437 protein-coding genes, 21 tRNA genes, 8 rRNA genes, 2 other RNA genes, 3 pseudogenes and 1 CRISPR repeat array (1 of these 472 cut by a window edge) are annotated in these 461373 nt (G+C 30.7%); of the genes and pseudogenes, 230 read left to right on the forward strand and 241 right to left on the reverse strand.

From position 1 onward, the window contains the following. On the forward strand, nucleotides 1-879 hold the 3' portion of the coding sequence (sepS, locus tag MAEO_RS05345) for an O-phosphoserine--tRNA ligase (protein ID WP_011973770.1). The gene continues 744 nt to the left of window position 1, outside the view; 879 of the gene's 1623 nt are visible here — the last part of the coding sequence; its start codon lies off the left edge, out of view; it ends in the stop codon at nucleotides 877-879. 56 nt (nucleotides 880-935) lie between these two features. Here sepS and MAEO_RS05350 read toward each other — a convergent pair whose 3' ends face one another. From MAEO_RS05350 to MAEO_RS05405, 12 genes are all read right to left on the reverse strand, one after another. Then, complete coding sequence (locus MAEO_RS05350) at nucleotides 936-2093, reverse strand: winged helix-turn-helix transcriptional regulator (RefSeq protein WP_011973771.1); 1158 nt, start codon at nucleotides 2091-2093, stop codon at nucleotides 936-938. A 30-nt stretch (nucleotides 2094-2123) separates the two neighbouring features. After that, the gene (locus MAEO_RS05355; RefSeq protein WP_198002415.1) at nucleotides 2124-2345 is read right to left on the reverse strand and encodes a hypothetical protein; all 222 of its coding nucleotides are present in this window, start codon (nucleotides 2343-2345) and stop codon (nucleotides 2124-2126) included. A 4-nt stretch (nucleotides 2346-2349) separates the two neighbouring features. Continuing rightward, the gene (locus MAEO_RS05360) at nucleotides 2350-3876 is read right to left on the reverse strand and encodes a hypothetical protein (RefSeq protein ID WP_232202516.1); all 1527 of its coding nucleotides are present in this window, start codon (nucleotides 3874-3876) and stop codon (nucleotides 2350-2352) included. A 30-nt stretch (nucleotides 3877-3906) separates the two neighbouring features. After that, nucleotides 3907-10101, reverse strand: a complete 6195-nt coding sequence (locus tag MAEO_RS05365; protein ID WP_011973774.1) for a right-handed parallel beta-helix repeat-containing protein — start codon at nucleotides 10099-10101, stop codon at nucleotides 3907-3909. Between the two features lie 161 nt (nucleotides 10102-10262). After that, on the reverse strand, nucleotides 10263-10994 hold the full coding sequence (locus MAEO_RS05370) for a hypothetical protein (RefSeq protein ID WP_011973775.1): 732 nt from the start codon (nucleotides 10992-10994) through the stop codon (nucleotides 10263-10265). Between the two features lie 111 nt (nucleotides 10995-11105). Further along, complete coding sequence (locus tag MAEO_RS05375) at nucleotides 11106-14048, reverse strand: hypothetical protein (protein ID WP_011973776.1); 2943 nt, start codon at nucleotides 14046-14048, stop codon at nucleotides 11106-11108. A gap of 96 nt (nucleotides 14049-14144) precedes the next feature. Then, nucleotides 14145-15983: a hypothetical protein gene (locus MAEO_RS05380; protein WP_011973777.1), complete on the reverse strand. Its 1839-nt coding sequence runs from the start codon at nucleotides 15981-15983 to the stop codon at nucleotides 14145-14147. Between the two features lie 789 nt (nucleotides 15984-16772). Beyond that, nucleotides 16773-17435, reverse strand: coding sequence for a CRISPR-associated endonuclease Cas6 (locus tag MAEO_RS05385; protein WP_011973778.1), 663 nt, complete (start codon nucleotides 17433-17435; stop codon nucleotides 16773-16775). An 8-nt stretch (nucleotides 17436-17443) separates the two neighbouring features. Next, nucleotides 17444-19762 carry a CRISPR-associated helicase/endonuclease Cas3 gene (locus MAEO_RS05390; protein ID WP_011973779.1) on the reverse strand — a complete coding sequence of 773 codons (2319 nt, stop codon included), beginning with the start codon at nucleotides 19760-19762 and terminating at the stop codon, nucleotides 17444-17446. Nucleotides 19763-19779: 17 nt separating this feature from the next. Further along, entirely contained in the window at nucleotides 19780-20550 is a 771-nt protein-coding gene (gene cas5b / locus MAEO_RS05395; RefSeq protein ID WP_011973780.1) for a type I-B CRISPR-associated protein Cas5b, read from the reverse strand. Between the two features lie 60 nt (nucleotides 20551-20610). Then, nucleotides 20611-21603, reverse strand: a complete 993-nt coding sequence (gene cas7b / locus MAEO_RS05400; protein WP_011973781.1) for a type I-B CRISPR-associated protein Cas7/Csh2 — start codon at nucleotides 21601-21603, stop codon at nucleotides 20611-20613. Beyond that, nucleotides 21596-23449, reverse strand: coding sequence for a TIGR02556 family CRISPR-associated protein (locus MAEO_RS05405; protein WP_011973782.1), 1854 nt, complete (start codon nucleotides 23447-23449; stop codon nucleotides 21596-21598). The genes cas7b and MAEO_RS05405 overlap by 8 nt, the downstream gene beginning before the upstream one ends. Before the next feature lie 128 nt (nucleotides 23450-23577). Here MAEO_RS05405 and cas1 point away from each other — a divergent pair, with 128 nt between their 5' ends. The 3 genes from cas1 to cas4 are packed head-to-tail and all read left to right on the forward strand — an operon-like array spanning nucleotide 23578 to nucleotide 25466. Next, nucleotides 23578-24582: a CRISPR-associated endonuclease Cas1 gene (gene cas1, locus MAEO_RS05410; protein ID WP_011973783.1), complete on the forward strand. Its 1005-nt coding sequence runs from the start codon at nucleotides 23578-23580 to the stop codon at nucleotides 24580-24582. Beyond that, entirely contained in the window at nucleotides 24579-24872 is a 294-nt protein-coding gene (gene cas2 / locus MAEO_RS05415; RefSeq protein ID WP_011973784.1) for a CRISPR-associated endonuclease Cas2, read from the forward strand. Before cas1 ends, cas2 begins: the two co-directional genes overlap by 4 nt. Beyond that, nucleotides 24873-25466, forward strand: coding sequence for a CRISPR-associated protein Cas4 (cas4, locus tag MAEO_RS05420; protein WP_011973785.1), 594 nt, complete (start codon nucleotides 24873-24875; stop codon nucleotides 25464-25466). A gap of 481 nt (nucleotides 25467-25947) precedes the next feature. Next, nucleotides 25948-27274: a CRISPR direct-repeat array (repeat unit 37 nt; unit sequence GTCTAAAAGACACATCCATTAAAACAAGGATGGAAAC). Nucleotides 27275-27505: 231 nt separating this feature from the next. Here the strand turns inward: cas4 and MAEO_RS05425 are convergent. From MAEO_RS05425 to MAEO_RS05460, 8 genes are all read right to left on the reverse strand, one after another. Continuing rightward, entirely contained in the window at nucleotides 27506-29038 is a 1533-nt protein-coding gene (locus tag MAEO_RS05425) for a hypothetical protein (protein WP_011973786.1), read from the reverse strand. 48 nt (nucleotides 29039-29086) lie between these two features. Then, nucleotides 29087-30568 (reverse strand): hypothetical protein, encoded by a 1482-nt coding sequence (locus MAEO_RS05430; RefSeq protein ID WP_157196826.1) that lies wholly within the window; start codon nucleotides 30566-30568, stop codon nucleotides 29087-29089. A gap of 2 nt (nucleotides 30569-30570) precedes the next feature. Further along, entirely contained in the window at nucleotides 30571-31728 is a 1158-nt protein-coding gene (gene csm5, locus MAEO_RS05435; RefSeq protein ID WP_011973788.1) for a type III-A CRISPR-associated RAMP protein Csm5, read from the reverse strand. Beyond that, nucleotides 31725-32876 carry a type III-A CRISPR-associated RAMP protein Csm4 gene (gene csm4, locus MAEO_RS05440; RefSeq protein WP_011973789.1) on the reverse strand — a complete coding sequence of 384 codons (1152 nt, stop codon included), beginning with the start codon at nucleotides 32874-32876 and terminating at the stop codon, nucleotides 31725-31727. The genes csm5 and csm4 overlap by 4 nt, the downstream gene beginning before the upstream one ends. A 48-nt stretch (nucleotides 32877-32924) precedes the next feature. Continuing rightward, a complete protein-coding gene (gene csm3, locus MAEO_RS05445) occupies nucleotides 32925-33653 on the reverse strand; it encodes a type III-A CRISPR-associated RAMP protein Csm3 (protein WP_011973790.1) in 729 nt (242 codons plus the stop codon). 59 nt (nucleotides 33654-33712) lie between these two features. Continuing rightward, entirely contained in the window at nucleotides 33713-34213 is a 501-nt protein-coding gene (gene csm2, locus MAEO_RS05450) for a type III-A CRISPR-associated protein Csm2 (protein ID WP_011973791.1), read from the reverse strand. A gap of 16 nt (nucleotides 34214-34229) precedes the next feature. Beyond that, nucleotides 34230-36746 carry a type III-A CRISPR-associated protein Cas10/Csm1 gene (cas10, locus tag MAEO_RS05455; protein ID WP_011973792.1) on the reverse strand — a complete coding sequence of 839 codons (2517 nt, stop codon included), beginning with the start codon at nucleotides 36744-36746 and terminating at the stop codon, nucleotides 34230-34232. Nucleotides 36747-37253: 507 nt separating this feature from the next. After that, nucleotides 37254-38363, reverse strand: coding sequence for a hypothetical protein (locus MAEO_RS05460; RefSeq protein WP_011973793.1), 1110 nt, complete (start codon nucleotides 38361-38363; stop codon nucleotides 37254-37256). A 273-nt stretch (nucleotides 38364-38636) separates the two neighbouring features. Here MAEO_RS05460 and MAEO_RS05465 point away from each other — a divergent pair, with 273 nt between their 5' ends. Continuing rightward, nucleotides 38637-39446 (forward strand): hypothetical protein, encoded by an 810-nt coding sequence (locus MAEO_RS05465; protein ID WP_011973794.1) that lies wholly within the window; start codon nucleotides 38637-38639, stop codon nucleotides 39444-39446. A 219-nt stretch (nucleotides 39447-39665) separates the two neighbouring features. Here MAEO_RS05465 and MAEO_RS05470 read toward each other — a convergent pair whose 3' ends face one another. Together MAEO_RS05470 and coaBC are read right to left on the reverse strand one after the other, a co-directional pair. After that, complete coding sequence (locus tag MAEO_RS05470; RefSeq protein WP_011973795.1) at nucleotides 39666-40601, reverse strand: EF-Tu/IF-2/RF-3 family GTPase; 936 nt, start codon at nucleotides 40599-40601, stop codon at nucleotides 39666-39668. 244 nt (nucleotides 40602-40845) lie between these two features. Next, nucleotides 40846-42072 carry a bifunctional phosphopantothenoylcysteine decarboxylase/phosphopantothenate--cysteine ligase CoaBC gene (coaBC, locus tag MAEO_RS05475; RefSeq protein WP_011973796.1) on the reverse strand — a complete coding sequence of 409 codons (1227 nt, stop codon included), beginning with the start codon at nucleotides 42070-42072 and terminating at the stop codon, nucleotides 40846-40848. A gap of 121 nt (nucleotides 42073-42193) precedes the next feature. Between coaBC and MAEO_RS05480 the strand changes: the two genes are divergently transcribed. The 3 genes from MAEO_RS05480 to MAEO_RS05490 all read left to right on the forward strand — a co-directional run bounded on the left by MAEO_RS05480 (nucleotide 42194) and on the right by MAEO_RS05490 (nucleotide 44407). Next, entirely contained in the window at nucleotides 42194-43477 is a 1284-nt protein-coding gene (locus MAEO_RS05480; RefSeq protein ID WP_011973797.1) for an FAD-dependent oxidoreductase, read from the forward strand. Nucleotides 43478-43480: 3 nt separating this feature from the next. Beyond that, nucleotides 43481-43966 (forward strand): YqaA family protein, encoded by a 486-nt coding sequence (locus tag MAEO_RS05485; RefSeq protein ID WP_048062385.1) that lies wholly within the window; start codon nucleotides 43481-43483, stop codon nucleotides 43964-43966. 171 nt (nucleotides 43967-44137) lie between these two features. Then, nucleotides 44138-44407, forward strand: coding sequence for a HypC/HybG/HupF family hydrogenase formation chaperone (locus tag MAEO_RS05490; protein ID WP_011973799.1), 270 nt, complete (start codon nucleotides 44138-44140; stop codon nucleotides 44405-44407). Nucleotides 44408-44453: 46 nt separating this feature from the next. On the opposite strand, the gene MAEO_RS05495 is transcribed toward MAEO_RS05490, so the two are convergent. The 13 genes from MAEO_RS05495 to MAEO_RS05555 form a co-directional block, all read right to left on the reverse strand. After that, nucleotides 44454-44639 carry a 4Fe-4S binding protein gene (locus tag MAEO_RS05495; protein ID WP_011973800.1) on the reverse strand — a complete coding sequence of 62 codons (186 nt, stop codon included), beginning with the start codon at nucleotides 44637-44639 and terminating at the stop codon, nucleotides 44454-44456. A gap of 192 nt (nucleotides 44640-44831) precedes the next feature. Next, entirely contained in the window at nucleotides 44832-45773 is a 942-nt protein-coding gene (locus MAEO_RS05500) for a phosphopyruvate hydratase family protein (RefSeq protein ID WP_011973801.1), read from the reverse strand. Between the two features lie 129 nt (nucleotides 45774-45902). Beyond that, nucleotides 45903-46088 carry a DNA-directed RNA polymerase subunit K gene (locus MAEO_RS05505; protein ID WP_011973802.1) on the reverse strand — a complete coding sequence of 62 codons (186 nt, stop codon included), beginning with the start codon at nucleotides 46086-46088 and terminating at the stop codon, nucleotides 45903-45905. A gap of 73 nt (nucleotides 46089-46161) precedes the next feature. Further along, nucleotides 46162-46239: transfer RNA gene (locus MAEO_RS05510), tRNA-Pro, on the reverse strand. Nucleotides 46240-46317: 78 nt separating this feature from the next. Further along, a complete protein-coding gene (locus MAEO_RS05515) occupies nucleotides 46318-46527 on the reverse strand; it encodes a DNA-directed RNA polymerase subunit N (RefSeq protein ID WP_011973803.1) in 210 nt (69 codons plus the stop codon). Between the two features lie 107 nt (nucleotides 46528-46634). Next, nucleotides 46635-47039, reverse strand: coding sequence for a 30S ribosomal protein S9 (locus MAEO_RS05520; protein WP_011973804.1), 405 nt, complete (start codon nucleotides 47037-47039; stop codon nucleotides 46635-46637). Nucleotides 47040-47056: 17 nt separating this feature from the next. Next, on the reverse strand, nucleotides 47057-47473 hold the full coding sequence (locus MAEO_RS05525) for a 50S ribosomal protein L13 (protein WP_011973805.1): 417 nt from the start codon (nucleotides 47471-47473) through the stop codon (nucleotides 47057-47059). Nucleotides 47474-47485: 12 nt separating this feature from the next. After that, a complete protein-coding gene (locus MAEO_RS05530; RefSeq protein ID WP_011973806.1) occupies nucleotides 47486-47848 on the reverse strand; it encodes a 50S ribosomal protein L18e in 363 nt (120 codons plus the stop codon). A 64-nt stretch (nucleotides 47849-47912) separates the two neighbouring features. Further along, nucleotides 47913-48506, reverse strand: a complete 594-nt coding sequence (locus tag MAEO_RS05535; protein WP_011973807.1) for a DNA-directed RNA polymerase subunit D — start codon at nucleotides 48504-48506, stop codon at nucleotides 47913-47915. Between the two features lie 86 nt (nucleotides 48507-48592). Beyond that, a complete protein-coding gene (locus MAEO_RS05540; RefSeq protein WP_011973808.1) occupies nucleotides 48593-48967 on the reverse strand; it encodes a 30S ribosomal protein S11 in 375 nt (124 codons plus the stop codon). Between the two features lie 53 nt (nucleotides 48968-49020). Continuing rightward, the gene (locus MAEO_RS05545; protein ID WP_011973809.1) at nucleotides 49021-49554 is read right to left on the reverse strand and encodes a 30S ribosomal protein S4; all 534 of its coding nucleotides are present in this window, start codon (nucleotides 49552-49554) and stop codon (nucleotides 49021-49023) included. An 88-nt stretch (nucleotides 49555-49642) separates the two neighbouring features. Continuing rightward, nucleotides 49643-50092, reverse strand: coding sequence for a 30S ribosomal protein S13 (locus tag MAEO_RS05550; protein ID WP_011973810.1), 450 nt, complete (start codon nucleotides 50090-50092; stop codon nucleotides 49643-49645). Between the two features lie 106 nt (nucleotides 50093-50198). Next, a tRNA-Ser gene (locus tag MAEO_RS05555) sits at nucleotides 50199-50283 on the reverse strand. A gap of 420 nt (nucleotides 50284-50703) precedes the next feature. Between MAEO_RS05555 and argS the strand changes: the two genes are divergently transcribed. Next, on the forward strand, nucleotides 50704-52428 hold the full coding sequence (gene argS, locus MAEO_RS05560) for an arginine--tRNA ligase (protein WP_011973811.1): 1725 nt from the start codon (nucleotides 50704-50706) through the stop codon (nucleotides 52426-52428). A gap of 34 nt (nucleotides 52429-52462) precedes the next feature. Here the strand turns inward: argS and MAEO_RS05565 are convergent, their stop codons facing one another. The 6 genes from MAEO_RS05565 to MAEO_RS05590 all read right to left on the reverse strand — a co-directional run bounded on the left by MAEO_RS05565 (nucleotide 52463) and on the right by MAEO_RS05590 (nucleotide 57691). Further along, nucleotides 52463-52972, reverse strand: coding sequence for a DUF2115 domain-containing protein (locus MAEO_RS05565; RefSeq protein WP_011973812.1), 510 nt, complete (start codon nucleotides 52970-52972; stop codon nucleotides 52463-52465). Nucleotides 52973-52986: 14 nt separating this feature from the next. Then, nucleotides 52987-53547: a TIGR00267 family protein gene (locus MAEO_RS05570; protein ID WP_011973813.1), complete on the reverse strand. Its 561-nt coding sequence runs from the start codon at nucleotides 53545-53547 to the stop codon at nucleotides 52987-52989. Between the two features lie 66 nt (nucleotides 53548-53613). Next, the gene (locus MAEO_RS05575) at nucleotides 53614-55239 is read right to left on the reverse strand and encodes a SulP family inorganic anion transporter (protein ID WP_011973814.1); all 1626 of its coding nucleotides are present in this window, start codon (nucleotides 55237-55239) and stop codon (nucleotides 53614-53616) included. A 36-nt stretch (nucleotides 55240-55275) separates the two neighbouring features. Then, on the reverse strand, nucleotides 55276-55536 hold the full coding sequence (locus MAEO_RS05580; RefSeq protein ID WP_011973815.1) for a KEOPS complex subunit Pcc1: 261 nt from the start codon (nucleotides 55534-55536) through the stop codon (nucleotides 55276-55278). Next, nucleotides 55537-56445, reverse strand: coding sequence for an adenine nucleotide alpha hydrolase family protein (locus tag MAEO_RS05585; protein ID WP_011973816.1), 909 nt, complete (start codon nucleotides 56443-56445; stop codon nucleotides 55537-55539). A 457-nt stretch (nucleotides 56446-56902) separates the two neighbouring features. Continuing rightward, nucleotides 56903-57691 carry a TIGR00266 family protein gene (locus tag MAEO_RS05590; RefSeq protein ID WP_011973817.1) on the reverse strand — a complete coding sequence of 263 codons (789 nt, stop codon included), beginning with the start codon at nucleotides 57689-57691 and terminating at the stop codon, nucleotides 56903-56905. A gap of 321 nt (nucleotides 57692-58012) precedes the next feature. On the opposite strand from MAEO_RS05590, the gene MAEO_RS05595 reads away from it, so the two are divergent. The 15 genes from MAEO_RS05595 to MAEO_RS05665 all read left to right on the forward strand — a co-directional run bounded on the left by MAEO_RS05595 (nucleotide 58013) and on the right by MAEO_RS05665 (nucleotide 72873). Continuing rightward, nucleotides 58013-59245, forward strand: a complete 1233-nt coding sequence (locus MAEO_RS05595) for a methanogenesis marker 15 protein (protein ID WP_011973818.1) — start codon at nucleotides 58013-58015, stop codon at nucleotides 59243-59245. 126 nt (nucleotides 59246-59371) lie between these two features. Next, complete coding sequence (locus MAEO_RS05600; RefSeq protein WP_048062514.1) at nucleotides 59372-61048, forward strand: glutamate--tRNA ligase; 1677 nt, start codon at nucleotides 59372-59374, stop codon at nucleotides 61046-61048. Between the two features lie 102 nt (nucleotides 61049-61150). Next, entirely contained in the window at nucleotides 61151-62431 is a 1281-nt protein-coding gene (gene pyrC / locus MAEO_RS05605) for a dihydroorotase (RefSeq protein WP_011973820.1), read from the forward strand. Between the two features lie 68 nt (nucleotides 62432-62499). Next, nucleotides 62500-62922 (forward strand): hypothetical protein, encoded by a 423-nt coding sequence (locus MAEO_RS05610; RefSeq protein ID WP_011973821.1) that lies wholly within the window; start codon nucleotides 62500-62502, stop codon nucleotides 62920-62922. Continuing rightward, nucleotides 62919-63401, forward strand: coding sequence for a DUF2085 domain-containing protein (locus MAEO_RS08100; RefSeq protein ID WP_011973822.1), 483 nt, complete (start codon nucleotides 62919-62921; stop codon nucleotides 63399-63401). Before MAEO_RS05610 ends, MAEO_RS08100 begins: the two co-directional genes overlap by 4 nt. After that, a complete protein-coding gene (locus tag MAEO_RS05620; RefSeq protein ID WP_011973823.1) occupies nucleotides 63391-64089 on the forward strand; it encodes a DUF4013 domain-containing protein in 699 nt (232 codons plus the stop codon). The genes MAEO_RS08100 and MAEO_RS05620 overlap by 11 nt, the downstream gene beginning before the upstream one ends. A gap of 430 nt (nucleotides 64090-64519) precedes the next feature. Then, nucleotides 64520-65206: an indole-3-glycerol phosphate synthase TrpC gene (gene trpC / locus MAEO_RS05625; RefSeq protein ID WP_011973824.1), complete on the forward strand. Its 687-nt coding sequence runs from the start codon at nucleotides 64520-64522 to the stop codon at nucleotides 65204-65206. Between the two features lie 234 nt (nucleotides 65207-65440). Then, nucleotides 65441-66418 (forward strand): anthranilate phosphoribosyltransferase, encoded by a 978-nt coding sequence (trpD, locus tag MAEO_RS05630; RefSeq protein ID WP_048062515.1) that lies wholly within the window; start codon nucleotides 65441-65443, stop codon nucleotides 66416-66418. Nucleotides 66419-66420: 2 nt separating this feature from the next. Then, nucleotides 66421-67827 carry an anthranilate synthase component I gene (locus MAEO_RS05635; RefSeq protein ID WP_011973826.1) on the forward strand — a complete coding sequence of 469 codons (1407 nt, stop codon included), beginning with the start codon at nucleotides 66421-66423 and terminating at the stop codon, nucleotides 67825-67827. Between the two features lie 228 nt (nucleotides 67828-68055). After that, on the forward strand, nucleotides 68056-68646 hold the full coding sequence (locus tag MAEO_RS05640) for an aminodeoxychorismate/anthranilate synthase component II (protein ID WP_011973827.1): 591 nt from the start codon (nucleotides 68056-68058) through the stop codon (nucleotides 68644-68646). 4 nt (nucleotides 68647-68650) lie between these two features. Next, entirely contained in the window at nucleotides 68651-69283 is a 633-nt protein-coding gene (locus MAEO_RS05645; protein WP_011973828.1) for a phosphoribosylanthranilate isomerase, read from the forward strand. A 90-nt stretch (nucleotides 69284-69373) separates the two neighbouring features. Further along, nucleotides 69374-70543 (forward strand): tryptophan synthase subunit beta, encoded by a 1170-nt coding sequence (gene trpB, locus MAEO_RS05650; protein ID WP_011973829.1) that lies wholly within the window; start codon nucleotides 69374-69376, stop codon nucleotides 70541-70543. Between the two features lie 124 nt (nucleotides 70544-70667). After that, the gene (locus MAEO_RS07760) at nucleotides 70668-71411 is read left to right on the forward strand and encodes a P-II family nitrogen regulator (RefSeq protein ID WP_011973830.1); all 744 of its coding nucleotides are present in this window, start codon (nucleotides 70668-70670) and stop codon (nucleotides 71409-71411) included. 60 nt (nucleotides 71412-71471) lie between these two features. Then, nucleotides 71472-72224 (forward strand): tryptophan synthase subunit alpha, encoded by a 753-nt coding sequence (gene trpA, locus MAEO_RS05660; RefSeq protein ID WP_011973831.1) that lies wholly within the window; start codon nucleotides 71472-71474, stop codon nucleotides 72222-72224. Nucleotides 72225-72294: 70 nt separating this feature from the next. Continuing rightward, entirely contained in the window at nucleotides 72295-72873 is a 579-nt protein-coding gene (locus MAEO_RS05665) for an RraA family protein (protein WP_011973832.1), read from the forward strand. Nucleotides 72874-72909: 36 nt separating this feature from the next. Here MAEO_RS05665 and MAEO_RS05670 read toward each other — a convergent pair whose 3' ends face one another. Next, entirely contained in the window at nucleotides 72910-74916 is a 2007-nt protein-coding gene (locus MAEO_RS05670) for a molybdopterin biosynthesis protein (RefSeq protein ID WP_011973833.1), read from the reverse strand. Between the two features lie 286 nt (nucleotides 74917-75202). Between MAEO_RS05670 and MAEO_RS05675 the strand changes: the two genes are divergently transcribed. Further along, entirely contained in the window at nucleotides 75203-75604 is a 402-nt protein-coding gene (locus MAEO_RS05675) for a pyridoxamine 5'-phosphate oxidase family protein (protein ID WP_048062388.1), read from the forward strand. A 120-nt stretch (nucleotides 75605-75724) separates the two neighbouring features. On the opposite strand, the gene MAEO_RS05680 is transcribed toward MAEO_RS05675, so the two are convergent. From MAEO_RS05680 to MAEO_RS05710, 7 genes are all read right to left on the reverse strand, one after another. Continuing rightward, nucleotides 75725-75958 (reverse strand): 50S ribosomal protein L14e, encoded by a 234-nt coding sequence (locus MAEO_RS05680; protein WP_048062389.1) that lies wholly within the window; start codon nucleotides 75956-75958, stop codon nucleotides 75725-75727. Nucleotides 75959-76031: 73 nt separating this feature from the next. Next, nucleotides 76032-76568 (reverse strand): (d)CMP kinase, encoded by a 537-nt coding sequence (cmk, locus tag MAEO_RS05685; RefSeq protein ID WP_011973836.1) that lies wholly within the window; start codon nucleotides 76566-76568, stop codon nucleotides 76032-76034. 9 nt (nucleotides 76569-76577) lie between these two features. After that, the gene (locus MAEO_RS05690; protein ID WP_011973837.1) at nucleotides 76578-76847 is read right to left on the reverse strand and encodes a 50S ribosomal protein L34e; all 270 of its coding nucleotides are present in this window, start codon (nucleotides 76845-76847) and stop codon (nucleotides 76578-76580) included. Nucleotides 76848-77283: 436 nt separating this feature from the next. Continuing rightward, nucleotides 77284-77370 (reverse strand) — tRNA-Ser (locus MAEO_RS05695). A gap of 146 nt (nucleotides 77371-77516) precedes the next feature. After that, nucleotides 77517-78113 (reverse strand): DUF106 domain-containing protein, encoded by a 597-nt coding sequence (locus tag MAEO_RS05700; RefSeq protein ID WP_011973838.1) that lies wholly within the window; start codon nucleotides 78111-78113, stop codon nucleotides 77517-77519. Between the two features lie 127 nt (nucleotides 78114-78240). Next, complete coding sequence (locus MAEO_RS05705) at nucleotides 78241-78822, reverse strand: adenylate kinase (RefSeq protein ID WP_011973839.1); 582 nt, start codon at nucleotides 78820-78822, stop codon at nucleotides 78241-78243. A gap of 463 nt (nucleotides 78823-79285) precedes the next feature. Beyond that, on the reverse strand, nucleotides 79286-79612 hold the full coding sequence (locus tag MAEO_RS05710; protein WP_011973840.1) for an Sjogren's syndrome/scleroderma autoantigen 1 family protein: 327 nt from the start codon (nucleotides 79610-79612) through the stop codon (nucleotides 79286-79288). Nucleotides 79613-79785: 173 nt separating this feature from the next. Between MAEO_RS05710 and gatE the strand changes: the two genes are divergently transcribed. Then, on the forward strand, nucleotides 79786-81699 hold the full coding sequence (gene gatE, locus MAEO_RS05715) for a Glu-tRNA(Gln) amidotransferase subunit GatE (RefSeq protein WP_048062518.1): 1914 nt from the start codon (nucleotides 79786-79788) through the stop codon (nucleotides 81697-81699). A 31-nt stretch (nucleotides 81700-81730) separates the two neighbouring features. After that, on the forward strand, nucleotides 81731-83221 hold the full coding sequence (locus MAEO_RS05720) for a helicase HerA-like domain-containing protein (RefSeq protein WP_011973842.1): 1491 nt from the start codon (nucleotides 81731-81733) through the stop codon (nucleotides 83219-83221). A 328-nt stretch (nucleotides 83222-83549) separates the two neighbouring features. Here MAEO_RS05720 and MAEO_RS05725 read toward each other — a convergent pair whose 3' ends face one another. The 6 genes from MAEO_RS05725 to MAEO_RS05750 form a co-directional block, all read right to left on the reverse strand. Next, the gene (locus MAEO_RS05725; protein WP_011973843.1) at nucleotides 83550-84362 is read right to left on the reverse strand and encodes an MBL fold metallo-hydrolase; all 813 of its coding nucleotides are present in this window, start codon (nucleotides 84360-84362) and stop codon (nucleotides 83550-83552) included. Between the two features lie 70 nt (nucleotides 84363-84432). Further along, entirely contained in the window at nucleotides 84433-84921 is a 489-nt protein-coding gene (locus MAEO_RS05730; protein WP_048062390.1) for a protease complex subunit PrcB family protein, read from the reverse strand. 278 nt (nucleotides 84922-85199) lie between these two features. Continuing rightward, a complete protein-coding gene (gene uppS / locus MAEO_RS05735) occupies nucleotides 85200-86003 on the reverse strand; it encodes a polyprenyl diphosphate synthase (RefSeq protein WP_048062391.1) in 804 nt (267 codons plus the stop codon). Then, on the reverse strand, nucleotides 85993-86745 hold the full coding sequence (mtxX, locus tag MAEO_RS05740) for a methanogenesis marker protein Mmp4/MtxX (protein WP_011973846.1): 753 nt from the start codon (nucleotides 86743-86745) through the stop codon (nucleotides 85993-85995). The genes uppS and mtxX overlap by 11 nt, the downstream gene beginning before the upstream one ends. After that, entirely contained in the window at nucleotides 86736-87062 is a 327-nt protein-coding gene (locus tag MAEO_RS05745; RefSeq protein ID WP_011973847.1) for a DUF192 domain-containing protein, read from the reverse strand. Before MAEO_RS05745 ends, mtxX begins: the two co-directional genes overlap by 10 nt. A 161-nt stretch (nucleotides 87063-87223) precedes the next feature. Then, nucleotides 87224-88045: an SDH family Clp fold serine proteinase gene (locus MAEO_RS05750; protein WP_048062392.1), complete on the reverse strand. Its 822-nt coding sequence runs from the start codon at nucleotides 88043-88045 to the stop codon at nucleotides 87224-87226. 377 nt (nucleotides 88046-88422) lie between these two features. Here MAEO_RS05750 and MAEO_RS05755 point away from each other — a divergent pair, with 377 nt between their 5' ends. Continuing rightward, nucleotides 88423-89541 (forward strand): AAA family ATPase, encoded by a 1119-nt coding sequence (locus MAEO_RS05755; protein WP_011973849.1) that lies wholly within the window; start codon nucleotides 88423-88425, stop codon nucleotides 89539-89541. A 162-nt stretch (nucleotides 89542-89703) separates the two neighbouring features. Here the strand turns inward: MAEO_RS05755 and MAEO_RS05760 are convergent, their stop codons facing one another. From MAEO_RS05760 to MAEO_RS05785, 7 genes are all read right to left on the reverse strand, one after another. After that, on the reverse strand, nucleotides 89704-94701 hold the full coding sequence (locus MAEO_RS05760) for a DNA-directed DNA polymerase II large subunit (protein WP_011973850.1): 4998 nt from the start codon (nucleotides 94699-94701) through the stop codon (nucleotides 89704-89706). Nucleotides 94702-95100: 399 nt separating this feature from the next. Then, nucleotides 95101-95340, reverse strand: an RNA gene (gene rnpB / locus MAEO_RS07765) — RNase P RNA component. 169 nt (nucleotides 95341-95509) lie between these two features. After that, nucleotides 95510-95624, reverse strand: a 5S ribosomal RNA gene (rrf, locus tag MAEO_RS05765). Nucleotides 95625-95670: 46 nt separating this feature from the next. Continuing rightward, a 23S ribosomal RNA gene (locus tag MAEO_RS05770) occupies nucleotides 95671-98643 on the reverse strand. Between the two features lie 109 nt (nucleotides 98644-98752). Further along, nucleotides 98753-98825 (reverse strand) — tRNA-Ala (locus MAEO_RS05775). A 51-nt stretch (nucleotides 98826-98876) separates the two neighbouring features. After that, nucleotides 98877-100345, reverse strand: a 16S ribosomal RNA gene (locus MAEO_RS05780). Nucleotides 100346-100634: 289 nt separating this feature from the next. Further along, on the reverse strand, nucleotides 100635-101660 hold the full coding sequence (locus MAEO_RS05785) for a potassium channel family protein (protein ID WP_011973851.1): 1026 nt from the start codon (nucleotides 101658-101660) through the stop codon (nucleotides 100635-100637). Between the two features lie 169 nt (nucleotides 101661-101829). Here MAEO_RS05785 and MAEO_RS05790 point away from each other — a divergent pair, with 169 nt between their 5' ends. The 3 genes from MAEO_RS05790 (at nucleotide 101830) to MAEO_RS05800 (ending at nucleotide 106639) form a co-directional block, all read left to right on the forward strand. Next, nucleotides 101830-103308, forward strand: a complete 1479-nt coding sequence (locus MAEO_RS05790) for an AAA family ATPase (protein ID WP_048062393.1) — start codon at nucleotides 101830-101832, stop codon at nucleotides 103306-103308. 91 nt (nucleotides 103309-103399) lie between these two features. After that, nucleotides 103400-105430, forward strand: coding sequence for an ATP-binding protein (locus MAEO_RS05795; protein ID WP_011973853.1), 2031 nt, complete (start codon nucleotides 103400-103402; stop codon nucleotides 105428-105430). A gap of 84 nt (nucleotides 105431-105514) precedes the next feature. Beyond that, nucleotides 105515-106639: a hypothetical protein gene (locus MAEO_RS05800; protein ID WP_011973854.1), complete on the forward strand. Its 1125-nt coding sequence runs from the start codon at nucleotides 105515-105517 to the stop codon at nucleotides 106637-106639. A 515-nt stretch (nucleotides 106640-107154) separates the two neighbouring features. Here MAEO_RS05800 and MAEO_RS05805 read toward each other — a convergent pair. Beyond that, nucleotides 107155-107676, reverse strand: coding sequence for a helix-turn-helix domain-containing protein (locus MAEO_RS05805; RefSeq protein ID WP_011973855.1), 522 nt, complete (start codon nucleotides 107674-107676; stop codon nucleotides 107155-107157). Nucleotides 107677-108530: 854 nt separating this feature from the next. Here MAEO_RS05805 and MAEO_RS05810 point away from each other — a divergent pair. From MAEO_RS05810 to MAEO_RS05830, 5 genes are all read left to right on the forward strand, one after another. Then, on the forward strand, nucleotides 108531-109757 hold the full coding sequence (locus MAEO_RS05810; protein WP_011973856.1) for an ArsR family transcriptional regulator: 1227 nt from the start codon (nucleotides 108531-108533) through the stop codon (nucleotides 109755-109757). Nucleotides 109758-109888: 131 nt separating this feature from the next. After that, nucleotides 109889-110818 (forward strand): GTP cyclohydrolase MptA, encoded by a 930-nt coding sequence (mptA, locus tag MAEO_RS05815; RefSeq protein WP_011973857.1) that lies wholly within the window; start codon nucleotides 109889-109891, stop codon nucleotides 110816-110818. 177 nt (nucleotides 110819-110995) lie between these two features. Beyond that, complete coding sequence (locus MAEO_RS05820; protein ID WP_011973858.1) at nucleotides 110996-112240, forward strand: ATP-grasp domain-containing protein; 1245 nt, start codon at nucleotides 110996-110998, stop codon at nucleotides 112238-112240. After that, complete coding sequence (gene tfe / locus MAEO_RS05825) at nucleotides 112200-112751, forward strand: transcription factor E (protein ID WP_011973859.1); 552 nt, start codon at nucleotides 112200-112202, stop codon at nucleotides 112749-112751. Before MAEO_RS05820 ends, tfe begins: the two co-directional genes overlap by 41 nt. Before the next feature lie 174 nt (nucleotides 112752-112925). Continuing rightward, on the forward strand, nucleotides 112926-113459 hold the full coding sequence (locus tag MAEO_RS05830) for a TIGR00295 family protein (protein ID WP_269593223.1): 534 nt from the start codon (nucleotides 112926-112928) through the stop codon (nucleotides 113457-113459). 47 nt (nucleotides 113460-113506) lie between these two features. Here MAEO_RS05830 and MAEO_RS05835 read toward each other — a convergent pair whose 3' ends face one another. The 5 genes from MAEO_RS05835 to MAEO_RS05860 form a co-directional block, all read right to left on the reverse strand. Then, complete coding sequence (locus tag MAEO_RS05835) at nucleotides 113507-114394, reverse strand: type II secretion system F family protein (RefSeq protein ID WP_011973861.1); 888 nt, start codon at nucleotides 114392-114394, stop codon at nucleotides 113507-113509. Nucleotides 114395-114445: 51 nt separating this feature from the next. Further along, complete coding sequence (locus MAEO_RS05840) at nucleotides 114446-115474, reverse strand: type II secretion system F family protein (RefSeq protein ID WP_011973862.1); 1029 nt, start codon at nucleotides 115472-115474, stop codon at nucleotides 114446-114448. Nucleotides 115475-115486: 12 nt separating this feature from the next. Next, complete coding sequence (locus MAEO_RS05845; protein WP_011973863.1) at nucleotides 115487-117121, reverse strand: CpaF family protein; 1635 nt, start codon at nucleotides 117119-117121, stop codon at nucleotides 115487-115489. 36 nt (nucleotides 117122-117157) lie between these two features. Next, on the reverse strand, nucleotides 117158-118162 hold the full coding sequence (locus MAEO_RS05850) for a transcription initiation factor IIB (protein WP_011973864.1): 1005 nt from the start codon (nucleotides 118160-118162) through the stop codon (nucleotides 117158-117160). A gap of 158 nt (nucleotides 118163-118320) precedes the next feature. Beyond that, nucleotides 118321-118620 (reverse strand): Gar1/Naf1 family protein, encoded by a 300-nt coding sequence (locus MAEO_RS05860; RefSeq protein WP_011973865.1) that lies wholly within the window; start codon nucleotides 118618-118620, stop codon nucleotides 118321-118323. Nucleotides 118621-119184: 564 nt separating this feature from the next. Between MAEO_RS05860 and MAEO_RS05865 the strand changes: the two genes are divergently transcribed. The 4 genes from MAEO_RS05865 (at nucleotide 119185) to truD (ending at nucleotide 123191) form a co-directional block, all read left to right on the forward strand. Further along, nucleotides 119185-120240, forward strand: coding sequence for a radical SAM protein (locus tag MAEO_RS05865; RefSeq protein ID WP_011973866.1), 1056 nt, complete (start codon nucleotides 119185-119187; stop codon nucleotides 120238-120240). A gap of 135 nt (nucleotides 120241-120375) precedes the next feature. Then, complete coding sequence (locus MAEO_RS05870; protein WP_011973867.1) at nucleotides 120376-120867, forward strand: PUA domain-containing protein; 492 nt, start codon at nucleotides 120376-120378, stop codon at nucleotides 120865-120867. Nucleotides 120868-121062: 195 nt separating this feature from the next. Next, a complete protein-coding gene (locus tag MAEO_RS05875) occupies nucleotides 121063-121908 on the forward strand; it encodes a hypothetical protein (RefSeq protein WP_011973868.1) in 846 nt (281 codons plus the stop codon). 83 nt (nucleotides 121909-121991) lie between these two features. Then, nucleotides 121992-123191, forward strand: coding sequence for a tRNA pseudouridine(13) synthase TruD (gene truD, locus MAEO_RS05880; RefSeq protein ID WP_011973869.1), 1200 nt, complete (start codon nucleotides 121992-121994; stop codon nucleotides 123189-123191). Here truD and MAEO_RS05885 read toward each other — a convergent pair. Together MAEO_RS05885 and MAEO_RS05890 are read right to left on the reverse strand one after the other, a co-directional pair. Then, the gene (locus MAEO_RS05885) at nucleotides 123185-123856 is read right to left on the reverse strand and encodes a hypothetical protein (RefSeq protein ID WP_157196829.1); all 672 of its coding nucleotides are present in this window, start codon (nucleotides 123854-123856) and stop codon (nucleotides 123185-123187) included. The two genes, truD and MAEO_RS05885, sit on opposite strands and share 7 nt — an antisense overlap. Nucleotides 123857-123864: 8 nt before the next feature. Then, complete coding sequence (locus tag MAEO_RS05890; protein WP_011973871.1) at nucleotides 123865-124749, reverse strand: RIO1 family regulatory kinase/ATPase domain-containing protein; 885 nt, start codon at nucleotides 124747-124749, stop codon at nucleotides 123865-123867. A 181-nt stretch (nucleotides 124750-124930) separates the two neighbouring features. Between MAEO_RS05890 and MAEO_RS05895 the strand changes: the two genes are divergently transcribed. From MAEO_RS05895 to MAEO_RS05905, 3 genes are all read left to right on the forward strand, one after another. After that, complete coding sequence (locus MAEO_RS05895) at nucleotides 124931-125524, forward strand: SIS domain-containing protein (protein WP_390893651.1); 594 nt, start codon at nucleotides 124931-124933, stop codon at nucleotides 125522-125524. A 121-nt stretch (nucleotides 125525-125645) separates the two neighbouring features. Further along, nucleotides 125646-126734, forward strand: a complete 1089-nt coding sequence (locus tag MAEO_RS05900; RefSeq protein WP_011973873.1) for a 3-dehydroquinate synthase II — start codon at nucleotides 125646-125648, stop codon at nucleotides 126732-126734. Between the two features lie 24 nt (nucleotides 126735-126758). Continuing rightward, nucleotides 126759-127505, forward strand: a complete 747-nt coding sequence (locus tag MAEO_RS05905) for a geranylgeranylglyceryl/heptaprenylglyceryl phosphate synthase (protein ID WP_011973874.1) — start codon at nucleotides 126759-126761, stop codon at nucleotides 127503-127505. A gap of 172 nt (nucleotides 127506-127677) precedes the next feature. On the opposite strand, the gene MAEO_RS05910 is transcribed toward MAEO_RS05905, so the two are convergent. Then, nucleotides 127678-129600, reverse strand: a complete 1923-nt coding sequence (locus MAEO_RS05910; RefSeq protein ID WP_011973875.1) for a DNA-directed DNA polymerase II small subunit — start codon at nucleotides 129598-129600, stop codon at nucleotides 127678-127680. Between the two features lie 17 nt (nucleotides 129601-129617). Continuing rightward, entirely contained in the window at nucleotides 129618-130739 is a 1122-nt protein-coding gene (locus MAEO_RS05915; RefSeq protein WP_011973876.1) for a hypothetical protein, read from the reverse strand. Nucleotides 130740-130864: 125 nt separating this feature from the next. On the opposite strand from MAEO_RS05915, the gene argH reads away from it, so the two are divergent. Then, entirely contained in the window at nucleotides 130865-132328 is a 1464-nt protein-coding gene (gene argH, locus MAEO_RS05920) for an argininosuccinate lyase (protein WP_011973877.1), read from the forward strand. Between the two features lie 74 nt (nucleotides 132329-132402). Here argH and MAEO_RS05925 read toward each other — a convergent pair whose 3' ends face one another. Together MAEO_RS05925 and MAEO_RS05930 are read right to left on the reverse strand one after the other, a co-directional pair. Continuing rightward, nucleotides 132403-133476: a TIGR03576 family pyridoxal phosphate-dependent enzyme gene (locus MAEO_RS05925; RefSeq protein ID WP_048062523.1), complete on the reverse strand. Its 1074-nt coding sequence runs from the start codon at nucleotides 133474-133476 to the stop codon at nucleotides 132403-132405. 397 nt (nucleotides 133477-133873) lie between these two features. Then, on the reverse strand, nucleotides 133874-134152 hold the full coding sequence (locus MAEO_RS05930; RefSeq protein ID WP_011973879.1) for a DUF2098 domain-containing protein: 279 nt from the start codon (nucleotides 134150-134152) through the stop codon (nucleotides 133874-133876). A 260-nt stretch (nucleotides 134153-134412) separates the two neighbouring features. Here MAEO_RS05930 and MAEO_RS05935 point away from each other — a divergent pair. Together MAEO_RS05935 and MAEO_RS05940 are read left to right on the forward strand one after the other, a co-directional pair. Next, a 16S ribosomal RNA gene (locus MAEO_RS05935) occupies nucleotides 134413-135881 on the forward strand. 154 nt (nucleotides 135882-136035) lie between these two features. Then, nucleotides 136036-139008, forward strand: a 23S ribosomal RNA gene (locus MAEO_RS05940). A 167-nt stretch (nucleotides 139009-139175) separates the two neighbouring features. Here MAEO_RS05940 and acsB read toward each other — a convergent pair. The 4 genes from acsB to cdhA all read right to left on the reverse strand — a co-directional run bounded on the left by acsB (nucleotide 139176) and on the right by cdhA (nucleotide 145023). After that, complete coding sequence (gene acsB / locus MAEO_RS07815; RefSeq protein ID WP_011973880.1) at nucleotides 139176-141467, reverse strand: acetyl-CoA decarbonylase/synthase complex subunit alpha/beta; 2292 nt, start codon at nucleotides 141465-141467, stop codon at nucleotides 139176-139178. 150 nt (nucleotides 141468-141617) lie between these two features. Beyond that, nucleotides 141618-142073, reverse strand: a complete 456-nt coding sequence (locus MAEO_RS05950; RefSeq protein ID WP_011973881.1) for a 4Fe-4S dicluster domain-containing protein — start codon at nucleotides 142071-142073, stop codon at nucleotides 141618-141620. A gap of 90 nt (nucleotides 142074-142163) precedes the next feature. Then, nucleotides 142164-142595: a carbon monoxide dehydrogenase beta subunit family protein gene (locus MAEO_RS05955; protein ID WP_011973882.1), complete on the reverse strand. Its 432-nt coding sequence runs from the start codon at nucleotides 142593-142595 to the stop codon at nucleotides 142164-142166. A 67-nt stretch (nucleotides 142596-142662) separates the two neighbouring features. After that, complete coding sequence (gene cdhA / locus MAEO_RS05960) at nucleotides 142663-145023, reverse strand: CO dehydrogenase/acetyl-CoA synthase complex subunit alpha (RefSeq protein ID WP_011973883.1); 2361 nt, start codon at nucleotides 145021-145023, stop codon at nucleotides 142663-142665. Between the two features lie 807 nt (nucleotides 145024-145830). Between cdhA and ilvC the strand changes: the two genes are divergently transcribed. The 6 genes from ilvC to cobS all read left to right on the forward strand — a co-directional run bounded on the left by ilvC (nucleotide 145831) and on the right by cobS (nucleotide 151585). Further along, nucleotides 145831-146820, forward strand: a complete 990-nt coding sequence (ilvC, locus tag MAEO_RS05965) for a ketol-acid reductoisomerase (RefSeq protein ID WP_011973884.1) — start codon at nucleotides 145831-145833, stop codon at nucleotides 146818-146820. A gap of 276 nt (nucleotides 146821-147096) precedes the next feature. Continuing rightward, the gene (locus tag MAEO_RS05970; RefSeq protein ID WP_011973885.1) at nucleotides 147097-147954 is read left to right on the forward strand and encodes a sulfite exporter TauE/SafE family protein; all 858 of its coding nucleotides are present in this window, start codon (nucleotides 147097-147099) and stop codon (nucleotides 147952-147954) included. A 76-nt stretch (nucleotides 147955-148030) separates the two neighbouring features. Beyond that, entirely contained in the window at nucleotides 148031-149560 is a 1530-nt protein-coding gene (locus MAEO_RS05975; RefSeq protein WP_011973886.1) for a phosphoadenosine phosphosulfate reductase domain-containing protein, read from the forward strand. A 213-nt stretch (nucleotides 149561-149773) separates the two neighbouring features. Then, nucleotides 149774-150058: an energy-converting hydrogenase B subunit P gene (locus MAEO_RS05980; protein ID WP_011973887.1), complete on the forward strand. Its 285-nt coding sequence runs from the start codon at nucleotides 149774-149776 to the stop codon at nucleotides 150056-150058. 35 nt (nucleotides 150059-150093) lie between these two features. Beyond that, entirely contained in the window at nucleotides 150094-150789 is a 696-nt protein-coding gene (locus MAEO_RS05985) for a TIGR02253 family HAD-type hydrolase (protein ID WP_011973888.1), read from the forward strand. A 4-nt stretch (nucleotides 150790-150793) separates the two neighbouring features. Further along, on the forward strand, nucleotides 150794-151585 hold the full coding sequence (gene cobS / locus MAEO_RS05990) for an adenosylcobinamide-GDP ribazoletransferase (protein WP_011973889.1): 792 nt from the start codon (nucleotides 150794-150796) through the stop codon (nucleotides 151583-151585). A gap of 20 nt (nucleotides 151586-151605) precedes the next feature. On the opposite strand, the gene MAEO_RS05995 is transcribed toward cobS, so the two are convergent. Next, nucleotides 151606-152481, reverse strand: coding sequence for a DUF2121 domain-containing protein (locus MAEO_RS05995; RefSeq protein WP_011973890.1), 876 nt, complete (start codon nucleotides 152479-152481; stop codon nucleotides 151606-151608). 317 nt (nucleotides 152482-152798) lie between these two features. On the opposite strand from MAEO_RS05995, the gene nikR reads away from it, so the two are divergent. Continuing rightward, nucleotides 152799-153224 (forward strand): nickel-responsive transcriptional regulator NikR, encoded by a 426-nt coding sequence (nikR, locus tag MAEO_RS06000; protein WP_011973891.1) that lies wholly within the window; start codon nucleotides 152799-152801, stop codon nucleotides 153222-153224. Between the two features lie 9 nt (nucleotides 153225-153233). Here nikR and MAEO_RS06005 read toward each other — a convergent pair whose 3' ends face one another. Then, nucleotides 153234-154115 (reverse strand): helix-turn-helix domain-containing protein, encoded by an 882-nt coding sequence (locus tag MAEO_RS06005; protein WP_011973892.1) that lies wholly within the window; start codon nucleotides 154113-154115, stop codon nucleotides 153234-153236. A 134-nt stretch (nucleotides 154116-154249) separates the two neighbouring features. Here MAEO_RS06005 and fni point away from each other — a divergent pair, with 134 nt between their 5' ends. From fni to MAEO_RS06020, 3 genes are all read left to right on the forward strand, one after another. Beyond that, nucleotides 154250-155320, forward strand: a complete 1071-nt coding sequence (gene fni / locus MAEO_RS06010; protein WP_011973893.1) for a type 2 isopentenyl-diphosphate Delta-isomerase — start codon at nucleotides 154250-154252, stop codon at nucleotides 155318-155320. A 321-nt stretch (nucleotides 155321-155641) separates the two neighbouring features. Further along, entirely contained in the window at nucleotides 155642-156988 is a 1347-nt protein-coding gene (locus tag MAEO_RS06015) for an RNase J family beta-CASP ribonuclease (RefSeq protein ID WP_011973894.1), read from the forward strand. A 165-nt stretch (nucleotides 156989-157153) separates the two neighbouring features. Then, nucleotides 157154-158116 (forward strand): polyprenyl synthetase family protein, encoded by a 963-nt coding sequence (locus MAEO_RS06020; protein WP_011973895.1) that lies wholly within the window; start codon nucleotides 157154-157156, stop codon nucleotides 158114-158116. A 40-nt stretch (nucleotides 158117-158156) separates the two neighbouring features. On the opposite strand, the gene comD is transcribed toward MAEO_RS06020, so the two are convergent. Next, nucleotides 158157-158684 (reverse strand): sulfopyruvate decarboxylase subunit alpha, encoded by a 528-nt coding sequence (gene comD, locus MAEO_RS06025; protein ID WP_011973896.1) that lies wholly within the window; start codon nucleotides 158682-158684, stop codon nucleotides 158157-158159. Between the two features lie 85 nt (nucleotides 158685-158769). Here comD and MAEO_RS06030 point away from each other — a divergent pair, with 85 nt between their 5' ends. Further along, nucleotides 158770-160119 (forward strand): tRNA (N(6)-L-threonylcarbamoyladenosine(37)-C(2))-methylthiotransferase, encoded by a 1350-nt coding sequence (locus MAEO_RS06030; protein WP_011973897.1) that lies wholly within the window; start codon nucleotides 158770-158772, stop codon nucleotides 160117-160119. Between the two features lie 73 nt (nucleotides 160120-160192). Here MAEO_RS06030 and MAEO_RS06035 read toward each other — a convergent pair whose 3' ends face one another. From MAEO_RS06035 to MAEO_RS06045, 3 genes are all read right to left on the reverse strand, one after another. Then, complete coding sequence (locus MAEO_RS06035; RefSeq protein ID WP_011973898.1) at nucleotides 160193-162085, reverse strand: threonine--tRNA ligase; 1893 nt, start codon at nucleotides 162083-162085, stop codon at nucleotides 160193-160195. 263 nt (nucleotides 162086-162348) lie between these two features. Then, nucleotides 162349-162603: a DUF4040 domain-containing protein gene (locus MAEO_RS06040; RefSeq protein ID WP_011973899.1), complete on the reverse strand. Its 255-nt coding sequence runs from the start codon at nucleotides 162601-162603 to the stop codon at nucleotides 162349-162351. Between the two features lie 74 nt (nucleotides 162604-162677). After that, nucleotides 162678-162968: a cation:proton antiporter gene (locus MAEO_RS06045; RefSeq protein ID WP_390893629.1), complete on the reverse strand. Its 291-nt coding sequence runs from the start codon at nucleotides 162966-162968 to the stop codon at nucleotides 162678-162680. Nucleotides 162969-163254: 286 nt separating this feature from the next. Between MAEO_RS06045 and MAEO_RS06050 the strand changes: the two genes are divergently transcribed. The 5 genes from MAEO_RS06050 to MAEO_RS06070 all read left to right on the forward strand — a co-directional run bounded on the left by MAEO_RS06050 (nucleotide 163255) and on the right by MAEO_RS06070 (nucleotide 168139). Then, nucleotides 163255-164382: a pyridoxal phosphate-dependent aminotransferase gene (locus MAEO_RS06050; protein WP_011973901.1), complete on the forward strand. Its 1128-nt coding sequence runs from the start codon at nucleotides 163255-163257 to the stop codon at nucleotides 164380-164382. Nucleotides 164383-164431: 49 nt separating this feature from the next. Further along, a complete protein-coding gene (locus MAEO_RS06055) occupies nucleotides 164432-164905 on the forward strand; it encodes an RNA-binding domain-containing protein (protein WP_011973902.1) in 474 nt (157 codons plus the stop codon). 269 nt (nucleotides 164906-165174) lie between these two features. Then, nucleotides 165175-166314, forward strand: a complete 1140-nt coding sequence (locus MAEO_RS06060; RefSeq protein ID WP_011973903.1) for a GTPase — start codon at nucleotides 165175-165177, stop codon at nucleotides 166312-166314. Nucleotides 166315-166463: 149 nt separating this feature from the next. Continuing rightward, nucleotides 166464-167324: a branched-chain-amino-acid transaminase gene (gene ilvE, locus MAEO_RS06065; RefSeq protein WP_011973904.1), complete on the forward strand. Its 861-nt coding sequence runs from the start codon at nucleotides 166464-166466 to the stop codon at nucleotides 167322-167324. Between the two features lie 119 nt (nucleotides 167325-167443). Beyond that, nucleotides 167444-168139 carry an SWIM zinc finger family protein gene (locus tag MAEO_RS06070; RefSeq protein ID WP_011973905.1) on the forward strand — a complete coding sequence of 232 codons (696 nt, stop codon included), beginning with the start codon at nucleotides 167444-167446 and terminating at the stop codon, nucleotides 168137-168139. A gap of 291 nt (nucleotides 168140-168430) precedes the next feature. Here the strand turns inward: MAEO_RS06070 and guaB are convergent, their stop codons facing one another. Then, nucleotides 168431-169906, reverse strand: coding sequence for an IMP dehydrogenase (gene guaB / locus MAEO_RS06075; RefSeq protein ID WP_011973906.1), 1476 nt, complete (start codon nucleotides 169904-169906; stop codon nucleotides 168431-168433). 231 nt (nucleotides 169907-170137) lie between these two features. Between guaB and MAEO_RS06080 the strand changes: the two genes are divergently transcribed. The 12 genes from MAEO_RS06080 to hemL all read left to right on the forward strand — a co-directional run bounded on the left by MAEO_RS06080 (nucleotide 170138) and on the right by hemL (nucleotide 181619). Then, the gene (locus tag MAEO_RS06080) at nucleotides 170138-171772 is read left to right on the forward strand and encodes a bifunctional N(6)-L-threonylcarbamoyladenine synthase/serine/threonine protein kinase (RefSeq protein WP_011973907.1); all 1635 of its coding nucleotides are present in this window, start codon (nucleotides 170138-170140) and stop codon (nucleotides 171770-171772) included. 231 nt (nucleotides 171773-172003) lie between these two features. Beyond that, on the forward strand, nucleotides 172004-172657 hold the full coding sequence (locus MAEO_RS06085) for a MarC family protein (protein WP_011973908.1): 654 nt from the start codon (nucleotides 172004-172006) through the stop codon (nucleotides 172655-172657). 479 nt (nucleotides 172658-173136) lie between these two features. Then, on the forward strand, nucleotides 173137-173862 hold the full coding sequence (gene hisA, locus MAEO_RS06090; RefSeq protein WP_011973909.1) for a 1-(5-phosphoribosyl)-5-[(5-phosphoribosylamino)methylideneamino]imidazole-4-carboxamide isomerase: 726 nt from the start codon (nucleotides 173137-173139) through the stop codon (nucleotides 173860-173862). Continuing rightward, complete coding sequence (locus MAEO_RS06095; RefSeq protein WP_011973910.1) at nucleotides 173863-174759, forward strand: carbohydrate kinase family protein; 897 nt, start codon at nucleotides 173863-173865, stop codon at nucleotides 174757-174759. It abuts the gene before it with no gap. Nucleotides 174760-174867: 108 nt separating this feature from the next. Continuing rightward, nucleotides 174868-176352: a sodium-dependent transporter gene (locus MAEO_RS06100; protein ID WP_011973911.1), complete on the forward strand. Its 1485-nt coding sequence runs from the start codon at nucleotides 174868-174870 to the stop codon at nucleotides 176350-176352. A 4-nt stretch (nucleotides 176353-176356) separates the two neighbouring features. Further along, on the forward strand, nucleotides 176357-176515 hold the full coding sequence (locus tag MAEO_RS07890; RefSeq protein ID WP_157196832.1) for a MetS family NSS transporter small subunit: 159 nt from the start codon (nucleotides 176357-176359) through the stop codon (nucleotides 176513-176515). 270 nt (nucleotides 176516-176785) lie between these two features. Continuing rightward, nucleotides 176786-177733 (forward strand): CBS domain-containing protein, encoded by a 948-nt coding sequence (locus MAEO_RS06105; RefSeq protein WP_011973912.1) that lies wholly within the window; start codon nucleotides 176786-176788, stop codon nucleotides 177731-177733. A 135-nt stretch (nucleotides 177734-177868) separates the two neighbouring features. After that, nucleotides 177869-178768, forward strand: coding sequence for a methanogenesis marker 7 protein (locus tag MAEO_RS06110; protein ID WP_011973913.1), 900 nt, complete (start codon nucleotides 177869-177871; stop codon nucleotides 178766-178768). 163 nt (nucleotides 178769-178931) lie between these two features. Continuing rightward, nucleotides 178932-179360: a hypothetical protein gene (locus MAEO_RS06115; protein WP_011973914.1), complete on the forward strand. Its 429-nt coding sequence runs from the start codon at nucleotides 178932-178934 to the stop codon at nucleotides 179358-179360. Between the two features lie 306 nt (nucleotides 179361-179666). Beyond that, nucleotides 179667-179909, forward strand: a complete 243-nt coding sequence (locus tag MAEO_RS06120; protein WP_011973915.1) for a hypothetical protein — start codon at nucleotides 179667-179669, stop codon at nucleotides 179907-179909. Nucleotides 179910-180026: 117 nt separating this feature from the next. Then, nucleotides 180027-180311 carry an EMC6-like membrane protein gene (locus MAEO_RS06125; RefSeq protein WP_011973916.1) on the forward strand — a complete coding sequence of 95 codons (285 nt, stop codon included), beginning with the start codon at nucleotides 180027-180029 and terminating at the stop codon, nucleotides 180309-180311. Nucleotides 180312-180320: 9 nt separating this feature from the next. Continuing rightward, on the forward strand, nucleotides 180321-181619 hold the full coding sequence (gene hemL / locus MAEO_RS06130; RefSeq protein ID WP_011973917.1) for a glutamate-1-semialdehyde 2,1-aminomutase: 1299 nt from the start codon (nucleotides 180321-180323) through the stop codon (nucleotides 181617-181619). Nucleotides 181620-181861: 242 nt separating this feature from the next. On the opposite strand, the gene MAEO_RS06135 is transcribed toward hemL, so the two are convergent. The 3 genes from MAEO_RS06135 to MAEO_RS06145 all read right to left on the reverse strand — a co-directional run bounded on the left by MAEO_RS06135 (nucleotide 181862) and on the right by MAEO_RS06145 (nucleotide 184117). Further along, a complete protein-coding gene (locus MAEO_RS06135) occupies nucleotides 181862-182884 on the reverse strand; it encodes a homoserine dehydrogenase (RefSeq protein WP_011973918.1) in 1023 nt (340 codons plus the stop codon). A gap of 53 nt (nucleotides 182885-182937) precedes the next feature. Continuing rightward, on the reverse strand, nucleotides 182938-183417 hold the full coding sequence (locus MAEO_RS06140) for a hypothetical protein (RefSeq protein WP_011973919.1): 480 nt from the start codon (nucleotides 183415-183417) through the stop codon (nucleotides 182938-182940). Nucleotides 183418-183580: 163 nt separating this feature from the next. Beyond that, entirely contained in the window at nucleotides 183581-184117 is a 537-nt protein-coding gene (locus MAEO_RS06145) for a CDP-2,3-bis-(O-geranylgeranyl)-sn-glycerol synthase (protein ID WP_011973920.1), read from the reverse strand. 960 nt (nucleotides 184118-185077) lie between these two features. Between MAEO_RS06145 and MAEO_RS06150 the strand changes: the two genes are divergently transcribed. The 8 genes from MAEO_RS06150 (at nucleotide 185078) to comE (ending at nucleotide 194029) form a co-directional block, all read left to right on the forward strand. Further along, the gene (locus tag MAEO_RS06150; RefSeq protein ID WP_011973921.1) at nucleotides 185078-187045 is read left to right on the forward strand and encodes a CoB--CoM heterodisulfide reductase iron-sulfur subunit A family protein; all 1968 of its coding nucleotides are present in this window, start codon (nucleotides 185078-185080) and stop codon (nucleotides 187043-187045) included. A gap of 303 nt (nucleotides 187046-187348) precedes the next feature. Further along, nucleotides 187349-187753, forward strand: coding sequence for a F420-non-reducing hydrogenase iron-sulfur subunit VhuD (gene vhuD, locus MAEO_RS06155; protein ID WP_232202519.1), 405 nt, complete (start codon nucleotides 187349-187351; stop codon nucleotides 187751-187753). A gap of 318 nt (nucleotides 187754-188071) precedes the next feature. Next, nucleotides 188072-188938 carry a F420-non-reducing hydrogenase subunit VhuG gene (vhuG, locus tag MAEO_RS06160; protein ID WP_011973923.1) on the forward strand — a complete coding sequence of 289 codons (867 nt, stop codon included), beginning with the start codon at nucleotides 188072-188074 and terminating at the stop codon, nucleotides 188936-188938. Nucleotides 188939-189338: 400 nt separating this feature from the next. Next, on the forward strand, nucleotides 189339-190595 hold the full coding sequence (vhuA, locus tag MAEO_RS06165; protein ID WP_011973924.1) for a F420-non-reducing hydrogenase Vhu subunit A: 1257 nt from the start codon (nucleotides 189339-189341) through the stop codon (nucleotides 190593-190595). 155 nt (nucleotides 190596-190750) lie between these two features. Then, on the forward strand, nucleotides 190751-190888 hold the full coding sequence (gene vhuU, locus MAEO_RS08055; protein WP_232202520.1) for a F420-non-reducing hydrogenase selenoprotein subunit VhuU: 138 nt from the start codon (nucleotides 190751-190753) through the stop codon (nucleotides 190886-190888). Between the two features lie 495 nt (nucleotides 190889-191383). After that, on the forward strand, nucleotides 191384-192580 hold the full coding sequence (locus tag MAEO_RS06170) for a 4Fe-4S binding protein (RefSeq protein ID WP_011973925.1): 1197 nt from the start codon (nucleotides 191384-191386) through the stop codon (nucleotides 192578-192580). A gap of 195 nt (nucleotides 192581-192775) precedes the next feature. Beyond that, nucleotides 192776-193453: a HisA/HisF family protein gene (locus MAEO_RS06175; RefSeq protein ID WP_011973926.1), complete on the forward strand. Its 678-nt coding sequence runs from the start codon at nucleotides 192776-192778 to the stop codon at nucleotides 193451-193453. Nucleotides 193454-193465: 12 nt separating this feature from the next. Next, nucleotides 193466-194029: a sulfopyruvate decarboxylase subunit beta gene (gene comE / locus MAEO_RS06180; protein ID WP_011973927.1), complete on the forward strand. Its 564-nt coding sequence runs from the start codon at nucleotides 193466-193468 to the stop codon at nucleotides 194027-194029. A 108-nt stretch (nucleotides 194030-194137) separates the two neighbouring features. On the opposite strand, the gene MAEO_RS06185 is transcribed toward comE, so the two are convergent. From MAEO_RS06185 to MAEO_RS06210, 5 genes are all read right to left on the reverse strand, one after another. Next, nucleotides 194138-194830: a hypothetical protein gene (locus MAEO_RS06185; protein WP_011973928.1), complete on the reverse strand. Its 693-nt coding sequence runs from the start codon at nucleotides 194828-194830 to the stop codon at nucleotides 194138-194140. A 29-nt stretch (nucleotides 194831-194859) separates the two neighbouring features. After that, nucleotides 194860-195279, reverse strand: coding sequence for a hypothetical protein (locus MAEO_RS06190; protein ID WP_011973929.1), 420 nt, complete (start codon nucleotides 195277-195279; stop codon nucleotides 194860-194862). 24 nt (nucleotides 195280-195303) lie between these two features. Next, complete coding sequence (locus tag MAEO_RS06195) at nucleotides 195304-196299, reverse strand: RNA-guided pseudouridylation complex pseudouridine synthase subunit Cbf5 (RefSeq protein ID WP_011973930.1); 996 nt, start codon at nucleotides 196297-196299, stop codon at nucleotides 195304-195306. Between the two features lie 246 nt (nucleotides 196300-196545). Continuing rightward, complete coding sequence (gene nifH, locus MAEO_RS06205; RefSeq protein ID WP_011973932.1) at nucleotides 196546-197382, reverse strand: nitrogenase iron protein; 837 nt, start codon at nucleotides 197380-197382, stop codon at nucleotides 196546-196548. A gap of 262 nt (nucleotides 197383-197644) precedes the next feature. Further along, nucleotides 197645-197718: transfer RNA gene (locus tag MAEO_RS06210), tRNA-Phe, on the reverse strand. Between the two features lie 114 nt (nucleotides 197719-197832). On the opposite strand from MAEO_RS06210, the gene MAEO_RS06215 reads away from it, so the two are divergent. The 5 genes from MAEO_RS06215 to MAEO_RS06235 all read left to right on the forward strand — a co-directional run bounded on the left by MAEO_RS06215 (nucleotide 197833) and on the right by MAEO_RS06235 (nucleotide 198366). Beyond that, nucleotides 197833-197905: transfer RNA gene (locus MAEO_RS06215), tRNA-Asn, on the forward strand. Between the two features lie 69 nt (nucleotides 197906-197974). Further along, nucleotides 197975-198049, forward strand: a tRNA-Ile gene (locus tag MAEO_RS06220). An 8-nt stretch (nucleotides 198050-198057) separates the two neighbouring features. Then, a tRNA-Glu gene (locus MAEO_RS06225) sits at nucleotides 198058-198132 on the forward strand. 47 nt (nucleotides 198133-198179) lie between these two features. Then, nucleotides 198180-198264 (forward strand) — tRNA-Leu (locus MAEO_RS06230). A 27-nt stretch (nucleotides 198265-198291) separates the two neighbouring features. Then, a tRNA-His gene (locus MAEO_RS06235) sits at nucleotides 198292-198366 on the forward strand. 76 nt (nucleotides 198367-198442) lie between these two features. Here the strand turns inward: MAEO_RS06235 and MAEO_RS06240 are convergent. The 4 genes from MAEO_RS06240 to MAEO_RS07825 all read right to left on the reverse strand — a co-directional run bounded on the left by MAEO_RS06240 (nucleotide 198443) and on the right by MAEO_RS07825 (nucleotide 202150). Beyond that, a complete protein-coding gene (locus MAEO_RS06240; RefSeq protein ID WP_011973933.1) occupies nucleotides 198443-199417 on the reverse strand; it encodes a tyrosine-type recombinase/integrase in 975 nt (324 codons plus the stop codon). Between the two features lie 201 nt (nucleotides 199418-199618). Then, nucleotides 199619-201793, reverse strand: a complete 2175-nt coding sequence (locus MAEO_RS06245) for an ATP-binding protein (RefSeq protein WP_011973934.1) — start codon at nucleotides 201791-201793, stop codon at nucleotides 199619-199621. Nucleotides 201794-201813: 20 nt separating this feature from the next. Further along, the gene (locus MAEO_RS06250; protein ID WP_011973935.1) at nucleotides 201814-202020 is read right to left on the reverse strand and encodes a hypothetical protein; all 207 of its coding nucleotides are present in this window, start codon (nucleotides 202018-202020) and stop codon (nucleotides 201814-201816) included. Further along, complete coding sequence (locus tag MAEO_RS07825) at nucleotides 201998-202150, reverse strand: DUF2080 family transposase-associated protein (protein ID WP_083756722.1); 153 nt, start codon at nucleotides 202148-202150, stop codon at nucleotides 201998-202000. The genes MAEO_RS06250 and MAEO_RS07825 overlap by 23 nt, the downstream gene beginning before the upstream one ends. A gap of 156 nt (nucleotides 202151-202306) precedes the next feature. Here MAEO_RS07825 and MAEO_RS06255 point away from each other — a divergent pair, with 156 nt between their 5' ends. From MAEO_RS06255 to MAEO_RS06265, 3 genes are all read left to right on the forward strand, one after another. After that, entirely contained in the window at nucleotides 202307-202693 is a 387-nt protein-coding gene (locus MAEO_RS06255) for a winged helix-turn-helix transcriptional regulator (RefSeq protein WP_011973936.1), read from the forward strand. Between the two features lie 414 nt (nucleotides 202694-203107). After that, entirely contained in the window at nucleotides 203108-203407 is a 300-nt protein-coding gene (locus tag MAEO_RS06260) for a hypothetical protein (protein ID WP_157196835.1), read from the forward strand. Nucleotides 203408-203418: 11 nt separating this feature from the next. After that, complete coding sequence (locus MAEO_RS06265) at nucleotides 203419-203628, forward strand: hypothetical protein (RefSeq protein WP_011973938.1); 210 nt, start codon at nucleotides 203419-203421, stop codon at nucleotides 203626-203628. A 53-nt stretch (nucleotides 203629-203681) separates the two neighbouring features. On the opposite strand, the gene MAEO_RS06270 is transcribed toward MAEO_RS06265, so the two are convergent. Genes MAEO_RS06270 through MAEO_RS06290 form a run of 5 tightly spaced genes read right to left on the reverse strand, consistent with a single transcriptional unit; the run spans nucleotide 203682 to nucleotide 205943 of the window. After that, complete coding sequence (locus tag MAEO_RS06270) at nucleotides 203682-204026, reverse strand: hypothetical protein (RefSeq protein ID WP_011973939.1); 345 nt, start codon at nucleotides 204024-204026, stop codon at nucleotides 203682-203684. Nucleotides 204027-204035: 9 nt separating this feature from the next. Continuing rightward, on the reverse strand, nucleotides 204036-204512 hold the full coding sequence (locus tag MAEO_RS06275; RefSeq protein ID WP_011973940.1) for a hypothetical protein: 477 nt from the start codon (nucleotides 204510-204512) through the stop codon (nucleotides 204036-204038). Next, on the reverse strand, nucleotides 204512-205111 hold the full coding sequence (locus MAEO_RS06280) for a type IV secretory system conjugative DNA transfer family protein (RefSeq protein WP_011973941.1): 600 nt from the start codon (nucleotides 205109-205111) through the stop codon (nucleotides 204512-204514). The genes MAEO_RS06275 and MAEO_RS06280 overlap by 1 nt, the downstream gene beginning before the upstream one ends. A 5-nt stretch (nucleotides 205112-205116) precedes the next feature. Next, entirely contained in the window at nucleotides 205117-205362 is a 246-nt protein-coding gene (locus tag MAEO_RS06285) for a hypothetical protein (protein ID WP_011973942.1), read from the reverse strand. Next, nucleotides 205362-205943, reverse strand: a complete 582-nt coding sequence (locus tag MAEO_RS06290; RefSeq protein ID WP_157196836.1) for a hypothetical protein — start codon at nucleotides 205941-205943, stop codon at nucleotides 205362-205364. The genes MAEO_RS06285 and MAEO_RS06290 overlap by 1 nt, the downstream gene beginning before the upstream one ends. 231 nt (nucleotides 205944-206174) lie before the next feature. Here MAEO_RS06290 and MAEO_RS06295 point away from each other — a divergent pair, with 231 nt between their 5' ends. The 11 genes from MAEO_RS06295 (at nucleotide 206175) to MAEO_RS06340 (ending at nucleotide 213077) form a co-directional block, all read left to right on the forward strand. Continuing rightward, nucleotides 206175-206354, forward strand: coding sequence for a hypothetical protein (locus MAEO_RS06295; protein ID WP_157196837.1), 180 nt, complete (start codon nucleotides 206175-206177; stop codon nucleotides 206352-206354). 108 nt (nucleotides 206355-206462) lie between these two features. Then, complete coding sequence (locus MAEO_RS08105; RefSeq protein ID WP_269593222.1) at nucleotides 206463-206585, forward strand: hypothetical protein; 123 nt, start codon at nucleotides 206463-206465, stop codon at nucleotides 206583-206585. Nucleotides 206586-206595: 10 nt separating this feature from the next. Beyond that, on the forward strand, nucleotides 206596-207450 hold the full coding sequence (locus tag MAEO_RS06300; RefSeq protein WP_011973944.1) for a hypothetical protein: 855 nt from the start codon (nucleotides 206596-206598) through the stop codon (nucleotides 207448-207450). 10 nt (nucleotides 207451-207460) lie between these two features. Next, on the forward strand, nucleotides 207461-207688 hold the full coding sequence (locus MAEO_RS06305) for a hypothetical protein (protein ID WP_011973945.1): 228 nt from the start codon (nucleotides 207461-207463) through the stop codon (nucleotides 207686-207688). Between the two features lie 4 nt (nucleotides 207689-207692). Next, a complete protein-coding gene (locus tag MAEO_RS06310) occupies nucleotides 207693-208553 on the forward strand; it encodes a hypothetical protein (RefSeq protein ID WP_011973946.1) in 861 nt (286 codons plus the stop codon). Nucleotides 208554-208675: 122 nt separating this feature from the next. Further along, complete coding sequence (locus MAEO_RS06315; protein ID WP_011973947.1) at nucleotides 208676-208999, forward strand: hypothetical protein; 324 nt, start codon at nucleotides 208676-208678, stop codon at nucleotides 208997-208999. Nucleotides 209000-209003: 4 nt separating this feature from the next. Further along, nucleotides 209004-209321, forward strand: coding sequence for a hypothetical protein (locus tag MAEO_RS06320; RefSeq protein WP_011973948.1), 318 nt, complete (start codon nucleotides 209004-209006; stop codon nucleotides 209319-209321). A gap of 7 nt (nucleotides 209322-209328) precedes the next feature. Further along, nucleotides 209329-211545: a hypothetical protein gene (locus MAEO_RS06325; protein WP_011973949.1), complete on the forward strand. Its 2217-nt coding sequence runs from the start codon at nucleotides 209329-209331 to the stop codon at nucleotides 211543-211545. Between the two features lie 4 nt (nucleotides 211546-211549). Then, nucleotides 211550-212014, forward strand: coding sequence for a hypothetical protein (locus tag MAEO_RS06330; RefSeq protein WP_011973950.1), 465 nt, complete (start codon nucleotides 211550-211552; stop codon nucleotides 212012-212014). A 99-nt stretch (nucleotides 212015-212113) separates the two neighbouring features. Next, nucleotides 212114-212545, forward strand: a complete 432-nt coding sequence (locus tag MAEO_RS06335) for a hypothetical protein (RefSeq protein ID WP_011973951.1) — start codon at nucleotides 212114-212116, stop codon at nucleotides 212543-212545. 1 nt (nucleotide 212546) lies between these two features. After that, nucleotides 212547-213077, forward strand: a complete 531-nt coding sequence (locus tag MAEO_RS06340; RefSeq protein ID WP_011973952.1) for a hypothetical protein — start codon at nucleotides 212547-212549, stop codon at nucleotides 213075-213077. On the opposite strand, the gene MAEO_RS06345 is transcribed toward MAEO_RS06340, so the two are convergent. From MAEO_RS06345 to MAEO_RS06355, 3 genes are all read right to left on the reverse strand, one after another. Continuing rightward, nucleotides 213054-213284 (reverse strand): hypothetical protein, encoded by a 231-nt coding sequence (locus MAEO_RS06345; protein WP_011973953.1) that lies wholly within the window; start codon nucleotides 213282-213284, stop codon nucleotides 213054-213056. The genes MAEO_RS06340 and MAEO_RS06345 overlap by 24 nt on opposite strands. A gap of 39 nt (nucleotides 213285-213323) precedes the next feature. Beyond that, on the reverse strand, nucleotides 213324-213491 hold the full coding sequence (locus tag MAEO_RS07920; RefSeq protein ID WP_198002416.1) for a hypothetical protein: 168 nt from the start codon (nucleotides 213489-213491) through the stop codon (nucleotides 213324-213326). 231 nt (nucleotides 213492-213722) lie between these two features. Next, complete coding sequence (locus tag MAEO_RS06355) at nucleotides 213723-215678, reverse strand: PINc/VapC family ATPase (protein WP_011973955.1); 1956 nt, start codon at nucleotides 215676-215678, stop codon at nucleotides 213723-213725. 217 nt (nucleotides 215679-215895) lie between these two features. Here MAEO_RS06355 and fdhD point away from each other — a divergent pair, with 217 nt between their 5' ends. Next, nucleotides 215896-216645 carry a formate dehydrogenase accessory sulfurtransferase FdhD gene (gene fdhD, locus MAEO_RS06360; protein ID WP_011973956.1) on the forward strand — a complete coding sequence of 250 codons (750 nt, stop codon included), beginning with the start codon at nucleotides 215896-215898 and terminating at the stop codon, nucleotides 216643-216645. Between the two features lie 88 nt (nucleotides 216646-216733). Beyond that, nucleotides 216734-217642 carry a tRNA lysidine(34) synthetase gene (locus MAEO_RS06365; RefSeq protein WP_011973957.1) on the forward strand — a complete coding sequence of 303 codons (909 nt, stop codon included), beginning with the start codon at nucleotides 216734-216736 and terminating at the stop codon, nucleotides 217640-217642. Between the two features lie 158 nt (nucleotides 217643-217800). On the opposite strand, the gene MAEO_RS06370 is transcribed toward MAEO_RS06365, so the two are convergent. Beyond that, on the reverse strand, nucleotides 217801-218235 hold the full coding sequence (locus MAEO_RS06370) for an ankyrin repeat domain-containing protein (RefSeq protein ID WP_011973958.1): 435 nt from the start codon (nucleotides 218233-218235) through the stop codon (nucleotides 217801-217803). Nucleotides 218236-218973: 738 nt separating this feature from the next. Between MAEO_RS06370 and pth2 the strand changes: the two genes are divergently transcribed. Continuing rightward, on the forward strand, nucleotides 218974-219324 hold the full coding sequence (gene pth2, locus MAEO_RS06375) for an aminoacyl-tRNA hydrolase (RefSeq protein WP_011973959.1): 351 nt from the start codon (nucleotides 218974-218976) through the stop codon (nucleotides 219322-219324). 2 nt (nucleotides 219325-219326) lie between these two features. On the opposite strand, the gene cobQ is transcribed toward pth2, so the two are convergent. Continuing rightward, nucleotides 219327-220808 carry a cobyric acid synthase CobQ gene (cobQ, locus tag MAEO_RS06380; protein ID WP_011973960.1) on the reverse strand — a complete coding sequence of 494 codons (1482 nt, stop codon included), beginning with the start codon at nucleotides 220806-220808 and terminating at the stop codon, nucleotides 219327-219329. A gap of 245 nt (nucleotides 220809-221053) precedes the next feature. Between cobQ and MAEO_RS06385 the strand changes: the two genes are divergently transcribed. Beyond that, the gene (locus tag MAEO_RS06385) at nucleotides 221054-221728 is read left to right on the forward strand and encodes a diphthine--ammonia ligase (RefSeq protein ID WP_011973961.1); all 675 of its coding nucleotides are present in this window, start codon (nucleotides 221054-221056) and stop codon (nucleotides 221726-221728) included. An 18-nt stretch (nucleotides 221729-221746) separates the two neighbouring features. Here MAEO_RS06385 and MAEO_RS06390 read toward each other — a convergent pair whose 3' ends face one another. Further along, complete coding sequence (locus MAEO_RS06390; RefSeq protein WP_048062531.1) at nucleotides 221747-223183, reverse strand: tRNA pseudouridine(54/55) synthase Pus10; 1437 nt, start codon at nucleotides 223181-223183, stop codon at nucleotides 221747-221749. 232 nt (nucleotides 223184-223415) lie between these two features. On the opposite strand from MAEO_RS06390, the gene MAEO_RS06395 reads away from it, so the two are divergent. The 4 genes from MAEO_RS06395 (at nucleotide 223416) to npdG (ending at nucleotide 226874) form a co-directional block, all read left to right on the forward strand. After that, nucleotides 223416-223757: a UPF0058 family protein gene (locus MAEO_RS06395; protein WP_011973963.1), complete on the forward strand. Its 342-nt coding sequence runs from the start codon at nucleotides 223416-223418 to the stop codon at nucleotides 223755-223757. 144 nt (nucleotides 223758-223901) lie between these two features. Continuing rightward, nucleotides 223902-225296 carry a CCA tRNA nucleotidyltransferase gene (cca, locus tag MAEO_RS06400; RefSeq protein WP_011973964.1) on the forward strand — a complete coding sequence of 465 codons (1395 nt, stop codon included), beginning with the start codon at nucleotides 223902-223904 and terminating at the stop codon, nucleotides 225294-225296. Nucleotides 225297-225356: 60 nt separating this feature from the next. Beyond that, nucleotides 225357-226151: a sugar phosphate isomerase/epimerase family protein gene (locus tag MAEO_RS06405; protein WP_011973965.1), complete on the forward strand. Its 795-nt coding sequence runs from the start codon at nucleotides 225357-225359 to the stop codon at nucleotides 226149-226151. A gap of 54 nt (nucleotides 226152-226205) precedes the next feature. Next, nucleotides 226206-226874, forward strand: a complete 669-nt coding sequence (gene npdG, locus MAEO_RS06410) for an NADPH-dependent F420 reductase (protein WP_011973966.1) — start codon at nucleotides 226206-226208, stop codon at nucleotides 226872-226874. 227 nt (nucleotides 226875-227101) lie between these two features. Here the strand turns inward: npdG and MAEO_RS06415 are convergent, their stop codons facing one another. From MAEO_RS06415 to MAEO_RS06430, 4 genes are all read right to left on the reverse strand, one after another. Beyond that, the gene (locus MAEO_RS06415; protein WP_011973967.1) at nucleotides 227102-227560 is read right to left on the reverse strand and encodes a flavodoxin family protein; all 459 of its coding nucleotides are present in this window, start codon (nucleotides 227558-227560) and stop codon (nucleotides 227102-227104) included. A gap of 82 nt (nucleotides 227561-227642) precedes the next feature. Further along, the gene (locus MAEO_RS06420) at nucleotides 227643-228995 is read right to left on the reverse strand and encodes a signal recognition particle protein Srp54 (protein WP_011973968.1); all 1353 of its coding nucleotides are present in this window, start codon (nucleotides 228993-228995) and stop codon (nucleotides 227643-227645) included. A 116-nt stretch (nucleotides 228996-229111) separates the two neighbouring features. Continuing rightward, the gene (locus tag MAEO_RS06425; protein WP_048062397.1) at nucleotides 229112-229672 is read right to left on the reverse strand and encodes a UbiX family flavin prenyltransferase; all 561 of its coding nucleotides are present in this window, start codon (nucleotides 229670-229672) and stop codon (nucleotides 229112-229114) included. Nucleotides 229673-229875: 203 nt separating this feature from the next. Continuing rightward, nucleotides 229876-229960, reverse strand: a tRNA-Leu gene (locus MAEO_RS06430). A 158-nt stretch (nucleotides 229961-230118) separates the two neighbouring features. On the opposite strand from MAEO_RS06430, the gene MAEO_RS06435 reads away from it, so the two are divergent. Then, nucleotides 230119-230234: transfer RNA gene (locus MAEO_RS06435), tRNA-Met, on the forward strand. Nucleotides 230235-230287: 53 nt separating this feature from the next. Here the strand turns inward: MAEO_RS06435 and mmp10 are convergent. Then, complete coding sequence (gene mmp10, locus MAEO_RS06440) at nucleotides 230288-231619, reverse strand: methyl coenzyme M reductase-arginine methyltransferase Mmp10 (RefSeq protein ID WP_083756731.1); 1332 nt, start codon at nucleotides 231617-231619, stop codon at nucleotides 230288-230290. A gap of 407 nt (nucleotides 231620-232026) precedes the next feature. Here mmp10 and mcrB point away from each other — a divergent pair, with 407 nt between their 5' ends. The 13 genes from mcrB (at nucleotide 232027) to mtrH (ending at nucleotide 243026) form a co-directional block, all read left to right on the forward strand. Then, entirely contained in the window at nucleotides 232027-233358 is a 1332-nt protein-coding gene (gene mcrB, locus MAEO_RS06445) for a coenzyme-B sulfoethylthiotransferase subunit beta (protein WP_011973972.1), read from the forward strand. A 59-nt stretch (nucleotides 233359-233417) separates the two neighbouring features. After that, nucleotides 233418-233909 (forward strand): methyl-coenzyme M reductase operon protein D, encoded by a 492-nt coding sequence (gene mcrD / locus MAEO_RS06450; protein ID WP_011973973.1) that lies wholly within the window; start codon nucleotides 233418-233420, stop codon nucleotides 233907-233909. 15 nt (nucleotides 233910-233924) lie between these two features. Beyond that, nucleotides 233925-234521, forward strand: a complete 597-nt coding sequence (mcrC, locus tag MAEO_RS06455; RefSeq protein WP_011973974.1) for a methyl-coenzyme M reductase I operon protein C — start codon at nucleotides 233925-233927, stop codon at nucleotides 234519-234521. A 16-nt stretch (nucleotides 234522-234537) separates the two neighbouring features. Beyond that, the gene (gene mcrG / locus MAEO_RS06460) at nucleotides 234538-235320 is read left to right on the forward strand and encodes a coenzyme-B sulfoethylthiotransferase subunit gamma (protein WP_011973975.1); all 783 of its coding nucleotides are present in this window, start codon (nucleotides 234538-234540) and stop codon (nucleotides 235318-235320) included. Nucleotides 235321-235391: 71 nt separating this feature from the next. Next, nucleotides 235392-237050: a coenzyme-B sulfoethylthiotransferase subunit alpha gene (gene mcrA, locus MAEO_RS06465; protein ID WP_011973976.1), complete on the forward strand. Its 1659-nt coding sequence runs from the start codon at nucleotides 235392-235394 to the stop codon at nucleotides 237048-237050. Nucleotides 237051-237281: 231 nt separating this feature from the next. Then, nucleotides 237282-238184, forward strand: a complete 903-nt coding sequence (gene mtrE, locus MAEO_RS06470) for a tetrahydromethanopterin S-methyltransferase subunit E (protein WP_011973977.1) — start codon at nucleotides 237282-237284, stop codon at nucleotides 238182-238184. A gap of 20 nt (nucleotides 238185-238204) precedes the next feature. Continuing rightward, nucleotides 238205-238921 (forward strand): tetrahydromethanopterin S-methyltransferase subunit D, encoded by a 717-nt coding sequence (gene mtrD, locus MAEO_RS06475; RefSeq protein ID WP_011973978.1) that lies wholly within the window; start codon nucleotides 238205-238207, stop codon nucleotides 238919-238921. A 169-nt stretch (nucleotides 238922-239090) separates the two neighbouring features. Then, nucleotides 239091-239918 carry a tetrahydromethanopterin S-methyltransferase subunit MtrC gene (mtrC, locus tag MAEO_RS06480; protein WP_011973979.1) on the forward strand — a complete coding sequence of 276 codons (828 nt, stop codon included), beginning with the start codon at nucleotides 239091-239093 and terminating at the stop codon, nucleotides 239916-239918. Between the two features lie 9 nt (nucleotides 239919-239927). Then, nucleotides 239928-240254, forward strand: coding sequence for a tetrahydromethanopterin S-methyltransferase subunit B (locus MAEO_RS06485; protein WP_011973980.1), 327 nt, complete (start codon nucleotides 239928-239930; stop codon nucleotides 240252-240254). A 17-nt stretch (nucleotides 240255-240271) separates the two neighbouring features. Next, nucleotides 240272-240994 (forward strand): tetrahydromethanopterin S-methyltransferase subunit A, encoded by a 723-nt coding sequence (gene mtrA / locus MAEO_RS06490; RefSeq protein WP_011973981.1) that lies wholly within the window; start codon nucleotides 240272-240274, stop codon nucleotides 240992-240994. Between the two features lie 40 nt (nucleotides 240995-241034). Then, nucleotides 241035-241799: a tetrahydromethanopterin S-methyltransferase subunit A gene (gene mtrA, locus MAEO_RS06495; protein WP_011973982.1), complete on the forward strand. Its 765-nt coding sequence runs from the start codon at nucleotides 241035-241037 to the stop codon at nucleotides 241797-241799. A gap of 8 nt (nucleotides 241800-241807) precedes the next feature. Next, on the forward strand, nucleotides 241808-242032 hold the full coding sequence (gene mtrG / locus MAEO_RS06500) for a tetrahydromethanopterin S-methyltransferase subunit MtrG (protein WP_011973983.1): 225 nt from the start codon (nucleotides 241808-241810) through the stop codon (nucleotides 242030-242032). A 34-nt stretch (nucleotides 242033-242066) separates the two neighbouring features. Continuing rightward, the gene (gene mtrH / locus MAEO_RS06505; RefSeq protein WP_011973984.1) at nucleotides 242067-243026 is read left to right on the forward strand and encodes a tetrahydromethanopterin S-methyltransferase subunit H; all 960 of its coding nucleotides are present in this window, start codon (nucleotides 242067-242069) and stop codon (nucleotides 243024-243026) included. Nucleotides 243027-243209: 183 nt separating this feature from the next. On the opposite strand, the gene MAEO_RS06510 is transcribed toward mtrH, so the two are convergent. The 4 genes from MAEO_RS06510 to MAEO_RS06525 form a co-directional block, all read right to left on the reverse strand. Next, nucleotides 243210-243737: a DUF2096 domain-containing protein gene (locus MAEO_RS06510; RefSeq protein ID WP_011973985.1), complete on the reverse strand. Its 528-nt coding sequence runs from the start codon at nucleotides 243735-243737 to the stop codon at nucleotides 243210-243212. 68 nt (nucleotides 243738-243805) lie between these two features. Beyond that, nucleotides 243806-244096 carry a DUF749 domain-containing protein gene (locus MAEO_RS06515; protein WP_011973986.1) on the reverse strand — a complete coding sequence of 97 codons (291 nt, stop codon included), beginning with the start codon at nucleotides 244094-244096 and terminating at the stop codon, nucleotides 243806-243808. A 53-nt stretch (nucleotides 244097-244149) separates the two neighbouring features. Then, nucleotides 244150-244962, reverse strand: coding sequence for a TatD family hydrolase (locus MAEO_RS06520; protein WP_011973987.1), 813 nt, complete (start codon nucleotides 244960-244962; stop codon nucleotides 244150-244152). 19 nt (nucleotides 244963-244981) lie between these two features. Beyond that, nucleotides 244982-245467, reverse strand: coding sequence for an RNA-binding domain-containing protein (locus MAEO_RS06525; RefSeq protein WP_011973988.1), 486 nt, complete (start codon nucleotides 245465-245467; stop codon nucleotides 244982-244984). Between the two features lie 310 nt (nucleotides 245468-245777). Between MAEO_RS06525 and MAEO_RS06530 the strand changes: the two genes are divergently transcribed. From MAEO_RS06530 to MAEO_RS06555, 6 genes are all read left to right on the forward strand, one after another. Continuing rightward, nucleotides 245778-246305: a pyruvate ferredoxin oxidoreductase subunit gamma gene (locus MAEO_RS06530; protein WP_011973989.1), complete on the forward strand. Its 528-nt coding sequence runs from the start codon at nucleotides 245778-245780 to the stop codon at nucleotides 246303-246305. Nucleotides 246306-246372: 67 nt separating this feature from the next. Next, a complete protein-coding gene (porD, locus tag MAEO_RS06535; RefSeq protein WP_011973990.1) occupies nucleotides 246373-246633 on the forward strand; it encodes a pyruvate synthase subunit PorD in 261 nt (86 codons plus the stop codon). Nucleotides 246634-246759: 126 nt separating this feature from the next. After that, entirely contained in the window at nucleotides 246760-247920 is a 1161-nt protein-coding gene (gene porA / locus MAEO_RS06540) for a pyruvate synthase subunit PorA (protein WP_011973991.1), read from the forward strand. 36 nt (nucleotides 247921-247956) lie between these two features. Further along, nucleotides 247957-248850 carry a pyruvate synthase subunit PorB gene (gene porB, locus MAEO_RS06545; protein ID WP_011973992.1) on the forward strand — a complete coding sequence of 298 codons (894 nt, stop codon included), beginning with the start codon at nucleotides 247957-247959 and terminating at the stop codon, nucleotides 248848-248850. Between the two features lie 105 nt (nucleotides 248851-248955). After that, nucleotides 248956-249477, forward strand: coding sequence for a 4Fe-4S dicluster domain-containing protein (locus tag MAEO_RS06550; RefSeq protein WP_011973993.1), 522 nt, complete (start codon nucleotides 248956-248958; stop codon nucleotides 249475-249477). Nucleotides 249478-249583: 106 nt separating this feature from the next. Beyond that, the gene (locus tag MAEO_RS06555; RefSeq protein WP_011973994.1) at nucleotides 249584-250000 is read left to right on the forward strand and encodes a 4Fe-4S dicluster domain-containing protein; all 417 of its coding nucleotides are present in this window, start codon (nucleotides 249584-249586) and stop codon (nucleotides 249998-250000) included. A gap of 35 nt (nucleotides 250001-250035) precedes the next feature. On the opposite strand, the gene MAEO_RS06560 is transcribed toward MAEO_RS06555, so the two are convergent. After that, a complete protein-coding gene (locus MAEO_RS06560; RefSeq protein WP_011973995.1) occupies nucleotides 250036-250542 on the reverse strand; it encodes a YfcE family phosphodiesterase in 507 nt (168 codons plus the stop codon). Between the two features lie 42 nt (nucleotides 250543-250584). Beyond that, nucleotides 250585-250900: signal recognition particle sRNA (gene ffs / locus MAEO_RS07830), an RNA gene on the reverse strand. Nucleotides 250901-251072: 172 nt separating this feature from the next. Between ffs and ftsZ the strand changes: the two genes are divergently transcribed. Both ftsZ and MAEO_RS06570 read left to right on the forward strand, forming a co-directional pair. After that, nucleotides 251073-252173, forward strand: a complete 1101-nt coding sequence (ftsZ, locus tag MAEO_RS06565; RefSeq protein ID WP_011973996.1) for a cell division protein FtsZ — start codon at nucleotides 251073-251075, stop codon at nucleotides 252171-252173. A gap of 80 nt (nucleotides 252174-252253) precedes the next feature. Then, nucleotides 252254-252766, forward strand: a complete 513-nt coding sequence (locus MAEO_RS06570; protein ID WP_011973997.1) for a transcriptional regulator — start codon at nucleotides 252254-252256, stop codon at nucleotides 252764-252766. 144 nt (nucleotides 252767-252910) lie between these two features. Here MAEO_RS06570 and MAEO_RS06575 read toward each other — a convergent pair whose 3' ends face one another. From MAEO_RS06575 to pheS, 3 genes are read right to left on the reverse strand one after another with little or no spacing between them, the layout of a single operon-like run. Further along, nucleotides 252911-253696: a DUF1188 domain-containing protein gene (locus MAEO_RS06575; RefSeq protein ID WP_011973998.1), complete on the reverse strand. Its 786-nt coding sequence runs from the start codon at nucleotides 253694-253696 to the stop codon at nucleotides 252911-252913. Nucleotides 253697-253732: 36 nt separating this feature from the next. After that, a complete protein-coding gene (locus MAEO_RS06580; protein ID WP_011973999.1) occupies nucleotides 253733-254236 on the reverse strand; it encodes a DUF3236 domain-containing protein in 504 nt (167 codons plus the stop codon). A 45-nt stretch (nucleotides 254237-254281) separates the two neighbouring features. Next, nucleotides 254282-255823, reverse strand: coding sequence for a phenylalanine--tRNA ligase subunit alpha (gene pheS / locus MAEO_RS06585; RefSeq protein WP_011974000.1), 1542 nt, complete (start codon nucleotides 255821-255823; stop codon nucleotides 254282-254284). 140 nt (nucleotides 255824-255963) lie between these two features. Here pheS and MAEO_RS06590 point away from each other — a divergent pair, with 140 nt between their 5' ends. After that, the gene (locus MAEO_RS06590) at nucleotides 255964-256989 is read left to right on the forward strand and encodes a TIGR01212 family radical SAM protein (RefSeq protein WP_011974001.1); all 1026 of its coding nucleotides are present in this window, start codon (nucleotides 255964-255966) and stop codon (nucleotides 256987-256989) included. Nucleotides 256990-257030: 41 nt separating this feature from the next. Here MAEO_RS06590 and glyS read toward each other — a convergent pair whose 3' ends face one another. From glyS to MAEO_RS06615, 5 genes are all read right to left on the reverse strand, one after another. Further along, nucleotides 257031-258770 carry a glycine--tRNA ligase gene (gene glyS, locus MAEO_RS06595; RefSeq protein WP_011974002.1) on the reverse strand — a complete coding sequence of 580 codons (1740 nt, stop codon included), beginning with the start codon at nucleotides 258768-258770 and terminating at the stop codon, nucleotides 257031-257033. Between the two features lie 111 nt (nucleotides 258771-258881). After that, nucleotides 258882-259763, reverse strand: a complete 882-nt coding sequence (locus tag MAEO_RS06600; protein WP_011974003.1) for a triphosphoribosyl-dephospho-CoA synthase — start codon at nucleotides 259761-259763, stop codon at nucleotides 258882-258884. 181 nt (nucleotides 259764-259944) lie between these two features. After that, the gene (locus MAEO_RS06605; RefSeq protein ID WP_011974004.1) at nucleotides 259945-261588 is read right to left on the reverse strand and encodes a COG1361 S-layer family protein; all 1644 of its coding nucleotides are present in this window, start codon (nucleotides 261586-261588) and stop codon (nucleotides 259945-259947) included. A gap of 10 nt (nucleotides 261589-261598) precedes the next feature. Beyond that, nucleotides 261599-262741 (reverse strand): efflux RND transporter permease subunit, encoded by a 1143-nt coding sequence (locus MAEO_RS06610; RefSeq protein ID WP_011974005.1) that lies wholly within the window; start codon nucleotides 262739-262741, stop codon nucleotides 261599-261601. A gap of 17 nt (nucleotides 262742-262758) precedes the next feature. Continuing rightward, nucleotides 262759-263337, reverse strand: coding sequence for a GbsR/MarR family transcriptional regulator (locus MAEO_RS06615; RefSeq protein WP_011974006.1), 579 nt, complete (start codon nucleotides 263335-263337; stop codon nucleotides 262759-262761). A gap of 670 nt (nucleotides 263338-264007) precedes the next feature. Between MAEO_RS06615 and MAEO_RS06620 the strand changes: the two genes are divergently transcribed. The 5 genes from MAEO_RS06620 to MAEO_RS06640 all read left to right on the forward strand — a co-directional run bounded on the left by MAEO_RS06620 (nucleotide 264008) and on the right by MAEO_RS06640 (nucleotide 269841). Next, the gene (locus MAEO_RS06620; RefSeq protein ID WP_011974007.1) at nucleotides 264008-264628 is read left to right on the forward strand and encodes an orotate phosphoribosyltransferase-like protein; all 621 of its coding nucleotides are present in this window, start codon (nucleotides 264008-264010) and stop codon (nucleotides 264626-264628) included. A gap of 186 nt (nucleotides 264629-264814) precedes the next feature. Continuing rightward, nucleotides 264815-265900 (forward strand): class II glutamine amidotransferase, encoded by a 1086-nt coding sequence (locus tag MAEO_RS06625; RefSeq protein ID WP_011974008.1) that lies wholly within the window; start codon nucleotides 264815-264817, stop codon nucleotides 265898-265900. Between the two features lie 73 nt (nucleotides 265901-265973). Next, nucleotides 265974-267506 carry a glutamate synthase-related protein gene (locus MAEO_RS06630; protein ID WP_011974009.1) on the forward strand — a complete coding sequence of 511 codons (1533 nt, stop codon included), beginning with the start codon at nucleotides 265974-265976 and terminating at the stop codon, nucleotides 267504-267506. Nucleotides 267507-267862: 356 nt separating this feature from the next. Beyond that, a complete protein-coding gene (locus MAEO_RS06635) occupies nucleotides 267863-268648 on the forward strand; it encodes a GltB/FmdC/FwdC-like GXGXG domain-containing protein (RefSeq protein ID WP_011974010.1) in 786 nt (261 codons plus the stop codon). Nucleotides 268649-268767: 119 nt separating this feature from the next. Then, complete coding sequence (locus MAEO_RS06640) at nucleotides 268768-269841, forward strand: Coenzyme F420 hydrogenase/dehydrogenase, beta subunit C-terminal domain (RefSeq protein WP_011974011.1); 1074 nt, start codon at nucleotides 268768-268770, stop codon at nucleotides 269839-269841. A gap of 18 nt (nucleotides 269842-269859) precedes the next feature. Here the strand turns inward: MAEO_RS06640 and MAEO_RS06645 are convergent, their stop codons facing one another. Next, nucleotides 269860-270330 carry an adenylyltransferase/cytidyltransferase family protein gene (locus tag MAEO_RS06645; RefSeq protein WP_011974012.1) on the reverse strand — a complete coding sequence of 157 codons (471 nt, stop codon included), beginning with the start codon at nucleotides 270328-270330 and terminating at the stop codon, nucleotides 269860-269862. A gap of 123 nt (nucleotides 270331-270453) precedes the next feature. Next, nucleotides 270454-270657, reverse strand: coding sequence for a histone family protein (locus tag MAEO_RS06650; protein ID WP_011974013.1), 204 nt, complete (start codon nucleotides 270655-270657; stop codon nucleotides 270454-270456). A gap of 561 nt (nucleotides 270658-271218) precedes the next feature. On the opposite strand from MAEO_RS06650, the gene MAEO_RS06655 reads away from it, so the two are divergent. Beyond that, on the forward strand, nucleotides 271219-271758 hold the full coding sequence (locus MAEO_RS06655; RefSeq protein ID WP_083756723.1) for a S24/S26 family peptidase: 540 nt from the start codon (nucleotides 271219-271221) through the stop codon (nucleotides 271756-271758). Between the two features lie 206 nt (nucleotides 271759-271964). On the opposite strand, the gene MAEO_RS06660 is transcribed toward MAEO_RS06655, so the two are convergent. From MAEO_RS06660 to MAEO_RS06785, 28 genes and pseudogenes are all read right to left on the reverse strand, one after another. After that, the gene (locus MAEO_RS06660) at nucleotides 271965-273140 is read right to left on the reverse strand and encodes an NAD(P)/FAD-dependent oxidoreductase (protein WP_011974015.1); all 1176 of its coding nucleotides are present in this window, start codon (nucleotides 273138-273140) and stop codon (nucleotides 271965-271967) included. Nucleotides 273141-273142: 2 nt separating this feature from the next. Beyond that, nucleotides 273143-273316, reverse strand: coding sequence for a 4Fe-4S binding protein (locus tag MAEO_RS06665; RefSeq protein ID WP_011974016.1), 174 nt, complete (start codon nucleotides 273314-273316; stop codon nucleotides 273143-273145). Nucleotides 273317-273496: 180 nt separating this feature from the next. Continuing rightward, nucleotides 273497-274147: an inosine/xanthosine triphosphatase gene (yjjX, locus tag MAEO_RS06670; protein ID WP_011974017.1), complete on the reverse strand. Its 651-nt coding sequence runs from the start codon at nucleotides 274145-274147 to the stop codon at nucleotides 273497-273499. A gap of 1 nt (nucleotide 274148) precedes the next feature. Beyond that, a complete protein-coding gene (gene rnp3, locus MAEO_RS06675) occupies nucleotides 274149-274871 on the reverse strand; it encodes a ribonuclease P protein component 3 (RefSeq protein WP_011974018.1) in 723 nt (240 codons plus the stop codon). Nucleotides 274872-275192: 321 nt separating this feature from the next. Continuing rightward, complete coding sequence (locus MAEO_RS06680; protein ID WP_048062399.1) at nucleotides 275193-275483, reverse strand: DUF211 domain-containing protein; 291 nt, start codon at nucleotides 275481-275483, stop codon at nucleotides 275193-275195. 68 nt (nucleotides 275484-275551) lie between these two features. Then, nucleotides 275552-276118 (reverse strand): annotated as a pseudogene (locus MAEO_RS08155) (replication protein C); the annotation flags it as partial. Beyond that, nucleotides 276119-277972, reverse strand: a pseudogene (locus MAEO_RS06685) (LAGLIDADG family homing endonuclease); the annotation flags it as partial. Beyond that, nucleotides 277964-278374: pseudogene (locus tag MAEO_RS08070) on the reverse strand (AAA family ATPase); the annotation flags it as partial. The pseudogenes MAEO_RS06685 and MAEO_RS08070, both read right to left, overlap by 9 nt. Nucleotides 278375-278431: 57 nt before the next feature. Then, nucleotides 278432-279550, reverse strand: coding sequence for a Ni-sirohydrochlorin a,c-diamide reductive cyclase catalytic subunit (cfbD, locus tag MAEO_RS06690; protein ID WP_011974021.1), 1119 nt, complete (start codon nucleotides 279548-279550; stop codon nucleotides 278432-278434). 69 nt (nucleotides 279551-279619) lie between these two features. After that, nucleotides 279620-280654, reverse strand: a complete 1035-nt coding sequence (gene argC, locus MAEO_RS06695) for an N-acetyl-gamma-glutamyl-phosphate reductase (protein WP_011974022.1) — start codon at nucleotides 280652-280654, stop codon at nucleotides 279620-279622. 303 nt (nucleotides 280655-280957) lie between these two features. Beyond that, entirely contained in the window at nucleotides 280958-281524 is a 567-nt protein-coding gene (locus MAEO_RS06700; RefSeq protein WP_011974023.1) for a 4Fe-4S binding protein, read from the reverse strand. 70 nt (nucleotides 281525-281594) lie between these two features. Then, nucleotides 281595-281709, reverse strand: a 5S ribosomal RNA gene (rrf, locus tag MAEO_RS06705). Between the two features lie 36 nt (nucleotides 281710-281745). Continuing rightward, nucleotides 281746-281820, reverse strand: a tRNA-Asp gene (locus MAEO_RS06710). 14 nt (nucleotides 281821-281834) lie between these two features. Beyond that, nucleotides 281835-281949, reverse strand: a 5S ribosomal RNA gene (rrf, locus tag MAEO_RS06715). A gap of 36 nt (nucleotides 281950-281985) precedes the next feature. Next, nucleotides 281986-282059: transfer RNA gene (locus MAEO_RS06720), tRNA-Lys, on the reverse strand. A 63-nt stretch (nucleotides 282060-282122) separates the two neighbouring features. Then, nucleotides 282123-282197: transfer RNA gene (locus tag MAEO_RS06725), tRNA-Asp, on the reverse strand. Between the two features lie 14 nt (nucleotides 282198-282211). Next, a 5S ribosomal RNA gene (gene rrf, locus MAEO_RS06730) occupies nucleotides 282212-282326 on the reverse strand. Nucleotides 282327-282362: 36 nt separating this feature from the next. Further along, a tRNA-Lys gene (locus tag MAEO_RS06735) sits at nucleotides 282363-282436 on the reverse strand. Nucleotides 282437-282438: 2 nt separating this feature from the next. Beyond that, nucleotides 282439-282514 (reverse strand) — tRNA-Tyr (locus MAEO_RS06740). Between the two features lie 24 nt (nucleotides 282515-282538). Beyond that, nucleotides 282539-282616, reverse strand: a tRNA-Pro gene (locus tag MAEO_RS06745). A 32-nt stretch (nucleotides 282617-282648) separates the two neighbouring features. Continuing rightward, nucleotides 282649-282722 (reverse strand) — tRNA-Thr (locus MAEO_RS06750). Nucleotides 282723-282940: 218 nt separating this feature from the next. Beyond that, entirely contained in the window at nucleotides 282941-283123 is a 183-nt protein-coding gene (locus MAEO_RS06755; protein WP_048062400.1) for a hypothetical protein, read from the reverse strand. Between the two features lie 50 nt (nucleotides 283124-283173). Further along, nucleotides 283174-284073, reverse strand: a complete 900-nt coding sequence (pdxS, locus tag MAEO_RS06760) for a pyridoxal 5'-phosphate synthase lyase subunit PdxS (protein ID WP_011974024.1) — start codon at nucleotides 284071-284073, stop codon at nucleotides 283174-283176. A gap of 238 nt (nucleotides 284074-284311) precedes the next feature. Then, the gene (locus tag MAEO_RS06765; protein WP_011974025.1) at nucleotides 284312-284962 is read right to left on the reverse strand and encodes a protein-L-isoaspartate O-methyltransferase; all 651 of its coding nucleotides are present in this window, start codon (nucleotides 284960-284962) and stop codon (nucleotides 284312-284314) included. 44 nt (nucleotides 284963-285006) lie between these two features. Beyond that, nucleotides 285007-286290, reverse strand: coding sequence for an MFS transporter (locus tag MAEO_RS06770; protein WP_083756724.1), 1284 nt, complete (start codon nucleotides 286288-286290; stop codon nucleotides 285007-285009). A 50-nt stretch (nucleotides 286291-286340) separates the two neighbouring features. Continuing rightward, nucleotides 286341-287615 (reverse strand): TIGR00375 family protein, encoded by a 1275-nt coding sequence (locus tag MAEO_RS06775; RefSeq protein WP_011974027.1) that lies wholly within the window; start codon nucleotides 287613-287615, stop codon nucleotides 286341-286343. A gap of 93 nt (nucleotides 287616-287708) precedes the next feature. Continuing rightward, nucleotides 287709-288155 (reverse strand): methanogenesis marker 5 protein, encoded by a 447-nt coding sequence (locus MAEO_RS06780; RefSeq protein ID WP_011974028.1) that lies wholly within the window; start codon nucleotides 288153-288155, stop codon nucleotides 287709-287711. Nucleotides 288156-288379: 224 nt separating this feature from the next. Beyond that, complete coding sequence (locus tag MAEO_RS06785; protein ID WP_011974029.1) at nucleotides 288380-288769, reverse strand: DUF2111 domain-containing protein; 390 nt, start codon at nucleotides 288767-288769, stop codon at nucleotides 288380-288382. Between the two features lie 402 nt (nucleotides 288770-289171). Between MAEO_RS06785 and purD the strand changes: the two genes are divergently transcribed. The 5 genes from purD to MAEO_RS07925 all read left to right on the forward strand — a co-directional run bounded on the left by purD (nucleotide 289172) and on the right by MAEO_RS07925 (nucleotide 293959). Continuing rightward, nucleotides 289172-290509 carry a phosphoribosylamine--glycine ligase gene (gene purD, locus MAEO_RS06790; protein WP_011974030.1) on the forward strand — a complete coding sequence of 446 codons (1338 nt, stop codon included), beginning with the start codon at nucleotides 289172-289174 and terminating at the stop codon, nucleotides 290507-290509. A gap of 297 nt (nucleotides 290510-290806) precedes the next feature. After that, a complete protein-coding gene (locus tag MAEO_RS06795) occupies nucleotides 290807-291970 on the forward strand; it encodes a pyridoxal-phosphate-dependent aminotransferase family protein (protein WP_011974031.1) in 1164 nt (387 codons plus the stop codon). A 316-nt stretch (nucleotides 291971-292286) separates the two neighbouring features. Beyond that, on the forward strand, nucleotides 292287-293192 hold the full coding sequence (gene hemC / locus MAEO_RS06800; protein WP_048062401.1) for a hydroxymethylbilane synthase: 906 nt from the start codon (nucleotides 292287-292289) through the stop codon (nucleotides 293190-293192). A 232-nt stretch (nucleotides 293193-293424) separates the two neighbouring features. Continuing rightward, complete coding sequence (gene albA, locus MAEO_RS06805) at nucleotides 293425-293700, forward strand: DNA-binding protein Alba (RefSeq protein ID WP_011974033.1); 276 nt, start codon at nucleotides 293425-293427, stop codon at nucleotides 293698-293700. Nucleotides 293701-293782: 82 nt separating this feature from the next. Continuing rightward, entirely contained in the window at nucleotides 293783-293959 is a 177-nt protein-coding gene (locus tag MAEO_RS07925) for a hypothetical protein (protein ID WP_011974034.1), read from the forward strand. A gap of 19 nt (nucleotides 293960-293978) precedes the next feature. On the opposite strand, the gene MAEO_RS06810 is transcribed toward MAEO_RS07925, so the two are convergent. The 3 genes from MAEO_RS06810 to MAEO_RS06820 form a co-directional block, all read right to left on the reverse strand. Beyond that, the gene (locus MAEO_RS06810) at nucleotides 293979-295064 is read right to left on the reverse strand and encodes a formate--phosphoribosylaminoimidazolecarboxamide ligase (protein ID WP_011974035.1); all 1086 of its coding nucleotides are present in this window, start codon (nucleotides 295062-295064) and stop codon (nucleotides 293979-293981) included. A 180-nt stretch (nucleotides 295065-295244) separates the two neighbouring features. Beyond that, nucleotides 295245-295835, reverse strand: a complete 591-nt coding sequence (locus MAEO_RS06815; RefSeq protein ID WP_011974036.1) for an FKBP-type peptidyl-prolyl cis-trans isomerase — start codon at nucleotides 295833-295835, stop codon at nucleotides 295245-295247. An 86-nt stretch (nucleotides 295836-295921) separates the two neighbouring features. Beyond that, nucleotides 295922-296437 (reverse strand): FKBP-type peptidyl-prolyl cis-trans isomerase, encoded by a 516-nt coding sequence (locus MAEO_RS06820; RefSeq protein WP_011974037.1) that lies wholly within the window; start codon nucleotides 296435-296437, stop codon nucleotides 295922-295924. A 193-nt stretch (nucleotides 296438-296630) separates the two neighbouring features. On the opposite strand from MAEO_RS06820, the gene MAEO_RS06825 reads away from it, so the two are divergent. Beyond that, nucleotides 296631-297092 (forward strand): phosphopantetheine adenylyltransferase, encoded by a 462-nt coding sequence (locus MAEO_RS06825; RefSeq protein WP_011974038.1) that lies wholly within the window; start codon nucleotides 296631-296633, stop codon nucleotides 297090-297092. A gap of 31 nt (nucleotides 297093-297123) precedes the next feature. Then, a complete protein-coding gene (locus tag MAEO_RS06830; RefSeq protein WP_011974039.1) occupies nucleotides 297124-298053 on the forward strand; it encodes an AEC family transporter in 930 nt (309 codons plus the stop codon). A gap of 60 nt (nucleotides 298054-298113) precedes the next feature. On the opposite strand, the gene MAEO_RS06835 is transcribed toward MAEO_RS06830, so the two are convergent. The 5 genes from MAEO_RS06835 to MAEO_RS06855 all read right to left on the reverse strand — a co-directional run bounded on the left by MAEO_RS06835 (nucleotide 298114) and on the right by MAEO_RS06855 (nucleotide 302773). Then, nucleotides 298114-298512, reverse strand: coding sequence for a class III signal peptide-containing protein (locus tag MAEO_RS06835; protein ID WP_011974040.1), 399 nt, complete (start codon nucleotides 298510-298512; stop codon nucleotides 298114-298116). 184 nt (nucleotides 298513-298696) lie between these two features. Continuing rightward, a complete protein-coding gene (locus MAEO_RS06840; RefSeq protein ID WP_011974041.1) occupies nucleotides 298697-299518 on the reverse strand; it encodes a hypothetical protein in 822 nt (273 codons plus the stop codon). Between the two features lie 5 nt (nucleotides 299519-299523). Then, the gene (locus MAEO_RS06845) at nucleotides 299524-300681 is read right to left on the reverse strand and encodes a DUF515 domain-containing protein (RefSeq protein ID WP_011974042.1); all 1158 of its coding nucleotides are present in this window, start codon (nucleotides 300679-300681) and stop codon (nucleotides 299524-299526) included. A gap of 186 nt (nucleotides 300682-300867) precedes the next feature. Continuing rightward, nucleotides 300868-301584: an ABC transporter ATP-binding protein gene (locus MAEO_RS06850; protein WP_011974043.1), complete on the reverse strand. Its 717-nt coding sequence runs from the start codon at nucleotides 301582-301584 to the stop codon at nucleotides 300868-300870. Between the two features lies 1 nt (nucleotide 301585). Then, entirely contained in the window at nucleotides 301586-302773 is a 1188-nt protein-coding gene (locus MAEO_RS06855; RefSeq protein WP_011974044.1) for an ABC transporter permease, read from the reverse strand. A 156-nt stretch (nucleotides 302774-302929) separates the two neighbouring features. Here MAEO_RS06855 and MAEO_RS06860 point away from each other — a divergent pair, with 156 nt between their 5' ends. Beyond that, nucleotides 302930-304216 carry a COG1361 S-layer family protein gene (locus tag MAEO_RS06860; protein WP_011974045.1) on the forward strand — a complete coding sequence of 429 codons (1287 nt, stop codon included), beginning with the start codon at nucleotides 302930-302932 and terminating at the stop codon, nucleotides 304214-304216. Nucleotides 304217-304258: 42 nt separating this feature from the next. Here the strand turns inward: MAEO_RS06860 and MAEO_RS06865 are convergent, their stop codons facing one another. Continuing rightward, entirely contained in the window at nucleotides 304259-304645 is a 387-nt protein-coding gene (locus MAEO_RS06865; RefSeq protein ID WP_011974046.1) for a 30S ribosomal protein S8e, read from the reverse strand. Between the two features lie 152 nt (nucleotides 304646-304797). After that, nucleotides 304798-305742, reverse strand: coding sequence for an aspartate carbamoyltransferase (pyrB, locus tag MAEO_RS06870; protein ID WP_011974047.1), 945 nt, complete (start codon nucleotides 305740-305742; stop codon nucleotides 304798-304800). A gap of 300 nt (nucleotides 305743-306042) precedes the next feature. Between pyrB and MAEO_RS06875 the strand changes: the two genes are divergently transcribed. Continuing rightward, entirely contained in the window at nucleotides 306043-306399 is a 357-nt protein-coding gene (locus MAEO_RS06875) for a DUF2304 domain-containing protein (protein ID WP_011974048.1), read from the forward strand. A 14-nt stretch (nucleotides 306400-306413) separates the two neighbouring features. Further along, on the forward strand, nucleotides 306414-306605 hold the full coding sequence (locus MAEO_RS06880; protein ID WP_011974049.1) for a hypothetical protein: 192 nt from the start codon (nucleotides 306414-306416) through the stop codon (nucleotides 306603-306605). Nucleotides 306606-306620: 15 nt separating this feature from the next. On the opposite strand, the gene cobM is transcribed toward MAEO_RS06880, so the two are convergent. From cobM to hycI, 10 genes are all read right to left on the reverse strand, one after another. Further along, nucleotides 306621-307385 carry a precorrin-4 C(11)-methyltransferase gene (cobM, locus tag MAEO_RS06885; protein ID WP_011974050.1) on the reverse strand — a complete coding sequence of 255 codons (765 nt, stop codon included), beginning with the start codon at nucleotides 307383-307385 and terminating at the stop codon, nucleotides 306621-306623. After that, nucleotides 307378-308703: a phosphoadenosine phosphosulfate reductase domain-containing protein gene (locus MAEO_RS06890; RefSeq protein WP_011974051.1), complete on the reverse strand. Its 1326-nt coding sequence runs from the start codon at nucleotides 308701-308703 to the stop codon at nucleotides 307378-307380. The genes cobM and MAEO_RS06890 overlap by 8 nt, the downstream gene beginning before the upstream one ends. 666 nt (nucleotides 308704-309369) lie before the next feature. After that, nucleotides 309370-310776, reverse strand: coding sequence for a single-stranded-DNA-specific exonuclease RecJ (gene recJ, locus MAEO_RS06900; RefSeq protein WP_011974052.1), 1407 nt, complete (start codon nucleotides 310774-310776; stop codon nucleotides 309370-309372). Between the two features lie 165 nt (nucleotides 310777-310941). Further along, nucleotides 310942-311760, reverse strand: coding sequence for a phosphate ABC transporter substrate-binding protein (locus MAEO_RS06905; RefSeq protein WP_011974053.1), 819 nt, complete (start codon nucleotides 311758-311760; stop codon nucleotides 310942-310944). A gap of 108 nt (nucleotides 311761-311868) precedes the next feature. After that, nucleotides 311869-312987: a double-cubane-cluster-containing anaerobic reductase gene (locus tag MAEO_RS06910; RefSeq protein ID WP_011974054.1), complete on the reverse strand. Its 1119-nt coding sequence runs from the start codon at nucleotides 312985-312987 to the stop codon at nucleotides 311869-311871. Nucleotides 312988-313376: 389 nt separating this feature from the next. Further along, nucleotides 313377-314117 (reverse strand): acyl-CoA dehydratase activase, encoded by a 741-nt coding sequence (locus MAEO_RS06915; protein WP_011974055.1) that lies wholly within the window; start codon nucleotides 314115-314117, stop codon nucleotides 313377-313379. A 150-nt stretch (nucleotides 314118-314267) separates the two neighbouring features. Continuing rightward, nucleotides 314268-315440 (reverse strand): hypothetical protein, encoded by a 1173-nt coding sequence (locus MAEO_RS06920; RefSeq protein ID WP_011974056.1) that lies wholly within the window; start codon nucleotides 315438-315440, stop codon nucleotides 314268-314270. A 63-nt stretch (nucleotides 315441-315503) separates the two neighbouring features. Beyond that, on the reverse strand, nucleotides 315504-316682 hold the full coding sequence (locus MAEO_RS06925) for a geranylgeranyl reductase family protein (protein WP_011974057.1): 1179 nt from the start codon (nucleotides 316680-316682) through the stop codon (nucleotides 315504-315506). Between the two features lie 109 nt (nucleotides 316683-316791). After that, nucleotides 316792-318903: an ATP-dependent protease LonB gene (gene lonB, locus MAEO_RS06930; protein WP_011974058.1), complete on the reverse strand. Its 2112-nt coding sequence runs from the start codon at nucleotides 318901-318903 to the stop codon at nucleotides 316792-316794. A 66-nt stretch (nucleotides 318904-318969) separates the two neighbouring features. Continuing rightward, nucleotides 318970-319524: a hydrogenase maturation peptidase HycI gene (gene hycI, locus MAEO_RS06935; RefSeq protein ID WP_198002417.1), complete on the reverse strand. Its 555-nt coding sequence runs from the start codon at nucleotides 319522-319524 to the stop codon at nucleotides 318970-318972. 198 nt (nucleotides 319525-319722) lie between these two features. Here hycI and MAEO_RS06940 point away from each other — a divergent pair, with 198 nt between their 5' ends. The 9 genes from MAEO_RS06940 to MAEO_RS06980 all read left to right on the forward strand — a co-directional run bounded on the left by MAEO_RS06940 (nucleotide 319723) and on the right by MAEO_RS06980 (nucleotide 326925). Next, a complete protein-coding gene (locus MAEO_RS06940) occupies nucleotides 319723-320082 on the forward strand; it encodes a cation:proton antiporter subunit C (RefSeq protein WP_048062543.1) in 360 nt (119 codons plus the stop codon). A gap of 154 nt (nucleotides 320083-320236) precedes the next feature. Beyond that, nucleotides 320237-321682 (forward strand): energy conserving hydrogenase EhbF, encoded by a 1446-nt coding sequence (ehbF, locus tag MAEO_RS06945; RefSeq protein ID WP_011974061.1) that lies wholly within the window; start codon nucleotides 320237-320239, stop codon nucleotides 321680-321682. A gap of 77 nt (nucleotides 321683-321759) precedes the next feature. Next, nucleotides 321760-322068, forward strand: coding sequence for a hypothetical protein (locus MAEO_RS06950; protein ID WP_011974062.1), 309 nt, complete (start codon nucleotides 321760-321762; stop codon nucleotides 322066-322068). Between the two features lie 49 nt (nucleotides 322069-322117). Beyond that, nucleotides 322118-322936, forward strand: coding sequence for a Na(+)/H(+) antiporter subunit B (locus MAEO_RS06955; protein WP_011974063.1), 819 nt, complete (start codon nucleotides 322118-322120; stop codon nucleotides 322934-322936). A gap of 96 nt (nucleotides 322937-323032) precedes the next feature. Continuing rightward, nucleotides 323033-323281, forward strand: coding sequence for a hypothetical protein (locus MAEO_RS06960; protein ID WP_011974064.1), 249 nt, complete (start codon nucleotides 323033-323035; stop codon nucleotides 323279-323281). A 4-nt stretch (nucleotides 323282-323285) separates the two neighbouring features. Continuing rightward, nucleotides 323286-324794 (forward strand): 4Fe-4S binding protein, encoded by a 1509-nt coding sequence (locus MAEO_RS06965; RefSeq protein WP_011974065.1) that lies wholly within the window; start codon nucleotides 323286-323288, stop codon nucleotides 324792-324794. Between the two features lie 26 nt (nucleotides 324795-324820). Further along, nucleotides 324821-325351 carry a 4Fe-4S binding protein gene (locus tag MAEO_RS06970; RefSeq protein WP_011974066.1) on the forward strand — a complete coding sequence of 177 codons (531 nt, stop codon included), beginning with the start codon at nucleotides 324821-324823 and terminating at the stop codon, nucleotides 325349-325351. Nucleotides 325352-325449: 98 nt separating this feature from the next. Beyond that, complete coding sequence (locus MAEO_RS06975) at nucleotides 325450-325890, forward strand: NADH-quinone oxidoreductase subunit B family protein (RefSeq protein WP_011974067.1); 441 nt, start codon at nucleotides 325450-325452, stop codon at nucleotides 325888-325890. A 36-nt stretch (nucleotides 325891-325926) separates the two neighbouring features. Continuing rightward, nucleotides 325927-326925, forward strand: a complete 999-nt coding sequence (locus tag MAEO_RS06980; protein WP_011974068.1) for a respiratory chain complex I subunit 1 family protein — start codon at nucleotides 325927-325929, stop codon at nucleotides 326923-326925. A 49-nt stretch (nucleotides 326926-326974) separates the two neighbouring features. Here the strand turns inward: MAEO_RS06980 and MAEO_RS06985 are convergent, their stop codons facing one another. Continuing rightward, the gene (locus MAEO_RS06985; RefSeq protein ID WP_269593225.1) at nucleotides 326975-328414 is read right to left on the reverse strand and encodes a replication factor C large subunit; all 1440 of its coding nucleotides are present in this window, start codon (nucleotides 328412-328414) and stop codon (nucleotides 326975-326977) included. A gap of 273 nt (nucleotides 328415-328687) precedes the next feature. Between MAEO_RS06985 and MAEO_RS06990 the strand changes: the two genes are divergently transcribed. Continuing rightward, nucleotides 328688-329002 (forward strand): HTH domain-containing protein, encoded by a 315-nt coding sequence (locus tag MAEO_RS06990; RefSeq protein WP_011974070.1) that lies wholly within the window; start codon nucleotides 328688-328690, stop codon nucleotides 329000-329002. Nucleotides 329003-329062: 60 nt separating this feature from the next. Here MAEO_RS06990 and MAEO_RS06995 read toward each other — a convergent pair whose 3' ends face one another. Next, nucleotides 329063-329368, reverse strand: a complete 306-nt coding sequence (locus tag MAEO_RS06995) for a monovalent cation/H+ antiporter subunit E (protein ID WP_011974071.1) — start codon at nucleotides 329366-329368, stop codon at nucleotides 329063-329065. A gap of 143 nt (nucleotides 329369-329511) precedes the next feature. Here MAEO_RS06995 and pfdA point away from each other — a divergent pair, with 143 nt between their 5' ends. From pfdA to MAEO_RS07010, 3 genes are all read left to right on the forward strand, one after another. After that, complete coding sequence (gene pfdA, locus MAEO_RS07000; RefSeq protein ID WP_011974072.1) at nucleotides 329512-329946, forward strand: prefoldin subunit alpha; 435 nt, start codon at nucleotides 329512-329514, stop codon at nucleotides 329944-329946. Between the two features lie 666 nt (nucleotides 329947-330612). Further along, nucleotides 330613-332202, forward strand: a complete 1590-nt coding sequence (locus MAEO_RS07005; RefSeq protein WP_011974073.1) for a DEAD/DEAH box helicase — start codon at nucleotides 330613-330615, stop codon at nucleotides 332200-332202. A gap of 197 nt (nucleotides 332203-332399) precedes the next feature. After that, a complete protein-coding gene (locus tag MAEO_RS07010; protein WP_011974074.1) occupies nucleotides 332400-333668 on the forward strand; it encodes a cation diffusion facilitator family transporter in 1269 nt (422 codons plus the stop codon). Between the two features lie 43 nt (nucleotides 333669-333711). Here MAEO_RS07010 and MAEO_RS07015 read toward each other — a convergent pair whose 3' ends face one another. Further along, on the reverse strand, nucleotides 333712-334545 hold the full coding sequence (locus tag MAEO_RS07015) for a F420-dependent methylenetetrahydromethanopterin dehydrogenase (protein ID WP_011974075.1): 834 nt from the start codon (nucleotides 334543-334545) through the stop codon (nucleotides 333712-333714). Between the two features lie 258 nt (nucleotides 334546-334803). Next, a complete protein-coding gene (locus MAEO_RS07020) occupies nucleotides 334804-336036 on the reverse strand; it encodes a methanogenesis marker 16 metalloprotein (protein WP_011974076.1) in 1233 nt (410 codons plus the stop codon). A 277-nt stretch (nucleotides 336037-336313) separates the two neighbouring features. Here MAEO_RS07020 and asd point away from each other — a divergent pair, with 277 nt between their 5' ends. Both asd and gatD read left to right on the forward strand, forming a co-directional pair. Beyond that, entirely contained in the window at nucleotides 336314-337363 is a 1050-nt protein-coding gene (gene asd, locus MAEO_RS07025) for an aspartate-semialdehyde dehydrogenase (protein WP_011974077.1), read from the forward strand. Between the two features lie 132 nt (nucleotides 337364-337495). Next, a complete protein-coding gene (gene gatD, locus MAEO_RS07030) occupies nucleotides 337496-338755 on the forward strand; it encodes a Glu-tRNA(Gln) amidotransferase subunit GatD (protein ID WP_011974078.1) in 1260 nt (419 codons plus the stop codon). 29 nt (nucleotides 338756-338784) lie between these two features. On the opposite strand, the gene MAEO_RS07035 is transcribed toward gatD, so the two are convergent. From MAEO_RS07035 to cysS, 6 genes are all read right to left on the reverse strand, one after another. Beyond that, a complete protein-coding gene (locus tag MAEO_RS07035; protein ID WP_011974079.1) occupies nucleotides 338785-339552 on the reverse strand; it encodes an undecaprenyl-diphosphate phosphatase in 768 nt (255 codons plus the stop codon). A 41-nt stretch (nucleotides 339553-339593) separates the two neighbouring features. Further along, nucleotides 339594-340076, reverse strand: coding sequence for a deoxyuridine 5'-triphosphate nucleotidohydrolase (locus tag MAEO_RS07040; RefSeq protein WP_011974080.1), 483 nt, complete (start codon nucleotides 340074-340076; stop codon nucleotides 339594-339596). A gap of 40 nt (nucleotides 340077-340116) precedes the next feature. Continuing rightward, on the reverse strand, nucleotides 340117-340893 hold the full coding sequence (locus tag MAEO_RS07045) for a dihydroorotate dehydrogenase electron transfer subunit (protein ID WP_011974081.1): 777 nt from the start codon (nucleotides 340891-340893) through the stop codon (nucleotides 340117-340119). A gap of 117 nt (nucleotides 340894-341010) precedes the next feature. Next, nucleotides 341011-342909 (reverse strand): S16 family serine protease, encoded by a 1899-nt coding sequence (locus tag MAEO_RS07050; RefSeq protein WP_011974082.1) that lies wholly within the window; start codon nucleotides 342907-342909, stop codon nucleotides 341011-341013. A gap of 115 nt (nucleotides 342910-343024) precedes the next feature. Continuing rightward, entirely contained in the window at nucleotides 343025-343618 is a 594-nt protein-coding gene (locus MAEO_RS07055; RefSeq protein ID WP_011974083.1) for a YigZ family protein, read from the reverse strand. A 1-nt stretch (nucleotide 343619) separates the two neighbouring features. Continuing rightward, nucleotides 343620-345059 carry a cysteine--tRNA ligase gene (cysS, locus tag MAEO_RS07060; protein WP_011974084.1) on the reverse strand — a complete coding sequence of 480 codons (1440 nt, stop codon included), beginning with the start codon at nucleotides 345057-345059 and terminating at the stop codon, nucleotides 343620-343622. A gap of 237 nt (nucleotides 345060-345296) precedes the next feature. Here cysS and pheT point away from each other — a divergent pair, with 237 nt between their 5' ends. Further along, nucleotides 345297-346961 carry a phenylalanine--tRNA ligase subunit beta gene (pheT, locus tag MAEO_RS07065; protein WP_011974085.1) on the forward strand — a complete coding sequence of 555 codons (1665 nt, stop codon included), beginning with the start codon at nucleotides 345297-345299 and terminating at the stop codon, nucleotides 346959-346961. Between the two features lie 32 nt (nucleotides 346962-346993). Here pheT and MAEO_RS07070 read toward each other — a convergent pair whose 3' ends face one another. The 3 genes from MAEO_RS07070 to MAEO_RS07080 all read right to left on the reverse strand — a co-directional run bounded on the left by MAEO_RS07070 (nucleotide 346994) and on the right by MAEO_RS07080 (nucleotide 349869). Then, nucleotides 346994-347722, reverse strand: a complete 729-nt coding sequence (locus tag MAEO_RS07070; RefSeq protein WP_011974086.1) for an ABC transporter permease — start codon at nucleotides 347720-347722, stop codon at nucleotides 346994-346996. A gap of 60 nt (nucleotides 347723-347782) precedes the next feature. Continuing rightward, a complete protein-coding gene (gene cofF / locus MAEO_RS07075; RefSeq protein WP_048062404.1) occupies nucleotides 347783-348640 on the reverse strand; it encodes a coenzyme gamma-F420-2:alpha-L-glutamate ligase in 858 nt (285 codons plus the stop codon). Nucleotides 348641-348702: 62 nt separating this feature from the next. Further along, nucleotides 348703-349869 carry a M50 family metallopeptidase gene (locus MAEO_RS07080; protein ID WP_011974088.1) on the reverse strand — a complete coding sequence of 389 codons (1167 nt, stop codon included), beginning with the start codon at nucleotides 349867-349869 and terminating at the stop codon, nucleotides 348703-348705. A gap of 713 nt (nucleotides 349870-350582) precedes the next feature. Between MAEO_RS07080 and cfbA the strand changes: the two genes are divergently transcribed. From cfbA to amrB, 3 genes are all read left to right on the forward strand, one after another. Then, nucleotides 350583-351014: a sirohydrochlorin nickelochelatase gene (gene cfbA / locus MAEO_RS07085; RefSeq protein ID WP_011974089.1), complete on the forward strand. Its 432-nt coding sequence runs from the start codon at nucleotides 350583-350585 to the stop codon at nucleotides 351012-351014. 419 nt (nucleotides 351015-351433) lie between these two features. After that, nucleotides 351434-352438, forward strand: coding sequence for a TIGR00341 family protein (locus tag MAEO_RS07090; protein ID WP_011974090.1), 1005 nt, complete (start codon nucleotides 351434-351436; stop codon nucleotides 352436-352438). A 72-nt stretch (nucleotides 352439-352510) separates the two neighbouring features. Then, nucleotides 352511-353365 (forward strand): AmmeMemoRadiSam system protein B, encoded by an 855-nt coding sequence (gene amrB, locus MAEO_RS07095; RefSeq protein ID WP_011974091.1) that lies wholly within the window; start codon nucleotides 352511-352513, stop codon nucleotides 353363-353365. Between the two features lie 103 nt (nucleotides 353366-353468). Here the strand turns inward: amrB and MAEO_RS07100 are convergent. Further along, a tRNA-Trp gene (locus MAEO_RS07100) sits at nucleotides 353469-353583 on the reverse strand. Nucleotides 353584-353682: 99 nt separating this feature from the next. On the opposite strand from MAEO_RS07100, the gene mfnE reads away from it, so the two are divergent. The 24 genes from mfnE to secY all read left to right on the forward strand — a co-directional run bounded on the left by mfnE (nucleotide 353683) and on the right by secY (nucleotide 367020). After that, nucleotides 353683-354345: a [5-(aminomethyl)furan-3-yl]methyl phosphate kinase gene (gene mfnE / locus MAEO_RS07105; protein ID WP_011974092.1), complete on the forward strand. Its 663-nt coding sequence runs from the start codon at nucleotides 353683-353685 to the stop codon at nucleotides 354343-354345. Between the two features lie 191 nt (nucleotides 354346-354536). Next, on the forward strand, nucleotides 354537-354701 hold the full coding sequence (locus tag MAEO_RS07110; protein ID WP_011974093.1) for a zinc finger domain-containing protein: 165 nt from the start codon (nucleotides 354537-354539) through the stop codon (nucleotides 354699-354701). Nucleotides 354702-354785: 84 nt separating this feature from the next. Next, nucleotides 354786-355055, forward strand: a complete 270-nt coding sequence (locus tag MAEO_RS07115) for an elongation factor 1-beta (protein WP_011974094.1) — start codon at nucleotides 354786-354788, stop codon at nucleotides 355053-355055. A gap of 187 nt (nucleotides 355056-355242) precedes the next feature. Beyond that, the gene (locus MAEO_RS07120) at nucleotides 355243-355464 is read left to right on the forward strand and encodes a hypothetical protein (protein WP_011974095.1); all 222 of its coding nucleotides are present in this window, start codon (nucleotides 355243-355245) and stop codon (nucleotides 355462-355464) included. 5 nt (nucleotides 355465-355469) lie between these two features. Then, nucleotides 355470-355931, forward strand: a complete 462-nt coding sequence (locus MAEO_RS07125; RefSeq protein WP_011974096.1) for a 50S ribosomal protein L22 — start codon at nucleotides 355470-355472, stop codon at nucleotides 355929-355931. A gap of 54 nt (nucleotides 355932-355985) precedes the next feature. Next, on the forward strand, nucleotides 355986-356612 hold the full coding sequence (locus tag MAEO_RS07130; protein WP_011974097.1) for a 30S ribosomal protein S3: 627 nt from the start codon (nucleotides 355986-355988) through the stop codon (nucleotides 356610-356612). Nucleotides 356613-356644: 32 nt separating this feature from the next. Further along, on the forward strand, nucleotides 356645-356842 hold the full coding sequence (rpmC, locus tag MAEO_RS07135) for a 50S ribosomal protein L29 (protein ID WP_011974098.1): 198 nt from the start codon (nucleotides 356645-356647) through the stop codon (nucleotides 356840-356842). Between the two features lie 36 nt (nucleotides 356843-356878). Beyond that, complete coding sequence (gene yciH, locus MAEO_RS07140) at nucleotides 356879-357187, forward strand: stress response translation initiation inhibitor YciH (RefSeq protein ID WP_048062405.1); 309 nt, start codon at nucleotides 356879-356881, stop codon at nucleotides 357185-357187. A 264-nt stretch (nucleotides 357188-357451) separates the two neighbouring features. Then, nucleotides 357452-357742 carry a ribonuclease P protein component 1 gene (gene rnp1 / locus MAEO_RS07145; protein ID WP_011974100.1) on the forward strand — a complete coding sequence of 97 codons (291 nt, stop codon included), beginning with the start codon at nucleotides 357452-357454 and terminating at the stop codon, nucleotides 357740-357742. A gap of 207 nt (nucleotides 357743-357949) precedes the next feature. Next, nucleotides 357950-358279, forward strand: coding sequence for a 30S ribosomal protein S17 (locus tag MAEO_RS07150; RefSeq protein ID WP_011974101.1), 330 nt, complete (start codon nucleotides 357950-357952; stop codon nucleotides 358277-358279). Between the two features lie 9 nt (nucleotides 358280-358288). After that, nucleotides 358289-358687: a 50S ribosomal protein L14 gene (locus tag MAEO_RS07155; protein WP_011974102.1), complete on the forward strand. Its 399-nt coding sequence runs from the start codon at nucleotides 358289-358291 to the stop codon at nucleotides 358685-358687. A gap of 20 nt (nucleotides 358688-358707) precedes the next feature. Continuing rightward, on the forward strand, nucleotides 358708-359067 hold the full coding sequence (gene rplX / locus MAEO_RS07160) for a 50S ribosomal protein L24 (protein WP_011974103.1): 360 nt from the start codon (nucleotides 358708-358710) through the stop codon (nucleotides 359065-359067). A 34-nt stretch (nucleotides 359068-359101) separates the two neighbouring features. After that, nucleotides 359102-359836: a 30S ribosomal protein S4e gene (locus MAEO_RS07165; RefSeq protein WP_011974104.1), complete on the forward strand. Its 735-nt coding sequence runs from the start codon at nucleotides 359102-359104 to the stop codon at nucleotides 359834-359836. 43 nt (nucleotides 359837-359879) lie between these two features. Then, complete coding sequence (locus MAEO_RS07170) at nucleotides 359880-360425, forward strand: 50S ribosomal protein L5 (RefSeq protein ID WP_011974105.1); 546 nt, start codon at nucleotides 359880-359882, stop codon at nucleotides 360423-360425. A gap of 66 nt (nucleotides 360426-360491) precedes the next feature. Further along, complete coding sequence (locus MAEO_RS07175; protein WP_011974106.1) at nucleotides 360492-360653, forward strand: 30S ribosomal protein S14; 162 nt, start codon at nucleotides 360492-360494, stop codon at nucleotides 360651-360653. A gap of 21 nt (nucleotides 360654-360674) precedes the next feature. Next, nucleotides 360675-361067, forward strand: coding sequence for a 30S ribosomal protein S8 (locus MAEO_RS07180; RefSeq protein WP_011974107.1), 393 nt, complete (start codon nucleotides 360675-360677; stop codon nucleotides 361065-361067). A 35-nt stretch (nucleotides 361068-361102) separates the two neighbouring features. Next, nucleotides 361103-361654: a 50S ribosomal protein L6 gene (locus MAEO_RS07185; protein WP_011974108.1), complete on the forward strand. Its 552-nt coding sequence runs from the start codon at nucleotides 361103-361105 to the stop codon at nucleotides 361652-361654. Between the two features lie 207 nt (nucleotides 361655-361861). Continuing rightward, on the forward strand, nucleotides 361862-362329 hold the full coding sequence (locus tag MAEO_RS07190; RefSeq protein WP_011974109.1) for a 50S ribosomal protein L32e: 468 nt from the start codon (nucleotides 361862-361864) through the stop codon (nucleotides 362327-362329). A 33-nt stretch (nucleotides 362330-362362) separates the two neighbouring features. Next, complete coding sequence (locus MAEO_RS07195; protein ID WP_011974110.1) at nucleotides 362363-362809, forward strand: 50S ribosomal protein L19e; 447 nt, start codon at nucleotides 362363-362365, stop codon at nucleotides 362807-362809. 17 nt (nucleotides 362810-362826) lie between these two features. Further along, on the forward strand, nucleotides 362827-363411 hold the full coding sequence (locus tag MAEO_RS07200) for a 50S ribosomal protein L18 (protein WP_011974111.1): 585 nt from the start codon (nucleotides 362827-362829) through the stop codon (nucleotides 363409-363411). Further along, a complete protein-coding gene (locus tag MAEO_RS07205) occupies nucleotides 363411-364088 on the forward strand; it encodes a 30S ribosomal protein S5 (RefSeq protein WP_048062406.1) in 678 nt (225 codons plus the stop codon). Before MAEO_RS07200 ends, MAEO_RS07205 begins: the two co-directional genes overlap by 1 nt. 279 nt (nucleotides 364089-364367) lie before the next feature. Beyond that, a complete protein-coding gene (locus tag MAEO_RS07210; RefSeq protein WP_011974113.1) occupies nucleotides 364368-364832 on the forward strand; it encodes a 50S ribosomal protein L30 in 465 nt (154 codons plus the stop codon). A 76-nt stretch (nucleotides 364833-364908) separates the two neighbouring features. Then, nucleotides 364909-365340 (forward strand): uL15 family ribosomal protein, encoded by a 432-nt coding sequence (locus MAEO_RS07215; RefSeq protein WP_011974114.1) that lies wholly within the window; start codon nucleotides 364909-364911, stop codon nucleotides 365338-365340. A 348-nt stretch (nucleotides 365341-365688) separates the two neighbouring features. Next, nucleotides 365689-367020: a preprotein translocase subunit SecY gene (gene secY, locus MAEO_RS07220; RefSeq protein WP_011974115.1), complete on the forward strand. Its 1332-nt coding sequence runs from the start codon at nucleotides 365689-365691 to the stop codon at nucleotides 367018-367020. 109 nt (nucleotides 367021-367129) lie between these two features. Here the strand turns inward: secY and MAEO_RS07225 are convergent, their stop codons facing one another. Then, nucleotides 367130-368029 (reverse strand): MraY family glycosyltransferase, encoded by a 900-nt coding sequence (locus tag MAEO_RS07225; protein WP_011974116.1) that lies wholly within the window; start codon nucleotides 368027-368029, stop codon nucleotides 367130-367132. A 321-nt stretch (nucleotides 368030-368350) separates the two neighbouring features. Between MAEO_RS07225 and MAEO_RS07230 the strand changes: the two genes are divergently transcribed. The 5 genes from MAEO_RS07230 to MAEO_RS07250 all read left to right on the forward strand — a co-directional run bounded on the left by MAEO_RS07230 (nucleotide 368351) and on the right by MAEO_RS07250 (nucleotide 374248). After that, a complete protein-coding gene (locus MAEO_RS07230) occupies nucleotides 368351-370966 on the forward strand; it encodes an STT3 domain-containing protein (protein ID WP_011974117.1) in 2616 nt (871 codons plus the stop codon). Nucleotides 370967-371248: 282 nt separating this feature from the next. Then, a complete protein-coding gene (locus MAEO_RS07235; RefSeq protein ID WP_011974118.1) occupies nucleotides 371249-371791 on the forward strand; it encodes a tRNA (cytidine(56)-2'-O)-methyltransferase in 543 nt (180 codons plus the stop codon). 50 nt (nucleotides 371792-371841) lie between these two features. Next, on the forward strand, nucleotides 371842-372447 hold the full coding sequence (gene dcd / locus MAEO_RS07240; protein WP_011974119.1) for a dCTP deaminase: 606 nt from the start codon (nucleotides 371842-371844) through the stop codon (nucleotides 372445-372447). 103 nt (nucleotides 372448-372550) lie between these two features. Further along, nucleotides 372551-373927, forward strand: a complete 1377-nt coding sequence (locus tag MAEO_RS07245) for a PFL family protein (RefSeq protein ID WP_011974120.1) — start codon at nucleotides 372551-372553, stop codon at nucleotides 373925-373927. A gap of 156 nt (nucleotides 373928-374083) precedes the next feature. After that, a complete protein-coding gene (locus tag MAEO_RS07250; protein WP_011974121.1) occupies nucleotides 374084-374248 on the forward strand; it encodes a preprotein translocase subunit Sec61beta in 165 nt (54 codons plus the stop codon). Nucleotides 374249-374277: 29 nt separating this feature from the next. Here the strand turns inward: MAEO_RS07250 and cfbE are convergent, their stop codons facing one another. Together cfbE and MAEO_RS07260 are read right to left on the reverse strand one after the other, a co-directional pair. Beyond that, entirely contained in the window at nucleotides 374278-375516 is a 1239-nt protein-coding gene (gene cfbE, locus MAEO_RS07255) for a coenzyme F430 synthase (RefSeq protein ID WP_048062407.1), read from the reverse strand. A gap of 16 nt (nucleotides 375517-375532) precedes the next feature. Continuing rightward, nucleotides 375533-376186, reverse strand: a complete 654-nt coding sequence (locus MAEO_RS07260; RefSeq protein WP_011974123.1) for a histidinol phosphate phosphatase domain-containing protein — start codon at nucleotides 376184-376186, stop codon at nucleotides 375533-375535. A gap of 239 nt (nucleotides 376187-376425) precedes the next feature. On the opposite strand from MAEO_RS07260, the gene MAEO_RS07265 reads away from it, so the two are divergent. Further along, the gene (locus MAEO_RS07265; protein ID WP_011974124.1) at nucleotides 376426-377418 is read left to right on the forward strand and encodes a 3-isopropylmalate dehydrogenase; all 993 of its coding nucleotides are present in this window, start codon (nucleotides 376426-376428) and stop codon (nucleotides 377416-377418) included. A 37-nt stretch (nucleotides 377419-377455) separates the two neighbouring features. Then, complete coding sequence (purS, locus tag MAEO_RS07270) at nucleotides 377456-377707, forward strand: phosphoribosylformylglycinamidine synthase subunit PurS (RefSeq protein ID WP_011974125.1); 252 nt, start codon at nucleotides 377456-377458, stop codon at nucleotides 377705-377707. A gap of 126 nt (nucleotides 377708-377833) precedes the next feature. Here the strand turns inward: purS and MAEO_RS07275 are convergent, their stop codons facing one another. The 3 genes from MAEO_RS07275 to MAEO_RS07285 all read right to left on the reverse strand — a co-directional run bounded on the left by MAEO_RS07275 (nucleotide 377834) and on the right by MAEO_RS07285 (nucleotide 380113). Further along, nucleotides 377834-378091, reverse strand: a complete 258-nt coding sequence (locus MAEO_RS07275) for a hypothetical protein (RefSeq protein ID WP_011974126.1) — start codon at nucleotides 378089-378091, stop codon at nucleotides 377834-377836. A gap of 140 nt (nucleotides 378092-378231) precedes the next feature. Further along, nucleotides 378232-379377 (reverse strand): 8-amino-7-oxononanoate synthase, encoded by a 1146-nt coding sequence (gene bioF / locus MAEO_RS07280; RefSeq protein WP_011974127.1) that lies wholly within the window; start codon nucleotides 379375-379377, stop codon nucleotides 378232-378234. Nucleotides 379378-379402: 25 nt separating this feature from the next. After that, nucleotides 379403-380113 carry a 6-carboxyhexanoate--CoA ligase gene (locus tag MAEO_RS07285; protein ID WP_011974128.1) on the reverse strand — a complete coding sequence of 237 codons (711 nt, stop codon included), beginning with the start codon at nucleotides 380111-380113 and terminating at the stop codon, nucleotides 379403-379405. Between the two features lie 226 nt (nucleotides 380114-380339). Between MAEO_RS07285 and MAEO_RS07930 the strand changes: the two genes are divergently transcribed. Next, a complete protein-coding gene (locus MAEO_RS07930; protein WP_011974129.1) occupies nucleotides 380340-380510 on the forward strand; it encodes a hypothetical protein in 171 nt (56 codons plus the stop codon). Nucleotides 380511-380565: 55 nt separating this feature from the next. Here MAEO_RS07930 and MAEO_RS07290 read toward each other — a convergent pair whose 3' ends face one another. The 14 genes from MAEO_RS07290 to MAEO_RS07355 form a co-directional block, all read right to left on the reverse strand. Continuing rightward, nucleotides 380566-381687: an ATP-binding cassette domain-containing protein gene (locus tag MAEO_RS07290; RefSeq protein WP_011974130.1), complete on the reverse strand. Its 1122-nt coding sequence runs from the start codon at nucleotides 381685-381687 to the stop codon at nucleotides 380566-380568. A 329-nt stretch (nucleotides 381688-382016) separates the two neighbouring features. Further along, entirely contained in the window at nucleotides 382017-382742 is a 726-nt protein-coding gene (locus MAEO_RS07295; protein ID WP_048062547.1) for a Rossmann-like domain-containing protein, read from the reverse strand. Beyond that, nucleotides 382706-383527, reverse strand: coding sequence for an ABC transporter permease (locus MAEO_RS07300; protein WP_048062408.1), 822 nt, complete (start codon nucleotides 383525-383527; stop codon nucleotides 382706-382708). Before MAEO_RS07300 ends, MAEO_RS07295 begins: the two co-directional genes overlap by 37 nt. Before the next feature lie 90 nt (nucleotides 383528-383617). Then, nucleotides 383618-384427 carry a molybdate ABC transporter substrate-binding protein gene (gene modA, locus MAEO_RS07305; protein WP_011974133.1) on the reverse strand — a complete coding sequence of 270 codons (810 nt, stop codon included), beginning with the start codon at nucleotides 384425-384427 and terminating at the stop codon, nucleotides 383618-383620. 271 nt (nucleotides 384428-384698) lie between these two features. After that, nucleotides 384699-385955 (reverse strand): nitrogenase component 1, encoded by a 1257-nt coding sequence (locus MAEO_RS07310; protein WP_011974134.1) that lies wholly within the window; start codon nucleotides 385953-385955, stop codon nucleotides 384699-384701. Nucleotides 385956-386055: 100 nt separating this feature from the next. Continuing rightward, the gene (locus MAEO_RS07315) at nucleotides 386056-387465 is read right to left on the reverse strand and encodes a nitrogenase component 1 (RefSeq protein ID WP_011974135.1); all 1410 of its coding nucleotides are present in this window, start codon (nucleotides 387463-387465) and stop codon (nucleotides 386056-386058) included. A 175-nt stretch (nucleotides 387466-387640) separates the two neighbouring features. Beyond that, the gene (locus MAEO_RS07320) at nucleotides 387641-387826 is read right to left on the reverse strand and encodes a 4Fe-4S binding protein (protein ID WP_011974136.1); all 186 of its coding nucleotides are present in this window, start codon (nucleotides 387824-387826) and stop codon (nucleotides 387641-387643) included. Nucleotides 387827-387917: 91 nt separating this feature from the next. Then, the gene (locus MAEO_RS07325) at nucleotides 387918-388238 is read right to left on the reverse strand and encodes a hypothetical protein (RefSeq protein WP_011974137.1); all 321 of its coding nucleotides are present in this window, start codon (nucleotides 388236-388238) and stop codon (nucleotides 387918-387920) included. Between the two features lie 196 nt (nucleotides 388239-388434). Then, nucleotides 388435-389853: a nitrogenase component 1 gene (locus MAEO_RS07330; protein WP_011974138.1), complete on the reverse strand. Its 1419-nt coding sequence runs from the start codon at nucleotides 389851-389853 to the stop codon at nucleotides 388435-388437. Next, on the reverse strand, nucleotides 389853-391280 hold the full coding sequence (locus tag MAEO_RS07335; RefSeq protein WP_011974139.1) for a nitrogenase component I subunit alpha: 1428 nt from the start codon (nucleotides 391278-391280) through the stop codon (nucleotides 389853-389855). Before MAEO_RS07335 ends, MAEO_RS07330 begins: the two co-directional genes overlap by 1 nt. A 101-nt stretch (nucleotides 391281-391381) precedes the next feature. Next, on the reverse strand, nucleotides 391382-391768 hold the full coding sequence (locus tag MAEO_RS07340) for a P-II family nitrogen regulator (RefSeq protein WP_011974140.1): 387 nt from the start codon (nucleotides 391766-391768) through the stop codon (nucleotides 391382-391384). Between the two features lie 14 nt (nucleotides 391769-391782). After that, a complete protein-coding gene (locus MAEO_RS07345) occupies nucleotides 391783-392103 on the reverse strand; it encodes a P-II family nitrogen regulator (RefSeq protein ID WP_011974141.1) in 321 nt (106 codons plus the stop codon). Nucleotides 392104-392296: 193 nt separating this feature from the next. After that, nucleotides 392297-393148: a nitrogenase iron protein gene (gene nifH, locus MAEO_RS07350; RefSeq protein WP_011974142.1), complete on the reverse strand. Its 852-nt coding sequence runs from the start codon at nucleotides 393146-393148 to the stop codon at nucleotides 392297-392299. A gap of 270 nt (nucleotides 393149-393418) precedes the next feature. After that, the gene (locus MAEO_RS07355) at nucleotides 393419-394924 is read right to left on the reverse strand and encodes an FIST N-terminal domain-containing protein (RefSeq protein WP_011974143.1); all 1506 of its coding nucleotides are present in this window, start codon (nucleotides 394922-394924) and stop codon (nucleotides 393419-393421) included. A gap of 1161 nt (nucleotides 394925-396085) precedes the next feature. Between MAEO_RS07355 and MAEO_RS07360 the strand changes: the two genes are divergently transcribed. Continuing rightward, nucleotides 396086-396475 carry a response regulator transcription factor gene (locus tag MAEO_RS07360; protein ID WP_011974144.1) on the forward strand — a complete coding sequence of 130 codons (390 nt, stop codon included), beginning with the start codon at nucleotides 396086-396088 and terminating at the stop codon, nucleotides 396473-396475. Between the two features lie 57 nt (nucleotides 396476-396532). Beyond that, nucleotides 396533-398455, forward strand: a complete 1923-nt coding sequence (locus MAEO_RS07365) for a cache domain-containing protein (protein ID WP_011974145.1) — start codon at nucleotides 396533-396535, stop codon at nucleotides 398453-398455. A gap of 260 nt (nucleotides 398456-398715) precedes the next feature. On the opposite strand, the gene MAEO_RS07370 is transcribed toward MAEO_RS07365, so the two are convergent. Further along, nucleotides 398716-400269 (reverse strand): radical SAM protein, encoded by a 1554-nt coding sequence (locus tag MAEO_RS07370; protein ID WP_011974146.1) that lies wholly within the window; start codon nucleotides 400267-400269, stop codon nucleotides 398716-398718. Nucleotides 400270-400743: 474 nt separating this feature from the next. Here MAEO_RS07370 and pdxT point away from each other — a divergent pair, with 474 nt between their 5' ends. From pdxT to larB, 3 genes are all read left to right on the forward strand, one after another. Beyond that, nucleotides 400744-401304, forward strand: a complete 561-nt coding sequence (pdxT, locus tag MAEO_RS07375) for a pyridoxal 5'-phosphate synthase glutaminase subunit PdxT (protein ID WP_011974147.1) — start codon at nucleotides 400744-400746, stop codon at nucleotides 401302-401304. Beyond that, entirely contained in the window at nucleotides 401297-402049 is a 753-nt protein-coding gene (locus tag MAEO_RS07380; protein WP_011974148.1) for an ATP-binding protein, read from the forward strand. Before pdxT ends, MAEO_RS07380 begins: the two co-directional genes overlap by 8 nt. A gap of 73 nt (nucleotides 402050-402122) precedes the next feature. Further along, a complete protein-coding gene (larB, locus tag MAEO_RS07385) occupies nucleotides 402123-402920 on the forward strand; it encodes a nickel pincer cofactor biosynthesis protein LarB (protein ID WP_011974149.1) in 798 nt (265 codons plus the stop codon). A 79-nt stretch (nucleotides 402921-402999) separates the two neighbouring features. On the opposite strand, the gene MAEO_RS07390 is transcribed toward larB, so the two are convergent. The 4 genes from MAEO_RS07390 to purC form a co-directional block, all read right to left on the reverse strand. Then, nucleotides 403000-403884, reverse strand: a complete 885-nt coding sequence (locus tag MAEO_RS07390; protein WP_011974150.1) for a formylmethanofuran dehydrogenase subunit C — start codon at nucleotides 403882-403884, stop codon at nucleotides 403000-403002. Then, nucleotides 403885-405633 carry a formylmethanofuran dehydrogenase subunit A gene (locus MAEO_RS07395; protein ID WP_011974151.1) on the reverse strand — a complete coding sequence of 583 codons (1749 nt, stop codon included), beginning with the start codon at nucleotides 405631-405633 and terminating at the stop codon, nucleotides 403885-403887. An 8-nt stretch (nucleotides 405634-405641) separates the two neighbouring features. After that, on the reverse strand, nucleotides 405642-405926 hold the full coding sequence (locus MAEO_RS07400) for a hypothetical protein (RefSeq protein ID WP_232202521.1): 285 nt from the start codon (nucleotides 405924-405926) through the stop codon (nucleotides 405642-405644). Nucleotides 405927-406268: 342 nt separating this feature from the next. Further along, nucleotides 406269-406997 (reverse strand): phosphoribosylaminoimidazolesuccinocarboxamide synthase, encoded by a 729-nt coding sequence (purC, locus tag MAEO_RS07405; protein WP_011974153.1) that lies wholly within the window; start codon nucleotides 406995-406997, stop codon nucleotides 406269-406271. A gap of 136 nt (nucleotides 406998-407133) precedes the next feature. Between purC and speB the strand changes: the two genes are divergently transcribed. From speB to MAEO_RS07425, 4 genes are all read left to right on the forward strand, one after another. Beyond that, nucleotides 407134-407973, forward strand: coding sequence for an agmatinase (speB, locus tag MAEO_RS07410; RefSeq protein WP_011974154.1), 840 nt, complete (start codon nucleotides 407134-407136; stop codon nucleotides 407971-407973). A gap of 9 nt (nucleotides 407974-407982) precedes the next feature. Then, a complete protein-coding gene (locus MAEO_RS07415; RefSeq protein ID WP_011974155.1) occupies nucleotides 407983-409161 on the forward strand; it encodes a DUF2117 domain-containing protein in 1179 nt (392 codons plus the stop codon). A gap of 480 nt (nucleotides 409162-409641) precedes the next feature. After that, complete coding sequence (locus MAEO_RS07420) at nucleotides 409642-411165, forward strand: thiamine pyrophosphate-binding protein (protein ID WP_011974156.1); 1524 nt, start codon at nucleotides 409642-409644, stop codon at nucleotides 411163-411165. A 60-nt stretch (nucleotides 411166-411225) separates the two neighbouring features. After that, nucleotides 411226-412092, forward strand: coding sequence for a topoisomerase DNA-binding C4 zinc finger domain-containing protein (locus tag MAEO_RS07425; protein WP_011974157.1), 867 nt, complete (start codon nucleotides 411226-411228; stop codon nucleotides 412090-412092). A gap of 55 nt (nucleotides 412093-412147) precedes the next feature. Here MAEO_RS07425 and MAEO_RS07430 read toward each other — a convergent pair whose 3' ends face one another. Beyond that, on the reverse strand, nucleotides 412148-413329 hold the full coding sequence (locus tag MAEO_RS07430; RefSeq protein WP_011974158.1) for a redox-regulated ATPase YchF: 1182 nt from the start codon (nucleotides 413327-413329) through the stop codon (nucleotides 412148-412150). 435 nt (nucleotides 413330-413764) lie between these two features. Between MAEO_RS07430 and MAEO_RS07435 the strand changes: the two genes are divergently transcribed. Next, the gene (locus tag MAEO_RS07435) at nucleotides 413765-414568 is read left to right on the forward strand and encodes an ABC transporter ATP-binding protein (protein ID WP_048062409.1); all 804 of its coding nucleotides are present in this window, start codon (nucleotides 413765-413767) and stop codon (nucleotides 414566-414568) included. Then, the gene (locus MAEO_RS07440) at nucleotides 414561-415796 is read left to right on the forward strand and encodes an ABC transporter permease (protein WP_011974160.1); all 1236 of its coding nucleotides are present in this window, start codon (nucleotides 414561-414563) and stop codon (nucleotides 415794-415796) included. The genes MAEO_RS07435 and MAEO_RS07440 overlap by 8 nt, the downstream gene beginning before the upstream one ends. A 67-nt stretch (nucleotides 415797-415863) precedes the next feature. On the opposite strand, the gene MAEO_RS07445 is transcribed toward MAEO_RS07440, so the two are convergent. Both MAEO_RS07445 and MAEO_RS07450 read right to left on the reverse strand, forming a co-directional pair. Then, nucleotides 415864-416664, reverse strand: coding sequence for a hypothetical protein (locus MAEO_RS07445; RefSeq protein WP_011974161.1), 801 nt, complete (start codon nucleotides 416662-416664; stop codon nucleotides 415864-415866). Between the two features lie 127 nt (nucleotides 416665-416791). Further along, nucleotides 416792-418096 (reverse strand): radical SAM protein, encoded by a 1305-nt coding sequence (locus MAEO_RS07450; RefSeq protein WP_011974162.1) that lies wholly within the window; start codon nucleotides 418094-418096, stop codon nucleotides 416792-416794. Nucleotides 418097-418384: 288 nt separating this feature from the next. On the opposite strand from MAEO_RS07450, the gene thiL reads away from it, so the two are divergent. The 7 genes from thiL to MAEO_RS07485 all read left to right on the forward strand — a co-directional run bounded on the left by thiL (nucleotide 418385) and on the right by MAEO_RS07485 (nucleotide 426616). Continuing rightward, nucleotides 418385-419368: a thiamine-phosphate kinase gene (gene thiL / locus MAEO_RS07455; protein WP_011974163.1), complete on the forward strand. Its 984-nt coding sequence runs from the start codon at nucleotides 418385-418387 to the stop codon at nucleotides 419366-419368. Continuing rightward, entirely contained in the window at nucleotides 419361-419861 is a 501-nt protein-coding gene (gene artE / locus MAEO_RS07460) for an archaeosortase family protein ArtE (protein WP_011974164.1), read from the forward strand. The genes thiL and artE overlap by 8 nt, the downstream gene beginning before the upstream one ends. Further along, nucleotides 419845-420852, forward strand: a complete 1008-nt coding sequence (locus MAEO_RS07465; protein ID WP_011974165.1) for an NOL1/NOP2/sun family putative RNA methylase — start codon at nucleotides 419845-419847, stop codon at nucleotides 420850-420852. Before artE ends, MAEO_RS07465 begins: the two co-directional genes overlap by 17 nt. A gap of 64 nt (nucleotides 420853-420916) precedes the next feature. Continuing rightward, nucleotides 420917-421936 (forward strand): RNA 3'-terminal phosphate cyclase, encoded by a 1020-nt coding sequence (rtcA, locus tag MAEO_RS07470; RefSeq protein ID WP_011974166.1) that lies wholly within the window; start codon nucleotides 420917-420919, stop codon nucleotides 421934-421936. A gap of 211 nt (nucleotides 421937-422147) precedes the next feature. Beyond that, the gene (purL, locus tag MAEO_RS07475) at nucleotides 422148-424346 is read left to right on the forward strand and encodes a phosphoribosylformylglycinamidine synthase subunit PurL (protein ID WP_011974167.1); all 2199 of its coding nucleotides are present in this window, start codon (nucleotides 422148-422150) and stop codon (nucleotides 424344-424346) included. A gap of 100 nt (nucleotides 424347-424446) precedes the next feature. Continuing rightward, nucleotides 424447-425667 carry a molybdopterin molybdotransferase MoeA gene (locus tag MAEO_RS07480; RefSeq protein WP_011974168.1) on the forward strand — a complete coding sequence of 407 codons (1221 nt, stop codon included), beginning with the start codon at nucleotides 424447-424449 and terminating at the stop codon, nucleotides 425665-425667. A gap of 94 nt (nucleotides 425668-425761) precedes the next feature. Then, nucleotides 425762-426616, forward strand: a complete 855-nt coding sequence (locus MAEO_RS07485) for a hypothetical protein (protein WP_011974169.1) — start codon at nucleotides 425762-425764, stop codon at nucleotides 426614-426616. 557 nt (nucleotides 426617-427173) lie between these two features. On the opposite strand, the gene MAEO_RS07490 is transcribed toward MAEO_RS07485, so the two are convergent. Next, nucleotides 427174-428478: a formylmethanofuran dehydrogenase subunit B gene (locus MAEO_RS07490; RefSeq protein WP_011974170.1), complete on the reverse strand. Its 1305-nt coding sequence runs from the start codon at nucleotides 428476-428478 to the stop codon at nucleotides 427174-427176. Nucleotides 428479-428606: 128 nt separating this feature from the next. After that, a complete protein-coding gene (locus tag MAEO_RS07495; protein ID WP_011974171.1) occupies nucleotides 428607-428999 on the reverse strand; it encodes a molybdopterin dinucleotide binding domain-containing protein in 393 nt (130 codons plus the stop codon). Between the two features lie 326 nt (nucleotides 429000-429325). Here MAEO_RS07495 and MAEO_RS07500 point away from each other — a divergent pair, with 326 nt between their 5' ends. Continuing rightward, on the forward strand, nucleotides 429326-430351 hold the full coding sequence (locus tag MAEO_RS07500) for an L-threonylcarbamoyladenylate synthase (protein ID WP_011974172.1): 1026 nt from the start codon (nucleotides 429326-429328) through the stop codon (nucleotides 430349-430351). Between the two features lie 52 nt (nucleotides 430352-430403). Here MAEO_RS07500 and MAEO_RS07505 read toward each other — a convergent pair whose 3' ends face one another. The 5 genes from MAEO_RS07505 to MAEO_RS07525 form a co-directional block, all read right to left on the reverse strand. After that, complete coding sequence (locus MAEO_RS07505) at nucleotides 430404-431018, reverse strand: gamma carbonic anhydrase family protein (RefSeq protein ID WP_011974173.1); 615 nt, start codon at nucleotides 431016-431018, stop codon at nucleotides 430404-430406. 368 nt (nucleotides 431019-431386) lie between these two features. Then, nucleotides 431387-431929 carry a 2-oxoacid:acceptor oxidoreductase family protein gene (locus tag MAEO_RS07510; RefSeq protein ID WP_011974174.1) on the reverse strand — a complete coding sequence of 181 codons (543 nt, stop codon included), beginning with the start codon at nucleotides 431927-431929 and terminating at the stop codon, nucleotides 431387-431389. Beyond that, nucleotides 431926-432801 (reverse strand): 2-oxoacid:ferredoxin oxidoreductase subunit beta, encoded by an 876-nt coding sequence (locus MAEO_RS07515; RefSeq protein WP_011974175.1) that lies wholly within the window; start codon nucleotides 432799-432801, stop codon nucleotides 431926-431928. Before MAEO_RS07515 ends, MAEO_RS07510 begins: the two co-directional genes overlap by 4 nt. A gap of 127 nt (nucleotides 432802-432928) precedes the next feature. After that, nucleotides 432929-434062, reverse strand: a complete 1134-nt coding sequence (locus tag MAEO_RS07520) for a 2-oxoacid:acceptor oxidoreductase subunit alpha (RefSeq protein WP_011974176.1) — start codon at nucleotides 434060-434062, stop codon at nucleotides 432929-432931. Further along, entirely contained in the window at nucleotides 434059-434256 is a 198-nt protein-coding gene (locus MAEO_RS07525) for a 4Fe-4S dicluster domain-containing protein (RefSeq protein WP_011974177.1), read from the reverse strand. The genes MAEO_RS07520 and MAEO_RS07525 overlap by 4 nt, the downstream gene beginning before the upstream one ends. A gap of 216 nt (nucleotides 434257-434472) precedes the next feature. On the opposite strand from MAEO_RS07525, the gene wtpA reads away from it, so the two are divergent. Both wtpA and MAEO_RS07535 read left to right on the forward strand, forming a co-directional pair. Further along, nucleotides 434473-435522 carry a tungstate ABC transporter substrate-binding protein WtpA gene (gene wtpA / locus MAEO_RS07530; protein WP_011974178.1) on the forward strand — a complete coding sequence of 350 codons (1050 nt, stop codon included), beginning with the start codon at nucleotides 434473-434475 and terminating at the stop codon, nucleotides 435520-435522. A 255-nt stretch (nucleotides 435523-435777) separates the two neighbouring features. Then, a complete protein-coding gene (locus MAEO_RS07535) occupies nucleotides 435778-436020 on the forward strand; it encodes a hypothetical protein (RefSeq protein WP_011974179.1) in 243 nt (80 codons plus the stop codon). 8 nt (nucleotides 436021-436028) lie between these two features. Here the strand turns inward: MAEO_RS07535 and MAEO_RS07540 are convergent, their stop codons facing one another. Next, nucleotides 436029-436412 carry a metal-dependent transcriptional regulator gene (locus tag MAEO_RS07540; protein ID WP_011974180.1) on the reverse strand — a complete coding sequence of 128 codons (384 nt, stop codon included), beginning with the start codon at nucleotides 436410-436412 and terminating at the stop codon, nucleotides 436029-436031. Between the two features lie 423 nt (nucleotides 436413-436835). Here MAEO_RS07540 and MAEO_RS07545 point away from each other — a divergent pair, with 423 nt between their 5' ends. Then, entirely contained in the window at nucleotides 436836-437864 is a 1029-nt protein-coding gene (locus MAEO_RS07545; RefSeq protein ID WP_011974181.1) for a deoxyhypusine synthase, read from the forward strand. Between the two features lie 33 nt (nucleotides 437865-437897). Here MAEO_RS07545 and MAEO_RS07550 read toward each other — a convergent pair whose 3' ends face one another. Then, on the reverse strand, nucleotides 437898-438554 hold the full coding sequence (locus MAEO_RS07550) for a molybdenum cofactor guanylyltransferase (RefSeq protein ID WP_011974182.1): 657 nt from the start codon (nucleotides 438552-438554) through the stop codon (nucleotides 437898-437900). A gap of 113 nt (nucleotides 438555-438667) precedes the next feature. On the opposite strand from MAEO_RS07550, the gene MAEO_RS07555 reads away from it, so the two are divergent. Beyond that, nucleotides 438668-439378 (forward strand): peptidylprolyl isomerase, encoded by a 711-nt coding sequence (locus MAEO_RS07555; RefSeq protein WP_011974183.1) that lies wholly within the window; start codon nucleotides 438668-438670, stop codon nucleotides 439376-439378. A gap of 231 nt (nucleotides 439379-439609) precedes the next feature. Then, a complete protein-coding gene (moaA, locus tag MAEO_RS07560; protein WP_011974184.1) occupies nucleotides 439610-440509 on the forward strand; it encodes a GTP 3',8-cyclase MoaA in 900 nt (299 codons plus the stop codon). Between the two features lie 12 nt (nucleotides 440510-440521). Here moaA and hypF read toward each other — a convergent pair whose 3' ends face one another. Both hypF and MAEO_RS07935 read right to left on the reverse strand, forming a co-directional pair. Next, on the reverse strand, nucleotides 440522-442909 hold the full coding sequence (hypF, locus tag MAEO_RS07565; RefSeq protein WP_011974185.1) for a carbamoyltransferase HypF: 2388 nt from the start codon (nucleotides 442907-442909) through the stop codon (nucleotides 440522-440524). Between the two features lie 303 nt (nucleotides 442910-443212). Further along, nucleotides 443213-443386 carry a hypothetical protein gene (locus MAEO_RS07935; protein WP_011974186.1) on the reverse strand — a complete coding sequence of 58 codons (174 nt, stop codon included), beginning with the start codon at nucleotides 443384-443386 and terminating at the stop codon, nucleotides 443213-443215. Nucleotides 443387-443623: 237 nt separating this feature from the next. Between MAEO_RS07935 and MAEO_RS07570 the strand changes: the two genes are divergently transcribed. The 5 genes from MAEO_RS07570 (at nucleotide 443624) to MAEO_RS07895 (ending at nucleotide 447523) form a co-directional block, all read left to right on the forward strand. Further along, on the forward strand, nucleotides 443624-444778 hold the full coding sequence (locus MAEO_RS07570; RefSeq protein ID WP_011974187.1) for an ammonium transporter family protein: 1155 nt from the start codon (nucleotides 443624-443626) through the stop codon (nucleotides 444776-444778). A gap of 124 nt (nucleotides 444779-444902) precedes the next feature. After that, nucleotides 444903-445241 carry a P-II family nitrogen regulator gene (locus MAEO_RS07575; RefSeq protein ID WP_011974188.1) on the forward strand — a complete coding sequence of 113 codons (339 nt, stop codon included), beginning with the start codon at nucleotides 444903-444905 and terminating at the stop codon, nucleotides 445239-445241. 217 nt (nucleotides 445242-445458) lie between these two features. Continuing rightward, nucleotides 445459-445797: a P-II family nitrogen regulator gene (locus MAEO_RS07580; RefSeq protein WP_011974189.1), complete on the forward strand. Its 339-nt coding sequence runs from the start codon at nucleotides 445459-445461 to the stop codon at nucleotides 445795-445797. A gap of 66 nt (nucleotides 445798-445863) precedes the next feature. After that, a complete protein-coding gene (locus tag MAEO_RS07585; RefSeq protein ID WP_011974190.1) occupies nucleotides 445864-447075 on the forward strand; it encodes an ammonium transporter in 1212 nt (403 codons plus the stop codon). Nucleotides 447076-447361: 286 nt separating this feature from the next. Further along, nucleotides 447362-447523, forward strand: a complete 162-nt coding sequence (locus MAEO_RS07895; protein ID WP_157196839.1) for a hypothetical protein — start codon at nucleotides 447362-447364, stop codon at nucleotides 447521-447523. Nucleotides 447524-447574: 51 nt separating this feature from the next. On the opposite strand, the gene MAEO_RS07590 is transcribed toward MAEO_RS07895, so the two are convergent. From MAEO_RS07590 to MAEO_RS07620, 7 genes are all read right to left on the reverse strand, one after another. After that, nucleotides 447575-447648: transfer RNA gene (locus tag MAEO_RS07590), tRNA-Thr, on the reverse strand. A gap of 124 nt (nucleotides 447649-447772) precedes the next feature. After that, nucleotides 447773-449341 (reverse strand): serine--tRNA ligase, encoded by a 1569-nt coding sequence (serS, locus tag MAEO_RS07595; protein WP_011974191.1) that lies wholly within the window; start codon nucleotides 449339-449341, stop codon nucleotides 447773-447775. A gap of 236 nt (nucleotides 449342-449577) precedes the next feature. Next, nucleotides 449578-450612 (reverse strand): homoisocitrate dehydrogenase, encoded by a 1035-nt coding sequence (gene aksF / locus MAEO_RS07600; RefSeq protein ID WP_157196862.1) that lies wholly within the window; start codon nucleotides 450610-450612, stop codon nucleotides 449578-449580. 165 nt (nucleotides 450613-450777) lie between these two features. After that, nucleotides 450778-451863 carry a tryptophan--tRNA ligase gene (locus tag MAEO_RS07605; protein WP_011974193.1) on the reverse strand — a complete coding sequence of 362 codons (1086 nt, stop codon included), beginning with the start codon at nucleotides 451861-451863 and terminating at the stop codon, nucleotides 450778-450780. 278 nt (nucleotides 451864-452141) lie between these two features. Next, the gene (gene mmp11, locus MAEO_RS07610) at nucleotides 452142-453062 is read right to left on the reverse strand and encodes a methanogenesis marker protein 11 (protein ID WP_011974194.1); all 921 of its coding nucleotides are present in this window, start codon (nucleotides 453060-453062) and stop codon (nucleotides 452142-452144) included. 196 nt (nucleotides 453063-453258) lie between these two features. Further along, a complete protein-coding gene (locus MAEO_RS07615) occupies nucleotides 453259-453762 on the reverse strand; it encodes a hypothetical protein (RefSeq protein WP_011974195.1) in 504 nt (167 codons plus the stop codon). A gap of 261 nt (nucleotides 453763-454023) precedes the next feature. Then, nucleotides 454024-455832 (reverse strand): DUF5591 domain-containing protein, encoded by a 1809-nt coding sequence (locus MAEO_RS07620; protein ID WP_011974196.1) that lies wholly within the window; start codon nucleotides 455830-455832, stop codon nucleotides 454024-454026. A 212-nt stretch (nucleotides 455833-456044) separates the two neighbouring features. Here MAEO_RS07620 and MAEO_RS07625 point away from each other — a divergent pair, with 212 nt between their 5' ends. Together MAEO_RS07625 and MAEO_RS07630 are read left to right on the forward strand one after the other, a co-directional pair. Beyond that, the gene (locus MAEO_RS07625; protein ID WP_011974197.1) at nucleotides 456045-456488 is read left to right on the forward strand and encodes a phosphatidylglycerophosphatase A; all 444 of its coding nucleotides are present in this window, start codon (nucleotides 456045-456047) and stop codon (nucleotides 456486-456488) included. A 6-nt stretch (nucleotides 456489-456494) separates the two neighbouring features. Beyond that, complete coding sequence (locus tag MAEO_RS07630; protein ID WP_011974198.1) at nucleotides 456495-456851, forward strand: CxxCxxCC domain-containing protein; 357 nt, start codon at nucleotides 456495-456497, stop codon at nucleotides 456849-456851. Here MAEO_RS07630 and MAEO_RS07635 read toward each other — a convergent pair. The 4 genes from MAEO_RS07635 to MAEO_RS07650 all read right to left on the reverse strand — a co-directional run bounded on the left by MAEO_RS07635 (nucleotide 456848) and on the right by MAEO_RS07650 (nucleotide 461262). Then, entirely contained in the window at nucleotides 456848-457528 is a 681-nt protein-coding gene (locus MAEO_RS07635) for a hypothetical protein (protein ID WP_011974199.1), read from the reverse strand. The two genes, MAEO_RS07630 and MAEO_RS07635, sit on opposite strands and share 4 nt — an antisense overlap. A 68-nt stretch (nucleotides 457529-457596) precedes the next feature. Then, nucleotides 457597-458577, reverse strand: a complete 981-nt coding sequence (gene fen, locus MAEO_RS07640; RefSeq protein ID WP_011974200.1) for a flap endonuclease-1 — start codon at nucleotides 458575-458577, stop codon at nucleotides 457597-457599. Between the two features lie 50 nt (nucleotides 458578-458627). Next, nucleotides 458628-459890, reverse strand: a complete 1263-nt coding sequence (locus MAEO_RS07645; protein ID WP_011974201.1) for a TldD/PmbA family protein — start codon at nucleotides 459888-459890, stop codon at nucleotides 458628-458630. A gap of 121 nt (nucleotides 459891-460011) precedes the next feature. Then, nucleotides 460012-461262 (reverse strand): LL-diaminopimelate aminotransferase, encoded by a 1251-nt coding sequence (locus MAEO_RS07650; protein ID WP_011974202.1) that lies wholly within the window; start codon nucleotides 461260-461262, stop codon nucleotides 460012-460014. Between the last annotated feature and the right edge of the window lie 111 nt (nucleotides 461263-461373).

Genomic DNA, 461373 nt, shown 5'->3' on the forward strand with positions numbered 1-461373 from the left:
AAAGCCATAGCCGAAGGGTTGTTATCACAATTTGGATTTACGGACTTCCAATTTAGGCCAGATGAGAAAAAAAGTAAATACTACACCCCGGAAACTCAAACGGAGGTATATGCATACCACCCCAAATTAAAGGAATGGCTTGAAGTTGCCACATTTGGAATATATTCACCAATTGCTTTAAGTAAATACAATATTAGCGTTCCCGTTATGAATTTGGGGCTTGGAGTGGAAAGACTTGCAATGATTAACCATAATTACGAGGATGTAAGAAAAATGGTTTATCCTCAATTTTATGAACAGACCCTTAGCGATAGAGATATAGCATATAGTATAAAAGTAGATAAAGTGCCCGTCCTTGATGAATTAAAGGATTTAACAGGGGAATTAATAGAATTATGTGTTAAAAATAAAGATAAACAGTCTCCTTGTGAGGTATTTATTGAAAAGAAAATAAAATTCTACAACACCACTAAAACCATAAAAATAACGCTATTTGAAAAAGAGGAAGGTAAAAATTTATTGGGTCCCTCAATATTAAATAAAATATTTGTGCACAATGGAAATATATTTGGAGTTCCTGAATCGTTTGACAATGTTAAAGAGGAATTTGTGAAAGTTTTAAGTGAGGCCAAAAATAAGGGAGCTCCCACAAATTTAACTTATATAGATACAATATGTTATAAAATAACATCAAAAATAGAGGAGGCCCTTATCTCAAATACTAAAAAGTTAAAAATCAGAGCTCCGATTGTAAGAAGTTTAAGCGATGTAAATTTAAAAATAGATGAGTTGGCTTTAAAGCAGATAATGGGAAACAACAAGGTTATAGACATAAGAGGTCCCGTATTTTTAAATGTGAAATGTGAAATAAATGATTAAATCTTTTATTTATTTTTATTATTTTTTTATTTTATTATAAATACTATTAAATACTATTATTCTAGGGGATTAACATAATATACAATTTTATTTCCATCTTCTTTGGCATTTACAATATCCAATTCTTCCATTTTTCTTAGATTGTATCTAACAGTTTCAACATTCATATCTAAATCTTTGGCTATTTTTCTTAAATGGGCATCATTATTTAACAGATATTGATATATTTCATTTTGGGTATTACTTAAATATAACAACAGTAAATCATTTTTATCCATTCCCACCGGGTAGTATATTATCTTATTACCTATCTTTTTACTTTTTATTAATTCTGCCTTTTCCAATATTCTTAAATGCCACGACAATGTTGATAATGATATATTTAACTCTTCGGATAATTTTCTTAAATGACGTCCAGGGTTATCTATTATGTAATCATAAATTTCTTTTCTTTTTTTATTTAAAAGAACCTTATCTTTGTTATTTGTGGTTATCCTCAATACTACAAATACTGATGTGGATGCGATATTTAAAAGAAAGTTTGCCAATTTCTTTTTTAAAACTTCAAAAATGCTTATAATGGATAATAATGAAGTCAATATAAGCAAAATCATAGGTAATGATGATGAAGCAACCTTTTTGATTATGAAGATATATATCAAATTAGCCAAACTTAATTTATCGGGCTTAAATCCAGCATATATTTTGTTTCCAACCTTTATTGCAGCAGGTTCTCCATTTGCATATGTTGCAATAATTTCTCCCTTTTTAGGGTAGGTATAATAATCAATAACTTGGGTTTTGTTGAGTCTTAATGGGTCTTTTACCCAATATATTGTAGTTGATGTATTGATTTTTTTAGAACTTGGCAATGGGGCAAATATTATGGCATTGGTTGTGGTATTGATATCTTTATGCGAGATAATTAAATTTACGAGTTTGGAATCATTTGTAATTTTAAAGTTAAGTTTTTTAATCAGAGAAATTTCTGTATCTGCATTTATATATGGGGGTATGACAATGTATTCCTTTTTTTCACCTACATAGAATACAGGGCTGTTATTTACATAATCTAAATAAACTGTATTGTTGTAAATATTAATATTTACGCCGTCAATGGTATGATGTATGCAATTATTAAATGCAAAGGTACTACTAAGTAAATACATTGCAATTAATATAGTTGCCATTATGCCATAGCCAAATTTTTTCATAATAACCCCAATGAATATAAAATAAAATAATCAGTAATTATTTAGGTAAATACCAATAGACATCAAAATTGAAACTATTATCAAACTTATAATTCCAAAGATTATATCTATATCAATAAAACCCATAAATATCAATAAAGAAATCTCTAAAAATATTATTGAAATACCCATCAATATAGAGCCAAATAAACTATTTTTTCTTTTTTTCTTATATTTTTTTTCTAATTTTACTATAATATCATTTTCTTTCATTTTTTTACCAATTACTATGTTTTCCATTATTATAATACACATCCAAGCCCAGGTTAATTGCAATTTCATAAGATTTTTTATTTGACAAATATATAGCATTTCGAGTAGTATTTAACGCTAATACAATTGCCTTTGCATCATTTAGTGATATATCCTTTAATTCATGCAAATCCCTAATATCCATCCATTTTTCATCACTAAATTCATATATTGTAGGATTATATAGGTTTTTATAATTACAACCCTCAGGCATCATTACTCCTTTAAAATCTGAATAAATTGTAGTTAATAATTCATCGGGTAATTCGCCACCAATAATTAAAGTTTTCCTTCGATTTATACCCAACAACGGGAATAATACCAATATACTTGGTAATATAACACCATTAAGCACAACTGCGGATTTTAGTTTTTTTGATGAAGTGGGTTGTTTTATTACCACAGAGAAGACTTTTAATTCCTTTGGTTTATATTCCTCATATTCTGTATTTTCGGAAGTTTTTTTATTTTTATTATTATTTTTATTATTATTTTTATTATTATTTTCTTCGGTTTTGGTATTGGATGATGATGATGATGGTGTGTTTTTATTGTTTTCATTATTTTTTGGAAGGAGTGTTGTAATTTTATGATGGTTATTGGATGGACTTAGAGGGTATGTATTATAGGGCATATAAAAATCCAAACCTTCAACTTTGGCTATTCCAATGACATATGACTTTCCCACTTTAAGTGCTGGTTTTATAGCTATATTCTCATAAGTGTCATTCCAAGCGTAAAATCTTAAATAAAATGTAGGAACATTATCTGATATTATATTAAAAGATTTCGTTATATCTTCATTTGGATTTAATACTGTTGAATCGTTCCCAAGATGTATTTTGGTATTATTAATCTCTACCCAATAACTGACATTCATATTCAAAGAGATATTTTTATCGTTTTTTATTATATAATTAGCTGTCCATTCAGTAGATCCATTACTTAAAATTTTATTTGACTTTGTTATTGAAAATGGGATAGATAGCGAATATCTCACTTTTACCTTTGCTGGAATTTTAAAACTTATGTTATGTTCTTTAAAGTATAAAGTTGAAGAGCTATCAATTTTTGATAATGTTATTGTTTTATAGGAATTAGCTGGAACTAAAACTGAAGTGTTTTTAATAACAAATCCATCTGGAAACGAGACATTAACTAGTATATCATATGGATAGTTGTTTGTTATATTGTAATAAACCTTCCATTCATTTTTATTGATTTTATTTGCTGATATACCTATAAACATGTTAAATTTTTCAGGAGATAGGGAAATAGTTATATTTTTTGGTTGTGAGAGATAAGTAGAGACATTTATATAGTATATATTAATACCAAAAGACTCTGGGTTTTCATAATCTATATATAATTTAGAAATATTTACCCCTTGAGAATCATTTGGGTAGAAGATAACATCCCTATATTCATACATTTCCCCATAACTTACAGAAAGCAATACAAAAAATATTGCTATTAAATATCTCTTTTTCATAATTATCATCATTATATATTGTACATATAATTAGTTAGGAGGATCTATACCTAGGTTATATGCATCGGATACCCTACAATTTTCAGAGATGTTTAAGATTATGTTTATTTTTTTAATTTCTCCCCCAGAGATATCGTTGAATTTAAACCGATAGACATTGTTAGTGTTATTAAATTTATTGAAGTATCCAGAGACATTTGTTACATTTGAGTTATTTGGTTTTACCCAATAGACATAGACATTACTTACATCGTTGTATGATTTGACCGTTATTGATATATTTATATGATTATCTTCCAAAATTGCAGAAAGTCCAGCTGAAATATTTATCCTTTTTATTAACAAATAATCCGGACCAAATTCTGATGTTCCTTTACCTTTTAAAGTGGTAGTTGCAGTTATTAAACATCCTTTTTCAACACCCCTTCCAGAAATATTAATTGTTCCATTGAAATTCCCATTGTTATCAGCTGTTAAACTACCCTGATAAATCCAGCCTTCTCCATAATGGTTATCCAATACCGAACCGTTTGAGGAGATATTATTTCCTATTAAATTATCTCCACCACTTGAATTTTTAACTAAATATATCTCAATTGAAGTATTTGCAAATGCTGAGGAACCGCTATCATTTCCAACATGGCCTTCAATGTAAAGTTTAGTACTGTTAAGTTTAGCGTAGGTTATAATAGGATAATCTACACCATAATTGGCCTGTGATGAATAAATAAAACCGTCATTTGCAGTAATGCCATCTCCTGCTGTTTTATTTATGTTATCTAAATCTATGCCCAATCCACTATTGTTATACATTGAATTTTTAGATATTGTAATATTTATTGGACTACCGGAGTATCTGCTTACCACAACCCCTGCGGTGGTGTAATTTTTACCACAATCGTGAATTATATTATATTTAACTACTCCATTGTTACTATCATCATCAAAAAGGATTCCTGCTGAGGCTGTGTTAAAAATTGTATTTTCTATTATATCCGCATTTTCAGAGCCATACCTTATTTCAACACCCTTTCCCGCACTTCTTGGGTTAGTTCCGCTCCCCATGTATGTATCATGTATCAGGTTTTCTTCCACTGTAATGTTATCGGCATAAACAGCAATGGCATCTGGATATTTATAGTTAGAATCGCGACCTGCATCAAAGACTTCATTCCACCTTACCAATGTTTTAAGTGGTTCATTTCCTGTTGTGGTTGATTTACCAAGGCCTATATCGTAACGACCGCAATAACCGATGTAATTTCTTTGAATTATTCCTCCAATATTGGGAAGTGTATTGTCATAGATTACTATACCTTCTTTTGTTATATTGTTATTAATTGGGGGATAACTACCATTTGCCCTAACACCAATTATATTTTTTTCTATAAGGAAATTATTACATCCTCCCTGGACTTCAATACCGTCTCCTGAATTTATCATTGCTATTTTTCTGATAGTAACATTGGATGGATTGATTGTTCCATTTCCTATCTTAAAAGTATAGGAGCTCCCACTTCCATTTACCTCTAACTCCAATTTGTCAAATCTCGGTAAAGTTGGTTCATCTCCAGTATTTGGAACACCATCAGGCCCTACTCCGACTGTTCCACCAGTCCCTATTTGTCCAGGATTGCTATCTCTCACCGTCATATTTGGAAAATATGCAGTTCCATCAATAGTTGTAATATTATCCATTATAATGGGTAATTTTTTATTTAATGCAACAGACCACCACTTGCCACTTCCATCATTTTCGTTTGGATTCACCATTGGAATAAAATACATGTGGTTTGCTCCATTAATGGCATTGGCATTCTCTATAAACTGCCTTAATGTTCCCTGTGCATATCTGTTTGAACTTGAATCGTCATCGGTATCTTTTGTATTAACAACAACATCAAAACTGAATCCAAATAAAATATTATTTTTGCTGCTATTGTATTTGCTCGTGTTTATTTTTACATAATGCTCATAAACTCTATTACCCCAATCATCAGATTTTGTTGCATTTCTACCTCCAAAGAATGGGATAACTTGGGAATAATTACTATCATTCGTTTGATATGTTTCCTCAGCCCATATATTATTTATAGTGTATCCAGAATTTAATCCTCTTGTTGTATTAACAGTTTTTGAATTTACAACAATGAAGTAAATCCCATCTCCATTTACCGTAAAATTAAAACCCCCACTTGAATTCGTTGTAGTATTTTCAATAAATGAATCGTTAATATCTAAGATTCCGTTTGCATTTGTATCTTTAACTAAACTTACATTTACATTTGAGATTGGACTATCATTTTTATCATATTCCCCTAAAACTCCCAAATCCTCATATATTGTTCCTTTTATAATTTTTGGTATGACTTTGACTGAATAATTACTATTATATATAACTCCATTTGATTCTATTCCCGTTATGGATATATTATATGTTCCACTAACCGGTAGATTAAACGAATAATTGTATAATTTCCAGAATGATGGATATATTCCATCAACTTCTTGTAAATCCATTGAATCTTTTAAATACATTGTTCCATTGGGGTAGAATACTGTTATATTTGCTCCACTTATATCATAAGAGCCTATTGGGTCTGTAATATTGGCAAAAATACTTGCATTATCCCCAGAATAATAAACTGTTTTGTCAGTGAATATATTGTTAACTTTAACATAGGTTGTTGTATTTAGCGTTATATTCGATATATGTGCTGAATCATGATAAACATTTATAGGACTCTGGGAATTCTGATTTTCCACCCTTAAAACTAAATAGTAATCTTTTGGTATTGTAGTTATTGATGATAGGCTAATATTAAATATGTAAGGATTTATGTTGTTATTTAATAATATAGTTTCTTTATCACTTCCTAAGGTGAATGAGCTGCTTCCATCAGTAGCTATTATACTAACTACAACATCATGGCTGTTTGTTCCTGATGGATCATCTACATATAATAAAATGGGAATTTTTGAGGTTATAACAAAGTCATCTGCAAATACTGGGTATTGATACCAGGAACTTAACGAGTTTCCATCAATTATTGTATAATTATTTGATTTTAGGGGAACTGAGGTGTTTAATGTTTTTAATGAATTTCCATGTAAATAAAAAGTTTTTTTAACTGATGGTGGATAAGGTGTTGAAGTTTGGAAAGATACATCATCATATATTAATGGATTTGATATTTGAATAAACTTTAATTTAGTTAAATCAACTTCCCCCAAGGGAGTTGTAAGGGGTATCTCTTTTAAAACTGTTAAATTGAGCTTACCATTTGGTATATATACATCAGGCAAATTATTTGAATTAGAATCATAACCACTAGCGATATAATTCCAGTTTCCATCTCCACTGCTATCTTCGGCTATTAAAAAAGAGTTATTATATATTTTTGTTACCCAACCTTTTGTTGAATTAGTTATATTTATATCAAATTTATCACCGCCTCCATTATTGTTGACTGTTATATTATAGTATATTTCGTCCCCATCATTTCCTATTTTTTCCTGATAACTTGGCGTTATTGAAAATGAGGATATATATACAACAATGCTTTTTTCATCATTTGAACTATTTTGGTCATTTGGAAGGTTTGTTTTTATGGATATATTATATTTCCCATACGGAATATTTGAAATATTTATTGGAAAGCTTATCTTTTTTTCTTCATTATGGGGTACTGATAGATTTATTAAAGTGAAATTTGAATATGAATAAGTTCCATTAATTTGGCTCATATTTATTGAAACATTTAAATTATATGCATCCACTAACCCATACAAAGCAATTGTTGAATTTACATAGATTATCTTTTGAATATTTGGATTAAAACTATCCCCATTATTTGGGTAATCGATACTTTTAACCCCCGCATCATATAGTTCATTTAATCCAATGTTTATATCATTTATCATATCAGAATAATTATAACCCAATCCCCAAATTATTGGAATTACCCAAATATCTCCAGAGGCTAAAGAATTTTTACTCCATGATAATGCAGTTCCTGCATCACCAATGTACGATGAAGCGTTATTTAAATTATTATTAGATATATCGTTCCACATATATCCATAGTAATTAACATCGTGGGCATAACTTGGGATATTCGACTTAAACCCGCCATATTGTATATTATCAACAGGTGCATTAGAATCATACCCATATACTATATCGTCAGAGCCATTATAATATGCATTGTCATTCTGATAACTTCCATCAAAATTCCAATCCATACCTTGGAAAAATCTTAAATCATTGTAATTTTTCGTTGTAGGATTTTTTACATAATAAATCGTAGCAAACCATTTGTTATTTCCTCTAATTATGACTTTTTGAGTGATATTTAAGTTTTTATTATTCCACGGAGCATACATATCTGTTAGAATTAAACTCTCTAAAATACCATTTGGAACTGTATTCAGTGCAATGTCTGTCCTATTAATTTCAGATAAATATCTAGATGCAGTTTCAAAATTGTCTCCTCCATTTCCATACTGTCTTGTTCTTGTATTTACAGTATATCTTATTGCTATTTTTGAACCTGCATCAGCATCAATATTATTTGCATAATTATTGTCACCCGTTCTTCCCGCATGGTCATAAGAAGCTATTGTTGATGAATTATCCCCTTCATTATAAGGAAAGATAATTGCAGAAATTTGACCGCACCCTCCATCAGACTGTCCATCATAAGACAATTCAACAGCAATTGAATTATTTGGTTTAGGGGGCGTTAATGATATATCATACCCATATACTGGGTCATCGTAGAAATACAATGTATTATTTTCAATATACCACCTTATATTTCCAATAACTTCCCCTGTTGTTCTATTTATTGAGATATTATTAAATATGGCTATACCATCATCTCTAACTATTTTTTTAACACCATATCCTTTTGGAATCTTACAACTAAACTTATACCAGACATCGTCCAACTTATTATTCACTTCAACCCTAATTTTAGTATTATCTATTTTTTTTTCATTTGCTGTGGTATTTAAAATACCCATCGGAAAATTATATTCATTTAATATTTTCTTATCGGCTTTGATTCTAATTTCAATAACTTCATAGTTATTGTTAATTTGTTCTATTTTTAATATACTATATTTTTTTTCTTTTCTGTATTTTTCAATGGTTTTTTCAATTTCCTTATTACTGCCTTCAAGATTAATAACTATTTCTTTGCTAATAGGGTCATATGAAACTAATTTTTTAATTTTTTTCTTATTTTTAACATTTATAGGTATATGCATCTTCTGTTTTGCATTACCATACAATATTTCAATTTTTTCAATTTTTGATATATTTAACATATTACTTAAATGAATTAAAGAAATATTGAAATTTCCATTTGTTAATGAAATATTTATTTTCTTTTTAGATGGGTAAACTATAAATTTAACATATTTGGGTTTTTTAACATAATATGATACATTACCAAAAATACAGCTATTGTTAAAATCAGCGTTAATTTTGTAGTAATCTACAACAAAAGATTTTTTAAATTTATCAATTACAACTGTGTAATTTCCCAATATAATATCTTTATTTAATTTTGTCGATAAACTGTAATTTTTTCCTTCTTTATGGATTTTTAAATTAATAATTTTATTATTTGGAGTTATAATATAAGCATTATTTGGTTTAAAGTTGGTTTTTATAATTATTTTTTCTGATGGAAAATAGATATCTTTTATTATTACTGTTTTATTTTTTATTTCATATTTTTTTGTATAGTTTAAAAATATGGTTTTATTTGATGTTTCATTGTCAAATTTTGCGTAAATTTCAATAGGGATGTTTAAAATAACTGGAGAGACAATATAAGTCCCATTGCTTGTGTTAATAAAGTTTAAGGTAGTTCCATTTGCAAATCCATATGGAATCCCGTTAGTTTTTACAATAACCTTATATCCTTCTACTAAAACATTTAAATAATGTGTATCTTCATTACTTTCATTTTCAAGATTTTCAGTTGTATTTGATAAATTATCAGCCATATTACTCAAATTAGCTGAATCAGTTATATCTGGAGTTATATTATATGTTTTATTAAATTGGGAGATATTTGATAAATTTTCATAGATTGATATATTTGAGTTATTTAAAGCTGATTCATTTAATGTTGGTAAATTGGCCATTGCAAAATTTGATAACAACAAAACAATTACTAAAAACATTGTAATAATCTTTATAAATTTCATAATTATCCCATTATAAACTTTTTTTGTTGTTAATAATAATAATATATTTAAGGGAGTATTTAAAATTTATAGAACATTTTTTAGACAGTTTTTTATTTTAAAAATGAAAAAATAAAATAAGATAAAATAAAATAAGATAAATAATTAATAAAGATTGAGTGTTATTCATTTTCTTTTTTTCTATTGGATCTTAACTCTGTATATACCAATATTATTACCAAGATTGCCAATACAGTTAACCAAAACAACACATATCCATAAGTTGGCAATTTTGGCAATGGCAATATTGAAAATTCTGCTTTTATAATATGTAAGGTATTTTTTGGAACTCTAAAATTGTTTCCATCAGGTTCTTGATATGTTAAGTGATAAGGTGAGTTAAATTTTATATTTAAATTATCTATATCCATGTCACAACCTACTGGCAAAGATACTGTTTTAAATAAAATTCCGTCATCTACAATATCGGCATTATATTCTAATATCACCGTTACATTGGAATATTTATCAATGGGCTCCCAAATCTCATAGCATATAGTTGTAAAATCACTACTACTATTTTTTATATAAACATTCATAGGTGTTAATTTACCGTCTCCAATTTTATAATAACCTTCTAAATGGCTTATATCAATAGATTTAACCTCCTTTGTAAATGGAATCGGTATAATAAAAAGTTTTTTAGGTCCTCGCTCCTGCAATCTCAACTCTCCAATACCTGGAACTAATGGATATGATGCAAGGTTTTTTATTGCAAATATATTTTTAACCGTAGTTTGCCCATTATCTATTTTTATGTCCATAGAATAATTAGTTATTTTTTCAACATCTGCATAACTACAAGATAGGGTAGATAGCAATAATAGTGAAAATATTAGGCCTATTTTTTTCATACTTTCCCTCAAATTCCCCTGATTTATTTTTAATTTTATTTATAAATTTTTATATTAAGGCATATTTAAACTTTTTTCTAAAAAAAAAGAAATAAAGAATTTATTATTTATTTAGTTATTTTTTCTTCTTCTTATTATACAACCTACACCAACTAAACCACTCAATAGCATCAATAATGGTTCGTAGTTATCTGCTATTGCACCACTAACAAGTGTTATCTTTGGTGAGGTTGTAGGAAGTAATGAATGCGTAGGGTCGATACCTACAATGAATGCATCTGATGGATTGAATACACCAGTTCCATTTATTGTATAGTGTATAACTACTGTTTTACTGTTAGTTATTTCTGATGTATCGTTATAACTACCATCCCCATCTGCTCCTCCATTGAGAGGATTCAATGCCCAATATACACTCATATTATATCTTGGGTCAGATACCGAATGATTTCCAGTGTTATTTAACATGTCCGTTCTATTTACAGATATACTACCAACAATTGAGAAGTTCTGAGGTATTAAATCGTAGGCATAAACGAAAGGTGATGTTTCGCTTCCAATATTTTCCACTACGATATACATGTCATAGGTTCCATCTGCATTTGGTATGATATGTTTTGTTACCTTTATCATGTAGGAACCTACAACCAAAATTTTTTCTATTACTATATATTTATTTCCCATTCCTCCGGTTTCTCTTGTTATGGAATAATCGTCATTGGTTATTTTAAATGAGCAATTTGCCCAAACTATTGGCACGCCATCAAATGTAAAGTTATATGCCAGAGTATTCCAAGATTCAGAGGGTTCTAATTCAATGTTTGGTGTTAGGGAATGATTGCTATCATTATCATATCCATTATCTCTTGTAATCCAAATACTCTTATCGAATGGGTCCCAACATTGATGATATGCCGATTTATTAACTGCCCAGATATTCAAACTTGTTAAATTAAAATTGTAGGATTTTGCCTTATTTTTGAAAGTTGCAGTTTCATTCCAATGATATTCATCATCAGAACCATGAATTGTAGAAATTGACCCTATACCTGAGGCATAAACTCCTTTTATTGATGAATTTGTGGATATACCATTGTAATTAAATTCTACCACTGCAAATCCATATCTTTTTAATGCACCATCCCTTTTAGATATATTTCCGTTGTAAATACCATGAATTGTAAAGTTTATCTCGGCTTTTTGAGAATTATTTAATGATATATTATACCATTTTAGGGCATTTGAAAAACTATTAAAGTATTCTCCATCAAAGGTATATGCATTTCCTCTATTGTATGACATATTTGTTATATTTAGCATACTCCAATTTTCATCACCATAAAATCCATCATTTGAAGGAATTACCCTTAAATCATCTACATAGTAAGGATGACCTCCCCTTATTACAATTCTATCAAATGACTTATAAGTATTATCATTTGCGGAAACTTCTTTTTGATAATCCATGCTTTCATTGTATATTTTTAAGGTTATTGTTCCATTGGAGTATATATATAACTTAAATTTATACCATTCATTTTCGGGCGGATTCCAAGATATTTTATTAGATATACTATTAGCACCACCATTTGTTCTTTTATCTATCCATATTTCATTACTACTATGAGATACTGCAATAGTATACCCATTAAAGTTTTCATCCTCTAAACCAACCCTATCTATTGGACCTGCCCAACTACTTGCATAAGGTCTATAAATCCAACCTTGAAGGGATATAGTCCTATTGTACTGTTTTGGTAATATGTAATATCCTCCACTCGGGTCATTATAGTTAGAATCACTCGTATTGTCGTTTCCCTTCCAAAGTGAATGATTTTTAGAGTGGGAGAAATTTGAAGACCAGTTTATAATTCCCGTCCCATATTGGTGCCAATTACTCCAATTGTTAAAATCCTCATAAAATGAATTATTACTCAGATATTTTGTGAAATTAACATATACAGTATTATTACCAATTACATCTTTATTTGGGATAATATCGACTTTAACATTCCAATAGGTTTGATTGTAATGTGCAGGTATCTTTGTTGTGGAATAGGTTTCATTTATTGTTATAGGCAGAGTTTTTGAGGGGTTTATATCAAAGGCACAATCCACATAACTATTATTTGGGAGCTCCGATATGTGTATATAATCAGTTCCTTTTCCATTAATTCCTGTATATGATGGGGCATTATTGGTAATATAAACGCCTTTTGGAGTGCCGTTATAAACTACTCTTAGTGGTGTAATATTGTCTGAAATATTTACTACAACCCAAACATCATGCAATGTGTCATCAATATATGGGGCTGTATTTTCAATAATAAAATGACCCACTAAACCTCCTGAGGAGTAATTTAATTCTCCATTTCCATCTGCAACCGCTACTGAGTTAAATTTTTCCACATACTTAATTTTTAAGGGACTACTTAAATTTACAACCTCTAAATCATCAACATAATATTGATAACCCCCATGAATAACTACCCTATCAAATGAATTATAAGTATTATCATTTGTGGAAACTGTTGCCCCTAAGGTTCCATTATTATAGTATGTTGAAAGTGTTATTGTTCCATTGGAGTATATATACAACTTAAATTTATACCATTCATCTTCTGGTGGATTCCAAGATATTTTATTAGATATGGTAGCAGCACCCCCATTTGTTCTTTTATCTGTCCATATTTTATTACTGCCATGGGACACTGCAATGGTGTATCCATTAAAATTTTCATCCTCTAAACCAAGCCTATCTATTGAACCACTACTATAATTACTCGGTCTATAAATCCACCCACTAATAACAACATCCCTTCCAACCACTTCTGATAAATTTTTATAACCGCCATTTGGGTCGTTATTATTATCTTTTTTCAACGAGTAATTTCCAGAATAATGTTGTTCATTTGATTGATATACTGTTCCAGAGCCATAATTGGCCCACCCACTCCAATTTTCAAAATTATCATAAAATATCATATTTGATGCTGAAATAGTATTAACACATGCTATTAATAACATTAACAGTATAACATATTTAAATTCCATAATATTGCCCCAATAATATTAATTATCATAGCCCAAATATCGTTAAATTATTATTAAAAATAATTAAAAAAAAGAAATAAAGAATTTATTATTTATTTAGTTATTTTTTCTTCTTCTTATTATACAACCTACACCAACTAAACCACTCAATAGCATCAATAATGGTTCGTAGTTATCTGCTATTGCACCACTAACAAGTGTTATCTTTGGTGAGGTTGTAGGAAGTAATGAATGCGTAGGGTCGATACCTACAATGAATGCATCTGATGGATTGAATACACCAGTTCCATTTATTGTATAGTGTATAACTACTGTTTTACTGTTAGTTATTTCTGATGTATCGTTATAACTACCATCCCCATCTGCTCCTCCATTGAGAGGATTCAATGCCCAATATATACTCATATTATATCTTGGGTCAGATACCGAATGATTTCCAGTGTTATTTAACATGTCCGTTCTATTTACAGATATACTACCAACAATTGAGAAGTTCTGAGGTATTAAATCGTAGGCATAAACGAAAGGTGATGTTTCGCTTCCAATATTTTCCACTACGATATACATGTCATAGGTTCCATCTGCATTTGGTATTATATGTTTTGTTACCTTGATTAAATAACTTCCAACGATTTGTATTTTTTCTGTAATGATATATGCACTACCATATTTTGTGCTATATTCATTTACTGACCTATTTAGTAAGGTTATATTATTATCCACTACCTTAAATGTGCAGTTTGCCCAAACTACTGGGACACTACTAAATGTAAAGTTAAATTTAGAGGTATTCCAATGAGCTCCTGGTGCAAGTGTTGTAGGTAATGGACTACCATAGGTATAATTTGAACCACTTATTAATAAACTTGAATCGAATGGGTCTAATGTTGTTGGATTACTTCCATCTACGGCCCAAATATTAACATTTGTTAGATTGAATGAATATGATTTTGCTTTATTTTTGAAGGTTGCATTTTCATACCATAAAACATAATTTCCACTTGCATCTTGTTCAGGACCTTGCTTATTTGCACTAATTTGTCCATAACCTGATGCAAATATTCCAGGAATTACAGAGGTTGCATTGTAATGTGTATTATTATAATTGAAGTAAATTACTGCAAATCCATAAGGTATTTCTAATGCATTTCTACCTGTATATGAACTATCTGCATTTACTGTGAAGTTTAACTGTTGTATAGAATTATCAGATAATAATACATCGGTCCAATTTAAAGCATCATTGTTATTTGATACATAAGGCCCATTCCAAACTACTGTTGAACCTGTGCTACTTGCATTATTTGATATATCTAATTGTGTCCAAGTGCTATTTCCATAGTTATTAGGGTCATTACTCAAATATTTAACTACTTCTACACTTACATTTGAATTTGTTACTGAATCATTTCTTTTTACTGTCATATATACTGTCCAATTTACTACTGTATTGGCGGGAACTTTTGTTGTTGAATAGGTTTCATCTACAATAATAGGAGCTCCTGCATTGGGTACATTGGATACATTGTAGCTAAATGTATATATAATCCAGCTGTTAGGTCCAAGAGTACTTATATGTATATATTTATCACCTCCTGAAAGACCAGTTTTTGCATCAGGAGAATCTGCTATATTATTTCCAAGAACCGTTCCAGATTTGTTATAATATTCTAAACCTGTTATGTTGTTTGTCATATTTACTGTAATCCATACATCATTTAATGTATCATTTACATCAGTTGCAGTGTTGTTTATAATTACATATGCAGTGATATTATTAACAGTTGGATTTACTCCAGTTGATGTGGCAGTTCCAGTTATATTATATTTCTCTTCATAAGTTACCTTTAATGGTCCGTTCGTGCCGTAGGCAGATACCATAGATATTGCCCCGACAATGCACAACAGACTTATTAATGCAATATATTTTTTCATTATAGTTCACCCAAATATATAGTTGTGATAGGCATATAAAATAAGATATAAAATTAATTAGTAGATAGTATATTATTATTTAATTTAACATATTATCTCATATATATACTTTATAGGACATTTTTAGACAGTTTTATTTCAAAAATGAAAAAAATAAAATAAGATAAAATAAAAAAACTAATAATATCTTGTAATATATTTATATTTATATTTATATTAAAATTGAACCTATTATACAACACAAAAGCATAAAATTCATGATATACATTATATTTTTTGATGATTTTTTAGCACCACTTTTTGAAGGAGCTCCAACAATTTAACGATTGAACATATATATAATATATCATACAGAATTATCCCCACTAAATAAATCTCTCTAAATATGTCCATAATATAGGACAATAAAATTAGAATAACTGCAACTATTAAAAAAATCCCTGCAATATATAAGGATTTATCGCCATATTTTATTGGAAGAGAAATAACCTCTTCTTTTAAACCCCCTCCTCAAAATTCTTTATTGTCCCCCTCTAATCCCGTGTTGTAAACATTGCACATAAAACTAAAATCAAAGTAATGCCAACATTATTAACGGATGCACCACCAAATAGAAATACTGGGCCCGTAAGATAAGCCACTATTAAATTTCCAATTATTTTATTTTTTTGTATTTTTTAGCGTGTATAGATATAGATATAGATATAGATATAGATATAGATATAGATATAGATATAGTGCATTAATAATTGCCATTAGTTTCCATCCATTAAACAAGGATGGAAACTTTTATAATGACGACACAGAGCCAAATCCTTTTGATACTTTCCCACCAATCCCCAACAGATTTGGAATATTAAAATTAACTTCAAATTTGCCAAAAAATCCAATAAATTTAGTTCCCTTGTATTTAACTGGGATTTCATCATATTCTAAAATATTTGCTTCTATTCTCTTATCTACTGTGTAGTTTAAGTATTTACTCATTGATAGCAGGTTTCCTATCAATATTTTTTCAAGTTTTTCTTTTCGTCCATTCTCATTTAATTTTTTGTAATCTAAATAATTTTTCTCATTTAGAGCAACCCATGGAGATACAAACCTATATTTTTTTAAATCATCACATGCTCCAAAATCCTCAGATTTTACAGAGATATATCCATCAACAACATCATATAATTCATGATTCAATTCTAATTTGTCAATATCGAGTACCATACTTCCTAAAATATTTGTTCCTTCATCTATGCCTATTAGATAAGCATTACCACCCATTATTTTGTACTGAATTTTGGGGTAAGAGTATATAAATCCATTTCCGCTGTGGTGGTGTAGTTCTTTATGACCGCATTTATTAAATTTATTTAAAATATACCCCCTTAAATAAGAGGTTTGAAATTTTTTTAATGGTCTATCTGTTTTTAATTTACAGTGCATTGTTTTTAATTTCATATTTTCCCTCATAATATTAACATATTATCCTCGACAGCATTAAATCCTGTCTCTATATTATAATATTTATTATCAATTATGGTTATATCTTTATTTTCATCTATTAAAATATCTTTTCCTTTGATTGCATGTTTTTGGATTGATATTATGTACTGATAAAATTCCTTTTTTATTTTTAAAAATTCCCTCTTTCTTTTAAATGGGTCTTTTATACTTTTTATCCGTTCATATTCAGCATATACTTTTTTTGCATCATCTTCAACATTCACAAACAGATTTATTTGTGGTATTTCGTCAATTAATTTAAAATTTTTAGGTACATTATTATATTTGAATGATTTAATAATTTCTAGGAGCTCCCTCGATGAATCATCATATCCTTTTAATTTTTTAAAATAACAATTGTTAATATTTAGGAGCTCCCTTTCTTCAATTTCATCATAATTTTTTAATAATTCCTCAGTCTTTGAAATGAGAGCTCCGTTATAAATATACCTGCTGAATGGATGACCATTATCATTGATTAGTTTGACTATGTTTATAATTCCCTGTTCTGTTCCTTCTCCATGTCTGTTACATCTCCCCGCAGTTTGATTTATTGAGTCCAATGGTGCAATGTCCCTATACACAATATCAACGCTTATATCCACTCCTGCTTCGATTAACTGGGTGGATACTATGATTTTTCGGTTATTGTTTTTATTATTTTTATTAATCTTCTCAATACGGTTTAATCGTTCCTTTGGATATATATTGGTGGATAAGTAATAATATTCAGTATTTTCATAGTTATATTCCTTTAATAAGTCATAAACTTCTTTTGATGATTTTATGGTATTCAATACTATTAAAAAATCTTTATCTGGATTGTTGTTTATGTCTTCGTCTAATACGCCTACAAATTCAGTTAAATCCATAGGTTCATTGTGTATTTTCATTTTTATTCTATTTAAGTTTGAAAAATAATGTTCTTTATCGTCAAGAAGTTCTACGCATTCATTTTTATCAAAAATCATAGGTAGCGTGGCTGTTGTAAGTATAAAATATATATTATACTCCTCTGCCAAAAATCTGAATATTTTATTTACTAAATGCCAGTATTTGTGGGGAATGGACTGTATTTCATCCAATATAATTATGCTGTTAGATAAGCTGCTGAACTTTTTTAAGTCGCTGTTTTTATTTGAAAATATGCTGTAAAACAACTGCATAAATGTTGTTGTAATTATTTTGGAGCTCCATGTTTCCATTAAATGAAGTGATTTATTTTCATCCAGTATATTCTCTTCCCCATTTTTCTCATGCCAATATACCACATCTGACAGATGGTGATGTTTTAAAAGAATATTTGAAGGAGGATTTTTTAAAACTTCATTTAAAACTTTGTAGTTTTGGTCAATGATACTTAAAAATGGAAGGCAGTATATTATTTTCATATCGATATTTTTTTCAGTTTTTATCCGATTTGACAATTTTAGGGCAAAATTAAAAATAGTAAGAGTCTTTCCAATTCCTGTTGGAGCGTTTAATGTGTATATTTTCTGATTTAAATCTAAATTATGTACTTTATTTGAAATTTTATAAAATATTTCTGTTCTTAGATGGTCTATTGGTTTGATTTTAGGTTTATTTTCGATATAATCAATAATGTCGGAAGGTATTTCATTAGAAACTCCGAGTTCTGTATTTTGTCTAAATATGGCATCCTCTTTATCCGATGATATTAATAGAGAAAATAAATATTGATATAAATAATATGTCTCAATTTTCATTTCATCGTTGATTTCGTATTTTAAGTCATCACAGAGATATTCCAATTCTTCAACTTCTGAAATAAGTTCCTCAATATCACAATTCAATTTTGGGAAATTATTTTCATTTAATATATTGTTTATAAAATTGAAATTTAATTCATCAAACTGTTTTTTTAAAATGTCTTCATCCTGTATGGAGGCATCATTTAGGAGCTCCGATAAATTGCCATGATGCTTTTTTATACACAATGAAAATATTTGATAATATTTGTTATCTATATTTTTTGATTCTAAATAGCTCTTTATAACATAATTTGCTAAAACAAACGATATTTCCGAATGTCTTTTTAATATTCTTTTTTCTATTTTCTCATTTCTTATGTATTTTTGAAAATAGGTTGTAGTTTTTCCAAAATCATGAGATAAGCATATTATTTTTAAAATATCCTTTATAATAGCATTATTAAAGTATTTTAATTTTAGAGAATTGTATTTAGATAATGCCCTATTTTTTGTCATTATGAGGTGTTTTTTTAGTGGATAGTCAGGATTAGGATGAGATATAAGCTCCATATATTGTCCCTCAATAATTAAATAAGCGTAATATTCTCTTTTAGTTCTGGGATATGATAATACTCTTTAACCTTGCAATTTATTGATTCTCCATTTCGTTCGTAAAATATATCAATATACTCTGTGGTTAATCTATTTTCATCCATTTCATTTGGTATCTTTGAAAATAAATATTCCTTATTTAGTTCTAAATTAATATCGTCATTTATGATATTATCTCGTCTAATTAATGAGTTAATGGTTGTGTATTCGTCATCGGAAACTTTTTTCTCAAATTCAAATTCTCCCATATATTCAAAATTTGCTAGGAGCTCCGATAGTCCCAACGATATAGTATATACTGTTTTATGCTGTTCCAACAATTTCTTTAATTTTGAATATAGTTTTTCATCGGTTAAATGAACATACAACCTATATTTTGGATTTTTAAGCATTTCAAATCGTATTTGGGTTCTATTTGGAATTAAATTTACATTATATATCTTAATACTTTTAATACTTTTATTATCTAAGGAGATATTGGATTTTTTTATCTTGTCTCTCTTTGTATCAATTAGATTCAGGGCAATATTGGTTTTTTGTATAGGATTTTTTATTTTTAGGGCTATCTTTACAGTATCTTTATTTATATGCTTTAAATAGTCTTCCTTATCCAATCCTAAAAATGCTCCCAACATGCCATATATTGAAGTTTTTGGGGGAAAATCATAAGATAAAGGACTTGTAGTTGTATAGATTTTTTTAAAATGCCCATAATCCCCCCAAATATCAAAAACTATCATCTTCATATTTTCACCAAAAAGTGTGAAATAAATTAAAATAAAATAATATGGTGTGTGTTGAATATATTAAATATTAATTTCTTTAAACTCAATTTCATTGCCATCTACATTGAATTTAAACTCTTCGTCGTTGTAAGTTAGTTTTAATCTATCATCCCACACATATTCAACATTTTCAATTTTATCTTTATTTTTCAACAATATATCTATTAATTTTGTCATATCAATTTTATAGTCATCGGAGCTCCTAATTTCCTCATCATTAACATCGGATTTAAGTATTAAACATTTGTCCAAATCTCCAATATGGTAGTTGTTTTCTTTGTAATTCACTTTAATTAATAATTTTGGAGTTTGTCCTATTTTACTTCTACTGATTAGGTTTTTTGTTCCATTCCATATGGCATCGATGAGTTTATTTATGTCTTCGTTTGATAGATTGGTATGTTTTGCAGCATTTTCGTTTATTATTCCATAAAATGATATTAATGAGTATGGAACGACATATTCTTCCCTAAAAGTCTTCTGTCCTTTATCCTTTCCAGATGCAAATGCCCCCGTACCTTTTACAAACATTAGCTCTACTTTGTGGAGAGATTTTCCAAATCTAAACTGAACAGGTCCTGTGAGTGTAATGGAACCTCCTTTATTTTTATTTAATTCGATAGGGATTGTTCCTCCAAAAAGTCTAACATCGATACAGTTGTTTAAAATATTGTTTTGCATTATTTCTTTCATATCGTTTAAAGTTAGTTTTGATTTGTCAATTTTATTGTTGTCTTCCCCATGAAGAAAATCCTCAGCCCTCAACTTTGCATCTTGAATATTACCTTTATCATCTTCAATTTCCCTTACAAATATTTCTTCTCCATTAAAGTTATTTAAATAATCTCTAATGGTTCTTTTTAACCTAACATCACTTACTAAATTTATTCCAGTAGATGGGTCAATCCTTGGTTTGTTATCGTCCAACGGGTCTCCATTTGGATTTATGTATTGGGCATCGTATAAAAATATTAATTCACTTCTATTTATGGCGTTTGATTCAGTATTACTCATTTTTTTCACCCTCATTGTTTTTATTATTTTTTAAGTTATCAAAAACGGAGCTTAGGGACATACCTAATGAAAATATGTAGGATATTTCATTGTTTGACAAATTCCAATTACTTCCTGAATTTATATATTTAAGTGCAATTTCTTTTTTTAGGGGAGAATAATAATTAATACCATCTTCCTGCCCATATTCCATTAATTTTTGACTTGCCTCCTTGAATATGTTTTCAACTTTGGATTTATCCAATTTTAAACCTTGAAGTTTTGCTAAAAACGGCTTTGACTGTCGTTTATGGGCTTGAAGATTTAAAAGTTTATTAACCAACACACCAGTTAAAAACACTGCCTTTTTATCCTCACTGTTGAAAAACTCCTCATAATCTTCAAAAAACTTATCTATTTCACTGTAATCGTATGATGATTTTTCTAAAATAATATCACCCCTCGGTTTTAAGTCAATATTTAATAGATTTGTATTAATTAGGAAGTAGATAATCATAAATGATTTATAGGTGGATAAACTGATGGATTCACTGTTTTTAAATTCTCGCCGTATTTTTGAGATAAATTGGTTAATTATGTAATGATAATCGATTTTTTCATTTGAAAATATGCTGTTTATCAGTTTTAAAAATATTTCATTATCGTTATCAACAAATTCTTTGATATATCCCAATAAAAACCTTAACTCTTCCAAATCCTCGCTATTTTTGAATATTGAAACGAAATAATCTCGCTGATTTTTATTTAATTTTTTTAAATTAACATTTACTTTATAGTTTTTAAATAATGGAATGTTTTCAGTTTTTTCCATGGCCTTATATAATATACTAAATCTTGAAGGAAGAACATCCTCAATCATTTGAAGAACTTTGAAATCATTACCTTCATTAAAAAACATAAATGTTGTATAACAGTAAATGTCGTTGTTTTTTAAAACGCTAAATAATCTTTTTTCCTCTTTTGAATACTTCCCATTAATTTTATTCTCTTTTGATGATAATTCTTTGTATCGTTCCAATACTCTTTCTAAATCCCCCTCAAATAAAACCTTTGGAATCATATAAAATTCTGTTCCGTAGAATCTATCCCTTAAATTTTCATCCAAATATTTTTTCCCCTCTTCAACAGCCAATGCACATTTTAAACATATTGGAAAGGTTTTCCATGCCTCATTTGGATTAAATCCACTTACATTTCCAATTTTATCCACGGAGTAAAACCCAAATTTTCTAAACAACCCATATACTTCATTTTCTTTATTACATATTGAACATACACCGGAGCTCCTTGAAGTTATTTTACCAGTTTTTATATAATAATAATCCATGGTTGCCTTGTATATAAAGTAATTTCTAAATTCTTCAATATCTCCAACAAAATATTCATTTTCGCCATCTTTAAATGTTATGGTCAATATAGTGCCGTCTTTTCCTTTTTTGTCGATGATATCGCTTAAAATTTTATCTTCATTATCTTTTAAGGATTTTTCTAATTTTTTAAGTAAATTAGATTCTTTACAATTTTTATGATTTATTGTTTCGGACACCGCTTTGATTATCTTTTTTTTCAGGGTTTTTTCAGATTCTGTAATTTTAGAAGTTGGTGAAAAATCGGCACCGTTGGGAGCTCCTGCTTTATACATTAATTTTAGTATTTTACTTTTATCGAATTCATCAATATTAACCCCCAAATAATTCATCGTATTATAATCAAAAGTTATTTTCAATATATCTTTATAATTTCCCTTTACATTTGGATTTTCGACCAATATGGATAATGGATTATTCAAATCTTTTCCTTCATTTTTTATTATATAATTTCCAATTTGTGCTACACTGGATAACATACTCCCCCCATTAATACAGTAAATAAATATTAACATATAAATATAGTAATAATTATATTAATATAGTATATAAATTTTTTGTTATATAAATTTTTTATTTCAAAATTAAAAAAATAAAATGGGGAAATATGGATTTACTTTTGAAAACTAATGGATTTTTCATATCTAAAAAAGAAGATAGATTCCGCGTAGAATTAGAAAAAGATGGTAAAATCATAAAAACAGACATACCTGCAACAAAAATAGAAAGAATAATCCTTTCAAACAATGGAACAATCACTACGGGGGCGATATCTCTTGCCATTGAAAATAATATTCCAATAATATTTTTAAAATGGGAAGAACCAACAGGCATGATTTGGCATTGTAGAATTGGAAAAACTGCTAAAACTCGAAGAAGTCAGCTAAAATTTAGTGAATCCATTAATGGCATAAGGTTTGCGTCCAATTGGATTAAACAAAAGATGGGAAACCAGTTGAATTATCTAAAAGACTTAAAGAAGAACCATAATCATAAAGGTGATTTTGATACAGTAATAAAAAATATTAATAACTACATTATGGAGCTCACCCAATACACAAATAACATCGATGATAAATTACCACACAGAGAAATAAAAGATACTATAATTGGGATAGAAGGAATTGCTTCAAAATACTACTTTGAAGGTATAAATCATGCCCTGCCTAAGAATTATAAATTCAAAGAAAGAAGTAGAAGACCTGCAAGGGATAAGTTTAATGCCCTTCTAAATTATGGATATGGAATGCTTTATCCAATGGTTGAAAAATGCCTTATTGTTGCAGGATTAGACCCATATGTTGGTTTTATACATGCCGATAATTATAATAAAACTACACTGGTTTATGATGTAATTGAAATGTATAGGGCCCATATAGATAGAGGAGTTGTGAATTTTATAAACTCTAAAAAAGTTAAGGGTAGTCATTTTAATATTTTGGAAAACGGGATTTCATTATCTGATGATGGAAAGGGGGAGTTTGCACCGTATATAAAAGATATCGTATTTGGAAAGGAATTTTATTTTAAGAATAAAAAATATTTATTGCCTGATTTTATACAGAAGGAATGTTATGAGATTGCCAAATCAATAAGGGGGAAGATTTTATGATTTATGTGATTTATGACATTAGCGACAATAAAATAAGGAAAAAAATATCGGATAAATGCTTAAATTATGGACTTTACAGGATTCAGAAGTCAGTTTTTGCAGGAAGCTTAAATAACAATAGGGTGGATGAGCTCAGGGTTTTTTGCGAAAATATTTTTAAAGAAGGTGACGAGAACGATAAAATATACATCATTCCAGTATGCAAAAAGTGTTTTGGAAGTTTGATATGTGTGGGGGAAGAATTTGATAAAGATTTAATCACAGATAATAAAAATACGCTGGTGCTTTAAATGAGCGATGAAGAGATGATAACAGTTTCCGATGTCGTGGAGTATATGTACTGCCCAAGATTTGTTTATTTTGAGAGAGTTTTAGGCATTCCACAGCATGAAGAAAAAAGGGAAAAAGTTGTTATTGGTAGGAACATCCATGAATTAAGGGAGAAAATAAACAAAGGATACATTAGAAAAAGTATAAATGCAAAATCAAAATACATTGATGTTTATTTATCATCTAAAAAGTATAGAATTGTTGGGGTAGTGGATGAGATTGTAGAGCTTAGGGATGGTAGCTATTCACCACTTGATTATAAGTTCGCCGAGTTTAAGAATAAGTTGTTTAAGACTCATAAGTATCAATCGGTGCTTTATGGGTTGTTAATTAAGGATAATTTTGATGTAGATGTTAAAAAAGGCTATGTGGTTTATGTTAGAAGCGGGAATTTAGTTAAGGAAATAGAATTTAAGAAAAAAGATTTTGATGATGCAGTTGCCTTTGTCGATTTGATATTTGATATAATTGAAAATGAAGAATTTCCTGATGGTATTAAGGTAAATAAAAGAAAATGTATTGATTGCTGTTATAGGAATGTGTGTTGTAAGTGATTAATATTTTTGATATTATATATTAGTTTTTCTAATTTTGCTTTCTTGCTCTTACGAGCTCAGCGAGTAAGTCAGAAAAAATCCTATGGATTTTTTTACTGCCTACGGCATCGTATGAATTCCGAAGGAATTCTGAGATTTATATACTACCTTGGTAAAAATAGTACTAGAAAAATGCGAAAAAGTATTACTATTAATATTTGAATATTATACTTATTTTTTGTTTATTCTTTTTATTTATTATTATTATGCAAATATACGCTTGAACTGTGTAGTATATATAAAATAAAAACTAAATAGAAATTTTTAAAAATTTGGAGTATATAAATGTAATTAATATTTTTAATGTATGTGATTAGAAATATTAATATTGCTTTCTTGATTTTATATACTATTTGATAATCAACCAGTAAGAAAAAATTGATAAAAATCGAAAGGCATATAAGGGAGAAAAACCATAAAAGAAGGTAAGAAGTATAGGGTCTAAAAAACACATCCATTAAAACAAGGATGGAAACTCGTGTTCACTTATGGCTATAATCTGTTTTGGGTCTAAAAGACACATCCATTAAAACAAGGATGGAAACTTTCCATTGTGGTAGCTTCATAATTACAGTTCGTCTAAAAGACACATCCATTAAAACAAGGATGGAAACTAATTATTTCGCATGATGTTGCAGAGCATTGAATATGTCTAAAAGACACATCCATTAAAACAAGGATGGAAACGACATAATATCTCACCAATTTGGTAGTTGTGGCAGTCTAAAAGACACATCCATTAAAACAAGGATGGAAACTTGGAGTTAGCCCTTGCAGGAGTTGGAAAGGTGTCTAAAAGACACATCCATTAAAACAAGGATGGAAACTTTCCCTTATATCTCATTAATAATTTTACGGCGTAGCGTCTAAAAGACACATCCATTAAAACAAGGATGGAAACTGCATATATAAATTCAAATATGTCGATATTACAAAAGTCTAAAAGACACATCCATTAAAACAAGGATGGAAACGGACAGTAAAAACATTATCAGACTATACGGAGGTAAAGTCTAAAAGACACATCCATTAAAACAAGGATGGAAACTTGTTGTTATGTCGGTGTCTGTTAAATCAAATTTCAAGTCTAAAAGACACATCCATTAAAACAAGGATGGAAACTTTTGGAGCCATTCATAATTTTGATTAATTCCATGTCTAAAAGACACATCCATTAAAACAAGGATGGAAACTGCATATATAAATTCAAATATGTCGATATTACAAAAGTCTAAAAGACACATCCATTAAAACAAGGATGGAAACGGACAGTAAAAACATTATCAGACTATACGGAGGTAAAGTCTAAAAGACACATCCATTAAAACAAGGATGGAAACTTGTTGTTATGTCGGTGTCTGTTAAATCAAATTTCAAGTCTAAAAGACACATCCATTAAAACAAGGATGGAAACTTTTGGAGCCATTCATAATTTTGATTAATTCCATGTCTAAAAGACACATCCATTAAAACAAGGATGGAAACGATCTGATGGAATCATTGAAATTATTGCAAATCCGTCTAAAAGACACATCCATTAAAACAAGGATGGAAACATATTTTTGATATTGTTTTCATATTTTGCCTCTGTCTAAAAGACACATCCATTAAAACAAGGATGGAAACATATTTTTGATATTGTTTTCATATTTTGCCTCTGTCTAAAAGACACATCCATTAAAACAAGGATGGAAACTTGTGGCGTTATTATCTCTATTGTGCAGGTCATGTCTAAAAGACACATCCATTAAAACAAGGATGGAAACTGTATATGTATCCTTGGAGCTCCGAGAAATCAGTTTAATCATAATTAGCATTCAAAATAATTATACTTCGTAATTGAACAATCTCAATCGTTTGGTAATTTTATCAACTCTAATTCCTATCAAACAGAGATGCTAATTATTATAATATACATAATAGAGCTCAGGTGGCGTGTAGTTTTTAGTTTTTTATATTGTTATGGGTAATAATTAGTTTAAATACAATATATAAGGTTATAAATGATTTATTATTTCCTTATTTAATTTGTCAAATATGTTTTCTTTTTCTTTACTATTTGCGATTTTGAAGAATTCTGATTTAATACTTTTGAAATAATTATTAATATCTTCATTGACTCCATTCTGTTCCAGCATTTTATTTATTTTTTCTTTATTTATCCCTTCAAAACCATGAGCCACTATTGTTGTGTGTCTTAAGTTGTTATGGTTCTTTTTATACTTTTTCTGTATTTTTTCATATACTCTAATTTCATCTGAATAATTACCATATAGATATGATATCAATTCATAATATAATGGGGTATTTATGGTAGTTCTATAATATGTCTTGCCATTGTTGGTTTTTTTACACTTTTCTTCAATGAAATTTGCTAATTTTCTTATGCCCGGAGGATTGTATGAATTACCCCTTTGAATACCTCCCACTAAATATTTTAAATAACTTCCAAGTTTATTATTTAAATCATCTACTCCCATATCTTTAGTATCAATCAACCCTGATGGAAGATTATTGCCTAATTTATAACTAATTTTAGTTTTCGTTTTTTCAAACCACTTTAAAACAAAATACTGTCCCATAGCCTCTTCCAATCTATAAACCCTTGCTAAAAAGTTTGCATAGTTTCTATTTCTTAATTCAATTTCCATATTATCTAAAAGTTCAAGAATAAGATATTTTAATTTTTTAATGGTATTATTTTCTCTCATGAGTTTCTTCAATCTTTCCTCTTCATGAGATTTTAAAGCATTGTAGAAATCAAAATTTAATCTATAATTTAAATGTTCTATTAGATTTAGTATTTTTTTATCATCTGTATAGTATTCTTTAAATGATAATGCACCTGCATAATTGTAATTTTTAATTATATCTTTTACTTTCTCTTTTATTATTTGTTTTTCAAATGAGCTCATGTTTTCTAAATTAATATTCCCTCCACTAACCTCTACTACTTCTATTTTTTCCTTAAATAATGTTGCCAATCTTATAGATTCCTTACTTGTTGGAACACCCCCACTTATTTCAAATATTATTTTATCAAATATCTCGTAGTTGTTATGGATTATATTCAGTATATGGTTAAACCATATATCCAACTTTGATGCATTGAATTTGGCTTCCCTTATCACAACTTTATCTTTAAAACCATTTTCTTCTAAGAATCTTTTAATAATTTCTGCTTCAATAAATGTATCTCCTTTTTTATACCTATCTTCAAGGTCATTTTCGTTTTGCTGATTTGTTGGAATTAATATAATTTTTTCTACGGTTCCATTTAATTGATTTTCGATATAATCTAAACAAGGCTGTATGATTGGTAATGTAATATAATTTTTTATACTATCATAATTTTTTAATATTTTGCAAGTATGGTCTAAAAAATTATTTTTTTTAAGATACAATTCATTGGAGTCCAAATCTTTGCCATTATCAAATATATCTCCTAAAATATTTTTTAATTCTTGTTCATGCTCTTTTTTAAATTGAATATCCCTATTTCCCAGTGTGCAAATTAAACAAATGCTCATGGTCTCACTTTAAATTTTTTTTAATAAATATTAAATAAATATATAAATTTATATAAGTTTATTGATTAATCTTTTTATTAAATCTATATCATCTATGATTTTATTTTCGTTGGATTTATCTTTATCATATAACTCAATTATATTCTTTTTAGAAACCCCCATGAATCCATGTGCCAATACTGATTTATTTCTCAAATCTGATAAACATTCTACTTTTTTTAATTTTTCAGTGGTTTTTTTAGTTTTGTTATTATTATTTAATTTAATGATTATATCATGAATAGGTTTATATTTTTTAAATCCTTTTTTATCAATTAAATATCCCACTAAATAAAAGAGAGAATTCCTATTAACGCCTTTATCTACTTGTATATGTCCCTCAATTAGATATTTTTTTACATCCGGATTTTCTTCCAATAACTCTTCATATCCTTGAAATTTACCTTTCTCTTTATCCATTGATTTATTAAATTCTTTTTCTACAATCGTTATTAACACAGCCTCTTCTAATCTAAATAATCTACCCACAAAATCTACATAGTCTCCATTTTTCCACTTACGAATCATGGTATCTATTAGTAAATTAATTAGTAGTTTATATCTATTGATATTCTCTTTTATATCCTTAGTAGGTTCGTTACTATCTAACTTTTCTAACGATTTTATTTCCTTTCTAATATGTTTTTTATTGTCAATATTGGCTTTCTTAAAAGCCTTATTAAGTTCATCAATTGCTTGTTCAAAATCAAATAAATTTTTAAAATGCAGGGCTCTTAATTTATGGTATTCCCAATCTTCAATGAGCCCATACTTTTTCCCAACCTCAGACGCCAATAGATACATTTCTGAATCCATATATGCATCATATTCTTCATTTTTAAATTTTTTAAATAACATCTCCCCAATGTTATTTTCCTGTGGTTTTTTGCCGTGTGGTTTGTAAAATATCTTTGTTTTTGTTTCCCACCTTAGCACTCCATTTATTATAAGACTTGATATTTGAGCAGGAGCTCCCCCAGTTATTCCAAGATATACATCATCATAATCATTACTGAACTTATTAAAAATTGTAGAATATTCTTCAAGCATTAATGCATAATCAGAAGGATTTTTATTTATTTTGACAATTTCGACATTGCCTTTTAATTTTGGATATTTCCTTATTAGCCATTCTTTTATTATTTCAGCGGAATAATATGTATCTTGATTATGTGAATTTTCCTGCATTGTTGCCAACAATTTAATATTCATTTCATCATAAAGTTCATATATGCTTTTTATACTATCTTTAATTAAAATTGGTTCTAAGTTTAATTCTTCATAAGCCTTGCTTAAATATAATTCTTTTGTAAATTCAAAAAAACTTTTAAGATTCAAATTTTTTTCTGTTATCTCCTGATATTTTTTATCACATTTTTCACGAAGCCTTTTAGGGCCTTCTTCTGCATCCTTAGTCTTATCGAATAGTGCAATTTCTCCAAATCCTAAATCCCTATTTCCAACATTTGATAAAAACAGTGCTTTACTCATTTTTATTCCTCCGTTATTTTTACCCATCCCATTGGAATGTTTTTATTACTATCTAATACCCTTGTTCTTGGAAATTCAATATAATGTCTTGCACCTTTTAAGGAAGCCTTTAATTTTCTATTTTTCTCCTTTTCAAATATGTTTTTCATAATATTTAAGTATCCTTTTGTATTACCTTTGTCGTGTTTCCACAATAATAGATATATAGTTTTAGATAGATAGGAGCTCCCAGAACCTATTGTTAAATAAAATGAATTATCATTATTTTTTATGTTGTTAAGCAAATTATTGTAAAATTTTATTGTTTCATCCGGTAAATATTTGTTATTTAATTCAAACTCTATTATTGTTTTTGAAAACTTGTTGCACATGTTTTTTATATCTTCAAAATTTTTTGGAAAACCATCTTTTATGGTGAGCTCTACACTGAGCTCTGAATTTTTTTTAAGGACTTCTTTTGGTTCTGGAATGTTATTACTGGATTTTTTATCTTTTCTTACATCCATTGTATTGTATCTTATGGTGTTGATAAATTCGAAATTTTCCTGTGGTATAATATTGCTATCTGTAATTAACAAATATTTAAAGAAATCATCTTTAATATTCCTCCCAATGGCAGTATTTACAACCTCATTTCCTTTTTTATTGTCGTATATTTTTTTATTTTCTAAAATATTAACTAATTTGCCAATATTTTTATCATAATAATCAAAAATATACGCCGTCCTTATAGCACCTTTTAAGGAGCTCCCTGGAACATAGTATTTTCCATTTTGATTTATAAATTTTCTAACCTGCACTCTTGCATCCTTGTTGATTTTACAATCGACTTCTTTTAAAATATGTTCATCAGGATAAAGACCTATGCTCTCATAAGTTTCTTTTACGCCCCCTTTCATTCTATTATTATCCATATTGTGTTTTATTAAATTTACCAATTTGTTTATTTTATTTATATCATCTATACTTTCAAATAATTCTTCTATGTTGATTATTTTTGCTTTTGCTTTATTATTTTCAATATAATAGTCCATGTTGGCATAAACATCTCCATTTCCTATATTTAAAGGAGATATCGTGGTTATTTTTAGAATTTTTTTAGTGGGATTTATTCCATTATTTGGTTTAGTTTTTGATTCATTTGGTCTAAATATATTCATAATCTCCCCTCCTCCTCATTTAATTCTTCATAGAATATTACTGGAATGGAAATTGCATGTCCATTAAGTATTACTTCATGAATTGTCTCATCAGGTCTTAAATTTTCAGTCTTACCTTTGATTTCTTTATCACATATGGAACCTTCTGCAATTGCATATATATTCTTTTTAAGTTTTGTAATGTGCTCCATATGATTTGGTGAAGGGTAAATATAACCTCCGATTTTAATTAGTTGATAATTGCAAAAACTTTCAAATTCTTTTTCGTCATTTGGAACTGCAATGGATAAAGTTAGTCTTTTCTCTTTGGAGATATATTCTTTATTTAAATCTTCGTTGAATTCATCGATTATAATATCTTCAAAAGTTCCAGCTCCAATGCTCCTTTTTCCACCCAATCCTTCATCTTTAATTAAATTTATGGATGCATTGATTTTTTTTGCTAAATCTCCATTAATGCCCATAAAATCAATTAAAAAATAAAATCCAACGATATTTATTATATTTTTATTATTCTTGTCCGTTTTATCTTTTTTATTATCTTTTTTATTCTTTTTTCTTAAAGGTTTTATAAATTCGATTGAATATAACTGCCCCTTGTCATCATCTTCAAGAGTAGTTCCTTTTATTCTATCTATTGAAACCTTTTGTTCTATTATTTTTTTAAATAAATCCATATTTTCAGGATTCTTATATTCAAATTCTTTTTTTTCTTCATCAGATATTAGATACTCTTTACCAATGGTTATTTTTTTCAATTCCTTTTTATTATGGTCTTTTAAAGCATTTAATGATATAAATTTAATTTTTTTAACATCTTTTGGTTTTTCTTCTAATTCTTTTGTAGTATTGTCATCAAATCCTAATTTTAACATAGGTTTTGGTATAAACAGTATTTCTTGCTTGATTTTATTCAAATTATCTAAATTAAATTGATATATTGCAGGATATAGCGACGATATTCTCAATTCTTTTATTTTCTCCGCATATTTTTTAAATTCCTCATCGCCGTATAACCTAACAAAATTATTTACAAGCGCAGAAAACAAACTATGAGAATGTAATATAGTCGAACTTTCAGTTAAATCCCCTTCTCCAAAATGGTATTTGCTATTTTCCTTTGGGATAAGTTTTATAATATTATACATTGTTCCCCTCTAATAATTTTAAAAAATAATTGAAAATAAAATATGAAATTAAAAGTTAATTTTATCTATTAATTTAATTAACTCATCTAAATTATTGTCATCTTTTTCAGTTGCTAATTCAATTTCATTTTTTATACCTTCATAGTACCCTTTTGGTCTATATATTGCTGTTAATTTTTCAAATTTTATTTTACCGTATCCTCTTGAACCGCTTCCTCCCAAATAATCGTCTTCCAATAATTTTATACCTTCAATAAATTTTTTAATTAATTCTTTATCCCTATTTTCATCATATATGTTAAAAACAACTTCATAATCAAATTCACTTCCTGCAACCACTCTTTCAATAAATCTTGGATGTTGCGCGGTTCCTTTAACTCTATCTATTACATTTTCTGGTTTTATTTCTAAATATTCATGAACCGGCTTTTCTTTATTTAAATAAGCATCCCTTACAATAGCTCTTGCAGGTTCTTTTATATTTTCTGATTTATGGGGCCCAAATAACATACAAATTGGACAATCTCCACAATTACATGGCTGTGCTTCACCCTTATTTAATTTATATTTACCATCCTTTACCTCTAACAAACTTCTAATTTTCCCCTTTAACGAACTTCCTGGAATAAATACTCTTCCATTTTTATCTCTTATTACTGGATTGTCAGAGCCTCCTATCTTTAAGGTTTCTGCTATTCCACCAATATGCAATCCGGTTTCTGTTATGATTTTACCTTTTAATATTAGTTTTCCGTTTAAGGTTATTTTATTTTCCATAATCTCGCTCCCCTCTTATTTATCATATATATTATTACAATGTAATTATAATATTATAATTATTGGTTATTATGTCCTTTATGATATGCTACAACAGCTTCAAAAAATGTTTTAAAGTTTTTAAATTTATTTTTGTCATTTTTAATAGTATCTAATATCTTGGTAAATTCTTTTTCCAACATTTTCAACGCTATTTGTTTCCCCTTGTTAGTCTCTTTGCTTGCTTGGTATGCCATTTTTGGCTTTAACAACATTAATTTAAGATACCAATTGTTGTTATTATCTTCATCCTCACTCATTGATTCATCAATTTGAACTACATAATCATAGAAATCCCTTAATTTTGAAGATGGCATGGCTTTAATTTCTTCTGCAAATTTTTCTGCTTTGTTAATCAATATTCCAATATTTTCAGGCCTTAAATTCAATATTTTGTTAATATCATCATTTGACTGCACTGACTCTTCTTCCTTCTTACCTGAATTATGATTTTTTTTCTGATTTCCCATAAAATTACCTCCTCCTTTAAATTTAACATTTGGATTATTTGCCCAGTTCATTTTAAACACCTACCTACTATCTTGATTTTAATTCTGCAATTCTTGAAGCAATTATCATGTCGTTAAAGGCAATCTCTTTTAATTCATCAATATTGCCTTTTTTTATTTTATTTTCGATATTTGTCAGATAATTATATATAAACTCTACATTTTCATCCAACTCCCCATTTTTGTTAGAGTAATTTCTATACAGATAATATTTCATCCTCCACAGGTAAGGAATATTAATTTGAATTCCATTTTCAGAAACATTTTTACTCACAGCCTTTTTTAAATTTGAAGATGTCTTTTGAACTAAATGAACTATTCTCTTTTTGTCTGGTTTTTGCATTGCCTCAATAAAATTATTTTCATAGCCATCTACCTTCTCAATTTTACCCCAATTCAGAGATAATCCAAATATACTCACTGAATCTTTTTCCAACTTTTTTCCATTTACTTCCATAATATTTTCTTTTGCATTTTCCAATTCTTCTTCTGCTAAATAAACTCCTTTTCTATATTCAAATTTTGGACTTACTAATACAACACCTGCACTTAATGTAATGTCTGGATTATTGCAGACGAATTCTTTAAACTTATCATTTATCTCTTTTGCCAAATCCCAAACAACATCCCATGCTCCAACGATTAATGTATCATCACCTCCTGAGTAAGTTAAATAAACATTGTTTTTATATTCAACTTTTTTTACAACATTACCTTCTTCTTCAAAAACAGTTTCTGCCTTTCCAGTTTTAATTAAATATGGAATATAACCAGTAAAAAACAATGTTAGCATAGAGCTCAGTGTGCTTAATCTTGATATTGTTGGTTTATTTAACCCTTTTGTAATTATTTTACCTAAATTATCTACATCCATCTTTAAAATGGCTAGTTTATTTGTCCCGGTTCTTTTTTCTGCATCTTCTCCTAATTCAGAGAATTCTTTTATTTTATTGTTATCCATTGGAAATGCTATTGAACCTAATTTATAAGGAATTTTTAGATTGCCCTCATTATCAGGTAGTTCGTAGATATTATTTTCGAATTCAACCATTTTATTTTTAAAGAAATCAGTCAATACTTTCAAATCTTTAATTTGTTCCACACTAAATTTTTTTTCAATTCCAAAATCTCTTAATATTGTTGTTAATTCTTCAAAAGATTCGCAATATTCGCATTTTTCATTGGTAATTTTAGCATTTTCACTTTTACATATTTTACATCTTTTGTTTTCGTCTCCGCTTCCTTTTGCTTCAAATAACTTCATTCCCTTGTATTCAAATTTTTTCATTTTCTTCTTTGAAGTTTCATCTGCTGCTTCTTTCCATTTATATGGTATTCCAATTTTGGCATCCTCATCCATACAATCTATTAAAAAATCAATAGGTCTTAAATTCACCTTTCCAATTGCCACATATAAATTTGCACCGAATTTATCAAACAATATATCGTTTATTTTTTCTTCAAAATCATTCACTTTTTTATCTTCAATGTTGTGAGATAATATATAAAAATGCCCTCCCCCGTAAAATAATATATTTGCAATAGGTAAATTCAACTCATTAACAACATATCTTGCACAGAGCTCCGTTAAAAAATCTAAATAAAAACTTCTACCTTTAAGCGATTTATTAGCTCCTTTTGAAGTAATGTTAAATATAAAATCCTGAACTCCCGAAATATCCCCATGAATAAGGGAAAATTTGTGTTCATTGATATATTTTATTTCATCTAATTTCTCTTTTAATAATATTTCATTATCTTCTTTTTTATTTTTCTCTTTAACTTCATAATTATTTATAATTTCTTTTATTTTATTGGCTTCATCGTCTAAATTATCTAAAAGATTTTTAACATCTAATTTATCTTTATTGTTATACAAACAACATGCAATAGCACAGGTGGTTTTTAGATGGTCATATAATGATACATCAGAAAAATAATTGGAATCTTTTTTCTCCATATTGTATGTCGAAGGAACACACCAAGTATATTTCTGTATAAATAACAGTAAATCTTCAAAATTATTAATTTTTTTAAAATCTTCGTCATCTACTTTTTTAGTATTGTTATCTATATTTATCTTTGGAAACGATTTTTCAGATACATTCAAAGGCATTAATGGATATATATAGTTTTTATTAGAAGTTTTTTTGTTATTTTCATTTTCCGATATAGATATATTTTCAAAAATTGATGCTAAATTTAGATCATCATTAGAGCTCGCATTTTTATTATATGTTATTAATTCTCCATTGCTTAATTTATCCGATATTTTTAATATATTTAATAATTTATTTTCGTTATTTTCTCCATGGTGGTTTTCTATCAAAAATTTTATAGTTTTAATTTTTTCAATTTCGGAATTGTTTGAACCCCAGTATTCTTTAAAATTTATCTTGCCCCCAATAAATTTAACCCCATAATCTACATGACCGTTATTAGACCCATTATTTTCACTTGAATCATTATCTAAAAGTTTATACCATTTTCCAATATCATGTAATAATGCACCAATTTTTAACGCTTCATATTCATTTTCATCCATTCTATCCCCTATTTATGCTTATAATATTGCTTTCATAATATATATAGATATAGAGTTATAAACCGATATTATCATGCAATCGGGTTAACTATTAATTTAAAAGAATAATCCATACATAATTAAACTCTACACAGTCCAATGCCCATACCATTTTTTCACCGAATCCACATTAATATATAATTTAATTATCTAATATAAAATGGATAAGTTATAATATATAAACTATACTTCCACTATTAAAAAACTCTTTTAGTTTCGTAGCATTATACCGTCTCGGAGCTCCGGGAGAAAACGAGGATATAAACCACAAACACCATAACCAATGTATATTATAATCCATAGACTGATACGACATCAACAAAGATAATCACAACTATTAAATGAAGTGATTTATTTTCATATTGATGTTTTTTTAAAGGATAGTCAGGATTAGGATTAGATATGAGCTCCCATATTTACGCCCCCAATATAACGCCGTGGGAGCTCCTAAAAACATGTCTGAAAGACTCATCCATTAAAACAGGTATGGACATAAACCTCATCAAAGTATCCTAAAATTGATAGATTTTTATTGTGGGCATATTCATCATTACAATATTTGTAATGGGAATAGCTGGAAATATCATAATAATATATTCTAACCTTGAATTTTTCCCCATTATTTATATTTTCAATGTTTTTTACGCCATATCCTATCAATGTGTTGTTTTTATTGTAAAATTTGGTTTTTATATGGATTTGCATATTATTATCCGCAGTATTTTTGCCAATTAATTCCACATAGGGCTGTCCATTTTTTGACCTTAATAGCTTTTGGCTAATTATTTTAATATCCCGTTGATGGTTAGTCATAGGATAATCATTCATAAAAACAGGGAATATCGTGCATTTTGAAATTGTGTAGTTGTTATATGTCCAATCGTTGTTGTTGGTTTTAAACTTGAATGTCTCATTTGGTCCTATATTGTATAAATAAACCATATTTTGACCTATTAGTGTGTTATTTTTATCGTAGTATTTTATAAAAACATATCCCTCAATATCTTTATTATTAGTATTTTTACCGATAATTTCGATAATTTGGCTGTTGTTGTGTTTTAAAATATTGTATCCAATTTTAACGGGCACCTCGTGGCTTCCTCGTTCATTGTAAAATAGCGTATCTTTATAACATTTTACCGATAAATTAACTGTTGATAGGGAATCAACATAATTTGAAGGACATTTTATTTTTGCTTTAATCGTTTCGCCTGAATTTATATTGTTAAATTCTTCTTTGATACTACCTATTACATAGCCATCTGAATCATACAATTTGGCATAAATTACACAATTACAGGAAATATTTCCAATATTTTTACCAATTACCTCTATATATGCGTTGTTGTGGTTATTATTGTTATTATTCCCCTCATCACTATTATTTTCAAATATTATCTTATAACCAACTATCTGAATTATGTTTTGCTCCCCCATCATGTCTTCAAATGAGATTGCATTTCTAGGGTCATTGATGGAGCTCCACACAAAATAAACAGATGATGCTATTATGATTATCAATATAATATTTATCAAAATCGATGCACTTAGAAGTATATTTTTATTTTTATCATTCATACCAACACCCCATAAATAGAATTATATTAAATAATTCCGCCCCTATTGACAACACATATATAAAATATAATAGCATATATTATATATGATGGCCTAACATATAATGGTAAATTTTGAGTATAATCAATCTTCGGACTATTTCCCACATCGACTCACCAGAAAGACAAATATCACCGTATTATCCTATAAAGAGATAATATCATAATATTTTGGGACGCAGTAGGGGCAGTTTTTGAAGATTAACCACAATATTGGGTGGAATTTTGATTAGAAATGATATATATATATATATTAAATATTATGATATTACTATCTCCGGCGTATGCAGAAGATGCTCCAAAAGTAGTTAAATCATACATTGGGGTGTATGAATACAACGGAACATATTACGACCCATTGGGCAATACATTTGACGGTGTGTCTTCGTATAGTGGTTCAGATTATAACTATGCAGTTGTAGTATATGAATTAGATAATGGTCAAACAATTAGGCAGACAGTACCTTTAACTGATAATGGAGGAACTACCGACCCTGCACCAACAGCAGCAATATCTTGGACTGACCCCGATGGAAATACTCATGACATATTTGAACAAATTAGTACTCAAACTAATAATGTTACTTCACTACCTTATGTCGCCGAAATCCCTGTGGGTTCTCAAATCGATTTAAAAATGAATGATAATTATAATGATGATAACTATGCCGATGGAGAGTGGAAATTAAATATTACGGAAAATGGAATAACATTTAAAAATGCCACCCAATATGGGGGATATCACCATAATTTATCATTTAAACTTACAGACATTGACACAAACGAAACCTGGAATATCACTATGCCATATAAAAATAGTGGTAGAGATTACTATAGTGGGATAATTCCATTAAATGGTTCTAATGCAACCATATATGACATAAGTGGCAGTACACCAAATGCAGGTGGAGACCCCCTAACCTACGAACCCACAAATAATTTTATTAAACCAAAAGCAACCCCGACTAAAACACCAATTCCAGTTGGTGCTTTAATGGCCTCAATGATACTAATAACATATTTTATATCATCGAGAGATAACTAAACAGTAATTCTTTAAATTCTTCATTTTTCTACTAATTTTTATTATCTTATATTTCTACCATAATATACATCACATATTCCCATAACCTCTTTTTAATACTTTCCAAAATTGTCCTTTGAGCTTGTTATATGTTTTTTATATTTAACTTCACAACTTCATCGGAGCTCCCATATTACGCCCCCAATTATAACGCCGTGGGAGCTCCCATAAACCTTATAATTACAATTCGGAAACTCCGATTATTCTTATTTTTGCACTTCCGTCAATTAATATTGCTTTATCTCCTTTTTCATAAACTACTGGTTTTAATAATTTTAATTTAATTATATCTCCTTCTTTTTCGATTACTTCACTACTTACTGTTTGTAATCCGATATTTATTTGGTATCCTTCTCCTACGGCTATTTCTTTTTGCATATATGGATTCCATTTCATATTTAGCGTTAATTCGCTGGATACTTCCAAATCACCATTAGATAATATCATACCCCTATCCAAATCTTCGGCTTTAACTCCTTTTAATGCCAAACCAACTCTTGAAAATTGAGGTGCCTCATCATAATTTTTATCATTTACCTGTATGGATTTTACCATTGCCTTATTTTCAGTAGGATAAACCCTTAAATTATCATGTATTTTTGTAGCTCCTTTTAAAACTCTCCCCAATATTACAGTCCCCACACTTCTAACCATAAAAAAGTGGTCAATTGGTATTTTTACAAAATCATTGTTGGGAGCTCCTGCTATATCTATTGGGAGCTCCATTAATTTTTCTCTTATATTTATATAGTCCTTTTCCATAATCTCAAAGTCTTTCATTGAGGTATTTGAAATAATTGCCTTTAATTGATTTACATCAACATATTCTCCAACCACCAGAGCTCCTTTACTTACTCCGCACATATCCAATATTAATAATGTTTCTGCCAATTCTGCCTTTACCTCATCTACGAAAATTAACGCATAGTCCATTAAATTTATGGTATATAATAATGGCATTATTTTTTCTGGATATTTTGTAGGTTCAATTATAAAAATAGCATCATCTCCATTTTTATAATTATATAGCGTTATATCTGTGGAAGTTCCTGCCTTTCCTAAATTCTTTCCTGCATCTCTAATGTCTCCAAATAATCCTATTCCTATATTTTTCATAATTTCACCGTTTTTATAATATATATTAATTTAAATCTTTAATATAGTCAATCTTCAAAAACTGTCCCATATATGTTCTAAATAATTAAATATAATATGGAATATTATACAGAATATAGTTTATTTTGATATGTGTGAAACAGTCCGAAGATTGGCTATCTGTCAATCTTCAAAAACTGTCCTATGTATTTTCTAAATATTAAGTGTAATATGGGATACTATACATAATACAGTCTTATCTCCATTAGTGCGAAAAAGTTCGAAGATTGGCTATAATTTCATTTTTAATATTTTCCATTATATCGGATTTTTTGCCCTTGTATTTTTTAATATTATTATTTTTATCTATTAAAATTACCTCGTTGTAATCATCGCCAAAATAATGTTTGGATAAATCATTGGCTACAATATAATCTAAATTGGCATCTTTAAGTTTTTTTATACTTTTTTCAATTAATTCCTGTTCTGGTATTCCATATTCTGCCTTAAATCCAACAATTATTTTATTTGGAAATGCCTTTTTAAGTTCTTTTATTACTTTTGGATTTTTCTTTAATTTTATTGTTAATTCCTCTTTATCCGAACTTATTTTTCCCTTTTGCTCTTCCAATGGAGTATAATCCGATATTGCTGCACAGGAGATTATTATATCTGCATCTTTTCCAATATCCAATGCTTTATTTAACATTTCCGTAGCACTGAGCGTATTGTATGAATTTACATAATATGGTGGTTTTTTGCCCATTGCATATATAACAGATACATCAAAACCATCTTTAATAAAGCACTGAGAAAGCAAATAACCAGTTTTTCCAGAAGATAAATTGCTTATTATTCTAACTTTATCAATAAATTCCGCCGTTCCACCCGATAATATTAATACTTTTTTATTGTTGTTATTGTTATCTTTATTTTCTTTTTTATTTAATTTATCGATAACTTCACCTACAACAGTTTCAATTGATGGAACTTTTGCCTTTTCTTCCTCCATTTTCGGAGATATTATATGTACATCTTTTTTACCACTTAAATTAATTAAATGGTTGTCTATTGTATCTATCATATTTTGGTGCATTGCTGGAACTATAAATATTGGCTTTTTCTCAAAAAACATTGTAGCCGTAGTATTTATTATATTATCTGCAATACCTAATGATATTTTACTTACTATATTTGCCGTAGCTGGGAATATTAGCATTGCATCACATTCTTCATATAATTCCACATGCTCAATTTTTCCGGTGATGTCGTAATCTATCGGAGCTCCGCAACCAAACTCCAATGATGCCTCTCCAATTATTTTTCTTGATTCCTCTGTGGCAATACATCTCACATCAGCCCCATGTCTTAGGAGCTCCCTCATTAACTTTGGAGTCTCAATTGCTGCAATTGATGATGACACTGCAACAACAATAGTTTTACCATCCAATAGTTTTGATTTAGCATATTTTAATTTTTTTGTAGGGTGCATTTTATCACTTTTATATTTGTGGGTATATATTAAATAACATAATAAACTATATAATATTATTAAACTATAAAACATATCCATATATTGTATATATATTGTATATGTCATTCTTGGTGTAATTATGGAACTTCAAAATTTTTCGGAAAAAAATTTTTACAGTCGTAAAAATAGCAAAGCTATTTTGAGACCCCCTGAAAATACAAAAAATATTGAAAATACAAAAATTGCCGTTATTGGTGGCGGACCTGCTGGAAAATATTGCAGCACCGAATTAGCCAAAAAAGGATTTTCCGTATCAATTTACGAAAAAAACAAAATAGGAGGCACCTGTTTAAATTACGGTTGCACATATGTAACCGGATTACGGGAAATGGCAGATATAATAAATAATTTAAATATAGTTAACTCAAATAAAGAAATAAAAGATAATACAAAATTAGAAGATGTTATTTCATTTAAAGAACTTCAAAAAAATATATCGAATATTCTAACTAAAATAAGAGGAAAATTAGAGGGGGACCTATTAAAATACAATAATATAAAATTATATAATGAAGAATTTAAAGAAGAATATAAAAAAAATTATGACTATATTGTATATGCAACGGGTAAAGAATATACAAATAATTATAATGGTGTGGAATGCCTAATACATTCGGATATTGTAAATTTAGAGGAGCTCCCTGAAAAGATATTAATTGTGGGCGGGGGAACTGTGGCAATGGAATATGCTTCGCTGTTTTCAAATTATGGCTGTGAAGTGGTTGTTTATGTTCGTTCAAAATTTTTAAAGATGATAGAGGATAAAGATATTAGAGATTACATATTAAAATTTATAACATTTAAAATTATAAATGACGAAAATCAATTAAATGAATTACTAAATGATAGTAGCTATACAAAAATATTGGCTATCGGAGGAAAAGCCACTATAAAAACAGATGACAATTTAAAAGTAATAGGCAAAGACAACGAATATGCCTGTGGAGATTGTGTAATTGGAAAGGGTGGAACTACTCCAATATCCCGTATGGAAGGTAAAGTAGTTGCCGAAAATATTTATAATGAATTAAACAATAAACCACCCATAAAACCAAATTACAATAATATCCCAAATACTATTAGATTGGATTTAAATATATCTTATGTTGGAAAACAGACAGATGATTTTAAAATTATTCCTAATAGTGTTGGAAAAGGGGATTTTTTTAGGGTTTTCAACCACATAGGCATAAATAAAATATATTACGAAAATAATAGGGTAGTGGGTGCAATTTCAATGTCTCCATCAATGGAAACAATTCCATATTTTGCCCAGTATTTAAATGGTGTCAATATTTATGATGGTTTTATAGAGGTTCATCCTTCAACAGACCCATTTTATAAAATATTTGGTAGTAGGTAATATATTATGGATTTCACGATTCTCCAATCATTTCTTATGAATCTCGTAGAAAAATATGGGTTATTGGGTATATTTATAATCGGGTTTTCAGAACCAATATTTCAACCATTTCCAACAGAAATATTTATGATAGCAGGAATTGCCTTGGGTCTTGATTGGAAACTTGTTATGATTATGGGGGCAGTAGGTACCACTGTTGGTTCGGTAATTACTTATTATCTAGCTTCAGAATATGGCGAAAAATTAGCATATAAATTATTTGATGAAAAGAAATATGCCAAAGGCGAAAAATTTTTTAAAAAATATGGGGTATGGGGATTTTTAATTATAAGTTTTACTCCCCTTCCATTTGAAATTATGTGTTGGGTATGTGGGTCTTTTGAGATGCCTTTTAAAAACTATTTATTCGCGGTATTTATTAGTAGGGTAATAAAACATGGTGTTTTTATAATGCCTTTTGTGCTTGGATATGATTTAAACATAATTTAAAATAATGCATAAAATATTGATAAAATATTAAATAATATAATTACATATTATTTTTAGTGTGGTGTTTTAAGGAGCTCCATGCAATCATATATCCAATATTCCAACAACAATTATAACTTAAATTAATATAATTTATAATATATTATTATAATCTAAATTTGGTGATATTATATGTGTTTAGCAATACCTTGTAAAGTAATTGAAATATTTGAAGAAAATGGAGAAAAATATGCCACTGCGGAATATAAAGGAGTAAAGCAGAAGGCAAAACTTGCACTTCTTGAAAATGTAAATATTGGAGATTATGTCCTTATTCATACAGGCTATGCCTTGGAAGTAATGAATGAAGAAGATGCAAAAATAACATTAGAAACTTGGGAAGAATTATTTGATGCCCTTGACGAAATGGACGGCATAAAAGAAAAACAGGAAGATAAATAAAAAAAATAAAATAACTAAAAAATAATAAGTTAAATAGATTATATATTTAATCTTTAACTTTTACTGCACCATTTGGACATACATCCTCGCAAATCATGCAAAATGTGCATTCATCTTCTTTTGATACTACTACTTTATTATCTTCAATTGTAAAAACTTCCATAGGACATGCATTCATACATTCTGCACAATCTACTCCATCACATTTGTTGTAGTTAATTATTACACTCATTTTTTCACCACTTCGTTATTTGGTTAATTTTCCATAATGCACATATTATATATAATTTTATATATAAATTATATCATGCTAAATATATCGTGTTTTATTCTTTTTTAATATTAAAATCCTTCGGATTTTTTATGATTTCATGATTCCCTTCGTTCCACTTAAAATGATATTAATTTATCATAAATGGAGCTCCTAAAATCTACCCATATTGGGAGCTCCTAAAATTCTCTCAATATTCCAAAGTTCATTTAATACATTTGAATTAATATCACTTCGTATAAATGGAACTCTTAATCCAACTGAAACTTGGGCCAATGAATTATTATTACTAACCATGGTTGGTGTTAATCCTTTGTCAGATATATAATTAATATAATGATACATTTCGGTCAGCGTTCCCATTGAATAAGGCTCTATTATTGAAAAATCAGCAGCCTCATTTATTCCCTCAGTTGCAACCGTTCCATCAAATTCAACCATTTTTGAACTTTCAAGATAATCCAATTTATTTAAGTCTGTGTGTTTATCATATGATTCAACAGATGCGCCAACCAATATTTGAACATCTTCCTCTTCGGAGATATCCGACAATATTGTTTTAAAACTATCTAATTCATCAAAAATATTGTTGCATAAAAATTCTCCATTTTGATTAATGATTGGATATTTATTGGATAGATTTGACAATATTTTAGTGTATATATGGACTAACTCCCCTATTGATTCTATCATTGGTATGGCGATTAATTTATTTAAATTATCACTCATTAAAGGAGCTCCCATAATAGGGAGCTCCGAAGCTAAATTTCCACCCAAATATTTAAATAATGGCATTCCTATTGTGTTAGCCGATGCCCTTGCTATACTCATCGATACTCCCATTGTGGTTGTAGGGTCATCAATTGATGTATCGCACAACATAGAATCCATAAAATCTTGGTCCGATGTGGGATATCCCACCAATGCTGGAGCTATTATATTTTCCACATCTGAAATGACAGCAATAGGGTCTTCAACATTAATTATGTCATATCCAATCCCTGTTCTTGTGAATGTAGTAATTTTTACTCCAATTTTTGAATTTTTAAAAATTTTTTTTGCAGAAATTCTTTCAAGTATGGTGTCTCCTTCCAACTTAATCCCCATTAAATATAATTATAAGTATAAAATATATACGACCGTGTTAGTATTAATATTAACATATATCAAAAAAAGTTTTATGGGATATTATTTATTTTATAGGATAGTATTTAATTATAACAATTATATATTGTCTTGCTCTTTTAATGGTTTTTTAACCTTTAAAGGCAATTTTCCCTGTTTAAATTCATTCATTGCAATTACTCCTGATGATTTTTCTTCTGATTCTACTGTTGCGAATGCTCCATCAGATATTTGTAGGGCTCTTGAACCAAGTAATCTTGCTTTTTCAAATTTTGTATATTTCATTTAATCCCTCTTTTAGGATATTAGAGAATATTTTATAATATATATTTATGATATATTTATATTACATAATAAATGGTGGGACTGCTGAGATTCGAACTCAGGTTGCACGCCCCCCAGACGCACAGGATGGACCAAGCTACCCCACAGTCCCATATATAAAATGTAGTTAAAATGTATTGAAATATCTAATATTAATAATATCAAATTTTAAATTAATATTTTATAATTTTTAATATTTCATAACTTCGTCAAATAATTCATTTCCATTTTCGTCGATACTATGAGAGATAAACATTCTTCTACAGCAGTATTTTTTTATACCTAACTCATCTAAGGCGTTGGATAAATCCGCCCCCTCTTTTAATTTAGATACATACTCCCCATAAACTTCGGAGATTACTCCTCCGCATGAAAAACATCTTATTGGAAACATTACCATTTAATATCACCAAATTAAAAAGAAAATAATAGTTAATAATATTTAATGAAAATCCATTAAATATTGTATTCTTCCAAAATAACTGCATATATAGCAATGCCAGACAATTATCTGTATGATTTTTGTCTTTTTGCTCTTGGACCTTTTGTAGATTTACTTGGTTTGTGGGGTTCAGTTCTTCTTGCGTCACTAATTAAGATAGTTCTATCATAATGTACGAATCTGTCCTTTAATTCCATGTCTCCTGTAAATTCTACAATTGCCTTACCTAATGCGGTTCTTGCTGCATCCATTTGACCAACAATTCCCCCACCATTTACTGTAATGTCTATGTCAATTCCATCAACAACATCTCCGGCCAATATAATTGGTTCCATTAATTTTGCATTGATGTATTTTGGCTCAACTATTTCAATTGGCTTTTTGTTGATCCTAATTCTTCCTTTTCCTTCTTTTGCTGTTGCTCTTGCAATAGCTGTTTTTCTTTTACCTACTGTATGAACTACTTTCACATAATCACCCTACTTTTTTAGAACTTAGCTCCCAAGTGTTTGCTGAGTTCCCCTACTGTTATGTATTTATTTGTGTTAGGCATGTCGCTTAATACAATATCTGGGTTCGTGTTTTCAGGAGCTCCTACCATAACTTTAATTTTTCTAAATGCCTCTGCTCCTCTTGGCTTTTTGTATGGAACCATTCCTCTGATTATCCTTCTAACTATGTCATCAGGTCTTCTTGGGTATTTTGGACCCATATCTCTTGGATTTGAGATACTTTTTCTATTTCTTAGTTGAGTATATTTTGCAAATATAAACTCTTTATTTCCTGTCATTATTGCTTTCTCAGCATTCACAACTAAAACATCCTCGCCCATTAGTGCAAGTTTTGCCACTCGTGATGCCAATCTTCCAACAACAGCATTTTCTGCATCGATAACAACTGTCATATTATTCACCACTTATGCCATTATTTTTACCAAAGAACCCTTTGGATTTTCATTGATTAATTCTTTAATTGTAATACATCTTCCGCCAGCTTCTTCTACTGCCTTCTTAGCACCTTCTGAAAATGAAAATGCTGCAACTGTTATTTTATGTGCCAATTTTCCAGACCCTAAAACTTTCCCCGGAACCACAACAACATGATTTTCTTCCGTGTATCTGTTTAATCTACTAACATTTACTTCGGATATAATTCTTGAAGGTTTTGACAATCTTTTAGCAAGGTCCTTCCAGATTTTCACATCGTTTTTATATGACTCCACTTTAAGGTCTTGAACCAATTCAACAAGTTGCGGATTGGTTGACTTTAATTTCCTCATATTTTCACCGTTTTTTATGCATATATTATAAAATTTAATATTTATAAATATATATTGATATCGCTTATTCAGCTTTATTTATTTCATAGCTTTCTAATTCATATAAGAATTTTTCAGCTTTATTTTTTAATACCTCTATTGCAGATATTAAAATATCCTCAGAATCCATTTGCCCATGAGATTCCACTGAAAATTCTACTTCATTATCCTTTATCAATTTATAACTTGCATTGCATGGTTGCCATTTTGCATGATTTTTTCCCACTCCTACAAGTGCCTCACATTCCAATTCTAATTTTTGTCCTTCTTTTAATTTTACTATTGGAATATTATCAAAAGCAACCATACTATCGGATTCCGATTCTAAATCCGCAGAATAAACTGTGCAAGGTCCTTCCTTCATAATTGAAAATCGCACAACTTCATCACTAATAACAGGCTTCCCAGTTATGGGTATTAATGCCAATCTATGTGCTAATATTTCATCATACATTGAGGAAGAATTCTCATAAAAATATACATTTTCAATGGCATAAGTAGGAACACTTGAAACCATAATTCTTCTTAATGCACTAGAAAAGGAAATGGGAGCTCCCCCGATAGTAAATTTAAGGGTTTCTCCAATTTTAGTTTTTTCTTTTTGAATGTTTTTAATCAAACATACCACCAATGTAATAGAAATATATATCTGTATAATATCATTATATCATAATTATATTATACATACGCAATATTTCTATATAATTATCTATTCCCTTTTTTAGGTGTTGTTCCATCATGAGGTATTGGTGTAGCGTCTTCGATTCTTCCAATTTTAATTCCTGCTCTTGCTAATGCCCTAATAGCCGCCTGAGCTCCTGGACCTGGATTTTTAGATTTACTACCGCCTGTTGCCCTTACCTTGATATGAACTTTATCAATGCCTTTTTCTCTTATCATGTCTGCTATTTTAAATGCTCCCTGCATAGCTGCATAAGGGGAAGATTCATCCTTCTGGTTTTTCACAATCATACCACCAGATATCTTAGCAATTGTTTCTGCCCCAGTTATGTCAGTGACATGGATGATTGTGTTGTTGTATGACGCATAAATATGAATTACGCCCCATTTTTCACTCATTAAATCACCTTAATAATATATAAATATATTTTAAATTATTTAATTATTAGTAATTATTCCGCGTCCTTTACTGAATCTGTTCTTTCTGGATGACTTTCAGATGCCATTGGGGAATTTGGCATATAAGATATAGCATCTTCCTCAACCAAAGGAACAAGATAACTTGGAGCATTTATTTTCTTTCCATTTACTGCGATGTGGCCATGAACAATAAATTGTCTTGCCTGTTTTGGTGTATTGGCCAATCCCTTCCTAAATACCAATGTTTGCAATCTTCTTTCCAAGATACTTTCTAAATTCAAAGACAAAACATCATCCAGCGTAGCATCTTCTTTTAATAAGATACCGTATCTATTTAAGATACCGAATAATTGAACAGCTTCTTTTTCCCCTTGAGCAGAGGTATCGCTGATTAACTTTCTTGCCTGTCTTCTGAATGTTCTCAATCTTGTTTCCATTTTCCAGATTTCTTTTTTGTTTGACAAACCATATTTATTGGAGAGTTCCCTTTCTTGTTTGATTCTCTCTCCAATCCATGGGTGGTTAGGTGTGTCGTATGTTTTGCTTAACCTTCTTGGGTCTCCCATTTTTTCACCGATATAGTATTATGTATGTATCCTATAATATATTTAGTATATTATCATTAATATTGATATATTATCAATATTTATTTAATTATTTTCTTCTCTTAACACCTACAAGAGAACCTTTCCTAAATGAACCTCTTGTTCTTTGTCCTCTACATGGCAATCCTAATTCATGCCTAATTCCTCTATAACATCTTATCTTTTTCATTGTAGCAATGTCTTCTTGAACAGCCATTGTTAAATCTGATTCGATTAAGTGTTTATTTAATCCCGAATATACATCGTTCTTTCTGTTGAACATCCATGATGGGATTCCGTGTTTTGCAGGTTCATTTAAAATATCTTCTATTTTTTTAACATCTTCATCTGACATAAGTCCGGCTTGTTGTTTTCCGTCCAATTTTGTTATTCTCAATATTGCTTTAGCCATAGCTTTACCGATACCTTTAATATCTTGTAAAGCATATTCTAATGGAAACTCACCAGTTATGTCTGTTCTTGATACTCTAATTCTGTGTCTGAATTCTGGTTGGGTCAATTTCTGCACCTCCGTGAGATAATCGTGTTTTAAGCACATATATTATAAAACATATATTTGGTTATATGTGCCAATAATCGTTAATATATAATAAAAAAATAAAAAACGCAGAGAGGGGGATTTGAACCCCCGCGGAGCAAAGCCCCATGGGATTTCCAGTCCCACGCCTTACCGAGCTAGACTATCTCTGCCCATCTATCCAATAGATACCATTACAACAAAATATGCATTTATCATATTAATAGTATTTGGTATTCATTGTGTATATCTATATTCTATAATTATTAATATTCGGCCCTATATCATATATTTATTTTTCATCATATTTCGCGTTATATCTCATCAGATATTACATAAAATAATTATAAAATATAACACCCGTGTTTCATATACATTATAATTTCTTACTAATATACTTTCCATTTACTATATATATGTTTCGATTATACTGGTGAATTACACAATATATTATATAGTACAGTAGGATAGGGAGCTCCATGTATTAAAATACAACACGGCATATATAATAATTATGACACAATATTATAATATAGGATAAATAATAATAGTAATAATATAAAATAGGAATGATAAAATAGAATGGCGATATAATGGAACAAAATATAACAAATATATTAATCAAAAAAATAGAAGAATTAACAGAAACCATATATGACGAAACCATAAGATTAGAAGAACCTCCATCAATAAGTTTGGGAGATTATTCTACAAATATATCATTTAAATTAGCAAAATTATTAAAAAAATCTCCTATGGTTATAGCCGAAGAATTAACAAATTTATTAATTTCCGAAAATATAGAAGGAATAAAGGAAATAAAGGCAGTTAATGGATATATTAATTTCTTTATAGATTATAATTTATATTCTAAATCAGGCATAGCTAAAATATCCTCTGAAAAAGATAAATTTGGGCAGGGAGCTCCGAAAAATAAAAAAGTTATAATTGAACATACTTCGGCTAACCCAAACGGACCACTCCATATAGGACACAGCAGAAATGCCATTGTTGGAGACAGCTTAAAAAGAATTGTGGAATTTGCAGGATATGTCGTTGAGGCCCAATATTATGTAAATGATATGGGAAGACAGGAGGCAATAGTAGTATATGGATTGGATAAATTTGAATTAAATGAACAGCAAAAACCAGACCATGCCATAGGGGAAGTTTATTTTAAGGCAAATCAGTTATTAAATGAGAATCCAGAGCAGGAAGAAGAAATATTAAAATTAATGAAAAAATATGAAGAAGCTTCTGAAAAAGGAGAAGAAAACGAATTAACAAATAAATTCAATTATGCCGTAAATTATGCCCTAAGTGGATTTAAAGAAACCCTTAATAACTTAAATATACACCATGATAAATTTGTATGGGAGAGCTCCTATGTTAAAAATGGAATGGTGCAAAAAGTAATACAAACGCTAAAAGATACCGGAAAAGTTGAAAAAGACGAAGTATATAGGTTAGACCTTTCGGAATTCGGAATAGATAAAAAATTAGTATTAGCTAGATTAAACGGCACCAGCCTATACTCCACAAGAGATATTGCATATCATATTGACAAAATGAAAAATTGCGATATCGGAATTAATATTCTTGGAGCTGACCACAAATTAACAGCAGAAATGGTAAATGCCAGTTTAAAATTGTTGGGTTATAATACCCCAGAAGTAGTATTTTATGAATTTATATCACTTCCAGAAGGTTCCATGAGCACCAGAAGAGGAACATTTATCAGCATTGACGAACTATATGAGGAAGCTAAAAACAGGGCAGTGAAAGAAATTAAAAAGAGAAACGAAACCACAGAGGAAGAGGAAATAAACAACATTGCCCATAAAATAGCCGTTGGTGCTGTGAGATATAATATAGTTAGAATATCGCCAGATAAAGCTATGGTATTTAGATGGGATGATGCCCTTGACTTTGAAAAAGTCGGAGCTCCGGTAATTCAATATGCTCATGCTAGATGTTGTAGAATACTTGAAAAAGAAAACACAAATGAAAATAAACCTATTGACGCCACTGAATTATTTGAATATGATTTAAATGAGCATGAAAAATTATTAATAAAAATATTGTTAAAATTCCCAAAAATAGTTGAAAAATCAGCAGATGCCAAAAAACCTCAAATAATGGCCACCTATGCATTAGATGTTGCTCAAACATTTAATAGATATTATGCAAACTGTCCAATATTCAAAGAAGAAAATAAAAATATAGTATATTCAAGGTTGGAATTGGTAAAATGCACCAAAACAATTATTGAAAATGCCCTTAATTTATTAGGTATTGAATGTCCAGGGAAGATGTAAAATAATAATGATAATAAATATACCAATTATTAAATTATTTTTTATCCAACTCATTATAATCTTTGCAAATACAAAATTCACATAAAGAATATTTATTGTCTTGCTTATTTTTCACAGGACAGTAATAATTATTATTTTTTTTAATTACGCGATTTCCGCCGGGAAATTTCATTCCAACTGGATGTAATGGTATTCCTTCAATAAAAACCAAATAAGGAACTACTATTTTTGATAATTTTATAAAGGAGCTCCCTTTACTATCTTCTGGTTTTAACTGCTCTATCCTATCCATTAATTTATTATATTTTTCTTCATCAATAGGACAATCTTTATCGCCAATATTATTGTTTTTTGGGATTATGGTTTTCATATTATTCAATAATTTAGAATAATATCCAATATATGAATTAATATAATGTGTTCGGTATTCCTTGGGAACATGAGCCATGTCTTTTTCTAAAAATATCCTGACATTCATTAATTCATAAACCCCAAAATTATTGCTTAGTTTTTTTAATATGTCCAATAACTCCATTTTATTCATTAAAACCACACTAATTAGATAAATCTCTCAATGGCAAAAGATATTATGGCAACCATTACACCACCAAGTACCATCTTTAATCCAGATATTTTTAAATTTTCCTTGGAGATTTTTCCAATGAATACACCAAGGGCAAATAATATGGCCAAAGTAATTGCAATTGATACCATTATAGCCATGTTTTTTTCAAGAAATAAAAATGGCATAACAGGTATAATTGAACCTAATGCCGTTGCTAATCCATCTTGCATACCACTTACTGCTGTTTTATCTATTGCCATTTGATAAAATGAAGATTTTTTTAATGAACCTTCATTTTGTAATAATACTTTTTCCTGAGATGCTCTTTCTCCTTCTAATATTGCTCGTTCAGCTGTTAAAGCTCCCAAAATATTAGACATTCCATTTGCCACACCACCACCAACTCCCGCAGCTATGATTATAGATATATCTCCACCACTTGCCCCAATTACTACACCCAAGGAGGATAAAGAGCCATCTATAATACCTCTTATTATATATCTAACATCTAAGTTTTCCACTTTAATATGGGATAATATTCCTTTTAAACTCATTATTTTCACTTATCTTATTTTATAAATATCTTTTATATAATTAATTAAAATTATTAAGTCATTGTATTAGTTATCTAATTTATCATCAGCAACATGCCATATTAAATTATCAAGAATACTAACTTCCACAATATTATCTGCCTTTTTAATTAATTTTTGACAGTCTTCACTTAAATTAAGAAGATGCAATTTTTTACCATATTGGGCATATTTTTCAGCAATATTATTTATTGCCTCAATTCCAGAATGGTCATAAACCCTAGATTTTTCAAAATCGATAACCACATCAACAGGATCATTTTTAAAATCAAATAAATCCTTAAATTTAGTGACCGATGCAAAGAAAAGCGGACCGTGAAGCCTATATACTTTTTTATTTTTCATAGATTCTGTGTGTGCCCATATATCTTTCCCCCGTTCCCATGCAAACATAATAGCTGCCAATATTATTCCCGCAAATACTGCAATAGCTAAATCAAATACCACAGTCATAATAGAAACCAGTGCAATAATAATTGCATCAGATAGAGGTATTTTCTTTAATATACGGAGACTAGACCATTCAAATGTTCCAATTACTACCATAAACATTACACCCACAAGGGCAGCAAGTGGTATCATTTCTATAAGGGGAGCTCCCCATACAATAAATGCCAGTAGAAATAAAGCCGCCGCAATTCCAGAGACTCGCCCCCTACCCCCTGCACGAATATTTATCATACTTTGACCAATCATGGCACAGCCCCCCATTCCACCGAAAAATCCATTTACCAAATTTGCCAAACCTTGACCGATACATTCCCTATTACTTCTCCCCCTTGTTTCTGTGAGTTCGTCAATTAACCTCAATGTCATAAGGGACTCTATTAAACCAACAGCAGCCGCCAAAATTGAGTATGGAAGTATGGTTTTAAATGTATCCATTGTAAATGGAATATGTGGAATAGAGAATGAAGGAATAGAAGCTGCAAGTGTTGATTTAGTTGGCTCTATCATTTTTACAAAATCAAGCACAGTGAGAACTGTATATCCAGCTTGATTTAAGAAATAAGATATAATTGTAACTACGATAATTGCCACCAGCGTAGCAGGGACTGCCTTTGTAATTTTGGGCAAAAATTTACTTATGATCATTGTTATTGCAATAAGAACAAGCATAATTAATAAAATAGGCATAGGTAGTAAATTACCATCTGCGCCATAAAATTGCCCAAGCTGGGACATGAATATAATTATGGCAAGACCATTAACAAAACCCAGCATAACAGGATGGGGTATCATTCTAACAAACTTACCAACTCGCAAAATCCCCATAATTATTTGAATAATTCCCATAAGTGCTACTGCAACAAATAAATAGCCCAATGCACTTTCCATTCCTGCAACTTGAACTTGGTGAATTACAAGGGGTGCAAATATTACGGCTACTGCACCAGTTGCACCACTAATCATTCCCGGACGACCGCCCACTATTGAAGCTATTAATCCCATCATAAATGCGGCATAAAGCCCTATTGTTGGGTCGATGCCCAATATAAATGAAAATGCTATTGCCTCGGGAACCAATGCCAATGCCACGGTTAATCCGGACAATATATCATTTTTAAGACTTCCATCTTTTGGAATTACTAACTCCACCAATTTATTATTTAATTCTTTTGTTTGACTTGTATGTATTTTTTCTTCTGTCATTGTTTAATACCATATTTAATTTATTTATTTATTTATTTATTTATTTAGTTTTTTAACTTTTACATTATTTTTAGTCAAATCCATAATATTTAACATCATTTCATAATTTACAAAATAATCGTCCAATATATTATTTAATGAGCCTGTTGAGTTTGTTTTTATCTCCAATATTAAATTCTTAGTTGAATGGTTATAATTAGTTTGTATTACTAAGCCATCGTCCATATCATCTACTTTTAAACTATTTACTTCATTTTCATTAGAGGGGAGCTCCATTTTAAAATAAATTTCCGCCATCTAATCGCCCCTTAAATTTAGTCCTCTTTTTTTGAGTTCTTCATACACTTCATCAGGCACTTCGGGACATTTTAGTGAATTAGTTGCTTCCTCCTCTGTCATTAGTCCATACCTAACCATTGCGCAAATCCTATTGAATTCAAAATTAAAATTATGAGTTTTATAAAATTCCTTTAAAGCTGGTGCAAGAACTAAACAATTTGTTGTATATCCTCCCAAATTAGGATTTTTCCAGGGTAATTCTTCCAATATTTTCATTCTGTCTTTTTCCGTTAAATTATAACCTGCCAACAACCGTATAAGAGTTATATTGTTTTTAAGTGGTTTAAATGCAGAAGTTCCAAAAGGTAGCTCATGCCCAGACACTATTTTATCTATATTTAAAGATTTTGCAACACCTCGGAGCTCCCCCATAATTTTATTTGAGCACTCTCGACATGGTGATTCCCCCTTTAAAATAGTTTCCTCAAATAATTTTGTAAAATCCCTATTTATTACCATCCAATCCACATTTAAATATCGTGTTATATTATAACAATTTATTAATGCTTCATTAGACATATATTTATTATCCACGGTAATACATAGCGGCCTTATTCTTAAATCCTTTACAAGTAAATATAAAGCCACTACACTATCTTTGCCCCCCGAAAATGCCAAAATACAAGGATATCTTTTGTTTTTGTTTTTAATATTATTTTTATCTTTCTCTTCTTCTGTGGGTTCTTTTTTTAATAATTTAATTATTTCCTCCTTCATTTTATTAAAATCTCTTGGATATTTTAAAGAATAATAACATTCAATACATATATTTTTATTATCATGATTTATTATCTTTGAGGTGCTACTGTCATTAAGACAGGTTTCACATTTTATAATATTATTTTTATCATTTATTTTCTCATTCATTGTCTCACATTTCATTATAATTATTAATTATTAATATGATGCACGATGTGCCTATCTCTATCTCCATTTTAGTCAATCTTCAATAAATGTCCTTTATCTGCCCTAAATTATTAAAATTTTTTCATATATTGATAATATTATAGATAGATTGGCTTTTAATAGGTATGTTAGTAAAAAGTCCGAAGATTAACTATATAGTAATTATAGTATGTTAAAAGAACTTATAGAATATATTTTTTTCTAAATGCACTAACCCAATAAAAAGAAAAATCTAAAAAATAAGTTAAAAAACAGCATATAACAATATATAAAATAAAAAATATTTTAAAAATATCTTTTATAGAATTTATAGACTATTGAATTTATGGATGCCCCCCCCATTTTCCAGAGGAAAATATTGGAGCTCCCACAATATATAGTCCGTTCGAAAGAACTTTACACGATGCTAATTTGTTATTTAATCACCATCAATAAAATCTCCAATTCTGCCCAATGCAGAGCCCTCTCCTGCCCTTCTTCCGCCTGCAACTGGTGCATTTTTAAGAATTCTATCGGCAAGTCTTGAAAATGGAAGACTTTGCAAATACACTGTGCCGTGTCCTTGTAGGGTGGCTAAAAATAATCCTTCGCTACCAAATATCATTGATTTTAACCCTCCTGCCCGTTCTATGGAAAAATCTATACCTTTTGTAAATCCTACAATACATCCGGTATCTACTTTAATTTTATCCCCATTTAATTCTTTTTTTACGATTGTTCCCCCTGCATGAACAAATATCATTCCATCTCCTTCCAAATGCTCCATAATAAAGCCTTCTCCACCAAATAATCCAGTTCCTATTTTTTTATTAAATGAAATGCCTACTTTTGTCCCAAGTGCCGCACATAAAAAAGAATCCTTTTGACAGAAAAATTCTCCGTCTAATTTAGATAAATCTATTGGTATTATTGAACCGGGATAAGGAGCTGCAAAAGCTACTCTTTTTTTACCTCTCCCAACATTTGTAAAATGGGTTAAAAAAAGAGATTCGCCTGTAATTACTCTTTTAGCTGCACCAAACAATTTACCAACCAAACCTTCATTAGCGTCCGAACCATCTCCCATTTTAGTCTCAAAATTAATTCCATCTTCCATCCAGTTCATTGCCCCGGCTTCTGCTATTACGGATTCATTTGGGTCCAATTCAACTTCCACAACTTGCATATCGTCCCCAAATATTTCATAATCTACTTTATGGCATTTCATTTTATCACCTTTTTGGTCAATGAATTTTAGACATAATGTAAATTCTCGAACGAACTATAATATATAATTAAATATAATAAAATTAATACTGTAATTATATTTAATATGTGCGGTAGATTCAGAAAGTATACTATATTTTCCGATATCTATGCATCTTACTTACTGCATTAACAATAAGGCATAAAATATTAAGAACTAGGGAACATAATGTAAAAAGTTCTCAAACAACCAAATATTTATGTCTGCCTAATTTATATTTTATAATTTATAAATTATTTAATTATTTATTTTTCTTCATTTAAATTTTATTGGTGAAATAATATGACTGTAAAAATAGCAGAATTAACCTGCGGTCCAGAATACAGTGGAGTTCAGGCCGAAATTGAAAAAGCCGCAAATGATGTGGGCGGAGAAATAATATTTCCCGAAGTAGATTTAGATTACATCGATAAAGTAGATGATATGCTTGGATTTAATGTGGCATCGGCAAATTTAAAGCTAATGTTTGCTAGAGCAATGTCTATTATTGAAGGTAATACAGAGGCAGAAGCCGTATTTATAGCAACTTGTTTTAGGTGTGCCGAAGGAGCTCTGGTTAGAAACGAAGTAAGAAGATTGGTTCAACAACATACAGATTTACCTGTTGTTATGTATTCATTTACCGAAAGAACAAAGGCACCAGAGTTATCAACCAGAATGGAGGCATTAGCTACAATTGTAGAAAGAAAATCATTACTATCCAGAAAAAAACAAACTGGAATTAGTTTAGGTTTGGACAGTGGTTCAACCACTACAAAAGCCGTAATTATGCAGGACAATGAAATAGTGGGAACAGGTTGGGGACCAACAAGGGAGATTATAGAATCAGCTCAAAAGGTAATGGACAATGCTTTAAAAGAGGCAGGATTAAAGGCAGAAGATATTGAAACAATTGGGACAACAGGATATGGAAGACATACAATGGGAGAATACTTTAAAGCAGACCTTATTCAGGAAGAATTAACAGTAAATTCAAAAGGTGCAGCCTTTTTAGCAAATAAACAAGAAGGGGAAGCTACTGTAATCGACATAGGTGGAATGGATAATAAGGCAATATCTTTAAACCACGCTATACCAGATAATTTTACAATGGGGGGCATTTGTGCCGGTGCTAGTGGTAGGTTCTTTGAATTAACAGCCCGAAGGTTGGATATATCCATACAGGAGTTGGGAGACCTTGCCGCAGAAGGAGATTGGAGAAATGTTATGATGAACAGTTACTGTATTGTATTTGGTATTCAAGATTTAGTTACGGCCCTTGCAGGAGGGGCTTCGTCAGCTGATGTAGCGGCAGCTGCAGCTCATTCCGTAGCTGAACAAATCTACGAGCAGCAATTGCAGGAAGTAGATGTGAGGGACCCAGTTATATTGGTTGGAGGAAGTAGTTTATTTAAAGGTATGGTAATGGCTTTGGAGGAAATACTTGGTAAAAAAATAATAGTTCCACCACATTCCCAATATATTGGAGCTGTTGGTGCGGCATTGTTATCTTCCGGATATAAAGATTTAAAATAATATTATCTATTGTTAATTTTTTACGATTTTACGATTATTTTAATTATTAATTATATATATTATTTAATCATACTTTTTTAACATAAAAAAACTTTTTAAAAATTATCAGGTGAAAAATTGAGCGACATACGAGACACAATTTTAAAATATGTTCTTCAAAATTCAATAAAATTTAAAGGAGCTCCCAACCCAAAGGCAATCATGGGAAAAATATTGGGAGAAAATCCAGATTTAAGAAAAAAGGCAGGGGAAGTTTCAAAAATAATTGCAGAAATAATAAAAGAAATAGAAAATATGCCACTAAATGAACAACAGGCAAAATTAGAATCCCTTGCCCCAGAATTATTAAACAGCAAACCAGCAGAAAGAAAAAAGAAAGAGCTACAATTAAAAAATGTAAAAGAGGGAGCTCCTGTTGTAATGAGATTTGCACCAAATCCATCTGGACCACTTCATTTGGGACATGCCAGAGCTGCTGTATTAAATGATTATTTTGCAAAAAAATATAATGGAAAATTAATTTTAAGGTTGGAGGACACAGACCCAAAAAGAGTAATGCCTGAAGCTTATGAAATGATTAAAGAGGATTTAGAATGGCTTGGAGTAAAAATAGATGATGTAATTGTTCAATCCGATAGATTACCCATTTATTACGAATATGGAACAAAATTAATAGAAATGGGGCATGCCTATGTTTGTGATTGTGAGGCAGAAGAATTCAGGGAGCTCCGAGCTAATGGAAAACCATGTGTATGTAGGGATTTAGGAGTGGAGAAAAATTTAGAACTATGGAATAAAATGCTAAATAATGAAATAGATGGAGTTGCAGTCAGGTTAAAAACAGACATAGAGCATAAAAACCCATCAATAAGAGATTTTCCTATATTTAGAATTGAAAACACACCCCACCCAAAAACAGGCACAAAATACAGAGTTTATCCACTAATGAACCTGTCCGTATCTGTTGATGACCATCTTTTAGGTATGACCCATGTATTGAGGGGAAAAGACCATATAGTAAATACGGAAAAACAAAAATACATATTTGATTACTTTGGCTGGGAAATGCCCGAATATATACATTATGGTATTTTAAAAATAGATGGACCGATTTTAAGCACATCAAAAATGAGCGAAGGAATTAAAAACAATGAATTCACAGGTTGGGACGACCCTAGATTTGGAACGCTAAGGGCATTGAAAAGAAGAGGAATAAAACCAGAGGCAATTTATAAATCAATGGTAGATATTGGAGTAAAACAGGCAGATGTAAAATACTCATGGGAAAACTTACATGCTGTAAATAAAGATATAATTGATAAAGATGCTCGACGGTTCTTCTTTGTAGAAAATCCAAAAACTTTAATAATCGAGGGAGCAAAAATCACTACGATAAATTTAAGAGCTCACCCAAGTAGGGAAGAATTTGGAACAAGAGAATTAATATTTGATGGAAATATTTATATTTCCGATGATTTGGAAGTAAATAAAATGTATAGATTGATGGAGCTCCATAATATTGTAGTTGAAAAAATAGAAAATAACACAATATATGCCAAATACCACTCCGATGACTTCAAAATAGCAAAAGAAAATAAAGCAAAAATAATACATTGGATTCCTGTAAAAGATGCCATTCCTACTACCGTAATAAATACAGAGGGAGAAAAAATTAAAGGATTTGCTGAAAAAGACTTTAAAATAGTAAATATTGATGATTTTGTGCAATTTGAAAGATTTGGATTTGTAAGAATAGATGAAAAGAAAGATGATGAAATAATTTGTTATTATACCCATAATTAATTTTTATTATGGGAGCTCCTTTTATGACTTTTTTTATATATTGTTATACAATATTTTATTAATAATATTTTATTACGATATTATCTATTTTAGGGGGATATTATGCTTTTAAAAAATTGTAAAATTATAAAAAATAATTCTATTATTGAAGCCGATATATTAATCGAAAATGATAAAATTAAAAAAATAAGTAAAAATATATCAAATAATGAAAATAGCGATAAAAATAATACCATTGATTTAAAAAATAAAATTGTAATGAGCGGAATTATTGATTCCCATGTTCATTTTAGATATGGGCAACCACAAAAAGAAGATTTTATAAGTGGAAGCAAAGCAGGTATTAACGGTGGAGTGGCTTATGCAATAGACATGCCAAATAGCAACCCCCCAACCACCACAAAAGAAGAATTTGAAAAGAAATACAAAGAGGGAAAAGAAAAAAGCAAAATAAATATAGAATTTAATTATGGAATTACTGAAAATAACTATTTAGATAGTATAAAAAATGCAAAATCATATAAAATTTTTATGGTAAAATCTGTTGGAGACTTATTTATAAGCGATTATTCAAAATTAAAGGACATATTAAACCAAAATAAATTATTTACCATTCATGCGGAGCATAAAAACATAATAGCCGAAAACTCAAAAAAATACCCATTAAATAGCTGGACTAACCACACAAAAATAAGAGATAGTAGAAGTGAAGTTGAGGCAATAAAAGAAATAATAAAAAACTTAGAAATTGTTGAAAAATTAAACCAAAATAAACCACGAATACATATATGCCATTTATCCACAAAAGAAGGACTAAATTTAATAAATAATGCCAAAAAAACATTTAAAAATGTGAAAATAACAACCGAAGTTGCACCACATCATTTATTTTTAAATAAAGAAGATGCCGAAAAATTAAAGGGAATGGGAAAGTTCAATCCACCACTTAGAACAAAAGAAGACTGCAAAGCACTAATAAATGGAATTGTAAATAAAACGGTGGATATAATTGCAACAGACCACGCACCACATAATATTGACGAAAAAAATAATCCTGTTGAAAGTTGCCCTTCTGGAATTCCGGGAATAGAAACCCTTGTTCCTTTGACTCTGGATTTAGTTAATAAAAATATTATAAATATATTTGATGTTGAAAGGTTATTAAGTGGAGCTCCTTCAAAAATATTTAATATTGATAATGAAATAAGGGGGGGAAATAATGCAAATTTATCAATTATTGATTTAGACAAAGATGTGACAATTAAGGGGGAAACATTTAAATCTAAGGCTAAATTTACACCATTTGAAAGTTGGAAAGTTAAGGGAGCTCCGATATATACTATTATTAATGGAGAAGTGTATGATGCATGTGGAAACATTTAAATATTACAAATATTAAATAGTAAATATTAGATATATAAATGTAAAAGTAGTATTAAGGGGAGGTACTTATGAAATTTGACAGTGAATTAATGTTAAAACCAGTGTTGATTGGAGGGGTTATTGGAGGGGTTCTTTCAGCAATTCCAATTATAAGCTGTTTAAATTGTTGTTGTCTTTTGTATGCAGGTTCGGGAGCAATTACGGCATATTTAATAGCTCAAAAAACCATGAGTTTAGAAATGGAAGATTACGCATTGGCAGGAGCAGGTAGTGGAGCAATTGCAGGACTTATAAACGGAATACTTGGTTTAGTTATAGGAACAGCACTCAATGCATCGTTAATGCCACTGATAGGAATGCCATCGGATATGGCAACACAGAACATGGTAGGAAGTATGGTAGGTGGGGTTATATCAATACCTGTTTACATAGTGCTTGGTGCAATATTTGGAGCAATTGGTGCAATAATATATATTAAGTTGAAAGAATGAGGCAATATATTATTTATCTCTTATTCCTATTTTTATTTTGTATTTTTTACATCGGAATTTTTTTAGCTCCTTATTTATATGACATAAATTCTGGAATATCCTTATTTATATACTACATATATTCTCAAATATGTCATCAGCTTTCACAAAGAAGTTTTTTCATTTTTGAGCACAAAATGGCAGTTTGTGCCCGATGTTTTGGGATATACACAGGATTTTTATTAGGAATGCTAATTTATCCAATTGTAAAGAAATTGAATAATTTCAAAACTCCCAACAAGTGGTATTTAATTATGGCATTGATACCGATGGGGATTGATGGAACTACCCAGCTAATAGGATTAAGGGAGAGTTTTAATGAACTGCGGTTAATTACGGGATTTATGGCTGGATTTATTGGGGTGTTTTATATACTTCCTGTGTTTTTAAGTATTGCCGATGGACTCTTAAAAAAGTTAGAGGGGTATAATGATATCTGAATCATTTAAATATATGTTTAACGACGAAAATTGGAAAAAGAAACTTGCCATCGGAGGAATAATTGGAGCAATACCAATTCTCAATTTGGCATTATATGGATATATGATAGACACGATAAAACTTGTTTTAGGCGGGGTCGAAGATAAATCACCCGAATTTAATATTGTTAATCAGTTTATTGAGGGGATTATCGGAATAGTAATTATATCAATATACATAATAATTCCGATTTCCCTGCTGATAATTGGCTATGTATTTTTAGGAGGGAGTTTTTTATTAATCCTTGATGATAAAACAGCCGGACTTGGCGTTATGATGATGTTAATTTTTATATTATTTTTGATTTTATATATGCTATGTAGTATATTATTTGCATTAATCATTCCAATTGCACTATCTCATTATGTCAATACAGGTAAATTATCGTCAATATTTGAATTTAAAACCCTATTTAGCATATTGAAAAAAACATGGCTTGATATTTTAATATTCTATATCATACTGACTATTGCAATAGTAATATTGGAAGTAATAATATACATGGTGGCATTAATATTTGCAATGACTGTTATATTAATACCAGTGGCTATTTGGATATTTGGGATGTTAATGTATTATATCACCACAGTATCAGGGTATTTCTACGGAAAAATATATTTAAAAGGCGTTAATGAATTAAATAAATAAATTAAATAAAAAATAGATAAATAAATTAAATAATAATATGGCATAACATCAAAAAATTATATATATCATAAAATATAATTATTATTCTAATTATAATTTATTATAATTTATTATAATTTTTCAATAAAGTGTAAATATGGAAACTGTATCAGACATAAATAGAGCGAAAATATCAAACATATATAAAATGGATTCTTTTTTTAACAACCATTCCAATGTATCTTGGAGATGGTGTGGATTTTTATAAATAGTCGTTAGTGTATTTATTATAATATACAGTAATGATAAAAATATTAATTTTAAAACTTAATAATCAGCGTATAATAAATAATATTATAATTTAATATTATGCTAATTATATTTATTAACTCATATATTTATGTATTATAATACATTCTATTATTAATTAAAATATTGTATCGGTGATATTATGAAAATGGTTAAATCAATATTAAACACAAAAAATAACAACAAGAACCCAATAATTGCAGAAATAAAAGTTCATTCTCCAAAATATGGGGATATGATTAATAGAAGAGATGAAATGGATATTTTAAAAATATATGAAAATGCAGGAGCATCGGGAATATCATACATCACAGATAAAGAACATTTTAACGGAGATTTTGAAATGTACAAAAAAATATGTAAAAACACGGAGCTCCCTGTTTTAAGAAAAGACTTTATAACTACAAAGGATGAAATTGAAAAAACCGCAGAAGTTGAAGGGGGGGCAATATTATTAATAGCACGACTATTAAAGGAAGAAACAGCTGAATTTGTAGATTATGCCCTTGAACACGGATTAGATACGCTTGTTGAAGTCCATAATAAAGAGGAGATAGATATAGCTAAGGAAACAAACAGCACAATGATAGGAGTAAATAACAGGGACATTACAAAATTAGAGTTGGACGATGGAACTGTATCCCTTACGGAACAGCTTGCCCCATTGATTCCAAAAAATATGGTTTTTGTTAGTGAAAGTGGAATAGGAACAATCGAGGATTTAAGAATGGCATTGAAATATGCCGATGCCGCACTAATTGGAACAAGTTTTATGAAAGCTAAAAATATTGAAGAATTTGTTAAATCATTTGTAGATGCGAAATTATAGTTAATCTTCAATAGCTGTCCCTTATCCGTCCTATTGTTATTAAACAAAATCCTTTTAGGATTTTATACAAAATCGAAGATTTTGTAAATAAATCTTGTAATACAATGATATTAGCTTTAGAATATGTTATCTGAAAAAGACCGAAGATTGACTATATAAATTGTATTATTGGTTAAAGATGGGAGCTCCATTTATATTCCATATTCCCCATTCAAATTTAAGAGGTAAAAAATGATGCTAAATAAGATAATAAACAGAGAAGATTTATCCTATGAAGAATCATACGATTTGTTTAATGATTTATTGAATGAAAGCGAAATAAAAATTGGTGCCTATTTGTCCGCACTTCAAACAAAAGGATTTACTGCCAACGAAATAGCAGGTTTTGCAAAAGCTATGAGAGATAATGCAATTGCAATTGATTTGGGGAAAGGTATATCCGACACTTGCGGAACTGGGGGAGATGGTTATTCTACCATAAATATATCCACTGCTGTATCCATTATATTATCTTGCTTTACAAAGGTCGCAAAACATGGTAATGTCTCCATCACTTCAAAAAGTGGCTCTGCCAATGTGCTTGATGCCCTAAATATAAAAAAGGACTGCAACCCCGAAGAAGCCAAAAAAATGATAGATAAAACAAATTTTGTGTTTTTATTTGCCCCAAATTACCATCCTGCACTTAAAAAAATCATGCCAGTTAGAAAAGAATTGGGAATAAAAACGATATTTAATATATTAGGGCCACTTGCAAACCCTGCAAATCCAGATTATCAAATTATGGGCGTAAATTCACTTGATTTAGTTGAAAAAGTTGGAGATGCTTTAAAATTACTTGGAGTTAAAAAAGCTCTTGTGGTTTATGGAAATGGATTAGATGAGTTAAACCCAAATGATTACTCTACAATTTGCGAAATAAATGAAAATGAGGAAAATAAAATCTATAAAATACATCCAAAAGATATTGGATTAACTCCTTCAAACCCCATTCCGTGCAATAGTCCAGATGAAAGTGCAAAAAGAATAATTAAAATATTTTCAGGAACAATAAATGAGGATAGAGATTTTATATTATTAAATGCTGCCGCTGCACTTTATGCTTCAAATATAGCAAAGGACTATAAAGAAGGGCTAAAACTTGCAAAAGAAGTAATTGATAATGGAACTGTATTAAAAAAATTAAAAGAAATACAAAAATACGGGGAATAGTTATGACAGATAAAACGACTACAAACAACATAACAGATGAAAACTCAAAAAAACAGATAATTAGAAAAAATTTTGATTTTGTAGAACCTTTAAAATTATATGGATTATTGAGGGAGGAAGGAATTAACCCGTTTATATTGGAATCAAGAGATAAACACCACTCAAAGGCGAGATTTACATATATTTCTGCAAACCCTGAATTTATTGTAAATATTAAAAATAAAACAAAAATAGATAATTCTACTTATTCAAATAATTCCAACCCATTTCAATCATTAAAAGAAATAAGCGACGAAATGAATGTCAATATTAAAAATTTGGATTCAAAAGAAAGATTTATAGGCGGATTTTTAGGATATTTTGCCTATGACTGTATTCACAACTATATTGGAGGAGATATTGAAGAGCCTTCTGTATTTGGATATTATAATAGCGTTTTTGTTTATGACCACACCTATAAAAGATATTATTATTTAACACATAACAACTCTCCCGAAGAATTAAAAAATGCCGAATCCATAATAAAAAGAGCAAAAAACTACGAAATAGAAGAGGAAAAAGACGGAGGTTCAAATATTGCAGGTTGCGATGCTTCAAAGGAAGAACATTATAATATGGTAGAAAAGGCAAAGGAATATATATATGAGGGCGATGCCTTTCAGGTTGTTATTTCAAAGGAATTTAGAGTAAATAGCGATTATTCACCATTTAAAGTATATAAAAATCTAAGGGAAATAAATCCATCTCCCTATATGTTTTTGTTGGAATTTGAAAATAAAAGTCTTGTAGGAGCTTCCCCTGAAACTATGGCATCTGTTGAAAACAACATATTGCAAATAAATCCCATTGCTGGAAGTACGAAAGTGGGAAAAACTGACGAAGAATCGAAAAAACTTGCGGAGCTCCTACTTAAAGATGAAAAGGAAAGAGCCGAACATATGATGCTGGTGGATTTAGCTAGAAATGATGTTAGAAAAGTGTGTAAATCTGGAAGCGTGGAGCTCCAAAGTTTCTTTAAAGTATTGAAATATAGTCATATTCAACATATTGAAAGTGAGGTAATTGGGGAGCTCCGAAATAATTATAGTCCTTATGATGCAATCGAAGCGGCATTTCCTGCTGGGACATTAACGGGAGCTCCGAAATATAGGGCAATGGAAATAATTGACGAAATTGAAAAATCACGAAGAAAAGCATATGGTGGAGCTGTTGGATATTTCTCACCAAATGGCTGTGCTGATACGGCAATTACCATAAGAACCGCAGAAATGGAAAAAGATGGCACAATTAGATTAAGAGTAGGGGGCGGAATTGTGGCTGATTCTGAACCAGAAAATGAATATTTGGAAACAGAACGAAAAATAGCTGCGGTTATGAGGGCTTTTGATATTGTAAAGGAATATAGATAGTAAAGAGCAAACCTTTAAAAATCTCAAAATTCACTTTGTGAATTCGAAGCTAATCCTTTGGATTAGCTGACTTACAAAACATTGAAAAGGTTTTGTCAAGTTATACGATGCCGTAGGCAGTAAAAACCAAAAGATTTTTCTGATTACTCCTATTGCTCGAAAAGGTTTGAACCAATCCAAAACTCACTTCGTTCGTTTTGGAGCCTAAAAATTAACAGGTGAAATATTATGATTTTAATTATTGACAACAAGGATTCATTTGTTTGGAATTTAGCGGAATATGTGTCTTTTTATGATAAAATGAAGGTTGTTCCAAACACCATAACACTTGAAGAAGTTAAAAAAATAAATCCCGATGGTATTATTATATCCCCAGGTCCCGGAGCTCCCAATAAAAAAAGAGATGTAGAAAACTGTCCAGAAATTATAAAAAATATGGATATTCCTATATTGGGAGTTTGTTTAGGGCATCAAATGATAGCACATATATTTGGCGGAAAAGTAGGAAAAATACCGCCAGTTCATGGAAAATCTAATAAAATTAAACATGATGGAAAAACAATATTCAAAGATATTAAAAATCCGTTGGAAGTTGGTAGGTATCATTCTCTTGCAGTTCTTGGAGCTCCGGAGGATTTTGAAATTACAGCAACTACAATTGATACAGATAAAGAAATAATTATGGGCATTAGGCATAAAACTAAACCTATTGAGGGAGTTCAATTCCACCCTGAAAGTGTATTGACTGAATGGGAGGATAAAGAAGGTTTAAAGATTATTAAAAATTTTGTAGATATGGCACTGACATATAAAAAGTGATAAAATGTTTATTAAAATATGCGGTATTAAAACAGTTGAAGAATTGAAAATAGTTGAAAAATATGCCGATGCCACAGGCGTTATATTAAAAAGTACTTCAAAAAGAGAAATATCTTTTGAAAAAGCTAAGGAATTAATAGAAATCGCTAAAATTCCCATTTATGCCGTATCCACGGTAAATACATATGACGATTGGGCGAAAATAATAGAAAAAACAGGCACAAAATATATACAAATCCACAGCAATATGGATTTAAATGAGATTATAAAATTAAAAAATAATTATAATGTCAATATAATAAAAGCCTTTAAAGTGCCCAGTATTAGCCCAAATCCCGAAAAAGATGCTGAAAATTTAATAAATGATATTATGCAATATGACAATATAGTAGATAAAATATTGTTGGATACAGGGAAAGGAACGGGAAAAACCCATGATTTAAGGATTAGTAAAATATTATCGGAAAAAATTGATATAGTCCTTGCAGGCGGATTAAATCCATATAATGTTAAAGAAATTGTAGAAATTATTAAACCCTGTGGTGTGGATTTAAGTAGTGGAGTAGAAAAAGATAATAAAAAAGACGAGGAATTAATTAAATTATTTATTAAAAATTTAAAATATAATGATAAATAAAATATTATTAATTATAATATAATAAGAATATATAATGAATAATTATAATAAATGATTATAAAATTTATTTAATAAATAATCGGTGATGTTATGGAATATAAATTCGGAGAATATGGAGGTCAATATGTGCCTGAGGTGCTTATGCCGTCATTAAAAGAATTGGAAAAAGCATATAAAAAATACAAAGATGACCCAGAATTTAAAGAAGAGCTTGAATACTACTTAAAACAATATGCTGGAAGGGAGACCCCATTATATTTTGCTGAAAACCTAACAAAAAAGATGGGAGGAGCTAAAATATACCTAAAAAGAGAGGATTTATTATTGGGGGGAGCTCACAAAATAAACAATAGTTTAGGACAGGCACTACTTGCTAAAAGAATAGGCAAAACAAGAATTATTGCCGAAACAGGAGCAGGAGAACATGGGCTATCTACGGCAATGGTTGGAGCTCTATTTGGACTTAAAGCTAAAATATATATGGGAGCAGTAGATGTTGAAAGACAAAAATTAAATGTTTATAAAATGAGGTTGCACGGTGCAGAGGTTCATGCCGTTCAATCTGGTTCAAAAACATTAAAAGATGCCATAAATGAAGCACTTAGAGATTGGGTTGAGACCTTTGAAGATACCCATTATATTATTGGTTCAGCTGTTGGTCCTTATCCATTCCCTTCAATGGTTAGAGATTTCCAGTCAGTAATTGGTAAAGAAGCTAAAAAGCAAATATTAGAGGCAGAAGGACGACTTCCAGATAGTATTGTAGCTTGTGTGGGGGGAGGAAGTAATTCTATTGGAATATTTAATGAATTTAAACAGGATAAAGAAGTTAAATTAATTGGTGTTGAGGCAGCGGGTGAAGGACTTGACACAGATAGGCACGGAGCAGCAATATTAAAAGGTAAAAAGGGAGTTTTACATGGTATGCTATCCAAGTTTTTACAAGATGATGATGGACAAATAGCCGAAACATACAGTATTTCCGCAGGTTTAGATTATCCAGGAGTAGGTCCAGAACATGCTTATTTAGATGAAATTAAAAGAGTAGAATATGCAGGAATTACCGATGTTGAGGCACTTGATGCTTTTTCAACATTGTCAAAAACCGAAGGAATTATCCCAGCTCTTGAATCTTCCCATGCTGTTGCCCATGGTATGAAAATTGCCAAAGAAATGGATAAAGATGAAATAATTATTATTAATTTATCGGGCAGAGGAGATAAAGACATACATACCGTTATGAATTTCATTGAGTTTTAATATATGATATATAATATTATCTATTTATAATCCATTATTATTTATTCATATCATCATCATTGTAAAATATGTGTTATTATAAATACAATTATTAAAAGTGTGTATATTGATTACAGGTGATAAAATGTATATTGTAGAAGCCATTGTAAGGCCTGAAAAAACCAATGCCGTAATCGCCGCACTTGTAGATTTTGGATATAAAGGAGAATTTATCCTTTCAGAAGTTACAGGGCAAAGGCAAAACTTGGAAAATACAACTATTAGAAATTATAGGGGGCATAAGTTTATAAAAAATACAATGAAAATAAAAAATAAAATAGAATTGACCATAAATAATGAAGATTTAGACAATATAATCAATATTATAAGGAATAATGCAAAAACTGGCGAATTTGGAGATGGAAAAATATTTGTATATGATACTGTTGATAGATTCTCCGAAAATAATAAGGATAAAAATAATGATAGTTTTGCAGAACCTGTAAATAGCGAAAGAGAAAAATTGTTGAGGGAGCTCCGAATTAATTTGCCTGATGATGATTATGTTGATTCCTTATTAGAAGAAGCCTTTAAGCCCGATGGCAGGGAGCTCCGAGACTTAGAAAAAATAGCAATTGATAAATTAAATAATGATTTATTTGGATTACTTAAAGAACAGGATATTTTATTGGACTATAAAGTAGATATTGAAGTGGATTATAATTATGGCAAATATTATTATAATTGCAATATAATATTAATACCTAAAAAGACATTTGGATTTATTAAAAAAGGCATAAATATAAATTCCATACGAAATAAATCCAAAAATATTTTAAATTCAATTAACGGCAATGCAGAACATACCATATCAATTATAGTTTATTAAATTATATTATTAATCATATTATTAAATTTTATATAAAATAAATATATAACGAGGGATATAATGGATAAAAAACTTGTTAGCTTCATTGTTGCAGGTGACCCAAATACAGAGGCTACAATAAAATATATGAAGGCTCTGGCAAAGTATTCCGATATTATAGAGTTAGGAATACCATTTAGCGACCCGATGGCTGATGGAAGTGCAATACAACAGGCCGACATTAGGGCATTAAATAATGGAATGAAAGTTTCGAAGGTATTTGATATAATAAAAGAATTTAGAAAAACCAACTCCACCCCAATTGTGGTAATGACATACTACAACCCGGTTTATTTTAGAGGAGTTGAAAACTTTATAAAATCACTTAAAGAAGCGGGAGGAGATGGGCTTATTGTGGTAGATTTACCAGTTGAAGATGCAACAGATTATTTAAATATATGTAAAAAATACAATATTAAAACAGTTTTCCTTGGAGCTCCGAATACAACAGAGGAGAGACTAAAAAAGATTGATGATGCAAGTTCATTATTTGTATATCTTGTATCTGTTTATGGAACAACAGGAACTAGGGAGGGAGTTTCAGAAGAAGCTTTAAACTTTTTGAAAAATACAAAAAAAGTATGTAAAAACCCGATTTATGTTGGATTTGGAATTTCTAAAAAGGAACATGTTGAATCGTTTGTAAATAATGGTGCCGATGGAGTTATTGTAGGTAGTGCCTATGTAAAAATAATAGAAGAGTTCGGAGATTCAGAAGAAACTATAAAAAGGCTTGAAGCGAAAGCTAAGGAATTAAAAGAAGGCACTAAATAATTGGTTTCATTATTAAAATAGTGATGACAATAATAACAAAAATAACATATGCAAAATAGAGAGATATTTTATGAAAACTCTAAAAAATAGCTCTGTTCCCAATATATGCGATGCTGGGGCAGAGGTTTTAAAAGATATTAAACCCATAAACCCCACTCAAAAGCTAATTATTGGTGAAGCTATAACTGTAAATACCACAGACGATGATTGGGGAGCTCCCATAAAAGCTATAGCCCAAAGCAAAAATAAAATAATAGTGGTAACCGTTGTAGGGAACGATAGGGCAATATGGGGAGGATTAGCAACATTAAATGCAAAAATAAAAGGAGTCAAGGGAGTAATAATAAATGGCTCTGTTAGGGATATTGAGGAGCTCCAAAAATTAAATTTTCCTATTTTTTCCAAATCATTTAAACCTAATGCCGGAGCTCCACTTAACCATGGAAAAATAAATATCCCCATAACAATTGAAAATGTCCAAATAAATCCAAATGATATTATTGTTGGAGATTGTAACGGCGTAGCAGTGATAAAAAGGGAAGAGCTAAATAATATTATTGAAAATGTTAAAAACATAAAAAAGAAAGAAGAATCAATAAAAAATAAAATAATGAGAGGAATGGATTTAAAGGATATTTTAGGATTATGATTAAATCTTTCGGATTTGAATTTTCATTGTAATTTTTTAACATTCATATATTATTTTTCCAGTGTTTTCTGATTTCCTAAATGGTAATTCTATGGTTTTTAAGGTTTCAATGAATTTTTGAACCTCTTTATCTTTTAATTTATCTTTTTTAATGAGAAAATCGTAATATTCGTCCCCAATAGGCATAAATTTTAATCCATATTTTTCTGCTATTGTTTCAATTCCCACTCCAATATCCACTTTACCCATAACAACGGAAGCCCCAACTGCTGAATGAGTTTTTGCTTCAATATTATAGCCATTTATCTTTGATTTATTAATATTATTCTCTTTTAAAAATTTATCAAATAATAATCTAGTTCCTGCCCCCTTATTTCTATTAATAAATTTATAATTTTCAATATTATTTTTTAATTCTTCAATATTATTTATTGGGAGCTCCTTTCTAAACATAAAACCTTGTTTTCTAACATATCCTCTAACCAATGCCACATCTTTAAGTTTGTATTTTTTAATAAATGATATATTGTATGGTTCCTCCCCCTCTTTTGCCCTTTCGTCCAATAGGTGAATACCTGAAATATCTGCTTCCCCTCGTTTAATTGCCATTAATCCACCCAAAGAACCAACATTTATTGTTTTGGCAAAAATATGCCCTTTTCTTAATATTTCGTCAATTCCTATGCAATGGCTACCGATTATATTGAGCCCAAATTTAATATTTCCAAATAAATGGACTTCCACAGTTTCGTTTTCCAGAATTTCCTTATTTTCATCAATTACTATATATCCATCTGCATAGGTTAAAGAGGTTATGGCTCCGCTTCCCTTTGTAATGGGGTAAATTATATAGTTATTATCTTTTTCCCGCATCACAGATACAGGCAAATATTCTGTCCTTCCCTTTGAAGACATATATCTAATTGGAAATAGTCCTGTTAGTTTATTTCCCATTTCATTAAATAATACATCAAAAATGGTTAAACAGGATGTGGGATACCCAGGAAGTCCCACTATTAATTTATTATCTATCTTCCCGATTATGGTTGGTTTTCCCGGTTTTATCTTTATGCCGTGTATTAGTATTTCCCCGCCCAATTCTTCAATTATTTTAGAAGTTAAATCTCCAACACCTGCGGAAGTTCCACCACTTAATATAATAATATCATTATTGCCCTGTAAAGCTTTTTTAATACTATTTTTTAAATCCTCCTCATTATCTTTAACTATGCCGTAAAATTTAAAATCCCAGCCTTTTTCAATTATTGAAGAAGCTATTGTATAGGTGTTTACATCATATATTTTATAGGGAGATAATGGTTCATTTGGACTTATTAGCTCGTTTCCGGTGGATATTAATCCAATATTTATTTTTGATTTTAATTCTTGTTTTATATGATGGTGGGGGGGTTTTTTATAAACTTTTATATTGCTTTTACCAATTGAAGGTAATGCCCCTATATCCCTTGGGGATAGTGGTGTATCTTTTCTTAAAAGGAGCTCCCCTGCCATTATGTCACTACCACAATATTGAATATTCTCATGTGGCGAAACTGGCCTATAAATTTTTACATTATTATTATCTGTTTCCGTATATTCTACCATTACAACGGCATTCGCCCCTTTTGGTATGGGAGCTCCTGTTGCTATTTCCATGCATTCATTATTTTTTAATTCTTTTGTGGAATAAGACCCCGCCTTAATTCTATCAATTATTTTTAATGTTATGGGGGCATCTTCCTCAGCTTCGTAGGTGTCCTCTGATTTTACGGCATATCCGTCCATTTTTGACCTGTCAAATGGTGGGACATCTACATTTGAAATTATATCCTCTGCCAAAATTCTATTTACTGCATTAAATAAATCCACTTCCTCTATGCCATTATTTTTGTCATTGCTATCTTTATCAGTCGTGTTAGTATTATTGGTATCGTTATTAATATTTTTATTGTCTTTATTGTATTTATCGTCCTGCAATTCATTTAAAAATTTATTTATTATCTTTTTAGCCTCTTCAATACTACTCAATTCTAAATATCTCATTATATCACCAAAAATATAATTAATAATAACGATAATTGGGAGCTCCTAATAAATTTAAATAATATGAATAAATAATAATGTAATTGTATTCTATTATATTATGTGTTATATTATAACTATGGTATGTTTAAAGGTTTGTTCTTTAATGTCTTAAAAATTTTTTATTATGCGACATAATAACAATATATAATTTTTAAATAATAATAATAATAATAATAATAATAATATATATTATAAAAGTTCAAACGAATATCATATAACTACATTATTATAGGCGATGGTAAAAATGGTAAAATTAACCGAAGAAATGAAAAAATCACTAAATGAAGCCATTGTATTTCTTGGCACAGCTTCAAAAGACGGAATACCAAATATAGCACCTATGAAAGCGCTAAAAGTAATAGATGATGAAACTGTTGTTATATGCGATAATTTCATGCTTAAAACATTAAAAAATATTAAAGAAAATCCAAATGTTTCAATTGCTACGGCTGATTGTAGGGAAAATCCATTCCAATACAAAGGAGTTGCAGAATATCATACAGAAGGGGAATGGTTTGAAATTGCAAAAGAAATAGATGCACAATTTAACAAAATTCCAAAAGGGGCCATTGTAATAAAAATAAAAGAAGTATATAATTTAAAATCTGGTGAAGATGCTGGAAAATTACTTTTAAAAGATGAATAAATTATATTATTATATCTATTTTTTTAAATATTTACTCGGAGCTCCGAAAAATTTATAATAATTTTTAAAATTTAAAAAATCTACAATGTTAAAAATAAAAAAAGAAAAAGAATAAAAGGTTTATAATAAGCCTGCTGTATCTAATGCCATTTTAGCCTCTTCTGTTGAAGCCCCTTTCTCGATTTCAACTGTTTTATCGGTTGCTTCGAGGTGTTTTAAGTTGCATCTTCTTCTTTTTACATTTCCGTCGATTACAACAAAGTTTTTGTCTAATACATCTACAATTACACAGGTGTTTCCTGCTTCTCTTCCCAATGTTTTAACACATACTCTTCCTACTTCTACTGCTATCATATTCTCACCTAAGTTTTTTGTTATTACTGGTCGTCGCCAACCGTAATTCATCCTACAAACAAGGAATGAGTTATTATTTAGATTTATTGGCTATTGCCCTATCTATAATACTAAATACGCCCTCTATATTCCATGCCGATGAATTTATAATAATATCATATATTGATAAATCATCTATATTTATGTCATATAATTCTTTATAGCGTTTCTTTTCGCTATTTTCTCTATTTATCATCTTATTTAGTGCGGTGTTTATATCTTCGCATTCTCTTTCGCTTATTCTTTCACACCTAACCATTGAAGGAGCCCTCAACCATATTGAAATGGTTGGTTCAACTGAATTTTTTTTGAGCATCCATGTAGCAAGTCTTCCTTCAAGAACTATATTTCCTTCTTTTGCCAATTCGACCTGTTTTCTATCAATCTCATGGTCAATATTAGGATTTTCTTCGGCATACTTGCTAAATTCTTGGAGCCCCATACCCATTTCTTTTGCCATATCTCGAAAAATAAAACCTGCACAAACATGATTTAAATTATATTTTTCAGATATTAGCTTTGCTATGGTTGTGGTTCCAGTTCCCGGAAGTCCTCCAATAGTTATTATCATTATCGCACCCTATAAGTTTCTTGCTTTCTCAATCATTAACCTTTTGAGACATTTTGGACATAAAAATCCACCATATGGTCTCTCTGGTCTTTTCTCTGTCTTTGAAAGTTTTGCTATCTCTATTTTTCGTCCTCTTGGAACTCCGTTAAGGAGAGCTCCACATGCACCACATTTAGCTTTTGAAACTTTACTTCTTCTGTGGTGTGTGAGAGTTTTGTTTCCAGGACCTCTTTTTGAAATTTTTTTGAATGAACCTGACTTAAATCTTGGAGCAGGCATATTATAACCTCTTTGTGTTTCATTTAATTTGTATTAAAATGGTATATTTAGTATGCAATTATAGTATATAAATATTTTGCTGGTATTGGTGGAGCTCCTTATATAATTAATTATAATTATTTTTTTATTATTTTTAGAGTTTAAAACAAAAACATTATTTTAAAATTATAGTAAGTTCAATAACTGTCCCTTATCCGTCCTATTGTAAAAATTCCCCTGGAATTTTGAGGTCCCCCTGGGATTCAATAATCTCTGATTATTGCATATCGTAAAAACTCCTTCGGAGTTTTGAGAAATTATTGAATTTCTCATTATTAGTAATAGGGCAGAGATTTTAGCTTTAAGACGGTTTAGTGAAAAAGACCGAAGATTTACCATATATAAATCTACTAATAAAATATATAAATTTATAAATGTATTCTCCTAAAATAAAAAGCGCAGAGGAAGGGATTTGAACCCTTGCGGAGCAAAGCTCCACCGGATTTCAAGTCCGGCGCCATAGTCCAAGCTCGACCACCTCTGCACAAATTAAAGCATTTTTAGTAGTTTATATCATATATTATCATAATAACTATTCTAAACACACATAATTATAGATATAATAAGTAATATATATACTTTTTGGTAGGGTTCTAAAAATTAATAGAAATATATAATATTATATCAATATTATTTAATTCCCATAACCTTCCTCAATATCATTGAAGTAGCCATTGAGCATAAAATATACCATCCAAGCCAGCCTAATGCCGTATCCCCCACTATACCAAATCCACCTTTGTAAAATATACTCCCAATCCAGTGAAATGGTCCCACAAGTAATATCTTTGAAAGAATTACAGGGAGCTCCACCACAACACCATTCCAACCACTATTTGCCAAATGGATTACTCCATTATAATCATAAACATGCCTCAAATATGCAAATATAGCAATAATTGGCACCCATGTATATATCATAGGTTTGAAACTCATTTTCATCATTTCCATTTGAGATGCCATCATTTTTTGCTGTTCTGCCTGTAATTTTTCCATTAAATCAGGGTCTTTTTGTGCCTGTCTTGCCTTAACTTGAAAATCCTGAATTTCTTTCTTTAATTCAGCCATTCTTTTCTGATTTACAAGCAATTTTGTAGCTAAATTTATAATAAAAGATACAACGAAAGCCATAGTCAATATGGCAATAGCAGGATGCATATTTTTTATAATTGGCATAAATACTGAATCCAATGCACCATAAAACATATTAAAAATTGAGTCAAACATCTTATCTCCTTTAAAAAGTATAATAAATAAATATTAGTTTAAATAATAAATAAAAAAAGAAGTATATATAATTATCTAATTATAAATAAATATATTATAATATATTAATTTTATAACATTTATTTTATTAATATCTTAATATTGAAACTAATTCCTCAACTCCTTCATCCAATAATCCGTTTTTATTCTTAACTATTTTAACTGTGGCCCCAGTTAAAACACCATATGTCATTGCTGCGCATCTATTCATAAATTGATGCTCCTCTATATCGCTAGCTGTTTCCAGGTCTCTTTTTCTTGTTTCGTCACTCATTCTTCTCATTAATATTTCATCCCCAGTAGTTTCCACTACAACTATCATATTAGGATTTAATTCATCTAAAACCCATTTAGGAAGTCCTGCCAAATAACCTTTTGGAGTTTTCACTGTGCTGTGTGTATCAACTACTATTGGCTGTTCTTTTACCATTTCAGCAATTTTCCTACCTGCCATTTTTTGAATTCTTTTTTGGGTATCTGCATCTAATTTTCTCATTTCGTCCCTATCTTCTACGATATTTTGACTTTGAGCTACTTCAAACATTGCAGTCCCGAAATTTACCATTTTATAGTTTATATTTTCTTCTTTTAATATCTCCATTGCTTTCTGGGTTATTGTAGTTCCACCTACTCCGGGTACCCCTGTAACTACCACTAATTTGTGCTCCATATAATCACCTAATATTGTATTTGAAATAATTAATCGTCAATAGTGTGTTCGAAAAATTTGTTCTTAAATGTCAGAAAGAATATTCTGATTTAACCGATAAGATATATTATAAATATTTTTGCGGTATTTTATACGGTAAGTTCTCGAACATACTACAATTTATATTTATATGACATATATATTATTTATTATTTTTTTATTTGATAATGGGCATATATTTATCTATTTATTATGCTTATTTTATTATATATTTATTATTTTTATTTGTCGTTTATAGTTAATCTTCAATAACTGTCCTTTATCTGTCCCAACTTATTAAACAAAAGCATAGCTTTTGTAAACAAAATCCTTTTAGGATTTTGTACAAAATCGAAGATTTTGTAAACAAATTCCTTTGTTTTTCTCTAATACCACAGAGATTTTAGTTTAATTGTGCAGTTTAATGAAAGAGACCGAAGATTGACTATATTTCTTTATATCGTAATTCCATTATAGTTTTAAGTGCAATTCCAATTTCAGTTATTCTGTTTATATCAGTTTCATTATCTAATTTATCAAATAAATAATTTATTTTTTTATTTAATATTTCTTGATGGTTATTGTTATCAATATTGCTGGTAGATTTATCTATGTTGTCCATGTTTGTTATTTTATCCTCATGATTACATTGGGGACAATATTCATTGCCTTCTTTGTCTTCAAACATGGGAGCTCCACAAACATCACAATGTTTGGAAAGCATTTTCGAACCTTTAAACATTTCCTTGGATGCCATTTTTACAAAATCCATCAACTCACCGCAAATTATTTTATATATTGGTAGTTTATTTATATCATATAATTTATAATTTTAATCAATATTAATAATATATTGAATTAGAACAATATATAGTTATAATGTATTTTATAGCATATATCTTATTAAAGGAAGAGTATAAAGATTATAGGAGAGGCATGATAAATATGGAATTAAATTACAATGAATTAGGATTAAAAGTAGGATTAGAAATACACCAACAATTAAACACCAAAAGAAAACTTTTTTGTAATTGTCCCACATTAATACGAGAGGACAGCCCAGACGGAGAAATACAACGAACATTACGAACATCCCAGAGCGAAATGGGAGAAATTGATAAAGCCGCACTTATTGAATCCAAAAAAGGCAAAAAAAATATTTACCAATATTATAATGATACAACCTGTCTTGTGGAATTGGACGAAGAACCTCCACATGCTCCCTCAGAAGAAGCCATAAAAACAGCCTTGGAAGTATCTTATTTAATGAATATGGAGGCAGTTAATGAAATACAGACAATGAGAAAAATAGTAATTGACGGTTCAAATACTAGCGGATTTCAAAGAACAGCCTATATATCCCAGGATGGATTTATTGAAACAGAGCACGGGAGAGTAGGAATAACCAGCCTTTGTTTAGAGGAGGATGCATGTAGAAAAATAGAGGGCAATGATAGTTATACAATATATAGAGTGGATAGGTTGGGAATACCATTATTAGAGATAACCACAGAACCCGACATAACTAACCCCAAAATGGGAAAAGAAAGTGCAAAAAGAATAGGTAGCATATTAAGAGCAACTGGAATGGCTAAAAGGGGGCTGGGCACTATAAGGCAGGATGTAAATGTATCCATAAAAAATGGTGCAAGAATTGAAGCAAAAGGAGTCCAAAATCTTGATTTAATTGAAAAAGTTATTGAAAATGAAGTAATAAGGCAGATGAATTTAATAGAAATAGCAAAAACATTGCAGGAAAGAAATGCCGAAGCCATACACAACATAATAGATATTACAGAATTATTAAAGAATACTAATTCAAAAGTATTAAAAAGTGCTTTAAAAAAGAAAAATGGAAAAATTAAGGCAGTAGTATTAAAAGGATTTGGAGGACTTGTTGGAAAAGAAATTCAGGAAGGTAGAAGGTTGGGAACTGAATTATCAGACCGGGCAAAAATCATTGCAGGAGTTGGAGGATTATTCCACACCGATGAGCTCCCACATTACGGCATAACAGGGGAAGAAGTAAAATTATTGAAAGAATATATAAACAGCATAATATCAATTACAGAACAGGATGCCATTGTATTGGTGGCAGATGAAAATAATAAAGTAGATAATGCCTTAAATGCCATATTAACCAGAGCGGAAGAGGCGATCTTAGGGGTTCCAGAAGAAACCAGAAAAGCCTTGGAAAATGGAAATACCTCTTATTTAAGGCCACTTGCAGGTTCGGCGAGAATGTATCCTGAAACAGATATTCCAGCTATTTATTTAGAGGAGGAATATATTCAGAGCATAAAAGACAATTTACCAGAGATGCCAGAAACAAAATTAAAACGATTTATAAAAGAATATGAATTAAATGAGGATTTGGCAAATATTATGGTTTCCTCATATAAAGTAAATATGTTTGAAGAGTTATGCAAAAATCATAACACTATAAAACCTACGCTAATAGCCACCACCCTTGAAGCTACGCTGAGAGAAATTAAAAGGGAAGGACATAATACTGACGGACTAACAAAACAACATTTTGATATGGTATTTAGTGGATTGGCAGAAGCAAAAACTTCAAAAGAAGCTATTGTAGATATATTAAAAGGATTTATAGAATATCCTAATGAAGATTTAGATAAAATTTTAGAAATAAAAGGATTGAAATCACTTTCAAAAGAGGAAGTTGAAGAAATAATTGAAAATATAATAAATCAAAACATAGAAGTTGTAAATAGTAAAGGTATGGGTGCTATGGGTATGTTGATGGGTAGATGTATGGCGGAGCTCCGAGGTAAAGCCGATGGAAAAATTATAAACACCGTGTTAAAAAATAAATTAATGGAAAAGGCAAATAAATAATAAATAATATATTAAACTTAAAAGGGAAAATATGAATGAGATATTGGGATATATTATTGGTGAAACCACCAATACAGAATTAAGCTTTTTATCATTGGGTATGCCTGAAATTGGGGGGTATGTCTTAATAAAATATGAGAATAAAAATATACTGGGAATGGTTGAAAGTGTTGTGCAGGGTTGCCCAGTATTTGATGAAGTATTAAGCGTAAATGATTTAATAAAATTAAAAAACCTAGAAAATGAAGATTCCTACTATATTATGGGAAAAATAAAGGTATTGGGAGATATTGAAAATAAAGAAATTCCAAGGGTGCCACCAAAACCAGGAACAGAAGTATATATTGCCGACGATGATTCATTAAAAAATATGTTTTCAGATGGGCATTTAAAAATAGGCAAATTGATATCAAGAGAGGTTCCCGTATGCCTTGATGTCAATAAATTATGCTCTCGGCACTTGGCAATATTGGCAATTACCGGAATGGGAAAATCAAACACAGTATCGGTGTTATTATCCGAATTAAATAAGTTAAATGGAACCGTTGTAGTTTTTGATGTTCATGGAGAGTATAAAGAAATAAAATCAAACAACAGCAACAACATATTAAATACTCACAATGTCGAACCACAAATAAATATATTTAATATAAGTAGTAGTGCATTATGTGATTTAGCGGGAGTAGATGCACAGGCCACAAAACAGCGACCATATATTAATAAGGCAATAAAATCGGTTAAAAAACAATATAAGGAAGTTGATTTCAATTCTGCGGAAGATTATGTAAATTCAATAATATTTGAATTGGAATCATATATTGAGATTAATAAAAGAGATGCGGAAAGTATTCAAACTGCCATATTTAGATTGGAGGATATGCTTCAATTTAAAAATCACATTATTAGACTACATTATAATCCAATAGAGGAAATAAAAGACGGACATATTAACATACTGCCATTAGATGGATTAGATGAAAATGATATGGATATTATTATTTCTTACTTTTCAAAAGAGATTTTAAAGAATAGAAAAAAATCATTTAGAAATAATGAACCAAAACCTGTATTTTTAATATTTGAGGAGGCACATTTAATAGTGCCACAAAATAGAAATACAAAATCAAAATATTATATATCCCGAATAGCTCGGGAAGGTAGAAAATTTGGAGTTGGGATATGTCTTGTATCCCAAAGGCCCAAAACTCTTGACCAGGAATCATTATCCCAATGCAACAATTTAATTATATCTAAATTAATAGAACCTTCTGACCAATCCCATGTTCAACATGCCTCTGAGAATTTAAGTGAAGATTTATTAAAACAATTGCCCAGTTTGAATATTGGAGAGGCTGTGATTATAGGGCCTTGTTTAAAAATTCCTGCAATTGTAAAAATAGATAAATTTGATGGAGAATATAAGGGAGAAGATATTGATATTGTAAATATATGGAAGAACAATTATAATAATGAAAATAATGAAAAAAGACTTTATTCAGAAGATATGTATGGAGATTTATAGTTAATCTTCAATAACTGTCCTTTATTTGTCCTATAGTAAAAATTCCCCTGGAATTTTGAGGTCCCCCCGGGATTCAATAATCTCTGATTATTACATATCGTAAAAACTCCTTCGGAGTTTTGAGAATTATTAAATAAAATCCTTTTAGGATTTTGTACAAAAGCATAGCTTTTGTAAACAAATTTCTTAATTTATTGATAATAGGTTAGATTTCAGCTTTTAATCGTAGATGGTTTAGTGAAAAAGACCGAAGATTGACTATAGATTAGGAGCTCCTTAAAATAATATAAATAAAAATATAAAAATAGAGATAACAAAGAATATATATCTATTCCTCTGTTTTTTTGCCCAAATAGGATATATTTATCCGTTTATCATATAATTCTATTTTTAAACCTATTTTAGCAGGGATTATTTTAACTGATGTATTATCCTTAATATATTCGCACTCCTTAATGGGATTTGTCATTTTAACTCCAATATGATTAATAACTACGAGTTCTGGCTTATTTTTCATACTATTTAACAAATCTATTAAATCATTTGAACATAAATGACCTTTTAATTTATTATTTTTTTTCCTAACCACATTTGCCACAAGCACCCTAACGCCATCAAAACAGTCTTTTAATGGTTCAATTAATTCGGTATCGCTTGTATATCCAATATCTCCTTTATTAGTTTTTACCCTACATCCAATCCCTTTTGGGTCTCCATGTTTTGTTGGTGTGGCTATTAATTCAATATCATGTATATTTGCAGACTCTTTTGGGTTTAATATATGAATTTCTGATTTAGATTGGTGATATTTGGATATTGCATTTTCATATTTTTCATATCCATTCAATACAGAAATATTACTTATAATATAACCAATATTTTTTGTCATACCATATGTCATTGCCTCTATCATAACTTCGGCATCGGTGTAGTGGTCGGGATGGTCATGAGATATAAAAATAGCATTTGTATAATATGGTATTAATTTTAAATCTGCCATCCTTACCAGAGCTCCGGGACCCGGGTCTATATGTAAATTTGTTTTTTCCGTGTGTATTCTAAATCCTCCTGTCCCCCTATTTTGGGTTATAGTTGCCCATCGTCCCCCGCCAGCACCTAAAAATATTATCTCAGCGTGCAAATTATCACCCCCATAATTGTTTATCTTTATTCTAAAATATTAGTATATTTTATATTATTATTTTTATTAATCATTTAAATACGATATTAACATTATTATATATCCCACTAACCCTAACAACAACATATGGAGAAGTAATTATCATATCGGGGTTATTTGGTTGTGTTTCATTCATATATATAATCAAATTATTGTTATTATCCTTTATTATTTTTGATATTTTAATTTTATAATCACTACTTGGTTTTTTTCCAGCGTAAATGTATATTGTAGTTTTATTATATTTATTATCTGCTATTATACTATATGATGGTTTATCATTACCATGAGTTCCAAATTTAACTATATTATACTCAGCAGACATATTGACAGAAATGTTATTCGACATATTATTGATAATAATATTATTTTTATTATTATTGTTTATCGTGTTATTTTTTATGTTGTTGGTATTATTGTGATTATTATTGATAGTATTGACTTCATCATTAAAATTATCCAAACAACAGGACAAACTCAGAAATAAAATACATATTATCGTTATTATTTTTAATACCATTATATCCCTCATTTAGTCAATCTTCGGTCTTTTTCACTAAACCGCTTATGATTAAGCTAAAATCTAACCTATTATCAATAAATTAAGAAATTTGTTTACAAAATCTTCGATTTTGTACAAAATCTCGAAGAGATTTTATTTAATAATTCTCAAAATCGCAAAGCGATTTTTACGATATGCAATAATCAGAGATTATTGAATCTCGGGGGGACCTCAAAATTCCAGAGGAATTTTTACGATATGGCGGATAAGGGACAGTTATTGAACTTACTATATTTTTACTTTCCATATCGTCTTTTTCTCTTTTGATAATCCCGAATTGCTCTTAGAAAATCTATTTTTCTAAATTGAGGCCAATACACTTCACAAAAATAAAGTTCTGAATATATGGACTGCCATGTTAAAAAATTACTAATTCTCTCCTCGCCCGATGTTCTAATTATTAAATCTGGATTAGGGTGGGGTAAATGTGAAGTATATAGTCGTTCAGATATTGTATTAACAGATATATCCTCAACATTTAATTCATTGTTTTTTATTTTATATGCTATATCTTTTATGGCATCTACAATTTCCTGCTGTCCGCCATAGGCAATTGCAACATTTACATAATAATTATTATAGTCTTTTGTTCTTTCTTCTGCATAATCTATTGCTTTCCTAACTCGCTCGGGAAGCAAATCTACTCGCCCTATCGCCTTTATTCTTATCTTTTTTTTATGAACCATACTGTCGTCTGCTGTGGCCATAAATTCTTGTTCAAACAAATCCATTAAAAAATCTACTTCTTCCTTAGACCTATTAAAATTCTCCTGTGAAAAAGAATATAGCGTAATTACTTTTACCCCTAAATTAACACACCAATCTACAAACTCCAAACTTTTTTTAGCACCGATTTTATGGCCAATCATGGATTTACTTCCAATTGTCTTAGTCATTCTCCGATTTCCATCCATGATTACTCCGATATGTTTTGGGATATTTTTTTTATCTAACTTTCTTTCAAGCATTTTTTCATAATATTTGTAAATTCCCAATTTAGTCATAAAATCGTAAATTTCTACCAACAAATTAATCACCATTTAAGAATTTTATGGCATTATAATATCTTTTCCAATCCCCGCTTCTACTGGTATCTATAAATTTTATATCTTTATCATTTAAAATCACTGCACCATATCCTTCCATCTTACATACTAAACCCAAACATCTAAATATTAAATTCCCAGAAATTCCGTCGGGTGCTATTATTATGTTGTATCCGTTTTTTAGGTATTCTTCTATTAATATGCCATTATGGTGTATTATAATACCGTCCTCTGTTTCCAATATGTTATCATTTTCACTGTCTTCATTATTGTATATTTTTTTAAAATATTTAATTATATTTTCACATTCATTTAATGAATTATCAATTTTCTCACTTCTCCCATAATCCGACAACCTTCCCGCAGATAAAAGCCCGACTTTTGGAACAATATTTTTTGATTTTAAAAAATTTATTGAATAATTTATTATATTTATTTTATCTTGAATATTATTAACTTCATCAATTCCCACGGGACATAATAAAAAAATATCATCTGTAAATGGATTTTTTAATATTGATGCTCTGTAAAATTCTCCAATTTCTTTTTTTAACAATGGCATAATTTCAGAAGAAGATAATGAACCCCTTATGGCACCATCTACTTCATTATTTATGGTTTTGTCAAGGAGCTCCCGGGAATCATCCACTAACTGAACATCAATTCCTTCCCACACTAATGCTTGATATGCCTTTAAAATTTCTTTTTTGTTTTCACCGATGCCCATTAGATACATAATTTATCACCAATATTAATATTAAAATTTTGGGAGCTCCTTATCTCAATCATAGAATTAGAATAAACCTTTGAGTTATATGTTTTCCATGGTTTTAAATTTTTGGCAATATCCACAACTTCATTGTTGTATAAAAAAATTACATCTATGGGATATTTCATAAAAAATGTATGGATATGGAGCTTTCGTTTGCCATAGTAAAATATAAGCCCCTCATTGTGATTTATATCTTTAAACATTAATCCAAATGCTCGTTTTATAAAATTATCTGCCACATTTAAATTATATGTTTTATTATTTAATTGAATTTCTGGCATATTCTCCCCCCGATATGGTGTGTGTTTAAAAAGTCAAATTTCATGGATTTATTAAGTCATAGTAATATTCGGTCTTTTTCAGGCCATATATGATAAACTCAAATTTTATGTTATTGAATTAAATTAATAATAATTTAGAGGTAGTTTGATGTAGTTTATATTTATTTTATCTTACCATACGGGGCAGGAACATATTGAACCGATGGTTTTTGACCGGTTGGTTGTTTGTATAAATCAAATAAATCATACATTGTTTTTGGAACATTTGTATTTACTTTTATGCCCATATCCTTTAACTTATTGATTGTAAGAGGATAATCATGCGTCCATACTCCCGTAGATATCAATTCAGTAATATATTTTGCTTTTTCTTCACTCATTTTATCTTTTAATAACCAATATACAAACTCCCCCACTTGATTTATTGCTTTTTTTGCTATGTCTCCTAAAATTAATGTTTCGTCTTCCAATTCATCTACATACTTTGTATCTATAACATTTAATATAGATGCAGCAGGATATTGTCCAATTTGAGGGTCAACCGGCCCCATAACTGCATTTTTATCCATTATTATTTCATCTACGGCAAGAGATATTAAACTACCTCCGCTCATGGCATAATGGGGTATTATTACGGTAGTTTTTGCCTTATGTTCTTTTAAAGCCATGGCTATTTGCTCACTCGCAAGCACAAGCCCTCCGGGAGTATGAAGTATTAAATCTATGGGGACATCATCAGAAGTCATCCTAATTGCTCGCAGAACTTCTTCACTATCTTCCATATTTATAAACCGATACAATGGAATACCAAATAAAGCCAATGTTTCCTGCCTATGTATCATTGCGATTACTCTTGTTTTTCTCTCTTTTTCAAGTTTCTTTATGCAATTATATCTTTGTATTAATTTTAATTTAAACATTAACTGAGGATAAAAGAATAAGAATATGAAAAATATCCAAAAAATATTATCTATAGCCAACATAATTCACCCAAATTTAAATTAATATATTATATGTTCAAGAACTATGGTAAATATTCTTTATGTGTTCCAAAATATTAAGTCATATTTCGATATTTTCATAAATTACAATAATATATTTATATAAATAGTCCGAAGATTTACCCCGCACGAAACAATGAAATTTCAAAATTTCCTTTGGAAATTTGACTTACAATGAACAACTGTTTCGAACACACCAACAATATGATACTATATATACACCATATGATATATACAATATAATATATACAATATAATATATGCTATATATTTATGTTTGTTTATATATAATATAACAATTATCATCTATTGGATATATAATACATTAATATGTGCCAATATTAGCACAGAGGTGCATTATGAGTAGAATAACACTTAATACGATTAAAATAAAACCAAATATTGCGGAGCTCCAAGATGTTCCAGAGGATATTACTGCTTTGAAGTATGTAATATTAGAACCCATTGGATTTCCAATTAATATAAATGGCGAGAATCTAAAAGTTAGCGTTGATAATCATGATTTATTTAATGTATATGCGAGAGACCAGTGGGCCAATGAAGTGATAAAAGAAGGAGAATATTTATTTGATGGTACTCTTATTCCCGATTATGCATTTAAAGTTATTAATACACACCCCAAAGAAGGCGGACTAATCACGAGAAACACATTTTTTAAATTAAAAACCGCGAGAACCCACGATAATAAATTAGTTAAAAATGTTAAATTTGATGAAGTTATAGGGCAAAATGAGGCAAAGAAAAAATGCAAAATAATAATGAAATATCTTGAAAATCCAGAAATATTTGGAGAGTGGGCACCCAAAAACATATTATTTTACGGAGCTCCGGGAACTGGAAAAACTTTGTTAGCAAGAGCTTTGGCAACTGAAACCGATGTTCCATTGTATTTAATTAAAGCAACGGAATTAATAGGTGACCATGTAGGAGATGGCTCAAAACAAATCCAAGAATTATATGAAAAAGCATCAAGCAGTAAACCTTGCATCATTTTCATAGATGAAATAGATGCAATAGCTTTAAGCCGACAGTATCAATCATTAAGAGGGGATGTTTCTGAAATTGTAAATGCCCTACTTACAGAATTAGACGGAATACATGATAATGACGGCATTATTACAATTGCGGCAACAAATAATCCCGATATGTTAGATAATGCCATAAGAAGTAGGTTTGAAGAAGAAATTAAATTCGAAGCTCCGAATGATGAAGATAGATTAAAAATCATGAAGCTCTATATGGGTAAAATACCACTTAACACAAAAAATATTAATTTAAAAAAATATGTGGAAAAAACAAAAGGCATGAGTGGTAGGGACATAAAAGAGAAACTAATAAAACCAGCACTCCATAAAGCAATTTTAGAGGACAAAAATTCAATTGAAGAGAAAGATTTAGATATTATATTAAATAAGTTAAAAGGCGGAAAAAAAGAGCCTTTACATTTATATGCGTAAATATGGTAAGTTCAATAACTGTTCCTTATTCGTTCTAAATTAGAACGCATATTTACTATTCATTTTTAGTAATATAATACGGATTTTGGCTTTAATTAGGCATATTTATGAAAACGACCGATGATTGACTATAAATAAAAAATTATTATATTTTATATTTTATTATTTAAAGAAATCCTCTATTTTCACCTGTTTTCTTTTATCACTTTGGAATAAATTATCAATACCTTCTTTTATTAATTCCAATCTCTGTTTTACATAATCACTTGCATTGTATTTTTCAGCCATTGTTTGAGATACGCCCATATATTTCTCAACTGCTCCTTTTGAAACTGTCAATATTAATTTACTTCCACATTTTCTACATACTCCCTTTAAAGGGACTCGTCTGTATTTTGCCCCGCATTTACATCTAAATCCCTGCCTAGAAAATGCCCTTAAATTACCAATTAAATCAGGCACAAAGTGGGATTGAATTACCTTCTCGGCCACATCTCGTTCATAGGTTGCCCGTATTTTTCTTGCAACGGTTAATTGAGCATCTGTTTTTTCAAGCATTGAGCCCAATGTTTTATATGCACATATCAATGGCCCATTGCTAATATCTGTGGTTTCATGAGTATATCCCAATTTTTCATATTGGGATGGTTTGTCCAACCTATCTTCAACTGTTTCAATCAATTCCTTTATATCTTTTGGAGTTGGCATTTCAAGAGTTTTTTCGTAAAATTCCAAAGGATACTCCCACATAGTATCAAGATTATGCACCTCTCCATCTACCTCTTTTGGGTCTAACAATGTGGTTAATACCAGTGGTGCGTCCATTTGTCCTCCCCTTTTATCTGGCAAAAATCGTTTGGAAAAGTTCAGAAATGCGTCTAAAAGCAAGAAAATTCCGTCTTCGTCGCCGTCACAATTGTGCATTTGAATATTTGAATTTATAACCACATTATGATATTTTTTTGCGTTTAGAGAATATACAAATTCATCTTCTGCTTTGATGATGGACTTATTCCTAACCTTAACAATGTAACCATATTCTTTTAAGCCTTTTTTCGCTTTAAAATTCTTATGTGTATGTAATTCATAGATATTTTGTTTTTTAGAAGATGTAAATCCTATATTTTCAAAATATTTCATTGCCTGTATTCCATTATAATCAATTCTATAAACTGTCGATTTTGGAATTTCAGTTTCTCTTTTTTCATGATATTTCATTACAACATTTCCTTTTCTTCCATTTGCATTTTTATCCGCGCCCCAGTTCCCATACAGTCCAAATTTTGATATCATTAATGTATCAATATCTTCCAATAATTTCTTATTTGCACTATATATTACTACAATAGGTCTTGTTTTTACGGCACTTCCATCTCCTGTGAAGTATGCTGAAAGCATTAATTTAACTTTTTCCTTTGGAAGTTTGAATATGAATGAAGGCACTCTTTTATTATGTGCATTTATTCCTGTCTTCAATATCTCTGTGAATAATAAATATATTATTCTTGAACCAACGGTTATTTTTCCATCTTTTTCATATATTCCAAATCCATCTCCAAATGCCTCATTTAATGAATTTTTAATATCTTTAATTACTTCCTCATCGTAATTTGAGAAGTTTATTTGATAAACGCTACTGGTTTTCCTCATATATCCTTCTGCCAAATAATAACCAATTATTTTTAATAACGGTTCGATTTTGATAATTCTTCTTATATTTACTTTATCTCGCCTTACTGCAATAAATGCGTCCTTTGGAACATCAGTTATATTTAATTCTGCATTTTTTAATATTTTTAACAGTAAATTCAATGGTATTGTGTCTTGTTTTATATATTTGGCAATATTTTTAATCAGGTTTTCTTTTCCATTCTCATTTTTTTCTTTTAAACAGTGCTTTTGAATATTATTTTTTATCCAATCAGATATTCCCCTAATTCTTAGGAGCTCCCACATATTTTTATACTCTTCTTTTGAGAGCTCCGCCAACAAATCGATATGTTCAATATTATCTTGCTCTTGCTCTTCATCTTCCTCAAAATCCAATTTTGGAATTAACATTAAGTCGTTTTCTTCAACATCCATTGCATTCTTTTTTATAAATTTATCCTCTTTTTCATCATATACCATTACTGGATGGTCTGGTGTGGTTTCAAAACTTCTTCCTGTGTCAAGTCCTATATTCACAAGATGGTTTGGAGATTGTATTTTTAAAACTTCCTCAATATCTGTTAAAACCATTTTTTTATTTAATGTATCAAAAGAATAAACCTTGATGTTATTGTTATTTTTAATGTCTTTTTTAATATATGCCATATTTTTGTAATATTCATTATCGTATAGGTTGTAAAGCTCCTCAATTGTAATTCTTTTTACTTCTCCGTTAATATTTACCAATATAGTTGTATTTGGGGGGAAGCAATTTCTTCTCTTTGAGGCATGGAAATATGGATGGGCATAACCAACATAGGCATTACAATATCCTATTATCCTACCAACCATTCCTGCGGAGGTGTGTGGTGCCATTCCTATTACTAAATGCCCAATTAAATCATCTTTTTCTTTTACATTGTAAAATCTATCTTTTTTATAAAATTTTTCAAGTAAATCATCGATAAACTTTGTAGCCCTAATAAAATATTCGGCACAATTATTTGGAATAATAACATCTTGAATTTTTAATTCAATTATTTGGTCGGGGTGTTCTATGGGAGCTCCTCGTATATCCTTATCATATCCTAATTCTTTTAATTTTTCTATTGATATATTTATTTCCGAGGGTTTAAAATGAGTTAATGGAACATCGGTGCAATCATATCTAAGAGTTCCATCTTTAAATACAAATACATCATTTACTGCCCGCAATATTCCTTTTTCAAGGGGTTCAACTATTTTGTCCTTTGATGTCATACCTTTAATACATTTTACATTTCCGGGCTTATTTATTTTTAAATTTTCTAATGACTTATACCAATAATCTTTTATTGGGAGCTCCACGGTAGTTGGTCCCGATAATTTTACAGGAGCTCCACAGAATAGACATTTATTATATAATCCCAACTTACCACAATTTGGGCAAATTCCAGAATATAATTCAATATTGTCTGTGGTATTTGTTTCCACCGCTTTATTTATTAGCCTAACTACGCCCCCTGCATTACCTATCGGGAATAAACTATTTACTGGTGGCTTCATTTTTCTAGGGGCTGCTTTTTCTGGTCGCCCCATTCTTGCACCGATGTAAATGTATGCCTTTCTTTTTATTTCAAATTGCGAAAGCAAATTTATAAAATGTATTGGATTTTTTGATTTTTGACATTTTTCTTCTAAATTTTGATTTTCTAATAAATCCTTATTATTTTCAATATCATACCCCAATGAATATAATAAAGGATAATATTCGTCTATGATTATATATTGTTCTTTATTTTCAGAATAAATTACATCGTGGGGGCATCCAATTAATTCTAATATTCTTTTTGATTTTATATTGTTTTCATCTTTATTGTTGTATTGTATTTTCCAACTGCTATTAATGGCATCAAAATTATTATTATTATTATTATTATTATTATTATTATTATCAATTATTTCTTCTTTTCCAGTTAATAACCAATTTCTTAACTGTAATATGTCCTCTTTTGATACATCATGCCAATAATAGGTATATTTTGGGTGTAGTGGCGTGTTTGTGTTTAATGCATATATCGTAGCTTCTTTGGGAGTTGGATTATTTATAAATTCATCGGTATATTTTATGTTTTTTGAAATTAATATTTTTTCATACCATTCTTCGCACCAACTAGATGGAACAAGATTATGGTTATTCTCCAAAAAATCCCCATAATTTACAAGTATATCTCCTAAAAACAATATTTCTTCAACTGATTTCCTGTATTCTATTGCTTTTTCGATTGTATCTATTTTTAATACCGTCCCATTTTTTAATTTTGCGATTGGTGGTTCAATGCTATCTACTGGAACAACACAGGTTGCTTTTCCCGGTCTTTCAGTTTTTAACTGCGTTCCAATTGCCATAAATTCATCTACAAGATACATAAGGGCAGGGTGAAATCCATCTGTTGCAAAACCTGTATTTCTACTTCTACCATATCTTAACCTAAATCCTCCATTTGTGGAAGGATGCGCAAAAACAGGTCTTCCCGCAATTACATCCCCTATAAACTTAGTTACTGCTTCAATCTCCACATCATCATATATTTTATGATATTCCTCTAATTCTTCATCGGTAAATTCGGTGTTTTCGTCTTCGCCTTTTAATTCATCAGATTTTTCCTCATCCTCATCTTTCTTTTTTTCCTTTAATTGTTTTAACCAATCCCATCCTTCCATACCAAGTTTATCAACATGCCTTAAAATTTTTGGAGATTTTAACAGCACACCCTCTACAAGTGCAAGGAGAGCTCCACCCCGTATACAATTTGTTTCTACTCTATCCAAATCCCTATGGCCACTAACCTCCACATCATCGGTAGTCTCCCCAGTAATTTCTATGGATATATTTTTTACAGCGGTCCGTATCTCATCAGGTGATGGAGAATATTGAAAACCTCCGACTTCTGATTGGTATAAATCCACTTCCTCAACATATCGTTCTATTTCATCTTCGCTTGGGATATATTTATTTAATCCCATATTTTTTCTAACATAATCTCCGACTAATACCGCCAATGCCTGAGCTGTACCTCCTGCACTTCTAATAGGTCCTGCAAAATATATTGCTAAATATTTACTATTATCTTTGTTGGTTTTTATTTTTACCCCTGCAATACCTTCAAGAGGGGCTGCAACAATTCCTTCTGTAATTATAGCTAACGCTGTTCTTACTGCCTGTTCCGCCAATACTTCGGGAGAGTCTGTTCCAAATTTTCCTTCAACAATTTCTTTTGCCACTTCAAGAGCAGCTGGCTCTTTACCCAATTCTATAACTAATTCCCTTATTCTACCAGATACATTTTTTGGACCTACAATTCCCTCAACCCTGTCTGCCATATCATTAGCAAGTGGTATTTCTACATAATTATTTACATCATATCCTTTATTTCTGCATTTTTCAGCAATATTGTAAATTTCTTTAACATTTTCTAAAATATTATTAAAATAAAATTCCATTTCCTTTGATGCTTTCACATGAACCATATATTCACCAAATATATATTTAAAAATAGTATAGATTATATGATATTAATAATTTTAGGTATATTATAGTAAGTTCAAAAACTGTCCCTTTATTGTTCCAAATAATTAAGTGCAATGAATACATTAATAAAATATAGTTATTTATATAAATATATGGTGAAACAGTTCGAAGATTGACTATATAGTGTGTTCGAAAAGTCAAATTCTTACAGAATTTGAGTTATAATCCTTCGGATTTTATTCAATTCGTTCTCTATCATCCTATGCTATCTTGCTGTATTTAATATAATATAACAAAATGATAAGGAACATAGAATATATGATGTAAAGAGTTCTCGAACATACTATAAAAAAACCATATAATTAATTATACAAATATGATTGTTTAAAAAAATAATGGCATGAGACCTATAGCCCGCCTTCTGTAATTTCGGCGACATTCGGCTAAGCACAATACTGCTTGCACCCATGTGGGGTAGTCTCGTTTCACTGGATTCTCGGAGCTCCTCAAATTATATCATTGTCATCTGCTTCGAGGCCATATCGTTTCTATACACTGAAACCCAGCCCTTCTCAGGACATTGCACATATTGTGGGTGGGCGGAGCTTCCTCCTATAAGGAGTCGCCAGTTCTCTTGCCATCAATATAATCATATTACAATATTTTATTAGTATATATTATGTTATCGGTTTAACGAATACTATGAGAATACATATAACACTCGAAAACCCGAAAAGCTAAATCATAATAAAAACTAAACATAAATTAAAAGTTAAACCATAATAAAAATCGTATATTTAAAAAAATGACTAACAGCGTCTCCCTGTTTCCACCGAATGGCAGTACTTAGGGAATCGCTGAAGGGCTTGATTTCCGAGATCGGAATGGGATCGGATATAACACCTTCGCTATGACCGTTATGTCAGAAAACAATAAAGTAGGTTCCTGTATCTTTAAGTGTCCAGATATTCCAATATCTCTTGGGGGGTTAGTACTAGCGAACTAAACATCTCGGAAAACCTTGATGCTTACATTCCTAGCCTATCAAACCCATCTTCTATGGGACCCCTCGCCTCCTAGAAGGACGGCTGTCTGTTTTCAGGATGGACTTCGAGCTTAGATGCTTTCAGCTCTTATCCCTTGGTGCGTGGCGGCTCGGCAATGCCCTGTCGGACAACCGATAAACTAGAGGCACCGGCGGCTCGTTCCTCTCGTACTAGAACCACCTTTCCCTCAGACAGCCAACACTTCCAGCAGATAGCAACCAACCTGTCTCACGACGGTCTAAACCCAGCTCATGATCCCCTTTAATGGGCGAACAGCCCCACCCTTGGATCCTGCTGCAGATCCAGGATGGGAAAAACCGACATCGAGGTAGCAAGCCGCGGGGTCGATATGGGCTCTTGCCCGCGACAACTCTGTTATCCCCGGGGTAGCTTTTCTGTCATCCCTGGCCTCCATCGGTGAGGCACAGGGGTTCGTTAGGCCCGACTTTCGTCTCTTAGTTGCGTATTGTGGACAACTAAGTCAGGCTGGCTTTTGCCCTTACACTCAACAGCGGAGTCCTGACCCGCTTGAGCCAACCTTTGGGCCCTCCTGATGCATTTTTAGGAGGGTACCGCCCCAGCCAAACTGCCCACCTACCGGTGTCCCCATACTTGGGTAAGGGACATGATCATAGGAGGGTGGTGTCCCATGGACGCCTCCACCTTCCCTAGCGAGAAGGTTTCGATGGCTCCCACCTACACTGTACACCCACAATCATGCCCCAACGACAGGCTGCAGTAAAGCTCCACGGGGTCTTCGCTTCCCACTGGAAGTCTCCGGCCTTTGCACCGGAATGGTAGGTTCACCGGATTCTAGTCGGGGACAGTGGAGGTCTCGTTACGCCATTCATGCAGGTCGGAACTTACCCGACAAGGAATTTCGCTACCTTAAGAGGGTTATAGTTACCCCCGCCGTTTACTGGCGCTTCGCCCGGTTGAACCCGGGGTTCACGTACCAGCACTGGGCAGGCGTCGGCCTTAGTACACATCTTTTCAGACTAGCTAAGACCTGTGTTTGTATTGAACAGTCGGACCTCCCTGGTCACTGCGACCAGCGACCCCTTGACAAGGTCACTGGCACTCCTTCTCCCGAAGTTACGGAGCCATTTTGCCGACTTCCCTCGACTAGATTCATCCGATACGCCTTAGGATACTCACCTAGGGGCACCAGTGTCGGTTCTGGGTACGGTCATCTAAAATCCATGATAGTTCCCTTTTCACGGGCTCCAGAGATCTGCCAAACCATCCTAAAGGATGGATCATCATGCTTTCATCTGGTTCTCGTTATTACAACTCTCCCCAGACTTATACATTTGACTACCCAGACAAGAGTAGTTAGCATACCCTGAAGCGTCAGAAACTAACCTTGCGTTGCCGCGTGTATTTAGATGGCACAGGAATATTAACCTGTCTCCCTTTCCTTCCAAAGGAGTTACCTCGGAAGTTAGGACCGGCTTACTCACAGCTGACGAACATTGCTGTGAAACCCTTGCCCCTTCGGCGGTGGAGATTCTCACTCCACTTGTGCTGTTACTACTACCGGGATCTTCATTTCTACAAGGTCCATTTGACTTCACAGCCAAACTTCTGCCCTTACAGAACGCCCCCCTACCGGATCACCTTTCGGTGCCCTCAGGTCTCGGTAACTGATTTAGCCCCGTCCATTTTCGGGGCCCCTGACCTCGACAGGTGAGCTGTTACGCACTCTTTTAAGGATGGCTGCTTCTAAGCCAACCTCCCTGCTGTCTTAGGCCAAGGACGCCCTTCGTGTTCACACTTAATCAGTACTTAGGGACCTTAACCTGAGTCGCGGCTATTCCCGTCTCGGACATACAGCTTACCCGTATGCCCTTTCTCAGAGGCTGCAGCGATAACAGGTTCGGAGTTTGACAGAAAGGCGAGGACTTTCGTCCCCTAACCCCTCTATCAGTGCTCTACCCTGCCATCTACCTAACCTCCGGCTAACCTTAGGGTTACTTCGGGGGGAACCAGCTATCTCCGGGCTCGATTGGCCTTTCACCCCTAGACCAAGGTCAGAAGAGCGCTTCGAACGGCAGCACCTCTGCAGGCCTCCATCCCTCTGATGAGGGACTTCACCTTGCCCTGGCCTAGATCGCCCGGTTTCGGGTCATATCGCTGTGACTCCGGGCCCTTAAGACCCCGTCCCTCAGCAAAAGCTTGCGGACTTGTTGGTTTCCCTACGCCTCCGACCATAAAGGTCTTAGGCTCGCCACAACAATATACTCCCCGGCCCGTTTTTCGAAACGGACGACACAACTCTGGACTCTATTCCTCGTACTACCATTTTGCAATGGATTCCTTCGGAATAGTTGCCTTTGGAGCCATGCCATACGATACCTATCTGGTTTCAGGCACTTTTCACACCCGGTTAAGGGTGCTTTTCAGCTTTCCCTCACGGTACTAGTGCACTATCGGTCTTGGAACGTATTTAGGGTTGGAAGTCGATGCCTCCCAAATTCCCGCGCGATATCCAACGCACGGTACTCAGGAAAATCTCAAACTCAGGTCAGTTATACCTACGGGATTATCACCCTCTATGATGTGCCTTTCCAGACAACTTCGGCATCCTTTCCTAAGTCGTAAGAGATTTCCTATAACACCACATCTCCCTTGCGGGATTCAGTTTGCCCTGTTCCGTGTTCAATCGCCTCTACTAACGGAATCTCGTTTGATTTCTCTTCCTGCGGGTACTAAGATGCTTCAATCCCCCGCGTTCCCGATTCTTACGAATCGCTCAAAAGAGCAGGAAGTCCCATTCGGAAATCTCATGTTCTACGGCTGTATGCGCCTCGCATGAGCTTATCGCAGCTTACCACGTCCTTCATAGGCGTTCCAAGCCAAGCCATCCCCCAGATAGGGTAATAGATATGTGGAATATCTGGATATCACCAGATACAGAAACCTATGCGTAACCTTCAACTTGCAATATTTGCTATATTGCAATCCAGTTTCAAGTTATAACCCTGTGGATTATAACTCCGTATGGACCCGGCGGGATTTGAACCCACGGCCTCCGCCTTGCAAGGGCGGCGCTCTCCCAACTGAGCTACGGGCCCATTGTCCTTAGCCCATAACCATTTAGTGCTTGATAACGACCTTTTTTTCTTAGGAGGTGATCCAGCCGCAGGTTCCCCTACGGCTACCTTGTTACGACTTCACCCCCCTTGCTGAGCCCAGGTTCGACCTTAGCCAAAGGCTAGGGCCTCACCTCAACCCAACTCGGGTGGTGTGACGGGCGGTGTGTGCAAGGAGCAGGGACACATTCACCGCAGTATTATGAACTGCGATTACTACGGATTCCAGCTTCACGTGGGCGAGTTACAGCCCACGATCCGAACTACGATTAGGTTTAAGAGATTTGCTTCCCTTCTCAGGGTTGCTTCCCATTGTCCTAACCATTGTAGCCCGCGTGTAGCCCAGGAGATTCGGGGCATGCGGACCTATCGTTGCCCGCTCCTTCCTCTGGTTTAACACCAGCGGTCCCCTATGAGTGCCTTTCCTCCGGAGAAGAAAGTAGCAACATAGGGCACGGGTCTCGCTCGTTACCTGACTTAACAGGACGCCTCGCGGTACGAGCTGACGATGGCCATGCACCACCTCTCAGCGCTTCAGGTAAGGTCGTCAACCTGACCTTCATCATGCTGTCGCTCCTGGTGAGATGCCCGGCGTTGAATCCAATTAAACCGCAGGCTCCACCCGTTGTGGTGCTCCCCCGCCAATTCCTTTAAGTTTCAGTCTTGCGACCGTACTCCCCAGGCGGCGAACTTAATGGCTTCCCTTCGGCACCACCTGGACCCGAGGTCCAGATGACACCTAGTTCGCAAAGTTTACGGCCAGGACTACCCGGGTATCTAATCCGGTTCGCTCCCCTGGCTTTCGTCCCTCACCGTCGGACCCGTTCCAGAAGAGTGCCTTCGCCATAGGTGGTCCCTCAGGGATCAACGCATTTCACCGCTACCCCCGAAGTACCCTCTTCCTCTCCCGGTCCCAAGTCCAGCAGTATCTCTGCCAGCCCTACGGTTAAGCCGTAGGATTTAAACAGAGACTTACTGAACAGGCTACGGACGCTTTAGGCCCAATAAGAGTGGCTACCACTCGGGCCGCCGGTGTTACCGCGGCTGCTGGCACCGGACTTGCCCAGCCCTTATTCCCCAAGTTGTTTAGACTTGGGAAAAGCCTATGCTGTGCATAGGCACTTGGGATTCCCCCATCGCACTTTCGTGCATTGTGGAGGTTTCGCGCCTGCTGCGCCCCGTAGGGCCTGGGGCCGTGTCTCAGTCCCCATCTCCGGGCTCCCTCTCTCAAGGCCCGTACCGATCGTAGGCTTGGTGGGCCATTACCCCACCAACTACCTAATCGGACGCAGCCCCATCCTCAGGCGGATATCCTTTCAGAAAAGGATTATTCCAAACCTCTTTTCCTATGGGGTATTATCCTCAGTTTCCCGAGGTTATGCCCCACCTGAGGGTAGGTTAGCCACGTGTTACTGAGCCGTCCGCCATGGACCGAAGTCCATAGACTCGCATGGCTTAGTCGAATCCCAATAGCAGTAGCCTCCGGCGGGATCAACCGGAATTAATTGTAAGGCTGTAAAACAACCTTACAACCACTCTTAGGAGTTGGTCAATATATTTTGGAATTGACTCGGTCGTTATCAAGTATCACTTGGTTATGGGCTTACATCAAACTTGAACTATTTCTTATCTTCAAGCTATCACATTTGCATAATATGCTGGTGGTTTGTGTATTGTATTGTTTTTAGGTTGGAAACAATAATAAATATAAACATAAATATTCAATAACCACTACTAATTGCCAGATATTCGACTAAGACAATACGATAAAAAAATATTAAAAAAGTAATATTATTGTTTTTTTTGTTTTTTGGCAAGATTTTCCAAACTATCAAGTTGTTCTTTTGTTCCAAATGCATATAATATATCATCTGAATCCAGAACAATATCTGCCGGAGGATTTGTTATTAAATTATTTTCTTTCTTAATTCCAATAATTGTAGCACCACTTTTTTGTCGGATATTTGTATTTAATATTGTATTATTGTGGAGCTCCGAGCCATCTTCAACTATTATTTTTCGTATCTCTAAATCTTCATCATATTCATATTTTGCTATGGACATAAATGTTGAAACAAAATCTAATATTCCTGGCTTTACTGCCAATTCAGCCATTCTTAAACCGCCAATTACATAAGGAGAAACAACTTTATCTGCCCCTGCAATAAGAAGTTTATCCATAGCAACTTGCTCATCTGCCTTTGCTACAATATATAAATCAGGATTTATTCTTCTTGATGATAATACAATATATACATTATCAGAATCATTTGAAACTGATGAAATAAGTCCTTTTGCATCATTTATTTTTGCATTATATAATATTTCATCATGAGTGGCATCGCCTACAATATATTTAAAATTAGGATTATTTGATAGTTCGTTCTCCAATGTATCTATATTATTATCTATCACGACATATTCAATCCCTTCTTTTTCAAATTTATCTACAACAACCCTTCCACTTTTACCATATCCACATATAATATAATGATTTTTTAATTTACTTATTTTTTTATCCATAATTTTCAACTGCTTTGTTTTTTGAAAATAACCCCCAATAAAAAAGTCGGCAAAATTACCGAGAGTATATAATCCAATACTAACACCTAATAGAACATATATTGCAGTAATAATCTTACCGTTCGAAGTTATTGGAACAAAATCCCCAAAACCAACCGTTGTAATTGTGGTTATTGAATAATATATGGCGTCCAATGTATTTAATCCTTCAAAATATGCCATAAGCCCAGCATATGCCATTATTAAACTAAACATTACAAATATACTTATTTTTATTTTATCAACAACATCCATATAACCACAAATATACTATTAATCTGATATCAATTATATTATTATGCCATACACCAGAGACATTTATCAACATTATATTAGATATATTATAAAATATAAATGACCTATATAATATATAATTTATCTATATGAACAGTTGCAAATGCTGAAAAATACCGCGGGCGATATAATGGAAATCGGGATATTAGATATAAAAGGAGCTCTACCCTGTTTTGAAAATTTCGGAAATTTACCTACAAAAATAATTGATGAAAATAATGTAAAAATAATTAATGACCTTGATATGCTTATAATGCCGGGGGGTAGTTTAGTTGAAAGTGGTTCATTAACAGATGATTTAAAAAAACAAATTATAGAATTTGACAATATTATTTTAGGAATATGTAGTGGATTCCAAATACTGTGTGAAAAAATAGATATTGGTAGAAAAAGTCCTGTCCCAATAGTAAAAGAGGGATTAAATTTATTGGGAGTAGAATTTTCGCCCTTGATATGCACCGATAGAGTAAAATTTAACATAGTTGAAAGCGAAATATTTGAAAATAATAGCGGAACTGGTTTTCATTGCCATACATACGGAGATATAAAAATTACAAATAAAAAAACAAAACCATTAACATACTCCTCAATCCAAAAATTGAACTATAAAATGACTGGAGGTAAAGATATATTATCAGGAGTATATTGTAATAACATAATTGGAACAATGGTACATAACTTTTTAGATAATAAAAATATACGAGAAAATTTATTTAATTATTTAAAAATAGATGAAATAGAACAAAATAACATATTTAAAAAAAATAAAGAAATAAAAAATAAATTAAAGGCAAAATCAATAATATATAATAACAAATATAAAAATGAAAATAATAATAACAAAAATACTAATGATAATAAAAACCTAAACAGTAAAAAAGGACTAATATTACTGGCAACTGGCTCAGATAGTGGAAAAACATTTTTAATCACCAGCATTGTGTCAAAGCTAAATAAAAAAACATTTGTTGCAAAAATAGGTCCTGATGTGCGAGATATTGTTCCATCACTATATATATTGAGAGAAGAAATGACAAAATACAACAGCATAAAAATTGCAGATAGAGGATGGTGTGAAGTTGAGGAATTTATGAACTTTGTAAATAATTCAGACTATGAATATTATATTATAGAGGGCGTAATGGGGGCTTTCACAGGAGCATTAAATAAAAAAAATTATAGCGGTGCCGAAATCTCGAAAACATTGGGAGCTCCCACATATATTGTATCGGCATGTAATAAAAGTGGCATAGAAGGAGCATTTGTAGAAAGTTTGGCATATTATTCATTATTAAAAGAAATGGGTGTAAATGTAAAAGGAATGATATTAAATAAAATATATAATTTTGAAATATTTGAAAAAGTAAAAGAAATAGGAGAAAATATAGGATTAGAAGTTATCGGCGTTGGAAAAGCCATACAGAATAAAAGGGGACTTATGCCAGAAGTTGAAATAGACTATGAAGAATTTTGTAAAAATGCAAATAATATAACTATGGATATAAATATTCCAAAATTGAACATAAATGGACATAATAATAGTAATAATAGCAATACTCAAAATTATGATTTTAAACATTATTTAGAAAAATGGAGTAAAAAAATATAACATTGAAAAAATTTAATAAAATATTATTGTAATTAGGGGACTCCCATAAAACAACAGTAGTTAAAACATATAATATAATTTAAGGGATAATATGGACAACAACAAAATTGAAGAATTAAAACCATATATTGTTGCCTATCTTAAAAATATGCATCAAGACGATATAGTATTTGAAAATGAAAATATAACGGTAGATTTAGATAAACTATATAATTATGGAGTGGTAGATTTTATAGAATATTTGATAAATAACCCTCCCGAGGGCATAGAAATATTGGCGGAATGCTATAAGGAGGCCTATTTTGCACTGAAAACAGAACAACCTGCTTATACGACTCACATATATATTAAAAATATTCCAAATATATTTAAAACATATAAAAATAAAAAATTAACCATTAAAGATATTAAAAGTAGCACAATAGGTAAGTTAATAGAATTTGAAGGAATTATAGTATTGGCAACAAAAATAAAGTCAATATTAAAAAAAGCAGTATATCAATGTTCAAGTTGTGGCAATCCTCCAATATCATTAGATATTGACAACCCCTATGAATTTAATTATGATTCAAAAACCTGTAAAAAATGTAATGGAATAATGAAATTAATAGAAGGAGAATCAGAATATGCCGATTTTCAAGAACTAAAAATTCAACAGCCCCTTGATTTAATGGATGACCCAGAGGAACCCCCAAAATACATAACTGTATTTTTGGAAAATTCAAAGGGAATATATTGCGGAAGAGTAAATGTAATAGGAATACCCATAAAATACCAAAGTAGCAAAAAATTACCAATATATGACATCTGTGTTAAAGGAATAAGTTGTGAATTGATAGAAAATCAGATGGAAAATAAGGTAAATGAAGAAGATATTGAAAAAATAGAAAAAGTGGCAACTCATCCAGACATAATAAATATTCTATCAAATGAATTAATTCCTGAGATAAAAGGATATGAAACCATAAAAAAGGCAATATTTTTACAGCAAATAAAGGGAGTTAAAAAAGGAAATAAAAGAGCAGACAGCCATATATTATTAATCACAGACCCAGGAATTGGAAAAAGTGTTATGTTAAGAAAAATTGCGGAGCTCCCTGGGAATGTATATGGTTCTGTAACTACTGCATCGGGTGTAGGTTTAACGGCCGCAGTAGTTAGGGAAAGAACTGAAATAGGAGACGATACATGGGTAATCAAACCAGGATTATTGGTAAAGGCCAATTTAGGAACTGCCTGTATTGATGAGCTAACTGTCAATAGAGACCTTCAAAGTTTTGTTTTAGAAGCAATGGAATCCCAAACAATCCACATCAACAAAGGAGGAATAAACACAAAATTACCTGCGGAATGTGCCATTATTGCAGCATGTAATCCAAGATGGGGAAAATTTGACCCAAATGTATCCATACCTGAACAGATTAACATACCTGCCCCCATGTTGAGTAGGTTTGATATTATATTTCCAATAAAAGATGAAGTAAATAGAACAAAGGATAAAGAAATAGCCCAACACATAATAGGAATACATAAAAAATATTTAGAGGAAGATCAAAATACCAATAAACGAAAAAATAAAGTTGTAATAAATGACATAGAATTAACAGAAGAATTTATTTTAAAATATATAATATATGCCAGGGGAAAACAGCCAATAATATCAAAAGAAGCCGAAGACATGTTGGTAGAATATTATATAGACATGCGAAAAAGCTCCATGCAAATCACGGCACGACAATTGGAGGCCACAATAAGAATAGCCGAAGCACATGCAAAAGCAAAATTAAAGGATGTTGTAGAAAAAGAAGATGCGCAAGAAGCCATAAGAATAATAAACGAAGCCTTAAAAGAAATTGCCTATGACCCAGAAACTGGAATGATTGATGTAGGAAAAATAACTGGACAATCTACAAAGGAAACCGACAAAATGAAAGAAATATATAACATCATTAAAAAAATATCTGAAAAAACTGAAAAAGAATTGGTATTAAGTGAGGACATCATGGAAGAAGCGGAAAAAATAGGGATAAAAGAAGAAACAGAGGTAGAAAATATACTTAAAAAATTAAAAATAAAAGGAGAAATTGACGAACCAAGAAATGGAAAATATAGAATAATATAAATATGAATATAATTAACATATACAATAATATAAAATAAATTTGAGATAGGATTATAAATTTGGGAGCTCTATTAGAGAGATAATATGGATATAATTGATAGTGTAGCAAAAGATTTTTTAACAAATGATATTTGGATAATGCCCACAGATAGAGAAGATATTCTTGAATTGGACGACATCGGAAATATTAAAATAGTGGATACCATACCAATTATAAGAACACTTGCTACTCCATCATTAAAAAAAACATTGAAAAGACTATTATATATTATAAAAGATAAAATGGTGTTATTTGATAGCACAAAAAACAGTGAAATACAAATCAATATTATGAATTATATTAATAAAAAATATTTTGATGCCAAAAATAAAAATTATTATCGTGCAAAAAAAGCATGGTATAGATTTATAGGGGACATATTTAATAATATCGAAAAAAACGAAATTAAAAAGGCACTAACTAAAATAATAGTGCTTTTAAAAGTATTAAATCCTATATTGGTATTTGAAGTTCATAATATATCTAAATGGAATTATCCAATGGGCTTTAAAAGATTTATAGATTATCTCCATACCAACGGAATAAGCATAGTAATAAAATGCCCAGTTGAATCAAAACAGAATTTAAGCACATTATTCGAAAACTCGAAAATAAATGATATAGCAATAGTAAAATATTATGCAAAATTAAAAGGAAGATTTATTTCTACAACTGTGGCAAAATATTTATTAAATATATCCAATGGAAACACTAACATTATAGATATATTATTATTAAAATCAAAGAGGGAATTAAAAACCCTAAGAGATTTAAAAGTGCCATGGTTAAAAATACTCCCGATTATAGTTCCAAGTAAATATCAAAAAATTATAAATATAATTTGCAATATTAAAAAATTTAAAATAAATGATATTGAACAATTATTGGATTTAAAAATACCTACAATATATGCCTATTTAAAAGAATTGGTAGATATGGGTATAATTACCAAAAGAAGAATAAATAATAGGATTGGTAGGCCGTCTAGAACTTTTTTATATAAATTAAGCATAAATAAAGAAATATTATTTGATTACCTTGACAATTTGCCATATAACGACCTATATTTTACTGTTTTTCATAATGCAAATAGTCAAATTTTAACGAGAAATAACACGGAGCTCCGAAAATACTCAAATAGTAGGTTTCGGGTTTTCGGATTAGGTTGATTTTACCCGAATAACAACTATTTTTAATAAATTATTACTAAGTATGTTTTGTGCATAGTTATGACACAACTTAATTTTTACTATTAGGTTTCAAAATCATACAATAAGAAAATACATATATAAACACTTTTCTTAATATGTTTTCGGGTTTTCGAGTGCGATATATATATAGAAAATAAAAATATATGTCCAAAGTTATAAGAAAAAAATTATCACAACTTTTTATTATTATATTATATTATTACTCTTATTATGTATATATAATATATATAATATATATTTTTAATAATATATTGATTAAACTATAATTAAATTGAAATAATTAAATAAAAAACAGATAATTTTTATTAAAAAACAGTGTTAATTGTCCATAGTAAATAATAGATACATGGCCAAAGCTAAACAAAAAAATAAGCCTTTTTAGCCCAATAATTTTTTAGGAATAATTTTAAAACAACATTTCCATATACACTTCCCAACCCCTATACATATATCAGACCCGAAAACCCGAATTACTACTTTTTCAGCTCTTCGTAGTAATTTTTAAGATAGTTTATGTGTCTGCATGCCCTCGACTGGCAAGATGTACACCACCATGCACCTTCATTTGACCTATACACATTAGATATTAGATCTCCTTCACTATCGTAGAAGCTATACTGTTTTCCGCCTACATAATCAACAGATTCTTTTATTTCTAAACCTATTCTATTGACTGGGTAATACTTAGTTCCATATTTCTTTTTCGGTAAAGACCCGAAAAGACCCGAAAAGCTACGGTCAAAAATTTCGGGCGATAATCGCTTTAAAATAGACATTCCTTTAACAGTTATTGAGTATAGTACTTTATGTCCACTTCTACTTCTTTTTACAATATTTAAAGCAGTACATAGTCTTAAAAATTGAGATGGGAGTCCCTTTGATATTTTTAGGTTTTCGGTTATCTGTTTGGGGTAAGTTGTGCCACGAATTAACACAAAATGTAAAATCAATTTTCTAATCGGCGTTGCTATGCTTTGATTTATTATATTTTCCATATTTTCACCTTTATATTTAATTATATGCGTCGTATGATTTGTATTATGGTATATCTCAATCATATGGTATTTTTAAATATATTTTAAGTTTTGATTCATTTTACGATTTTTCTAAGCTAATTTATTATAATATCTCTGATAGTATATAATGTTTATCATTATTATTTATTATCATATATTTGTTATATGCTGTTTTTTTATTATTTTGGAGATAAATATGTGTTATTATTGTTATATATTTGTTATATATTTGTTATATATAATATTATAAAGTGATTCATAGTCTATATTATTTTATTTAATGAATTCACGGGTTATATTTTAGTATATATACTAAAAAGTCAATTCAAAAAAACTTTATTGCCATAGTGATAGTTTATATACTTTTAAAATTTTATTAAAGTTTTTTTTATATCTTTTTTAAGCAATTCTAAGGGAGATAATTTATAAATTATAAATTGATTCACAAGATATTTATAATATTATCTTTGATTCACAATATTTTAAAAATGAACATAATTTTGATAATAATTATACATTTAAAAATTTATTTATTAATATAAATATATATACAACAATTACTTAGAAAAATTAATGGTTTTCGGGTTTTCTATCGTTTAGAAAATAATCAATTAGAAATACCGAAAACTATAAAAATAGGGGGTGTGTAAGATATTATACTTTATTATAGTCAATCGCAGAACACCCTGCATAAATATTCATTATTAAATAAGCAGTATCTGTCGTTTATTTGCAAAAATATTCAATAATATTCAATAATATTCAATAAATATTTTTTAGATGATTTGACCCTCTATGTCATATATTTCATGATTGACTATACTGGTGGTATTATGATAGACCCAATAGAATTTATACAAAATGCTTCTTCAATAACAAAAAAATCTATGAATAAATTGAAGTTAAAAACCAACCCCTTCTCCGAAAAGCCCATACGGGGTAATACTAAGTTTTTTGTAGGTAGGACTACTGAATTAATTGAAATTGCAGATATATTGGGGGCAGCCCAATATGGCAGTATATCAAATGCAGCAATAGTGGGAACAAAAGGTATAGGCAAAAGTTCTTTATTAAATGTAATTTATTATGCTGCAAAAAGACAAAATCACTGGACTGTTGAGTTAGAGGCTTCCCAGGTAACTCCAAGGCAATTTTTAATACATTTGATGTATGGTATTATTAGGGATAATATATTTGCAATGGATGGAACATTATCTACTGATTATATGGAACATTCTCAAAAAATAATTGATATATATCGTAGATTGGAGTCTTTTTCTGATAAAACGCCCGTTCATTATCCGAGGGAGAAAATAGAAAGGGATTTGGATTATTTATTAAATAATGTAAAAGAAGAAGGTAAATTATGTATTATATTAATAGATGAGGCCGACCAATTTGCCAAAAAAAGTTGTTTGGGATTATTGCAATTTTTTCATTCATTTTTATATGATGAAGGAATATTGTCATTTTTTGCAGGTTCTCCAACACTTATGGAAAATTTGACAAAGGTTTCTCCTGCTATGAGGGATAGATTCCCCAAAATTATAAATATGCCACCTTTATCTAAGGAAGAGGCTTATGATTTAATATTAAGGCGGTTAAAAGATGCTCAAACAGTAAAGGCAAATGGTTATGACCCATTCACGGAAAATGCCATTAACACAATTGTTGAAGAATGCGATGGAATTCCCCGAAGAATAATTATGACTTGCTCTGAATCAATATCAATAGGTCTAAAAAAAGGATTAACAGAGATAGACGAAAATATTGTTAAAACAGCTATGAAAAAATTGGGTATTAGTATAGGGCATCAAATATTAAATCATTTAACGCCTGCACAATCGAAAATAATAAAAGCACTGGCTGAATCAGGTGGAAAATCAACTGTCACAGAACTGGCTAAAATACTAAATAATTCTCCTGGAACAATTGGAACACATTTATCGGACATATATGAAATGGGATATATTTACAAAGACCGTTCTGGAAGTAATGTATATTATATATTGTCCAAAGAATTAAAAGATGTTTTGATACCCGAGGAAGAAAATTTATAATGTTTATCTATATATTTTTTTAATTAAATCAATGTTAATGTAATAGTTATATGGTCAATGACATATATAGTTAAATAGGATTATATGTGTAATATGGTGTAAATATATTTTTAATAATTATCGGTGAAATAATGTTTTGTGATGTTCAAGCAACGGAACCTGATGTAAAGGTATCATTAACAAGGGTAGGAATTACAAATTTAAAAAAACTAATTAAAATTACAAGGGAATCAAAAAGACCCATAATATTGCTTCCAACTTTTGAAGTTTTTGTAGATTTACCAAGCTCCCAAAAGGGAATACATATGTCAAGAAGTCCAGAAGTAATTGAAGAAATTATAGAATCTATGGTCGATAATGAAGTATATGGAATTGAAGAACTTTCTGTGGACATTATAAAAAAATTGTTCGAAAAACACGAATATGCGACAAGGGCAGAAGTTTTAATGTATGGAGAATATATGATGGAGGAAGAATCCCCCATCACTAAGCGGAGCTCCCAAGAAATTTGTAAAATTATGTCGAAAGCTCATGGTACAAAGGATGGGAATAACAATATAATAATTAAAAAAATGGTGGGGGCTGAGGTTGTAGGTATCACAGCATGTCCTTGTGCTCAAAATCTTTTAAAAGAAAAAGCCATTAAAAAATTAAAAGAAAAAGGATTTTCTGATGAAGATATTAAAAATATACTGGATTCTGTCTCAATAGCCACCCATAACCAAAGAGGAATTGGAACAATTATGATTGAAGTGCCTGATGGTTATGAAGTGGGCATTTCTAAAATTATAAATATTATTAAAAAATCAATGAGTGGGGAAGTATATGAGCTTTTAAAACGAGTTGATGAAGGATATGTCGTAGAGGAAGCACATAAAAATCCAAAATTTGTTGAAGATTGTGCAAGAGAAATGATAAGAAGAGTTGTTGGAGAGTTTAACTATCTTCCAGATGATACAGAAGTATTGGTAAGACAAGTCAATAAAGAAAGTATCCATAGGCATGATGCTTTCGCAGAGCGGAGCTCCACATTAGGGGAGTTAAGAAATGAATTGAAATAACATACACGAATAAGTAAAATTTTGAGATTTTTTTATCTTTTTATTTTTATGGTTTGTTCGGGAACTCATTATGGATATTTTAAGCATATTTTCATTAATCTTTTGACCTATGATGAACACAATTTTTGAACAAACTATAATATTTCTATTTTTTAAACAATAGTTTTCAGTGATTTTATGAATATATTGGTAGTTGGAGTTAATACTCGACCGATTGCAAATTCCGCGAAAAAATTAGGGCATACAGTTTATTCGGCATCATATTATAATCCAATGGATTTAAATGCAGATGTAAAGGAGTATATTGTAGATGATAATAATCATGGACATTTTTATGACCACTATGACGAAAAAAAACTTTTAAATATGGCGGAAAATATAATTAATAATTACCATATTGACCATGTGGTTATAGCATCAGGAATATTTGAAAATGCAAATTCAAAAACACCAGATTGGGATGTTATAGGCAACACACCAAAAAAAATTAAAACCGTTAGTAATAAATATAATACATCCAAAAAATTGGAAAATTTAGGATATGATATCCCTGCAACATATGTTGCATATAATTCAAAACAAATTGAGAAATATTTATATACTCTAAATTATATAATTATAAAAACCGTTTATGGAAGTGGGGGGACTGGGGTTCATTCTCTAAGTTTGGATAATCTCGATTGCGATGTCCACGATGCAATTGATAATTTAAACTTACAATATCCTGTTGTAGTTCAGGAAAAAATATTTTCAAGTAGTTATAGTGCTTCATTTATTGGTTCAAATTTTCTATGTTTCAATAAACAATTGATTAATAACAATATGTATGTTGGGAATATAACCCCATATAAAATTAACAACATCGATAATGTCAATAAGTGCATTGACTCATTTAAGGATATAATGTCTTCATTTGATTTATCTGGTATGAATGGAATTGATTTTATGGTTAAGGACAATGTTCCAGTTATAATTGAGATAAATCCAAGAATATTGGGGACATTTGAAACAATAGAACTATCTTCAAATAAAAATTTAATGGATTTGATTATTAAATATGGGGGAGTTAATAAAAGGAGCTCCCCTGAATTACCAAGATTAATAAATCCAAATAATCAATATTTGAAAAAAATATTGTTTGCAAAACAAAAAGTAATAAGTTATATCGGAGCCCAAAATAATTCACAAAATCTCAAACATATAAATCAAGTTTTACAATCCCATAAATTTTCCAAAGAAAAATTTGGTGACATTAGAATATGTGATATACCAAAATATGGAGCTATAATAGAGAAAAATGAGCCACTAGCGACAACAATTATTAAAGCATCCGTCATTAACGACACAATAATAAATAATATTTCAAAGATGGTGGTTAATTATGAATATGACAAAAGAAGATGTATACGATATGTTAAATAATCCAATCATCCAACAAGTATTATTGGAGATATTGGGTGACGATATTAATGGATTTAATGTATTAGAAGCCCTCACCGAACTGACAGAAGTTACAGACGATGAAATTTCAAGACAATTGGATTTAAAATTAAACACTGTAAGAAAATTACTTTATAAATTATATGACGCTCGGCTTGTAGATTATAATAGGGAAAAAGATGAAGAAACAAACTGGTATAGCTACACATGGAGGGCAACATTTACAAAATTACCGGGGGTCGTTAAAAAAAGGATGGAACAACTGTTAATCGACCTTAAAGAACAATTGGAGGTTGAAGAAAATACTTTATTTTTTTATTGTCCAAGATGTGAATTCAAATATTCTTTCGACGAAGCAATAGATTATGGATTTAGATGTTCGCAATGCAATGGAGTTTTAAAAGAATACAATAATAAAAATGATATATTAATGATTAAAAATCAAATAAAAATAATTGAGGAAGAATTAGCCCTCAATCCTTTATTTTCTTAATTTTTTGACCTATGTCCCAATTCATTTAGATTTATATGTTGGATGATTATTATGCCTGGAAATAATGATTTTTTTTTAGAATCGGATATTATAGATAAATTAAATATTATTTATAAAATTAATTTCAATAATCCTTGTTTTTATAAAGAATACTATGATAAATACTTGAAATATATATTTTCAAGGTCATTTAAATTTAAATTTATCGAATCTTATGAGTTATTGCATTCATCATGTGATAACAATGTAATTATGCACTGTTTGACGGTATCTTTATATGCCTATGAAATTGCATCGAAAATAAAACAGAAAAATGATATATCTGTTGATTTGGACTTAATTATTTTGGGGGCCCTATTACATGATATAGGTAGAAGTAAAACTCACAGCATATCCCATGGTGTTGAGGGTGCGAAAATATTGAAAAAATACAATTATAATGACAAAATAATTCGAATCGCTGAAACTCATATTGGTGCAGGAATTCCAAAAAATGAAGCAATTGAATTAAACCTTCCGCCAAAGGATTACCTACAAAATACATTGGAGGAACAAATAGTGGCACATGCTGATAACCTTATATCGGGGATAAAGATAGTAAGGATTAATGATGTTATTGATAAATTTAAGAAAAATACAAATGAAAATCATCCGTCAATAAATCGCATTATAAATTTAAATAAAAAAATAAATGATTTAATATTATGAATTTATAGTTATATTTTTTGAAGGACTTCTTCGGAGCTCCGAATCTGTTATGAAAATAAAAATCCCGAACCCATTGAAATACCATAAAACACAACAATCCCGCCAGTCATACATATGGCACAGGTAATAATCATTCTACTTAAATTTAATCCAAATAATGGAATGGAAAATAATAATCCAAAAATACCAGTTCCTAGCTGTATTAATTCGTAGCATTTTGCTATTTGCTCGGGACTCGGAGCAGGCATATTTGGTGACATTGTAGATAATACTGTTAAATATCCTCCAATTAAACCAGCTGTGGCAGGAATAACTCCACATAAAATAACTAAACCAACAACAAGACCATTTGCAGTTGTACTTAATAATTGCTGTTTAATATTCATTAAATCTTCAAGAGTTTTTGCAAGTGTTCTAAGGGTTGAAGCGAGCTCTCCGCCTTGTTTCCTATTTTCTATTATTAACCTACCAATCTGTCTAAATACCATAGAATCTGAATTTTCTGTTATGGTGGTCATAGCATCTTCAAAACTATATTTTTTTTCTATAATTAAATACAATATTTTCATAAATTCTTTGTCTACTCCATTAACTCCTGCATTTATAACTTCTTCAATAGCTTCTGTGACGGAACGACCAGAATCAAGCGATAGCGTCATTACATATAATGCCTTAGGTATATTTTTTTCAAACTTTTCAATTTTTCCTTCATATATAATGGAAGGAATACTTAGGAAAACACCCAGATAAACTAAAAACAATATAAATGTAGTTTTAATATTTAAATGCATAAAATGATTAAATAATAGTGGGATAATAATCGAACCAAAAATGGTTAATCCAATATATAATTTTGCATTGGTTTTAATCCCTGATTTTCTCAATATAAATATATTACGGGATATGGTGTAGCTGTAAATTTGTTTTAAATCCATATTTTCACCAAATAAGAATATGAGTATATGGGGGAGTATGACCAATATATATTACTCTATTTTTATTTTAACAAATATTGCAAACATAATTGTAGATATTGGTCCTATTTTAGTTAAAACTAAATCAATAGTATTATTGATTCCATCAAAACCCCCTCCCCCGGTCAATGCAGATTGAAGCATACCTGAAAATGGTAGTATTAATCCAGTTCCAAATACGAGGTTTCCTAAATTTCCAATTTGAAATTTAGAATTGTCTAATGTAGACATGGTTTCTCTAATAATTTCGCCATATAAATTTTGCAACAATAATTGACCTTTACCTTGATTTGAAGCAGTTATTAATTGAGCATATAATTTTTCCATCAACGAAATGCCTGTCCTATTTTTAGCTCGTTCAAGAGATTCTTTAAAATTATATCCTCCTCTCACAATATCATATATAACATTTTTAAACTCAAAAGATACTATCCCATAATCTGAATTCGAGCCTATATTTTTTATACATTCTTGAAGTGATGCACCAGAGTTTAACATTGAAACCATATGTAACATTGCCATCATTATTTGTAATTTCACTTCTCCTTTAAATAACATTAATTTTATTTTTGGATAAAATATGCCCCCAATTAAAAATAATAAAAATACAACAATACTTTGAGTTATGGCATATATTACATCCCCATCGACTAACTGAATCATCAAAAATAATACGCCAAAACCAAAGGATTTAATAAGGGTTTTTAAAAAATAGCCATTTAAATCACTAACGCCAATATATTGATAATCTCGTTTAGATGGTAAAAATGAAGTTTTATTAACTGTTTCTACTAAGGATTCAGAGGATTTTGATAGAAAACTATCAGAGGGGATTATTTCTTCAATATTTTTTACAATTTTTCCATCCTCGTATGATTCGTAAAATTCCAATTCACCTTCTTCGAATAGTTTTTTTAATACCCTAATCCCTTTAATTGGTGTTGATGTGGCAGATATGCTTTTTCTTTTTTTAAACCCTAATTTATATAATAAATTATTGACAAATATTTTAAGTGTGCTATCTTTTTTAGCTTGTGCCATATTAACCACCAACTATCCAATCTTGCTCATAACTTTTTCCGGATTTTCTTGATAACTCAATATAATTTTTCCAACATTTTTTATGCCGTTAATATTATTATTAATCATATATTTCAATACTTCTTCCCTATCTATCCTATCTTTTATTAATTCGGTTCTGTCAATACCTGCAATTCTACAAACTTCTTCTTCCCACATACATATACCAGTTTTAACAATCTCGTCATTCATACCGTCATATTTAAACAATTCAGTTTTGGTTATGTTCTCTCCTTCTCCCCCTATTTCCATTATACTTAATATCCTTCTAATGGTTTTTCTATTTCTTTTAATTCTTTGCTGGTTTATAATAAAATCCAATGCTCCAACCATAATTTTGGGAACTGACATCGGAGGATTAATTAATCTAGAAATGGCCTCATCGGCACTGTTTGCGTGAAGTGTTCCAGAACAACCGTCATGCCCTGTATTCATTGCAGTTAATAATGATTGGGCCTCTGGGCCCCTAACTTCTCCTACAAATATTCTATCGGGCCTCATTCTTAAAGTGTTTTTAATTAAATCATTCATTGTAACTTCATATCCTTCAATACCTGGTCTTGCAGGTCGGGTTATCATTTTAACAACATGTTTATGTGGAATTTGTAACTCGGGCGTATCTTCAACAGTTATAATTCTATCGGTATACATTGAAAATAGTGAAACGACATTAAGGGTAGTAGTTTTACCTGAACCAGTACCTCCTGCAATCAGCGTATTTGCGGGCTTTGAACCAAAATAACCTTCAACAGCTTGCCATAAAAATGCAGCAAGCTCTATATTAAATGTCCCAAACTTTATTAAATCTACAATAGTTAACGGGTCTTCTGAGAATTTACGTATTGTCAGGGTAACTCCATTTAATGTTACATCTGGTGTTGTAGCATTTACCCTACTACCATCCGGTAAAAAAGCATCTAACATTGGAGTTCTTGAATCAATGGTTCTATTTGCCAGCATAGCAATGCCTTCAACAACCCTCATTAATTCATTATTATCTAATTTCATATGGGTTTCACACATATCATATTTTCTATGTGCAACAAATGTAGGGGCACTATTTCCATTTACCATTAATTCCTCTAAATTACTATCATGCAATGGTATTTCTATCAATCCAAGTTTTCCCAATGATAAATAATAATATTTGGATAGTGATTCAATTTCCTCTTTTTTCAATATTATATTATATCTTTCACAAAATTCGCTTAAATATTCCCTTAGATTTTTTATATCTTCGAAAATTTTACTACTAAGTTCGTTTTTTAGATTATCTAATATTTCTATTGAGAATTTATCCCATATTTTATCTAATGAGTCCATTTCGGGCACGGCATAATATATGACGCCATTAATTTTTTCAAGAACTATATCAAATGGAGCTCCATCAACAGTTACTTCATAACTATCAATAATTTCCTTTTCCCCATAAGATTCATCGCCCATATATTTTGCAGTTGAATCTGTTTTGCCTATTGAATTTTGAGCTGTATTTTTTTGCAGGGAAGTTATTTTATTTTTAGTATCTTTGGGAGCTCCTACTTTACTTACTTTACTTTTATTTAATGTTCTGGATGTTGGTTTTTTTGATTTATCAAATAGTCCCATATTATCACTACCATATGAATTATTGTATATATGGGTTTATAATGTTACATCAATATCTAAATGTTCGGTTAATTCTTTATATCTGTTCCTTATGGTGACTTCGGTAACCCCTGCAACATCTGCGACTTCTCTTTGGGTCTTTCTTGTTCCATGTAAAACACTTGCAATATATATGGCAGCAGCTGCAACCCCTGTTGGTCCCCTCCCACTGGTTAATCCTTTATCGCCTGCTTTTTGAAGTATGGATATGGCTTTTGATTCAACTTCCCCTGGTAATTTTAGTTCGGATGCAAATCTTGGCACATAATCAATTGGGCTTGTTGGGGCCAACCTTATTTTTAATTCTCGGGATATAAATCTGTATGTCCTACCTATTTCTTTCCTATCTACTCTGGACATTTCTGCAATTTCGTCCAGCGTTCTTGGGACTTTACATCTTCTACATGCTGCATATAATGCAGCCGCAGCTACTCCTTCAATACTCCTTCCCCTAATTAGTCCTTTTTCCACAGCTCCCCGGTATAAAACCGCAGCATTTTCCCTAACATTTCTAGGTAATCCTAATTTTGAAGCAATTCTATCTAATTCCGACAATGCAAATGCTAAATTTCGTTCCGACGCATCTGATACCCTAATTCTTCTTTGCCATTTCCTTAATCTATATAATTGTGCCCTTTTATCGGCCGAAATGTCCTTCCCGTAGCTATCTTTATTTCTCCAATCTATCACTGTGGATAATCCTTTATCATGGATTGTGTATGTCATTGGAGCTCCTACCCTACTTCTCTTAACCCTTTGTTCGTGGTCAAATGCTCTCCATTCTGGACCAACATCAAATAAATTGTCCTGTAAAACACATCCACAATCTTCGCATACGATTTCTGCCTTTTCATAATCTTTAATTATGTTTTTACTATCGCACATAGGGCATACTAGCTCTTCGTCTTTTTCGACAATGACACTTTTAGATGCATGCAATTCACTTAATAATTGTTTTCTTTCTTCAATATTTTTCTTTTTTGATATTAGTTTAATATCCATAATAACACCAAGAAGCCAAATATATGGGGCATAGTGAATAAATTATAACATTGAATTTACCCAATAATTTCCAAGGGAAATTATCGGATAGAAGCGAAGCTTCTATACCCAAATCAGAGATTTGTGAATTCCCGAGGAATATGGTAAAATTAACTATATTATTTTTTCCCAAATCTTTTTCCACTATCTCTTTTATTTCTTCTTTTTTTATCTTCATTTGAAATATATGCCTCCTGCGATTTAAGGGCACTTTCTGCTGTTGAATCGTTTAGCGGGATTATTTTTACATAGGGCTTATTCGCAGGTCCAAAAATATCGTAAATTTTACCTATTTTTTTTTTACCATCTTTAAAAAAAACGAATGAATTTATTTGTGGTTGGACAGATGTTATCCCGATAAGTTTTCCTTTTGGAGTTCTATGTAATAATTTTACTTTTTTTAAAATAATTACACCCATGATAATATATTTAATTATATATATAGAATAATTAATTTATTGATATGTAACATTGAAATTTATTGTTAATAAATATTCAATAGATATTCATAGTATATAAATGTTTCGAAAAACATATATAGGTATTTTTCTTTTTTCAAAAATATGGTTTAGATTGTAGTATATGGGAGCTCCCTGCAATAATAAACTATTGTAAATAAAATACTGTAAATATATATTATTAAATATGAGTTAATTTAACTTATTTTTTCTGACCTTTTGAACAATATATATTAATATATGGGGAACAGTTATTGAAGATTAACAGATAGTCAATCTTTGGTCTTTTTCAATAAACCGTCTCAAAATCGCAAAGCGATTTTTACGATCGTATAAATTTTTCAGAGAAAAATTTAGAGATCATATTAAAGCTAAAATCTTTATCATGTCGCCAACAAATGAAGAAATTTATAATAAGTTAGGACAGATAAAGGACATTTATTGAAGATTAACTATATATGATAACCATATATACATATTATGCCATAATAGAAATTTTTAAAATTAATATTTATAGGGGATACAATGGATGCCATAGAGGTATTTGAAAATTCAATAAAAGCATATAAATTAACCACAAAAAATTTTGGAAACAATATTGATTTAAAGAGAGCTCTGTTTTTAGGGTGGTATTGTAATTTAACAGACCCATGCAAATTTTGTTTTATGTCCTCTCAAAAATCAAAAATAAAGAATCCATCAATTGCAAGAAGAAGACCTGAGTCAATGTTGGCAGAAGCCATAATTATGAAAAGAATTGGCTGGAAATTAGAATTTATTTCTGGGGGTTATGATTATAATACAAATGAATTAAATGATATAATTGAAATGATAGCCCATATTCAAAAATCAAAGCAGTATATTAATGTAGGTATTGTAGATTTTGAAAATTTAAATTTGGATACAATTGAAGGCGTAGTTGGGGCAATTGAAACCGTTAATCCTAACCTGCATAATGAATTATGTCCTCAAAAACCAATTGAACCCACAAAAGAAATGCTTTTAAAGGCAAAAGATTATAATTTAAAAACAGGAATAACCATAATATTGGGGCTCGGGGAAAAGGAGGAAGACATTGAAGAACTATTAAATTTAATTGAAGAACTAAATTTAGATAGGATTACATTTTATTCCCTTAATCCACAAAAAAACACAATATTTGAGGGAGCTCCCTCAATTACCACCATTGAATATATGAACTGGGTATCCTCTGTTCGTTTGAACTTTCCAAAACTTGAAATAATTACTGGAACTTGGGTGGATAAATTAACAAACATTGGACCATTGGTTATGAGTGGGGCAAATACTATTACAAAGTTTCCATTATTTAGTATGTATGGAAAAAAAGAAGGTATCACCGTCGAAAATGAGATAAAATCAACTGGAAGAGAATTAATTAGTTCCTTTTCTGATATTGAAGCACTACAAGGAAAAAAGAAACTAAATACGCCACAATATATTGATGAAAATATTAATATAAGTGATAAAAACCTTGAAATATTGTCTGCTCTTGAAAACGATATAAATAAAAAAGTGGACATGTATGTGTCAAAAACATTAAAAAGAATTAATAAAAATTAATAAATTAAGTAAATTATATGGTTTAATTATAATAGTAATAAAAAATAGATAATAAACAAAATAGTTATTATATATTATCCCATTGTATATTATATATAGATATAAAATATAGAAGCTATTGTAGCTGTTGATATTATGAAACACAGACATTTAAAAGATGAAGAATTAAAAATAATTAAAACTCAATTAAATAATTATATTGATGTATCTCTTTTTGATTTCGATAAGTTGTATATAATGGAAGATGAAAAAATCGAAGTAATATATGCCACAAAAGAAGTAATAGAGAATGCCCATAAATTTACAAATATTCATTTTATTGGAATATCCTTTGGCTCATTTGAATTAAAACAAACCGGAAAATATAAATTTACAATGTCATTAGAGGGCATGTCTATTATTGCCGACAATATCTCTAAAAATTATATTGTAGTCAATGATAAAAGTGAAACCTTATTTTTATATGGTCGAGATATATTTAAATCCTCAATTATTGAGATGAATGGGGCCGGAAGAGTTGCCGTATTGAATGAACAAAGGGAGCTCCTTGGAATGGGAAATTATGCCGGCGGAGATATTGTTAAAACTGTGGTTGATAAAGGATGGTATTTGAGAAAAGGGGGCTAAATAAATAATAAAAATAAAATAAATAATTATATATAGTCAATCTTCGGACAATTTCACTAAACCCATATATTAAAATGCAAAATCACCATAAAATTAGCAAAAATAAAACAATATTATAATGCGTTGGGACGGATTAGGGACAGTTTTTGAAGATTAACTATACTCATATAATATAGCAAGTTGCAAGGTTATAAAATGAATCTACCCAAATCAAAGATTTGTAAATTTTCTGACGAAAATAAAATAAACTCAAAAGAATTAATTGATAAAATATTAATAGATATATACAATAATTTAGATGAATATTCAAAGGATTTAATAAGGGCATATAATTTTGATGTGGAATTTAAGAATCTATACCTTGTAGATTGCGAAACAGGTAAAAAGAAAATATTAAAAGATTTAATAGATTGTGAATATATTGAATCATTTGAAGCACTTCCAAGAAAATATAAAATAAAAAAAGTGGATATGAAACAATATAATGAATATATTTTAACAATCCATTTGAACTCACGAAAATCAGACCATTATTCATTTGAAAAATATAATTATGAAGTCATACCCCCAGCCGTTATATTAACTAATGAACATAGGGACAGAATACAACAATGGAGCTCCCTGACTGATGAAGAATTAGATGGAGTATTATTTGAATTTGATAAATTACTCGGAAATATATTAACGGAACTTACTGGCGATAAAAATAAAGACGATATTGTAATATTTATGGATGTATTTATGGAATTGGAAAAAATTGTCAATGTTGTTGATGATTCTAATGATATATTGATGATATGGATACATCCACTATTTGTTTATTCTGATAGGGACATACTTAAAGGATTAATTGCATATGAATTATCGAAATACGACAAAAAATGGCTTGAAAAACATTATAAATATATTTTAAAATATTGCAAAGAATACAATCTATTAACAGGTAAAAATTTAGAAATTTTAAAGAGAATTAGGGAAATAGCCATAAAAAGAAAGGATAACAACACAATAAACATAATCAATGAGTTAGAATTTATCTAATTAATTAATTTTTTTTATTTATTATTAATCTTATATTGGTATTTATTATTTATTAATTATTTTAACATTTCAGGTAATATATTATGAAATTAAGGCAAACTAATGGCGATTTCATTGTAAATGAGATATTGGACAATGAATTTATAAAAGAAAATCCATCGGGCAATTATAGTTTATATATTTTAAAAAAATCAAATATTGAAAATTTAAAGGCATTAAATTATATCTCTAAAAATTGCAATATTCCGATAAATGATATAGGATACTGCGGTTTAAAAGATAAATATGCTATAACAACACAATATATTTCAATACCTACAAAATACGATAAAATTGAATTAAATGAGAAAAATTTAACATTAAAATATTTAAAAACAATAAATAGTCCCTTAAAAATTGGTAGTTTAATGGGAAATTCTTTTAAAATTACAGTTAGGGCAATTGATAAAAACGATTTTTCAAATATTTCTAAAAATTTACAGAATTTGGAGCAAGGAGCTCCTAACTATTTTGATGACCAAAGATTTGGAAGTGTATTTCATAATCAATTTATAGCAAAATATTATTTAAAAGGAGAATATGAAAAAGCATTAAAAATAATACTTACAGAATATACAAGAAGTGAAAATAAACGAATAAAGGACTTAAAAAGAAACATAAAAAAGAACTGGAATAAATGGGACAATATAATAGAATATATTAAAAATAATAAAATAAACAGTAAAATGTTTGTCAACATTATAAAATATTTAAATAATCCAGAACGAAATAACAACTATAAAGAAGCTTTTAAATATGTTGATAATCGATTAAAAAAGCTTTTTGTATTATCCTATCAAAGTTATTTATGGAATGAATGTATAAAGGAGCTCCTAAAAACTAAACTACCAAAGGAACAAAGAAAATATGTAGATTATAGCTGTGGAACATTCTTATATTATTCAAAAATAGATAATGAATTATTTAATACCTTAAAAAAAGATAAATTCCCAACCATCGCCCCCGATATAGATTATAATAATCATAAAGACGAATACTATAACATAATATTAAAAATATTAAGAAAAGAACGAGCCTCTTTAAAAGATTTTAATAATTTAATGGAATTAAATAAACTGTCTTATGTGGAACGGGATATATTAAATATTCCAAAAAATATTAAATATGGGGATTTTGAGCCCGATGAGTTTAACAAAGGAAAATATAAAATAACAATAGAATTTGAATTAAATAAAGGTAGTTATGCCACCATAATCATAAAAAGAATATTTAATATTCAATAATATATATCAAAAATATATTTATTCCATTTTTCCCATAAATCTGTAGTATTTTTATTTATTTCAAAGAATCCCATTATCATATAATAATTTCCTATTTTTCTAACATAACAATAACTTGTTGTTGTATTTCCGTAATTAGTCGTATATGTGTATTTAATGTAATCTCCATATTTAAATTGCATATTTGTTTTTTGGACTGAAATATATTCTGGATTATCCAAATCAGGTTTATAATTTCTTATATCGAAATTTATGGCAACATTATTCAATTTATATTGTTTTATTTTTCCCTCTTGACTTCCTTTTGTTAAGTCAATGGTATTGAAATAATTTAAGTCGGGCATAAATAAACTATTTAATGGTATTTTTTTGGAATAATCAATATTATAATTTATTGTATTTGTATTATTATTTGTAGGAGTGGTATTTTCTACATCCCGTGTATTTGTGGTATTTTCTTCTTTTGGTGTTATATAATAATATTCGCCGTTATTTGTTATACTATTATTATAGTTTTTATCTGTTGTTGGTGTATTATTTATCGGGTTGTTGTTTATGTCAGTTTGGGAGCTCCCAAATTTATCATATAATATATATGCTCCCATCATTGTAATAATAATTAAAAGAAGTGGGATAATTATATTGTTAGTATTTTTATCCATCATAGCACCGATTAACCGCCAATTATGTAATTATAAATTTTATTTAAATCTTCATTTATGCCGTATTTTTTAAAATGTCGTAATATATTACCTATATCTCTTTTTAAATAAAATTCTATATCTTGGCTAAATTCTCCAGGTATTTTATCGAATTTTTGACCTTCTTCATTTATATTTAGTGCCTGTGGGAAGTCGATTATAATAAAATCTCCATCTTCCTTAATTAATATGTTAAATTCGCTTAAATCACAATGAACATAATTTAATTTATACATTTTTTTTATTTCTTCAATTATGTCCCAAAATAATTTATAAATATCAACATCTAATTTTTTTAAATCAACCTTTTTTAATTCCGCTCCGTCTATTTTTCCCATAATTATGGCATGTCTATTTTGTTCGATAGGTTCTGGGACTTTTACAATTGGAAATAATTCATTTAATACTTCAAATTCCTTTTGAGCCGTTAATCTTGAAGCATAAAGCCAACTAATATGTCTTTTTTCTGCCAAATAACTTCTATATCTTTTCCCCATTGAAAAGCAAGTTCTTCCTATATTGTGGAATTTTAGCACTGCTTCTCTTTTATTTGTGAGTATTACATTATATACATCCCCTTCTTTTCCAACACCTAATTTTCCACCTATTGCAGATAGGAGCTCCTTTTTAATAAATGTGTTCAATGCCAAGGCATCATATCCCCAGTGGGATAGTCGGTATCCATAGGAGCTCCTATTGATTAATTTATGTTTATCCAATATTCTCAATCGATATAGTGCCTCTTTTTTATTTGTTTTGGTTTTTTTAATTATTTCAAATAATGGCACCCATTCATAATGTTTCATGGATATTTCTATGATTTTTAAAGTTCTCCATTCATTATCATTTAATTCCATAATTGTGTTAATTATTCTGTCTATATTTGCACCCTTTGTATTTTTTATGTTTTTTATATATTTTTTATTATTATTTTATTTTAAGTTTTATGTTTTTTATATATTGTTTTTATTGTTATATTTTTATATGGTTGTTAATATACACATAATAAATATGCAGTGTAATATTATATTATTTTTGGTGATTAAATTGAATACCAAACCAATAAAGGAACTTATAAAAAAACTAGAATTATTCTACAAACAGGCACCAACTAATTCGGATTTACTATTAAATAATATAATTAATACAAAGTCCGAAAGCTCGAAAATATATATATATGGTATTGGGCGAAGTGGTTTTGTTGGAAAGGCATTTGCTATGAGATTGATGCACTTGGGATTTAAATCCCATTTTATCGGTGAAGCAACATGTCCAGCAGTATCCAACAACGATTTATTAATCGTAGTGTCAGGAAGTGGGGAAACATATTCAATTGTTAATTTATTAAATAAAATAAATAAAATAAATAATAAATTGGAGTTAAAAGGCAAAAATAAAATAAAAATAATATCCATAACACACAATAATAATTGCACTTTAAAAGAATTATCGGATTTCATTGTAAATTTAGCTATTGACGAAAGTGATAAAACGGAAAATAAATGTTTTCCCATGGGGACCCTATTTGAAGAAATTGCCTTTATTTATTTGGATACCATAATATACAATTTAATGGAAAAATTAAATATCTCTGAAGAAGATATGAAAAAAAGACATTGTAATTTTTTATAGGAAAACCTATTTTATAGAATAAAATCAATAAAAATAAAATACTAAATAATATATAATTATAATTAATTTAAAAATATAAAAGATATAATATAAATAAAATTATTAATAAAAAGGTGATTTTATGAAATTTGGATGGATAATGGCAAATGATGAGGATTGGGAAGAAAGAAAAGAAACAGTAAAAGATTCCCTTGAAAGTTCAATACCTGCTGTGATGGTTTATGAAGAAGATATTGAAAAAGTTAAAGAATTAGGAAATATTAAAACAATATCTAAAAATCCAAATTCTGACATCGTAGTAATCGATAAAGGCGACGATTTAACTATTTTATTTGATGCAAAAAAAGAAGGAAAGGAAACTGGCGTATTTATCTCTATCGAATGTAAAGAGGATGAGGAATACGCATCAGAGGTAAGTAGATACGATTATGTGGATTACATAATATTAGAGGGAAAAGATTGGAATATTATCCCATTGGAAAATTTAATTGCTGATTTATTTGATGAAAATATAAAAATAGTTTCATTGGCAAAAGATATAAATGATGCAAGAACAGCTTATGAAATACTTGAAAGGGGAGTTGATGGAGTTCTTTATGTCCCAAAAGATATAAATGATGTAAAAGACTTTGCAACATTAATTGAAAAAATGAATTCTGAAAAGTTGGATTTAGATTGTGCTACAATTACGAAAGTTGAGGCTATTGGAAGTGGGGATAGAGTTTGTATAGATACATGCTCAATGATGGAAATGGGAGAAGGTATGCTCATAGGCTCATATTCTAGGGCTTTATTTTTGGTGCATGCTGAAACTGTGGAAAATCCTTATGTTGCCACACGACCATTTAGAGTAAATGCAGGTCCTGTTCATGCCTATGTATTATGCACTGGAAACAAAACAAGATATTTAAGTGAATTAAAAGCTGGCGATGGGATATTGATTGTAGATAAAGATGGAATGACAAGAGAGGGAATTGTAGGCAGAGTAAAAATAGAAAAAAGACCTTTGATGTTAATTGAAGCTGAATATGTGGGGGGGGAAATTGTAAGAACCATAGTACAAAATGCTGAAACAATCAGATTGGTTAATGAAAATGGAGCTCCTATATCTGTGGTAGATTTGAAGGTGGGCGATAAAGTAAAATTAAAAATAGATACTAATGCTAGACATTTTGGAATGGCTATACAAGAAACAATAATTGAAAAATAAATATTTAGTGTATGAGGAACAAAAATGTTTGGAAAAGTTGAAGAAAAATTAAATAATGTATTAAAAACAGAGGGAGCTCTCTATTTTATACTCATAGACCCAGACGAAAAAAACTGTTTAGAAATAGCGGAAAAGGTAAAAGATTATGCAGACGCCATAATACTCGGAGGTAGCATAGGCATCACAAATTTGGACGAAACTACAAAGCAAATCAAAGAAATTATTGGGGATATTCCTATTATATTATTTCCCGGAAATGTAGATGGTTTAACCCCTTATGCTGATGCAGTGTTTTTTATGAGTTTTATGAATTCAAATAATACTTATTGGACTACAACGGCACCAACATTAGGGGCAATTACTGTAAAAAAATATAACTTAGAACCTATCTCAATGGCTTATTTAGGTATTGAACCTATAAAAAGAACAGCCGTTGGATTTGTTGGCGAAGTAAATGAGATACCACAGCGAAAACCTGAAATAGCAGGAATGTATTGTCTATCAGCTAAATACTTTGGTATGAGGTGGGCATATTTGGAGGCAGGAAGTGGTGCGGAGCTCCCCGTTAGTAATGAAATTATAGGCATATCAAAAAAGTTGAGCGGAATAAATATTATTGTGGGCGGAGGGATAAGAACACCTGAAACAGCATATCAAAAGGTTTTAAGTGGTGCTGATGCCATAGTCACAGGAACACTTATTGAAGATAATCCCGATGCAGTAAAAGAAATGAGAAATGCCATTAAAAAAGCAGGAATAGATAAATTATAGTTAATCTTCAATAACCGTCCCTTATCCGCCCTAATATATTAAATAAAATCTCTTCGAGATTTTTTCGTGTTCCTTAATTCGATAGGATGGTGTAGTTTAATTTAGAGTATATTTAATGAAATTGTCCGAAGATTGACTATATATAAATAAAAAAATATTCTTTTATCTTCTTTTAAATAACTTTTATTTTTCCGTTGTCCCATTCGATATATTGACTACCATTTTTGGACATATCGATTATTGGAATCCTTGCAGGAGTAGGGTGAATTCCCATTCTTTTCTGGAAATCCGTCTGTTCTTGAAATGTTCCACTGTTTATTAATGTTGTTCCTTTATACGCCCCATATCCGTTAATGTGAATATGTCCAGTATGGAATATATCTGGTTCATTATGAATTACTAAATAATCTTCTTTTTCTGGGGCTATTGGACATCTTCCCCCATAAGTTGGGCATAAATGTCTTCTTTTTAATAATTCTTTCATAATTGAGGTGGGGTCTTGATAACTTGCCGAAGATATTTGTCCTATCACATCGTCAAAGCTTCTACCATGATATAATAAAAAATCCAAACCATGTATATTTACAAATCCAGGATTGCTAACAAAATGCACATTATTTAATCCATCAAATAAATCTAAAATTCTTTTAGGAAATATTGGCTGTGGTTCGGCTGGTCTAAGGGCATCGTGGTTTCCCGGGGAGATTATAACATCAATATGTTCTGGAATTTGCTCAATATATGTTGCCACTTCTTTATATTGGGATATAATATCCACATCATATAAATCATATTCTTGACCTGGGTATATCCCTACACCATCCACTAAATCTCCTGCAATTGAAATATATTTTAATCTGCTTACTATTTTTTCTTCCAATCCGTTTTTTGTATCTCCATTTAATAGCTCTATGAATTTTTTAAATGAGTCCTCTAAAAACTCGTAGCTCCCTATATGAACATCGGATAAAAATGCAGTGTATATTTTTTCGTCTATACTTTTCGGAGGTTTTGGGGTGATATCTGGTCTTATGCAATTATTGGGAAACATCACGCCCCCATCTTGGGATATTGCCCCTTCAAATCCTATGACTTCGTCTAACAATATATCGTCGGGGAGCTCCCCTTTTTCAATTTTATCCTTCATAATAATTACGGAAAATATGGCCTCATCATCTTCAATTACTACCCTTTTGTGTCCTTTTTTAGTGGTATTCATATCCGTAACAATTCCAACTACAAAAACATCTTTTTCGTTTTTCATTCTTTGAATTTTACTTAATGGATATGCCTTTTTATTTATCTTTCTTTCAATCATGGCTTTAATTTTTGAATATCTATCATTAAAATACCCAATAAAATCGTTAAGACTTCCTTCGCAGGTGGATTTTCCAGAAATATCCCATTTATCATATATATGTATTTGAGAATCAATATCCTTTGCAACATAGTTTATTTTATTAAATACACTATTTTTGATTGATTTTATTTTATTTATTCTGTGGATTCTTTCTTTTTCTAATTTTAATAATCTTTCATCCAATGTATTTTTGGGGGTTTCTAATTTTTGTATTTCTTCTTTTTGTTCGATATCTGTTGGGGCGGTATTGTGTGTATTGGTTGCAATATTAGTTGCAATATTGGTATTATCTTCTTTATTTTCCGTTTCTACTGTATCATTGTATGGATTATAATTATAATCCATTTCATCTAAAATTTCCCCTATAAATTCATCTTCAACATTTTCTTCTGCTTTTAATTCATTATTTTTTATTTTTGAGGCATCAACATTTTCTTCTGTAATATATGTATTATTGTAAAAATCGCTTTGCGATTTTGGGAGCTCCTCATTTGAAATATAGCAGGATATAAAATCAAAATCTTTATAATTATTAATTATTTCGTCAAGAGGATGGTTTAAAAATAAATCTAAAAAATGGTTATTTAATAATATTAATTTATTATTTATAGTTTTAAATTTTTTGATATTATTGAGTAAATGGGTTAATTCATTATCTTTTAATTTTTTAATTCTATTGTATGTTTTGGGCCCCAATAATATTTCAATATTTAAAAATTCATTGATTATATCCATTATTTCACTTTTATTTTTTATATTTTATTTTTCTGTTCAATATCCTTATTATTTTTATCGTTATTTTCTTTATTTTCTTTATTTTCTTTATTTTTTTGATATTCTTTTATTTTATGGCATAAATAATCCAATGGATGTATTACATTTTTAAGATTGCAAATTTCATCTGGTTTGCAGTAATATCCTAATCCTTTTCCCCCGTCATCTCTCCAATTTTTACAATATTCGCAATGTGTGATATGATTGGCTACACGATAGCCTATATTATGACTTATGTAGTATTTAGTTTTACCTTCGTCAAAGTCTCCTACTGTATTATACATTGCCACAATTTCATTTAAAAATCGTTCAATTTCATCTTCCGAAGCAATATCTAGTGCCCTTACATTTGCAATGCCTCCGTCCATAATTGGTCGTAGATTTTGGTCAAATTTTGCCACAAACCAGTAAGTCACAAAGCTCCTCCTAGCGTAGTGGGAGGGAGAACCGCCACTTAAAATATCGTCAAGTATTCCCCTAATGCAGGGGGGATGCCATTCTTTTAATATATTTCCTTCAAAATTGGATATTTTGATGCCTTCAACTCCTTCAAATTTAATATTTTCATCAAGAAATTTAAATAATTCTTTAATATTTTCATTATTTAATATTTCTTCTGGGAGCTCCACTTTTTTAATTTTTTCAATCATTTCTTTAAGTTTTAATCTGGTGAGCTCTATGGCATAAATTCTTTTAATTTTTGTTAAATTAACCTGTCCTTGCTCCAAATTTACTCTTTCTAAGTGTAAATCATTATTTCGAGATGTTGAAGCAACTTCGATAAATTCCCAAATTGATATTTCATCTGGTAATTTGTCCTTTATTTTATTGTATTTTTTGTCAGAATATTTTTTTATATATAAATTGTGGTATTTTGTATTTGATATTATTATTAAGGCTAAATAATTAATTAGTGTTTCTTTTGCAATTATATCAATTCCTATCTGTTCCCTTATTTTTAAATCATTATAATATGTATCATATCCTTCAATATCAAATATATGGCCGAATAATGCCTTTATTAATTTCAAATTATCTTTGTTGGTAATTTCCTCAAAAAAATCAAAATCTTTTATTTTATGTAAATTTTCCCAGAACATAAAGTTTAACACCAAATTAACTAAAAATTATTATTATAATATTATATATTTGTTAATTATATATGTATGTTATATTATGTATTTATGTTATTTTATATTATTATAATAATTTAGGTGAATGAATTATGCAAAAAAATAATGAAAATATATTGAGGAGAGGGAGATTGGGGAGCTCCACAAAAAAGGAAGTTATGAATTATATGACTAGTTTAAGTTTTGATAAAGAAATATTTGAAAGTGATATATTTTGCGACATAGCCCATACAAAAATGCTAATGGAACAAAATATTATTTTGGAAGAGGATGGAATTAAAATAATAAATGAATTAAAAAAAATATATAATAATGGAATGGATTGTTTAAATCTTGACCCATCTCTTGACGATATACATATGGTAATAGAAAGTGAATTAATAAAAAACCTCGGAGAAGATGTTGCTGGAAGAATGCACACAGGAAGAAGTAGAAATGATGAAGTGGCAACAGATTTAAGAATGGCATTAAGGGATAAAATACTAACAATATTAAAATTATTAATAAATATGCAAAAAAATATATTAAATCTTGCAAAAGAGCATAAAGAAACACTAACTATTGGATATACTCATTTACAACATGCTCAACCAATAACATTTGGACATCATCTTTTAAGTTATGCTTCTCCGATGGAGCGGGATATATTGAGATTAATAGACACCTATAAGCGAGTAAATATCTGTCCTCTTGGAAGTGGGGCATTTGCTACAACTGGATTTAATATTAATAGAAATGCCACAAAAGAATTATTGGGCTTTGATAGTGTTATTGAGAATTCTATGGACGGAGTGGCATCAAGGGATTTTATATTGGAAACTATGGCAAATTTATCAATATTGGGAACAAATCTCTCAAAAATTTGTGAGGAAATGGTGCTTTTCTCCTCCTGTGAATTTGGGACTATTGATTTGGCTAATGAATATACTTCAACATCATCAATAATGCCACAGAAAAAGAATCCTGATGTTGCAGAAATTGCAAGGGCAAAATTATCTACATTAAATGGAAACCTTGTAACTGTGCTTACAATATTAAAGGCACTTCCAAATACATATAACCGGGATTTACAGGAAATAAGTCCCCATTTGTGGGATAGTGTATATACCACAATTGACACTCTAAAAATAATAGATGGAATGATTTCAACAATAAAAGTAAATGCCGATAGAATGAAGGAATTAACGGAGAAAAATTATTCCACAGCAACAGAATTGGCTGATACACTTGTGAGGGAATGCAATATTCCATTTAGGACGGCACATGGTATTGTGGGGGAAGTTGTAAGGCTATCAATTGAAAATAATAAAAATATGAATGAAGTAATTAGGGATGTTTTGGATAAATTTAATTTGAAACTTGATGATTCAAAAATAGAAAAAGCATTAAATCCTATGGAAAATGTAAAAATGAGAAAAGTTATTGGGGGTCCAGCTCCTGAGGAAGTAGAAAGAGCCATAAATTCATATTATAGTAGAATAGAAAATTACGAAAAAGAAGTAAATGATAAAATTGAAAAGATTGAAATTATTAAAAATAATTTATTGAATTTATAAATATTTATAAATTATTTTTTATTATCTGTTTTATAGTATGCCATACCACAAGGAGCTCCGAACATACATAATAATTATAAATTATTATTTTTTGAATTAATAATTGCGTTAATGACATATTCGTCAGATATTCTTTTAGCATCTTTTGAGCAAAAATCAATTCTAAGAGTTTTACTTGCTCCAGGCATTCCTCCTGCGGTGATGGTTATTATTCCATAATTTTCAAGCATTTTTAAAGCAATGTTTATATATTCTTCATCGGATAAATTTGTAATAATAAATCCAGTTGGGGTTTTTTCATATTTCAATCCTGCATTTACCAAAGAGGATAAATCTATGTTTTTTGCTCTTTTTAAGGCGTCCTTTAAATTATCTAATTTAAAATTTTTTAAAGCATTTATCATAGCACATAATATTGGGGCCTGAGCTTCTAAACCATATTTAAGTCCTTCGGAATATATTTTATCAATTAATTCTTTTTTACCACTTAATAATCCTGCCCTTGGACCATTCATTAATTTGTCCGTGCTTGAAACCGCCAAATCAGCACCAATTTTTAGAGCTGGTGGCTGGTTATAAAGCAATCTTAATCTTGCACCAGATGCATCATCTACAAATACAATGCTGTTTTTTTCTTTACAATATTGTATTATTTCTTTTAAATCATCTAAATTTATCATTTTATGGTCCATTGTAGCTCCAGTGATAATAGTTAGGGTTTCACCGTCTATTTTATTTAACATTTCCTGTAAATTATCGCTTTCAAAATAATTCATATCAAATATGTCGCAACTTCGCGGGATAGATGGATGGGACGGTAATTTTGGAACAAAATGCACCACTGTTTTAATATCCTTGGATAATGCACAAATCGTGGAGAATATGGCTGAAGAAGTTCTATTAAAACCAACGGCTTTATGGATAGATGGGCTCCCTCCGAAATGACTTATTCCAACGGCATTTAATTGCTCTGAGAATATTGCTGGACCTACATATGTTTCAAGGAGCTCCATGTCTGAATCAGATATTTCGAATCCTCCCGATAATCCAGTTAAATCATATATCTCCTTTCTTCCCTTTTCATTTATTATTTTTCTTATTATTTTTCTTGTTTTGTTTATCCTTTTTAATTCTGACATATTTTGCACCAAATTATAGTGAATCAACAATAAATGTCCTTAATTGGTCAAAGATATCCAATTACATTGACCGTTATTTCATATATCTAGTCATACTTATCGACATATGGCAGGCAATATAATGCCAAGTGTCCGTTGATTTACTATCTGCTGTATAAATTTTTATGGTCCTGGGATTTATTGCATGGAGCTCCGCACACACCATAATAAAAAAATAAAATAAAAAATATGGTAAATCGATAATTAAATGTTATTAGGTGCTCCAATGATTAAGAAGATAAGCTCTATATATTGGAGTGTGTTTGGAAAGATTATATTATATATTGTGGTTTTTATTACTATGAAAAGTCCTCGAATTATTATGTCTCTAAATTAACGCAACAGTCCGTCGATTTACTATAATATATTAACCTGCTCCGCAAGTTTCTATATCTACATCAATATCTGTTATTTTTTCATCATCTAACATTTTTTCTATTTCTTCTTCATTTATTTCAGATTTGGCATATTTTTTATGTTCTATTATTTCCAACATTTTTGGGTTATACATTAAATCATTGTCCAATATGACCCATATTTTACCATTTTCTTCTTTAATATCTTTCACGGTGCCCTTGGTTCCTGTATTTATATACCTAACATAGGAATTTACATGGAGCTCCTTATTGTTTATGTCAGTTGGCATATTATCACCTAACAAATATTGTATAAATGTAATATCCAACTTAATATATAATTATAATATACATTGTTCCTAACCTAAAAACAATACAATACACAAACCACCAGCATATTATGCAAATGTGATAGCTTGAAGATAAGAAATAGTTCAAGTTTGATGTAAGCCCATAACCAAGTGATACTTGATAACGACCGAGTCAATTCCAAAATATATTGACCAACTCCTAAGAGTGGTTGTAAGGTTGTTTTACAGCCTTACAATTAATTCCGGTTGATCCCGCCGGAGGCTACTGCTATTGGGATTCGACTAAGCCATGCGAGTCTATGGACTTCGGTCCATGGCGGACGGCTCAGTAACACGTGGCTAACCTACCCTCAGGTGGGGCATAACCTCGGGAAACTGAGGATAATACCCCATAGGAAAAGAGGTTTGGAATAATCCTTTTCTGAAAGGATATCCGCCTGAGGATGGGGCTGCGTCCGATTAGGTAGTTGGTGGGGTAATGGCCCACCAAGCCTACGATCGGTACGGGCCTTGAGAGAGGGAGCCCGGAGATGGGGACTGAGACACGGCCCCAGGCCCTACGGGGCGCAGCAGGCGCGAAACCTCCACAATGCACGAAAGTGCGATGGGGGAATCCCAAGTGCCTATGCACAGCATAGGCTTTTCCCAAGTCTAAACAACTTGGGGAATAAGGGCTGGGCAAGTCCGGTGCCAGCAGCCGCGGTAACACCGGCGGCCCGAGTGGTAGCCACTCTTATTGGGCCTAAAGCGTCCGTAGCCTGTTCAGTAAGTCTCTGTTTAAATCCTACGGCTTAACCGTAGGGCTGGCAGAGATACTGCTGGACTTGGGACCGGGAGAGGAAGAGGGTACTTCGGGGGTAGCGGTGAAATGCGTTGATCCCTGAGGGACCACCTATGGCGAAGGCACTCTTCTGGAACGGGTCCGACGGTGAGGGACGAAAGCCAGGGGAGCGAACCGGATTAGATACCCGGGTAGTCCTGGCCGTAAACTTTGCGAACTAGGTGTCATCTGGACCTCGGGTCCAGGTGGTGCCGAAGGGAAGCCATTAAGTTCGCCGCCTGGGGAGTACGGTCGCAAGACTGAAACTTAAAGGAATTGGCGGGGGAGCACCACAACGGGTGGAGCCTGCGGTTTAATTGGATTCAACGCCGGGCATCTCACCAGGAGCGACAGCATGATGAAGGTCAGGTTGACGACCTTACCCGAAGCGCTGAGAGGTGGTGCATGGCCATCGTCAGCTCGTACCGCGAGGCGTCCTGTTAAGTCAGGTAACGAGCGAGACCCGTGCCCTATGTTGCTACTTTCTTCTCCGGAGGAAAGGCACTCATAGGGGACCGCTGGTGTTAAACCAGAGGAAGGAGCGGGCAACGATAGGTCCGCATGCCCCGAATCTCCTGGGCTACACGCGGGCTACAATGGTTAGGACAATGGGAAGCAACCCTGAGAAGGGAAGCAAATCTCTTAAACCTAATCGTAGTTCGGATCGTGGGCTGTAACTCGCCCACGTGAAGCTGGAATCCGTAGTAATCGCAGTTCATAATACTGCGGTGAATGTGTCCCTGCTCCTTGCACACACCGCCCGTCACACCACCCGAGTTGGGTTGAGGTGAGGCCCTAGCCTTTGGCTAAGGTCGAACCTGGGCTCAGCAAGGGGGGTGAAGTCGTAACAAGGTAGCCGTAGGGGAACCTGCGGCTGGATCACCTCCTAAGAAAAAAAGGTCGTTATCAAGCACTAAATGGTTATGGGCTAACTACGGAGTTATAATCCACAGGGTTATAACTTGAAACTGGATTGCAATATAGCAAATATTGCAAGTTGAAGGTTACGCATAGGTTTCTGTATCTGGTGATATCCAGATATTCCACATATCTATTACCCTATCTGGGGGATGGCTTGGCTTGGAACGCCTATGAAGGACGTGGTAAGCTGCGATAAGCTCATGCGAGGCGCATACAGCCGTAGAACATGAGATTTCCGAATGGGACTTCCTGCTCTTTTGAGCGATTCGTAAGAATCGGGAACGCGGGGGATTGAAGCATCTTAGTACCCGCAGGAAGAGAAATCAAACGAGATTCCGTTAGTAGAGGCGATTGAACACGGAACAGGGCAAACTGAATCCCGCAAGGGAGATGTGGTGTTATAGGAAATCTCTTACGACTTAGGAAAGGATGCCGAAGTTGTCTGGAAAGGCACATCATAGAGGGTGATAATCCCGTAGGTATAACTGACCTGAGTTTGAGATTTTCCTGAGTACCGTGCGTTGGATATCGCGCGGGAATTTGGGAGGCATCGACTTCCAACCCTAAATACGTTCCAAGACCGATAGTGCACTAGTACCGTGAGGGAAAGCTGAAAAGCACCCTTAACCGGGTGTGAAAAGTGCCTGAAACCAGATAGGTATCGTATGGCATGGCTCCAAAGGCAACTATTCCGAAGGAATCCATTGTAAAATGGTAGTACGAGGAATAGAGTCCAGAGTTGTGTCGTCCGTTTCGAAAAACGGGCCGGGGAGTATATTGTTGTGGCGAGCCTAAGACCTTTATGGTCGGAGGCGTAGGGAAACCAACAAGTCCGCAAGCTTTTGCTGAGGGACGGGGTCTTAAGGGCCCGGAGTCACAGCGATATGACCCGAAACCGGGCGATCTAGGCCAGGGCAAGGTGAAGTCCCTCATCAGAGGGATGGAGGCCTGCAGAGGTGCTGCCGTTCGAAGCGCTCTTCTGACCTTGGTCTAGGGGTGAAAGGCCAATCGAGCCCGGAGATAGCTGGTTCCCCCCGAAGTAACCCTAAGGTTAGCCGGAGGTTAGGTAGATGGCAGGGTAGAGCACTGATAGAGGGGTTAGGGGACGAAAGTCCTCGCCTTTCTGTCAAACTCCGAACCTGTTATCGCTGCAGCCTCTGAGAAAGGGCATACGGGTAAGCTGTATGTCCGAGACGGGAATAGCCGCGACTCAGGTTAAGGTCCCTAAGTACTGATTAAGTGTGAACACGAAGGGCGTCCTTGGCCTAAGACAGCAGGGAGGTTGGCTTAGAAGCAGCCATCCTTAAAAGAGTGCGTAACAGCTCACCTGTCGAGGTCAGGGGCCCCGAAAATGGACGGGGCTAAATCAGTTACCGAGACCTGAGGGCACCGAAAGGTGATCCGGTAGGGGGGCGTTCTGTAAGGGCAGAAGTTTGGCTGTGAAGTCAAATGGACCTTGTAGAAATGAAGATCCCGGTAGTAGTAACAGCACAAGTGGAGTGAGAATCTCCACCGCCGAAGGGGCAAGGGTTTCACAGCAATGTTCGTCAGCTGTGAGTAAGCCGGTCCTAACTTCCGAGGTAACTCCTTTGGAAGGAAAGGGAGACAGGTTAATATTCCTGTGCCATCTAAATACACGCGGCAACGCAAGGTTAGTTTCTGACGCTTCAGGGTATGCTAACTACTCTTGTCTGGGTAGTCAAATGTATAAGTCTGGGGAGAGTTGTAATAACGAGAACCAGATGAAAGCATGATGATCCATCCTTTAGGATGGTTTGGCAGATCTCTGGAGCCCGTGAAAAGGGAACTATCATGGATTTTAGATGACCGTACCCAGAACCGACACTGGTGCCCCTAGGTGAGTATCCTAAGGCGTATCGGATGAATCTAGTCGAGGGAAGTCGGCAAAATGGCTCCGTAACTTCGGGAGAAGGAGTGCCAGTGACCTTGTCAAGGGGTCGCTGGTCGCAGTGACCAGGGAGGTCCGACTGTTCAATACAAACACAGGTCTTAGCTAGTCTGAAAAGATGTGTACTAAGGCCGACGCCTGCCCAGTGCTGGTACGTGAACCCCGGGTTCAACCGGGCGAAGCGCCAGTAAACGGCGGGGGTAACTATAACCCTCTTAAGGTAGCGAAATTCCTTGTCGGGTAAGTTCCGACCTGCATGAATGGCGTAACGAGACCTCCACTGTCCCCGACTAGAATCCGGTGAACCTACCATTCCGGTGCAAAGGCCGGAGACTTCCAGTGGGAAGCGAAGACCCCGTGGAGCTTTACTGCAGCCTGTCGTTGGGGCATGATTGTGGGTGTACAGTGTAGGTGGGAGCCATCGAAACCTTCTCGCTAGGGAAGGTGGAGGCGTCCATGGGACACCACCCTCCTATGATCATGTCCCTTACCCAAGTATGGGGACACCGGTAGGTGGGCAGTTTGGCTGGGGCGGTACCCTCCTAAAAATGCATCAGGAGGGCCCAAAGGTTGGCTCAAGCGGGTCAGGACTCCGCTGTTGAGTGTAAGGGCAAAAGCCAGCCTGACTTAGTTGTCCACAATACGCAACTAAGAGACGAAAGTCGGGCCTAACGAACCCCTGTGCCTCACCGATGGAGGCCAGGGATGACAGAAAAGCTACCCCGGGGATAACAGAGTTGTCGCGGGCAAGAGCCCATATCGACCCCGCGGCTTGCTACCTCGATGTCGGTTTTTCCCATCCTGGATCTGCAGCAGGATCCAAGGGTGGGGCTGTTCGCCCATTAAAGGGGATCATGAGCTGGGTTTAGACCGTCGTGAGACAGGTTGGTTGCTATCTGCTGGAAGTGTTGGCTGTCTGAGGGAAAGGTGGTTCTAGTACGAGAGGAACGAGCCGCCGGTGCCTCTAGTTTATCGGTTGTCCGACAGGGCATTGCCGAGCCGCCACGCACCAAGGGATAAGAGCTGAAAGCATCTAAGCTCGAAGTCCATCCTGAAAACAGACAGCCGTCCTTCTAGGAGGCGAGGGGTCCCATAGAAGATGGGTTTGATAGGCTAGGAATGTAAGCATCAAGGTTTTCCGAGATGTTTAGTTCGCTAGTACTAACCCCCCAAGAGATATTGGAATATCTGGACACTTAAAGATACAGGAACCTATGTTTGTGTTGAAATAACTTTTTTTTATACTCATTATAATCGATATATATTAATATATAAATATATTCGGAGTCCCCATATTTTTTCAAAATTTTTCTAAAAAAAATAAAAAAAGAAAAATAAAATAAGTATATAGTTTATTTTTTACCGCTCTCTCGAGTGATTATTATTTGTTCAGCCTTTATAACTGCATTTTTTAATACTATTTTAATATCTTTTGGAAGTCCTCCAAATCCAGCAGGCATGGTCATTGTAGGTACTGTAATGGTGCCCTCTTCCTCGCCTTCTGTATCTCCCATATATTCCTCTTCTTCTGTATGGGTTTCTACTACTTCTATATCCTCTGCATCCATATCCAAACCTATATTTTCAGCAACTGGGTGATTGTTCTTTTTCAAGAAATCAATTAATTCCTCAATACTGGATACATCTTCTTCTGTTGCAATTTTTGGAATCATTTCCTCAGGTATTCCATCAATTACCTTATTTTTTAATTCTGAAGGTAGCCATACAACTCTTTCCCAGCCACCATCGGCCTTAAAGAATTTTGAAGATTTCATATAGGATACAGAGATGCCGCAGAATCCTTCAACCTGGTTTCCGCCACTACATTGTCCAGCAAGTGCTGAAAATGGAACTCCCATTGGTGTTTCCCCTTTAAAACTTCTATCTACTATACCAAATCCATCAACTTCTGGGATATAAAATGTAATTGCCTCAAAACAACCGCAAGAGGTAGATGGTCTATCCAATACACTATGTAATGTTATTGATTCAATTGCCCCTTGGGATTTATCTTGGACAACTTCATTTACTGAATCATATATTCCTTTTTCTTCATCCAAACATTCTCCTTTTTCAATTGCAAATATTGGTCCATCTGGGTCAATTTTTGCCGCAGCTCTTGCATCGAGGTAATTAATACCACCACATAATGCAGGTTTATCGGGTGTAATTATACAAACATGGGAAGGTGCAAAGCTTTGACACATAATACATCCATAAAATACATCTACATCTTCCTCATGGAGATTTTTGGTTTTTTCATCTCTAAATTTATATATCTCTTTTACTTTTTCTAATTCTTCTTTCACTATGTCAGCATCAGTTATTAATTTAACATCTATATTTTCTATGAATGGAAACTCTGATTTATATATATCTTGTATTATTTTTCCGATATGGATTAAATTTAATCCCTTTTCGGCGGATTCTTTATTAATTCTAATCCATACGCTATCTCTCTGGTTTAGGTGCATAACTCCTTCAATATAATTAAATATCTCATGAACTCTTCTTTCCAATACGCCCTCCAAATCATCTTCTAATGTTTTCCCGCTTACATTTATTATTACAGCAAATGGTGTTTTTGTACCGGCTTCCATCTCTCCGATATCCTTTCCAATAATCTCAATTTTATCGGATGCATCATCCACTACTTTAACAAGTTCAAACCCATACTGTTTAGGTCCTGCTAATTCAACAAACATGTCAGGCCCCCTTACTCTTTCTCCTTCATTCATCGGACCTACCGAAACAGGTATATTTACATCTTCTATTGACATTTCTTCCACCTTAATATTTTTCATTTTAAGGGCATTTTCAATAATATTATCTATATCTGAGCTCCCCAATGCACCTTCAATTTCTGGTACAGGATTATTGGTAATTACTGGAATGCCCGCTTTTATACAACCTGCACCTGCGGCAAGTGTTATATCATCAACTTCACCTAATGCTATAACAATGGCAGGAACTCTGTTTGCAATATATTCGATAACTTCTTCTGTTTTTCCTCCTTCAACGCCCCCGTATATCAATGGAGCTCTAATGGCTAAATTTGCAGCATGTATTGCTGAGGTTATGCTATCTCCAACAGGAACTAGAAGTTTATCAAGACCCAATTCAATATTGGCATCTTCCATTTCTTTTACAATATCTCCAATGAATAATCCTAATATATTTCGTTTTCTAATTTCGTTAATAAGGGATTTTAATTTTTCTTCATCTCCTACTTTACCTATCACAACAAGTATTGCTGGTATTTTTCCATTAACAAGTGGAACCCCTAAATCTCTTAAAATTTTATCCGGGATAAATCCAGTATATGGGGCCTCATATGGTGTTTCATTATCCATATATTTTAGGGCTTCAAGAGCTTCCGCACAAATTAATGTTTTAACACCGGCATCAAGGGCATCATCTAGCGTAGCATCAGCATTATCTTCAATTTCAAGAGAATTAATTAACTCTTTTAACTGACCAATATTTTCTATTTTTTTACCTAATATTCCATATATTGTAGGCAAATAATAATTTGTTTCAAGAAATCCAATTTTTTTACTATCTTCATCTTTGTTATTTTTTAATGTATCAACGGTTAGATTTAATACAGTTTTTCCGCCTGCGATTATGTTTTTAATAACCATTTTTTACCTCTTTATAACATCATAATATATACAATATGTCATTATTAATCGTTATAATATGTATTAAAATTATCAACAAATATATATATATAATTAGTTATGAATAAATAAAAAATAGTATTATTATGTAATAATAAATGAAAATATCGATTAAATATCCTCTCTCCATTCATCAGATATTATTTTCATTAGTTTTTTTCTTCTTTCTTCTTTTATTGAATCGATACATTCATCGCATACTAGTTTTAAAGCCTTATCTTTACAGGCTTCAAGACATGCAGGAGTTATTCTATCAGTATCTAAGCAAAGTGAACATTTATGGGCATATAATTTATCAATGAATATTGAACCAACAGGACAGACAATTTCACACATGCCACAACCAATACATCTTTCTTTTTTTACAAGTGGTATCCCATCTTTTAAATAAATGGCATCTACGGGACAAATATTATAGCAAGGTGCATTTTCACACTGCATACAAAATACAGGAACATTATTTGCTTTTTTTATCCTACTTATCCCATGAATTTCTTTACATTTATTGACACAATCATCACAGTTTGTGCATTTTGATGGGTCAAGAACTATTAATTTTGGATTCATAATTTCACCAGATTCAATGAATTATTTGGTATTATATATTATTATTTATAAATAATAATATATGTATCGTAATATTAATAACATTGGTAATTATTCTTTATATAGCATAATCAATCGTTTAATAGACTCTTTATGCTCATTTTCTTCCATATTGGGAAATGAATAATGTGCATTTGGATTATAATATCTATCCAATGTTAATGTCGTGGCATTGGAGAAATGCTTTAAATGAGTAATGCTTTGGGCCAAATAATAATATGTAATGTTTGAAAATATAACTAGGTCATTTCCCTGCTCTATTACTTTTTTCATGGCAAGTAGTAAATTCATATCTTTTGGTGTGTGTATTGTTTCAATATTTAAATCCAATAAGTTGTTATTATATTCTTCCTTAGAACCAATTATTAATATCGGGTTTTTACTTCTTTTAATCATGCTTAATGCTAATTTTGTGCTTACAATCTCTGCATGGTTTAGATTTGTTCCAGCTGTTGGCTGATATGGTGTAGTCTTTCCTATCATAATTTCACCAAATGATATTAAGTAAATAAAAAATAAAATAATAATATAAAATAAAGATAAAATTAATTTAATATAATAAGGTAGGTTCTTTTGGTAGTTCTTCTCTAGGTTTCCATCCTTTTTCTTTTAGATATTCTAATACTTTATTTTTCATCATAAGTGGGATATCCTTTTCAGTTCTAACGAATTTTTCTAAATCTGGAGGCATACAACCGAGGTATTTCTCATAAACGCTTATATAATGATATAACTTCATACTCCTACCTTTTGCTCCATCATTTGGTCGCATGCACAATTTAGGAATTGCACACATGCACTCGGCTAAGTTTTCCGCGGGGGTTATTAGGTGTTCTGGCGTAGGGTCTATTTTTATAATTTTGTTTGCCTTTTTGTCAAATACCTCAAAATCATTTCCATCACTTAAATACATTCTTCTGTATTTAGTTGAATGTGGCCCAACTATTACGGGAATTCCCCATCTATTCACTCCTGTTGCAATTGCGGCGGCTTTTTGAGACATTGCTCCCCATGCTAAACCAACAGCTCCAACTTTATTTAATATATAGTCGGCAACTTCCTCGTAGTTTCCTCTTAATGGGAGTTTTGCAAACACATTTGCCACTTTAATACAAGCTCCTGTAATATGGCAATTACTTAAACAACTTCCTACATTTACCAATCCTCCAGATTTAAATTCACCAGGGTATTTCTCATAAAGTGTTTTACCGTCTTTATCTTTCCACATTCCGACGGACATGGCAGCACAACCAGATATAAGCACAATATATTTCCTTTCTAAAAATTCTTTTACAATAAGGGCAATTTCCTCATCTCCATTGGGGTAATTGGAACATCCCACTAATGCTACAATTCCAGGGATATCTCCAAATACAATAGGAGCTCCCACATTTCTTATTTCAATATCTTGAATAGGGCCTCTTCCAGCTCTCATATTATAGTGTAAATCGTCACAGAAGTGGTCTCCTATTTTTGTTGTCATGGAAACGATGGGAATATTTCTTTCACATATTTCCTCACATCTTCCACATCCATAACATACCTCATATAATTTCCTAAATTCAGTATAATCTTCATTTTTTGCCCCTATCATTGAGTCCATAACTTTAAATGAATTTGGACAGGACCTATCACACCATCCACATTCAGTACATTCTTCGGCAAGTTTTCGGAGCTCCGTCAATGAATTTGGCAAACATTTATTGTATCTATTTTTATCATTATTGTCTTTATTTTTTCTTTCCTTTGATACAATTTTTGCCAATTCAACGGCTACTTTACCTACTTTTACTTCATCAAGAATTAAGGCACTTCTATTTCTTAATATATAATTTATCATTTCATCTTCGCTTAAATGAGATATATCCTCTAATCCTAAACACATTTTTTCATTTGTGGCTATTAAAACAGCACCCGTTTTTAGAGTTTCTTCAAGAATATCTGTTCTTATACATTGTTCATCAATTACAACAACATCTCCGATTCCTCCTCTGATATACATTAACTGTCTTGAAAGAGGGCCTATAACTTTTGATTTTGTGGTATATCTACTAATATCTATGGCAGAACAGCAAATTCCTGCTATTTCTATTTCATCCTCTATCCCCTGTTCCTCCATATAATCAATCATGGCTACACCTGGAACCATATTATGTCCAATACATAATATGTTGGGTTTGTTTGGGTCTACACATTTCATACCTAATTCAACCAATGGAGCATCAATGTCTCCTTTTGGTAGATTAAATCCAACAATTTGGGCAAGGTCTCCTGCTTCTCTGGCTAAATCATCAATCATACCAGCATGGAATGATTTACTTTCAAAATCAATATGGCTACCTTCCTGTCCAGTATGTGTGGAAGATAATAAATGGGAAATTTGTTCCTCACAATATTCCAATACTTTCTCCAAATCTCCAAGTGTCTTCGGTTTCATGCCCATAATGGTCCTAATTATTGGGGCTTCTACTTCTATAAAATTGCCTAAATCAATAGGATAATCTTTTCCAAGCCTTTCTATTAGCGTATGTATCATATGCCTACTGTGCCCAGCGTGGCACGATGTTCCAATACAGCAAGCTATTAATACTATTCTGGCCTGTTGGGATTTTATATTTAATCCACAAGCACCTTTTTTACCATGGGATAAATCACATTTTCCGAATGTACATAGACAACACATATCACAAATTGGCATGTAAAATGGAGGATATCTTTTTAATAATTTGAAATCCCAGTTTCTAAGTGTTGGAATTTTTGGCTTAGGGGATGGCCCCATCTTTTCACTCCAATCATCATCGTGATTGTCGGTCGTGGAATTGCCGCCTATTACAATATTGCCTGAAAATTTCAGGTTTTTAGATTTTACCAGTGGCGATAAAACTTTTTTTAGGTCTCCTTCTATATTCATAATTTCACCATATATTATGAAAGTATAATTTTTAAAAATCACTGCGTTTGATTTAGGAATATATAAACATACACTACAAAAATAGGCATTTATACTAATATGGCGTATTCAAGAGTTCTATTCGATGATAAATCCTAAATTAATATTTCATTCATATGTAATACCTGTAATCAATCAATTTTAATCTTTTATGGCCTACCATGAACAAACTTGAACACACCATAGATAAAATAAATATAATTATCATTATTAATCATTATAGACTTTATTATCTATTATATTTATATATATACTTTATTATTACAATATTTAAAAATAGTATTACCATTTATGGGATAAAATATATTTGGAGAATAGCAAGAGGTTTTTTACAATCATACGCCCCATATCATTTATATTTTTGAACCTACTTTAACCAATTAAATAATAAAAAAACATATAATTATATTCCTGGGAGCTCCATTATTATATATATTCTACCGTTGAATATAGAAAATAAAACAAGGCAATATAGTCAATCTTCAAAAACTGTCCCTAATCCGTCCCATACCATACACACAATTTATAATATTTTTTGCCAATTATACTGATTTTGCATATTAATAAGAGTGTTTATTGAAATTGTCCGAAGATTGACTATGGTATAAAAAACAATATATATTAAAAATTATATTTATATAGTAAGAATACGAAATATTCATAAGGCAAATATTGATGGCGAATATAATTAAATAAATACATAGGCGAAAAAATTTACAAAATCAAAGATTTTGAATTTTTTTCCCACATAACAAAGAGAGTGAAACTATGAAAGTATATTATGAAGAAGATGCAAATTATGATGCAGTAAAAGATAAAACAATAGCTGTAATAGGATACGGAAGTCAAGGAATGGCTCAGTCATGCAATATGAAAGATAGCGGATTAAATGTAATTGTTGGATTAAGACCAAATGGAGCATCATGGGAAAAGGCAAAAGCAGACGGACATACAGTAATGAGTGTAGAGGAAGCAGCAGAAAAAGCTGATATTATACATATACTCATACCCGACGAAGTTCAAAAAGATGTTTATAACAACCAAATAAAACAACATTTAACAGAAGGAAAAACACTTTCATTCTCCCACGGATACAATGTTCATTTTAAATATATCGACCCCATAAAAGGAGTAAATGTAATTATGGTGGCTCCAAAATCCCCCGGGGCAATGGTAAGAAGAACATACACAGAAGGATTTGGTGTTCCAGGATTAGTTTGTGTAGAAAGAGATGAAACAGGAGATGCATTAGACATAGCACTTGGAATGGCTAAGGCAGAAGGATTAACAAAAGCAGGAGTAATTAAAACAACATTCAAAGAAGAAACAGAAACAGACCTTTTCGGAGAACAAGCTGTTTTATGTGGTGGAGTTACAGAACTTATAAAAGCAGGATTTGATACCCTTGTTGAAGCTGGATACTCACCAGAGATGGCATATTTTGAAACATGCAATGAGTTAAAATTAATCGTAGATTTAATATACCAAAAAGGATTGGCTGGAATGTGGAATGATGTATCTAACACAGCAGAATACGGAGGATTTGTTACAAGAGAAAGAGTAATAAATGAAGAATCCAGAAAAGCGATGAGAGAAATATTAAAAGAAATCCAAAATGGTAAATTTGCAAGAGATTGGGCATTAGAAAATGTAAGTGGAATACCACATTTAAATGCTATGAGAAGATTAGAAGATGAGTCCTTGTTGGAGACAACAGGTAAAAAATTAAGAAAAATGTGTGGATTACAAAAAGATTAATTTAATATTAATTATTATATGGTCAATCTTCGGACAATTTCATTACTGTACCACAATAAGCAAAATCTTCATATTACTAAATAAAGAAATTTTATTTACAAAATCTTCGATTTTGTACAAAATCCTAAAAGGATTTTGTTTAATTGGGATGGAGAAGGGACAGTTCTTGAAGATTAACTCTAATTTTACATTTTTATATTTATCTTATTTTTATTATACGATTTATATATATAATTATTATATTATTTTCAAAATTTAAACATATTTTGTGATAAAATGGATTTATTCATTGTTTTAATATTGCTTCTGTTGGGGGCCCTAGTAGGTTTTATATCTGGGTTGCTGGGTTTAGGTGGTGGATTTATAACTGTTCCAGCATTGATTTATCTTCTGGATTATCTCGGAGCTCCGCCAAATCAGTCTATAAAAATAGCCATAGGAACAAGTTTATTTGTTATTTTTTTAAATAGTATTGCAGGAATATATAAACAATCCAAGCATAACAATGTAATTTGGAAAAATTCATTATTATTGGGCTTATTTGGGATAATTGGTTCAATCATAGGACTTAAAATTTCAATGAATTTAAATGGGGAGCTCCATAAATTTATTTTTGGATTACTTTTAATATTGCTATCTTTAAATATTGGACGAGAGTTATATTTAGATTATAAAAAAGAGCATAAAGAAACAAAAGTGGCAAATAAAATTAATAAACTAAATAAAAATAATAACCATAAAAATATGGGAATTATGGGGCTTTTAGCAGGTATTTTTTCCTCAATATTCGGAATTGGTGGCGGCATATTGGTAGTTCCATTTTTACACCATTTTTTAAAATGCCCTATAACAAAATCAATAGGGACTTCAACAGGAATGATATCTATAATCTCATTTTTTGGATTAATTGGTTATATATTAATGCCTATTAATTTGGGTACAATATACAACTCAGTTTTAAATCAATTATATTTGGTGGGCAATGTTTCTCTTTACATAGGTTTAATAATGGTTATTTCTGGGAGTATATTTTCCCATTTGGGCGCTAAATTTTCAAATATTGCAGATACAAGAACATTAAATATTATATTTTCAATTATTTTATTAATTGTTGGAATTAAAATGGTAATTTAAAATAATAAATTATTAATAAAAAATTAACCTATAATTAATATTATAAATATTATAATTAAATAAAAAAGGTAGAATTATGAAGACAATATTGGGAAAATTGCATTTAAGATGGTGTATGGATTGTAATATGCCTGTTCTTGATAAAAAATGTGGAATATGTGGAAAAAACACAACGGAGGTAAAAATAACTCCACCAGCCGACCCGAGACCAGCATTTGACGAAGATATAACCATGATAAGTAAAATATTAAAAAATCAATTTGGAATAACATTAAATAACAACGGACAAAGCAATATATTCAAAAATAAAATAGTTTTAATAAATAAAATCCCTGGAACTGACTATATGAAAGAGATAATGTTGGATGGGATATTATTTGGGATTATAAAATATAACGAGGAAAAAAACACATGGGTAATAATGCCATCTGTTGATGGGGCTCGTAGAATAATCAATGAAAATGCCAATAAAAAATTAATTGTAATAAATAGAGAAGTAATACCATTTGTATTAAAAAAACATGCTTCTATATTAAGACCGGGAGTAATATGGGCATCAGAAGATATTGAAGTTGAAGATGATGTAATAATATTGGTTGAAAATGATAATAACAAAAACAACGACGATTTTAAAGATATTGATGTTTTAGGTGTTGGAAGAAGTAGAATGAGCTACCATGAAATAGTCAATTCAGAAAAAGGAATGGTAGCAAAAGTTAGAAAATCCGAAAACCCGAAACCTGCAAATATATTGAAAGAAACAGGAGCTCCCAGCGAAAACATTGAAAAAATGATTGAAGCTAATAAGGAACCAATGGCTAAATTTATTAATAATTCCGTAGGTTTTATGAGGAACACCATAAAAGAGCGAACAAATAAACCGCCAGTTGTGGCATATTCGGGCGGAAAAGATAGTCTTGCCGTGTTATTATTGGCATTTGAGGCATTTAACAATGAAAATATAAACTTTGATGTAATATTTTCGGATACAGAATTGGAACTCCCTGAAACTTTAAAAAATATACAGGATATTGAGGAAACATACGGCATAAACATAATAACGGCAAAATCTACGGAATTTTGGAAGAAATTGGAAGAAATGGGCCCTCCTGGTAGAGATAATAGGTGGTGCAGTGAAGTATGTAAAATGAAGCCACTTGAAAAAATAATAAATGAAAAATATGAAAAAGGTTGTTTAACTTTTGTAGGGCTTAGGAAATATGAATCAATGAATCGTTCAAAAAAGCCGAGAATTTGGAGAAGTCCTCACATTAAAAAACAAATGTTATCAGCACCAATATTAAATTGGACGGCTATGCATGTTTGGATATATTTGTTTATGAAAGGAGCTCCCTACAATAAATTATATGAGCAATGTTTTGATAGGGTAGGATGTTATATGTGTCCAGCTATGGAATTGGGGGAAATGGAGCTAATTAGAAATATTTATCCTGACTATTGGAAAAAATGGGATAATTTTTTAGAAAAATATGCAGAAACTCACAATTTGGATGATAATTGGATTAAAAGCGGTTGGAGATGGTCATATAAACAAGAAAATAACAAAAATAATATTCAGGATAAAAGTATGGGAACTTATGAATAATATAAATACAAATATAATATTATATAATAAATAATTATAAAATATAATATAAATATTTTATGCGCCAATAGATAATAAAGAACATAATTAAAAATCAATAAAATCAATAAATGAATATTTATTATTGATTAACTAGAAAATCGGTGATAATATCTACTAAAAATCTAGATTTTTAGATTATTATCACCTAAAAATAAAAAAATCGGTGATAATATGCCTAAAATGGTACTACTTCCAAAATTGACAATGGCTCTTGGGGGATATATAAGGGAGACTACAATGCCCTATACTGAAGACGAAGCAAAACCATTTCCGCATAGGAATGTCATTGTAGGAAATCCTAGCAATGAACCCATAAAAATAGATGTTCCTGCCTATGATGATGGATGGGTTGAAAGACATAAAAATCTTGGTTTAATCGTTGTTCCAGTTAGTGAAGATGATGATTTTGTCGGAATGTATAAAATGGTTTTAGAAAAAGTTAAAAGAAGTGAATAACCAACCATAAATAATCTAAATGATTGGGTGTAATTATGGCAATAAAGGGAGTGTTATTTGATTTAGATGACACATTATACAATTCTTCAAGTTTTGCGGATAGGGCAAGAAAGGAGGCCGTGAGAATGATGGTAGATGCGGGACTAGATACTACGGAAGAAAATGCTCGAAAAGTTCTCCAAAAAATAATATCTCAAAAAGGTTCAAATTATTCGGGCCATTTCAATGACCTTGTAAAAACAATCACTGGAACTTATGATCCTAAATTAATAGTAACTGGTATAATTACATACCATAATATTAAATTTGCACTATTAAGACCATATCCAAATACAATAAAGACATTGGTGGAGTTAAAAAAGATGGGGTTAAAATTGGGAGTAATGACTGATGGAATAACTTTAAAACAATGGGAAAAACTTATAAGGCTTGGAATAGTTGATTTCTTTGATGTGGTAATTACTTCGGAAGAATTTGGATTGGGGAAACCAAATACAGAATTTTATGAATATGCAATTAAAAAAATGGATTTAAATCCTGATGAGATTGTATTCGTTGGGGATAGAGTGGATAGAGATATAATTCCAGCTAAAAAGGTAGGTATGGACGCAATTAGGTTGTTGGAAGGCAAATATAAAAATGCAGAGGACACCGTAAGTCAATATAAAATAAAGGATATATATGAAGCTGTGGATATTATAAAAAATTTAGTATCTTCAAATGAACCGTGAAAATATGTTAAAAAAAATAATAAATGGAATTGATGCCATAAGAGGTTTAATGGCATTTATGACCAAAATACCCATGGGAAATTTTAAAAGTGGTTTTAAAGAGATGTCTCATCATTATACATTTATTATTTTTATTGGTCTTTTTATTGGATTAATTGGAGCTCCATGTTCATATCCATTTTATTATTTTGATATAGGAGGCATTATTGTTGGAGTTGTGGTTCTTTTTGTTATGTTGTATATTCAAGGATTTCATCATGTAGATGGTTTGGGGGACTATGGGGACGCCTGGATGGTAATGGGAGCTCCCGAAAAAAAATTAATAGTAATGAGAGATAAATATATGGGAGTTGGAGCTTTTGCATTTATATTTTTTGTGGAGCTCCTATCTATATCCGCAATATCCGCAATATATTTAAATTCTACATTTTTACAATTTGTAAAATTAATAATTTTGGCAGAAGGCTGTTCCCGATTAGGTAGCTTATGCTGTGCAAGTTTGGGAGCTCCTTCAAATAGTGGCACAGGAAGGTATTTTATTGAAAATACTAAAAAAATTCATTTATTTATTGGAATAATTATATTATTATTCATAAGCTATTTAATTGGAATTTTTAAAATTGGTTTAATGGCTGTGGCTGTGGCTGTGCTGGTTGGAATAGTCATTGTAAAAAGTTCAAAAAAATCTTTTGGATGTATCACGGGGGATATACTGGGAGCTTCCTGTGAGATAACAAGGGCATTTGTGTTATTAATAATGGTTTTTTTGATAAATATTAATATGGGCATAATATAAAAAATAAAATAAAAAATAAATTATGCTTTACATATTATTTTATCAACACATACGGAACTATCTTTTCCTTTTACCTTTAATTCTCCATTGTCGATATAAATAATATCTCCTTCTTCATATTCTCCTTTAATTTCAATTTCATTATATAAATTAGGGTTAGAACATATCGTATCTATTGCAAGATGGTTTTCATCCAATACTAATTTACCATTTTTGATATACCCCACTTCTCCATTAATTTCTATTTTTTCTGCAATAAGCATAGTTTTTTTAATATCTATCATTTGCTGCCTTAATCCGTTCCTATATTCCTTTAAGTCATTTATGTCTTTTTTTATTAATTCCTTGAAATTATTGTGTTTGTCTTTGGTATGTAATAATATTATTTCTTCCGATACCGTTGGACCATCACATCTTTTAATGGCATTTTCAATGATATTTTTTACCTTTTCAATAGGCATATTTTTAAAGTTTGGTGCATCTTTTTTTAGTTCGTTATGCACAATTTCCTTCAAATACCTATTTCCAAATAAAATAAGTCCATGCCCTACATTTGACGATTTTTTTGTAATTGTGTCATTTAATATATCGATAATGGCACAATTTCCCGTTGATAAATACATTCTTCTTCTTTGGGAATCTGTTCCTATTGATTTAACTTCTCCAACCAATACCCCATTTACTTCTCTAACTTTAAGCTGTTTATCTTCAATATATACTTTTATGCCGTATTCATCTGCAATTTTTTTAAATTCTTCGTCGGTTTTTATATTTCCAGAATATAATAATTTTTCAAGTTCCTCTCTCTGTTCAGCGTTTCCCCTAAATATTATGTTCCTTTTGTCTCCTCCAACAACAGCACCATTTGCACCATAATAACCTACTATAATACTCACATTATCACCTATTAAACATATTTTTAATTATGATAAATAATAATTTAATATATTATTATTTTTGGTGATATATATAATTTTCCATATGTTATTATAGTTCCTTTTTTTTATTTTTTATTTTTTAAATGTAATATATTATATAAATACACAAAAATAGTATGTTATTCATACGATATATTTAAATAATGGTAAAAAACTATTATTAATTATTAATTATTAATACTAATATTAATTATAATATCTTTTTATTTATAATATATTATAAAAAAATAAATAAAAACTTTTTAAGTTTTCAAATTATTAACGAAGGTGAAAAAATGGTGGATATGGATAGAATAAGTATATCTCTACCTACTAAATTATTGGGAGAATTTGATGAAATAATTGGCGATAGAGGATATGCCAGTAGAAGTGAAGCAATAAGGGATTCTATACGAGATTATATTATAAAACATAAATGGATACATAGTTTAGAAGGAGAGCGGTCAGGAACAATAACAATCATATATGACCATCATGCATCGGACCTCATGGAAAGAATAACGACCATACAGCACGATTATAGTAATTTAATTGTAGCTACGCTACATATGCATATGGATCATGACAATTGTATGGAGGTCGTAATTGTAAGGGGAGACGCTAAAATAATAAGGGAATTAACTGATAGATTAACTTCTCAAAAAGGAGTAAAACAGGTTAAATTAAATGTAATGGTTCCAGGAGGCAATATACCCGAATAATTACAAGATTTAATAATAATCTACTAATTCAAATCCTTTATTTTTCAATTCTTTTTTCTTTTTGAATATTATTTCTTCAATATTTTTATGTTCTACATTTTTATTATTTTCATCATATAGGGGTATAATATTTATTGTATGTTTGGTTTTATCGTAAAAATATGGTTTTTCTACAATATATTCTTTTTTAATGTATTGTTCAAAACATTTATTTATATATAAACTATATCCTTTTTCAACCAAATCAAGGGCATAAAATGGATTTTTCACAGTTTTTGTGATTTTATGGGTTATATTCTCACTTTTTAAAATATTCCAAATTATGCGTTGAGGGGAATATCTTATGCCTATTAAATTATTATGATTAAATTCATATTTTGGACTATGCACCTTAATAAAATAATCATAAGCCACAGGTATGGGGTCGTAAAAACTCCTTTGGAATTTTGAAACTCCAAAATCCATACTCCAATAGGGGTCATCTATGCCAATAATAGACAGCAAATCCATTTTATATAACTTTAATATGTTATCAAAAGATGAAATAATTATATTATCAAATAATATTTTTCCAATTTCCCCACTTATATATCCGCAACCAATGAATTTATCGGAAGATATTCTTTTTTTTCTTAATTCGTAGTATTTTACTATTTCTTGGGCAGTTTCTGTTAGTATTGTTCCATATGTAGAGGAGTATATTAATTGCACCCCAAGTTTTTTTTCAAGCCGTTTTATCTGTATATTCACTGCGGAAGGGGGAATACTGAGGAGCTCCGCAACTTTATTTTGGGATTTTTTTTCAGAGATTAATCTAAGTATTCTTATCTGTCGTTCTGTTATGGGAGCTCCATTGTAATTTATTCCTATTGTGGTGGTTAGTTTATTCATACTCTAATTTTTGCGTATGTATTATATATAATATTTGTTATTGTATTATTTAAGAAATATAATAGCAGGGAATCTATAAAATTTATTATTTAAATATATGAATTAACACAATACTTATATATTACGGTGATTTAATGAGTAATGATATTGAATTTCGGAAACTTGAACATCTCTTTGTGTGTAATTATTGCGATGTTGAATATAAAAAGGGAACACTCCTTGAAGATGTGGAATTAATCCATAGCGGAATTTCAAATTGTGATTTGGAGGATATAGACACATCTATAAATCTTTTTGGAAAAAATTTGGGAGCTCCCATAATTGTAGCAGCAATAACTGGCGGACATTCTAAGGCAAAAGAAATAAATAAAAATATAGCCATTGCAATAGATGAGTTAAATTTAGGAATGGGCGTAGGTTCTCAACGAGCTGCTCTTATTAATGAGGAATTGATGGAGACATATTCCGTAGTGAGAGATTATACCTCTTCGTTGGTATTGGGCAATCTTGGAGCCGTAAATTTCATAGAGGACGGCTGGGATGAAGAAACAATACACAAAGCCGTAGAAATGATAGATGCCGATGGAATGGCAATTCATTTTAATCCACTTCAAGAGGCAATCCAACCCGAAGGAGATTATAATTTTAAAGGAATAGAGATATTAAAAGATATAATGGAAAATTACAATAAAACATATAATAATAAAAGTAATAAGAAAATTCCATTTATCGCAAAACAGGTCGGAGAAGGATTTTCAAAAGAAGATGCTTTATTATTAAATGGTCTTGGGTTTGATTCAATCGATGTTGGAGGAAGTGGCGGAACATCTTGGGCGGCCGTGGAGTATTATAGAATAAAAGATGAAGAATCTAAAAAGTTTTCCAAAAAGTATTTAGAGTGGGGCATTCCAACGGCGGCATCTATATTGGAAGTTAAACAAAATTTCGACAAACCAATAATTGCCACAGGAGGAATCAGGTCTGGAATGGATATTGCAAAATCAATGGCTATTGGGGCTCAATGTTGCGGTGTTGCATTACCGGTATTAAAGGCAGCACTAAGGGGCTCCGAGGATGTTATAAAGTTGATTGAAAATTATATCGAGGAATTAAAAACTACAATGTTTTTAATGGGTTGCGATAATGTCAATGAATTAATGAATTCGCGATATATAATTAAAAATGAGTTAAAGGAATGGATTTAATAGATATCAGATTAGTAAATCGACGGATACATCTGGTATAATTCCAAATAAATAATAAAGACCGAATTATGTTTTTTAATTATTACTATTGGTTTTATGCCATTAGTATGGTATGTTCAAAAAGTTGTTCTTTAATGTCCTAAAATGTTCCTGAACTACTCTATTTTGAACATAATCTGTAAATGTTGATTTACCATATTTATAATATATATGTGTAAAAAAGAACAAAAAACACAGCAAATAAAAATTAGAGAAATATAAAATATAAAGAAATATAAAATTTATTATAAACAGATATATTATATGAAAAGAAGTGATAATATGCAATTAGAAGTAGTAGCAATAGGGGGATATGAGGAGGTCGGAAGAAATATGACGGCCGTAAATGTCGATGGGGAAATAATTATATTCGATATAGGTTTAAGGCTAGATAGAGTAATGATACATGAGGATACTGATGTATCAAAAATGCACAGTTTAAATTTAATTGAAATGGGGATTATTCCAGACGATACTGTAATGAAAAACATAGAGGGGGAAGTTAAGGCAATAGTTTTGTCCCATGGACACCTTGACCACATAGGGGCAATTACAAAATTAGCCCACAGATATAACGCCCCAATTATCGGGACGCCGTATACCTTGGAATTGGTAAAAAGGGAAATATTAAGTGAAAGAAAATTTGATATAAGAAACCCACTTATTACCCTTAATGCAAAAGATACAATGGATTTAACTTCCAATTTATCCCTTGAATTTGTAAAGGCCACACACAGTATTCCCGACGCAGTATTGCCAGTTTTACATACGCCTTATGGTGCTGTATTGTATGGGAATGATTTTAAATTTGATAATATTCCTATCGTTGGCGAAAGACCTGATTATAGGGCTTTAAAAAGAGTTGGTAAAAAAGGAGTATTATGTATGATTTCGGAGAGCACCAGAGTAGATTTTGAAGGTAAAACTCCATCGGAGGGACATGCAGCAAATCTTTTAAAGAACGATTTGTTATGGACAGATAATGAGAAAAATGGAGTTGTAATTACTACATTTTCATCACATATCGCAAGAATTAAATCTATAACAGATATTGCCGAAAGAATGGGGAGAACCCCAGTATTAATTGGTAGGTCAATGTCAAAATATTGTGGTATTGCAGAGGATATAGGAATAGTAAAATTCCCTGAAAATACTAGAATGGCAGGAGACCCAACATCTGTTGAAAGAACGCTAAATCAAGTGATGAAAGATGGAAAAGAAAAATATTTATTGGTAGTTACCGGACATCAAGGAGAGGAAGGAGCAGTTCTTTCAAGGATGGCTACAAACAAACTACCATTTAGATTTGAGAAATATGACCAAGTTGTATTTTCCGCAGATGTAATTCCAAATCCTATGAATGCGGCACAAAGATATTTATTGGAAGCTAGATTGGGATTAATGGGAGTAAGATTGTTTAAAGGAGCGCATGTTTCAGGACACGCAGCAAAAGAAGACCATAGAGATATGTTAAGATGGTTAAATCCAGAACATATAATTCCTGCACATGGTGATTTTAATCTTACTTCAAAATATGCAAAATTAGCAGAGGAAGAAGGATATAGATTGGGAGAAGATGTCCATCTTTTAAGAAATGGACAAAGTTTGAATTTTGAAAGAATTATGTGATGTTATTTATATAATATAAATTATATTATGGTGTGTTCGGAGCTCCTTGCAGTAAAATAGATACTACAAATATATTGACATACTATGGAAAAACACAATATATATCCTATCTAATTTTTTAATAAATTTATATTTTTATCATATATTGCCATATGGGGTGAAATCATGGAATTATTTGACAAAACCATATTATTGAAAATTGAGGAAGAATTAAATAGACAAGTAAATAAAGAAGGCAAGCTATATGAAGCATCGAAACATCTTTTATTTGCAGGGGGTAAAAGAATTAGGCCTTATCTGTCTGTTTTAACCTATCTATTAAAGAAAGATGATATTGATGAGGTTCTAACCCCTGCTGTCTCTGTGGAATTAATCCATGGTTATTCCCTTATCCATGACGATATTATGGATAATGACAGTGAAAGGAGAGGAAAACCTACTGTTCATATAGTATATGGGGAACCTATTGCAATTCTTGCAGGGGATTTACTTAATACTTTGGCATTTAATGCAATTTCTCAAATGGAGAATTTAGAAAAGGCACACGAAATATTAAAAATAGTAAGTAAAGCATCTGTGAAGGTTTGCGAAGGGCAGGCAACAGATATGGAATTCGAAGAAAGAGAAGTAATTCCTACAATTGATGAATATTTTGACATGATTTCAAAGAAGACAGGAGCATTAATTGTAGCACCTATTGAAATAGGGGCAGTAATGGCAGATTTTACCGAAGAAGAAAGAAAGGCAATATGCGAATATGCTAAAAGAATAGGTATGACATTCCAAATACAGGATGATGTTCTTGATTTAATCGGGGATAAAAATACCATTGGAAAACCAGTTGGAAGCGATATAGTGGAAGGTAAAAAAACTATTATGGTATTACATGCACTTCAAACACTTCCAGAGCCTGAAAAACAAAGGTTTTTAAAAATATTAGGAAATAGCAATGCAACAGATGAAGAAATTAAAGAAGCTATTGAAATGTTGGGCCCTTCTATTAATTATGCAAAAGATATTATGAAAACTGCCACAATAGAAGCAAAAGATTATTTAAAAATATTTGATGAAGAAAAAAGGAAAAGATTAGAAAATATCGCTGAGTTTATAATTGAACGGGTTTTCTAAAAATACATTAAATATATATGTATATATTTTATTTTTTTTACTATCTATCGTGCTCCCAATATATTGCATCCAACAATATGGCAACAGGAGCTCCCATAGTTTCAGCATAATCCGAGCCCAAACAAATATATTTATATGCTTCCTCAGGGGTTTTTGGGCAATAATATGGTATATCCACAGTTTCAAGTAATTTTTTAGTCCATTTCCCCATGGGTATTTGGGCAGGTATCTGTTCTTTTAATTCTCCCCTATGACTAATTATAAATAATATCGGGATATCATATATTTTGCAGAATGAACCAATGGCATTTATGCAATTTCCAAGTCCTGAATTTTGCATCAATATTGCCGTTCGTTTGTTTGCAAGGTGGGCACCCCCACAAATTCCAACAGCTTCTTCTTCTCTGGTGGCAATTACATATTGTATGTCGCTTTCTTTTTTATTTTTTCCATCTTTTTTATTTTCAATTAATTTAATTAAATTATCTAAATTTGCACAGGGAACTCCTGCTACAAACGATATTCCTGAATCAATTAGGGCGTTATAAACCGATTTACTGGCTTTCATAGTGTATTACCTCGATTATATAATATATAAATATATGTGTAGTTAAACAATAAATAACCAATATAAAATAAACAATTGTGATATAATGAATTTAAAAACATTAAAAATATTCATAGAAGGATATGGTTGCACACTTAACACAGCAGATACAAACATAATAAATAATTCTATAAAGAAATTTAAGAACTTTATTATTGTAAATAATTTAGATGATGCCGATATTGTGGTCATAAACACTTGTGTTGTTAGGTTAGAAACAGAGCACAAAATGATTTCGCGTATAAATTATATTAAATCATTAAATAAATACATTGTTATAGCTGGCTGTATGCCGAAGGCACTAAAAAAGAAAGCCGAGAAAATAAATCCAGATATATTAATAATGCCAAAAGAGGCACATCTTATAGGGGATATAATATATAATTATTTTAAAAATAATATAGGTAATGAAAATAATGCCGATAATAAAATAGAGGACAGTATGAAATGTGGGGAGCTCCCTCATAATCAGGCTTCATCCAGTGGCAACTATAACGACATTGATAATAAACTAACCCAATTAAAACCAAATAATTTAATAATGCCATTACCTATATCGGAAGGATGCACTGGAAAATGCACATATTGTATCGTAAAAATAGCAAGGGGTAGATTGGCCTCATATAATCCCGATAAAATAATAAATAAAGCAAAAGAATTTGTAGATAATGGAGTAAAACAGATGTTAATTACTTCGCAGGATACGGCATGTTATGGATTTGATAAAAACACTACGCTACCAACATTATTAAATGAAATATGCCAAATTAAAGGAGATTTCAACATAAGAATAGGAATGATGCATGCTAAAAATGTCCCTATGATTATCGATGAATTGATAGACCGTTATAAAGATGATAAAATTACAAAATTTTTCCACCTTCCAATCCAAAGTGGAGATGATGATGTTTTAAGGGCAATGAAAAGAGAATATACTGTTGATGAATATATGGACATTGCAATGGAATTTAAACGAAAAATAAAGGATTTAAACTTTAACACTGATGTTATTGTGGGGTTCCCAACTGAAACAGAGGATAATTTTAATAATACAATAGAATTATTAAAAAAATTAAAGCCTGATGCAATACATGGGGCAAAATATACTCAACGAAAAGGAACAGAGGCAGATAGATTAAAACAAGTAGATACCAAAATACGAAAGGAGAGAATGAAGATATTGGATAAATTAAGAAAAGAATTTAGTCTGGAAAATCATGAGAAATATGTTGGAAAAATTATGCCTTGTCTCATTGTTGGAAAAAATGAGGGTATAACTCACAACTGTAAAACTGTAAAATTTGAAAATTGTGAAGATGTTAAAATAGGGGAATTTAGAAAAATAAAAATAAAAGAGGCTTTAACATTTGGTTTATATGGGGAAATAATTAATTAAAAAATTAAAAACAAAAGTAAGAAATTAAAAGTAAGAAATAGAATTGATTTGATATTATACTTATTTAAATATTTTATCTAAATATTGGCTGTAATGAGCAATATAAAGGCAAACTTAATGGCCTGTATGGGAATCCTTTGGTTTCTTCTTTTATTTTTTCGATTAACTCTTCAACAGTCAAATTTTCCTTAACTGGCTTTTTTAATGTGGATTTTTCTCTTATTGTGGTTGTTAATATATTATTCTCAACCTCTTTATCCCCTATAACTATAACAAATGGCACCCAGTCCTTACCAGCATTTCTTATTTTTTTACCGACACTTTCTTCTCTATCGTCAAAGTCTGCTCTTATTCCGTTTTCTCTTAGTTTTTTGGCAACTGATAGGGCATATTCAGAATGTGCATCAGCCACAGGTATTACTCTTGCCTGTATTGGGGATAACCAAACTGGCAACATTGGTGGAGCTCCTGCATCTGCATCTAATGAAGCCTTTTCCAAAAGTCCGCATAATACTCTTTCTATACTTCCAGTTGGGGAACAGTGAAGTATGACTGGATAGGTTTTTTCATTTCCATCATGCACAACTATATTGAATCTTTTTGCACTTTCAACATCAATTTGAACAGTTGGATTTTCAATAGGTCTTCCAAAGCTATCTATAACAGCCATATCTACTTTTCCTACCCAGTAGTGTTTTCTTTCTGGAATCAATTCAAGAATTACATCTTTTCCATATTTTTCTTTATATTCTTTTGCCACTTTAAAGAACCATTCTTTATTTTCTTCAAAGAAATCCTCTGTAAATCTAAATATTGTAGAATATGGCGTATTAAGGTCATCTCCTGTTTTTAAGCACATCCAGAATTGATTTTCAAATTCCTCTATTGTCTGTTTGGTATCTTTACAAACAGTATGCATATCTGGCATGGTGAAGCCCCTAAGCCTTTTTAATCCTACGAGCTCCCCTCTTTGTTCATATCTAAAACTGTATGTGCTGAGCTCATATAATTTTAAAGGCAAATGTTTTGGAAGTATGTACATATCCTTTTTCATCATAAATTGTCCAAAACATGCCGCAAATCTAAGCATTAAATCCTTGTTTCCCTGTTTAAATCTGTACTGTCTTTCTCCAAATTTATCTGCATGTTCTTTTATTGCTTTATTTCCCAAATCATACATTACAGGTGTTTCAACAGGCATACCGTTGTTTTCTACAACCATATTATAAACATAATCCTGCAAAAGGTCTCTTATGAGTTTCCCCTTTGGATACCATCTAAAATGTCCGGCATCGGAAGAAGGTTCATAGTCGCAGATTTCTTTTTCCGTAATAAATTTAACATGTGGTGGCTCTATATCCTTTTCTTTACCTCCATGCTTTATTCCCATTTCATGCATGGCTACGGATTTTAAACCTTTATCTTTTAATTTTTTAACCTTTTTTTCATCTAATTCTTTTAATCCTTCCTCTCCTTTTTCTCCATCAAGGATGTAGAATTTATTTTTGGGTCTGTCTTTTGCCTCCGTTTCTCCTTTTTCCTCTTTCCGTTCTGTGGTTATTTTTCTAGATAATTCACTTAATGGATGTCCTTTACAGCTAATCTTAAATGATTTATACCAGCCAAATGGAGCTCTCAAAACAGAATAATTTTTTTGTTTTAATTCTTCTTCAATTTTCTGTAAAACTTCTTTTGCAACCTTTGGGGAGCTTAACTCACTTGATAAATGGGCATAAGGATAAACAACCACATTATTAATTTTTAAGTTTTCGGCTGTTTTTATTATCTCATCTACTGTATTATATATTACATTTTGCGGATTTTCTTCATCCTCTTTCTCAACAGCCATAAAAACAGTTAAACATTCCTCCATTTTTCCATTTAATATGTCTGTATCTTCTGCAATTTTTGTTTTTTGTTTTGCTTCAAATTCCAAATAATCTGAGTGAATCAATAAAACTTTCAAATTATCCCTCTTATAAAATTTGTCATGGTTATAAAATTATAGTTATTTTAAAAATATATGCGTTTCAATTATATAAACTTTATAAACTTTAAATTATTTAAAAAAAAGAAATATGTAATTATAGTCAATCTTCGGTCGTTTTCACTAAACTGTATCAAAACTCCGAAGGAGTTTTTACGATAGGACAAATAAAAGATAGTTATTGAACTTACTATATTGCTTGGAGCTCCATAATATATGCAAAATATAAATATAAATATATATTATTCATCCATTCTTTGAGTTCTTCGCACCGTAAATGCAAAAAATGCTGGAAGAACAGCACCGCCCAATATGGCTTCTGTTAATGCCACATCGGGAGCAAGAAGGGAGCTAAATATATATGCCAAGCCCAAACCCCCTAAACCAGTTAGCACCACACATTTTATTAAATCTTTTTCAAGGAGAGCTCCGACATAGGATAATATTACCAATAACAATATCCCTATGTCCATAATTAAACTATAATTAAAATCCATATTATAATCACCTATAAGCCCACATGCACATATATAATATATGTAAATTATTTTAATAATTGGTAAATGATATGTTAATTAGTTTCCTTTAATTCATCATAATAATCTCCATTGGCAATTGCATGAGCTGCAAATGGACATAGAATTAAATATATTAATGCCAATAATGGCTGATTTAATACTAATAATATGACAATACAGGCAATATCTACAACTCCCGCAATGTGAAGTCGTGCATAAACCATATTTTTGCCATCTTTTTGAATCCAAAGTCTGACTGATGCTATAAGTATCCCCAATGAACATATTATTAAAACAATATCTTTAACAATATTTATGTTAACAAATGTATATATATCAATCATAATTACACCAAATCCAACAATATTAATTATATTATCATTATTAATCATTATAGTTTTTACATATAAATATTTAATGGAAAGTTATTGATGTATTATATATTATTATATGTTAATATTGTATATGATTAATAGCAATATGATTTAATAGGAGCTCCCACCCATTTAAAAATTAAATAGTTAAATAAAATCCTTTTAGGATTTTATACAAAATCGAAGATTTTGTAAATAAATAATATTAATTAGATAAATAATATATAGATTGACATATGTAATATGTGGTGAAATTATGATTTCCAACAGATGTAAAAACATAGAACCTTCGGAAATAAGGAAAATATTTAATATGGCTACAAAGGATTCTATAAATTTAGGAATTGGAGAGCCAGATTTTGACACTCCACAACATATAGTTGAGGGAGCAAAAAAAGCACTTGACGAAGGTAAAACACATTACACACCAAACAATGGAATACCGGAGCTCCGCGAAGCAATATCCCATAAATTAAAAATTGATAATAATTTAGATGTAGATGCCAACAATATTATCACAACATGCGGAGCTTCTGAGGCTTTAATGCTTTCCCTTATGACACTGGTTAATAAAGGAGATGAGGTTTTAATATCAAATCCTGGTTTTGTATCCTATAATAGTTTAACGCAATTATGCGAAGGAAATATTATCCCGATGAAATTAGATGAAAAATTTAACATTGACATTGAAGAAGTCAAAAACAGCATCACAAATAAAACAAAATGTATAATGTTAAATTCGCCTGCAAATCCAACCGGTAAGGTTATGGATAAAAGCGAGATAAAAGCAATATGTGATATAGCAGAGGATAACAATATAATTATAATATCCGATGAAATTTATGAAAAAATAATATATGATAAAAAACATTATTCTCCTATGGAGTTTACAGATAATTGCATACTTATAAATGGTTTTTCAAAATCTCATGCTATGACTGGTTGGAGAATTGGATATATAGGAATTAATGAGAATTTAAATAAAAAATATGATTTAATAGAAAATATGACTAAAATACATCAATATGGATTTGCCTGTGCAACTTCATTTGCTCAATATGGAGCTTTGGAGGCATTAACTGGGAGTCAAAATTGTGTTAATGAAATGTTAAATGAATTTAGGAGAAGAAGAGATTTAATGGTAAATGGATTAAAAAATACCTTTAAATTAACTGTTCCAGATGGGGCATTTTATGTATTTCCAAATGTTGAAGAATATGACAATGGAATGGAAATATCTCAAAAATTAATTGAAAATAATATTTTATGTGTTCCCGGCATTGCATTTGGTAGTGGCGGGGAAAATTATGTTAGATTTTCTTATGCTACAAAATATGAGGATATAGAAAAAGCGTTGGAAATAATAAATAATTTATTTGAATAATATGTCTATATAATCTTAAATAATATTATTAAATATGCTGGTGCGTTAAATGGAAAATTCAAATTCAACAACTGGATTAAAAATACAATTAAAATCAAAAATAAAACCAACAGAAGATAGAGAAAAAGTAATAAAAGCTATGAAAAACATATTTACTGATGCAGAAATTGTAGTCCCCGAAACAGACAAAATATATATTACAGTAGAGGGAGAAGCAAAAAATATTGAAAGATTTAAAGAATTGATTAGAAGTCAGGCAATACTCGACACAGCCCGAAGTGTGCTCGAAAAAGGTTCAAAAGGAAACTACACAAAATTTAAAATAAACAAACAAGCAGCATATTCGGAAGTAGTTAATTTTGATAAAGACATACATGGCGGAATTTATGTAAAAATAATATGTTCCGATGAAGACGAACTAATAAAAGCAATAAAAGACATAGCTCCAAGAACGAAATATGGAAAAATAATAAATGAAGACGAAGAAATTGAAAATGAATATGAAAATAAAAATAAAAAATAGATAGGGCAATAACTTTTTTTATTTATTTTATTATTTTATAGTTTATTTTATTATGATAAATCGACGGACATTTGATATTATAGTAAGTTCAATAACTGTCATTTATCTGTCCTAAATATTAATTTCTTCATATTTTGATAAGGTGGAGAGATTAGCTTTAATTGGGCAGTTAGATGAAAATGTCCGAAGATTGGCTATAAATATATCTCTGTTATTTTACCATATTTTTTAATACTTACTTTTATATATTCAATTTACACGGTGATTTAATGAACAATAAAAACAAAATTAGAAGGGTTCCAGCAAAGAAAATAGCCCACAAAATAATTAACGAATGTGATGTTATTTTAATGGTTGTAGATGGGAGAAATCCAGAAGGAACAAGAAACATGCAATTAGAGGAAAGAATAAAAAAAGAAGATAAAAAAATGATTTTAGTATTAAATAAAGCTGATTTAGTTCCAAAGCATGTAATTGAAAAATGGAGCTCCAAGTTTAAACAAGAAAATCCAAATACTAAAACAGTATTTGTGAGTTCTACAAACAAAAAGGGGACAAAAATATTGAGAGATGATATAAAATACTATCTTCAAATAAACAAAATAAATGAGGGAAAAGTTGGGGTAGTAGGATATCCAAATGTTGGAAAATCTTCTTTAATAAATGCTTTAACAGGTAAAACAAGTGCTTTAAGTGGATTAACTGCAGGACTTACCAAGGGGGAGCAATGGATAAAACTTACAAAGAAAATAAAATTATTGGATACTCCGGGAGTAATTGAGCCAAAAGATGAAGATGAGCTTGTAATGATTGGAGCAATTAGATATGAGAAAATAGAGAATCCAGTAGACCCAGCAATAAAAATATTAAAATTATTGGGTTCATTTGATATGGATATAGTAAGAAAATACTGTGGCGACACCATTGAAATAAATGATGTAGAAGAAATAAACGAGAAGCTTATAGAAAAAATAGGTAAAAAATTCAATTTCCTTGGAAAGAATGGTATAATTGATATGAAAAGAACCGCAAAATACATAATAAAAGATTATCAAGGTGGAAAATTAAATTATTATGAGGTTAAGAAAAAAAGTAGGGAACAAATAAGATCTACAAATATAGGATTTATTACAAAACATTTGAAAGATTTCTTATTTATTGATGACGCAAATGCCGTAGTGTCCCATTTATCAGATATTAGTGAATTATCTGATGTGAAAGTTAGAAAGCCCATAATCGGCTCAAAGAAAATTGATGACGCCACAGTTATAATATCTTTTGGGGAAAAAACAGCAAATGCAGGTAGAAAAAAGGTGGAGGAAAAGGCAAAAACAGACGGAATAACATTGTATTCCCAAGGTGGCGGACGATGTGGGAAAAATAGAATATTTATAGGAGTTGGCGAATAGCCGTGGTAACGCATATGGAGTTATAATTATATGGAGCTCCCTAAAAATTATAGAACAAACTTCTGAATATACTATAAAAATAGAAACTTATTTATTTTAATAGGTGTTATTTTAATAAAAAATATCATTTCAAAATTTGAGGTGTCATTATGAAAATATATTTAAATGGCGAATTTGTCGAAAAAGAACAGGCAAAAATTTCAGTTTATGATCACGGTTTATTATATGGAGATGGAGTATTTGAAGGAATTAGGGTATATGATGGGGTAATATTCAAGTTAAAGGAACATATAGATAGATTATTCGATTCTGCAACTTCTCTTCAAATGGACATACAAACATCAAAAGATGAAATATCAAAAATCGTAATTGATACAATTAGAATAAATGAATTAAATAATGCATATATTAGATTGGTAATTACAAGGGGAGTTGGGGATTTGGGATTAGACCCTAGAAAATGTCCAAAACCGACCATTTTTTGTATTGCCGAACCTATGAATCCATTGCTCGGCGAAGATGGCATAAAAGTAATTACTTCTTCAATTAGAAGGTTACCTGTTGATGTTTTAAATCCTGCTGTAAAATCATTAAATTATTTAAACAGTATATTGGCAAAAATTCAGGCAAATTATGCCGGATGTGATGAGGCATTTTTATTGGATAGCGAGGGCTATGTGGCCGAAGGAACCGGGGACAATATATTTGTAATAAAAAATGGAAAAATAAAAACCCCTCCTGTGTCTTCCAGTGTTTTAAAAGGAATTACAAGAGATGCCGTAGTTGATTTGGCAAAAGAACAAGGATATGAAATTATAGAGGAGAAATTAACTCTCCACGATTTATATGTTGCCGACGAGTTATTTATCACTGGAACAGCTGCGGAATTAGCTCATGTTGTTGAAATAGATGGAAGAGTTATAAACAACAGGGAAATGGGAGTAATTACAAAAAAGTTGAGTGAGGAATTTAAGAAAATAAGAAAGATTATGGGGACAAAAGTTTATTAATAATTTTTTTATTGTTTTTTTAATTTTTTAACCTACGAAATTTATTTTTTTATTTTTATTATAATATTTTAATTTATTAATTATCAATTATTTATTAATTTAATTAATTTTGTGATATTATGGATTATAAAGACATATACGACGATAAAATCAAAGAAAGGGGAGGGCAATATTATAAAAATAATCTTGTTAATTTCTGTGTAAAATTTGAAAATAAATTATATGGCAAAGTTGTTGGAGGGGATTTATACAGAACCACTGTGGATTTAAAAGATTATGCTGGAATTTGCTCCTGTCCATATAAATACAATTGCAAACATGCCTACGCTTTAATTGAAGCATATAAAAATAATAATTTCATTAATGGGGACGAATTATTTAATAATTTAAAAAATAAACCAAAAGATGAATTAATTGATATTTTGAAAAATATTGTTGTCGATGGCTTTTTTTGGGGGGAGCTCCTTGAACGGAACAATAAAAATAATCTTGTGGAAAAAGGAAAATCTATTTTAAAATTAATTCCTATTGAAAATAAAAATATATATACATTTAAGTCATTTTTAAGAAATAGATTTTTAAAAAATGCCACTAATGAGGAATTATTGGATTTATTGGAAGAAATTGCAAATAATGAGTATCTTGAAGCTGAAAATAGGGATACCATTGAAATAGTTGAAATGATGGTATTGGAAATATTTGAAAGAAATAATAAAGAATTGGTAAAAAGTGCTTTAAAATTATACAATAAACGAAAAAATAAATTATGGCTTGTAAATGAATATTATATTGATTATTTTGGAATTGAATATTAATCAATATATAAATATATACTTAAAAATAATGGTATAAAAATAGTAAAAAAATAGAAAATAAATATTTATTCATAGTCAATCTTCGGACTTTTTCACTAAATCACACAGATTAAGCTAAAAATATCTACCCATTACTAAAAAATAAAGAAATTTATTTACAAAAGCTATGCTTTTGTACAAAATCCTAGAAGGATTTTGTTTACAAAATCTTCGATTTTGTATAAAATCTCGAAGAGATTTTGTTTAATAATAAGCCGGATAAGGGACAATTATTGAAGATTGCCTATAATTTTATTTATTCATTGGATAATTTGGAGCTTCATTTGTAATAATCACATCATGAGGGTGGCTTTCTTTCTGACCGCTTTGAGTGATTATTACAAATCTTGCTTTTTCATGCATTTCTTTTATATTCTTTGCTCCACAGTATCCCATAGACGACCTTAAACCGCCCATTAATTGGTATATTGTATCTTTAACGGCTCCTTTGTATGGGACAGCTCCTTCTATACCTTCGGGAACCATTTTAACATGCTTCATTTCGCTTTGGAAGTATCTATCTGCTCCACCGCCTGCATTGGTTGTCATAGCTCCAACAGAGCCCATTCCTCTATATTGTTTGTATCTTCTTCCGTTAATTGTAATTAACTGTCCTGGAGCTTCGTCCGTTCCTGCCAATAGACTTCCTAACATTACGGCATCAGCACCTGCTGCAATTGCCTTTGCTATATCTCCACTGAATTTAATTCCACCATCTGCAATCACTGGAACACCATGCTCTTTTGCAACACTGGCAACTTCGGCAACTGCTGTTAGCTGGGGAACTCCAACTCCTGCAACTATTCTTGTGGTACAAATACTTCCCGGACCAATTCCTACTTTTAAGGCATCGGCTCCCGCGTTTATTAAGTCAATAGCTGCTTCTTTTGTAGCTATATTACCTACAATTAATTTTATGTTTGTTCCTTCTAATTCTTTTTTAAGTATTTTAACATTATTTACAACAGTCATATTGTGGGCATGAGCACAGTCAATAGCTATGGCATCAACTTCGGCATCTATTAGTGCATGAGCCCTATTTAAATCACTTGGACCACATGCTCCTGCTACAATTAACCTTCCTTTTTCGTCTCGTGCTGCATTCGGATATTGTTTTCTTTTTAAAATATCTCGTAATGTCATCATACCTATTAATTTTTTATTTTTTACAATAGGTAATCTCTCTATTTTGTAATTATACATAATTTCCGTGGCCTTTTCATGGGTTGTATCTTCATCGCCCACAATTAACTTTTTAGTCATACAGTCCTTTAAAACTGTTTTTTTATTTTTAATATATTTTATATCTCGTGTCGTGATTATGCCAACCAATTCATCGTTTTCATTTACAACAGGCAATCCACTAATTGATACCTGTTCCATCAATCTTTGAGCATCTGCCACGGTTGAATCTGGCGATATTGTATAAACATCTCTAACAATTAAATCTTCTGCTTTTTTAACTGCCTTTATCTGATTTACCTGTTCTTCCACAGTCATATTTCTGTGAATTACTCCTATTCCACCTTTTCTAGCAATTGCAACAGCCATATCTTTTTCAGATACTGTATCCATTGCAGCAGATACCACTGGAATATTTAATTTTAATCCACATAAATTTACAGATAAATCTGTGTCTTTTGGCTCTACAAACGAAGCATTAGGAATTAATAAAACATCATCAAATGTATAAGCTTTTTTGGCTTTTTCTAATTTATTTAAAAACAAAATCTCACCCATATATCCTTTTATATATGTTATTTAAAATAATATATATACTTTACAGTTAATAGAATAATATATAATGTAAATATATAAAATTATAAAGATTATATGTATGTATTACAATTATTGGGTATGTATATTATATGTATTATATTTATTATTGTATTTTCATTGCATTCTTATTGTATTCATTATTATATTTATTATTGTATCTAAATTATATTATGTGAAACTATGATTTGTATTGGATTAGAAGGAACAGCGGAAAAAACAGGAGTTGGTGTGGTTGACTCAGGTGGAACTGTATTATTTAATAAAACTATAATATATAAACCACCAGTTCAAGGTATAAATCCAAGGGAGGCAGCAGACCACCATGCCGAGACATTTCCAAAATTAATTGAGGAAGCATTAAAGGTAATTCCAAAAGAAAAAATTGATTTAATAGCATTTTCCCAAGGTCCGGGGTTGGGTCCAAGTTTAAGAGTTAGTGCTACGGCTGGAAGAGCATTAGCCTTATCATTGAAAAAGCCTATAATCGGGGTTAATCATTGTGTAGGGCATGTAGAAATTGGAAAACTAACAACTGGGGCAAAAGATCCATTAACATTATATGTCAGTGGAGGAAATACACAAGTATTGGGCTATGCAGGGGGGAGATATCGGGTTTTTGGTGAAACTCTTGATATAGCAATAGGTAATTGTTTAGACCAGTTTGCGAGAAATTGTGGACTTCCACACCCAGGGGGAGTTTTTGTTGAACAAAAGGCAAAAGAAAGTAGCAAAAAATTAATAAAATTGCCATACAGTGTTAAAGGGATGGATATTACTTTTTCTGGACTTTTAACTTCTTCTATCAAAGCCATAAAAGATAAACACGAAAAAATAGAGGATGTTTGTTATTCTCTTCAAGAAACTGCATTTTCAATGATAACGGAAATTACTGAACGAGCTTTGGCACATACAAATAAGCCAGAAGTGATGTTGGTAGGCGGGGTAGCCGCAAACAATAGATTGAGGGAGATGCTAAGTATCATGTGTGGTGAGCAAAATGTGGAATTTCATGTTCCTGAGCCACAATTTTGTGGGGATAATGGTGCAATGATAGCTTGGCTGGGTTTATTACAATATATCAATGGAAAAAGAATGGATATAATGGATACTAAAATAAATCCTGTTTATAGAAGTGATATGGTAGAAGTTAATTGGATTAATGGTAAAAATAACTACGAATTAAAAAGAGAAATTCCGACCCATTTAATTGGGAAGGGGGCAGAGGCAGATATTAAAAAAATAAAATATTTGGACTGGGATTCCATAACAAAGGAAAGAGTGGTAAAAAATTATCGAGTAAAAGAATTGGATAAATTAATAAGAACGGAAAGAACTATAAAAGAAAGTAGATTTTTAAATATAATTAAGGATTTTTTTATTTCCGCTCCGTTTGTTTATGATATTGATAAAAAAAATACAACAATTACAATGAGTTATATTTCTGGAAAAATGGCAAAAGAAATAATTGATGGAGGGGATTTATCTTGCTGTAATAAAATTGGAAAAATTATTGGGGAGCTCCATAAAAATAATATTATCCACAATGATTTAACTACCTCTAATTTTATGGTGGAAAAGGAAAAAAAAGGCAATAACAAAGTTTATATTATAGATTTTGGGCTTGGAACATACTCCAACCTAATCGAAAATAAAGCCGTAGATTTAATTGTGCTAAAAAAATCTATTTTAAGCACTCATTTTGATAAATTTGAAGAAATATGGGATAAAATAATAGATGGTTATAAAATATATCCAGAATGGGAAAAAGTATTGAAACATATGGAAGATGTTGAAAAAAGAGCAAGATATGTATAGACAATCTGTGGGAGCTCCAATATTAGTAGGGAGCTCCATATAGTAAAATATTCACATACCATAAATATAGTAAGTTCAATAACTGTCCCTTATCCGTCCAATTATTACGAATTTCTTTATTTATTAGTAATGGGTAGAGATTTTAGCCTTTAATCATAGTATATTTGCGAAAAAGATAAAATCGTAGATATAAAATCTTTGATTTTATATTTTCCAACAAGAGGTCGAAACATGGCAGTAGGATATAGTTTTTTTAGTTTTTTTATTTATTCATTTACCTCCATATTTATTATTATGAATCCCATCGGACTTGTGCCATTATTTTATATTTGGACTTCAGAATCTGAAAAAACGGAGAAAATAGAATTGTTAAGAAAATCTGCAATTGCGGTTATGCTAACATTATTAACTTTTGCATTATTTGGAGGGTCTATTTTTAAATTTTTTGGCATAACCCTAGATTCATTTAAAGTGGCAGGGGGAATATTAATGTTAAAAATCGCATGGGATATGCTACATGCTCAGGTCTCAAAAACACGGCATAATTTAAAAGATGACGAAGAACCAATATCATTGGAGGATATTGCAGTTGTGCCTATGGCCATTCCTTTATTGGCAGGTCCCGGAACAATTACAACAAGTATTATATTGATGGAACACAGTATTACAACATACGACACATTAATAATAATGTTTTCAATAATTCTTGCCACACTGATTTCTGTTGTTATATTGTATTTGTCCGACAATATTGCCAGGATATTAAGAGTATCGGGAATAAAGGCAATAGTTAGAATTATGGGTTTAATATTGGCCGCAATTTCAATTGAAATTATATCTAGTGGTGTTTTTGGATTAATAAAATCGGCTGGATTGATGTATTAATATAATTTAATTAATATATAAAAATTTTTAAATAGTAATATTTTTTAAAGCATAATGAAATTATAGTTAATCTTAATAACTGTCCCTTATCCGGCTTATTATTAAACAAAATCCTTCTAGGATTTTGTACAAAATCGAAGATTTTGTAAATAAAATCTCTTCGAGATTTTATAAAAAAGCATAGCTTTTGTAAATGAATTTTTTCATTTATTGGTAATAGGTTAGATTTTAGCTTTAATAGGATCTCTAAATTTTCCTCTGAAAAATTTATATGACCTTAAAAATTCCTCCGGAATTTTGGGTCGTAAAAACTCCTTCGGAGTTTTGAGATCGTAAAAATCGTTTGCGATTTTGAGACGGTTTAGTGAAAAAGACCGAAGATTGACTATGCAGTATATTCGGAGCTCCAATATAACAATAATATCAATACCAATATTAAATTAATATTAAATCTTTTCAAACACACGCATGGTGAAAATATGATAGTAATTCCAGCAGTAGATATAAAAAATAAAAAATGTGTTCAGTTGATACAGGGAAATCCTGATAAAAAACATATAGAATTAGATAATCCATTGGAAGTTGCAGAAAAATGGATAAAATGCGGGGCTGAAATGATACATTTGGTTGATTTAGATAGTGCCATATATGGAACTGATACAAATAAAGAAACCATAAAAAAAATTATAGAATCTGTTCCCGTTCCCGTTGAAGTGGGCGGAGGGGTAAGAACCGTAGAAGATGCCCTAAATTTAATAGACCTTGGAGCAGAACGAGTAATATTGGGGACATCGGCTGTAAAAAATCCAGAGATAATAACGGAGCTCCTTGAAAAAGGAATAAATTCTGAAAAGATAATGGTGGCGTTGGATGCAAAAGATGGAAAAGTTGTAATAAAGGGTTGGATGGAGAAAACAGAATATACTCCAATAGAAATTGGTAAAATACTTGAAGAAAAAGGTGCAGGAAGTATATTATTTACTAATGTAGATGTAGAAGGACTATTGGACGGAATAGACATTGAACCTGTTAAAAAATTAGTAGATGAGTTAAATATTCCTATAATTGCATCTGGGGGAATAACTACATATGACGACCTTCTGAAATTAAAAGAAATTGGGGTTGATGGTGTTGTTGTTGGTTCTGCAATATATAAGGAAATGATGGATTTGAAAAAAGCAATAAAAATAGTAAAAGGTGAATAAATGAATAATAAAATAATAACTGTTGGACATATAGCATTGGATTATATATTTAATGTAGCGGAGCTCCCTAAACCAAATACCTCCGTTCAAATACCTACGGCAAAAAAATATTATGGCGGGGCGGCATGTAATGTGGCTGTTGGAGCGGTTAAACTTGGTATTTCTTCGGGAATAATATCATGTGTAGGGCAAGATATTGTGAGCTCAGGATACAGTAATTATTTAAAAAATTTAGGGGTCGATATATCTGGAGTATATCACTCAGAGAACGAAGAGACACCAAAAGCATGGATATTCACAGACCCACAGAATAATCAAATTACCTTCTTTTTATGGGGTGCTGCTAAACATTATCCAGAATTGTCTGTCCCTTCTTTTGATTGCGATATTGTTCATTTGGCAACAGGGGATGCTAAATTTAATGTAAGATGTGCTAAAAGTGCTAAATCCAATGGAACGATGGTATCTTTTGACCCGGGTCAAGATTTACCCCAATATAATAAGGAAGACATGGAAGACATGGTAAATAATGTGGATTTTATGTTTATGAATAATCATGAATATGAAAGAGTATTGGATTTATTAAATGTTGATTTGGATTATTTAACAAATAAAATAAATATTCTTGTAATCACTTATGGTAAAGATGGTAGCATAATATATCATGGCGGCAAAAAAATAGAAATTCCAGTAATTCCTGCCAATAGTATAGATCCAACAGGTGCGGGCGATAGTTATCGGGCTGGATTTTTAACGGCATATCTAAAGGGTATGGATTTATATGATTGCGGAAAGATAGCTTCCTGTATGGCTTCTTTTGTAGTGGAAAAAAAAGGATGTCAAACAAATTTCCCAACATGGGATGAAATTATGCATAGATTGGAAAAAACCGAATAGTATATGAAATATTATTGCTATATTTATTATCTATTTATGGCTCTAATAAATGAAATATAAAATATTAATAATAATATTAACATCATAGTAAGGTATTGGCATGGTATAATGGCAAGAGAACAGTGGAGCTCAAATATAGGATTTATACTGGCAGCAGTAGGTTCAGCTGTTGGCTTAGGAAATATATGGAGATTTCCTTATGTGGTGTATAATAATGGGGGCGGAGCATTTTTAATACCTTATTTTATAGCTCTTTTATGTGTGGGCATATCTGTTATATTGCTTGAATTAGTTCTTGGGCATTCTACAAGAGGTTCTGCACCACTGGCATTTAGAAAACTGTCTGAGAAATATGAATGGATAGGCTGGTTGGCTGTAATTTCTGGATTTACTATTACTACCTATTATATGGCAATAATCGGGTGGTGTCTATATTATTTAGTTAATTTAATATTATATGGGTTTCCAACTGATTTTACAAGTTATTTTTTTGACGATATATTAAGGAGCTCCATGGGGCCCGAAAATATATGGAGTTTTTCCACAGGAATATTGGCTTCTGTGGCATTGTTGTGGTTAATAAATTATGTTATTATAAGGTCAGGAGTAAAAAATGGGCTTGAAAAGGCAAATAAACTACTTATGCCATTATTATTTATTCTTACTTTAATTCTCGTTCTTAGGGGTATAACATTACCTGGAGCCATGGATGGAATAAACTGGTATTTAACGCCAGATTTCTCTATTTTATTAAATGCACAAGTATGGATTGCAGCATTTTCACAGATATTTTTCTCTTTGAGTTTGGGATATGGAATAATGATAGCTTATGCAAGTTATCTTCCTAAAAAATCCGATTTAACAACAAATGCTTTTGCCATATCTCTTTTAAATTGCGGGTATTCTTTTTTAGTGGGTTTTGCGGTATTTAGCACTTTGGGATATATGACATATACAACAGGAGTTCCATTAGATGAAATTGTAAGAGATGGAATAATTCTTGCATTTGTGGTATTTCCAAAAGCTTTATCTTTAATGCCAATTGGAGGATTTGAACTTGCAGTTGTATTTTTTATGGCTCTTGTGATTGCAGGTATTTCTTCCTCAGTATCTATTATAGAGGCAATAAATGCGGCTGTAATGGATAAGTTTGGAATAAGTAGAAAAAAAGCTATTTTACCAATTGTAATTCTTGGATTTTTTGGTAGTTTATTATATACTACAAATGCAGGTATCCACTGGATTAATATGGTTGATTATTTTACTTCTGGATATTTGCTTCCAATAGTAGGAATTACTGAAACGATAGTGGCTATTTGGATATTTAATGGAAATAAATTTATAGATTATTTAAATAATCTATCAGATATGAAAATAGGAAAATATTGGAAAATATCTGTGGGAATAATTACACCATTACTGTTGTTGGGCATTGTTGGTTCTGGCATATTGGCATTATATGATGCTCCATATGGAGGATATGCATGGAAATATTTGGGTATTGTAGCAATTATGTCGGTTTTCAGTGTTTTATTGTCTTTCTTTATTTCTAAAATTAAGAAGGGGGGAGTAAAAACAAAGCCTAAAAGGTGATTAAATGAATAATTCTGCAATAATTATGTTTTTATTTGGTGCAATAATACTATGGGGTGGTTCAATATATTTTCTTTGGAAGTTATTGAGGAGACATAAAAAAAGAAGTAGTAAAGATAATACTAATAATAATACTAATAATAACACTAGACATATAAAATAATATTAAAATATATTAATAAATATAAATATAATATAGATGATAACAATATATATTATATATTATATATTATATATTATATATTATATGAGATATTGTTATGGGGTATGTTCAGGAAATATTTATAATAATAAACCTCATAATAATTATATATTTATAGGCATAGGATTGATATGCTAATTTTATGACTTATCAGAATAAATTACTTCGGAATTAATTGGACACACCATAAATATGAATTTAACTAGATAATTTTATATGTGGGTGATACTTATGCTTTTTAAAAAACTTTCAACTGTTGAGCGAGTATATAATATTGGATTAGAATATAATAATTTAAGATATTTATTTAAAAGCATAACTGCTGTTGTATTGGACGCAGAGGACGATTTGGCAAAATTGTATGATTTAAAGGTCCTCGATAAAATACCGGTAAAGGAGATAATGACAAAAGACCTTGTCTCGATTAATGAATCTGAAACAGCTAAACAGCTGATAAAATACATTGAAAAATATAGGCATATGGGGTATCCAGTCATAGATAACAATAATAAATTGGTCGGAGTGGTTACATTTAATGATTTAGAGAAGGGACATGCAATTATTAGAGATATAATGACTCCAAAAGAAAAGCTTATAACAATTATGCCCGATACTTCGGCATCAGAATCTCAAAATATAATGGCAAATAATGATATTGGTAGGTTGTTGGTTGTCGATGATAATGGGGAGCTCCTTGGTTTGGTGAGTAGGGGGGACATTGTAAAAACATATAGGACCTACGGTAAAAAGACGAAAATCCAAAAATGTGATAGACTCACAATTATGCACTTCTACGATGAGGAGAAAGAGAAAAAACTAAAAAAATTGACGGATGATTTGGTCGTTCTTCTTGGGGGTAGGGGCTATAATGTATCTGAAAAAGAAGAATATATTGAGATACTGACAAAAGATTGGGAACCATTATCCAAAATCGTGTATAATAATGGGAAACCAGACCATCTGTCATTAACAACCAGAACAATAGATATAACGAATATGAAAATAATTGAAGAAATATTAAATACAATAGAAAAATACAAAATTGAAGAAATTGTAATAACTGACCATATTAGGCTTATAGACGAAAAATCTTCTATTCAGAGAATTATAACAGATATGACCTCATTCAGAGATAGTGAAAAAACTTTTGGGACTATTACTATAAGGTCTGACTTCTAATTATGACCATCTACTAACGACAATTGAACAAAATCCTTCGGATTTTTGACACCTATTTTTATATAATATTTTATAATATTTTTTATAGATTAGATTGTAGTTTATTTAAATGCCATTTAAGTGCTCGGTGAAAATATGTATGGAATTGTGCGATATGAAGGCGGAGTTTATAAAAACAATATATTTAAAGAATGGATTGAGGATATTGGTGGATTTATAATTCAAGAACATGTAATGCAATTGGATGTATATATGACTCTTGCCATTCCTCAAAATGAGATTGAAAATCTTAAAATAGAATCCAAAAAATATAAGGGAAAGGTCGTAGAAACTCCACTGGCCGGAACAGAAATAGCAATTGTGGCTCCAAGTTTATCTCGACACCATTTGCCTCATACGGCATGTGATGTATCAGAATATGTTAGGAGATTTGGGGCAAAACCAAATATGATAGGATTATCCCGTGGATTTGGTAAAAAAACAAGCAGTATTCGGGAAGCAGAAAAAAGATTAATTGAAGAACATGACATCGCAATTTATGTTATGGGCAATTTTAAAAGCTGTCTATTGGATAAAACTCATTTATTTGATGTAGATATTCCCGTTGTAATCACGGGAGCTCCTGAAACTCTCGATATAGAACAGCCATATATAGGTAATTTGGGAAGAAGGTCTCAAAGGCTTAGGCACAGTGAAGAAAGGCAGGCATTAAAAAAGATGATAGAGAAAACCACGGAATTAATCGACAAAAGAAGAGAGGAATTATCTTTCGACGCCCCTATTATTCCTCCGGTGGTGTTAAAGGATGAATTAGAAAAGAGCGTAGAAGAAATATTCAATGTTTTATCTCCTATGCCAATTACAACTCAATTAGATGGTTTAAGAATAAAATTGCCTTATGATGCATGTCATGAGAAAATAGAAAATGTGAAGATTGGAAATTATTTGTTGAAAGATATTGCATATATTACTAAATCAGAGATGAAAAATTATATATTGGTAAAAATAAAGCCAACTTCTGAAATTAAGGGATAGTTAATATTATAGTATATTATAGTATGCCATTGCAACAAGTTCTCGAACATACCATAATTAAATATCTATGGAAATATATTTGTATATAATTGTATATATTTTATAATATATATTAACAATTAAATATTATTTATAAAGATAAATAAAGTGATATGGTGATTATATGGAGGAATCTTTTGATGATATATTAAATAATGTTGAGGAAATACCAATATTACCCGGAATCTCCCAATCAATTATAGTAAGAATAATGGAGCTCTGCGGAGTTGAATATGAAGTAAAAACTGATGAAGTGCTTGATAAAGAATATCCAGTAATATTTGGAGATAAGGAAAATATAGAGAAAGCAAAAAAATATTTTATATTATTCACCGAGGTAAAACTTGCATTAAGAGATATTGCACGACTTACACGAAAATTTAATAGTCCCGTAAAATTATATTCTGATGATGAGGAATTAAAGAATGTTATAGGCACATTATTAAATGATGTGGTAAATGGTGATAAAATAAAATTAATCAATGAAAAGCTTGACACAGAAGACTTTGAATTAATAAATATTTGTGGAAAAGATATTTTTGTTTTTGTTTAACATATATATGTTCCGCGGAGCTCCCTGTCCATAAGGCAGGGCAATTTATAGTTAATCTTAAATTAAACTAATTTCTTAATTATTTGTAATGTATTGTAGATTTTAACTTTTAACTTTATATTATGGCATCTCTAAATTTTCCTCTGAAAAATTTATACGACCTTAAAAATTCCTCCGGAATTTTGGGTCGTAAAAATCGCTTTGCGATTTTGAGATAGTTTGGTGAGAATGACCAATATAAACTATAAAAAGTTCTTGAACTATATTTATATATTTTTTTATAATTAACTTAATTTGGGATTTTATATGGATTACTCGATAATAGTACCAATATTGGATAAAGAAAACCTATTAATTGATAGGGGTTCTTTAAAAACAAAGCGGAAATTTGCATTTTTGCTTGAAGAAGGAGACATAATCTTTGCAAATAATATACTCGGTGTAGATGAAGAAGTAGAAGTATTGTTGGATTATACTTATTCAGAAAACACAAAAAGACCAAAGGAAAATATTGAAGTTTATACTATCAAAGAATTGATAAAAGAATAATATATAAGATATAATGATAAATATTGAATTAATTATAATTTAATATATAATATAATACACAATATACGATATACAACATACTAAAAATGATTTATAAAAAAATAAAAGGTTGATTTCATGATAGATTTAGAAGGAAAATCTGCAATTCTTCACGCCATTGGCGGCATATTATTTGGATTATTGGCAAATTATGTATATGGTGCAGGATTGGGAATAGCTAGTGGTTTAGCTACATTATTATTTTTATTTATTGGGCTTGTAATTATGGGGCATGTTTCTGCAATGGTATTGGGAAGAAATAGTTTGAGTCAAAAACAATGGTTAGGAACAGGGGGAACTTCTTATTTCTTTACTGCAATAGTATTTTGGATTATATCATTTAATGGAGTTATCTGTTTATAAGGTGAAAATATGGACAATACCATAATAAATTTAAATTTGGAAAAATCAAAAAAATTATTTGAAGAATCTCAGAAATATCTTGTAAAAGGAGTAAATAGTCCAGTTAGGTATTTTAAGCCATTTCCATTTTTCGTGAATAATGCAAAAGATTATTATTTGGTTGATGTTGATGGAAATAAATATATTGATTACTGTCTAGCCTATGGTCCTGCTGTATTGGGGCATGCAAATGAAAATATAGCAAATGCCGTAATTGAGCAATTGAAACATGGAACTGCATATGGTTGTCCAACAGAAAAAGAAATTACACTTGCAAAAGAGATAATAAAAAGAATGCCATGTGCTGAAATGGTAAGATTTGTAAATTCTGGAACAGAGGCTACAATGAGTGCCATTAGGTTAGCCAGAGGAATAACTAAAAGAAATAAAATAATAAAATTTGATGGGGCATATCATGGAGCTCATGATTATGTGCTTGTGAAAAGTGGTAGCGGGGCTTTAACACATGGAGCTCCCAACTCTCCTGGTATTCCTGAGGACACTACAAAACATACAATATTAGCCCCATTCAATGATAAGGATGCAATCGTGGAAATAATAAAAAATAATAAAGACGAAATTGCCTGTATTATTGTTGAGCCAGTTATGGGAAATGTTGGTTGTATCCCTCCAAGAGAGGATTATTTAAAGTTTTTAAGAGAAATTACGGAAGAAAATAATATAATTTTAATATTTGATGAGGTAATTACTGGATTTAGAATTGCCAAAGGGGGAGCTCAGGAATATTATGGTGTTGTTCCAGATTTGGCAACAGTTGGTAAAATTATGGGGGGCGGTTTTCCAATTGGTGCAATAGTTGGTAAAAAGGAGTTAATGGAAAATTTCTCACCGAATGGAACAATATATCAAGCTGGAACATTTAATGGAAATCCCATATCCATGACAGCAGGTATTGAAACTCTAAAAAATCTTGATGATAATTTTTATAGCACAACTTCAAAATCGGCAAAAAAATTAAGTGATTTTATTGGGGAAACAGCAGAAAAACACAATATACCACATAAAGTTTATACCGTAGCTTCAATGTTTCAAATATATTTCAATGAAGAAGAAGTAGTTAATTACGATATAGCAAAAAATAGCAATACAGATTTATTTATGAAATATTTCTATGGATTAATGGAAAATGGAGTATTTATAGCACCCTCACAATTTGAATGCTGTTTTACATCTATAAAGCACACAGACGATGTTATAAATACAACTATGGATGCCATTGAAGAAGTATTTAAAAAAATTACTCGATAATTTTCAAATCAAATTATTAGATAGAAGCGAAGCTTCTATTTTTAATTATAAATAATTTGTAAATATTAAAACTCCGAAGAATTTCTATAATCATAAAAATCTAGAAGAGATTTTAAGATTTTATAGTGAAAATAAGTAAAGAATTTATGATTTTAGGTTGATTGAAGGGATTATTTTTCTTTTCTTAGCTTCGTTCTAATATATATGTTCGGAGCTCCCCCACATATTATTTTTAATATTTTTTATCTATTCCATTTTATATTATTTTCATAAATATATATTATATCGCTTAATATTGCCGATGCAGTTTCTATGTCTCCTGCTCCTCTACCAACAACAGCAACTTCTTTTGCCAAATCAGTGTTAAGCATGGCAACATTGAGGGAGCCTTTTACATTCATGGGGTCGTCAATTGGTATTAATTTGGGGCCCACCTCTAATTTATCATTGCTCACTTCGCCAATTAATTTTATGGTATATCCACTTTTATTGGCCATGGCAATTGCTTCGGGAGTAATTCTTGTAATTCCTTCAAGTTTAACATCTTTAATGGAGACATTTTTATTCATTAAAGAGTTGGCAAGTATTACTATTTTTGCGGCTGTATCAAGTCCGCTTATATCTTGGTGCGGGTTAGTTTCAGCTATACCTAATTCTTGTGCCTCTTTTAAAACTGTATCAAAATCAAGTCCTTCGGTTTCCATCTTTGAAAGTATGTAGTTTGTAGTTCCATTTAATATTCCTTTTATTTCAAATATCTCGTTTCCTGCAAGGGCATCATTTGCTAAATTAATAATTGGCATAGCTCCTCCAACTGATGCTTCAAACCTAAATAATTTGCTATTTTCATTTGCACAATCAATTAATTCTTTGAAATTTACGGCAAGTGGTCCTTTATTGGCAGTTATTACATGCTTTCCATTTTTAAATGCCTCCAACATATAGGTATTTGCCGGAGCTCCTGTTTCAATATTTGTTGGTGTAATTTCAATAATCGCATCGGCTTCAACGGTCTGTATTGTTTCAATAATTGATAAATCAGTTCCTTTTTCTGGATAATTTGCTATTTTTCCAGTTTCTTCTTTAATTTTTAATGCAGTTTCTAAATTTAGCCCGTTGTCATCTATTGCTGAACCACTTCTATCGCAAATTGCTACAACCTTTAAATCCATTCCATATTTATCTTTTAAATAATCCTTTTTTGAAGTTATGGCTTTAAGAACTCCTTTTCCAATTACTCCAAAACCTACCAATATAATTTTCATTATTTCTCCTCTGTATTACATAATTAGTAATTAAATAAAATAAATTAAATAAATTAAAACGATTTTATAAACAATAGATTTTTTTCTTCTGATATTTTATTTAATTCTTCACATAGTTTATCCAATTTGTCTGCATCTATTATTATCTTTAATCGTGCAGAAGATTCATCAGATGGGTCAGGCATAGATAAATCTAAATCCAAAACAATACCATATTTATTTAATCTATCTATCGTATCCTTGATATCCGTATCTACTACATGACCAACAACTACTAAATCTATGTCTTTTTTTATTATCTTTTTATTGATTTTTGTAATTATTATGTCTATATTTTCAAGGGTATTCATTAGCTCATTTAATAGTTGTTCGTCTATATCATTTATTACAACTCTAACAGGCAACCTACCATTTAATTTTTCATCTCTTAAATGAATTACACTAAATATATTGATACCTAAATTTGATATTGGTATTAGTGTTCTAATTAGCTCCCCGGGAACATCTTTTAATTCTAAATCAAGGGTTATCATTTTTTCACCAAATAATAATGGTTATCGATTTGTTATGAATTTTATTAAATTTTATAATATTTATAATTTCAATATATTATGCAATATAACATATAATATATTTGTATTGAATATTTTTTACTATTTTATTATTTTAATATCCTATTTTTTATATATTTTTATTTTACCACCATACATCCTTTATTCCTAATTTATATGCAATAATATTTGCGGATAAATGTATCATGGGAGTAATTACCAATAAAAAAATCCCCATCTCATAAGAAACTGGTGCAAATGGATATACAAATAACAATGCAAATACAATAAAACCAAGCTGGTCAAGAATTGGGGCAGGTCGTCCTTGTGCTAATCCCAATCTTCTTTTTATGAAGCTTCCAATGGCATCTCCAAATAGTGCACCAGCAGATAGCAATAGTCCCACAATCCCCCATTCGAAAACATTAAAATTAAATGCAACTGTCCCGAAAATGTTTAAATTAAATATAATTCCTTCTAAAATTGCAGTAATTGTTCCACAAAATAATCCAAAAAAAGTTCCTTTCCAACTTACTCCATTGCCTATGATTCGTCTACCATCAAAAAAACATTTGCCCCCATCAATGGGAGCTCCACCTCCGAATATACAGGGTGTGGCATTTGCAACATAGGCAGGTAGAATAAATATAAATGAATTTATAACTAAATAAATAATGCTCATACAATCCCTCAAATATTATCTGCATATTATAATTATATATTGATAATTATATAATACTTCATAATTATCAATATATATTATATTTAAATATGACTATTATTGTGTGTAGGGTCGATAAACAATATATTAAATTGATTTTTATTTATGGTCAATCTTCGGTCGTTTTCATACCAATATGTCACAATTAAAAAGCCAAAATATATTGTTATATTACTAAAAACGAAGTAAATATACCTAATAATTTCTCAAAACTCCGAAGGAGTTTTTACGACATGCAATAATCAGAGATTATTGAATCCCGGGGGGACCTCAAAATTCCAGAGGAATTTTTACGGTAGTATAAATTTTCCATTGGAAAATTTAGAGATTGTAAATCGTTTCCAAAGGAAACGATTGAAATAGGATGGATAAGGACGGCTATTGAAGATTAACTATATTTAACAATATTTTATGAAAAAAGTCAATGAAGGTTTTTCAATTATGGCTAACGAATAGACTACCTACTATATAATCTTATATATAGTTATACAGATATAATCATATAAAAATAAACAGAAAATACAATTAATTAAAAATTAAAAAGGGGTAAAATAAAATGGGGAGGGGTTTAATAGTTATTAAAAATTTGTTATATGAATATATATTCCGTATTTGGGTATGAGGGGTGGGAATGGGATTAGGAGTTATTATCTCCTACCGCGATGTTATCAGCAGCTACTAATGGGGGTGTAATTTGCTACTATCCCGCATCGCGCATAATCTAATTAGTATTTCTAATATATAAATGTTGCGGTAATTTTAACTGGCCGCCACACTTGAATTATAATTTCATTTAATAATATTAATATGCTCCATTAAGAAATTTAAGGATATACATTTTTATAATAATATTCTATTAATTATATATGTATAATGTATTGATTAATTAAAATACCACTGAATACCCATAGAGGTGATTACATGAGTAATCTAAAAGTGGGGGTATTTGTTTGTTATTGTGGTTCAAATATTAATGGTGTCGTAGATTGTGAGGCAGTAAAAGAATATGCTTCTACATTAGATGATGTAGTATATACTGCAACCTATCCATTTTTCTGTGCTGACCCTGGTCAAAATATGATTAAGGATGCAATTAAGGAGCACGGATTGGATAGGGTGGTTGTAGCAGCATGCACACCAAAAATCCACGAACCAACATTCAGAACCTGTTTATCAGATGCAGGCATATCCCCATATTATTTGGAGTTCGTAAATATTAGAGAACAAGATTCATTTGTCCATATGGCTGATTCAGAAGCAGCAACCAAAAAAGCAATGGAATTAGTTGCTGGCGGTGTTGAAAGAGCCAAGAATTTGGAAGACATACCTCAAAAAACCGTAGAGGTTGATAAATCCTGCCTTGTAATAGGTGCAGGAATTGCAGGAATTCAGTCTGCCCTAGATTTGGCAGACCAAGGATTTAAAGTATATTTAGTAGATCAAGATGAATCCATTGGAGGAAGGATGGCACAATTGGCTAAAACTTTCCCAACGGATGACTGCTCTCTGTGAATCTTAGCTCCTAAGATGGTTACAGTAGCAAACCACCCAAATGTTGAAGTAATTACCTATGCTGAGGTAACAAATGTTGATGGATATATTGGTAATTTCGATATTACTATTAAGAAAAAACCAAGATATGTTAGTGAGTCCGCATGTACAGGCTGTGGGGCATGTGCCGCAGTTTGTCCAATAGAAGTACCTAATGAATTTGATTGTGGATTAGGTATGAGAAAAGCTATTTATGCACCATTCCCACAAGCAGTTCCACTTGTATATACAATAGACAAAGAACATTGTATTGATTGTAAGTTGTGTGATAAGGCATGTGGTCCAGATGCAATTGACTACAACCAACAACCAGAGGAAATAAAGTTCAAAGTTGGAACAATTATTACAACAACAGGTTATGACGAATTCGATGCTTCATTGAAAGAAGAATATGGATATGGAGTATATGATAATGTAATAACCACACTTGAAATAGAAAGAATGATTAACCCCGCAGGACCAACAGGAGGTCATGAAATAAGACCAAGTGATGGAAAAGCACCTAAGAAAACCGTATATATTCAATGCGTAGGTTCAAGGGATGCAAAAGTTGGAAATCCATACTGTTCAAGAATTTGTTGCATGTTTTCATTGAAAAACGCTCAACTTATGAAGATGCACGACCCTGATTCAGAAGTATATATCTGTTATATGGATATTAGGGCTTATGGTAAAGGATATGAAGAATACTACCAGAGAGCTCAGGAACAGTTTGGTGTTAGATTCATAAGAGGAAGACCTGCTCAAATTATCGAAGACCCTGAAACTAAAAACTTAAAAGTTTTAGTTGAAGACACCTTACTGGGTGAAGTTCTTGAAATTGATGCAGATTTAGTTGTTCTTTCAGCAGGGTTGGTTCCAAAACCAGACACTAAAAGATTAGCTAAACTTATGGGATTGGATGTTGGACCAGAAGGATTCCTTAAAGAATTCCACCCAAAACTTGCACCTGTTAATACCAAAGTTGAAGGTATAGCAATTGCAGGATTGGCACAAGGACCAAAGGATATTCCTGATACAGTTGCTCAAGCAAAAGGTGCGGCAAGTGCCGTAGCTATACCAATGTCCCAAGGACAGGTAAATATTGAAATGATTAGAGTAGTTGTTAATGAGGATGTATGTGGTGCCTGTGGAATTTGTGCTCCTCTATGTCCATACAATGCCATAAAATATGAAAATGACTTGGCAGTTGTAGATGACATTGCATGTAAAGGATGCGGTTCCTGTGCAGGAGCTTGCCCAAGTGGTGCAATGCAGTTAAGATATTACAGAGATGAGCAAATATTGTCAAATATTGATGGTATGCTTGATACTCATAAATGTTTTGAACAAAAATAAAAATAATAAAAAAATAACTGTATGGCTTGTGGAATGGAACTCACTAATAAAATAAACTAATTAAATATCATATACTAAATATTCCATTAATATTAATATATAATATCTCAGCAAAAAAGAATAAATATTATTTATATTATTAATTTGCTTACTGGGTGGTAAGTAGAATAATAAAACAGATGATGCACTATCCGAAGGCTTAGCCAGGGTATGTGTTGATGTGGAGCTCCATGCTCTAATGAAATATATTTACATTATAAATATAGTTTTAATTTATTATTAAAATAACAAAGGCGATATTCTATGTCTGAACCAGTTATTATGTCATTTGTCTGCTATCAGTGAGGATATGGTGCAGCAGATTTGGCTGGAACAAGTAGAATGCAATACCCTTCGTCAATCAGACCTATAAGAATACCATGCACGGGTAAATTTGATATTACCTATGCATTAAGGGCATTCCAAAAAGGGGCTGATGCGGTATTTGTCGTTGGGTGAAAACCTAATGAATGTGCATTCGAAAGTGGAAACTATAGGGCCGAGGATAGGGTAAAACTCACAAAGCTAATATTGGATGAAATGGGCATTGGCGGAGAACGAATCGAAATGTACATGATGAGTGGAGCCGATGCTGGTAAATTCCTTGAAGCTTCAAATGAGATGACCGAAAGAGTTAAAAAATTAGGTCCTAACCCTCTCAAAGGCTAATTAAAACAAAAAAGGATGAATTTCATAGGGAACCAACTACGGACTTATGAAATGACTGCCTCCTATGCAGGAGGATATTAACATTATTAATTATTAATATGGTGAATCGGCAATTAATGAACAATATATCCAAATAATAAAAGAATAAAAATGTATATATTTGTAATAAATGATAAATAATATATAATTTAATCTTAGTTCATTGAACTTAGTAAATCTCAGGATTTACTGTTTATTATTAACTTAAATGTTCGCCAATTTACCATATAATCATTTTTTAGGATTTTATCCTTATTTTTTTATAGATTGGGTGATTAAATGGCAGATAAAATCAAAATGGGATTAATTCAGCTGTGCGGATGCTCTGGATGCCATATATCTCTGTTAGATTTACATGAACAATTGCTCGAGGTTCTCCCAAATTTAGAAATCGTTTATGCCCCTATTATTGCAGATGCCAAAGAAATTCCAGAAGGTATCGATGTATTCCTTATTGAAGGAGGGGCAAAAAACGAACACGACAAACACTTGATGGAAGAAATTAGGGCTAAATCAAAAACAGTTGTGGCATGGGGAACATGTGCAGCATTTGGAGGAATCCCTGGATTGGGAAATCTTTACAAGTTGGAAGATCTTAAAAAAACAGTATATACGACAGATTCAACAGATGAAACAGCAGGAACAATACCGTCTGAAAATGTGCCGGAGTTGTTAGAAGAATTAAAACCTGTTTCAGATGTTATTGATGTAGATATAGAATTACCTGGATGTCCACCTACTCCTGCAATGATTGCCAATGCAATTTTGGCATTATTGGGGGCGGAAGAATTAAATATCCCTACAAAAATTGTATGTGATGAATGTAATAGAACAAAAGAAAATGTGGCACCGGAGACTTTAAAAAGAACATTTGAGGGAACACCAGACCCTGTAAAATGTCTATATGAGCAAGGATACACATGCATGGGAATGGGAACAAAAGCAGGATGCAATGCCCTATGTCCATCAGCAGGTGTTCCATGTAGAGGTTGCTTTGGAAAAACAGATGCTGTAATAGACCAAGGTGCAGCATTAGCTAATGCTTATGCTACAACAGGAGAGGCAGTAATAAAATTGGATGATAAAGTGGCCCTATTTAACAGATTCTCACTGGCAGCTTCATTACTGAATAAAAAAGTTCAGTAATTATGTTAAATTGGTAATTAAAGGGCCTACGCCTAAAACAGATAACATAATATTATATATGAATGCATAAAATTATATAAATCGAAGATTTTAATAAAATCATTCGGATATGGCTGGCCATCCTCTATGAGTTTTGTATATTTGGTTAAAAAATCCCTTTGGGATTTTTATATCTCATCAAAATTCACTGATGATATGTTTAATCGAAGCTAACAATTTGGGAGAATACTACAAAACCGTAGGTTTTGTTTGGTATTAGCTTTAACTAGGATGTCCATCGATTTACTATTTCTCTCCCATATCTGCCATATTTATATTGGCGACCATTATTGGAAGATAATTTTATAATTATTTAATCTCATTATATTTATATGTTATAATTAATACACGGTGAATCCAAATGAGTAAAATTACAATTGAACCAATATCCCGAATTGAAGGGCATGGGAAAGTTACAATTACATTGGACGACTCAGGAGCTCCCACCGATGTTAAGTTGCACATAACAGCACTAAGAGGATTTGAACAATTTGTTGTTGGAAGACCCGCAGAGGAGGTTCCAAGGATTGTCCCAAGAATCTGCGGTATATGTCAAACTCCACATCACTTAGCATCCGTTAAAGCTGTTGAGGCAGCATGGGATGCTGAGGTTCCAAGTGCAGCTAACAAAGTGAGGGAATTAATGCATTTAGGAAATATGATTCACAGTCATTCATTACATTTCTATTTCCTGGCTGCTCCTGATTTTGTAATGGGCCCAGATTCAAACCCCGCTACAAGAAACATAGTTGGAGTAATCGGGGAAGCTCCTGATGTCGCAAAACAGGCAATAGCTTTAAGAAAATTTGGTCAAACCATAGTAGCAACCACCGGGGGAAGACCAATACACCCGGTAACAGGTATTCCAGGGGGATTGTCAAAATCATTTGCAGAAGCTGATAGAGATGCATTTTTGGCTGAAGTAGATACAATGATTGAATATGCTCAAAATGGAGTAGCATTAATTAATTCATTAAATGAAAAATACGCAGATGCTACTAAATCATTGGGTGTAATTGATACTTGGTATTTAGGAATGGTTAAAGATGGAAAACATAATTTCTATGAAGATACACTTAGATTTGTATCTCCTGATGGAAAAACAAAACAAGAATTCAAACCAGCCGAATATCTTGATAATATTGGAGAGCATGTTGTAGAACACAGCTATTCAAAATATCCATACAATAAAAAAGTAGGATATCCTGATGGATTATATAGGGTAGGTCCATTGCCAATGCTAAATGTATGTGATAGTATGGCAACACCACTTGCAGAAGAAGCAAGAAAAGAATTTGTTGAAACATTCGGAGCTCCTGCAAATCAATCATTAGCTTACAACCATGCAAGATTAATAGAAATATTGGCAGCATGCGAAAGAGTTAAAGAATTGTTAAATGATGGAGAAATTACTTCAACCGATGTTAAAGCAGAAGTTCAACCAAAGGCAGGAAATGGTGTTGGAGCAATATATGCACCAAGAGGAACGCTATTCCACAACTATGAAACAGATGACAATGGAATAGTTATAAAAGGTAATATGATTGTTGCTACTACCCACAATGTGCCAACAATGGAAAAGGCAATTCAACAAGCTGCAAAAGAAATATTTAAATAAATCTCAAAATTTTCGGAGAAAATTTTGAATTTTGAAATATGGAGATAATTGATTATTATATATATTATTTGCACATTGGTAAATTATCAATTAATGAATATTAATTATTAATCAATTTATTCTCATAATTTCGTCAAATATTTGATGGTGAAAATATGGAAATTGAAGAAAGCAAACTAAATCTCATTGAGATGGTTTTAAGAGCATACGACCCTTGATATTCATGTGCTGCACATGTTATAGTTAAAAATGAAAAGGGAGAAGTTATATTTGAGATAAATAAGGAAGAATAATATATCATTCAACCGAACCTTTTTAGGAGGTTGTCTGATTATATTCTATGATTATATATTTTAATATTTTACATAATATTTTCTATTATTATCTAATATGGGTTTTTAGGAGCTCCGAAGATAGTAAATCAACAATTAATGTCATATGTGGTTGTTAATAATATTTAGGTTTATAGTTAATCTTCAAAAACTGTCCCTTTATTGTCCAAATAATTATGCGATAAGGCCTATTAATAGAATATAGTATTATTTGCATAAATATGGAGTGAAATAGTTCAAGATTGACTATATTATCGTTATTATTCTATATGGCATAATACCCTTAACAGATATATATTTAATGTCAAATATCCATGATTTATTATAATATACCATTTTTCTATTACTTTATATTAAACTCTATATTAATGATATATTATAATAAATATTCTAAAATCACTAACTAATTATATATCAATTGATTATTTTATTTTTATTAGATTATGAGGGATTATAATGGCAAGTTCAAATCAGGGAAGCAATTGTAATAGTTTCTCAAAAGATGTTGCTGCAATTGAAATTCAAGAAAAAGCCTGTCTGGTATGTGATGCATGTAAGGAAATATGTCCTACGGAGGCAATCGAAATAGCACCATTTAATACCTGTGTGTTATGTTTGTCTTGTGTAAATGCATGTCCAACAGGAGCTTTATGTGTTATAAATGACACAATAAATTACAACCCCATAAAATGTACTAAATGTGGAGCATGTGCAAAAGTATGTACCACAGGAATTAAAAAGGTAGATGATAGATTACCATATTCAAAAGGACACTGTGTATTATGTGAATTATGTGTTGGAATTTGTCCTATTGATATAATTTCAATACCTAACAAAATAGATAATCCTAAAAAAGAAATTCCATCGCCAAAAGAGGCAATTGTTGTAATGGACAATTGTGTTGGCTGTGGGGTATGTCCTCCGGTATGTCCAGTTGAAGCCATAACAATGGAAAATGATAGGGCAGTAGTTGACACAGAAAAATGTATTTACTGTTCAGTATGTGCTCAAACATGTCCCTGGAATGCAATATTCGTAAATGGAAAAATGCCAACAAAAAGACATAAGAAAATAGACTTTAAATTAGATTCTGAAAAATGTATCGGCTGTATTGCCTGTGCAGAAATTTGTCCAGGAGATATGATAAAAATTGATTCTAAAAATATTGCTGTGGAGCTCCCAAAAGCATGTCCTGCATGTGGATTATGTGTTGGAGTTTGTCCAGTTGATGCCCTATATCTTGATGTAGATTATGATCCAGCAAAATCTGTAAATGAAGAAGGTCTTGTAATTGTTAATGAAGATTACAACACCCTGAAAAAATGTGCAGAGGTTTGTCCTACTGATGCCATAGTTATAAATGAGGAATCAAAATCTGTAAAGATGTGTATTGTATGTGGAGCATGTGCTACAACCTGCCCAACAGGAGCATTAAAAGTAGGAAATATTAAGCACAATGGAAAAGACTACAATAGAATAGTATTTAATCCTTCAATGTGCAACAGTTGTGGGGATTGTGTAGGCGTCTGTCCAATGGATACATTAGAATTGGTAAAAGAAGACAAACACCCTATAAAAGGATATTGTGTAATGTGTCTCATATGTCTTGAAAAAGCAAATGAGATAAAGAAAGGAGTTTTAGAATTGAAATAAATATACATTATTATTAATTATTTTAATTTTTTTACATTATATTATATATTTTTTTAATTAAATGATTATATTTTTTCCTAAGTTATATTTTTTTATATTATATAATTAATTATTTTATTATATTGATATTATTTTATTGGCAAATTAAAGATATGAGGCAAATAAAACCATAAAAAAGGATATAAATGTGATACTATGGAGATAATCCCTGTAATTGATATTATGGATAACATGGCAGTTCACGGAAAAAGTGGGGACCGAGATAACTACAAACCATTGAAATCTGTTTTATGCAATTCTTCAAATCCTGCGGATATAATAAATACATATAAAGAAAATGGGGCAAAAAAGGTATATATTGCCGACTTAGATGCCATAATGGAAAATGGAAATAATTTTGAATGTATTAAAGAATTAGATATCTATAAAATTGTAGATTGTGGCATAAAAAATAAAAAAGATATACAAAATTTAGAAAAATTAAATTTTTGTAATAAATTAATAGTTGGGACCGAAACTCTTGATGATTTGAGTATATTAAATAATGAAAATATTATTTTAAGTCTTGATTATAAAGACGGAAAATTATTAAATTATGAATTGGAGGAAATATTAAATAATATACAGCATAATACTTCTTTAATATTATTGGATATATCTTCCGTAGGCACTCAAAAAGGAATTAATATAGAATTAATAAAAGAAATAATACAGAAAAAGAAAGCAACAAATCCCCTATATATCGGAGGAGGAATAAAAGACGAAAACGACTTAATGGAAGCATATAGTTTAAATGTAGATGGTGTTTTAATAGCCACTTCAATTCATAATGGAACGCTAAATTTAAAAGAAATAATTGAAAAATATAAATAAATTGGTGATAATTTGGACAATACACTAAGAAGAATTGATATAATAAAAATATTAATGGAATATGTGAAAGATGAATTAATAATAAGCAATATAGGATTTCCCAGCAAGGAGCTCCACCACATAAAAGACAGAAATGAAAATTTTTATATGCTTGGCTCTATGGGGTTATGCTCTTCGATAGGTTTAGGTTTGGCATTAAACACCGATAAAAAAGTAATTTCAATTGATGGAGACGGATCTGTTCTTATGAATTTGGGAACATTATCTACAATTGGACATACAAAACCTAATAATTTTATTTTGTTAATTGTGGATAATTCTGCCTATGGTTCAACAGGAAACCAGAAAACACATACAAACAATACAGAATTAGATAAAATAGCTAAATCATGTGGATTACATACAATTAAAACTAAAAATGAAAAAGAGCTAAGAGATGCTTTAACTAAGGCACTAAAAGAAAATAAAACCACCGTAATAGTGGCAAAGGCAAAGGCATATAATGAAAAAACAAAGAATATAAAAATTCCGCCAGTTGTAATAAAATATAGATTTATGAATTCTGTTAATGGGTAATTACGATAGGACAAATAAGGACAGTTATTAAACTTACTAAATATGGGAGCTCCTAAATAATAGTTTGTTCGAGAACTTTTTAAACGAAATATGCCATGACATATTAATTTATTTTATATTATTTAAAAAACATTTTATATCTTTTATTTTGTTGATTATTGGATAACCAATAATTATATCATTTTTATTTTTTAATTCTTTAATTTTATCTGTATTCTCCAATGATAATATAAAGTCCCCCCAATTATTGCCATTATAATTTTTTCTACGATTTAAATAATCCTGCATTGATTTTAAAATATCGTGGTTCATTTTTTCAACAAATGGAACATAAATAGCCTTATCTGAATTGATTTGAGGATATTTTCCACCATACACAGAATAACTTATTAAATTATTTTCTTCAATTATATTTTTTACAGTTTTTTCAATACCTTCAGTGCCAATCCACAGTTGAATATTTGGGCATTTATCCATAGCGTTATTTATTAAATCTAAAATTATTTTGTTTGGTGTGTTTATTTCTTTATCTGATAAATAATAATTATTTCCCAATACTATTGATATATCAAAATCATAAGAAGAATATATATCCAATAACTCTAAGGCATCTTTTCTTTTACTTTGAATTGTTAAAACACATTTTTTTAAGTCGTTTAACAGGCTTTCATTAGTTAGTGGTATGTTTTCTGCATCTATAATATGATAGTCATAGACGGAACTAATAATATTATTTAATTCCAACAATTTTTGAAAATCATTATTTATTTTGGTTAATTTTGTAGCTATTCCATATTTCATATTTTCATTCTTTCATTTTTTAAATTATTTTATTTTAATTTTTTAAATTTTTCGTAGATTTTTAATCCGCCTTCTATCGCCCTACTTCCAAAGTAGAATGCGATAACTATTCCAAAAATCATTTGAACCGAACTGAATATTTTTTCATCAACCGGTTCAAATAATGTATAAATATATAGTATTGTCATTATTATTGTCAATGACCTTCTAACTTCCTTTGTATCTAATAATTTATCTTCTGAAATTAAATTTATACATTTATCATCAATATTTTTAATTAAATTTTTATTATATTCATTTTCAGAATTATTATTTTCTTCCATTTTTAATTCTTTTTTTAATGAAATTAATTTATTGACTAAATATTTTCGTTTTAACTGCCCGATTAATTCCAATCCAATTAATAAAAAAATAAATAATACGATTAAATGCATTGCTTGGAGTCCCATAACTCCACCCCTCATAATTATTTATTATTTTTTCTTTTTCCACATTTTAGGATATGTATTTGGACTCATAAAAATCCTTTCAATATCTACAATAGGTTCTTTATATTTTTCCCTATTATCTTCTTCGTTTTTACTTTCTTTTAATACATTTTTGGTGTTTAATAGTGCCGTTCCTATTCCTATTGCCTCCCCTTTTAATGTTTCAATTAATACGGTTTCGTCTGCCCCTATTCCTTTACTTAATTTGGATACTCCGTTTAAATATACATTTGCACCATGGCATATAGCATCTACTGCACTATCTTTAACAATTATTTTATTGATATGTTGAAGTCCATATTCCATAGGTTTTATTATTTTTCTTAGTTCTGTTTCGTCCCCGTTTTCTTTCCAAAAAATATATGCATCTGTTAAATCCTGCAAATAAACTATATCTTTTTCTGTGAATGGTCCACTTACAATTCTTCGGAGCTCCTGCATATGTGCCGAAGTTCCAAGTGCTTCCCCCATATCTTCGGCAAGTGTTCTTATGTATGTTCCGGATTGACATCTTACTCTAAATAATACATCTCTTCCGTCTTTTTCAAGCAATTCTAATTCGTAAATTTTCCTAATTCTTAAACTTCTTTTTACGGCGGCTTTTAAAGGCGGTCTTTGAAATATCCTGCCTGTGAATTTTTTAAATATTTTTAATAATTCCTCCTCTTCCGTATCTCTATGTAAGTGCATTAAACAAACATACTCCTTAGGAATCATATGCCACACAGATATACATTTTGAAGTGTTTTCCAGTGCAACAGGCAATACGCCTGTCACTTTTGGGTCAAGTGTTCCGCCATGCCCTGCAAGTTTTAGCTTTAATATATCTCTAACCCATGCAGATACCTCATGGGAAGTTGGTCCCGATGGTTTATCTATTACAACAATACCATTTTTAAGGAGCTCCCCTATTGGTCTATTGTATGGGTCGCAACCATATTCATAATTTGTCTTTGATTCTTCCTTTGTAATTAATTCCAAAAATACCACCAAATATTTTATATTTATTTTATACAAGTTCTTTATTTTATACTTTTTTAATTTTTTTATTTTTAATCAGTTTTACAAATTTTAAAAATCCCATAAAAAGCCCTATAAAAAAGCCAATAACAATAAAAATTTTATTATCATAATAATGGGCAAATAAATATCCAATTATAAACCAAATTATAATTGATAAAACAAATTCATAAGCTATTTTTATCATGCTCTACCATTAAAGAGTATTTAAATGGTATTTTTAATTAAATCGTCTATTTTTTCAGTAATTTCATCAATTCCTTCTTCAGATAAAGGTTTTGGAACAACTTTTTTATCATTTTTATATATTGTATCGGCAAGTTTTCTAAAAACCTCTGAAACATCACTATCTGGCGCATATTCTATTACTGTTTTTTTGTAAATTTCTGCCTTTGTAATAATATTACTCATTGGAACCTTTCCCATTACATTTGTTCCAATTTTTGAGGCAAATTCTTCTACAATAGATGGCTCATTTATTACACTTCTTCCACTGTATATAATTCCCCCCAATGCTACCTTTCCCCTATTGGCATATCTTTTTATTCCTTTACATATGTTATTTGCTGCATAAATTGCCATTGGGTCGCAGGTTGTAACAATATAAACATCATCTGCAAGATGTTTCTGTAATGGCATGGCAAATCCGCCACATACTACATCTCCTAAAATATCGTAAATAATTACATCGGGTTTTATTGTTTCAAATGCTTCCAATCTATTCAATATATCTATTGCCGTGATTACTCCCCTTCCCGCACAGCCTACGCCGGGTTCGGGTCCTCCGCTTTCTACACAGTAGGTTTCACCAAATCCTTTAAAAACAATATCTTCAAGTTCCAGATTGTTGGCACCATTTTTTCTAAGGGCATCTAAAACTGTTGGAATTTTCCTTCCCATTAAATTTCTTGTTGAGTCTGCCTTTGGGTCGCATCCTATGACCATTACTTTTTTACCAGATTCCGCTAGTGCCGCCGCTATGTTTGATACATTTGTAGATTTTCCAATTCCTCCCTTTCCATAGACGCAAAATTTTCTAACCATGTTATCACCAAAAAAATATTATAGTATGTTCGAGAACTTTTTACATTATATAATTAATAATAAATAACAATATATTGATAAGTTTATATGTACATATTGCTTATTTTTATGGCTTATAAAAGGACATATTTTTCGAACACACTATATTCAAACGAAATATGAGTGAATATGTTATGTGGCATGGAGCTCCATAATATTTTATATATGCAATTAATTATTTAAAATTATTTAAATGTATGGATATATATGAGGTTAAAAAATATGCCGTGGGGGTGATTCGAACACCCGACAACTGGATCTTCAGTCCAGCGTTCTCCCAGGCTGAACTACCACGGCAAAACTATTCACATCTAAACATTAGATTCATAGTATAAATACTTTTCGCCGAAAAGTTTATATATTAAAAGTGTAATTGTTATTGTGCTGACAAGATAGAGAAGCAGATGAAATGCCCCCATAGCTTAGTAGGTAGAGCGACGGACTGTTAATCCGTAGGTCGCAGGTTCGAGTCCTGCTGGGGGCGTTCTTTTTTTATGATGGCATTATTACAAAATTAATTATAATTATTGTATATTAATTATCTGTGATGTGTGGGACCATAGCTCAGCCTGGTTGGAGCGCTCGGCTCATAACCGAGTGGTCAAGGGTTCAAATCCCTTTGGTCCCATAATTAATGCTCCAGTGGTGTAGTCCGGCCAATCATGCAGGCCTTTCGAGCCTGCGACTCGGGTTCAAATCCCGGCTGGAGCACTTTATTATATTTATATTATATTTAATGTTTTATCGGTAATTGGTGTGCAGGGGTTGTCGAGCCTGGCCAAAGACGCAGGACTTAGAATCCTGTCCTATAGTGGTTCCAGGGTTCAAATCCCTGCCCCTGCATTATTTATATTATTTATTATTACTGTGGCCGGTGTAGGGTAGTGGTTATCCTGAAGGACTGTGGATCCTTCGACCCGGGTTCGATTCTCGGCACCGGCCCCATTACTTTTTTAACGATTTTAAGAGTTATTTAGTCTTTTTTTATATTTATTTTTTTTAAAATTTTAGTCCTTCTACCTTACATAGTCCCCTTATCTAAGTCTTTCTGAATTTCTTTTAATAATTTCTTTTTTCTACTATTGGAGTGTGCATAAATCATAGTAGTTCTTATATCCTTGTGTCCTACATAATCTCCAACAATATCCAAACCATAGCCCTTATTTAACAAATCTACCACCCTTCCGTGTCTAAGGGAATGTAGTGTTATTCGTTTGTTTTTTGGAAGAGTCCCCCTACCTACTAACTTATTTACGGTCCTCTTAAATACCTTCCCAATCCAATAATCACCAACTTTGCCATTATGTTTATTTTGAAATAAATAGTCGTTGCTCTTTTTTGATTTCATATAATAGTCTATGTAATGTTTTAATGCCTTCAAAGTGTCATAGGCACATACTGTTAATCTTACTTCTCTGCCCTTTGTGTTTCTGAATTTGAATATTCCCTTTTGGAAGTCGCAGTCTTTGAGCTTTAAGTTTAATATCTCTCCTATCCTTGCTCCCGTGTCATATGTTAATCTTATTATTAGTGCATCCCTTACCTTTGTTGCACTATTGGAATTTAGTATTTGTTTTATAATTTCATTTACTTCCTCGGAGGTTAGCTCGTCGAAGTGTTCCACTTCGAACCGTTTGAATTTCCCCAGCTCTTTGCAGTATTCTTTAAACTTTACATATTCTGATGAGTTTTTTAAGAACATCACTTTATAGAACACAGATAGGAACTTGTAATAATGGTCTTGTGTATTTATGGAGATGTTTCTTTCTTCATTTAAGTATTTGAAGAACATTATAAAGTCATTGAATTCTAATTCATCTGGCTCTTTTTCCAAAGTGTTAAAGCAGTAATTGAGAAACACTTTTAATCGTATTATATCATTCTTCAATGTAATTTCTTTAATATTTGCAAATTTTCTAATTTCTGTGAATTTATCTACCCATGGTTTTGTTTTATCTGCTTCTTTAATGAGGAGGAGCTCCTCGAAGTCCTGCATTTTTCCACACCTGTTAGCATTTTAGTAAGTAAATATGAATATTCTAAACTGAAATTTTAATTTTAACCATATTATGACACAAAACGGTAGGGTTTTGATGTCATATTGGTGATTTCATCACAATATCTTATAAATTCTCCATTATGTTTTGTTATTACCATTGCTATTTTTCCCATGCCTTCTTTTATCATATTTTCACCTCTATGTAGTACGCCAATACCCAAATTTCGGGCTGTATATCTCTCCTCGGATAGATAATACTTCTAAAATACGCTCTACTTCCTCAATAGTTATGTTGTATTCCTTTTCTGCCCGTTCGAATATAATCTCTTCACTTACTATGTCCTTGCATTTGTTTTCATCTTCGATAATTTTTAATACCTGTTCTGATTTTTCCCTTTTGCTCTTGGGTATTCCATAAACTTTATCAATATCTATTTTTCCAGTTTCTGGGTCATAAGATATTTGCTCTAAACAGAACTGCATAAGTTCTATTGCTTCCCTTGCATCTTCGGTATCAACTTCATTCTTTAACCTGGCTTTGGCTACCACTTCGGATAATCTTATAAGTGATTCAGCCTGTCTTGTTGTAATTGTTATGGCTCCATTTTTTGATAATTCCCTCATTTTTAAGTAGTAATCAATGATTAATTCTTCTGCTTCATCTGATATGGTTGGTTTGAAATTTTCATCAACATAATGAAGATACTTTATTAACAGTTCATCGGAAAGTTCAACGCCGTTTATTTTTATCTTTTTTTCAGTTCCTTTTATTTTTTCATTTCCACTTCTTATTATGAATTTTAAAATATCTTTATCGTTTTCATTGTCTGGAACATCCCTTAATGGGAATATTAAATCAAATCTTGAAAGTGTTTCGGGTTTTATAGGGACTTGTTCCATAACTGATAGGTTTGAGTCATACCTTCCTAATTTTGGATTACATGCTGCCAATGTTGCACATCTTGCAGGTAGTTCAAGGTTGTTTTGCATCTTTGTAATTTTTGCCATTTGGCTTTCCATTGCATCATGGACATAAGGCATTACTTCTTTATTATGTGTAAATTCATCTAAACATACGGTTCCCCCATCTGCTAAGGCATAGATACCCGGTTTTACTACCCATGATTCCCCAAACTCTGTTTTTTCTTTATTTATACCTCCAATTAATCCTGCCCCTGATGCTCCTGACATTGTGGCATACTTTGTGTTTGGAAGTTTTTTAAGTTGGTGCATCATTGTAGATTTTCCTACTCCTGGGTCTGTAATTAAAAGAATATTTAGATTCCTTCTTTTGTCTCCTTTTTCTACCCCTTTAACTTGCTGTAAAAATATGGCTTTCTTTACCTCATCCATTCCCTTTGTTTCCCTGAGCATATAGTTTGCTAATTTTTCTATAACTTCTGGGTCTTTTGCTATTTTATAGATGTTTTCAATGTCATCTTCTGTGATGTTAATATCGATGTTGTCTATTTCTTCGTATCCAAATGCGTATAAGTGTATATCTGCAACAGATGTTCCTTTTTTGTATTTTTCAATTGGCACTGCAACTACTCTTAACTTTCCAGAATATATTGGTTCTGAATCTTCAAGGAATAATGATGCAGTGTGTTGTTTCCCATCTTGTGAAACTTCCAATTGTTGGACAATTAATTCTTGGAATGTTATCCTACTTTTTGAGTCAATTGTCATTCTTTGATTTGAACAGTTTGGACAGGATACTTTCTTTTTTTCAGGGTCTTCCCAGAAGTCAAGTTTTACAGTTCTTTTAGTTCCACATTCAAAGCACAGATATTCCGCTTCCGTTGTTCTTGATTTGTTCTTTGATGCTTGAACTATTGAACATTCAAATTCTACAAGTTTTCCTATGTCATTTGCTCCTATTTCTGAAAGTTTCTTTTTTGATGTTAGGAGGTTTGTTATGAATATGTGTGTTATGTTCGTTTCCTCTGCAAATAGTTCTTCGTATGTTTCTTTGTAAATGTTTGTTAGTATGTTCCTTGCTTCAAAAGGATTGTTTTTTATAATATCACTTAATTCTGCTAAATGAGGGAATGACAATATAAATTCTTTAATGTTAAAGGTTCTATTATCTGGGTTCTGGTGTAGGATTAGTTTAAAGTATTCTTTTATTTCTTGGCTATGTTCGAATAGGTATGCATCTACATCAGATATTAGTTCCTCATTCTCATGTTGTATTGAAAGTATTTTTTTACCGTTTATTGTTTCTTCTTTTATTTTTCCTTGTTGGATAAGTCTATTTTTTGCCATAGATACTGCATTTTTCTTGTGATTGTTGATTAATCTTGTATAGATTTCGTCCCATTCAGTTATTCCATTTTCGATAAGTTTAAGTATTTCTTCTGATATACTCATAATTACCCCTCTTTTCTTAATCAATATATTTTTGATATATTTTCTCTATCTCTTACAGTGTCCATTAAATACTCTATTTTATCGCATTGTGTTATTTTATTTTGATATGATTGCTCTAACACATTGTCCCATTGTCCTTTTTTCTTGCATGCTTCCTTCCATTCCATTAGTGCATTTTTTAACTCCCTTGCTTTTTCCCTTACTTTATCTCTTTCCAGTGCAGTCATTTTTATCCCTCTTTTCTTTTTCATTTTCAATAATAATTTTGACCTGTTTCCCAATAAATTTTTTAGGTATTGTTATATGTCCTGTGTTCCCTGTTGGTTTAACAGTTTTAATAATTTCAACTTGTGCCATAGTTCCACCTAAAATATTGTTAGTAATAACCTATTGGTTAGATATGGATAACCAATTATATAAAGTTTTCGATTTTTGGTTATTAATAACATAAAAGTTTGAAATAATATTTATGGGGGGGCAGGATATATAGTTATAAACTAAAAAAGGGAAACTATGGATTTATTAAAAATAATATCAAAAAAGAATAATAGATTGGTTTTAAAATTATTATCTCAGTATAATAAACTATATTATAGTGCCATAAAAAAAGAATTAGGGATATATGATAAGTTATTAAATAATGCATTAGATGAATTAGTTAATGTTGGATTGGTTAAAAAAGAAATAGAAAATCCCAAAGTAAGAACCTCAAAAGTTTATTATTCCCTTACCGGTTTTGGAAAAAAAGCAGTTAAACTATATGACTATGCAGAACAGTTGGAAAAGGAACTGGAAGAAGAACTGGAAGAAAAAAGTTTAATAAGTATTAATGGCAGTGTTGGTGATAACAACATCATAGCCAACAACATCCAAAATTCCAAAATCTCTTTTAAAAAATAATCGTAATCCCTGTCATTGTAGTTTCTTTTAAGAAATCATAAATAAACTTTATTTTAATTCATATTAATCAATTCATGTGAATAACTATTTGTTCATTCACATAAAATGAGTAATTTTAAAAGAGTATAGCTAAAAACAATATATATAAATCCTTATTCACACATTCACGCAAAAAATTTTTATGAGTAAATTTTTACCTTCGAAACCTAAAAAATTACATACTCAAACATAAAAATTGCACTTATGAAAAAATTGCGTGAATAAGTGAATGAGTTAGTATCATTAAGTAAATACTAAAATACCTTATAAAATTCGTTGGATTGTGTGAATGAATAGATGTCTATTCATGTGAATACGAATTTTTATAATAAGGAAAAATTGAATAAAAAATATATTAATATGATGGGTGATATATTGGTAATTGATAATAATTCAATATGGGATATTTTAAAAGTATTTTTTGGAATGATTCTTGGGATTGGAATAACAATTGTAAAATACAAATATTTGACAGCCCATGATAATCAAAAAACTATTGCAGAAATGAAGGGAAGTTTTGACGAAAGATACAAGAATTGTGATAAAAATTTCAATGAATTAATTAAAAGGATTGAACGATTGGAAAATAAGTATGAACATATTGACAAGGGCTTTGGAAAATTGGAAGTATCAATACAATATTTTGAAACATTTATTAAAAAAATCGAAAAATAGATGGTGGTTATATGTCAAACTTAACGGATTATGAAATCCAGAGAAGAAGGGAGCTCACACAAAAACTTTATGATAATACCATAACCCCAAGCGAAGCTCAGGAACTTACTGAAATACTTGAAAAAGAAAAGAAAATAGCAGAAGAGAGGGATGAAGTTTTAGCATTAGTTGGTATTGTTTTACTGTTGGGCATGGCAGCTTATTTTTTATCTAAGAAATAATTTCAAATAAATATTTTAAAACAATAACTGCCGCAGGAGGTATAATTATATACTTAACCAGTAAGTGGAAGGTTATTTCTTTTATTGCCATTTTCATCAATTTTTTTAATATCTCTTTTTTCTTCGTATCCTTCTGAAACATCTTCTTTATCTTCAACACTACTATTATTTTCAACAGCATGCTTATTTTTACGATTTCGTATATACTCCTGTGCATGGTTCTTTGCATTATCGATGATAAGAAAAAATTCATCTGGATACAGTGCAAAGTATCCAACCACCAAGGATATTAGAATAAAAACCATATACCAAATATGTCCTAAAACTGCAAAAAATACGGTGTTTAAGATTACGATAATAAAAATATATAAAAATATTTTCTTTTTTTCATTATTCATAAGTTCCACCTAAATAGTTCCAATATTATCAGAAGGTATCTGGCTGGATATAACATTCCCTGCTGCATGTTCTGCCCCACCAAACCACCAACCTATGATGAATAGGATTACAACTATTCCCATAAGAATCAATATATTAATTACATTCCCTATCATGTAGATTACTACTGCTTTAATCCAACCAACTTCAAGACCATCTTTTATAGATTTAAAAAATCCTATACTTCCAACAACACCTGCTATAATTTTAAGGAGTAAAATATATTTGGACATAGAGTAATATATAACGATAAGAGCTCCTGGAATTAAAACAATTAGTTCATAAAAGATTGAATTAATCAATGCCGATGTCAATATGATGATTGCCTCAAAATATGAAACATCTTTATTGAATATTCCACAACTCATTTTAAATCCAATAGCATTTATTGCAGTAATTATTATAAGTCCCATAACGACAAATGCGATAATTGCAATTACATCCATTATTCCACCAATTTAGCATTTAACCCAGTTATATATATGTAGGCATGGTCATTTTTTGAATGTTTTAACTTATCAGTTAATTCTTTATTTACTTTTCTATACCTGTCCCAATCCACATCCTCCGCACACTTGAACAATACTTTTATCTGACAGTTCCCAGTTATTGTTTTATCAAGAAGTGCTATTCTTTGAGTGATTACAACCAGTTTTAAACCTCTTTTCCTACCCCTTGTTATAAGTTCCAACAAACCACTTGATAATTTATACTGAGCTCCTCCGCAAAATCTTGCCTCATCTATTGCAATGATACAACCCTTTACATTATCAAATATTTTTTGATACAGTCTGTCCAACTGTTCCAGGTAATTATCTTGTCTTAAATTAGGAACATATCTTATAATAGGTTTAGTTCTTAAATCATTCAAAATGCTTTTGGTGGAAGTTTTGTATATGCCATCGTATTCGTCTTCTGGGTCAATTACTACTACCTTTACTTTTTTCTTTATTGCAGGTTTTAAAATATTCCTTTTAAAATATTCTGATTTTCCAGTTCCAGATGCTCCATTAATTATGATGTGTTTTATATTTGCTCCTGCCATAATTCTCACTCTTCTATTTTGTCAAGAACATCTTTGAATTTATCTCTATATACATAAGATACAATAGTTATGTGTTCAGATTTTTCAACAGCACCTATAAAGAAGTCGAACAATTTTGCATTTGTAAATCCAAGCATCATCTTTGCCATTTTAATTAAATCCTTATTTGCTTCAATTTCCTTCTTTTCATCAAAATTAAATTCTTTTAATACTTCTTTTGAATCTATATCAAATATTTTAATTTTCATCATTACCAAGCCTCCGCATATATTCCTGTTTCAGTTATTCCTACATTTTGCAAATCCTGTTCTTTTTTAATATCTTTTTTATTTTCTTTATTTTTAACATTCTTAACTTCTTTAATCTGTCCGTTCTTTTTCTCCATTTCATTTAAAACACCTTCAAATTCCAAAGTCAAAATAACCAATTGAATTAAAAAACTTATGTCGTTCGCCTTTTGAACTTTCTTATATAATTCTGCATTTCTTGCAATTGTTTTTTCCATACATACACAAATACGGTTTATGGCGTCCTTTCGTTCTTTCACAAAATCCATGACTACTTTTTGTTTATTTTCTATGTTTTTATGTCTCATAGCCATAACAAATAGCATAACCAATATTATGCTTTCTAATAAATCCTTTATTTTTGCGGTTTCTTCGGATATTTCATCGGTTTTTATTTCTGTTTCTTCATCTACACCATTATCGGAATTTTCAATAATTTCAAAGTCTTTTAAGTCTTCTTCAATTATCGATTCTGTGATACTGTCAATATCTGGTTCCGATGTTTCAACTTCATGATTTTCAGAGCCTTTTTTGATTTCAATCATAACCACCACTACCATATTTAGAATTTACACCAAATTTTATGTAAAAACACTTTTTTATGCTCTGTCATTTTCAGAAGTTTCAGAAAACCATTAAAATAGCGAAGTTTCGGAAGTTTCAGGGAACTACTGGTTTTACTAAAAAGATAATGGTTAAAAATCAAAATAACACTTAATTTATATGTAAATTCTATATCAACTATCAAATCAGGAGGTGTAATAATGCTTGAAACTATGTCTGCTTTTGACCTTGGTTTTCTCCTTGTTGCAGGAGCTTCATTAATAGCTGGTTCCGCAGTGATGGGGATGAAAGTGAAAGATACAGCATCATCCGTATATCATGAAAGACACCAGGACAATAAAATCAAAGAACATGACATGAAACTTTCACATGTGGAAGCCAAAAATAAATAATTTAGAGAAAGATAATCAAAAATTACGGGAAAGAATAGCATACTTAGAAGGAGCTATTGAAATGTTAAAAAATAAATAATAATTTTTTCTTTTTTTTTAGGTGATATTATGAAAGTAATGGGCGTAGATATAAAAAAAGCGGTAATATCAGCAGTTATATTTTTTATAGTATTTATGGCATTGAGCTCAGGAATTAAAGCAATACTTCCAGGAGAACAGGATTTAATGTAATGGTGATATTATGATTGGAGTTGTAGAAAAAATAATTGGTTCAACAGTCAAAACAATAAATGCAAAAGATAAAATGCAATCATATTTAAAAGAGAGTTATATTTACAACGCATTTTATTTTAATGTGGATTTTGATGATAATGCTGAATTAACAGCAGATACACTTAACCAAATAGACATTGGAATATACGCAGGAACAAAGGATAAGAGTTTCTTTTTAGGAACTTTGCTCGATCTTAATGTGCTTTCATTCTTGCAGAATGGAAGAAATATAGTTGATATTGCAAAGAAAAAAGTAAAATCAGCATTGACATACGATTATGATGATGATACTGTGAATACTGCAATATATCCTTACCTCCTCCCAGATTGCCAGATTGAAATTACCAACAAATTAGAAAAGCAAGTTAAGGCAACACTTGGATATATTGGATTGGATACTACAAGTTATGTCCAGTATGTAAAATCAAAATATGGAGGTCAAATATCAGAGGAACAACTCAAAGCACAATTAAACGCATCAATAAACAAAAGAATATTCACAGGAAGAGGGGAAACACTCACAGCAACAGAACAGACATTTACAATATCCTCTGCAAATGGATGGTATGATAGAATTATAATCTATGTTCAAGAAGGAAACATAAATGAGTTGGAGCTCCAATCACTTCAAACAGTTGTTGAGAGAAATGATATGGAAACATTAACTGATATAGCATTTTTAAGGAACGATAGAGACCCTACAAAATCAGTGCCAAAACAAATAGCAATAATTGAAAATTTACCGGCAAGTCATAATTTAAATCTAACAATAAATGGAGATAAAGATACTAAATTTAGAATATTGACTGAGAGAATAGTTTAAAGGTTATAAGATGATAGCACCTAAAAGAATTCTTACAGCTTCAAGAGATTTTGTAGTCAAAAATCCACGATCCGCAACAGCAGTTGCAGGTATTGGTGGGCTAGGGATTGGATGGGTGGGAACAAATGCAAAAAGAGATATTGAAGATGCATTCCAACCCAGAAAGAAAAAATCATTATCCAGTCTTATTATTGTTTTAGTCATAGTTAGTGCAATTGTATATGCAATGAAGAGATGATAGTATGCTTCCAGTAGGTAGAGTAGCAAGAAGGATGAATAAGCCCAGACCTCACAGAAGACCAACCAGGAGAACACACAGAAGACCAACCAGGAGAACACACAGAAGACCAACCAGGAGAACACACAGAAGACCAACCAGGAGAACACACAGAAGACCAACCAGGAGAAGGACACCACCACATCATATTAAAGCATCCAGTAGGACACCCAAAATTAATAGTAAGATACCTAAAATCAGAGTTCCAAAAATAAAAGTTCCAAAAATAAAAGTTCCAAAAATAAAAATGCCCAAATTAAGAAGAACCCCAAAATTAAGAAAAGGGATAAATGAACCAAATGTTTCAAAATGGGACAAGCTAAATGGAATAGTTGGTGGATTAGGTATAGCAGCCACTGGTGCAGAGCTCTACATGATGTCAAAATGGATGGGAGATTCTGGGGACACAGGATATGAAGAAGATGGCCATGGAGATATGGGGTATGGAGATGGAGGCTACGGTGGAGGTTATGGAGATGGAGGCTACGGTGGAGGGTATGGAGATGGAGGCTACGGTGGAGGCGGATATATGGATAGTTTAGGCGATGCATTAGGAGATGCTACTTCAGATTATCTTCCCGATAGTGCATTAGACCCGGGAGGAGATATAGAAGATGGAACACTTACGCCAACCGATGACGGTGGATATGTTGATGGTAGTGGAAATTATTATACTCCAGACCCGGAAACTGGGGAACTTATTAACCCAGAAACAGGACAACCATATATCCCAAAATCGACAAAATATACTCTTGTTGGTGTAGTCTTAGTTTTAATTTTAATAGTTGGTGTGTGGATATACAAAAAGAGAAAAAAGGGAGAATAATATGTATGTTTTAACTGGGAATGTAGAAGAAACCCCCGGCGAACGAGAACGATTACTATCTGAAAAGCAAAACTACGGGATTTATTTTATTGTCATAATAATTTTATTAGTGGTGTTGTGTTATGGGCTCTATAAACGCAGTGATAAGTGATGTGAGTAATGTAAATAACTTAACCGGGGTCATAACTACAACCGGTAAAATAGAACATAATATTAACAATTCATTCAAGATTTTAGGGATAGTATTTTCTGGGTTTCAATCTGAAAGCCCCGCTATCCTGGGTGTAAAGCCTGATGATTTTGAGTTTATGAATATGTATGTATTTAAAGGAATATCTGGTGCTATGGGATTGAAAAGCCCGATATATAATCAAAAGGTAATAATTGAAACAAGCGGAGTAGTTGAAGCTCCTATATATTATACAATAGTTTATGAGTTGAGGTGACTAGATGGCTGAAACAATAGGAACAATTAACACGAAAGGACAATCCGGGGAAATAGTAATATCAGTCCCTAATGACCTATGGGATAATAAAAACATATATTCAATCGGTGCGGATATAAGTGGTGATGATTATCAAAATGGAGTAAGAGTTCAGTGCATATACAATAGAAGATGGACAGATATTTCAGACAGAACGACTAGGTGCGATAGATTAGAAAATTTAAATAACACAGGAAAAATTAGACTAAACATAACAAAAGAATACAGCAATACAGTTAGGGTTTACTGGATAAAAGAAGAAGTCCAAGAAGAAGACCGTTAGGGATACTATGAAGTATAATTTTTACATCTATCCAGGGGGGAATGCAAAGAAAATAATATTAAATCCTATTTTAAAGGATGCTTCCATATATGAAATAAACCCCAATGGTGCAGGTGGTGAATACTTAATAAAACCAAATATTGTTAGTGAATACTTAATTAACCCTATTTTAAAAAATGCTGTAAATTATGCCATAAACCCCACAGGAGAAGTTAAGGGATATTTGATAAAACCAAATATTGTTAGTGATTATTTAATTAACCCTATTTTAAAAAATGCTGTAAATTACATTATAAATCCGTCTAACGAAGTTAGAGAAAATCTTGTTATTCCAGATAATAATGTTTTGGAAGTGGAACTTTCAGGTTCTGGCAATCCCATAACCCAACTATTCACATCTGCATCACATCAATACAACATAACTCCATCCAGTGTTGTTAGTGAGTATCTAATAAAACCCAGTGTTGTTAGTGAGTATCTAATAAATCCTATTTTAAAGGATGCTTCCATATATGAAATAAACCCCAATGGTGCAGGTAGTGAATACTTAATAAAACCAAATATTGTTAGTGAATACTTAATTAACCCTATTTTAAAAAATGCTGTAAATTATGCCATAAACCCCACAGGAGAAGTTAAGGGATATTTGATTAATCCAACTTTAAAGGATGCTTTGATATATGGAATAAACCCATCTAACAAAGTTAGAGAAAATCTTGTTATTCCAGATGATAATAATATTCTGGAATACATTATAAAACCAACTGCTTCTTTTTACATTTATCCAAATGGAAATGTGGATGACTTCAAAATAATTCCATATTATAAACTGTTCGGAGGAGGAGCTCACGAATATAATACAGCAAACACCTACACGACAACATTTGTAGGTAATGAAATATTTTCAAGTTCCACAGAAAACTTTGAAGTTCCTAATTTATTGGATATTATAGATTACCCATTTAACATTCCAAATTTTAACATTTCAGACATAAAAATTTACACAGGATATTTATATTTCAATCTAACAATCGAAACTTTTGGATATGGATTATGGAGAGGCTCAAACTTATGCAGTGCTCCAAGTAGCATTATGGTTTTTCCATCGGCATACAAGCTCAATAATGGAAACACATATTGGGGAACTGACATACAACCTAATATGGGAAGCATAAAAAACAGCCACATAGGATTTTTCGGTTCAAAAAGACGGGATTTATTGGCAGAATGGGGGATAGATGATGCTCAATATATACAATTCATTAAGAATATGGCGTTGGAATGGATGAAATTGATGAGTGATTATGGGACTGAATGGAATAATCATTTGTTAGATACTCCCAAAACGGTAAATATTGCAAGAGGTATGGAATATGCAAGTAATGTAATGGATGCAGTTTCCTCTTATGGAGTAGAGGGACTGATGCAGTTAGGTAAAGAAAAAATTGGCAACACATACGAAGAGATTAAGGATAATCCTGAAACATTGCTATATATTGGATTATCTTATGCTGTTGAAGAGGTTGCGGGTGCGGTTTTGGCTGGTGTTGGGCTATCAGCAGGACTGGCTTTTGCGGGTGCATTACTTGTAGGGGTAACATTTCCAATAGACCAACTTATGGACGATTGGAAAGAATGGAAAAAAACACATGGAACAGGCTGGCAAAGTTATGCAGGATTTGCATGCAATTATATTGACCCTACAAACCCCGATGGATTATGGCATGATTGGGCAGAAAATTGCTTAGATTTAGCAGGCTCAATTGCGGACTGGTTGGGATTAAATCCCTCTGAAAAGAGTTGGGATGATTGGTATAATGAACTGTCGGAGTATTCTTATAATTCTATAATTGGTGAAGAATTAGAAGAAATATCATTTATGGTTAGGGATTGCGGATATTCCACGGCTTCTTATGATGGATGGTTAATGAAAAAATATCATTTGGTAAATGCAAATTCTTTTCAAACCCCACAATACGAACTAAAACAAATGATTTCCTTACCTAATGGAGATATATTTTTAAAACCATTAGATTTTAATGCAGATAAATTATTTAATAGACCCTTTACGAGTTTAATAATCTTAAAAAATTGGGAAAAGGATTATCCTTTATTATCGCAAGTTATAGAAAATAATGATATTTCAACATTCTATATTTGTTCCTCTTATCCATCATATATACAAATGCAGTTATTCAACATACCTAAAATTAAATTAGGGTGAATATATGATTAAAAAATATTATCTCTATATTGAACTATGCAATTATTATTTAGAAAAATTTAAAAAGAAAGATAATTTTTATTACCATCTTCAAAACTTCATTTATGAAGATATTAAAAAGTTTGACACGAAACCACTGAATAATATTGATAATTTATGTCATTACGCTTGGCATATTTATCATTCCCTAAAATCAATTGAAGAAAAAAAGAACTTTATTTTTGTATTATTTGCTATGTATAATAAAATTATAGAATTATTTAAAAATATGAAATTTGTATATATTAAAAAAATACTAACAACTATTAAAGTTAATGAAGAGATTTTTAAAAATAATTACTATGTTTTTGATAGTGATAATTTCAGGTTTCTCATTTATGGGGGGGACAACTTAATCAGCGACATTTCTTCAAAATCAGAAGTCATGGAATTATGTAAATACTTTAGAATTCCTGTGAGTGTGGTTTAAAATGAAATTTGATAAAGTAATATTTTGGGGCATTGTAGTTCTTGCATTTACTGTTGCCCTGACATACTCCACAAATAGGTTAATGGATGAGGTGAGAAAATGAAAGTAATGAGCAAAGGATTACAAATATATAATTTAAAAAGGTTTTTAGAAAAAAATAATATTGATGAAGATTTAATTGATTTGGAAGCATTAATTGACCCTACACTATCTTATCCAGAAAATAAGGCAATAGTGGCAGAACATATTAAGAACATGATTAAAAATAAAGAATACGATGCAGAAAAATACGACGATGAATATATCCAACATTTATTAAATGTTGCCATGGAGCTCCATGAAGAAAGAAGCGAAAAGGCACAAGAACAGGATGAAAAAATTAAGAGTAAAAAAGTTATTGACTTAGAAAAATCGAAACATCCAGAAAAGGACTTAGAAAGATGGAGCAGGAATATGGGGAAAATGGATATACTTGGGATAGATTATATACCTGATTTTTCAAAACCTTTGAAGAAAATATTGAGGGGGTAATATGGTTGTTAAGGTTGCAGTTGATACAAATGTTTTAGGGTATTTGGGAGAAACAGAAACTACTTTGAAAAAATCCGCAAAATCAATTAAAAAACTAAACGAAGAAATAAATAACATGGAAAATGCACATGCATTTGCAAAATTAATATGTAGCAATACTCAAATCAAAGGGATTATTCCATTAATGGTGGCATATGAATTTACACAAGCTCCAAAATATGTAAAAAAAAGAGTTTTTGAAAAGTGGGTTGATTGTTTTCATTGGTCTAATAATATTACAATATACAAAAGAGCAAAAAGTTTAAAACTGCCTTCAACTTTGAGCCACTTAAAACAGTCTGACATGAAAGTAGTATATGAGTCATCGAAATTAGGTTGCCAATATCTGATCACATTCAACAGAACTGATTTAAGAAAAGAAAAAAATAAAAGATTGATAAAATCAGAATTTAAAAATAAACTAAAAATATCCCCACCAGAAATATTATCTCCTGACGAATTCATAAACTTACTGTATATCCCTAAACACTAAATTTACAACTCCCCCTGCTTTTTTTGCATCTGTTCCAAATTTTACCATCTCATCGCAAAATTCTTCATGACTCATTTTATTTATCCTATCCTCTGCTCTTCTTATCCATGCTGGAAGCTCATCATAATCAACATATTTTATTTTTCTTATTCTGGATTGTTTTTTAAGCCTCTCTGTGTATTTTTTTGTAGTTTTTCTGTATTTCATATTTTCACCCAATATTATATTGTTGTTTATGATTTATATTTATTCTCCAATTGTTATTGATATTTTTATATTCTTTTTTTCACAGTAGAACTTTAACATTTCGCTAATTAATTCATCGTATGACCTATAACCTTTTGTTGTACATAATATTTTGAGTTTATCCCTTGTATTTTGTTTTATTTTAATATCCTTTATTTTTTCATTCATAATATCACCAAAAATTTGCATTATTTCAGTCCCTCTGTGGATCCTTCGACCCGGGTTCGATTCTCGGCACCGGCCCCATTTTTTTATTAATTTTTCGAAAATTTTTTATTTTTTCATTGGCATATATCCATTTATTTAATTAAATAGATAATATAAATATATATGGTATTTTGGGAGCTCCTAAATCAACTACAATAAATAACTTAAAAATAGTAAGAATATAAAAAGAGATTAATCACATTCCACAAAAATATCCTTTTTTAATTTCATGGAATTTAATAATTCTTTTCCAATTTTTGTGCTTTTAGTTATTTTAACCACGCCCGTGGAACCAACTGTTGCATTACACAAAAAATCTCCATCAATATATATTTTTACATTTGCCCCAATATAATCATCCCCCAATTCTACTAAAATATGTTTTTTATCCTCAATTAATTTTGTAGTTTCGTAGTCATTTGTAAATTCATAGGAAATATAATCTTCCTCATTATCTTTTTTACTTTTACTTTTACTTTTACTTTTGGAAAATTTTTCATCAAATATGCTATCATCCACATTTTTTTCAACATCGATTCTTAATCCCAATTTATTTTCCAATTTCATTATTTCGCTACCGCCTTTTCCAATAACCGAAGAAATATGTTTTTCTGGCACAATTAATTTTATGGTATTTCCATCTAAAACCCTTACTTTCATTTTGTTTTTAACGCCTTTTGGTAAATGTCCTTTTAATATTTCCATTATTTTAGCTTCGGCATATTTGTATATTTCTGGCTGTTCCTTTGCCATTTCATCCGGATTTATTGGCATAACTACAACTTGTTCTCCGTAGGTATATATTTCATATTCTGGAATTTTTGTTTCAAAGTCCTTAACCTCAATTACAGGTCTGGCTAAATCTGCCTCTTTCATACCATGGGGAACTTTTACGGTAAATTCCACATCATAAACCTTTTTTATTGTCCCGCTTTCGATATATATGATGGTATCAACTATTTGGGGAATTAATCCTAATTCCACTCTCCCTATAAGTCTTTGAATGGCGTCAATCGGTTTGCTGGCATGAACAACCCCAACCATTCCAACTCCTGCCATTCTCATATCTGCAAATATTTCAAAATCTTTTGTTTTTCTAACTTCATCATATATGGTATAATCAGGTCTAACCAATAATAATATATCACAGGTGTTTTCCATTTTGCCTTCTAATGGAGCATACTGTGTAATTTCTTCACTAACCTGCAAATCTCTTGGGCTTTCCATAGTTTTAATAATTTTATCATTATTTTTATACATGTCCGCCAATGCCGACACAAAAGTAGATTTACCACTTCCCGGAGCTCCTGAAACAAATATTCCATTTGCCTCCTTTGTAATTCTATTTAATAATTTTTCCGATAAATTATATTCGTCTATTGATACAGTTGTCAAAGGTCTAACAGCCGTAATTTCAAGAGCCTCCGAAAATGGTGGTCGAGCTATGGCTATTCTTAAATTACCTAACTGAATTACGGTGGCTCCCCTTTTTTCTATTTCAATTAATCCATGCTCTTGTTCGGCATATTTTAATATATTATCAATTAATTTTTTTATTTGTGGTTTTGACATAGTCAATGGCATCTGACTATTTTCGTCATATATGGGTATTAGCTTAACTTCTCCGGGCTTTCCTTTTTTTGCATAAGGAACACAATTTTCCTTTAAATGAACCGAAGAAGTATATTCGTCAAAGTAATCCAATAGCAATAAATCGATATGTTCTTCTTCAATTTCAATAAAATATGTATCAATATTTTGAGCTATTGCAAGATTATATTGGATTCTATCGCTTGTTAATAGGGTGGAATTTGTTTCCTTTGCCACTTTTCTTATCATAGCATCAATTTCACCAGATGGTGCAAGAGATACATCATTTAATGAGGGTCTATCCCCATAATATTCGACTTCTATGTTATAATTTTTTGCAACATCCACTAAATTTTTTAATTCTTCTATCCCTACATAGCCTATTTCTCGCCCTTTGTTAGCTTGTGCTTCTAACTCGGCCACAACAGCTTCGGGAATGATTATTTTTGAATTCTTTATTATTTCTTTTATTATTAAATCTGTTATTTTTCCTTCAATTACTACACAGGTATCTACTGCAATAGTTTTATTTTCTAAATTCAATGTTCTCAAATACATATTATCACGGAGCTCCTCACAAGGTTATTAAAAATTATTTTATAATATTTATATCAATATATGGATATAATTATGTAAAATTCCAATTTTAGCTATATAATATATAATATATAATATACATTATATAAACATTAAAAATAGAATATCATTTATGGTTATATGATTTATAATATAAATAATTAAGCCAGGTATTATTAAATTGAGAAGGGAGGATATTATGGACGAAAAAATAGGAAAGGTAGTGGTAAAATCTTTTAATTTAGAAAATAATGAATCAATAATAAGAGAGGACTTTGTATGTATCGAGGAAAGCTACGATATATATTTAAATGGCAAATATATCTCAAATACAGTAGCAACCCCTGATAAAATTAAGGAAATGGCAGTAGGATATATTGTTTCAGAAGGAATAGAATGTATAACAGCAGATTCGATAAAATCTATCACCGTTGAAGGTAATGTTATATATATTGAGACCAATGTATGCAATAATAATAATAATAATAATAATAACAAATATTCTGAAAAGAGCAACGACAATGAAAATAATGGTAAAAATATAAAATTAAAATTAAACACAATACAAAAAGTAATAAAATATATGGAAAATATTACGGGAGTATGGAAAATTACTGGGGGAGCTCACTGGGCATGTATATCTGATTTAGATGGGGATATCCTAATAAATATTGAAGACATAGGGCGACATAATGCCGTGGATAAAGTAATAGGGCATTGTATTTTAAACAATATCGACTTAACAAATAAAATATTAATTTCAAGCGGTAGGCAACCAACTTTGATGGTCAATAAATGCAAAAATGCAAAAATCCCCGCAATTATTTCCAAATCTCCTTCCACAGATAAGGGAGTGCAAATTGCAAGAGAAAATAACATAATTTTAATAGGATTTGCACGGAAAAATAAATTTGTAGCATATAGTGAATGGAGTAGAATAATCCAATAAAAAAATTAATATTATAATTTCAAAATATTGATTTAATTATATTTTAATAAATTTTAATACATATGCCATATTAAAACATAGGGATAAAATGGAATTAGAATTTACACAATGGACAAAAGAAAATAGAAAATTAAATAATTTAACCCAATTAAAAAAAGAAATATTACAAAATTTTGAAGAACAAAATTTATTGGATAAACCGATTATAGCAATGCTTAGCGGTGGAAAAGATAGTTCTACGGCTTTGGCAATGGCAAAAGATTTAGATTTAGATATAAAGTTGGCAGTGCATTTTGTTCATAAATGGAGCTGGGAGCTCCCTAAAACACAGGTGCAGAAAATAACTAAAGAGTATGATGTTCCATTGATATTTTATGATATTACAGATGTATTGTGCCAAAGAATACAGGGGGGGCACTCGTGGGGAAAAAATATATGTAAAATATGTAAAACTATTATGAAGGAGAAAATAAGAGAAATAGCATACAAAGAGAAAGCCTATACAATACTCACAGGAGAGTCTGCACTGGAAAAAATAGCAGGACCTATATTCCAGTATGTCAATGAAACTTATGGAAGTTATGTTTATAGTAAAATGGAATTAACACCGGTCCCCAAGAAATATAGAAATATAAAATTTTTTAGACCGCTTATTAGATGTGGTTGTAATGATATAGAAGCACTACAAAAACATTATAATGTAAAAATAGAGCGAGTTGGAGAGGTAGGAAATAAAATCGGCTACTGGCGAGAAGGTTGTTGCCTTCAATATTGCAATTCAGACACTAAACTTAATACAGAATTATTTGATGATTTATATTATTACAATAATAGATTAACGGCTTTGGCAAGAAAACATGGTTTTAGAGCATCGATAAAAATGCCCTCCAAAGAAGTAATAATATTGCCTAAGAAAAAAGGATATATCGATTTGGTTGAAAAAGAGTTAAAAGAAATAGAAAAAGATTATTCGCTAAAAAATAAAAGAATAGACTGAATAACAAATTATAAAATAATTTGATTATATCTCTGTATTTAATGCATATATACATATATATTATGCAGTTTTAACGACTTTAACTATCTCCATCCAATATTCTTCCTCGAAATTTATTAAATTATTATTTCAAGGATTCTTTATTTGTACGGAGTATATTATTCATAGACATGTTTTATGCCATCGGTATCCGCTCCTTTTTCAATAAGTAATTTTACTATTTCTGGTTGATTATAATCTTCTGCCACCATAATTGCTGATAATCCAAAACTATCTATTACATTTACATCTGCACCATTTTCAATAAGTAATTTTGCTATATCTGTTTTTCCTTCCTCTATTGCCGATAATAAACTAGTTCTACCTACTCTATTTTTAGCATTTACATCTGCACCATTTTCAATTAAAAATTTAACCATATCATATTGATTTCTTAATGATGCTGCTAATATTGGGGCTCCCCCCATTCTATTTTTAAAGTTTATATCTGCACCTTTTTTTAGGAGCTCCTTTACTTTTTCTATGTTTCCATCACCTGATGCCAGTAGGAGCTCCTCGTTTAATGCCATATTTGTATTTTTATCGTTATTCATATTATCACCTAAGGAAATATATTTCCTATATTATATCAATTATAAAGAAATATACTTCCTATGTATAATCTACAATATAAAGTTATCTATTTATAGTCAATCTTAGGACAATTTCATTAAACATGCCACAATACGCAAAATCTCCATTACTAAAAATTAAGAATTTATTTACAAAATCTTCGATTTTGTACAAAATCCTAAAAGGATTTTGTTTACAAAAGCTATGCTTTTGTACAAAATCTCGAAGAGATTTTATTTAATAATTTCTCAAAACTCCGAAGGAGTTTTTACGATTGTAAATCGTTTCCAAAGGAAACGATTGAAATAGGACGGATAAGGACGGTTATTGAACTTACTATATAGTATGTTTCTAGGTGGAACGAGGAAATCTACAAAAATCAAAGATTTTTGAATTCCAGGGGAATTCGTATAAAAATTGAAAGATTTTTTGAGATTCAAATATTTGTTCATTATATGCCATAAAATCGTCGTGAAGCAAAGGCCATAATATCCCAAATTTTATTTGATATTATTTATTGCAATTTATTTTGCAGGGAGCTCCTATATACCATATAATAATATTATATATGAAATAAAATAATAAATATAGTCACTCTTCGAACTGTTCCACCCTATATTTATGCAGATAAGACCATATTTTATTAATACGCCTTATCGCACTAATATTTGGGACAATAAAGGGACAATTTTTGAAGACTAACTATAAATGGTGATTTAATGTATAAACAGGTAATAATTTTAAGAAATGATTTAAAAATGGGAAAAGGCAAGTTGGTGGCACAGGGCAGTCATGCCTCCCTTATATCTTTTTTAAATACTCAGAAAAATAACCCTTCGGTTGCCAAAGAATGGCTAAATGAAGGTCAAAAAAAAGTAGTATTAAAAGTTAATTCTGAAAAAGAATTATTTGAGGTGTTTAGAGATGCAAATATTGATGGTTTTTCATGCTGTTTAATTAGAGACGCAGGACATACCCAAATACCTTCGGGGACAGCAACGGCTGTTGGAATAGGTCCAGATAAAGAGGAAAAACTGGAAAAAATAACAGGTAAATTAAAGTTATTATAATGTTATTTTTTAAATATTTTTTCAAGATTTACATTATTTTCAATAATTTCCGCAAATTTATTAATATTTTTTTCAAAATTATCTTTATAATTATCCTCGGTTATTAATTTATGCCCTTTTTCTGCCAACACCATATTTATAATATGATTTCTGAACTCGTAATTATCAAATATGCCGTGGAAATATGTTCCAATTAAATAATTTCCATCTTTTATATTAATTGAACCATCATATCCATCGTTTTTATTGCCAAATCCTTTATTTAATTTTATAAGTGGTTTTTCATTTGAATGGGTTATTCCCTCATGCAATTCATAACCATTAACTAAAAAATCATCATCTTTAATTGATAATATTCCATTTGAATTTACAATTGCCTTTTTATTTCCAAAATAAGTTTCCATGTCAAATAATCCAATTCCTTCAATTGTTCCAATATCTCCTTCCGAATGCGTATCGTCAATTAACATTTTGCCCATTGTTTGATATCCTCCACATATTCCAATAACGATGCCCCCTTTTTTTGCAAAATCTTTTATTTTTTTATCCATTTTATATTTTTTCATTAAATCCATTTCAACCGTGGAACATCTGGTTCCTGGGAGTATAAGTATATCTCCAGTTATATCCTCTTTAAAATCTATGAATTTAATAAGGGCATCTTTAGAAAAGGCATCAATATCTGTAAAATTAGATATCTTTGAGAATCTTACTACATTTACTTCAACGGGGCTGTTTATGTTGCCAAATACTTTTTTATTTTGTAGTGCCTGACTATCCTCTTCCGGGAGCTCCAACTCTTCACTATATGGTATAGTTCCTAAAACTGGTATGTTTGTTAATTCCTCAATTTTTTTGTATCCGTCAATTAATACTTCGGCATTGCCTCTAAATTTATTTATTACAAATCCTTTTATTAATTTTTTCCATTTTTGGGGCAATAATTCCACAGTCCCATATAATGATGCAAATACTCCGCCTCTATCAATATCTGAAACTAATATGGCATCTGCATTTGATAGTTCTGCAATTCTAAGGTTGGCTATATCGTCGCCCAATAGATTTATCTCACAGCAACTACCTGCCCCTTCCATAACAACGAAATCATAATTTTTGTTTAAATATTCCAAACTTTCCTTTATTTTAGTTAAATAATATTCTTTATCCTCTCTATATTCATTATAATTTATTGTTTTATAGGGAGCTCCCTGAACAATAACCTGAGATACAAAATTTCCCATGGGTTTTAATAATATTGGATTAAAATGAATGGATGGTTCTACCTTTGAAGCTAAACTTTGGGTGTATTGAGCTACGGCTATTTCTCCGTCCTCATTAGCTACTCGCGAATTTAAACTCATATTTTGGGATTTAAATGGTGCTACTTTATAACCTTTGTTTGCAAGTATTCTGCATATTCCAGCTACTAAAACTGTTTTCCCACTGTTTGAGGATGTTCCCACTACCATTATAAATTTTGCCATTGTTCCACCTAATTTATAGTGTGTTCGAAAGTATGTTCTTTACGGGTCAGAAAGATTTTAGTTTATTATATTACAACAAGCCAAAAATTATATATCTGACTATATTTTACTGCAATGTTAAGTAAATCAAAGATGTTCTCAAATATACTATATTTTAATAAACATATGTTTAGTAATATTATATAAAATAATATATACATACCAATGAAAAAATAAAAGAAAAAGAAAATAGAAACGGTGAAATTATGAAAATTGCTTCATTATATTCTGGGGGAAAGGATTCGGCTTATGCTCTTTGGTGGGCATTAAATCAAGGCTGGGATGTAAATTATATGGTGAATGTGGTCTCAAAAAATAAGGAGAGCTATATGTTTCATGTTCCAAATGTAGAATTAACCGATTTAGTGGCAGAAAGTGCAAATATATCCATGGTTAAGGTAATAACCGCAGGAGAGAAGGAAAAAGAGATATTGGATTTAAAAAAGACATTATCAAAATTAGATATTGATGGAATTGTAAGCGGAGCTCTGGCAAGTGAATATCAAAGAACAAGAATAGACCATATATGTCAAGAAATTGGTATAAAATCCTTTGCTCCATTATGGCATAAGGAACAGGAATTGATATTGAGGGATACGGCAAAATTCTTTGATTTTAGGATGGTTAGTGTTGCAGCTTATGGATTGGGAAAGGAATGGCTGGGAAAAAGAATAACTGATGATAATATTGATAAATTATTTAAAATAATGGAAAAATATCAAATAAATAAAGCATTTGAAGGGGGAGAGGCTGAAACTTTTGTATTTGATGCCCCATTTTTTGATAAAAAAATAGAAGTTATGGATTATGAAATAATATGGGATGATAGCTGTGAATGTGGTTATTATAATGTATTGGATGCCAAATTGGTTGAAAAATAATAATATAGTAAAAATAAATTATTGCTCTTCTTCATGCTCAAAATCATGAACATCCCATACATCAAGGAATTTACATATACATTTTTTATTTAGGAGCTCCGATACAGATGGTATCGTTCTACCTTCGTCCCCATGTATCAATTCTTTAATATATAGTCCGCCATCACAATATATTTTTAGTTCAAATTCTTTTGAATTTATTATTTTATTTAATGAAACGGCATAAACATTTCTAACTCTTATTAAATCTGCCCTTCTGTGACTTACTCTTTGAGGGGTTCTCTGATTTATTGTAAGATTTTGCATCTGTTCCACTAATTGTTTGATTTCATCTTCTGTGATTTCATCTTCACATTCCACATGGGCTAAATATGTTTTTCTATGTGCCTCATTTTTAAAAAATATGATATCCTTTCTAACTCCATATTCTAAATTATGGATTTCAACTTTTCCACTTTTATTTACTTCCTCCATTAGTGGTTTTAAATCGGCTTTTCTTATTTTTGGCTCTTTTATTTGAAGCACAAAAGGCCTCCCATTTCCTAACATTCTAACATCTATATCCTCCCTCCCTGCACCATGGAAGGCTTCTTCTTTTCCTTTAAATGCCTTCATAAATGGTTCTGCTATTATCTCTTCAACTGAGGTCGGATATTGCTTACCAGTCCAATCGCATTTTTCGCATCCCTTTCCTCTGCAACTCCTACAATGCCAGTGGGATTGTGGTATGCCCCTTATTAATTTATTATATCTTCCCTTAATGAATATAGAATTTATTTGTAATTCTATTCTTTTATTGTATGGATTAACCATTATTACAATATCAGGATTGGTTTTTTCCACAACTTTATTGGTTTTTTCCACTATCATTTTTCCCATCATTCTGTTAAATTCTTGTTTTATACTTTCTGCCATTGGGTTATCGTTTATAATTTCTTTTTCTAACTCTTTTATCTTTTTAGGGAGTACTGTCCCTATTAAAAAAGTGTCGAATTCATAATTACTTGTAAATTTTAATATTTTTTCGGAGATGTCATTTAAATGATTTTTATCAAATATATCTCTACAATATGGACAGGAATATTTTTTTTCATTTTCATTGGTGGTTTCTTCCGTTTCTTTTATTTCCTCTATATTTTCCACCATATTGGTTATTTCGATTAATCCACTTTTGTATATGTTTTTTAGTTCTTCTTTCTTTATTTCTATTTCTTTTATTATATCTTCTTCTGTTTCTTTTATTTCTCCTATATCATTGCTATTTTCATTTAGTTCATTCAATCCATTTAATAGATTATATAAATTAGCTAAATTTAGCTCTAATTCAATAGCCTTAGCCATTTTCAATGCTCTCCCCCTCTCGTAATTGGTAGTATGTAGCGATTTTGCATATAATCTACCAAAACATCTGTGACATAATGAATATTTATTCAATATTGAATAATCAATTGTTATATTGTCCATAACTTCACCTATTTTATCTATTTATTTATATACTTATTTATATATTTATTTACATATATATTATTTATATATTTTCTAATTTTAACGCTCCCGGTGAGTTTTACACACTTAGATAATCGTATTTTTTGAATATTATAGTAAATATTGAATAACAGAAAAATATTTATAAATATATTACCATATACCATATATTATAATATTACATATAAATGTCCGTGATAAAATGCACAAAGAACAACTTATGGAGCTCCATCAATTTTTTGTCCATGTTCATAGGGAACTGATGCCAGAAGACTATACATGCAAATATATTAAAATTTATGAAGATTTAGATGTTAGACCGCATCATATACACAAATTAAAAACCGAACAAAGAGCCGCTATTTTTTTACTATCTGCATGTATTGCCGAGTATCTTTCAAATGAAGACGAATTTTCAAAAAACTTATCTTTTAAACTTGTTGAAAATGCATTTAAATATATAAGTCCCAAGTCAGAAGTTATGAAAAAACATATTGAAAAATATCAAAAAATGCAAAAATGCAAAAATGAAGTTAAAAAATAATTTAAAATATTTTAAATAGTGGTTTGTTTTATTTTTTTATTTTTATTTTTAGTATGTATTAATTGGGAGCTCCGCATATAATATATAATATTACAAGGAGCCCCAAACAACAACCCATATATTTTTAACATACACCGTGAGACAATGAGCAATATTAGAAAATTAGACAATGTTATAAACAACAATTATAATGACAATAAATTAAATACCGTATTAAATGAAGTATTGCAAGATATAATTGATTACAAAGATGGGCAAGAATTAAATGGGTTTTCTAAAAAACTCATAAATGAGCTATTTGGTCAATTAAAAAAACGGAATTTCATACCTCCTGTTATCGATATTATCCAAGTAGGTTCCACAGCACGAAATACACATTTAAAAAATGACTATGATATTGATATATTTGTTAGATTTGAAAAAGGAACAGATAAAGAACTATTAAAAAATATTGTATTGGAATGCGGTAAAACCGTAATACAAAAATTAGGGGGTAAATGTTGGGTAGAATATGCCGAACATCCATATTTATCCGCAAAAGTCGATAAATATGACATTGATATAGTGCCTTGCTATAAATTGGAGTGGGGAGATAAGATAATATCCGCAGTAGATAGAACTCCGCTTCATAATGAATTTTTAATTAATAAATTGAAAACAAAATATAATATAGAATTAATACAGGATATTAAATTATTAAAAAAATTCTTAAAAGGTATTGGAGTATATGGTTCTGATTTAAAAACAAAAGGTTTTTCTGGCTATTTGTGTGAATTATTGATTATATATTATGGTGGATTTATAAATCTATTAAAAGAATCTCAATATTGGAAGTTGGGACAAAAAATAATATTGCCTGACATTTATAAACTATATAATTTAAAAGACGATTATGAATTTATAGATATTCCAAACCAACCTTTAATTGTGTATGACCCAACAGACATAAATAGAAATGTGGCTGCGGCATTGGGAAATGAAAACTTCTGTAAATTTTTATATTATTCTAATTTATTTTTAAAAAATCCTTCAAAAGATTATTTTTATGATTATGATGCAAAAGTTGCAAAGAATATTAATAATAGGGATATGGGGGAGCTCCTCACACTAGTAATAAATCGCCCAAAGAATATTGTGGAAGATGTTATATATCCGCAGATGGAAAAACTACAAAATAGTATAAATGTAATATTAAAGGAGCATGATTTTAAATATATTAGATATGGCAATTATGCTGATGAAAATTATTGTTATCTTTCGTGGGAATTTACTGTTTATATGTTGCCAAATGTGCATGTTAAAGTTGGACCGCCCGTATATTATGGAAATAGGGCATATCAATTTGCAGAAAAGTATGATAAATGTTTTATTGATGGTTGCAATGTTTGCGCCTTCGTGGAGAGAAAATATAAAACTGTTTATGAATTATTTGAAGACATTACATCAAATAAATTAAATAATAAAATCGCCACTCCAAAGTATGTAGTGCCTGAAAATGCAAAAATACTTAATATATTTAAGGAAAAATATGAAAATTGAAAAAATAACTATTAATTATGAATTAATTAAATAATTAATATGTAATAAAATGGTGTAAAAATGAAATATAGTGTATCTTCTATTGTTTTTTTGCCTGAATCATTGCAATCGGCAATTGAAAAAATTGCAGAGGCAAAATTTGATTGCTGGGAGATTGTATGTGAGGGCAGTCATACATTAACACCCGAAAATGTGGAATATTTAAATGAGTTAAAGGAGCATTGGGGGGTAGATATTGTGGTTCATGCTCCATTTTCTGATTTAAATCCTGCCTCAATGAATGAAAAAGTTAGAAAATTGACAATTGATAGTATTGGGGAAGCCATTAAAGGGGCTTCGGAGCTCCATGCCAAAGTGGTTACAATCCACCCCGGATATATTCCGCCGTTATGGTCAAATTATGAGAATAATATTATTGATAACAATTATTTAACATTAAATTCAATTGTAGAAATAGCAGAAACTCATGCCGTTATGCTTGGTTTTGAAAATATGCCCAATTATCACGGTATATTGGGAATAACGCCCGATAGTATGAAAGAAGTAATAAAAGATATTGATTCAAAATATCTGGGGATTACTTTTGATATGGGTCATGCAAATACAGCATGTGGAGCTCCCCACAAATATATAAAAGAATTAAACAGCATAGGAAAAGGTATAGTTCATGTTCACTGCCACGACAATAACGAAAAAGACGATGAACATTTATTGATTGGTGAAGGAAATATTGATTTTACAAAAGTTATAAATGGACTAAAAGAGATAAATTATGATGGTTATTTATCTTTTGAATCTAAAAGTTTAAGGGATGCCGTGCAAAGTAGGGAGATTATAAATAAGTTAATAAAATAGAATATTATAAAAAAATGAAACTAACAAAATAATAAAAATAACAAAGGTGATATTATGAAAATAGCAATATTGGGAGGAACAGGAGACCAAGGATTTGGATTGGCTTTGAGATTTGCAAAAAATCACGATATAATAATAGGTTCGAGAAAAAAAGAAAAGGCAGATTCTGCCGTAGTTGAATTGAAGAAAATATTAGATGACCATAATATAAAATATAATAACATAGTTGGAATGGATAATAAAGAGGCTTCAAAAGAAGGAGATTTAATTATTTTATCATTGCCTTATGAATATACGATGTCTACAATAAAAGAGATTAAAGAGGAATTGGCAGGTAAAATTGTGGTTTCAATAGGTGTTCCATTGGCAACAGCAATTGGGGACAAACCTACAAGAATTGTTTTACCGCCACAAGGCTCTGTTGCCGAAATGGTGCAGGATTATTTAAAGAATTCAAAAGTAGTTAGTGCATTTCATAATGTGTGCTCCAAAGAATTGGGGTGTATAGGGGATTGTGTGGAATGCGATATATTAGTTTGTGGAAATGATGTTAATTCAAATAAAATAGTAGTTGATTTGGCACAAGAAATAGATGGAGTTAGAGGAATAGATTGCGGTAAATTAGAATTGTCAAGATATATTGAACAAATTACTCCGTTATTAATAGGATTAAATATAAAATATAAATTAAAAGGTTCTGGAATAAGAATAACAGGATTATAGTAAGTTCAATAACTGTCCCTTATTTGTCCTATCGTAAAAATTCCTCTGGAATTTTGAGGTCGTAAAAACTCCTTCGGAGTTTTGAGAAATTATTAATGAATTTCCTAATTTATTATAATATGATAAGATTTTAGCTTTTAATCGTAGCATATTTATGAAAAAGACCGAAGATTGACTATAAAAAATGAATAAAGATAAAATAATTAAAAAAAATTAAATATTATTTTCTATATATTTTCTATATTCTTTATATTTTCAGCAAATTTTTTTGCATTTTCAATATCTTTTTTATTTGGATGTCCTTTATTTCTACCACCAATTAATTTAAATATAAACCAGTCATCAAACCCTTTACAGTTGAATTCTCCTACTGTTTTATATCCTCTGGAATTTAGTTTATCCATTAATGGCTTATGGTAATTTTGCTTCCAGTTATCGCTTGTGGAAAATACAAATACTGTTTTATTTTCTCCATTTGGAAGATTATCCGCAAGTTTTAATAGCTTTTTATGATGTTTCCCAATATATATTCCAGAGCCAAATCCCACCAAATCATATTTTTTGATATCTTCGGAACTTACATTTTCAGGTGCAATAACCTCTGCATTTAAAACCTCTGCCATGGCATCTGCTATTTTTTTAGTGTTTCCATGGTGTACGGATTTACAAATAATTAATATTTTCATAATGTCCCCCATTATATTAAAATATAAAAAATAGTAATTGAATAATAATATCTGCGATATAATCTATTATGTGGTGATTATTTTATTCTTTATACATTAATTGTCTCATTATTTTGCCCATTGGACCTCCCATTTTAAGCATTTTCCCACTTTTCATATTTTGGAAGGCATTTTTAGTAGTGCTATAATATTTCAATAGCTCTTTTATTTCTTCCTGTTTAACTCCTGCCCCTTTTGCTATTCTTTTCATTCTTGATGTTTTTATTATGTCGGGATTCTCTTTTTCTGTTGAAGTCATTGAATCCATTATGATTTTATATTTTTTTAATTTATGCTCTGTAATATCCGCAGCACCTTTTGGAAGATTTGTGCCCATTCCCGGTATCATGGCCATCAATTGCTTCATTGAGCCCATTTTAGATATTGCCTCTAATTGAGAATATAGCTCATTTAATGTAAATTTGCCTCTCATCATAGCATCAAGGCTTTCCTCTGTATCGTCATCAATTATATCTTCCGTTTTTTCCAGTAGGGAATCTAAATCTCCCATTCCAAGCAATCTTGAAATAAATTTCTTTGGGTCAAATGGTTCTAAATCATCAACTTTTTCCCCAGTTCCTATGAATTTTATGGGAGCTCCGATTTCAGCCACAGCACTTAGGGCACCCCCTCCTTTTGCAGAACCGTCCATTTTTGTAATGAGAATACTACCAATGTTTTCAACGGCGTCTTTAAAGGCTTTTGCCTGATTTTTGGCCTGTTGACCAAGTGTTCCATCTATTACCAATATTATTTCTTCAGGATTAAATTTTTCTTTCATTTCTTTCATTTCTTCTAATAATCCCGATTCCTCTTTATGCCTTCCAGCTGTATCAATTATAATTACATCATTTTTTTTAAATTGTTTTAACCCTTCTTCTGTTATTTCCATAGGAGTTTTGGTTTTTGTAGGGTCACCATGCAGTGGAATGTGGATTTTTTCAGATAATTGTTTTAATTGCTGATATGCCGCAGGTCGATATACATCCGCAGCAATTAAAGCTGGTTTAAATCCCCTTTTTTGGAGAGTTCTTGCCAACTTTGCCGCACTTGTAGTTTTACCACTACCTTGAATACCTACCAACAATATTATATTTTTATTTTTTGGGTCAAGCTCTAATTTTTGCCCCTCTTCACCAAGTAATTTTACGAGCTCATCATATACAATTTTAATTATGTGGTCTTTTTTTGAAAGTCCTTTTGGAGCGGATTCATATATCGCCTTTCTTTCAATTTCTTTACTCATGGCAAATACAAGTTTAACATTTACATCAGCCTGAATAAGTGCCTTTTGTATGTCTTTAATTACTTCTTTTACAAGTTTTTTATCTACAAATGTGGCATTTTTTATTTTACTAAGTGCATTATTAATATTGCTACCTAATTTGTCAAGCATAATTCCACCAAATTATAAATATTTAATATAAATTTAATAAATATGAATATATAATAAAATAATAGTAAATAAAATAATATATACTAATTTATATAATAACCAATTTATAATTATATTTATTCTTTCCATCTGTTGAATAGGTTATTTTCAATATCTAAATTATCCAACACCCTTCCCACTATAAAATCTACAATATCCTCAATGCTTTTTGGGTCATTATAATATGCAGGGATTGGCGGCATAATTAGGGCCCCATATTTTGATAATTTTAACATATTTTCAAGGTGGATTGTGCTAAATGGCATTTCTCTTGGCATTATTATTAATTTTCTCTGTTCTTTTAGGGCTATATCGCATACTCGCCCTATTAAATTGTGACTATAACCATTTGCTATGGCTGAAAGGGTTTTCATTGAGCAGGGGATTACTAAGACGGCATCAAATTTATTGGAGCCAGAGGCCACTGGCGTAAAAAAATCATTGTTATCATAGTAATTATCGGATAAATTTATAAATTCTTCCATCGAGGTTTTTAATTCATATTTTATTATTTCCTGGGCTGATTTTGATATTATGAGATTTGATTCAATATTTTCGTAATTTTTTAAAACTTCTAAAAGTCGTTTGGCATAAATTATACCACTTGCCCCACTAATACATATAATTATTTTTTTCATAAACATCTCTCTTTTAAAAATATTGTGTAAAAAATATTATAAAATGATAATATATATAATTTATATTAATACAATATATATAAATTAATAAATATTAGGGGTTATAAAAAAACCTCGAAATTTTCCTTTGAAAATTTATACGAGGCCCACAGGCAGTAGCAAAATCTTGATTTAACCTGATTTTCTCATTTCATTTGAAAATATGCGGGGGAAGGGATTCGAACCCTCGAACTCCTATGAGACTAGGCCCTCAACCTAGCGCCTTTGGCCAGGCTTGGCAACCCCCGCATTTAAATAAAAATCGCATAGGGTAGTTTTATATAATCATATATAAACTTTTCGTAGAAAAGTATTTATATTAGATCGTAATAGTTAAAGATGCCTTGAAAATAATAAGTTATATTTAGGAGCTCCATGCAATATTGTATGGTCGTTCAATTGGAATTGCCGAGGTGGCTTAGGCTGGTTATAGCGCTCGGCTCATACGGATATTCCTAAGGGGTTTAATCCCCTTGGGTCCTGGGAAACCGAGAGGCCGGGGGTTCGAGTCCCCCCCTCGGCATTTTTTTATAATAATATATATTTATGTATGTATATTTATTAATTATATTTTTTTTATTTTTTACATGGAGCTCCGAAGAAATTTATTTTTTCAATTAATTCATTAAAAGCATCTAATTCAAAATTTAAAACTTCTTCTTTTGTCATTGTTCCGCTAACTTCTCCATCAACTGTCAATTTATCTACTCCCCTTAATACTATTCTACCTTTTCCATCTCTGTTTAATATTTCCTCTGCTGCCCTATCATGAACAAATGCCATTGGTGGTATAAATACCGTATCTGTTAGGTTATCTAAATTTACGGTTTCAAGATCTTTTGAAGTTATCAAATCAGAAATATCTTTATTTACTTTTACAATATTTATTGGGGTATCTTTGAATATTTTATTTAAATATATATAGGATATATTTCCTGTAATTATGGTGGCTTCTGATTTTATTTTTTCTCTTAATTTTATTAATAAATCTTCTTCATAGGCTATTGCAAATGGTGCATTTGTTAATGGGTCATATAATGGTGTTCCTGTAATTCTTATTTTGTCTCCAAATTCCTCATAGGTTTCTTTTACTATGTTTTTAAATGCCTCGATATCATGGGGCTCAAATTCCTCTCCTTCAATTAATGGTTCATTTTCAAGTATTAATCCATGTTTGGTTCTATTCGCAAATCTCATCAATATTACGGCATGGGCTCCCCATTCTATTAAATCATTAATGGTTTTTTTTAATTCCTCGCCATCATTTACATTGGGCACTAAAATTATGGCACAATGAACTTCGCAATATTTACAAAGATATTTTAAACAATTTAGAGAATTTTCTGCATTGGGGTCATTTAGCCATTCTTCTCTTATTTTGGGGTTTGTGGAAAATACTGAAAATGTGGTTTCATCTACTCCACAATTTATTAGTTGTTTTACGGTTTCAACCGATTTAAAACCTTTTCCAGATGTATATCCCAGGTGAATTTTTAAATTAAGCTGTTTTATGTAGTCGCAGAGCTCCGCCAATTGAGGATAAAAACTAACATCTCCACCACTGGTTATATTTATTTTATGGTATTCTTCAAAAAATAGGGCATTTTGTATTTGCTGAATGGCAAACGGAAGCGGGATAAAGTCTCCATTTATCTCTCTTATTGAATTGGTGCAATAATCACAACCTATTTGAAATGTGCAATTTTTACAACCCAATGGAACAGGGTTGGAATTATTTACCTTTCTAAAATAGCAAAATTTACAAAATCCTCCGCAATTTTTCCCAGGTTCACCTTTTAAATCCACCAATAAAGACTTATCGTAGTTTTTATTTTGGGGTAATTTTTTTCCAAGGTTGTCTTCGCTAAATCCAAAATCAAAATTGCTCATATTATCTATATTATTCATATTACTAAATTGATTAAAATTAAAGTTATTTTCCATGATTATCTCCTTTTTTGATAGGTGAGGGGGAGTTCAAAAAAATTAAAATTATGTGGGATAATATCGTATTGCAAGGAGCTCCCGAATAAAATATATGTTATATCTATTTATAATTTATAGTCAATCTTCGGTCTTTTTCACTAAACCATCTCAAAATCGCAAAGCGATTTTTATGATGGGACAAATAAGGGACAGGTATGAAGATTACTATATTTAAGAAAATTACATTGTTGTATTCTTATTAGGGTAATCCTTACAGCTATTTGTCTTATAATATAAATATGTTTTGATTTCTCTTCAATGGAAAATATAATATATATATAAAAATATAGGTTATCGTGCATATATCAAATTTAGTAGGAGTGGTTCCTATGGTAAAGTATGAAGACAAAATAAACTTATATGATGCAAAAGGAAATCTTGCAGAAGAAAATGTACCATTAGAGGCTATTAGCCCCTTATACAACCCAGTTGTAAAAGATATGGTAAAGAGCATAAAAAGAACAGTAGCTGTTAATTTGGCAGGAATTGAAGCTACATTGAAAGCAGGAACAATTGGAGGTAAAGCTTGTAGAGTTCCAGGTAGAACACTTGACTTACCAATTGTAGACGAAGCAGAAGCAATAATGGATAAAGTTGAAAAGATATTAAAAATATCTGAAGACGACGATACAAACATTAGAACAATAAACGGCGGAAAACAAGCTGTTGTGCAAGTTCCATCTAAAAGATTGGATATAGCTGCTGAATATTCAGTATCTATGTTAAGCACAGGTATGGCATTGAAAGAAGCTATTATTGATACATTTGATGTTGACATGTTTGATGGTTCCACAGTGCATGCAGCAATTGTAGGAAGATACCCACAAGTTATGGATTATATGGGTGGAAATATTGCTTCACTCTTAGGAGCTCCATCAAATATGGAAGGATTAGGTTATGCTTTAAGAAACATCATGGTAAATCACTATGTTGCTACAACAAAGAAAAACCTCATGAATGCAGTTGCATTTTCCTCAATTATGGAACAAACAGCAATGTTTGAAATGGGAGACGCAATTGGTTCATTCGAAAGAATGCACTTATTGGGTCTCGGATACCAAGGATTAAATGCAGATAACATTGTAATAGATTTAGTGAAAGCTAACGCAAGTGGAACAGTAGGAACTGTTGTAGCTTCCGTTGTAGAAAGAGCTCTTGAAGACAAAGTAATTGCAGAAGATAAAACAATGAATTCAGGATTCACAATGTATAAACCAGTAGATGTTGCTAAGTGGAATGCTTATGCAGCAGCAGGTTTAGTTGCAGCATCCATTGTAAATTGTGGTGCAGCAAGAGCAGCTCAAAATGTTGCTTCAACAATCTTATATTACAATGATATCTTGGAATACGAAACAGGATTACCTGGAACTGACTACGGTAGATCCGAAGGTACAGCAGTAGGATTCAGTTTCTTCTCACACTCAATTTATGGTGGTGGAGGACCTGGTATCTTTACAGGAAACCACGTAGTAACAAGACACTCAAAAGGATTTGCTATACCGCCTGTAACAGCAGCATTATGTGTAGATGCAGGAACTCAGATGTTCTCACCTGAGAAAACATCAGCATTAGTTGGTGCAGTATACAGTGATATTCCAGAATTCAGAGAACCATTAAAACATGTAATTGAAGGAGCTATTGAGATAAAGGATAAAATTTAAATTATCAATTGCTCATATATCTTTTATTCCCGGTATTTAACTTATTGGTAGGTAATATTATGATTGAAATTGAAGTCTTTCCCCACAGATTTTTAAAGGCAGACACCACTGAAAAGTTCTTAAATGACATATATTCTATTGAAACCGTGGAACGAGTTATTGTCCATGGTCAGCCATTACCTAAAACCGTATATTATGGTCCTGCAAGAGGCACTCCTGTAAATCACCCTGAAAGAAAAGAAGTTCTTGTTAATGGTGTGCCTGTGGAGCTCACTGTAATGGCAGGTAGATTTTGGATATTGTTGGAGAATGATAATGAATTAAATAAAATCGAGGAAATTTGTAAGTCATTATTTCCATACGGTTACAACTTAAATGTTGGTAAATTTACCAGGGATTCCCCGACCACAACAGATTATATGAAATACGGTGAAAAACTGGTAAATAGTATGGATAGAAAAATGATCGGCCTTACAGATCCAAGAAGTAAATTCGCATCCTCTGTTAAAATGATTCCAAAAAATGAAAATGCCGAATGTGAGCAAAATTAAGAGGATAGTGATTTTATGCCAGTTGGTAGAAAAGAACAGATAGTCGATTGCAGGGCAGTAAGAGGATTAGGTGAAGGCGGAGGATTGGCCCAGAGAGGAACTTTTGCAGAGGGCCTTAAAAATGATGTTGTTGTTGTGGCAATGTCTCCTGGGAGAAGACATATCACAAAACCAGTCTGTGAAATTACCTATGGAATAAGAGAAGCTGGAATTCAAACCAGTGTGCTTGTATTAAATGCGGGCTCTGGACTTCCGCATGATACTCCCAAAGGTAGTTTAGGTTCAACCTTTGGATTAAAACCAGAGGAGGCAAAACAGGTAAATCGACATAAACTTTGCATAGTTCATTTAGGTAATGTAAAAAGCCACATAATCTATAAGGCAAGACTATTTCTTAGGTATGTTAAAATACCTACAATTATCGTATGCCAAACTCCCATAGATATGGAGGATTTTGCAAAGATTGGTGTTAAAACTAAAAATGTTATGCCTGTTAATCCCGATACTGAAGGCACCATTGTGGATATTATTACGGGGGTAGTAAGGGGAGAATCTGCTACCCAACTTAAAATTGACGAAACTATTGAAAAAATTAAGAACCATTTAAATTAAATTAAAAGGTGATTCTATGGCATACACGCCTCAATTTTGTCCTGGTTCAACAACAGTAGCACAGAACAGAAGAGACCACATGAATCCAGATGTTCAATTGGAAAAATTAAGAGAAATCCCTGATGATGAAATAGTTAAAGTTATGGGACACAGACAGCCAGGAGAGGACTACAAAACAGTTCATCCTCCATTGGAAGAAATGGACATGCCTGAAGATTTTGTAAGAGATATAGTTGAACCTATGTCTGGTGCTAAGGAAGGACACAGAATTAGGTATATTCAGTTTGCAGATTCAATGTATAACGCACCTGCTCAACCATACGATAGGGCTAGAACTTACATGTGGAGATTTAGGGGAGTAGATACAGGAACACTCTCAGGAAGACAAGTTATCGAAATGAGAGAAAGCAACCTTGAAGAGATGTCCAAAAACTTCTGTATAGATACAGCATTCTTTGACCCTGCAACATGTGGTATGAGAGGAGCAACAGTACATGGACACTCATTAAGATTGGATGAAAATGGGTTAATGTTCGATGCTCTCCAAAGATATGTATTTGATGAAAAAACTGGTCATGTTTTATATGTAAAAGACCAAGTTGGAAGACCATTGGATGAACCTGTTGATTTCGGGGAACCATTATCCACCGAAAAATTAAAGGAAATAACAACAATATATAGAAAAGATAGTATTGCAATGAGAGACGACGAAGAAATAGTAACAGTAGTTAAAAGAATCCACAGAGCTAGAACTTTGGGAGGATACATGCCTACTGAAAAAATCTTCGAAGGATTGTAAGTGAAATACGATACAGCAAATATTGAATATATTACTTAACCTACCTCTACTTACCTTTTGAGGTGAATTTTATGGAAGCTGAAAAGAAATTATTCTTAAAAGCATTGAAAGAAAAGTTTGATGAAGACCCAAAGGAAAAATATACAAAATTCTACACCTACGGCGGATGGAAACAATCCAAAAGAAAAACAGAATTTGTTGAAGCAGCAAAGGATATCGCTGATAAAAGGGGAGGAATGCCGGGGTACAACCCAGATATCGGTGTTCCGCTCGGACAAAGAAAAATGATGTCCTATAAATTATCAGGTACCGACGACTATGTTGAAGGTGATGATTTACACTTTATGAACAATGCTGCTATTCAACAATTGCACGATGACATTAGAAGAACAGTTATTGTTGGTATGGATACTGGACACATGGTATTGGAGAAAAGGCTAGGTGTAGAAGTTACTCCTGAAACCATCAACGAATATATGGAAACAATAAACCACGCTTTACCTGGTGGTGCTGTTGTTCAAGAACACATGGTGGAAGTAGACCCTGCATTAGCATGGGATTCATATGCTAAAATCTTCACAGGAGACGATGAGTTAGCTGACGAACTCGATAAAAGAGTTTTAGTTGATATTAACAAATTGTTCCCAGAAGAACAAGCAGAAGAATTAAAAGCTGCTATCGGTAAAAAAACATACCAAATATCAAGAGTTCCTACATTAGTTGGTAGAGTATGTGATGGGGGAACCATTGCAAGATGGTCTGCTATGCAGATAGGAATGTCCTTCATTACAGCATACAAACTTTGTGCTGGGGAAGCTGCTATTGCTGATTTCTCATACGCAGCAAAACACGCTGATGTTATCGGAATGGGTACAGCACTTCCAGCAAGAAGGTCAAGAGGAGCAAATGAGCCAGGGGGAATTCCATTTGGTATTTTGTGTGATGTTGTTCAAACAACAAGAATCAGTGATGACCCAGTTGAGCAATCATTAGAGGTAGTTGCTACCGGAGCTATGTTATATGACCAAATCTGGTTAGGTGCATACATGTCTGGTGGTGTAGGATTTACCCAATATGCAACAGCAGCATACACTGATGACATCTTAGATGATTTCTGCTACTATGGATTAGACTATGTAGAGAAAAAATTCGGTAGATGTGGAACAAAAGCTACAATGGATGTTGTAGAAGATATTGCAACAGAAGTTACACTTTATTCACTTGAACAATATGATGAATACCCAACATTATTGGAAGACCACTTTGGAGGTTCCCAAAGAGCAGCAGTTGCAGCAGCAGCGGCTGGTGTTTCAGTATGTATGGCAACAGGAAACTCAAATGCAGGAGTTAATGGATGGTATTTGAGCCAAATAATGCATAAAGAATACCACAGTAGGTTAGGATTCTACGGATACGACTTACAAGACCAGTGTGGAGCTTCAAACTCATTATCTATTAGAAATGACGAATCCTCACCATTGGAATTAAGAGGTCCAAACTATCCAAACTATGCAATGAATGTTGGTCACCAAGGAGAATATGCAGGTATCACCCAAGCAGCACACTCTGCAAGAGGAGATGCTTTTGCTATGAATCCATTAATTAAAGTTGCATTTGCTGACCCATCATTAATATTTGACTTCGCACGACCAAGAAAATGTTGTGCAAGAGGAGCTCTCAGAGAGTTCGAAGTAGCAGGAGAAAGAGACCCAATCTTACCCGCAAAATAATATAATTTGGGCATATATTACATAGAACATAAAGGGAGCTCCCTTTTATTGTTCCCTTTTTTAAATATATCTATTTATTTTTTTGTTCTGGATTTTGTTTAATTAAAGAAATATTTATTAGAAATAAACAATAATTAACCGCCTTTTGATGAAATCAAATCGAAAATAATATATATTATTAATCAATGACATATTTATTTAGATATTAATTTAATTTATGAGGTGAATCACATGGACCCAACATTGTTAGCTCTCGGAGCTCTTGCATTATCAGGAGCCGCTGCTACTGTGGCAGGATGTGCAGAAGATTTGGAATCTGATGTAGGTTCTCAGTCAAACCCTAACTCCCAGGTTCAATTAGGTCCTCAAATGGGGAATATCCACAGATACTTTAACAAAGCTATCTCTGGGGAACCTGTATCCTATGGATTATATGTTGCTGCGGCTGGTGCTACTGCATGGGCATTGATGGGTATGAATTTAAACCCTATTCTTGCAATTATAGTAGGTTCAGCAGTTGCTGCATTAGTTCACGGTGCTTACTCAGTAAGTGCATTTTTAGGTAGGATTGTAGGACAATCAAAGAACTTTGGACAGCCAGTATATATGGATGTAATGATGGGCCATTTAGGCCCTATTGTAGGTCATGGTTTTATTGCCGTATTTTGTATGCTTTTTGCCGCATATTTGGCAGTTAATGCATTAGGAAATCCATTCCCATTACCATTGGTTGCATTAATATTTGGTATTACCGTAGGTGCTATTGGTTCCTCAACAGGGGATGTTCATTATGGTGCTGAAAGAGAATATCAAAAATACGCATTTGGCGGTGGAATACCTGTTGCCAACCAAGGAGATATAGACATTATGGCAGAAACTGGTATTAGAAATGGTTTAGATTCTTCATATTTCTGTTCAAAATTGGGTGGTCCTTTAACAGGTCTTGCGTTTGGTCTTATCATATTCCTTGATGGATGGAGGTCAATACTTGGAAATATAATAGGCGGAGATTTAATAACAAAGGCGGCTATTGCTATTGTGGTTGGTCTTATTGTGGTTATTACTACATTATTACTCAACAGAAAAATCGAAGTATATGCTAGAAATAAATTTGGACCATATACAGATAGGTAAAAAATATTTGGTGATGTATTATGGTAAATATTGACATTGTAAGTTTGGCAATCCCTCTTGCAGAAATCACAATTGCGGGTGCCATTATTAATGCTAGTGTTCATTTTGTTCCAGTGGGTGGAGCTCCTGCGGCTATGGCTACTTCAACAGGAGTAGGTACAGGAACTACACAGTTGGCAGCAGGTGCTGGGTTCACTGGTTTAATGGCTGCTGCAGCATTGGCAGCTCAATCAGGTATTAGTTTAACAAATCCACTCCATTTAGCTCTTATTATGGCATCAGGAGCAGTGGGTTCTATGATTATGCTTGGATTAACTATGTTAATTGGGCAAATGATTTATGTATATGGTATTGGAGTAGTTCCAGCAGCAGATAAAGTAGATAAAGACCCCTTTACAGGAGATTATCAAAAATCCTACATTACTCCGGGAACAACAGGACATGCAATTCCAACAGTATGTTTTATAAGTGGTTTAATCGGAGCAGCACTTGGAGGTATTGGTGGAGGTCTTGCTTATATTGCATTTAAATTATTGGGATTCTCCTCAGAAGTTTCAGGAGTTATTGCAGTTGGGTTTTTCTTCTTGAATGCTGTTCTTGCATCATATAATATCGGGGGAACAACAGAAGGATTCCACGACCCAAAATTCAAGAAAATACACTTCGGAATCGTAGCTTCATTTGTAGCTTCATTGTTATGTGGAGTTATTATTTCAGGAATGTCATTAGGAATTTAATATTATTGGATTAGATATTAAATTCAAATACAATAATAGTAGTTGGATTGGCGGAAACATACCCCTATATATGCTATAAATTAATTGTATAAATTAAAAGTGAATATAATATAATCTTTTCATCCATTTGGGAGAAAACTTTGTCAATTAACTAAATAGAGGTGTAATTATGAGTCATGGTGGTGGAGGACACGCAGCAGAAAGATATCCTGAAGGTCAGGTTTTATTAGCTGGTTCAGTTCTCGCAATCATTGGTATGTATATTGCACATTTTGCTACGCAATTTGGATATGGACAATTGTCTATGTTGGTGGGCGGACTTTTAGCAGTTGCGGCTACTGTGGCAGGTGCAAATACTACAAGAAAAGTAGCAGCTTATGGATTAGGAACAGGAGTTCCCTCCATTGGTATGGCTGCATTAGGTATGGGGACAATTGCAACATTGGCAGGAATATTAATTCCCTCAGTATTGATATCACAGTTCGCATTTCCTAATGAAATAATTTATGCTATACCAATATTAATATCAATAGTGGCATTAATATTAGGTGTAGTTGTAGGAAAATTAACAGTAAATCCAATTGGAATGAAAGTTCCTATTATGGTTCAAAGTATGACTTACTTGTCATTAATGGGTGCATTATCTGTTTCAGGATTTTGTATAGCATTTGCAGGTGGTTTTACCCCTGATGTATTTATGGCAGGTGCAGTTAAAACTGGAATTATTGGATTGGCATTTATTGCAGCAGGTATGGCAATATTACATCCATTTAACGCATGTTTGGGTCCAAACGAAGACCATGGAAGAACATTAAAATTGGCATTAGCTTGTGGATTGATAACATGGTTTATGTTTGCAGTAGCTAAGTTAGATGTTATTTCTTCAATTGTGTCATTAATACTTTGGGCATTAGTTTATGTTTCATTTGTAAAACAATCATTAAACGATGCATGCGATGTATTATATACGCCAGAATTGCCTAAGAAGGAAGATTAAGGTGGTATTATGGAATTAGTTAAAATATGCCCAGAAATTGGAATTGTGATGGATGTCGATACAGGAATAGTTGCCGAAATGAGGAAAGATATTCTTGTAGTTGATTTAAATCCAATTAAAGAGGAAATAAATAAATTAGAAACATTATCCAAAGCATTTGAAAATTCGCTTGACCCAAGAAGTGCTCCATTAAAAGCATACGATGGAAGGGACAATATATACAGTGTTGGAGGTCTATTCCAAAGTGCATTCTTTGGTTTCTGGATATCTTTATCAATATTAACATTGGGATTAATACTTGTAATAGGTTTATATCCTAAATTAATAGGGTTATAATTTGGAGGTGCTAATATATGGCAGATAAAAAAGCTCCTGCATCAGGATGGCCAATAGTAAGTGGCGAATATGTTGTAGGAAACCCAGAAAGCTGTGTAGCAGTTGTAACATTGGGTTCCCATGGTTTAGATGAAGCAGCTATTGAAGCAGGTGCTGCTATTTCAGGACCATGCCACACAGAAAATTTAGGGATTGAAAAAGTTGTAGCTAATTATATATCAAATCCAAACATTAGGTTTATGTTGGTTACTGGTTCCGAAGTTCAAGGACATATTACAGGACAGTGCTTTAAAGCATTGTATGAAAATGGAATTGGAGATGATGGAGGAATTATTGGAGCAAAAGGAGCTATTCCATTTTTGGAAAATGCTGGACAAGATGCTATCAGTAGATTCCAAAATCAACTTGTGGAAATTGTAGATTTGATTGATGTTGAAGATACAGGTAAAATAAGCAGTGCTATTAAAGACTGTATTTCAAAAGACCCTGGTGCTTTCGAAGAAGATCCAATGATATTGGATTTAGAAGGCGGCGGTGGAGAAGCTGGAGCTGATGAATCTACATCAATAAAACCAGCTGCGCCAGAAACAGTATTATTGGAAGCAAGAATGAGAATGATATCTGAAAAAATAAATGATGCAGCATTAATAGCAAAATTCAATTCAGGATATTATAATGGAAAAATACAAGGAATTGCAATAGGGTTGTTCCTATCTTTGTTAATATTCTCCTTGTTATAGATATATATTGCAGATATGAATAATTTGGAGGTGCTAATATATGGCAGATAAAAAAGCTCCTGCATCAGGATGGCCAATAGTAAGTGGCGAATATGTTGTAGGAAACCCAGAAAGCTGTGTAGCAGTTGTAACATTGGGTTCCCATGGTTTAGATGAAGCAGCTATTGAAGCAGGTGCTGCTATTTCAGGACCATGCCACACAGAAAATTTAGGGATTGAAAAAGTTGTAGCTAATTATATATCAAATCCAAACATTAGGTTTATGTTGGTTACTGGTTCCGAAGTTCAAGGACATATTACAGGACAGTGCTTTAAAGCATTGTATGAAAATGGAATTGGAGATGATGGAGGAATTATTGGAGCAAAAGGAGCTATTCCATTTTTGGAAAATGCTGGACAAGATGCTATCAGTAGATTCCAAAATCAACTTGTGGAAATTGTAGATTTGATTGATGTTGAAGATACAGGTAAAATAAGCAGTGTTATTAAAGACTGTATTTCAAAAGACCCTGGTGCTTTCGAAGAAGATCCAATGATATTGGATTTAGAAGGTGGCGGTGGAGAAGCTGGAGATGGAGACGGTGGCGAAGGATTTGCTATCGAGGGAATTCCTTCATCAGTTGAGCCAGATTTAGAATATACAAAAAAATTCATGGACACTCTTGACTACAAAGTAAGTTTGATTACAAGAGAAGTTGGTCTGTCTTCTGGAACTCAGTTAAAATCCATTGAAGGAGCAATTTATGGTTCTATATTGGCCGTGGTGTTGGTAGGAATTCCAGTTCTATTAAAATTAGTATTGTAGGTGGTTGAATGTCAGAAATACCAACTGTTATAGTTCCATCAAAGGAATACAAAGAATTGCAGGAAAAATTAGATGGTATTGAACAAACCGTAGAAAATACCAATGCCGAAATTATCCAAACATTGGGTAAAAAAGCGGGAAGAGATGTTGGTATAGTATATGGGTTTGCAATAGGATTAGTATTTGTAATGGTAGTTGGAAAATTATTGCCAATATTTAGTAAATTCCTATAAAAAAATAAGGATATATATTATAAGGTGGTAATTGATGTTCAAATTTGATAAAGAACAGATGGTTATTGAAATCGCAGGTAGAAAATTCGGCGGTCAGCCGGGAGAATACCCAACAGGTCTATCTGGAACAATATTTTATGCAAGACACAAAATTGTAGAAGATGAAATAAAAGGGATTTTCGATAAATCCGCAGCAGAAGCATTAATAAACAAACAAGCTGAAATGGAAGACACCACAGGAAACCCTGCATTAGTTCAGGTATTTGGTGGAAACCCAGAGGCATTAACAAAATATATCGACTTCGTAGCTGAAGTATGGGATGGTCCAATGTTATTGGACTCCACATCAGGAGAAGCTAGAATGGCAGCCGCTACAAGGGCAACCGAAGCAGGATATGCAAATCAATGTATTTACAACTCTATCAATGTTTCAATAGATGAGGCAGAATTCCAAAACTTGGTAGAAAGTGATATAGAAGCTTCCATTGTGTTGTGTTTCGACCCAATGGACCCATCAGTTGAAGGTAAATTAAATGTGTTGTTAGATGGTGGAAAAACAACAGATACAGGTATGCTTGATTTAGCTGAAAAAGCGGGAATTAAATACCCATTAATTGATGTTGCATGTACTCCATTAGGAAGTGGTGCAGGTCAGTCTGTAAGGGCATCATTCGCTGTTAAAGCAAAATTAGGTCTTCCAGTAGGTAGTGGTATCCACAACATCCCATCAGCATGGGACTGGTTAAGAGATTTCAGAAAAGGATTAAGAGAAGCAGGACAAACCCAATTAGCAAAAGATGTTCATCATGTTTGTGATATTGGAGCTAATATTGTTCAAACAATGGGTTCCGGAGACTTTGTTTTATACGGACCTATTGACAATGCAGAATTAGCATTCCCAGCAGTTGCTATGACCGATATGGTTATTGCAGAAACAGCAAAAGATATGGGAACAGTTCCAGTAGATACCCATCCAATAAACAAATTGTTATAATGTGGTTGAAAAATAAATAAAATATATATTTTCTTTTTTATTATTTTTTAGGGTTTTTTATTCTAAAAATAGATTTTAATATTAAATTGCTATTTTGTAAATTTAAAATAATTATAAAAATAATTTATATTTAAAATTAAATAATATGATTTATAATTTAAGGAGCTCCCTATGTAATCCCCATTATACACTCCATATAATTGAAAAATCTTTTAGTGCCTTGGTAATTAATTCTTTTTTTCCTTCAATTATGATTTTATCGGCGTCTTCCTTACTATTTTCAAAAATAATACCATACCATTCACTCAATTCCCCCAATATTTCACTGTGGAGCTCCCTATTTAACTTGACCCTAATGGTTTCGGCCCCCTTTCTTCTTTTAATTTCTACATTAAATGTGCTTTTATCCAGGGGAAATTCTATGTCTAACTCATTTCTACAAGCTTTACCCATTTTATCCAAATACTCTTTCGCTGTATCGATATCACATAATCCAAAAAGCATCATTTGAACTTGGGATAGCTCTTTCTCAGCATCTCGCAAGGATTCAAAATTTGCATGTTCATCCATTAAATAAAAATGAATAATATTTTTAGCAATTCTGATTTTAGAAATTGCATCATTTGAAACTGGCTTCCCCTCCTTTATTAATTTTGAAGCTAATTCCGACAAAACTACCCATTGTTTATCAATTCCTTTTGCATCTTTCATTGTTATCACTAATTATTGATATTATATGTTAAATATTACATATTATAATATTGTCTATTATCCTATTATCATTTCATATTCTTTATATATTCTTTTAACATTTCCTCGGAATCGTGGTTCATTAAAGAGTTTAATTCCTCTAATTTTGATTTAATTTGTTCTATGGTAGTATCTTTATCAATAAAAAATGCCTGATAACTTGTAGTTCCAGATATATTAAAAATTGCAACAGTATCATCGTCTTTTAATAATCTGTTGTCAAGTTTTGACCTAACTACAATATAATCAGCCATATCACTATCTAACCCCTCTTTAACAGATACAATGCCCGTCAAAGTAGCAATGAATGTTCGTTCCATATTATCACCAAATAATTATCCTATATTTTTCATCATATTTTTTATTATATATTTTAAATATTGAATAATATTTTTGTATTTCTATAAATAATATTAACAATTTCATCATAATTATATGTTTCTTCCTCTTTTTTTATGTCATATATTTTTTCTACAACCTTTATTACATTTGTTGGTAGGTTTTTTTCTCCCTTTATGGGGGATAAATATGGACTATCGGTTTCAACCACAATATTTTCTAATTCAAGATTTTTTACAAGATTTACATGGAGCTCCGAGAAACATACCAAGGTAGATATTGAAATATAATGTCCTGCATTTATTAATTTATTTGCTAATTCAATATCTCCACTATAACAATGAAACATGGATATTATATTATTAAATTTACTACTGCCCGTTATGGTGTTATAACATTCCTCTTCCCTTCCTCTTGCATGAACTACAATTGGTTTGTTTAACTCATTTGCCAAATCTATAAATTTAACAAATATATTTTTTTGGCGGTCGGGATTATTAATATTCACCGTATTTATGTCCAATCCAATTTCCCCTATTCCAACAATATTTTTTTCGTTTTTTAATATTAAATCATATACTTTATTTATTACATAATCATCTGCATTAGTGTAGCAGGGGTGAAACCCCAAAGTTAAATAAATATTATATATATCAGAATAATCTTTTTTAATTTTCAAAGCCCTCTCGCATCCACCAAGATTTGCACCACTTGTTATAATTTTAACATTATTATTCATTGCATTTTTAATAATGGCATCTCTGTTTTTATTAAATGATTTATCTTCAATATGACAATGGGAATCTATATAATTGTAGTTATTATTATTATTATTATTATTATTCATATTTCGCCCCATTTAAATTTTATTTTTTTTCAATCACACTAAAATCCCAGTTATCTAATTCATTTAATATGGTTTCTTTTACGGCTTCTTCTTTTTCTTTTGTGGCATAAACATTAAAACCAAGGACTATTCTTACTACATCATCTCCATCTACTAATTTACATTTTCCAACACAGGCCAATTGTTTATCGAATCTTAAATATATTTTTCCTTTTTCTATTCTTGTAGATATGTCATTTTTTAATTTATTAACATTTCTTTCATCTCTTTTTAATAAATCCATAATTCTCTTAAATGTTTTTTTAGCTGGTTTTTTAGTTAATACTATTTCATGAATTCGTATTGGATTTCCAAAACATCCTTCTGTATCTATTGTAGATATATTTATGTCGTCATCATCTATTTCCGGAGGAATAAAGTATGCCATACTACTTAATACTTTATCTTCGTCCTCTGTTATATGGGCTATTGACGATATGGTTATATTATTTAATTTAATGTTCATTATATCCCTCTATATAAATTGTTAATTTAAATTTAGATATTATTATTTAATTATTGTCTCTAAATAGGAAATTTATTTACGGCAATTATCGAATAACAAAAAGATTTATATAATATTATATCATATTGTTGTATGTAATGATTAATAATGATGAATAATATTTTTGAATATCTATATTATTATTGCTATTAATATTAGCATTATTGTTTATTTTATAATTAACTATTATTTATGTTATGCTACATATAACATTACTATTCTTGTATTATGGCATATTGATTACAGCGTTATGTATTTTGAGGTGAATTGAATGATAGAAGTTAGATTTCACGGGCGAGGAGGACAAGGAGCCGTAACCGCAGCACAGCTTTTAGCAAAAGCAACCTTTATAGATGGAAATTTTGCCCAAGCATTTCCATTTTTCGGTGTTGAGAGAAGGGGAGCTCCGGTTATAGCTTTCACAAGAATCGACGATAAAAAAATAAGAATAAGAAGTCAGATATATGAACCAGATTATGTTGTAGTTCAAGACCCCTCTTTATTGGATTCTATAGATGTAAAAAGTGGATTAAAAGAAGGCGGTAAAATAATTATAAACACCACAAAGGACATAAAATTTGAGGGATATGATGTATTCTGTGTGGACGCAACAGGAATTGCACTTGATGTGTTAGGATTACCTATCGTAAATACATCAATATTGGGGGCATTCGCAGGAGTGACTGGAGAAGTGAGTATAGAAGCACTCAAAGAAGCTATAATGGATTCATTCCCTAAAAAATTAGCTGAGAAAAACGCAAAAGCAGCAGAAGTTGCATACAATGCCGTTAAAAAGTAAATATGTAAAATACGGCATACTAAGATACATACAATAAATAAATAGTATAAAATAATTAGGTGATTTTATGACTACAATCGGTGCTATAATATATGAACCAGGGAGCTCCCGAAATAATAAAACTGGAAGTTGGAGGGTATTTATACCTACAATGGATAGCGATAAATGTATTATGTGCGAGAATTGCTTTATATTTTGTCCAGATTCCTCAATTATAGAGGGCGAAGATGGTAAATTTAAAATAGATTATGATTATTGCAAAGGGTGTTTGATTTGTGTAGAAGAATGTCCAGTTAATGCAGTAACCAGTGCAAGGGAAGAGAAATAATTCATAATAATTATAATTATGGCAATGTCAATAGCAATAATAATTTGTTATAATTAAAAGGAATTCAATATAATTGTTTGTTATTTTAAGCAATATTTAACAATATACAAATAAAAGGTGTGATTCATGAGTAAAGTTAAAATTATCACAGGAACATCCGCTGCTGCGGAAGCTGCACGATTATGTGATGTGGATGTTATTGCAGCATACCCAATAACACCTCAAACAACAGCCGTGGAAAAATTAGCTGAGTTTGTTGCAAATGGGGAATTAGATGCTGAATATATTAAAGTAGAAAGCGAACATTCGGCAATGAGTGCCTGTATGGGGGCAAGTGCCGTAGGTGCAAGAACATTTACAGCAACTTCTTCACAAGGATTGGCATTAATGCATGAAATGTTATTTGCCGCAAGTGGAATGAGGCTTCCAATTATTATGATGAATGCAAATAGGGCTTTATCTGCACCAATCAACATTTGGAATGACCAGCAAGACAGTATTTCACAAAGAGATACCGGATGGATTCAAATGTATGCAGAGGACAACCAAGAAACTCTTGATTTAATAATACAGGCATTCAGGATAGGAGAGCATGAAGATGTATTACTACCTGTTATGGTTAATTTAGATGGATTTATATTAACCCATACAGTAGAGCCTGTAACATTACCTGATGAAGATGCAGTAAAAGAATTTGTTGGCATATACGAACCGAAACATACATACATGGACCCAGATAGACCTATTACCCAAGGTGCAGTTGGTGTTCCAGAATATTATATGGAGTCAAAATATGATATTCAAAAAGCTATCGAAAATGCAGAAGATGTAATCTTAAAAATAAATAAAGAGTATTCTGAAAAATTCGGAGGAGTGAATGGAAACGGATTAATTGAAGAATACAATTTAGAAAATGCAAAAACTGTATTTGTGGCAATGGGTTCAATTTGTGGAACAATTAAAGAAGTAATTGATGGATTAAAAGAAAAAGGCGAAGAATACGGTTTATTAAGAGTAATTACATATAGGCCATTACCTACAAAACACATTAAAGAAGCCCTAAAAAATGCTGAAAATATAGCAATATTGGATAAAAACATTGTTCTTGGTATGGATAAAGGAGCTTTATTTGTAGATTTGGCCCATACGCTGAAAGATAAAAAAACCGCTAATTACATTATTGGATTGGGTGGAAGAGATATAAAACCAGAGGATATTGAAGGCATAATAAAACATGCTGAAAATGCAGAAGATGGCGAAACAAAATGGGTTGGATTAAATCAATAAAAAACATTATAAAAATAAATAAAATTAGGTGATTATATGACAAATCAATTTCCACGAGAGGAGCTCCTTGCACCGGGACATAGGGGATGTGCTGGTTGTGGGGCATCAATTATTGTTAGACAGGCGTTAAAGGCAGCTGGAAAAGATACAATAGTAGCAAATGCAACAGGTTGTTTGGAGGTTATGACCACACCATATCCTGAAACAGCTTGGAATGTGCCTTGGATTCATGTTGCATTTGAGAATGTTGCAGCAGTTGCAAGTGGTATGGAAAGTGCTGTAAAAGCACTTCAAAGAAAAAGAGGAAAATTCTCCGATAAAAAAATAAATGTTATAGCATTTGGTGGAGATGGAGGGACCGCAGATATTGGATTCCAAGCATTAAGTGGAGCAATGGAAAGAGGACATAATATGCTCTACATAATGTATGATAATGAAGCATATATGAATACAGGAATTCAAAGAAGTAGTTCTACGCCATTAATGGCTTCAACTACAACATCACCAGCGGGTAGTGTAATTAGAGGAGAGGACATGCCTAAAAAAGACATGCCTATGATTGTAGCAGCTCATGGTGTTCCATATGTGGCTACGGCATGTTTAAGTTATCCTGAGGACTTCATGAAGAAAGTTAAAAAAGCATGCGAAATAGATGGGCCTGCTTTTATACATGTATTCCAACCATGTACCACAGGATGGAGATATGAAACAAAAGATACTGTAAAATTGGGAAGATTGGCAGTAGAAACAGGAGTATTTCCATTGTATGAAATTGAGAATGGAGATTTTAAAATATCATACAAACCAGCTAAAAGAAAACCATTAATTGAATATTTAAAACCACAAAAAAGATATAGGCATCTAACAAATGAAGATGTTGAAATGTTACAAAAGGCAGTTGATGAGAAATGCAAATTATTGGGATATTAAATAAAATTAAAAATTTAAATTATTATATAATTTTTTTTAATTAATAATTTTTAATTTTTAGCTTTTTAATTTAATATATTAGTTTATTGTTATGGCGGTGGAATTATGAAAAAAATAATGATGAAAAATAATGAATGCGATAATTGCGGGGACTGTGTAAAAGCATGCATGGAGCTCCACAAAATAAGCAGGATTGCAATATTGGAACATGAAGAAAAATATCTTCCAATAGTATGCCAACATTGTGCATCTGCACCATGTAAGGAGGTATGTCCAGTAGATGCAATATATCATTTAGATGATGGAACCGTTTATTTAGATGAAGAAAAATGCATTGGATGTGGATTATGTCCTATGGCATGTCCATTTGGGGCAATTGTTATGTCCGATGTGGCAAATAAATGTATATTATGCTCTGAACAGGAAGGAGAATGTGCCTGTGTAAAAGCATGCTCAAAAAGATGTTTAGATGCTTTGGATGTAAATGATACAATATTCTCTAAAAGAGACAAAGTTATTGAGAATTTTGCTAAATTAAACAAGCCTTCAAGTGGCAATAAAGGCAGAGGAAATATTGTCTCAAAAATAGCAAGCTCTGCAAAAGTAGGAAACCCATTAAAACAGTAAATTAAAATTATATATTAAAAAATTAGTTGGAATATCCTTACTACCTAGGAGCTCCTGAATAGATTCTATATTTTTCTTATTTTTATTTTATATTTTTGGTGAAATAATGAAACTAATGCCAAATGTCAAAAATTGCGTGGATTGTAAAAGATGCGAAAGGGTATGCCCAAATAATGGCATGATTGTAATAGATGGGGTGCCATTAAAATGTATGCACTGTGAAGATGCACCTTGTTTAAATATATGTCCAGAAGGGGCAATTAAAAGAATAAATGATAAAGTAGTAGTAATTAGTGATGAATGTATCGGGTGCGAGTTATGTGTAAGTGCCTGTCCATTTGGGGCTATGAGAATGGATTTAAGTTCAAAAGTTGCATATAAATGTAATGGATGCTATGAATTAGATGAAGAAGTATGTAAATTAGCCTGTCCAACAAATGCCCTTGATTACAGCGAAAAAGAAGTAGAGGAAAAACAAAAAATATATGTTTCCAAACTTAAAAAAATATATTCATATATTTAATTAATAATTTTTTATTTATTTTTTTATTCCTTTATTCATTCTATTAAAATTATTTCTGGTTTTAAAACATCTTTTTTAATTTCGAACGACATAACCGTTTTTAATGGAAACCGCGGAACAGTTGGGCTACCGGGATTTAATAACAATATATTTTTATTCAATTCTGGAATGGTTATTTTTTTTATAAGTGGTATATGAGTATGTCCTGATATAAGAACATCTAATTCATTTTCCAAACAATAATACTTCATTTTTAATAAATCTCCCCTCGGGTATATTTTATCTCCATGAAATATTCCGATTTTAAAACCATTTATCTCCAAAAATATTTCTTTTGGCAATGCCATAGTATCCATATTGCCTTTAACTGCAATAACTTCTGATACACCATCAATACTATTTAAATTATCCAATATACCATTTGAAGTAATATCTCCACAATGTATTATTTTATTTACATTTTTAAATTTATCATATATTTCGTCAGGGAGCTCCCCCACTCTATCGGTTATATGGGTGTCTGAAATAATTCCAAAAAGCATAAAATCACAAAATTAAATTAATATATTGTTATCGTTTTTAAAAAAGTGGCTTCCTTGGGATGGATATGCAATTTACCATCCATTGCCCCTAAGTTCTGTTCAATTCCGCTACCCTATGGGCGTCGGAGTTCCGCCTACCGTTGCTCCCTTCCGGACCTGGCGGGGTTCGGCAAATAAAAAGAGTTTTCTCCATCCCTACAGATGGAGCTCCCTTACCACCTATACCCCATAGGACGAAATATCACCACAAAGCTCAGGAATGAATGGTAAATATACATACCTCTCCCAAGTTTTCGGCTTCTGCATAAAGGCGGTTTCAGATTACAAGGGACGCCTAACCCCCCAGCCTAGCCATATTATACTTTATGTTATCACTATATATACTTTGCGATAACGATAGACATAAACATTAATAAATCTTATGGTTATTATATATAATTATAGATATTACATATGCCCATATATGTAATAGAACACTATATAAACCATAATATAATAAATATATATTAAATAAAAAAAAGAGGAATATTATGAGATTGGTTAATGAGGCATTATCAAGTAATTCAGAAGAAATACATAATAAAAACGCGTCAAGAGATGATTTTGGAAATGCAAGTATAATAGTAATAGGATGCGGGGGCGCAGGAAATAATACTATCCATAGATTAACGGAAATAGGTATTGAAGGGGCCGAAACAATGGCTTTAAATACCGATAAACAACATTTAGAACATGTAAATGCAGATAAAAAAATTTTAATCGGCTCTACATTAACAAGAGGATTGGGGGCAGGAGGGTACCCAGAAATAGGAAAAAAATCCGCTGAATTGGCAAAAAATGTATTAGAAGATGTTTTAAAAAATGCTGATTTAGTGTTTGTTACAGCAGGGATGGGGGGAGGAACAGGAACAGGCTCCGCACCAGTTGTGGCAGAAATAGCAAAGGAAAATGGTGCCGTTGTTATTGGAATGGTTACATATCCATTTAAAATAGAAAGAGCAAGATTAAAAAAGGCTGACGAAGGACTTGCAAGACTAACAGAAGCTTGTGATACTGTTATTGTAATAGATAATAACAGACTGGTTGAGTTTGTTCCAAATTTGCCATTAAATGAGGCATTTAAAGTTGCCGATGAAATTATTGCTCAGGCAGTAAAAGGAATTACAGAAACAATATCTCAGAAGAGTCTTATTAATATTGACTATGCTGATGTTAGGTCTGTTATGACTGATGGTGGCGTTGCTATGATCGGGGTTGGAGAGGTAGATTATGAAACAAAAGGAGATAGAATAGAGAAAGTTGTTAAAGATACTTTGAGCTGCCCATTATTGGATGTGGATTATGCAGGAGCTACGGGTGCAATAATCCATATCACCGGAGGCACAGATTTAACAATTGGTGAAGCAAATGCCATAGGAGAAGGTATAACTCAAAGTATGGACCAAAATGCAAATGTAATTTGGGGGGCTCGACTTGACCCATCAATGGAAGGGTGCATAAGAGTTATGACCATAATCACAGGAGTAAAATCCGCAAACATACTTGGGAAGGAAAAAAACAATGGAAGAAGGATAATCCCAAAAAACACTCAAAAAACAAAATCCTCATTAAATATTGATTATATCGTATAATTATAACCTAATATATATAATTAATATTTATATATTTATTTTCTACATATTATCCTTTCTTTTTTATATATTGTGAGATTATGAAAGCACATCAACGATTACTATTAAGTTTGGATTCCAATAACTTTATAGACGAATTTAAAAAGATTCTTTTAGAATTAAATGTTCCTTTGAAGGAATTTTCAGAATTGTCTGATATACCATATAGCACATTATATAAGGTAATTCAGGGCAGGGATTTTAGAATATCCACTTTAATAAAAATAATAGATACAATTAAAAAATTTGAACAAAATGATAACGAATTAGATAAAATAGCCGTGATTGCAGCACGACCTGCTTTAAATCAAATTCAACATAAAATATTTTCAGTAAATGGAAAGGATTATTTATTAAAAGAATATCCTTCAAATACTCTTGAAGAATGCATAACAGCAGCAATACTGGCAGAACGAGAAGGCGTTAAGGCAATAATTTGTGCCCCCATTGTTAGTTCAAGTATTGAAAAAGTTGTAAGAATTCCGGTTGCAGTAGTTATTCCAAAAAAAGAAGAGTTTATAAATGCTCTTAAAATAGTGGCAAATAAAATATAATAAAGTTAATAAAAAGTAAAAAATAATGAAGAAACATAAATGAAGATATGATATATTTTATTTTAAATCATTATTATTAATAATTTTATTGTATTTCGTTCGGGAATTTTTTACGCCCTTTTGTGTCATATGACTTAGAGTTTATTATTTTATTTTTTCAACATAAGAATATATTCTATCTATATTTTTTAATAATATATTATTTATTTCATTTTCAAGATCTTCGTCTAAACAACTTACTGTTATGGCAGGAGTATTTACTTCATCTATAAATTTTCTAATGTCTTTTTCGTGGAATAATATGCCTTCATAATATTTTAAATTGGGAAGGGCATATAATACACCATCTAACTCTTTTAAGTCATTGCAAGAATCCATAACTGTATCTATTACAAGAGTCATACTTCCAGATGTTTTTGATACTTTTGAGGTTCTAAATGTATTTAAAAGACCTCTTTTTACGCCTTTATTCAATCTATCCACTGAATTATCTATATTATTTATATCTTTATCAAATGTACCTTTTGGATTTTCTACAATTAACACCGAAGGATTTAATTTTGATATTATTTCAGGAGATAGGCCCCCAATTCCTGTTAAATCCACCACTAAATCAGGATTTAATTCGCCATTTCTTAAACTTAAATTAAATTTTGATGAGTCCATAAATTTTATTTTTTCATTAATTATGATTTCTTTTAAATGTGGATGAACATCTACAAGTATTACTTCATCACAATCTTTTGTAAGGGCGTCCGCAACAAAATTACCACATAAATATGCCCCAAATACAATTGCCTGATTAAATTCTTCCCCCTCTAAAAAATATTTTATGGCATTTGCTTTTTTTTCTACTATGTTGTATATAATATCATTAATTTTTATTTTAGAATTTATTGTTTTTACTGTTTCAGTAATTCCATATTTCATAATATCACCAATAAAATTTATCTGTATAATAATATATCAAATACTAATATCAATATTAATTCCAATTCGTTCAAGTGCTTCATTAAGTTCATCTTTAACGGCATCTTCAATATCTTTTTTATGAATTAAAGATGTTGGGGAAAGGGACGCAGATAAACATCTACCTTTATTATTCATGATTATTAGCATGGAGCCAGAGCCCGGAGCTCCAAGCCTACCTCTTGCTATAACAATATCGGCATCGGAGGTATCCACTGCAATTAATCCTTTATTAATCGCTGGAAATCTAGTTAAATCAACAGAATTTGTGGGCAGGTCTAATTTTTCAATAGTTGGCAATGGTTTATCATAATTTTTAAATAAAGATATTAAGATGTTATTTATTATGTCAAATTTCTTTTTATTATTTGTAGCAACTACAATTTTTTTAGCATTTAATATTTTATTTTGAATATATAGGAGCTCCTCTATTTTATCCCCGCATCTTTTATTAGTTATGGACTCCAAATATGCATCTTTTATTATTTTGTTGTTGTTCATTATTTCTCTCTTTACAGTTATGAATATTAACTATAATATTTTATACTATGCCTTTTTCAACCAATTTAATTCATTTTTATGGAGCTCCCTAATATCTGTTAATCCCCATCTTAACATTGCCAATCTACTTAATCCAATTCCCCATGCCAAAACTGGTTTATTTATTCCCAATGGCTCTACTACTTCGGGCCTAAATACTCCCGCACCAAGGAGCTCCAACCAACCTCTGCCCTCTACGAATACCTCGGCTTCCAATGATGGTTCTGTGAATGGGAAGTATGCAGGTCTAATTCTCACCTGTTCAAATCCTAATCTATTTAAAAATTCTTTTAATAATCCAATTAAATTGTCAAAATGCACACCCTCGGCTAATATTATGCCCTCACACTGATAAAACTCAGGCAAATGACTATAATCTATTGCCTCATTTCTAAATACTCTATCTATGCTAAATATTTTATGGGGTTTTTCTTTTTCTTCATCTGTTAATGAGGCTAAATATTTTATTGATGATACTGTTGTATGGGTTCTTAATACTGTTTTTTTGGATATTTCTTCATCAAATTCATATCTCCAGCCTTTTGATATTTTTTTATCTCCTACCATTCCTTTTTCATGTATTGATTTAATATCCTTTACCATTTCAGGTATTTCTCCTTTATTTGGGTATCTTAAAAAGAATGTATCTTGCATATCTCTTGCAGGATGGTCTTGCGGTTCAAATAAAACATCAAAATTCCAGAATTCTGTTTCTACAATTGGATTTTTTACCTCTTTAAATCCCATTCCAATTAATACCTCTTTAACATCATTTATAATTCGTGTCATAGGGTGTAATTTAGCAGGATATACTTCCTCTGATGGTATTTTTGCATCATATGGTCTAATGTGGCAATCTTTCCATTTCCCACTTACAATATGCTCCCTTGTTAGTTGGGATATTTCTTCTTTTATCTCAATGATGTTGTTTTTTATAAATTCAATACCTTTTTCCGTTAATTCTATTGCTCTATCTACTTCTTCCTCAATTGCTATAAATCCTCTTTTTTGGAGATTATTTATTAATTTCTTTTCTTCGTCATTGTAGTTATTTAAATCGCTGTTTTTGTTTTCTTCATTTATTTTTATTTTGTTTAATGTATTTTCTTCTTTATCTTCATACTGCAAATTTTCAATTATTATATTTCCTTTTTCTATTTTAGCTATTTTTTTCTTTTTTAAATTGCCTAATGCAGGATTTACTTCTGATTTGTCTAAAATATTGCCTAATTCTTTAATTGGGATATTTTTTAAATCATTTTCAATCATATAATTTGCAACCTGTCGCTCTGGAAGTCCTTTTTCTACTACTTTTTTTCCTTCCTCCGTTAATTTGGCAATTTTTGATTTATTTTCGATAATATTAACTAATTTTTTATCTTCCGCAGATAACCAAAGAGCCGTTCTCATTACCTTTGTTTCCGAGCCCATTAGCTCATTTTTTGCTAATCCCTCAACAGATAATTTTGTAATATTTTTATTGTCATATGCCTCTTGAAATATTTTTAAAAGTTTTTTCTCGTCATTGTGTAGTTTAAAATCTTCCATAGCTTCACCAAATATATAAAATATATTAATATGTTATTAGTCCTATTTTATAATAATAATTGATATAATAACTATATTTAATATAATTAATCATAACGAATATACGAAGGTAGAATATTTAATATTTGCGGGTGAATTTTTTGAATAATAATAGTAATAACAGTAATTGTAATAGTAATAATTACAATAACTACAATAATAGCAATATTATTAAAAAAAACATAGTAAATGAAATTTACTCCGAAGGATACAAAATAGCCCAATATGGAGTATATATGAAAAAATTAAAGCCCTACAAAACATTTAAAATACCAGTTGATGCGAGATGCACATGCCCAAATAAAGATGGTAATATTGATACAAAGGGGTGTATTTTTTGCCCAAAAATGGGAAGGGATATTGTTCCGCCATATTGCAATTTAAAATATTCATTAAAAGAGCAAATCGAAACCCAATTAAAGCACCATAAAATAAAAGGGCTAAAAAAATTTTATATATATTTTTATCCTGCAACAAATACCTATGGTGATTTAGATAAATTAAAAGAATTATGGGATTTTGCACTATCTTATAAAGATGTAATAGGGTTATCTTTGGGAACTAGACCAGACTGTTTAAATGGTGGGGTATTGGATATACTTGAAGAATATGTAAAACAGGGCAAAGAAATTTGGATAGATTTGGGCATTCAAACTATGAACCAAAAAACATTGGATTATTTAAATAGGGGGCATACCGTAGAGGATACAGAAAATGCCATTAAAAACTGTAAAAAAAGAAATATTTTTGTTTGCGGACATATTATATTGGGACTACCAAATGAAGGTTGGAAAAATATGATGGATACGGCATATATATTGGGTGATTTAGAAATAGATGCCTTAAAAATATATCCGTTGTTGGTGCTTAAAAATACGGAATTAGAGCAATTATATTGGAAGGGAAAATATAGAACACTTGATAAACAACAATATGTTAAACTTGTTTGTGATTTTTTAGAGAGGAGCTCCCCATATACAATTATTCAAAGAATATTAAAAGACAGAGCTCCGAAAAATATTGTAATATCTCCAAAATGGAATATAGGTAGGTTACCACTGTTAAATGAAATATCAAATGAATTGAAAAAAAGAGGTACAAAACAAGGATTTTATTTTAATAAATAAAAACAAAAAAAGAAATAATAAATTAATTCATTAATAACCTATTATAATTTGTTTTTAATATAATCTACAACTTCCTCTATTTTTATTCTAATTTGCTCTCTGGAATCTCTTTCCCTTATGGTGATGGTGTTATCCTCTAAGGTTTGACCATCTACTGTAATACAGAAGGGAGCTCCTACCTCGTCCATTCTCATATATCTTCTTCCTATTGCTCCGCTGTCATCATATTCTGCAAGAATTCCGTTTTTTCTTAAATTGTTCTTTATATCCATGGCAATTTCAGGCATACCTTGTTTATTAACTAATGGGAATACACCAACTTTAATCGGTGATACTGTTGGATTAATACTTAAATAGGTTCTATCCTCTTCCTCATTAAAGGAATGTTCCAACAAACAGAATGTAATTCTATCTATTCCATGAGATGGCTCAATAACATGAGGTAAAACTTTCTCCCCCATAACTTTCTTTTGAACTTTTTTAGCCGTTAAATAGTCCTCCAATATTGTAAATTCTTTATCTCCTACTTTTAATATATATTCTTCTCCATTTTTAATGGTATTTACTAATTTTTCCATTTCATTATTATCTAATTCATTTAAGGCATCGCTTACTAATTTCATATCTTTTTTAAATACTTTGCCCACAACTTTATAATTTAATTCTATTTCGTAGGTCTCAATTTCCTTTGGTTCGTCATATTCTACAAATATGCTTAAATCTACACCGCTGTTCTCCATATGTGCTTTTAAGTCAAAATCTGTTCTATCGGCGATACCTACACACTCAATCCAGCCAAATCTATCTGTGTATATTTCGGCATCCCAACAGTCAATAGCATAATGTGCCATTTCATCTGGTAAATGCTGTCTAAATCTTAATTTGGAGCTGTCAATACCTATATCCAACAAAAACCTTTTTGTAATTGCTACAAAATATGCAATTGTTTCATGCCTAATAATATTATTTTCTACGGCATCTTTTAAAGACATATTTATTACTTTTTCATCTTTTGGCAATGATTCGTCCATTTGCCTACTTGCAGGTAATAGGGGTATTACATCATTTTCAACTTCTTTAAATTTCTTATGCTCCTTTATTGTAGGATGCACGAAAAATTCCGCCTCTGCCTGTGTAAATTCTCTTAATCTAATTACTCCCTGCCTTGGTGAAATCTCATTTCTGTATGCTTTTCCAATTTGTGCAACTCCAAAAGGAAGTTTATTTCTAAAAAACTGTGATAATCTTCTAAATTGAATAAATATTCCCTGTGCTGTTTCTGGTCTCATATATCCTATTCTATTTCCACTTGGGCCTATTGAAGTAAGGAACATTAAATTATAGCTTTTAACCTCTCCAAATTGTCCGCTACATTTTGGGCATGTGATTTTGTGAGTCTCCATTAATTGTTGTAATTCCTCTAAGGTTTTGCCCTCTGTATCTATATCAATATTTTCCTCTATTATATGGTCTGCCCTGTATGATTCTAAACATTCTTTACATTCTATCATAGGGTCTGTAAAGTTATCCACATGCCCAGAAGCTTTTAAAACATCGTGGGGGGTTATTGTAGGGCAATCTATTTCGTAAAATTCCTCATTTGTAATATAATGTTTTCTCCATGTGTCTATGATGTTATTTTTTAACATTGCTCCTAATGGGGCATAATCTACAAATCCGGCTATACCACCATAAATTTCAAAGGAGCTCCATAAATATCCTCTTCTTTTTGCCAAATCCATAACTTTTTCATATTTGTCTTTTGTGTTTGGAGTTTCCATTTAATCACCATTTTTTAATATATGATTTTTTAATATGGGTATATATTATATTATGATTACATTATATGCCCTACATTATATATTATTTATTTTATCTATATACAACTATATTTACCATAGCACCGTGTTTTTATTATTTATTCTATCCAATAAAAATATCATTAATGAGGAGGCTATTAAATCCGCCGTAGTTCCTGGATTTAATTTATTTCCTTCATTTGATAGAAATTTATCAAATTTTAATAACGACTCTTCATTAAAATTATTTAATACTTCTTTTGCTTTATCTGATACCATTTTTGAAGTATTTTCGTCTTTTTTTCTTGCTATTAGCGTATCTGGGTAATTTGAAAGTATGTTTAAAAATGTTTTTGTTGTTGCCAAATTTATATTGTTGTATTGTTCATAATATTTATTTAATAAATTATATCCTTCAAATGAAATATTAAATCCTTCTGTCCATTCATAAGATATATTATCCCAATCCGCCGATATTTTGAAAACATCGTATAGCGTTAAATTTTTTTCTCTTAATTCCTGTTTTGCATCGTTTTTTTGGGCATCTGGTCCTTCTTTTGGAGGATTTATATTTGGCATGGCTATTTCAATTGCCTCATAAACAGCAATTGCGTCATCTGTTGTAGTGTTTTTAACTGTGTTTTTTATTTCCCTTTTAAGTGTATTTATGTTAAATTCCTCCATCTGTCCTACTGTGGTGGCTATGGGGGTATGTAGCATAATTATACCTAAATTTGCATTAGATGGCGACCATTTTTTTGATTCTATAACTGCCAATTTTATATATTGTCCTATGTTTTGGGGGTCTTTTGAGGCTTTATATATTATGTCTCCAAAAGCTACGCCCGAATTAAGGAAATGATGGTATTTTATGTCGTCATAGTCTTTATTTCTATGGACATTTCCCGGTTTAAAACTGCTAACCTCCAAACAACAGGCTATTTGAGATGCTTTCATAATGTCAAATGAGTTCATAAATTTCACCAATGAAAATTAAATAAAATAATGAGTAAAAAAGATAATATTTTTTATGTTTTATAGGTAAATTATAATTTATATTATAAAATAATATTGCAATTAGGGCAAAATAAAAAAATAGCAAAACAAAAATAGTTAAAATATAAAAATATAAAATATATTTATTACTTGGTTTTTATTAATTAGTTTCTTCCTTTTTCTTTCTATTACTATATCTATAATACACTCCTACAATTACTACAATTACTACAATTGCCATAACCATAGTAGTTATTCCACTATCTTTATTATCTACGGTTAATTCAATGGCCTCTTGGGATATATATATACTGTCGTCTCCACTTTCCCTATCTCCTGTGCTACGGAGCTCCACAGTTAATCTATAATCTTTTGGTTCTGCATCTTTATCCACTTTAACCTCTATAATTGCAGTTCCAGTTTCTCCCGGTTTTAATGTTCCAATGTAATCAGTTTTTTCGTCAAATTCGAAAGGTTGAACCGCATTTTTTATGGCACTAACTTTTATTGATTCTCCCCTTGTATTCCCTATATTTTTAACAGTTATTTTTATTTTGTTTTTTCCGGGTGTTAATGTCTGTTTTTCGGGTATTATTGCAATTATTGGCTTTGGTTGAACGAATATTTCTATATTTTGGGTTGTGTTGTGTTTTTGGTTGTATATGTCTAAATATTCCATAGTTAATGGAATGGTGTATTTTTTAGCAGGTGCGTATTTATCTACATCAATATAAAAGCTAACAGTTTTACTTTCTCCACCACTTAAACTTCCGAGAGATTTAAAGTTTGCGGAGCTCCAACTATCTTCAAATACTGAATCATTTAATTTTAATTTTAAAAGTATGTCCTTTGCCCTTCCCTGTCCGTTGTTTGTAATTGTAGCATCAATTCTTACTTTATCGTCGCTGGGTTTAATTTCTTTGGGAGTCGTTATTATATTGGAGATTCCTAATAATATATCTCCTTGCACCACTACACCAATATTTATAATTTCGGTCTTTTCTGTTCCATCTTCGTCTATCCATTTTATAGTGGCAGGGATTAAATAAGAACTTTCTGGTGTGCGTTCGTTTGTGTGTAAATTTAAATATATTGTATTTTGGGCATTTGGTTTTAGTGCTCCAATATAGAATTTTGTAGTTCCAATGGGTGAAATAAGTTCATTTCCGCCTACTGATATTGTGCATTGTTTTGCCGTTCCTGTTCCTTTATTTATTATGTTTAATGGTATCGTGGAAGTTCTTGAAGGTATTAAAGCACTATTATCTTTATTATTGCCATTTCCAACAGTTATTTCAAAATTTGCCTTTCCATATACTGGAATATAATATATTTTTGTGAATTTTCGTTCTGTTTCTGTGGTTTCTCCGTTATCGGTTGAAACTTCGGTATATTCTACTGTTATATCTATTCTGTAATCTCTTGAAGTAGCTTCTTCATTTGCATGTAATTTAAAGTAGGTAGTATCACTTTCACCAATATTTAAATGTGGAATATTTGCTGTCCCTTTTGTGGGATTAACTTGCTTTATTTCAAATGGATAATGTGGCGATATAGATACTTTAATATCTTTAATATTGTTGTCGCTATTGTCATTTACTACTTTTAGCCATAAATCTACATCGTCCCCGGGGTGTATAGTTGAAGGATTATATTGGAGCTCCCCCATTTGAACGGCATAATTTGAATTTATCGCCATCGATAAAAATGCCATAAGCAATATTGAATAAATGAATTTATTTATCATTTTATTTTTCATATTATCTTTTTTGATTTTTCTAATTTTATTTTTTATTCTTTCCATGGTATTACCTCTAATTTTCTGTTGATGCCATTTTTCTAATTGCTGGCAAAATATATTTTTCCTCTATTACAATTAAGGCAGGTAGCAAAGTCATAACTGCAACCATACAGAAAAATATACCCAATCCACAAACCTTACCTAAATTAGCCATCATAGGAAGTGGCGCGAAAGTTAGGGCAGTGAAACCAGCAATTGTTGTTGCTGTGGTGGCAAATACGGCTGAACCAGTCGATACCACGGCTATTTCTAAGGCGTCCCCAATATTTTTTCCATATTTCCGTTCCTCATTATATCTGTGCATTAAATGTATTCCATAATCAATACCCATACCCAGTAATAAAGAACCCATTCCAGCTGTTGCCATATCTAATGGTATGCCAAATAATCCCATTGCCCCACCAGTCCATACCACAGATATTAGAATTGGAATAAGTGGCATGGTGGCAGACAACGGTTTTTTGAAATATAGGAATAATACAATTAATACACCAATTAAACCCAATCCAGTTGTATAGGCTTGACTAATTCCCATTAATTTGCCCATTAAATCTCCCATTGCAGGGCTTCCTGTGGGTATAATTTCTACACCTTCTGGAACCGGAGCTCCTTCAAGTCTGTCATATACCTCTTTCATAATAGCTTTACTATCTCCTGAATCACTGTCTAAATTGATAGTAATCATTGAAAAATCATTATTATACATTCCCCGTTTTTTATCATCGGGCAAATTTTTATATATTTCCTTTACCGTTTCTATGTCATTTGGGATAATTCCATTATTTTCATTAACTATTGTATCGGTTGGAGTGGATACACGAGTTATGTAATCCGAATCTTCAAATGTGTCTTTAAGGTATTTGACTAATTCAAAAACACGGGGGTCTCTGATGTCATCAACTTTGTTGCTGTTGTCGCTGTCTTTTAATTTTATAGCTACTATAACTACATTACCTCCTCCAAATTCATCTTTTACTTCATTGAATGATATTATTACAGGGTCATCTTGGGGAAGCATTTTATCAAATGCAGTTTGAGATTTTACATTTGTTGCAGATATTCCAGCGAATATTGTTAATACAATAATTATTAAAACCGTTAAATACGGCTTTTTTTCTGAAAATTTTGCAGTTTTTTTGAGCATTTTTTTAATCATGTTATAATCACCATTAATTAATCTGGCTTTTCGTTATCATTGTTATGCTCGCAAAAAGTTTTCGAACATCCACTATTACTATTTTTATTTATCTCTTTAATTGTCACCAATATTTTTTTTAACAATTTTTCCATTTTTTCAAGATTTTGTAATTTATCTAGTATCAATTCGTTTTCTCCGTTTGATTTTTCATTTAATTCTCTTAATTTAGTACTGGCATCCAAAAAAAGGGCATGTTTATGTCCGACTATGTCCAATATCGACGAGAAACCACACAATGGTTCATAATATTGTTTTCTTTCCCCTTTTACCCAAACTTTTTTTATGAATCCTAATTTTTCAAGTTTGTTTAAATTCATGCTTACATTCCCTCTGCTTATGCCCAATTCTTCCATTATATCATCAATACATAGAGGATTATGTGAAGCATAGATACATCCATAAACTTCTCCGACTGATTTACTTAATCCATGAATCTTTGAAATCTTTGAAAATAATTCTATGATTGTTTTTTTCATTTCTTCATTTATTTCTTCTTTCATTTTATTGTCCTTTTCTTTGAGTTCATTTTTAGTAATGTTATTGTGCAATTCCATATTATCACTTATTTTGCAGTTTTTTTATAGTTAATCTTCGGTCTTTTTCAACACAGTTAATCTTCGGACTAAGAAAGACAAACAAGGGACGATTCTTGAATATTAAATATGAACTGTGATACAATACGCAAAATCTCCATATTACTAAAAATGAAGAAATTCATTTACAAAATCTTCGATTTTGTACAAAATCTCAAAGAGATTTTATTTAATAATTGGACGGATAAGGGACAGTTATTGAAGATTAACTATAATCATCTATTCACCATATTTGTAAGTTTCAAAAATTTCAAAATTTATTGAAACTTTTGAATAATTTATTATCGTGTTAATATCATTTAAATATTTTTCTAATTAATTTATGTAAATATACAAATATAATAAAAATAATAGGGTCATTAATCTATATTAATAAATAATAAAAAATAATATATAAAGCAATAACAGCAAGATATGGTAAAATTCATAGTTCGTTGGGAGCTCCTTATAAAATTCTATAAGTTCACCGGAATGACATTTAAATACACAAAAATTTTATGGCCCTTGAACAAACTTTTTGAACATATTATAAATATAATAAAAAATAATATATAAAGCAATAACAGCAAAATATGAACAAACTTTTTGAACACACTATAAATTGTGGGTTTTAATATTTTGGGTGAAAAATATGAACAAAAAACTAATTGAAAAAGCACTAAAATTAAGAGATGAAGGATTTGCAACCGCAGGTATTGCAGATGAATTAAATGTATCAGTAGATACGGCACTTTATTTAATATTAAATGGCGAAAGATTATTAACCCAATCAGAGGAAAAGGCTGAAACGAAAGAAAAAAACATAGATATATATGTTGAATGGGATAGTATTAAAATGTCATCAAAAAGATTAAAGAACATAGCCCTAATAATGGCTGATATGTTGAAAGATGTTGAATTTGATGGTATTGTGGGAATATCTTCTGGAGGTGTTCCATTGGCAACTTTAATGTCTGAACATTTGGACAAAACCTTTTCGGTATATACTCCAAAAAAACACCTTCACGGCAACAAAAAAAGTTCAAATTTAGAAAAAACCTGTTCTATTATGGATACTGGTGAATTTGTAATTGTAGATGATGTTTTAACTTCTGGAAAAACGATGGCAGAAACAATAAAAGCCATAAAGTGTTGTGGAGTTCCAAAAAAAGCAATAGTTATAATTGATAAAAGTGGATTAAAAGAAATAGAGGGGGTTCCAGTAGAGGCACTATTTAGGGTTGGAACAGTTGAAGTAAGTAAATCAGAATAAAAATATAAATATATAATAACCAACATAATAAATAATAAATGATGTATAATATTAATACTCTCCTTTTATTACATTTTTTTAACAAATTATATAAATGACTTTTTTTATAATACATTAAACTTATGTAAAGTTAGCGTATAAAGTTAAAGTTAATATAATTATATAATATTTTATTGGAGGATTATCATGTGTGGAATCATTGGATTTATAAGTCGAGATAAAAAATTAATCCGTGGAGATAAAATAGCCATAGCTTTGGACAGCCTAAAAGAAAGGGGAAACGGACAAGGTTCTGGTTATGTGGGATATGGAATATATCCAAAATACAAAGATAGCTACGCTATACATGTATTTTTAGACAACAATCCACAGTATATGGATATAAAAGAAAATGTAAAACAAGTTCTTGAAAAATATGGGTATGTTCTTAATGATGAGGAAATACCTACAAAAGACGGAATAATAGAAAAAGAATTTATACCATGGAGGTTTTTCTATGATTTCGATGAAAAATATGCGGATAGTGAAAAAGATCTCATGGTAGATATGGTAATGGAAATTAATGATAAAATAGATGGTGCTTTTGTATTTTCAAGTGGTAAAAACATGGGAATATTTAAAGCATCTGCATGGCCAATGGAAGTTGCCGAATTTTACAAATTAGATGAATATGAAGGATATATGTGGTTATCCCATGCAAGATATCCAACAAATACAAGAGGCTGGTGGGGTGGAGCTCACCCATTCAATTTATTAAATTGGTCTGTTGTTCATAATGGAGAAATCACAAGCTACGGAACAAATAAAAGATATGTTGAGAGCTTTGGATATAAATGTAGGCTATTAACAGATACGGAAGTTGTAGCATATATATTCGACCTCCTTATACGAAAACACGAAATTCCTGTGGAATATGCTTTAAGTGCAGTAGCTCCAAAATTCTGGAAAGAAATAGATACTATGGAAGATGAAGAAAGGGAGCTCCATGAATCAATTAGAATGACCTACGGCGGAGCTACATTAAATGGACCTTTTGCCATAATCGTTGGAACAGAGGAAGGAATGATGTTTATGAATGGAGAAACCAATGATGGCAATAGTTTAATAGGTATAACCGACAGAATAAAACTCAGACCATTAATTGTTGGAGAAAAAGACGATTTATTATTTGTATCTAGTGAAGAAGCGGCAATAAGAAAAATATGCCCTGAATTAGATAAAGTATGGATGCCAGATGCAGGGGAGCCTGTTTTAGCAAGAATTAATAAATAAAGATAAAATAACTAAAATAATATATTAAAATATATTAAATATATTACAATAATTAACAGTAGGAAGTGATATAATGATACCTTCGACAGTTCCACCAACCATGAAAGTTGAAGTTGATTATAATAAATGCATGCTTTGCGAGAGATGTGTAAATGAATGCTCGTGGGGAGTTTATAGGCGAGAAGGTAATAGAATTATAAGCTACTCAAATAGGTGCGGTGCATGTCATAGATGTGTATCAATGTGCCCAAGAGATGCTATTAATATATCTACCCAATCAATAGATTATAGGCCCCATCCATTATGGACAAAAGAGGCAAGAGAAGACATAATAAATCAATCAAAAACAGGCTGTATTCTTTTAAGCGGTATGGGAAATGCAAAAGAATACCCAATTTATTTTGATAAAATTGTGTTGGATGCCTGTCAAGTTACAAATCCATCAATTGACCCGTTAAGGGAGCCAATGGAATTAAGGACTTACATAGGTAAAAAACCTAAAAAATTAGAATTTGAAATGGTAGAAGAAGAAGTAGATGGAAAGAAAATTAAAAAACAAAAATTAAAAACAAAAGTTGCTCCAAATATAAAGTTGGAAACTCCAATTATGATAGGACACATGTCTTATGGAGCTCTCTCATTAAATGCCCACCAAGCAATGGCAAGAGCCGTTAAAGAATGTGGAACTTTCATGGGGACCGGAGAAGGAGGGCTTCACAGAAGTATATATCCTTATGCCGATAATGTAATTACCCAGGTTGCATCTGGTAGATTTGGAGTAAATGAGGAATATCTTTCAAAAGGAGCTGCAATTGAGATAAAAATAGGACAAGGAGCAAAACCAGGAATTGGAGGGCATCTCCCCGGGGAAAAAGTATCTGCTGAGGTTTCATTAACAAGAATGATTCCAGAAGGTAGTGATGCTATTTCACCAGCTCCACACCACGATATTTATTCAATTGAAGATTTGGCACAGCTTGTAAGAAGTTTAAAAGAAGCTACAAGATGGAAAGTTCCTGTATTTGTGAAAATATCAGCAGTTCATAATGTTGCAGCTATTGCAAATGGAATAGCTACCAGCGATGCTGATGCCGTAGTAATTGACGGATTTAAGGGAGGAACAGGTGCAGCACCTAAGGTATTTAGAGATAATGTAGGAATACCAATAGAATTGGCTGTTGCAGCAGTTGACCAAAGATTGAGAGAAGAAGGAGTAAGAAACGAAATAAGTATTATAGCAAGTGGAGGGATAAGAAACTCCGCCGATGTATTTAAATTAATAGCTCTTGGTGCAGATGCAACCTATATCGGAACAGCTGTAATGATAGCTATGGGCTGTAGAGTATGTGGTAGATGTTACACAGGACAATGTGCATGGGGAATAGCCACACAAAAACCAGAGCTCGTAAGTAGGTTGGATGTAGAAGAAGGAGCAAAAAGAGTTGCAAATCTCATAAATGCATGGACACATGAAATACAGGAGCTCCTTGGTGCCGCAGGAATTAATTCTATTGAAAGTTTAAGAGGAAACAGAGATAGGTTAAGAGGAGTAGGGCTAAATAAAACAGAATTAGAAGCACTTGGCATTGAACATGCTGGAATGTAATCTATAATCATATATTATAAATTACCCAAAATTATGGCGAATCGACAATTAATTAATATCCTTTAAATTTGCAAACTCTTTTAGGGTTTGCCCCTCACCATCGTGATTCAAAAAACCTTTGGTTTTTTCATCAAATGATGTCTAAAACAGTTAAGATTAAATATTTCCTAATCCGTAATTAAGCATAATTTATAGGCTTAACTGCGAGGAATTTAATAAAAATCACGAAGTGATTTTTATAGCTCGAAGCTTCGCTTCGATAATAGTATATAATTGTCTGTCGATTTGCCATTATAAATATTAATAAATCTATTTATATCTTTTATTTTTACAATTATAATATTTATGGTGAGATGATGGATAAATCAACAACAGAAGTAGTATTGGACGCCAACAACTTTGAATATAGGGAGTTAAATGAAAAAATCCATACTATTTTAAATGAATATCCAAATTTAGAAAAACTTATTTTAAAAAATGTTTTGGGTCAAAGATTTATCGGAAATGGAATTCAAAAAGAAATAACAATAGAAATATATGGAGTTCCAGGCGGAGACCTTGGAATGTTCATGAATGGACCAACAATTATAGTTCATGGAAATGCTGACCACGCACCGGGAAATACTATGGATAGTGGTAAAATTGTAATCCATGGAAGTGGCGGGGATGCCACTGGACACTCTATGAGAGGAGGAAAACTATTTGTTAGGGACAATGTTGGATATAGAAGTGGAATCCACATGAAAGAATATAAGGAAAAATTCCCGATATTGGTCATAGGCGGAGAAATAAAGGATTTTTTAGGAGAATATATGGCAGGAGGAATTCTTATTGGACTCAATATGGATAACGAGGGAAATGATTTAGGAAAAATAAATTCAAAAATGCTTGGAACTGGAATTCACGGCGGAAGCATATATATTAGGGAGAGCATCGATAAATCCCAATTAGGAGTTGCTGCGGATATTAAAGAATTCACAGACGAAGACAGAGCAAAAATTACGCCATATATTGAAGAATTTTGTAAAGATTTTAATTATAGCGAAGAAATAAAAAATAAGCTTTTGAATTCAAATTATACAAAAATAGCTCCAATCTCGAAAAGACCATTCGAAAAATTATATACTCCTGATTTAAGATAAATAATCAATAAGTATAGATAATAATTAATTATTATAATGATAATATTTAGAAATATTGGTAATAATATCGGTGATTAATAAATATAACTCATAAACATAAAACATAAACGGTGTTAATTATGAATTCTTATTTAAATTTGAAAGAGGAAGTTTGGGACAAAGATATTTGTTCGGGTTGTGGTGCATGTGTAGCAGTGTGCCCCGTAGATAATATCTATTTTAAAGAAGATAGCCCTATAAAATTCATATGTGATGAATGTGCATGTATAATCTCCCCTGTTGAAGAAATAGAATACCCAGTTTCTGCTGAATTCTGTAAGACAACTCTTTACGATGTCCCTTGTGGTGCATGTTATGGCGCCTGCCCAAGAACAAAAAATAAAGTTATTCCAACGGTGAAAAACGGAATTGGTAGAGTGCTACAAAGTGTAAAGGCAAAATCTAAAATAGAAGTAAAAGAAGCCCAAAGTGGAGGCGTAGTTTCTGCCATATTGGCAAGTGCTTTTGATGAAGGATTAATTGATGGTGCCATTGTAATGATGGAGGACAAATGGACAATGGAACCACAATCCTATTTAGCAACATCAAAAGAGGAAGTTTTAAAATCCGCAGGAAGTAGATATAACTGGAATGTGCCAATACTTAGGGCTTTAAAAGATGCCGTAATGGTTAAAAAGTTAAAGAAAATAGCAATTGTAGGAACTCCATGTGTAATGAATGCAGTGCATCAAATAATGGCATCAGACAATGACCTTTTAAAACCATTTAAAGATACAATAAGGTTAAAAATAGGTTTATTCTGTTTCGAAACCTACAATTATGAAAAAATGATGGAAATATTTGAAAAAAATAATATAAATCCATGGGATGTTCGGAAGATGGACATAGAAAAAGGAAAATTATTAATTAAACTTAGAGATGGCGAAGTTATTAAGTTTAAATTAGATGAAGTAGAAGATGCAATGAGGGCAGGATGTAAAGTTTGCGGTGATTTTTCAGGAATTGTGGCAGACCTCTCTGTTGGAAATGTGGGAGCTCCCTCAAATTATTCAACCATTCTTATAAGAAATGATTGGGGAGCAGGATTTTTCAAAAGAGCCGTAGATAATGAATATGTTGAATATGGAGAAGGAGTAAATATGAATGCAGTAGAAAAACTTGTTAAATTAAAAAAACAAAGAGTAAAACAATAAATATAAATATATAATACACTATTTTTTTATTATTTTTTTATTGCACCATCTTTTAACAATTTCCTTTATTATATCGTAGGAACTATGGAAATCACAATTAGTATATTCCTTAGTTTTTACAATTTCAACATCTAATCCTAATTTTTTCAATTCGTTTTTTAAATTTTCAGCATCAAAAGTAATTTGGTCAGGACCTAAAACTATAATATCTGGTTTTATTTTAAGAATAGGTTCTAATTTATCAGTTAAACTACCCAATATAGCTTTATCAACCGGTTTAATCGCCTCTATCATTTCTCTTCTCTGATTCTCTGGTATTACCGGTTTTCTACCTTTTATTTTTTTTACGGTTTCATCTCTTGCTATTACTACAATCAATTCATCTCCTAAACTTTTGGCATATTTTAAAGTATTGTGATGTCCAGGATGGAGTAAATCAAAAGTTCCCGCAGTTAGCACTATTTTTTTAGTTTTATCGTTGGTTTTCATATTACCATCTAATTATTATTTATAAATAATATAAAAAAAATTAAAATAAAAATATATTGTGGAGCGGAGCTCCTTAATAAAAAAATAATATATAATGCTAAAAAGAAAAAAATTATTTATTAATTACATTTTTAAAGCCATTTTTATGTCGTCAGCTTTAACAGTTTTTCTTCCTGCATGTTTTGCTAATTCTACGGATTCTTTTGCAATGTCCATTGCTATATCCTCTAATACTTCAACTAATACCTTAGCTGCTTCTTCACTTACTCTTTCAGCTCCTGCTGATTTTAATATTCTTACTACTGGTGCAACTGGAAGTTCTGCCATAATATCACCTTTTTTGATTATATCTTAATCCTTATGCGGGGCAATATATAAATCTTTTGGAAAATATCTTTAATTAATCCCATATTATATATATTGGGCTGATTAATTATTGTATGTTCGAAAAGTCAAATTCCTCGAATTTGTTAAGTAAATCATAGATTAGATGAAATCCTGCGGATTTCATTGCTCAAACCTTGTTTGATTTACTAAATCAAAGAGCTATAAAAATCCCAAAGGGATTTTTATTTAATTCGTTCTTTATGTGTACTATGTATCTTGTTGTATTTAACCTAATACAGCACAAAATACTAAGAACCAAATAGTTTATAGTGCAAAGAGTTCCCGAATGGACTATCCAATGGTATATCACAAGAAGCATATGGGCCCAATGATAATTTATTATAGTATAATATAGATAAAATATTTTACACCGATTTAATCTGATATGCTATTTATAGGTAAATAAAGAAGTAAATAAGAAATAATAGATAATAAATAAGTAAAGAAAGAAGCAATGGTGGTAATATTAACAAAAAGGAAATAATCGAATGGATTGTTTTTATAGTTGTGCTTTTAATTGTATGGAGTCATATAAATGTGGTGGTATCGGATAGTATGGTTCCAGTAATGGAACGGGGGGATTTTGTAATTGTATCCAACGCAAACTGGGAATTTAATCCAAATGATGTTCAAGTTGGGGATATTGTTGTATATAAAGCACATTGGGCAACAGATAATTACACGATAATAGAAAGCAACATATTGGTAAATAATAAACTTCTTTATTTATTAGATGGACCTACAACTAAACCAGTAATACATAGGGTTATAGATAAAGTGCAGTATAAAAATAATACCTATATAGTTACAAAAGGAGATAACAATCCAATCAATGACCCAGAGTTAATTTCAGTAAATCAAATAAAACAAAAAGTAATAACAATAAATGGAGCTCCCTTAGTAATCCCATATATAGGATACATTTCAATAATATTAAAAGAAAATATAATATTGGCCAGTTTGCTTATTATTCTGTTGTATGCTTATGATTATATAAGGGGAGATAACAAACGGAAAAACAATAAACAGAAAACACAATAAAAATTTATAGTCAATCTTCGGTCTTTTTCAATAAACTGTCTCAAAATCGCAAAGCGATTTTTACGATCGTATAAATTTTTCAGAGAAAAATTTAGAGATCATATTAAAGCTAAAATCTTTATCATATCGCAACAAATGAAGAAATTTATAATAAGTTAGGACAGATAAAGGACATTTATTGAACTTATTATAATATTATATAATTTTTATATAATATCTTTAAAATATTTTAATAGAGATGGTGCCCTTTTCACCGCTCTAAATGCTATTTTTGCCACATCAATTTCTTCCAATCTTTCATCCATAGCGTCTGCCAAAGCATTTAACTCTTTTTCACTGAATTTTTGAAGAACTTTTTTATATTTTAATTCATCCATTAATAATTTATAATATTTTTCTTTCCATCTATTTTCATATTCTACTAAATAATCTTCTGAACAATTGTTGCTTTTAATGGCTTCTCCCGCAACTTTTCCTGCAATTGAACCACAGCTTAATGACAAATAGATACCTCCGCCAGATATTGGACTGATTTGCCCAGCGGCATCACCAACAACCATGAAATTATCGGCCACAGTTTTTTCAATTGGCCCTCCAACCGGAGCTCCACCACATTTAAATTCAATTGGTGTGGCATTATCCAACCTTCCTTCCAACAATGGATGTTCTAAAAATTCATTTAAGTAATCGATGGCTTTCTTTTTACTGTCTATAATTCCCAAACCTACATTTGCAGTTTCTCCTTTTGGGAATATCCACACATACCCTTTGGGACAAATATCTCCGAAATAAAATTCCATCATATTTTTATCAAGTAATTTAACATTGGTCATTTCATACTCGGCACAGGAACATATTTCTGTGACTTTTTTCTTGCACTTTATTCCTGCCATTTCTGCAATTGAGCTTTCAACACCATCAGCAGCAATTACAATTTTTGCTTTTATGGCGTATATCTGTCCAAGATGATTGACAATAACAGTATATTTTTCGCCATCATAATCTAATCCTACGACTCTACTTTTAATGGCTATTTTAGTTCCAACATTTGCACTTCTAACTGCAAGGTGTTTGTCGAATATTTTTCTTTCTACAACATACCCTTGTGTTTTTCCTCCTTTAACAATTATTTTTTTACCATTTGGGGCAACTAATATTCCTCCATCAATTTTACTCCTAATAAATGAAGGGTCGGGATTTATTCCAAATTCATCAAGATATGGGACAGCTTCTGCACATCTAACCGGAGTTCCAATTTCTTGGGATTTATCTATTAATAGGGTTTTTGCACCATTTATTGACGAATGATATGATGCCATACTCCCTCCTGGACCTGCACCGATAACAATAACATCGTATTCACTATCAAGTAATTCTCTCATATTTACTCCTCCAAAGTATTTAGTGCATTTAATGGACAAACAATTGCACAAAGTCCGCAACTGTTGCATTTTTCATTATCTATTATAACTGTATTTTCTATTAATTCAATTGCGAGTCTATTACATACTCCAACACAAGCTCCGCAATATCCGCATTTTTCAATATTGACTTCCATTATATCACTTTTAAAATATGGCGTATTAATTGTAGGTATATCGGCTAACACATAACAATTGCACTATTATATGTCTTAACGACTAATTTTGCTCAATTACTTGTTATGGGCATGCATATTCAATCAACTGCCGATTCACTGTATTTATTCATTTGTTATTGTTTTCATAACTTTTATATATTACCTTAGTTTTAGTCGTGGAATCATAGCACTTAATATTGCATCTTTACATAAATCTATTCTATTTAATGCACCATTGGTGATGTATCCTATAATACCTTCATTTTTGCCTATGTCTTGAATATTGTATATATTTTGAACTGCAATGCTACATTCAACTCCTTTTTTTATTTCAGTTACTATTTCTTCTGGCAATTCAAATCCCTTGGAGCTCCCAATAGTGTAATCTAATCCGTTATATATGGCACATATATGCATGTCTAAATATTTTCCCCCCATTTCTATAAGTCCAGCTTCTATTCCAATACCATATAAACAAGATTTTGAATTAAAGGCTTCTTTTGCCCTGTTAATGGCTCCTTTTGATGTTTCTTCCAATCCAACTGGTTGGGGCGATACCCCACTATCTGTATTTATTCCTTTAACCAATACGCTTCCAATGGTATTGGTAATCACCTCTTCTACGGCTTTTATCTTTACTGGGTTTTCACTTCCAACGGTTACTACCTTTAGCTTGTGCCCTGCTGGACCTCCCCGTAGTAGTTTTGCCTTTTCTATGCAATCCTCATTATTGCATATAAAACTACCAAACATAAAATTTTTGGCGGGAGCTCCACATATTTCGCACTGTTTATTTTCGTATAATGTCATATTACTCCTCAATGCATTCATTATTTTTATTGGTAAATACCTCAATGCCATACCTAATTACAGATTTATCTTTTAAATAAGTTCTATAATTGGCAATTTTATATGGGGTATCCATTATTTTATTTGAATAATTAATATCTTCTGTCAGAGTATTTAAAAAACTTCTCAAATCTTTTGGGGCTTTTATCCCATATATATTTTTTGCACTGCTGGATATAACAACGGGAGTATCATATTTTTTTGCTAAAAATAGGTTTCTCCTAAATGACCATATAATTTTTGCCCTATCATAATGCTGTTTTTCCAATAGATTTTTGAAGTTTAATTCTATTGCCACCCTATGGGAGCTCCCCAATCTTGCAAGAATATGGTCTATGCCATTATCCATTCTATATCGTTCTGGTGAAGACAATATATCTACGGCATGAGTTTCAAGTGCCGTTCTATTGATTGTAATATCTCCACCACCTACAAGAATAACATCTACTTTATCCCTGTATTTTTTAACTAATTTTGTAATGTCCCGCGGAGATTTTGATTTTGATATTATTTTTAGTCCGGAATATACCTTAAAATCCTGTGTTTCTCCGTATTTTTTAATTTCTTCAAATTTTTCTTTGTTGTATTCATTATTTTGAACGGCTATTGAACCATTCCATCCAATTTCTTTTAATAAATCAATTCCATCATTATCAAAAATATAATTAATATCAAGGAGCTCCATAGTATTCAACCATTTTATTTATTAATAATGCATATTAAAAAAAGATATAATTTATAATATAATTCTATTATAATATAATTTTAAATTATCGATATAAAAATGTAAAAAGGAAATATTAATAAAATTTATAGTCAATCTTCGACCGTTTTCATATAAAATATGCCATATTAAAAAGCCAAACTATATTATTATATTAATAAAAACGGAGTAAATGTACCCAATAATTTCTCAAAACTCCGAAGGAGTTTTTACGACCTCAAAATTCCAGAGGAATTTTTACAATAGGACAAATAAAGGACAGTTATTGAAGATTAACTATAATTATCTATCTTGGGGCGTTATTACTTTTTCTATAATTGTTTTTCCAGCTGCAACTTCATCTATACTATGAATTACCCCGTTCATTGATTCAATTATTTCTTTTATGGGTTTATAGTCTATATCATTACCTTCAATTGTTATTTTAATATTTTCCGTCTGTTTATCTATTTCATATACGGAAATATTTACTCCCTCTACCTTATCCAATGCACATAACTTCATAGATATGTCTGTTATTTTAGGCTCATGCACCTTTAAAACATCTAATACGATTCTTCTTAATCCTGGCAATTTCCATTCCTCCATACAGATTGTTATGCATATATGTATTATCATTTATTATTTATATCATTTATTATTTATATTTTATAACTATGGGCATTTTCATCAAGTATCCCAATTTTGGCCAATAAAGCACTTAATTGTATTCTTTCATTTGCTCCTTCTACCATTCTAAAATCACATTCTCCAATATATTCTGCAAGAACTACCTTATTTTTTTCTTCAATATCTAAATTAGGGAGCTCCCTAAATATCTGCACAACAATATCTTCTCCACTCATTCCCCAATCTATCATTAAACTATATAGGAGCTCCCGGGCTTCCATAAATTTACCTTTTAAAGATAATTGAATCATTTTTCTAATTTCATCGGGTCTTGCTTTAAAGGATACTTTATAAACTATCTCTTCGTCTATTGTGGTTGAAACTGTTGATGCAGTTTGTAGAACATTTATGGCTTTTCTTAAATCTCCTTCTGATACATAAATTATGGCATCTATACCACTATCTTTTATAACAATATTTTCATTTTGGGCTATTTCAGTTAGTTTTTTTACGATATCTTCTCTTTTCAATGGTGAAAACCTGAATATGGCACATCTTGATTGAATTGGGGGGATTATTCGGCTCGGATAGTTGCAATTATGGGATACAAATCCATTGGCAATAAATGAATGGTCATTATGACAGGTAATATCATAAACATCCTTGTGTCCAATGTATTCTTTTTTTATTATTTTCTCCGATACATATTTATTATCTACTACTTTATCTATAAACTGTTCATAAGTCATATAGTCTCTTGGCAAACCTATTTTTTTGCCTTTCATCTGATTTAATACAAAATCAACCGATACCTCATATTTTTTTGCAGTTTTTCGAATGCTGTTTCCAGTTGTTTTTATCTCATTTATTGCATTATTTCCTATTTCTTTTAATATGTTATTTTTATAATAACTTTTTATTCTGAGATATTCTCCAACAATCCGTGCAAAATTGTCCTTTTCATAGGCATAGGATATTTTGGATAGGTATTTAATGTAATTTTCATCATTTGGTGCAACTATTAACTCAATTAAATATTTATTATCAATGGTTCTTTCATTTATTTTTGAATCAATATCAAATTCTTTCAACATGCATTTAATATCTTCAAAGAACATCTTTGTTTTATTCAGTGCTTCTTTTTCACATCTTAACGATAACTTTATACAGTTTGCGTTGTATTTTTTTATGTTGGGTTTGGTTCCATCGGCACCAAACAATCCCCTAATAAATTCCCTCTTTACAAATTTATTTCCTTCTTTTATCCATTCTGGGACTTTATATCCAATTTTTGTTTTATTGCCTATTTCAATACCCCAATACATTAACAATAAATAAAGTGTTCTGTTATCAATATATATTGAAGAGGTAATGCCTTGAACTGTTCTTTCACCTATTTTATTGGTTATTTCTTTTTCTATTATTCCTGAGCATTTGATATTGAGCTCTGTTAAATCGTTTATTATTTGTTTCAACTCATTATTAGTTGAGGTAATTACAATTCTTTTTTCCTCAGTTTTTGCTAAGTGCCCATCTCCAATTATAAAACCAACTAATCTTGCAAACATTCCTGCGTTCTTGCTATCATAGGTTATACTGTCCCAGTTTCTTTCTTTGATATTTTTTATATGGTTTTGTGCAAAGCCTTTAACTCCATGATTTAATAATTTTTTAAATGCAGTATAGCTTATTTTTATATTATGCTCTCTTTCAATTATTCGTTTAATATCCATTATATTTCTTAGGATTATTGGTGAGTTTTTAGAGGTATTTTTTATGAATTGAGTTTTTTTGGATTTATTTATGTTCCTGTTGATATACTTTTTATTTTCAATGTTCTGCAATATTTGATTTAACCTACCTCTTGAAAGACCAACTGTTTTTTGGAGCTCCTCCCTACTTATACCCTCCTCTGGAATTGAATTTAATATTTCACATTCTCTATCGGTTAGCCCTTCATGTAATTTTGCATAAAGTTCCAGAGCTCTATTTAATATTACTTCTTTATCCTTTGTGGTTAATTGGCTAAATTCATCCGCTTCTCCTAATCTCTTATAGTTGCCCTGCAATTCAATTTCTTCAAGGAAATTGTAGAAATCTTTAAGATTTATTATTTTTCTACTGTCCTCCTTATATTCAACCCCTTCAAGTGTAGGGTATATTAGAAGCTCATCTCCTTCATTTAATTGAGATATTTTCATCCATCTGTTATTTGTTAAAAATTTATGGTCTTCTGTTGCTTCGATGGTTCTACCACTTTCAAGAGTGATTTTATATACTGGATGTCCGACCATTTCTGAGTTGTATTTAACTCCTGCTAAAACCAAGTCTTCCCCATTTCTATTTAAAACAGTTTTAATTTTTCTTTCTTCGAATAGTTTTAAATAATCACTGATTTTTAGCTCTCTCTCGTCAGCAGTGTATATTTTAGCATTTTCAGTTAAACAACTCAATATAAACCTACATATATCCGAATATTTTTCCATAGTTCTTCTAAGGGCATTTTGGGCATCACTTGTTAGGGCATCACTTTCATCCAAAAATATTATTTTAAATGGTGCATCTCCAATAGGTTTTGTTCTTGCAAAGTTTTTTACTTTTGTTCTCACCACATCAATACCTCTTTCGTCGGAACTGTTGAGTTCCAAAAAATTATCTTTCCAAGTATCGCCGTATAAATCCTTTGCAAGGCACAATGCAGATGTCGTTTTGCCTAAACCCGGCGGACCACTGAATAGCATATGTGGGAGGGATTCTTTTTCTACATAATTTTTAAGGCGGGTTATAATGGCATCATGTCCTGTAATCTCATTCAATGTTTTTGGACGGTATTTTTCAACCCATGGTTTTTCCATATTTTCACCGAATAACAGATATATTATATTTATTATCCTCTGTTTTTGCTGTGTATATTATTTATTAACATAATTTAAAATTTCTCCCATTCTTGATTTTACAATATTTCTTTTTCCCAACACTTTGGCATGGGCGTCAAGCTCAATAATTCCATAATCATAAACTTCTTTTATGGGAATATATAGTCTTGGACCATCACTTATACCTATTGTAATTATATCTTTATTTATATTTTTCAATTCTTCAATAAATAGGGCATGCGGAGCTCCTGAAACAACTACAATATCGGGCTTAATTTTTTTTAATATTTCCATGGCTTTATGTCCTGTTATAGGGTATTCATCTAAACCGCCAGTGATATAATCAATGGTTATGTTATTATTTGAATATTCTTTTAACAGGTTTTTTGCATCATTTTTAATTTTACTAAGTCCTATATTTTGGTCTAAATTTGCTATATTTATTATTTTGTTATTACTTTTATTTTTTTCATTAAATTTATTGATTTCAATCAATGGGTGAGCAAATAAATAACTAGTTTCTTTTTTTGCATTTAAAACACAGGCAATTTTTAAATTTTTAGCATTTTTTAATATTTCCATAACTTTATCTAAATCATCATCATAAACAGGTTTTATATATTTACTTTTTGCCATTCCCCTCGTTTTTTCAATTTCTGTTGCCTTTTCAAGCATCTCTTTTTGCCTGTTAAATTCTTGCTCATCAATTATTAATAAATCTAAGCAAGTTTCCATTGTTCTAATTGCCCCGATGGTGTTGTCATTTAGTCCGCTGTGAATATCCACTGGGATTATTACAACTTCTTTTCCATTTTTCTCTTTAAAGTCATCAATAGGGCTAAATATGTCCTCCCCTATTATCATACTTGCACAGGTTCCCACAATTCCGATAATATATTTATCTTTGTTGGGGTCATTATTTTCTAAATAATTTATTACTTCATCTATTGTATTATTTAGTTTTTCCAGAGCTCCAAATATGAAATCGTTTTCATCCATTGCAGTGGTAAAAACTCTAACTCCGTCCATTTCTAATAATCTGGCAGTTCTGAAACAGCAACCGCTTGGTCCATGCAATATTATGGCATCTATTCCAATATCTCTCAATTGATACATTGACGCAGCTATTGGAGATGGTCTTGGGTGTAATATCATTTTATCTCCTTTCCTATCGGTATATATGTTATATGTGTTTGTGTGTGTTATAAAGTCGTAATATGTTTATTATGGTTTTAAACCGCCATACAATAGGCTTTCTGTTTCATTAAATCCGGCCATTAAATTTAAATTATGAATTGCCTGCCCACTTGCTCCTTTTACCAAATTGTCTATGGCAGAAACCACCACAATTCTACCATGTCTATCTATTTCAAAACCACCAATATCGCAGAAATTAGAACCTCTTACACCTGTTAGCGTGGGAGCTCCTTCTTCGAATATTCTTACAAATGGTTCGTTTTTGTAGAATTCATTATAAATATCAATAATGATATCCCTATCAATATCTGTATTTTTTAAATATGAATGGGTTGTTGATAATATTCCTCTTGTAAGTGGTGCTAAATGTGGGGTAAATGATAATTTAATATTATTTGATATATTTAATTTTTCCAACTCTTTTTCAATTTCTGGGCTATGTCTGTGGGTTGTCATTTTGTAGGGTAATATATTTTCATTTACGCTTGGATAGTGGGTTGTTTCCGATGGATTTACGCCTGCTCCACTAACTCCTGTTTTTGAATCCACAATTATCCTATTTTCAATTATTCCCTCTTTTACAAGTGGGGCTAATGCCAATATTGAACCAGTAGGAAAACAGCCCGGATTTGCTACTAACTGGGCTTTTTTAATTTCATTTCTATGTAATTCTGGTAATCCATATACAGCAGGGAGCTCCCCTGTATGAGTTAAATTATACCATTTTTCATATAATGATAAATCTTCAAATCTATAATCTCCACTTAAATCAATTATTTTTGACCCTGTTTCATATAATTCTGGCACAATTTTCATCGATGCACCATGAGGGGTGGCACAAAATACAAAATCAGAATCCAAATTACTTGGGGATATATTTTCAAAAACTAAATTATCAATATTTTTAATATTTTTTAAATTTGGATGGACTTTTGTAATATTTACTCCATCCATTTTTCTAGAAGTAATATGCTTTATTTCAACTTGGGGGTGGTTTAAAAGTATTCTTAATAATTCACTTCCCGTATATCCTGTTCCGCCTATTATGGATATTGTAACCATAAAATAATCACCATTTTTTAAAATAAATATATAAATTATATTATATATTTATTTTTATTTTTTTATCTTATTTTTTTATCTATGATTTACAATATGTTTGAAAATAAGTTTTATAGTTGGCCTAGGAACTTTTTATATTTAAGAAAGGCAAAGCCTTTTTTACGGTCAAAAGCAGAGCTTTTTTATGATTTAATATTATAGTAATACTACCAATATCGGGCATGTTTGTGTCGTATACTAAGTAATATAGAACATTAAAGGAACAATCGTTCTGGACAGACTATCTATGTTAAAATATCTAGTTTATTTCATTGGACAAATATATTCACACTCTTTGCAGAATATGCAGGAATCAACATCTACTTTAATTATGCAATTTTTAATATAATCATTTGGAGAAATAATTTCATTCAATGGACAGAATTCTATGCACGATAAACAATTTTTGCATTTATTTGCATTTATTTTTATCTTATTATTTTTAACATATATGGCTTTATTGGGGCATTTTGATATACATAAACCACATTTATTGCACCCTTTTTTAATTACTGGCGTTTCAGGAATGGGAATTTCTTGCTGTATAATTGGTATGGTACATACTAAATTACAATATCCGCATTGTGTACATTTTTTAGCATCTATGGTATGTCTGTTTAAATATATTGCATTATTTGGGCATACCTCGATACATGCACTACAATATGTGCAAATCGTATTCCTTTGCTTAAAAATTTGTATGGCATTTGTGGGGCAAGATTTTACACACATCCCACAACCAATACAATTTAACAAAACAGGATTTTCTGTTTTTCCGTTTGTTATGGTGTGTTTTTTACTAAATATGTTTTTAAAAATATTTTTTAGCATGATGTCACGGGGTTATATCTTAATAATTTATAATATTTAAATATATGAATACTATTTCCTATAAAAAAAAGGGTGACAGCGTCTCCCTGTTTCCACCGAATGGCAGTACTTAGGGAATCGCTGGAGGGCTTGATTTCCGAGATCGGAATGGGATCGGATATAACACCTCCGCTATGACCGTCAAACCAAAATTGGCCGATAACCAATGAATGAATTATTTACGCTCTGGCCGGGATTTGAACCCGAGTCACAGGAGTGACAGTCCTGTATGATAGGCCGAGCTACACCACCAGAGCAACATATTAAAAATGGGTGACAGCGTCTCCCTGTTTCCACCGAATGGCAGTACTTAGGGAATCGCTGGAGGGCTTGATTTCCGAGATCGGAATGGGATCGGATATAACACCTCCGCTATGACCGTCAAACCAAAATAACACAAGTGTATTATTAAAGTATTGTAACGGGCCCGAAGGGATTCGAACCCTCGACCGCCTGATTAAAAGTCAGGCGCTCTACCAGACTAAGCTACGGGCCCAATGTTTGCATATGTGTAATTTATTTGAGTAAATTAATAATGTCGTAAAATGTAAAATATTTACGCTCTGGCCGGGATTTGAACCCGAGTCACAGGAGTGACAGTCCTGTATGATAGGCCGAGCTACACCACCAGAGCAACATATTAAAAATGGGTGACAGCGTCTCCCTGTTTCCACCGAATGGCAGTACTTAGGGAATCGCTGGAGGGCTTGATTTCCGAGATCGGAATGGGATCGGATATAACACCTCCGCTATGACCGTCAAACCAAAATAACACAAGTGTATTATTAAAGTATTGTAACGGGCCCGAAGGGATTCGAACCCTCGACCGCCTGATTAAAAGTCAGGCGCTCTACCAGACTAAGCTACGGGCCCAATGGTCCGGTGGGCCGGATTTGAACCAGCGACATGCGGATCTACAGTCCGCCGCTCTACCAACTGAACTACCACCGGATAATGGTATGTATTAATAATAAATGGTGGGCTTGCCCAGATTCGAACTGGGGTCTCAGGATCCCAAATCCCAAAGGATGGACCAGGCTACCCTACAAGCCCATTGCTTTTATTTGTTGCGTTTAGATGTCCCAAGCCCCGGGGGGGATTCGAACCCCCGACCACCTGATTACAAGTCAGGCGCTCTACCAGGCTGAGCCACCGAGGCATTTTGTTCGCAAACTGAATAATGATATACTACTATATAAACTTTTTGGTTTCATATATTTTAATATTTGATTATAAAAATTAAAAATAATATATGATATATTTAGTGAATTACTCCCCCCTTACGGAAGGGGCTTCCTGACTCATAGGGGATTCTAACATCCCCTCCGCAGGCACAACGGACTCTCCCAGCCCTGACTTAATATAGTTTTAGAAGACTTAAACAAAGATGGTTATAAAATAATTTATCATCTGAGCAGCACTCTCAGCCTTCTCAGACGATAATGGAGTAGGTATCTCTATAATTACATGGTCATATATAGTAATACCACCATATAAATGTTTTGCCCGCATTTCCGAGCGAAGCGAAGGAAATATATGAAAACCAAAAGTTTTTATCATAATTCATCCCCTCTCTTACGGAAGGGGACTTCTTATGAAATAAATTAAAATTAAATTCCTCTCTTTGCAAGGAGCTCCTTTTCAGGAATTGCATCAACATTAATTCCAACCATGGCTTCTCCAAGATTTTTACTTACTTCTGCTATTACATCTGGCTTATCATAGTTGTATGTAGCTTCAACAATTGCCCTAGCTCTTTCCTCTGGGTTTCCTGATTTAAATATTCCAGAACCTACAAATACACCATCACAGCCCAACTGCATCATTAAAGCCGCATCTGCTGGTGTTGCAATACCTCCTGCTGCAAAATTAACTACTGGAAGTCTTTTTAATTCTGCTACTTCATACACTAAATCCATAGGCACTTTTAATTCATTTCTTGCCATTTGAACAAGCTCTCTATCGCATCCCATTTCATAGTATCCAACTACTTTTGCAATACCTTCATTTACGGCCCTCATATGTTTTACAGCTTCAATTACATCTCCTGTTCCAGCTTCTCCTTTTGTTCTTATCATTGCAGCTCCTTCGTCGATTCTTCTTAAAGCTTCTCCGAGATTTCTTGCACCGCATACAAATGGAATATCAAAAGCATTTTTGTCTATATGGTGAATTTCGTCAGCTGGTGTTAATACCTCACTTTCATCAACCATATCTATACCAAGGGATTCTAATGCCTGAGCTTCAACAAAATGACCAATTCTAGCCTTTGCCATAACTGGAATTGAAACTTCGTCTTTTATTTCTAAAATCATTTCAGGGTCGGACATTCTTGAAACTCCGCCTTCTGCTCTAATATCGGCTGGAACTCTTTCCAAAGCCATTACAGCTGCTGCCCCTGCATCTTCTGCTATTCTTGCTTGTTCTGGATTTGTAACATCCATTACAACACCATGTTTTACCATTTTTGCAAATCCTCTTTTTAATAATTCTGTTCCAATTTTTTTCATAATTATGCCTCTTTATTATTTTTTTAAATTTTATAGTATTTTATGGCGGTGTGTTAGAAAAGTCTGCTAGAAAAGTCAAATATAGGATAAATGTAAAATATTTGTTAAATATATTTTATGAATTATAAAACTTTATTCTATAAATAGCCCCTAACACACAGCATATAAACACACCTTATTAATTATGACTTTTAATATGTTTTTAATATATTTTTTATATATTTAATATTATCGAAAATTAATATTCATTATGCCATCCATTTTTACCTATGAGTGGAACAAATGCAACAGCACCCAAATTTTTTTTAATTATATTTCCATTCTTTTTTTCCAATAATATTAAATCTTGAATATATAGACCAACAGGTGCCACCAATTTTCCCCCTTTTTTCAACTGTTCAATTAATGAGTTAGGTATGTCGGGTCCCGATGCAGTCAGATATATTTTATCATATGGTGCAAACTCGGAGCTCCCCAAAGTTCCATTACCACAAATTACCTTAACATTTGTATATCCCAGTTTTTTTAATGTACTTTCAGCTTTTTCGGCAAGTTCTGGAATTCTTTCTATTGTAATTACCTGCCCATTTTTTCCGACAATTTCAGCAACGACTGCGGCATGATAGCCAGAGCCCGTTCCAATTTCAAGAACTTTATCGCCTTCTTTTAAATCAAGGGCATCACATATTATGGCAACCATATGAATTGCTGAAATTGTTTGACCATGCCCGATATTTAATGGTGTGTCAACATATGCATAATCATGGAGCTCCGCAGGAATAAATTCATGCCTTGGAACTGTTAAAAGTGCTTTTGAAACCATTTTATTTTTTAAATATCCTGCGTTTATTAATCCTTTAACAATTGCTTCCATTTTTTTTATTGTCATAATATATACTCTCTTTTAGATTATAGATATTATATATATTAATATTATTTTCTATCTCTTCTTTCTATTTTCTTTTTATCTTCTTTTACTATTGCAAGATATGCCATGGAACATATTATAAATGAAGATATCACGGCAAATTTATACATATTAGATAAACCAACATAATCAGCCACAAAACCAAGAACTACGGCACCAATAAACATACCAATGTTTAAACTGGTGGTAAAAAATCCCATGGCACTACCTTTTTTATGTGACAATATTTCTTTCATAGATAGTGCATTAATGGCAGGAGTATATATTGCATTACCAACAGCCATTATCATAAGAGCTCCAAGCATGGTTAAAAAGGAATAGCTTTCAGATAATGACCAAACCCCAACTGATGCAATTATTAGCCCAATAATTATTAATATATTGCCTTTTTTATCATATATCTTCCCAAAAGCTCTCTGTAATATCCCCATAACTAAATTTGTAGAGGCTATTAAAAATCCAACTTCTCCCAATCCAATATTGAAGCCATGGGCATATATTGCCAAATAACCCACAACTCCTGCTGTGGTTGCCATATATGTTGTATTCATAATATAAGAGGCTAAAAAATATTTATTTTTCAAAAATTCAAATGATATTAATTTTTGTTTGTAGTTTTGTAAATTGTCCCGTTTATAAAATAATAATTTATCAGTATATTGAAAATCGCCATTTTCATTTACCATTATATTTTTTAATTTAAAATAACTAACAATAAAGGCAAAAAAGGTAATTGCTCCACAAAAATAAAATGGTGTAGTCAATCCATACCACTCTGCGAGAAATCCTCCAATTAATGGACCTGTGGCAAATCCAAGAGCTATTGCACTACTGAATAATCCCATATATTCTCCAAGTTTTTCCCTTGGAGCTATTGACGCAACATAGGCTCCGGCAACAGGAGTAATAAATGAGGAGAATACACCATTTAATACTCTAACAAATATTAATCCAATAACAGAAGCTACAAAGGCGTAGGATAGCGTAAAAATCCCGCAGAAAAATGTTCCGATTAATATGAATATCTTTTTTCCATATTTGTCCGATAAACTCCCAACAGGCATTTGAGCTATGGTTCTTGCTATTGCAAAAGAGCCAAAAATAAGTCCTATGTCTAAGTTTGACGCCCCTAAGCTTTTAGCATAAATAGACATAAGTGGAGCTATTAACCCAATTCCTAACATTGTTATAAATGTTGTAATCCATAATATTATTACCGTTTCCATTGGATTTGTGTTTTTATTCATTATATTTCCATTTTTGTTTTTGTTTGGTATGTTATATGGCATGTTTATGGTTATATATATTAATTTTCATATCTTTTATATCTATTTTCAATTTATTTCTTAATCCATTTATCCAATGTTGTTTTTGGTTTATTGGACGAAAACTTTTGGTCATTGTCGCTTTCCGCTTTGCTTCCATACCACTTAATTTTTGGTTTTAGAATACTTATTTTTCCATATTCTCCCCCTCCACCAGGATAAATATATATTTTATTTTTTCTAAACAAATAAATGATTTTTCCAACTTTTTCATTTATTTTTTTTAAATCCTCTATATTTATATTTATGAGCACGGTAATTTCATTACCATATGCTTCAATATATTGTTGCCATATTGAATCCACAGCTTTTGTGCCTATGTTTTTATTAATTGAAAGGGAGATTATTTGAGATAGGGGAATTATTTTATGATAGGGGGGCCTATCTGGTAAATTATTATTATTATTATTATTATTATTTTGGAGCTCCCTACTTCTATCCAATACTCCCTTTTTAATTCTCCCGCCACATTCGGCACATTTGTAGTTTAACTGTTTGGCATCATTTATGTTGTATCTCAAATAGCACCGAGAACAGGCAGTTAAATAATATTTTCCAAGAGCAGGGTCAAGACCATAATTTGCAATGATTTTATTTTTATTATCTTTATTGTTTGCATCATTGTAATTTTTGTTTTTTAATACCTGTTTTATCTCTTCAAAATTATGTTCAAAATTCCCAAGATTATTTATTTCAATTCTATTAAATTCTCGCCCCAATCTATGCGGATAAAATGAATGGGCATCAGAATTACTTAAAAATGGAATGTCCTTTAATTCTTCAATTGAGTTTGCCATCTCTGTATCTGCTGAAAGTCCCAATTCAAGAAAATCCGGCTTTTCATAATAGCAATCATATATTGAATTAAATGATTTATAAATACTTGTGTAGGGAGTAAAAGCATGAGCTGGACCTATTAGTCCTTCAATTTCTTTAATAATTTTAAAAAGTTCTTTTCCATTTAATACCACTTTGGGTCGCCCCTCACCATCTATATTTTTTGAATATGTTTTTAGGAGCTCCCTTAATTCTTCAACTTTTGAAATATTTGGAATAAAAATTAAATGGTGAATTCTATTTTCGTCCTCGATTTCCGTGGTAAGTAGTAAATTATTACTATTGTTGTGATGTTTGATTTCTTTTAAATATATGGGGTGAAGACAATCCCCAGTTCCAATAATTTCGAGCCCTTTCTTTTTTCCATATTTTATTATATTTTCAATATTCATAAATTTTGAAGTCCCCTTAGAATATCGTGAGTGAATATGTAAATCGGCATTTACTATCAAATTATCACCAAAAAAAGCACAAAAATAAATAAATTTTTAAAAAAAATAAATAAATATTTTAAATTCACAGGATTTAAAATTATATATTGGTCTTTATTCTTCATCTTCAAGACTTTTTAAAAATGAGGCTATTTTTTTAACCACTATTTTGGCATCTTCCTCATTTGTGGGATACACTACATTAATTATTGGAACGCCTTTTCTCCTTATGGTATATTTTGAAAGCTCATTAGTTCTTGCACAACCAACACATCCAAATCCAATGGGGGCTTCTTCCATAATAATTGCAGCTTCTGCTTCTTCAATCAATGGGCCAATCATGGACATTCTGCCCCTTACTCCTGATGGAACTTCAATTGCAGCATAATGCAATCCTTTTTTGGGGTCTTCATCTGTCATATTTAATGGTGGACTATCTATTTCAGCACTTCTTACTTTGTCACCAATTGAATTATTTATCATTAATGGCTTATGTCCAAATCTTTCCACAAGGTCTCCAAGAATTAAGCTATTTGGGGGGTAAATAAATACTTTTTTCATAATATTACCTATTATTTATTATTTACATTGATAATTCAATTATATTTTTAATTAATTATTTTATATACTATACTATATATTGTAATTTTATTATATTATTATTCCTTAAAAGTCTTTTTTAAAGGCTCAATCGTTCCAAAATGGAATTTATTATTTTATTAATTTCATTATATATTAATTCTCTATTCACGACACTATCGGCGATATAATTATTTAAATTTTTATTAATATGTATATGCTTCATCTGGTAGGTATTTTGCTAATTCTGGTCGTTTTGATATTGCCAATATTTCTTCAAACATTCCGCCAGTAATATCTACAATCCCCACAGCCCCTAATACTTCTTCTCCATCTTTTATTGGAACTACAATAACTGGAAGTCCTTTGTATGGTCCAACAATGGCACTGACTTTTAATGTTTGACCTGTTTCAATTGCCATTTTTAAAACATGCCCCTCATAATTATCATCTACGACTTTGTCTTTTTCAATCCTTACTCCTGCATTTTCTTTTGACCGCATTGCCACCGGAACCTTGTTAGTTAATATATGTATTGCATAAGCAATAGGTAATATGTCCTTAGAATCTCCCTTTTTCAGTGCTTCTTTTAGCATTATTACATCACCCGTAATCATGGAATTGTCTATTGTAATAATATATGAAGAACATATTATTTAAAATTAGTAGATGGTTAATCTTCGGTCTTTTTCACTAAACCGTCTCAAAATCGCAAAGCGATTTTTACGATCGTATAAATTTTTCAGAGGAAAATTTAGAGATGCTATGATTAAAGCTAAAATCTACGATATTACTAAAAACGAAAAAATATTAATAACTATTGGACAAACAAAGGACAGTTATTGAAGATTAACTATATATGCAAAAATGAGAATACGATTAAAAAATAATGAAAATTATAATATACTATAAAATATAATATACTATAAAAAATATTATAAAACAATGAATATTAATTAAATAGAATTATACTACAAGTACAAATTAATGGTGATGTTATGAAAATTTTACTTATTGGCGGTGGAGCTCGGGAGCATGCTATTGCTCAGGCATTAAAAAGAAATCCTTCAACAGAATTATATACTCTTATGAAAAATAAAAATCCAGGGATATTTGCTATTTCTGAAAAAGTATCATTTAACAGTGAAACCGATTTAGATGCAATAAAATCATTTGCGGAAGAAATAAAACCAGAATTAGTAGTTATAGGTCCGGAAGCTCCCCTTGGAGTTGGGGCTTCGGATATGTTATGGGACATGGGAGCTCCCACAGTAGGTCCAAAAAAATTACCTGCTCAAATTGAGACAAGCAAAGAATTTATGAGAAATTTATTTAAAAAATACAACATAAAAGGCTCATTAAAATATGGTGCATTTAATCAATATGATGGAGTAGAAGACTTTATAGACTCAATGACAGAATTAAATATGGCCGTAGTAGTTAAACCTGCGGGATTAACTGGTGGAAAAGGTGTAAAGGTAGTAGGGGAGCAATTAAAAGACAACGAAGAAGCAAAAGAATATGCAAAAGAGATATTCGAAAAAAGTATAGGGGGCGGACAATTAATAATTGAGGAAAAGCTTGTAGGTGTGGAATTTACACTTCATGGGTTTGTAGATGGAAACAATATTGTATTTATGCCACCAGTTCAAGACCATCCTCATGCATATGAAGATGACGAAGGACCTATAACAGGAGGTATGGGTTCATATTCTTGCCCAGACCATAATTTGCCATTTTTAACAGATAATGACTTAAATAATGCAAAGGAAATAATGAAAAATACCGTAGAGGCAATTAAAAAAGAAGTTGGAGAATATAAAGGATTTTTATATGGTCAATTTATGCTAACTGTTGATGGGCCTAAAATAATAGAATATAATGCGAGGTTCGGAGACCCTGAGGCAATGAATTTACTACCCATATTAAAAACCGACTTTGTAGAAGTATGTTTGGCCATAGCAAATGGTGAATTAGATAAAATAAATATTGAATTTGACAATAAAGCCACAGTTTGTAAATATCTTGTTCCAGACGGATATCCACTTAATCCAGTAAAAGACAAAGAAATATTTGTTGAAGAAGATAAAATTGCCGAAACTGGTGCAATATTAAATTATGCTTCAATAAATGAAAAAGATGGTAAATTATATATTACTGGTTCAAGAAGTGCCTCTGTTGTGGGGGTTGCCCCTACAATTGAAGAAGCTGAAAAAATTGCAGAAAATGCTGTTCAATATATAAAAGGAGCCGTATTTTATAGGAAAGATATTGGAACAGAAAAATTAATTAATAAAAGAATAGTAAGAATGAAGGAGCTCCGGGGCAATAATTAATTAATAATATTATGGTATTTATGCCAATAAAATAATTATATAGTCAATCTTCGGACTATTTCACTAAATCATTTTTTATAGTTAAACTAAATTTCTTTAATAAATTACCAAAACCAAAGAAATCTGGCTTATATATGGGATGGATAAAAGACAATTATTGAAGATTAACTATAAATATCCATAATTAACAATAAAAAAACTTATATAATAAAAATCATAAAACATCATAAAATAAAGGAATAATAATTAATAAATAATTAATAAATAATTAATAATACAATAATATATGGCGATATTATGAGAAAAATGGACTATACTAAATTATTGATGATTCCGGGGCCTACAATGGTTCCAAACACAGTTTTAACATCAATGGCCAACCCAATAATCGGACATAGGACTGCGGATTACGGGGAGCTCCTTGAAGATACAACCGAAAAAATGAAAAAAGTATTCATGACAAAAAATGACACCTATTTAATTACAGGTTCGGGAACATCAGTTATGGATATGGCTATTTCAAACACAGTAGATAAAGGAGATAAGGTATTAACCATAGTAAATGGAAACTTTGGAGATAGATTTTATAAAATTGCCAAAATTTATGCCGGAGATGGGGACAACCTTATTAAATTAGAAAATGAATGGGGGGACAGTGCAGAACCTGAAAAAGTAAAAGAGATTTTAGAAGCCCACCCAGACATTAAAGTAGTTACAGTAGTTCATAACGAAACATCAACAGGAGTTAAAAACCCAATCGAAGAAATAGGAAATGTAGTAAAGGATTATGATGCCCTATATATTGTAGATACAGTTTCATCATTAGGGGGCGACTATGTAGCCGTTGATAAATTTAACATTGATATTTGTGTGACAGGTTCCCAAAAATGTATTGCAGCTCCACCGGGAATGGCAGCACTATGTGTTAGCGAGAAGGCGTGGAAAGTAATAAATGAAACAGAAACAAAATCCTTTTATTTAGATGTAAAAACCTATAAAAAGAAATATGATGATAAAAAGGAAACTCCATTCACCCCATCAGTAACATTAACTTATGCTATGAATGAAGCTTTGGATATTGTGCTAAATGAAGGACTTGAAAACAGATACAAAAGGCATGAAAAATTAGCAAAAGCTACAATAGCAGGATTTGAAGCTATGGGATTAGAATTATTCGCAAAAGAACGAGCAAGGTCAGTAACTGTAACCTCTGTAAAATATCCAGAGGGAATAGTTGATAAAGAATTTAGGGGAATTATGACCAATAAATACGGTATAAGTTTGGCAGGAGGACAGGCACATCTTGGCGGAAAAATATTTAGAATGGGACATATGGGGGAGGCAAAAGAATACCATATATTGGGAACTTTGGCAGCTATTGAAATGGCATTTAACGAATTGGGCATAGACGCAACAGGCGGAGTAGATGCCGCAAAAAAAGTATTAAATAGCGAAATATAAATAATATTAAGTATTTAATATGTATATATTTAATATATCCATATTCATTTTTTATTTTAATTTTTTATTTTTTTCACGCGGTAGAAAAATCTACAATATCTTTTGGATATTGAACAAAAGCAAAGCTTTTTTATAATAATATCGATTTGTATAATTGCAATATTTAAAATGTATTATTTTTAAATACTAATTTATGGAGACATTAAAAGAACAAACTTTACAGATGGACTATAATGCAAAGTGTTCGTCGATTTACTATATATACTATATAATTATTCAAAATGGTTTAATATTTAATGGTTTCAATGGTGGAATTTTGAAAATAATAATAGGAACAAGAGGAAGTAAATTAGCACTTACTCAAACAAACTATATTAAAGCTCTTTTAGAAAATTTAAATGAAAATATTGATATTGAAGTAAAAATAGTTAAAACCACAGGGGATAAAGACCAATCTTCAAAATTATCAGAATTGGGGTTGGGAGTATTTACAAAAGAATTGGATTTAAAAATGCTAAATAATGAAATAGATATTGCAGTGCATAGCTTAAAAGATGTCCCTACGGTTTGGAACGAAAATTTAACAATAGCTTCAACTCCAAAAAGAGAAAGTTATGCCGATTTAATATTGTGGAATAAGGAAGATAATGATATAAATATTGAAAAATGCAATGAAAAAGATAATATAATTGTTGGAACATCCAGTATACGAAGACAGGAGTTTTTAAAAATAAAATACCCAAATTTAAAAACCAAGTTATTACGGGGGAATGTAGATACTAGATTAAATAAATTAAGAAATAAAGAGTATGACGCCATAATATTGGCAGAAGCAGGTTTAAATAGATTAAAAATGGATTTATCTGATTTTAACTACGAAAGATTAAATATACTTCCTGCTCCTGCTCAGGGGGTAGTAGGGGTAGCATCACGAACCGACAATAAAGAAGTAATATCCATATTACAAAAAATAAACCATAAAAAGACATTTTTAGAGGCACTAGCTGAACGATATGCACTAAGAGAATATGGTGGTGGATGTCAGGCACCTTTCGGAGCTCTCTCAAAATATGATGAAGAAAATAAAATATTAAATTTAAAATGTTCCGTAGTAATTGGCAACACAATAAAATCAAAAGAAGAGAATATTAATTGTGATATAATGGATATTGAAGGGGCTAAAAATTTAGGCATTAAAATTGGAAAATATATAAAACAATAAACAATATAAAGTATTATAATAAAAACAGTAGATTATAATATACTATATAATATATATCTTGCTGCTGTATGTGGTTTATCTTCGGTCGTTTTCATATATAGTATGCGATAATTAAAACGCCAAAATATTATTATATTACTAAAAACGAAGTAAATATGCGCGTAATTTAGGACATATAAAAGACATTTAATTGAACTTACTATAAATGATACATATAAAATGAGTGATATCTATGGATGGCATAATATACATAGGAAATAAGGGCGTAATGAATTATGTTCTTGCAGTTATTACACAAATTAACAATGAAGATATCGATACTAACGAAATAAGGCTTAAAGCAAGGGGTAGGGCAATAAGTAAGGCGGTAGATGTGGAGGAGATGTTAAAAAATAAATTCATGCCAGAATTAAAACTTAAAGAAGTCATATTTGGAACCGAGGAAGTTGAAAATAATGAAGGTAGAAAGGTAAATGTATCTACTATAGAAATAGTATTGTCAAAGTAATAACTAACCAAATATTATATATATTATTATATGTAATACATTAATAATACTTTTTTAAAATAGATAATACTAAGGTGAGGATATGGAGCTCCAAGACAAAAAAATAAAAAAATTACTTCATACGCTGGCACACACAGTAGAACATTTTGAGGATTTAATAAAATCAATAGAAGATTGTGGGCTGAATTCAGGGGAATACACTAAATTAAAAGAAAAATTAAAACAAGAAAACGAAAAATTAAAAGAAAAATTGAAATAATTATATTTATTTTTTTTATTTAATATAATATTTTATCCATCATATCTAATTCCAATGCTAATTTTATCTCTTTTGCTATTCTTTGTCCCATGCTCAATGGCTCACCAGAGTATAGGCATGAATAGGCACTTCCATTCATAAAGGAGTTTGTTCCTCCATCTATTCTTGCACTCATTTCAAATACAACCAATTCAAGGCTATCATTACATAATGATTGAAGACAGAATGGTCCTATCATTCCCGGTGCAACCATTTCCTCTGCCTTTGCTACTAATTTATCTCCCATATCAAATACTTGTGGGAGAAGACTTTCCCTTATTACAACTGGGAAGTTTCCACTTATTACATATGATGGATTAATATCTAATTCCATCTGGTCTTTTGCAGGAACTCTAACTATTCCATCAATATTACTTTCATATCTGCTGTCTATGCCCATTAATTCAACCTGGTTTTTTAATGGCGAGTAGAAGTAATGAATACAATAATTTGTTCCAACAACATATTCTTCAATGTGGGCATTACCCACATCCTCATCTGTTAAAATTCCTCTTTCTTTAAATATTTCAACTTTTTTCCAAAATTCTTCTGTGGTGGAACATGGGAAATATCCTCTACCTCCCCGAGCCCCAGGGAATTTTACCATAACTGGGCAGTTTATTTCATCTGGGCTATTGAGTTTTTTAGGTATTCTTAACCCGCTTTCTTTTAATAGTTTTCCTTCTAAATCTCTTTCAGCTTCCCATCTTAATATCTGTCTGTTTCCAAACATTGGCACTTTAAAGTTGTTTTCTAAATTATCTAATCCACAATATGCTATAAATGAACCATGAGGAATAATAATTGCATTCATTTCTATTAATTGCTTCTGTATTTCTTCATTTGATATGTCTGAAAAATTATCTACATAAATATATTTGTCTGCAACTCCAAATCTTTTGTATGGTGTAGCCCTATCTTTTGTTGTAATCACTGCTGTTGAAAATCCTTCTAATTTTGCTCCCTTTAATATATGGAGTGATGTATGACTACCAACAGTAACAATTGTTATTTCTTCCTTGTTGTATCCTTCATATATGCTCAATATTTCCTCTTTTGAAATCATTTATTTCACCTTTTTACGATTTAAATTAACATTGTTATATTATGTCATGAGCCTATATATTATTTATTACAAGAACCGAATAGTAAAGAATATATATTATTATAAAATTTAAAAAGCTACTTTAAAAAAGAAAAAATATTTAAAAAAATAGAAATTTATTATATTATTCCCCTATTTCGATTATTTTTGGGGTATTGTGATATTTATCAATTTAATATCGAATACCAATGTTTTTCCTGCCATTGGGTGATTAAAATCTAATAATACAGTAGTTTCATTTACTTCCGCTATTTTAACGGGAGCTCCCCTAATATATAATCTCATTCCTTTTTTTGGAGTAATATTTGTATTGTTAAATATTTCTATTGGATATGGCACGATATAAGATTTATTTATTTCTCCGTATGCTTCATTAGGGGGCAATATTATAGTTTTTTCTTCTCCTTCTGACATATTTAATACGGCATTTTCAAATCCTTTAATCATTTGCCCCTTTCCTATTGTGAATTCTATTGGTTTGTAGTTTCTCTGTGGATTGTATATATTTGCCTCTTTTGCAACCTGTTCAATTGATGTATCAAATATTGTTCCATTTTCGAACTTTCCAATATAATCCACAGATACAATTGTTCCATTTCCATAAGGAAATTCACAAATCTTTGATTGGGGTGGATTTTCAATGGGAGCTCCTTTATTTGTATTATCCACACAACCCGAAAATCCCAACAATAAAATAATGGATATTAATCCGAATACAGTTAAATTTTTCATAAAATATCACACATTAAAATAAAAAAATACAATATGACAATAAAATAATTAATAAAATAAAAAAATAAAAATAATTATAAAATTAATTAATGACAGTCGCAACCGCAACCATCGCCTTCGCACTCGCAATCTTCTTCGTCATCGCATCCTTCCATTGCATCCAATACTTTAATTGTGAATACCAATGTTTTTCCTGCCAATTGGTGGTTGAAATCCAACATAACATTTTCATCATCAATTTCTGTTATTGTAGCAGGCGCTCCTCCTGCAAGTATTACCATACCAACTTCTGGCTCAAAATCTGCACCTTCAAATGCATCTTTTGGAACTTTTTGAATTAATTGTTCATCTCTTTCTCCGTATGCTTCATTAGCAGGTATTGTAACTGTTTTTTCTTCTCCTACTTCCATTCCAAGAACTGCATCTTCAAATCCTTTTATGAGCTGTCCTTTGCCAAGTTTGAACTCCAATGGTTCGTATGGTCTTTCAGGAGTATATAATCCTGCTTCTTTTGCAACACTTTCAATTGATGTATCAAAAATTTCTCCATTTTCTAATTTACCAGTGTAATCTACTTTAACTTTATATCCTTTTTCTACCAAAAAAATCACATCTTTTTTTTATTTTTTGTATATCTATTTATGTATTATTATATATTATTATACAATTATCTTATAATTATTATACAATTTTTATATATAATACCTCTATTATTTTATTATTTTTAATAATATTATATATATCTTTGCATCTATTATTTTATTATCTCTCGTATAATTATAAATTGGTGTTTAAATGTTAAAAAAGGCAACAGTGGTTGTAGGCGGAACATTCGATATATTGCATAAAGGACATAAAAAATTATTAAAATATGCCTCCAATTTTGGAAAATTATATATTGGTATTACCTCCGATAAATTTGCAGGAGCCTATAAAACACATAATATATATCCATTGGAAATTAGGATAAATAATTTAAAAAAATATCTTGATAGTCACAATATTGAATATGTTATAAAAATAATAGACGATGCTTATGGGGATACCATTGGCAACGATAAATTAGATATAATTGTAGTTACTCCCGAAACGGAAAATAATGCCAAAAAAATAAATGAAATAAGGGCAAAAAATAAATTAAAACCATTGGAGATTAAAATATATGATTATGTGTTGGGAGAGGATAAAAAACCAATATCTACAACAAGAATAAGAAATAAAGAAATAAATGAAAAGGGAGAATTAATTAAAGATTAATTTAAAATTAATATATAATCTGGTGTAAAAAATGGACATAATGATTATAATAATTTTATTAATATTAACGGGATATTTATCAAAATATTTAAAAATATTAAAAGAACAGGATAGAACTGTGCTTAATAATATTGTGGTTTATATTGCCATGCCATCTACCATATTTTTAACAATAATGTCTAATGTTTCGCCCTCTGATTTACCTCAATATATAAAACTTCCATTTTTAATATTTATAACATTTGCATTATGTGGGGGTATTGGGTATATTATTGGGAGACTGTTAAAATTAAATAAAGAATCATTAGGGGGGTTAATATTAGTTTGTGGATTGGCTAACACTGGATTTTTAGGATATCCTATTATATATGGATTTTATGGTTCGGAGGGGCTATCAAGAGCAATATTTTGCGACATGGGAGGAGTATTCACAAGTTTATTGTTTGGAACTTATGTTGGCATAACCTTTGGAAGAAGTAATATTGATAAAAATAAAAATGTTTTAAAATCAGTAATAACGGAGCTCCTAAAATTCCCACCGCTAATAACTGCTATGATTAGTGTGCTTTTGATATTGTTGGGCGTATCTATTTCCAATTTACCAGAATATTTTACAAATACATTATCCTATTTATCAAATGCCACAATTCCATTAATTATGATTTCATTGGGGCTGTCTTTATCTCCAAGCTCTGCAAAATTTGGAATGAAATTTGGACTTATAGCAACCATTGTAAGAATGGGGATTGCACCACTAATTATGTTAGGGAGCTCCATTATATTTTCAATGGGCGGATTGGAAAAAAATGTATTATTACTTGAATCAGCTATGCCCTCTGCAATGATGTCACTTGTATTTGCTGTGCTTTATGATTTAGATGTAAAATTAGTTGCTTCGGCATGTTTCATAACTACTGTTATTTCTTTTGCAATTTTGCCGATAATATATAGTTTATTATAAAATAATAAAAAATTTAAGTAAAAAACAGTATAAAAAAATAAAATAAGCTAAAAAAATAAGTTATGTCCAATTAATAAATATGTCATTTTCATTTCTTGTTAATTCAATGGTAATTCCACCCATGTTTGTAGAATAATTGCCAGTAGAAGTTAAATCTATATCACAAGTTGTAGTTATATTATATCCATTACCTTTTAATATAATATTTCGCCCACTAATCTCCCATTTAGCAGGGGGTGATTTTACAAATACAACTTTTTTACTACCTGCATCTGCAACAGATAGCATGTCTATATTTGTTTTTAGCTTCGATAATGCAGCATGCCCCATACTCGCAGAAGAAGTTTCAATTGTTTTTTTATATCCGTACATCCCGGGAATCATAGTCGACACTATAATTGCCACCAAAAGAGCCAAAAACAAAATAGAAAATTCAAGGGAAATTTGCCCTTTTTTCATAATTAACACCCCGACGCATATTTAGTATGTTCAAAAAGTTGTTCTTTAATACATCCCATATAGTTTATCGGAACTAATGACAATGTAGATATCAAGAGCATAATATTTTATGGTGCAATATTAAGTAAATCAAAGATGTTCTTGAACGAACTATAAATGATAAGTATTGATATTTTAACTATAATTAAGTATATTTTTCATCCCAATACATAGTATATGCAAAATCAATTGGCTGTTTTTCAGATGTTGTGAAAACCATGGCTGGGACATCAAATACATTTAATTCAAGATTCATTCCAAAAGCATTATCCATGTTTGGAACTAGCGTGTCATCAATTTCATATAATTCAGGATTTTGCTTATGGCTGACTTTGCTGTGTTTGTCCAAATAATTATTGTATGAATCAGTCCATACATCAATATCTTTTGTCCCCATTATTTTATTAAATTTATAATATCCATCCAATACTAGGGGGCATGGTAATATTAAACTTAATATGTCTGTATCATCTGATTTTACCACTGAGCCCCTAACATATAATTTAAATTCATTCAATAATATTCCTTTTTTTCGAGCTTCAAATAGCGTTTTGATATTCATTGTTTCAACTTTATTTACAAGCCCTGGCCCCACTACATCATAAGAGTTTGCAGTTCCATCTGAGGATATGATATGTTCTATTTCTTGTCCAAATTTCAACTTAACTGTTGAATAGGGAGGCATCCAAAAACCTTCTATTCCATTTAGTGTTATGGTGCTTATATCTAACTCAGTATTATTAATTGGATTGCCATTGATAGTTAATAATTCAAAATTATTGGATGATTTCAATAATTTATCGGACAATATATCATCTTGCATCGGGGCAATAAATACAGAATATGGATTAGCATTTGTAATTTCGCCAGTTAATGTCCAGTAGGTATCCATGTTGGCAATGGCGGTTTCCCCATTAACAAGAGGCATAAAAATTATAAAAAATATTATAAAAAATATGTATTTCATAATATTCACCTTGCCTTTACGATGTAGATGTTTTCAGGAGATAATGATATAACCTTGGAAACTGAATCAGATGGAATAGATAGTATTAATACATACTGAACACTATCATCAAATATTTGGGTGTCTTCACTTATCTCGTTTAACTTTACCCCATAATTTCCAAATTTATCTTTTATTTTATTTTGGTCAAGTTTATCAACTGCGGTTGCATGTAATATTCCATTTATATTATTCAAATTATAGTTTATTGAGGAGGAACTTGAAGCTGAAGTAGAATCCCCTCCGCCATCAGTAATGGAACTTGAAGTTGATTTTGATTCGGAATATGAAATATCCTTTGCTATTATATATGAAGAATTTACAATTCCTTTTATCGGCGTATTATTTGAATTACTTTTATCATATAGGTATATTAAATCCCCTTTAAGTGGCATCTTTCCACACTGGGTGGCACCAACAATCATGGTAATTTTATTAAATGACATGGGCGTTGTTAATTCAAACGATTTTAATTGTAATAAACTCAGTTTTGAAATATATTCGGACAATTCTTTTTTTGACATTATTTTTGATGTACCTCCTATCTTTATCTCAAAATTATCTCCCTCTTCACTAGTTTCTATCGTACTTAATATATTGTTTAAATAATATTTTCTAGCATCTTCTTCAATATTTGCATTATTTAGTATATTATTTATTTCATCGCTGGATTGTGCGTTTTCTATTTTATTGATTAGTGATTGGGCATAAAGGCTTTCACGGTAATATTTTCCATAGGTATTTTTTATTAAATTAACACTATTAACCTTATAATTTTTAAATTCCATATATTTTTTTGCATCGTTTAATATATTATTTATTTCATCAGAACTTTTGGCATTTTTAATTTGTGTTAGATATAAAGCTTTATTTGGGTCATTAGGGTATGCAGAAAACATTTGATTTATTCCATTTATTCCATTTTCTTTGCTGTCTGTAAATTTTTGTGCCTCTTGTAGTTTTTTTGCATTAATCGTATTATATGCCATATATCCAATAGATATTAAACCGATAGCAACAATGGCAATAAAAATATATTTAACATATTTGGATTTATCTGCGGAGCTCCGCTTAGTTTTTGATTTTAATTTTTTTAACCTGCCCACATATTCTTCCTTGGCCATTTTATCCCTCTTAACATAATAAACATATATCATTATATAGATTATTAATTTATATTTATATTTATTTCTCGGCTCGTTCAAATTTATATATTATATATTCTAAAATAGTATAATTAATTAACCCACATGTCGTGTGGAATTATAGAAATTTATTATTAAATGGGGCCCCCGAACACATTTTACATATTAGTGTTCAACAATTTCTCCATCTTTCATATTTATAATTCTAGATGCATATTTGGCAAATTCTGGTTCATGCGTAACCATTATAACAGTTATCCCCTCTTTTTCATTGAGTTCCTTTAAAATATCCATAACTTCCCTGCTATTTTTACTATCTAAATTTCCGGTGGGTTCATCTGCAAATATAATTTTTGGATTATTTGATAGCGCTCTTGCTATTGCCACCCTTTGTTGCTGACCACCACTCAGCTGGTTTGGGTAATAATTTTCTCGATGCCCTAAATTAATAATTTTCAATAATTTTTTTGCTTTTTTTATTCTATAATTTTTATTTTTTTCATCTAGCACCAATGGGAGCTCCACATTTTCCAATGCTGTAAGTGTATTTATTAAGTTAAATTGTTGAAATATAAAACCACTTATTTTTCTTCTAAATACTGCCCTATCATTTTCGCTAAACATTGTGGTTTTTTTACCTTTGATATATACCATTCCTTTATTGGGAACATCAAGAAGCCCCAAAATATTTAATAATGTTGATTTTCCGCACCCGCTGGGGCCCATTATTGCAACAAATTCTCCCTCTTTAATTTTTAAATTTATTCCCCTTAGAACTACTGTTTTAGCCTCTCCTCCCCCATATATTTTCCATATATTTTTAGCTTCAATTAATTCTTTTTTTTCTATTTTATTTTCTATTTTATTTTCGTTTTGCCCCATTTTATTCGCCCCGTAATGTATCAATGGGATTAAGTTTTGCCCCACTTCGTGCAGGTAAATATCCGCTTATTACTCCCATCATAAATGAAAATATCAAAACACCAACTATTAATTCCCAAGATATCCATGCATTAACCATTAAATAACCAGAGGCATGGGCGATATTTTCAATAATTTTTGCCGCAATTATTCCAAATATAATTCCAACTATCCCACCAAATAATCCTAAAAATCCAGATTCTACAATAAAAATTGCCAATATGTCCGTAGTCTCTGCACCAAGTGATTTTAATATTCCGATATCTTTTTTTCTTTGTAATATGCTCATATGAGTGGTGTTGGATATACCAACAGCCCCCACCAATAAAGATATTCCTGCAACTCCTGATATAAATAATGTCAAAACGCTTAATACGCCACCAATGGTTTCAGCCAACTGTTCAGCCGAAAGAACTGAAAATTCAGTATCTCCGAATGATTTTTCAAGTTTGTTTGATATTTCGTTTGATATTTTTGCCATATCTGCACCATCTTTAACTACAACGGTGATAAAGTTATATTCATTTTTCTTGTCAAAAATGTTTTCTCCCACAGAAATTGGAATCATAATTATATTATCATCTTGCTGGTTTCCAACCTGCCCCATAATTCCAACTACTTTAAATTTTTTGTCCTTTACAATTATTCTATCTCCTATTTTTACATTTTTATTAAATAGGCTATGGGCTACACCATATCCTATATTGCATTTATATGTATCACTGTTGGATAACCATCTACCTTCTTCAATATTATATCCTGTTTCAGAATATACTTTTTTAATATTGTTTGGAGCTCCGTAGAAATAACCAACATATTTTTTTTCGTTATTATATTCAATATCTGTTCCACCGTACCAACCATATACCACGGAATCCACTCCCCTAATATTGTGAATTGCCTTAATATCTTTATCTGTAAAAAAATGAGTGGGAGGAATACCAAATTGTTTAATTGGCAATATTGTTAATTTATTTCCCCCCATTTTCATCATTTCGCCGTGCATATATTCTTCAACACCATATCCAATAGATACTAAACTAACAATAGCAAAAATCCCTATGACAATTCCCATCATAGTAAGCATACTTTGAGTTTTTTTTTGTTTTATATTATTAAATGCAAACGAAATTATATCTAATGGTTTCATAATTAGCCCCGATATATTAGATTATTTCGACATATTATTATTATTATTATTATTATTAATATAATAGAATATATTAATAACTATAAATATATATAATATTGGGATCCAATATTATTTAAATAATATTACTTGTTATTAATAAAAACAGGGGTTGTTATGAAGTATATTATTAATAAAAATAGTAAAAGAACAAAAAATAACAAATATAACTTTTTTGGCGTTGTTCTTGGTGTAATTTCCTTGATATTGTTAATTATGCCAGTTAGTGCTATGCAAATTGATAGCCCGCAATATCGAGTAGATAAATTAACACCAGACGAAACATATCCTCAAATTATCCATCCCGGGGATACCGTAGATATATGGTTTAAAATAACAAATGACGACGATGACAATGTAAAAGATGTGAAAATAACAGTATCTCCCAATTATCCATTTGAACTAAAACAGGTAAATCCCATAGAAGGAACAGCAGAAATATCTCATTTAAATGGAGGGGAAAGTGATAATGCCTATTTTAAATTCCATATCAATGACAATACACAATCTGGAACATACAGAATTAATGTCAATTTAATGGCAACAAAATATAAAAAAGAAGATGGAGAAATTGTAGAATCTCAAATCAATTTTACAAAAATATACTATATTAATATTTACAGTGTTGCAAAATTTGAATTAAATAGTAATAAAGATACCATATCTTCTCCAGATGCCAACGATATACAGTTATATATTAAAAATAAAGGAAATGGAAATGCAAAAGCCGTAGTAGTTAATTTTAGGGGTTCAGATAATGTAAATATTGTAGGACCTACGACATTTTATTTAAATTCAATAAATTCTAAGATTAATAAAGTAATATCTACACAACTGTATGTCACACCAAAAGCAGAGGATAAGGTATATCCAATAACTGCATCTATTTCATGGGTTGGAGAAGATGGAGCTCCCTACAATTCCACAATTCCAATAAATATTAAAGTTATTAAAACCATACCAAATAATACAGTATTGTTGTATGTGGATAGTTATAAATACAATCCGCAGGGTTCGGAAATAACCATTGGGGTTGCAAATAGGGGGGCAACCACAGTAAAGCACTGTATTTTAAAAATAGACGGGATAAAAGAATTAAATAATAACTACATAAAATATATTGGAGATTTAGAGGAAGACGATTACGATACAGTAACATTTGATGTAAATGTACATCCTAATGAGTCCATTCCAATAACCGTGGAGCTCCGATATTTTGATAATTATAATAATGAATATATTATTTCTAAAACCCACGCAGTTACATTTGAAGAGGAATTAAAAGAGCAAAGTGAGGTTTATTATGCCATAATTATAATATTGTTGGTGACAATATTATTGGCATATTATCTATATAAAAGAAATAAAAGAAAAAAATTAGAAAAAGGTTTTGAAGAAGAATAATAAATAATATAAAATATTTATTATTTTTTTATTTAAAAAAAATTATTCATTAATTAATATAGCATTAACTATTCCGCTTTGTCCAGGTCTTGATGTAACTTTTGCTTTACCCATTTCTGTTTCAATGATTGCTCCTTTTGTAATGATGTTTCTTCTGATGTAGTGTTTGTTAGCATCGTTTCCAACTACATTTGAGATTGAAACTTTTTTACATGTGTTTGTTTTTGGGTCCATAACATTTGCGTAGTTAGTTCTTAATAATTTAACTTTTTTGTTTCCACCAGCAACTCTTACGATTTTTATTTTTGTATCGTCTGTTAAGTGAGTTTCTGCGGATTCTCTTCCCATTTCTTTTTTATGTTTTTTAACAACTATTTTGTATTTTCCACCAGTTGCTTTTCTTCTGCTTTGTCCTTGCCAAATTCCCATATTTTCACCTTTTTGTTATAATTTTTATATTTATATAATCTCTATAATTATTCGTTTTTCAATAATTATTAATATAAGTCCAATTTTGAGAGAGTCATGCGAGTAGTTATAAAATATTAATAATAATATATATACTTAACTATGGCATTATATTATATTTCAGATTTTTTATTTTTATTTTTTTCATTTAATATTTTTAAAATAGCCATTCTTACCGGCACACCATAAAATGACTGTTTAAAATATTTTGCTTGAGGGAGCTCATCAACAGAAATATCAATTTCATCTACTCGTGGAAGTGGGTGCATTATAATTAAATCTTTATCTTCCACATGTTCTCTGGTTAATTTGTATGTTCCTTTTACTTTCTGGTATTCGCTTAAATCTGGAAACCGTTCTTTCTGTATTCTTGTCATATAAACTACATCCATACCAGTTAAATCAATATCGCCTGTTTCCGAATATTTTATATTGTTGTTGTATAGTTTATTTTTATTGTCTAAATCATCGGTTATTTCTTTTGGAATTTTGAGCTCTTTTGGGGCTATAAATACAATTTCAATGTTCTCAAAAAATGATAAAGCATGACATAATGAATGAACAGTCCGCCCATACTTTAAATCCCCGATAAAAGCTATTTTTATATTATCTATATGTCCAATTTCTCGTTTAATTGTGTATAGATCCAACATTGTTTGGGAGGGGTGTTGATTGCTTCCATCTCCTGCATTAATTATGGGTATATTTGAGTATTCACATGCCAACCTTGGAGCTCCATCGGAGGGATGTCTCATAACAATTAAATCGGCATAGCCGTTAATTACCTTTATTGTATCGGGCAAGGTCTCCCCTTTCATAACTGAGGTATTTGCTATGTCTGTAAATCCCACTACGGTTCCCCCCAATCTTTTCATGGCAGTTTCAAAGGATAATCTAGTTCTAGTTGATGGTTCGTAAAATAATGTGGCAAGTATTTTTCCATTCATTATATTAGAATGTTTTTCTGAATTTAGGAGCTCCTCCATTTTTTCAGCTTCTTCCAATATATTTAATATTTCTTTTTTCCCGATGTCTCTTATAGATATAAAGTGCTCCATTTAATCACCAATAATAATGATTTATATATTTTAACTGTCATTATATTAACGATATTTAGTATGTTCAAAAAATTGTTCCTGTTTGTCAAAAGATTATATATGCCGAGATACACTAAATATTTATGATTATTATGCTTACGGTTTTATTGCTGTAATGTGTTTTTATTTAACATACTATAAATAATAATTTAATATGATATTGTGGTCAAAGGTTATATATTTATTACTTTACAGACATATATTATATAATTAAATCATATTAAAATTAATATATTTATATGATAAATGGCGGTGGGCAAAATGGAATTTATTCAAATAATTGCTATTGTACTTGCAGTTTTTGCACTATCTCGAATCATACTTCAAGTTAAAAATAGCAACATGACATTCGATGCGGCATTATTTTGGGTATTTATATGGATTTCAATATTGACCTCTGTGATATTCCCCTCCATGTTGGGTAAGTTGGCTATATTAACAGGAGTTGGCAGGGGTGTAGATGTTATTATATATCTTAGTATAATGATGCTGTTTTATCTATTGTATAGGACATATGTTAAAATGGAAAATATGGAGCGAGAAATTACAAAATTAGTAAGAGAAATTGCCATAAATGAGCGTGAAGAAAATAAAACAGTAAATAAAGTAAAAAAATAATATAAGGGGATAATATGGATAAAGACATGCAACATGAAATATTAATGAAAATTGCACCCTATGTATCTAATATTGAATTTTTAAGGGAGCTCCTTATTAATTCTGAAAATATTGAAGATTTAAAAAATAAATTAAATAATTTGATTGAAAATGAAGAAGATATCATAAAGAAAACAGATCTAAGAATAATATTGGACAAAATATAAAATAAAATATATTATTTATTTTTCTGCTTTTCTATATTCGGTTTCAAAAGTTTTATCATATAACTTAGAGTATTCATACCGTTTAGGGTCTAAAACCTCACCTACAATTATAAGTGCTGTTTTTGTAATTCCTTCCTCTTTTACCTTTTTAGCTATGTTTTTTAATGTTCCTCTGATTATTTTTTCATCTTCCCATGTTGCATGATAAACTACGGCAACAGGAGTATCCAACTCATAACCTTCCAATAGCTCATTTACAACCTTATCAATCATGCCAACGCCCAAATAAATAGCCATTGTGGCCTTATGTTTTGCCAAATCGCTTATTTTTTCGGATTGTGGTTTTGGGGTTCTACCTTCTGGTCGAGTTATTATGATGGTTTGGGAAACATCTGGAAGTGTTAATTCTGCCTGTAATGAGCTCATAGCACCAAATAGGGAAGATACACCGGGAACAATATCTACGCCAATATCATATTTTTTTAATTCGTCCATTTGTTCTTTAATTGCCCCATAAATTGAGGGGTCTCCAGTATGCACCCTAACAACATTTAAACCATTATTTACTCCATCTACTATTACGCCAATTACTTCCCCAAGATGCATTGTAGCACTGTTGTAGATTTTGGCATTTTTTTTATTGTAGTTTAAAACTTCTTTATTTACCAAAGAACCAGCATAAATAATTATGTCTGCATTTTCAATAGCTTTTGCTCCTCTTACAGTTATTAAATCGGGAGCTCCTGAACCAGCTCCAACTATTGTAATTTTTCTATTCATTAGTCACACACCTTTTTTCTATATTTCTTCTAAGTTCTCTCATTTTAGGGGGGAGTTCGTCCCATCTCCAAAATCCCCTTAATATTTCTTCTTCGTCATAGTCTTCTTTTCTTAACTGGCATGCCCACTTATCCCATAATTTTGGGTGGAGCTCCTTTACTCTTAAAAATTCACTATTAAGTGCCGCTGGACACATATAACAACCAATTCTTTCAAATCCTTCTTCATACATTGGATTATACAATACATCATTTAAAAATATGTAGCTCCAAATGTCAATAGAATTCCAATCAAGAATTGGGAATAAATTGGTTTGGGCATCAATAAATCCGCTCTGTCTTGTATATTCTAAATTTGCCCGTGCAAAACTTTCTAATTTTCGGGAGCCGTCTATTGTCAATATTTTTTTGTTTGGGTAATGTTCCTCAAAGAATTCTTCCAATGGTATCAATTTACATGTGCTATTGCACCATCTATCGTCTTTTGTTGGTATGCCTTCTTCATCCACTTCATCCCAGAAATTATCTCCATCTATTGTATGTAAATTTAAATCATATTTTTTTGCGAAATCTTTTACATATTGGTTGGTTTCTGGATATTCAAGCCCTGTATCTATAAATAATACATCCATATCCTCCATAATTTCGGTAGCTAATAAAGTTGATACGGCACTATCCTTTCCACCACTAAAAGATACATTTATTACATAATTTTTATTTTCGTATTTTTGAATATATTCTACAAGAATATCTTTTGAATGTTGAACAAGTTTATTTATTCTTTCTTTGTTATCTTGTAGGTAGTTTTCTATTTTTTTAATTCTTATTTCATCATTTTTCTTTTGGAGGTCTTTTACTTTAATTCTGTTATCTCTTTTTATTCCCACTCCCAAAAATTTCCCCATATCAATACCAACAAAATAGTCCGTATTTTCTACAATGGTTTTATATTCATCAATATTTTCAATATATTCTTCTTTTAAATATTTTCCTTTTAATCTTCTTTTTGTTGGCACCAATTTTAATTTTGGACTTTCAAGATAATAATAATATGGCGAAGGTGTAAATTTCCATTCTAAATCTAATAAATCGAACTCCATAGTTCCTATTTGAACATTTTCGTCCAAATAAACTCTTTTTCTATAATCATCTCCTGCCAATTTCTCCAATAATATTAAATCATCATAATTGAAGTTTTTATTTGTTAATTTATTTAATATATCAATTTCATATTTTGATGCAAATTTTGTATCCTCTTTAAATTTTGAGAACATTGTTTTATCCATATTGTTATCATTATTATTGTAATCACTATACATTTTTTATCACTTTAATTAACTCTAATTTTATCGCCCTATCAAGATGTAGGTCATAAAACCGAAAGGTTTTTGTTTTTTATTTGGGTAAAAAGATTTGCATTATCTCTTCTGTTCTTTTATTATGTAGAGATATATTTAATTTCTTTTTATTTAACTTATTCCGCAAGAAGTCCCCTTCCGTAAGGGAGGGGATGAATTATGATAAAAACCTTCGGTTTTTATATATTTCCTTCGCTTCGCTCGGAAATGCGGGCAAAACATTTATATGGTGGTATTATCACATATAACTATGTAGTTGTAGAGGCATCTACACTATTATCATCTGAGAAGGCTGAGAGTGCTACTCAGATGATAATCTACTTTATACCAATTCTTTTTGAGTTCTCTACAACGGTATTAAGTCAGGGCTTGAACAAAATCCTTCGGATTTTGTAGTTCGCAAATCAAAGATTTGCGATGGGAGAGTCCGTTGTGCCTGCGGAGGGGAAACCTCTACCCAGAGTTATACCTTATATAAAGGTAATCTTTGGGCAAGTATCCCCTATGAGTCAGGAAGCCCCTCCCGTAAGAAGGGGTAATTCACTTGTATTTCTATGTCTCATAATATTAATATTTCTGCTTTTTCTATTTTTTCTGTTAGGATGCATTTAAATTTTCCATATTCCACTACACTCTACATTCAAGATGTTTTATAAAATCTCCTTTTTCTGGTATATATGCACCACAGGCGAATTTATGTCCTCCACCACTACCGCCCATTTTTTTAGATGCATAATTTATAGCATCGGCGAGATTTATATCTTCGGCAAATGATAATAATTTTGGACATCGTGCAGAAACTTTATATCCATTATCCAATTCCCCCAATGCAAATATGGGCTTTTTCCAATCGACTTCCTCTATTGAATAACTCATTCCAGCAACAATACCAATAATATGCCCTTCAATCATACCTTTTTCTACTTCAAAATATTGAAATTTGCTTGTCTGAATTATTTCAACTTCGTCTTTAATATATTGAAGTGATTTTGAGAGATTTCTTTTATGGTTATTTAATCTTGTTATCATTTTAGAATAATATTTGTCCCTATCTCCATTTAATACTTGTAGTGGTGTTTCATAATCTCCATATCTCGAACAAGCATTAATACAGGTAGAAAACTCCTCCAAATTCCTAAATGGTGTTTTTATTTCCTCCTGTTTAAACTCGTAGCTATTACCAAATATAACTTTTGGAAGGAATTTCGCCCATGAATTGGGAACATATTTATTGCATTTATTTAAAAATTCACTTCCCAATATTCTTTTTTCCTCAAATGTTAAATCGCATAAACTTTCTTTTGCTACAATATTTAAATTATGTTTTCTATTTATATTATTTATAAAATTGATAATTCTCGAATCATTATTTAATAAATCAGTCCTAACATCTGAAAAATACTTTATTGATGCGAATAATGGTTTAGTATGCTTTCCGTAAAATTGTAAATCTGGAAATGCCACTATGTCCCCCAATTCAATGGCATCTTTTAATATTGTTTCATTTAATCCATTTAATTTGCCTTCTAAATTCTGAACATCTCCAACAGCTCCTAAAATGGCATATTTCGCTAAATCTGTATATCGTGGATTACATGTTTTAGCAAATAAATAGCACACACCAGCACCGCAAATCTCTTTTCCTCCATCTATATTATTATTCCAAGGATTTACATTTATTATATTTTCTGGTATTTGCGTTTTTGCTGTTATATGATGGTCTAAAATTATTATATGGGGAATTTTGGTTTTTTCGTTTTTTAATTTCTCTTTAATTAAATTAATTTGCCCACTTCCTAAATCTGCAAAAATAATTAAATCATAATCATTAAAAGGAATTTCATTTATTGTATCTGTTCCCAACTGCTTTAAAAATCTGAATTCTGCGTTTATATTTAATTTATTCATTAATTCCTCTAAAATTACTCTGGAAGTTATGCCATCTGTATCAATATGTGTATATACTAATATATTATTGTTTCTATTTTTTCTTAATATTTTGACTGCCAATTTTAAATTTTTAAGGAGCTCCATAATTACACCTACTAATCATAATAAATCAACAATTACAACATCAAATCTATGGGTTGTTTCGTTGATTTACTATAAAGTATCCTAAATTATGAAGTTAAACTATATAAAAATTAGCAATGAAAAAATAAAAAAATAATGAAAAAATAATAATAAAAAATTATTTATTTAATTTATGGGTAAAAATCCTTTATTTACTATGATTTTTTGCCCTTCTGGGCTTAATATATAATCAATATATTCTTTAACGATGGGTTCTGGTTTTCCGTTTGTAATTAATATTAATGGTCTATATACTTTATAGTCTCCTTTTTTAATATTTTCTTTTGTTGGACTAACTCCATCTAATGCCACAGGTTTTACAGATTCGTCAATATATCCAACAGAGATATAACCAATTCCGTTTTTATCTGCTGAAACCTTTGCTTTCATTTCTCCATTTGAAGCCACTACAAGAGCTTTATCTGATATATTATTCTTATTTAGTGCCAATTTCCAGAATGTATCTCTGGTTCCGCTTAATTCATCTCGAGTATATGTATTTATTGGTTCATCATTTCCTCCAACTTCTTTCCAGTTGGTAATTGTTTTAGAGTATATTTTTTGTAGCTGTTCTGTTGTTAAATTATTTATTATATTTTCTTTATTAACCACTAGGGCAACACCATCAACGGCTATTTTGTAAGCTATTAAGTCAGGGTATTTCTCCATTTCGCTACTTTTTATATTTCTTCCAGCCATTCCTATATCTATTCTTTTTTCTCCAATTTCGTTTATTCCAAATCCTGAACCTCCTCCAACTACTTCTATTTTAACATTGGGATTGGACTTCATAAATATTTTGGCTGTTTCCTGTGCAATTGGGACAACAGCAGTTCCCCCTGCCATAGATATTGATATTTCGGTTGTTGTATGCATTGTATTGTCTGGATTGTCCATGTTTATATTGGCATCATTTGAATTAACACAGCCACTAAATAGTAGCATCGAACTTATAATTAATAATCCAATAATATATTTATAATTTGTATTGATAATTTCACTTTGATATTAAATAAATAATAATTAATAAAATAGAATAAAATAAATAATATTTTAAATCATTTCAATAAATGCTTCCAATCGTGTTTTAAGCTGTTCTTTATCGCTTTCAGAATAATCAGTTTCAATTCTTATTATTGGAATATTTTCTTCTTTCAATTCCTTTTCTATTTTGGCCCCCTCTACATTGAATGTATGGCAGTATTGAAGTGTATAATATACAACACCATCGACATTTAATTCTTTAACTAATTCTTTAATTCTTTTAATTCTTTCTTCATTTTTGTATGCCACTGCACAAGGGATTTTAAAGTATCTTTCAGCCAAATCTTTTACAGTATATCCTTCTACAAGATTTTCAAATTGCCTTGTTCCCGTACAACTTTCTTCCCCTACGACAATACCATTACATTCTTCAATTAAATCTACTATTTTTGTATTTCCTGCCACCATCGGGCAACCTGTTATCAATATTCTTTTTCCTGTGTATCCTTCCTTATTATTTACTCTATCTTCCAATTCAGGAATTAATTCTTCTAAAACTTCAATTGTATCATTAATATCTAATAAATAAGCAAATTGGAATAATTTTAATGTATCGCTACCTTTTATTGGTGATGGGTGATTTGCTCGTAAATCATATATCTTATAAAATAATTTTCTCATTTTATTTACTTTATCAACTGCTTCTTTTAATGCTTCTTCTGTTATGGTGTTTCCACTTTCCTTTTCAATAAGTTCTTTTAATTCCTCTACTTCACTTATCCATAAATTTAATGATTTTTCATCTTTAAAATGGGGAAGTTGCATAACATGGGTATTAACAAGGTTTTCCAATAATTCAAACATTTTCTTTTTTGCATCGCATGTGGTTTCTCCAATAACTACATCAGCAGCTTCAAAATATGGGCATGATTTTGCCTTTTTAAATCCATAGGAAGATTTTACAAGGGGACAAATATTTCTTGGCAAATCTTCTTCAGCTATTGCTATTGTATCATTTTTCCCACCACATAATCCAACAGGGATTGAATTTGATGCTAAAACTAATTCAATAGGAACAAATGAGCAAAAAAGACCAAATACTTTTTTACCTTCTTCTTTTTCTCCATATAATTGATTTTTTCTATTTGAAAATTTAGTCATTAAATTATTCATGGCCTTTAATTCCATAGTTTCACCAAACCAAAAATCATTTATTTATTATTTAATTCAACTGTATATTGTATATTAGATTTTCTAATATGCAATATTTTTGAAATATTTATTATTTTATTGAAAAATAATATTTACCATTAAACATAACATATGATAATTATGGTTATATATAACTTTTTTTTATTAGATTTTCTAATATCATTAAATTAAACAATACTGGTAAAATTGATATGTTCGAAAAGTAGGTTTGTTAGGGGTCAAAAAGATTAAATGTGATATACTAAAAAAACACTCGTAATAATTTCTAAGTACAACATTTATTACTGTACATAGTTCTCTAACATACTATGAATTAACACGGATAAAAAATAAAATAATAAAATATATTATAATAAAATTAAGTATTAAATCATTAAACAAGCCCCCGTACAACAAACAATTTGTGGATTTTCAGGAATTAAAAGTTTTTTATTTAGTTTGTTTTCTAAAACGCCCGCTAAAATATTATTTTTTGCAACACCTCCACTAAATACGATGTTGTTTATTTTTAATTTGTTTGCCATTGGTGTAATTCTATTTGCAATACTATTATAAACACCCATTAAAATATCTTCTTTTGGCGTTTTTTTAGACAATAGCGATATTATTTCACTTTCTGCAAAAACTACACACATAGAGGATATATCTACAATATTATCAGAATAATAATTGTTTAAATCGTCCTGTATATTTAGTATATTTAGACACTTTTCCATAAATTTGCCAGTTCCTGCGGCACATTTATCTGATAATATAAAATCAACTACTTTTCCTTTGTCATTTACTTTTAAAACTTTGCAATCCTGACCCCCGATATCTATAACTCCGTCAATGTCCTTAAAAAAGTAATTTGCACCAGCTCCCAACGCTAAAACTTCGGGAACTATTTTATCTGCAAAAGATAATTTATGTCTCCCATATCCTGTTGCTACTATTTTATCTATTGAATATTTTTTTTCAAACTCTTTTATTTCATTTATAATGTCATTTTCTTCAATAATTACGCCCATATTTCTTACTAAATGGGTTATTATTTTATTATTGTCAGAATTATCCATTAAAACTAATTTGGTTGTTGTAGAACCAATATCTATGCCTAAAATCATATTTATCACCAATTATAGTAAGTTCAAAAACTGTCCCATTAGTCCAAAATAATTAAGTGGAATGGATTATAATTATGAATATGGTTTTGTTTTCGCCACCATATGGTGTGAAACAGTTCGAAGATTGACTATAAATAAAAAATATTGTAATTATGTATTAAATACCTCTGAATATACTTCAACAGATTTGAAATTATCGCCATATAATACACATTTGATTTGAGTAGTTTTTCCTCTTGGTATTCTTAAAACTGCATAAGCTTCGCCGGAGCTCCCTTCTGGATAATTTTTCAAATCAATGGTATAATCTGGTTTCCATATATATCCCTCTCCCTCATCAAGTGCCAAGGCACAAATATATAGCTTTGGATTTTTGGCAGTTCCTGAACCGATATTTTTAATATTGCAAGATATATTATAATAAACATAATATCTATCATAATCAATATAATCTCCCTTAAATGAAATCTCCATGTTGGGTATCTGAATCATTGGTCTAATTATTGCATTTTTATTTTTATATTCTTCTGGAATTGTTCCAATATCCCAACCTGTGTTTGTGGTCTCTAAATAATAATATTTTTTGTTGTTGTATAAATAGTATGTTCCAGTTATGTCATCTCCCCCAGCAATACCTACGGCCATATGTTGTGGGAGCTCCACTAATACTATATCATAACCTAATTCGGATAATAATGCGGCTGTTAATATTGCCGTATCTTCACAATCTCCACCTTCATCTATGAGGGTTTCCACCGGATAACGAGGATATTCATCATAACCTGTCGTGGTGCTATCCGAGGTATATTTTAGGGATTGAACAAATGATACTATAAACATCACAGTATCATAATCAGAATATCCATTTTTAGAGGAGGCCTCTTTAAAACCTTCAACCATTGAATCTAAATATGGTCTATCATAATCTGATAAAGCATATTGGGCATAATTTTCTTCTCTATTATGTGGTTTATTTTTATAATATTCATGGAGCTCCACAGGTATTGATAAATCCCAACTCCAAGAATCTCCTTTATATTTCCAATTATATGACCTAGTGTAGTAGTCTGTTTTAGAATATTCATTATTATTTGAAGTGTTATGTATTATATTATAATTATTTATGGCGTCTTTGTTGTTTGTTATGTCAATTTTATCATCATCATTTGAAATCTGTTCGTTATTATTATCGTAGTTATCATAGTCAATAGTAAAATTATCATCTGAATAATTATCATCTGCTCCATCATAAAAATCATAAATATCTATACAACCTGAAAAACATATAAAAATACAAAATAATACAACAAATAGCTTTTTCATACTATTATCACCAATATTTATATTTTAATACATATGGTAATATCAGATATATAAAAATAGTAATTATATTTTAAATCCTATTTTGGAGCTAATTATTTCATTTAAAATAGTCGAAGGTCTGTCCATATCCCCATTGTCATTTATGAAATTTATTAAATCATTTTGGATTATGAATTCTAATATTTTATCCAATGAGTTATTGTTCATATTATACAGTATCTTTCTAAATTTTATCCCAAAATCTATTTCTCTTTTAAATTGTTGTTTCCACTGTTTATCATAATTTTTTAAATAATTAACAGGGAGCTCCTCGGAAAGATAATTTGTAATAATTTCTCCACATATTTTGGCACTTTTTGCACCATAATATAATCCCCCTCCACTAATGGGTTTTATTTGTCCGGCGGAATCTCCTACAAGCATTAAATTATTTTTTACAGATGATTTATTATATCCTATTGGAAGTGTTCCCACTGAAAACTCTATTGGAACGGCATTTTTTAATAAATTTGATGCTATGGGATGATTATTTATAAAATTTAATAATTTGTTGTATGAATTAGAGCTATCGCATAATCCTACCCTAACTCTATCTTTTCCCATCGGAATTATCCAAATAAAAAAATCTTTACAATATCTATTGTCTATAAATACATGGACAAAATCGGTATCAATATCCACATTAGCCATTTCCAGCTGTGCCCCTGCTAATATCTCTCTTTTTTTAACAATATTTGCCGATTTCCCAATAAATGATTTTGCCCCATCTGCACCAACTATTATTTTTGGAAAAGCATTATATTTGTTTCCGTCGTGGTTTATTGATAATCCATAATTATTATTTTTATTAAAAAATCTCGATTTATTTTTATTTTTATCCTCGATTATTTGACCATGAGCTTTTAATAAAATATCTACATTTTTATTTTTAGACGCTCTTATGGCTATATCTTTGTCCATAACTTTTCTTTCATATACTTTTGCCCTTATTTTATTATTCCCAACTTTTATGACCTTATTTTGGGAATATATGTATGCTCCTTTAATATCATTTACACAACCCCTGGGAGCTCCAAGTTCTTTAACTCCGTTTGTGCTGATTAATCCTGCACATTGCAATGGGGTTCCGATACATTGGTGTTCTTCAATTATTAAAACTTTATGATTTTTTATATTTTCCCCAGTTATGCATCCCGCAGGACCTCCTCCGACTATAATAACATCATAATTGTCAATATCCATAATATCCCCAAAATAAAACCAATAATATATGAAATTAAATAAAATATAATATATGGAGTATAATCGTATAATATAACAAACAAAATTAAAAAATTAAAAAATAGGAATGTTAATAATCAAATACAATTGGTATAATCTCGCCAAGTGTTTTGGCAGGTATTACTTCAATTCCTTCAACATCAATTACATCAATCATATTGGATTGGGGAACTATTACTCTTTTAAACCCATATTCTTTGGCAGCATTTATTTTTTCATTAACTCCGCCTATTGCCAATATATCCCCATTTAAATCAAGGCTTCCAGTAATGGCAAAATCTTGTTTTAGTGGGATTTTTAAAAGTGAAGATAATATACATAAACATACCGCAGTTGTGGCACTATCTCCATCAATTTTTGAATATGACTGGCTGAATTGGATAAATATGTCTTTTGTATCTAAATCAAGGTCTTCTTCGGAAGCAGTAGATATTGGAAGTTTCCCTTCTGATGCCAATTTTCTAGATAGGGCAGATGCCAGCGTAATGCTGTGTTTTGCCAAATCTCCACTTATGTTTAATAAGCTGGTATTGGGTGTTTTTGAATTTATTACTTCTGTTATTATTTTGGTTACATCACCCATACCATCGGCACCCAATACCGCAAGACCATGAATTACTCCAATTTTTGAGGGAGAATTTGGGCTTATGTGTTTATATCTTTTGAAGTTTTTCAAATAATCAATAGATACCTGTTTATGTAGGCTGTATATTCCTGTATCTATTATAGTTTTAACATGGCTGACATCTATAAGTTTAGTTTTTTTATCTTTATTTTCTTTTTTATTTTCACTGTTTATGGTTAATGGGAGCTCCTCTATTTTCGGCATTTCGTTTTTATTACTATTGTTTGTTTTATTCTTTTTATTTTTATTTCCGAATATTTTAACAATATTTATCGGACCTATTTTTTTAACCGATACATTTTCGGGTTTTTTATTTGTTATGTTTTTTTCGATTTCCTTAATATCTTCTTCTTTTATGTCCATTTCTTTAATCATTTTGGCTATGTCTTTGCCCTCGGCAATATCACTTGCCATTTTTATTATATTTGATAATAATCTTAATCTAAGTGTTAATTTGTCCTTTGAACCTGCCAATTTTTGGGCTAATTTCACAATTTCACAACATGCCTCATATGACATAGGATTTAAATTGTTGTTTTTAATTTCTTGAGTTATGAATTGTAATAATTTATCTCTATTTTCTTGATTATTTTTTATTTTATTTTTAAGAACAATTTTATAATCTATCCTATCCAATAGTGGAGCTCTTAAATTATTTACATCATCCATATTGCCCGACATTATTAATGTAAAATCACAAGGTATTTCATTTGTTTCAACTGTTGCACCGCTTGAATTTGGATTTCTACCACTTATCGATAATTTTTTATCCTGCAATGCTGAAAGAATATAGTCTTGAACTTCTAATGGCATGGTTTTTATTTCATCCACATATAAAACTCCCTTATGGGCTTCATGAACTGCCCCCAATATAATTCTTTTATGGGGTGGAGTTCCAAGTGGCGGTTTTCCACCAAGAGGACAATGTTTTATATCCCCCAACAATTTTGTTGTATTGTATGCACTTGCCCTAATAAGGGGTCTTTTTTTGCACTCATATAATACTACAGGTCTTAAATCTAATGGATTTGTACCTCCTCCCATCTGTCCTTTTGCAGCTCCAAATACTGTCATAAATATTATTACAAATGCTAGGGCAAATGCCACAATTGAAGTGATTGCAACTACTCCCAGTAATTTCACATCTGGCATGGCTCTGGTAATATATGAAGTAATTATTGTAAATATTAACATAAATATAATTAAAGTTATAAAACTTGGCGGCTCTTTAATCATATTTGTTTTTACTGGCTCTATCTGTTCTTTATACTCTCCATCTATGGATTCAACAATTGGTTTTTCGGAGTTTCTAAAATTTGGTTTTGCCAATAGTGTATATGGTGAAAAATCTGCCGTAGATTTCTCCACAAGGTCTCCAACTGCTTTAACCATCATAGATTTACCAACGCCGGGGTCACCTAAAAGAAGGGCATGTCTTTTATTTTTAATGGCACTTAAAACTATTTCAAGTGCTTCATCCTGTCCAATTATTTGGTCGATTAGTCGAGGGGAAGGTTCAGGAATCTCTGCTGTTGTTTTAAATTTCTTAGAAAACATTAATTCACCTTAATTTAATTGTAATATCGTTTAATTTAAGTTTTAATCCTTATTTTTATTTAAAACTTATTTTTCATCTAAAAAAGAATTTATTATTTCGGTCATCATTTTTGTAAATTCTATATTTTTGTCGTAAATTGTTTTTGAAAGAGGAGCTCCCAACTCTATCTGTTCTGGTTCAATACCTATTATAAGTATATCAGTATCTATATGATGCCTTATATATTTAACTATTATACTCATAGGTAATGCATGCGTGGAAAATCCTGTTGTGACTATATCCTCTGGATTTATTATTTTTATGGTGCCAACTTCTTCCCCCATTAGTGCCGCATCCACTATAATTATATGGCTTGGCTTTTCCGTTTTTAATACGGCCGTAAAGTTTTCTGGTACCACTCCACAATTTAAAAATAATAGTTTGTCCTGTATTTTGTTGATTTCAGTATTGTTTAAATTTTCCTCTGGAAAATTTAGGGATTTAATTAGGTCATTAATAAAAACTATGCCAACACCATCGTCTCCTTTTATAATATTCCCTACGCCCATTATTGCCAATTTTTTACAGTCTTTAAGATATTCTTCCAATATATATTTGATGTTTGAAATATAAACCACCATAATCTTTATATATTTTGTATTTATCATTATAATTAATGACAAATCATATTTTATATATTGTTTATCCTCCCTAATATTAATATGCCTATTAGTAATTATAATATTTATATGTTTAGTATTCGCATGTCAATTGGTGAATCGTATATCGTATTGTGGATACTATTCATTACCTATATTGGTGATTTTATGAATTTGATTATTGATTTACAGCTTGCATCTTTCATAACAGCAGGAATTTTAACCATTATTGGATTATATGGTGTTTTCTTTGTAGATAATGTTGTAAAAAAAGTAATAGCTTTATCGGTGCTGGGTAATGGTATAAATTTAACCCTCATAGCAATGAGTTATAAAATGGGCGGGATTGTCCCTATAAAGGTTCCAGATATGGAATTAGAATTATTCTCTCAAACCGCAGTATATCCTTTGGCACATGCTCTTGTTCTCACAAACATTGTAATTGGTGCCTCTATGCTTGCCATTATGTTGTCTTTATCTATTGTGTTATATAAAAAATATAAAACACTTAAAGGTTCCGTTTTACTAGGAGAGGATTAAAGTTATTTAAATTATAGTTATTTTGTGGTTATACTATTATCATTATTATTCATATTATTAATCTATTAATCTATTATGTCTTAGTCAATTGGCAGATATAGCAAATTAGCATATTCATCATGAACTACTATTATTAAGTATATGCGGTGAAATTATGAATTTACTTCCTTTAATTGTGGTGTATCCCCTCATTCTTGCAATAATATTTAATTTTCTATATAAAAATAGATTTATAAAAATATTTGTATTATTAACGGCAATTTCCTTATTGACACTTCCGTTTTTAGGGGATTTTGGTACATATTTTTTCTCAAATCATGGAGTTATAAATGGGTTGGTATCAGGAATATCTTATATATATAATCCTGCAAAACAGGTTATGGTATTTACATTGATGTTAATTGCTTCCCTTGTTCTTATATCAATGGCAGGAGAGAAAAAACTAAACGGATTAATTGCTTCCCTTGTATTGATGGGTCTTGCCAGTGTTTCTGCAATACTTCTCGCCGATGACCTGTTTAATATATATGTATTTTATGAAATTGCAGCAATTGCTCAAACAGGACTTGTTATAGCATCAGGAACAGAATCAGCATATAAATCAGCCTTTAAATATATGATTGTGGGCACTGTGGCAGGTTCTTTGTTGTTGTTGGGTATTGCATTCTTACTTTCGGCAACTGGAACGCTGAATATAACAGATATGCATAATTATTTGGCAAATAATCCAGCAACTCCCCCAATATACGGTGGTTTGTTGATGCTAATAATCGGACTTGGGTATGGTAGTGGCCTTCCACCCTTTCATACAGTTAAAGCTGATATGTATGCAAAGGCAAAGCCATTTATTTCTGCAATACTTCAAACATACTCTAAATTTATACTTGTGGCAATGATGCTTGCCATATTTAAATTATTTGGAGGACTTTCTTACTTTGCACCAACACAAGGAATAATCATGGCCCTTTCAATATTTGCAATGGTATTTGGTGTAGTTATGGCATTATTACAAAGTGATTATAAAAAATTACTATCTTACCATGCCATAAGTCAAGGTGGATATGTTGCAGCAGGTCTTGCAATAGGAACTCCTCTTGGTATTGTAGCAGGAATTTTCCATGCTATTAACCATGTTATCTATAAAAGTGCGTTATTTTTGGGGGCTCACCTTGTAGCACAAAAAAAGTCTAATAATTTATCAAAACTCGGGGGACTACTTCCAGTTATGCCAGTGGTAGCTTTTATGATATTATGTGCAAAATTGGCAATTAGTGGAGTTCCACCATTTAATGGATTTCAAAGTAAAATATTATTGGCACAATCCGCCATGGCTGTAAATATGCCTGAACTTGCCATAATTATGATATTTGTAAGTATTGGGACATTTGTTTCAATGATGAAGGCATTTTATTTGATATTCTTAAAACCTTGTAGCGAAGAACAGCTTAATGAATATAAAAATACCAAAGTCTCAAAATATTCCATATTTTCCCTTGCAATATTGACAATTTTATGTGTGATTTTGGGAATATATCCTGACATAGTAATTAATCAAATAACGCCTTATGCAACTGAAATCGGGAGAATTTGGAGTTTATAATTTGATTAATATATATTAATTAATATTATTATGATTATTACTATTATTAATTTTATTTTTAATTATTGGTGTTATTTATGAAATATGACGAATTTCAAAAAACAATGGAACAAAAGAAACACGGGGACGGAATATCTGTTGGAGCTGGTTTAACTGGCGAATTAACACTATATGGTAGTTTGGTAATGTGTTTTATATTATTATTTAGGGTATATAGTGAGGTATTATTTGCATTTATGGGAGTTTCGATAATTGGATTGGGTCTTTCGGTCATGCCACTATTATTTAAATTTGATAAAGAAAACTCAAACTCAATAAATATGCAAATGTTTTGGATTTCAATATTTACGGGATTACTGTCCGTAATTATATTCTTTGCTAAATAACACATTATATTATAGTACATTAATTGCATTGCATCATATTGGTGATATTATGGATAATAATATGAGTAGAGAAGTTGCCGTTGGATTGTCATTTATGTTTTTTGGCACTGCAATACTTTATTCTTTATATGGATTGAGTGTATCGGAGGGAGTAAATGCTATTTATTTGAGTAGTAGCAATTACATAATTCCAAATTTAGTTAGTGCTGTGTTATTTGATTGGAGAAGTTTTGATACTTTGGGAGAATGTTTAATATTGGTAAATTCTGTAATTGTGGTTGGAATGGTATTTGGTAGGGGATTATTTAGTTTAGAATTCCTTAAAGAAGCATATGGTAAAAAACAAGATAATAAAGAACAGCAAAAACAGGAAGAAGAATTTGAAAAAACTCATACTATTGATTATGGATTTACTCCATTAATCAAAGTTTTGGCAATGCCCATGAGTATTATATTAATGGTATTGGGCGTAATCGTGATATTGGGGGGGCATATAACTCCAGGAGGAGGATTTCAGGGTGGAGCACTAATTGCTGCGGCATATATTCTTGCAATATTGGGATATGGAACAAAAAATTGCCCTATAAATTTCAGCCATCATTATTTAGAAAGTCTTGAAACATTCGGAGCTCTTGCATTTATGATATTGGGATTAGTTGGAATGGTAATTTCAGGTTCTTATCTGTTTAATTTCAATGAATTATTTGGAATGAATATATTCCCATCACCTGCAGGGCTTGAATCTGTTGGAATAATTCCATATCTAAATACTGCTGTTGGTTTAAAGGTATTAGCTGGATTATCTACTATTACATTTCTATTAACTGGTGAAAAAGTTATTTTGGGCAATATTAAGGACGATAATTAGACATATTACAATAAAAATAATTAAAATTGATAAAATAATAAGATAATAAATATAAAATAATAAAATAAGGTTTAATAATATACATATGGTGATAATATGTTAGTTTTTCCAGTTATTACCTTTAACACTATCTTTTTATCTCTTATCGGGGCATTTGTTGGAGTGTTGTTGGGTATAAAAATAAATGCAAAATTAAATTTATTATTTTATGTTGTGGTTGGTGTGGGTGTAGCATATTTACTTGGAGCATTTCCATATTATGAGCTCCCTATGTCATTTTCATTTTTGCTATCTTTGGGCGGATTATTAATTGGGGCTTTGATAAATAGAATATTTAAAAAGTGATATTATGATAATAACAGATGTGGAAAATTGTCGGGCTATGGATAAATGCAAAAAATGTTCATTTGAACAGGAATCAAAATGTATGAATGTATGTCCTACTAATGCTATAAAACTTATAGACAATAAAGCCTTTTCATGCATAACTTGCGGAATGTGTGCTAAAAACTGCCCAAACAATGCTATAAAAAAGAATGAGTTTGGGGGTTATTATGTGGATAGAGTTAGATGCAATGGCTGTGGAACATGTGAAAAGGTATGTCCTGTTAAAATAATTAAAATGAAAAAATGGATAATCAAAGAAAAAAATGGAATGGAAAGAAGCGTATATTATCCAGATGGAATATGTGTGATGTGTGGATTATGTGTGGAGGCCTGCGAACATAATGCCAGAATGTATTTTGAGATTAATGATTTAAAAAGTGCAAAAAATAGGCTAATGGCTGAAAGATATTTAAAAATATTTGGGACATCTTCTTTTTCTTCGCAGACAGAACAGAAAACCCCTCAAATTCAATTATTGAAATCCACAACAATAGAAAAAGGAAATATTAATAGAATGTTCAGGACTTCAATAGAAATTGATGCCGAAAAATGCAGGGACTGTGGAAAATGTATATTTTTATGTCCTAAAAATACCATATTGGAAAAAGAAGAAGTTGATGGATGCACAGGCTGTAATATTTGTAAAGATTATTGTCCAGTTGATGCAATAGATAAAGGTGCTGTAAATTACAATAAATGTATATTATGTAATAACTGCATAATAAAATGTCCAAAAGATGCCTTAAAAATTGAGAATTACAAGGTAATTAAAATAAAAGAGGACATACCAACCACTCCACTAAAACACTGTATCAACTGCGGATTATGCGCTGATAAATGTCCTAATAATGCTTTAAAATTAGTAGATGGTAAAATATATTATAATCCAGAAGACTGCCTATTATGCAATGTTTGTGTAAAAATATGCCCTAATGAAGTAAGAATCAATAAAGAAACATGCATTGATGGGGGTTGTGTATTATGTGGTATATGTGTGAAAGAATGTCCAGAAGATGCCATTGAAATAAAGGAGCTCCCCAAATTTGAAGTAATTAATGACGACAATTGTATAGCTTGTGGAACTTGTTCTACCGTTTGCCCAAATAATGCAATAGTTGTAAAAATTAATAAATTTAAAAATAAATTAAGTCCTAAAATATTACGGGAAGTAATTTTCAATAATGATTGTGTAATGTGCGAAAACTGTGCCATACACTGCCCAAGAGATATAATACCAAATACCACAGGATATAAAAAAATAGTTGACAAAGCAAATTCATTTATAAGGACCGATTTAAATTATTGTGTATTTTGTGGATTATGCAATAAAATTTGTCCGCAACAGGCAATAGATGAAGGAAAAATAAACTTAAATGATTGTGAATATTGTTCAGCATGCGTAAATATCTGCCCTGCTCATGCCATATCAATATACCGAGATTGGAAAACAGAAAAAGAAACAGAACAATAAAAAATAAAAATTATAAAGTGATTGTTATGGAAAGTCCATCATTAAAAAATTTTGCAAGAATTATAGTATCGGGCATATACGAAAATCTCGAAAGAGTGGTATTTGGAACAGATAGTTATACTTCTGTTGAAATGACAAATAATATTTTATCTGGGGTGGAGCTCCCAAACATGGTATTTAAAGAATTATGTATTGGATGCGAAGGTTGTGCAAATATTTGCCCCACAAAAGCCATAGAAATGGTAGAAACTGAACCTGTTCAATTAACTAAAACATACACTAAAAATAGTATTCCTAAAATAGATGCCGAACAATGTGTTTTCTGCCTATACTGCAATGATTTTTGCCCTGTGTTCTCGGTGTTTAATGAAATATCGCCAATACATCCCAGACATGTCGGAGATTATAATGAAGACGGAACGCTATCTGTGGCCGTAGATTTAAAAAAATTGTTGGAAAGACCAGTGGATATTCCAGAGGAACAACTTAAAAAAATATCAACTATTCTTTCTGTAAATCTTTCAAAAATGGTTAAATCGGAAAAAAACAACGAATAACTATTATACATATATTATTTTAATATTTAATGGTCATATTTGATATTGTATTAAAAATAATAGAAATAATAATAAAATAAAAATAAAGGAGGTGCGTTATGATAGAAAAAACTGCCCGTAAAAAAAATATACATATTATGGTGGCATACACAGGAGGCTGTAATGGCTGTGATATAGATATTGTAAATTGTGTTTTGTCTCCATTTTATGATGCCGAACAATACAATGTATTTTTAACATGGAATCCCAGGGAGGCAGATATTTTATTGGTTAGTGGCTGTGTAACAAAGGTAATGACAGAACCCCTTAAAGAAATATATGAGGCAATACCTGAACCAAAGGCAGTAGTTGCAGTAGGTTGCTGTGCCTTGATGGGTGGAGTATATGCTAATATCGGGGGAGATTTGGGAACTTCTGATTTCATAGACGGGCCTGTTAAAAATATAATTCCTGTTGATATAAATGTTCCGGGCTGTTCTCCAAGACCAGAGGACATAATACAGGGAATAGTTCAAGCTTTACCGAAGATTTTAGAATAATATGGGAAAATATATTTAGTGAATATTGGTGATTTTATGATTGCTTATAATATGTCATATCTTTATGGAATAGAATTAATACTGTCAATAGTAGGAATTCCATTAATAGCTTTTGCTGTATCTACGCTAATTCCCGGAATTCAAAGGAAGATTCAAGCACGAATTCAGCAAAGAAAAGGACCTTCAATATTATCGCCGGGTTTTTGGGCATTGTTTAAGTTTTTGGCAAAGAAAAACAAAGAACCACATAGTATTATGCCAAAATTGTATAAATTTATGCCTGTTGTTAGTTTTGTTGTTATTTGGTGTCTTCTTGCATCCACTACAATACCAAATATGGGGGTATTGTCAAATGTGATAGTTTTAGCTGGACTGTTAAAAATAGAGGAATTAGTATATATTGTGATGGGCTCATTATCCAGCTCTGTAATGGGGATTAGGATGCCGTTTATTGATGATTGTAAGGGGGCAAAATCATTAAGTGCGGTAAAAATGACATTAGAACAGTTGGGAGCAGTTAGGGCATTTAAACTTATATCTGTTGGTTCATTTCCTTTTTATGTGGCTGTAATGATTCCATTTATTCAGCAAAAAAGTATATATCTTGATTCGATTTCTGGACAAAATATATTATTCACTGTTGGGGGATTGCTTGGAGCTATTGCATATTTTGTGGGTTTTATGATTATGATAAAAGATTATCCGTTTTCAATTATGCACACTAAGGCAGATGTAATTGAAGGTCCAACAATGGAATATTCTGGAACTTATAGGGCAATTTATTTATCTGTAAAGGAGCTCCTTATGATTACTCTGGGAAGTTTATTTGCTACGCTGTATTTGGGCATTTATCCAGATGTAAATAATCCTATTACTATAATAATGAATTTTGCCGTTGCCTTTGTGTTTCCAATATTGGGTGCTGTTATAAGTGCTTTTACACCAGTATTAACATTTAGGCAGGTTTATCCAATATCATTATATACAACCATTATAGCCTTTGTGGGAGTTATATTGGCCTTAATGGGAATTTAATTTATTTTTTTATATATTTTATATGGGAGCTCCCAAAAAATTTATAAAATTAGAAAAATGATTCCAATGTCATTTGTTTTTTAGGTTCTTTTTTCTCTGATTTTTGTTTTTCTATTTGTTTTTTAGGTTCTTTAACTTCTTCTTTTTTTGGAGTTTCTTTAATTTCTTTAATCTTTTTAGTGGTATTTTTGGTTTTATTTTCTTTTCCTTTTTTATTATTGGTTTTTTTATCATCTCCCTTCATTAATTTAATTATTTTTTTGGCAATTGTTTTGTTTGTTAAATATTCAATATCTTCTTTTGTAAATTCGTAAAATTCGCATAATTTTGCCCCCATTTCGGCATCATTTTTTAAAATATATTCTAAATATAAAATATCCTCCCGCGCCCTTCTTTTTGATACATGAGATTTTAAACTTATTTTTTCAAGCACTTTATTCACTGCCCCCCGTTTTCCCTTACTTCTTGACATTTTTGTAAATATTGTAGGTCTCATATATGAAAAAAATCCCCTATATTTTTCATCTTTTGCCAATGATACTCCTGCACTCATTAATGCCGAAGCATATCTCCAAAGCCCATAATACTGCCTTTTATACACTCTGCCTAAAAATATATCTGCTTTTGATAAATTATCATATGCTAAACATATTTCTTTTCCTTTTTTATATTCTCTTGGCACATTTTCGGCTATCCATTCCTGAACCGTTCCTATATCCTCTTTTAAATCTCGTGTAGCTTCTAATGATATATCGTAGTGGGTAGTTTTAAATATAATTCTTATGGCATCAAAAATACTTTTATCTGTGTCTCTGTCAGGGAGCTCCCTTACATTATCTTCATCGAAAGTATTCCCCATAGCAAGAGATTCCAAGTCGTTAATGGCACTTCTAACATCTCCCCCTGCATGTTTTGCTATAATTTTTAATATTTTGTCATCTACTTCAAAGCCTTCTTTTAAAGATATTCTCCGCAATACTGGAACAATGGAATTTGTATGAACTGAACCGATTTTTACAATATTACATACGGTTCTTAAAGACATCAAAGATGGTTTATATATATCATTTGCAGTTAAAATTATTGGATTTTTTGCATTTTTTATTATTTTTATTATTTCGCTAACTCCTCCCCTGTCACTGTTTCCAGAAAGTCCGTCAACTTCATCTAATACTATTAATACTCTTTTACCTGTTATGGATTTTGAGGAAGAGGCACCGCCCACAATTTGGCGGATTATATCTTTATTTCTTTTATCACTTGCATTTAATTCAATTAATTCAAATCCATAATCATTTGCAAGGGCATTAGTAAGTGTGGTTTTACCACATCCTGGCGGACCAACCAATAAAACAGGTTTTGGGATTTCATTATGCAATATTTCTTCTATCCAGTTTTTTAGTTCTTCTTTAATTTTATTATTTCCAACAATTTCTGACATTGTTTTTGGTCGGTATTTTTCAACCCAATTCATTAAATCACCATTTATTGTAGTATGTTCAAAAAATTGTTTTTGAATGCCATAATAGTTTTTATCGTTTTATATCGTTTTATATCATTAAATAACTCTACTGTATATTTGGCATATGTAGTGTAAAGTTAGCCAAAAATTACCAAATCAAAGATGCTCATGAATATACTATATATGCTAAATCCCAACATAAAATATTAATAATATATATTATATTTATATAAGATGTGTGGAAATATATACTATGATTTCAGAAGGAGATTATTGAATTTTCTCCCAAAGGTCGAAAATATGGAGCAAAATAAACAAAATAATAACAGTAATATAAATATTGATTTTTGGACATTTTTAGAACAATGCTATAATAATAATGTAAAAATAGATTTAGGGCATTTAAAAATTTTAACTGCATTATTGCATTCTAACTCTAATTATGTATCGGGGGAATATTTAAAAAAATGTATTGATAGAGATAGCAGGGGTGCAGTCCATAAACGGATAAGGGATTTGAAAATATTGGGATTTGAAATAGTTACAAAATCGGGTAATTTTGGAGGGTATAAACTTATAAAAATTCCCGAATGGTTTAAACTAAGTGGATATTAATAATGGAGTATAATAATTTAAATATATATAATTAAATACAATAAAACAGATAATCAAAAATTAATCAAAAATCTTTTTTATATATGGTTCAAATGGAATTATTTCATCTCTTTTACGAGGACTTATTGAAGCTATTTTTAATATCTTTTTTTCAGGAGATATTCCAATAGTTAAAGTTCCAGGTGTTAAGGTGATGCTTGATGCAAGTAAAACTTGACCCATTAAACTATTTATTTTTGTGTCTATTTCTATAATTTCAGGGTTTATATCTCCATTTAAGCTTCTTTTTATTACATCAATCCAAGCTTCCGCCAACGCCTTTATAAATACAATAGAATAACCAAAAATGCCGAAAACACTAGCCATATATTTCACCAACATATTTATGTAATATTATTGTATTTTCATATTTTCTATACAATAATTTATAATTATTAATAATTACAAATAGGTATATATATGTTTGTATCCTATATAAATCAATAAAAATAATAATTATTGGTGAAAATATGAATGAAGAATTACAACAACAATATTATCAGTTGGAAATGTATGGGCAACAAGTTCAAAAACTTCAAGAAGAACTTGAAAAAATAGAGTTAATGAAAATGGAGCTCCTAAAATCAATAGATTCAATGGAAGGATTAAAAGATTCCGAGGATATATTAATACCTCTTGGAGGCGGCGCATTTATAAAGGCAAAAGCAATGGATACCAAAAAAGTAATTATGGGGGCCGGTGCAGATGTATTCCTTGAAAAAGATATTTCAGATGTTGTAGTAGATTTCAATAAATCTATTGAAGACTTGGATAAAGCTGGAAGTATGATTATTGCTAAAATAGAAGAAACTGCAAAAGTTGCAGAACAAATGCAGAAAGATTTGGAGGAAAAAGTTCAGGCCATGGAGGGTCAAATGGGCGGAGCTCCAACACTTCAAATGTAAAAAATACATAAAATCGGAGATTTTGAATTTTCCACGCTGTGAAAAAATAGGATAAACTATATATACCATATATGATGATAAGTATAACTATATTACTTAACTCATTATATTGTTAATTTCATACTATTTTTATGGTCATAGCAGGGAAGGCTAATATTCCTGATGTTTTTAATAAATTTAAAAATTACGGCGTATTCATTAAATCACATCAAAGATGTGAGCCATAAAAACTCGAAGAGTTTTTATTTAATTTAAAGTATTATTGTAATGTCTTATTATAATAATTTTTATGACCATATAGTTGAAACATATGGAATTATGGTGTGTTTAAAAAGGTTCTTATTAAAGTCCAAAATAAAAGGCTTTAAATATTCTCAATAGTAAATCAACAGACATCACAGCGAAGCGTGGATTAAACAGAACCGTAGGTTTTATTTAATCGTATTGAATATTTATGATATTAAACTGTCGATTCACTATATCATTGCAAGGAGCTCTTGATACACCACATATATAATTATTTATAATTTGATTTTGTTTTTGAGGTCTTATATATAATTATATTTTAATATAATGATATTTAATATGGACGATGCTATTTCAGGCATAAATAACATAAAATAAGAAATGTTAAACGGATAAATAAATTAATAAAAGGTTGATTAAATGACTATGACAGAATTTTTAGAATTAGGATTATGTGAAAATACAGTAGAAGCACTCGAAAAAAAAGGATTTAAACACCCAACACCAATACAAAAAAAGGCAATCCCAATGTTATTGGACGGGGATTATGATGTTGTTGGACAGGCGCAAACAGGAACAGGAAAAACAGCGGCATTCGGGCTTCCAATTATTGAAAAATTGGAAAATACTGACAAAGAAGTTCAAGCTATCATACTTACACCAACAAGAGAGCTGGCTTTACAGGTATCTGATGAGCTTAACTCATTAAGAGGAAGCAAAAATTTAAAAATTGTGGCAATGTATGGGGGACAGCCAATACAAGAGCAAATAAGACAGTTGAAAAAAGGAGTAAATGTTGTAGTGGGAACACCGGGAAGAATTATGGACCACTTAAAAAGGGGAACACTAAGATTACACACAATAAAATACTTTGTTCTTGATGAAGCCGATGAAATGCTTGATATGGGATTCATTGACGATATTGAAGATATACTTAGATACACAAACCCAGATAAAAAAATGTTGTTATTCTCTGCAACACTTCCAAGAAGAATTATGGGATTGGCAAAAAGATATATGGGTAAATATAAGGTAATAAGTGTTAAATCAGAAAATTTAACAACAGATATGGTTGAACAAGTTTATTATGAAGTTAGGAGCTCCGATAAATTTGAAGCACTATGTAGAGTAATTGATATAAACAAGGAATTCTATGGAATTGTGTTTTGTAAGACAAGAGCAGAAGTAAATGATATTGCTAACAAATTATCTGCTAAAGGATACTTTGCAGAAGGTCTTCACGGAGATATAGCTCAAAACCAGAGAGAAAAAATATTAAACAGATTTAAAGCTAAAAGAACAAAAATACTTGTAGCTACCGATGTTGCAGCAAGAGGAATTGATGTAACTGATTTAACCCATGTTGTAAATTATGATATTCCACAAAACCCAGAAGCTTATGTTCATAGGATTGGAAGAACTGGTAGAGCTGGAAAAAGAGGAACGGCAATTACTTTTGTTCAACCTGATGAATTCAGAAGATTAAAGGACATAAAAAGAACGGCAAAAACAGAGATAGCTAAAAAAGATGTTCCATCAATTGAAGAAATTAAAGAAGTTAAAAAAACTGCTGTAATGGATAAAATATATAATATCATAGAAGCAGAAGATTGCGAAGGATATTTGGACCTTGCAGAAGGATTGTTGGAGAACAATGAAGACCCTAAAACAGTAGTAGCTTCACTTTTAAAACATGCGTTCCATGATGAATTAAATAAAAAATATGGAAAAATGAAACAAGTCAGAAATGTAAAAGAAGTTAAAAGTGGACAAAATAGGTTATTTGTTGCCCAAGGAAAAAGAGATGGAATGAACCCTAAAAAATTAGTGGATTACATTGAAGAGGAAACTGGCGTAAGAAGTAGATTTATCGACGATGTTACAGTGCTTGAAAACTTCGCATATATTACAGTATCCTCAAGAGATGCGGACAAAATCATAAGGGCATTAGGAATAAATCCAAGAAATGGAAAGCCAATGGCAGAAAAAGCTAAGCAAAGAAGAGGATAATTAACAATATATTTTTTTTATTTTTATTTTTATTTTTGGGAGCTCCCGCATACAAGATATTATTTTTGAGAACTTTATGCAAAATGCCCTATCTTTATAAACAATTTACAATTTTTCAATTACAATATATTTTTCCCATAATATTAAATATATTTAAAACAACCATATTTTAAGAAAAAAATATATGTTGTGTAATTATGGAAAAAATAGAAAAAGGAAAAAAAGTAATGGTTGTAAGTGCCATATTAACATTATTTGTAGCAATTTTAAAAGGAATTATTGGGTATATTTCTGGAAGTGTTGCACTTATTGCAGATGCATTGCATTCTTTATCTGATGTATTGGGCCCTATTGCAGTGTATGTGGGGCTAAAAATTTCCCAGAAAAAACCAAATATGAAATTTCCATATGGGTATAGTAGGGCGGAAACTCTTGCATCTCTATTTGTGTCATTTATAATATTTTTAACGGGAGTAGAAACGCTAAGGCAATCTATTGATAAATTTTTTAATCCGTCTCCAATATCTCATTATGGTGCAGTAATTATAGTAGTATTAATTTCTATTGGTATCACATATTATTTATACAAATATAAGACAAAAGTAGGTGTCGAAATAGGTTCCGATGCCATGATTGGCGAAGGAGCTCACTCTTTGGTGGATGCATATACCACAGTTGCCATATTATTTGCTGTTGCTGGTTCTTATATGGGATATTATATAGTGGAACCAATTGTTGGAGGAATAATAAGTTTTATAGTAATAGGATTGGGCTTAAAAATGGTTAAAAATGATATTTATACCTTAATGGATTTTTGTGATGGGGAAACCATCAACGAAATAAAAAAAATAACATTAAGTGTTAAGGGGGTCGAGGGAGCTCACAATATAAAGGCACGAAAATCTGGACCATTTATTCATTGTGATATGCACATTGAAGTAGATGAGGAGCTCCCTTTTAAAGTGGCACATGAAATTTCGGAAACCGTTGAAAAAGAGATAAAGAATAATATACAGAATATTAACGGCATTATTATTCATACAGACCCAATAATGAAAAAAGATGCCATAATAGCAATTCCAATAATGGTAAATGATAATGAAGTAAATTTAATGGAAACCAACAATGGCATAAATAAAACCACAATAACCAATTCACACATGGAAAAGGCATTTAATTACAAAATAAATGACAAATTTGCCACTGCAAAATATTTTTTAATTATTGAAATGGATTGTGATATTATCAACGGATATAGAATTATAGAAAATACATTGAATAAATTGAATAGAAAAAAAGCCATGGCAATTTTTGATTTATTATATTCGTATGATGTAAATACCGTCATTGTTAAAAATATCGGGGCCGGCATGGATAATACTCTTAGAAGTAGAGGTATTAAAATTATTAAAACCGATAAAGATACACCAAAAGATGCATTATTGGATATCAAAAAAATAAAATAAAATAATAATAAAGATATAAAATAAAAATAATATATTTTTATGGTTATTCTGGTTTTTCCATTAATTTGGTTTTATTTAATCTTTTTCCATCTGCTCCGTGTGGTTTTCTGCTTACACTATCGGTAGCTTTTTCTAATTCTCTTGCTTCATCTACTAATTTAGCTGCTGTTCTTATCATTTCATGAGCTGATGCTACTATGGGAATATATTTTTCCATTTCTTTTGTCATAAAGCATCCTTTAACATCAATGTTAGCAACCTGTTCGGCCATTGCAAATGCTGCCATTGCCTTAGCTTTTGCATATGGGTTTGAGAATTCTGCTGCTGCAACAGATTTTGCATCTGTTACTACTATTTTTGGCAATTCGATTTCATTTCCAGCTTCAATTGCTTCAACTATGTCATCAATAGCATTTTGAACAACTCTTGCAGCTCCTGTTCCCGCCAATACTCTTATTACATCTGCATTAAACATTGCCATTTCAACAGGGTCTAAAAATTGTCTTCTTGCCCCTATCATTGGGTCGCACTTAATTAAAATGTATCCTAATCCCTCTTCTGCCATTTTATCTTTTGCTTTAATCCCTGGAGCATCTCCTATTATAACTGATGGAATATCACTTGCACTTAAAATTTCTCTTGCTTTTGCAGGCCCTGGTGCCGCTGGGTTTGGTCCAACATATATTATGAAATCTGGTTTTATATCCTCTACCATTTTTGTAGTTACTTCTACTACTTGATTAGGCCCCATTTTTGCCCCACTTCCGATTGATATTACATCAATGTTGGTCCGGTCTGCTCTTTCGTCTAATGCTAAATCAATTAATGGAGACATTCCTATATTCCCACATTTTATAATTCCTATTTTTACAACCATTTTATCACCGTTGTTGTTTATGTAGTATTACAATATGCATTACATAGCACTTATATTTATTAGTTGCTATTTTATATGCTAATATGGGGTATTAGATTATATAATATAAAAAATAAAATAAAATAAAAAATTTCAGAAAATTTATACGGCCTCAAAATCTCTTCGAGATTTTCACGATGGTAAAATTTCCTTTGCAATTTGAGGTGTTGCAAATGGATAATATTATAGATATTGGGAGTTAAATATTTCTCTTAATCACTATAATTCAAATTCCCCTTTTTCAATTCTTCTTTTTAAATCTCGGGCAAGTTTTAAAGCTCTGTCTCTGTCTGACTGTCTGCAAGTTATCGGGGTTCCACAGATGCTATTTCTTTTCATTGAGAATATGCCATATGGACAACCTTCGACACAAACGCCACAACCAAAACAATCTTCATTTGGTAATCTCCTATTTCCTAAATGTTTTATTGGCTTAATTGCATTTGTGGGGCATAACCTTTGAGCTATACAAACATCGCACATTCTACATCTTTCAACATTTACTTTGGGTCTTAATTCGCAATCTTTCCATACTTCGGAATAGGTTCCCATTCCAACAGGAATTCTTCCCAGTACATCTGTGAGAGTTAATGGTATGTCATCATCAAGGGTTTTTAAATATTCTTTATTTTCTTTATTTACTTCTATTGGAATGGCTATTGTAGTATAAATCTCAACTCCTCCTGAAGTTACAAATCCCCCTACGAAATGGGCATCCATTTCTTTAATGTCGGCCGAAATCATAATATTGGGTCTTTCTGCTGAGTGCCTTGTGCCGTATCCTAATATAATACCTTCTGCACCATTGTATAAAATTTTTTTTCCAAGGAGCTCCTTTTCAGCCTCCTTTATATTACTACTTAATTTCATATTTTGAAGTGGATTTATTTCCCCACAACCTGAAAAAGATGCCTCTCCTTTTTTTAATCTTCTTCTGTGGAATATAGTTTTTATGGACTCTTCCTTTTCCCCTGTGTTTGTGAGGGCAACATAATTTTTAAAGGCCGTTCTAGTTCCAATCATTTTTGCCGTGGGAATGTCATCAATTGTTATGGTTTTATTGTAGGTTTTGCCGTTGCTAATAGCCTCTACGGCTACTTCTTTTTTGGAGATGAGGTCTTTAAATAAAAAGCCTCCTCCATAATTGCCAGTATAGTTGGTTCCATATACAGTAATATCAACAGTTCCTAAAAATTCATTGGGGCAAGGCCCTACATATCCTTCTACCCCATTTAAATAAACCTTTTCGGCTTTTCTAAATGATTTAGGCTCTGCAACAGGGATATGGAAAATACCCATAGTCCCAGACATAATACCACAAGTTGCCGTAGTAATTATGTCTATTTCATCAATCTTATCTTCTTCGTTATTTCTAATCATTTGTTTTAATTTATCAACTGTGATTACTACTTTCTCACTATTGGATTTAGTTGGTTTGTCGGAGCTCCCCAAAATTATCACCATAATATAAATAATAAAGATTACTATAAATAAAAAAATATAGTTAATCTTCGGACATTTTCACTAAATTATACTATAAAAAGCTAATCTATATTATATTAAATAATAAAGAGATTTTAATAATATGGAACAGATAAGGAACATTTATTGAAGATTAACTATAATAAAGATTATTATAAATAATAGTATAAATAACATAATAGAATTAATAAAATTATAATATATAATATAATAAAATTATAATATATATAATATACCCGGTGATAAAATGATAAAAGTAGGAGTTTTAGGAGCTACTGGAAATGTGGGACAAAGATTTATGCAAATGCTTGAAAACCACCCCATATTTGAATTAGAAGTATTGGGAGCATCATCAAGGAGTGCAGGTAAAAAATATGCTGACGCTTGTTATTGGTATCAAACAGAGCCAATTCCTGAAGAATATGCAAATAAAATGGTGCAAACAACCGACCCAACAGACAAAGCTTATGAGGATGTAGATATAGTATTTTCAGCATTACCTTCCGATTTAGCAAAAAAATTAGAACCAGAATTCGCAAAAGAGGGAAAATTAGTTTTCTCAAACGCATCAGCTATGAGAATGGAAAATGATGTTCCGTTAATGATTCCAGAAGTAAACTATGACCATTTCGAGATGCTGGACATACAAAGAGAAAATAGAAATTATGATGGTGCAATAATTACAAATCCAAATTGTTCGACAATATGTGCCGTAATTACGCTAAAACCAATTATGGATAAATTTGGTATTGATTTGGTTAATATTACCACAATGCAGGCAATAAGTGGGGCAGGGTATAATGGAGTTCCATCTATGGCAATAATTGATAATCTTGTGCCTTACATCGGTAGTGAAGAGGAAAAGATGCAAACTGAAAGTTTAAAACTATTAGGGGCAATAGATAAAGAAAATAATAAATTTACAGACGCAAACTTTAAAATTGGAGTATCCTGTAATAGGGTTTCAGTAATTGATGGGCATACGGAAAGTATATTCGTAAAAACAACAGAAGAAGCTACGCCAGAAGAAATTAAAAAAGTTATGGACAAATTCGACCCATTAAAAGAATACAACCTTCCAACCTATGCAAAACCTATTGTTATTAGGGAAGAGATGGACAGACCACAGCCAAGATTGGATAGGGATGCAGGAAATGGTATGAGTATAAGTGTAGGGAGAATTAGGGAAGATCCAGTATTTGGCATAAAATATACGGCATTGGAACACAACACCATAAGGGGGGCTGCTGGTGCAAGTGTTTTAAATGCTGAGTTGTATGTTAAAAAATATCTTTAAAATTATATTTAAAGCATAATTAAAGCATAATTAAAATATTATACAATAATTAAATAATATTAAAAAACCAAATAATTTATTTTTTCATATCTATTTTTTATATTTTTTAATTTCAATTTTATTGGTGAAATAATGGATAATTATGATATTGGAGATTTAATTACAATAGAAACAGAAAATACTACATATACAGGCACTATTATGCCGTCATTAAATGATAACATAATAGTTATTAAAATGAAAAGTGGATATAATGCAGGAATAGATAAAAATAAAATAAAATTAATAAAATTAATAAATAAAGGAGAAAAACCAAATTATAAAATTCCGCCGTTAAAAATATCAGAAAATAATAATTTAAAAAATATATCTATTCTATCAACGGGGGGGACAGTAGCTTCAAGAGTGGATTATAACACTGGTGCAGTTCATCCGGCTTTCACAGCAGATGATTTAATAAGGGCAGTGCCTGAATTATTGGATATTGCAAATATAAATGGTAAGGTGGTTTTAAACATATTAAGCGAAAATATGACACCAACCTATTGGAAAATGATAGCTGAAGAAATAGAAAAAGAAGTAAAAAACGGCGCAGATGGTATTGTAATAGCTCATGGAACTGATACTATGCACTATACGGCATGTGCCTTATCATTCATGGTTGATGCTGATATTCCAATAGTTCTTGTTGGGGCTCAGCGAAGTAGTGATAGACCTTCTTCAGACGCGGCACTAAATTTAATAAGTGCTACAATGTGCGCAACAGAGCAAATAAAAGGAGTTTTCGTAGTTATGCACGGTGAAAGCGGGGATACAGTTTGCCATCTCCATAGGGGCGTAAAAGTTAGGAAATCCCATTCAACTAGGAGAGATGCCTTTAAATCCATAAACTCTATTCCGGTGGCAGAAATAAACCCATTTAAAAAACAAATAAAATATTTGACAGAATTGGAAAAAACAAATAAAAATAATATTAAAATAAACACAAATTTGGAGGAAAAAGTAGCTTTAATAAAGATATATCCAGGAATAGATGGAAATGTCATAAATTATTATGTAGATAATGGATACAAAGGAATAATAATTGAAGGGACAGGATTGGGACACACACCAGAAACAATATTTGAAAATATAAAATATGCAACAGATAAAGGAGTTTTAGTGGCAATGACTACCCAGACAATAAATGGAAGAGTAAATATGAATGTTTATTCAAACGGCAGGGAGCTCCAAAAATTAGGGGTAATTAGCTGTGAAGATATGCTTCCAGAAGTGGCATTAGTTAAAATGATGCATTTACTGGGCAACTACGACACAGAAAAGGCAAAAGAGTTGATGAATAAAAATTTAGTAGGGGAAATAACAGAAATTAGCAGATTTGACAGTTATTAAGATTTTTATTTTTATTTTTATTTTTTCCGTTATCTAACAAAAAACATCAATAAAATAACTCCAAATAATATTCTATATATTCCAAATGGCACAAAATTATATTTTTCAATATATTTTAAAAACAATCTAATTGTTATCAACGCCATGAAGAAAGATACAATAAACCCAACAACTAAATTGGATATATCTCCACTTCCAAGCTCACTGTGGTGTTTAACTATATCAAACAACGATGCCGCTAACATAACAGGGAGAGCTCCTAAAAATGAAAATTCTGTTGCGGTTTTTCTATTTAAATTACATAACATGCCCCCAACAATTGTAGCACCAGAACGGGAAGTTCCGGGAATTAACGAGAATGCTTGGGCAATACCTATTAAAAGGGATTGTTTATACGATATATCTTTTAAATCTTTTATATTGTGCTCTTTTTCTTTATAATATTTTTCAACTATTAAAAATATAATTCCTCCGACTATAAATGCAGTAGCCACGATTTGAACTGTAAATAATTGATATACTATTTTATGGAAAAGTAATCCCATTATACCAACAGGTATAAATGATATTATTATTTTTTTCCAGAGCTCCAAATTATTATAAAATTTTTCCCTATATTCATAACATACCGCAAATATTGAAGCTAATTGTATGGTTATTTCAAAATTAGTTTGAACTGCATTTTGAGCTAAATTCATTAAGTTAGATACTATAATTAAATGACCAGTTGAAGAAATTGGTAAAAACTCCGTAATTCCTTCTATTATGCTTAATACAATTACTTGAATTATGTCCATATTATACCCTTTTTATCTATTGTTATATGACGAATAAAATTTTATTCCGTTTTATTTTTTTCATTATATATTCCTTCATATTCTCCATTTACGCTACTGCATTCAATATAAACTATTTGGGCAATTCTTGCATCATTATATATTGTAATGGGATTGAAAACTTGTAATAAATAAGTGGGAGCTCCCTCATATCCGGGGTCATGAACTGCTGTATAAATTGTAGCTCCCATTCTTAACAGGGAGCTTCTCGGGTATGCAAAACCTGCCATATTATTTGGTATTTTTACTTTGTCTGCTATTTGAACAGTGTATATTCCTTCTTTTAATATTATTTTGTTGTCTTTGTCTGAATTAAATATTTCTATTTGGTCGGGGAGCTCCCTTTTTTCATTGGTATAGTCCAGAGCTCCATCACCATTTAATTTAAATATTTTTCCAACTCTTAAATCAATTCCGCATTGCTGGATTTGTGCATCATCTTTTATATTTACGAAGTTTTTTGAAATATTTGCCCCTATTATCATATTTTCCCATATTTATTATTGTTTTTTTATCATTATTTTTTTATTTAACAATGGCACCGCTTCCATCTCTTCTGTAATTTCCAAATTCTTCTTTAATATATTTTAATTCATCTCCAAAAAATACTGGACCATCTTTACATACACAAAGACCTTCACCATCAACGGCACATTGCCCGCATATTCCAATACCGCATTTCATAAATCTTTCTAATGAAACTTGAACAGGTATATTATATTTATTTGCAATTTCTACAACCTTTTTCATCATTATTTCAGGTCCGCAGGTAATTATTAAATCAAATTTTTTATTTTCGGTTTTCAATATCTCTTCCATTTTTGTTGTTGTAAAACCATTATATCCATAACTTCCGTCATCTGTGCAAGAGTATAATTTTCCGCATTTTTCAAATCTATCCTTAAATAATAATTCTTCTTTTGTTCTTCCTCCCAATATTGTAGTAATTTCAATATTTTCTGAGAAATTTTCCACAGCACTAATTATTGGTGCAGAGCCAATTCCACCAGCCACGGCAAGTATTTTATAGCCCATTGGTTTAAATGAAGTTCCATAAGGTCCTCTAACTCCAATTAAATCTCCTTCTTTTAAATTATGTAGTGCTTCTGTGAATCTTCCAACTTTTGCCACACTAAAAGAATTTTTTGAGACAAATCCAAAAGGTTTTTCATCTATTTCAGGAATCCATATCATAGCAAATTGCCCAGGCTTAAAATCAAACTCTTTATTTAATATGAATGTTTTTACTGTTGGACTTTCTTCTACTATTTTTTTTATTTTACAAATGGTAGGTTTTTCCATAATGCCACCTTTTTTTATTTCTGTGGTTTAGCTAATCTCTGATTAGCTTAACCTTTTTTTATTTCTGTGGTTTAGCTAATCTCTGATTAGCTTAACCTTTTTTTATTATCTTTTTTTCTATTTATTCGCATAATAGCCTATAAATATACCGCAAATTAATCCCATAATCAATGCAACCATAAATATTATTGGGTTTTTGAATTTACTGTTTGATATTATGGTTATAATTGTATTATTATTACTATTATTATTACCATTATTTTGTTTAGAATTATGGTTAATTAAAATTTGGTTGTTGTCAACTGTATTAATTATATCATTAGTTAATTGGGCATAATATATAGAATATTTTAAATAATATACTTCCGACATTTTATCGTCCATTGAGGAAGAATATTCATAATAACTTAATGCAGATATTGGAATAACCCCGCGAGCTCCAACTTGATTTATTTTATTGTATGATATGTTTCTTAAATAATCAACATCACCCATATAATTGAAATAAGTAGTAGAAGAAACCATAGCGACAATACTTTTTGAGATGGACAATAAATATTCGCCTTTATCATAATAGTTTTTAGCTTCAATTAAGTTGGATTGGGCATCAATTAGCATTTCTGGCGGGAGCTCCGTAGATGCATGAACTACAAGATTATTTGAATCCCCCATATATCTAATAGCAAGACCCTTAAAATCATTTTCATTTAATACCTTATTTTGATTTAAAATATTATTGGTTGGAGTATTATATATAGTTTCGCCCGTAGTAATATCTTTTTCCAGCGATAGCCACCACATGCCACTATTGGCTCTTAATTTTGCATAAGATGCATAATTTAATGATTTTAATAAATTTCCTTTATTGTATTCAATCCATGCCTTTTCCATGGTTTTATTTGATTCGTAGAGCCTACTTTTTGAAGCAATAATTATTTCAATGTTATTTTTGGTTATTGCCTTGTTATTTACCAATTTTATATCATAATCAATATTATTTTGAACTTCTGAAAGATAATTTTTAGTATATTCTTCTTTTTTTGTTTTATTTGGGCTGTTATGGTAGGTTAATATAGTTTCAATATTTTCAAGAATTATTAAAGCACCAAATGCTTTTGAAGTGGCAGAATAATAACTTTTATTTAAATAAAGGTCTTTTGATTTATCAATATTTATTTTTGAAGAATTCAATTTATTTTTTAAATCTTGGAGCTCCGAGTTATTTAAATTATTATTTTGTAGATATAATTTATATTCTAATTCTTTGTATTTATTTTCGGATAAATTTAAGGCATTGTCAGACAATTTTTTCATTATATTGTTGTATTTTATTTTAATTAATGGATTTTCTTTATATACTGTTTTATTTATTTTATAGTTTGTGAAATGATATAATGCCTCGTCAATGCTTTTTACTTCTATTACTGTTATTCCTAATTTTTTTCCATATTCTATGACATCAACAGTATCATTGGTATCATTGGTGTTGTTGTTATATGGGAGCTCCACGAATCGTTCTCCCGAAGGAATTAAAAAACAGGATATGTTTTTTGAATGAGATGCATTTATTTTTTCCAAAATCCCTCCCACTTTGCCTATACTACCATCTGGATTTATACTACCGGTCATCATAACACTGCGGTTTAATTTCCAACCATTTAATTCTGCAATTGTGGCAACACATAAAGAAGCTCCTGCGGAAGGTCCGCCTATTATTGGGGCATCAGAATGCACGATATAATATATATTATAATTATTTTGGTTTTTTTCAGTTATCTCGAAAGCCTTTTTTGATGCAATTTGTGCTGAGCTTTGTATATCCATTTCGGTTAATGGGTTGGTGTCCATAAATACATGCCCTTCACCATTCGAAGCTTTAATTGTTATATCCACAGTAGTTCCGACAAAACCATTTTCGGATGAGGCAACAGCTGGGGCTATTATTGAAGTATCTGCAATATTCATTGGAATTGTTAAAAATAATGCTAAAAACAGAATTAATAAACGATTTTTCATAATACACCATTTTAGTTTTAGTGGTAGATAAAAAATAATTAAAATAAAAATAAAGAATGTTTTATTATTATATTGTGCTGGTTTTATTTTTATAATGCTTATTTATCATCATTATTTATTTTTTAACTGCTATTTTAATATTTCCTTTTGTATTGTTAATTAATTTGTTTTTAATTTCTTCAACGGCTTCTGTTTTAATTCCAACTGTTAATTTTACGGTTTCTGAATATTCTTCATTTAATATAGTTTCGTTTTGCAATATCTTCTTTACAGTATTTAACAAATTGTAGGAGATTATAATTTCAAAATATTCCTTTTCAAATATTTCGATTATTTCGCCGTTGTCAATAGCCTCCTTAGCCGTATCCCCATAGGCTTTTACCAATCCCCCATAACCTAATTTAGTTCCGCCATAATAACGAACTACAACCACAACAATATCTTTTAGATTTTTTCGTTCTATTATATTTATTATGGGTTTCCCTGAGCTCCCTGCTGGTTCTCCATCATCACAATATTTCATGGCAAAATTGGATTTGATTAGGTAGGCATAAACTACATGTGTGGCATCGTTATAGTTGGATTTTATGGAATTTATAACCGTTTTTGCTTCTTCTTCACTATTTATTGGTGAAGCATATCCCAAAAATATTGAATTTTTAAATATTTTTTCTGAGTTTCCCAATTTTTTAATTGTTTTATATTTCATTTTATGCCTTTTTCCAAATTGTTCCCTTTGGACTATCCTCTAAAATAATATCCATTTCTTTTAATTTATCCCTTATTTTGTCGGATAAATTATAATTTTTTTCTTTTTTTAAATCTGCACGGAGCTCCATCAAAATATTTATTAAATTTTCCTCTGCGATATTTGTATTTGTTGCAGTGTTTATGGTGGAGCTCCCAAATATGCCAAATATTTCCCCAACCATTTTAAAAAATTCATAGGATTTTAATATTATGCTGTAATTTGGCAATTCATCGGAATTAGCATAATTATTTATATATTTATTTATGGCAGTAGATACTTCAAAAACATATTTAAGAGCCTGAGCGGTGTTAAAATTATCGTCCATGGCAGTATAAAATTTTTCTGTGCAATTATGTATTGTTTCAATTGTATTTTTATCTATTTCATTTAATTTATATTTTATTTCTGAATTTCTAAATGCTACGGTTATATTTTGTATGGTATTATATAATTTGTCCAAATTATTTTTGGAGTGATTTATGGCGTCCTCTGTATAATCCAGTGGGGAGCTGTAATGCCGTTCTAATAGGAAAAATCTAATTAATTCAGCAGAATATTTTTCAAATAAATCTTTAAGAGTAGAGAAATTCCCCAAACTTTTGCTCATTTTTTCATTATTTACCATCACAAATCCCGTATGGATCCAATAATTTACCCATTTTTTATCAGTATAACATTCACTTTGTGCCTTTTCGTTTTCGTGGTGGGGGAATATTAAATCACATCCTCCGCCGTGAATGTCAAAATTATCCCCCAAATACTTTAAACTCATAGCAGAGCATTCAATATGCCACGCAGGTCTTCCTTCTCCCCATGGGCTATCCCATTTTGGCTCATCTGGTTTGGCAAATTTCCAAAGGGCAAAATCTCGTTGATTTTTTTTATTTATATTTATATTTTTTTGTTCGGAAGTCTCTTCTTTGATGTTTATTTTTCGGAGCTCCCCATATTTTTCATATTTTGAGGTATCAAAATAAACTCCATCGGCTGTGGCGTAGGCATATCCTTTTTTTTCAAGAACTTTTATAAATTCAATTATCTCATTTATATGTTCTGAAACTCTTGGGTATATTAAGGCAGGTTTAACATTCAATTTTTCCATATCCTCTAAAAAGGAGTTTATAAATTTATCCGATAATTCTTTAATGGTTGTTCCCTGTTCATTTGCACGATTTATAATTTTATCATCAATATCTGTAAAATTTATAATTAATTGAACAATATAATTTTTATGTTCTAAATATCTTCTAATTATGTCAAAAGCTACATAAGTTCGCCCATGTCCTAAATGGGCATGGTCATATACAGTAGGTCCGCAAACATACATTTTTATTAGTTTTTTATTATTGATAGTTTTAAATGTTTCCTTATTTTTTGATGCAGTGTTGTAAATTTTCATAATTTCCCCGATAATATTATAAAATGATATATGATAATATATAATAGTATGGATAATATATAATATAGATAACATAAAATACATATATATAAATTATAATTGTGATATTGATATTACTATATTATAAACTTATTATTATAATATTAATTATCAATATTATTAAAAATTATTAAGTTGATTAGAATTATTAAATATTTATAACTATTAAATTATTAAATTATTATATATGGTGATATAGTGCCTACAATAAATGTTAATAAAATAGACCTTGAAAAACTTATAAACATGTCGTTATCGGACAAAACCATAGACCATAAATTTCCAATGATGGGGGTGGAAGTTGAGGAAATATTTGAAGAAAATAATCAAAAAATTGTTCAATTTTCAATAAATCCAGATAGGCCAGATTATTTAAGTGTGGAAGGGTTGGCACGAGGATTCAGGGGATTTATCGGAATAGATGCAGGATTACCAAAATATGATATCTATGCCTCTGATTTAGAAGTTTATGTTGAAAATGTTAAATCTCGCCCATACTGCGGATTTGCCATAATAAAAAATATAATTATAGACGATTTAGTGCTTGAAAGTATTATAAATCTCCAAGAAAAATTGCATTGGAGTATAGGAAGAGATAGAAAAAAAATGGCAATTGGAATTCACGATTTGGATAAAATTGAAGCACCATTTTATTATAAAGAAATAAATGGCGATGAAATTGAGTTTGAACCATTGGGACATAATGAATTAATGACACCAAAAGAAGTGCTTGAAAAACACGAAAAAGGAGTAAAATATGCCCATTTATTACGGGGAGATAAATTTCCAATAATTGTTGATAAAAATAATGCTGTAATATCTATGCCACCAATAATAAACGGAAATTTAACAAAGGTAGGGACAGAAACACGAAATTTATTGGTAGAAATCACTGGAACGGACAAAAATGCAGTAGAAAACACTTTAAATATAATAGTTTGTGCTTTGGCAGATAGAAGAGGAACAATATTTTCTTTAAAATTAATAAATAATGGGAACGAAACAATATCGCCAGATTTAACCCCAGATAGTGCCGAAATAACGATAGATGAAATAAATACAAGATTGGGGCTAAATCTCAATGCTGGGGAAATTATAGCCTGTCTTAAAAAAGCAAGATATGATGCTCAATACAGTTATGAGGACGAAAATATAAAAATAACAATTCCGGCATATAGGACGGATATATTAAATAATATGGATATTATTAAAGATGTTGCTATTAATTATGGTTATGAAAACTTTAACGGAAATCTTCCAGTCGTTGCGACTATTGGGGAAAAACATGATATCGAAAAGAAATTTGAGTTTATAAGAAATACAATGATTGGGTATGGATTATTTGAAGTTATGAATTTAACATTATCTAACCAAGATGTTTTATTTAATAAAATGAACGAAAATATTGAAGATAATGAATATGTGGAGGTATTAAAACCTGCTTCAATAGAGCATAGGGTAGTTAGACCTACAATATTGCCTTTATTGCTTGAAACTTTGGCCAACAACAAACACAATGAATTACCACAAAAAATATTTGAAGTTGGAGATTGTGTTGTAATTGATGAGAAAGACGAGACACTATATACACACTGTAAAAATGTTCCAAAAGTTTCCGCCGTAATTACTCACCACAATGCAAACTTTAACGAAATAAAAGGACTTGTAGAGGGATTGATAAGAGAAATGAACATAGAATATTCAATAGATAATTATAAACATCCATCATTTATAGAAGGAAGATGTGCAAAAATAATTGTAGATGATGAAATAGTTGGGTATTTTGGGGAGCTCCATCCCGAAGTTATATTAAACTTTGAATTGGGCTATCCTGTTGTTGGGTTTGAAATGGAAATAAAATAAATAAATTTTTAATATTTATTATTTTATTCATTTTATAATTTAACAAAATCCTTATACGACAAATAACAAATTAACAGACCAGATACAACAGCTCCGCTTAATATCATCCACATTATAACAATTTGGATAGTTGCGGCATAAATTGGGTCAGCTCCTCCTATTATCATACCAGTCATAGCACCAGGGATAAATATTATACCTGCTGTTTTTGTTCTATTCATTTGCGGAATTATGGCTGAATTAACACCAGATTTTATAAATGGTTTTGTTGCCTGAAAATCCGTAGCACCTAATGCCACATATCCCCAAAGTTCATCTTTACGGGATTTAACCTCATCTATGATTTTGTCTAATGTTAAGTGTGCCGTATTTAATGAATTTCCTATTACCATTCCCATAAGTGGTATAAGATATTGCGGTTCATATGGAACAACATTTGAAAACACAAGAATAAGCAACGAAATTATTGCAGTTCCCAAAAATGTAATAAATAAATTGAGAAATAGCTTTTTTTTATTTGGTATTTTTATTTTTTTATAAACCATAAACGAAGCTGCAATTATCATTATCATCATTAATAAATAAGCCACAGCTATTCCATATGAAAATATGGTTATTAATATATATCCCAATATAAACAGTTGAATAAGAGCCAAAATAGAAGTATAAACTATTTCTTTTTCTATTCCTAATTTTTCTTTAAATGCCAATGCCAATGCCAACAGCACAAAACTAAAAGAATATATTAAATTTTCAAACATGGAGCTCCCCCATTATTAATTTTTCCATTATTATTTTTATATTGTTATATGGTATATTACTCATATCTTTTTATAATTAATTAAACATTTTGCTATTTTTTTATCTACATTAATTCCCAATTCTCTAAATCCTTTGGTTCCCGGTGCTGTGTTGGTTTCTAATACTTTATATCCCTCTTTTGAGGGCAATATGTCCACTCCAACTATTTGCCCATCGATAGCTTCGGCACTTTTTAGAGCTATTTCTGATAATTCATCATTTATTTTTAGGAGCTCCACCTTATTCCCTTGATGTAGATTAGTTATAAAATTGGAGCTCACTCTTCTATATCCTCCCACAACTTCACCATCTACAACTAATATCCTAATATCTTTATATATTCCATTATTTCCAAATTCAACATATTCTTGAATTGTAGTTCCATACCACATGGCATTTTTTGAAGCTTCTTTTAATTCGGCATCATTTTTTATTAATTTTACTCCATTTCCACATTTTGAAAAGCAATTTTTTATAATTACAGGATAATTTATATTATTTTTTGACATAAACAATTTTGCATCGTTATAATCTCTTATTAATCCCGTTTTTGGAGTTTCTATATTATTTTTAGATAATAATTTAATGGTTTTAAATTTATCCGCTGAATTATATATCGTTTTCAATGAATTAATAAAAATATGGTTTTCGACTTCAAGGACATTCAATATCTGCCAAGAAAAAAGAGTTAATTTATCAAGATATTCACCAATACCGCATCGGGAATGAATAATATCACTATCTATATTAAACGATTGGTCTATCTGCAAATTATCGTCTGATAAAAATAGTATTTCGCATTTTTCTCCCAATTCTTCTATTGATTTTTTTAGGCTGTTTATTGAGGAACCGCCTTCTGCACAAATTATTGTAATCATAATAGCACCTTTATTTGGGAAAAATAATAAAATAACATACATAAAAATAATATATATCAATATTACATAAATGAATATGCCATTGATATAAATATTAATCCCCAAACCATTAAACTAATTGAGGTTAAGCTTCTTTCATTTATTAAGTATTCTGTAATCATTGAAATCTTATTTAATAATTTATTATCCTTTCTTAAATCTCTTATCAATTCTGGTAGTGCGTTCCAAATATGGAATCCATCAAGGGGCAGTGCTGGAAGCAAATTAAAAAATCCAAGCATTAAATTTAACATGCTAGTCCAATACAGAGTTTGAAGTATAAACGATATACCCGCTGATGCTTCGGCATTTATTCCGATTAATCCATCTGTTGAGGTAGTAATTGAGTTTATGGTTATCAATTTGTTATTTCTTAATATTGTTATTTTAATTTTTTCATTTGGTTTAATATCCTTTACGGCATTTTGAAAACTAGTTAAAGAGTTTATTTTGTGGTCGTTAATTGAATATATTACATCTCCCTTTAATAATACTCCCTGTGCAGGATAATCCTCTGCCACATTTGATATGGTTATCGGAGAATCCATATTCATTGCAAAAGGCATTGCAAATATTGCTATAACAAATATTATTACATTTGCAATTGGTCCAGCTGATGCAACTGCACCCCTAATTTTGTTATTGGTATCTTTAAATTCATCGCTTAATTCTACAAAGGCACCCAATGGAATACCCAAGCCCAACAATAAACCTGTGCTTTTTATTTTTAAATTATATGCCCTAGCAACTATACCATGTGCTAATTCGTGAAGCGTTATTCCTATGATTAATGCCACAATTCCGGGAATCCATGGTATTAAATTTCCAAATAAAAATATAATTGGTTTAGATGTCTCTTTGGAGACTGTTCCAGAAAATAAATTAATCGTGGAATTTATAAACATATACAGCGTTAATATAGATATTATCATACAGATAGGAATTAACCATAGGCTTAATTTTCGCCAAAATTTGTATTTTCCAACTTTATCTATTATTTTTAATCCTGCTGAGGTCCTTAATATTCCAAATAATCCATAATATATTTTTAATCCCATTTGTGAGGTTTCGTATTCATTTTCGCCATTATCTGATTTTTTTTCGAGTTTCTGCTTTTTAGTATTTATTATATATATTATTGACCAAATTATTAAAAATACCATTAATATATTTGTTGAAGTTATTTCCACGATTTCACCAGATAATATGTTTATGTCATAATGTATTTGGGCTTAGCATATTGGGAGCTCCGTAAATACTAATTACAAATATGCCGTTCCATAAAATGTCTAAATATCTTAAATTACCTCTATAAATGCCTATATCAATAAGATTTGAAAATTATAATAATATTAAATATATTGATACAAAAGTTTGAGCGAAATACATATTCTGAATATAATTAGAAAACTATATATACTTTTATAAAAAATACTATTTTGGATATCGTAATACTAATTATGTAAAAAATAATATTAAAATTAGATATATTAAAAATATAGTAAATCGACGAACAACCTGCATAATTCCCAATATATAGTTAATCTTCAATAATTGTCCCTTATCCGGCTTATTATTAAATAAAATCTCTTCGAGATTTTATACAAAATCGAAGATTTTGTAAACAAATTTCTTCATTTATTTGTAATGTAGTAAGTGATTTTAGCTTTTAATAGCATCTCTAAATTTTTCTCTGAAAAATTTATACGACCTTAAAAATTCCTCCGGAATTTTGGGTCGTAAAAACTCCTTCGGAGTTTTGAGATCGTAAAAATCGCTTTGCGATTTTGAGATGGTTTAGCGAAAAAGACCGAAGATTGACTATAAATATAATCTTGCGATTATGAAATATGGAGATGCAAAAAGTTTGAGCGAACTATAATAAAAAAATTAGAGGTATAATATGGAAGCATTAGTTTTGTTAGGTCATGGAAGTAGATTACCTTATTCAAAAGAAATAGTTGGAAAAGTTGCAGAAAAGATAAAAGAAAAAAATATTTATGATATTGTAGAAATTGGAATGATGGAATTCAATGAGCCAACCATACCTCAAACAATTAATAAAGTTATAGCAGAAGGAGCTAAAAAAATTATAATTGTGCCTGTATTTTTAGCACATGGAAACCATACAAAAAGAGATATTCCACAAATATTGGGATTAATCGAATGTGAGGAGCATCACCACGAGGGGGAAGGGGGACATCACCACCATCACCACCATCACCATGGTGAAAAAATAGAGGTGCCAGAGGGCGTTGAGATAATATACAGAGACCCAATGGGTGCAGACGATAGAGTTGTTGATATTGTTTTAGATAGGGCAAAAGGAAATTAACTTATGTCGGCGAGAAGTCAGATGAAAAACCGCATATATGTTTTTCATTAACCCTGTTAAAATATATTAGATAAATTTATATATTCTTTTTTGATATTATTTTTTTTAGAACCTATGGCTTGTTTAATAGTTTGTTTATAATGTTGTAAAAGATTAATTTATTATATGATGCCATGCCATGGGATAGGTATATCGAAATTAATTATTAAAATAGTTCCAGAACATACTATAATCAATAGTTTCATTTTTTAGCGGTATTATTGATATATGGTAGTGTATATTTTATATTATTGGTATTTTTTGTTTAATATTTTAAAATATAGTATGGTTAATAATGGGCATTTTGTAATAATGTCATAGAAATATTTAACGGACAAACTTTTCTCAAATAACTATATTAAGAAAATGGGGCGGTTATTTTGAAATTAAGATTAATAGAATGTTTTATTCCAAAACATATTTTTGTAGGCCTTGACAACATAGTTGATGAATACAAAAAAAATATTGTCTGGCACAATGTTTCGGAATTGGGGAGCTCCATGGTAATAAGAATACTGGCTACACTAAATGCCACTGAAGCTATTGTTGATATGTTAAACAAAGAGTATGGCGGTTCTAATTTTAGAATAATCGTATTTGAACCCACTACAACGGTTCCGACAATAACAGAAGAAAAAAAGGAAGAAAATATATTGGATAGTGAAGAGGTAAAAAAAGGAAGGCATAGATTATCGAGACATGAAATATATGATAAATTATTTAGTGTTATGAATTCACCCAACGAATATTATTTAATGTTAATTATATCTACAATTGTAGCTTCAATAGGGCTTTTGAGAAATGATGTGACCATAATAATTGCATCTATGATTATCGCACCACTATTAAGTCCAAATATATCTCTTTCATTTTCTATCGGTGTTGCAGATTGGGAGTTGGCAAAAAAATCATTGCATAATTTATTTTTTGGAATTGGGCTGGCATTGGTATTTTCCATATTGTTGGGATTTCTTGCCCCCATATCGATAGATAATCCTCAAATATCATCGCGATTATCAATAGGTTTGATGGATGTTGTTATAGCATTGTGTGCGGGGGTTGTCGGTGCTGTTTCTACGGCTTCGGGCATATCTTCTGTGGCTATTGGTGTTATGATAGCCGTGGCATTACTGCCCCCATTGGTGGCGTTTGGATTAATGGTAGGTTCTGGACATGCTATTGAGGCAATTCCAATATTATTATTATTTGTTATAAATATAATTGGAGTAAATTTGTCCTCCATATTGGTATTTTATGCATATGGTATATCCCCATATAAATGGTGGAAAAAAGAAAAAGCTAAAAATTTAACAATTATTTCAGTTATGTTATGGTTTTTGCTTTTATTTTTGGTGGTTATGCTAATATCATATTTAAAATATTAATGTTTTATATTATTATGATTATAATATTATACATATTATAATTAATACTAATTTATCATTGGTGGTGAAACTATGGGAGTAAGAAATCCTGTTGTGGCTGGTGCATTTTATCCATCAGACCCAAATGAATTAATTGAAATAATAGAATACTGTTATTTTCATAAATTGGGGCCTAACACAATCCCAATAGGTGGAGAATATAAAAAGCCTGTTGGAGTGATTGCCCCTCATGCAGGTTATATTTATTCGGGAGCTCCTGCTGCATATTCATATAGTGCTATTTCGGAAAGAGTTAGCGGGGATATCACGGCAATAATAATTGGCCCAAATCATACTGGATTAGGTGAAGGAGTTTCAGTTATGGACGGCATATGGAAAACTCCTTTGGGAGATGTTTCCACAGATACAGAATTTATCGATAAATTATGGAAGGAATGCGATGTAGTAGAATTAGATGAACTGGCACATAGTAGGGAACATTCCATAGAAATTCAACTACCATTTTTACAGCATATTGCATTAAGACAAAGCGTAAAATTTAAAATTGTTCCAATTTGTATGGCTATGCAGGACTATGAAACTTCAATGGATGTTGGGTATTTTATAGCAAAAATAGCTAAGGAATTAAATAGAAATGTAATAATTATAGCATCCACTGATTTTAGTCATTATGAGCCACAGGAAAATGCTTCAAAAAAAGATGCTTTAATCATAAAAAATATATTGGCAATGGATGAAAAAAGTTTATATTCTGATGCCATAACCTACAATATATCTATGTGTGGATATGGCCCCACCATGGCAATGATTAGGGCAATGAAGGAGCTTGGTGCAACTACCTCAAAATTGTTATCCTACTGCACTTCGGGAGATATTACTGGGGATTATTCTTCTGTTGTAGGATATGGTTCGCTTTTAATAGAGTAAATTATATAATTATAATATAATTATATTAATATACATATATAAATATATAATTATTTTAAAAAAATAATATTCAAAAAAATAACTTACAACAAAAAAAATAATATGGGGATACTGGGATTTGAACCCAGGTCTAGGGATTTCTCCTGCATTAGGTTTTAGTCCAAATCCATATAGGCACTTGGAGTCCCCAATGATAGGCCAGGCTACACCATATCCCCGAAAACAAATATAATTAAAACAATTATCAATTAATACAATTGTATTAAACATTATTATAGAACCAATAAGATATATATATACTTTTCGGATGGAATATTATGAACGACAAAAATAATAACATAAATATTATAAAAATAGGCGGTAGTTTAACATATTCGGTAAATGAATTATTGAATAAATTAAAAGATTTTTGCAACACAAGTGGTAAAAAAATAATAATTGTTCCCGGAGGAGGGCAGTTTGCAAATGTTGTCAGGGAGCTCCATGAAAAAACAGAATTAAATGAGGATGGCGCCCACATGCTTGCCACAAAATCAACTGATTTAATTGGGCTTTATTTTTCAGAAATATCTGGAATCACAGCAGTAGATAATTTATATGATGCTAAAAAAATATTAAATAAAGAAAATATTGTAATAATACTACCTTCAAAAATTGTATTGGCCACCGAGGAGCTCCCCCATTCATGGGAATTAACCTCCGATTCAATATCTGCATATATTGCCAAATGTTTGGATATTCATAGCATAATTATAGCTACTGATGTAGATGGTATATATACAACATATCCTGAAGGAAAACTATTAAATACTATAAATGTTAAAACCCTTAAAGGCTTTACTTCTGTTGATAGTTATATATCGACAATGTTATTGAAACACAATATTGAGTGCTTTGTAGTTAATGGGAAGCACCCAATGAGAATAATAAATATTTTAAAAAACAACAGTGATATATGCACAAAAATTACAATTGATTAACATAAATTAATCGGGTAATTATCATATATGTTGTTATATAATTGTGCATATGTCAGGGACATAAAACACACTATAAATTAACTTATTTGCTCGTTAGTAGTATGTCTATTGATGATTACGAACTATAAAATATACATAAATATATCTAACATATTGATATAAAAAATATAAAAAATACCATTGGTGATTATATGAAATATAAATGCACATCTTGTCATGCAGAGATTGCTCCAAGGGAACATGCCGCAAGGTTTTTATGCCCGAACTGTGGAGAAGTAGAATTAGTAAGATGCGAAAAATGTAGAAAATTAAGTAATCCATATAAATGTGGAAAATGTGGATACGAAGGACCATAAAATAGAGAAATGGGATATTTAATAAAATGGATATAATAATATTAAATATATTGTCGATATTGAAATAACTTAGATGGTGAAAACATGGGAATTGTTATGGTAAAATTAAAAGTAATGCCTGTAAGTCCAGAAGTAAATAAAGATGAATTGTCTGCTAAAATAAAAGAAACCGTAGAAAGCATGGATATAATATGTAGAAACATAGAGGTAGAACCATTGGCTTTCGGATTATATGCAGTATTTCCACTTATAGAAATGGAAGAAAAAGAAGGGGGAACAGAACCTGTTGAGGAAGCACTGGCTAACTTAGATGATGTTGAAAGTGTAGAATCTGTGGAAGTTTCATTAGTATAATTTTAAAATTAAAATTTGCATATTTGTAGTCTATGGTTTTTTATTGGATATATTAATATTTTATTAAAAAATTATAATTCGAAACATTTATTCTAAATCTGTAATTATATGTGGTGTTTGCCATTATACTACTATTTAGCACTATATATGATATAATAACTCATTATATTAACCATATAGGAAAAATATGATAACACATATAAACAAGATTGAGCATATAAAAGAAGTTGTTAAATTTGTGGAAAATAGTGGATACACCATAAATATCCATACAAATAATAAACTAATTATGGAGATTGGGACTGATAGGCCTGATTTTCTATCAAAAAACACGATAGGGAATGTAAAAATTCACTATATAAACAGCACCAAATTAATGGCAAAAATAGGCATTGAATTGTTGAGGTAGTAAAAATGAGTAAGTTAAATTATAAAGTAGAAACAGACCCTAATAAAACTGCAAGAGCTATGGGTAGATCATTGAGAATTTCAAGAAAACATACCATTGAAATTTGTAGGGAAATAAGTGGTATGAAATTAGATAAAGCTATTGCATACCTAAATAGAGTAATTGAGTTAAAACAAGTTGTTCCATTTAAAAGGCATGGAAAAGATGTTCCGCATAAAAAAGGAAAATATGGATGGACAGCAGGTAGATTCCCTCAAAAAGCATCTACACAAATATTAAGTGTTTTAGAAAATGCAAAGAAAAATGCAGAATACAAAGGTATGAATACAGAAAAATTGAGAATAAAACACATATCCTCAAATAAAGGATTTACAATAAAAAGACACATGCCAAGAGCATTTGGTAGAGCTTCGCCAAAAAACCAAGAAACAGTTCATGTTCAAGTTATATTGGAAGAATTTTACTAATAAACATATATATACACATGATACAGGATTATTTTAAATCGATAGGTGAATTAAATGATTGAAAGAACATTTATAAAAGAAAATGTCATGGAAACCTTGGTTGATGAATACTTAAAAAATAAATTACCAAGAGCAGGATACAGCCACATGGATGTAAAAAAGACTCCAATAGGAACAAGAATAACAGTATTTGCTGAAAAACCGGGTTTCGTAATTGGAAGAAAAGGTAAAATGGTAAAAGAATTAACCGAAACAATTGCAACAAAATACGGCGTAAATAAACCTCAAATAGAAGTAAAACAAATAGAAAGCCCTGATTTGGATGCAGGAGTTGTAGCTCAAAAAATAGCTTCCTCCCTTGAAAGAGGAATGCATTTTAGAAGAGTAGCACATTCAGCTATTAGAAGAGTTATGGCACAAGGTGCAAAAGGTGTTGTTGTAATTGTTTCTGGAAAATTAACCGGGGAAAGGTCAAGAACAGAAAAATACATGGAAGGATACATGAAACACTGTGGAGAGCCATCAGAGGAATTAGTAGACCAATGTCATAAAATTGCAAAATTAAAACTTGGTGTGGTTGGAGTTACAGTTAAAATAATGCCTCCAGAAATTACACTTCCTGATGAAATTGTTATAAAAGATGTGCCAAGTAAAACCACCGTAGAAACAGTGGAAGAATAAATAAAATATAATTAACTATTATTGGTGAGAATATGGCTATATTAAGAGCAAGCGAAATAAGAGAAATGTCTGCTTCTGAACTCAACGACAAATTAGTTGAAATAAAAAAGGAATTGATGAAGGAAAATTCCAACAAAGCAACTGGTGGAGCTCCTTCAAATCCTGGTAAAGTTAAAGAGTTAAAGAGAACAGTAGCAAGAATTAAAACAATAATGAATGAAAAGAAATAAGCAATGCAATTATGCATTGTATCAAGGGGTGCAGTAATGCCTGAAATTTGTCCAGTATGTGGGCTACCAACAGAATTGTGCGTATGTGAAGAAATTGCAAAAGAAGAGCAAAAAATAAAAATATATGTTGCAAAAAGAAGGTTTGGAAAATTAATGACGGTTGTTGAAGGATTTGACGCAACTTTAATTGATGTTAAAGACCTTGCTAAAAAATTAAAAGATATTTGTGCCTGTGGCGGAACTGTGAAGAAAGATTCCATTGAATTACAGGGAGACCACAGAAGAAAAGTTGAACAGGCCCTTATAAAAATGGGATTCTCAAAGAATACCATTGAAGTAAGGTAATAATATTAAAATTAGTAAAAATATTTATGTGGTGTGTTCGGAGCTCCATGAAGAAAACTACGATATATGCGTAGGCTAAATATCGAACAAACTTTGAACGCACTCCATATATTATATTCTGTATAATTATTTAGTCGTCATAATCATAAAGTTTATATATGACCACCATATATGTAGGTTTTATACTATTTGATTACTTGATTATATACGACCTAAGGATGCTTAGGCACACCCTAAGGTTTATGCTGGGTAGAGGGACACCCAATGATTACTCCATACAATATATTAAGACATGAATTAATCGGATTAGATGTAGAAATTACTCAATCAACCAATAAGTCTCTGGTTGGACTAAAAGGAAAGATTGTATATGAAACTCGAAATACTATTAATATTGAGAGATTCGACAATTCCAAAGAGGTAATGATACCAAAAGATATCGCTGTATTCAAGTTTAAATTAAACGAAGAATACATTGAGGTTATTGGTGAATTACTGATGGGGAGACCAGAAGATAGGTTGAAGAGGAAAATTAAAAACATATATCCATATTAATCCTATTTTAAAGTCCCAACTATAATTCAAATTTCATTATATAGTATGCTTTCAAGATAAACAGTTATATCATAAATACATAATCGGCGTAGGCTAATTATGTTATTTTTAGTATAATTCAAAGCACTATATTATTTATTAAATTAGATGCATAGATATTTAGTATATTATTATAATATATATTTTCTATATTTTAGGAGGAATATTATGAGAAACATAGGAATTGATGTAAAATCTCCTGAAAATGAGTGCAACGACAATGACTGTCCATTCCACGGCAATTTGCCTGTGAGAGGACAGGTATTTGAAGGAATTGTAGTCAGTGACAAAGGACATAATGCAATTGTAATTAAAAGAGATGTTGTAAGATACATCCCAAAATACGAAAGATACGAAAAAAGAACCACCACAATGGTTGCTCATTGCCCATCCTGTATTGACGCAAAGATTGGCGATAAGGTAAAAATTGCTGAGTGCAGACCAATAAGTAAAACTAAATCGTTCGTAGTTATTGAAAAAATAGAGCTTTCAGAATAAGGTGATTAGATGAAGGGATTTGGTTCAAAAGTCATAAGGTCATTACCTAATGGGGCAAGACTAATATGCGCCGACAACACAGGAGCAAAAGAGCTTGAAATAATAGCTGTTAAAGGCTATAAGGGTGTTGCAAGAAGATTACCTGCTGGCGGTGTTGGAAGTTTAGTATTTGTTTCTGTTAAAAAGGGAACGCCTGAAATGAGAAAACAGGTATTACCTGCGATTATCATTAGACAGAAAAAAGAATATAGGAGACCAGACGGTTCAAGAGTTAAATTTGAAGATAATGCCGCTGTAATCGTAACTCCCGAAGGAAGCCCAAAAGGTTCAGAAATTAAAGGACCAGTAGCAAAAGAAGCTGCGGAAAGATGGGCAGGAGTTTCAAGATTGGCTAAAATAATACATTAAAAAGACATGTGGTGAATATTATGGTTTTGACAACTTCAAAACAGCCAAGAAAACAGAGGAAAGCATTATATAATGCTCCACTCCATGCAAGAAACAAATTGATGAGTGCAATGCTCTCAAAAGATTTGAAAGAAAAATATAACAAAAATGCACTTCCCGTAAAAACAGGAGACACTGTAAAAATACTCAGAGGAACCTTCAAAGGAATAGAAGGGGAAGTATCAAAAGTAGATTACAAATCCTATAAGATATATGTTGAAGGAGCAGTAAATAGAAAACAAGATGGAAATGAATCTCTCTATCCGATACACCCATCAAATGTTATGATTGTTAAGATGGACGATTCTGACGATAGAAGATTTAAATTTTCAAATAAATAATTGATGAATTGAAGAATTATATGAAGGTGCGAATATGGCAAATAAAGGACCAAGGAAGCATTTGAAAAGACTACCCGCTCCAAAAAACTGGCAAATTTCAAGAAAAACCAATAAATATACTACAAGACCATCCGCAGGACCTCATGCAATGGGGAGCTCCTTGCCGTTATTGTTGGTTCTTAGAGATTTATTAGGTTATGCCGATAATGCAAGAGAGGCAAAAAAAGTTATTAAAATGGGTAAAGTGTTAGTTGATGGAGTAAAAAGAAAAGACCACAGATACCCGACAGGTTTAATGGATGTAATATCATTACCTGATGCAAATGAAAGCTTTTTGGTAGTATTGGATGAAAAAGGTAGAATTAAATTAAATAAAATAAAAGATAACACTAAAAAGTTATGTAAAATTGAAAATAAAACTGTTATAAAAGGCGGACACATTCAGTTAAACCTTCACGATGGTAGAAATCAAATAGTAAAACTTGCCGATGCTACAAAAGCTGAGGAAGATATTTATAAAACAGGAGATTGTGTTATTCTCTCTATTCCAGAACAGAGCATAGTAGGACATGTTCAGTTTGGTGAAGGAAAATTGGCATACATCACAGGCGGTAAACACGTAGGCGATTTTGCAAAAATAATAGGTATAGAGAAAAAACAATTATATCCTGATATAATTACACTTGAAACAGAAAACGGAGAGCAGTTCAAAACCATTAGAGACTATGTTTTCATAGTTGGTGACGACAAACCTGTTATTTCAATGTAATGAAGTGAATATAAAATATATACAATAAATATACGGTGGAAACATGAACTTCCAAGAAGCATGGGAAAAACAGCCTATGAGTAAGCCTAGAATAGAGAAGGTTACTGTGAATATGGGGGTAGGTGAGAGTGGGGATAAATTACTCACTGCTGAGAAGGTTGTTAGTGAAATTACCGGTCAAAAACCCGTAAGAACATTGGCAAAACAAACAAACCCTGCGTTTAACATTAGAAAAAAACTTCCAATTGGTTTAAAAATCACATTGAGAGGTAAAAAAGCAGAGGAGTTTTTAAAAGATGCTTTTACGGCATTTACAGCATCAGGAAAACAACTATTCACCTATTCATTTGACAAAAGAGGAAATTTCTCATTTGGTATTCCAGAACATATAGACTTCCCAAATCAAAAATATGACCCATCAGTTGGAATCTATGGTATGGATATATGTGTAACCTTTGAAAAACCAGGATACAGTGTTAAAAGAAGAAAAGCTAAAAGAGCAAATATTCCAGCGAAACATCTAGTAAGCAAAGAAGAAGCTATTAATTATATCGAAACTATATATGGTATAAAGGTAGAGCAGGAATAATTTTGAGTAATCTCTTATATTGTAAAAAGGAGCTCCTCGGAGCATAAATAAAAAGTTGGTGAAACGATGGCAAAAACACCATTCAAGAAGAAATACGGATATGGTTCAAAAATATGCAAGAGATGCGGTAAAAATGGACCAGGAATTATAAGTAAATATGGAATAAATATGTGCAGACAATGCTTTAGGCAGTTAGCATCGGAATTAGGATTTAAAAAGTATGATTAAATAAATTAAGGAGGTATCAATATGAGTCTAATGGACCCACTTGCGAATGCATTGAACCACCTATCCAACTGTGAAAGAGTAGGAAAGGATGTGGCATATGTTCAGCCAGCATCAAAGCTCATAGGTAGAGTATTTAAAGTTATGCAGGATAAAGGATATATGGGAAACTTTGAGTATATTGAAGATGGTAAAGCAGGAATCTACAAGGTAGAATTAACAGGACACATTAATAAATGTGGAGCAGTTAGACCAAGATATGCTGTTAAAAAAACCGAATTTGAAAAATTCGAAAAAAGATATTTGCCTGCAAAAGGATTTGGTTTATTGATTGTAAGTACGCCAAAAGGATTAATGACCCATGACGAAGCAAAAAGTAATGGATTGGGTGGAAGATTAATATCCTATATATACTAAAATTAAAGTTATAATACTAAGGAGGTATGGTTAATATGCCAGTAGCCGCTATTATAAGGGAAGAAATAGAAATTCCTGAAAGTGTGACCATTGAAGTAATTAACAACGAAGAAGTAGTTGTTAAAGCTGGTGGGAAAGAACTTAGAAGGATACTATCGTACCCTGATGTAGTTATAAAAAAAGAAGACAATAAAGTAGTAGTTGAAAGTCTTTACCCAAGGAAGAAACAAGCTGCAATTATTGGAACTTTCGCATCCCACATAAAAAATATAATTACAGGAGTAAGCGAAGGATTCGAATATAAGATGAAAATAAGATATGCCCACTTCCCTATGAAAATCAGTGTTAAAGGTAATGAAGTAATTATCGATAACTTCTTGGGAGAAAAACACCCAAGAAAAGCCACAATTATGGAAGGAGTTAAAGTTAAAGTTAGCGGAGAAGATGTAATTGTTACTGGAATAGATAAGGAAAAAACAGGACAGACCGCTGCAAACATTGAACAAGCAACAAGAGTTAGGGGAAGAGATACCAGAGTATTCCAAGATGGTATCTACATAGTGGAAAAAGCAGGCAAAGTATTGTAAGATTAGTGAATCTACATAAAATGTGCATAACCAAGTTATAGTATGCCCAATATCCCCAATAATAATTAAACGATATTGGTTTTATTTATCCTTGGTAGAGTGTAATTCGTTCGTAGATTTGCTACAAATAATATGTGTAAATTAAAGATAAATAATAAATATATAATAAATCTTTGATTTGCCTAGTATCGAAAAAACGGTGGTCTCATGAGTAAAAAGAGATTAATGAGATTAAAACTCAAAATGAAACAGAAAAAACCTGATTTCAAGAGACAGGAATGGTTCAAATGTAAAAGAATCGGAACAAGTTGGAGACGAACAAAAGGTCTTCACAGTAGTATGAGGAAACAATTGACCCATAGGTCTGCTATTGTTAAAATTGGATACAGAAGTCCTGTTGAAGTTAGAGGATTACATCCATCAGGTTTGGAAGACATAATTATACACAATGTAAAGGAATTAGAAGCATTAAACCCTGAAATTCAAGGGGCAAGAGTAGCTTCAACTGTTGGTAAAAGGAAAAAAATAGACATAATAAAGAGAGCAGAAGAATTGGGAATCAAAATATTCAATATATCCAAAAAGAAACAGGATGAATTATTGAATCCTAAGGCAGAGGAAGTAGCGGAAAATCCTGAAACCGAAACAGAAGAAACAGAAACAGAAGAAAATTAATAATAAAATATTATTATTCTTATAGGTGGTATAATGGATATATCAACCCAAAGAAGAATTGCATCCGATGTATTGGATTGCGGTATTGATAGGGTATGGATAGACCCTGAGAATTTGGACAAGGTTAAATTTGCCATAACCAAAGATGACATCAGGGCATTAATAAAAGACGGTATTATTGTTAAGAAACAGAAAAAAGGGATTAGCTCAGGAAGAGCTAAAAAATTGAAAGAACAGAAGAGGAAAGGAAAGAGGAAAGGACAGGGTTCAAGAAAAGGGGCAAAAGGTGCAAGAACACCTAAAAAGAGGAAATGGATAAACACAATAAGACCATTAAGATGTATGTTAAAGGAGCTCCGAGAAGAGGAGTCAATTGAAGTATCATCTTATAGAAAATTATATAGGATGGCAAAAGGTGGGGCATTCAGAAGTAAAAATCACATGAAATTATACATGGAAGACCACGACCTTCTTAAATAAATAATTGAGGTGCAAATATGGCACACGGTGCTAAATATAGGGTCCCTTTTAGAAGAAGAAGGGAAGGAAAAACGAATTTCAGATTAAGATTAAAGTTATTATTGTCAAGAACACCAAGATTAGTTGCGAGAAAATCATTAAATAATATAGTAGCTCAAATTGTTGAATATGATGAAGTTGGAGATAAAATTGTTGTTTCTGCACATTCCAAAGAAATTGTAAAATTGGGATATAAAGGACACTGTGGAAATGTTCCAGCAGCATATTTAACTGGATTGTTATTGGGTAAAAAAGCACTTAAAGAAGGAAATGAAGAAGCAATTCTTGATTTAGGACTAAACAGTGCTACAAAAGGAGCAGCTGTTCTTGCTATCTTAAAAGGAGCTGTTGATGCAGGTATGGATATTCCACACAGTGAGGAAATACTTCCTGGAGAAGATAGAATAAATGGTTCCCATGTGAAAGAATACGCGGAGCTCCTTAAAGTAGAAGACGAAGAAAAATATAATAAACAGTTTTCAAAGTATTTGAAAAACGGATTAAATCCAGAAGATTTGCCAGAACACTTTGAAGAAATAAAAGAGAAGATTCTCAGCTTATAATGGTGATTACAGTGGCGGCTGAAAAAAAGAAATTTAATGTAGATGCTTGGGAACCTAAAACCCAGGTTGGAAAAAAGGTAAAAGAAGGAACCATTACAGATATAGATTATATAATTGATAATGGCCTTCCTTTATTGGAGCCTGAAATTGTTGATGCCCTTTTACCTGACCTTGAAGAACAAGTTTTGGATGTATCTCTTGTTCAAAGAATGCATAAATCAGGTAGAAGAGCAAGATTTAGGGCTACGGCAGTAGTTGGAAACAGAAACGGGTTTGTCGGAGTAGGAATGGGCAAATCAAAAGAAGTAGGTCCTGCTATTAGGAAAGCTATTGCCCATGCAAAACTATCACTGATTAAAGTAAGAACTGGATGCGGTTCATGGGAATGCGGTTGTGGAACAGCTCATTCAATTCCATTTGCAGCAAAAGGTTCATGCGGTAGTGTAAAAGTTGAATTACTCCCTGCACCAAGGGGAGTAGGATTAGTAGCAGGAAATGTTGCGAAAGCAGTGTTGGGTCTCGCAGGTATAAAGGACATTTGGACCAAAACATTTGGAGACACAAGAACAACCTACAACTTCGCCATTGCTACATTTGATTCACTCAATAATCTTAACTTTGTTGGGTATTTGCCAGAGCATAAAAAGACTTTGGGAATTAACGAAGGAAGAGTATAATCAATTGAAAAAAATATATCTTCCTTAAATGTTTATAATTTATGGATATATTTTTATTTGCATTTAATTGAATTTTAATGTAAAAACCCTTCAATTGATATTGTATGTTAGATCTATATTATAATTAAAATATAGATTATAATTCATAACATATTATTTTAATAATATTGATGTTGGATTTGCTAATAGTGGAAAAATATATTAGATTATTATTTTATATGTGCTGGATAGATATGTATAAAATAATATTTTATCTTTAATAATAAAGGTGATTAATTTATGGCTTACGCAGTTGTAAGAATCAGGGGTAGCGTAGGTGTCAGAGGGAGTATTGCAGATACTCTTAAAATGTTAAGGTTACACAAAGTAAATCATTGTGTAATAATCCCAAACACCGAAACATACAATGGTATGATAAATAAAGCAAAAGATTTTATTACCTACGGTGAAATCGACAAAGACACCCTCATAAAAATGATATTAAAAAGAGGAAGATTATCCGGAAATAGGAGAATCGACCAAGAAACAGTTAAAGAATTAATGGGCATGTCAGTTGAAGAATTGGCTGAAAAAATCGTAAACGAAGAAATTCTTTTAAAAGATACACCCATAAAACCAGTATTCAGATTACATCCTCCAAGAAAAGGACATAATAAAGCAGGAATTAAAAAGTCCTTTACAGTAGGTGGAGCTTTGGGATACAGGGGAGAAAAAATAAGCGAATTATTGAAAAAAATGATTTAATATTTATTTTTTTTTCGTTATATCCCGTATCGTAAGATATGGTTAATAACCATTTCATACATCAGGTGATTACCCTATGATAAGAAAAAGTAAAAAAATAACAAAATTAAGAGGAAGTAGAACCTGTGGTTATGGAGCTGCTAAAAAACATAGAGGGGCAGGCCATAAAGGAGGTAAAGGTTTAGCTGGTGTTACAAAACATAGATGGATTCACACAGTTAAATACATGCCAGACCACATAGGTAAATATGGTTTCAAAAGACATTCCAGTTTAATAAAAGAGTTAAAAGTAATTAACTTGGGGCAGTTGGATGAAATCGTATCTAAAAACAAAGAATCCTTTGAAATAGTAGATGGAAAAATTGTAATTGACATTACCACATTAGACTATGAAAAGGTTTTAGGAAAAGGTAAAATAACCTGTCCTATGATAATAAAAGCAGTAGAATTCTCAGAAAGTGCAAAAGAGAAAATAGAATCTGCTGGTGGAGAATTTGTTGAATTATAATTTATTAAAAAAAATTCCCATTTTTTTATTATTATTTATCATTTTTAACGATGATAAATATTATAATTCTAATATTATTATTTTTAAATTTAATGTATTTAAATATGTCGAAACATCTTTTTTTAATATTTGTCCTTTTTTTAATATTTGTCGCTATTTTTATTTAATTTTACACGATTTACGATTGTGGCGCTGTTCAAAAAGCTTTTAAGTTTTGTAAGTATGAAAAGATTAGTTTATTATGTATTTCAATTAGCTAGGGCTCCATGCAGGGAGCTCCTTAACAGGCATCATATATTTATATTATATTTTCATATTTCTATTTAATAATTAATATTGGGTGATAATTTGGAAGAATTTCTAAAAAAAATAAGACCAATTCTTGAATATATTCCCGAGGTGCAAAGACCTATACGGGAAATAACATTTAAAGAAAAATTAAAATGGACGGCTTTGGTCTTAATAGTTTATTTTTTGATGGGAACCATTGACATATATACCGCAGGGGCAACAATTCCAGCCCAATTTGAATATCTACAAACAATATTTGCATCAAAAATAGGAACATTAATTACGCTAGGTATTGGACCTATTGTTACAGCAGGTATTATAATGCAGTTATTGGTAGGTTCTGAGCTTATAAAATTAGATTTATCAAAACCAGAAAATAGAGCCTCATTCCAAGGACTTCAAAAATTATTTGGTATATTTTTATGTTTTATGGAAGCAATAATGTTTGTTAGTGTTGGAGCATTTGGAGCATTATCTGGGAGCACAATGTGGTTAGTAATAGCCCAAGTTGCACTTGGTGCCATATTGGTAATATATTTAGACGAAATAGTTTCAAGATATGGTATTGGTTCGGGTATTGGATTGTTTATTGCAGCGGGAGTTTCTCAAACAATATTTGTTGGGGCTTTTGGGCCTGGCGGGTATCTTTGGAAATTCTTTGATGCCATGGTTCAAGGGGCAATTGGAACAGCATTTGAGTTTTTACTTCCAATATTGGGAACAATAATAGTTTTCCTAATAGTAGTATATGCTGAAAGTATGCGGGTTGAAATTCCACTTGCACACGGTAGAGTTAGGGGTGCAGTTGGAAAATATCCTATAAAATTTATATATGTATCAAATTTGCCGGTAATTCTTGCAATGGCATTATTTGCAAATGTCCAATTAGTTGGGTTAATGGTGCAAAGTAAATTGGGTTACCCATTACTTGGTAGTTTTGTAGATGGTAGGGCAGTAAGTGGGATTGCCTATTATTTTGCTACTCCCTATGGATTAACAAGCGTTCTTGCAGACCCGATTAGGGCAATAATATATACAATATTAATGATAATATTTTGTATAATATTTGGTATGTTCTGGGTTGAAACATCTGGATTAGATGCAAAATCCATGGCAAAAAAAATGGGAAGTATGAATATGGCAATTAAAGGATTTAGAAAATCCAATAAATCAATTGAAAATAGATTAAAAAGATATATATTGCCAATAACTGTAATGAGCTCCGCATTTGTTGGGCTGTTAGCATCGGGTGCAGATTTTATGGGGGCATTAGGTGGGGGAACAGGGGTATTACTTACAGTATCTATTGTATATAGAATGTATGAACAGCTTGTTCAGGAGCAAGTATCGGAGCTCCACCCCGCACTTGGAAAATTCTTGAAAAAATAAATTTTAATTAAAAATATAAATATTTTAATATTTAATATTTAATATTTAATATTTTTAAAATGAATTCCATGAAAATATGATGTTTTCAAAGGAAATTATAGTAAATTTCCTAGTGGAAATGATTATATAATATTGCAATTAATCCGCATAACATAGATAAAAACCACACAACAAATACAATATTGTATTCTTTCATTGGTTTTTTCATTAAAAGGCATCTCATAATAGATAAATATCCTCCATCAACGAATAATTTTCCCTCTTTATTGATTTTAGTTGGGCTTTGTTTTTCTCTGTTTGTAAATCCAGTGGATAACTTTAATAGTGCATCAATGAAATGTGGCAACATAATTATAATAAGTTCGGGAATAAGATTTTTCCAAATTGCAACAGTTGCCAAAAATGCACCTATTGGCAGAGTTCCGACATCTCCGGGAAATACTTTCGCAGGATATTTATTTAATAAAAATAATCCAAAATAACAGGATACAAATATCATAACAACATTAAATCCAGAAATATCCCCATTTAATAACAAAATAAGCCCTAAAAATATTGCAGAAATTATTCCTACTCCAATTTCAAGCCCATTAAATCCTGCAAGCATATTTGTAAAATTTGAATATATTGCAATCCCCAACATAGCTATTATCGTATGAATAACATCTAAACCCAAAAATAGGCTAACTGGAATACCAACAAGACTCATAGCTATAAATTTTACCTTCGAGGACAATTTATAAATGTCGTCCAATGTTCCAATTATTCCAGATAATAACAATACAATTGATAACAATGGGGCATAGGCCAATAAAATTAATGAACTCAACGATACAGGAATAATTCCTCCCATTTCTGCAATTTTCTTGTTATTTTGTTTATGCAAATCAATACCATATTTATAATTTACCATTGTTTTTATAAAAATATTTATAAATATATATGACAATAATCCAAATAATAAATAAGATATAATATAATATGCATAACTACCAATATCATAAATCATAATAATCACAATATAAATTTTATCTAGTATGTTCGAGAACATCTTTATAGCTAATCTTTGATTTGCTTAACTTTGTATTAATGGATGTCATAGGTAATTATTATGGGTATTTTAAGAATATTACATTTAATCATTTTGACCCATAATAAACAAATTTTCGAACACACTAATTTTAATATAATTAGTATATATTTTATTAAATAAAAACCATATGCATATAGTATGTTTGGGGGCAGTAAAAATTCCAAAGGAATTTTGACACTACTCGAAATGGAAAAGTTTGATTTTTCAAACATGCCCTATATAAAATTAGGTGGCACAATGGAACAAATTAAAAAAATAGCAAAATTCATAAACAATCACAGCTATTTAAAAACAATATTGATTGTATTGGTTATAGCATTAATGAGTTTTCAATTAAGAGCTCAACCTGCTGACATGGGATTTACAGACAATCAGCAATTAAAAGAGATGTTTGCTGATGAAAATGGTAGAATGTATTTAATTGCATTAGACCCCTATTATTATCTTAGATTGGCAGAAAATTATAATAATAACGGACATTTGGGAGAAACACTAAAAGAAATTAATGGGGAGAAGGTTCCGTATGATACAATTCAATATGCTCCACCGGGACACCCTGCACCAAAAGATGTTCCTACAATTACAATGGTAACGCTGGCAGTTTATGATATTTGGCATTCATTTGATTCAACTGTGTCTATAATGAATGCGGCATATTGGGTTCCAGCATTATTGAGTATGCTGTTGGGAGCTCCTGTATTTTTCATGATTAGGAGAATTACCCAAAGCAATATTGGAGGAATTGTTGGAGCAACAATTATAAGCACAAGCCCAGCTTTATTATATAAAACATCAGCAGGATTTGCAGATACGCCGATATTTGAGGTTTTACCTATATTATTTATAATATGGTTTATTATGGAGGCAATCCACAACCAAAATAATTTAAAAAAATCTTTAATATTTGCATCACTGGCAACCATTGCAATGACTTTGGCAACTAAAATGTGGGCAGGTTGGTGGTATGGTTATTATATCTCCGCTGGATTTTTATTGATATACTCAATATATTCTATAATAATTAAAAAATATGACATAAAATCAATAGTAAAAGCTGAAAATATAAAAAGTATCCTTTCAATTGCAGGAATATTTATTATTGGAAGTGCATTATTAATATCATTATTATATGGCGTGGATACACTTATGGGGGGGATAATGTCTCCTATTGGTCAGCAAGCCGCCCTCACAACAACGGAACATGCATCAGGTTGGCCTAATGTATATACTACTGTTGCGGAATTAAATAAGGTAGATATGAACACAATAATAGGGAGCTCCGCAGGAAGTAAATATTTATTTGTGGCAGGAATTATCGGAGTATTGGCATCATTTGTATCTATGAGATATCGAGGTAAAAAAGAAGATAATATAATTAAATTTGATGTAAAATATGCCCTTATATTGGCAATTTGGTTGGCAATAACATTTTATGCGGCAACAAAAGGAAATAGGTTTATTGGATTAATGGTTCCACCATTATCAATAGGTATCGGAGTATTTGCGGGACAACTTGATAATATTATTAAAATAAGAAATGATGATTTAACAAAATGGATTTTATATCCGATAATTGGATTATTGGGGCTTATTAGTATTATCGGAATAAAGTCTGAAATATTAAATATATTATTGCCTACAACCTATGTTCCTATTGCGGCATATGGGTTTTTGGCATTAGTGGCAATACTTGCTATTTATAAAATGGTAGATATAATAGCTTCAAATAAAGATATGCAAATTAAAAAATTAATTAGTATATTGTTGGCAATAATATTGGTAGTTCCATCACTGGCAAGTGCAGTTCCGCTAGCAACTGTTCCAACTTATAATGATGGCTGGAAAGAAGGATTAGACTGGATAGCAACAGAAACACCAGATAATTCAGTAACTACCTGTTGGTGGGATAATGGACATATATATACATGGGCTACTCGAAAAATGGTTACATTTGATGGAGGAAGTCAAAATTCACCACGGGCATATTGGGTAGGAAAAGCATATTCTACTTCTGATGAAAAATTGGCAACAGGGATATTAAGGATGATTGCTACAAGTGGAGATAGTGCCTTTGATGGAAGTAGCATATTGATGAAAAAAACAAATGGCAGTGTTAAAGAAACCACCACAATATTAAATAAAATATTGCCATTAAATAAATCTTCGGCATATGCGGTATTAACTAACCAATATGGATTAACCGACGAAGAAACAAAAGAAGTATTGAATTTAACACATCCGGAAAATCCAAATCCTGATTATTTAATTACATACAATAGAATGACAGATATTGCATCTGTATGGAGTATGTTTGGTAATTGGGATTATGGTCTTCCAGCAGATACACCAAATGACAAAAGAGAAATGGGATTCTTCGCTAAAACTAATGGAGAGGGATATATGGTAAATGATACCTTAGTTGTAAAGGTTGTATCTCAAAATGATGGAAATTATATGGCAATGGATGCGATATTAATTCAAAATAATACAATGGACTCATATAATTTGGTGTATGATTTAAAAACACAAAAGCTTGTTAGTCAAAAACCATCACAATATCATAAAATAATAATTTATGATGGAACAAAGATACAAGAAAAACAATTCAACGAAAACGGAACATACAGTTTATTGATTAGACTAAATCCTGTTGGAAATAATAAATATTCTGCAAATGCTTGGATATCTTCGAAAAATCTTGAAAATAGTGTATATTCAAAATTGCATTTCTTTGATGGTGCAGGATTGGAAAATATGGCTCTTATTAAAGCCTCAATTGACCCAACAAATCAAGGAGTTCAACCAGGATTTAAAATATATAAAGTAGATTATGGAACTGAATATTTAAAATAATAAATAATATAACATCTTTTTATATTTTAAATTTTATCATATGTATGTTCTGGAACTTTTTACATTATAGTTTGGGAAATAATATTATATTTTATTATTTTACAGCGTATTTTTAAAATGGATTATTTTTATTTTTAAATTATATATATTTAAATTATCTCTAAATTTTCCAGGGAAATATTTATACGATCGTAAAAATCGCTTTGCGATTTTAAGATATTGGCCTTATTATTAATATTATTATATTACTTGGTATTGTTATTATTATATTATGGTGATTTTATGGTAGTCGAAGTTTTAAGGTTAGGCCATAGGTGGGGCAGAGATAAAAGAATATCCACTCATGTAGCCCTCACATCCAGAGCTCTGGGGGCCGATAAAATATTATTTGTAAGTAATGATGACCATGTAAAAGATAGTGTAAATAGAATAGTCGAACAATGGGGCGGTGATTTTAAGTTTGATGTGGTGGATTCTTGGAAACAATATATATGGTCATTCAAAAAAAACAATGGAATAGTAATTCATTTAACTATGTATGGAGAAAACATAAATGAAATAATGAAAAAAATAATAGAAAAAAGACAAGAAGGCAAAGACAGTAAAAATATATTAATAATTATTGGTGCGGAAAAAGTTCCAAAAGAGGCTTATGAATTGGCAGATTACAATGTATCGGTTGGAAATCAACCCCATTCAGAAGTTGCCGCAATAGCCATATTATTGGATAGATTATTTGAAGGGAGCTCCCTATATAAAGAATATCCAGATGCAAAAATAAAAGTTAATCCTTCGGATAGATATAAATCGGTCGAAATACGGTAAAAAATTATCTCAAAAAATCCAAAGATTTTTATACGATTTTGGGTGAAAATATGATGTTAAGCGATAATGATATAATTAAAGAAATTGATTCAGGAGGTTTGGTAATAGAACCTTTTAATAAAGAATTTGTTGGACCCTGCTCCTACGATATTACACTTGGAGATGAATTTATAGTATATACAGATGAAGTTTATGATTTAAAGAAAGAATTAAATCATAATAAGTTTAAAATAGAAAACTCCATAATGGTATGCCCATTATGTTATGAATTAGACGATGAAAAAATAGAATATTTTAAAAATAAATACGGCGTTGATGTTGTAGTTAAAGGTGGATTGCTTGGAACCACAACTGAATTTGTGGAGCTCCCCAATGATATATGTGCCCAGTATCAAGGTAGAAGTAGTTTTGGTAGGGTGTTTTTACAATCACACCAAACAGCGGGATGGATTGACGCAGGTTTTAAAGGTAAAATAACTCTTGAAATAGTGGCCTATGATAAGCCGGTAATTCTTTATAAAAATCAAAGGATAGGACAATTAATATTCTCTAAAACCCTAACGCCTGCAAATATTGGGTATTGTGATAGAAAAGGCTCTAAATATGGGGGACAAAATTCTGTAAATGCATCACTTATACACAAAGATGAAATATAAATAATATATTATAATATATCTAACATATTCTTGGTACTAAAAAAGAATAATAATATTTAATAGATATTTAACAGAAAATAAAAAATAAAATAAAGAGGATAAAATGTTTAACTCAGCGGAAATAATAGAAACAATTACAATGATAGAGCATGAGCACTTAGATATAAGGGCAACTACAATTGGAATTAATTTAATGGATTGTATTAGTGAGGATATTGATAAACTCAACGAAAATATATACAATAAAATAGTGGATAAGGCAGGAACGCTGGTGAAAACTGCTGAAACCGTATCAAAAAAATATGGTATACCGATAGTAACAAAAAGGGTATCCGTCACACCAATAGGTTCAATTATTGGAAGTGCAATAAAAAATCTAGAACAGGAGGATGCAATTAACTGCTGTGTAGAAGTTGGAAAAACACTTGATAAAGCAGCAAAAGATATAAATATTGATTTTATCGGAGGATACTCCGCATTAGTTCAAAAAGGAATGACAAAAGGAGAATTAGCTTTAATAGAGTCTATTCCTTTAATGATGAAAGAAACTAGCACAGTCTGTTCTTCAATAAATGTGGCATCTACGAAGGCAGGTATAAATTTAGATGCTGTTAAAAAGATGGGGGAAATAATAAAAGAAACCGCTACCACAACAAAAGATGCTCTTGGATGTGCAAAACTTGTAGTATTTGCAAATGCACCAGAGGATAATCCATTTATGGCTGGGGCATTTCATGGTGTAGGGGAAGGAGATGCCGTTTTAAATGTTGGGGTATCTGGTCCGGGTGTAGTTCGTGCAACAGTGGCAAGATTAGACAACAAAGATATCGGAACTGTATGCAATGAAATCAAAAAAACAGCATATAAAATTACGAGAATGGGGGAATTAATTGGAAGAGAAGTTGCAACTGATTTAAATATACCATTTGGAATTGTGGATTTGTCATTAGCTCCGACACCTGCACCAGGGGATAGTATAGCAAATATATTGGAGGAAATAGGGCTTGAAAGATGCGGAACACATGGAACAACAGCTGCACTGGCACTATTAAATGATGCCGTTAAAAAAGGTGGGGCAATGGCGGCTAGTTATGTGGGCGGTCTCAGTGGTTCATTTATTCCAGTTAGTGAAGATGCAGGAATGATAAGGGCCGTAAATGATGGGGCCCTAAGTATAGACAAACTTGAAGCTATGACCTGTGTATGTTCTGTTGGATTGGACATGATAGCAATTCCGGGAAAAACACCAGCTTCAACAATATCTGCCATAATCGCAGACGAAATGGCAATAGGAATGGTTAATAAAAAAACTACTGCGGTTAGGGTAATTCCAGTTCCTGGTAAAGATGTTGGTGATTTCGTTGAATATGGTGGATTATTGGGAACAGCTCCAATTATGCCTGTAAATGAGTATTCCTCAGAGGAATTCATAAACAGAGGAGGAAGAATACCTGCTCCAATTCAATCAATGTTAAATTAAAAATAAAATCTCAATAAAAAAAATAAATATATAATATGTAATGAAATATATATAATAGTAAAATAATATTTCATTACAACTAAATGAATAATCATATAAACCAAGGTTTTAAGATTATTTAATATATTTATTTAATATATATTATGGGTTGATAATATGTCAAAAAATAAACAGGATGCAGGATTAAGCACAAGTGCAGGACTTGTTAGATATATGGATGAAGATGCATCAAAAATAAAAATAGCTCCTGAAAAAGTATTGGGAATTACAATTTCGATAATGGTTCTACTGTTTATATTAAATTATGGGTTGTTGGCATAAATATTTTGGGAGCTCCCGGGGTTCCAATATTAACATATTTTTTTACGATATATTTTTAACAAATTACCATTATATTTATCATAATCAATATTATCAATATATTCAAAATCAAAATATTTTTTTAATTCTTTTCCAAGGTCGCCAGACAATATAAATTTAATATTTTTATTGGAAAGATATTTTTTAATGACTTTTGACAATTTTTCAATATTTATTTCTTCGCAAGTGCAACCAAAATCTCCGCCAATTAAAATATATCCATTTTTATTATCAAAATCATTTATAAACTCGTTTATAAAATCATTAATTGTATTATCTATTGATTTTACATTTAACCCAGGATTTATATTTTCAATTAAATAACAATTATTTTCTTTTTTAACAACATTCATTCTACCATTTATTTTAAATGATTTTATTTTATCGACAATGGTATCAATATCCATAAAATTTTTACAAATTTCAATCCCAAATAATGAATTTTCAATAAAATGACTTCCAAAAATGTTGTTATTAAATTCAACTATTTTATTATTATATTCATAACGAAGCGGATATTTTGATAATAACTCTGTTTTATTTATATCAATTACAGTATCTATATTTTCAAAGATATCTGATTTTAGTAAATTTTTATTAACGAATTTTTTATTTGCATTTTTTAGTGTGGAACATTTAGCCATAAAAGCATCTTTCCTTCCTTTTGCAATGGGATAATTTTCAAGTATATTTGTAATTGCACCATATTCGCAAGAAGTTAGCCCCAAAGATACTTCAAAAATGAAAATATCGTAAAAATCAATTTTATTTATTTCATTTAAGTAGTTAATACAATTTAATATTGAAACTGGTGCAATAGAACCTTTATTGCTGTTATTTAGATATGTGTTATATTCTTCCCTTAATATATGGTTAATTAGCTCCGTTGTTGTGGTTTTTCCTTTTACTCCTGTAATTTCTATAAATTTTTTATGTATGCTTCCATATTTTTCTTTTATTATTTCAGATGTGGCATCATGAAATGACATAAAATCCACATCTATGGGGCAGTGAATGGGGGCTATAATTTTATCATAATTATTAAATTTTGGTTCTTCTGTGGATTTTAAAATATTTATTTTATTAATTTCTTTGAAATTAATATTATTTAAAAAATTTTTTTCTTTATCTAATTTTCCGTATATGTCCCATATTGACACACCATAACCTAATTCAATATACTCTTTTGCCAACTCGGGAGCTCCGTGATTAACATCGATTATTAGCATAGACATAATGATACCTTTAAATTTTTTTAAGGAGCTCCTTTGGATAATCCGATAATGATTTCATCGTTCTATTGAGCCCCATCCCACAACCCAATCCAACTTTTTTTGCAAATTCTATGTCTATTAAATCGCTTGGAGCATGGGTATCGGTATTTATTACCGTTGGTATGTTGTATTTTTTGGCAATATTTTGAACGAATCCATTTGTTAAAGAATGTCCCCTTCTTGCCGTAATCTCTAAAAATATATTATTTTCTACAAGATTTTTAGCTGTTTCGTCGTCAATAAATCCGCCGTGTGCTAAAATATCCACATCGCCACATAATGAGGCATAATAATTAGTTTTTTCCTCAACTGGTTCTACTGGGGTTTCACCATGAACAACCACAATTTCAGCACCAATATCTTTACATTTTTTTGCCATTGTTTCAATTGATTTTGGAGGTATATGTGTGAGCTCCACACCAACTATTAATTGAATATCCCAGTATTTTTTTAGCTCCTCTTTTGCAAGGGTGGTTTTTTCAATCAATTCTTTATAATTACTTGCATCGGCATGGTCGGTTATTGCGATTGTTTTATGGTTTAAAACTATTGCCCTTCTAAGGAGCTCCGAAGGAATTAATTCACCATCACTAAAAACTGTATGGGTATGGAAGTCGTATCTCATTATATCGCCTTGATAAAGTATAGTCAATCTTCGAACTGTTTCACTATATTTTCGTAAATAGGACTATATTCTATCCAACTAATTATTTGGACAAATAAAGGGACAGTTTTTGAAGATTAACTATAATGATTAATTATTTATAATGATATTTTTATATTATTTTCCATATTATTTTATATTATTATTTCCTATTTATAATATATATTAATATTTATTTTAATCAAAATCAAGGTGAAATTATGCATAAAATTTGTGTTATAGAAGGAGATGGAATTGGTAAGGAAGTAGTTCCAGCAGCAGTATCCATATTAAAGGCAACAGGCGTAGATTTTGAATTTATAAATGCAGATGCAGGGGACGAAGTATTTGAAAAAACAGGAGTTGCTTTGCCAGAGGAAACAGTGAAATCCGCAAAAGAATGCGATGCCGTATTTTTTGGTGCAGCGGGAGAAACAGCCGCCGATGTAATCGTAAAATTAAGAAAAATATTAAATACTTATGCAAATGTTAGGCCTGTAAAGGCATACAAAGGTATAAACTGTTTAAATAGCGATATTGATTATATAATTGTAAGGGAAAACACAGAAGGATTATATAAAGGAATAGAGGCAGAAATAGCAGATGGAGTTTATACGGCTACAAGAGTAATTACAGAAGAGGCATGCGAAAAAATATTTAAATTTGCATGTAATATGGCAGAGGATAGGAAAAAACAAGGTATAAATAACGGCGAAATAACATGTGGTCATAAAGCTAATGTGTTAAAATTAACCGATGGAGTATTTAAAAATAAATTTTATGAAGTTGCTAAACAATACTCAGTAAAACCAGAGGATTATTATGTTGATGCCTTAAATATGTATCTAATAACAAGACCAGAAACATTTAATGTGGTTGTTACCTCAAACCTTTTTGGAGATATTTTATCAGATGGTGCAGCTGGAACTGTTGGAGGGCTTGGTATGGCTCCATCGGCAAACATCGGAGATGAATACGGATTATTTGAACCGGTTCATGGTTCAGCACCAGACATAGCAGGTAAAGGAATAGCTAACCCAACAGCTACAATTTTAACGGCAATATTAATGTTAAGATATTTAAATGAAAATGATGCAGCTGATAGGGTGGAAAAGGCACTTGAAGAAGTTCTTGAAAACAAATTAACCACGCCAGATTTAGGGGGAAGCTTAACAACGACACAAATGGCAGAAGAAGTTGCTAAAAGAGTTTAATTTATTCCAATAAATAAAAAATATAAATGGTGATTAAATGTATAATGCTACAATAATTATAAAATTGAAAAAAGGAGTATTAAACCCAGAAGGTAGAACAGTATTAAGAGCTTTGAACCATTTGGGATATGACGGCGTAAAAGATGCAAAAACCTTTAAATGCGTTGAATTAACACTTGACGGAGATAATGAGGAAGAAGTATATAATAAAGTTGATGATATGTGTAAAAAGTTATTGGCAAATCCTGTTATTCATGATTATGAAATAACATTAAAAAAAGTTGAATAAATTAATATTTTTTTATTTTTTTTAAAATGTTTTTTGGGAGCTCCCTTATAACAAAATGGAAACTCCTTCTAAAATGATAAAAAGATTAATTTTAAACATTAAAACAAACAAGATGACTTTATATTATTATTCGGCTTTATCTATTTTTAATAATACGGCATCTTCTGGTGAATAGTGCTTATATAGTAAATAAGCTAAGTTAAAGAACCCGGCAGAGATAATAAACAATATAATATGCAATAATATACCCCCATAATTTCTTTTCCAAACTTCCGCACTATCCTCCTGTCTTCTTTTTATATTATACCCCATTGCAAGATAATCGCTTATTTTATCCTCTAATTCAGTTTTATTTTTTACTCTCTGTATTCTTAAATTTGCCATAATATATCGCCTTTTATTTTTTATACTATTAAAAAAGAAAAATAGTTTTTTATTTTATACTATTTTTAAAGTGATATATGCTTTGAAAGTACATATATATCGAAAAAAATAAAATAAGAATTTATAAATATTATTTATTATTATATGCCTTTGAATTTCTTTTTAATAATTAAATTTATTCTTTCACACAAAACCCTAAAATCCTCCTCACTATGTCCAACGGTTATACTAACTCTTAACCTCTCCATACCTTTTGGAACTGTTGGATATCTAATTCCTACACAGAAGATATTATTTTTTATTAATTGTTCTGCAATATCCATAGTTTTTTCTTTAAAAATGAACGGATAAATAGGCGTTAAATTATTTTCCTCTATTAAATTATGTTCTTTAAAAATTTTATTTGCAAGCCCTATATTTTTTTGCAATTTTTTTGTTGGAGCTCCTTCTTCTATGAGCTCAAAACTTTTAATACATCCACTAACAACAGACGGCGGAAGGGAAGTAGAATATATAAAACTTCTGGAAGTATTTATAAGGTATTCAATCACTTCCTCAATACCACACACAAAACCCCCCAATCCACCAACAGCCTTTGACATCGTTCCTATTTGGATTATATTATCTGATGGTTTTAAATTAAAATGTTTTAACGAGCCTTTTCCATTTCCTAAAACCCCAGTGCCGTGAGCGTCGTCTATTATCAATATCCCATTGTATTCATCGGCAATCTTTTTTAATTTATCCAGTGGAGCAATATCTCCATCCATGGAAAATACTCCATCTGTGATGATGAATAAATTATTGTAGGAGCTCCTATTCTTTTCAATTAAATCAATTAAATTATCCATATCGCAGTGGTTATAAATTAAAACGGCTGATTTACTTAATTTGCACCCGTCTATTATGGAGGCATGATTTAATTTATCGCTTAAAATCAAATCTCCCTTTTTACATAATGCACTAATTACCCCAACATTTGTGGCATAACCTGAAGAATAAATTAAACTTCTTTCTGTTCCTTTAAATTCAGCTATCTTATGCTCTAATAATTGATGGTTTATATCTCCCGCCGTTAATCTTGAACCCGTTGAACCAAAACCATATTTTAATCCTCCCTCTTTTATGGCATCTATTATTTCCTTATTGGTTGATAAACATAAATAATCATTTGAAGAAAAATCTAAATAATTTTTGTTATTGTATGAATTATTTTTTCTTAAAAATCTGTATAAATTATTATCTTTTAATTTTTTTAATTGTTGTTGAAGCTGTGATTTTAGCATGATTTTTCCCTATGTCCGCTTTTAATTATTTAATAATATATGGTTTATTTTCCAATTTATAAATTAAATCCTCAATATTTGTATCATTTTTAACAAAAAATACCCTCCCCCCATTTTCGTTTTCTTGTTTTAAATTGGTAATTCTAAAATATCCGTTCTTTGTAGCCACATATCCTGTGGTATATGAATTATTATCAGAGGTGCATAACTCTGCAATTACTCCTAAATTTATTACCTTAGATGCTATTGCAATGGCATCAACTGTTCTATCTGTTCCAATATTGTTTTTTAAAATTTTTTCTTTTAATTCCTCTGTTGTGGAGATGTTTTTAACCCTTACACCTCTTTCTTTATCGGGCTCTAATCTTTCCCCATTTAAATTTAAAATGGGAGCTCCCCTCATTCCCCCATCATCTATTATTTTAAATGATTTTTCTATTAATTTATCGCTTATTCCTTCGTTTTTTAATAGGTTTTTTGCCACCCGCCTTGCATCCTCTTTATTTTTGCAGTTTATTGTTTTTATGGGCAATGCATCAATATAAATTATATCTTTTTTATTTATTTTATCAATCTTTATATTTATAAAATCGGGAGCTCCCAACTCATGCTCCAAAGCTCTTTTAATATATCCAGCGGTAATATTTTCAATATTTTCTTTTTCCATTACTATCGTTTCCGCCCCTGAAATGTGTTTATCTCCTTTTGATGCTCTCATTTTAATAGAGAATGCCATATTATCACCATTGTTATTTTTATTATATCATTATTCATTATATGATATAATATAATTGTCATGATTAATCATTATACTAAATAAGCCCAATCTGTCATTATTTATCATTAAAAACATTTGTAATGATTTATAATGAGCAAAAAGGTATATATATTAGTTTGTTAATAGTATAATATACAAGAAAAAGAATAATTGGGAAAAAACAAATATATGAGTGGGTGATTATATGGATGCAAGAATTACAAAACCTATGACAAATAGCGTTGTATTAAATAAAATCGTAAAAGATACAGAACTTATATCAAATGATATTAAAAGACCGTTTAGAGGGGACGCTTTAGTTAGTGTTATGGGTATGGTTGTAGGAGCTCTAACAATAGCTTCAATATTATTGTAAGATTATATTATTATTAGGGAGCTCCCTAATAGAGAGATGGACTATATTACTGTGATTATTTATTTGAGGGGTCATATATAATCATGGCATTATTTATACAAAAAGTTATTTTTGAACCTATTTTAAGTTTCATTTTATCCACATGGCATTTAACTACTTCACATATCAAATTTAAATTATTGGCATCTATTATTATTTGATAGGTGCATAAGCTTGAATGAAATATTTCTATTATTTTTCCAGAATACATATTTTCATTTCTATAATGGCATTTGCAGTTATTTATTATCATTATTTCTTCAGGCCTAACTCCAAGCAGTGCTTTTTTATATATTTGATTTTTGCTATTATCAATAAATTTGGTGATTCGTTTATCATTACCATTCAATTGAATGGTTATATTTTCATTTTTAAACAGATATATTTCTTCATTTTCATTTAATTGTTTTATAACCCTTCCATTTAATAAATTCCTTAAACCAGTAAATTTTGCCACAAATTCAGATTTTGGATATCGTAATATTTCTTTTATATTTCCCATTTGTTCGATTTTTCCCTTATTTAATATCGCTATATTGTTAGAAAGAGCAATAGCTTCATTAAAATCATGGGTAACATGAATAATCGTAGTTGTGGTATTGTTGGAATTATGGTATATTTCCCTTAATTCATATAATAATTCTTCATGTATCAATCTGTCCAATGAGCTTAATGGTTCATCAAGAAGTATTATTCTTGGTTCCATTGCAAGGGCCATTGCAAGAGATACGCGCTGTCTTTCGCCCATACTTAGATTTTTTGGATATCTGTTCAATAAATGTTTTATTTTTAATGTTTTTGCTATATTTTCGATAATTTCTATTTTATCATTTTTATTGCTATTATTTTTAATACCCAATTCAATATTTTTACTTATGGTTAAATGTGGAAATAAATATTTTCCATTACATAATGCAATATTTCTTTTATTTATTGGTTTGTTTGTGATGTCTTTCCCATCAAGAAGTATCGTTCCACTATCTGCTTTACTAAATCCCGCCATAATTTCCAATAGCGTAGTTTTCCCGCTACCACTTAGTCCAAGAAATATAAAATAATCATCATCTTTAATGGTAAGATTATCAATTTCCAAAGTAAAATCATTTAATTTCTTTTTTAAATTTTTTATTTCAAGCATAATTTCCGCTCTTTTTCATTATATATAGTTAATCTTCAATACTGTTCCTAATCCGTCCAATTATAATTGTTTCCTTTGGAAGCGATTTAAATCTCTAAATTTTACCTGTAAAATTTATACGACCTCATTAGGAGTTTTGAGAAATTATTAAATAAAATCTCTTCGAGATTTTATACAAAAGCATAGCGTTTGTAGATGAATTTCTCTGTTTTTAGTAATTATCGTAGATTTTAGCTTTTAATCGTAGCACTGAAAAAGACCGAAGAATTACTATACTTACCATTCCTACTGCCCTGCTTTTATTTTTCCTGCCGTTTTTTATTATTTTATTATTTTCCTAATTCGCAAAATCTCTCTATATTAAATAAATTTGCAACTCCTGCAATGGTGGTCCCATAAAATATTATTCTTTTATTGTATTTTTCTGCCAATTGCACTATTTCATTAAGAGTTCCATTTGCCGCTGTGCTACCTGTGCATAACACAATATCGGAGCTCCCAATTATGTGTTCATTCATATCTCCATGATAAATTATAGTTCCATGCTTTATCCTACCTACGGTTTCAAAATTTAAATCTGATACAAGAACGGCTTCGGCCCCAAATGTTTCAACCATCTGTTTTATAAATGCAGGTTGATATCCTATTATTCCAATTTTTATTTCGCCAATGTTTTTTTCAGGGAGCTCCTTTATTAAAAATTCCGAAAGTGCTTTGCCACATTTCTCAGGTTCATTACAGATGCAATGTTCGGTTCTATCAATTTTTTTTAAATATCTCATTATCGCATTAAGTGTGGCTATAATTTGGGGCATATTGTTGTTATCCAATACTTCCTTAATAGTTCCCTTAAATTCTCCGGTATTGCCTGTAAAGGCATCACCAACACAGCCTTTAAAAAATGCTCTTAATAGTGATTCTTTTGCATTTAATAATGGATAATCGTTTATATTTGTAGTATCTAGCTCCACATTTACGGGCTTTATTTCAATATTTTCATTTAATAGATTGTTTTCTTTTACAATTTTTTCAAGCTTTTCTTTAATTTGCATAATTTCACCATATCCCCATTCATTTTCATTATTGTTTTTATCGACATTATTATAATTATAGCCATCACAAGAAATATAAATGCTATTGACAATGCTAAATCCACATTTCCAATGGATATATTGAGAAATACGGCAATAGGCAGGGTTTCGGTTTTCATCTTTGTAGCTCCTGCAAGCATAAGAGTTGCACCAAATTCCCCCATAGCTCTTGCCCACGCAAGAATTATCCCGGCCATAACTCCATTTTTTGCCATTGGAAGCACTATTTTAAAGAAACTTTTAGTTTTACTTAATCCTAAACTTTGGGCAGTATATTCATATTTTTCATCTATTTCCTCAAATATGGCTTTTGATGTTTTTATTATAAATGGAGAGGCGACAAAGAATTGGGCAACCACTATTCCCGCGGGGCTAAATATTATATTAAATATATTGTCTGATATTGTCCTTCCAATTATCGTATCTCCAAAAAATACCAAAAGGGCAAATCCGGATACAAGCGGAGGAAGAATTACGGGCAAATCTATCAAGCTATCAACTACAATTTTACCTTTAAAATCATATCTTGCAAGATAATATGCCGAAGGAATTCCAATAATTGCTCCCATAATTGTAGCAATTGATGCCGTTCCAAGACTTAACTTAATGGCAAACCGTATTTCTTCAGATAATAATGCAGTTACAATGCTATCTGGTGTGGTTTTACCAACAATAGCCAAAATAATAAATAAAATTAAAGTAATAAAAATAAATAATAAAAACGACGATATTATATTAATTATATTCATAATATCCCCTATTAATTATATGTTATTTATGCATATTTCCCCGTTATGAGGATATTCTAACTAGATATGTATGATTTAAATCAATAATGGTTAATTGTCAATTATTTCAAATCCATATTTTTTAAATATCGCTTTTCCTTCGTTATTTACGAAATTATAAAATAATTCTGCATTTTTTCTATTTTCGGTCAGGCTCAATATTCCAATGGGGACGGTTTTTATCTTATTGTATTTCGAATCTATTGGAATTATGTCTACTTTATCGCTTGCAATGGCATCGGCCCTCCAAACAACGGCGGCATCGGCTTGATTTAACTCAACATACATTAACGCCTGTTTTACTGTGGCCCCCCTAACTACAACATTTTTTTCTATTTTTTGAGTCATATTTGGATTGTCATTTTCTGCATTTTTCAAAATCTTTTTAATCGTTCTACCAATTGCAATATTTTCTTCTCCAAGTGATATTTTTACATTTTCTTTTTCCAAATCCTTAATTGAGGTTATATTTTTTGGATTTCCATTTTTAACGACAATTACAGGAATATGTTTGGTTATATTGGTATAGTTGATTATTTTTCCTTCTTTATCTAATTTTTCAATATAAAAATATGCTCCGGGCATATATATGTCCCCTTTATTTGAAGCAGTTATTTTTGAATATAATGCCCCACTACCGCTGTAATCATAATTAACTTTAATATTGTATTTTTTTTCAAATTCTACTGCTATTTCGTCCATTGGCTGTTGCATTCCAGCCCCCACATAGGCATGTATTGAAGCTAGGGCGTTTTCGTTTTCTGTATTATTTACACAGCCTGACAATGAAATAACAGATATAATTAACATCATCAAAACCGAGCCAATAATAAAATTATTTTTTTTGGTATTATTTTTCATAGAATCTCCTTTTTTTATCATTTATGACAAATTAAAAATATTAATGGTACTAAAATAATATAAAATACATCTACAAATTATATTAATATTTTAATTAAAAGTTAATATAATGTAATAATATCTAATAATAATATATAAAACTATTATCACTGGGCTATATTAGGGAGTTTAAAAATGAGGGTCTCAAAATCGCAAATCATAGATTTGATTGGGAATTTGACTCTATTCAAAAATAAAAAATAAATTTAATATTTCTTCAATATGGTGGGGGCTATAAATTTGCCATTTCATTTATAAGATTTAAAGCACCATTATATCCAAGCATGACTTTTTTAGGGTGTCCATACACATCAATTACAGGGAATCCGACTTTTAATGATGGAATATTTAAAGAATTTGCAATATATTTACTTCTATAGTCTCCAATAATAAAGTCTATATTTTTATCTTTTAAAGATTTTCCAAAATCATATAAATCTCCCGATATAACTTCAATATTTCGGTTTAATTTTTGTATGGTTTCAGCAAAATAATTGGTTTTTGTATTGGATAGCACTGCCACAACCTTTAATCCAATTTCATTTGCCAAATCCACAAGACCTATAACTTGGTCGGGAGCTCCATATATTGCAACTTTTTTATTTTTTAATTTGGCATTAGTATTTGCCATAGCATCAAGGGCATAGCCCCTATCGTCCAATAACGGTTCTGGTATGTTTGATATGTCCGATATATCATTTTCCCCTGCGGTATCCAATAGATTTAATATAAACTTGTCTGTATTTTTAATACCAATTGGATATTTTAGATTACACGATATAACCCCATATTTTTCCAAATATGATGCACCATCTACGCCTTCCATTCCAAAAGATACGGTAGCTTTTGAGTATATTGAATTTTTAATATTGTCTATTGTGGTATCGCATTTAGGATATTCCTCTTTTGGAAGTCTTAGTGGTCTATCCATTGATTTTATGTCATTTAATAAATTATATTGTATGCCAAGATTATTAAATATATGTTGGAGCTCCCTAACATCACCGGGATTTACTACGCCGTGAATTAGGTTTATTTTATTATTTTTTTCTTTTTTAATCTCTATTTCATTATCTTTTTCTAAAATACCACTGATTATACTATACATGGCATTGTTGTATCCATCAATATGACTTCCACTGTATGATGGCGTATTTATTGCCACAATATTTTTGTTGTTGTAGTTGTTTTTAATGTCTAATTTTATATTTTCTCCAATGGTTTCACTAAGTCCTGTTGTGCATATTCCTATTAATTCAGGATTTTTACTAACTTCAATATTTTCAATTGCTTTAATGATATTTTCAATACCTTCTCCCTGTATTGCAGAATATTCATGAAATCCAGTTGTAGCTATATCTGTGGGCTCTTTAAAATGTTCTACAATTATATGTTTTATATAATTTGCACATCCTTGGGAGCCATGCACTAATGGAATACATTTATATATGCCAATAAGGGCGAAAACTCCACCTATGAGCTGGTTCATATATGGAGGATTGACTGTTAATGATTTTTTTGAGATAATATCCCTCCATTTTTATTTTTTTAATTAATATTAATATTGTTTAATTTTTTTAATAATAATCTTATTTTACTAATTTCCATATGTTGGAATTAATGGCACCATAAACATCTTTTGCAAAATTGACAAATCCATCAAATCCTATATATACTGTGGAAGGAGCCCTGCCATTTATATATGGAATTCCTAACTTATGAACTAACTCCTTTGTTTTACTGTCGGAGATAAATATGTCGGGTTTGCAGTCTATTATGGCATTTTCAAGCTCGTATGTATTTGGATTATCGATAATTACTGCACCTTTTGGAAGTTGTTTTACAATTTTTTCGTAATTTTCTTTATTTGCAAAATAAGTTGCTACTCCAACTACTTCCATTTCAAGTTCTTCCATTGTCGGACCCATATAATTTAATGCCCTCTGGGCTCCATGACATATGAAAACTTTTTTCCCTTTTAATTCTTTTTTATAGTATTCTAATTCTTTTTCATTTTTATTTAAATAATAATCAATGGTATTATCCACAACTTTTTTATCGATGTCCAATATTTTTCCAATATTTTCCAAAGCATCACAGCAATTTTGTATTCCAAAGAAATTTGAAACAATATATGGCACTTCATAAACCTTTTCCATCATATTTGCAAATTGAATGGAACTTTTCATACAATGTACAATATTTAATTTTGCACTGTCCATAATTCTAATTCTATCAATTGTGGCATTTCCTGTAAATGAACATAATACTCTAACTCCCATTTTATTAAATATTTGCTCTATTGAGTTGGAGCTCCCTGTGCTAAAATCACCAATTATATTTACATCATATGGAGTAGGGGGTTGTTCCAGCACTTCCTCAACTTCTTTTGTGGCAATTAATTCAAAAAGTTTTTTGTTTGCTATCATATGCCCTTTATTTTGGGTTTTACCTTTAAATCCAGCACATTCAAATGCTAATATTGGTGTGTCCTTATTTTTATGGTTTGTATTTTTTAATTTCTTTTTTACTTCCTTTACAACCGCAGAAATATCGTCTCCAATTAATGCCGTTTGACAGGTTTCATATACAAATATGGCATCGGGGTTAAATTCTTCGCATATTTTAAGTATTGCATCGTATAGCTTCTTTTCACCACCAAATACTACATCTTCTTCTTTAATGTCTGTTGTGAAGCAGAATGAATATGTATCGGGTCGATAGTCCCATGAATAATATGCACAACTTGCAGGAGAATGAATAAGATGGATTACATTTTTTATATGGCTGTTAATAATAATCTTACTTCCATGAAATGTGCAAGACCGTTCGGAAAAATCTCCTGGTTGTGTAAATTCAGCACATGCTGGAAGTGTATTATTATCATTTGTTATACAGTGGCCTATCCTATCGATTCGCCCTTTAACATTTTTATTTGTTGAATTGGCGTTTATATCGCTTATTATATTGGTATCCCCTGCATTTTGTGTTTTTTCCATATGCTCCACCACTTATATAAATTAATAAATATTCATTTTAAATTTTCATGTTTGTTAAAGTTAGTTATATAATAGTAAAAAAATGCCAATAGTAAAAAAATTAATAAGTAATGAATTGGCTAAATTTGGCAATAAATAATTAATAAGAATTAAATTAATAATAATTAATAATAAATTAATTCTTAACTTTTACTGCATCAGCAGGACATAAATCTTCACACATCATACAGAAAGTGCATTCGTCGGCATTAGACACAACAATTTTGCTACCTTCAACACCGAATACATCTGTAGGGCATGCATCTTTACAGCCTGAACAATCTATTCCATCACAGTTATTATAATCGATTTCTACAACCATTTTTATTCACCAGTAAATAATAAAGTATATAATATATTCAAAAAGTATGTTGATGGGGAATAAATTTAGTATATTACAACATACTAGGTATTTAAATCCAATCGATACCTTTGGAAACTCCTATTTCTTTTAATTCGGGAATTAATTCTTTCAAAGATTCAAATTTTTCCCCAGCTTCTTCTATTGTAGGCAAATCCCAAGGTCTCCCGAAATTTCCACCAAATTCATTGTCTCCATATTCTGCAATTATTACAGGAGCTCCTTTAATTTTTGAGAATTGAACAAACAAATCTCCATCTACGGGGTTAGCATCTTTACCGATATTAAAAGTAATATATGTAAAGTCATTTTCGTCTGCTTTTTTTCCAACTTTATCATAATAGCCAGTTCTAATAATTTTTAATTCTGACACAATTTCACCTCTTCATAGTCAATCGACGGACTTTTTACTTATGCTAATTAAATAGTAATATTATAGTTAATCTTCAATAATTGTCCCTTATCCGTCCCAAACTTTGAACGAATTTCCCTAGTTAATACAAATAACGATTTGTGTATTGAATAGTAATGAAATTGTCCGAAGATTAACTATATCTATATTTTTCAACTTACTGTTGGAGTCGAGTCTCTGGCACACTAGTACTTAATATAGTATTTACAAGCTCATCAAAGAATCTTAAACTCCCCATGTATCCCATTATTGGCCATCTGGAATATCCGACTCTATCATATACTGGGAATCCAGTTCTTAAAAGTCCTATTCCCATATCTTTTGCTATTGCAGTTCCCCCTCTTGGGTGTCCAATAATTAAATCTACTCCTATTTCTTTTACTTTCTTTTCAAAGTCCCAGAGGTCAGAGAATTGAACTTCAATATCCACATTAAATTCTTTTGCAATTTTTTCCATTTCTTTTTTATATATTCTTGAAGGTGTTTGGGTGCTAACTACAACAGGTTTCATACCAATTTCACAGCAGAATCTTGCCACAGCTATTACATGGTCAGGGTCTCCGAATATACCTACCTTTTTATCCATTGTATAGTGGACTGTATCGGCAATAGCATCTATTAATTTACCTCTTTCATCAAGGAGCTCATCAGGTATTCCTTTGCCTGTAAGTTGGGCTACATTTATTAAAAATTCATCTGTATTTTTAACTCCAATTGGTTGTCCATAGAAATCAGGTATTTTAAATTTCTTTTTTAAGAATAAGGCACCAGCCCCTCCTGCGGATTGACATAATGCAAAAGTTGCCTTACCATTTCCAGCATCTACAAATTCTTCAATGGTAGTTCCAGCGTCTGGGTAATATGGCACTTCATCAAGAGGTTCTCTCAAAGGTTTGTAAAGATTTTCACTAATATCGAATATGATTGAGAAATCTTTTCCTTCCTCTAAGCCCATCATTTTAAGCATTCTTTTTATTTCCAATATATCTCCGGGGTTAGTTCCAAATCCAGATATGATATTTATTTTATGTGGTTCAACTTCTGGGTCTTTTTTAGCCAAATATTGGAAATATGCTTTTGAAGCATTGTCATATCCTGTTGCATGACTTCCTTTATATGCTGGACAGTGAACTGGAATAATTGGTAATTCTGCTTTTTCTTCTCCAACTTCCTTTGCAATATTTTTTCTTGCAGCCCTAATAAATGATTCAATATCGTCTCCAATTGTTTCAGAGGAGCATGTTGTAATTACGGCTATTAGGTTTGGATCATATCTTGATACAAGGTTTGTTAATCCATCAACCAGGTTTTTCATTCCCCCATATACCGCAGCATGTTCGTGAAATGATGCAGATGCAATGGGTGATGGTTCTCTAAAATGTCTTGCAAATTGATATCTTGCATAAGTTGTGCAACCTTGACCACCTTGAACAAATGGGACGCCTTCGCAAACTCCCAATGTTGCCCACATTGCCCCAATTGGCTGACATATTTTATTTGGGTTTATGGTACTTTTCCTTGTTTTTTTCATGTAGTTTATTTCGCCGCAATTGCTACATTCTGTATGGTCACTCATTATTTCACCTTATATTCTTCAAATTTGTCCTCTTTTTCATGTATTGTATTCCAAATTGGATGACAAACCGCTTTATAAATATCTCTTGCAAAATTGACAAATCCTCTGTATCCTGCATAAGGTCCTTCTTCATAACTGTGTGAATTTACTGTTGGAATTCCGAATTTTCTAAATAAATATCTTTCTTTTAATCCTACAAGCATGAAATCAGGTTTATATATTTCTGCCGCCTCTTCCAATTCTGGTTCATTTGGTGAATCCATTACAAGAACATTAGTTAATCCAGCTTTTTCAAGATTAATATTCATTTTTTCGTAATCATCCTCATGGGAGAATGTACAGCATGCAACCACATAATCAATTCCCAATTCCTTCATAGCCATAATCCAGTGCCAGGTTCTTGGACCTCCAACATAAACCATGCACTTTTTACCGTTAAGTTTTGATTTATAGAATTCCAATTCTTCGTTTATTGGTTTTAATTCTTTTTCAATTACTTCATCCACTGTTTCTTTTGGTATATTCAATCTTTCAGCTACATCATATAATGCTTCAGAAGTTTTAGTAATTCCAAAGAAAGAAACCCTTGTGAATGGCACATTAAATCCATCTTGAACCATGTGAGCAATATATTCAGCAGACCTTTGACAGTGAACAACATTTAATTTTACATCTGTTAATTTAAACAAATCATCCATTGCAGCATTTCCTGTAAATGTCACTACATTTCTTACTCCAATTTTTTCAAATAAATCATTAATTACAGCAACATCCCAATCCATGTTGTAGTCCCCGATTAATGCAATATCATATGGAGTTTTATTTTCTTCTTTTAGACATTTTTCAGGATATTGTTCCTTTTTCTTCTTTAACCATCTGTAAAACATCGTGTTAAATACATGGTGTCCTTTTGACTGGGATACTCCTGCAAATCCAGGACAATTCACTGGAAATACTGGTTTTTTCATATATTCTTCAACTTTATTACCTACTGCATCAATATTGTCTCCAATAAGTGCCGTAGGACAGTTGGTATATATCATCATACCATTAGCTTCTGGGAATTCGTCAATTGCTTCCATACACGCTTTTTCAAGGGTTTTTTCCCCTCCATATACAATGTCTGATTCCTGTAAATCTGTTGTCCAACAGTATCTTCTATGAAGTTCATTGTCTGACAAAGCTCTTCTTGATCCCCAGGTATAAAATGCACATCCCACAGGACCATGCACCATGTGTATAATATCTTTAACAGGTCCTCCAACTACACCCCTAGCTCCTGCAAAGGCACAACCTCTTTCAGTCATGTCTCCTGGAACTGTGTTTATATTGGATGCAGGTATTATCTTTTCTTCGGGGTCAAACACATAGGTATGTTTCATTCTTTCGGGGATTGGGTTATCGCAATCCAATAATACATATGGCATTATTTCACCTTAAATTATTAATTATAGTAATTAAATGGTATTTGCAAATATTAATTAAATTAAATACCAATAATTGCAATACCTAGATTTAAATTCCTTATTTAGTTTCCAATGGCAATGTCTCCTGATTCGCCTGTTCTAATTCTTATGGCATCTTCGGTAGGCATTACAAATATTTTACCGTCTCCAAATCTTCCAGTTCTATTAACTTTCATAATTAATCCTACTACAAGTGGAACATCGGCCTCTTCGGCAACTACGGAAATCATTCTTTTAGGGATATATTTTAAATGTAATCCTAGGGCTTCTCCTTCTTCTCTTATTTTATCTAAATCTACCAAATCAGGCATATTTAGTGCAAAATAACCTTTCTGTTTTCCCCTTCCAAAGCACTCACACATAGTCATGGCAGGAAATCCTACACTAGAAAGTGCCTCAGCAGTTTTTCTAACTGCATTTGGTCTTATTATTGCTATTATTTCTTTCACAATTTTCACCTGTGTTATTTGGTTTGTTTTTCGCCTGTTCTAATGGTGTATAATTCCTCCAATGGCTGAATAAAAATTTTCCCATCTCCGAAATTTCCTGTTAATGCAGAGGACTTTATTAATCCTACAACTTCATCAACTTCATCATCGCCAACAGCAAGTAATAATAGTGTTTTAGGTAATTCGTCGTAATATATTTCTCCAACTTGTAATCCGCCCTGTTTTCCTCTTCCTACTGTATTTAATTTTGTAAATGCAGGATATCCTGCGTTTTCAAGAGCATCTACTACATCATCTACTTTTTCAGGTCTAACAATCGCTTTTATTAATTTCATTATTTCACCGCATATTTTTTAATTATAATTATAGTGAATCACAAATGTTATTTAATGGCCTATATAGTTAAGAGAATCTCCTAACCGTGTTATTAATTATTCTGTTATCTACTTTATAGGCATATCAATAAATGTCGTCGATTTACTATCTCTAATTTATTAAAATAATTAAATAGGATTAATAATTATAGAATTAATCTAATAATCCGTATTTTTCCACTAACTGCTCTAATTCCTCCATTGACAATGGCGTAGGTTTTACTAAATCTTCATTTGCCGTAATATTTTCGACCAAGGTTCTGTATTCTTTTGCTTGATTACATTCTGGGTCATATTCGATTACTGTTTGTTTGTTAAATTCTGCTTTCTGAACGATATTGTCTCTTGGGACAAAGTGGATTAATTTTGTTCCTAATTTTTCAACAAATTCTTCCATTAATTCTTTTTCTCCATCTACTTTTCTTGAATTACAGATAATTCCCCCTAATCTAACTCCTGACTGGTCGGCATACTTTAAAATACCTTTTGCAATATTGTTTGCAGCATATAATGCCATCATTTCCCCTGATGTAACGATATATATTTCTTCTGCTAATCCATCTCTAAGTGGCATTGCGAAACCACCACATACAACATCCCCAAGAACATCGAAGAATAAATTATCCAAATCATCTGGATATCCTTCTAATTCTCTCATTGTATCAACAGCTGTAATAACTCCTCTACCAGCACATCCTACTCCTGGCTCAGGACCTCCACTCTCAACACAGTAGATACCTCCAAATCCTTGTTTTCTAACTTTTTCAAGTGTAATTGCATCTTCCCCTTCATCCCTCAATACATCCATTACTGTATTTTGCCCCATTCCGTGGAGAATCATTCTTGTTGAATCTGCTTTTGGGTCACATCCGTGTATCATTACTTTATGGCCTAAAAAGTGAGCAAGAGCTGCTGCCATATTTTGTGTAGTGGTTGATTTTCCAATACCTCCTTTTCCATATATTGCTATTTTTTTTGCTTCCGGAGCAATTTCGTCGAAACTCATTTAACACACCTTATTATTTTTTTTAAATTTTAATTTTACTAATTGTTATATTGGAATAATACTTCCTATTTTATTGTAGGTATACGGAAATATATTTCCGCTTCTAAATTATAGTAGGTTATTATAGTATATAAAGATTTTTATTTTAATAATCTAAATAAATATATAAAAGAATATATAATAATAAATAAAAATATGTTAAAGGGAGCTCCCAACTTAAATTCCCAACTTAAAAACAAAAGAAAATATTATTAAAAAAAGATAAATTTATTATTTAAACCAAAATTTTAAAAACAATTTTCCAAATTCAGTTATTTTTACAGTAGCGCGGTCCTTTTCAGCAAATCCACATTGAAGAAGCGGTTCAACCCTATCATATGCCGTTCTCCTATGAATGCCAAGCTCTTTTGCAAGTTCTTCTATTTTTACAGCACCTCCCATAGTATCAATTTTAAGCATCGTTTCCTTTGTAGCGGGATACTTAGTAATCATGTGAATACCTTCTTTTGCACTTATTGAAATTAAATCTGGGACTATTGAGCACATTGATACTGTATAATTCATATATTTACTAAATATAGCTTCACCATAAGGAGTAAATCCAAATAATGGGTTTGATGTGTATTCTTTTAAACATTCTTTTATGGTTGTTTTGGATATTTCGGTTAAAAATAGGGAGGTTAAACAGAAAGTTAATGGTGAAATATGTTTGGTATATTTTGGTGGCGTATTTACCGTGGAGCTAATGGCATCATCAAATAGTTTTTTTATGGTTTCGTCATTAATATCGACTAATTTTAGTTCATTTCCTTTCATAACATTTGAACCACATATCAATATATCATTTTTTATGGAAATTGGACCTTTTATATGTATATTTCCATTTGAATCCACTAATCCAAAAGGATGTGATAAATAATATGCCCTATCTTTTTGGAGCTCCGTATTGGATCCCTCATAATTTAAAATATTCTTATAATATTTCAATGAATTAATATAATTTAAGGAATATATATAACGCTTATTTGCATCTGTAATTATAGTTTTATTATCATTGTAGTTTATAGTTTGCTGTTTTCCTTCTGTTATGTCTCCCTTTTTATTGTTGCCGTCGGATGACATATATTCTGTATTTTCATTGTTTTTAGTATGGTCCATTAGAGAACGGCTACTACTATATGATATCTTGGGTATTATGTCTCCTCCAATTGCAACACAAACTACACTATCAAAATATGCATCATTGCAGTATTGGTATGTTTCTTTAAATTTAAAGTCATCTGATGTAGTTCCGCCAAAAATTGGGGTGGTTATCCCCAATACATCAACAATACCGTTTAAAACTTCTTCTTCAAATTTGCAATAATCCATAAAAACCATCATCAATTTGGGCATCATTCCAAGGTCATCCATTGCAGCACTAGCGGCTTTTTTCCCTGCATCTCTGGGATTCATAGAAATACCTAATCCAACACCGGCACCAACATTGAAGTATTTTGAAGCTAAAATGCCCACAAAAACCGAATTTTCACATAAATTATTATTTATTATTCCATATTTTGAGCTTCCTCCTACAATAGTAGTTTTTTCCCCAAGAATTAGATTAACTCCGTTTAAAACTTCCTCTGGGTTGTAATCTGGATGGGAGAATAAAAACACTACATTGGGCATAGAGGATTTGCTTAAATTTTTTAATGCATCTGATGTGGCATGAGCTCCGGCTTTTAATGGATTGTCATCCTTAGATGCCCCATACCCAAATTCTATAAACTTCACACTAACACCACATGGTTGTTATTTTATTATCTATAATTGTTTTATTTTTTTATTTGGTCCTGCTTAGCAATTTATATTTATATATTTAGTTTATCATATATATGTTATTAACTTTTTAGACATACACATATAGATAAATAACCATATAATTTTTCCTCATATGATTGATATATATACCACATAGTAAATTGACGAACACTCTTAGTAAATAGTGTATATAAATTGAAGTATTTATTTTGTCTAAATAGTCCTTAATTATTTTGGACAATAAACGAACACATATGCCAATTCACCATAATCTCTATTATAGTTAATCTTCAATAACCGTCCTTTATTTGTCCTATCGTAAAAAAATTCCTCTGGAATTTTGAGGTCGTAAAAACTCCTTCGGAGTTTTGAGAAATTATTATGGGCATATTTACTTCGTTTTTAGTAATATATATTTTGGCTTTTTAATTATGGCATATTTATGAAAACGACCAAGATTGACTATAAACTATTTTAATAATCTTCCATGTTTATATGGTAGCATATACAATTTTAAATATATATAACTATGTTCATAATGGTTATAAAGGTTTGATATAATTTTAAATTAAAATATCTATGGCAAAAACACCCATGTTGATGGAACTAATATTATAATATATGGTGGGTCAAAAGAGAAATGTCGACCATAATAAGAAGAACATACACCTATAAAAAAGAATGGACTCAGGGAGGATTATAGTTAATCTTCAATAACGGTCCTTATCCGGCTTATTATTAAATAAAATCTCTTCGAGATTTTATACAAAAGCATAGCTTTTGTAAACAAAATCCTTCTAGGATTTTGTAAACAAATTTCTATGTTTTTTAGTAATGTAGTGGTGATTTTGGATTTAATCGTGGCATATTTATGAAAACGACCAAGATTGACCATAGATAAAATATTATGTTATAATATGTTTTTGAATCAGAGGAAAATTTCTAGAAACAGAAATAGCAGAATGACAATAAATTAATATTAAAATTAGTGATATACAGTATTATATGTAAGTGTTAAATGGTATAATTTATATACACTATAAATACTAAACATATCAAAAAATCTATAATTAATAAATATTATCTTATTAATACGCCCATATTTATTAAAATATTAATTGTTAGGGTGACAAAATGGTCAAAATACTTGTAGTTGAGGATAATGATGACATACTAAATCTTATAAAAATTATACTTGAATTAAATAATTATGAAATTGTTATGGCGTCAGGCGGGCATGAAGCCTTGAATTTATTAAAAAATATGCAAGAATTACCTGATTTAATATTGTTGGATATAATGATGCCAGAAATTAGTGGATGGGATGTATTGGATATTATGAAATCGAATAAAAATTGGAAAAAAATACCAGTTATAATTTTAACGGCATTGGCACAAGAAAAAGATATTAAAATAGGAAAGGAAAAACAAGTTGATGGATATATAACTAAACCTTTTGAAAAAAAATATCTTTTGGAACAAGTAAATGAGTTAATATTAAAAATGCAAAAGGGCAATAAATAGGATAAATAAATAGGATATTTAGGTAGATTACTAAATTAATAATATATAGGTGTAAATATGGGGGAAATACCCAAAATAAGAAAATTTGGAACTAAATTAACGATTTATTCTATTATTGTCGCACTTATCCCCGTGGTTATTCTTGGAGTGGTGTCCTCACATACTATTACACAAACCATGAATGAGCAGGCACAAGACAAAATAAACACCGACTTATATGCTGCGGAAGAGTTTATGGGGCACAACCTTGATAAATTGTCTTCTATATGTGAATATACCGTCAATTCTCCCGATTTACTGGAGAACATGAAAAATAAGAATATTAAAAATTTAAAAAATATACTATTATTGACAAAAAAATCTAGTGATGCTGATTTTGTTACTTTATTTGATAATACTGGAAATGTAGTATTGAGGTCAAATAACAATAACTATGGAGATAAAGAACTTTCAGACCATATAAAAAAGGTTTTAAATGGGAGTAATGTCACAGCCACCATAATATTGGATGAAAATACTGTTAAAAAAGAGAATCTTGAAAATAAAACAATTATTTATATATTTGATAAGGGTGATTTTGTACCTCTTGATATGGAGAATAAATCCATTGAATATAGGGGTCTTGCACTGGTATCGATAAAACCAATATATGATAACAATACTGGCGAAATAATGGGGGCCCTGATGATATCAAAAGTGCTCAATAAAGATACATATATTGTAGATAAAATTAAAGCAACTACAAAGGACACCTCCACCATATTTTTAGGAGGGCTTAGAATATCTACAAATGTTCAAGAAAATCACGAACGGGCAATAGGGACCTTTGTATCGCAGAATGTATATGAACAAGTAATAAAAAAAGGAGAAATATACTATGGGCGTGCATTTGTTGTTGATGATTGGTATTTAACAGCATACAAACCAATTAAAGATGATAACAATAATATTATCGGAATGATATATGTTGGAGTTCCAGAAAAGCCCTTTATCGCACTCCAAGATAAAATAAAACACATAATTTTATGGGTTGGTTTAGTAGCCTTTTTAATGGCCTTGGTGGTTTCGGTAATTATTAACAGCACCATTACAAGACCAATAAAGAAGCTGAAAAAAGGAGTAGAAATGATGGGAAAGGGGGACTATAATTTCAGAGTTAATATTAATAGCAATGATGAATTTGAAGAACTTGCACATGCATTCAACAAAATGGCCGATGAAATTAAAAGCTCACAAGAAAAATTAAAAAAACAAGCCGAAAAGCTGGAAATATCATACAATGAACTGAAAAAACTGGATAAATTCAAATCCGAAATAATATCCATAGTTTCGCATGAGTTAAGAACGCCACTGACCTCAATAAAAGGGTATGTAGAGCTTGTATTAGATGGCACAATGGGCACCATAAACGAATCTCAAAAAAGATGTCTTGAAATTGCCAATGAAAATATTGACCGGTTAAAAAGGTTGATAGATAATATGCTTGATTTATCAAAAATAGAGCGTGGAGAGCTAAAAATGGACATATCCAAGGTGAATTTAAATGATATCGTTCAAAATGTGGTTCATTCATTAAAGCCATTGGCTGATGGAAAGAATATAAAAATAATAAATAAAGTAGAGCCCATAACTGCAAATTTGGATAAAGATAAAATAACAGGTGTGCTAACTAATTTAATAGAGAATGCCATAAAATTCTCCCCCGTAAACGAAAATGTAACTATTGAGGCATTTAAAGAAAATAATATGGTACATATAACTGTAAAAGATAACGGTCCAGGTATACCAAAATCTGAATTAACTAAAATATTTGATATATTCTATCAAGTTAATTCTTCTGCAAAAAGAATAAAAAGTGGTTCGGGTCTTGGTTTAGCGATATGTAAAAGTATCGTGGAATCCCATGGTGGAAAAATATGGGTAGAAAGTAAGTTTGGAAAAGAAAGTACATTCCATATATTGCTCCCATTGGATAAATAATGCTGGTTAAGAATTTTATCTTAATGCCGATGGCGAATATAGTTAATCTTAAAAACTATCTCTTTATTGTCCAAAATAATTAAATAAAATCTCTTCGAGATTTTGTACAAAAGCATAGCTTTTGTAAATAAAATCCTTTTAGGATTTTATACAAAATCGAAGATTTTGTAAACGAATTTTATTATTAAAAGCAAAATATGGGGTTGGAGAATATGATTTAGTGAAACAGTTCGAAGATTGACTATAAACAGAAATTATGGTTAAATTATTGCCCGTCCTGTAATAGAACGGCGACCATAACCTGTTATTTCAACATCTACAAAACTATTTAATTTTAAATCTTTATTTTCTATTCCAATTAACAACGGATAACTACCAAATTGTCGCCCAAAATAAAGATTTTCTTTTTCTTTCAATTCTATAAATACATTTTTTAATATGCTCCCAATCGGCAGCATTTTTCTTAACATATTATTGTCAATATCTTTTCTAACTTTTTCCTTAAAGCTTTTAAATATCGTTTTTCTTTTTTCTGCTTTTTTAACATCTTTTTCAGTAATATCTGTGCCAAAGAATGGAACAACCTGCCTTATATTTATTCTTCTTATTAATAGGTTATCATTTTGTATTTCTTTTAAATAACTATAATTTATCTCAAAAGTTTCTTTTGTTTCGCCTTTTAGTCCAAACAATAAATTTATTCCAGGCAATAAATAAGGCATACCTGTGGAGCTCCTTAATCCACCTACTTCATTTAATAATTTTGTGGCATTCAATACATCTTCGGGAGTGGTAAATAAATTATTTTTTTTAATAACATTTTCGTCAAAACTTTCCACTCCAAAAGCTGCCACATTTCCGCCTGTGCAATATCTTACCAATGTTTTAGCTATTTCTCGGCTTTCTATGGGATGGTGAGAAATTACAGCTGGATTTGCATTATCAATATGTAATACCTCCGGATTTACCGAGGAAATACCTTTAAATAATTTTTCAACTGTTTCTACATTTGGTTTAGGAACATCGTATTGTTCGCTTTCTTTTGCACCATAGGAAAACATACATGGTTGCCTTCCTATTCTATAATATTTAGCTCCTTCTTTTGATAGTGCCTTTACCTCATTTATTATGTCTTTGGGATTTCTATATGTGGGAGCTCCGAACCTTCTGGGCTCTGTGCAAAAACTACAACCGCCGCTCATATTTCTGGAACAACCTCTGTATGTTTCAATCTCATTAACAATATATGGATAATTAGGGTGCTGTTTTATTATTTTTGCCCCCTTTATAGCATAATCCTTTATATCTTTGTAATAATTATCAATATTATCAATCGCATTTATATCTATATTATTAATTTTTTCTAAATTAAACTTATTTTCAATTAAATCTTTAATGGTTAATTCAAGGTTTTCTTCCGCTACAACATCAAAAAAGTATTTTAATTTACTATCGTCTTTTATTTTGCCCCCTTCCATAGAAGAACCAAATTTTGTAGCAACAGGGCCGCCTAATATCTTTAACCCATTAAAATCGTATAAAATAGATACAATTTCCCGAAGTGTTGCAGGATTTGCATTTAAATATTTTCCGGGGGTATGAAAACCACAAATACTAATTATTACATCGAATTTATTGAAGTCAAATCCTTTTGATTTTATAAGGCTTCGTAGTTTATCGATAGTTATATAATATACATCATAGTTATAATTATACAACACACCTGCTGTATATCGCGGATATGTCCCAAAATATGGGGGAACTCCAAGACCAGCAGGTTCGTCTGTATATGCATCAAGAATTAAAAATTTCATATTATCCCTTATATTACTCTTATATTACTTATTATTGTTCAAAACGAACGAAGTGAGTTTTGAATTTTGGTCCGAACCTTTTCGAGCGATAGCGAGAAATCAGAAGAAATCCAAAGGATTTCTTTACTGCCTACGGCATCGTATAACTTGACAAAACCTTTTCAAGGTTTTGTAAGTCAGCTAATCCAAAGGATTAGCTTCGAATTCACAAAGTGAATTTTAAGATTTTTAAAGGTTTGGTTCTGCCATGCATAAAAATTATATTTATTAATAGCATTGTTATATTATTAGCTATATATTTTATTATATTAATACATATAATATGTCGGTGATGATTTAGATATTATTGTCTGATATAGAACATATAAATGAAGAACCGTATGAGCTCTGAGACATATTATTTTTTTATTAATTATATTAATTATTTTTTTTATATGCCAATATTTTAATTTTATAATTTAAAAAGGTGAGAATTTGAATATAGGAATATTAGGAATTCAGGGAGATATTGAAGAACATGAGGAAATGATTAAAAAAATAAACCATGCCCCAAAAAGAATACGAACAATAGAGGATTTAAAAAATATTGATGCTCTTATTATCCCCGGAGGAGAGAGCTCCACAATGGGCAAATTGATGAAAACCTATGGATTTATTGAAGCTTTAAAAAATGCCGATTTGCCCATATTGGGAACTTGTGCGGGTATGGTGCTATTATCAAAAGGAACTGGAAAAGAACAACCACTATTGGAGTTAATGGATATTACAATAAATAGAAATGCCTATGGCAGTCAAAAATATAGTTTTGAATCAGAATTGGAGTTAAATGGCATAAAAATAAATGCAGTATTTATCAGAGCTCCCACAGTAGATAAAATATTAAGCGATGAAGTGGAGATAATAGCAAAAGAAGGAGGCAATATTGTCGGTGTTAAACAGGGAAAATACATGGCAATAGCTTTCCATCCAGAACTATCAGAAGAAGGATATAAATTTTATGAATACTTTTTAAATGAAGTGGTAAAAAATGACTAAAATAATAGCAGTTAGTGGAAAAGGTGGCACAGGAAAAACAATGTTTTCTACTCTATTGGTAAAGGCAATATCTCAAAAAACAAATAATTTATTGGTAATTGATGCCGACCCAGATTCAAACCTTCCAGAAACGCTGGGGGAACCTGTTGAAACTACTATTGGAGATATAAGAGAAGAATTAAAAGAGCTAACTCAAAAAGATAATATCCCCTCTGGAATGTCAAAACAAGATTATTTAAAAAGTAGGATTTTTGAAATAGTTGTAGAAGCTGAGGGGTTTGATTTATTGGTGATGGGGCGACCAGAAGGTAGCGGATGTTATTGTAGTGTAAATAGCTGGTTAAGACAGATAATAGACAATTTTTCAAAGGATTATGATTATGTGGTGATTGATACAGAGGCAGGATTGGAGCATTTAAGCAGGAGAACCACTAAAAATGTAGATACAATGATAGTAGTTAGCGATGCTTCAAAAAGAGGATTAGGAACAGCAAAAAGAATAAAAAAACTTGCAAATGAGTTGGAAATAAAATTCAAAGATATATTTGTTGTAGCTAACAAAATAAACGAGGAAAATAAATCAATAGTGGAAAATAATGCCAAAGAATTGGAATTAAATCTTATAGGAAAATTGCCATTTAATGAGGAAATTGCCCAGTATGATTTAGTTGGAAAGCCTCTTTTTAATATTGACAAAAATAATGAAGTATTTTTAGAAGTAAATAAAATAGCTGATAAATTATAATATTTTAATAAATTAATATAATGGACAGGGAGCTCCATCAAAAAAATGGAATTTCATCAAAAAATGGGATATAATGAGAGAAATATTAAATGAGTTATTAAATAAAAATATCACTGTGGAAGAGGCTGAAAGCCTTCTAAAAGTCCATCATATAGAAGAAATTGAAGAAAAAATAAAAATGGATATAAATCGAGAGGCTAGGACTGGAATTCCCGAAGTGGTTTATGGAAAAAATAAAAAATTTGAAGATATTATTTTAGCATTAAATGAGTTATTAAATAAAAATAATATTGCACTTGCTACAAAATTAAAAGATGAACATATTTTAAAATTAAAATCAGATAAAAATAATATTATTGAAGACTATAATATTGATAACAATACAGAAATAATAATAAATGAAGTTGCCAATGCCGTTATATTTAAGAAAAAAGATTATAATTCTAAAAAAATCGGAAAAATCGGAATATTGTGTGGGGGGACAAGCGACATACCGATAGCGGAGGAGGCAAAACTTACGGCAGAATTTATTGGTTGTGAGGTAATTACAGCATATGATGTAGGCGTTGCAGGAATACATAGATTATTTAATCCATTAAAAAATATGATAAAAAATAATGTATGTTGTATCATCGTTCTTGCAGGTATGGAGGGAGCTCTCCCCTCGGTGGTGGCAGGTTTGACAGATGTGCCTATTGTTGGTGTGCCTATTTCTGTTGGTTATGGTGTGGGTGCTAGTGGGAGCTCCGCATTAAATTGCATGTTGAGCTCATGCTCTCCGGGTTTAACTGTGGTAAATATAGATAATGGATTTGGTGCGGCATGTTTTGCATCATTGATAGCAAAGCAAGTTAAAAAATCCCAAAAATAACCTATATCTAAATTAAAAATAGAAAATATATTAAAATAGATTAAATAGAAAAAGAATAAAAAAATATTATTTTTATAATTTATTGTTTATGGAGTATATCATAGGCATCTGTTGGCCCATATGGAATTGGATTTCCAGGCAACAAATGGCTATTATTTTCCGCAGAAGCATATATTTTTACTTTTTTATTGCCTCTACATGCTGTATCTCCTGCAAATTTATAGTATTTACCATCTACTGCCCCATAATTCTTTATTTCTGGGTTTTCCACTGTTTCAGTGTATAGATATGAAACAGATCCTATGTGTATTTTTCCTTTTACAATGATTGTTCCTCTTCCTTCTGCACTTTCTCCCACTCTACCATCTGCATCTCCTTCAACAATAATAATTCCTTTTTGCATGTGGATACCACATAATATGTCCACATTACCTTTTACAATGATTGTTCCTCCACTTAGGTATTCTCCAACTTCTGTTCCAGCATCTCCTTCAACAATGATTGTTCCTCCTTTCATACCTACAATGTCTCCCCTGTATGAAGAGCCAAGATAATCTCCTGCATTTCCTTTTATTATTAATTCTCCTCCAAGCATTTCCTGCCCTGCAAAAGAATCAACATTTCCATTTACTGTTATTTTTCCCCCTTTCATCTGTGCTCCAACATACATTCCAGCATTTCCATCTATTACAATTTCTCCTGCTGTCATACCTAAACCTATCCTTTTAACCATACTCACATTACCTTTTATGATAAGCTTGGTTTCTTCGGGGGTTTCTCCAACTTCCCCGGATACTTCAAAAAATTCAGATACTGGTTTCTTTTTTCTACCTATCTGAATTTCCATATTTTTAATTTCCTCAACAGATTTTCCAGCAACTGCATCGGGGGTAAATACTCCTTCCACATCAAGAACATGAGGTGTTTGGGTTATTTCTAAGGTTAACTCTTTAACTGATGTCATTTATTGACCACCTCCTAAGTCATTTCCTGCTTTTATTACTTTTCTATGTGGCACATATTCATATCCTGTGTAGTATGTGCTCATTTGCATTGCATAGTATCTCTTAAATAATCTTTCAACATCTTCAAGCATACTACTATATACTTCTTTGTCGTTGAATTTTGACTCGGTAACATATGTTTTACCCATATTTGTGGAATTTACAATTTTTCCATCTTTAACAACAACTTCTCCATCTTTGATGGTGTATTTTGTTTTTGTAAATGCCTTTTTAATCGTTGGAGCATCATTTAACTTATCATTTTCAGGATCCAATTCATATATTGCAATATCTGCTTCTGCACCAAGTCCAAGATGTCCTTTTTCTTTTAATCCCAATACTTTTGCATTGGCTGCTCTTGTAACTGTGGCAATGTCGTATAATGAGTATTCTCTATCTAAGCTCTCAATTATTGTTCTACTTTTAACTTTTTTATTAAGTTTTTCATCAATAATTCTCTGTCTTTCTTTACTACTCATTAACCATGAAATTACATCAGGATATCTAATAAATGGTCCTGCATTAGGGTGGTCAGTTCCAAATAGTGCTTTCCAAGGGTCATCAATTAAAAGAGCTAACTCTAAACCAGCAGCCCACTGAATAGCATTTACGAGATTTTTACCTTTATAATGGAATGGTGTAATACCACTACCACATTCAATACCTATATCATTATTTGCCCACTTCCTATTGGTAATTGCATAAAGATGGTATTCCATAGGTCCATCTCCTGTCATTGTTGTGGTTTCATCCAATGTTAAAAATCCTACATCTATTGTAATTGGGTTGCTGTTTATGAACTTAGCCACATCTTCGGCTCTTGAATCAATATCTTTCATTGATTCTCCGCCATATGTATAAAATTGAACATGTGTAGCATGAACTGATGTGTCTCTTTCAGATACTGTATTAACTTGTGACCTTAATGCTGCTTTTGCATTATCCATAAATGTTTCATAGCTTCCAGGACTTCCTAAATTATTACCGTGCAAATGCACCGCATGAGGCATATTTAACATTTCGTTTACATCTGTTAGTCCGCTTATAATTTCATTTGGCGATAAATTGAAGTATGGTACTGGGTCTTGTCCATTTTCAATGTTTTGTCCCCAACTCCATGCTTCTACTCCTCCTGGATTTACTAACTTAATAGCATAAGCTTTGGTTTGGTCTAATAACCAAGATACATAAGCTGCTGCTTTGTCTAATTCTCCATCGTGGATATATTTTAATATCATCCAGTTATTACTTGATAAAAACATACATCCATTATCTAATAATGGCATTCTTTCAAATTCTTCATGAACGTGTTTAGCACCACTTGGAGCAAAAGCTGGGTCAAAGGCTGTGGTATATCCCATTTGAGCATACCTATATCCTGTTGTCCAGGTGCTCATTAATGAGTGTCCTCCCCCGCCTCTTTTTACTCCCATTACTCTGTCTTGGTGTTCAAATAATACCATTGGGTCTGGGTTTTTCCTTATGTCTTCTGGTCTAAGCATTCTACCAGTACATACTTTTGTTCCCGCAATGTGGGTATGGTGGTCAACCCCTCCGGGCATTACAACCATATTTTTAGCATCAATTACAGTAGCATCTTTTGAAACTTTATCGACAATTATTCCGTCTTTAACCATAATGTCTTTAACTTCTCCATCTATGCCATTTTTTGGGTCATATACATACCCATTTTTAATTATTAGTTCCATTATTTCACCTAACAAAAAGTTCTATTTGTTGCAGGTAGTGCTATATCTTTATGGCATTTTGGACACTGCACTATTGCTCTATGGGAATCAACATGTTTAATCAAAGATTTACAGTGTGGGCAAAACCATATTTTATCCCCCGTAGTTTTGCAAATTCCAGCTTCACAAACCACAGGAGTTCCATCAAGTGCCGTATTCTTCCTTCTCTTGAAATTTTCCTGTGTCGTTAAATAGAATTCAATAATATATTCATCAACACAATCTTCTTTATTACAATATGGGCACTCCATCATAACACCTACACATTAAATCACACCGTATAAATAATACGCCTTGGACAGTATATAAAATTTTCCATTTGATTTAAGCCGAAAATGTAGTATAACTAATATTAATTACTTTTTTTTAAATTCTGTAATCATTACATATATTAATAATGATATAAAGCATTTTTAGTAATTATATTTAATTATTATTTTACTGATTTAGTAATGTAATTTAAAAATATAAATATATAAATTTAAATAATTGAATGGGCCTATTTTTAAAATAAAAATAAGTCGATAATAAAAAAATTTTAAAATAATATGATTTAAATTGCGCAGGGAGCTCCCTGCAAAATACATCGTTTGGGATTATAAACATCCCATTTTTTTAGCAACTATTTCGTATTTTCCAACAACATCTCCCATACTTTTTCTATAAACATCTTTGTCCATAGCTTCTTTTGTTTCTTTATCCCATAATCTCATGGTATCTGGGCTAACTTCGTCGGCAATTACTAATTTTCCGTCTGTTGTTTTCCCGATTTCAATTTTAAAATCTACGAGGGTAATTCCTATTTCATCAAAGTATTTATATAATATTTCATTTACTTTTAAACCCAATTGTTTTAATTGTTTTAATTCTTCCTTTGTAGCAATTTTTAAAGCAAGGGCTATGTCGTCATTTAACATTGGGTCTCCATAATCATCGTTTTTATAATCAAACTGAACTATTGGATTTTCTAATACTGTTCCATCTTCGAACGGGAATCTTCTGCACAAACTACCTGTTGCAATATTCCTAACTATTACTTCTATCGGGATTATTTCAACATTTTTTGCTATCATCTGGTTTGGTTTTATGTATTCTATAAAGTGAGTGGGAGCTCCTTGTTGTTCCAACACTTCAAATAATTTCGAGGATATCAAGGCATTTAAATATCCTTTTCCAGACTTTACATCGTGCATTTCTCCATTTCCAGCAGTTATATCATCTCTAAAATCAATTAATACTTTTTCATCATCTATTTTATATATCGATTTTGCCTTTCCACTGTATAATGGTTCATTTTTCATTATCTCTTTTACATTTATATCCATACTGTCACCTTATATTTATTTTATTTATTTTTATATATTAGATAATATTTTAAATAATATTTAATAATTATTTATAATATTATATTATTATATTTTGGTTATGATTTTATAATTTATATAATATTATGGTGGTCAAATGTATTTTGAAGATTTTTCTAAATTTATATGCGCTTATGATGATTTTGAAGATAGTTTATATACAATATTCGGAGCTCCATATGATGGTACAACATCATATAAGCCAGGGGCAAGATTTGGAGCAGATGAGATAAGAAAAGCATCATGGGGATTGGAGACATATAGCCCAATATTAAAAAAGGATTTGGTTGATGTTCCCATATGTGATTTACACAACATATCCGTAGATGGAACTCAAAAGGATATTATGAAGTATATATATGAGGCATCAAAAAATTCAATGAAAAACAATAAAATACCAATTATGCTGGGAGGAGAGCATTCTATAACTTACCCAGTAGTAAAATCGGCAAAAAAAAAATATGATGATATATTATTAATTCAATTTGATGCCCACTGCGATTTAAGGGAGAATTATTTGAATAATAAATATTCTCATGCAAGTGTGATAAGAAGGTGCTTTGATTTAACAAAAGATATATATCAATTTGGAATAAGAAGTGGAGATGAAGAGGAATGGGAATTCGGAGAAAAAAACACAAATATTAGTATGGAGCTCCCAACAAAAGAAGACATAAATATAATAAAAGAATTAGATAAAAAAATATATATAACAATAGATATAGATGTTTTAGACCCTGCCTTTGCCCCGGGAACTGGAACACCAGAGCCATGCGGATTTTCTTCAAAAGAATTAATGAATTCATTATATTTATTTAAAGAATTAAAAGACAATATCATAGGTTTTGATGTTGTTGAGGTTTCACCGCATTATGATGCTGGAAATATTACTTCAATTATGGGGGCAAAAATAGTGAGAGAATTAATTTTATTATAAGGCGATAAAATGGACAATAATAAAGATAAAAATAACAAAACAGAAAGCACCGTAAATATAGGAATAGTAGTTCATGGACCAGAAATAATTGATTCAGGTAGTGCTAAAATGATTTTTGATTTATTAAATGATTTTAAATATAATTCCACAAAGATAAAACTAATGGCAAAGTTGGGGGGCACAATTGGAAGGGTGGCAGTTATAGACAACAATTTAGAAAATACAATTGATATCTCGGAAAAATTAGTTCCATCTGAAAGCTTAAAAAAATTAAATAAACACAATGATATATTATTTTTAATAAATTATGGAAAATCAAAAGAAACAGGGCACACATTCGGTAAAATCGTTGTAGAACGAAGCAATATAAAAAATAAAATAGTCATACAAATAGAAAGACCAAAGGAGAAAGACGGCACAATATTAATATGGAATACTCCAAAAAATGATTTTGAAAATAAATTAATAAATTATTTATCGGATAAATTAAATCTTCCCGTTGAAAATTGCGTAAGTAAGGGGTTGACAGTTTGGGAGGAAAACAACAATATATACAGGGAGCTCCATGGAGTAGATAAAGGGGAGGCCATTATGTTAAATGGCATTGTGGTAGGTAGAGCTATTGGAGCTCCTGTAATTTTAGTATCTAACAACAAATTAATAGATATAATCAATGGAGAAATAAAATGGCATGGAGTTGAAAAACTTGGAGAGATTGATTTAAATAAGGTTATTATAAAAACAGGTGTTTTAAGAAGGCATCCATCTAATATAAATAAAAATAAAATAAATAAGATGAATACTAGCCCATCTAACGATATGGGGGAAATAATTATTATAAATCATGCGGGAGAGGATGTTTTAGAATCTGTAAAAAATAAGGGAGCTCCCATTGTAATTACTATCGGGGACGATACAACAACCATTTGCGGAGACATTTTAGCCAGATTTAACATTAAAATAATAGGTATTACAGATGGAGACAGGGACGACATTTTAAAAAATCCAATAATTACAGAAGGTTCAAATATATTTTTAATAAAAAACTATAAAGATGATGATGTAGGGAAGATGTTGGAAGAAAAATTGAAAAATAGAAATAAAAAATTTACTTATGATGCAGTATTAAATTATATAAAAGAACTTCTAAATAAAAATAAAATTGATTATGATATTGAGCATTATTAATTAGTTTCCATCCTTGTTTTAATGGATGTGTCTTTTAGACTTATATCTATTAATTTGTTGTTGTTAGATACATTTCCATCCTTGTTTTAATCTCAAAATTCACTTCGTGAATTTATACGATTTCCTTCGCTTCGCTCGGAAATGGATATGTCTTTTAGACCCCCTTATATTTCTTACTTTTTTTATGATTTTTCTCTTTTATATGCTTTTCGATTTTGAGTGATTTTTCTTACTGGTTGATTATTAAAGAGTATATAATAGCAAGTGTCATTTTACCTATTCTTTAAATATCAATACGCAATTATTATAGAATAATAAATCCAAAAATTATGGAATTTGAAAATAGAAATAGGAAAAATAGTAATAGTAATAATAAAAATAATAAAGAAAGTAATAGTATTAACAATAATAAAAAAGACAATGATAACAACATTCAACAAACAACATTAACAAATATATTTAATGGGATTAAGGGATAAAATGAACTTTACAGACGAGATATTAGATTTTTTAATAAAAAAGAATATAAAAACAGTTTTTTCATATCCTGGGGAACAAATTCTTCCATTATACAACGGTTTAAATGAATCACCCATAAAAAATATAATGGTAAGAAGCGAACAGGGAGCTTCACATATGGCGGACGGATACAGCAGAATTACAAATCATGTTGGAGTATGTTTAGCAACTGCGGGACCTGGTGCAACAAATTTAATGACTGGAATAGCTACGGCATATAAAGATTCCTCCTCTGTGATAGCAATTACAGGGAGATGTAAAAAAGAATATATTAATAAAAACTATTTTCAAGAAATAAATATGGATTTTTTAAATTTGCAAAATGGATATTTTGTAGATGCCCCGGATATAAAATATTTTGAAAAGGCATTTAATGAATCAATAAATACCAAAAAGCCCATTCACTTAAATATCCCGTATGGCGTATTATTGGATAGCAATGACGACAATAACCGTAATAATAATGAAAATAACTATAAAGATGAAAAAAATAATAAAAAAGACAATACATCTATATTAAATAACATAGATTATAACACCACAGGTAAACCATTGTTGTTGATTGGCCAGGGTATTTATGGGAATTTATCTTATAATGACATATTAAAAATAAATGACATATTAAAAAATAGCCACATTCCAATAGCCACAACATATCCTGCAAGGGGAGTTATTGATGAAAATAACCCAATCTGTCTTGGTTTAGTTGGGGGAAGAGGCACAGAAAAAGCAAACCAATATATTTTAAATTGTGATACTGTGTATTGCTTAGGAGCCTCTTTATCATACAATACATTACCTCCCCTAATTAGAGATAAAATAATACCTAAAATAAAAGATATACCAATAAATATTAATAATTTAGAGGATATTGAATTATTAATAAATACATTAAACTACAAATATAATAATGTATATATTAATAATATCGGCAATAATATTAATCCCAATAATAAATTATGTGGAGATTATTCTTTAAAAATTAATGAAATATTAAATAATTTGCCAGATGATACCATAATTACGACAGATGCAGGAAATCATACAGTTTTTGTATCATTATTAAAAACTTGTGGAGCTCCGAAAAATATTATTTCTTCCCACAGCATGGGGACTATGGGATTTGGGCTTCCTGCATCAATTGGAGTTAAATTTGGATGTTTGGATAATAATATTGATAGGGAAGTAGTTTCGATAAATGGAGACGGCGGGTTTCAAATGAATATACAAGAATTAGCTACCGTTTCCGAAAACAACTTAAAAATATTAATAATTATAATGAAAAACAACAGATTAAACATATTTGGAGATATTAAAAATCCAGATTTCAATAAAATAGCAGATGGATATAATATAGATAATATATATATCTCAGATATTGATGAAATAGAAAATAACATAAAATATTATTTAAATAACAACAAACCTTATTTAATGGTAGTTGAATGTGAAAATGAGTCATTGCCAAAAAAATCATTTAATTAATAACTAATAATTACAAAATAACTAAATAACAAATAATACGGATTAATGGAGTGAAAATATATGAATAAATTATTTAAGATTTTAACTGGGAATATACACTTTAATGCAACAAAATTAGATAATGAAAACTTTAATCAAAATTGGGAAGTTCCAGAAGCGTTAATATCAATAATTGGATTAAAAAACGGAAAAAAGCCAATATTTTATTATGGAGTTAAGAGAGATTGTGAAGAACGATATAATTTAATAAAGGGAACTTCCGACAATGGAAATAAATTTATAAATGCAAGATTATCTTTTAAATTCGATAAACAAAAGATTATAGAAAATGAAAAATATATTGTAGCAAATGGATTTGATGGTCTTTTATTGACTATAAATATTGATAAAAATAAATTTATATCTACATTTGAAGAAATAATTATGGAAGGATATAATTCTGGAGATGAACACATAATAGATGTTCTTGATAGAATGAGAGAAAGAAATGCTTTCGATACAGTTGAAGAAAGTGCAAAATATATTGCAAATAGGGATTATAACTGGTTATTGGGTAGATTAAAATACACAGCTGGATTATTTAATTATTCTGGTTGCGGATACTGGTTAATACCATTGAAAACTAAGATGGAGCTCACAAGGGGACTAATAATTAATGGTAATGAAATTACAATTAATTTGGAAAATACAGAGCTCTTTAAAAGTTATATGGTATATATAGATACCAAAGTTAATTTAGTTAGATATAATGTATTTAGATTATGCAAAAAAGAATATTCTTTAATGGACGAAGTTAAAAAACAGATGAAAGATGATATCTGTCCATGGTGTGGGGAAAAATTGAGAACCATTAGAACAAGGAAAGGAGAATTTTTAGGATGCACTGGTTATCCAACCTGTTTATATAGAAGATTTTCAAAAAAATAAATAATAAAAAATATTTTGGGAGCTCCCCTCCCATATATAAATTATATAATAATAATTATGCCGCTGATACTATTTTTATTACATCTTTTTCTTTTAATTCTTGGTCGGCTCCAATTCTTATTTTTTTCTTTGCATCTACGGCATATATGAATTTATCTCCTATGTCTGTATGTATTTTATATGCCAACTGTTTTGCAGTTGTGCCTTTTTTAACTAAATGAGCATCTGGGAGAACATTTCCTTTTTTATCGCAATATTTGTTTTCGTCCTCCACAGGATAAACCACAATCATATTTAATAATTCAAAATAAGCATTATTCAATAAATCTCTCACACCTGTCCCATTATTCTTTTTTAAATATTCTTTAATATAATTTAAAGCATTTTTTTGGGCATCATTTAATGAATCATTTATTATCTCAAAATCATTGTTAGCTCTATCATATTTTATTATATTTCCTGCTTCTGCTCTTTTTAAGGTTAATTCTATTTCTGCGGAGGTAGGTATTACAATATAATCTTTAAATTCTTCTTTTAATTTTTTTATGTTGTTTTCAGCATTTGGATGGTCTGCCTTATTGGCACAAATTAACATTGGTTTTGAAATTTTTCTAAGGGTTTGGGATAGCGTTAAAAGGTCTTCCTCTGTCCATTTAATGGGGCTTTCGTCCATATTTCTAGTTGAATTATGAACATGGTCTTCGGTAATATTCAATCCACTTAATTGTTCTGATATTATCTTTGCCGTATTTTTCTGCTGTTGGGCTTTTCTCGATAATTTATCCCAGTTTTTTGTAATTATTCCGTAAATCCACATATCTATTTCATTTAACAAAAATTTTACATCTTCGGTGGGGTCGTGATTTTCTGCTGGATTTCCTTCTATATCCGTTGTTCCACTTGCATCAACCACCACTATAAAGGCATCAGCCTGCCTTAAATCGTCTAAAAATTTATTTCCCATACCTTTTCCTTTATGTGCCTCTGGAACCAAACCAGCTACATCAATTATTTCAACTGGGACATATCTTGTTCCATCAATACATTTTGAATTATTTGGGTTGCACTGAATATCTAATTCAACGCAAGGGCATTCTGAACTTACAAATGATGTTCCTACATTTGGGTTTATTGTTGTGAATGGATAATTTCCAATGTCTGCTACTTTTTCGGTCATAGCATTAAATAAAGTGCTTTTTCCTACATTCGGTTTTCCTACAATTCCTAATATTGCCATATTTTCGCCTTTTTTCTTTTTTAATTAAAACTCTTCGAGTTTTAATTTCGTAAAATTCCCGTAGGAAATTTTAGATAGTGAAAATATTCAAATCGCCTGATTTTGCGTATTTTTCCTATAATCTCACTATACGGTATTCTCAAATCAATAATTATTATCAATTACAAACATTATTTAATATATTATATAAAGATATATAAAAAAATAAAGAAAAAATAAAGGAGCTCCATGTAGTAGGTATTCAAAAAGTCAAATTCCAAAGGAATTTGAGTAATGAAAATCACGAAGTGATTTTCATCTGATCTGTTCTCCATTAGTCAAAAAGATTACGGAGAGGCATATAATATATCCGTAATATTTTACATACAATGGTGTTTATTAATTAAAAAGTTCTTGAACATACTATAATATCTATAATTTATTAAACTTGGTGAAATGATGGATGGTGTAGTATTGAAACAGATATCAAAATACTATGGCAATAAACTGGCACTAAATAATTTATCATTTAATGTAAAAAAAGGGGAAATATTTGGATTGTTAGGACACAATGGAGCAGGAAAAACCACCACACTACGAATTATAAGTGGAATTATTGACAATTACAACGGGGAAGTATTGATAAATGGAAATATTGGGTATTTGCCAGAGGAGCGGGGGCTTTATAAAGATGAAAAAGTAAAGGATATTTTAAAATTCTTTGGGGAGCTCCATGATATACCTACTTCAAAATTAAAGGAACAAATTGATTATTATTTAAATAAATTAAATGTGTCCCAATATAAAAATAGCAAAATAAAAACTCTTTCAAAAGGAAACCAGCAAAAAATTCAGTTTATTGTATCAATTATCCATAATCCCGACATAATTATACTTGATGAGCCATTTACTGGGCTCGATATTGTAAATTTGAATTTAATAAAGGATATAATTTATGGGCTCAAAGAACAGGGGAAAACCATAATATTATCCACCCACCAGCTGGAAAAAATTGAAAGATTTTGCGATAGAATATTAATTTTAAAAGAAGGAAAAGCTGTTAAATATGGTAGATTAGATGAAATATGCAAAAAAACGGCATATATTGAATATTTGGAAGATAATAAGCTAATAAAATATAATTTGTCCCATGGCGAAGCATTGCAATTATTAAATGATGAAAATATAAAAAATAATATTGTTAAATTTGAAGTAAGGAGCTCCTTGGAAGAATTATTTATGGAGGATAATAATGGATAAAGATAATATCAAGAAAATTTACAAAAATCAAAGATTTTTGAATTCTCTAACAAAAATAAAGGCAATAGCAAAACGAGAAATATTAAGCAATATCAAACGGAAGCAGTTTATTTTAATGATTTTACTTGTTCCGGTTGTGATGATATTAATTACAATGGCTACGGCATATTTTACAGCGGAAGTTGAAGACCAAAAAATAGGATATATTGATAACTTTGGAATGGATATTCCGCCCCTGTTTAAATCATTTAATCCACTTAAACAGGAAAATATCACGATGCAATTTATAAAATATAATAATACGGAAATCGGAAAAAATGCCGTAATAAATGGGGATATCAATGCATTTATAATAATTCCTAAAAATTATCTTGAAAATGAACCTATGACTATTTATTCAAAATCAAAAACAATCCCCTCAATTATAAGGAGCTCCATAAAAGATATTGTATTATCCACAGTATTAAAGGACAAAGTAGATGAAAAAACATATAATATTGTAAAATCACCGATTAATCTTGAAATATACAGTATAAGCAAAAAAGGAGAGGAAAAAGAAAATATAATTTCTCAAATGATGCCATTTGGCTTTGCCATGCTTTTATATATTGCCATAATTTCCGTATCTGGACTATGCACCAACAGTGTAATTGAAGAAAAACAGCATAGAATCATGGAACTCCTGCTTACAACAACAAATTCAACAAATATATTGATTGGAAAAATAATTGGAATATCATTTTTAGGATTAATTCAAATGAGTATATGGATTTTATTTGCCCTCCCAATTATATCTATGGTAGCATTGAAAATTCCGCCGTTTTTAATGGTTTCCGCGGTTGTGTTCTTTGTAATGGCATATTTATTTTATGTGTCATTGTTAAGTGGGCTATCCTCATTATTTACGACTCAAAAAGATGCGGGGCAGATTATAAGTCCGATTATAATGGTGCAAATAATACCTTTATTAATTCTTACGCTAATTCAATCTAATCCAAATCATTACATTATTAAAATATTGTCATTTGTTCCTTTCACAGCTCCGCAAGTTATGCTTATGAGAATGAGTATAACTCACATAGAACCTTTGGAGGTTTATTTATCTATGGGTGTTATGTTTATATTTACGGTATTATCTTTCATATCAGCCGTGAAATTATTTAAAATAGGTTCTATGATTTACGATGAGGAAATGACAATTAAAAAAGTAATTAAAATTATCAAATAAAAAATATTAAATAAAAAAATATTCAATTAATATTTTCCCATTTTTAAAGCAATATAGGGAATTATAACTAATAACAACAATACGATATTAATGGAATCGGTGTTTTAGTAGTAGTTCCGCTTCCACTGTTGGTATTGTTAATATATTCTACTTTTACGGATATGGTATTAACCTGTATTTTATCATCATTACCAATATTACTTTTATCAACTTTAATTGATATTACTCCATCGCTAAGAATATTTGTAGCATTATCTCCATCTATTGTAAATTGGGTATTTTCATTTTCTGCGTCCAATATTCCAATATAATCTCCATCAACACTTACAAAATCCCCTCCAAATCTTTTTCTAACTGTGATTTCTATTTTAGAGATATTGTCAGGACTCCAATTAAGTATCCAATTTTTTTTATTACTTCCTATTGTATCATTTATCTCTTGTGTTCCTCCTGTGATATTATATATTACAATATTTAGATTATTACTCTTATATGGAGTATTACCTTTTAAGGCTAATCTGTCATGTCCCTGAGAATAATATGTGTTATTTATAATATCAGTGATTATAAATTTTCTAAATGATGTTCCAATAGGGAGCTCCCCCAATAGATTATAATTACTGCTTGTATTGTAAATATATATTGTTTCGTCATAATCGCTACCTCCAACATCTACGTCATTTGCATTAACTTCCACAATCATATTTTGAATGGTTATGTCATCTAAATCATAAGGAAAGTTAAATGTTTCCGTAATGTCTGTTGTGGTTTTACTATCTTCAATATTTGTAATATTATCCTCCCACAATTCGCCAGATACACCGAGGATAAAGTATAGTAATAAAACTACAAAAAATATCTTTTTCATAATCTCTCCTAATATTATAATGTTTATAATATAATATATGAAATTTAAACTATATAAAACATTATTTATAGAATATATATAAATATTAAATAAAAAAATATATCATAAATAAAATGAATAAACTTTTTTATTCAATCCTCTCCAAATAATTATTTAAAAATTCTTCTTTTTTCAAATACTTCAAAAATTGCACTGGTTTATTATATTGTTCTATAATCTCCCCTAAATCACTATCTCCACGACATAAAACACATTGCACAATCATAGAATTAAAATTCTCATAAGATACTTTTATATTTGATTTTTTTAACGATTTTTCAATATATTTTATTGTATTTTTTGAGTTTAAATCAAATGGTTCATTTTCAAATTCAGTTTTAGGTTTTGGTATGAATGGATTTACACTAACTTCAACCTTCCTAAAATCTTTTTTAACTATTTGAGATAATTTTATGATTTCTTCAATGTCCTCTTCTGTTTCATTGGGTAGTCCCACCATATAATAAAGCTTTACTTTATCTATTCTGTTATCTTTTGCTATATTTAAGGCATTAAAAATATCGTCTTCCGAAATATCTTTTTTAATAAATTTCCTTAAACTCTCACTTCCGGCTTCTGGTGCTATTGTGAGAGTTTTTAGGTCAAGGATTTTTAATAATTCTTCTGTTATGGTGTCGGCCCTTAATGAGGAGGGAGATATTGATATATTTTCTTTTATATCTTTTATATGATGACATAAATCAACTATATATTTATAATCTCCAACAGATGGACTTATAAGAGCTATTTTATTTACTGGTGTATGTTTTAGCCCTTCCTCTGCAATATATTTTAAATCCTCTATTTTTTTAAATCGTGGTGGGCGATATATATTTTTTGCCATACAAAATTTACATCTTCTTGGGCAACCTCTTCCCAGTTCCAACAAAAAAGCTTCCCCATAAGCTCCAGACGGGTGAGTAAATTGGCATAATGGGTAATCTTGAATATCAAATAATTTTGGATATATTCTTTTTACAGTATCAAAATCGTTTAATTTTGGATAATATACTCCATTTTCTACGGGCTCCTTGTTAATTAAATCATACATTATATTTGTTCCCTCTATTTCCCCTACAACAAAGGCATCAAAATAATTATTCAATGGCATTGGGTTTGCCATAGCACAAGGACCACCACCAATAAAAATAGCATTTGGATTTCTTGGTTTTAAATTATTTATTATATTAATTACATTAAAATAATCATTTTCATATTGAAGTGTTATAATTATAGCATCTTTATTTTTTATATCCTTATAATTTTCCATAAAATACATATCGCAATTTACATCGTTGTAGCTATTTAGATGATGATGTAATATTTGCATAGCTAAACTGGATATGCCACCTTTAAATTTGTTTGGAAAAATTAGTGCTACATTTTTTATCATGATATCACAAAAAAATAGAGAATATTAATAAAATTATAAAATTCAAAACAGTTTTTAAAAAAAACGGTGTCAGCTCGCCCATCTTTCATCACAAAGTCAGAAGCTACTCCGGTCATCATCCACCAAACTATAATATATACTAATAGTATATATATTTATTTGATAAATGTTATGAATTATGAAAATAGGTCATAAGCGTAAAATAGCATACTACAATAAAACAGGTTTTGAAACTTGGTATATTTCCTATATATATCTATCATTGCTATTTTTCTCACTGGTGTATTTATGGACGAATTGAATATTATAAAAATAATACAAAATAATTTAAAATATAAAGGGAGCTCCCATGTGGTAAAATCAATAGGTGATGATTGTGCCGTTGTAGGTATGGGCGAAAATAATTATTTAACAATAACTACGGATATGATGTTTAGGAGCTCCCATTTTCCAAATATATTATCTCCATTTCAAATCGGGCATAGGGTTATAACGGCAAATCTTTCAGATATTGCTTCAATGGGAGCAAAACCTTTGGGAATTGTAGTTTCTATGGGATTTAATAATCCCTCTAAAAAATTCATTGAGGAATTAACAAAAGGCATAAATTATGCAACAGAATTATATTGTTGCCCTATTATTGGGGGAGATACAAATAAATCAAAGGAATTAACATTATGTGGAACGGCTTTTGGAATTGCCTCTAATCCATTATACCGATATAATGGAAATGTGGGCGACGATATAGTCATAACTAACGATATTGGGAAAGTTTATTGTGCTTTTAAAATACTTGAAATGATTGAAACGGATAAAAAGCATAATAACCTTATTGAAGAATATAGTGAAATTATGGAAAAATTATATATGCCCATTGCACAGGTGAAAATGGGATTACTATTAAATAAATATAATTATGCTTCTTCTTGTTGCGATATATCGGATGGATTGGGAAAAGAATTATTTTATATGGGAAATTTTGAAGTAAAATCAAAAAAATTAATAAATGCCATGCCTAAAATTGTAATTGAATTTTGCAATAGATTTAATTTAAATCCTGTTGAGGTTGCTTTAAATAGTGGCGAAGAGTGGGAGCTCCTATTTACCACAAATAAATATGATAAAATAAATAATATATTAAATAAATATGATAATACCAAAATAATAAAACTAAAAAAGATAGGAAAAATAATAGATAAAGGGCATTATTTAGATGATGAAATACTCCATACTAGCGGTTATGTCCATAAATGGAGCGATAAAAATGAATAATTCAAAAACAAATATAAATAATAAATATATATTTTTAATAAAATTTTTTGTATTGTGTATATTATTTAATATATTGTTCCTACCATTAAAGAATAGATTGGTTGATATTGTAGCATATCAAAGTTATTTTATTTTAAATATGCTTGTTGGAGCTTCATATTCTGGGAATATGATTTATTTGTCCAATATGGTTTTGGAAGTTATCGGGGCTTGTGTGGGTCTTGAATTGGTAGCAATATATCTTGCCCTTGTATTTTCAATATCCAAAAATATTAAAGATATATTGATAGGACTACCACTATCAATTATTGTTTATTTTGGAAATGTGCTAAGGATTGTATTAATCGGATTGTTTGGGGTATATTACATACATGGAATACATATGATACATGATATTATTGGATTTATAACTGCACCAACTTTAACAGTTATGGCTTCAATGATTTATTTAAAGTTAATTAATATAAGTGATACTAATGAGAAAAAAATTTAACAGTAAAAGCAAAGGCAAAAATTTACATGCCAGTCGAGAAAATAAAGATAAAGATAATAAAATAAATAAAAATAAAGACAATAAAAGCAAAAATATTAAAAATACCAATAAAAATATTAAAGGCAAAGGCAAAAACGACCAAAACAAAAATAAGGACAATAAAAAAAGTAAGGATACAAATAAAGATAAAACACCAACTACACAATATATTAGAGTAAATACCTTAAAAATAACACCCGAAAAGCTAAAAGCTCGACTTACAGATAAGGGAATAGAATTAGAGGATACATTTTTAGAATATTTATTCAAAATAAAAAATACAAAAGTTCCAGTTGGAGCAACACCAGAATATTTATTTGGATATTATTATTTACAAAGTATATCCTCCGTAATTCCGTCTTTGGTGTTAAATCCTTCTGAAAAGGATATGGTTCTTGATATGTGTTCAGCTCCAGGGGGGAAAACCACACATTTATGCCAATTAATGAATAATAAGGGAATTGTTGTAGCTAATGAAGTGAATAGAAAAAGAATTAAAAGCTTAAAATCAAATATATTTAGAATGAATATAACAAATACAATAATATTAAATAGCGATGCCCTTAGGTTGAAGTATTTTAATTCGTTTGATAAAATATTATTAGATGCCCCCTGTTCTGGAAATGATATAAAGGATAAAAATAGGGAGGTTAGCAAAAGAGATATACGATACTGCTCTTTAAGGCAGAAAAACATGATAAATATAGGTATAGAATTATTAAAAACAGGTGGGGAATTGGTTTATAGTACCTGTTCGGCGGAAATTGAAGAAAATGAAGAAGTAATAGAATATATATTGAGTATGAGAAAAGATATTGAATTAATAAATATATCTAATTTTAAAGATACGATTACAGGAATTAGCGTAGTTGATGGCGAAGTAAATGGCACAATAAAGGTAATTCCACCAAATGAGCCATTTTTTATAGCTAAAATTAGAAAAATACAATAAATTAAACATGAATAATATTATTATATAATATTTATATGATATTAATAATAATATGGGGAAAATAATGGAAATAATAACAATAGATGGGAGTTATGGCGAAGGAGGAGGTCAAATTATTAGAACCGCTGTTTCATTGAGTGCCATTACTCAAAAGCCCATAAAAATAATAAATATACGAAAAAATAGAAAAAATAAAGGGCTATCTCACCAGCATATAGCCTGTGTAAATGCCATTAAAAAACTGTGTAATGCAAAGGTAGAAGGACTTTTTAAAGGTTCTGAAACGATGGAATTTTATCCGAATAAACTGTCTCCAAAAGATTTTACTATGGATATTGGAACTGCTGGAAGTATTTCTCTGGTTATTCAGTCAATTCTACCGGTTGGGTTATTTATTGATAAAGATGTTACAATTAACATTAAAGGGGGAACTAATGTAAAAAATTCTCCCACTATTGATTATATTAAATATATTACTATGGATATTTTAAATAAAATGGGGTATGATGGACAGGTTGAAATAATTAAAAGGGGATTTTATCCAGAAGGTGGCGGAGAGGTTAAATTACATATAAAACATTCCAAATTAAATAAAATTATTGATTTGGTGGAATTAAATAAGAATAATAATGTAGTTGAAGGAATAATATTTAATCAAAATTTAGATGCTCAAATTTCTAAAAGAATTCGGAGCTCCGCAACAAACCTAATTATGAAGCATGGATTTATACCAAATATAAAAATAGAAAATATAAAAGGGAGCTCCTCGGGAGTTGGAATATTTTTAAAATATGGTAGTTTAGGGAGCTCCATGCTTGGAGAAAAAGGATTAAGGGCTGAAATTGTTGGGGCCAGTGCAGTCGAAAATCTTTTAAAAGAAATAAACTCAGGAATGGCACTTGATAAATATATGGGAGACCAAATAATCCCATTTTTACCATTTTATGGTGGTTCTGTTGGAGTTTCTAAAATTACCGACCATACCTTATCCAACATATTCGTAGTCGAAAAATTGTTAAATGTTAAATTTAATGTTGAAAAATATAAAAATAATAATTGCAATGGTTTTTTAATAACATGTTAAAATAGGGAGCTCCGCGGAGCTCCCATTTATATAAATTTTAGTTTTATATGTTTATCATAGAATTGCATATTAATTTATAAAAACATTAAAAACATTTAATAAATTATTTATAATACCTCTCTTTTATTAATATAATGATAGTTTATTAATTATATTTTTAATCATATTTATTTTATTATTAATTTTATACAGATATTAAAGAGGAATAACAATGGATTTAAACGATTTGAAATTTATAGAAGAACAATTAGGAAGAAAACCAAATGATGTAGAAATTGGAATGTTTGAAAATCTATGGAGTGAGCACTGTTCTTATAGAAGCACAAAAAAATTACTCAGTATGTTTGGGAAAACAGTTAAAGAAAACCAAAACATAGTAGTAGGTCCGGGAGACGATGCTGCACTTATAAAAATAGATGACGAAACCGATTTATGTGTTGCCATGGCCATGGAAAGCCACAACCACCCATCATATATTGACCCATACAATGGGGCAGCAACAGGAGTTGGGGGAATTGTTAGGGATATTATATCAATGAATGCAAAACCCATAGCTTTATTAAATGCCCTTAGATTCGGAGATATAAACGGAGAAGAAAAGGATAAAGTAAGATGGCTTGTGGAAGGTGTTGTAGATGGAATTAGGGACTATGGAAATAGAATAGGTGTTCCCAATGTGGGGGGAGAATGTGAATTCGATAAATCCTACGACTACAACAACCTTGTAAATGTGGTATGTATCGGGCTTGTAAAAGAAGGAGATATCGTAACTGGAAAAGCAAAAGAAACAGATTTAACTCTTATACTTGTAGGAAGCACCGGAAGAGATGGAATTGGTGGAGCTTCCTTTGCATCAAAAGACTTAACCAGCGAAAGTGAAGGAGACAGACCAAGTGTTCAAATTGGAGACGCCTTTACAGAAAAATGTGTAATAGATTCCACTCTTGAAGCCTGTGCAACTAAAAAAGTTAAGGCAATTAAAGACCTTGGAGCTGCGGGAATAACTTCCTCCTGTTCGGAGCTCTGCTATAGTGGTGGAGTTGGTGCTGAACTTTACCTTGAAAATGTAATATTAAGAGATGAAGGAATGACGGCTTATGAAATAATGGTTTCAGAATCGCAGGAAAGAATGCTCCTTGCAGTAGAAAAAGGAAGCGAAGAAGAAATAATAAAAATATTTGAAAAATACGAGCTCCCGGTTTCAATTATTGGAAAAACAACAGATACAAAAAGATTTTTCGTAAAAATGAATGATGAAGTTGTTGTTGATTTGCCATTGGATTTGCTTTGTGAGGCAACTCTCACAGATAGTGAAGAAAAAGAAACAATACTTGAAACACCAGATAATAAAGAAAACATAGCAGAACCAGAACCAGCAGAATTAAACAATATATTATTAAAATTATTAAAATCCCCAAATATTAACTCAAAAAAATGGATATATGAACAATATGACCATGAAGTGCAGTTAAATACAGTTGTAAGACCAGGAAAAGATGCCAGTGTATTGAGATTAAAAGAAGCTCACCCAAAAGCTCTTGCTCTTGTGGCAGATTGTAATCCTACATACTGTAAGTTAAACCCATATGGGGGAAGTTTAAACCTTGTATGCGAATCAGTTAGGAATTTGGCAACTGTTGGAGCAAAACCGATTGGTATGCTCGATAATTTGAATTTTGGTAATCCAGAAAAACCAGAAAGATTTTACCAAATCAAAAAATGTATTGAAGGACTTGCAGACGGTGCCGAAATTATTGGTGTTCCCGTAGTGGGCGGAAATGTAAGTTTATACAATGAAACTGTAATTGATGGAAAAGACTATCCTATAAATCCAACACCAGTAATTAGTATTGTGGGAACTATTGAAAATATCAATAACATACCAAAAGGAGCAAAAGAAGGGGATATTTTAATAATAACAGCACCAACCAAAGACGAAATGGGAGGAACGGAATACTACAAACAAATCCACAACACAGAAGAAGGAATTGTTCCAAAGGCAAATTTGGAAGTTGAAAAAGAAATATACTCAAAAGTTTGTGAATTGGTAAATAATGGATTAATAAATGAAGCTGTGGATTGTTCCAAAGGAGGACTTGGTGTAGCAATCTCTAAATTATGTATGACTAACAATATTGGTGTAGAATTAGATTTGGGAGACTATAACACCAACGGCTTAAGAAATGATATTTTATTATTCTCAGAGAGCTCCGGTAGAATAATATTATCAGTAGATAAAAACAATGCCGATAAAGTTGTTAAAGAATTAAATGGTGCAATTATCGGAACTGTTAAAGGAAATGAGTTAAAAATAAAATTAAACGACAATGAATTAATAAATTTACCTATTGAAGAAATGAAAAATAAATATGAAAATGCCTTTTCTGAAATGATGGGAGAAAATATATAAAATTCATAATTCATATTTATTATTTTATTTAATGAAATTTCTCTATTTTTTTACTATTGGACGCATAATTATCTATTTATTTTAACTATTCGGTGTTAATATGGAACTATTAAAAAACCTAATAAGCTACCATGATGCTAAAAATATTGTATTTAATAATCTCGATAAATTAATAAATTCAAAATACAAAACAATCAGCGTTTTAAATTCATTAAATAAAATATCTTTTGAAGATATTAAAGCTCCAACAGATTTGCCCATGTTCAATAAGTCTGCAATGGACGGATATGCAATAATAGCAGAGGATACATTTGGAGCTTCGGAAAATAATCCTATTATTTTAAATTTGGTGGAAGGAGACGAAATAAGCTCGGAAGAGTGTATAAAGGTATGCACTGGAATGCCCATTCCAAAAGGTGCTAATGCCGTGGTAATGAAAGAATATTGTAATGAAGAAGATAATTTTTTAGAGGTAAGGTGGAGCTCCTATCCAAATGAAAATATTTCAAGAATTGGAGAGGATATAAAAAAAGGAGAAACAATATTAAAAAAAGGAGAAACAATCAACCCATATCACATTGCTTTATTGCTGTCATTGGGCATAAAAGATATAAAAGTAATGGATTTAAAAATTGGTTTGATATCTACGGGGGATGAATTAATAGATATTGAGGATTTAAAAGATATACAACAATTAAAAAATCAACACAAAATAGTAAATTCAAATACTCCTATGCTATCTGCACTAATTAATGAAACTGGATTAACACCAAATATTTACAAATTGGTAAAAGATAATGAGGAAGAAATAAAAAATATATTATTAAATGCACTAAATGAAAATGACATAATATTTACTACGGGAGGAACTTCTGTTGGAGATAGGGATTACACAATAAAAGTAATTAATGATTTGTGTAGTATGGAGCTCCACGGAGTGCAGATTAGACCAGGAAAACCATTTGGATTTGCAAAATATAAAACCAACGAAGGAGAGGAAAAGCTAATATTTATATTATCGGGCTATCCCGTTGCTGGTGCCGTGCAATTTGAATTATTTTTTAGAAATTATTTTAAACCACGAAAATATTTATATTTGCCATTAAATAGAAATATAGCTTCTACACTTGGTAGAACTGACATATTAAGGTTAAAATTCGTAGAAACAAACAATAACAACAAAAAATCAGCCGTAGAACCACTTAAAATAACAGGTAGCGGGGTGCTGTCTTCAATAGCAAAGGCAGATTGCTATACAATTATAGGGGAAAATATTGAAGGCTATGAAAAAGGGGAAGTTATTAAAGTATATATATTATAAATTATAACGGTCATATTATAAAAATAAATAGATATATTGAGTATATATAAATAAATATTAATAATTTTTTCTCAATCGATATTATTGTGATATAATGATTAAAAATATATTATTTTTAGTATTGGGGGTTATGATACTATTATCTCCTGTGTATGCAGATACAACTCCAAAAGTAGTTAAATCATACCTTGGAGTATATGAATACAACGGGACATACTACGACCCATTAGGCAATACATTTGACGGTGGGTCTTCGTATACTGCTCCTGATTCTGATTATAATTATGCAGTTATAGTATATGAATTAGATAATGGTCAAACGATTAGGCAGACAGTACCATTAACAGATAATCAAGGAACTACTGACCCAGCACCAACGGCGGCAGTATCCTGGACCGACCCAGATGGAAATACTTATGACCTATTTGAACAAGTTCGCGATACCAGTGTTAGAAATAATGTACGAACTAATAATCTTACTCCATTACCATATATTGCCGAAATCCCGGTGGGTTCTCAAATCGATTTAAAAATGAACGATAATTATAATGATGATAACTATGCCGATGGAGAGTGGAAATTAAATATTACGGAAAATGGAATAACATTTGAAGACGCCACCCAATATGGGGGATATTACCATAATTTATCATTTAAACTTACAGACATTGATACAAACGGAACATGGAATATCACTATGCCATATAAAAATAGAGGCCCTCCATACAGTGAATACTATAGTGGGATAATTCCATTAAATGGTTCTAATGCAACCATATATGATATAAGTGGTAATACACTAGATGCCGGCAAAATTTTAACATCTTCACCTCCAGCAAGCTTCTTTAACCCGACAACCTCAACCCCTACTAAAACGCCGATTCCAATTGGTGCGTTAATATTGTCAATAATACCAATAACATATTTGCTTTATCGGAGGAGTAATTAATTACAATATTTCTTTTTTTATTTTTAATTTTGCTCAATTTCAAAATATTATTATGAAAAAATAGAATAAAATTATAGTAAATCTTCGGTCTTTTTCACTAAACAATCTCAAAATCGCAAAGCGATTTTTACGATCATATAAATTTTTCAGAGGAAAATTTAGAGATCCTATAAAAAGCTAAAATCTCTACCATATTACCAATAAATGAAAAAATTTGTTTACAAAATCTTCGATTTTGTACAAATCCTAAAAGGATTTTGTTTACAAAAGCTATGCTTTTGTATAAAATCTCGAAGAGATTTTATTTAATAATAAGCCGGATAAGGACAGTTATTGAACTTACTATATATGGGAGCTCCCTGTATGTGCGTAATTGTAAAGAATATATATAAATATATAAATATATTATTTTAAAATATTATTATATTATTTTTTTAATTTTATCTAAAAAAATTTAAAAAAAGTAATAAAGAGTCCCGATGGGTTCCTCTTTATTTGCAATATTATCAATGTATATAATTATATACTGTCTATTGGGGATATCCAGTTTGTTCTAATTATAACATTTGTTTAACGCATTTAATCATTTTTGTAAGAATTTCTTTATCTGTGAGCATATCTTCAAATTGTGGCTCAATTACTTTTTTAACTCTTATTGGGGCACAATCCATTCTATATGCTGTTCCAGAATCTTCAACACCACTATATGTAGATGGTATGATTATGTTGGAAACAACATCTGTTGGAGTGATTCCCGGGTTAATATTTATCACAGGTATTTTTGCCATTGTTTTTAGTGCTGAATTCGGAAATGAATGTCCTGGGTCAGAGGCACAATTCATCATAGCATCAACATGCCCTTTTGCAAGTGCATCTACTGCGGAGGTTTCTCCAGGATTATATGTTGGGTATCCTTTTGAGAAATCAACACAGTAAGGGTAGCCTGTTTCATAAGCGGATACAATGTTAAATCCTGCAACATTGTAGTGGCCCCTCATTGGCATGAGCACAGATTTTATATGTTTGTTTAAATCGCTCACCAATGTAATTGCATTATCAATATTTCTATGTTTTCCTCTGGACATGGTCATACCCATACCAAAGTATAATATTGAAAATTGATGTTTTCCAATAATATCATATAATTCATACAATTGCTCTTTTGGAACTCCTGCAATTACATCTTGTTGTGGTTCTACTCCATTTAATATCATTCTCAAAGCACTAATTAGAATGTAGTCAGTTCCTGGGTATGGTTGTATATGAATATCTGCGAGTTTTGCGGAATCTGTTTTCCTTGGGTCTACTATAACCACTGTTCTATCTGGTCTTCCTCTTTCTCTGAAAAACCCTCTCGCAAATGTTCCATATCTACTCATATGTCTTGGGTGCCCATGCATAGGATTGCATCCCCAATAAAATACTAAATCTGCATAGTTTTTAGGCTGATCTAATGAACATGTTGGATATCCCCTATCCTGAACCGCCAAAAGTGACGGTCCGTGTCAAACTGTTGCAGTGTTATCTAATACACCACCAGTAAGTTCTGCCAACTCAACTCCTTTTTGCTGAGCTTCACAAAGTGTTGCACTCCATCCATAATGTAAAGGCCAGTTTGCCTCAACAAGGATTCTTGCAGATTCTTCGATTGCTGTTTCGTAATCTACTTTTTTTAATTCTCCGTCATCTTGCCTAATAAGCGGACTTGTATGTCGTTTTCCGTGTGCCAAGTGCATAAATTTTGCATGCCCGATTCTACAAAAGTTCTTCGTGCCTACTATTTTACCATCTTCTAAAAGCACAACTCCATCATCACACAAGGTTCCGCAAAATGGACATACTACATCTTTAACTATCTCCATATTTTACACCTGCATAATATATAATCACATATACCATATATGGATTATATATGGGTTGTATATGAATTTATAATAATTATATAATTTTCAAATATTATAATTATAATTCTTCACTAATTATATATCTCTTATAAATATGCCTGTTCCATCACTTCAAGGGAATTTTCTATTATTTCTTTATCTGTGGGTTCAATAGTTACTTTGGTCCCCTTAAAAGATGGCATTCCTGTACCTTCGGTTCTTGGATTAACTATTACATTTACCCAGGTTCCATATGCCACATATGCCATTCCTTCGAGGAGCTCCTGCTCAGCAGTCACTGCCTCCATAACTATTTCCCCATATTTGCTAGATAACAATACTTTGTCGTGGTCTTTCAACCCCAATTTAGCCATATCTGCTGGATTCATATCCAATTTTGTGCAGGCTTCTTTATATTTTTGCCCTTCTTTCCCTGATTCCATTCCCTCTCCCTGCCAGACGGAACGACCAGTTAATAAAAGAACTTCTAGTTTTTTCATAATACCACCATATGGCAGATAAATTATTTAAAAATGCTTATCATTTAATTTTAATTCATTGTGAATTAATATCACACTGAATATATATTAAGGGTAAAGAATATATAAAATTTTCTATATGAATTAAGCCGAAAATATGAATTCAACTATATTTCGTTGCTATAATACAATTTAGTAAATCATATGTGGTTAAATATTATTGTTTATGGGGATATTAATGTTATTTATGGAGTATTACGAACAAATATATTATTGTAGGAGCTCCATAATATCACAATATTTAATAATAAAAAATAATAAAAAATAATAAAATAAAGTGAAAAAATATGAAGTTAAAAATATTGAATAAAAATGAAATTGAAATTGCTGCAAATGCCATAAAAGATGGTGATTTAGTAGCATTTCCTACGGAAACAGTGTATGGATTAGGTGCTGATGCACTAAATCCTGATGCAGTAGAAAAAATTTTTAAAGTTAAAGGGCGACCCATCGATAACCCATTAATTATTCATGTAAATAATTTAGAAATGGCAAATAAAATTGCACATATTACAGAAAACGCTAAAATATTATTACAAAAGTTTTCACCGGGGCCTTTAACCATTATATTAAAAAAGAAAGAGGTCGTTCCGGCCATAACCTGTGCTAATTTGGATACAGTTGCCGTTAGAATACCAAATAATAAAATTGCACTGGAATTAATAGAAAAAGCAAATACTCCAATAGCTGCACCAAGTGCTAATTTATCAGGAAAGCCAAGCCCTACAAATATACAACATATAATAGACGATTTAGGCGATAAAATAAACTATGCCATAGAGGGGGAAACCACAATAGGTGTAGAATCCACGGTTTTAGATTTAACTGAGAAAAAACCTAAAATATTAAGATATGGGAGCATAACTTATGAGGATTTAAAAAAAGTTATAGATATTGAATTAATTGAGATTAATAAACAGGGCAAAAAAATTATAAAAACAGTTAAATCGCCAGGTATGAAATATACGCACTATTCCCCCGATGCACCATTAATAATGGCAACAGGAAATATTGAAGAAATTACCGGTAAAATAAATGATTTAATAAAAGAATATACTGAAAAAGGAGAGAAAAATGAAAATGTCGGGATAATTATAACAGAAGAAACAAAAGATAAATATCCTGCAAATATTAAAAAAATAGTATTAGGAAGCAGGTCTGATTTAAAAACTATCTCTAAAAATTTATTTAATTCATTGAGGGAAATGGATAAAAATGGCGTATCCATTATATTTATTGAAGGATTTGAAAAAAAAGGACTGGGACTTGCCATAATGGATAGATTAGAAAAAGCATCATCTAAAATAATATAAAGCAATAACAACAAAATAAAATAAATGGTTAAAAATAATATAATATATTTTTTTATTTTTTATATATATTGATATATCCTTGATTTAATGTATTATTTATATTTGCAACTTTATCGGGAAATGATTTATACCATCCAGGAAGTTCAGGGAGCTCCGTAAAATTAGTTATAATTTTCCCATTTGATAAAAATGCTTTTAATATTCCATCTTCATCTTTATATATTGACGAATTTGGGGGTATCCATTTATTATTTGGTATTTTTATGGTATCTCCTGTTCCATCAATTACACAATTATGCCCTATCACTACATTATCTCCAATTTCTGCATTAAAAACAATGGAATTAAATCCAATAAATGACTTATCTCCAATTTCTGCATGGCCATGTATGATGGTGCAATGACTTATTGAAGAATCTTTACCAACAATTACTCCTGTGCCACTTAAACAATGTATTACTGCACCATCTTGGATATTTACATTTTTTTTAATTATAATACCTTTTGTAGGTGGCTCATCGCATCTTATTACAGCATTTGGACTAATATATACCCCATCTTCAATAATCACATCACCAATGATTACAGAATTTTGGTCAATATATATGTTTTTGCCTAATTTAGGCATCTTTCCGTCAATATTTGGAAAAAGACATTTTTTTAGCATATTATCACCAATAATATATGAGTATATATTTAGATAGGTATGGTATATATTGCCCCGTATAGTTATAGTCAATCTTCGATCTTTTTCACTAAACTGTCTCAAAATCGCAAAGCGATTTTTATGATCGTATAAATTTTTCAGAGAAAAATTTAGAGATGCTATTAAAAGCTAAAATCACTTACTACATTACAAATAAATGAAATAATTTTGGGACAGATAAGGGACAGTTATTGAACTTACTATAATTGACATAAACAGTTCGTTTATATTCTAAAACATCTAGGACTAATTGAATAGCAATAGAAATTAGCAGGATTAATATATTTATGTTATAAGCTAAATATGGGCTGTAATGTAATTATAATAATTTATTTAAATTGTTCTCCCAATTCAAATCCTTTTTCAAGTGCTTTCATATTTAAATCTTTAAATTTAGGTGGAACCGCTTCACATACGGCTTTTATGAGTGATTCTTTTGATATTATTTTTGTTGTAGTTATGAGGGCTCCCAACATTACCACATTTGCCACTATTTTATTTCCTAATTCATATGCTGTTTTTGTGGCGGGTATTGGATATACGGTTACATTTTCCAATTCTGGCCCATTTGCCATCATATCTGGGTCATATAACATGGTTTTTCCAGCTTTTAAATCTTTTGAATATGTATCCATTGATTCCTGATTCATTGCAACCAATATGTCTAATTCTCTAACTTTGGGGTAATCCCTTGGGTTATCTGTGGATATCACTACCTCTGCACGGGATACTCCTCCTCTTGCTTCTGGGCCAATAGATTGAGTTTGAAATGCATAATGTCCCTCATATAATACAGTAGCTCTTCCCAATATAATTCCTGAAAGAATAACACCCTGCCCTCCAAATCCTGCAAATCTTACTTCCGTTCTCATTTTTTCCCCTCCTTTTTATTTTCTTCGTTTTCTTCCTCTTTATTCAATACAGATTCCTGTTCTATGATGTTATAAATTTGTTCTGTGTATTCTGGCTGTTCTTTATTTACAAATTCTCCAATTATTACTTTTTCATTCAATTCTTCTTCATTCATATTTTTTGCTTTATTGATGGATATTGAACTATTTTTTATAATTTCTACTAATTCTATATTGGTTTTAACCCCATTTATTCTACCGTAATTTGTATGGCACTGTGCAACCACTTCAATAAATGCAAATCCTTTGGTATTCATTCCTTTTTCTATTGCTCTGGCCAATTGTATGGGGTGTGTGGTTGTCCATCTTGCCACATAACTAGCTCCTGCGGCTTCCACTAATTTACATAAATCAAAAGGTCGTTCTGGATTTCCATATGGTGCCGTGGTTCCTTTTTTTCCTGATGGGGTTGTAGGGGAATACTGTCCTCCGGTCATTCCATATGTGTTATTATTAATACATATTACGGTCATGTCTATATTTCTCCTACATGCATGTATAAGATGATTTCCCCCTATTGCAGAACAGTCCCCATCTCCTGTGAATACAATTACATTTAAATCAGGATTAAATGTTTTTAGGCCTGTTGCAAATGCTAATGCTCTACCATGTGTTGTATGTATTGAATCACATTCAAAATATCCCGGAATTCTAGAAGAACATCCAATTCCTGAAACTAAAACCGTATCCTTCATATTTAATTCTATTTTATCAAAAGTCTTACATGCACTATTAATAACTGTTCCAATACCGCAACCAGAACAGAACATGAGGGGCAATCTATCCTTTCTTAAATATTTTAAGGCAAAATGTTCCTTGTTAGCATCTGTCATTTAAATAACCTCCTAAATATTAATTTTTTAATTTATTTTATATATCTTATTTTATTATTATATTAATTACTGTAAGGCTCCCAATTATAATCCTAATTACAATATGGGGAGATATAAATTATTCTCCCTATAATTCATTTATTATTTCCTCTGGAACATGTATTTCCCCACCTGTTTTTCCTACTAAACTAACTTCACAATGTCCTTTTGAAGCTCTTTGAACTTCTCTGGATATTTGTCCGAAATTCATTTCAGGTATGATGATTTTCTCTGTTTTTTTGGCAATTTCTAATATTTTGTAGTCTGGGAATGGCCATACTGTTTCTAATCTGAGAATTCCCGCACTTACTCCTTTTTCTCTAAGTTCATTTACAGCAGTTTCCGCAGACCTTGACGGAGCTCCATAGGATACTACCACAACATCTCCACAATCATCTAAATATTTTTCCTCATAGGATACAATATCCTTTAAATTGTTCAATATTTTATCGTTTAATCTTTTTACTAATTTGTGATGTTCAGCAGGTTTTGAAGCAGCATCCGGATATCCTTTTTCACTATGGGTTAATCCAGTTACATGGGTATTCCAGCCATTACCAAATGTTGGCATCTTAGGAATTAAATCTTCTTCTGGGTAAAATGGATATTTTCCCAGTCCTTCTTTTCTATTAATTATTTCAATTTCCTCTGGAATTACTAATTTTTCTCTCATATGCCCTACAATCTCATCACTCATTACAAAAGCTGGAACTCTGTATTTTTCAGACATATTAAATGCTTTTATGGTGTATTCAAAACATTCTTGAACTGAGGATGGGGCAAAAGCTATAATTTGGTAATCTCCATGAGAGCCCCATTTTGCCTGCATCATATCACTTTGGGATGCCATTGTAGGCTGTCCCGTGGATGGGGACCCCCTTTGAACATCAACCAATACAAATGGTGTTTCAGTCATAACCCCATATCCGATATGTTCCTGCATTAAACTAAATCCTGGACCACTTGTTGCCGTCATAGCCTTAGCTCCTGCCCAAGATGCACCTAAAACAGTTGCTAATGCAGATATTTCATCTTCCATTTGAACATATGGTCTTCCTATCTGTGGCAATCTTTTTGACAATCTTTCGGCAACTTCTGAGGAGGGAGTTATAGGATATCCTCCGAAAAAATTACATCCTGCTGACAGAGCTCCCTCTGCACATGCTTCATTTCCCTGCATAAAATAAGTTCCGGGTTTAAGTTTTCCATCTTTTCCTATCATTTTCTCACCGCAATAGCTTGGTCTGGGCATATCATTTCACAAATATTACAGTATGTGCATTTGGTTATATCTTCAACCTCTGCAACATGAACGCCCTTTTTATTTAATTGTTCTGACATTTTTAATACTTCTTTTGGACAGAATTTTACACATAAAATACATCCTTTGCATAATTCTTCGTCAATATATATCATAGTATCATCTCTGTTTTTTCGGTGTTCTCAGTTTATATTTTAAGATTATTTATTAAATATTAAATTATATCATTATCATTGCTTTCTATTATTTATGAGATACAACATATATAAATTTATATAATGATTTAGCACATTCTTATATCTAATTAGTATAATGGAAATATATATTAATATATTAAATATATACTTATGGGATATTTTTGAGGTGAAATAATGAATAAATATATTAAACAGGGAGCTCCCATTTTGGGCATATTACTTGCAGTTATGTTTGGTGGTCGTGAGGGGGATGCAACTACAAAAACCAATACAACAGAAAAAACCACCAATCCAATTACATTAAAAGTGTCTTATGCAGGGAGTTTGTCGGTTCCATTTGAACAATATGAAAAAATATATAAAAAATATCATAATAATATGGGGGTTCAAAGAGAAGCTGGGGGAAGTGTGGATTGTATTGAAAAAATAATATATTTAAATGATACGGCCGATGTTTTGGCTTCAGCAGACTATTCACTTATTTCAACTATGATGATGCCCGAATATGCAGACTGGTATTTAATGAACGCAAGAAATGAAATTGTAATAGCATACACCGATAAAAGCAATTATAAAGATGAAATAAATTCAGATAACTGGTATAATATATTAAATAAACCAAATGTTAAATTTGGATTTACAAGCCCTAATAAGGACCCTTGCGGATACAGAAGCCTAATGACAATACAGTTGGCCGAGTTGCACTATAATATCCCAACAATATTTAATGATTTAGCATTGAAAAATACAAATTTTGGGGTTGAGAAAGAAAATGGAACTAATACAATTATAATTCCAAAAGAAATAAAAGATATAAATACAGATAAGATATTTTTAAGAAATACAGAATCCGAGGTATTGGAGCCACTTAAAACTGGGGTATATGATTATTTATTTATATATAAAAGTGTGGCTGACCAACATAATTTAAAATATATCGAACTTCCGAAAGAAATAAATCTGGGGTATCATGAATATGCCGATAACTATAAAAAAGTTAAATTAACCACAGGAGATGGGAAAACTAAAACGGCAAAACCAATTATTTATGGAATTACAGTTCCTAAAACGGCAAAACATCAAAAAGAAGGAATTGAATTTGTTAAAACAATATTGGAACACCCCGAAGTATTTGAAAATGCAGGGCAACCAGTAATTGAACCTGCTGTTGGATTTGGCAATATTCCTGATGAGCTTAAAGAATTTGTTGAAATAAGAAAATAAGGAAAAATGCAATATATAATTTTTTAATCTTTTTTATATCCAAATTATCCAAATTTTTTTAACATATTCCGCAGGAGCTCCCGGTCCATAATGAGGAGTAATTCACTAGTTTATATCTTCCTAACATTATGATAACTATAACACATAATAACAACTATTGCCCAACAGCCAAACAAAAAATAACTAAAAATATAAATATATAATACGCATATATGCTAATATTATTTATTATTATTATTATAATTTGGTGGTATAGTGGTATCTGAAAATATAAAATCATTTGTGGAAGAAATTAACAATCAAGTAAAAAATGAAGGAAAATATATTGAATTGCTTTCCACAGTAGAATATTTAATAAATCTTGTGGAACCAGATAAAAGAGAACAATTTAAAAATGCACTAAATAATGCTGAAAATATGGACGATGTAAATGAAGTATTGGGTGCATTAAAATTACAGCTTGGGGCCCAGGGTGCTAAAAAACTTCTCAGTATTTAACTATTTAATCAAATTTTACTCTTTTTTGATTCGTTCATATAATTATATAATTTTGTAATGGTTTCGTCTGAAATTACATGCTCTATTTTACATGCTTCTTCTGATGCTTTTTTCTCGTCTAATTTAAGATAATCCCTTAAAAATGATTCTATGATTTTGTGTTTTCGTATGATTTTTTTGGCAACTTCTTTCCCTTTTTCAGTTAATCTAATACCTATATAGGGCTCGTAAAGTATATATTCCTTTGAATGTAGTTTTTTGGCCATGCTGGTAATTGCAGACGGATTTATATTTAACAGTTGGGCCAATTCCGTAGTTCTTATAGGCCGGTCGTTTTTTTTGATAAATAAATATATCGTTTCTAAATAGTCTTCAATATTGGAGGAAATCATTGCTTCACCGGATTTATAATTTTTTAGTTGAATTAATTGAATATATGCATAATATAATTTATATGATTTTTCATTGTTTCACCAGAAATAAAACGAAATACTTAATTTAAATTATTATATATCCTATTGCCAAGAGATATTATGTAATGCCATCAAACATAATATACAAACATAATACAATCCACAGTAAAAACCCATATACAAACCCATATACTATACAATATTATTTTATAAAATAGGACTGTATTATTTTATATATTTATACCTATATACACACCTATAAATACATATACATAACATATATTATATGTATATTTATTAATATACTATAAAATGTGGCGGTTATTTTATTGTTGTATAACTATATTAGTTATATATTGAAAACAATAATAAATAATAATAAAAAAAATAATAATTTATTTTATGCGAGAAAAAGGTGAAAAAATTACTCAACCAAAAGATATAATATTAAAAAAAAGTGATGAAATTAATGGGTTAGAAGTAGAAGGTCCATCATTGGACAACGATATTGATTTAAAAGATATAATTACAAATTATTATCAAAAAATAGGTTTTCAGGCAACGGCTGTTGGAAATGCCATAAATATATGGAAAAATATTGATAAAATAAAGCAGACAGACGAAATAACTGTTTTTATGGGATATACTTCAAATATGGTTTCATCTGGATTGCGAGAAATAATATCATATTTGGCAAAGCATAATAAAATAGATGTAATAGTTACCACAGCAGGAGGGGTTGAGGAAGATTTTATAAAATGCTTAAAACCTTTTATCGTGGGAGAGTGGGATTTAGACGGAAATTATTTACGGGAAAAAGGAATTAATAGAATTGGGAATATATATGTTCCAAATGATAGATATATTGAATTTGAAACCTATATGACGGAATTTTTTGAGCTATTGGACGAAAAACAGCAACAAACCAATAATATTATATCGGCACAGGAGTTTTGTTATGAATTGGGTAAATTTATGGATAGAAAATTGCCCGATGAAGCAAAAGAAAAATCCATTATTTACTGGGCATATAAAAATAATATTCCAATGTTTTGCCCTGCCATAACAGATGGTTCTATTGGAGATATGCTTTATTTCTATAAAATAGAAAGAAAATCAAATTTAAAAATAGATATTGCCGAAGATATTGTAAAATTAAATGATATTGCTGTAAATTCTAAAAAAACAGCCTGTATTGTGTTGGGGGGCTCACTTCCAAAACACAGCATAATAAATGCAAATTTGTTCAGAGAGGGTACAGATTATGCTATATATATTACTACGGCCATTCCAAATGATGGCTCACTTAGTGGGGCTCCACCAGAAGAAGGAATTTCATGGGGGAAAATTCAGTCAAAAGCAGATTTCGTTGAAGTGTGGGCCGACGCCACAATAGTATTTCCATTAATTGTTTATGGAGTATTTAAATAATTGGAGCTCCAATTCTTGGAGCCCCCAATAAATCTATAATTTATTTAAATCATTATGGGTATTCACATTTACAAAAGATTTATGAGTTTCATCTATTTCATTAACATCAACAAATAATGGATTTAATTCATTTATATACTGTCTTATTGCTGGATGCCTATCTCCCGAGGAGCTCCTAATTATTTTTTCTAATGTTTTTATGGTGGATTTGTGATATATCGAAAATAATGGTTCAATATATCCATTTTCATGTTTTGGTATGATGCAATTACAATTATTTGATTCTGCCAATGGTATTTTATTTATTATATTTTTAATTGAATTTTCGGAGATTAATGGAGTATCACATGGTAGAATTAATACCCAACCCCCTTCTATTAAATTCATACCTGATAAAATTCCAATTAATGGACCTTTATTATACAGTATGTCAAATGTAATTGTTTGGTTATATTTTTTAAATATGTGAATTTGGTTATCTATGTCGCACTTATTTAGTGTATTTGCACTATTTTCAGAATTACAAATATGTTTAAATACTACAACAAATGGGAGCTCCATATTATGCAACACATCGGCAACCTTTTCTATTAAATAGTTATTATTTACTTTTCTAAATGGTTTTTCTCCGCCCATCCTTGTAGCTTTTCCGCCCGATAATATTATTGCTGAAATTCTTTTATTAATCATATTATTACTACCCGTTTTTGATAAAATATATATATTAGTTATATATATGGTTAATTACCAAACAATGACTTTAAGTAAAAAATAGCTGAAATCAATAAAAAACGGTGAATTAAATGGTAGAATCTGGAAAACTTGTGAGCATTTCATATAATGGATACATAGACGATAAATTATTTGACACGACAAACGAAGAAATGGCAAAAGAAAACAACATCTATAATCCATCAATGGTTTATGGTCCTGTTGTAGTGTCTGTTGGGAGTAAAATGCTTGTTCCAGGATTAGATGCTGCATTATTGGAAATGGAAGAAGGCGAAGAAAAAGAGTTGGAGCTCCAACCAGAACAAGCATTTGGTGTAAGAGACAAATCAAAAGTAAAAATTGTTTCAATGAAAGAATTTAAAAAACACAATGTTCAGCCAATAAAAGGCATGCCAATAACAATCGATAACCAGGTAGGAAAAGTGGCTAGTGTTAATGGTGGAAGAGTTTTAGTAGATTTCAACCATGAATTGGCTGGAAAAGTTGTAAAATACAATTTAAAAGTAGAAAAATTAATTGAGGAGCCAGAGGAAATTATTAAGGAATTAATAAAATTATATGCTCAAAAAATAAATACTGATGATATCGCTATCAAATTAACAAAAAAGACAGCTACTATCACACTCCCAGAAAGTGCATCGTTCTTACAAAACCTTCAAATGATTAAAATGGCTGTGGCTAATGAAGCAATGGCAAGAATCAATGGAATGGAAAAAGTATCCTTTGTAGATGTTTTCGAAAAAAAGAAAGCAAAAGCAGCAAAATCAGAAAACAATGAATAATATAATTATTAACTATTAATTTTTTTATCTTTTTATTTTTTTAAATTTTATTTCGTTATGGCGTATTCGAGAACAATACACTTCCCCAACCCACAATATATTCTATATTTCTACTGCACTGCAACATATTATACATATATTTTATTTTTGTTTGCCATTAATTAAATTTAAATAATGTAAATATTATTAGTTAGATATAACTATATAGTTTATTAATTATTTGTGGTATTTATGAAAGATTTACACAACCGAGAAATAAAATCGTTAAGAATTTCGATAACTCCCCAATGCAATTTAAATTGTTTTTACTGCCATAAAGAAGGGCACAATATAGATAATAACAAATTAATGACCCCAACAGAAATAGGGGAAATGGTAAAATATTCTTTAAAATATGGCATAAATAAAATTAAAATATCAGGGGGAGAACCACTTTTAAGGAACGATTTGCCCGAGATAATAAGAAATATAAAAAATTTAAAAAATAATCAAATAAAAGATATATCTCTTACTACAAATGGAATATTGTTGGAAAAATATGCTCAAAAATTAAAAGATGCAGGATTGGATAGAGTAAATGTTAGTTTGGATACCTTAGACCCGGAGCTATATAAAAAAATAACTGGTGGAAATGTTGAACTGGTTAAACGGGGAATAGAAAAGGCCGTAGAAGCTGGTTTAAAACCCATAAAAATAAATTTTGTTGTTATGAGCAATACCGTAGGGGGATTAAATGATATTATGGATTATTGTAGAAAAATGGGAGTTATTTTACAAATAATAGAATTTATGCCAGTTGATGAAAAATTAAAAAAATACCATTATGATATAAATAAAATAGAGGAAGAAATAAGTAAAAAATCAGATAAAACCATGGTTAGAAAATTTATGCAAAATAGAAAAAAATATTTGGTTGATGGTTTGGAAATTGAATTTGTTAGGCCAATGGATAATACTGAATTTTGTAGCCATTGCACTAGGATAAGATTAACATATGATGGATTGTTAAAGCCCTGCTTACTTAGGGATGATAATTTAGTAGATGTTTTAACCCCATTACGAAATGGCGAAGATATTAACAAATGTTTTATTAAATGTATTGATAGAAGAGAATTATATTTTAAAGAATAAAAAATAAAAATTTTATCTTATTTTATTACTTGATAAATAATAAACACCTTGACCAAAACAAATACCTCCATCCCCATTTGGCACATTTTTATGATATAAAAATTTAAATCCATTATTTTCTACATTTTGTCTTATTTTCTCAGATATAATTTTATTGTATGAAACTCCACCAGTCAAACCTATATATTTAATATTGTGGAGCTCCGAGTTTTTAATGGCAATTTCTGAAAGTCCGTCCGCAATTGCCAAATGAATATAATATGCTATAAATTCCTTTTCAAATCCATTTAATAGCATTTTATAGCAATTATAAACCAAATCAGTTGTATTTAATATATATTTTCCATCATCTTTCGTTTTTGTTATTTTTATATCCTGTTTAACCATTTCTAGACATCTTTTATATTCTTCATCGGAACAATTTTTTATAAAGTTTTCTGCCACACATTCTAATTTAATGGCATATTCTCCATCGTAGGTTCTTTCATGGCATACTGAGAGCATAGCCGAAACTGAATCAAGTATTCTTCCGCAAGAAGTTGTATTATTTACATTTAATTTTTTATTTAGCTGAAATAATATAATATTTAATTCTTTTTCTGTAAAATAATTATATTTTTTAATAAAATTAATCAATTCCTCTTTTTCAAGTTTTTTATAAAGTATTGATATTAACATCCTAAGTGGCTGTTTTGCGGCAAGGTCTCCCCCAGCTTGATATTGTTCCTCAAAATGTCCAATTCTTTCCATAATCCCATCAATATATGAAAAGACCTCTCCGCCCCAAATAATTCCATCTGTTCCATAACCCACTCCATCAATTGCAATAATTGTGGCAGGTTCAAAAATATTATTATCTCCCAATAACGAATAACAATGGGCTTCGTGGTGTTGTGCCCTATGTACTTTTATATTGTATTTTTGCCCCAATTCCATAGCTAATTTGGAGGAATTAAAAGAAGGATGCAAATCGCACACAATGGCGTCAATGTCTTTTGGTTGTGTATCTGTAATTTTTAAAATGTTGTTTATTGCATTTTCTAAATAGTTGTATGTTTCATATTTTGCCGTATTTCCTATATATTGGGTTAAATAAAATTTATTTCCCTTTACAAGTGATGCTACAGAATTTAATTCTGCACCCATACATAATATGGTTCTGTTTTTAATATCTTCATTGTTAATTAAATCATTGTTAATAACAATGGGCTCTGGTGCAAATCCTCTTGACCGCCTTAAAAATATCATTCTGTTGTTTATTTTTTTTAATACGCTATCATCACAACGATTTATAATATCCCTATTGTGAAGTAAGAAATAATCGGCAATATTTTTTAAACTATCTATTATTTTATCGTTCTCTATTGCCATAGGTAGCCCGGGAAGATTTGCCGAAGTCATAACATAGGCAATAGCCTCAGTTTCATTAAATAAAAGATGGTGAATCCCGGAATATTGTGCCATAGCTCCAACAGTGTTCAAATCACTTACAAATTTTGAAATATATTTATCATAATTTTTGTTTTTATCAAACACCACAATTGGTCTTTTTTGGGATTTAAAAAGGTTTATTTCTTCATTATCATAGTTTGCAAATAATTTTAAATATTCTGGTTTTGCCATAATTGCAAATGGTTGAGTTGGGCGGTTTAATCTTTTCCTTAATTCCAATACTGCACTGTCATTGTTGGCATCACATACAAGGTGAGCCCCTCCAATTCCCTTAATTGCAAATATATTTCCTTCCTTTAATAGCTTTACCGTTTGCTCTATGGCATTATTATTTGTATATAATATATTTCCGTCCTTATCTGTTAAAAATACGGTAGGTCCGCACTCACTACAACAAGTTGCCTGAGCATGAAATCTCCTATCCATTGGATTTTTGTATTCCTCCAAACATTTTTTGCACAGTGGAAATTTATCCATTGAAGTATTATCCCTATCATATGGAATTTGTTTTATTACTGTAAATCTTGCCCCGCAGTTTGTGCATGCCGTAAATGGATAATTATATCGTCTATTGTTTTTATCCATCATTTCTTTAAGGCATTCTTCACATATTGCTACATCGGCGGGAATTGTGCTCTCTCCTTTTTCCATTTCCTTTTGTGATTCGCTTTCTTTTATTTTAAAATCGGTGTAAATTGTTGTAGTTATTGTTTCTTCTATCTCTATTTTATCTATTTTTGATAATTCTGGTTTTTCATTTTTTAAATGTTGTATAAATTGAGTTATATTTTTCGGAGCTCCCTGTATTATTACTTCAACACAACCACCTTTATTTATTACGAAACCATTTAAATTATGTTTTTTAGCAATTCTATAAACAAAAGGTCTAAATCCCACCCCTTGAACAATTCCTTCAATAATTATTTTTTTTGTTTTTACTGGTGTCATAATATCACAATTAATATGATTTAATAAATATATATAAATGAATTGGCAATAATGGGGGAGAACATATCCATCCAGAATGTGGCCTGTTTGAAAAGTTTGTTCATTACAAATTTTTAATATATATGTTGGAGGAGATATATTATTGTATATCATATCCAGTAAAAAAAGTCTGTCCTTAAAAATGTTTATGATATTCTTGATATATTGAATATTGACTAAATACTAAATAATTTTTTCATTTGATATTTGCAAAAATTTGCATTGACCATAATGCTGTAAATAGTTTCCGAAAATACATATATTCTAATTTTTAACTTTAATTATTTTATTGCAATTTGGACATATTATTTTTAAACCTACAAACTCAAATATATATTCACAATTGGGGCAGGTTATTTTATTTATTTTAAGATTATCTAAATCAATAACTGTCCATTTACATAATTCATCATCTTTTATATCTACATCTTTTACCATTTTTTTCACCTCGTGGAAAATCTACAATATCTTTCGAATATTGAACAAAATTTTTCACTCTCTCTTTATTTTATGTATTTATTTATAGCTTATAAAATTATCTATATGGGGGCTCCCAAATTCTATTTTTTAATTATTGTATATAATAAGAAAACGGTTTCCTTTTTCCCTAATAATCTATATATACCAGTTATAGGAAAACACATTCCTATAAATGCATATTATTGAGGTGAATATATGTCAGGTTTAGATGTGTTTTTATTTTTATGGGCGGCGTCCCTAATATTTTTTATGAAAGCAGGTTTTTTAGCGTTGGAAATAGGACAATTTAGTCATAAAAACTCAGCATATCATTGTGTTTTAAAATTGGTTGATTTGGTTGCAGTATTTGTAGCCTATTTGTTTGTAGGCTACGGGGTGTCTTATGGATTTGAAACCATAATGCCATTAATCACTGGAACTTTTGATGTGGAGCTCGGTGCATGGTGGATAAAAATGGCAGTATTTGCGGCGGCAGCTATAACCATTATTACCGGAGGAGTTGCAGAAAGAATTAAAATATTGCCTTACTTTATCGGAGCTCTATTGGTTGCCGGAGGGCTATATCCATTAGTAGAACATCTTGTTTGGGGCGGAGGATTTTCAAGCATGGGCATTAACTTCGTAGATTATGCAGGAAGTGGAGCAGTTCATTTATTTGGTGGGTTGGTTGGACTGTCCGCAGCATGGGCATTAGGTCCAAGGTTGAAAAAATACATAAATGGAATACCTCAGGCATTACCTGGGCATAATGTTCCATTGGCTGTATTGGGTGCATTTATATTGGCATTTGGCTGGTACGGATTTAATATTGGAAGTGCTTCCGCTGTTGGAGATGGTTTAGAGATGGTTCAAGTAGCAATAGCTACAACAATGGCATTAACTGGAGGCATACTGGGCGGTGCTTTAAGTTCAAGAAATGACCCATTATATACGGCAAATGGGATGTGCGCGGGATTAGTTGCCGTATGTAGTGGTGTAGCTTTATTTACTCCAATTGGGGCTTTAATCGTTGGATTATTGGCAGGATTACAACAACCATTCACATACAGAATAATTGAGGAAAAATTAAAAATAGATGATGTTTGTGCCATTGGCCCAGTTCATGCTATGAGTGGGTTTATTGGAGTAATTTGTGCAGGAATTCCATTTTTATTAAGGGATGCATCAGGAGTTTCATTAATCGGACAAATAATGGGTGCGGGAATTATTACAGGAATTGCACTTATTGGAGGGGCAATAATTTATAAAGGTTTGGATTTAACCATCGGATTAAGAGTTTCCGAAGAAGCAGAGAAAAAAGGATGTGATGAAGGAGTATTGCAAGTTAATGCATATTCTAAAATAGATTAACTTTATTCTCATATATATTAGGAAATGAGTTTCTTATTTCCGTAATAATCTTTATATTATATATTTTGTATAATTCCTTAAATTATAATATATATTATATAATTATTAATTATAAGGCGATATAATGAAAAAAATTGAAGCAATAATTAGGCCTGAAAGATTAGATATGGTTAAAGAAGGATTATCTAATGCAGGATATGTGGGTATGACTATAAGTGATGTTAAAGGAAGGGGTATTCAAGGAGGAATTACCGAAAGATACAGGGGCAGAGAATATATTGTTGATTTGCTACCCAAAGTAAAATTGGAGCTTGTCGTCGATAAAGATGATGTCGATAAAGTAATAGAAATAATATGCGAAAATGCGAAAACAGGCAAATATGGTGATGGAAAAATATTTGTTATTCCAGTTGAAACCATAGTAAGAGTTAGAACTGGGGAAAAAGACAAAAATGCGATTTAATTGTGGGTTAGTTTATTAATTAGTTTAATTATTTTTTTCTCTATTTTTTTCTTTATTTAATAAATTATTTTTTATAATATATTTTATAGTATATATCCATGTAACAATATAATTGATTTTTTTAATTATCGTAAGGTATATATATGGTGATTTCCTATTATTATGTAGGAAGGGTATTTCCGATTTAATTTTACTATAAAGGAACACCGGTGATATAATGAAAAAAATTGAAGCAATAATTAGGCCTGAAAGATTAGATATGGTTAAAGAAACTTTATCAAGTGCAGGATATGTGGGTATGACTATAAGTGATGTTAAAGGAAGAGGTATTCAAGGAGGAATTACCGAAAGATACAGGGGCAGAGAATATATTGTTGATTTGCTACCCAAAGTAAAATTGGAGCTTGTCGTCGATAAAGATGATGTCGATAAAGTAATAGAAATAATATGCGAAAATGCGAAAACAGGCAACCAAGGAGACGGAAAAATATTTGTTATTCCAGTTGAAACCATAGTAAGAGTTAGAACTGGAGAACGGGATAAAACTGCAATTTAATTAAAAAATAAACTTAAAAAATAAACTTATGAATAAATAATATAATGTATCAGTATAGGTGAAAATATGGTTGTAGATATAAACACAGTGCAAGAGGGATTAAATGCATTAGCTACCTCAGGAGATGTATTTTATCTTGTAGTTATGGGGGTTCTTGTATTTTTAATGCAATTAGGATTTGCAATGCTTGAAGGAGGGCAAGTTAGGAAGAAAAATGTCAACAATGTTATGATGAAGAATTACAGTGATTGGATTATTGGATGTCTTTCATGGTTATTTGTAGGTAGTGTTTTGGCAACTTCAATAGTGCCTGCTGATTTCATTAGCTGGTGGGGAAAAATATTCATGACTTCATGGGATTCAATAAACATTGATTTAGCAAACTGGTTCTTTGGTTTAGTATTTGCGGCAACAGCGGCAACAATAGTTTCAGGAGGGGTTGCCGAAAGAATTAAATTCTCTGCATATGTATTAATTGCTGTATTAATTGTAGCATTTGTATATCCATTCTTTGTATATTTGGGTCCTTGGGGCTCTGGTATGATAGGTTGGGCAGATTATGCTGGAAGTTTAATTGTGCATGGATTGGGTGGATTTTTGGCATTGGGGTCAATCATGGCATTAGGTCCAAGAATAGGAAGATTTGTAAATGGTCAAGCTATTCCATTATTGGGACATAACATACCAATGGCAGTATTTGGTTCATTTGCTTTGGCAATCGGTTGGTATGGATTTAATGTTGGGAGCTCCCTTGCATTAGGTGATATATCAGGTTTAGTAGTAGCTACAACCACACTTGCTATGGCAGGTGGTGGATTAGGTGGTATGTTAGCATCTAAAAATGATGTGTTATTTACGGCAAACGGTATAGTAGCAGGGCTTGTAGCAATTTGTGCAGGAACTGACATTGTTAGTCCAATAGCAGCATTAATAATAGGTCTTTTAGCAGGAATTCAAGTTCCAATTGTATATAAATTAATTGAAAAAGCAAAATTGGACGATGTATGTGGTGTTGTTCCAGTGCATGGAACAGCAGGAATATTGGGAGCTCTGTTGGCAGGAATATTTGGAATGGAAGCTCTTGGTGGTGCAGGTGGAGTTAGCTTTGTAGACCAAGCAATAGCTTGTATATTCACAATGGTTTATGGAACAGGGCTAGGATTTGGAATTGCTAAATTAGCTGGTTTATTGACTGGCGGATTAAGAGTAAAAGAAGAAGAAGAAAAACTTGGTCTTGATTTGGCAGAGCACAAATTACCAGCTTATCCAGAAGAATAAAATAAATATTATTTAATTTTTTTATTATTTTATCTCCTTAATTTTTAATTTTATTTTTTATACTGTTTTTTTTAAATTGTTTGCCATATATTTTATAATATATACAACATAATTAACACCATACATTATAATAACTGGAAACGCTGGAAAAAATATGGGAGTTTTATTAAATGGGGGAATATAGTAAGTTCAAAAACTGTCCTATATTAGTCCAAAATAATTAAGTGGAATGGGATATAACTATATAGTTTTATTTTCACCACCATAGTGTGAAACAGTTCGAAGATTGACTATAATAGTAAAAATAGTAGCACTGGGAATTTACAGCATCGGAAATGAAAAAATTAACAATAGAAGTGCTGGAAAATTTTTGGGCGCTAAGAAAAAAAGCGGAATAATATATGTAAAAAAGGGAACTCCCCAAAATACCAAACTAAAAAAAATATAATTTAAATAAAAATGATTTAAATCTATAAATATATATTCTTTAAAAAAATAGAGCTTTGGGCGGGATTCGGACCCGCGACCTCTTGCTTACCAAGCAAGCGCTATACCGAGCTAAGCCACCAAAGCAATAAATATTGTTTATTTAATTGTAGTATAGAACACAATATAAAATGATAAATCTAATATATATACTTTTCGGTATGTATATGGATATACAATAAAAAATAAAAAAAATATAATTTATAATATTTTATTTTTTAGGCCAAGTAATTACTTTTGGTATATTTGGCATTTCTCCAATTTTATCTTTAATTAATTCCGGCCAGTCGTTGTAGTCAAATCCATATTGTGCCAAAAATCCTATTACCCATCTACTAAGCCCAAATCCTGTGCATCCTGTCCATACCGTTCTGTTTTTGTAATCTTTTACACCAAATCCTTCTACAAAATGAGTTCCATGAACATTTGCTGATGTTACGGCAACTCCTTTTCTTTCATCTTTTACATGAGGGAGCCATAATCTCATTTCATATTTTGGAACTTCTGGGAATTCTATGTTTCTTTCCTCTTTTTTCCTTCCCTCTAAATAAAATGGGTCGTCTCCTACCTCGGTCCAATACTCTAAATCAAGTTTTTCAGCAAGTTTTTCGGCATATTTCAATGTGTCATCTCTTACGCTATTTACAAATTCAGGAGCTCCCATTTGAACTGTTTCTATTCTTAAAAATTCATGAACTCTATCAAGCCCTTTTGAGCCTCCTCCTTCCCATCTGTATGTCCAGCCACTTTTATCCACAAATTTAACTGGATTATCAATATCCACTAATTCATGGTCAAAGAATTGATAGAATGGCTCACATTGGGCAGGTGCCAACACATACCCCGGATTTCTAAGAAGGTCTTTTAATTTATGTATTGGGATTTCATTTTTAATCATCATTTCATTTACAAACTCTTTAAACATCTCTGGGTCTCTTTTTGGCGGAGATACATAATACATTCCCTCAGGAAGCCCTTCCAAATATCTCATTTTGTACATAACTTCCAATGGAATAAGTTTTGGGAATAAACATTCATCAAATCCAATTTTATTTATGCATTCTTCCATAAGGAGCTCCTCAAAAGCCCTTAATAATTTAGTCATTGGTGGAGTGTAAAACCATTGACCTTTTCCAGAAAATCGCTTAACCCAGCCTAATTTTTCGCTTTCTTCTGTTGGGTCTTTATTATATGATATTGTTCTTTCTGCCTTATATTCTGATACAATTGTATTTGGAGCTATTCCACACACTTCATAAGTTAAATCGCACTCTTCGCCACTATCTCCAATGTTGTCAATTTCTGTTTTTACAAATTTAATTGCTCTATCTACAATATTTCTTTTTAATTCACTATCTCCAATATTTTTAAATATGATTTTTATAGTATTTTCTTCTTCGTTTAATTCTGTTTCACATTCTGGTACTTTTAAATTTTCAAGGGCATCTATATTGTGGGGGGCATTAATTGTTATTTCGTAATTATCTATTTTTATATCTCTTATTCCCATTTTGTGAATTTTCCCAACTTTTTCCATTATTGGTTTTTTTAATCTAATAATTGCCTCATGGGCTCTCGCATAAGTGCCTGAAATTATGTTTAATATTAATTCATTGCCTTTAAATTCATAATTTACTATTTTTGAAGCTTCTTCCTCTTTTCCAGTAGGCACTCCTTTTAATAATATGGTTCTATCATTCAATACTTCAATTATATCTTTTTTGGCATCATCAGTAATTTCCTTACTAAATATAATTTTACCATTTAATTCAAATTTCATAAAATCACCATTATATCGTTAAATTATAAAATATTATATTGCCATATATATTGTGTATATAGTCAATCTTCGAACTATTTCACTAAATTATCTCAAAATCGCAAAGCGATTTTATTTAATTTATAAGACAATAAAGGGACAGTTTTTGAACTTACTATAATTTAACATATTTATTATCGTATTTTTTATTATTGTATCATTAATATTTTTATTCTTATTATTCTTATTATTTAATTTTAGGATATTTTCCGTAATTCTTCAATAATTTTATCGCTTACTTCCTTTGTTTTTAAATTGCCCCCTAAATCAGGAGTTATATCTTTATGGGCCAACACCTGTTTTACGGCATCTTTTAATAGCCTACTTTTCTCCTTCATATCTAGGTAATATAGCATCATCGAAGCACTAAGAACCGCAGCTATCGGATTTGCAACACCTTTTCCAGCTATGTCTGGGGCGGAACCATGCACAGGCTCAAATAATCCATAATTATCCCCAATATTTGCTGAAGGAGCCAAGCCTAAACCTCCCAATAATCCCGATGCTTCATCGGATAATATGTCACCAAATAAATTTGTAGTTACAATTACATCGAACATTTGTGGGCTTTTTAAAATATACATTGCCGTAGCATCTACTAAATAATCGTTTCCTTCTATATTGTATTCATTTTTATATTTTTCTTTAAATTCATTGAATATGTTTAAAAAAAGACCGTCCGTAATTCTTAAAATATTTGATTTATGGATACAGGATACTTTTTTTCTGTGATGTTTCACAGCATATTCAAATGCAAATTTAATAATTCTTTTGCTTCCTTTTTTAGATATATGCCTTTCCGATATTGCCAACTCTTTTTCTTCGTCATAATATTCCACACCAGAATATAGTCCTTCTGTGTTTTCTCGAATTATTATGAAATCTATATTATTTGAACTATCGGAATTATCTAATTTATGTATTGGTCTTACATTTGCATATAGGTCTAATTCTTTTCTAAGTGTTAATATGGGGCTTTTATATGGTTTTCGCTCCGTTTCATCTAATTTAGGGGTGCTAACTGCACCAAATAATATGGCATCGCATTCTTTTGCAGTTTTTAATGTTTTTTCGGGTATTGCATCACCGCACCGTTTAAAACATTCATATCCCGCATGTTCATATATGAATTCAAAGTCCCCTATTTCTTTTAATATGCGGACTGTTTCAGGTATTACTTCTTTTCCTATGCCGTCCCCTTCTATCACACATATTTTAGGTATTTTCAAAATATCACCGCGATAATATATAATGATGAGATAAATCATAAATTAACTAAAAAATAAGGGTTTATAAAATATAAATGTATGCTAAAAAAATAGAATAATAGAATATATCATTAGGTATGTGCCCGGAGCTCCCTGTATGGTATATAATAATATTATAAGGTAATCAATTTATACAATCTGCATGGCAATTTCTTTTGCACATTCTCTTTTTTCTCCTAAATCAGTTAAAAATTCTTTAATTTTTTCATAACAATTCTTTTTACAACTTCCACAAAGGAGCTCCCCGCCTTTGCAACTATCATATATTTCTTTTAACTCTTTATCATCATCAATTAAATGATATACAAATAATTCATATACTACACAATTTTCAGGAGTTCCTCCTAATTTTTTCTGTTCCTCTAATGTCTCTCTACCTCCAGTTTTACTGGACATAATTTTCTTTTTTAATGATTTAGATGGAGTATCGCTTAGAAATATGGCAGTTTCAGGTTTTGAAGAACTCATTTTTCCACCAGATAGTCCAGTCATAAATCTATGATATGTGGAAGATGGAGGCATAAAATTAAATTCTTTTGTTTTATTTGCCCTACTTGCTATATCTCTTGTTAATCTCAAATGGGGGTCTTGGTCAATTCCAACGGGAACTATTGTTGGTATTTTTTCATTTAATTGGGGGTATAATATATCTGCAACTTGAACAATTGGGGCAAATATATGTCCAATGTTAGTTTCACCACCAAAACCATATATTCCTTTCATTTCGCTAAAATTAACTCTTTTAGATAATTTCATAGCTAAATCTTTAACTGATTCATTTTTTGATTGGAGATATATATTTATTTTATCGGGGTTTAAACCCAATGCTATGTAGTTAGTTATATATTCCTCAATTGCAAGATTTTTTGTGGTTTCAAAATCCATGCCTCTTGCCCAATATGCCTCCAAATCTGCTATTGGAATATATATTTCTGCATTATGCTTTTGATAATATAGCAGTTGGTCAATAATCATTTTATGTCCAAAGTGCATTTTACCAGATGGCATCATTCCGCTAACTACGGCAAATTTTTTATTTTCATTTATTGAATTGATTATTCTTCCAAAATCTCTATGTCCGAATATTATTCCTCTCCTCATAAAATGATGGGGATTTTCAATATCATCTAATAACTCTTTTATAGATTTTATTCCAAATTGTTCCATTGTTTTTTTATAATCTATATCTTCTGAAACTTCCCATGGCGTTATCAAAATTTCACCGTTATATCATATTGTTATAATAATTAATTGTTAATTTATAATTTATCTTCAATAACTGTCCTTTCTATTTTAAAAAGTGCATTTTTACATATCTAAAAATCAGGGAGCTCCTGCATATTTTAAATAATGTATATTATATCCCATAATTTAGTATAAAAAATTTGAATAAACTATTATATTAATATATTTTCATTTATTATTTTTTTGGGCATATCGTGAATTATTCTGTCCTTATGGACGGGGACTTCTTGCGGAATGAGGTTAAAAATTTATAAATCATCTGGCAATTTAGCTGCCTGTTCATGATGCTCTGCAAGTCCAAGTGCCGCAACTGCTCCAATTATTCCTCCGTCCTTTTCAAATACTTTAATAATATCAATATTATTTCGCATTGCCACAGATTTTGCCTCTTCAACAGTAACCATTCCTCTTTTTGCTTTACAGGTAAATAATTTCATGCTTTTTGAAGGTGTAATTCCATAATACACGGCAACCGCAGTTTTATCGGATAAACTTTTTTCTTTCAATTGATTTTTAATTAATTCTTTAAGTTTATATTTATACTCCGGATAAATTGCAAATGTTAAACCAATTGAAACACAGTTCTGGGTTTTATTTGGATTTCCTGGATAAAGTTGGATTATGGTATGGTCTATATAATATCCCCAACCTTCTTTTTCCACAATATTGCCAATTTCATTTGCAAGAACCCAAGTTGCTCCCTCTTCTTTTGTGTCAGTGTCATCAATTCCAACTATAACTTTTTCCATTTTTGGAGTAATTACTGCACCCTTTCCGAGTTTGGAGCCTCCTCCTTTTTCATATAATATTGTATTGATTACATTTTTCGCATTGCTTCTCAATTCTACGCCAACCCCTGCGCCAGCTAAACCCGCATAAACGATATGCACATTATTATCCTCGATAAATACTTTCTCGATACCTGCGGCACTTAATGAAGGCACAAGATTTAATTTACATTTATCAATATTTAGGATAAAATGATGTTTATTTCCATTTCGCCATGCAGATATAATAAGTGGAGATGTTCTTTGGTATTGATATATTATCCACTGAGAACCACTGGGGCATGGATGTTCTTCTATTAACTCCACTATGTTTAATTGTTCGTCTGCCATAGCAATTATTTTTTTATACGATACTTTTTCAATGTTATCAATTTTTCCCATATTTTTTCACACCTATTTTATTTTCATTTTTATATGTGGTTATTATATGTATTGGGCTAGTGTGTGTATTTTCAGGACTTTTTGCAGCCAAATATTATACTATGCTAATTTTTAACAGATAACATGCCCATAATTCACTAAACGATTATTATTAACAATATTTTTGAATATATTTTATATTTTTCTATTGTATTTTTTATTTATTTTTCTGTTCTTGTTTTTCTGCAAACTGTTGAATTATTTTTTTACAAGTATATTCAAATAAATCATCTTTAATATGATTATAATTTATTTCAAGTTTTTGAAGCCCATAATTTAAAATAGCCATCTCTAATTCCCACCTGATATTTTCGAGCTCCAGCTTTAATCCTTCTATTTTATTGAATATATCCCAGTTTAATGAATCATCAGTATCTACCGATACATTTTTTAATTTATTGATATATTCGTTTAATTCTTGATAGTTGATAATATCTATGTTATTATTTAATTTATCTAGGTTATGTTTTAGTTTATTTAATGATTCCATATATTCATTTATTTCATTAGTTAAATATTTTTCATTGCCCATATTTAAATTTAATCTATTATTTAATTCTTTTAACGAATCCTCTAATATTCCGATTTCATTGGTGATATTTACATATTTTTTAAAATAATGCTTCAACTTATCTTTGTCGGTGTATTCCTTATCTTTCAAAAGAATGAGCTCCGCAATTTTTTTTATGTTAGTAATAATTATCCCCCCATCATATAGTAAGTTCAATAACCGTCCTTATCCTAATTATTGGTAGATTTATGAAAACGACCGAAGATTGACTATAATTATATATATCTTTTGAAGTCCGTTCAAAGTCTGCTGATAACAATCATAAAATATTAAAAATTTAACTACAAAATCATAATGGTCCTGTTATTTGTAGTTTTAATTTTAATGACAATCCTGAACACGCATCATATGTTATTTTTTACAGTGTCTAATATTTAACAATGCCCCATTTTTAGCTTTTTTCATTTCTGCCCCACTCATTGATGCCCTACCTACACCAATTACTTCCCCCTCATAAATTATTACGATTTCATCTCCTACGGATATATTTTCATCACAATCCTTAAAACCAGGTGCAAATAATGAGCCTTTTTTAGCCTTAAAATTAACTTCTACCCATTTATTTTTTCCCAATAATTTTCCACCCTCATAGGTTAGCACAAAAAGCCCATTTTCATAATTTAATGAACATATCTGAGTTAATTTATTATTTATTTTCGCAAAAAACTTTTTATGCCTTCCTTTAATTACTGTATCATCAGGTATGAAATTACTGCCAAATTGGAATTTTGCAAGTTGCTGGTAGTTGTGCATCACCTGTTTTCTTATACTGGGCCTATTGGCTTTTACTGGGGCATTATTATCCTTATTATCTCGTTCATTTTTATTATTCTCTTTGTTATTATCAATACCGTATTTATCTGCACTAATTTCTTTGAGGGTATCTTTTAATGTAGCAAGCGAATTATTGGTCGTGGGTCGGTCATCTTCTACCGTAGATATTATATCATATTTTTCTATTAAATTTTTATCCAATATTTCATAATAATGTTTTGGAAGGTGAGCTATTACAGATATAGTTCCAAATTTATTATCCGTATTATCTAAATAAGTTTTTAAGTGCCTGTTAATAAATTCAATTTCCTCGGAGCTCCATGACCCAACAACAGGAATATCATAATTTACTATTCCCTCCAAAGCTCTTGGAACTACACCATATGGGGAGGTCAATACAACTTCTTCAACTACTGTATTTGAAGATCTAATTGCATTTACAAAGTATTGGTGAGATTTTGAGAACGAATATGGTTTTTTTGACGAACAAGGAAGTAATACAACAATATTTGTAAAAGCTTCATAATTGCCAAGCCTTTCAGTGTATTTTTTTACCTCTGGAATTGTAGTTTCGTCAATGGATACAATTATTTTTTTCCCACTGGATAGAGGGATATTTCTTACATCAGGATTAAATCTCTTATAATTGCCCCTAAGGTATGGATTTGAAATACTGGTTTCTTCAACTAAATTTCTTAAACTACCCTCTTTAATACAGTATTTTGTTTCTTCAAGGAGCTCCCTTATAATAGATTTATTGTGCTCTACCAATTCATTAAATTGTATGGTTGTTTCCATTATTCTATTTTTTGTAAATTTGTATCCTTTTGAAGCATAATATGATGCCGAAGAATTATCAAAGTAATCTACACCCATATATGTTAGCAGTGGAATTTCATTTGGCAATGCTGTTGGGAAATATATTGCAGTGTTTGGGGAAATTATATTTCTTAATTCAGATATTAATAAAAGTTCTTTTCTATTAATTAATCTTCTTCCATCTGCAATTATTATTAAATCAGTATTTTTTAATTCTTCGGTTAATTCGTTGATTTTTTCAATATATTTTCCGAGATTTAATATATAATAATTTATACTATTATTATCTTTATCACTATCGTTATTATCGTTATTATCGTTATTATCGTTATCGTTATCGCTTAATTTAATCGTTCCTTTTATTTTATCTTTATTTTGTTCAAAAATATAGTTTGCAACTTTTTCAGGTGCATCAAAAGGTATTTTTAATAATGGTCGTTTGATATTTTTAATAATATTGTCGTCGATTAATTTTGGAGTAATATTTATGTTTTTATTGTCGTAATCCTTTTTAAAATAAGTTTCTTTACAACTTCTTCCAATATTATAATAAATTGGTTCAAGCATTTTTTATCACATTATATATTGATTATTCATATATTTTTTTACAGGGGAAAATCTACAATATCCTTCGGATATTGAACAAAATCGAAGATTTTGAATTCAAAATCTTAGATTTTGTAAATTTTTTATTTGCCTCATATGTTTTATATATTGCCTATATATTGTTTATATATTATATATTAAATTATTATAACAACTAAACAAGGTTATATAATATGAGCGTAGATGTAATAAAACTATTAAGCAATTACAATATATCAATAGACAGTATAATTAATTGTGGTATGGAGCTCTGCATATGCAATGAAGATGAAATAGAAATTATCAGAAAAAAATTAGAAAGGGAGCTCCTAAAAAATTTAAGTAATCCAAATCTATCGACCTTAATAATTGCATCCATTAAATTGGAAGAAGAAGGAAAAAAAGGAAATTTACCATTTAACTATGACGAAGACCCAAATTATATTTATGCCGATGAAGTTATTGGAATGGCAATAGCCAACGAAATAGCGGGAACAAAAGCTACCTTTAATTTCAAATGGTATGATAGAAAAAAACCAGGTATCATAGGAACATTAGATGAAAATGGACTTGTTTTTTTAGATGATGCCATAGCCGGACTTATTGCTGGTTGTATGAGTAAAATTTTTGAGTGTTGATAGAAAATGGCTACAATAAGATATGATAAAAATAAAGCTATTAAAATTAGTGCGGAGATATTTCCAGATAATATTTGTGAACAATGCGGTAGATGTTGTATCACACATGTTTTTAAGGATGGTGATGGAATACCAGTAATTGTTTATTGTGAGCATTATAATCCCAAAACAAAATTATGTAATATATATTACAATAGATTTGAAAAAGAAGATTCATGTCTTTCAATGATAGAGGGAATATTGGCCCAGGCTTTTCCAAAGGATTGCCCATATGTCAAAGATCTAAAAAATTATAGCGAACCAAATTGTTATAAAATAATAAGGGATTTCGAAAAAAGGAAAAAAGGAAAATTCAAATATTAAATATTAATTATATAATTTTTTAATTCATCAATATTCATCCGTTCTTTTGATTCTGCCGTAGGTATGGAATATAAAATTTTTGGATTATTGGGAGCTCCTTTTAATCCCAATATTATTAAATCTTCTTTTGGGGTTTTATCATACAATCTAATAATATTATTGATTGGATATGATTTTTTATAAATTGGATAAACTGATTTATCAAGATAATATAATATATTATCTTTAAGTGTGAGCCCCTGTTGCACTAAATAATTTATAAATTGTTCTTTATCTGCCTCCAATAATGATTTTTCTGTTTTTAATTTTTCTTCTTTCGTTTCATCAATGTTATTATTATTATTATTATTATTTTCAAGGTTTAAATCCCTTGTATGCACAGATATAATTGCACTATCTTCTTTAACTTCTTCAACAGGCAATGTTTTGGCATATCTTACTTCAACCGCTCCATTTGAAGAGTTATCCTCTATTTTTACCTTTTTAGTTTTAAGCTTTCTAATTCCTGCTTTAATTGATTTGTATATTTTATGCCCTAAATAAATTATTGCCACCAACAACCCCAATAATAACAAAGGTAATATGAGAACTACAAATGCCAATATTGCAATTATGAAAAGCAATATATTTGAAAAGAAAGACATGTTTGTTAAATTGTATGTTTTAAGTTTAACCATGTTATCACTTTTTTAAATTTTTAAATTTTATTTATTCTTTAATTATTATTTTATTCTTATTTTTTCCTTTAAAACCAACTATCCAATGAAGTTTGGCTTCTTTTCTCATTTAATAATTTATCCAATTTTTTAATTGATGGCAAAATTCTATTTGGTGAAAAATCATTTTCTTCTATCAAAAATTCTTTTAATCCTTCAATATTTGGAGATTTTAATTTTATGTCCTCTTTCGTATAATCCACGACTTTTGGATTTTTAAATATATTTTTTATCTCCTCATAATTTTCAATATCTTTTATATATTCATTCATTTTTTTATTTTTTATTATAGTTAATGCTTTTTTAGGGCCTATTCCTTTAATCCCTCCAATATTATAGTCGGTCCCAATTAATATTGCCATATCAATTAAATCATCAATAGATATATCCAATGGTTTTAATATGTCCTCAATTTCCATCAGTTCCAATGGTTTATTTGATGCCGTAATATTTCTTACAGTTCTCGGAGCTCCATATAATAAGGCATCATAATCTTGACTAACTACACAGTAGGCATCGCCGTTTTTTATCATATGGGCACATTGGGCTTCCCCCTCTGATGGGGCATCTATATATGGGATTCCCATGAGTTTTAATAATTTTTTGCAGTTATCAACTGTATTTGGTTCTAAATAATTAATTCTTTTTGCATATTTTTGCATATCTTCAATGTTTTCTTCTCTTTTTGCTATTTCGTAGTCCTTTGATGCTTTTTCTTTTACTTTTCTTCTTTCTTCTCGTGTTTTAAGTTTTAATTCTGGCGGTTTTCCATCAAATACCCATATGGGAGTTATTTCATTATTCAATAGATATATTGTTTTATAAAATATTCCATTATATGGTGATGTTATTTCCCCCTTTGAATTTCTTAACGGAGCTCCATCTCTTAATCTAATACTTGATAAAAATTGATATATTATATTCATTGAATCAATTGCCACGGTTTTATTTTTTAAATCTGTTATTGATATGTTCTTTTTTGGAATTGAGTCATTAAATTGCACTCCCATTTTATTCACCAAAATATTTATTATTATTTATTATAAAATAAAAAAAATATTTAATTAACAATTATCTTTCCATTTATTAACAATGGAGGGGCTATTAAACTCCCCCTCTGCTCAACTTTATCTAATGGGGTTGCTGTTTTAAATGTTTCAAATATATTTCCTGATAGCATACCTTTTTTAAGCGGTATTTTCTCTCCGTCTTTAACTATATAACTGTTGGATATTTCCACGGAAAAATCTCCTGTAATTGGGTTTGAAGTATGACAACCGATAAGGGTATTTATAATAAGGTATTCGTTATAATTCTCGATTTTATCAACTGGCTCAATTATAAAGTTGGAGCTCCCCACACTTGGTAGGCTACTACTGCCCCTTGAACCATTTCCTGTGCTTTCTGTATTGTCGATATTTGCCCGTTTTATGTCATATAAATAGCTTTTTAATACCCCATTTTCTACTAAAACAGTTCTTTTTGTTGGTGTTCCCTCGTCGTCTGCCTTAGATGAATAAAGAGCATTATCAATAGTTCCATCATCAATAATATTTATATTTTCTCCAAATATTTCCTCTCCAAGTTTTCCAGCTAAAACAGACCTGTTTCTTTGGACACTTTCGGCATTAAATGATGGTTTAAGTGTATATCCCAATAATGAATTTAAAGCCCTTGGATTTAATATAATATTGCCCTCATAATTTTGAATTGTGCTTTTTGGAAGTTTTAACAATTCTACGGTATTATTTGCCAATTCTTCTACGCTAAACCTGTTATTTTTGGTTAAATAATCGTAAGCCGTTTCATTTTCATTTATCCCAGAAATAGAGGCGGAATATTGTGTATATTTTTCCTCTATATCTACACCATTTGAATTTATTATTCTGGTTTGTGCCATGGAGCTCCCTATGCCCCCGCCTGTGATGGTAATATTATTTTCCTCCAATATATTTTTCATAGCTCTTAAATCCTCTATTAGCTGGTTTTCGTCTAAATCTAATATTTCTTTATAATATGTTCCTTTTGGGTTTGGATATTTTGATTTAGGTTCGGGTTGTGCTAATGTGGTATAGGAGTCAAATACAAGATTTTCCATAGCTTTATAAATTACCTTTTCATTTTCCTGCGAAGAGAAGGCAAAACCTACTTTTTTATCCTTTATTACCCTTACACCAATACCAAAATCTTTTGATATATCCACACAATCCAAACTATCTCCGTCTAAATCTGCACTAATCCCGTCTGTTTTTTCGATGTAAATATCTACTTCAAAATTGTTTTTTTCTCCAATTTTTAATATTTTATCTATTAAATAATCCATTATTACACCATTTGAATTTATTATTTTGTTTATTAATTGTTGTAAATTTAATTAATTAAATAAATAAGCCGTGAAAAAATAAAAATAAAAATTATTAAAATAAAAATAAAATATGTATTATTTATTCAAATATGAACTCTACATCTGATAATCTTCTTTTTACTTCATTTAATATTCTATCCTCTTCTTCCTCGGACACTTCCCCGTCTTTAAATGCTGGGAAACATGCAGCCATTCTTACGAAATGTCCAGCATCGTCCCAAGGTACAGTAGAAACTAATTTTTCTTTTATTAAATAATGTGAAAACTCCTCTCCGCTGTTGAATATATGACCGCATTTTGTTCCCTTTGGAGCTTTTATATATAAATAGAATGTTCCGCCAGGCATCTTAGCATCAAATCCTACTTCATTTAGTAAATTAACCATTTTATTTAATCTTCTTTCGTATTTTGCCCTCGTCCTTTCTGTGATTTCTGGATGTTCTAAGCAATATATTCCAGCTTTTTGAATTGGTATAAATTGACCGCTGTCAAAATTGTCTTTAACTGTTGCAAATCCGCTTACAATTAAATCATTACCTACAACAAAAGCCAACCTCCAACCTGTCATGTTGTATGCTTTTGAAAAACTGTGTATTTCTACTCCAACATCTTTTGCACCATCAATTGATAAAAATGATAATGGTTCGCCGTTGTAAGTGAGAGCTCCATAGGCTGCATCTTGAACAACAATTATATTATTTTCTTTTGCAAATTGCACAACTTCCTCATAAAATTCTTTTGTTGCCTGAGCTCCTGTTGGGTTGTTGGGGTAATTTAAATATAATATTTTTGCTTTCTCTTTTATATCGTCAGGAATACTTTTTAAATCTGGTAAAAATTTATTTTCCTCTAAAAGTGGCATGTTATAAACTTCTCCTCCATACCACTCCGTATGCGTAGCACTTACAGGATAGCCAGGAACTGTCATAAGTATTACATCTCCTGGATTAATAAATACTGATGTGATATATGCCAATGCAGGTTTTGACCCCATTGAGTGAATTACCTCTGTTTTTGGGTCAATTCCATCTACCCCATATACTTCTTTCATATATTTAGCAACAGCCTCCTTTAATTCATCTATACCGTTGTCGGCATATCCTCTATTTTCGTGTTTTTTAGCCTCATTGTATAATGTTTCAATTACCTCTTTATCGGCCATTTCATCAGGTTCGCCAACACCCATATCTATTAATTCAATATCTGGATATTTGGCTTTTGCCTCCATTTTTGCCCTTTTAATTTTTTCAAATTTATATATTACATCATCTTTTCCGAAATTTTTTCCACCAATTCGTTCAGCAAATAGGTTTTGAATATAGCTTTCCATTTTAGCACCTTTATTATATTTTAATAATTTATTGCAATTTTATTATAATTTTATATTTTATATGTTTAATTATTTAGCATGATATTTTATCAAGGAGCTCCTACACAATAT

The sequence above is a fragment of the Methanococcus aeolicus Nankai-3 genome (assembly GCF_000017185.1).
Classification (GTDB): Archaea; AGJL01; Methanococci; order Methanococcales; family Methanococcaceae; genus Methanofervidicoccus; species Methanofervidicoccus aeolicus.

Coding starts and splice junctions, on each gene's coding strand:
- MAEO_RS05350 (WP_011973771.1), bottom strand. CDS start 2,093: ATGAAAAAATTTGGCTATGGCATAATGGCAACTATATTAATTGCAATG.
- MAEO_RS05355 (WP_198002415.1), bottom strand. CDS start 2,345: ATGAAAGAAAATGATATTATAGTAAAATTAGAAAAAAAATATAAGAAA.
- MAEO_RS05360 (WP_232202516.1), bottom strand. CDS start 3,876: ATGAAAAAGAGATATTTAATAGCAATATTTTTTGTATTGCTTTCTGTA.
- MAEO_RS05365 (WP_011973774.1), bottom strand. CDS start 10,101: ATGAAATTTATAAAGATTATTACAATGTTTTTAGTAATTGTTTTGTTG.
- MAEO_RS05370 (WP_011973775.1), bottom strand. CDS start 10,994: ATGAAAAAAATAGGCCTAATATTTTCACTATTATTGCTATCTACCCTA.
- MAEO_RS05375 (WP_011973776.1), bottom strand. CDS start 14,048: ATGGAATTTAAATATGTTATACTGTTAATGTTATTAATAGCATGTGTT.
- MAEO_RS05380 (WP_011973777.1), bottom strand. CDS start 15,983: ATGAAAAAATATATTGCATTAATAAGTCTGTTGTGCATTGTCGGGGCA.
- MAEO_RS05385 (WP_011973778.1), bottom strand. CDS start 17,435: ATGAAATTAAAAACAATGCACTGTAAATTAAAAACAGATAGACCATTA.
- MAEO_RS05390 (WP_011973779.1), bottom strand. CDS start 19,762: ATGGAGCTTATATCTCATCCTAATCCTGACTATCCACTAAAAAAACAC.
- cas5b (WP_011973780.1), bottom strand. CDS start 20,550: ATGAAGATGATAGTTTTTGATATTTGGGGGGATTATGGGCATTTTAAA.
- cas7b (WP_011973781.1), bottom strand. CDS start 21,603: ATGAGTAATACTGAATCAAACGCCATAAATAGAAGTGAATTAATATTT.
- MAEO_RS05405 (WP_011973782.1), bottom strand. CDS start 23,449: ATGTTATCCAGTGTAGCACAAATTGGAAATTATATAATAAAAAATGAA.
- cas1 (WP_011973783.1), top strand. CDS start 23,578: ATGGATTTACTTTTGAAAACTAATGGATTTTTCATATCTAAAAAAGAA.
- cas2 (WP_011973784.1), top strand. CDS start 24,579: ATGATTTATGTGATTTATGACATTAGCGACAATAAAATAAGGAAAAAA.
- cas4 (WP_011973785.1), top strand. CDS start 24,873: ATGAGCGATGAAGAGATGATAACAGTTTCCGATGTCGTGGAGTATATG.
- MAEO_RS05425 (WP_011973786.1), bottom strand. CDS start 29,038: ATGAGCATTTGTTTAATTTGCACACTGGGAAATAGGGATATTCAATTT.
- MAEO_RS05430 (WP_157196826.1), bottom strand. CDS start 30,568: ATGAGTAAAGCACTGTTTTTATCAAATGTTGGAAATAGGGATTTAGGA.
- csm5 (WP_011973788.1), bottom strand. CDS start 31,728: ATGAATATATTTAGACCAAATGAATCAAAAACTAAACCAAATAATGGA.
- csm4 (WP_011973789.1), bottom strand. CDS start 32,876: ATGTATAATATTATAAAACTTATCCCAAAGGAAAATAGCAAATACCAT.
- csm3 (WP_011973790.1), bottom strand. CDS start 33,653: ATGGAAAATAAAATAACCTTAAACGGAAAACTAATATTAAAAGGTAAA.
- csm2 (WP_011973791.1), bottom strand. CDS start 34,213: ATGAACTGGGCAAATAATCCAAATGTTAAATTTAAAGGAGGAGGTAAT.
- cas10 (WP_011973792.1), bottom strand. CDS start 36,746: ATGGATGAAAATGAATATGAAGCGTTAAAAATTGGTGCATTATTACAT.
- MAEO_RS05460 (WP_011973793.1), bottom strand. CDS start 38,363: ATGAATGATAAAAATAAAAATATACTTCTAAGTGCATCGATTTTGATA.
- MAEO_RS05465 (WP_011973794.1), top strand. CDS start 38,637: ATGATATATATATATATATTAAATATTATGATATTACTATCTCCGGCG.
- MAEO_RS05470 (WP_011973795.1), bottom strand. CDS start 40,601: ATGAAAAATATAGGAATAGGATTATTTGGAGACATTAGAGATGCAGGA.
- coaBC (WP_011973796.1), bottom strand. CDS start 42,072: ATGCACCCTACAAAAAAATTAAAATATGCTAAATCAAAACTATTGGAT.
- MAEO_RS05480 (WP_011973797.1), top strand. CDS start 42,194: ATGGAACTTCAAAATTTTTCGGAAAAAAATTTTTACAGTCGTAAAAAT.
- MAEO_RS05490 (WP_011973799.1), top strand. CDS start 44,138: ATGTGTTTAGCAATACCTTGTAAAGTAATTGAAATATTTGAAGAAAAT.
- MAEO_RS05495 (WP_011973800.1), bottom strand. CDS start 44,639: ATGAGTGTAATAATTAACTACAACAAATGTGATGGAGTAGATTGTGCA.
- MAEO_RS05505 (WP_011973802.1), bottom strand. CDS start 46,088: ATGAAATATACAAAATTTGAAAAAGCAAGATTACTTGGTTCAAGAGCC.
- MAEO_RS05515 (WP_011973803.1), bottom strand. CDS start 46,527: ATGGTAATGTTTCCAATAAGATGTTTTTCATGCGGAGGAGTAATCTCC.
- MAEO_RS05525 (WP_011973805.1), bottom strand. CDS start 47,473: ATGACAGTTGTTATCGATGCAGAAAATGCTGTTGTTGGAAGATTGGCA.
- MAEO_RS05530 (WP_011973806.1), bottom strand. CDS start 47,848: ATGAGGAAATTAAAGTCAACCAATCCGCAACTTGTTGAATTGGTTCAA.
- MAEO_RS05540 (WP_011973808.1), bottom strand. CDS start 48,967: ATGAGTGAAAAATGGGGCGTAATTCATATTTATGCGTCATACAACAAC.
- MAEO_RS05545 (WP_011973809.1), bottom strand. CDS start 49,554: ATGGGAGACCCAAGAAGGTTAAGCAAAACATACGACACACCTAACCAC.
- argS (WP_011973811.1), top strand. CDS start 50,704: ATGGAACAAAATATAACAAATATATTAATCAAAAAAATAGAAGAATTA.
- MAEO_RS05565 (WP_011973812.1), bottom strand. CDS start 52,972: ATGAATAAAATGGAGTTATTGGACATATTAAAAAAACTAAGCAATAAT.
- MAEO_RS05570 (WP_011973813.1), bottom strand. CDS start 53,547: ATGAGTTTAAAAGGAATATTATCCCATATTAAAGTGGAAAACTTAGAT.
- MAEO_RS05575 (WP_011973814.1), bottom strand. CDS start 55,239: ATGACAGAAGAAAAAATACATACAAGTCAAACAAAAGAATTAAATAAT.
- MAEO_RS05580 (WP_011973815.1), bottom strand. CDS start 55,536: ATGGCGGAAATTTATTTTAAAATGGAGCTCCCCTCTAATGAAAATGAA.
- MAEO_RS05585 (WP_011973816.1), bottom strand. CDS start 56,445: ATGAATGAGAAAATAAATGATAAAAATAATATTATAAAATGTGAAACC.
- MAEO_RS05590 (WP_011973817.1), bottom strand. CDS start 57,691: ATGAAATGCCATAAAGTAGATTATGAAATATTTGGGGACGATATGCAA.
- MAEO_RS05595 (WP_011973818.1), top strand. CDS start 58,013: ATGACTGTAAAAATAGCAGAATTAACCTGCGGTCCAGAATACAGTGGA.
- pyrC (WP_011973820.1), top strand. CDS start 61,151: ATGCTTTTAAAAAATTGTAAAATTATAAAAAATAATTCTATTATTGAA.
- MAEO_RS05610 (WP_011973821.1), top strand. CDS start 62,500: ATGAAATTTGACAGTGAATTAATGTTAAAACCAGTGTTGATTGGAGGG.
- MAEO_RS08100 (WP_011973822.1), top strand. CDS start 62,919: ATGAGGCAATATATTATTTATCTCTTATTCCTATTTTTATTTTGTATT.
- MAEO_RS05620 (WP_011973823.1), top strand. CDS start 63,391: ATGATATCTGAATCATTTAAATATATGTTTAACGACGAAAATTGGAAA.
- trpC (WP_011973824.1), top strand. CDS start 64,520: ATGAAAATGGTTAAATCAATATTAAACACAAAAAATAACAACAAGAAC.
- trpD (WP_048062515.1), top strand. CDS start 65,441: ATGCTAAATAAGATAATAAACAGAGAAGATTTATCCTATGAAGAATCA.
- MAEO_RS05635 (WP_011973826.1), top strand. CDS start 66,421: ATGACAGATAAAACGACTACAAACAACATAACAGATGAAAACTCAAAA.
- MAEO_RS05640 (WP_011973827.1), top strand. CDS start 68,056: ATGATTTTAATTATTGACAACAAGGATTCATTTGTTTGGAATTTAGCG.
- MAEO_RS05645 (WP_011973828.1), top strand. CDS start 68,651: ATGTTTATTAAAATATGCGGTATTAAAACAGTTGAAGAATTGAAAATA.
- trpB (WP_011973829.1), top strand. CDS start 69,374: ATGGAATATAAATTCGGAGAATATGGAGGTCAATATGTGCCTGAGGTG.
- MAEO_RS07760 (WP_011973830.1), top strand. CDS start 70,668: ATGTATATTGTAGAAGCCATTGTAAGGCCTGAAAAAACCAATGCCGTA.
- trpA (WP_011973831.1), top strand. CDS start 71,472: ATGGATAAAAAACTTGTTAGCTTCATTGTTGCAGGTGACCCAAATACA.
- MAEO_RS05665 (WP_011973832.1), top strand. CDS start 72,295: ATGAAAACTCTAAAAAATAGCTCTGTTCCCAATATATGCGATGCTGGG.
- MAEO_RS05670 (WP_011973833.1), bottom strand. CDS start 74,916: ATGAGATATTTAGAATTGAGTAGTATTGAAGAGGCTAAAAAGATAATA.
- MAEO_RS05675 (WP_048062388.1), top strand. CDS start 75,203: ATGGTAAAATTAACCGAAGAAATGAAAAAATCACTAAATGAAGCCATT.
- MAEO_RS05680 (WP_048062389.1), bottom strand. CDS start 75,958: ATGATAGCAGTAGAAGTAGGAAGAGTATGTGTTAAAACATTGGGAAGA.
- cmk (WP_011973836.1), bottom strand. CDS start 76,568: ATGATAATAACTATTGGAGGACTTCCGGGAACTGGAACCACAACCATA.
- MAEO_RS05690 (WP_011973837.1), bottom strand. CDS start 76,847: ATGCCTGCTCCAAGATTTAAGTCAGGTTCATTCAAAAAAATTTCAAAA.
- MAEO_RS05700 (WP_011973838.1), bottom strand. CDS start 78,113: ATGTTTGACTCAATTTTTAATATGTTTTATGGTGCATTGGATTCAGTA.
- MAEO_RS05705 (WP_011973839.1), bottom strand. CDS start 78,822: ATGGAGCACAAATTAGTGGTAGTTACAGGGGTACCCGGAGTAGGTGGA.
- MAEO_RS05710 (WP_011973840.1), bottom strand. CDS start 79,612: ATGGATTTTGTAAAAATGGCATCCAAGGAAATGTTTAAAGGTTCGAAA.
- gatE (WP_048062518.1), top strand. CDS start 79,786: ATGGAATTAAATTACAATGAATTAGGATTAAAAGTAGGATTAGAAATA.
- MAEO_RS05720 (WP_011973842.1), top strand. CDS start 81,731: ATGAATGAGATATTGGGATATATTATTGGTGAAACCACCAATACAGAA.
- MAEO_RS05730 (WP_048062390.1), bottom strand. CDS start 84,921: ATGGTATTAAAAATAATAACGATAATATGTATTTTATTTCTGAGTTTG.
- uppS (WP_048062391.1), bottom strand. CDS start 86,003: ATGGTGATTAATTTGTTGGTAGAAATTTACGATTTTATGACTAAATTG.
- mtxX (WP_011973846.1), bottom strand. CDS start 86,745: ATGTATCTAATGGGCATCGGTGAAAACAAAAAAGAAATTTTAAAGGCA.
- MAEO_RS05745 (WP_011973847.1), bottom strand. CDS start 87,062: ATGCCAGAAATTCAATTAAATAATAAAACATATAATTTAAATGTGGCA.
- MAEO_RS05750 (WP_048062392.1), bottom strand. CDS start 88,045: ATGTTGGCTATAGATAATATTTTTTGGATATTTTTCATATTCTTATTC.
- MAEO_RS05755 (WP_011973849.1), top strand. CDS start 88,423: ATGAGTAGAATAACACTTAATACGATTAAAATAAAACCAAATATTGCG.
- MAEO_RS05760 (WP_011973850.1), bottom strand. CDS start 94,701: ATGGTTCATGTGAAAGCATCAAAGGAAATGGAATTTTATTTTAATAAT.
- MAEO_RS05785 (WP_011973851.1), bottom strand. CDS start 101,660: ATGGATGTTGTTGATAAAATAAAAATAAGTATATTTGTAATGTTTAGT.
- MAEO_RS05790 (WP_048062393.1), top strand. CDS start 101,830: ATGGAAATCGGGATATTAGATATAAAAGGAGCTCTACCCTGTTTTGAA.
- MAEO_RS05795 (WP_011973853.1), top strand. CDS start 103,400: ATGGACAACAACAAAATTGAAGAATTAAAACCATATATTGTTGCCTAT.
- MAEO_RS05800 (WP_011973854.1), top strand. CDS start 105,515: ATGGATATAATTGATAGTGTAGCAAAAGATTTTTTAACAAATGATATT.
- MAEO_RS05805 (WP_011973855.1), bottom strand. CDS start 107,676: ATGGAAAATATAATAAATCAAAGCATAGCAACGCCGATTAGAAAATTG.
- MAEO_RS05810 (WP_011973856.1), top strand. CDS start 108,531: ATGATAGACCCAATAGAATTTATACAAAATGCTTCTTCAATAACAAAA.
- mptA (WP_011973857.1), top strand. CDS start 109,889: ATGTTTTGTGATGTTCAAGCAACGGAACCTGATGTAAAGGTATCATTA.
- MAEO_RS05820 (WP_011973858.1), top strand. CDS start 110,996: ATGAATATATTGGTAGTTGGAGTTAATACTCGACCGATTGCAAATTCC.
- tfe (WP_011973859.1), top strand. CDS start 112,200: ATGAATATGACAAAAGAAGATGTATACGATATGTTAAATAATCCAATC.
- MAEO_RS05835 (WP_011973861.1), bottom strand. CDS start 114,394: ATGGATTTAAAACAAATTTACAGCTACACCATATCCCGTAATATATTT.
- MAEO_RS05840 (WP_011973862.1), bottom strand. CDS start 115,474: ATGGCACAAGCTAAAAAAGATAGCACACTTAAAATATTTGTCAATAAT.
- MAEO_RS05845 (WP_011973863.1), bottom strand. CDS start 117,121: ATGGGACTATTTGATAAATCAAAAAAACCAACATCCAGAACATTAAAT.
- MAEO_RS05850 (WP_011973864.1), bottom strand. CDS start 118,162: ATGGATATTAAACTAATATCAAAAAAGAAAAATATTGAAGAAAGAAAA.
- MAEO_RS05860 (WP_011973865.1), bottom strand. CDS start 118,620: ATGGGTGTAATTATTTTAAAAAAAGTAAAATTATTACATAGAACTCCA.
- MAEO_RS05865 (WP_011973866.1), top strand. CDS start 119,185: ATGGATGCCATAGAGGTATTTGAAAATTCAATAAAAGCATATAAATTA.
- MAEO_RS05870 (WP_011973867.1), top strand. CDS start 120,376: ATGAAACACAGACATTTAAAAGATGAAGAATTAAAAATAATTAAAACT.
- MAEO_RS05875 (WP_011973868.1), top strand. CDS start 121,063: ATGAATCTACCCAAATCAAAGATTTGTAAATTTTCTGACGAAAATAAA.
- truD (WP_011973869.1), top strand. CDS start 121,992: ATGAAATTAAGGCAAACTAATGGCGATTTCATTGTAAATGAGATATTG.
- MAEO_RS05885 (WP_157196829.1), bottom strand. CDS start 123,856: ATGATGGATAAAAATACTAACAATATAATTATCCCACTTCTTTTAATT.
- MAEO_RS05890 (WP_011973871.1), bottom strand. CDS start 124,749: ATGGAATTAAATGATAATGAATGGAGAACTTTAAAAATCATAGAAATA.
- MAEO_RS05900 (WP_011973873.1), top strand. CDS start 125,646: ATGAAATTTGGATGGATAATGGCAAATGATGAGGATTGGGAAGAAAGA.
- MAEO_RS05905 (WP_011973874.1), top strand. CDS start 126,759: ATGTTTGGAAAAGTTGAAGAAAAATTAAATAATGTATTAAAAACAGAG.
- MAEO_RS05910 (WP_011973875.1), bottom strand. CDS start 129,600: ATGGATATAATCAATGAATTTTTAAATATTGAAATATTATTGGGGCCC.
- MAEO_RS05915 (WP_011973876.1), bottom strand. CDS start 130,739: ATGTTCTGGGAAAATTTACATAAAATAAAAGATTTTGATTTTTTTGAG.
- argH (WP_011973877.1), top strand. CDS start 130,865: ATGCAAAAAAATAATGAAAATATATTGAGGAGAGGGAGATTGGGGAGC.
- MAEO_RS05930 (WP_011973879.1), bottom strand. CDS start 134,152: ATGCCAACTGACATAAACAATAAGGAGCTCCATGTAAATTCCTATGTT.
- acsB (WP_011973880.1), bottom strand. CDS start 141,467: ATGGTTATTAAAAACATAATCGCAGGCGGAAAAACTGTATTAAATCTA.
- MAEO_RS05950 (WP_011973881.1), bottom strand. CDS start 142,073: ATGAATCCAAAATTAATAGTTCTTGACCCATCAAAATGCACAAACTGT.
- MAEO_RS05955 (WP_011973882.1), bottom strand. CDS start 142,595: ATGATAGGAAAGACTACACCATATCAGCCAACAGCTGGAACAAATCTA.
- cdhA (WP_011973883.1), bottom strand. CDS start 145,023: ATGAATATAGAAGGAGACCTAAAAAAAGTTTTATCGCCACTGGTAAAA.
- ilvC (WP_011973884.1), top strand. CDS start 145,831: ATGAAAGTATATTATGAAGAAGATGCAAATTATGATGCAGTAAAAGAT.
- MAEO_RS05970 (WP_011973885.1), top strand. CDS start 147,097: ATGGATTTATTCATTGTTTTAATATTGCTTCTGTTGGGGGCCCTAGTA.
- MAEO_RS05975 (WP_011973886.1), top strand. CDS start 148,031: ATGAAGACAATATTGGGAAAATTGCATTTAAGATGGTGTATGGATTGT.
- MAEO_RS05980 (WP_011973887.1), top strand. CDS start 149,774: ATGCCTAAAATGGTACTACTTCCAAAATTGACAATGGCTCTTGGGGGA.
- MAEO_RS05985 (WP_011973888.1), top strand. CDS start 150,094: ATGGCAATAAAGGGAGTGTTATTTGATTTAGATGACACATTATACAAT.
- cobS (WP_011973889.1), top strand. CDS start 150,794: ATGTTAAAAAAAATAATAAATGGAATTGATGCCATAAGAGGTTTAATG.
- nikR (WP_011973891.1), top strand. CDS start 152,799: ATGGTGGATATGGATAGAATAAGTATATCTCTACCTACTAAATTATTG.
- MAEO_RS06005 (WP_011973892.1), bottom strand. CDS start 154,115: ATGAATAAACTAACCACCACAATAGGAATAAATTACAATGGAGCTCCC.
- fni (WP_011973893.1), top strand. CDS start 154,250: ATGAGTAATGATATTGAATTTCGGAAACTTGAACATCTCTTTGTGTGT.
- MAEO_RS06015 (WP_011973894.1), top strand. CDS start 155,642: ATGCAATTAGAAGTAGTAGCAATAGGGGGATATGAGGAGGTCGGAAGA.
- MAEO_RS06020 (WP_011973895.1), top strand. CDS start 157,154: ATGGAATTATTTGACAAAACCATATTATTGAAAATTGAGGAAGAATTA.
- comD (WP_011973896.1), bottom strand. CDS start 158,684: ATGAAAGCCAGTAAATCGGTTTATAACGCCCTAATTGATTCAGGAATA.
- MAEO_RS06030 (WP_011973897.1), top strand. CDS start 158,770: ATGAATTTAAAAACATTAAAAATATTCATAGAAGGATATGGTTGCACA.
- MAEO_RS06040 (WP_011973899.1), bottom strand. CDS start 162,603: ATGGATTTTAATTATAGTTTAATTATGGACATAGGGATATTGTTATTG.
- MAEO_RS06045 (WP_390893629.1), bottom strand. CDS start 162,968: ATGATTGATATATATACATTTGTTAACATAAATATTGTTAAAGATATT.
- MAEO_RS06050 (WP_011973901.1), top strand. CDS start 163,255: ATGATTTCCAACAGATGTAAAAACATAGAACCTTCGGAAATAAGGAAA.
- MAEO_RS06055 (WP_011973902.1), top strand. CDS start 164,432: ATGGAAAATTCAAATTCAACAACTGGATTAAAAATACAATTAAAATCA.
- MAEO_RS06060 (WP_011973903.1), top strand. CDS start 165,175: ATGAACAATAAAAACAAAATTAGAAGGGTTCCAGCAAAGAAAATAGCC.
- ilvE (WP_011973904.1), top strand. CDS start 166,464: ATGAAAATATATTTAAATGGCGAATTTGTCGAAAAAGAACAGGCAAAA.
- MAEO_RS06070 (WP_011973905.1), top strand. CDS start 167,444: ATGGATTATAAAGACATATACGACGATAAAATCAAAGAAAGGGGAGGG.
- MAEO_RS06080 (WP_011973907.1), top strand. CDS start 170,138: ATGATTTGTATTGGATTAGAAGGAACAGCGGAAAAAACAGGAGTTGGT.
- MAEO_RS06085 (WP_011973908.1), top strand. CDS start 172,004: ATGGCAGTAGGATATAGTTTTTTTAGTTTTTTTATTTATTCATTTACC.
- hisA (WP_011973909.1), top strand. CDS start 173,137: ATGATAGTAATTCCAGCAGTAGATATAAAAAATAAAAAATGTGTTCAG.
- MAEO_RS06095 (WP_011973910.1), top strand. CDS start 173,863: ATGAATAATAAAATAATAACTGTTGGACATATAGCATTGGATTATATA.
- MAEO_RS06100 (WP_011973911.1), top strand. CDS start 174,868: ATGGCAAGAGAACAGTGGAGCTCAAATATAGGATTTATACTGGCAGCA.
- MAEO_RS07890 (WP_157196832.1), top strand. CDS start 176,357: ATGAATAATTCTGCAATAATTATGTTTTTATTTGGTGCAATAATACTA.
- MAEO_RS06105 (WP_011973912.1), top strand. CDS start 176,786: ATGCTTTTTAAAAAACTTTCAACTGTTGAGCGAGTATATAATATTGGA.
- MAEO_RS06110 (WP_011973913.1), top strand. CDS start 177,869: ATGTATGGAATTGTGCGATATGAAGGCGGAGTTTATAAAAACAATATA.
- MAEO_RS06115 (WP_011973914.1), top strand. CDS start 178,932: ATGGAGGAATCTTTTGATGATATATTAAATAATGTTGAGGAAATACCA.
- MAEO_RS06120 (WP_011973915.1), top strand. CDS start 179,667: ATGGATTACTCGATAATAGTACCAATATTGGATAAAGAAAACCTATTA.
- MAEO_RS06125 (WP_011973916.1), top strand. CDS start 180,027: ATGATAGATTTAGAAGGAAAATCTGCAATTCTTCACGCCATTGGCGGC.
- hemL (WP_011973917.1), top strand. CDS start 180,321: ATGGACAATACCATAATAAATTTAAATTTGGAAAAATCAAAAAAATTA.
- MAEO_RS06135 (WP_011973918.1), bottom strand. CDS start 182,884: ATGAAAATTATATTGGTAGGTTTTGGAGTAATTGGAAAAGGAGTTCTT.
- MAEO_RS06140 (WP_011973919.1), bottom strand. CDS start 183,417: ATGATAACCCTTGATTTAGAATTAAAAGATGTTCCCGGGGAGCTAATT.
- MAEO_RS06145 (WP_011973920.1), bottom strand. CDS start 184,117: ATGAGCATTATTTATTTAGTTATAAATTCATTTATATTTATTCTACCT.
- vhuG (WP_011973923.1), top strand. CDS start 188,072: ATGGCAGATAAAATCAAAATGGGATTAATTCAGCTGTGCGGATGCTCT.
- vhuA (WP_011973924.1), top strand. CDS start 189,339: ATGAGTAAAATTACAATTGAACCAATATCCCGAATTGAAGGGCATGGG.
- MAEO_RS06170 (WP_011973925.1), top strand. CDS start 191,384: ATGGCAAGTTCAAATCAGGGAAGCAATTGTAATAGTTTCTCAAAAGAT.
- MAEO_RS06175 (WP_011973926.1), top strand. CDS start 192,776: ATGGAGATAATCCCTGTAATTGATATTATGGATAACATGGCAGTTCAC.
- MAEO_RS06185 (WP_011973928.1), bottom strand. CDS start 194,830: ATGAAATATGGAATAGCTACAAAATTAACCAAAATAAATAATGATTTT.
- MAEO_RS06190 (WP_011973929.1), bottom strand. CDS start 195,279: ATGGGACTCCAAGCAATGCATTTAATCGTATTATTTATTTTTTTATTA.
- nifH (WP_011973932.1), bottom strand. CDS start 197,382: ATGGTTAGAAAATTTTGCGTCTATGGAAAGGGAGGAATTGGAAAATCT.
- MAEO_RS06240 (WP_011973933.1), bottom strand. CDS start 199,417: ATGCAGGACTTCGAGGAGCTCCTCCTCATTAAAGAAGCAGATAAAACA.
- MAEO_RS06245 (WP_011973934.1), bottom strand. CDS start 201,793: ATGAGTATATCAGAAGAAATACTTAAACTTATCGAAAATGGAATAACT.
- MAEO_RS06250 (WP_011973935.1), bottom strand. CDS start 202,020: ATGACTGCACTGGAAAGAGATAAAGTAAGGGAAAAAGCAAGGGAGTTA.
- MAEO_RS07825 (WP_083756722.1), bottom strand. CDS start 202,150: ATGGCACAAGTTGAAATTATTAAAACTGTTAAACCAACAGGGAACACA.
- MAEO_RS06255 (WP_011973936.1), top strand. CDS start 202,307: ATGGATTTATTAAAAATAATATCAAAAAAGAATAATAGATTGGTTTTA.
- MAEO_RS06265 (WP_011973938.1), top strand. CDS start 203,419: ATGTCAAACTTAACGGATTATGAAATCCAGAGAAGAAGGGAGCTCACA.
- MAEO_RS06270 (WP_011973939.1), bottom strand. CDS start 204,026: ATGAATAATGAAAAAAAGAAAATATTTTTATATATTTTTATTATCGTA.
- MAEO_RS06275 (WP_011973940.1), bottom strand. CDS start 204,512: ATGGATGTAATTGCAATTATCGCATTTGTCGTTATGGGACTTATAATA.
- MAEO_RS06280 (WP_011973941.1), bottom strand. CDS start 205,111: ATGGCAGGAGCAAATATAAAACACATCATAATTAATGGAGCATCTGGA.
- MAEO_RS06285 (WP_011973942.1), bottom strand. CDS start 205,362: ATGATGAAAATTAAAATATTTGATATAGATTCAAAAGAAGTATTAAAA.
- MAEO_RS06290 (WP_157196836.1), bottom strand. CDS start 205,943: ATGATTGAAATCAAAAAAGGCTCTGAAAATCATGAAGTTGAAACATCG.
- MAEO_RS06295 (WP_157196837.1), top strand. CDS start 206,175: ATGTCTGCTTTTGACCTTGGTTTTCTCCTTGTTGCAGGAGCTTCATTA.
- MAEO_RS08105 (WP_269593222.1), top strand. CDS start 206,463: ATGAAAGTAATGGGCGTAGATATAAAAAAAGCGGTAATATCAGCAGTT.
- MAEO_RS06300 (WP_011973944.1), top strand. CDS start 206,596: ATGATTGGAGTTGTAGAAAAAATAATTGGTTCAACAGTCAAAACAATA.
- MAEO_RS06305 (WP_011973945.1), top strand. CDS start 207,461: ATGATAGCACCTAAAAGAATTCTTACAGCTTCAAGAGATTTTGTAGTC.
- MAEO_RS06310 (WP_011973946.1), top strand. CDS start 207,693: ATGCTTCCAGTAGGTAGAGTAGCAAGAAGGATGAATAAGCCCAGACCT.
- MAEO_RS06315 (WP_011973947.1), top strand. CDS start 208,676: ATGGGCTCTATAAACGCAGTGATAAGTGATGTGAGTAATGTAAATAAC.
- MAEO_RS06320 (WP_011973948.1), top strand. CDS start 209,004: ATGGCTGAAACAATAGGAACAATTAACACGAAAGGACAATCCGGGGAA.
- MAEO_RS06325 (WP_011973949.1), top strand. CDS start 209,329: ATGAAGTATAATTTTTACATCTATCCAGGGGGGAATGCAAAGAAAATA.
- MAEO_RS06330 (WP_011973950.1), top strand. CDS start 211,550: ATGATTAAAAAATATTATCTCTATATTGAACTATGCAATTATTATTTA.
- MAEO_RS06335 (WP_011973951.1), top strand. CDS start 212,114: ATGAAAGTAATGAGCAAAGGATTACAAATATATAATTTAAAAAGGTTT.
- MAEO_RS06340 (WP_011973952.1), top strand. CDS start 212,547: ATGGTTGTTAAGGTTGCAGTTGATACAAATGTTTTAGGGTATTTGGGA.
- MAEO_RS06345 (WP_011973953.1), bottom strand. CDS start 213,284: ATGAAATACAGAAAAACTACAAAAAAATACACAGAGAGGCTTAAAAAA.
- MAEO_RS07920 (WP_198002416.1), bottom strand. CDS start 213,491: ATGAATGAAAAAATAAAGGATATTAAAATAAAACAAAATACAAGGGAT.
- MAEO_RS06355 (WP_011973955.1), bottom strand. CDS start 215,678: ATGTATTTGAGAACATTGAATTTAGAAAATAAAACTATTGCAGTAGAT.
- fdhD (WP_011973956.1), top strand. CDS start 215,896: ATGGACGAAAAAATAGGAAAGGTAGTGGTAAAATCTTTTAATTTAGAA.
- MAEO_RS06365 (WP_011973957.1), top strand. CDS start 216,734: ATGGAATTAGAATTTACACAATGGACAAAAGAAAATAGAAAATTAAAT.
- MAEO_RS06370 (WP_011973958.1), bottom strand. CDS start 218,235: ATGAATAACGATAAAAATACAAATATGGCATTAAACGAGGAGCTCCTA.
- pth2 (WP_011973959.1), top strand. CDS start 218,974: ATGTATAAACAGGTAATAATTTTAAGAAATGATTTAAAAATGGGAAAA.
- cobQ (WP_011973960.1), bottom strand. CDS start 220,808: ATGGCAAAATTTATAATGGTAGTGGGAACATCCTCAAACAGTGGGAAA.
- MAEO_RS06385 (WP_011973961.1), top strand. CDS start 221,054: ATGAAAATTGCTTCATTATATTCTGGGGGAAAGGATTCGGCTTATGCT.
- MAEO_RS06395 (WP_011973963.1), top strand. CDS start 223,416: ATGCACAAAGAACAACTTATGGAGCTCCATCAATTTTTTGTCCATGTT.
- cca (WP_011973964.1), top strand. CDS start 223,902: ATGAGCAATATTAGAAAATTAGACAATGTTATAAACAACAATTATAAT.
- MAEO_RS06405 (WP_011973965.1), top strand. CDS start 225,357: ATGAAATATAGTGTATCTTCTATTGTTTTTTTGCCTGAATCATTGCAA.
- npdG (WP_011973966.1), top strand. CDS start 226,206: ATGAAAATAGCAATATTGGGAGGAACAGGAGACCAAGGATTTGGATTG.
- MAEO_RS06415 (WP_011973967.1), bottom strand. CDS start 227,560: ATGAAAATATTAATTATTTGTAAATCCGTACACCATGGAAACACTAAA.
- MAEO_RS06420 (WP_011973968.1), bottom strand. CDS start 228,995: ATGCTTGACAAATTAGGTAGCAATATTAATAATGCACTTAGTAAAATA.
- MAEO_RS06425 (WP_048062397.1), bottom strand. CDS start 229,672: ATGAAAAAAATAATTATATGTATTAGTGGGGCAAGTGGTATAATTTAT.
- mmp10 (WP_083756731.1), bottom strand. CDS start 231,619: ATGAATAATATAGATAATATGAGCAATTTTGATTTTGGATTTAGCGAA.
- mcrB (WP_011973972.1), top strand. CDS start 232,027: ATGGTAAAGTATGAAGACAAAATAAACTTATATGATGCAAAAGGAAAT.
- mcrD (WP_011973973.1), top strand. CDS start 233,418: ATGATTGAAATTGAAGTCTTTCCCCACAGATTTTTAAAGGCAGACACC.
- mcrC (WP_011973974.1), top strand. CDS start 233,925: ATGCCAGTTGGTAGAAAAGAACAGATAGTCGATTGCAGGGCAGTAAGA.
- mcrG (WP_011973975.1), top strand. CDS start 234,538: ATGGCATACACGCCTCAATTTTGTCCTGGTTCAACAACAGTAGCACAG.
- mcrA (WP_011973976.1), top strand. CDS start 235,392: ATGGAAGCTGAAAAGAAATTATTCTTAAAAGCATTGAAAGAAAAGTTT.
- mtrE (WP_011973977.1), top strand. CDS start 237,282: ATGGACCCAACATTGTTAGCTCTCGGAGCTCTTGCATTATCAGGAGCC.
- mtrD (WP_011973978.1), top strand. CDS start 238,205: ATGGTAAATATTGACATTGTAAGTTTGGCAATCCCTCTTGCAGAAATC.
- mtrC (WP_011973979.1), top strand. CDS start 239,091: ATGAGTCATGGTGGTGGAGGACACGCAGCAGAAAGATATCCTGAAGGT.
- MAEO_RS06485 (WP_011973980.1), top strand. CDS start 239,928: ATGGAATTAGTTAAAATATGCCCAGAAATTGGAATTGTGATGGATGTC.
- mtrA (WP_011973981.1), top strand. CDS start 240,272: ATGGCAGATAAAAAAGCTCCTGCATCAGGATGGCCAATAGTAAGTGGC.
- mtrA (WP_011973982.1), top strand. CDS start 241,035: ATGGCAGATAAAAAAGCTCCTGCATCAGGATGGCCAATAGTAAGTGGC.
- mtrG (WP_011973983.1), top strand. CDS start 241,808: ATGTCAGAAATACCAACTGTTATAGTTCCATCAAAGGAATACAAAGAA.
- mtrH (WP_011973984.1), top strand. CDS start 242,067: ATGTTCAAATTTGATAAAGAACAGATGGTTATTGAAATCGCAGGTAGA.
- MAEO_RS06510 (WP_011973985.1), bottom strand. CDS start 243,737: ATGAAAGATGCAAAAGGAATTGATAAACAATGGGTAGTTTTGTCGGAA.
- MAEO_RS06515 (WP_011973986.1), bottom strand. CDS start 244,096: ATGGAACGAACATTCATTGCTACTTTGACGGGCATTGTATCTGTTAAA.
- MAEO_RS06520 (WP_011973987.1), bottom strand. CDS start 244,962: ATGAATAATAATAATAATAATAATAATAACTACAATTATATAGATTCC.
- MAEO_RS06525 (WP_011973988.1), bottom strand. CDS start 245,467: ATGAACATTAAATTAAATAATATAACCATATCGTCAATAGCCCATATA.
- MAEO_RS06530 (WP_011973989.1), top strand. CDS start 245,778: ATGATAGAAGTTAGATTTCACGGGCGAGGAGGACAAGGAGCCGTAACC.
- porD (WP_011973990.1), top strand. CDS start 246,373: ATGACTACAATCGGTGCTATAATATATGAACCAGGGAGCTCCCGAAAT.
- porA (WP_011973991.1), top strand. CDS start 246,760: ATGAGTAAAGTTAAAATTATCACAGGAACATCCGCTGCTGCGGAAGCT.
- porB (WP_011973992.1), top strand. CDS start 247,957: ATGACAAATCAATTTCCACGAGAGGAGCTCCTTGCACCGGGACATAGG.
- MAEO_RS06550 (WP_011973993.1), top strand. CDS start 248,956: ATGAAAAAAATAATGATGAAAAATAATGAATGCGATAATTGCGGGGAC.
- MAEO_RS06555 (WP_011973994.1), top strand. CDS start 249,584: ATGAAACTAATGCCAAATGTCAAAAATTGCGTGGATTGTAAAAGATGC.
- MAEO_RS06560 (WP_011973995.1), bottom strand. CDS start 250,542: ATGCTTTTTGGAATTATTTCAGACACCCATATAACCGATAGAGTGGGG.
- ftsZ (WP_011973996.1), top strand. CDS start 251,073: ATGAGATTGGTTAATGAGGCATTATCAAGTAATTCAGAAGAAATACAT.
- MAEO_RS06570 (WP_011973997.1), top strand. CDS start 252,254: ATGAAAGCACATCAACGATTACTATTAAGTTTGGATTCCAATAACTTT.
- MAEO_RS06575 (WP_011973998.1), bottom strand. CDS start 253,696: ATGAAATATGGAATTACTGAAACAGTAAAAACAATAAATTCTAAAATA.
- MAEO_RS06580 (WP_011973999.1), bottom strand. CDS start 254,236: ATGAACAACAACAAAATAATAAAAGATGCATATTTGGAGTCCATAACT.
- pheS (WP_011974000.1), bottom strand. CDS start 255,823: ATGGAAGATTTTAAACTACACAATGACGAGAAAAAACTTTTAAAAATA.
- glyS (WP_011974002.1), bottom strand. CDS start 258,770: ATGGAAACTCCAAACACAAAAGACAAATATGAAAAAGTTATGGATTTG.
- MAEO_RS06600 (WP_011974003.1), bottom strand. CDS start 259,763: ATGAACTCATTTGACATTATGAAAGCATCTCAAATAGCCTGTTGTTTG.
- MAEO_RS06605 (WP_011974004.1), bottom strand. CDS start 261,588: ATGGAAAGAATAAAAAATAAAATTAGAAAAATCAAAAAAGATAATATG.
- MAEO_RS06610 (WP_011974005.1), bottom strand. CDS start 262,741: ATGATTAAAAAAATGCTCAAAAAAACTGCAAAATTTTCAGAAAAAAAG.
- MAEO_RS06615 (WP_011974006.1), bottom strand. CDS start 263,337: ATGGAATTGCACAATAACATTACTAAAAATGAACTCAAAGAAAAGGAC.
- MAEO_RS06620 (WP_011974007.1), top strand. CDS start 264,008: ATGAACAAAAAACTAATTGAAAAAGCACTAAAATTAAGAGATGAAGGA.
- MAEO_RS06625 (WP_011974008.1), top strand. CDS start 264,815: ATGTGTGGAATCATTGGATTTATAAGTCGAGATAAAAAATTAATCCGT.
- MAEO_RS06630 (WP_011974009.1), top strand. CDS start 265,974: ATGATACCTTCGACAGTTCCACCAACCATGAAAGTTGAAGTTGATTAT.
- MAEO_RS06635 (WP_011974010.1), top strand. CDS start 267,863: ATGGATAAATCAACAACAGAAGTAGTATTGGACGCCAACAACTTTGAA.
- MAEO_RS06640 (WP_011974011.1), top strand. CDS start 268,768: ATGAATTCTTATTTAAATTTGAAAGAGGAAGTTTGGGACAAAGATATT.
- MAEO_RS06645 (WP_011974012.1), bottom strand. CDS start 270,330: ATGAAAACCAACGATAAAACTAAAAAAATAGTGCTAACTGCGGGAACT.
- MAEO_RS06650 (WP_011974013.1), bottom strand. CDS start 270,657: ATGGCAGAACTTCCAGTTGCACCAGTAGTAAGAATATTAAAATCAGCA.
- MAEO_RS06660 (WP_011974015.1), bottom strand. CDS start 273,140: ATGAGAGAATTACTTGATAGTGAATACGATGTTATTGTTATCGGTGCA.
- MAEO_RS06665 (WP_011974016.1), bottom strand. CDS start 273,316: ATGGAAGTCAATATTGAAAAATGCGGATATTGCGGAGCTTGTGTTGGA.
- yjjX (WP_011974017.1), bottom strand. CDS start 274,147: ATGACATTATACGAAAATAAACAGTGCGAAATATGTGGAGCTCCCGCC.
- rnp3 (WP_011974018.1), bottom strand. CDS start 274,871: ATGGAGCTCCTTGATATTAATTATATTTTTGATAATGATGGAATTGAT.
- cfbD (WP_011974021.1), bottom strand. CDS start 279,550: ATGATATTACACCCAAGACCATCTCCAATAGCTGCGTCAATGTATCAA.
- argC (WP_011974022.1), bottom strand. CDS start 280,654: ATGGTTACAATATCCATAATAGGCGGAACAGGATATACGGGAAGTGAA.
- MAEO_RS06700 (WP_011974023.1), bottom strand. CDS start 281,524: ATGCTAAAAAATATTTTTAAAAACATATTTAGTAAAAAACACACCATA.
- MAEO_RS06755 (WP_048062400.1), bottom strand. CDS start 283,123: ATGATAAAAACTTTTGGTTTTCATATATTTCCTTCGCTTCGCTCGGAA.
- pdxS (WP_011974024.1), bottom strand. CDS start 284,073: ATGAAAAAAATTGGAACAGAATTATTAAAAAGAGGATTTGCAAAAATG.
- MAEO_RS06765 (WP_011974025.1), bottom strand. CDS start 284,962: ATGACAATAAAAAAAATGGAAGCAATTGTTAAAGGATTAATAAACGCA.
- MAEO_RS06770 (WP_083756724.1), bottom strand. CDS start 286,290: ATGCCATATAACATACCAAACAAAAACAAAAATGGAAATATAATGAAT.
- MAEO_RS06780 (WP_011974028.1), bottom strand. CDS start 288,155: ATGAAAAAAGTATTTATTTACCCCCCAAATAGCTTAATTCTTGGAGAC.
- MAEO_RS06785 (WP_011974029.1), bottom strand. CDS start 288,769: ATGCTAAAAGAAGCACTGAAAAAGGGAGATTCTAAGGACATATTACCT.
- purD (WP_011974030.1), top strand. CDS start 289,172: ATGAAAATTTTACTTATTGGCGGTGGAGCTCGGGAGCATGCTATTGCT.
- MAEO_RS06795 (WP_011974031.1), top strand. CDS start 290,807: ATGAGAAAAATGGACTATACTAAATTATTGATGATTCCGGGGCCTACA.
- albA (WP_011974033.1), top strand. CDS start 293,425: ATGGATGGCATAATATACATAGGAAATAAGGGCGTAATGAATTATGTT.
- MAEO_RS07925 (WP_011974034.1), top strand. CDS start 293,783: ATGGAGCTCCAAGACAAAAAAATAAAAAAATTACTTCATACGCTGGCA.
- MAEO_RS06810 (WP_011974035.1), bottom strand. CDS start 295,064: ATGATTTCAAAAGAGGAAATATTGAGCATATATGAAGGATACAACAAG.
- MAEO_RS06815 (WP_011974036.1), bottom strand. CDS start 295,835: ATGAAAAATTTAACTGTATTCGGATTAATATCCATTATTTTATTGTTG.
- MAEO_RS06825 (WP_011974038.1), top strand. CDS start 296,631: ATGTTAAAAAAGGCAACAGTGGTTGTAGGCGGAACATTCGATATATTG.
- MAEO_RS06830 (WP_011974039.1), top strand. CDS start 297,124: ATGGACATAATGATTATAATAATTTTATTAATATTAACGGGATATTTA.
- MAEO_RS06835 (WP_011974040.1), bottom strand. CDS start 298,512: ATGAAAAAAGGGCAAATTTCCCTTGAATTTTCTATTTTGTTTTTGGCT.
- MAEO_RS06840 (WP_011974041.1), bottom strand. CDS start 299,518: ATGAAATACATATTTTTTATAATATTTTTTATAATTTTTATGCCTCTT.
- MAEO_RS06845 (WP_011974042.1), bottom strand. CDS start 300,681: ATGGCCAAGGAAGAATATGTGGGCAGGTTAAAAAAATTAAAATCAAAA.
- MAEO_RS06850 (WP_011974043.1), bottom strand. CDS start 301,584: ATGGGGCAAAACGAAAATAAAATAGAAAATAAAATAGAAAAAAAAGAA.
- MAEO_RS06855 (WP_011974044.1), bottom strand. CDS start 302,773: ATGAAACCATTAGATATAATTTCGTTTGCATTTAATAATATAAAACAA.
- MAEO_RS06860 (WP_011974045.1), top strand. CDS start 302,930: ATGAAGTATATTATTAATAAAAATAGTAAAAGAACAAAAAATAACAAA.
- MAEO_RS06865 (WP_011974046.1), bottom strand. CDS start 304,645: ATGGGAATTTGGCAAGGACAAAGCAGAAGAAAAGCAACTGGTGGAAAA.
- pyrB (WP_011974047.1), bottom strand. CDS start 305,742: ATGGAGCACTTTATATCTATAAGAGACATCGGGAAAAAAGAAATATTA.
- MAEO_RS06875 (WP_011974048.1), top strand. CDS start 306,043: ATGGAATTTATTCAAATAATTGCTATTGTACTTGCAGTTTTTGCACTA.
- MAEO_RS06880 (WP_011974049.1), top strand. CDS start 306,414: ATGGATAAAGACATGCAACATGAAATATTAATGAAAATTGCACCCTAT.
- cobM (WP_011974050.1), bottom strand. CDS start 307,385: ATGAATAGAAAAATTACAATAGTTGGAGCTGGTTCAGGAGCTCCCGAT.
- MAEO_RS06890 (WP_011974051.1), bottom strand. CDS start 308,703: ATGTATAGTGATTACAATAATAATGATAACAATATGGATAAAACAATG.
- recJ (WP_011974052.1), bottom strand. CDS start 310,776: ATGGAGCTCCTTAAAAATTTAAAATTGGCAGTCAAAATATTAAGAAAA.
- MAEO_RS06905 (WP_011974053.1), bottom strand. CDS start 311,760: ATGCTACTATTTAGTGGCTGTGTTAATTCAAATGATGCCAATATAAAC.
- MAEO_RS06910 (WP_011974054.1), bottom strand. CDS start 312,987: ATGGAATTAAAGGCCATGAATAATTTAATGACTAAATTTTCAAATAGA.
- MAEO_RS06915 (WP_011974055.1), bottom strand. CDS start 314,117: ATGATTTTAGGCATAGATATTGGTTCTACAACAACCAAATTAGTTTTA.
- MAEO_RS06920 (WP_011974056.1), bottom strand. CDS start 315,440: ATGAAAAAGCTATTTGTTGTATTATTTTGTATTTTTATATGTTTTTCA.
- MAEO_RS06925 (WP_011974057.1), bottom strand. CDS start 316,682: ATGGATATTGACAATTATGATGTTATTATAGTCGGAGGAGGTCCTGCG.
- lonB (WP_011974058.1), bottom strand. CDS start 318,903: ATGTTTTCTAAGAAATTTAAAACAACAGCAGAGATTCCTGAACCTTCC.
- hycI (WP_198002417.1), bottom strand. CDS start 319,524: ATGGTGGTTTATATTTCAAACATCAAATATATATTGGAAGAATATCTT.
- ehbF (WP_011974061.1), top strand. CDS start 320,237: ATGAATTTACTTCCTTTAATTGTGGTGTATCCCCTCATTCTTGCAATA.
- MAEO_RS06950 (WP_011974062.1), top strand. CDS start 321,760: ATGAAATATGACGAATTTCAAAAAACAATGGAACAAAAGAAACACGGG.
- MAEO_RS06955 (WP_011974063.1), top strand. CDS start 322,118: ATGGATAATAATATGAGTAGAGAAGTTGCCGTTGGATTGTCATTTATG.
- MAEO_RS06960 (WP_011974064.1), top strand. CDS start 323,033: ATGTTAGTTTTTCCAGTTATTACCTTTAACACTATCTTTTTATCTCTT.
- MAEO_RS06965 (WP_011974065.1), top strand. CDS start 323,286: ATGATAATAACAGATGTGGAAAATTGTCGGGCTATGGATAAATGCAAA.
- MAEO_RS06970 (WP_011974066.1), top strand. CDS start 324,821: ATGGAAAGTCCATCATTAAAAAATTTTGCAAGAATTATAGTATCGGGC.
- MAEO_RS06975 (WP_011974067.1), top strand. CDS start 325,450: ATGATAGAAAAAACTGCCCGTAAAAAAAATATACATATTATGGTGGCA.
- MAEO_RS06980 (WP_011974068.1), top strand. CDS start 325,927: ATGATTGCTTATAATATGTCATATCTTTATGGAATAGAATTAATACTG.
- MAEO_RS06990 (WP_011974070.1), top strand. CDS start 328,688: ATGGAGCAAAATAAACAAAATAATAACAGTAATATAAATATTGATTTT.
- MAEO_RS06995 (WP_011974071.1), bottom strand. CDS start 329,368: ATGGCTAGTGTTTTCGGCATTTTTGGTTATTCTATTGTATTTATAAAG.
- pfdA (WP_011974072.1), top strand. CDS start 329,512: ATGAATGAAGAATTACAACAACAATATTATCAGTTGGAAATGTATGGG.
- MAEO_RS07005 (WP_011974073.1), top strand. CDS start 330,613: ATGACTATGACAGAATTTTTAGAATTAGGATTATGTGAAAATACAGTA.
- MAEO_RS07010 (WP_011974074.1), top strand. CDS start 332,400: ATGGAAAAAATAGAAAAAGGAAAAAAAGTAATGGTTGTAAGTGCCATA.
- MAEO_RS07015 (WP_011974075.1), bottom strand. CDS start 334,545: ATGGTTGTAAAAATAGGAATTATAAAATGTGGGAATATAGGAATGTCT.
- asd (WP_011974077.1), top strand. CDS start 336,314: ATGATAAAAGTAGGAGTTTTAGGAGCTACTGGAAATGTGGGACAAAGA.
- gatD (WP_011974078.1), top strand. CDS start 337,496: ATGGATAATTATGATATTGGAGATTTAATTACAATAGAAACAGAAAAT.
- MAEO_RS07035 (WP_011974079.1), bottom strand. CDS start 339,552: ATGGACATAATTCAAGTAATTGTATTAAGCATAATAGAAGGAATTACG.
- MAEO_RS07040 (WP_011974080.1), bottom strand. CDS start 340,076: ATGATAATAGGGGCAAATATTTCAAAAAACTTCGTAAATATAAAAGAT.
- MAEO_RS07045 (WP_011974081.1), bottom strand. CDS start 340,893: ATGGAAAAACCTACCATTTGTAAAATAAAAAAAATAGTAGAAGAAAGT.
- MAEO_RS07050 (WP_011974082.1), bottom strand. CDS start 342,909: ATGAAAAATCGTTTATTAATTCTGTTTTTAGCATTATTTTTAACAATT.
- MAEO_RS07055 (WP_011974083.1), bottom strand. CDS start 343,618: ATGAAATATAAAACAATTAAAAAATTGGGAAACTCAGAAAAAATATTT.
- cysS (WP_011974084.1), bottom strand. CDS start 345,059: ATGAAAATTTACAACACTGCATCAAAAAATAAGGAAACATTTAAAACT.
- MAEO_RS07070 (WP_011974086.1), bottom strand. CDS start 347,722: ATGTTTGAAAATTTAATATATTCTTTTAGTTTTGTGCTGTTGGCATTG.
- cofF (WP_048062404.1), bottom strand. CDS start 348,640: ATGATTACAATAATTTGTGCAGAAGGCGGTTCCTCAATAAACAGCCTA.
- cfbA (WP_011974089.1), top strand. CDS start 350,583: ATGGAAGCATTAGTTTTGTTAGGTCATGGAAGTAGATTACCTTATTCA.
- amrB (WP_011974091.1), top strand. CDS start 352,511: ATGGGAGTAAGAAATCCTGTTGTGGCTGGTGCATTTTATCCATCAGAC.
- mfnE (WP_011974092.1), top strand. CDS start 353,683: ATGAACGACAAAAATAATAACATAAATATTATAAAAATAGGCGGTAGT.
- MAEO_RS07110 (WP_011974093.1), top strand. CDS start 354,537: ATGAAATATAAATGCACATCTTGTCATGCAGAGATTGCTCCAAGGGAA.
- MAEO_RS07115 (WP_011974094.1), top strand. CDS start 354,786: ATGGGAATTGTTATGGTAAAATTAAAAGTAATGCCTGTAAGTCCAGAA.
- MAEO_RS07120 (WP_011974095.1), top strand. CDS start 355,243: ATGATAACACATATAAACAAGATTGAGCATATAAAAGAAGTTGTTAAA.
- MAEO_RS07125 (WP_011974096.1), top strand. CDS start 355,470: ATGAGTAAGTTAAATTATAAAGTAGAAACAGACCCTAATAAAACTGCA.
- MAEO_RS07130 (WP_011974097.1), top strand. CDS start 355,986: ATGATTGAAAGAACATTTATAAAAGAAAATGTCATGGAAACCTTGGTT.
- rpmC (WP_011974098.1), top strand. CDS start 356,645: ATGGCTATATTAAGAGCAAGCGAAATAAGAGAAATGTCTGCTTCTGAA.
- yciH (WP_048062405.1), top strand. CDS start 356,879: ATGCCTGAAATTTGTCCAGTATGTGGGCTACCAACAGAATTGTGCGTA.
- rnp1 (WP_011974100.1), top strand. CDS start 357,452: ATGATTACTCCATACAATATATTAAGACATGAATTAATCGGATTAGAT.
- MAEO_RS07150 (WP_011974101.1), top strand. CDS start 357,950: ATGAGAAACATAGGAATTGATGTAAAATCTCCTGAAAATGAGTGCAAC.
- MAEO_RS07155 (WP_011974102.1), top strand. CDS start 358,289: ATGAAGGGATTTGGTTCAAAAGTCATAAGGTCATTACCTAATGGGGCA.
- rplX (WP_011974103.1), top strand. CDS start 358,708: ATGGTTTTGACAACTTCAAAACAGCCAAGAAAACAGAGGAAAGCATTA.
- MAEO_RS07165 (WP_011974104.1), top strand. CDS start 359,102: ATGGCAAATAAAGGACCAAGGAAGCATTTGAAAAGACTACCCGCTCCA.
- MAEO_RS07170 (WP_011974105.1), top strand. CDS start 359,880: ATGAACTTCCAAGAAGCATGGGAAAAACAGCCTATGAGTAAGCCTAGA.
- MAEO_RS07175 (WP_011974106.1), top strand. CDS start 360,492: ATGGCAAAAACACCATTCAAGAAGAAATACGGATATGGTTCAAAAATA.
- MAEO_RS07180 (WP_011974107.1), top strand. CDS start 360,675: ATGAGTCTAATGGACCCACTTGCGAATGCATTGAACCACCTATCCAAC.
- MAEO_RS07185 (WP_011974108.1), top strand. CDS start 361,103: ATGCCAGTAGCCGCTATTATAAGGGAAGAAATAGAAATTCCTGAAAGT.
- MAEO_RS07190 (WP_011974109.1), top strand. CDS start 361,862: ATGAGTAAAAAGAGATTAATGAGATTAAAACTCAAAATGAAACAGAAA.
- MAEO_RS07195 (WP_011974110.1), top strand. CDS start 362,363: ATGGATATATCAACCCAAAGAAGAATTGCATCCGATGTATTGGATTGC.
- MAEO_RS07200 (WP_011974111.1), top strand. CDS start 362,827: ATGGCACACGGTGCTAAATATAGGGTCCCTTTTAGAAGAAGAAGGGAA.
- MAEO_RS07205 (WP_048062406.1), top strand. CDS start 363,411: ATGGTGATTACAGTGGCGGCTGAAAAAAAGAAATTTAATGTAGATGCT.
- MAEO_RS07210 (WP_011974113.1), top strand. CDS start 364,368: ATGGCTTACGCAGTTGTAAGAATCAGGGGTAGCGTAGGTGTCAGAGGG.
- MAEO_RS07215 (WP_011974114.1), top strand. CDS start 364,909: ATGATAAGAAAAAGTAAAAAAATAACAAAATTAAGAGGAAGTAGAACC.
- MAEO_RS07225 (WP_011974116.1), bottom strand. CDS start 368,029: ATGATTTATGATATTGGTAGTTATGCATATTATATTATATCTTATTTA.
- MAEO_RS07230 (WP_011974117.1), top strand. CDS start 368,351: ATGGAACAAATTAAAAAAATAGCAAAATTCATAAACAATCACAGCTAT.
- MAEO_RS07235 (WP_011974118.1), top strand. CDS start 371,249: ATGGTAGTCGAAGTTTTAAGGTTAGGCCATAGGTGGGGCAGAGATAAA.
- dcd (WP_011974119.1), top strand. CDS start 371,842: ATGATGTTAAGCGATAATGATATAATTAAAGAAATTGATTCAGGAGGT.
- MAEO_RS07245 (WP_011974120.1), top strand. CDS start 372,551: ATGTTTAACTCAGCGGAAATAATAGAAACAATTACAATGATAGAGCAT.
- MAEO_RS07250 (WP_011974121.1), top strand. CDS start 374,084: ATGTCAAAAAATAAACAGGATGCAGGATTAAGCACAAGTGCAGGACTT.
- cfbE (WP_048062407.1), bottom strand. CDS start 375,516: ATGCTAATAATCGATGTTAATCACGGAGCTCCCGAGTTGGCAAAAGAG.
- MAEO_RS07260 (WP_011974123.1), bottom strand. CDS start 376,186: ATGAGATACGACTTCCATACCCATACAGTTTTTAGTGATGGTGAATTA.
- MAEO_RS07265 (WP_011974124.1), top strand. CDS start 376,426: ATGCATAAAATTTGTGTTATAGAAGGAGATGGAATTGGTAAGGAAGTA.
- purS (WP_011974125.1), top strand. CDS start 377,456: ATGTATAATGCTACAATAATTATAAAATTGAAAAAAGGAGTATTAAAC.
- MAEO_RS07275 (WP_011974126.1), bottom strand. CDS start 378,091: ATGGCAAATTTAAGAATACAGAGAGTAAAAAATAAAACTGAATTAGAG.
- bioF (WP_011974127.1), bottom strand. CDS start 379,377: ATGCTAAAATCACAGCTTCAACAACAATTAAAAAAATTAAAAGATAAT.
- MAEO_RS07285 (WP_011974128.1), bottom strand. CDS start 380,113: ATGGCATTCTCTATTAAAATGAGAGCATCAAAAGGAGATAAACACATT.
- MAEO_RS07930 (WP_011974129.1), top strand. CDS start 380,340: ATGGATGCAAGAATTACAAAACCTATGACAAATAGCGTTGTATTAAAT.
- MAEO_RS07290 (WP_011974130.1), bottom strand. CDS start 381,687: ATGCTTGAAATAAAAAATTTAAAAAAGAAATTAAATGATTTTACTTTG.
- MAEO_RS07300 (WP_048062408.1), bottom strand. CDS start 383,527: ATGAATATAATTAATATAATATCGTCGTTTTTATTATTTATTTTTATT.
- modA (WP_011974133.1), bottom strand. CDS start 384,427: ATGAAAAATAATACCAAAAAAAATAATTTTATTATTGGCTCGGTTTTG.
- MAEO_RS07310 (WP_011974134.1), bottom strand. CDS start 385,955: ATGAACCAGCTCATAGGTGGAGTTTTCGCCCTTATTGGCATATATAAA.
- MAEO_RS07315 (WP_011974135.1), bottom strand. CDS start 387,465: ATGGAAAAAACACAAAATGCAGGGGATACCAATATAATAAGCGATATA.
- MAEO_RS07320 (WP_011974136.1), bottom strand. CDS start 387,826: ATGGTTGTAGAAATCGATTATAATAACTGTGATGGAATAGATTGTTCA.
- MAEO_RS07330 (WP_011974138.1), bottom strand. CDS start 389,853: ATGAGTGACCATACAGAATGTAGCAATTGCGGCGAAATAAACTACATG.
- MAEO_RS07335 (WP_011974139.1), bottom strand. CDS start 391,280: ATGCCATATGTATTATTGGATTGCGATAACCCAATCCCCGAAAGAATG.
- MAEO_RS07345 (WP_011974141.1), bottom strand. CDS start 392,103: ATGAAATTAATAAAAGCGATTGTTAGACCTGAAAAAGTAGATGATGTA.
- nifH (WP_011974142.1), bottom strand. CDS start 393,148: ATGAGTTTCGACGAAATTGCTCCGGAAGCAAAAAAAATAGCAATATAT.
- MAEO_RS07360 (WP_011974144.1), top strand. CDS start 396,086: ATGGTCAAAATACTTGTAGTTGAGGATAATGATGACATACTAAATCTT.
- MAEO_RS07365 (WP_011974145.1), top strand. CDS start 396,533: ATGGGGGAAATACCCAAAATAAGAAAATTTGGAACTAAATTAACGATT.
- MAEO_RS07370 (WP_011974146.1), bottom strand. CDS start 400,269: ATGAAATTTTTAATTCTTGATGCATATACAGACGAACCTGCTGGTCTT.
- MAEO_RS07380 (WP_011974148.1), top strand. CDS start 401,297: ATGACTAAAATAATAGCAGTTAGTGGAAAAGGTGGCACAGGAAAAACA.
- larB (WP_011974149.1), top strand. CDS start 402,123: ATGAGAGAAATATTAAATGAGTTATTAAATAAAAATATCACTGTGGAA.
- MAEO_RS07390 (WP_011974150.1), bottom strand. CDS start 403,884: ATGACATCAGTTAAAGAGTTAACCTTAGAAATAACCCAAACACCTCAT.
- MAEO_RS07395 (WP_011974151.1), bottom strand. CDS start 405,633: ATGGAACTAATAATTAAAAATGGGTATGTATATGACCCAAAAAATGGC.
- MAEO_RS07400 (WP_232202521.1), bottom strand. CDS start 405,926: ATGATGGAGTGCCCATATTGTAATAAAGAAGATTGTGTTGATGAATAT.
- purC (WP_011974153.1), bottom strand. CDS start 406,997: ATGGATATAAATGTAAAAGAGATAATGAAAAATGAACCATTATACAGT.
- speB (WP_011974154.1), top strand. CDS start 407,134: ATGTATTTTGAAGATTTTTCTAAATTTATATGCGCTTATGATGATTTT.
- MAEO_RS07415 (WP_011974155.1), top strand. CDS start 407,983: ATGGACAATAATAAAGATAAAAATAACAAAACAGAAAGCACCGTAAAT.
- MAEO_RS07420 (WP_011974156.1), top strand. CDS start 409,642: ATGAACTTTACAGACGAGATATTAGATTTTTTAATAAAAAAGAATATA.
- MAEO_RS07425 (WP_011974157.1), top strand. CDS start 411,226: ATGAATAAATTATTTAAGATTTTAACTGGGAATATACACTTTAATGCA.
- MAEO_RS07430 (WP_011974158.1), bottom strand. CDS start 413,329: ATGGCAATATTAGGAATTGTAGGAAAACCGAATGTAGGAAAAAGCACT.
- MAEO_RS07435 (WP_048062409.1), top strand. CDS start 413,765: ATGATGGATGGTGTAGTATTGAAACAGATATCAAAATACTATGGCAAT.
- MAEO_RS07440 (WP_011974160.1), top strand. CDS start 414,561: ATGGATAAAGATAATATCAAGAAAATTTACAAAAATCAAAGATTTTTG.
- MAEO_RS07445 (WP_011974161.1), bottom strand. CDS start 416,664: ATGAAAAAGATATTTTTTGTAGTTTTATTACTATACTTTATCCTCGGT.
- MAEO_RS07450 (WP_011974162.1), bottom strand. CDS start 418,096: ATGATAAAAAATGTAGCACTAATTTTTCCAAACAAATTTAAAGGTGGC.
- thiL (WP_011974163.1), top strand. CDS start 418,385: ATGGACGAATTGAATATTATAAAAATAATACAAAATAATTTAAAATAT.
- artE (WP_011974164.1), top strand. CDS start 419,361: ATGAATAATTCAAAAACAAATATAAATAATAAATATATATTTTTAATA.
- MAEO_RS07465 (WP_011974165.1), top strand. CDS start 419,845: ATGAGAAAAAAATTTAACAGTAAAAGCAAAGGCAAAAATTTACATGCC.
- rtcA (WP_011974166.1), top strand. CDS start 420,917: ATGGAAATAATAACAATAGATGGGAGTTATGGCGAAGGAGGAGGTCAA.
- purL (WP_011974167.1), top strand. CDS start 422,148: ATGGATTTAAACGATTTGAAATTTATAGAAGAACAATTAGGAAGAAAA.
- MAEO_RS07480 (WP_011974168.1), top strand. CDS start 424,447: ATGGAACTATTAAAAAACCTAATAAGCTACCATGATGCTAAAAATATT.
- MAEO_RS07485 (WP_011974169.1), top strand. CDS start 425,762: ATGATTAAAAATATATTATTTTTAGTATTGGGGGTTATGATACTATTA.
- MAEO_RS07495 (WP_011974171.1), bottom strand. CDS start 428,999: ATGAAAAAACTAGAAGTTCTTTTATTAACTGGTCGTTCCGTCTGGCAG.
- MAEO_RS07500 (WP_011974172.1), top strand. CDS start 429,326: ATGAAGTTAAAAATATTGAATAAAAATGAAATTGAAATTGCTGCAAAT.
- MAEO_RS07505 (WP_011974173.1), bottom strand. CDS start 431,018: ATGCTAAAAAAATGTCTTTTTCCAAATATTGACGGAAAGATGCCTAAA.
- MAEO_RS07510 (WP_011974174.1), bottom strand. CDS start 431,929: ATGAGAACGGAAGTAAGATTTGCAGGATTTGGAGGGCAGGGTGTTATT.
- MAEO_RS07515 (WP_011974175.1), bottom strand. CDS start 432,801: ATGACAGATGCTAACAAGGAACATTTTGCCTTAAAATATTTAAGAAAG.
- MAEO_RS07520 (WP_011974176.1), bottom strand. CDS start 434,062: ATGATAGGAAAAGATGGAAAACTTAAACCCGGAACTTATTTTATGCAG.
- MAEO_RS07525 (WP_011974177.1), bottom strand. CDS start 434,256: ATGATATATATTGACGAAGAATTATGCAAAGGATGTATTTTATGTGTA.
- wtpA (WP_011974178.1), top strand. CDS start 434,473: ATGAATAAATATATTAAACAGGGAGCTCCCATTTTGGGCATATTACTT.
- MAEO_RS07540 (WP_011974180.1), bottom strand. CDS start 436,412: ATGATTTCCTCCAATATTGAAGACTATTTAGAAACGATATATTTATTT.
- MAEO_RS07545 (WP_011974181.1), top strand. CDS start 436,836: ATGCGAGAAAAAGGTGAAAAAATTACTCAACCAAAAGATATAATATTA.
- MAEO_RS07550 (WP_011974182.1), bottom strand. CDS start 438,554: ATGATTAATAAAAGAATTTCAGCAATAATATTATCGGGCGGAAAAGCT.
- MAEO_RS07555 (WP_011974183.1), top strand. CDS start 438,668: ATGGTAGAATCTGGAAAACTTGTGAGCATTTCATATAATGGATACATA.
- moaA (WP_011974184.1), top strand. CDS start 439,610: ATGAAAGATTTACACAACCGAGAAATAAAATCGTTAAGAATTTCGATA.
- hypF (WP_011974185.1), bottom strand. CDS start 442,909: ATGACACCAGTAAAAACAAAAAAAATAATTATTGAAGGAATTGTTCAA.
- MAEO_RS07935 (WP_011974186.1), bottom strand. CDS start 443,386: ATGGTAAAAGATGTAGATATAAAAGATGATGAATTATGTAAATGGACA.
- MAEO_RS07570 (WP_011974187.1), top strand. CDS start 443,624: ATGTCAGGTTTAGATGTGTTTTTATTTTTATGGGCGGCGTCCCTAATA.
- MAEO_RS07575 (WP_011974188.1), top strand. CDS start 444,903: ATGAAAAAAATTGAAGCAATAATTAGGCCTGAAAGATTAGATATGGTT.
- MAEO_RS07580 (WP_011974189.1), top strand. CDS start 445,459: ATGAAAAAAATTGAAGCAATAATTAGGCCTGAAAGATTAGATATGGTT.
- MAEO_RS07585 (WP_011974190.1), top strand. CDS start 445,864: ATGGTTGTAGATATAAACACAGTGCAAGAGGGATTAAATGCATTAGCT.
- serS (WP_011974191.1), bottom strand. CDS start 449,341: ATGAAATTTGAATTAAATGGTAAAATTATATTTAGTAAGGAAATTACT.
- mmp11 (WP_011974194.1), bottom strand. CDS start 453,062: ATGGGAAAAATTGATAACATTGAAAAAGTATCGTATAAAAAAATAATT.
- MAEO_RS07620 (WP_011974196.1), bottom strand. CDS start 455,832: ATGCTTGAACCAATTTATTATAATATTGGAAGAAGTTGTAAAGAAACT.
- MAEO_RS07625 (WP_011974197.1), top strand. CDS start 456,045: ATGAGCGTAGATGTAATAAAACTATTAAGCAATTACAATATATCAATA.
- MAEO_RS07630 (WP_011974198.1), top strand. CDS start 456,495: ATGGCTACAATAAGATATGATAAAAATAAAGCTATTAAAATTAGTGCG.
- MAEO_RS07635 (WP_011974199.1), bottom strand. CDS start 457,528: ATGGTTAAACTTAAAACATACAATTTAACAAACATGTCTTTCTTTTCA.
- fen (WP_011974200.1), bottom strand. CDS start 458,577: ATGGGAGTGCAATTTAATGACTCAATTCCAAAAAAGAACATATCAATA.
- MAEO_RS07645 (WP_011974201.1), bottom strand. CDS start 459,890: ATGGATTATTTAATAGATAAAATATTAAAAATTGGAGAAAAAAACAAT.
- MAEO_RS07650 (WP_011974202.1), bottom strand. CDS start 461,262: ATGGAAAGCTATATTCAAAACCTATTTGCTGAACGAATTGGTGGAAAA.